Source organism: Bradyrhizobium sp. Leo78 (assembly GCF_059512425.1).
In genome coordinates, this window is the sequence record NZ_JCAMOT010000006.1 from 1 (window position 1) to 323,081 (window position 323,081).

A 323,081-nucleotide genomic window follows, 5' to 3' on the forward strand; every position below is an offset into this window, starting at 1 on the left:
TGCCAGCATTCACCTCTGAAGAATGCGCGAACTATCTCGAAAATTCAGGTTATCGAACCTAATGCCATCACGCTTTAGACCCTGGAGCGGCCACGCACCAGGCCGACCACTGCCGAGATCAGGAACAGGATGATGGCGATGAAGAAGATCGCTTTGGCGATCTCGATGGAGACGCCGGCGATGCCGCCGAAGCCCAGGACACCCGCGATCAACGCGATGATCAAGAACGTTACAACCCAGCCTAACATGGCCAAACCCTCTGCTTTCCGTTTCCACCGGCGCGATCGATCATCGCACCAAACTTGAGGAAACAATCCGCCCCCAAAACGAAGGTTCCGGGCCGGAAAACAGCGAAATTTGCCGCTGCTCACGGAACAAAACCGCGCATTGGATGCAGCCGGGTCAGGCCTTCGCTGCTGCTGTCACACCTCCTGATAGTCGGCGGGAGCGACCCTGACGTATCCGCCGGCGCGCAGCGACTCGGGCTCGACGATCTCGTCCGCGGGAGCTGTCGGCGCGTTGCGCGCAGTCTTCCAATCGCTCTCGAATATCTGCGTGAAGTAATCGCAGATGCCCGGATGAGAGAGCCACACGCCGGCCTCGCGATTCTTGGAGACGGCGGAATCTGACCAGTTCTGCGAACTGACCAGGACATCCTGGCCATCGACCAGGATCATCTTGTTATGGCAATGCACGAAGCGGGTCGTATCGATGTATCGTACGTTCTTGCCGGCCACGAGGCCGAACTGCTGCTTTAGCAGCGCCAGGTTTTTCTTCTCGGCGTCGAGATCCTTCTTGCCGAAAACCTTGCCGAGGATGATGCGGATATCGAGCTTCTTGTTCTGCTTTCGCGCGTCCGCAATTGCCGTCAGCAATTTCTGGATGTCGGGCTGCTTGCCACGGACATATTGCTGCTCGATCAGTATCGACTTCTTTGCCGCCCGAAGCTTCCCCGGGATCACCTGCATGTAGTTGTCCGGACTGAGGACCGGCTGAACGGCAAGCGGTTTGGTGAGCTTGAAAGTCTTGCTCGGAAACAGCTTGGCGGGGATCTTCGTCGGCGCCCGCTCGATCATGAAAGCGTTGGCCGCAGCAATGGCCTGAGCCAGCGCTTCCGGTCCCGTCAGCTCGAGATTCATGTCGCTTTCGAGAATGCCGGTGAAGAACTTCGACAGTTTCCTGGAGCGGATCGCCAGGCCGGTATCACGATTGCCGGGCCGGAAGTGCGCCGGATCGCCGCCGTCCTTCACATTGAGGGGTATGCTGTTCTCGCTGTAGTTGCCGCTCTGCACGATGCACCATTCGCCATCGATGACGATCACCTTCTCGTGCGACGAGCTGAAGAAGTGCACCCGATGACTGGCGCACGATGGCGCCGGCACGCCGTCGACCCCCGCATCGTTCAGGTCGTCGAACAGCTCCTGCTCGTCCTTGCTGTCGATATCGAGCATGAGCTTGACCTTGACGCCGCGCGCGAGCGCATCCAGCACGAGCTGCTTGATATACTCGGCGGAAAAGTCATAGATGCCGATCAGGATCGACTTCTTCGCATTGTCAAAGAGCTTCTTGGTCACCGCGAAAGTCGAATCCGGCGAGCAATAGGCGATGATTTCCTGATCGACGTCGACCGCGGGAACCTTGATCTTCTCGTATGCTTCGAGATCGCAGTTGCGCGGAACCATTTCCGGCATGAAGACGTCGGTCCGCACCGGCACCACGCGATCGCCTTCGGCCCGAACGCTCTGCGGTTCGGCAAGAAACGGCCCACGATGCTTGAGCATCGATTGGCGCAATACGAAGCTCGGCATTTTATGCCCCCATGTTTGCGAGAATCATTCCGGTTTGAAAGGCTCGCTCCTGACGCAGACCAGCGGCACCTGGACGTCGCCCTTTTCCGTCGCGACGGTCAGCGCGGGAGGCAGCGTCACGTTGGCTTCCGGAGCGACATGCGCGACGACGACCCAGCCGCGCTTGCCGTGATCCTTCCCCGCCTCCACGCCGATGGCGTGGGCGCCGCATTTCAGCAGCTCGCGACTGTTGAGTTCGCGCGCCTTGTTGGCCTGTTGCTCGTTCGCCATCACCAATCCGCATGGCCGGTCCGCTTCTCATGCTTTCACGAAGCGGAACTTCAGCGCCTTCATGACCTCGGCAATCGGATTAAAGATACTCGCGCTACCCGACCCGGCAAAGTGCAGACCGACGATCTTCTTGCTTGCCTTGTCGACGATGATTGCGCCGGAATCGCCAGGCCTCGAATAATGCGTGCACTTCACCTGGTCCAGGAAGCCGATCTTGCCGACGCCCGGATAGGGCATGACGATCCTGAAGTGGACGTCCTGGACTTCGCCATCGGCATCTTCCGACGTCCGTCCGCGCGTGACGATCTTCATCCCGCGCACCGGATTGGTGGTCGCAAAGGGAGAAGCCGCTCCGCGTATGGAAAAATCGATCTTGTCGAGAAAGTCCTGATCGATCTCGGCGAGAGCCGCATCCACGCGGTTGAGAAAATCGTCACCGGTCTTGAACTTCAGGATAGCGGATAATGTCGCGACGACCTGATCCCTGCCGCCATTGTCTGACTCGCCGGGAAAGACGATCTTGTCGCCGACCTTGCCCAATCCGCTCTTGGCAAGCACGTGGGAATTGCTGAGCACGAACAGCTTCTTCCCCTTCTTGACGATAGCCCCAAGGGTTCCCGTATCCGTCAGATTTCCGATGCTATAGCCGCTGAGCAGCGGCGACCTCTGCTTGTTGACCTGGGGCCGAACCCTTCCGATCGCCTGGACATCGGTGAATACCGCCTTGCGACCCGGCACACTCAGAACGGGAGGGATCATCTTCTGGCTCTTCATCCGGCTCTTGGCGACCTTCTTTTCGACGTAGAAGCAGACGCTCAGTTCGCCGGTGTCTTTCTTCTCGGTGATCTTGTCCGCAATTCCGATGCCGATGATGTTGGGATCTTCGAAGATGGTCCGCACGCGCTCAACATGCCTTGCCTCGAGCAGCCCCAGGGATTCCGGCCGGGCGCCCTTCTCGCCGCTGACCAGGTTGAGCGCGTCAAGCAGTTCCTTCGGAGTATCGTTCCTTGCCATGACGTCTCCCCCAGAGATGCAAGCCAACGAACTCAACAATCTTGAGTTGAGATTCGCATTTTGGCAAGCCCACGCGCCCGCCAGTCAATCGAATCTTGATGAAACTATTGCGATCCCGGCTGGCGTTTTGGCGACGCCCGTGGCACGCCGAAAGGCGCCTTTTATTGGCCATGCTGCCCTCGCAAATCGGCGGCGCGAATGCCATGTTATCGACTTGAGAATCAAGGACTTCGTTATTGACTGATCTGCGCAAGCCCCTGCCACATGCCCCTGCTCCGGCGGCCTCACCCGTGCCCGGCGGCATCGCTGCGCGCGCCCGTGCGGCAGCAGGCCCGCAATATCTCGCAGGGCTCAATCCGGAGCAGCGCGAGGCAGTGGAGACGCTGGACGGTCCTGTGCTGGTTCTAGCCGGCGCCGGCACTGGCAAGACGCGGGTCTTGACCACCCGCATCGCCCATATCCTGAGCCAGGGCCGCGCGCGGCCGCACGAGATCCTGTCGGTGACCTTCACCAACAAGGCGGCGCGCGAGATGAAGCTGCGGCTCGGCCAGATGCTGGGCCAGGCGGTCGAAGGCATGCCGTGGCTCGGCACCTTCCACTCGATCGCCGGCCGCATCCTGCGCATCCATGCCGAGCTGGTGCAGCTCAAATCCAACTTCACCGTGCTCGATGTCGACGACCAGGTGCGGCTGTTGAAGCAACTGCTGCAGGCGGAGAACATCGACGACAAGCGCTGGCCGGCGCGCATGCTGGCCGGACTGATCGACACCTGGAAGAACCGCGGCCTGACGCCGTCGCAGGTGCCAGCCGGCGAAGCCGCGAGCTTCGCCAACGGCAAGGGCGGCAAGCTCTATGCGAGCTATCAGGAACGGCTGAAGATCCTCAACGCCGCCGATTTCGGCGATCTCTTGCTCGAGAACATCCGCCTGTTCCGCGAGAACCCGGATGTGCTGAGGCAATACCAGAGCCGCTTCAAGTTCATCCTGGTCGACGAATATCAGGACACCAACGTCGCGCAGTATCTTTGGCTGCGGCTGCTCTCGCAGGCGCCGTCGCCCCAGTCGTCATTGCCGGGCTTGACCCGGCAATCCATCGCGTCTTCACAAGATGGATCACCGGGTCACGACGCTGCGCGTCGGCCCGGTGATGACGAAGATGCGGCTGCGGCACCCACTTCCCCACCCAAGAACATCTGTTGCGTCGGCGACGACGATCAGTCGATCTACGGCTGGCGCGGCGCCGAGGTCGACAACATCCTGCGCTTCGAGCACGATTTTCCCGGCGCCAAAGTCATTCGGCTCGAGCGCAACTACCGCTCGACCGGCCATATCCTCGCCGCCGCCTCGCATCTGATCGCGCACAATGAAGGCCGGCTCGGCAAGACCCTGCGCACCGAGGACCAGGATGGCGAAAAGGTCACCGTCACCGGTTCCTGGGATTCGGAAGAGGAAGCGCGCGGGATCGGCGAGGAGATCGAGGATCTGCAGCGCGCCGGCGAGAATTTGAACGAGATCGCGATCCTGGTGCGCGCCTCGTTCCAGATGCGCGAGTTCGAAGACCGCTTCGTCACGCTCGGCCTGCAATATCGCGTGATCGGCGGCCCGCGCTTCTATGAGCGTGCCGAAATCCGCGACGCGCTGGCTTACCTGCGCACGATCAACTCGCCGGCCGACGATCTCGCCTTCGAGCGCATCATCAATGTGCCGAAGCGCGGACTTGGCGATGCCACCGTGCAGCTCCTGCACGATCACGCCCGCAAGCGCCGCATTCCGCTGTTCGAGGCAGCGCGCGCCGTCGCGGAGACCGACGAATTGAAACCGAAAGCGCGCGGGAGCTTGCGCGGTGTCGTGCAGCAATTCGACCGCTGGCGGGCGCAGAGCGAGGTGACCTCGCACACGGAATTGGCCGAGATCGTGCTCGACGAGAGCGGCTACACCGAGATGTGGCAGAAGGACCGCTCGGCGGACGCCGCCGGCAGGCTCGACAATCTCAAGGAGCTCATCCGCTCGATGGAGGAGTTCGAGAACCTGCAAGGCTTCCTCGAGCACATCTCGCTGGTGATGGACCGCGACGGCGAAGCCGGCGACGAAGCGGTGTCGCTGATGACGCTGCACTCAGCGAAGGGCCTGGAGTTCGACAACGTCTTCCTGCCCGGCTGGGAGGAGGGCCTGTTTCCAAGCCAGCGCACGCTCGACGAGCAGGGCCGCGCGGGCCTCGAGGAAGAGCGCCGCCTCGCCCATGTCGGGCTGACGCGCGCCCGGCGCCGCGCGAAAATCTATTTCGCCACCAACCGCCGCATCCACGGCACCTGGTCGACCACGATCCCGTCGCGCTTCCTCGACGAACTGCCGGCGCATAATGTCGAGATCACGGAATCCAAGGGCGGCTCCGGCTGGGGCGGCGCCGGCGGCTACGGCCCCTCGCGCTTCGACAATGTCGAAGCCTTCGGCTCGAGCTATACAACACCGGGCTGGCAACGCGCCCAGGCCAACCGCGCCCGCAACCAGAACCGCGGCGGCGGCTCGCGCGGCGGATTCGACGAGGAGCAATCGCCCTTCGGCGGCTTCGGCCGCAACAAGCGCGCCCCCGTGGTGATCGAAGGCGAACTGGTCGCGAAATCCACCGGGACCGTTTCGGAATTCTCGCTCGATGACCGCGTATTCCACCAGAAATTCGGTTACGGCCATGTGGTGAAGATCGACGGCAACAAGCTCACGATCGCTTTCGAGAAAGCCGGTGAGAAAAAGGTGGTCGATAGTTTCGTGGAGCGGGTGTAGGAGAGTGTCCTGCGGGTTGCGCACTTAATGCCGGCTGACAGGCCGTAGGGTCTACATGATCCACAGAGGGTTTTCATGTTGACCAACAGCCGCGAGATCATACGCCGCCTGGAGCGGGAAGGATGGGTACTTGTTCGCGTTACCGGTTCGCACCACGTGTTCAAGAATCCCATATCCGGCGAAACGCTGGTCATTCCGCACCCGAAGAAGGACTTTGGGGAAAGGATTGGTGCGCGCCATCTATAAAGGTGCAGGGTGGAAGCCCGATTGAGGTTAGCCATGGCTCACTACGTCGCGATTGTTGAGGACGCCGGACCTGAGCACAGTGTTGGTGTCTGGTTTCCGGATCTGCCCGGCTGCACTTCCGGCGGGGATGATATCGATGAAGCCTTGCGCAATGCGCCGGAGGCTTTGCAGCTCTATGCGGAAAGCCTTGAAAATGACGGCAAGTCGCTGCCGCATCCGCGAACACTGACCGAACTGAGGGCCGATCCGGAGATCGCGAACGACATAAAGACCTACATGGTCGCCCTGATTGAACTACCCGCGCGCGCTCACGCGGCGGAGTGAACTGATCGTCGTTTCGACGGATTGCAGAACCCGCCAAGTGTACCTATGTATTCGCCGCCCCTCCTCTCGCGCGGCGCAACGTCGCGTTCCCTGTCACATTTCCTGCCAGCTCGTCACCACCAGCCATGTCGCCGATCATTTCCGTTTCCAATCTTTCGAAGGTCTACGGCTCCGGCTTCAAGGCGCTGAACAACATCAATCTCGATATCCGGCGCGGCGAGATTTTTGCCCTGCTCGGGCCGAACGGCGCCGGCAAGACGACGCTGATCAGCATCATCTGCGGCATCGCCAATCCGAGTGAAGGCAATGTCTCGGTCGACGGCCACGACATCATCAAGTCCTACCGCGCCGCACGCTCGATGATCGGCCTCGTGCCGCAGGAACTGCACACCGATTCCTTCGAATCGGTATGGGCGACCGTGAGCTTCAGCCGCGGCCTGTTCGGCAAACCGAAGAATCCCGCTCATATCGAGAAGGTGCTGAAGGATCTCTCGCTGTGGGAGAAGAAGGATTCCAAGATCATCACGCTGTCGGGCGGCATGAAGCGCCGCGTGATGATCGCAAAGGCGCTGTCGCACGAGCCGCAGATACTGTTCCTGGACGAGCCGACCGCCGGCGTCGACGTCGAGCTGCGCAAGGGCATGTGGGAGGTCGTGCGGACGCTGCGGGATGCCGGCGTCACCATCATCCTGACCACGCATTACATCGAGGAAGCCGAGGAGATGGCCGACCGCATCGGCGTCATCAACAAGGGCGAGATCATCCTGGTCGAGGACAAGGCCAAGCTGATGGAGAAGCTCGGCAGGAAGCAGCTCAAGCTGCATCTGGCGCACAGGATCGACGCCGTTCCGCCGGCGCTAGCGCCCTATCATCTCGTGCTGTCGGAAGGCGGCACCGAGCTGGTCTACGATTACGACACCGCGGGCGAGCGCACCGGCATCACCAGCCTGCTCGGCGATCTTCGCAATGCCGGGATCCGTTTCTCCGACCTCGAGACCAGCCAGTCTTCGCTCGAAGACATCTTCGTCAGCCTGGTGAGAGCGCCATGAACTATCGAGCGATCCGCGCAATCTATTTGTTCGAAATGGCGCGCACCTGGCGCACGCTGTTGCAGAGCATCGTCTCGCCTGTGGTGTCGACCTCGCTTTATTTCGTGGTGTTCGGCGCCGCGATCGGCTCGCGCATCACGGAGGTCGAAGGCGTCAGCTACGGCACCTTCATCGTGCCTGGGCTCGTGATGCTGTCGGTGCTGACGCAGAGCATCGCCAATGCATCCTTCGGCATCTATTTCCCGAAATTCGTCGGCACGATCTATGAAATCCTCTCGGCGCCGATCTCCTATTTCGAGATCATCATCGGCTATGTCGGGGCGGCCGCGACCAAATCGATCGTCCTCGGGCTCATCATCATGGCGACGGCCGGATTGTTCGTGCCGCTGCACATCAATCACCCGATCTGGATGCTGACTTTCCTGGTGCTGACCGCCGTCACCTTCAGCCTGTTCGGCTTCATTATCGGCATCTGGGCCGATGGATTCGAGAAGCTGCAGATGATCCCGATGCTGGTGGTGACGCCGCTGACGTTCCTGGGCGGCAGCTTCTATTCCGTGAACATGCTGCCCTCGGGCTGGCGCACCATCACCCTGCTCAACCCTGTGGTCTACCTGATCTCCGGCTTCCGCTGGAGCTTCTATGGGATCGCCGATGTCGGCGTAGGCCTGAGCCTCGGCATGACCCTGGGCTTCCTCGCCACCTGCCTGGCAATCGTCTGGTGGATCTTCAGGACGGGCTACCGGCTCAAACGTTGATCGCCTCGCGGTCATTTCGGGGCATGCGAAGCATGAACCCGGAATCCAGAGATTGCGGTGCGAGATTCTCCGATGTGCAAGTGCACATCGTAGTTCGCGCTCACGCGCGCCCCGGAATGACGATGTCCCTCACGACGATCAGCGATAGCAGCGGAAATGGCCGGAGCGGGTGTAGTAGCCGCGGCAGCGATGGCCACGGTGCCAACCGCGATTGGGCAGGCCGAGCACGCCGTTGACCGCACCCACGGCACCGCCGACGCCGGCTCCAACCGCCCCCCCAACCACGCCGCCGACCGGACCGGCGATCCGATTGCCCTCGTAGGCTCCCTCGTGCGCGCCGCGCACGATACCCTGGGCATGTCCCAGATGAGGCATCGCAAGCAATGCAAGGATGATGGCGGCGGCCGCAAGCACGAGCCGCGCCGGCGTGACATCAGGCAGCGCCAGCGTCTTGACCTTGGTCTTCTTCATCACAATTCCCAAAAATGCACGGCAAATTGTACCGTCAGGCGGGAGTGTGAAACGCCCTTGCGGCCAAATGGTTGCGCGTCTGTGACGAATTCGAGTCGTGTGCTCACACTCGCGAAAAAGTCAGCAGGCCAGCGTTGGATTTCTCCGACGACGCCTTGCTTGCGCCGCTCATTATATTAACGATGCATGGCCGGGCTACTGGAACCCGAGCCGGATTCCGGGCATAGTGCTTGCCGGGGACGGAGAACCGCGGCGCTGCAATGTTAGGCCTGGAGGGCCAAAGTAAGATGCGTACGTTCCTCGTTGCTTTCACCGCCCTGACGCTGGCTTTTGCCGGCGCCGCACAGGCCAAAGTCGCCATCACCGTCGACAAGGACAACCAGCAGATGACCGTCGCGGTCGACGGCGTTGAGCGGTATCGCTGGCCGGTCTCGACCGGCATCCCCTCCTACGAGACGCCGAACGGCAGCTTCCGCACTTTCCGCATGGAGGAAGACCACTACTCCAAGGAATTCGACGACGCGCCGATGCCGCACTCGATCTTCTTCACCAAGATCGGGCACGCGATCCACGGCACCGATTCCGTCAACCGCCTCGGCAGCCCTGCCTCGCATGGCTGCGTGCGATTGTCGCGCGAACATGCAGCCACGCTCTACGCCCTGGTACAGGAGCAAGGCGTGCTCAACGCCACGGTGACGCTGACCGGCTCCTCGCAGGTGGCGCTCGCGCGGAATCCGAAACGCGGCAACACCGCGGTCGCCCGCCGCGCGCCGCAGTACGAGCAGCAATTTGGCGATGCCGCTGGCGATCCTGTGATGATCACACCGCAACAGCAGCAGCAAATGCCGCAGGTCCGTGCCGACGATGGCTACATCTATCCGGCCGACGGCAGCTCCAATGCGCAGGTGTATCCGGCGCCGCGCAGCCGCCGCGTCTACGATACGCAGACCTATTATCGCCAACCGCAACAACCGCAGCAATATTCCGACCGCTACGCGCCGGCGCCGCAAGGCTATTACTATCCGCCGCGGCCGCGCGGGTTCTTCACCTACCAGGACTGACCAGCGCCGAGTTGGTCGACACGACAGAGCGGGATGGCTGCGTCATCTCGCTCTTTTTTCTTCTGCGCCCAATTTCCATGCCTAATCTTTGCCTGTGCGCGAACGCCTCGCATTCCCCTGAAACTCCGCTTTACGCCAATGCGATCCTGCACGTCTGGATCGTGCATGATCCTCATCAACACGCCTGCGTGAGCCCAAATTGACAACGCCCGCCGTGTCCGTATTGTGTCTAGTTGTTTCGCTGGATTTCCCATGACACAAGAAGAAATATCCGGTTTTTGCGTGGATTCGCTTGCGAAAGTGCTGCGGATCGCCAAGGACCGGATCAAGACCGATACCAAGTTCAACCGGCTCGGGCTCGACTCGGCGATGGTCGTCTATGTCATGATGGAACTCGAGGAGAAGCTCGACCTCGAGCTTTCGACCGACGACTTCTACGACTATCCGACCGTCGACGCGCTGTCGCGTTACCTCGCTGAAAAGCTCGCAGCCCGCTCCGCTGCCTGACCCCTAATCGTCGCCGGATATCACCAAGATGGAGACGTTTTCCTCGCTGGTGGCGCTGCTGGCAAAGCGGGCGGAAACGCAGCCCGATGCGCGCGCCTACATCTTCCTCTCCGACCGCGGGGCGGAGGAAGCCATCCTCACCTTTCGCGAGCTGCATGACGCTGCCCGCGCGCTGGCGGCGCGGCTTGGCGAAGTCACCCGGCCGGGCGATCGCGCGATGCTGGTGTTTCCGCCCGGTCTCGAATTCGTCGTCGCCTTCTTCGGCTGCCTGATCGCGCGTGTGATCGCAGTGCCGATGATGATGCCGCGGCGGCAGAGTGCGCGCGACTCCAGCGGCGCGATCATGGCCAATTGCGAACCTGCAATCGCGCTCACCAGTTCGGCCTTCGCCATCCGCGGCGATCTGCAGGAGCGGTTTTCGCGCGAAGGCCTGCAGTGGCTGGCCGTCGATCTCGACACGACGCCGGCGCCGCCTGCGGCCGATCTGCCGCTTCCAGCGCGAGAGGATATCGCCTTCCTGCAATACACCTCGGGCTCGACGTCCGAGCCCAAGGGCGTCGCCGTCAGCCACGGCAATCTGCTCGCCAACCTCGAGATGATCCGCATCTCGCTCGGCAACACCGAGCAGTCGACCTATGTCAATTGGGTGCCGCTCTACCACGACATGGGGCTGATCCTGAACACGCTGGAGGCGCTCTATGTCGGAGCGCTCTGCGTGCTGATGGCGCCGAACGCCTTCACCCAGCGCCCACTCAACTGGCTGCGCGCGATCAGCGACTATCGCGCCGAGGTCGCCTGCTGCCCGAATTTCGGCTACGACCTCTGCGTCAGCCGCTATCGCGCCGACCAGATGCAGGGCGTCGATCTCTCCTCCTGGAAGATCGCGCTCAACGGCGCCGAGCCGGTGCACGCCGAGACGATCAAGCAATTCATCGAGACCTTCGCCGCTCACGGCTTCGATCCCCGCGCCGCGTTCCCGGCCTATGGCATGGCGGAAGCGACGCTCTTGATCTCCGGCGGCAGCCGCGGCGCCGGCCATGTGACGCGCGACGTTAGCCGCGCCGCGCTGCAGGCGCATCGGGCCGAAGCGCCGGCTGATGCGGCGGATAGCCAGACGCTGGTCGGCTGCGGCCGCGCGCTCGAAGGCGAGCGGATCGCGATCGTCGATCCCGACACCTGCGCGCGCCTGCCCGTGGACCAGGTCGGCGAGGTCTGGGTCAACGGTGCCAACGTCGCGGGCGCCTATTGGAAGAATCCGGAAGCGACCCGGACCGGCCTGCACGCGCGCATCGCGGGCGATGACGACGGCGCGAGCTGGCTGCGCACCGGCGACCTCGGCTTCCTGGATCGGACGGGTGAAGTCTTCATCACCGGACGGATCAAGGACTTGATCATCGTCCGCGGCATCAACCACTATCCGCAGGATCTCGAGCGGACGGTGCAGGCGGCACATGCCGCGCTGCGGGCCAATTGCGGCGCGGCGTTCTCCGTCAGCGACGAGCACGGCGACGAAACGCTTGTCGTCGTGCAGGAGGTCGAGCGCACCGAACGCAACCGGATCGACGGCGCCGAGATGAAGGGCCTGATCCGCGAGCACGTCACCGACCAGCACGAATTGTTCGCGCGCCATATCGTGTTGATCCGGCCGGGCACGCTGCCGAAGACCACCAGCGGCAAGATCCAGCGCAGCCTGGCGCGCCGGCTGTGGTCCGAAGGCCGGTTCGAGGATCTCGCCGCCGACGCGGATTGACTCGCTCTTGCCGTCATCGTCCGGCTTGACCGGACGATCCAGTATTCCAGAGGCAGTAGTGCTTGAGCCGAGAGGCCGCTGGTTACTGGATGCCCCCGCCGGAGCTTGTCGTCGGCCTCGCCGAAGGCGAGACCCGGTGGCGGGGCATGACAAGAAGAACGATCATCAGAAGTCGATCTTCGCCGCTTCGCCATCGCGGATGCTGGCGACGATGCCCTCCTGTATCTTGCTGGCGATGCTCGGGCGGTAGTGGATGAAATCGGCAAAATTCGCGCGGTCGCGGGTCAGCGCGTTGTCGATGCGGTAGTTGATGAAATTGCTGTTCGGCCGGCCGGCCACGACGCGCTTCAGAGCCGCGTTGCACGCCTCACGGTCGGCCGCAGCGGGCGTGCCGGGCTGCGGCATCTTGCTTTGCAGGGTCGGCGGCACGACGATGACGACGCTGGTCTCGGCTGGAAGCTTCTTGACCGCCGCATCGAGCCGCGCGACGTCGGGCAACATCTCGCGCTCGGCGACCGTTGCGGCCGGCGGCGGATCGCGCGGCGGACTGATTTCGCGGAAGGTGCCGGGCAGCCAGATGTCCTCGTAGCTGAAAAAGCCGGTGGGGTCCCTGCGCTGATGCCAGCCGAGGCCGATTGAGAGCCGTTGGAACGTGCGCTCGATCGTCGTCCATGACAGCAGGTGTGTCGCATAAGGGAGAGAGCTTTCTCCATAGAGCCAATCGGGGAAAGTGCCCGGCGGCGACTGGATGGGGACGTGATGGCACCACCAGGGATCAACGACGAACACCAGTGCGCGCACCCGCTTGTGATGTCGCAGGAAGAAATCGAGCAGCATGAGCTGCTCGTGCGGATTGCCGCCAGTCATGTAGAGCTGCACGAAGTTCAGGCCGGTCGCCTTCGACAGCTCCGTCGGTTCAAGCATCTGCGCGGTCGAATTGCCGATGATGGCGGAATCGAAATTCGGATCGCGCGCGCGGCTTGCCGCAGACGTGAGCGTGTTCCGATCGTCGACGCCGTCGATGCCGAGAAAGCCGAATTTTCCGGTGTCATAGGGATCGACCAGGATCATTAGCGCGTAGAGCAGCAGCAAACCGCCAACCAGCGTACCGACACAGTTGGCCAGACAACGGCTCCATTCGGGCGACGTGTCAGAACTGGTAGTAAGCGAAGCCACGAACGTTCCCTTCTCCGAGCAAGATCAGGATGACCAACAGACCGAGGCCGGCGACTACGCCGAGCCAGGGTCGCGGCCGCTGCATCACGCGTTCGACGATGTCCTGGGTCGCCGGCAGCAGGAAGGCCATCAGCGGAACGACGACGAGCGGCCACAGATGCTTCCCCTCCGACAGATTGGGCGGAACGGCGAGGCCGTGGAAGATGTTCAACGCCGCATCGAGCGTGCCGGCGCGGAAGAACACGCCGGTCAGAAGCACGAAGATCACCGTCAGCGCCCATCCGGCGAGCGCGGGCAGCCGCGGCCCGTAGCGGCGCCACAGCGAGCAGACCACCAGCGCCAAGCCATGCAGCGTGCCCCACAGCACGAAGGTCCAATTCGCGCCGTGCCAGAGGCCGCACAGCGCCATGGTCAGCACCATCACCGCGAAATATTGCAGTTGGTAGAAGCGCCGCGGCACCATGCGCTTGTTGGCGAGCGGAAAGAACAGATATTCGCGCAGGAATGTCATCAAGGTGATGTGCCAGCGCTGCCAGAAATCCTGGATGCTGGTGGAGCGGAACGGCGCATCGAAATTGTACGGCAGCTTGACGCCGAACAACAGGCCGAGCCCGACCGCGATGTCGGAATAGCCGGCGAAGTCGTAGAGGATCTGGATGCCGAAGGCGAGCGCCAGCCATGCGTCGCCATTGCTCACCGGCCCTTCGAGCGCCCGCGCATAGATCGGATCGATCAGCCGCGCAATACGGTCGCCAAGCAGGATCTTTTCGACGAGCCCGATCAGGATGAAGGCGATGCCGACGCAGAACTGGCGCTGCCAGCCCGGCACATAGACCTTCTTGCCGAACTGCTCCATCACCTGCGACCAGCGCACCAACGGTCCGGCCAGCGCCTGCGGGAAGAAAGAGATGTAAAGCGCGTAGCGGTTCAGCGAATAGGTCGGCGCCTTTCCCTTGCGCAGATCGACCAGATACATGATGTGGTGGAAGGTGAAGAAGGAGATGCCGAGCGGCAGCACGATGTCGAGCACGGGCATCGGCCGCCCCAGCGCAAGGCCGATATTGTAGGCGAGGAAGTTGGCGTATTTGAACCAGCCGAGGACGCCAAGATTGGCAACGATCGCAGCGGTGATGATCCACGGCATCTTGGTCCTGGCATAGGTCATCGCTGCAATCCAGTTGATCAGGATCGACAGGATCAGGAGCAGGACGAAGGGCGGATTGCCGTAGGCGTAGAACACCAGCGACATCGCAACGAGCGTCCAGATCCGCCACTGCGGATGCGGATCGACAAATCGATAGATCAGGATTGCCGCCGGCAGGAAGCCCAGCAGGAAGGGGTAGTCGTTGAACAGCATCAGCCGGCAATCTCAGGCATGACCCGGGTTACTCACCTTATCCGCCGGAAGCCGACGACTATCCGTGCTCGAGCTCGGCCACGTCGGGCGCCGGCTCGTGCAGCCGCCGCAGCGCGATCTTCTCCGCACTCGGCACCTTGACGTTCCAGGCCAGTCCCAGCGCGGCAAGCACTCGGATGAAGAGATAGCCGGGATCGAATTCGAACCATCGCAACCCGAACGCCGCCGAATAAGGAAAGGCATGGTGATTGTTGTGCCACCCCTCGCCCCACGCCAACCATGCCATTACGCCGAGATTGCGGCTGTTGTCACCCCGGGTGCGGTAGGGACGTGCACCGAATGTGTGCATGACGGAGTTGATCGCCGACATCGCCTGTTCGACCGCGAACATGCGCACCACGCCGCCCCAGAGGAACCCGGCCACCGCGCCCCACAGGCTGCCGGCGACCAACCCGCCAATGGCGGTCGGGATCAACAGCCCCACCAGCACCCAGGCGTAATAGTAGCTGTTGACCCGGACCAGCACCGGCTGCGCCATCAGGTCCGGAACGTAATGGGCGACATTCGGATAATCATGCTCGATCATCCAGGTCAAATGCGCATGCAGGAAGCCGCGCAGACGGCCGAGGAGGCTCCCGCCATGCAGATTGGGCGAATGCAGGTCGCCCTCGTGATCGCTGAGTTCGTGGTGGCGACGATGCATGGCGGCCCAGGATACCATCGACCCCCGCCCGGCCATCGAGCCCATGATGATCAGCATCGCGCTCACGGCTGTCCCGGTTGTGAAGGCGCGGTGCGTGAACAACCGGTGATAGCCGACGGTGAGGCCGAGGCCTGTGACCAGCCACATCGCGAAGAACAGGCTGATTTCGAGCGCCCCGATTGGGCGATAGAACAGGGCGCCAAGCGCGATCAATGTCCCGATGGATGGCAATACATCGAACAGGATAAAATGCTGCCGCTGCAATCGATGAAAATGCCGGCTCCGGATAATCCGATGGTCGCGCATGAATAATGGAACAATTGGGAAACAAGTTCCATCAGTATAGAGTCGGCCCCCCGCCCGCAACCATTGCGACGGATTTGCCCTGCAGATCACGAACGTGGGCGGCGGATGTTGCAAAAATATCGAGCTCACTACTCGCCGTCGCGCAATCGCCGGTAAACCGCGCCCAGGATGTTGGAATAGTCGTCGGTCCAGACCCGCTGCTTTTCATCGGCCTCGGTTTCGGTCCACGAGTCGGACGAGGCGAGCTTGCCGACATCGGCCTCCTCGCGGGCGGAGATCACGACCGAGGTCGAGAAAATGTACTCGCTGTCACGGCCGGAATCCTCGCTGTAGACCCAGCTCTTGAGGTCGTTGGCCTCGGCGATGCCGACCACGACGCTGGAAAGCTCGAGGTGGCGGTTGGAGACGTGCATCACCACCGCGCCCTGCGGCGCCAGCTTGGCCTTGTAGATCGCCATCGCCTCCTCCGTCGCCAGATGGATCGGGATCGCGTCGGACGAATAGGCATCGACGATGATGAGGTCGTAGATGCCATCAGGCTCGCGAGCGAAGGTGAGCCTGGCATCGCCGATCACCGGCTTCAGGTCAGGGGCGCAATTCTGGATGTAGGTGAAATATTTCGGATCGCGCGCGGTATCGACCATGGTCTGGTCGATCTCGAAGAACTTCCATTGTTCACCCGGCTCTGCGGCGCAGGTGAGCGTGCCTGAGCCGAGTCCGATCACGGCCACCTTAAGCGGAGCGCCCTTGCGCTCGCGCATCGCCGCGATCGTCTGCCCGATGCCGCCGTCCTTGTGATAGTACGTAATGGGTTCGGGCCGGCCGGTTGCCGGCGTGCCGTTGTCGTTCTTGAAGCGCTCGGCGCCGTGAATGGTGGTGCCGTGCATCAGCACGTGATATTGGCCGTTCGGCGTCACCACGATCTTGTGCACGCCGAAGAAGCTGCGCACGGTCTCGACCCGGCCGTTATCGGAGGGGTAAGCGCGCAACAGCAGCAGCGCCACCACGACGGTCGCGAAGATCTTCCAGCGGCTCGCGTTGAGCGTAAGCGCCAGCAGCGCCGAGAGCACGCCGACCGCGCCGATCACCCACGACCGCCGCTCGTCCAACCAGTTGAACAGCGTCCCGGTTGAATAGGACGGCACGATCAGCGCGACCGCGAGCACGGCAAGGAACGGCCAGTACCAGGCACTCCAGCGCGACAGCCGCTCTCCCCCGCCGGACGGCCGGCACAGCGCGGCGAGCGCCAGCAGGATCGGGTATTCCGCCACCCAGGAGAAGGCAAACGGCGCGATCAGGCCTGCGAACAGTCCGCCGACCATGCCGCCGAACGACAGCGCCACGTAGAAGCCGGTGAGGTATTTTGCTGCCGGCCGGGTCCGCGCCAATTCGCCATGGCAAGCCATCGCGATGATGAAAAAGGCGAGCTGGTGACCGCCCAGCGTCAGCAGCAGACTCTGTTCGCCACCAACCGCAAGCAGGATGACGACGCACGCAATTGCGATTGGCTGCGCGCGCAGCATGAACTCATGCGAAAACAGCGGGCGCGACTGGAACACCAGCACCCAGGTCAAGAGGTAAAGCGACAGCGGCAAGACCCAGAGCAGCGGCGCTGCCGCAACGTCGGTCGAGATGTGCGCGGTCACGGCGATCAGAAGGCCCGAAGGCACCGCGGCAAGGAAGATCCAGCGCAAACGCAACAGCCAGGAGGGTGCCGGCGCATCGGCATCATCGACCGGCAAATTCAGCGCCGCCGCGCTCGCGGACGAACGCATCAACAGCACGCCGCAACCCGCGATCAAGAGGATCAGCAAGCCATAACCGCCGGTCCAGATCAGGTTCTGCGTGCGCAGCGTGAACATCGGCTCCAGCAGCACCGGATAGGACAGCAGCGCGAGAAAGCTGCCGATGTTCGAAGACGCATAAAGGAAGTACGGATCCGGACCGTTGGGATGGCCGGTGCGTACAAACCAGGCCTGCAGCAGCGGGTTGTTGGCGGCGAGCGCGAAGAACGGCAGGCCGATCGAGACCGCGAACAGGCCGAGCAACCAGAACGCGTAACCTGAGGTCGGTGGATCGCCCCAGCCGCTCTGGATCGCGAGCGGCAGCGTCAGCATGGCCGCGACCAAAAGCAAGAGATGCACCGCGACCGGAGCCGCGCGGCTCTTCAGCTTCATCAAATAGTGCGCGTAGGCGTAGCCCGCGAGCAGCAGCGACTGGAAGAACACCATCGCCACCGACCACACCGCCGGTGAGCCGCCAAGCCGCGGCAGCACCATCTTGGTGAACAGCGGCTGCACCGAGAACAACAGGAGCGCGCTGACGAAGATCGCGGTGGTGTAGATGATCAACACCAGCCGGTTTCGCGCGGCGGACGGCTTGGAAATCATGAAAGCTCCGGCTTGGGCCCGGCGGACGCCGCGGCGAGATTTCCGGCGCATGCACGCCAGAGGTTTCAATTGAGCATATGACGGTATGGCAGGCAATGTAACCCGGTAACATGGACTTGACGATGTGCCAGTGCGGAGCGACATGCCGGAGTATGAGAGGATATGAGTCCGCATTCTCGCGACGCGTTGCGTCCGAGCTTTGCTTCACTTTCCACCCTCCTCGAAAGACAGAGGGCGCAGGGAAAGCCGGGCGCTGGTTGCACCCATGGGTCCCGTGCAACAAAAAGCACGGGGGTAGGACCACAGGTTCAACCGAAGCATTCCGGCTTTCCCTGCGCGATGGTTTACGGTTTCCTTCGCGCTCTCCCCGGTGACCGGGCTTTCTTGCCACCGTCGCTCTGTTCAACGAACAGACCTTAGCGCCAGCGTCGGGCGCCAGGACCACACGACTTCGCCGTCCGTGATACGCGTGCTCGTCAGTCACACGCATCGCGTCCACCGCATCTCACCGCAACGTTCGTGACGATCGCGACCCGCCCCTCATTTGGATGAGACGTGCGGAGTCATAGTGGTGATTTGCCCGACGGCGAAAGCGGAATGTTTTTTGCGTGAGGACTGGACCGCGCAAATCACATTGATTGGATTAAGGAAAATCGTGCGAATGACACGACGCCGTCATGCCCGCCTTGTCCCGGGCATCCACCTCCTTTGCCTCCGTGCGCGGAGAGAACGTGGATGGCCGGGTCAAGCCCGGCCATGACAGAGGAGAGGATTGCGCGATGCGTCCCACTGTCATTCCGGGGCGTCCGAAGGACCAGCCCGGAATGACGGAGCGGACGGAGGGCGCCCCGGAATGACGACGGGGGCGAGTGACGAAATAACTCGTGGCTTGTGCGCAACGATGAGTTACTGGCAAGCTCCTTAAGAAAATGAAGCTGACATGAACGAAACGGACGTCGTCATCATCGGTGCCGGGCATAATGGCCTCACCTGCGCGGCCTATCTCGCGATGGCGGGCTTGCGCGTGAAAGTGGTCGAGCGCCGCAAGGTGGTGGGCGGTGCGGCGGTGACGGAAGAATTCCATCCCGGATTCCGCAACTCGGTCGCCGCCTATACGGTGAGCCTGCTCAATCCGAAGGTCATTGCCGATCTCAGGCTCGCCGAGCACGGCCTGCGGATCGTCGAACGACGCGCGCAAAACTTTCTTCCGTCCTCCGACGGCAGCCATCTCCTCACCGGCGAAGGCCGCACCAAGGAAGCCGTCGCCAGGCTCAGCGCGCATGATGCGGAGGAGATCGGCATCTTCTCGCGCCAGCTCGAGGCAATCGCCGACGTGCTGCGCCAGTTCGTGTTGCGCGCACCGCCGAACCTCGTCGAGGGGTTTGGCGCGGACGCGCTCCGCGAGGCCTTCAACGCGCTCGGCTCCGCCAACCTCTTGCGCAAGCTTTCGCTGGAACAGCAGCGCGACCTGCTCGACCTCTTCACCCGCTCGGCCGGCGAGATGCTGGACGAGCGGTTCGAGAACGACCTGGTAAAAGCGCTGTTCGGCTTCGATGCCATCGTCGGCAATTATGCGAGCCCCTATGCCGCCGGCTCGGCTTACGTGATGCTGCATCACGCCTTCGGCGAGGTGAACGGCAAGAAAGGCGTCTGGGGCCACGCGATCGGCGGCATGGGCGCGATCACGCAGGCGATGGCGGCCGCGGCACGCGCGCATGGCGCCGAGATCGAAGTGGATAGCGGCGTGCGCGAAGTGATGGTTGAGAACGGCCGCGCCGCCGGTGTCGTGCTCGACAACGGCACCACCATTCGCGCCAAGTACGTTGCCGCCAACGTCAATCCGAAACTGCTCTACACGCAGCTGCTGCCGGCGGGCGCGCTGGCGCCGGAATTCCTGCAGCGCATGTCGCGCTGGCGCAACGCCTCCGGCACCTTTCGCATGAATGTCGCGCTAGCCGCCCTGCCCTCCTTCACCGCATTGCCGGGCGCAGGCGATCACCTCACCGCTGGCATCATCATCGCGCCGAGCCTTGGCTACATGGACCGCGCATGGCTTGATGCGCGCAGCTTTGGCTGGAGCCGCGAGCCCATCGTCGAAATGCTGATCCCCTCGACGCTGGACGACAAGCTGGCGCCGGCGGGACAGCATGTCGCGAGCCTGTTCTGCCAGCACGTCGCGCCGGAACTGCCGGGCCACAAATCCTGGGACGATCATCGCGATGAGGTTGCCGACCTCATGATCGCGACGGTCGACAGATACGCGCCCGGCTTTGCCGCAAGCGTCATCGGCCGGCAGGTGCTCTCTCCGCTCGACCTGGAGCGGCAATTCGGCCTATTGGGCGGCGATATCTTCCACGGCGCGCTGACGCTGAACCAGCTCTTCTCCGCCCGCCCGATGCTCGGCCATGCCGACTACCGCGGCCCGCTCAAGGGGCTCTATCACTGCGGTTCCGGCGCTCATCCCGGCGGCGGCGTCACCGGCGCGCCCGGTCACAACGCCGCGCAGGTGATCCTGGGCGATCATCGCTCCCTGTTCGCAAGGCGTTGAAAAGCGTGTGGACAGGGTGTGGATATCAAGTGGATGCGGATGTGCATCCATCTCCCGGTCAAGCCGCCGCGGGCCGCGACACGTCGCGATCGTCGGCAAACAGCGTTTCGAGCAGCTTCACAACCTGCTCCCGCCCCTGGCTCGGCTGGCTCAGGAATTCCGCGAGCTCGATCTCGTCGGTCTCGATGGCATACCCGGCACCGCGGAAGTCACCCCGCTTCTTTTCGTGCTCGACGAACAGCCGGCTGGCTTCGGTATCGAACGCCAGGCGCCAGCGGTCCTCGTCGGCACCTTCCGAGCGCTGATAGAGCGGCCGTCTTAACAGGGACATGGGACCCTCCTTGTTTTGGCCGCCAGCCTATCACGACTTCGCTTGCTTCACCTCGCCCGCTTGCGGGAGAGGAGCGCAGCATCCATCGCGGCGGCATTTCAACCTGATCGGATCACACTCTAGTCAGGTGGAGAACCCTGTTGAAAACCCCGGCATTCTCGGCTGGCAACTTCTCCATGACGGCCCGTGCACGCGCCGGAAGACAATCGCGTCGCGAACTACGGTGATCGATCCGGTTTAGCGCCGCTTGCGGCGGCCGGGGCGATCGATGAGAAAATCGTCCAGCTTGGAGCCGGCACCAAGTCGCTTTGCCAGCCATAGAGGCTGTTTGCCGCGACCCGACCACGTCTCGCCAGGGTTTTTCGGGTTCCGATACTTCGGGAGAACCTTTGGATAAGGGCGGCGGCTACGATCTGGTTTCGCGGCTTCGCCGGGCGACTGAAGCTTGCTCAGCCGGTCCTCGAGCGTGGCTTTCTCGGTGATTATGCGTTGCGTCAGCTCGGCCGCTACTCGTTCATGAAGCGCCCACAGTTGGTCTGTGGACATGGATCGGAAGCCGTTATTTTTCATCGAGTCGCGCCCAGGAATAAAAACAGAGCGCACTTACCAACGACGCCGGACACAAACAAGCGTCCAGATACCACTTGGCGCATCCCTCACAGGGAGAAGTTCCGCTTCCTGTCGTCAAGGCATCAGACTCGCGCATTCAGGCGCGGCCGCGATGACGTCCTGTCCTCTCGCTTCGAGGCCGCCTGGAAGATGTTTGCCGTCGCCTCGCAAGCGCCCTCGCTTCCGCCTCCCGCACCTGTCGTCGAAGGTCGTGAAGTTCAGCAACGCGTTGGGCTATCAGCTTCACGCTCCTGCGAAGAATTCTGGCCGAGAACCTTTTACAACCACTCATTATTACTCCTAAATAAAACAACTGTAAATTTAATAAAAGCAACTGGTTACCATCATGCATTGTTCATATGAACTTTCAATTGTAGGAAAACCACGGGCTTTTGGCACGCACGCGTACCCGCTCCCAGAGCCCGATCAAAGAGTTACTCGAAGTTTCGGCTCCCTACTGCCTCGCCGGAATCCAAGATGATAATGCGATCGTGGTTAATGCTGACGTTCCGGATGAAGTCGAAACGGTTACCCTAAATGCTACCGAAACCTACCCATCGTGCCAGCCTCGCGCTTCCCGACGAGCAGACCGCCAGGCGGCTGGTCGACACGCTGACCGAGATATTCTTCGAGGGCGAGACGGCGATTGCCGCGTTCGAGCGGCCGGACGGGCGCTGGGAAGTCACCGCGCATTTTGCCGATGCGCCGGACCAGGCGTTGATGCGCGAGCTCGTCGCCAATGCGGCCGGCGAAGACCTCGCCAAGACCATTGCCTTCGACACCGTCGAGGCCAAGGACTGGGTCAAGGCCAGCCTCGAGGACCTCGTCCCCGTCCCCGCCGGGCGCTTCGTCGTGCACGGCCAGCACGACCGCACCCGCGTGCCGCCGAACAAGCTCGGCATCGAGATCGAGGCCGCGCTGGCCTTCGGCACCGGCCACCACGGCACCACGCGCGGCTGCCTCTTACTGCTCGATCACGTGCTGAAGGCGCATCATCCGCGCCGCGTGCTCGACCTCGGCACCGGCACCGGTGTGCTGGCGATCGCCGCGGCGAAGGCGCTGCACGGCACAGTGCTGGCAAGCGACATCGATCCGCCATCGGTCAACGTGGCGCGTGAGAATGCCGAACTGAACGAGACCGGCCACCTCGTGACGACGATCCGCGCCACCGGCTTCTCGGCGCCGCAATTTTCCCAGCATGGCCCGTTCGACCTCGTGCTCGCAAACATCCTCGCCAATCCGCTGCGGCAATTGGCTGGTACGATGGCGCGCCATCTCGCGCCTTCCGCGCACGTGATCTTGTCGGGGCTCCTGACGCATCAGGCGCCAAGCGTAATCGCCGCGTACCGCGCGCGCGGGCTGGTACCGTTACGGCATCTGAAAATCGAGGGATGGAGCAGCCTGCTGCTGCGCTCGGTTAAGTGAGCCCTCTGGCAAGGGAATGCGGCGATTGCACGCTTTGCTGCAAGGTCATGACGATCGAGACGCTCGCGAAGCCGGCAGGAGCGTGGTGCCCGGAATGCAAGCCTGGGCGCGGATGCCAGAGTTATGAGAACCGACCGGCTGAGTGCCGATCGTTCAATTGCCTGTGGCTGACCGATCAGCGATTTGGACCACACTGGAAGCCGAGCAAGTCGAAACTCGTGCTGACGACGTCTCAGGACGGGATCGAAATCCGGTGCGATCCTGGCTTTCCGGACGCTTGGCGACGGGAGCCGATCCGAAGCGAGATCACAAAGCTCGCTGTTTCCGGCGAGGAGCATGACGTCACCGTGCTCGTCATCATCGGAGCAAAGATGATGCTCGTAACGCCCGATCGCGAGTTCGATCTGGGTGTCGTCGGGCCCTATCAGAGGATCGTTCGGGAGCTGGAAGGAAACCGGGTGATCGGCGCAAGCGTAGTGAAGGTTTCCGATCTGGACGAACGGATGTGAAATGTACCCCGCAGGCGGTCGCAAGAAAGGCCTATTCGGCCGCCTTGTTTTTGCCGAGCGCGGTTTCGCCCTTCTCCGCCTTCAGCCGGCGCCTGACGCGCCGTTCCACAAAGCGATCCAGGATCTGGACGATGACACCGCGCTGCTTCTGTTCGATCGGAGCAATCGGGCCGCGGCGAACTGGCGGCGAAATCTTCTCAAAGCTGAAAGCAGGCATTGTGTATCCCCTCGCCGTTGAGTTGAGACACTCCTGGAAGCCTCCCCGGGCATTCGTTATCGAACGGCTTGCCTTGAAAACCGTTCTGTCTTTTCTAAACCTGCATGACGGTATTGAAGCATAACTTATGCCAAATTGTGGCGATATCCGCTGACATTGCGGACGTGTCCACGCAGCCATAAAGTGACTGGCATGTTCGAGGCCCATTTCCAGACGTTCGAAGAACCCGAAGGCGGCGTGGCGCTGACGGCGCGGTTGGCCGCGTTCCGCGAGGAATTGGCGCGGCGCAAGCTGACCGGCTTCGTCATTCCCCGCGCCGACCAGCAGCAGAATGAATATGTTGCACCGTCCGAGGAGCGGCTGGCGTGGCTGACCGGCTTCACCGGATCGGCGGGGCTTGCGATCGTGCTGATGCAGCAAGCCGCCTTGTTCGTGGACGGGCGCTACACGCTGCAGGCGGGCAAGCAGGTCGACCAAAAGGCCTGGCAAATCCAGCCGCTGGTCGATCCGCCGCCGGAACACTGGCTGACGAAACATCTTTCCGCCGGCGACCGCCTAGGATTTGACCCGTGGCTGCACACTTCTGCGGCAGCCGAGCGTCTCGCGGCGGCGTGCGCCAAAGCCGGAGCCGAGTTGGTTGCGGTCGACAGCAATCCCGTCGACGCGATCTGGACCGAGCGCCCGCGCCCGCCGCTCGGGCCGATCACCATCCACGGCCTGCGATTCGCCGGCGAAGCCGAGGCCATAAAGCTGGAGCGGATCAGGGACGAGATCAACAAGCTCGGCGTCGATGCGCTGGTGCTGTCGGACAGCCACGCGGTGGCCTGGACGTTCAATATCCGCGGCGCCGACGTCTCGCATACGCCGCTGCCGCTCTCTTATGCGCTGGTGCCGAGAGAGGGCCGGCCGACGGTGTTCATTGATCACCGAAAACTTTCGAATCTCACGCGGGACCATCTCGAGCAATCCGCCGATGTCGAGGAGCCGGACCGGCTGACGTTGAAGCTGACGGAACTCGCGCAGCGCGGTGGCTCGATCGCGCTCGACAATGCGACCGCCGCCGACGCACTGAATCGCCTGATCACCAGTGCCGGCGGCACGCCTGTGCGCGGCAACGATCCCGTGAGCCTGTTGAAAGCCGTGAAGAACGCCGCGGAGATCCATGGCACGCGAATTGCGCATCAGCGCGACGCGGTGGCGCTGGCACAATTCCTGGCCTGGATCGACCGCGAGGCGCCCGCCGGCGGGCTTACCGAGATCGACACCGTCGAGGCGCTGGAGACGTTCCGCCGCGATACCGGGGCGCTGAAGGATGTCTCATTCCCGACCATCGCCGGCACCGGGCCGAATGGCGCCATCGTGCACTACCGCGTCACCCGCAAGAGCAACCGCCGGATCGCACCCGGCGATCTGCTCTTGATCGATTCCGGCGCGCAATACGAGGACGGCACCACCGATGTCACCCGCACCATCGCGATCGGCCAGCCGACAGACGAGATGCGCGACCGCTTCACCCGGGTGCTGCGCGGCCATATCGCGATTGCGCGCGCGGTGTTCCCCGACGGCACCACGGGCGCGCAACTCGACACGCTGGCGCGGCAATATCTCTGGCAGGCCGGCATCGATTTCGAGCACGGCACCGGCCATGGCGTCGGCAGCTATCTTTCCGTGCATGAGGGGCCGGCGCGAATCTCAAAGCTCGGCACCACGCCGCTGAAGCGCGGCATGATCCTCTCCAACGAGCCCGGCTACTACAAGACCGATGCTTACGGCATCCGGATCGAGAACCTCGAGCTCGTGATCGGCATCGACATATCAGGCGCCGAAAAGCCGATGAACGGATTCGACACGCTGACGCTGGCACCGATCGATCGCCGGCTGATCGACGTGACGATGCTCAGCGAGGCCGAGCTGAAGTGGCTCAACGACTACCATGCCCGCGTCAGGGCCGAGGTACGCCCGCGGCTCGACGATGACGCCACGAAGCTGTGGCTCGATGAGGCGACGGCGGCGCTGAAGTAGTTGCTGTCATTCCGGGGCGCGTCGAAGACGCGAACCCGGAATCTCGAGATTCCGGGTTCGATGCTTCGCATCGCCCCGGAATGACTCCGTGTTTTCTCGGCCTCCCGGAATCGGCATAGCCGCATGCCGAAACATCCGTATTCGCATCTGCGCATCTCGTTACATTCGCCGCCATGAAAGGATGCGAAGCTGAATGCATGGCGTGATGGGCAAGCCGCCCGACGCGGCAACGAAGGACATCGCGACATCGAAGCTCATGCTGCTGTTGCTCGTCGCCATGACGGGCGTGGCGCCGATCTCGCTCTATATGCTGGTGCCGGCGCTGCCGGTGCTGGCGACGACGTTCGGCCGCGACATCTCGATCGCGCAGATGACGGTGTCGCTGTTCATGGTCGGCATCGCCTGCTCGCAGCTCATCATGGGGCCGCTGTCGGACAAGTTCGGACGGCGGCCGGTGCTGCTGGCCGGCCTCGGCCTGATGGTGGTGGCTGGTATCGGCAGCATTTTTGCGGAAACCCTGCCGCAACTGATCGCGGCGCGCTTCTTCCAGGCGCTCGGCGGCGCCAGCGGCATGGTGGTGAGCCGCGCCATCATCCGCGATCTCTACAGCCGCGACCGCGTCGGCGCCATGATCAGCCTGGTGATCGCCGTGATGATGATCGCGCAGATGCTGAGCCCGCTCACCGGCGGCCTGCTCGAGACCGCGTTCGGCTGGCGCGCGATCTTCTATGCCATCACCGCCGGCGCGCTCGCGGTCGCCGTCGGAATCGCGCTGGCGCTGCCGGAGACGCGCCGCGTCCGCAGCGAAGACAGCAACTTCCGCCGCGATGTCGGCAGCCTGATCAGGAGCCGCGCCTTCATCGGCTATGTGCTGTGCCAGGTGCTGGCCTCGCAGATCATCTTCACCTTCGCCGGCGGCGGACCCTACATCGTGGTCACCCAGATGGGACGCACCAGCGCCGAATATGGCGCGTGGTTCGCGACCACGGGCTTTGCCTATCTGGTCGGCAATCTGCTCTGCGTGCGCTTCGCACCGCGCCATTCGCTGGAACGGCTGATCTGGTTCGGGCTCGCGCTGCAACTCGGCGGCAGCCTGTTGAACCTCGTCTTGAGCCTTACCGGGGTCAACCAGGCCCCGCTCTGGCTGTTCGGCACCCAGATGATCGTGATGGCCGGCAACGCCTTCGTGATGGCGAACTCGGCGGCCGGTGCGATCAGCGTCCGCCCCGAAGCCGCCGGCACCGCCTCCGGCGCGATGGGATTCCTGCAGCAGGGCATCGGCTCGCTGGTGTCGCAGTTCGGCGCCTATCTCGGCGGCCACTCCACCACCACGCTGCCGCTGACGACCGCCATCCTCATCATCTCGATCGCATGTGCCTCGAGCATGATCTTCCTGGTGCCGAAGCGGAACACGGTGGTGAGCGGGGAGATGATCGAGGAAGCGGAAGGGGACGAGGCGGGGATGATGTAGCTGTTGACCTCCAGCGCCGCAACAAACTCGTCATGCCCGGGCTTGTCCCGGGCATCCGCGCAGCACAGATGCCCGAGACGAAAGACGTGGATGGCCGGGACAAGCCCGGCCATGACGGAGGAATGGGCTCACTCCCCGATCAGCTTCAGCCACTCGTCCTCGGTCAGCACGGCCACGCCGTGCTTCTGCGCTTCGGCGAGCTTCGATCCTGCACCGGGACCTGCAACCACATAGTCCGTCTTCTTCGACACCGAGCTGGCCGCCTTCGCGCCCAGTCGCTCGGCGGTCGCCTTGGCCTCGTCGCGCGTCATCTTCTCCAGCGAGCCGGTGAACACGACGGTCTTGCCGGCGATCGCTGAATTGCTCTTGGGCTTTTCGGTATCGATGATCTCGTCGAGCTCCTTGACCAGACGCTCGACGATGCCGCGGTTGTGGCTCTCGCCAAAATAGGCGGCAACGCTCTTGATCACGGTGTCGCCGATCTGGTCGAGCGCATCCATCTCGGCAATCGCCTCCTCGTCACCCTTGGCGACGCGCAGGCAGGCATCATGGAACGCCTCCCACGAGCCATAGCCGCGCGCGAGCGCCAGCGCCGTGGTCTCGCCGACATGGCGCATGCCGAGCGCGTAGATGAAGCGTTCGAGCGCGATCCGGCGCCGGTGCTCGATCGCGGCGAACAGGTTGCGCACCGAGGTCTCGCCGTACCCCTCGATCGCCTCGAGCTTGAGCTTCTGGTTGCGCTTGGGCAGCGTGAAGATGTCGGCGGGCTCCCGCACCCATTCCTTCTCGAAGAAAAATTCGAGCTGCTTCTCGCCGAGGCCGTCGATGTCGAAGGCGCGGCGCGAGACGAACAGCTTCAGGTGCTCGATCTTCTGGAACGGACAGGCGAACTCGCCGGTGCAGCGGGCACGCGCGCCCTCCTCGCCCGTCGCGGTCTCCTCGCGCACGACGTCAGTATGCAGCGGGCACGGGCACTTCTTCGGGAAATGAAACTCTTTGGCGTTCTTCGGCCGCTTGTCGATGACGACATCGACCACCTGCGGGATCACGTCCCCGGCGCGCTGGACCACGACGGTGTCGCCGATCCGGATATCGCGCCCTTCGCGAAGCTGCTCGCCGTGACCGCCGATGCCCTTGATGTAATCCTCGTTGTGCAGCGTGACGTTCTGCACGATGACGCCGCCGACGCCGACCGGCTCGAGCTTGCCGACCGGCGTGAACGAGCCGGTGCGCCCGACCTGGATCTCGATATCGCGCAGCACGGTCATCGCGCGCTCAGCCGGGAATTTATGCGCGATCGCCCAGCGCGGCGTGCGTGACACGAAGCCGAGCCGCTCCTGCCAGTCGATCCGGTCGACCTTGTAGACAACGCCGTCGATATCGTAGTCGAGCTCGGCGCGCTGCTCCTCGATCTTGCGATGGAATGCGAGCAGCTCGTCGACGGAGTGGCAGAGCTTGGTCAGCGGATTGGTCTTGAAGCCGCAGCGCTCGAACCAATGGATCATGCCGCTCTGCGTGTCCTCCGGCATCGCGCTCATCTGGCCCCAGGCATAGGCGAAGAAGCCGAGCGGCCGCGAGGCGGTGATGGTCGGATCCTTCTGACGCAGCGAGCCCGCGGCCGAATTGCGCGGATTGGCGAAGACGGTGTCGCCGGCAGCCTTCTGGCGTTCGTTGAGCGCGAGGAAGGCCCTCTTGGTCATGTAGACCTCGCCGCGCACCTCGCAGATGTCAGGCACGTTGCGACCCTTCAGCTTTTGCGGGACATCCTCCAGCGTTCGGATGTTGGCGGTGACGTCCTCGCCCTCGGCGCCATCGCCGCGAGTCGCGGCGGTGACGAGCTCGCCGCCCTCATAGCGCAGCGACATCGACAATCCGTCGATCTTCGGCTCGGCGGAGAAATCGATCTTGTCGTCACTGAGCCTGAGGAAGCGCACGATGCGGTCGACGAAGTCGCGCACGTCGCCTTCGGCAAAGGCGTTGTCGAGGGAGAGCATCGGCAACGAATGCCGCACCTTCTTGAATCGTCCCGACGGCGCAGCGCCGACCTTCTGCGACGGCGAATCAGGGGTGACGAAGTCGGGAAAGCGCTTCTCGATCGCGTTGTAGCGCTGACGCAGCGCGTCGTATTCGGCGTCGGTGACGGTCGGCGCGTCTTCCTGGTAATAGCGCCGGTCATGCGCCTCCAGTTCGAGCGCGAGCCGCGTATGCTCGACCTTGGCCTGCGCCTTGGTGAGCTTGTCGACGTCGGGGAGCGCGCGCGCTTTTGCTGCCTTGGCCATGGCACACGATCACGCGGTTGCCGCGCGCAACAGGCGCTCCGCCGCCGCCCTCGCCTCGGCGGTGATCTCGGCGCCGGCGAGCATGCGGGCGATTTCCTCGCGGCGGTGGTCGGCGGCAAGCGCGTTGACGCGGGTGGCGACGCGCTTGCCCTTGTCGAGCGCGTCCTTGGAAATCAGCAAGTGCTGGCTGGCGCGGGCTGCGACCTGCGGCGCATGCGTCACCGCCATCACCTGCACCTTGTCGGCGAGCCGCGACAGCCGCGCGCCGATCGCGTCCGCCACAGCGCCGCCAACGCCGGTGTCGATCTCGTCGAACACCAGCGTCGGCGCCGAGCCGCGGTCGGACAGCACGACCTTCAGCGCCAGCAAAAAGCGCGACAGCTCGCCGCCGGAAGCGACCTTCATCAGCGGCCCCGGTTTTGTCCCCGGATTGGTCTGGACCCAGAACTCGACGCGATCGATGCCTTCCGGCCCGGGGGAGGTCGCATCGGTCTCGACCTGCGTCATGAATTTCGCGCGCTCGAGCTTCAGCGGCGCCAGTTCGGCGTTGACGGCCTTATTGAGCTTTTCGGCGGATTTGGTCCGCACCGCCGACAGTCTTGTTGCCGCCGCGCCGTAGCGCTTATCGGCTTCCGCTGCCGCGGCTTCGAGCTTCTTCAACTGGTCGGCTCCGGCATCGATCAGCGCGACGTCGGCGGCATATTTGCTGGCGAGCGCGGCCAGTCCATCGACCGGGGTCGCATATTTGCGCGAAGCGGCGCGCAGCGCGAACAGGCGCTCCTCGATGCGCTCGAGCTCGGCCGGATCGAAATCGGCGGCCGCAAGTGCAGCGTTGAGGTGCTGGTCGGCCTCTTCGAGCGCGTTGATGGCGGTATCGATCGCCTTCACCGCGGGCTCCACCAGCGCCGGCGAGCTGGCGGCGCGGCGCTCCAGGCGGCGCACGGCGGCCGACAGCGCCGCCACCGGCGAATGCGGGCCCGAGATCGCCTCCTGCGCCTCCCGCAGGTCGGTGGCGATCTTCTCGCCCTGCATCATGGTGGTGCGGCGGCCCGCGAGCTCGGTCTCCTCGCCGTCCTTTGGCGCCAGCGTCTTCAGTTCCTGCGAGGCGTGGCGCAGGTAATCGGCCTCTCGCGCGGCGCGTTCCATGCCGGCGCGATGCTCCTCCAGCGCAGCGTTGGCGCTGCGCCGCGCCTCCCACAGCGATTCCAGCGCCGCCACGTCCTTCTCGAGCCCGGCAAAGGCGTCAAGCAGCCGCCGATGGGTCGAGGCATCGACCAGGGCGCGCTCGTCATGCTGGCCGTGGATTTCGACCAGTGCGGCGCCCACTGCCTTCAGGGTCTGCACAGAGATCGCCTGGTCGTTGATGAAGGCGCGGGTGCGGCCGTCAGCGAGCTGCACGCGGCGCAGGATCATCTCGCCGTTATCGTCGAGCCCGTTATCGGCCAGCAGCTTTGCCGCCGGGTGATTTTTGGGCACGTCGAAGGTCGCCGTCACCTGCCCCTGCTCGGCGCCGTGCCGCACCAGCCCGGCATCGCCGCGGCCGCCGAGGGCCAGCGCGAACGCATCGAGCAGGATCGATTTGCCCGCGCCGGTTTCGCCGGTCAGCACCGCAAGGCCACGGGAGAATTCGATATCGAGCCGTTCGATCAGGACGATGTCACGGATCGACAGACGCGCCAGCATGTGAGGACTATTCCAGGCCTATAATATCTTCTTGAAGGTCCTGCTGATCCAGGAACCCTGATTCTCGCTCGGCTCGAGACCGCCGGACCTTACTAGATTATAGGCGTCCTTGTACCAGCGGCTGTCAGGAAAATTGTGCCCAAGCACGGCGGCTGCGGTCTGGGCCTCGCTCGGGATGCCGATCGCCATATAGGCCTCGGTGAGCCGCGCCAAGGCCTCCTCGACATGCCGGGTGGTCTGATACTGCGTAACCACGGTCTTGAAGCGGTTGATTGCGGCGGTGAAGTCGCGCCGCTCCATGTAGTAGCGGCCGACATTCATCTCGCGGCCGGCGAGCTGGTCGCGCGCGCCTTCGAGCTTGGCCTTGGCGGAGGTCGCATATTCCGAGGTCGGATATTTGCGAATCACCTCTTCCAGAGCCGCGATCGCCTTCTCGGTGCGGGTCTGGTCGCGGGTGATGTCCGGGATCTGGTCGTAATGCGAGGCTGCGATCAGGTATTGCGCGTAGGCAGCATCCGGACTGCCGGGATGCAAGGTGACGTAACGCGTCGCCGAGCCGATGCAGGTATCGTAGTCGCCTTGCTGGTAGGAGGAATAGGCCGACATCAGGAGCGATTTGCGCGCCCAATCGGAATAGGGATGCTGCCGGTCCACCTCCTCGAACTTCTTCGAGGCCGCACGAGGATCCTTGCGCTGGTTCATCAGGTACAAGCCCTCATTGTAGAGCTTGTCCGCGGGCTCCTCGACGAAGGTGTCGTCCTTGGCCAGGAACTTGTCCCACAGCGGACCGGTACCGCAGCCACCCAACGGCAGCGCCAGCACGATCAGGCCCGCGGCCAGCCGCAACAATGACGCCCATCCGGCGCGGCCGGCCGATGAGGTGCATGATTCGTGCGTGCTACGCGATAACGGCATGAATGTGAGAACCCGGCGCCTTGGAAGCGATTGATGGCGATCTGTCCACGAACGAGGCCATGGACGGAAATTTTCCCCGCGCCTGTGCTGCCCCGTGCAACCGCAGGCCTGTCTAGCCGAAAAACGACCTTGGACCAACCGAATACGGAGCCAATCCGCCCGGATTAAGGCGGCCCCAAGACGGTCGTGATCGGCTGTGGTTACTGCGGAAATTGCAGAAAAACGCTAATGGAAAGCGTGTTTAGGACACGTCCGGGCCGTAGGCCGGCGCGATCAGGCCGCCGACGGTGGCACTGCCGGCTTCGGCGACGGTGCGCGAACGACGTGCGGTCTCCGATTCGACCACCCGCCAGGCGCTGCGATCGGAAAGCAGCGCGGTCAGCGCCGCGTGGTTCAGCTTGTGACCACCGCGAACCGAGCGATAGGCGCCGAGGATCGGGAGGCCGGCCAGCGCGAGATCGCCGACCACATCCAGCACCTTGTGGCGGACGCATTCATCACGGAACCGCAGACCTTCGGTGTTGAGCAGACGAGTCTCGTCGAACACCACCGAGTTTTCGAAGGAGGCGCCAAGCGCGAAACCTGCGCTCCACAGCCGCGCCACGTCGTTCATGCAGCCGAAGGTGCGCGCACGCGAAATCTCGCGACGGAAGCTCTCGGCGGAAAGATCGAAGCAGTAGCTCTGGCGGCCGATCAAGGGATTGGCGAAGTCGATCTCGACTTCAGCGCGGAAGCCGCCGGCAAAGGGACGGAACTCACCGAAGCAGTCGCCGATCGCGACCTGCACCGGCTTCAGGACCTGGAGAACGCGGCGGGCGGCGGATTGGGTGACGATACCAGCCTGATCGACCGCGGCGACAAAGGCCGCAGCGCTGCCGTCCATGATCGGCACTTCCGGACCGTCGATTTCGATGGTGGCGTTGTCGACCCCCATGCCGCGCAGCGTAGCCAGCACATGTTCGGCGGTCGATACCAGCGGTCCCTCGCGGTCGCCCAGGACGGTCGCGAATTCAGTCGCGATCACGGCGTCGGCGGTGGCGTGAACTTCGCGGTCGGCCCCGTCGAGACCCGTCCGGATAAAAGTGTAGCCGGTGTCAACGGGAGCAGGTCCAATGGTCAGGCTGACCGGTAAACCGGAGTGAACGCCGACGCCCGTCACGGTGGCCTGCGACCGAAGCGTTGTTTGACGGCTCAATTTCATCCGATATGCGCCCACTACCCGACGTAACCTAAGACGAGGCGGCCTTACTTCCCCAACCGACTCGCTTAGGCATCCCCAAAGTTGGACAGACCATAGTCACCGCCCGAAAGCGTACAACTCACGCTTCTTTACCGATTGTTACCCCATCTCCGCCGCAATCGCGCCAAGGCTTAACCAAATTGCGGAGCGGCCGGACACCCTTTCGGTACCATGACCAAGTCATGGAATACCTGATTAATCATTTAATTTCAGTTACTTGTTTGCCGGTCTACGACTGCGGAGACGGTAAAAGAAAAGAGCCCCGGCGGGTTCCGCCGGGGCTCTGTGGATGGTCAGGACTGTAACAAAGCTCAGTTTGCCTGCCGGCGCAGGAAGGCCGGGATATCAAGATGATCGTCTCCCTGTGGCGTCGGCGCAACAGGTGCCGGCCGTCCATGGGCATCCAATCCTTGGGGCGCCGGACGCTTCGCATACTCCGATACCGGATCGTGCGCCGCCATTTGCTGCGCCACGCTGCGTTGCGGCTTGCGCTCCGGCAGCGGCGGCATGGCCGGTCCGGAGGCGCGGGCCGCCACCGGCGGTTCGCTCTCCTCCTCCCGGCGGCCGAGGCCGACATTGGCGAGCCGCTGCAAGAGCGACAGGCGGGTCTTCTGCGGATGTTCCTCCTCGGCCTCACCACGGGCCTGGCGAATCTCCGCCTGGGCCGGCATCGGCAGGTCCTCGAACTTCGGCATCCGCGGCGTGCGCACCGGCGGCCGCTCGGCGGTCGGCGGAATGAAGTTTTCCGGCGTCGCCGGCTCATGGGGCTCGACCCTGGTCGTTTCCGGATCGGGGAACAGGGTCGGCTTCTGCGCGATCGGACGGACGGTGACGTCGCCATAGGATGCCGGCTGCATCGGCGCGGCCTGCTGTTCCGGCGACACGGCGGCGGCGATGGCGGCGAGCGCGGCACGCTCGACGCTGCCCTGCTGGCGCAGCGGCGGCGGGGCGGCAGGCGCCGGCGCGGCGGGCGCAGCCATCGGGGCGCCGCCGGCTTCCAGCTTATGGGCACGCTCGGCCAGGCGCTGGTTGTCGGCGCGCAGCCGCGCGGTCAGGTCGGCGAGCCGGCTCTCGGGCGAACCGTTGCCGGTCGGCGCAGGCGCAGCGGGGGCCGCGGCGGCGTTGCGGGCGATCGCGGCCTGCTCGATGCCGGTCGCAACCACGGAGACGCGGATGATGCCGTCGAGCGTCTCGTCGAAGGTGGCGCCGACGATGATGTTGGCGTCGGGGTCGACCTCCTCGCGGATGCGGGTAGCGGCCTCGTCGACCTCGAACAAGGTGAGATCCTTGCCGCCGGTGATCGAGATCAGGAGGCCCCTGGCACCCTTCATCGAGGAGTCGTCGATCAGCGGATTGGCAATCGCGGCCTCGGCGGCGGTGAGCGCGCGCTTCTCACCGGTCGCCTCGCCCGTGCCCATCATCGCCTTGCCCATCTCGCGCATCACGGCGCGGACGTCGGCGAAGTCAAGGTTGATCAGGCCTTCCTTGACCATCAGGTCGGTGATGCAGGCAACGCCCGAATAGAGCACCTGGTCGGCCATCGCAAAAGCGTCGGCGAAGGTGGTCTTCTCGTTGGCGACCCGGAATAGGTTCTGGTTCGGGATGATCAGCAGCGTGTCGACCACCTTGTGCAGCTCGGAGATGCCGTTCTCGGCGGTGCGCATGCGGCGCTGGCCTTCGAAGTGGAACGGCTTGGTCACCACGCCGACGGTGAGGATGCCCATCTCGCGCGCGGTCTTGGCGATCACGGGAGCAGCGCCGGTGCCGGTGCCGCCGCCCATGCCGGCGGTGACGAACACCATGTTGGCGCCGGTGAGGTGATCACGGAGCTCGTCGATGACCTCCTGCGCGGCGGCCGCGCCGACATCCGGCTGCGAGCCGGCGCCGAGGCCCTGGGTCACCTGCGTGCCCATCTGGATGATGCGCTGCGCCTTCGACATGGTCAGGGCCTGCGCGTCTGTATTGGCGACGACGAAATCAACGCCCTGCAGCCCGGCGGTGATCATGTTGTTGACGGCATTGCCGCCAGCGCCACCGACGCCGAAGACGGTGATCCGCGGTTTCAGCTCGCTGATGTCAGGAGGGGTCAGATTGAGTGCCATGGTTGCCTCTCGATTACGCGCGCGCGTAGGTTCGCCCCGGCCTGCGGCCGCGGGAGCTGGTGAAAATCTTGTGGGCCTTAAGCGTGGTCATCAGAAGCCCTCGCGAAGCCATCGTCCGACCTTTCCGAAATAACCGTCAGTCCCTGTCTTGAGCTGCCGCGTGTGCCGCGGTTCAACATGTTCGAGGTGAGCGTATTGCGGATAGACCAGAAGCCCGGTGGGCACCGCGAACGACGGCCCCTTGGCCTCGTTGGGCAGACGGCCGAAGCCGAGCGGACGGCCGATCCGCACCGGCCGATTGAGAATGCGGGTGGCGAGCTCGATCATGCCGGTGAGCTGCGCGGCGCCGCCACTGAGCACGACCCGCGCCCTCGGCTCTGCCGCAAACGGGGAGGCCTTGAGCCGGTCCCGGACCATCTCAAAAATCTCCTCGGCGCGATGCCGGACGATGTTCGCAATCGTGGCGCGGGAGACGATCTGCGGCGTATCGCGTTCGTCGCCGGCGGTCGGGACCGACATCAGCTCGCGCGCATCCGAGCCGCCAGTTAGCACGGTGCCATATAACGTCTTGATTCGCTCGGCATCCGCAATGCACGCGCCGATGCCACGCGCGAGATCCATCGTGATGTGCTGCCCGCCGAGCGCAAATCCCGACGCATGCACGAAGCGTCCGCCCGAATAGGTCGCGATCGTGGTCGAGCCGGCGCCCATTTCGACCACGGCGGCGCCGAGATCGGCTTCGTCATCGGTGAGCACCGAGAGGCCGGCGACATAGGAGCTTGCCGCCATCGCCTCGACGTTGAGGTGGCAACGCTCGACCACGAGCATCAGGTTCTTGGCAACGGTGGCGTCGGCCGTGACGACGTTCATGTCGACGCCGAACTGGCGCGCCACCATGCCGCGCGGATCGCGGATTCCCTTGACCCCATCGAGCGCGTAGCCGACCGGCAGCGCGTGCAGCACGGTCCGCCCATGGGCGGTCGCGTGGATCATGCCGGCTGTGGTGACGCGGCTGATGTCGGCTTCCGTCACCGAGCCGCCGCGAATGTCGGCAGCAGCCTCGACGAGCTGGCCCGCGGGCCGGCCGCCGGCAACCGGCAGCAGCACGGATTCGACACGGACCTTGGCCATGCGCTCGGCAAGCGCCACCGCATGACGCACCGCCTTCTCGCATTCGGCGAGATCGACCACCGCGCCGGCCTTGACGCCGCGCGACTGGATCTGGCTGTAGCCGATCAATTCCACCGCATGGGTGCGGCCGCGCAGGGCTTCGCTCGGCGGCGACGGCTTCAGCCGCGCGATCATGCAGGCGATCTTGCTGGTGCCGATATCGAGCGAAGCCACAAGCGCGGTGCGCTTGTGGGCCATCGGGCGTGTCTTCGGCGTCAGATTGCGATCTAGGACGGTCATGCGTCACCGCCCTTCTTCTTGGACTTCTTGTCCTTGAACAGCTCCTCGCGCGCCTTTGCCGCGTCCTCGGACAGTTGCACCGTCAACCGGTCGGGCAGGCGCATGTCGACGGCGACGATGTAGCGCGAGAACAGCCGGTCTTCCTTGTCGAGCTTGGAGAGCGCGGCGAGCGCATTGCCGACGTCGTTCTCGGGCAGGCGGATGTCGAGGCCATCCTTGAGCCGCAGGTTCCAGCGCCGTTCGCCGACGAAGATCGCGGCCTTGGTCACCGAGCGCACCTGCGGATAGCGATCGAGCAGCGCCAGGAAATCCTTGGCCCTGGTCTCGGCCCCCTTGCCGACCACGAGCGGCAACGTGAGAAAGCGGCGCGACACGTAGGGCTCGAGGACCGCGCCATCATCCGCGACCACGGACAGGCGCCCATCCTGCTGCCACAGCGCGAACGCATTGCGCTCGACGATGTCGATCTGGAGCTGGCCCGGATAAAGCTTCAGGATCGTCGCGTCGGCGATCCAGGGATTGGCCTTCAGCCGATCACGCACGGTCGCGGCATCCAGGAACAACAGCGAGGAGCGGCCATTGACGCCGCCGATCGCCAGCACCTCGTCCTGGCTCAACTGCTTGCGGCCGTTGATGGCCACGGTGGTGATTCGGAAGCCTGCCGAGTTGGCGAGCGCGTTGCGCGCATCCGAAAGTCCCGTGACGAATTCGTCGACATGGCCGCCCTTGACGATGCCGAGGCCGGCGCTGCCGAGCAGGATGAAGACGGTGGCGGCAAGACCGACGCGGCGCGGCAGATAGCGCTCGATCAGAAGGATGAAGCGGCTGGGCGGATCGCGATCGATCACGGGCGGGGCGCGGCGGACACGACGACTGGCACGACGGCGGGCAAAATACTCGCGCAGCAGCACCGCCGCTCCAATAGCGGCTGCTTTCAGGTCAGCTTCGGGCCTCAGCGATCGCAGTGATCGAGTGAGGCGGCCTGCACCATCCATTGCACGAGCTCGTCAAACTTTGTGCCCGCAACACGTTTGCGGGTCCTGGCGCACACAACGTCTCGGTGATGCCGGCCTGGGTGTCGAAGCCAGTAAGAAAGGCCCCCCGTCCCTCGTTACGCGTGTCGAAGTGAAAGTTCCCGCGACAGCTCACGCCCGGCAGCCAAGCGCTACATGCGCCGCCAGCGTTAACCTTCGGACTTCCTGGTAAACAAAAGGTAAAAGCGGTTAACGCAGAACAGGTTTTGATGAGCAATGTGCGTACTTTGCCACGCAATCCTTAGGATTTTAGCAATCCCGGGGGCCGATTCGGGATGGAACCCGGTTCCCGACGCTTCTACACGCTCCCCCGTCATTCCGGGGCGATGCCACCGGGTCCGCGCGAAGCGCGGCCCGATGACAGGCTCCGCATCGAGCCCGGAATCCATTTCGCCAGTAGCGCTGCGGCCCGATGGATTCCGGGTTCGCGCTTCGCGCGCCCCGGAATGACGGACGGAGGGATGGCGCTAACTAACCCACCCTAACCGCCCGCCGCTTGGCCAATTCGATCTGTTCGTGCAGGAAATCGACGAATTCGATGCCCTGCGCCTTGAGCGCCTTCGGGTAGAGCGAGGCCTTGGTCAGCCCAGGCAGCGTATTGGTCTCCAGATAGATCGGCCCCTTGGCGGAGACGATGAAGTCGGTGCGGGAATAGCCGCTGCAGGACAGCGCCCGGTGGGCGCGGAGCGCGAGGTCCATGATCGCGGCGCTGATATCAGGCGAAAAGCGCCCGGGGCAGATCTCCTGGGTCGATTTGAGCAGGTATTTTGCGGTGTAGTCGAACGCGCCCTCCGCCGGCACGATCTCGATCGGCGGCAGCGAGAAGATTGCGCCGTCGGAGCGCTCCAGCACGCCGCAGGTTGCCTCCACGCCCGCAACGAACGGCTCGATCAGATAGTCCTCCGTCCTGGCGGCGTTGCGGACGGCAACGATGTCCTGCTTCGCATTGACGAAGATCAGGCCGTAGCTCGATCCGTCGCGCGCAGGCTTGGCGATCAGCCTGCCATATTCGGCGAAGGCAGCGTCAATCTCGTCCAGCGCGATGCCGCCCGGCGCCGGCACGCCAGCAATCGCCGCGAATCGCTTCGCCGCGACCTTGTCGAAGGCAAGATGCGAGGAGGCCGAACCCGAACCGGTGAAGGGGATGCCGCGCATCTCGCACATCGCCTGCAATTCGCCGTTCTCGGCGCTCCCGCCGTGCAGGCCAAGCACCAGCACGCGATCCTCGCGGGCAGCCTGGTCAAGCGCTTGCGCGAGCGGGACGCCGCGGGTGCCGGGCCTGAACTCGTCCTGGAAGGGCCTCGCATGTTCGAGAAGCTGCTCGGACCGCACGACATGGACATTGTCGGCCACGTCCCAGAACCAGAGATCGGCTTCCGGCAAAGCCTGGTGCAGTGCCTGCGCGCTTGCCACCGAGACAAGGCGTTCCTTGTTGCTGCCGCCGAAGAGAATGGTCGTTCGCATCAGCTTCGCTCGATCCCGATTCGCTTGATTTCCCAGTGTAGCTCGATTCCCGACGTCTCTTTCACCCGCTGCCGTACGGTTTCGCCGAGCGTCTCGATATCGTGTCCGGTGGCATTGCCGGTGTTGATCAGGAAATTGCAGTGCATCTCCGAGACCTGGGCGCCGCCGACGCGCAGGCCGCGGCAGCCGGCGGCATCGATCAATTTCCAGGCGCTGTTGCCCGGCGGGTTCTTGAATGTCGAGCCGCCGGTCTTCTCGCGAATCGGCTGCGCTGTCTCGCGGTGGGCCTGCACCTCGTTCATGCGCGTGCGGATCGCCTCGGGCGCAGTGATCCTGCCGCGAAAGCGCGCGGAGGTGAAGATGATCGAGGGATCGACGCCGCTGCTCCGGTAGACGAATTTCATGTCGGCATTGGTGAAGACATGCCTAGTGCCGTCGCGGCCAATGCCGGTGGCGTCCAGCAGCACATCCTTGGTCTCGCCGCCGTTGGCACCCGCATTCATGCGCAGCGCACCGCCGACAGTGCCGGGGATGCCGAAGAAGAACTCCATGCCGCCGATATTTGCAGCCGCCGCCGTCTCGGCCACGCGCTTGTCGAGCGCAGCAGTGCCGGCGCTGACGATGTCGCCTTCGGCCCTGGTCTCGCCGAATGCGCGCGGCGCGAGGCGGATCACGACGCCCGGCATCCCGCCGTCGCGCACGATCAGGTTCGAGCCGACGCCGACGACATAAACCGGCAAATCCTGCGGCAGGCGCGCCAGGAAATAAGCGAGGTCGTCCTCGTCCGCCGGCGTGAACAGCACCTGCGCCGGTCCGCCGACGCGAAACCACGTCAGTTCCGCCAGCGACTGGTTCGCCAAGAGGCGCCCGCGCAAGTCCGGCATCGCGGCTTTCAGTTCGAGGGTGATGTCGGGGAAACCGGCCACGCTAGCCCAGCGCCTTCAATTCGCCGGGCAATGCGTAAGCCCATTGCGTGATGTTGCCGGCGCCGAGGCACACGACGAGATCGCCGGGCTTGGCAAGGCCGCGAACGATCTTCGCAAGCTCGGCGGCATTCGGCAGCGGGATCACATCGCGATGGCCGTGCGCGCGCAGGCCGAGCACGAAATGATCGCGGTCGATGCCCGGGATCGGCGCCTCGCCGGCCGGATAGACCTCGGCGACGACAACCGCGTCGGCATCGTTGAAGCAGGTGCAGAATTCCTCGAACAGCGACTGCAGGCGGGTGAAACGATGCGGCTGCACCACGGCGATGATCCTGCCGCTGTAGGACTCGCGCGCAGCTTTCAGCACCGCGGCGATCTCAACGGGATGGTGACCGTAATCGTCGATCACGATGACGCCGTTCCACTCGCCGGTCCGGGTGAAGCGCCGCTTCACGCCGCCGAAGCCTGCGATGGCCTTGCGGATCGCTTCGTCGGAAATGCCGAGCTCATGCGCGACCGCGATCGCCGCGGTGACGTTCGACGCATTGTGGCGACCCGGCATCGGCAGCACGATGTCCGATATCTCGTGCGTCACGTCGGTCTTGCGGTTGCGGAAGGCGACCTTGAACTTGGAGCCGCCGGGTATCGGCTGCAGGTCGACCAGTCGCGCATCGGCCTGCGGATTCTCACCATAGGTGATGATGCGGCGATCCTCGATGCGGCCGACGATCGTCTGCACCACGGGATGGTCGATGCACATCACCGCGAAGCCATAGAACGGCACGTTCTCGACGAAGGCGCGGAATGCGTCCTGCACCGCCTCGAAGGTCCCGAAGTGATCGAGATGCTCGGGGTCGACATTGGTGACGATGGCGACGTCCGTCGGCAGCTTCAGGAACGTGCCGTCGCTTTCGTCGGCTTCCACCACCATCCAGTCGCCGGCGCCGAGCCGCGCATTGGTGCCGTAGGCATTGATGATGCCGCCATTGATCACGGTCGCATCGAAATCGCCGGCATCGAGCAGGGCTGCAACCATCGAGGTGGTCGTGGTCTTGCCATGGGTGCCGGCGATCGCAACGCAGCTCTTCAGCCGCATCAATTCCGCGAGCATCTCGGCACGGCGCACCACCGGAATGCGCTGCGCCCGGGCGGCCATCAATTCCGGATTATCGCGCTTGATCGCGGTCGAGACCACAACGACGTCGGCGCCGTTGACGTTCTCGGCCTTGTGCCCAACCGAAACCTTGACGCCCTTCTCGCGCAACCGCGCGACATTGCCGCTCTCGGAAGCATCAGAGCCCTGCACGGTGTAGCCGAGATTGCAGAGCACCTCGGCAATGCCGCTCATGCCGATGCCGCCGATCCCGATGAAGTGGATAGGTCCGATCTCGCGCGGCAGTCTCATGAGACAATCCTTCGATATTCTGCGCAGCCCGAGAGATTCAATCGGCTCTGCAAATTACTGGATGCCCCGCTTTCGCGGGGCATGACAAGGGCAATTTCTGCAGAATCGCCTAAATTCCAGCCACTTTCACCACCAGATCGGCCAGTCGCTCCGCCGCGTCGAGCCGACCGGCGCCGCGCGCGGCGGACGCCATTGCCGTCAATTTCGCCGGTTCGGCCGCCAAAGCAGAGATTTCAGCAGCCAACCTGTCCTGGGTAAATTCGGCCTGTGGAATCCGCAATGCGCCGCCGGCCTGCGACAGCACGCCGGCATTGGCGAACTGGTCCTGGTCGATCGCGCCGGGCAGCGGCACCAGGATCGAGGGCCGGCCGATCGCGGCGAGTTCGGCGACGGTGCCGGCACCGGAGCGCGAGATCACGAGATGGCTGGCGGCTAACCTTGCCGGCAGGTCGGTGAAGAACGGCGCGAGTTCGACATTGATCTTGAGCCGGTCATAGACCGCGCGCACCCGCGCCATGTCCTCCTCCCGCACCTGCTGCGTGAGGATCAGCCGGCTCCAGAGCGCAGGCTCCAGCTTTTCGATCGCGCCCGGCACGATGTCGCTCATCACCCGCGCGCCCTGGCTGCCGCCGACCACGAGCAGGCGCAGCGGCCCGTTCGGTTCCGGCGAGGCGAACGGCACTGCGGCAGCCGCGAGGACCGCGGGCCGCATCGGCGTGCCGACGGTGGTGGTCTTAGCGGCCAGTGCCGGATCGCGGTCGAGCACGCCGGGCAGCGATGTCGCGATCGCATTGACGCGGCTGGAGAGGAAGCGATTGGCGCGGCCGAGCACCGCATTGGCGTCATGGATAATGCCGGGCACGCCGAGCAGGCGCGCGGCGAGCAGCGGCGGCACCGTGGGATAGCCGCCGAAGCCGACCACCGCGGCCGGCTTCAATCGGCGCACCAGATTGGCGGCAACCACGATGCCATAGCCCAGCGTGAACGCGGTGCGGGCGAGCGAGATCGGATTGCGTCCGCGCACCGTCTCGCTCGGCACCACATCGATATTGTCCTTGGAGAACAGTCCGCTGTAGCGCAGCGCGCGGGCGTCGGTCGCGAGCCGCACGCGCAGGCCACGTCTGTTCAGTTCCACGCCGAGCGCTTCGGCGGGGAACAAATGGCCGCCGGTGCCACCGGCCGCGAGCAGGATGAGGGGCGCGTTGTCCATATCGGAGCTTCTACTGGCATTTAGCCGTCATTGCGAGCCACCCGGTCGGCGCGGAGCGCCGCCGGATGACAGGCTCCGCGAAGCAATCCATTTCGTCACTTGCGACACTATGGATTGCTTCGTCGCTTCGCTCCTCGCAATGACGGCGGAATGAGCTACGCGTAGCCCGGCGCTGCGCTGGCCGCGTTGGTCGATTCGATCTCGGTGCGTGGGCGCTGCCGGGTCAAGGCCAGCATCATGCCGACCCCGTAGGCGAGCGAGACGATCGACGAGCCGCCATAGGAGATGAACGGCAGCGTCATGCCCTTGGCCGGGATCAATTGCAGGTTGACCGCCATGTTGATCGCAGCCTGCACGCCGAACAGAATTGCGAGCCCCGACGCCGCAAAGCGAGCGAACATGTCCTCGGTCGTGTAGGCGCGCGAGAGCGTGCGGATCACGACGAAGGCGAACAGCGCCAGCAGCGCAAGGCAAAGGATGATGCCGAACTCTTCCGCGGCGACCGCAAAGACGAAGTCAGTGTGGCTGTCCGGCAGGCTGCGCTTTGCAATGCCCTCGCCCGGCCCGAGCCCGAACCAGCCGCCATTCCAGAACGCCTCCATCGCCATATCGACCTGGAAGGTGTCGCCGGAGGCCGGATTCATGAAGCGCTTGATGCGGCCGGCAACGTGCGGGACGAACAGATAGGCGCTGAACAGGCCGAGGCCCGCCGCGCCCGCAAGCCCGGCGACCCAGATCATCCGCATGCCTGCGATGAAGAACAGCGCGCCCCACACCATCAGGATCAGCATGGTCTGGCCGAAATCGGGCTCCATCACCAAAAGCGAGACCAGCATCAACAGCAACACCAGCGCCATCGAGGTCGCCGGCATTTCCGGACGCCTGGTCGATTCCGCAAACAGCCAGGCCGCGAGGATGACGAAGGCCGGCTTTGCCGATTCGGAAGCCTGGATATTGACGCCGACCAGCGTGATCCAGCGCCGCGAGCCCTTCACTTCCGGGCCGATCAGGAGGGTCATCACGATCAGCGCGATGCTGACAAAGAACACCACCATCGCGGCGCGCCGGATCTGGCGCGGCGACAGGAAAGAGACCGTGATCAGCACGATGAAGGACGGCAGCAGGAACATCACGTGCCGGCTGAAGAAATGGAACGGGTCGAGCCCGATCCGGGTCGCGACCGGCGGGCTCGCCGCCAGCGACAGGATGACACCGCCGAACATCAGCGCGATGACCGCCGCCAGCAGCGGCTTGTCGATGGTCCACCACCAGTCGGAGAACGGGGTGCGTTGATCACGGGCGAGCATGGGCGTCCCCAGAATGCCGAGGTAACGGTCATTGGTGGACGAGGATGGTTTCCGAAGGGTTAATGGATTGAGCAACTTTGGAGATAGAGCGAACCTCTCTCCCGTCGTCATGCCCGGCCTTGTGCCGGGCATCCACGTCTTTGCCGCCGCAACGAAGGGAAGACGTGGATGGCCGGGACAAGCCCGGCCATGACGGGCTACATCACCACCGGCTTGACGCCGGGCAGTGCCGTGACGAGGTCGCGGAAGGCGGCGCCGCGGATTTCGAAATTGCGGTACTGGTCGAAGGAGGCGCAGGCCGGCGACAGCAGGACGACCGCGTCAGTGAGGCCGGAGGCTTCCGCATCGCGCGCGGCGTTGGCGACTGCGACATCGAGCGTCTGCGAAATCTCGTGCGGCACGGCCTCGCCGAGCGTGCCGGCAAATTCCTGCGCCGCCTCGCCGATCAGATAGGCTTTGCGGATGCGCGGGAAATAACCGGTCAGGCTGGTGATGCCGCCGGCCTTCGGCTTGCCGCCGGCGATCCAGAAAATGTCAGTGAAAGACGACAGCGCATGCGCCGCCGCATCCGCATTGGTGCCCTTGGAGTCGTTGACGAACAGCACATTGCCGCGGCGGCCGACCTGCTCCATGCGGTGGGCGAGGCCGGGAAAGCTGCGCAAGCCGTTCTGCAGCACATCCGTCGAGATACCCATCGCCAGCGTGCAGGCCGCGGCGCAGGCCGCGTTTTGCGCGTTGTGCAGGCCGCGCAGCGAACCGATGCCGCCCAGCCGCGCGACCTCGCTGCGCGCGGCGCCGGAGGCGAGCACGATGGTCTCGTGTTCGACATAGATGCCGTCCGGCAGCGGGTTCTTCACGGACACCCGCACCACACGCTTGCCCGCCCGATCCAGGCGATCGGCGATGTTGCGGCAGAAGATGTCGTCGACGCCGACGATCGAGGTGCCACCCGGCTGCACGCCCGCGACCAGCCGCTCCTTGACCGCGGCGTAATTCTCCAGCGTGCCGTGGCGATCGATGTGGTCCTCGCTGACATTGAGCAGGATACCGACGGACGGATCGAGCGAGGGCGTGAGGTCGATCTGATAGGACGACATTTCGATCACATGGACGCGCCCCATCCGCGGCGGTTCCAGCGACAGGATCGCGGTGCCGATATTGCCGCCCATCTGAGTATCGTACCCGGCGACCTTCGTCAGATGCGCGATCAGCGCTGTCGTGGTCGACTTGCCGTTGGTGCCGGTGATGGCGACGAACGGCGCCTCTGGCGCATGGCGGCGTCGCTCGCGGCAGAACAGTTCGACATCGCCGATCACCTCGACGCCGGCCTGGCGCGCCAGCAGCACGCTCCAATGCGGCGCGGGATGGGTCAGCGGCGCGCCGGGGGTCAGGATCACCGCGGCGAAATTCTCCCAGGAGACCGAGCGCAGGTCCGCGGTGACGAAGCCGGCCTGCGCGGCTTTGGCGACGTTGTCGGAGTTGTCGTCGCCGGCAATCACCTCCGCCCCACCCGCCTTCAGCGCATGGCAGCTCGCAAGCCCCGAACCGCCGAGGCCGAACACGGCGACCGTCTTGCCCGCGAAAGAAGTGACTGGGATCATCGCAGCTTCAGCGTCGAAAGGCCGGCGAGCGCCAGCATCACGGCGATGATCCAGAAGCGGATCACGATCTGCGGCTCGGTCCAGCCCTTCTGCTCGAAATGATGGTGCAGCGGCGCCATCCGGAACACGCGCTTGCCAGTGAGCTTGAAGGAGGCCACCTGCACGATCACCGAAACCGCCTCCAGCACGAACAGGCCGCCGATCACCGCCAGCACGATCTCGTGCTTCACCGCGACCGCCGTTGCCCCGAGCATGCCGCCGAGCGCAAGCGAGCCGGTGTCACCCATGAAGATCGAGGCCGGCGGCGCGTTGAACCACAAGAACCCGAGACCAGCGCCCAGCACGGCGCCGCAGAGCACTGCGAGCTCGCCGGTGCCGGCGACGTAGTTGATCTGCAGGTAATCGGAGAACACCGCATTGCCGGTGAGATAGGAAATCATGCCGAAGCTGGCGGCCGCGATCATCACCGGAACGATGGCGAGACCGTCGAGGCCGTCGGTCAGGTTCACCGCGTTGCCCGCGCCGACCATGACGAAGGCGCCGAAGATCACGAAGAACCAGCCGAAATTGAACACCACATCCTTGAAGAAGGGAATCGCGAGCGAGGTCGAGGACACGTCGCGCCCGAGCCGCACCAGCGCGTAACAGGCGGCGAGCGCGATGATCGCCTCGATCGCAAGACGCAGCTTGCCGGCAAAGCCACTGTGGCTCTGCTTGGTGACTTTCAGATAATCGTCATAGAAGCCGACGAAGCCGAAACCCAGCGTCACCGCCAGCACGATCCAGACATAGGGATTGATCGGGTTGGCCCAGAGCAGCGTCGCCACCACCACGCCGGACAGGATCATCAGCCCGCCCATGGTCGGCGTGCCCTTCTTCGTAATCAGGTGCGATTGCGGGCCGTCGGTGCGGATCGGCTGACCCTTGCCCTGGCGCAACCGCAGATGATCGATGATCCAGGGCCCGAACAGGAACACGAACAGCGCGCCCGTCACCATCGCCCCGCCGGTGCGGAACGTGATGTAGCGGAACACGTTGAGCGCCCCCCGAAACACCCCGAAGCCGGGGACCGTGTTGGAAAGGTCGATCAGCCAATAAAACATTCAATATGCCTATACCGCTTCTTCGCGCGCGGCTTTGCCGGGAAAGCGCTTTTCCAGCGCGTTGACGATCCGCTTCATCTTCGAACCCAGCGATCCCTTGACCATGATGGCGTCGCCGGGGCGGATGGCCGCGACCGCCTGGGTCTCCAGACTCGCCGAGCTATCGGCATAGCCTCCCCGCCTTCCCGTGGAAAGAGCGTCCCAGAGGTTGCGCATCAGCGGACCACAACAATAGACGAGATCAATATTGTTGGCGTTGACAGCCTCGGCCAGGCCGCGATGCAGCGCAGGCCCGGTCGGCCCGAGCTCGAGCATGTCGCCGAGCACCGCGATGCGGCGGCCCTGCGCACCCAGCTGCGCCTGCCCGAGCACGTTCAGCGCAGCCGCCATCGACGCCGGATTGGCATTATAGCTCTCGTCGATCAGCGTCGCCTCGCCAGCGCCGACCTCGAGGGTGCGCCGCGCACCACGACCCGCCGGAGCCTCGAGCTGCGACAGCGACAAGGCCGCACGCGCAAGATCCGCCCCGATCAGCGATGCGCCGGCGAGTACGGCGAGCGAGTTCATCGCCATATGGCGGCCGGGCATGCTGATCTTGTAGGTGACGTCGTGGCCGAGGATGTTGGCATGTACGACGGAACAGGTCGCGTGCAGCGAGACGTCGAGGAGCTGCGCGTCGGATTGCGTGTCCGTGCCGAAGGCGACGATGCGCGAAATGCCGAGTTCCTTCGCCCGCGCTTGCAGCCTCGCGAATTGCGCATTGTCGCGGTTGAGCACGACGGCGCCATCGCGCTCGAGACCCAGGAAAATCTCCGCCTTGGCGTCCGCGATCTCTTCGATGCCGGAGAAGAACTCCAGATGCACCGGCTCCACGGTGGTGACGACGGCAACATGCGGCCGCACCAGCCTCACCAGCGGCGTGATCTCCCCGACATGGTTCATGCCGATCTCGAACACCGCAAACCGCGCCGACGCCGGACAGCGCGCCAGCGACAGCGGCACGCCCCAGTGATTGTTGAAGGAAGCAACGGAGGCATGGGTCTCGCCTTGCGCCGAGAGCACGTGCCGCAGCGCTTCCTTGGTCGAGGTCTTGCCGACCGAGCCGGTGACCGCGATGATCCTCGCGTTGAGCCGCGCGCGAGAGGCATGGGCAAGATCGACGAGACCGGCGAGCACGTCGTCGACGATCAAGAGCGGTGCATCGGCGGGGAACTTGTCGCGTTGTGCGCTTTCGACCACCGCGAGCGCGGCGCCCGCCTTCAATGCGGCCTCGACAAAATCGTGGCCGTCATGCACGTCGCCCTTGATGGCGAAATAGGCCTCGCTTGGCCGCAGGGTGCGGCTGTCGATGGAAAGGCCGGTGACGCCGGACGGCAAGCGCCCCTGTGTCGCGGCGTGCATCGCCTCCGCCATCGCAGCCGATGTCCATAGTGCTGTGCTCATGCGCCCCTCGCTTCAAGCGCCGCGGCCACGGCTTCATGATCGCTGAACGGCAATGTCTTGTCGCCGATAATCTGTCCGATCTCATGCCCCTTGCCGGCGATCAAGAGCACATCGCCCGGCTGCAATGCCGCGATGGTCGCCTTGATCGCTTCCGCGCGATCGCCGATTTCGCTCGCGCCCTTCGCGGCGCCGAGGATGGCCGCACGGATCGCCGCCGGATTCTCGCTGCGCGGGTTGTCGTCGGTGACGATGACGCTGTCGGCATTGTCAGCGGCAATCGCGCCCATCAGTGGACGCTTGCCCGCGTCGCGGTCGCCGCCGGCGCCAAAGACGACGATCAGCTTGCGCTTCGCATAGGGCCGCAGCGCCTGCAGCGCCTTGGCGAGCGCGTCCGGCTTGTGCGCATAGTCGACGAAAATCGGCGCACCGTTGCGCTCACCGACACGTTCGAGCCGTCCCTTGGCGCCCTCGAGATGTTCGAGGTTTGCAAAGACGGCATCGGCGTCGCTGCCGGTGCCGATCGCAAGGCCGGCCGCCACCAGCGCATTCTCGATCTGGAACTCGCCGACCAGCGGCAAATGGATAGCGCGCTTCCGACCACGGTGTTCGATCGTAAGCTTTTGTGCAAAACGTTCGATCGAAGCGTCGAGCTGGCGAATGCCATCTCCGCCGTCGGCGTTGCGGCCAACCGTGATGGTCCTGAGCTTGCGCGTGCGCGCCGCATCGATCACCTCAGGCGAGCAATCATGATCAGCCGAAATCACGGCTGCCCCGTCGGGCATCACCAGATCACGGAACAGCCGCAGTTTCGCGTTGAGATAGTGCGCCACGTCGGGGTGATAATCCATGTGGTCGCGCGACAGATTGGTGAAGCCGCCGGCGGCAATGCGCACGCCGTCAAGCCGATATTGGTCGAGCCCGTGCGAGGACGCTTCGAATGCCAGATGCGTGACGCCATCGCGGGTGATCTCGTCGAGCTGGCGATGCAGCGCGATCGGATCAGGCGTGGTCAGCGAGCCGTAGACCGTGCGTTTCGGCGACACCAGGCCGATGGTGCCGATGCTCGCGGCATCGTGCCCCAGTCGCTGCCAGATCTGCCGCGTGAAAGCCGCCACCGATGTCTTGCCGCTGGTGCCGGTCACAGCCGCGATCGTCTCGGGCTGGCGCGGGAAGAACTTCGCCGCGGCCAGTGCCAATGCGCGGCGCGGATTTGCCGTCACGACAAAAGGCACGCGCGGAGCGCCTTGCGGCCGATGATCGACGGCGACCGCGGCCGCGCCTGCGGCAATCGCGGCATCGATGAAGCGCGCCCCGTCGGTCTTGTAACCCGCGAGCGCGAAGAACAGATCGCCCGGCTTCACCGCGCGGCTATCAGCCGTCACCCCTCCGATCTCGATGGCTTCCGCCTGCGGATCGATCGTGGCATCAGCGCTGAAAAGGTCGCGAAGTCTCATGATCTTCCAGTCCGGCCGGCTGCTCACACGCTCAGATCATGATCCTCGCGGAAACCCCGTATCCGCGCTTCCGGATCATGCCCTGCCCCACGCCTTACTGGGTTGTCCTCGATGCCGCAAGAATAAGGCGGTCGGACGGCGGCAGATCGAACCGCGGCTCGAGCCCCAAAAGCGGCGCAATACGGGCGATCACCTTGCCGCCGGTCGGCACCGCGTTCCAGCCCGAGGTGATGAAACCATGGGTCTCCGGCAGCGCCTTCGGCTCATCCAGCATCACCAGAAGCTGGTACTTCGGATTATCGGCCGGGAGGATGGCGGTGAAGGAGTTCAGCACCTGTTTCTTGGAGTAGCGGCCATTGACCACCTTTTCCGCAGTGCCGGTCTTGCCGCCGATATAATAACCCTTCACGTCGGCCGACTTGGCGGTTCCGATCTCGGCATTGAGCCGCATCAGATACCGGATCTTGTCCGACGTCTCAGGCTTCACCACCCGCTTGGCGATCGCCTTGGCGTCTTCCTCCGAGCGCTTGAGGAAGGTCGGCGGGATCAGATTGCCGCCATTGACCATCGCATTGATGCCCATCACCGCCTGCAGCGGCGCAACCGCGATGCCATGGCCGAAGGAGATGGTGATCGTGTTCAATTCGCCCCAGCGCTTCGGCACGATCGGCGATGCGCTCTCCGGCAATTCGGTGCGGAGACGGTCGAGCTGGCCGACCTTCTTCAGGAACGCCTTGTGCGCCTCGACTCCTTGCGCAAGCGCGATGCGCGCCGCGCCGACATTGGAGGAGAAGGTGAATACTTCCGACAGCGAGATCGCCCGGCCGAGCGGATGGGTGTCGTGGATCGCGAACTTGCCATAGTGCAGCGCGCCGCGCGCGTCATACATGGTGTGGAGCGTGGCCTTGCCGGAATCCAGCGCCATCGCCAGCGTCAGCGTCTTGAAGGTCGAGCCCATCTCGAACACGCCCGTGGTCAGGCGGTTGATGCGATCGGGATCGTGCGCTTCCTTCGGATTGTTGGGATCGAAATCGGGCAGTGAGACCAGCGCGACGATCTCGCCGGTCCGAACATTGGAGACGAGGCCCGATGCCGCCTTGGCCTTGTACTTCTCCTTGGCCTTCAGGAGCTCGTCGCGCAGCGCATGCTCGACGCGCAGATCGATCGACAGTTCCACCGGCTTCTGCAAGCGGTCGGTGGCAAAGCCCGCGCGATGCAGATCGGCCAGACCGTTATTGTCCAGCCACTTCTCCATGCCGGCGATGCCCTGGTTGTCGATGTTCACGAGGCCGATCAAATGGGCAACGGTGGGGCCGGTCGGATAGATGCGCCTGTTCTCGCGCAGGAAGCCGATGCCGGGAACGCCGAGGCGATGGATATCCTGCTGCTGTTGCGGCGTGATCTCCCGCTTCAGCCAGACGAAACCTTTTCGCGACGACAGACGGTCGCGCACTTCGGCGGTGTCGAGATCAGGCAGCGTCGCGGTCAGAAGCTCAATCGCCTCGTCCTTGTCGATGATGCGGCGCGGCTCGCCAAACAGGCTCGGCGCTTTGACGTCGGTCGCGAGGATTGCGCCATTGCGGTCGATGATATCAGGGCGCGCGGTGGCGATCGCATCCTGCGAGGCGGTGCGGCGCGCGCCGTGGCTGTCGGCGCCCATCGCGAACATCACGAGCCGCCCGGCAATGATGGCGTAGACGGCGGCAAACGCGATGATCGCGAGACCGACCCGGGCGCGCGCCTTCGCGCTGCGGTCGACATTCCGCCCGTAGAGCAGGCCGCGGATCAGCCGCTGCCGCCACGGCTCGGCCGGCTTTGTGCTTGGCGCGCGGTCGGTCATTGCTGATCTCCCTGCTGCGCGGGGTCTGGTACCGACCCGGTCACGCTCTCCTGGTCGGCGGCGGCCTCGATGGTGTTGATCATCGCGCCGATCGGGTCAGGCGCGCCCGGCCGCGCGAAGTTCGGCGGACGTTCGGGCAAGTTCTTCAACGAGTCATATTGACTGGCGACAAGCGGCTTCAACGCGAGATGACGCTCGGCCAATCCCTGCAGCCTCATCGGCGAGTCGAGCTTGGCCCATTCGGCGCGAAGGCCCGCGATCGCGTCGCGCTGCTCGCGGATTTCCGCGTTCAGCCGCAGCACGCGCTCGGTCCGGGATGTCGATTCCATCTTGATGCGATAGACATAAGCTGCACACACCACGAGAAAGCCGATTACGAGGAAATGGAGGATGCGCATGCGCTAGCCTCCCCTTATCACACGCTCGAGCGTCGGCCATGACGGCGGCGCACCCTCGGCGTGCGGCGGTGCTTCCGTGCGCTCGGCGGCGCGCAGTTTGGCCGACCGCGCGCGAGGATTGGCCGCGATCTCGTCCTCGGACGGCGTCAGCGGGCGCTTGGTCAAAATCTTCAAGCTCGGCGCCATCTGCGCCACTTCGGGCAGATGCCGCGAACCGCTGGAAACCTTGCCACGCTCGCCGAAGAAATTCTTGACGATGCGGTCTTCCAGCGAATGGAACGAAACAACCACGAGCCGTCCGCCCGGCTTCAGCACACGCTCGGCGGCGGTGAGCGCACGCAGCAACTCATCGAGCTCTTCGTTGACGAAGATGCGCAGCGCCTGGAACGTCCGCGTCGCCGGATGGATCTCGTTCGGCTTGGAGCGGACGACCCTGGCGACGATGTCGGCCAGCGCTTGCGTCGTCTCGATCGGCGCTTCCTTGCGCGCGGCCACGATGGCGCGCGCCACGCCGCGCGAGTGCCGCTCCTCGCCGAAGAGATAGATGATGTCGGCAAGATCGCGCTCGGACGCGGCTGCGATCACATCCGCCGCGGTCGGCCCCGCACGCCCCATCCGCATGTCGAGCGGGCCCGCCAGACGGAACGAGAAGCCGCGCGCAGCCTGGTCGAGCTGCATCGAGGAGACGCCGATGTCCATCACCACGCCGTCGACGGCCTTCACACCTTGAGCGGCACAGATGTCGGCGAGATTGGAGAAGCGGTCCTCGACCAGCGTCAGCCGGCCTTCGGAGCGATCAACCAGATCGAAGCCGCCCGCGATCGCCGACCGGTCGCGATCGAGTCCGATGACGCGGGTTCCAGCCACGTCGAGAATCAGGCGGCTGTAGCCACCGGCACCGAAGGTGGCATCGATATAGATGCCGCCGGTGCGCGGATTCAGCATGTCGACCGCCTCGCGGCCGAGCACGGAAATGTGCGGCGCAGCAGGCGTCATGCGCCGGCTCCGAATGTTGTCCGGCGTAGGGGATCGAAACTGGACACGGACCAGCCCATGGCGCCTCGAATAGTTACGCGTCACGCCGCGGTTCCGTCCGAGCAGCCGCGGCACGGAGCACGCGCCGGTTCCCATATCAGGTCGCAAATCCTGATTCCCGACCGGAGTTTGCTGGGCTGCCATGGGATTTCGCGCGCAAGCGGGCCTCGGCCGCCCCTCAAAAACCGGTTCGGCTATTCACCACTTAGTAACGGCACTTAGCGTTAAGAAAGCGTTGCCGAATCCTTCACGGTTTATTTTGCTTTTTAGTCACATGTGGAACTCGCTGATGCGCACCGTCCACAGGCGGACCTAAAATTCGCGGGATGGCGCCGATGTGATTGCACCCGCGACAGGGTAAAGGAATAGTAAATTGAAGGCTGTCCGGAAATTGCAGGACTGCCGTTTTGAATTTGAGATTTGGGATGTCGTCCGGTTCGTTCGCGTCTGCTGATTCGAAGCGTCAACGCGCCCTTCCCGTTCCGAGGGCCATCGCCGACATGAAGATTTTTACTCCGGACTCCTCGATCGTCTCCGACGTCATCCCTTCGGTGAATTTCGGCGAACGCGCCAACGACCGGCAGCCCGACATGATCGTGCTGCATTACACCGGCATGCCCGACGTCGAGGGCGCCATCGCCCAGCTCTGCACCGCCGGCACCGAGGTCTCCGCACATTACATCGTGCTGGAGGATGGCCGCATCGTGCAATGCGTGCCGGAGAGCAAGCGCGCCTGGCATGCCGGCGTCTCCTGCTGGGCCGGCGAAGAGGACATCAATTCCTGCTCGATCGGCATCGAGATCATCAACCGCGGCCATGACTGGGGCTATCCGGATTATCCGCTGCGCCAGATCGCAGCGGTGATCGCGCTGTGCCGCGGCATCATGCTCCGCCGCAACGTGCCGTCGTATCGCGTGCTCGCTCATTCCGACGTGGCGCCGGCGCGCAAGAAGGACCCCGGCGAAAAGTTCCCGTGGCATTCGCTGGCCAATTCCGGCGTCGGGCATTGGGTTCAGCCGGCGCCGATCGTACGCGGGGAGACGCTCCAGCTCGGCGCGATCAACGATAACGTCACCAACATGCAGCAGGCATTCGCCCGCTACGGCTACAACATCCCGACCAACGGCAAGTTCGACGGCCCCACCATGGAAGTCGTCACCGCCTTCCAGCGCCATTTCCGCCAGGAGCGCGTCGACGGCATCGTAGATCGCTCGACCATGACCACGTTGCATGCGCTGCTGGAGAGCCTGCCGCCGGAAGCGACGATGGTTGCGGCCAAATAGGCAAGTCTCTCGTCATTGCGAGCGAAGCGAAGCAATCCATCTCGCCACTTGTTGAAGCATGGATTGCTTCGTCGCTACGCTCCTCGCAATGACGGAGGCCATCACCCCATCTCCGCGATGCGCCGCGCATAGAGCCGGCGCAGCGGCTCCAGTTGCGTCGCGGCGGTTGCCGCCCGATACGCTTGGCGCGCGGCGTCGGTGCGGCCGAGGCGGCGCAGCAGATCGGCGCGGACAGCCGGCAGCAATTCGTAACCCTTGAGGCTGCCGCGCGCTTCCAGCGCGTCGATCAAATCGAGTGCGCGCGCTGGGCCGTCGACCATCGACACCGCCGCGGCATGATTCAGCTCGATCACCGGTGAGGGGCTGATGCGCAGCAGCACTTCATAAAGGCCGGCGATCTGCGGCCAGTCGGTGTCTTTATAACTTGGCGCGCGGGCATGCAGCGCCGCGATTGAGGCCTGCACCGTGTAGGATTGCGGCCGGCCGGGCATGCGCAGCGCTTCCTCCACCAATCGCAAACCTTCGGCGATCTGGCTGATGTCCCACAGCGAGCGATCCTGCTCCTCCAACAGCACGATGTCGCCGCCTGCGGTTTCGCGGCCGGCGCGGCGCGCGTCGTGCAGCAGCATCAATGCTAGCAGTCCCTTGATCTCGCCGCGGGCAGGCATCAGCGCATCGATCAGCCGCGCTAGCCGGATCGCCTCGCGCGCCAGATCCGGGCGCATCAGGTCCTCGCCGGAGGTCGCCACATAGCCTTCGGTGAAGACGAGATAGATCACCGCCAACACGCCGCGCAGCCTCGGCTCCAGCGCCTCCCGCTCCGGCACCTCATAGGGAATGCCGGCGAGGCGAATCTTCTGCTTCGCGCGCAAGAGCCGCTGCGCCATTGCGTCCTCGCTGACGAGGAAGGCGCGCGCGACCTGGGCCGTCGAGAGGCCGCAAACCGTGCGCAGCGTCAGCGCGACCTGCACCTCGTCGGCAAATGACGGATGACAGCAGGTGAAGATCAACCGCAGCATGTCGTCGTCGAGCGTGGCATCGGCAAGCTCGGAAGGCGCGGACGCATTGAGCAGAAGTTCGTGCGTCAGCTCCTGCTGCTTGCCGCGGAAGACGGCGTTGCGGCGGATGCGATCGATCGCCTTGTTGCGGCCGACATTGACCAGCCACGCACGTGGATTCTCCGGCAGCTCGCCCGCATACCAACGCTCCAGCGCCACCGCGAACGCCTCCTGCAGCGCGTCTTCCGCAAGATCGAAATCGCCGACGAGGCGGATCAGCGTCGCCAGCGCCCGGCTCGCCTCGTCGCGGAAGATCTTTTCGATCTGGGTCGGAGTCATACGGTGACGCCATTACCCCGGAGTGGCGGCGCTAGGCCATCACTTATCATACACCCAGATCGGCCTCACCTCGATCGCGCCGAGCCTCGCACTCGGGATGCGCGCGGCGATCGCGAGCGCCGTGTCGAGGTCCTTGGCTTCGATCAGATAGTAGCCGCCGAGTTGCTCGCGCGTCTCCGCGAACGGGCCATCCGTCGTCAGCGTCTTGCCGTCGCGCACGCGCACCGTGGTCGCAGTCGTCGTCGGCCGCAGCCGGTCGCCGGCCTTGAAATTGCCGCTCTGGATGATGGACTGGGTGAACTTGCCGTATTCCTCCATCATCTTCTGACTCGTTGCCGCGTCGAGTTTCGCGTACTCGACCTCATTCTGGTAGATCATCAACAGATACTGCATCGCGAAGTCTCCTTTTCATCGGCTGGATCGCCGACATCCAGTCGAGCGGGGCCGACGCAAAACGACATCTTCAGGATAGTTTATTTTAGTGAGGTTCCGCAGGCCGCTTTCGCCTTGACCTTGCGGCCACAAACCCCCATGCCTACTGGCGTCAGTCGGCCGGACGGCCGCTCCCGCAAGCGCCGAAAGGCCGCGGGGGAGGAAAGTCCGGGCTCCATCGACATACGGTGCCGGATAACGTCCGGCGGGGGCAACCCCAGGGAAAGTGCCACAGAGAACGAACCGCCCGCCTCCGCCCTTCGGGGCTCCGGCGCGGCAAGGGTGAAAAGGTGCGGTAAGAGCGCACCGCGTTTCCGGCAACGGAGACGGCATGGCAAACCCCACCGGGAGCAAAACCGAATAGGGACGGCACCGCAGGCTGTTCGCGCAAGCGATAACGCTGCAGGGCGATGTCAGGCCCGCCGTCCGGGTAGGTTGCTCGAGGCCGTCTGCAAAGGCGGTCCCAGAGGAATGGCCGTCACGTACCATTCGCGAGAATGGTGCCCTACAGAACCCGGCTTACAGGCCGGCTGATGTTCTAAAGCGTTTTCAAGCGAAGTGGGTTTCCGGTTCGCGTGAAGAAAACGCCTCTTGGTGGACCAAATGAGGGGTTCGGCGCAACACGCCGGACCCCTCGCCATTTTTGGGGCGCCGTGAAATGACGTCGCGAGTCACGGCCATGGTACCTACCGGGCACGTCGTGTAAACGTCGGGCCAATGACAATGAGAACAAGACGATGATGGGCGGATTCGCGCTGGCGGTGCTGTTTGTCGGCGCGTTGGCCGGGGGCTTCGTATCCGGCCTTGCCGGCTTCGGCACCGCGCTGATGGCGCTGGGGATCTGGCTCTACGTTGCGCCGCCTGCGGTTGCCGTGCCTTTGGTCCTGATCTGCTCGGTCGTCGGCCAGCTCACGACCCTGCCCTCGATCTGGCGCTCGATCGATTTCAGGCTGGTCTGGCCATTTGTGGTCGGCGGGCTCGCCGGCGTGCCGCTCGGCACGCTGCTGATTGCCCATGCCGATCCCAACACCTTCAAGCTGACCATCGGCGTGTTTCTGCTGGTCTTTCCCATCGCGCTCTCTTTTCAGCGCAGGCCAATGGCGATCAAGTTTGGCAGCAAGCCGTTCGACGGCGCCATCGGATTTGCCGGCGGCATCCTTGGCGGCCTCGCCGGCCTGTCCGGCCCACTTCCGATTCTTTGGGCCAGCGTGCGCGGCTGGACCAAGGAGCAGCGGCGCGGGATTTTCCAGACCTTCAACTTCACGGTGCTGGCGACGGCGCTGGTGCTTCAGGCATTCGCCGGCTTCGTCACAAAGCAAGTTCTCACGCTGGCTGTCGTGACCTTTCCGGCGACGGTGGCCGGCGCCTGGCTCGGCGCGCGAATCTATCATGCGCTGAGCGACCGGAATTTCACAAACATCGTGCTCGGGCTTTTGTTTCTCTCCGGCATCGGGCTGGTGTGGAGCGGAATTGCTCCGAGGTAGCGCGCGCATGGCTGCCATATGCACCGAGTAGATTGCTGTACGCGGGGCAGTGAACCCGCTATCCACGCCTATCATGTCCTCGTCCTCCCCGCGCGAACGTTTCGGCCTGTTGCTGGGCTTCATCGGCATGGCGATCTTCGGCGGCACGCTGCCGGCGACGCGGCTTGCCGTCGCGGAAATTGATCCGATTGCCCTGACCGCGATCCGCACCGCAGTCGCCGGTCTATGCTCGCTCGCGCTCCTGCTCGTGTTGCGGCGGCCGCTGCCGCGGCGGGCGCTATGGCCGCAGCTTGCGCTGGTGATGCTGTGCGTCGCCATCCTGTTTCCACTGCTGATGGCCGAGGGCATGCAGCGGGTTGACGCCTCCCATGGCGGCGTCGTGCTCGGCGTGCTGCCGATCGCGACCGCGCTGGTGGCGGTCGCCATCACCCACGAGCGGCCGCGGCCCTTGTTCTGGGTCGCCGCTGTCGTCGGCGCCGCGCTCGTGATCGCCTTTGCGCTGCGTGACGGCGGCGGCACGCTGTCGACGGGCGACCTCTTCCTGTTCGCCTCCGTTGCGGTTTCCGCCGTTGGCTATGCCTTCTCCGGACGGCTCACCGCGGAGATGCCGGGCTGGGAAGTCATCAGTTGGGTGCTGGTGATTGCGTTGCCGTTCGCGCTGCCGGCGGCGGCGCTGACGATGCCGGCCGATCCGATGCACATCTCGCTTAAACCCTGGCTTGGTCTGCTCTACGTCGCGCTGTTCTCGCAATGGATCGGCTTCTTCGCCTGGAATGCCGGCATGGCGATGGGCGGGATCGCGCGGGTGTCGCAGGTGCAATTGTTGCAGCCCTTCGTCACCTTCGTGCTCGCCTCGCTGTTCAACGGCGAGACGATCACCCCGCAGGTCGTGCTGTTCGCCGCCGCCGTGGTGGCGACGGTCGCGATCAGCGCGCGCACGCGGGGCCGAAAGGTTGTCGTTCCGAAGCAACGCGCAGCGTTCGCCCTGACGCGCGCCCCGGAATGACGGCGACTACTCCGCCGCGGAGACCTCGTCGAACTCCATCGCCTGCCGCTCGAACAGGCTGCGATAGATGCCGCCCGGCCGCGCGGTCAGCGCGGCATGGGTGCCCTGCTCGACGATCTCGCCGCGATCGAACACCAGGATGCGGTCGAGGCCGCGCACCGTCGACAGCCGGTGCGCGATCACGATCGAGGTGCGGCCCTTCATCAGCCGCTCCATCGCCTCCTGGATCAGCGACTCCGATTCCGAATCCAGGCTCGAGGTCGCCTCGTCCAGGATCAGGATCGGCGCATCGGCGAGGAACGCACGCGCCAGCGCGACGCGCTGCCGCTCGCCACCGGACAGTTTGACGCCGCGCTCACCGACCAGCGTGCCGTAGCCCTTCGGCAATCGCATGATGAAATCGTGCGCATTGGCAAGCCGCGCCGCGTGCTCGATCGCCGCCATGCTGGCGCCCGGCCGGCCATAGGCGATGTTCTCCGCCAGCGAACGGTGGAACAGAATCGGCTCCTGCTGCACGATCGCGATCTGGCTGCGCAGCGATTGCTGCGTCGCGTGAGCGATATCCTGGCCGTCGATCAGAATCCGTCCGCCCGAGACGTCATAGAGCCGCTGCACCAATTTCACGAACGTGGTCTTGCCCGAGCCGGACCTGCCGACCAGGCCGACACGCTCGCCGGCGCGGATATCGATCGACAGCGCGTCATAGAGCGGCGTGCGATGGCCGCCGTAGAGGAAGGTGACGTTGTCGAAGGTGATCCTTCCGCCCTGGACGTCGATCGTCTTTGCGTCAGGCGCATCGACGATGCCGAGCGGCTCGCCATGGATGGTGACGAGCTCCTCCATGTCGTTGACCGAACGCTGCAGGTTGTTGATGTGCATGCCGACGTCGCGCAAGTAAGCGTGGATGACGTAGTAGCTCGTCAGCACATAGGTGACGTCGCCCGGCGAGGCGCGCCCGGCAAGCCACAGCAGGATGGCGCCGCCGATCACCGATGCGCGAAAGCACAGGAGCACCGCGAGCTGCGCCATATTGGTTGCGTTGTAGCGCAGCCAGGTGCGCAGCACCCGCCTGCGCCAGCGGGCGATGACGCCGGCGAGCCGCGTATCTTCGCGCGCCTCGGCCCCGAACGATTTCACCACCGCGTTGCAGGTGAGCGCGTCCGCCAGCGTGCCGCCGACCTTGGTGTCCCAGGCGTTGGAGACGCGCGCAGCCGGTGCAATATAGTTCACCGAGAGCACGATGGTCATCGCGACATAGACCACTGCGCCGACACCGATCACGGCGCCGAGCACGGGCCAGTGCAATCCGAGCAGGATCATCGAGCCGACCAGCACCATCAGCGACGGCAACAGCGCCATCAGGACGGTATCGTTGAGCAGGTCGATCGCCCACATGCCGCGGGTGATCTTGCGCACGGTCGAGCCGGCGAACGAATTGGCGTGCCAGTCGGTCGAGAACCGCTGCACCCGCGCGAATGCCTCGCGCGCCACATCCGACATCGTCGTCAGCGTGAACGGCACGATCGCCTGCAACCCCATAAACCGCAGGATGATCGACAACAGGCCGAGCGCGACGATGCCGCCGAATGCAACCATCGCCGCATGCCGCGCCGCCTGGTCCGCGGTGCCGAGCGTAAGCGCGTCGACCAGATGGCCGGAATAGACCGGCATGAAAAGGTCGGCGACAGTGGCGCCGAGAAAGCCGACCAAGACGGTCGTGGCGCGATAGGGCTGCCTCAGCCAGTGGCGGAATACAAACGGGATCACGACGCGGATCGCGGCGGGACGTTTGCTAGTCGAAAGAGTCATGGCGCAATCCGGCCGCGCTCGTCGCGCAGGCGGCTCCATCTGAATTGACGCGCGACGGCGCAAAAGCGCGCGAGACGGACGTCTTTGAATGATCGGTAAGTTGTTGGAAGGCTTGGAGGACCGGGACGTCAGCCCCGATCAGAACCGGCGGTCAGTGGTGCGACCGAATACCCAGCACAAGCATCGAACGGGGGCGCGCGATCTGCGAATAAGCCAAAATCATGCAAATCTCCCCGGTTCGAGCGACGACGCGTTGCTTATAAATGCGTCACGCCTGATTTGCAAGATGACAAAGCCGTGAGCTGCGCCTTCGCGCTAATGCCCGCCGCCGCCAGGTGCCGCCGCCGACGGCTTGTTCAGGAGCAGCACGAGAAGACTGAGGCCGACATAGAACACCGTCAGCATGAAGAAGGCGTCGCCATAACCCATGACCGCGGCCTGGCGGTGTACGATCTGCGACAATTGCTTCAGCGCCATCATCGCGGAATCGCCCATGCCCTGCATGCGCTGGGTGAACATGTTGAGCGTCTCGACCGCCGTCGCATTGCCCCAATGCACCCGATCGTGCAGACGCGAAATGTGCAGGTCGGTGCGCTCGTTCAGCACCTGGTTGATGATGGCCAGTCCCACCGCGCCGCCGAGATTGCGCATCAGGTTGAACAGGCCGGAGGCATTCTTGACCAGATGCGGCGCCAGCGTGCCCAGCGCAATGTTGTTGGTCGGCACCATCGCGCACATCATGCCGATGCCGCGCAGGATCTGCGGCACCAAGAGTTCGTAGAAGTCATAGTCGCGCGTGATCCAGGTCATCTGCCAGGAGCCAAGCGCGAAGGTGACGAGGCCGAAGGCGATGATGTAGCGCAGATCGACCTTCTGCATCAGCTTCCCGACGACCGGCGCCATCAGGAACATCGTGATGCCGGAGACGAACATGGTCTCGCCGATCATCAGCGCGCTGTAGCCGCGAACCTCCGCGAGATAGCGCGGATAGATGTAGGTCAGGCCGTAGAGGCCGATGCCGATGCAGAACTGCAGCACGCAGCCGATCGCGAAATTGCGGTTGCCAAACGTCCTGAGATCGACGATCGGCTCATCGACGCTGAATACCCGCCAGAAGAAAGCAATCGCTGAGACGAAGCAGACCGCGGCGAAGATCGCGACCGACGTGTCCTGCAGCCACTCATATTGCGGTCCTTCCTCCAGCACATATTCGAGCGAGCCGAGGAAGCCCGCCATGAACAAGAGGCCCCACCAGTCGAAGCGCTCGAGCAATGCGAAATTCGGCTGGTCGAAGTCGATCAGCGCGAGCACGCCAAGCGTGATGCCGATGCCGGGCACGATGTTGATGAAGAACAGCCAGTGCCACGACATCAGGTCCGTGATGTAGCCGCCCACCGTGGGTCCCACGGTCGGCGCCAGCGTCGCCACCAGCCCGATGATCGGCGCGACGATGTGGAACTTCGAGCGCGGAAAGATCGTGTAGGCCGAAGCGAACACCGTCGGGATCATGCCGGCGCCGAGAAATCCCTGCAGGGCGCGCCAGAGGATCATTTGCTCGATCGAGGTGGCAAAACCGCACAGGAAGCTCGAGACGGTGAAGCCGAAGGCGGAGATCGCGAACAGCAGCCGCGTGCCGAGCGCGCGCGACAGGAAGCCGGACAACGGAATGGCGATGACCTCGGCGATCAGATAGGCAGTCTGCACCCAGGAGACTTCGGTCGAGCTCGCCGAGAGGCCGGCTTGGATGTCCGAGAGCGATGCGGAGACGATCTGGATGTCCAGGATCGACATGAACATCCCGAACACCATGATGACGAAGGCGACCACCCGCTTCGGCTCGATGCGCTCGCTGGCGGCCGCGGCATTCATCATGTTCGGCGAAGCGGTGGTGGCGTCGGCCATATCTGCTCACCTGCGCCCGGAGCGTTCTCCGGGCTCAAACTATCACTGCGGATGAATCATCATCGGTGCATCGAGATCGGCATCATTGTCGGCGTCGTGTGCGCCCTCGCTTGTATCCACGGTGGTGTAGACCGACATGCCTGCGCGCAGCAGGTTCTGTCGCGCGACACTCTTCGGCACGCGGATGCGGACCGGCAATCGCTGCACGATCTTGGTGAAATTGCCGGTGGCGTTGTCCGGCGGCAGCAGCGTGAACACCGAACCTGCGGCCGGTGAAATGCTGTCGACCACGCCCTTGAACTTGCGGTGGCCGTAGGCGTCGACCGAGATCGTCACCGGCTGGCCCGGGCGGACACGCTTGAGCTGCGTCTCTTTATAATTGGCGTCGATGAAGACATCGTCGAGCGGCACCACATTGCCGAGCCGCTGGCCGACCTGGATGAAGTCGCCGACATTGACGAGACGGTTGGAGAAGGTGCCGTCGACCGGCGCGCGCACCGTGGCGAAATCGAGATCGCGCTCGGCCTTGGCGAGCTGGGTCTGCAGTTCGGCGAGCGTGGCGCGGGCCTCGTTCTGCTGCGCCTTGGTCACCTCGACATTGTCGCGCGCAGCGTCATAGGCGGCCTGCGCCGACTTCACCGCGGCAACGCCCTGGTCACGGTTTGCCTCCGAGACTTCGAAGGTGGCGCGCGAGGCAAAGCCCTTGGTGCTCAGCGCCTGCTGGCGGTCGAAATCGAGGCCGAAGCGCTTCAGGTTCGCTTCGGCGGAGGCGAGTTGTGCCTGCGCCTGCTCGACTGCGCTTTCCAACGCGGTGACCTGGCGGCCGATGCGCTCGATGGTCGCCTGCTGGGTGGCGATCCTGCTGCGCGCCGCGTCGACCGCGATCCGGTAGTCGCCGTCGTCGATCCGGAAGATCACTTCGCCGGCGCGAACGATCGCGTTGTCGGCAGGCAGGATCGCCGCCAGATGACCGGAGACACGCGCGCCGAGCATGGAGTTGTTGGCGCGCACATAGGCGTCGTCGGTCGAGATGTAGAAGCGTCCCGCAACGAACCAGTAGACGCCGTAGCCGACGGCGGCGAGTGCGAGCAGGCCGAGCACACCCATCATGACGAATCTGCGCTTGGCGGGTTTTGGCGCGGCGGCTGGCGCTGCCGGCTGCTCCGGTGCTGGCGCGACCGGCGTTTCGGCAGGCCGGCGCTTGGCTTCTTCGGGAGCGGGGCCACGAAGCTGCTCTGCCGGCTGAGCTGATGTGTTGCGCACGGACTCGCCCTCGACCTCCGGCTCGGAGCGAACGACGCGTGCAGCCTGATCTCTCGCCGCGGCCATAGCCGGACTCCTCATTTACCCCGTCACGACGCAAGCGAGGCCCGGCGGCCGCTGCGGCATCGTGTCTTAACATCTATCATTGACCGAACGGTTCGGTCAAGTTACATTACTTTGGAGGAATCCTAAGGAGAAAATCGCTTCCGGACAGTAGCCCGGACGGAAATGTTCTCCGAGAGACTAAACCAATGGTTGCAGGCCGGACATCCCCGCTTCAGATCGTTGCCGAGGAGGACTCCTCCAAGCGGCGACAGATTCTCGACGGTGCCCGCAAGGTGTTCCTGGAATTGGGTTTCGACGGCGCCAGTATGGGCGAGATCGCCCGCGCCGCCGGGGTCTCCAAGGGCACGCTTTATGTCTACTTCGACGACAAGTGCCGGCTGTTCGAGGCGATCGTCGAGGAAGAGAAGATCGAGCAGAGCAAGGCGGCTTTCAATTTCGATCCGCAGCGCGACGTCGATACCACCCTGCCCGAATTCGGGCGGGCCTACATCGCCCTGCTGTGCCGGCCGGGCGGCGGCTCGGCGATCCGCACGGTGATGGCGATCGCCGAGCGGATGCCGGAGGTCGGCAGCCGATTTTACGAACAGGTGATCGCGAGCAACGTCAAACGCTTTGCGACCTATCTCGAAGCTCGCGCCGGGCACGGCGAGCTTGCGATCGACAATTTCGAGCTCGCTGCCTGGCAATTCATGCAGATGTGCCAGGCGACGCTGTTCCAGGCTTTCATCTTCCAGGCCAAGCCCTCGCCATCGCCCGAGCAGATCGCCACCGTCGTCGACAGCGCAACGCGCGTGTTCCTGGCGGCGTATCGGCCGAAGCCGGCGTAGCGGCGACGCCGGTTTTGCCCCTCATGGTGAGGAGCGCGTAGCGCGTCTCGAGACGATGCTTCGCATCGCTCGGAGAACCATGAGGCCCCGCTAGTGGCCTCGCCCTTTGAGACGGCCGCTGCGCGGCCTCCTCAGGGTGAGGAGATAGACTGGGATCACAACCCTCTCCATCGTCCCTGTTCGCAATCACCGAGAGCCGTCGTTCCGGGGCGATGCAAAGCATCGAGCCCGGAATCCATTTCGTCGCTTGCGCCTGTGGCCTGATGGATTCCGGGCTCGCGCTACGCGCGCCCAGGAATGACATCGGAGGTGCTCACGGCTTGAAGACGTAGCCCGGACCGATCGCCACGGCCTCCGGGATTGGCGGCAGGTCGGAGAACAGTTCGGGGTGATCCTTCATCACCTTCAGGATGTATTTCGGCTCGATATGCTTGTTGACGTCGAACGTCGCCTTGATGATGCCGAGCCGCGACAGACGGTCTTCGGCGCCAAAGAGCGCGCGGTAATTGTTCGCTGACAGACGGCGGTCAGCCTGCTGGATGTTGAACTGCATCGCGGCGTCGGCGATTTCCTGCTTGAGGCCAGGGATCCAGCGGGTTGCGACCTGTGCGGCCTGCTTCGGGTTCTTGCGCATCCACTGGTCGGCCTCGGAGACCGCAGCCAGGAATTTCTCGATGGTGTCGCCGTTGGCCTGCACCCATGGACGCAAGGCGACGTTGAAGCCGAGATAGGAGATGACGTCGCCGCCGCGGATGATCTCGACCGCACCGGGCACATCCTTGCCCGCAACGATCGGCCACGGATCCCAGCCGGAGAAGGCATCGATGCCTTTGGCGAGCAGCGCGACCGTCATGTCCGGCGGCGGCGTGTTCACCAAGGTGACCTCCTCCGGCTTCAGCCCGGCCTTCTCCAGGATGCCGAGGATATAGAGGTGGTTGATGGTGCCGAAGGATGCCGCGATCTTCTTGCCCTTCAGGCTGGCAAGGTCGCCCTTGACGATCCCTGAGCCTTCGCGCGCAACAATCGCCATGGTCGCATCGGAGCCTGCCTTGGTGGCGTTGCCACTGTAGTTGCCGAGCGCGACGAGATCCATGCCGCGCAGCACCGCACCGATCATGGGCACGCCGACCTGCACGATCTCGCTCTCGCCGGCCTGCAGCGCGTTGAGGGCATCGACGCCGGTGGCATAGGGCCGCGCGATGGTGACGTCGAGGCCGTATTTCTCGAAGAAGCCGCGCTCGAGCGCGATCGGCAATCCGATCTGGTCGATGCCGGTGACCATGCCGGCCTTCAGCTTGGTCAGCGTCTGCGCGCCCGACGGCGTGCAGAGCAGCGCGAACGCCATCGCGAGCAGCAATAATCGTTTCATTCTCCTACCCTCCCGGTTTTATCGGCCCCACCGCCGTCACCCAGTACGGCCGGGCGACGGCGTTGAGGTCCGTTCGTTTGACGCCACGCAATTCAATGGAATGCTCATCAGTGCCCGAGACACGTCCATATTGCTGGAATGCGAGCACGTGGAAACGCTCGGGCGTGAATGGCAGCTCGATCTGCACATTGACCTTCTCGGACGTGCCGGCGAGCTCCGGCGAAATCTTGCCGGGCGCGGCCAGGATCAGCCAAAGCTGAAACCCGGCCCAGGCGGCGATGACGCCGAGCACGATGCGGCCCTTGGTCGAGCGGAAGGCTTGCGCGACGAGGCTCATGCGGCACGCACCATCTGCAGCACGCGCGCGCAGAGCTGTTTGAACTTGTCGTCCTTGACCAGATCATCCCACACCCGCGGCCGCGGCAAATCGATCTCGATCTGGTCGAGGATGCGCCCTTTCGAAAGCACGACGACGCGGTTGGCGAGGAACACCGCCTCCGGCACGTCATGGGTGATGAACAGCACGGTCGGCTTGCGCTCCTGCCAGATCCGCGTCAGCTCTTCCTGCAAGGTCATGCGCGTCTGCGCGTCGACGCTGGCGAAGGGCTCATCCATCAGCAGCACATCCGGATTGTTGGCGAGCGCGCGCACCACGCCGACGCGCTGCTGCATGCCGCCGGACAATTCATTGGGGTAGCGATGCGCCGCATGCGAGAGGCCGGCGAGCGCGAGATATTCGCGCGCGATGCGGTCGCGCTCGGCCTTCGGCACGCCGCGCATCTTGGGGCCGAAGCCGACATTGTCGAGCACGGTCTTCCAGGGAAACAGCGCAAACGACTGGAACACGACGCCGCGCTCCGGGCCCGGTCCCTTGACCGGCTTGCCGTCGAGCAGGATCTCGCCGCCGGTATAGGGAATGAAGCCGGCGATCATATTGAGGATGGTGGTCTTGCCGCAACCGGACGGGCCAACGACGGAGACGAACTCGCCCTGCTCGACGTCGATCGAGACGTCGTGGACGGCGTTGACATGCGAGCCGGCATAGGGATCGAAATAGGTCTTTGCGAGGTTCTTGAGCGAAAGCGTCTTCATGATGTCACCAATCCCCAGCGCTGGCCGGTCGCGCGTTCGAGCGGCGCGAGGATCCAGGCGTCCACGATGTACCAGAGCAGTCCGAGGATGATCATGCCAAGCAGGATCTCGACGGTGGAGCCGGAACGGCGCGCATCGAACATCATGAAGCCGATACCGCTGGTGCCGACGATCATCTCGACCGCGATCAGCGCGCGCCAGCCATAGCCGAGGCCGTTGCGGAGGCCCGTGATGATGTTGGGCAGCGCGCCCGGCAGCGTCACCTCCCAGAGCACGCGCGCCGGCGAGGCGCCGAGGCTGCGCGCGGCGCGTGCGAGATCGCGCGGCACCGATTCGACGCCGAGCACGGTGTTGAGCACGACCGGGAACAGCACGGTGTAGACAATGACGAAGGTCATCGTCGTGAGCCCGAAACCGAACCAGATCAGGAGGATCGGCAGCCAAGCGATGTCGCCGATCGCTTGGAAGAACAACAGGATCGGCCAGCAGATGCGATGCGCCCAGCGGCTGGTGCCGATCAATACGCCCAAGGGAATCCCGAGCGCCATGCCGACGGCGGCGCCGGTGAACAGGCGGATCACGCTGTCGCCGAGATAATCCGGCAGGATGCCTTTGTAGGTCAGCGTGACGAAAGAGTTCACGACATCGACCGGGCCGGGGAAGAACGCACGCGGAAAGATGCCGGCTGCGGCAACCGCGCTCCAGAGCGCCACCACCGGAATGAAGGGGATGATGGCCGCGAGCGCGGGCCAGCGCCGCGTCATCCGTGCGTAGCCGCTCCAGAATTGCAAGAGAACATTCATGCGCGCCTCACCATGCCCCAGCGCTCGATGGTCGCCCGCTCCAGCGGGACCAGCAGCAGACGGTCGATCAAGAGCCACAGCACGCCGATCACGATCATGCCGAACACGATGACCTCGGTGCGGTAGAAATCGCGAGCGACGAACAGCATGTAGCCGAGCCCGACATTGGTCGCGATCATCTCGGCCGCGATCAGGCCGCGCCAGGCAAAGCCGAGCCCGGTGCGGACGCCGGTGACGATGTTCGGCAGCGCGCCCGGCAGCAGCACTTCCGTCAGCAAGGCCCAGCGGCCGGCGCCGAGCGAGCTTGCGGCGTTGCGCAGCGTGTGCGGGATGGTCTTGACGCCGAGCAGCGTGTTGTAGGCGACGACGAAGAACACGGCGTTGAAGATCACGAAGACGATGGCGCCGAAGCCATAGCCGAACCAGAGCGTGGCGATCGGAATCCAGGCGATGCCGGCGAGCACGGAGAAGAAGCGGAACAGCGGCGTCAGGAACGCGGCAACCGTCGGGCTCACGCCCATCGCGATCCCGAGCGGTACGGCGGTGACGACGCCGATCAGCGTGCCGAGGCCGACGCGCAGCAGGCTCGCGCCGACATGGGCAAGCAGCGTGCCGTCGCGGATCGAATCCATCGCGGCCGTGCCGACCGCGCCAACAGAGGGGAAGACCCGCGGATTGATATCGAACAGCGGAACGACGATGGCCCAGATCGCAACCAGCGCAAGCAGCGGGGCGACGAATATCGCAGCCCCCGCGAGCGAATTGACGCCGCGCGCAAGCCACGGCGATCGCCGCTTCAGACTGCGCGTCACCTCCATGCCGCCTCCCCTGATATGATGCAGCCTTTGCCGGCCTTTATTGTCGTTTATCGCGTCCGTGCCGCCTTAGACACGCGACGCCATGCCTCATGTTGCGCAAATTGTGATGTCGCGCAATCGCCTATCCTGCGTAGATCACCCAGGCGGGAGCCGGACGCCCGGTAAACAACCAAAGGATGTGCGCAGCATCGGATCTCGGCGATCCCTGCACTGCCTCAGCGCGCTACCCTCACACGAGCGAGCAAAGGCTATTCGTCGGTGAATTCATCTTCTTCGTTGACCTTGGCCTTGCGGCTGAACCAGGAGGACTTCTTGCCGCCGAGCGAGCCCGTGACATTGGGGTCGCGCGAGGCATAGGGGTTGCGCGAATTGGCGCGCGCGGCGATCTGCTCGCCGGAGACGGCGGCGGGCTCGCAGATGACGCGGCGGCTGGCGCGGCGCATCAGGTCAACGTGAATGTGATCGTAGTGGAAGCGGTTGGAGCCCGGCGCCAGCACGGTGTTGAACTGCTGGCAGGCCCCGCCCTGGACGTCGCGCAGGAATCCCTGCTCTTCCGGCAGGCCGCGCCAGCCATCCTTCACCGAGATGCGGCGGCCGTCGGCGAGCGTGAAGCCGGCGATGTCGAGCGCATTGCCGAAGGCGTGCTCGGAAATATGCGCACTCGGATTGCCGTTCATGCCGCGGCAGGAATAGGCGGAAATCTGCTTGATCTCGACCACGCGCGCACCGAACCAGCGCGTCGCCGCGGGCTGCACGGAATCGGCAAGCCAGCGGTCGAGCGCGGAGACGATCGGACAGGCGAGCGTCGCGGTCGGCTTCAGCGTGACCGGGCCGACCGCAGTGACGGGATTGCCGCGCTCCGGCCCGAGCCGCGGCAGCGGCCCGGCGGCGCCTTGCGACGGCGAATAAGGCCCGGGGGAATAAGGTGCGGAAGCGCGATCGCGCGGCGGATAGCCTTGCGGTGTGCCAAAGGCCGGACCGCCCGGCGGCTCCGGGGAGCCCTCCGCCGGCAAATCGATGTCGTCCTGCTGCGGCGCGACGCCGGGAGCGCTCAGCGAGATCGGCCCGTTCGACGGCGAGCCGTAGCTCGGCTGGCTTGGCGTCGAGTTTGAATAATAAGGCGCCTGCTGCGGCCGCGGCGCCGGTTGCGGCGCGATCGGCCAGCGCGGCTGGCTCCGGCTCGAGCCAATATCGGCCGGCGGACGCAGATCGTCGGCAAAGCCAAAGCTCTGGCTGCCCTCACCGAGCGCAGCGACCTTAAGCGGGAATTGCGCACCGCACGCGCCGGGACCCGAGATCGGGTCGATGCGCACGAGGTCCGGCCCTTCCTTCACCGCTCCGGATTTCAGGCAAGCGACTTCGGCCTCGGCCCGCCAGGGTTCGCGCTCGGCCTGGAAGAAACCGCGACCGCAACCTACCAGCGAAACAAGGACGACGGAGCCGACGAGATACAAACGAACTCCACGCGTCATGCGCGGCAGATTCGGCGAATTTATTTAAGGACTCTTCAACGCGTTGTTTTTACGCATCTTTAACCATACGGCCGCCGGCCCGGGACGCCTCAGGCAGGACGGACAGCATCGCTGGCTTTTTCGGCCGGGAACGGTTTGGTAAATTTCTGCGTTCTATGCGGGCAGGCGCAAACGCTGGGAGCGTTCTCGATGGCTATGAGTCTTCTCGTCAGCCGGCTGAGTGTCATCGCCGCCTATGTTGCGCTCGCCTTTGTCGGCGCGATCGTGCTTGGCCTGCTGTAGGCTTTCCCTGGAAACCTGGATTGAACTTGCGCCCGGCGGCTCGCCCGCCGGGCGTCAGCTTGATTGCTACCAGCTATAACGCACGACGCCCTTGCCGGCGTAGGAGCGCGTAACGTCGGAGAACTCGCCCTCGAAGGTCGCGGCTGCCGACCAGCCGTTCATCCAGTTCAATTCGGCAGACGCGGTGGTGAGCGCGGCATCATGCGCCAGCGCCGCGCCGCTTACGACAAAGGACGCGCCGGGCAGCGTCTGGAAGGTCGCTGCGACATTGCGATCGGTGTTGAAATCATGCGCCCAGGCAACGCGGCCGCGCAAGGTGAGCACCGCATCCGGTATCGCGAAGGACTTGTCGGTTCGCACGCCCAATTCGCTGCGCGGCGCGGTGACGGTCTTGGCGCCGTAGGCCAAGGCGAACGCACCGACGCCGGCCACGACCTGTTCCGTATAGGCCGGCAGATCGAACGTCGTGAACTGTGCGGCGGCATAGGGCGTGACCGCTCCGATCCACGGCGTCAGCAGCCGATAGCCGCCCTCGATGCGGCCCGAATAGGCATTGGCGTTGAACTCAGCGTGCAATCGATGGAGGCCGGCGCCGATCACGGTGCGATCGGTCGTGATGTCCTGCCAGCCATAGGCGAGCGCGCCCAGGACATAGGCCGCACCGACATCGTGGCGCGCGAAGACGCCAGCCTGAAACAGGTCGGAGCGACCGCTGCCGAGCGAATTGGCGACCGAGAAATTGGTGCCACCGCCGGCGAGCGTGAAGCCTACAAGCGTGTTCGGCGCGATCCGGTAGTCGGCGCCGACAGCCGCGCCGTAGATGCGGCTGGACGTGTTGTTCGATCCAAGCGCGGCGTTGCCGTCGGTCGTCTGCGAGCCGCCGAAGCCGGACGCCCAGACACTCCAGCGTTGCAGGGCCTGCACCGGCGGCGGCGCCTTCCGATACACGGCGGTATAGGCATCGCGTTCGGCGCGCGATCGCGGCTTCCGCGCCGACGCATAGGCGTTGGCGCTCTCGGAATCATCATCGGCGAACTGCGCAGCGCCGGGCGATGGAGATACCTTGTCGCCACGTCCGGCGATGGTGGGATCTGTCATGATCCCCATGAACATGTTCATCGCGTTGAAGGTGGTCTGCTGCGAGCCGGTCGACGTCTCGCCTGAGGCCTGCGTCAACCCAGCCGGCGTCAGGCCGCCGAAAGCGACGGGGATGCTGCCGCCGGCGTTGAAGAAGCCGGTCAGCACGTTCGCCAGCCTGGCCTGATTGATGTTGAGGCCGGAGTTGGGCGCAAAGTTGAGCGCAAGGTCCAGATAGACGTTGTTGGCGTCATAGTTCAGGCCGCCGCTGACCGAAGGCAGGTTCGTCGCGACTGATGAAGCAAAGGTGCCGCTGACGCCGCCGCTCGCGTTCAGGATGGTGTAGTGCTTCTGCAGGGACGCACCGAGCAAGGACACGTTCACAGCCGCGCCGCCCGGCGTTGCGGTGCCGGTGACGTTGGTTCGACTGGCGCCTGTGCCGTCGACCTGCACCAGATAGGTCGAGGCCGCCGTGAAGCTGAGATTGCCCTGCACCGTGAGCGTGCCTGACGTCGTGGTCCCCGGCGCGAGGACACCGCCGCTGACCGCGGTGTTTCCGACGCTGCCGATGCCGCCGAGCGTACCACCATTATTGACCGTCACGTCGCTGGCCAGCGCGCCGTTCACGAGCAAGGTGGCGCCGGCGAACACGCCGGTGCCGTTCTGATAGGTCTGTGCGTCAGTGATGGTCCATCTGCCGCCCTGCACGTTCAACGCCTGGAAGTTGACGACGTTCGACAGCGTGCCCGAGCCCGGGCCGAACAGGTTGATGGTGTTGGTGCCAACGCCGCCGTCGATCCGGCCGACGATGCTGGAACCGCCATACAGATTGAGCGTGTCGTTGCCGCCTTCCATGCTGATGGCACGGCCGGAATTGCCGATGATCGCGCCGTAGTTGGAGAGGACGTCATCGCCCTCGCCGGTCTGGATCGCCGCGCCGTCGCCGCGAATGAAACGGGTCGAGCCGGTTCCGGTATAGGTCACGCCATTGAGCGTGCCGACCGAACCGGGATCGGGATTGCCGTTCTGCAGCAGCGTCGTTCCGTTCGGGTCCGGGATCGTGCCATTGCCGATGATGGTGCCGTAGTTGACGATGGTGTCCTTGTCGGCGGCGGTACCGGTCTTGTTCTCGGAACGGATTGCATAGCTGTTGTTGCCTACAATTATGCCGCCGGCATAGTTGATCAGATCAAGTGCGGACGATCCGCTGCGCGAACCATCGGGATTGGAATCATTATTGACGACGATACCCGCAGCGGCCCCCGAAATGGTGCCATAATTGCGGATCGTACCACCGCCGATCGCAAGGCCTTCGCTGTTGTTGAAGCGGAGGCCATCATCCGCGCCTTTCGCGCCCGTGCCCTGGATGGTGCCGTAGTTCGTCAACGTGAGCGCGAAGTCGACATCGATGCCGTCGCCGTCGCCGCGCGCCGACGTGGTATCGATCGCGCCCGTGATGGTACCGTAGTTGGTGACGACAGCATTTCCGCCGGACCCGACGCCCGAGCCGTCGCGGCCGATGATGGTGGCTCCGGCCTCGTTGTAGACTGTGATGTTACTGCCGACGTCGCCAGCGGTGCCACTCTTGGCGCCCGAGATCAGGCCGCCCGCGTAGTTGTAGACGGTGCCGCTATGCCCGAGCTGCAGGTCGATGCCGTCGGCGCCGGGACGGTCCGTCGGCTCTGGCGCCGAATTGGCGACGATCTGGCCGTAATTATAGACCGTGAAGTTCTGGCCCGGCCGCATCGCGTCGGCATTATCGGAAGTGATAAGGCCGCTGGCACGGTTGGTGATGGTGACCGTCGCAGCGCTCGAGGTCAGGTTGTCGAAGTCGAGCGCCTGGCCGGTCGCCGACTTGATGGTGCCGGCGTTGTCGATCGAGAACGATGCCCTCGTGCTCGAATTGGTGCTGCCGGAGCCGTTGATCTGGATGGCATCGTCAACCGACTGGATGGTCGCACCGGCATTGTTGACGATCGCGAGCGAGGCGACGTTGTCGAGGTTGGTATTCGCGCGAATCGCGCGGGCGGAGCCGTCGATCAATCCGGAATTGGTGATGGTGGTGGTGCCCGCACCGATCCGCATCACGTCATTGCCGAGCGCTTTGAGCGTGCCGCCGGCTTCGTTCGTGATCGAGAACACCGCCGTATTCGAGGTGACCGAGTTGAAGTCGAACACGCGACCGTTGTTCGTCGACTGGATGGTCCCGAAATTGTCGACCTTGACCGTTCCGCTGGTCAGACCGCTCTGGATCCGGAACGCATCGTTGGACGATGTGAACAGCGCATCCTTGTTGTTGATCAGCGTGAAGTTGCCACTGATCGCGCTGTTGGAGGTATCGATGCCGCGCGACGTCGCGGAAATCGTGCCGTCGTTGGTGATGACCACGCCGGGCGAAGCAAGCCCGGTGGTCCATGTGATCGCCGTCCCGATGACCGAGAGCGTGCTTCCATCCGCGACAAAACCGGTATCGTTATTCGAGACCGTCTTCGCAGTCACCGGATCGTGGCACACTGAAGCTTGCAGCTAAGGCAGAACCAAACGCGATAGACGACGCAGCAACAACCAATGCGAGCTTGCTCGCATGGCTCAACAATTCAACTTTCACCACCAGTCCCCTGAAACCTGCAGTGCGCGGCAATCTGGAGTCCGCATGTAACAGTTTGATAACAACGCATTTGCGTGTAAGACATGCGTGGGCGCTTGTGATATAATTACAACGAGCGAAGATCTGACTTGTCTTCAAAGCCTGAACGACCCGGCGTCGCCGACCAGACGTTGCAGCGCGCCGCGTTGGCGCTGCAGATGCAGCGGCCCGACGAGGCCGAGCGATTGGCGGCAGCGGTGTTCAAGGCGAACCGCGGCAACGTGGCGGCTGCGGCGCTGCTTGGCCGCGCGCTGATGCTGCAGAACCGCTTTGATGAGGCGATCACTCCGCTGCAGAAGGCCTCGCGTCGCGGCGACGACCCCGCGGCCGAGACCCTGCTTGCCGTCGCGTTCGCGGCCACCGGCCGGCGCGACGACGCGCTCGCGCTCCTGCGCCAGGCGATCGCCCGGCGGCCCGCGTTCCCGCCAGCTTTCCTTGAGTACGCCGGCCAGCTCGCATCGGGCGGAAAGATCGACGAGGCGATCGCCGCGCTCGAACATGGTCTTGCGCTCGCGCCTGGAATCGTCGAGCTGCAACTTCGTTTGGCAACCCTTTACATCGGCCGCAACAAGCGTGCCGAGGCGCGCGCGTTGCTGCAGCAGTCGGCAGCTGCCGCGCCTGCGCGCCCCGACGTGCTGGCTGAACTCGCGCGCGTGATGGTGCTGGACGGTGACTACGCCGCGGCCGTCGATGTCTTCCACCGCGCGCTCGCGCTGCGCCCGGATGATGCGCCAACGCGCGCCAACCTCGGCATCTGCCTGATGGAGATGAATGAACGCGCCGCCGGCGAGGTAAGCCTGCGCGAAGCCGCACGCGGCAGGCCGGACATGATGGGTCGCGCAATCATGTCGCTCGCCGCCGCCTCGCACGGCCGCTTCTTCCTGCGCCCCAGCGCCGCGGCGAAATTCTTGACCGGCTAGCGCCTGTACGGACAAATCTGGTTCTGCGCGTCAGAAACTCACCAATCGCACCATCGCTTGCTTGCGGCGTATGACCGATGAAACGATTGGTCCGAGCAAATGAAATACTTCAGCAACAGCATTTGTGCAAAAAGCAATACAATCGGGAGCTCGGCGACAACTGCGGATATGCCGAGACGCTTTACGATGTGACGGCAGCGTTGGGGCGATATCTCGTCCAGATAGCCGCAATCAGCGATGAGGCAGTTTTTCGGTGAGCAGCTTACGAAACATCATCGACGTTCATTCGCATCCCATTCTGCCCATTGGCAAAAAATTACCCGTCGGCTCGCCAGAAAAGATGCCTCAGTGGTCGGTCGAATACGCGCTATCTTTTATGCAGGAACACGGCATAGCCGCTTGCATTCTCTCAATCCCGGATGCGGCCAACTACGCAACGGGCAAAGATGGGCGTGATATCTCGAGACGAATAAACGAAACCTTGGCAGACATTGTCTCGCGACATCCAAGCAGATTCGGAGCGCTCGCCACCATACCCGGCTTGGATGCTGAAGCAGCGTTGGCCGAGATTGAGTATGCGCTAGATGCACTGAAAATGGACGGTGTCGCGACGTCAACGAGCATCAATGACGTGTATCTCGGCGACCGGCTATTTGATCCTTGGTTCGCAGAGTTGGATCGGCGGGGCGCAACCCTGTTTGCGCACCCCACGTTCACGAAGGCGTCACAGCCGGTGCTGAATGGCTTGAACCCTAGCGTGCTTGAATTTGTGTTTGATACCACGCGCATGGTCACGAACTTGGTCGTTACCGGCACCAAGAAACGCTTCTCAGACGTCAAAATCATTGCGACACACGGCGGCGGCACAATTCCATTTCTCGCATCAAGGATTCAGGTACTTGAACACACGTTTGGAGTAGGACCCGGACTGCTTGAACTTTCCCCACAGGATGTGAACGACGGTCTTGCCTCATTCTACTATGACTTAACGGACGCTACGTCCGAGGCTCAATTATCAGCGATTCTAAAGCTCGTTCCGGTCTCTCAATTGTTAATTGGCCTTGATTTTCCTCTGATGCCGCGGTCCAGCTTTGCGCCGGCGCTCGATGACATAGCCGGATATCCACAGTTCGACGCAGATGATTTGCAGAGTCTTTGTTTCGGCAATGCCGGACGATTGTATCCAGCCTTAAGGGCGCGGGTGGAGCGACAACGTTAGCGCGAAGCGAGCCTGCGAAGCATGCGCGGCAGGCCGGAGATGACAGACCGCGCGATCATGTCGCTCGCCGCCCCCTCGCGCGGCCGCTTGTTCCTGCGCCCCAGCGCCGCGGCGAAGTTTTTGACCGGCTAATCCGGGAAGCCTGCTGAGCCGAACCAGACCTGTTGCGTGCTCAGTGCAGCGGCGCGATCACACGAACGGGGCGCTCAAACCCAGCCCAGTTCCTTCAGCGCCAAGCCTGAATGCCATATCTTCGTCATATGGCTGATCTTGTCGCCAGTAAATTGCATCACGTAGACGTAGTCCGAATTCGTCTTTTTGCCGGTCGGCTCACATGGACCACCGGGACCGGTATGGGTGCCCGAAAAGACGGCATAGGCTGCGACGTTGTTCCGTTCGGTGTCGGTGGCGAAGGATTTCACCTGATAGCTGCCGTCCGGCAAGGTGGTCATTACCCCCTTCATCCAGTCAGTATATTCCGCAAGAGTCTTGATACCGGCAAGCGGTTCGGCCTGAGCGGCGAAAGTCGCATCTGGAGCACAGTAGATCTTGCAGATCTCCCAGCCCTTTCCAGTTTCGCAAGCGGCAAAGAAATCCTTGGCAATTGCCGATATCGACGCCATGGCTGCTTCCCCTGTGCGCGTGGGACGGAATGTCTCTTTTTTAGCACTTCGGCCGTTGCTGGCCACGAACAAATCGAAGTCGATCAGCGTTTCGCGACTTTGTCGTACGTTGCAATGATGCGCTTCAAATCGTCATATTCATTGCATTGTATCAGGCAGATCCGTCCGAGAGCAGCGAGATGCTCATTGGCTTTGGCAGGATCGCCTTGGGTCAAGTAGGCTTCACCCAAATGTTCATGCGCGCTGCGGTGCCGGGGGTTTAACGCTAGAGCCTGCTGATAATGCCGGATTGCCGGATCGAACTGCCGCAGGCGCCGATAGGCGTAACCAAGGTAGTTCTGAATGTCGGCATTGCGGTCATCACGGAGCGCAGCGGATGTAAGCGCCTTGATTGCTTCATCCCATTCGCCCGCGACGATCGCTCGTTTCCCCGCCGCGAAATCCGGATCGAGCACCGCCCAATCCGCGGTCTCCACCATCGATCCCATCGTCGAGCAGATCGGCCAGGCGTCGACTGCAATCGCCGCGTCGGAACGGACCGCGTCTCCGCGGACGGCCGCGACCTGATCGTGGCGACCGGATGCGGTCAGGATGTACGCCGCCGCCACTGCGGTCATCACGCCCATCACGGCGGCGATTAGGATTGATCGCATCATGGTCATCATGCCGGTTAGCCGGTTGCCGCACATCTGTGCGCGGCAACCGTCCCATTCACTGCTGCATCAACGATGCCTTGGCCTCGCTGATCTCCAGCCGATCCGTGTCCGCGTCTTTCGTCATCTCGGCAAGCTTGCGGTAATACCGCGCGGCTTTCTCCGGCTGATTTATGGCCTTCGCCGCGGTGGCTGCACCGTACAAGCCGCGCAGCCGATTGGGCGCCGACACCAGCGACGTCTCGTACTCCGTCAGCGCTGCTCCCGGTTGCTGCTGTTGAAGCAGCAGGTCGCCCAACAATTCCCGCATCGGATACAGTCGGTTCTCCATCGCGATGTGCTTCTCGCTGTCATCCTCCAGGTCCGCCGCCGTTCGCATCAGCTTCACCGACGCCTCCCTCTCCCCCTTGGATTGCGCAATCCAGGCCGACGCCGCCAACATCTGGATTTCGACTTGGTTCGCCCAATAAGACTGGCTTGCGTTGTCCAACGCAGCGTGAAGCTCCTTAAGTTTGGCGACATCGCGCTCGGCTGCGGCGAGGTCGCCACTCCGGGCCGATCCCGTGGCGCGGGCAAAATAGGTGATGGCCTCGGCCTGTGGAAATTGGCTGCCTCTCGGCTCGAGCACTGCCGCTTCCGTCCATGCCTGACGTTCCAACGCAAAGCGCGCCGGCACCGCCGCAAGAGCGGTATAGCTGGCGAGATAGTCAAACCCGAGCTTCTTTATCGCATTACTCTCGTCGCGTAGCTGCTTCGCTGGTCCCTCCTGTCCCATCTGCAGCAGGGCGTACTCCATGAAATCCAGATGGTGCGGCTGACCTGGATGTGCCGCCCCAGGCCAGAGCTTGGCGGCTTGCGCTTCGGCGAGCGCGAGCGATTTCGTGTTCGATGCGACCGATTGCGTCCACATCCCGAGCATGGAATAGGTGTGCGAAGGCATGTGCTGGGCATGCTGAGACGCGGGGGCGACCTCGGCATATCTGTTGGCGGCATCAAGACCGCGCTGCGCAAGCGTCGGATAATCGTAGGTGTGGATCAGGTAGTGCAGCACGCCCGGATGCTCCGGCAGCTTCGCCTCGACCTTTTCGAGGATCGTGCCGGCCTTGAGCTGATTGGCAAAGGTCTTGTCGCTGTGCAGGGCCGTCTCGTTGAGGGCGAGCGCATAAAAAACGGCCGCCTCCGGATCATCCGGATATTTCTGCATCAGCGCTTCCATCGCCTTTTCGTAGGCAAGCCCGCGCTTGGTTTGATCGACTTTGTCAAAGTCCTTGTAGTAAACCTCGATCGCGTTGAGCCAGTCGCGCTCGCGCTCGGTCTTGGCACCGATCGCCTTGCCCTTCTCCACCGCCTCCCATCCATTCTTCAAAGCGGCGGCGGTGAGCGGCAGGATCAATGGGTTGGGACGGCTGCTTATGGCGATGCCCCAGTACGCAATGGCACATTGCGGATCGGCGGTCGCCGCTTCGGTGAAAACCTGGATGCTGTCCGGATAAAAGAATGAATGCACCATCGCCAGGCCGCGATCGAATTTCTCTTGCGCCTGCGGCGTACACGAGGTCTCGAAGTGCACGCGGCCAAGTCCTTGCGCCCAGGCCGCGGTGGCGAAGGTGCTTGCCAACAGCGCTGTGACGAACGTTCCCAAGTTCGGTCTCATGGCGCTCTCTCCTTTGGGTCGAAATGGCAGTTTCAGCGCAATCACCGCCGCGCGGTCGTGCGCAGTGCAAATGCTCAGTGAGAGACCGGCATAAAAGGATCGTCGGTTTTAGGAGCGTGCGATGCCTGCCGACAGCATCTTTCGCTGCCCATTCGGCTCTAACGGAGACGTCGGCAAATCCCGTCTCGAAAGGCAGCTCTAGGAAAGGAAGGTACACGATCTCGCGCCCAGCCAAAAGAGGTTGCATGTCGTGCCGGGCGCGGCCTATTCGACCGAACTGATAGCCGAAACGTCCATTGGGGCTCAAAAGGCGAAGCGGGCGGGCGCGTCTAACGAGCACAGTCTCTGATGTCGTGCATTCAGAAAATCGCAGCGTTCACTTTCGGAGTAAGCTTGATGATCCTGGCTGCCGGTCTGAGCGAGCTGGGCCTGTAGCACGACCGTCGCCTGCGAGTGGCTCACGATCGGGCGACGAAGATGAGCTTCAAGACATCCATCGAGTTCAACCGAAGGAGTTAGCATGTCCCCGCTCACCTCGCAGATCCTCTCACGGCGCGGCTTCTGCGTATGCTGTGCCGTCGCCGCCGGCTTCGCCACCAGTCGTGGTTGGTTGAGGCCCGCGGAAGCCTTCGCCGAGGCGCGCAACATCGTCGATACGATCCGTGATGCCGCTGCGACGATGCCCATCGAGGTCCACAAGCTGCGCGGCAATGTGACGGTCATCGAAGGTTCCGGCGGCAATATAGCTGTTCTCACCGGCGAGGACGGCAAGCTGTTCGTCGATGCCGGCATTACCGCGACGCGACCGCGCATCCTGGAGGCTGTCAACAGCCTCAGCCGCGATCCGATCAAGCACCTGATCAACACCCACTGGCACTTCGACCACACGGACGGCAATCAGTGGCTCAACCAGGAAGGCGCTGCCATCCTGGCTCACGAGAACACACACAAACATCTGCTGTCCGCTCAGAGAGTCGAGGATTGGGACTACACGTTTCCTTCGCCGCCCTTGGCCGCGGTGCCGACCGAGGTGTTCTCTTCGGAAAAGCGCATCAGCATCAACCGCTCCACGCTCAATCTGAAGCACTATGGCCCCGCGCATACGGACAGCGACATCTCGGTCAGCTTCGCCGAGGCTGACATCCTGCATTGTGGGGACACCTATTGGAACGGCATCTATCCGTTCATCGACTATTCGACCGGCGGCAATATCGACGGGATGATCAAGGCGGCCGAGCAGAACATAGCCGCCGCCGGAAGCAACACCATCGTCATCGCCGGCCACAACCTGCCCAACCGTGCCAGCGCCGTGAGCAACAAGGACGAGCTGATCGCCTATCGTGACATGCTCGTCGCCATCAGAGAGAAGGTCGCAACGCTCAAGCACTCGGGCCGCGCGCTCGATGAGACTATCGCAGCCAAGCCAACCGAGCAGTTCGACGCGAAATGGGGCCAGTTCCTGATCACGCCGGCCCTGTTCACCCGGCTGGTCTACGAGGGCGTCTGATACCCCTCAGCGCAGGAGCGTTGCTAGCACGCTCGGCTCGCTTTGAGGTGCAACGAGCTCAAGCTCGGCGCCTCCTCGACGCGGATGGTTTGGACCTGAAGGCGATTTCGGGCGCACAAACTGTGACGTGCAGCGCTCGGTTGTTATCTTAGAATAGTTCTTATTTCTTTTCGCACTCCTCGCCAAAGCAACTTCGAACGATTCAAAATTTCGGAGGTGGAATTGCACCGTTCGCCTCGTGTTTAAGTGTTGGTCGCCGCGCGCCATGAAGCGCGCGGCCAACAAGATTATTGGGGCGTAGAGAAACATGATGAGAGTATCGCAGGCGAGGCTTCGGCTATTCGCCTCGGCTAGCTATGTCACGTTCTGTCTGTCCATCGGCGCAGCGGACGCACAGGCACAGACAGCACCGAGCCAAGGGGGAGCATCCTCTCTGCCTGCAGTTACAGTCGATCCGCCAGAGACGCGGCGACGTCCTGCGTCGCAGGCCGCGCGCAGTTCCACGAGCGCAGGACGGACGCGGCGGACCCAAGCTGCACGCCGGAACGAAACCGCGCCGGCCGCGAGCCCGCCCCCGGCGCCCAGTTTCGGCCCGAGCCAGGACGCTCGCACCGGCACGGTCGGCGTCTATGCCAACAGCACGTCGGTCGCCACGAAGACGAACACGCCTTTGATCGACATCCCGCAGTCCGTCAGCGTCGTGACCAAGGAGTTCATCCAGGACCAAGGATTTCAGACCCTGACCGATGTGACGCGCTACGTTCCCGGCGTGGCCATCCACCAGGGCGAGGGCAACCGCGACGAGCTTGTCATTCGCGGTGTGGACTCCAGCGCGAACTTTTATGTCAATGGCTTCCGCGACGATGTGCAGTATTTCCGCGACCTCTACAACGCCCAGAGCGTCGAGGTGCTGAAAGGGCCGAGCGCACTGACCTTCGGACGCGGCGCCGGCGGCGGTCTCGTGAACCGGACGCTGAAGGAGGCGGATGGCACGAGAATTTACCAGGCGGCGGCGCAGACCGGCTCCTACAACGACAGGCGCGTGTCACTCGACGCGGGACAGGCCGTGAACGAGAACGTCGCCGTACGGCTGAACACCTTCTACGAGAACAGCGATACGTTCCGCGACTACGGTCACTTCGAGCGATATGGTTTCAATCCGACCGTGACGCTGAAGCCGACCGACGACACCAAGATCAAGCTGAGCTACGAATACTACCACGATGAGCGCCTTGCGGATCGCGGTAACCCGTCGCTCGGTATTCCAGGCGGTGCCACGCGCTTCAACCCGACGGTACCGTTCGCGCCCAATGGCGATTTGACGACGTTCTACGGCAGCCCAATCTACAACCAGGCAAGGGTCGACGTGCAGACCGGCATTGCCGTGATCGAGCATGATTTCGGCAACGGACTGACGGCAAAGAACTCCACGCTCTACGCCGACTACAACCGTGGCTATCGCAACGTCTATCCCGGTGGCACCGGCGGCGGTCCAGGCGGCGGCGCGGTGACGCCGGATCTTACGCAGGTGTCGCTCAACGCGTACCAGAACGACACCCCCCGCGAGAACGTCTTCAACCAAACCGACTTCATCTACAAGACGGCGACGGGGCCGGTCTTTCATACCGTCGCGTTCGGCACCGAATTCGGTCGCGAGACCGGCCTGTCCAGGCGCGACTCCGGCATCTTCCCGAACAACGGGAACAGGGCGTTCGACGTCGTCAATCCGTTCAACCCGACCTATTTCGGACCGGTGCTGTTCACCCACCTTCCGAGCGACGCCAACAGCAAGTACCGGCTGAATATCGCCTCAGGCTATGTGCAGGACCAGATCGAGGCGACCCGCTGGCTGCAATTCTTCCTCGGCGCCCGCTACGACAGCTTTGACCTGTCAGCGTTCGATTTCAACACCAACATCAACCGCAGCAGGGTCGATGAGAAGGTCTCTCCGCGCGTTGCAGTTATCGTGAAGCCGATCGACAACCTTTCCGTCTACACCGCGTACAGCACCTCCTTTTTGCCCGCGTCCGGAGACCAGTTCAGCGCGCTGAGCCCGGGGACGCTAATCTTGCAGCCGCAGAAATTCGAGAACACCGAGGTCGGGGTCAAATGGAACATCCAGCCCAAGCTGCTGTTCACGGCGGCCCTGTATGAACTCAATCGTACGAATGTGCCGATTGCCGATCCCAACAACCCCGGGTTCTTCTTCGCCAACGGCGCCAACCAGATCCGCGGTTTCGAGACTGCGGTCACGGGTTACGTAACGCCCGATTGGCAAACAGTGTTCGGCTACGCCTACACCGACGCGCGCGTCACCAGCGCAACCTCGCCAACCATCGTGCCCGGCAATCGCGTGCAGCTCGTGCCCTTCAATCAGTTCGCCTGGTGGAACAAATATCAGATCGATCAGCGATGGGCCGCATCTCTCGGCATCATTTACTTCTCGGATTCATTTGCCTCGTCTGACGATACCGTGCGGCTGCCGGGCTTCTGGCGTTTTGATGCGGGCCTGTTTGCAAAGATCGACGAGACGTGGAGCGCCCAGCTCAATGTCGAGAACATCTTCAACACGGGCTACTGGGCGACCGCCGATGGCAACAACAACATCTCGCCGGGCCAGGGTCGCACGTTCCGCGTGCTGGCGCGGGCGAGGTTTTAGGTTCGCTGCCGGTTGCACCGTGTCCACAGCCGTAATCCCGGCCGGCCGCGCCGCATAGCGGTCGGCAGGAATGCGCCTGACTCCTGTGCAACGCACACACGTTTGTACCAGCGAATCGGCGGGGCGTTGTGATAGCATCGGCCTACAATCGCGGGGAGTATCCAGATGCCCGAAGCAGAGATTGGCTGGATTGCAGCAATCATAATTGGTGGCTTGGCCGGTTGGTTCGCCGAGATGTTCATGAAGTCCGGCACCGGCATTCTGATGAACATCATCCTTGGTATCGTCGGCGCCGCGTTGGCAAACTGGCTGCTCGGCCTGTTTGGCATCGCGCTCGGCGGATGGATCGGCTATTTGATCGCCGGATTCATCGGCGCCTGCATCATCATCTTCCTGTGGCGGGCGATCAGGGGCCGCACCGTTTAGACGTGAGAGCGTGATGACTTTCTTCGAATCGTCATCCCGCTCTAGCTCTTTATTTGAGCATGATCTCCGCGCAAACGCTTCGCGTTTGTCGCGCGGGAAAACCGGTCTCCACTTTTCCGGATCATGCTCTAGGGCATCGGTTCTGGTTGAATCAGAGCCGAGCTCTGGATTCGTCTTTTGACGCGTTTCCTTCACGCGAACGGCCATCTACTTCGCTCGAAGCGCTCTAGCTCTGCATCTGAACAACTAAAAATCGTTCTGCGCAGCACTTAAGGGGAGGATTTCGTGGAGCAGATTCTTATCAATCTGGTCGCGGGTGCGATCGGCGGAAACGCGGTGGGAAAGGCGTCCCCGAACTTCGATTTGGGCACGCTGGGCAACACGATCGCCGGCCTCGTCGGCGGCGGTGTTCTGGGTCAGATCATCACGCTCGTATGGCCGGCGATCGCCACATCGATCCAGAGCGGGAATTTCGACATTGGGTCAGTCATTGCCCAGCTACTCGGTGGCGGCGCAGGTGGTGCGATCCTCACGGCCGTCGTCGGAGCCATCAAAAACCGATCCGCCTGAAAGCTGAGGCCAACGGCGAGCGCGCGCTATTCTTCTGGCGCCAGACGGACGATCTGGCGCCCGCCATTCATCGCCTTGAGATTGTTGACGTACTCCTCAGGACGCTGCCAGCGGTGAGGAACTTTCAATCCCATGAAACTGGCGATTTCACCGATAAACCCGGTGCAATTGAATGTTTCAGCGTTCCAGACCGGTGAATTGGCCTGCAATTTCTTGATGTATGCGAACACGCGTTGTGCGTCCGCCTCATTCAGGTAAACCCGGTAATTCGCGGTCAGATAGTCCGGATCAAGATCGCCATAGCTTGCCCCGGTCTCTGCTGGCACCAAGGTCAAATGACCGAGGACATAGGCAAAGGTCTCTCCCGCAGGGGTCAGGCCCGCAACCTCGACCGCCCGCTCGCTCGTCTTTCCATACCAGACGAAAGCGTGCCCCCAGCTCGCCGCCGTTCGGGCCCTGAAATCAACGTAGTATGGACCCTTTTCGGATCTCGACGCCGACTTACGTGTCGACCGCGGCGCCGGTTGCGATTCTGTGACCGCGTCATTGGAAACAAGCGCATTCGCGTTGGCGGTGCGCTTGTAGGCCTCCTCCTGAGCAGAAGCCGATTGGATCGTGGTTGGGAGCAAAACAGCGAGAGCTAATCCCGCAAGTAAGCATCGTCCTGATCTCGTCAGGCTGTTTACCACGCTTTGCCCCCTTAACCGTCGACGATAAAGCTCAGGATTCAACGAGAGCCGAATCAGTAGCGCGGCGCGACGATAGGCGTCTTGCCGACGGGGGTCTTCCCAACCGGGGTCTTGCCAATCGGCATCTTGCCGATCGGAGCCGCCGGATAGGCGGGCACGGGCTCACGGCGCGGAAGGTCGGCCGCGCTGGCGGCGGTCACCAGGGCGAAGGTCGCGCCCACTGCAATCATAATCTTCTTCACGGTACTTCTCCCCAACTTAGAACGAACCAGGCGGTAACCTGCGCTCCTCCCGACCATGCACGACGGAATGCGACGGCAGTGCGGCAGATCGGACCGGTTTGAGGAATAGCTTCACAGTGCGGCACATATGACACACCCGTCACGCCATCCTTGCGCGGGCAAGGCGCGGTAGCGACACTCACGCAACAGTGAACGTGACGATTGGAGGGATTTCTGATCATGGGTGCCTCCAGATGAATGGAGGTTTGGAATGCCCCCCTACGCGGTCCTCGCGCTCGCTATTGTCGTCGAGGTTGTCGCAACGAGCGCGATGAAAGCCTCCGCGGGATTCACCAGACTGGGCCCTTCTCTATTGGTGGTAATTGGCTACGCTCTCGCCTTCGTGTTACTCGCCAAGACCCTTGATCGCATACCGCTCGGCATCGCCTACGCTGTTTGGGCGGGCGGCGGTATCGTATTGGTCGCGCTCATTGCGTGGGCGATCTATGGACAGCGCCCCGATTTTGCGGGTTTTGTCGGGATGGGCCTGATCGTGGCTGGCGTCCTGGTTCTGAATCTTCTGTCGAAGACATCCGTCCACTGACCGGCCGGGAGCTACTACACCTCAAGCCATTCCTTGCGGACGGCTTCGTTGGCCCGGAGCTCGTCCGGCGTGCCTTCGAACACGATCCGGCCATGGCCCATGATGTAGACCCGGTGCGAAATCCTGAGCGCGATGGACAGCTTCTGCTCGACCAGCAGGATGGCAACGCCCGCCTTTGCGATATGCGCGATCAGGTCACCGACCTGCTGCACGATCAGCGGGGCCAGACCTTCGGTGGGCTCATCGATCATGATGAGCTCGGGGTCTCCCATCAGCGTCCGGCAGGTCGTCAGCATCTGCTTCTCGCCGCCGGACAGCACACCGGCGGGCGTATCGGCGCGCGCCGCGAGGTTGGGGAACATGTCGAGCATGTCCTGCAATCGCCATTTACCGGGCCGACGCGTGTTCTTGATGCCGAGCAGGAGATTCTGGCGGACTGTCAGCCCGGGGAAGATGTCGCGATGTTCCGGCACATAGCCGAGGCCTAAGCGCGCGATCTTGTGGCTCGGCAGCCCGGCAATGTCCTGGCCCTTGAAACGGATGGTCCCCTGCGGCGCCACCTCGCCCATGATCGCCTTGACGGTGGTGGAACGGCCGACGCCGTTGCGGCCAAGCAGGCTCACCACCTCACCGGCTGCGATGTCGAGATCGACACCCTGCAGGATGTGGCTCTTGCCGTAATAGGCGTGCAGATCCCTGACCTCGAGCATCAATGCGCCTCTTCGCCGAGATAGGCTTCCTTGACCTTCGGGTTGGCCCGGATCTCCTCGGGCGTGCCGGAGGCGATGATATGGCCGTAGACCAGGACCGAGATGCGGTCGGCAAGGCCGAACACCACGCTCATGTCGTGCTCGACGATCACGAGCGTACGCCCCTCGGTGAGGCGGCGGATCAAGGCGACGGCGCGTTCGGTTTCCGCGTGGCTCATGCCCGCGGTCGGCTCGTCCAGCATGATGACATTGGCGCCGCCCGCGATGGTGATGCCGATCTCGAGTTCGCGCTGTTCGGCATAGGTGAGCAGTCCCGCCGGGACGTCGCGGCGGTGGCTTAAGTGAATGTCCTCCAGGATTTCGGCGGTGCGTCGCCGAACCTCCGGCAGGTCGTCCACATTCTTCCAGAATGCGTAACGATGGCCCGTGGCCCAGAGCACGGCGCAGCGGACATTCTCCCACACCGTCATGCGGGCGAACACGTTGGTCACCTGGAACGAACGCGACAGGCCGCGCCGATTGATCTCGAACGGCCGCAATCCTGAAATCACATTGCCATTCAGCCGGATCTCACCCGAACTCGGGCTGAGATAGCCGCTGATCAGGTTGAATGTCGTGGACTTGCCGGCGCCGTTCGGACCGATGATGGCGTGGCGCTCCCCCTGCGCGACGCTCAGATTGAGGTCCTTGATGATGCTCACATTGCCGAAGTGCTTTTCGACGGCACGAACTTCGATGGCTGGCGTCACGCGAGATACCCCCGGTCACGGGCGATGCTGGCGGCACGGTCCCAGGCCTCGGCGATGCGCCGCCAGGTGATGCGGGCGACGATGAAGCCGCCGACGACGAGGACGGCCGCTATGCCCCAGGTCGCAGGCGCAGTGGTGTTGAAGGGAATGCCGAGCAGCTTGACGATGTTGCCTTCGCCGCCGGTGACCGTGTAACGCGCCACGGTCTCGATCGACAGGATCACGCCGCAGGCCAGTGCCAGCGTCGGCAGCGCCGCGACCAGATAGGACGGGATCACCATGCCGAGCGTCCCCGCGCGGATCAGCGGCCGGTGCATCATCAGGAGGCCGGCGATGCCGCCCGGCGCGAACATCACGATGCCGATGAAGATGATGCCGAAATAGAGCTGCCACACGCTGGTCAGGCTGGTCAGCCCGAGTTGCAGATAGGTGACGAGGATCGCGCCCAGGATCGGACCGAAGAAATAGGAAGCGCCGCCGATGAAGGTCGCGAACAGCACCATGCCGGACTGCACCGCGCCGAGATAGGCGGAGTTCGCGATCTCGAAATTGATCGCGGCGAGACCACCGGCGATGCCGGCGAAGAAGCCAGCGAAGCAATAGGCGAGATAGCGGACGACGTGAGGATCGTAGCCGATGAACTCGACCCGCCCGGGATTATCGCGGACCGCGTTGCAGATCCGCCCGAGCGGCGTGCGGGTCAGCGCGTACATCGCCACCGCCGACACTAGCACCCAGAACGCGATCAGATAATAGACCTGGATTTGCGGCCCGAAGGTCCAGCCGAAGATATGCGGCAGCGCCGTGCGATCAGTGCTGATCCCGGATTCGCCCCCGAAGACGCTGCGCAGGATCAGCGACGAGGATGCGACCAGTTCGCCGATGCCGAGCGAGATCATCGCGAACACCGTGCCGGCGCGGCGGGTCATCACCCAGCCGATCAGGAGCGCGAAGGCGAATCCGCCGAGGCCGCCGACCAGCGGAATCAGGGGCAGCGGGATCGGCCATCCATGCGCGGTGACCGCATTCATGGCATGGACGGCAGCAAAGCCGCCGAGGCCGTAATGAACCGCATGGCCGAACGACAACAGCCCGGTCTCGCCAAGGAGGATGTTGTAGGACAGCGCGAAGATGATCGCGATGCCGATCAGGCTGAACGAGGTGAGCGAACCGCCGGAGGAGAAGATCAACGGCAATACGACGAGCGCGATCGCGGCGATCACCCACAGGCCGTAGAAGCGCAGGTTTTGGCCGGATGGCTTCGGAGCGATATCAGACGCGGAGGTCACGGTGCTGGTCATGTTTCGCGCGTCCCGAGAAGACCCATGGGACGGACGATCAGGATGACCACCAGCAGCACATAGGGCAGAACCGGCGCGATCTGGGCGATGGTGACATTCCAGATATCGGTGAGGACCGAAGGCCCGATGCTTGGATCCAGCGGCCCGAACGTGCTGGCGAGCGAGCCGTTCAGCGCCACCGCAAAGGTCTGCACCAGCCCGATGAAGAGCGAGGCGATGAATGCGCCCGGTAGCGAACCGAGCCCGCCGAAGACGATCACGACGAACAGAATGGGGCCAAGAAGAGCGGCCATGTCGGATTGCGTCACCAGCGCCGGACCGGCGATGACGCCGGCAAGACCGGCAAGCGCGCTGCCGACGCCAAATACAAGCATGAAAATGCGACCGACATTATGGCCGAGATGCCCGACCATGTGGGGATGCGTCAGCGCCGCCTGCACGATGAGGCCGATCCGGGTGCGCTTGAGCGCGATCAACAGCGCGACGAAGATCAGCACCGAAATCGCCAGCATGAAAATCTTGTAGGCGGGATAGTTGGTGGAGAAAATCGTGAAGGCCGGAAAGTCGAGCGCCGCCGGCACGCGATAGTCCACCGGGCTCTTGCCCCAGATCATCGAGACGATTTCCTCGATGGCGAAGGCGAGCCCGAACGTCAAAAGCAATTCGGCGACATGTCCGTGCTTGTGGGTGTTGCGCAGTCCGTAACGCTCGACCGCCATGCCGACCGCACCCACCAGTAACGGCGCCAGCACCAGCGCAGGCCAGAACCCGATCCACTTCGTGAGCTGATAGCCGAAGAACGCGCCCAGCATGTAGAAACTGGCGTGGGCGAAATTGAGCACGCCCATCATGCTGAAGATCACGGTCAGGCCGCTGGACAACAGGAACAACAGCATCCCGAACAGGACGCCATTGAGCGTGGAAATCACGATCAGCTCAAGCACGGTTCATCCATTAGCATCTGTCCCAGCGTGATCGCTGGACAGAGACTCGAAGGCCCCCATTCACTCCGGCAAACAGCCGGCGGCGCAAACGTCCGTCCCGCTCCGATATCGGAACGGGACGGATGCGCCTATCACGGCCGCGTCATCTTGCAGGTGGTCGGCAGCATGGTCTGTGGCGTGTCGATCTTTGCCGCCAGCCGCCAGCCCCAGCCGGTGTTCTCCTCGTCGAACGGCTCCTTCTCGCTGCGGGTGCCGAACGAAGAGATGTAGATCGGCTGGAAGAACTGATGGTCGTCCTTGCGCATCACGCCGCTGCCGCCATCGAGAACATCGAACTTCAGGTCCTCAAGCGCGGCGGCGACCTTCACCGGGTCGATCGAGTTGGCTTTCTCGGCGGCGGCCTTGAACATGCGCATCTCGTTCACCGCGCGCGGATACCAGAGCGACAGGCCGACCTTGGCGCGGAACGCCTTCTCGAATTCCATCGCCGCCGGGTTGTCCGAGTTCGGGATGCCCTCGCTGATCTGGAACACCTGATGATCGAGACCGGTCTGCTTGATCGCAGTCGGGCCGCCGGCGCCGCCGGCATAATAGGTGTACCAGTTGACCTTGAGCCCGGCATCGGCGGCCGCCTTGAGCAGCAGCGCGAAATCCTGTCCCCAATTGCCGGTCACCACGCTATCGGCGCCCGAAGCCTTGATCTTGGCGATATAGGGCGAGAAGTCGGTGACCTTGAGCAGCGGGTGCAGCTCGTCCCCGACGACCTGGATGTCGGGCCGCTTCTCTCCCAGCATCTTGCGGGCCTGGGTCCGTACCGACTGGCCGAACGAATAGTCCTGGTTGATCAGGTAGACTTTCTTGATGGCCGCATTGCCCTTCATGTAGTTGGTCAGCGCTTCCATCTTGACGTCCGAGTTGGCATCCCAGCGGAAGTGCCAGAAGCTGCACTTCTCGTTGGTCATGCTCGGATCGACCGCGGCATAGTTGAAGTAGAGCACTTCCTTGCCGGGGTTGCGCGTGTTGTGCTTGGTCACGAAGTCCGCCAGCGCCGCGCCGACCGAGGAGCCGTTGCCCTGGGTGATGTAGTGGGCGCCTGCATCGATGGCCTTCTGGGCCTGGATGAGGCTTTCCTGCGGATTGGTCTTGTTGTCGAGCGGTATGATCTCGACCTTGTGGCCGAGAATACCGCCCTTGGCGTTCAGCTCATCGGCCAGATATTGGAACGTCTTCAGCCCGCCTTCGCCGACACTGGCGCCGCCTCCGGAGAGAGGATCGATGTAGCCGATCTTGACGGTCTCCTGCGCATAGGCGGCACCACTGAGCATCGGCAGGGCCAGGGCAATGACCCTCGTTATTTTGAGCATTTTTTGTTTCCTCGCTTGCGTCTACTCTAGCGCTAGCGCCTGTTGCGCAGCACAATTTCGGTCATACTGAGCAGAATGATCCTGCGTTGACAAGCCCGACGTCGGGCGGATTCCACTACCGCGGGCAGAATGGCTCGCGCGGGATCTAAATGGCGTAGCTCTATCGGTAGTTCGCGTGCCGTGACCTCGCAATCGCGAGGTGCGAGCGCCGCCCGTCCCGAGTGGATGACGTCAGCGGCAGCGGTTCAGGCGCGTGCCCCCAGTCTGGCTCACGCGCGAAACTGGCGTCGGTAGAGGCCGGGTTCGCGATCGATGCGGGTGGTGAGGTCGTGCGCCCGCTGCGTCTCTTCTGATGTGAACGGCACGGTGCGCGCCGTCCAGTTCTCGCGCCTCACCGGAATGCATTGCGCGATCGGCGTGCCCTTCGGCAGCACGCCGCAGAAATTCACGTCGTGCCAGTAAGCGGGAAAGTGAATCCAGTTGTCGTGATAGCGATCGCAATCGACGAGGCCCGTCAGCGTGGTGAACGGCAGGTCGGGGCGATTGAACGGATGCGTAAAGAGCACCGCATAGCCTTCCGGCGCTTCGATCGTCCAGAGATTGTGCAATTTGATCAGGAAGCGATCGGCCTCGAACAAGGGCGAGCCAGTCACCTGGCTCGCATCATGAAATCCGATCGGCGAACGCACGAAGCTGACCGAGCCGCCCGGTGGCAGCTCGTTGTCCCAGGTGATCTCGCCGTTCTCGAATCTGAGGTCGCACATCAGCGGGATCAGGAAGCCTGAGGTCATGGCATCGACAAAGGGCGGACAGCGCTTGACGGTGTTCTCTTCGCGCAGGTTGAGCGCGTTGAATGCCTGTGCCGGCATCGTCTTCAGCCAGTCCGGCAGCCCAAGCGCGGCCCGGATCGGCGGCGGTAGCACCCCCTCCAATTCCGCGGGGCAGCGGAAGGTCAGTGTCTGGGAGAGATCGGTATCGGGCACTTTTCTTGGTTATCGTTATGTGCGCTGTCGCTGGTTCGGCGCGCGACGAGGCTGCGCTGCTCCGGAAATCCGCGGCATACTGCCACACGCGGAACCGGACGGAAGATGGGGAGGCGTGAGGCCTGCCATGCGTGAGGCACGCCGAACATGAATTGTCGGTAATGAAATCCGCGGCAGCGGTCGCGCTTGCGGCTGGCGAGAGTCCGGTGAGAGGTAACGCAGGGTGGATGCGCATGGCCGCCGGCCGCATCCATGATCCGCACAGCGGCCGCAACTCGACGATCGCGATGAAGGGTGCAAACGCGCTGCGCGTCCAGGGCTGCGCCTTCGGCGGCATGTTCTGCGGCGGCCAGACCTGGAAGCGCGTGAGCTGATTGCTCCCACATCGTCATTGCGAGCGCAGCGAAGCAATCCATCTCTCCGCGCAAGTGCAAGCATGGATTGCTTCGCTGCGCTCGCAATGACGGCTGAGGGGTGGCGCGCCCATTCATCCGGCGTTCAGCCCCGCGCGGCTGATATCGCTGCCCTCGCCTGTGGTCTCTCGGGGATCTCTTGTGACGCCGCATCGGTTTTCTCTCGCACTCCTGTTTGCGATCGGCTTGTTGTTGGGCGGCACGGTGCACACGCCAGCCGCCGCGGCCGATTCGACGCAGCTCGCGCAGACGCAGCCCGTCCCTGCTCCAGCGCAGGCGCCGGCAACACAGGCACCGGACGCGCCGGCGGCAGATGCGCAGCAACCCACCGCCGAGCCGATCGGCAATGTCGCCGATCTCACCGGCAGCGCCAGCGTTATCAGAAACAACGCGACGACGGCGCTGCAGATCAGGGACGACATCTTCGCGGGCGACGTCGTGGAGACACGGGCCAAGTCGACGCTCGGCATCACCTTCAACGATGCCACGACGTTCAAGCTGTCGGCGAGCGCCAGGATCACGATCGACCGCTATGTCTATGACGAAGGCGGCAAGCAGAATGCCGGGATGTTCGACGTCGCCAAGGGCACGCTCGCCTTCGTTGCCGCAGGCGTCGCCAAGACCGGCGACATGCGGATATCGACGCCGACCGCGACGCTCGGCATTCGCGGCACCACCGGCCTGGTCGAGGTGCCCGAGGGCGCGACCGCGACGTCCAACAACGTTGCCATCAAACTCTATCCGGACGCCGACGGCCGCGTTGGCCGGATCGAGATCAATGACCGCGGCGGTGCGCAACTCGGCACGCTGACGCGCGGCGCCAGCGGTTTCACGATCCGGCCCGACGGAGTTGGTGGTGCGCGTTTCGCCGCGGTGCCTCTGACGATGTCGGCGCTGCAGATCCAGCGCGACCGCGGCTTCGTCCGCCAGCTCTACACCACGCAGAATTTCGGGCGGCAGCTCGTCAACGAGCAGCGCGCGTTCCGCCGTGCCAATCCCGGCGTGCCCTATCCGAACCGCGGCCAGCCGTTCCGGCCGGGTCCCCAGCGGCAGAACATGTTGCCGGGCCGGCAGCAACCCGGCGGGCCCGGCCGGCAGGGCCTGCAGCAGCGACCGGGCTCGCCGCAGCAGGCGCGGCCGTCGCGCGGCGACCAGCACGGACCGCCCGGTCAGCCCGGCGGCGCCGCCTTGCCGCGTAGCGGACAGCAAGGAGCTCCGCAGCAGGGTGGACAGCCACGCGCGCCGCAGCGCGTTGGTCAACCGCCATCGATCCGCCAAGGACAACCGCAACGCGGCGGATTCAGGCAGGGAGCACCCGGCGTGCAACGCCCCGGATTGCTGAACCGCCCCACGGTGCAACCACGACGGCAATTTCCATTGAGAGACGGCAGGAGAGAACGGCGCGGCGATTGAAATTCCGCTCGGAACTCAGCCCGGGTGCAGCGAACGCGTAACCTGGGACATCTGCGGCAACGTTTACGAGCGGTCCCGGGTTACGCTGACGCTCCACCCGGGCTACGGCGCAGTTCGTGTGGAGAGAGTTTGGCGCGCTCAGGCTGCGCGGCGGAGCCAGTCCCTGATGCGATCGATGAAATTCCTGCGCGGACGGTGGGCATCGATGACAACAGGCTCGATGTCAGGCGCAAACGACGGCTCGAGCTCGGCCTCGGGCGCTGGAGCCGACATCGCGGGCTCCACCGCCTCGGTGGCAGAGAGCGGCTCCTCCTGCGCGATGGGCGCATCGAGCTGCGCGGGCTCGGGCACAGTTGTCGGTTCGCTGACCGAAGGCGGCGTGACTGTGCGACGGGGCCGCCGCGTTGCCGGCTTGGCCGCCTTGCGTCGCGTGGCTTCGCTGAGGGCCGCGGCCTGCAGCGCGATCGGACCGACATTCTCGAGGAACGCACGCTCATGATCGCGCGACAGCCGCTCGAGAGCTTCGTCGAGCGGCAGCCAGTCGACCGCCTTGATGTCATACATCAATTCGTAAGCCTGCTCGTCGCCCGCTTCCATACGCCAGTAATGCACGACCTTGTAGCGACCGCCGGAATCGTAGACCAGCGTGCCCAGGAATTCGTGCACGGACACCGCATGCCCGGTCTCTTCCAGCACCTCGCGCTCGGCGGCCGCGCGCGGCGTCTCGCCGTCGTCGAGCTTGCCTTTGGGCAGCACCCATTCGTTCCGCTTGCGCAGGCGCACGACCGCGATCAGCGGCGTCGCTTGCCGCCGCAGCACAATGCCTCCCGCCGCCAGAACAGGCGCCCGTGCCATCCTTGCTCCCGAATTGCCCGAATGCCGAATCGTGTCGGGAGCATATAGGAGCTTCCAGCAGCAAAATCGAGATTGGATTCTCCGTCATTGCGAGGAGCGACAGCGACGAAGCAATCCACGTTTCCGCAAGTGGCGGCGTGGATTGCTTCGCTTCGCTCGCAACGACGGGAGAGAGTGAGTGCCGCGGCTCTACGCCAAAGGCTTTCGTAGCAGCGGCTCGCCGGCGCGGATGCGGGCGCCGTCGGTAACGTTATCGCAAAATTCGAAATGATCGGGGGCGAGCACGATGATGGTGGAGCCGTGCTCGAACCAGCCGAGCTCGTCGCCCTTGTGCGCACTGGCGTCGCACGGGAACGTGACCGGGCCCTTGGTCTGCGCATTCAGCGTGCGATCCAGGAAATGCAGGCGGATGCTCGCGACCAGGATCGCGGCGACCGGCACCAAGGTCAGCGGCTCGCCGGTGGAGAGGCGGGCCTCAAGCACCGCGCGCTCGTTCTTGCAGAACAGACGCTCGACCCGCTTCAGCGCGATCGGATTGACGTTCCAGACGTCGCCATGGATGAAGGTGACCTTCTCGATCCGGCAGTCCGCGGGCGCATGGAACCGGTGATACATGCTCGAGGTCAGCCGCAAGGTGATGAAGCGGCCGTTGCGGTGCTGCTCGACCAGAGCGGGATCGCCGAGCAGGTCGAGAAGCGCATAGGGCGCGCCCTTGATCTGAAATAGTTTGGAGTCCTCGATCCGGCCATGGGCGCCGATGATGGCGTCCGACGGGCTGGCGATGACGGCGGGGTCGGGATCGAACGGCCGCAGCCCGGGCCGCAACTCCCGCGTGAAACAGTCGTGCAGGCTCTTGAATTCGGTCTTCTTGGCCTCCGACAGGTCGAGGTCGGAGAACAGCCGCCAGCAGGCGATCGAGACGTCACGCACCACCGGGTTCTCGATCTTGGAGAACCAGCCCAGGAAACGGGTCACGGCCGCCCGGGGGATGCGGTTGGTCAGCAGGAAATTCAGGTCCTCCTGCTGGGTTATCGACGAAATCAGGCCTCTGACTGTCATGAATCTGTTAGCTGCCGACGTTAGCGCTTCTGGCATGGAAACATCCCTTCCGATTCTCTCGCTGTCCGCCGCCGCGATTGCCGGCGCCGCTGCAGCTTTCCCCAAAATTCAGGCCCGCCTGGCGCTGTCGCGCGCCAAGCATCGCTCGCTGACCGGACATTCCAAAATGTCCAAGATGGTCGCGCGGCTGGTGCCTCAATACGAATTCGACATCGACAAATTCTTCGCGGTCGATGGCGCGCCGCGCGAGATCGCGATGCAGCGGCAGGACGGCTTCTTCCGCCTCGCCGGCCTCTACGCCCAGCGCTATGCCAAGGGCCGGCAGATGACGGCGGAGGCCGCGCAGCACATCTCCGACCTGCAGTTCACCGAGAGCTACCGCGTGCCGTTCCAGTTCAGCCGGCTGGTGCGCGAGCATCTGAGCACCAGCTCCTTCATGCAATCGTCCTCGGGCGTCACCGTTACCGATGTCGACGGCAACGTGTTCTACGATCTCACCGGCTCCTACGGCGTCAACATCTTCGGCAATGACTTCTACAAGGAGTGCATCGCCGAGGGTGAGAAGCGCGCCCACGCGCTCGGGCCGGTGCTCGGCCCCTACCACCCTGTTATCCTCGACAACGTCAAACGGCTCTGCGCGATCTCGGGCCTCGACGAAGTCTCGTTCCACATGTCCGGAACGGAAGCCGTGATGCAGGCGGTGCGGTTGGCGCGCTACCACACCCGCCGCACGCATCTTGTCCGCTTCGCCGGCGCCTATCACGGCTGGTGGGGCGACGTGCAGCCCGGCGTCGGCAACCCGGTCTCGCCGCACGAGACCTATACGCTCGCCGACATGTCGGAAAAGACGCTGCATGTGCTCCGCACGCGGCGCGACATCGCCTGCGTCCTGGTCAATCCGCTGCAGGCGCTGCATCCGAATTCCAACGCGCCCGGCGATTCCGCCCTGGTCGACAGTTCCCGCAGCGGCAGGTACGACCGCGACGCCTATACCGAATGGCTGAAGAAGCTGCGCGAGGTCTGCACCGAGCGCGGCATCGTCTTGATCTTCGACGAAGTATTCGTCGGCTTCCGTATCGCCGCCGGCGGCGCTCAGGAATATTTCGGCGTCCGCGCCGACATGGTGACCTACGGCAAGAGCCTCGCCGGCGGCCTGCCGGTCGGCGTGGTCTGCGGCCGCAAGGATTTGATGCGGCGCTTCCGCGACGACAGGCCCGCCGACGTCTGCTTCGCCCGCGGCACCTTCAATTCGCACCCCTACGTGATGACGGCGATGGATGAATTCCTGAGCCGGCTCGCCAGCCCGAATTTCCGTTCGGTCTATAACGGGCTGGACGAGACCTGGAACGGCCGCGCCAAGCAGCTCAACGACCGGCTGACCGCAGCGGAACTCCCGGTCCGCGTCTCCAATCTCTCGTCGATCTGGATGGTCCATTACACCGAGCCGTCCCGCTACAATTGGATGCTGCAGTACTACCTGCGGGCCGAAGGGCTGGCGCTGAGCTGGGTCGGCACCGGGCGCCTGATCTTCGGCCTGAACACCAGCGACGCCGATTTCACCGAAGTCGCCGACCGCTGCGTCGCCGCCGGCGAGAAGATGAAGCGCGACGGCTGGTGGTGGCAGAAGCCGGGCGTCACCAACAAGGACATCAAGCGGCAGATCCTGCGCGAGATGGTCGCCGGGAAGTTCGGGCGCTAGGCGCCTTTCTCTCCCCCTTCGCTTGTCATTCCGGGGCGATGCGAAAGCATCGAGCCCGGAATCCATTGCGCCGTCCGCGCCTGCCGCCAGATGGATTCCGGGTTCGCGCTGCGCGCGCCCTGGAATGACGGTGCCAGTGACAGGGCCTGAGACAAGCATGCCCGGGACTGGCCCGGGCATGACGCGAGTGAACACAGCGAAGTCAATTTGTTATCGGCAGTAGGCGCTCAGGCGTGCTTCTCTTCCAGCTCGCCAGCGAGGTGCAGGCCGGGATCGATCAGCTCGCCCTTCAGCAGCGCCAGCGGCGCCTTGTGATAGAGCATCAGGTCGTGGAATGGGTCGGTGATGATCTTGGTCATCCAGACCAGGCCGGTCTCGATGTCGCGGATGAAGAACAGGTGCACGGTGCGGAAGAGGAGACCGCCGATGCCGACCGCGAGCCAGATCTTGGCGACCTGACGGGTGAAGTCGAACACCGTTTCCCAGGGCGCGAACAGGCCGAACAGGGTCGGATCGGCGAACAGCACCAGCGGCGACAGCGCCCAGATCGCCATCAGCACGACCTTGCGCTGCAGGTTGTAGCCGACCTTGATCTCTTCCTTGTGCTCATGGGTGGCCTGGTTGATGTGGTCGTAGCCCCGCGGCTCGAAGAAGAAATGACCGGCCTGGCGCGAGGTCATCGAGACCAGCCAGCCGACCAGCGCCGAGATCGCCGGATCGAAGAACAGCATCACATAGGCAAACAGGAAGCTCAGGGCGCTGACGAAGTGCAGGCTCTGATTGATCCGGCTGTGATGATAATAGCGGTGGTCGTCCCAGCGCTGGGTACGCAGTTCCTGCAGAAAATTCTTGATCATTCTTTCCCCCAAGAGGATTTCGGGACGTGCTTACAGAGATTCGATGTACGCCGTGTGACATCATCATAATGACATATGACACGACGCAGCGACGCGGTGACGCAATGAGGCGATGGACTCCCCTCATCAAGGACTGACTCTCTCCCCTCATCCTGAGGAGCGCGGAACGCGCGTCTCGAAGGATGAGGCCACCAGCCGAGCCTCATGGTTCTCTAGGCGAAGCGAAGCTTCGTCCGGGGACGGCGCCCAAAGGGCGCCTCCTCACCATGAGGGTCAAGCAAAGTCAGGCGGCCTTAGCCACTTCAGCCTTGCGGAAGCGGACCAGCGAGAAATGGCCGAGCGGCGGGATCAGGCGGCGCTCCGCCAGCTCCACGCCCTTGGCGCCGGCAAGCCACTTGGTGTAGCGCGACCAGGCGAACTCGGCGGTGCGGAAGCCGAGCGGACGCACGACCGGCTGCAGCTTCTGCTCGATGAAGCGGCGTACGCCGGCATCGGCGCTGACGCGGGTCAGGATGATGAGCTCACCGCCCGGGCGCAGCACGCGCGCGAATTCGTCGAGCGCGGCTTCCGGATTCGGCACGGCAGTGACGACATATTGCGCCATCACCACGTCGAACGAGTTGTCGGGGAATTCGAGCTTCTCGGCGTCCATCACCGCGAGCCCCTCGATATTCTTCAGGCCGAGTTCGGCAACCCGCTTCTTCGCCTTCTCCAGCATCGCCTCCGAAATGTCGGTGCCGAAGATGCGGACATGCGGCGCGTAAAGCGGCAGCGAGATGCCGGTGCCGACACCGACCTCGAGCACACGGCCGCCGATCTTGTTGGTCGCCTGGATCGCCGCGGCCCGGCCCTTCTTGAACACGCCGCCGAACACGAGATCGTAGACCGGAGCCCAGCGGTCATAAGCCTGCTCGACCGTCTCGCGATCAAAATCCAACTGGCTGCTTCCGTCGAGTTTGATGATGTTGTCTGCCATCGAAGATACGCCTTCTAGTTCGAGAGCGGGGGGTGACTCTTCTGCGAAACGTCGTCCCACTCTCTCCTCTTGTTTAAGCATGATCTCTTCGGAAAACCGGTTCCCGCTTTTCCGGATCATGCTTGAATTAACCTTGCACCGCACTCCGGCCGGCGACGCGCCGGGTCGAACGCAACACCCTGCTCGGCTGCAACGCCGAGAGATTGCCGATGAATTGCCGCGCGCTGTTCTCCCAGGAACGTTGCAGCGCGAAGTTCCTGCACGCCGCTCGCGACATCGTGAGCGCGCGCAGGCACGCGCTGCGCAGATCGTCATCGATCGCGCCGATCGGATGATCCGAGATCACGTCCTTCGGGCCGGTGACCGGAAACGCCGCCACCGGCGTGCCGCAAGCCAGCGCTTCGAGCTGAACCACGCCGAAGGTGTCGGTGAGACTCGGGAACACGAACACGTCAGCCGCGGCCAGATGCGAGGTGAGGTCCTGCCCGATCTTCTCGCCGAGGAAGACGACGTTCGGATATTTGCGCGTGAGTTCCGCTCGCTGCGGGCCGTCGCCGACCACGACCTTGGTGCCCGGCAGATCCAGCGACAGGAACGCTTCGAGATTCTTCTCCACCGCCACGCGGCCCATGGCCATGAAGATCGGCCGCGGCAGATCGAGTTCGGCCGGATAATCGGGATTGAACAATTCGGTATCGACGCCGCGCGTCCAGAAGCCCAGCTTGCGAAAACCGCGTTCGGCCAGTTCCTGGCGGAGCGAAACTGTCGCCACCATCGTCATGGCACCAGCCGCATGGAAGCGGCGCAGTATCCAGTAGCCGACGCTGGCCGGAAGCCCCGTACGGACCGACACATATTCCGGAAAGCGCGTCGTGTAGGAGGTCGTGAAAGCAAGCTTGTGGCGCAGGCAATAGCCGCGCACCGCCCAGCCGATCGGGCCTTCGGTCGCGATATGGATCGCCTCCGGCTCGGCCGCCTCGATCCGCCGCGCTATTTCGCGCCGGTTCGGCAGCGCCATGCGCAGCCCGGGATAGGTCGGCACGCCCAGGGACGGAAACCCTTCCGGTGTCAGGAAAGTGATCTCGGCGCCGAGGCCTGCCGCGCTACGCTGCAGCGACATCAGCGTGCGCACCACGCCATTGACCTGCGGATGCCAGGCGTCGGTTGCAACTAATATCCGCATCTCGAAAACCCGAAGTGTTAATGATTCTTCGGGGCAGAAGTTCTGACATTGATATTTCAGGCGTATGACGTCATCGATATGTAAGGAAGGTTTTTCGGGCAGCTCACGCTTTTTCGGCCAACATGACAGAACGATGTCAGAGACAAGCGAAGATCTGGCTCCAAAGCGCCCGCGGCGGAAGCGAAAAAACTATTCGCTGCTGATCCTCGCGGCCGGCCTCTTCCTGTTCGGCGTTGCCGCCAGCACGCTGTATTATTTTCTGCGGCCCGTGACGCTGACGATCGCGGTCGCCCCTCCCGGCAGCGACGACCAGAAGCTGATCCAGGCGCTGGCGCAGACCTTCGCCCGCGATCAGAGCCCGGTGCGCCTGTCGACGGTCGTGACCGAGAACGCCGCAGAAAGCATTGCGGCGTTGACCAGATCGAAGGTGGACATGGCGGTGGCGCGCGCCGACCTCAACCTGCCCGCCAACGCCGATGCAGTCGCGATCCTGCGCAAGAATGTCGTGGTGCTGTGGGCGCCTTCCGGCCTGCGCGCGAAGGGATCGAGGCGATCGCCGACGCCAAAGATCAAGAGCCTCGACGATCTCGACGGCCATCGCATCGGCGTGATCGGACGGACAGACGCCAACGTCACGCTGCTGCGCGTGATCCTGAAGGAGTCCGGTGTCAATCCCGACAAGGTCGCGGTGACGCAATTCGCTATCAACCAGACCGCCGAAATGGCGCGCGATATGACGCTCGATGCCTACATGGCGGTCGGCCCGCTCGACAGCAAGATCACCGCGGGCGCGATCGCCGCGACGGCCGCCGCACGGGGCGCGCCGAAATTCCTGCCGATCGACGTTTCCGAGGCAATCGCCGCGAAGCATCCGCTCTATGAATCGGCGGAGATCGCGGGCAGCATCTTTTCATCCTCGCCGGCCTGGCCCGACGACAAGGTGGAGACCGTCAGCGTCGATCATCTCATCATCGCGCTGCACTCGTTCTCGGACACCTCGATCGGCGCTTTCGTCCGCCAGCTCTTCAACGTGCGCCAGCAGCTCGCGCGCGACGTGCCGGCGGCCGCGAACATCGAGAAGCCCGACACCGACAAGGACGCAGCACTGCCGGCACATCCGGGTGCAGCCGCCTATATCGACGGCACCGAGCGCACCTTCCTGGACAAATACAGCGACTACATCTGGTTCGCGATCCTGGGCCTGTCGGGCCTCGGATCGGTCGGCGCCTGGCTGCGGCATGCCTGGCGCCGCAACGAGCGCGACCGCTATCTCGATCATCGCGACAGCCTGCTGGCATTGATCACCAAGGCACGGCAGGCAGAGACGCCGGACGCGCTCGAGAAGATGCAGAGCGAGGCCGATGGCGTGCTGCGCGAGGCGCTCGACTGCTACGACGACGGCGCCATCGAGGAAGGCGACCTTTCCGCGATCGGGCTCGCGCTCGACCAGCTCCACCATGCCGTCGCCGACCGCCGCGCCATGCTCGGCATCGCTCCGCCGGACGCGCCGCGCATGCGCGACGCACTTCCCCCTCTCCCCGTTCTTACGGGGAGAGGGTCGGGGTGAGGGGCTCTCTCCGCGAACGCGGTTGGCGAATGGATTCGCGGAGGTCCCCCTCACCCGAAATTCAAGCTGCGCTTGAATTTCGACCTCTCCCCGCAAGCGGGGCGAGGTGAAGCCGAGCTCGCCCCCTCGGCCTGCTCAAACACCCAGATACACCTGCCGGATATATTCGTCGCCGGCGAGTTCCTTGGCTCGGCCGTCGCGGACGGTGCGGCCGTGCTCGAGCACGTAGACGCGGTCGGCGATGCGCAAGGTCGCGGTGGCGTCCTGCTCGACGATCAGGATCGCGGTGCCGTCCTTCCTGATCTTCTCGATGGCGTCGAAGATCAGGCCCTTCAGCCGCGGCGCGATACCGACCGAGGGTTCGTCGAGCAGCAGCAATTCCGGGCGGCCCATCATGGCGCGGCCGATCGCCACCATCTGCTGCTCGCCGCCCGACAGCGTGCTCGATTGCTGCTGCTGGCGTTCCTTCAACACCGGGAACAGCGCGAAGACGCGTTCGAGGTCTTCGGCGATCTCGGCCTTGTTGCTCCGGAGATAAGCGCCAAGCTGCAGGTTCTTCAGGACAGATAGTTCCGGGAATAGCCGCCGCCCCTCGGGGCAGTGGCAGATACCGCGGGCGACGACGTCATAGGGCGGCAGACGCTCCAGCGTCTCACCCTTGAATTTCAGCGTGCCGGTCGAGCCGATCGCCCGCGAGATCGCTTTCAACAGCGTGGTCTTGCCGGCGCCATTCGGGCCGAGCACGCCGACCAGTTCGCCCTTGTCGACGGTGACGCTGACCTGCTCGACGGCCAGCGCCTTGCCGTAGCGGACGCTGAGATCTCTGACTTCAAGCAGAGGCATGCGCGGCCTCCGTCTTCCCGATATAGGCCTCGATCACGCGCGGGTTCCGCACGATCTCGGCCGGCGGCGCGATCGCGATGATCTCGCCGAAATCGATCGCGATGACGCGAGAGACCAGCGCCATGAACTCGCGCAGCTTGTGCTCGATCAAAAGGATCGTCAGCTTCTGCTCGCGGTGCAGCCGCTTGATCAATTGCGCCAGCGGCTCGATCTCGCTGCTGCCGAGCCCCGCGAAGGGCTCGTCAAGCAGCAACAGGTTCGGCTTGGTCGCGAGCGCACGCGCGATCTCCAGCCGCCGCAGATCGCCATAGGGCAGCGTCTCGACCGGCTCGCGCGCCTTGGCGCCGAGCCCGACCTGGTCGAGCAGCTCCTGCGCACGCGCCTCCTTGTCGTGCGCATCGCGCGCCCGCGGCGACAGGCAGGCGACGACGACATTCTCAAGCACCGTCATGCCGAGGAAGGGCCGCGTAAGCTGGAAGGTGCGGGCGACGCCGCGGTTGACGATCTTGTGCGGCGCCAGCCCGCGGAGTTCCTGCCCCTCGAACAGGACGCTGCCGGTATCAGCGGCGATGAAGCCGGTGAGCAGGTTGAACAGCGTGGTCTTGCCGGCGCCGTTCGGCCCGAGAATGCCGGTGAGTTCGCCGGGCTCCAGCGAGAAGCTGACGTTCTTGGTGGCAGTGAGACCGCCGAAGCGCTTGGAGAGTTCTTTGACCTCAAGAATGGCGCTCATCGGAAGCGCTCCGTCAGCCGCCGCCACAGCGGTGCGATCAGCCCGTTGGGGAGGAAGAACAGGATCAGCATCAAGGTCAGCGTATAGACCCAGAGCCGGTATTCGCCGAACGTGCGCAGCAGTTCGGTCAAAAGCGTCAGCATGATCGCGCCAAGCGCCGGCCCATAGATCGAGCCGATGCCGCCGACATAGACCATGATGATCACCGTGATCGACACCACGACCGAGAACAGCGGCGGGCTCACCTGCAACTGGTAATGCGCGTAGAGCGCGCCGCCGAGGCCGGCGAAGGCCGCGCTGATGGTCAGCGAAGCGATCTTGTAGAAGGTGACGTTGATGCCGGCGGCCTGACAGGTCGCTTCGTCGCCGCGGATCGCGCGCAGCAACAGTCCCCAATGCGACTGCGCAAGCGCGGTGAGGATCGCCACTGCCGCGACGAGGATCGCGAGCACAAACCAGTAGTAGTGCAGCGGCGATTGGATCAGCGGATCGAGGCCGTAAAGTCCTTCCTCGCCACCGCTATACTCCCAGAAGATCAGGCAGAGCCGCTGCATGATGGCGGAGGCCGACAGCATGGCAAGCGCAAAATACGGCCCGCGCAGCCGCAGCGTCGGGAAGCCGACGATCAGGCTGAAGGCGACCGCGACCACCACCGCCGTCGGCAGGCTGTACCAGGGATTGGCGTACCAAGCGGTGGCGAGGAAGCCCGCGGTATAGGCGCCGGCGCCGATGAACAGCGAGTGTCCGAAATTCTCGCGGCCGGTGAGGCCGGACATGAAGTCCCAGCTCGCCGCCCAGATCGCGTAGATCACGCAGACGGTGAGGACGCCGGTGAAATAGCTGCTGTTGAGCAGCACCGGCGCGAGCGCCAATAGCGCCACGACGACGATGGCGCCGGAAAGGTCGACGATAGAAAGCTGCTTCATCAGAACGCCGCCCGCCGACCGAGCAATCCGGACGGCTTGATCATCAATGTCGTGACGACCGCGACCAGCGACACCAGTTCGGTCCATGAGGACGAAATGAGGTAGGCGACGATGGTCTCGGAATAGCCGAGCAGGAGCGCGGCCAGGATGCTGCCCGGGATCGATCCGAGCCCGCCGACGATGACGATGGCGAAGGCCTTCACCATCGGCAATAAGCCCATGGTCGGCTGCACCGTGAGGAACGGCGAGACCAGGACGCCCGCGAGCGCCGCGGTCCCGGCCGAGATCGCCATCACCACCGAGAAGATGCGGTTGGTGGGAATGCCCATATATTGCGCGGCCTCCGGATCCTGCGACACCGCGAGGATCGCAGCCCCAAGCCGCGTGCGCTGGATGAACAACCACAGCAGGAGGAGCACCAGCACGCCGGCGATCAAGGCAAGCAGCCGCTGCCCGCCGATGTCGACGCCGCCGATGGAAATCTTGTCCGCCACGAAGGACGGCACGTTGCGGTATTCGGAACCGAAGGTGATGAACAACCCCTGCTCGACCGCGAGCGACACCGAGAGCGTGATCATGAGGACCGCGAGCTGCGAATAGCGCAGCGGACGGACCAGGAAACGCTCCATCAACACGCCGAACAGTGCAACCACCAGCACCGCGAGCGGTGCCGCGATGAGCAATGGCCAATGCAACAGGCCGGTGAAGACATAGGCCGCATAGGCGCCGAGCGCGTAGAACGCGCCATGGGCGAGGTTGAGAATCCGCGCCACACCGAAGATCAGCGTGAAGCCGACCGCGAGCATGGCATAGATCGCGCTCGACACCGCGCCATAGATCAGAATTTCAAGCATGTTATCCCTGTCGAACGTCGCGAGTCGGGGCGACCGGCCACACCACTAGGTGAGCCGATCGACCAACGAGAACAGACGCGATCAGTTGCTCATCCAGGGCGGAGCGATCATCTTGCCGGTGGCCGCTTCCTTTGGCCAGACCACGACGCGCTCGCCGTTCGGCTGCCACTGCACGAACAAGAGGTTCTGCAGGCCGGGGCCGGTCTTGACATCATGCAACTCGTCGAACACCAGCTTGCCGGCGATGCCGACATGGTCGGTCTTCTCAAGTTCCTTGATGACGGCGTCGGCTTCGGTCGACTTGGCGCGGGCAACCGCGTCGGCATAGACGTAGACCGCATCATAGGCGCCGATGCCGGTATAGACAGGCGCGGTGCCGTAGCGTTTGACGAATTCATCCCAGAACGGAATGGTCTTCGGCGTCAGCGGCGCGCGGATCGCGAACATGCCAACCGTTTCGCTGTTGGCCTTGCCGCCGACGCGGCTGAAGAAGTCGGCGTCCTGGCTCTTGACGTCGATACCGCCGATCGGGATCGGCACCTGCGCGTCATGCCACTGCTTGACGAACACGTCCGACGAGGCGTGCGAGAGGATCACGATCAGGTATTGCGCGCCGCTGTCCTTGACCTTGGCAAACAGCGGCGAGAAGTCCGCGGTCGAGGTGTCGAAGAATTCGGCGAGCTTCACCTCGGTGCCACCGTCGATCGCGCCCTTCTTGAGGATCGGCACCAGATCCTGCACCCATTTCGCGTTCTCACCGACGATCGCGATCTTGGTGTACTTCATGTCGTCCTTGAGCTTGCCATTGATGAAGTCGACAAGCGCGCGGGCCTGGTGCGCCGCGTTGATCGGGAAGGCGCGGAAAATATACTTGTAATTGTCGTAGTCGGCCTTCACCTTCGCGGTGATTGCGGGCGAAGCGGCACCGACGCCGATATAGATGGTCTTGGCGCGGGAGATGTGCGGCAATTGCGCCAGCGTGACGCCGGAGGTGTAGCCGCCGATCAGCACGTCGACCTTGTCGTCGGCGGTGAGCTTCTTTATCGCGGCAATCCCCTGCTCGGGGTTCTCGGTTTCGTCGGCGACGACGATCTCGAGCTTGCGGCCGAGCACGCCGCCCTTGGCGTTAATCTCGTCGGCCGCCAGCTTCGCTGCATTCTGGGTGTCGCGCCCGACCTGGAGCTGGATGGAGGTCGGCACACCGATACGGATGGGCTGCTGGGCTAAAGCGGTTTGGGCGGAAAAACCGAGACCGAGAATGCTCGCGGCTGCGAGCCATTTCAAGAATGGCTTCATTTCTAAACTCCCTGCCGCAACAGGTCTTTTTGCCTGATGCGTTTGTTTTTCTTTTAATTGGACCAACAGTTTGCCCGCGACGCAAACGGCAAGTCAAGAACGTAGGTTGGGCAGCCGGCGCGCAGCGACGAAATCTTAACGAAACAATTCCTTACCCCCACGAAACCATTTTGGCGATTTCGTGCAAATGTCCCGAAACGCTTGACCTGTATTGGATCACATCAACGAGGCGCTAAACCGCAAGCGGCGCCACAGGGTGTAGTCAGACAGGGGTCGATAATGTTTAATTCCATTAAGCGAAACTCGCGTCTCGTCGCCGCCGCATTTGGCGCGCTGGCGATTGGCACCATTGGTTTTTCTACATCGAGCGCGGCCGCACCACTGCCGTTCTTCCCGTTCCTCATGACGCCGCCGACCGAAGCCGCGCCGCCGCCATCCGTCGAGGCTACGCCGCCGCAGGGTGAGGGCCGGTTCGAACTGCCCGCGCGCCTGCGCCGCCAGGTGGTCAATTACGCGACGCGTGAAGCGCCCGGCACGATCATCATCGATACCCCGCACACCTATCTCTATTATGTGCTCGGCAACGGCCAGGCGCTGCGCTATGGCATCGGTGTTGGCCGCGACGGCTTCACCTGGTCCGGCGTCCAGACCATCACCAAGAAGGCGGAATGGCCGGATTGGACCCCGCCGCCGGAAATGATCGCCCGCCAGCCCTACCTGCCGCGCTACATGGCCGGCGGCCCCGGCAACCCGCTCGGCGCCCGCGCCATGTATCTCGGCGGCACCGTCTATCGCATCCACGGCACCAATGCGCCGGAGACGATCGGCACCCACGTTTCCTCCGGCTGCCTGCGGCTGATCAACGAGGACGTCATCGATCTCTATTCCCGCGTCAACGTCGGAACCAAGGTGATCGTGCTGCCGATGACCGACCGCCGCGCCGATCTCGGTACGACGGTGCGATAAGCGCTGAAAGACTGGATTCAAGAGCGGCTCCGGCATTGGCCGGAGCCGTTTTCATTTCGCGGGCTCTCGTAGCCGGGGTGGAGCGCAGCGCAACCCGGGACGTCTGCATCCGCGCCGCAGGTCCCGGGTTACGCTGACGCTTCACCCGGGCTACGGACGGCCATGTTCAGCCAAACGGCGCGCGACCCAGAAACGCCGCAACACGGACACCGACCCGCCGCACTGGCGCATCTTTCCCCTTCCCTATAATAAGCGAATCGGGGGTTTCTCGATCCGGGGGAATGATGCGTCTGCCGATGCGTCCGAAGACGATAGTGATTGGCGTCGTGGTGATTGCGGCGTCGTTCCTGATCAGCCTGAAGGCTATGGACTGGCTGTCGCCGCATGCCGCGGTGCCGGCACCGCCGCTGGCCGAATTGCCGCCGCTGCCGCCGGCGCCGCGCAGCTCGGTGGTGATGGCGCCGGTCGCCATTGCGCTGTCAGCGATCCGCGACGTCGCCGACCGCGGTACGCCGAAGAATTTCAACGGCAAGGCCGACAATCCGGTGCCGCAGATCCTGCAGAATGCCGATATCGGCTGGACCGCCTCGCGTGGGCCGATCGCGGCGACCGGAGCAGAGGACGTGCTGTCGCTCACCACGCCGCTGACGGGTGCGCTGAACGTCACAGGCTCGCTGTCGGCGAAGGCGACGGGCGCGATCGGCGACGTGCTCGGTAGCCTGCTCGGCGCCAATGCGGCCAAGCAGATCGGCGACATCAACATCAAACAGATCAATGCCAACGCCGAGATCAAAGGCAATGTGGTCGTCACCTCGCGGCCCCGGCTGGCCGCAGCCTGGCGTATCGAGCCAAATCTACAGGCGCAGGTCAATCTCGGCGACACCGGCCTGTCGGTCGCAGGCGTCCGCGTCAACGTGCCGGCGCAGGTCAAGCCGCTGATCGACAAGACCGTCGCCGACCAGTTGACCGCCGTGCAGACGAAGATGCGCAACGATCCGACCTTCGAGCAGAATGCGCGCGCGCAATGGGCGAAAGCCTGCCGCTCGATCCCGCTGCAGGGCGCGGGTGCGGTCGCCAACATGCCGCCAATGTGGCTGGAGCTTCGCCCGATCCGTGCGCTGGCGGCGCAGCCGCGCGTCGACGCGTCTGCGGTAACGCTGACGCTCGGCATCGAAGCGGAGACCCGGATCACGGAGGCGCCGACCAAGCCGGACTGCCCGTTCCCGGCGACGATCCTGATCGGACCGCAGACGCCGGGCCATGTCAGCATCGGCATGCCTGTCGACATGTCCTTTGTGTCGCTGACAAAGCTTTTGGAGGCGCAGCTCGCCGGCAAGACCTTCCCGGAGGATGGCTCCGGTCCGGTCGACGTCACGGTGAAGCACGCGAGCGTGGCGGCCTCCGGTGATCGCCTTCTGATCTCGCTGCTGGCGAACGCAAAGGAGAAGAAGAGCTTCTTCGGCTTCGGCGCCGAGGCCACCGTGCACATCTGGGGACGGCCGGTGCTGGACCAGGCGCAGCAGATCGTGCGGCTGACCGATATCGAGCTGGCGGTCGAATCCGAGGCCGCCTTCGGCCTGCTGGGTGCTGCGGCGCGCGCCGCCGTGCCGCAGCTGCAGCGCGCACTCGCGGAGAAGATGACCGTCGACCTGAAGCCGTTCGCGAGCAACGCCCGCGAGAAGCTCGCCGCCGCGATCGCCGATTACCAGAAGAACGACGACGGCGTGAAGGTTTCGACCGAGATCACGAGCCTGAGACTCGCCGGCATCGCCTTCGATTCCAAGACGCTGCGCGTGATCGTGGAAACCGAAGGCGCGATCGACGTCTCCATCAAGAAGCTGCCGACCCTTTGAGGTTCTCCCTCGCCCCGCTCTTGCGGGGACGCCGTAGCCCGGGTGGAGCGAAAGCGTAACCCGGGGCGCCGCTTGTCAGTGCTGATACAGACGTCCTGGGTTGCGCTGCGCTCCACCCGGCTACGGGCTGCGCGCGTGCAAACCTCCCCTGCGGCCTTGTTCGCGGTCCCGGGCTTTGCCGCCGTGATGGCACCGGATAGAACTGGCGGCGTTAATGATAATCCTCAACAAGAAGCCAGGGAGAAGAAACGATGAAACCGCTTGCGGCCGCCCTTGCGGCGGGTCTCGCGCTTGCCGCTTCCGGCGGCGCCGCCAACGCCCAGATTTCCGACGACGTGGTCAAAATTGGTGTGCTCACCGACATGTCCAGCCTCTATGCCGATGCCACCGGCAAGGGCTCGGTCGCCGCGGTGCAGATGGCGGTCGCCGACTACGGCGGCAAGGTGAAGGGCAAGCCGGTCGAGGTGGTCTCGGCCGACCATCAGAACAGGCCGGACGTCGGCGTCGCCATTGCCAGGAACTGGTACGATAACGAGAAGGTCGATGCGATCTTCGACGTGCCGACCTCCTCGGTCGCGCTGCCGATCTCGGCGCTGACGCGCGAGAAGAACAAGATCAATATCAATTCCGGTGGCGGCACGTCCGACCTCACCGGCGTCGCCTGCTCGCCGAACACCGTGCACTGGACCTACGACACCTATGCGCTGTCGAACGTCGCCGGCAAGGCGATGGTCAAGCGCGGCGAGGACACCTGGTTTTTCGTCACCGCCGATTATGCGTTCGGCATGGCGCTCGAGCGCGACGCTGCCAACGTCGTCAAGGAAAGCGGCGGCAAGGTGCTCGGCGAGGTGCGCCACCCGCTCAACACCTCCGACTTCTCCTCCTTCCTGCTGCAGGCGCAGGCCTCGAAAGCCAAGGTCGTGGCGCTCGCGAACGCCGGCGGCGACACCACCAATGCGCTGAAGCAGGCCGCCGAATTCGGCCTCACCCAGGGCGGCCAGAAGATGATCGCGCTATTGCAGGAGATCACCGACACGCATTCGCTCGGCATCCAGGCCACCCAGGGCCTGATCGTGACGGATGCCTTCTACTGGGACATGAACGACGAGACGAGGGCCTTCTCGAAGCGCTTCAATGAGAAGGTCGGGCACATGCCGACCATGATCCAGGCCGGGCTCTATTCGGCGACGATGCATTACCTCAAGGCGATCGAGGCCATCGGTGCCGACGAGGCGCCGAAAGTGATGGCGCAGATGCGGGCGACGCCGGTGAACGATTTCTTCGCCAAAAACGGCAAGATCCGCATCGACGGGCGGATGGTGCACGACATGTACCTGTTCGAGGTGAAGAAGCCCTCGGAATCCAAGGGCGAATGGGACCTCTACAAGCTGCTCGCCACCGTGCCCGGCGACGAAGCGTTCCGTCCGCTCGACAAGGGCGGCTGCCCGCTGGTGACGCACTGACGCGCACGACGTAGGCGAATGGCGGATGGACCGCCCCATCCGTCATTTGCGCATCACGCCAACCGGTATGTTCCCCCGATCACCGGATCGCCGTCGGTCGTGACGATCCCTCGGGCGACCAGATCCTCCAGATGCGCCAGCACGGAATAGCCGGCAGCGCCGGTTAGCCGCGGATCAAGGCCGATATAGATCGCGCGCACCATGGTCGGGATGTCGGCTTCGCCCTTGGCGAGGCGATGCAGGATCGAGGCCTCGCGCGCCTTCCGGTGCCGCGCCAGGAAACGGACGTAGCGCGGCCCTTCGGTGATTTCGGGGCCATGACCCGAGAAATAGAGTTCCTCCGGCCGCTGCTCCAGCCGTTCCAGCGAAGCCATGTAGTCGATCATCGATCCGTCCGGCGGCGCCACGATCGAGGTCGACCAGCCCATCACGTGATCGCCGACGAAATTGATGCCGCGCTCGGGCCAGGCGAACGCGAGGTGATTGGCGGTATGGCCCGGCGTCGCCACCGCCTCCAGCGCCCAGCCGGAACCTTCGATCACGTCGCCGCTCTTGACCTCGATGTCCGGCCTGAAGTCGCGGTCGGCACCGGACTCCGGATTATGCTTCTCGCTCTCGAACCGCGGCCGCGAAGCGCGGTGCGGGCCCTCGGCATAAACGGGCGCGCCGGTCGCCTGCTTGATCCGCGCGGTGTTCGGCGAATGGTCGCGATGGGTGTGGGTGACTAGGATGTGCGTCACGGTCTCGCCGCGCACGGCATCGAGCAGCGCCTTGGCATGCGCTTCATCATCCGGGCCGGGATCGATGATCGCGACATTGCCCTGGCCCACGATGTAGCTGACCGTGCCGGTGAAGGTGAACGGGCTCGGATTGTTGCAGAGGACGCGCCGCACGCCGGGGCGGGCTTCGTCGACCACGCCGGGCTGCAGCGGAAAATCGCGGTTGAACGGGATGTCGTCGTTGTCGGCCATGGCTGCACACCTGACGCTGATTCCGTCATGCCCGGGCAAAAGCGCGAAGCGCGTCTTCGCGCAGATGTCCCGGGCATCCACGCGCTTTCTTTCCGGAAGCTCACACGTGGATGGCCGGGACAAGCCCGGCCATGACGGAGAAAGGGGTTACATATCGCTCCACAAGATCAGCGCTTACGAAAACGCCTGGATGCCGGTGATGGCGCGGCCCAGGATCAGCGCGTGCACGTCGTGGGTGCCCTCATAGGTGTTCACGGTTTCCAAATTCGCGGCGTGGCGCATCACATGATACTCGATCTGGATGCCGTTGCCGCCGTGCATGTCGCGCGCCATGCGGGCGATGTCGAGGGCCTTGCCGCAATTGTTGCGCTTGACGATGGAGATCATCTCCGGCGCCATCTTGCCCTCGTCCATCAGCCGGCCGACGCGAAGCGAGGCCTGCAGGCCGAGCGCGATCTCGGTCTCCATATCCGCAAGCTTCTTCTGCACCAATTGCGTCGCGGCGAGCGGGCGGCCGAACTGCTTGCGGTCGAGCGTATATTGCCGCGCGCGGTGCATGCAGTCTTCCGCGGCGCCCATCGCGCCCCAGGAGATGCCGTAGCGGGCGCGGTTGAGGCAGCCGAACGGCCCCTTGAGACCGGAAACATTGGGCAGCAGCGCACTCTCCGGAACCACCACACCATCAAGCACGATCTCGCCGGTGATGGAGGCGCGCAGCGACAGCTTGCCACCGACCTTCGGCGCGGAGAGGCCCTTCATGCCCTTCTCCAGGATGAAGCCTCGGATCTGGTTGTCGTGCGCGGCCGACTTCGCCCACACTACGAAGACGTCGGCGATCGGCGCGTTCGAGATCCACATCTTGCTGCCCGTCAGCCGGTAGCCGTCGGAAACCTTCTCGGCGCGGGTCTTCATGCCGCCGGGATCGGAACCCGCATCCGGCTCGGTCAGGCCGAAACAGCCGACCCATTCTCCGGTGGCGAGCTTGGGCAGATATTTCTTGCGCTGGTTATCATCGCCATAGGCATAGATCGGGTACATCACCAGCGAGGTCTGCACCGAGTTCATCGAGCGATAGCCGGAATCGACCCGCTCGATCTCGCGTGCGACGAGGCCATAGGCCACATAGCTCGCATTCGCGCAGCCATATTCCTCCGGCAGCGTGACGCCGATCAGGCCGAGTTCCCCCATCTCGTTGAAGATCTCGCGATCCGTCTTCTCTTCCAGATAGGCGTTGATGACGCGGGGCAGCAGCTTGTCCTGCGCATAGGCGCGCGCGGTGTCGCGGATCATGCGTTCGTCTTCGGTGAGCTGGTCATCGAGCAGGAACGGATCATCCCACTGGAAAGAAGCCGCAGCCGGCTTGTCCTTGGCCTGGGGGCGCACGCTCATGAAGATCCCTTTCGTCTCGTCGTTTCGGAATTACCCGATAAATTAAAGCGCCGTGAGTGGAAGCGCAATTGCATTGGGTTCCCCTGGTCAGCTTTCGAGTTTCTCGTTGGAGACGATCTCGATGCCGAAACCGGACAATCCCTTGTAGTCATGCACGGATGAGGTGAGATTGCGGATCGAGGTGACGCCGAGATCGCGCAGGATCTGTGCGCCGACGCCGACCTCGCGCCATTGCCGGTTGCGATCTGCCTCCGCAGTCTGCGTGCCAACGGGCTCAACGGGAACACCCGCCGCGCCGTCGCGCAAGTAGACCAGCACACCGCGGCCAGCGTTCTTGAATTGGCGCAGAACGGCTTCCATGCGCGCCCCACCGGTGAAGATGTCCTTGACGATGTTCGGCTTGTGCAGCCGCGTCAGCACGTTCTTGCCGTCGCCGATGCCGTTATAGACGAAGGCGGCGTGCATGATCTCGTCGAATGGCGAGCGGTAGGCATAGCCCTGCAGCGGGCCGATCGGGCTGTCGGTCGTGAACGTCGCGACCCGCTCGATCAGTTTCTCGCGGGCCTGGCGATAGGCAATCAGATCGGCGATCGTGACGTGCTTGAGCTTGTTGGCGGCGGCAAAGCGGGCCACCTGCTCGCCCTTCATCACCGTGCCGTCGTCGTTCATCAATTCGCTGATCACGCCGACCGGCGGCAGGCCGGCGAGCTTGCAGAGGTCGACCGCGGCTTCGGTATGGCCGGAGCGCAGCAGCACGCCGCCGTCGCGGGCGATCAGCGGGAAGATGTGGCCCGGCCGGGCAAAATCGTTGGCGCCGGCATTGGGATTGGCGAGCGCGCGGCAGCAGGAGGCGCGCTCGTCGGCCGAAATGCCGGTGCCGCCATCGGGCTTGTAGTCGATCGAGACGGTGAAGGCAGTGGTGTGGCTGGAATCGTTGTGCGCGACCATCGGGTCGAGCCGCAGCCGCTTCGCGTCGTCGGTGGTGATCGGCGCGCAGACGATGCCGGAAGTGTGGCGGATGATGAAGGCCATCTTGTCGGCAGTACAGAGCGAGGCCGCGACGATCAGATCGCCCTCGCCTTCCCGATCCTCGTCATCGGTGACGACGACGAGTTCGCCCTTCGCAAAGGCTTGCAACACTTCCTGGATCGTATCGGCCATGTGTCAAAATCTCGCTTCTTGCTGCCAGTGCATTAGCCGGAACCGGCAGCCCGCGCCAGCATCAATCCGCATGGTAGCAGGCATACCAGCATGCATTCCGCCCACCAGCATCTAGGGCAACACCTCGCGCCGCTCGGCGAGCTGCACATCCATCTCGGCGCGCTTCTCTGCCAAGAGACCGGCGTCCGCCGCTTCGATCACCGAGAACAGCTCGCTCGCGTCGCTGATCCGCGTCACCGTCACGTAGTCGGCTCCGGCGGCGTAGAGATCGTTCACGTCAGCCAGGAAATCGGCGGTCGCGACGATCTTGGCGGTCGGATTGAGGCTCCGGACATGGCGGACCAGCTTCTCATTATTGGCGCCGACCAGGAGCGAATCCGGCACGCTCAGGATGATGATCTCGGCCTTGCCGATGCCGGCATGCACCAGCGTATCGACGTTGCTGATATCACCATAGATCACCTGCAGGCCGCGATCTTTCAAGGTCCTGAACACCAGCGGGTTGAAGTCGATGACGCTGATCTGCTCCAGCAGCGCCTCGTTCTGCCGCTCGATCTGGCTGAGCAGGGCGCTGGCGGCGCGAAAAAAGCCGAGGATGACGATCCGGCGGGGCGCGCCGTGGCCGCCCTCGGGGCCATCCGCTTCCACAGGGTGGGCCTGATCGAGGTCGCGAAGCCCGATCCGCTTCAATGGCCCGATCAGGGATCGGGTGATCTCCCCGCTCCTGGTGATCGCGAAGGTGCTGAGCACCGCCAACACCACGAAAGCGAAGGAGGCGGCGCTCGAGGTCGCGGTGGAGATGTGCCCGGCGGCCACGCCGGTCTGGATCACCACCAGCGAGAATTCCGAGATCTGCGCCAGGTTGATCGCCGGCAGCAGGCTGGCCCTCAAGCCCTGCTTCATCAGATAGAGCGGCGTGAACGTCGTGACCAGGCGGCTCACCACGGTGAACGCCGCGATCAGCAGCGCAAGCCCGATCACCGAGAGACCGGGAACCGGGATCGTCATCCCGAGCGCGACGAAGAACAGCGTGATGAAGAAATCGCGCAAGGTGGTGACCTTGGCGGTGACGTCGAGCGCATACGGGAAGGTCGACAGCGATACGCCGGCGACCAGCGAGCCCATCTCGCGCGATAGATGCAGGCGTTCGGCAACCTCGCCGATCAGGAAGCACCAAGCAAGCGCGCCGAGCAGGATCAGCTCGGGGCGGCGTGCGATCTGCTGGAACAGCCGCGGCAGCACGTAGCGGCTGAGCACCAGCGCGGTCGCCACCAGCACGCCGACGCGCACGATCGAGAGCAGGACGATGCCGATCTGGAGGTTGTCGAGGCTCGGCTGCACGGCGAGGAACAGGATCGCGAAGATGTCCTGCAGCACCAATACGCCCAGCGTGATGCGGCCGGGCAGCGTATCGAGCTCGCGCTTCTCGTAGAGCACCTTGACGATGATCACGGTCGAGGATAGCGCGCAGGCGACGCAGAGATAGAGCGCGTCGAACTTGCCGCCGCCGCCCATCGACAGCCCGATGCCGACGAAAAACAGGATGCCGAGCAGGCAACCGCCCAGGAGCTGGCCGCCGGCCGCGAACAGGATCACCTTGCCGGCGCGGACGATCTTCTTCAGGTCGATCTCAAGCCCGATCATGAACAGCATGAAGATCAGGCCGAGCTCGGATATGACGCTGATCGATTCCTGGGACTTGACCAGGCCCGTGCCGAATGGACCAATCAAAAACCCGGCGATAAGGTAGGCCAGGATCAGGGGTTGCCGGGAGAAATGAGCTAACAGGCCGAGCACCCAGGCGAACAGGATGCTTAAAGTAATATCACCTATAAGTTCATGCATGTCTTGGGGCTTCTCCTCAGCGCAACCTAGAGACCCAAGCACGGGGGTCAAACGAGCAATCTGTCACATCCGCGCCCTTAGCCTGTTTCTGGCGATTCTGGCATCGCTGACCGCATCCCGCCCCTCTGTGGCGCAAAGCGGCAGCATCGAGCAGGGTTTTGCGAGTTCGCTGACGGCTGTTCCCGCCGAGAATCTCGTCGTTTCCGGCTCTTTCTACGTCCCAGTCTATTCCAGTGTTTCGATGAGCCAAGGCAGGCTCAGGGCCGATTTCTCGGTGACATTGAGTGTCCACAACACCTCCGAGACCAAGCCCCTTGTATTGAAGCGGATCGCCTATTTCGACACCGAAGGCAAGCCGGTTGAAAGCTACCTCAAGGCGCCGATCGCGCTGAAGCCGTTCGCAACCATCGAGGTCTTCATCCCCACCTCCGACGTGCGCGGCGGCACCGGCGCCAATTTCGTGGTGGACTGGGCGGCAGCCGGCGAGATCGCCGAACCCGCTGTCGAAGCGCTGATGGTTGGCAGCGTCGGCCCGGGGCACTATGCCTTCATCAGCCAGGGACGACCGATCAGGATCATCAGTAAGAACTAGCAAGAGGGCCATCGACTTTCTCCGGGCCTTCTCAACGACAACAACACGGGAGTGAATGTCCATGTCGTCAGCCCAATTCGATTTCGCGCCGCTGTTGCCCGCCGGCCTGCCGGCACCGGCCGCCAAGTGGACCGGGCTTGCCAAGTACAGCTTTGTCGGCGGCAACAACGATCCGGACGGGGTTCCGGTCGACGGGCTGATCGAGGCGGTCAACGCGGTGCTCAAGCGCGAGGGCAAGGCGCTCGCGACGTATAACCTCGCCCACGGCCCGCAAGGGTATCGGCCCTTGCGCGAATTCCTGATCCATAAGCTCAAGCGCGATGCCGGCATCGACTGCACGGCCGATGACATCTTGATCGTCTCCGGCTCGCTGCAGGCGCTCGACCTCGTCAACCACACGCTGCTGGCGAACGGCGACACCGTGCTGATCGAGCAGGAGACCTATCAGGGCTCGCTGAACCGGCTCACACGGCTCGGCATCAATGCCGTCGGCATTCCCCTCGACCAGGACGGCATCCGGATCGATGCGCTGGCTGCCGCGCTCGCCGACCACAAGCGGCGCGGCATCACGCCGAAATATATCTACACCATCCCGACCGTGCAGAACCCGACCGGCACGATCCTGCCCGAGAGCCGCCGCGCCGAGATGCTGAAGCTGTCGCGCGACTATGGCGTGCCGATCTTCGAGGACGATTGCTACGCCGACCTCACCTGGAGCGGCGAGCGTCCGCCCGCGATCTATGCCATGAGCCAGCAGGGCGGCGTGATCCATATCGGCTCGTTCTCGAAATCGATCGCGCCCGCCTTGCGCGTCGGCTTCATCGTCGCGCCCTGGGAAGTGATGTCGCGGATGCTGGCGCTGAAGACGGACGCAGGCTCCGGCGCGCTGGAGCAGATGGTGCTCGCCGAATATTGCGCGCCGCATTTTGCGACCCATGTGCCGGAGCTGACGCGCGGCCTGCGTGCCAAGCTCGATACGCTGATGGAGGCGCTGAGCGAGCAGTTCGGCACCGTGGCGGAATTCGAAGAGCCGAAGGGCGGCATCTTTCTCTGGGTCAAGCTTCCGGATCATGTCGATACGCTCAAGCTTTACCAGGCGGCGCTCGCCGCCGGCGTCTCGATCAATCCGGGACCGGAATGGTCGACCAACAAGGCGTGGTCCGGCAGCCGCCTGCGGCTGTGCTTCGCGAGCCCCTCGCATCAGCAGATCCGCGAAGGCGTAGCCGTGCTCGCCGACGTCTGCCGTCGCGAATTCGGCGTGCCGACACGCAGCGGCAATATCGAACGCGCGCAGGGGTGAAGGCCGCGCGGCGATCCGGTCGGCATCATGGCTATGGCCCCCCGTCATTGCGAGCGTAGCGAAGCAATCCATGTCTCCACTTGTGGCGCGATGGATTGCTTCGCTGCGCTCGCAATGACGAGCGAGATTTCCATCGCATGTCCAAACGTTAGCTGAACAGTTGTTCAGGATTCTCCTGTAGTTCCTGCGGAACGTTTCCGCGGGACCTGCCGTTTAGTCTCGGCACATGGAGGAGGACATCATGAAGAAACTTGCTTGTGTCTTTGCAGCGCTCGGCGCGATTGCCGTTGCAGTTCCGTCGATCGCCAATGCAGAGACCGTCGTAATCAAGCGTGGCGACCATCATCATCACTGGCGCGGCGCCCACGCCGAGATGCGCGGGCCCGGCTGGCATCATCGCCATCACGACAAGGTGGTGATCATCAAGAAGCATCATCACAATTACGGCTACTGAGGCGTGAACAGAATGGCTCCGCAAGGGGCCATTCTTTTTTGCAGCGATCCTGCGTAGGATGGGTAGAGCGCAGCGAAACCCATCGCGATAGAGCGAGCCGCACGATGATGGGTTTCGCGCCGCTCTACCCATCCTACGATTCCCCAAACCTTGCACCGCCGTCGTCCCCGCGAAAGCGGACCCATAACCACTGGGAGGCGTTCTGGCGGGAGCAAGCGGTTGCAGCGGAGCACACAACAAAGTCCCGTGGTTATGGGGTCCCGGGTCCCGGCTACGCCCAAGGGCTTCGCCGCGGCGCGCAAGCCCGGGACGACGAGGGGAGAGTTCTGATTCAGATTTCAAACAGCCGAGGGATGTGAGTCCGCATTCTCGCGGCGTGAAATGCCCGAGGTTTGCATCGTTTCCGCCCTCCTCGATGCCAGAGGTCGCGGTTGTCGACGTCCTTCAAGGTCACCGTCATCACCCCGGTCGCACCATCGATGTCGACGCGGCCGAAGAATTGCAGGCCGAAGCAGGGAGCGAGGTTGTCGCCCTGCTCTGCGCTGCAGCCTTTCTGATACATCGCTTTGGGGCCGAAAGTGTTGTCGAGCACGCCGGGCGACCAGGTGCCGGCGTGCAGCGGGCCGGAGACGAATTCCCAGAACGGCTCGAATTTCTGGAAGACCGCGCGGTTCGGATTGTAATGATGGGCCGCGGTGTAGTGCATGTCGGCGGTGAGCCAGACCGTGTTGCGGATGCCGGCGCACTTCATGAAAGACAGGAGATCGGCGATCTCGTGCTCGCGGCGCTCCGGAGGGCCGTCGCCGAGCGCGACCGCATCCAGGCTGATGAGGCCGATCGGCAAGTCCGCGGCGATCACCTTCCAGGTGGCGTTGGAGGCGACCAGCTCGCGCTTCAGCCATGCGAGCTGCGCCTTGCCAAGGATGAAGCCGTCGCTGTTGCCATCGCCTTTATTCCACGTGGAATCGCGGTAAGAGCGCATGTCGATGAGGAACACGTCGAGCAGCGGACCATAGGCGATCCTGCGATAGACGCGGCCGTCCTGCGCGGGGGCAGCGCGCATCGGCATGAATTCGTGAAACGCGCGCCGCGCACGCGCCACCAGACGCGAAGAGCCGTCCTCGGCATAGCCGGTCTCATCAGCGCTGCCGATCGGCGACCAGTCGTCGGCGACCTCGTGGTCGTCCCATTGTGCGAACATCGGCACTTCCGCATGGAAGGCGCGGAAGTTTGCGTCACACCAATTGTATTTGTAGTTGCCGCGAAATTGCGCGAGGCTCCTGGCAACCGCCGACTTCTCTTCGGTGACGATGTTACGCCAGAGCGTGCCGTCCGGCAGCCGCAACTCAGATGGCACCGGGCAATCGGCGTAGATGTGGTCGCCGGAATGAATGAAGAAGTCGGGACGGTTCGCCAGCATGGTGCGGTAGCTGCGCAGGCCGCCACGGGAGGGATCGATGCCCCAACCCTGCCCCACGGTATCGCCGGACCAGACGAAGGAGATCGATCGGCGCGTCATCGGTGCGGTGCGGAAATGGCCGCCGCTCGCCTCGCCCGCAAGCCCATCGGACGATTCAAAGCGCACGCGATAGAAAATGTCCTGTCCCGGCGGCAGGCCATCGATGAGGAGCTTTGCGGTGAAGTCGGTTGAAGGCAGCGCGTCGCTTGAGGCCGCGCGCAAAATGGTCTTGAAATTCTCGTCGGCTGCGCATTCCACCTGCATCCGCGCGGCCCGATCGACACGCGACCAGATCACAGCGGCATCATCAGAGACGTCACCCGATTGAATCCCGCACCGAAGCTTCGGGCGATCGGCGGCGCAGCTGAGATAGGGCTTGGCGAGAGTGCCGAGACTTGCGAGTGCGGCGGTCGAGCCTGACCGGATCAGAACCTGGCGCCGGGTCAGGCCGCGCCTGGCGCGTGTCGCAATCGCCATCAGGCAGGATCTCCGTCGAATCGCGACGAAGGTTGCCTGCGCTGCTTGACTCCCAGCCTACGGTTTTACGACAGATGGATGACTCGTGAAAACGCGCTCGTCATGCCCGGGCTTGACCCGGGCATCCACGTCTTGCAGCCGCGCGCGCTCTCGTGGATGGCCCGGCCATGACGGAGAATGTGTGCGCCAGTGGTGCTCTTAAGGCTTTGTCGGGCGCGCCCGTCAGCGCCAGTTGCAGATGCCGCCGGAGCGGCAGGGCCAGGTCTGGATGCGGGCGTCGCGGGCCTGGGCGTCGAGCGGGTTGCCGTGGCGGCGGGCAAGCTTGGCGCGGGCGGGAACGCGCCGCTCCGTGCGCACCGACCGCTCAGGCACAGGCGCAGCACGCGCGGCCCTGACCCTTTTCGTCTCTACCGGCTTCGGTTCCGCGACCACGTGTGCAGCATCATTGTGATCGCTTTTGGCTTCGACGGGAACCGGTGCGAACTCCGTCGGCGGACCGAGCCGCTTAGGCGACAGCACGGCCTTGGAGAGGTCGAGATTGAAATAGTCGCCGGGGCGATAATCGTCCGCCATCGCCGGGACGCTCAGGACCAGGGCGGCGGTGGCAACGGCGGCCAGAACTGCATTTCTGGAGCTCACCGAACGCCTCCGAAATGACTCCAAGTGGACACGCCCATCATGTAGGAAGCCGGCCGGACAATTCCAGCCGATCCTGTGGGCACGGTTACCGATCAACGAAAACAATGGCCGCAGGTTGCTTCCTGCGGCCCAAGAATAGGCTCAAGAATCAGCCCAAGCACCGGACCGGATCGGAACCTACTCGGCTGCCTGCGCGACCGGCTGACCGATCGCAGCTTCGAGCCGCTGGCACTCCTGGCGATAGCGAGCGACGTTCGCTTCCTTGACGTGGCCGTAGCCGCGTACCAACTCCGCAGCCTTCGCCAGCGCCACCAAGCGCGGCAAATCGAGCGGCTTGTTGCCGAGATGGCGCAGGATCATCGCCGAATATTCGCCCGGCAGCGCCCGCTCCATCCGCCGCTCGGCGGTGTAGCCGAAGATATCGAGCGCGGAACCACGCAAGCGTTTCAGCCGCGCCAGCAGCCTGAACGCGCTGAACACCCAGGGCCCGAACTCGCGCTTCTGCAGATGTCCGGTGACCTTGTCGCGACGCGCGAACAGCGGCGGGGCGAGCAGCACCTTCAACCCGGGCTCGCCGTCGAATTGCTCCTTCAACGCCCTCGCGAATTCGCCATCGGTATAGAGCCGCGCGACCTCGTACTCGTCCTTGTAGGCCATCAGCTTGAACAGGCCTTTTGCAAACGCCTCCGTCAGCTCATGTGAGCCGGGGGCCGCTGCCGTCTCGGCGGCCCGCACCCGCGCGACGTCGGCGAGGTAACGCTGCGAATAGGCCTCGTCCTGATAGTCGATGAGAAACTTGGTGCGGAAGGCGATGGTCTCGTCGAGCGTGCGCCGTGCCGGCGCCGCGCTCGACGTTTTGAAGCGCGCGGCGCTGACGACGCGCGCCAGGTCGTGCGCGGCGAGCCGGCCCCATGAGAAGGCGATCTTGTTCATGTCAACCGCGGCGCCGTTGAGCTCGATCGCCTTCATCAGCGCCTCCAGCGACATCGGCACCGCGCCGCGCTGGAAGGCGAAGCCGAGCAGGAAGGCGTTGGTGGCGATGCTGTCGCCCATCAGCGCGGTGGCAAGGCCGGTGGCATCGAGGATGTCGAGGTCGGACGAGGTGACGGCTTGGCTCAACGCATCGCGCATCGTGCCCGCCTCGAAATCGAGGTCGGGATTCATCACGAAGCTCGCGGTCGGCAGCAGGTCGGCATTGACGATCGCGCGCGTCACACCGCGTTCGGCCCGGCTCAGCGCGGCGACGCTGGTCGCGACCACGATGTCGCAGCCGAGGATCAGGTCGGCGCCGCCGGCGGCGATGCGGACGCTGGCGAGATCCTCCGCACGCGGCGCGAGGCGCACATGACTCATGACCGCGCCGTTCTTCTGCGACAGGCCGGTGAAGTCGAGCGTCGAGCACGCCAAGCCCTCGACATGGGCTGCCATGCCGAGCAGCGCGCCGATGGTGATGACGCCTGTGCCGCCGATGCCGGTGACGAGGATGTTGTAGGGACCTGAAAGCGCCTGAGGCTGCGGCGTCGGCAGGTCCGCGAACAGCGCCGACGGATCGGCGGCAGCGCGGTCGGCCTTGCGCAGCTTCGGGTCATGGACGGTGACGAAGCTCGGGCAAAAGCCCTCGATGCAGGAAAAATCCTTGTTGCAGTTACTCTGATCAATGCGGCGCTTGCGGCCGAACTCGGTCTCCAGCGGCTGCACCGAGACGCAGTTCGACTGCACCGAGCAGTCCCCGCAGCCCTCGCAGACCCGCTCGTTGATGAAGACGCGCTTGGGCGGATCGGGATAGAGCCCGCGCTTGCGGCGGCGGCGCTTCTCCGCCGCGCAGGTCTGGTCGTAGATCAGGACGGTGAGGCCGGCGATGTCGCGGAGCTCGCGCTGTACGGCGTCGAGCTCGCGGCGGTGATGCACGGTGGCGTCGGCCGGGAAATAGTTGGCGGGATATTTGGTGGGATCGTCGGAGACGATGGCGATGCGCTTGGTGCCTTCGGCGGCGACCTGATGCGCAATCTGCGACACGTTGAAGCTGCCTTCGGCGGGCTGACCGCCGGTCATCGCGACCGCATCATTATAGAGGATCTTGTAGGTGATGTTGACGCCGGCGGCGGCCGCGGCGCGCAGTGCGAGCAGGCCTGAATGGGTGTAGGTGCCGTCGCCGAGATTCTGGAAGACGTGCTTCTCGTCGGTGAACGGCGCCTGCCCGATCCAGGCCACGCCCTCGGCGCCCATATGCGAGATGGTGGCGGTGCGGCGCGCCGGGATCGACAGCGCCATGCCGTGACAGCCGATGCCGGCCATGGCGCGGCTGCCTTCCGGGATCTTGGTCGAGGTGTTGTGCGGACAGCCCGAGCAGAAATAGGGCGTGCGCTGCAGTTTTGCGGCGCCGATGCCCTCGGCCGGCCGATCGAAGGCCTCCAGCTTGGCGAGGCGCTGCTCCAGCATCGGACTGCGATGGCCGAGCCTGCGCAGCCGCGCGACGACAGCGGCAGCGACCATGGTCGGCGTCAATTCCCCTTCGCTCGGCAGCAGCACCGCGCCGCTCTCGTCGCGCTTGCCGACCACCGACGGCCGCCTGGAAGCATCCACATTGTAGAGAATGCGGATGAGCTGGTCCTCGATGAAGCCACGCTTCTCCTCGACCACGAGCACGTCCTGCAATCCTTCGGCGAAGGCGCGGGCGCCGGATTCCTCCAGCGGCCATGTCAGCGCGACCTTGTAGATGCGAAGACCGAGCGCTTGCGCCTCGGCGTCGGTGATACCAAGCTCAGCCAGCGCCTGGCGCAGATCGAGATAGGCCTTGCCTGTCGCCATGATGCCGAGCCGCGCCGGCTTGGAGTCGAGCACGATGCGGTCGAAGCGGTTGGCGCGGGCAAAGGCGGCGACGGCCTGCATCTTCGGGCCGTGCAGGCGGCGCTCCTGTTCGAGCGGCGCATCCGGCCAGCGAATGGAAAGGCCATCCGGCGGCATCTCGAAATCATCCGGCGTGATGATCCGGATCCGGTCGGGATCGCTGATGATCGAGGCCGAGCTCTCCACCGTCTCGGAGATCGCCTTGAAGCCGACCCAGCAGCCGCTGTAGCGCGACAAGGCGAAGCCAAGGATGCCGAGGTCGAGATAGTCCTGCAGCGTGGCCGGATTGACGACCGGCATCAGCGCCGATGCGAACACCTGCTCGCTCTGATGCGCCAGCGTCGAGGACTGGCAGCCATGGTCGTCGCCGGCGAGCGCGATCACGCCGCCATTCCGCGAGGTGCCGGCGGAATTGGCGTGCTTCAGCGCATCGAGCGAGCGGTCGACGCCGGGTCCCTTGCCGTACCAGATGCCGAACACGCCGTCGACCTTGGCGCCCGGAAACATGCCGACCTGCTGGCTGCCCCACACCGCGGTCGCGGCCAGATCCTCGTTGAGGCCAGGGACGAAGGCGATGTCGTGCTGCTTGAGGAAAGATTTCGCCCGCCACAATGTGTGGTCGTACATGCCGAGCGGCGAGCCGCGGTAGCCGGAGATGAAACCCGCTGTGGTGAGTCCCTGCGCACGATCGCGTTCGCGCTGCAGCATGGGAAGCCGCACCAGCGCCTGGGTACCGGAAAGAAAGATGCGTTTGACGTCCAACCGGTACTTGTCGTCCAGGCCAACTTCCATCAGCGACATGCTTCGCTCCCCGTTCGTGCAAGCTTTTTATGGCTGCATAAAATGCACCGTTTTGCTATGCGTTGAAGGGCCTGCATTCATGGCCTGACAGCATATCTCCCGCCCCCTTGCCGGCCCCGCGCATCTTTGAAACGCTATCGTCAACGGGGAGAACCCCGATGGACAAAAACGAAAAGCGGGAGTGAAGCAGAGATGCGCCTTCAAGATCGTGTCGCCATCGTCGTCGGCGCCGGCCAGAGCCCCGGCGAGGGCATCGGCAATGGCCGCGCCACCGCGCTCACTTTCGCGCGCGAAGGCGCCAAGGTGCTGTGCGTCGACCACCATTTCGAATCAGCGCAGGAGACCGTCGACATGATCGCGGCGAAGGGCGGCACCGCTGTCGCCTTCAAGGCCGACGTGACGAAGAACGCCGAGATCAAGGCGATGGTGGCGGACGCGCATCGGCGCTGGGGCAAGGTCGATATCCTGCACAACAATGTCGGCGTCAGCCTCGCAGGCGGCGATGCCGAACTGCTCGAGATCAGCGAAGAGGCGTTCGACCGCTGCGTCGCGATCAACCTCAAGAGCTGCATCCTCGCCGCCAAGCATGTGATCCCGATCATGCGCACGCAGAACAGCGGCGCCATCATCAATATCTCCTCGATGGCGGCGATCACGACCTACCCTTACGTCGCTTACAAGGCGACGAAGTCGGCGATGATCGCCTTCACCGAACAGCTTGCCTATCAGAACGCGCAATACGGCATTCGCGCCAATGTGATCCTGCCCGGCCTGATGAACACGCCGATGGCAGTCGACACCCGCGCCCGCGAATTCAACAAGAGCCGCGCGGAAGTCGAGGCCGAGCGCGACAGCAAGGTGCCGCTGCGCCAGAAGATGGGCACCGGCTGGGACGTCGCCAACGCCGCGCTGTTTCTGGCGTCAGATGAGGCGAGTTTTATTACGGGTGTCACATTGCCTGTGGATGGGGGTGCCAGCGTACGGCGCGGTTGACTGCTTTACCTCGCCCCGCTCTTGCGGGGAGAGGTCGGCGCGCAGCGCCGGGTGAGGGGTCTCTCCGCGAACGCATTTCTCTCAAAAACCTAAGATGCGGAGACTCCCCTCACCCCGCCCCTCTCCCCGCAAGAGCGGGGCGAGGGAGAAGGGGCAGCACGGCTGTATCATCTGGTTAAGATTCAATGGATGGCTTGAAAATATTGAAGAATTCCAGCCACACGATGATGTGACGGTCTATCCCCGTAATTCGAAATCCTGACTCGTTCTGGTCGCATGTTCTTCACGAGCGCTGGGTAATACGCGCCCCGTCGATGGTTAACGAATCCGAGGGACCATGAACGACGAATTCGACTATGAGCTGACAACCGATCAGTGGGAAGTTCTCAAAGCGTTGCGTGCACCTGCAGCAAACCCTTCGAGAATAAGCAGGTTTGCGGTCGAAAGCCTGATCACGCTCGGGCTCGCCGCGATGCGGGGCGATTCGCTGGCGTTAACGCCTGCCGGACGCAAGGTGCTGGTGCGCGGCTCGTCGAAACTGCTGCAGGACCTCGCCGCTTGAGGTGAGGACTGCAGCGGGATGATTTTTCCTCGAAACCATCCCGCTTCATCTTTTTGTAATGCGTGATCACGCTCCGGGCCCGCGCGGCGTCATGCCGCGTGGGCCTTTGTTGGAATGGTCGCTTCGCCGTGATGCGTCAGCGGCTTCATGCCGGTGGCGCTGCGGAGCAACACATAGAAGACCGGCGTCAGGAACAGACCGAAGATCGTGACACCGATCATGCCGGAGAACACTGCGACGCCCATCGCGCGACGCATCTCCGAGCCGGCGCCGGTCGACAGCACCAGCGGCAGCACGCCCATGATGAACGCCATCGACGTCATCAGGATCGGGCGAAGCCGCAAGCGGCTCGCCTCGATCGCGGCGCGGATCGGCGAACGGCCGGCGAATTCCAACTCGCGCGCGAACTCGACGATCAGGATCGCGTTCTTCGCCGACAATCCCACCAGCACAATCAAGCCGATCTGGGTGAAGATGTTGTTGTCGCCGCCGGAGAGCCAGACGCCGAACATCGCAGCCAACAGTCCCATCGGCACGATCATGAGGATCGCGAGCGGCAGCGTCAGGCTTTCATAGAGCGCAGCCAGCACCAGGAAGACCAGCAGGATCGCGAGCGGGAAGACCCAGAGGCCGGAATTGCCGGCGATGAACTCCTGATAGGTCAGGTCGGTCCATTCGAAGGCAAAGCCCGGCGGCAGCACTTCGGCGGCGATCCGCGTCGCCGCTTCCTGCGCCTGGCCGGACGAATAGCCGGGCGCCGCAGCGGCGTTGATGTCCGAGGACAAAAAGCCGTTGTAGCGGATCGCGCGCTCTGGCCCTGCGCTCTGGCGGATCTTCAGCAGCGCCGATAGCGGGACCATGTCGCCGGAGGCCGAACGCACCTTCAACTGCCTGATGTCGTCGGCGCGGGCGCGGAACGGCGCGTCGGCCTGGACATAGACTGAGTACGTACGACCGAATTTGTTGAAGTCGTTGACGTAGTACGAGCCCAAATAGATTTGGAGCGTGTTGAACACCTCCGTCACGGGCACGCCGAGCTGCAGCGCCTTGGTGCGGTCGATGTCGGCATAGAGCTGGGGAACGTTGACCTGGAAGCTCGAGAACAGGCCGGCGATCTCCGGCGCCTTCGACATCGCCGCCATGAACGCCTTGGTCGCCTCGTTGAGCGCGTCATAGCCGAGGCCAGCGCGATCCTCGATCTGCAGCTTGAAGCCGCCGATGGTGCCGAGACCGTTGACCGGCGGCGGCGGGAACATCGCGATGAAAGCTTCCTGGATGCCGGCATATTTCTTGTTGAGCTCGGCGGCGATCGCATTGCCGCTGAGCGAAGCGTCCTTGCGCTCGTCGAACGGCTTCAGCGTCGAGAACACGATGCCGGCGTTGGAGGAGTTGGTGAAGCCGGAGATCGACAGACCCGGGAAGGCCACCGAGCTTTCGACGCCGGGCTGGGTCAGCGCGATGTCGCTCATCTTGCGGATGACCTCCTCGGTGCGATCCAGCGTCGCGCCGTCGGGCAGCCGCGCGAAGCCGACCAGATACTGCTTGTCCTGGCCGGGAACGAAGCCGCTCGGCACCTGCTTGAACAGCACGGCGGTGACGCCGATCAGGAGCACATAAACGCCCATCACGGCGGCCTTGCCGAAGATCACCTTGGTGACGCTGCGGCCGTAATTCTCCGAGGAGCGCGTGAAGACGCGGTTGAAGCCCCGGAAGAACCAGCCCAGCCCCTTGTCCATGATCAGCGTCAGCCTGTCCTTGGGCTCGTGATGGCCCTTCAGCAGCAGCGCCGAGAGCGCCGGCGACAGTGTCAGCGAGTTGATCGCCGAGATCACGGTCGAGATCGCGATCGTCAACGCGAACTGCTTGTAGAACTGACCGGTGAGGCCGGAGATGAAGGCGAGCGGCACGAACACCGCGATCAGGACCAGCGCGATCGCGATGATCGGGCCGGACACTTCCTTCATCGCCTGGTAGGTGGCCTCCCGCGGCGACAGGCCGGACTCGATATTGCGTTCGACGTTCTCGACCACGACGATGGCGTCGTCGACGACGATGCCGATCGCGAGCACCAGGCCGAACAGGCTGAGCGCGTTGATGGAGAAGCCGAACACATGCATCACCGCGAAGGTGCCGACGATCGACACCGGCACCGCGAGCAGCGGAATGATCGAGGCGCGCCAGGTCTGCAGGAACAGGATCACCACCAGCACGACCAGCACGATCGCTTCCAAGAGCGTGTGCACCACCGCCTCGATCGAGGAACGCACGAACTGCGTGGGATCGTAGACGATCTTGAAGTCGACGCCATCGGGCATGTTCTTCTTGATCTCGGCCATGGTGGCGCGGACCTTGGTGGAGATATCGAGGGCGTTGGAGCCGGGCGCCTGGTTGATCGGGATCGCGACCGCCTGCTTGTTGTCGAGCAGGGAGCGCAGGCCATATTCGGAAGCCCCTAACTCAATGCGCGCAACGTCACGCAGCCGTACCACCTCGCCGCGCGCGCCGGTCTTCACCACGATCTCACCGAACTGCTCTTCGCTGGCGAGCCGGCCCTCGGCATTGACGGAAAGCTGCAGGTCGATGCCCTTGACGCTGGGCGAGGAGCCGACCACGCCGGCGGCGGCTTCGACATTCTGCGCCTGGATCGCCCTGACGATATCGCTCGCGGTCAGGCCGTGCTCGGCGGCCTTCTGCGGATCGACCCACACCCGCATCGAATAGTCGCCGGCGCCATAGAGCTGGACGTCGCCGACGCCGTCGATCCGCGCCAGCCGGTCCTTGACATTGAGCACTGCGTAGTTGCGCAAATACGTCATGTCGTAGCGGTTGTTCGGCGACAACAGATGCACCACCATGGTGAGGTCGGGCGAGCTCTTCTTGGTGATGATGCCGAGCTGGCGCACCACCGCCGGCAGGCGCGGCTCGGCCTGCTGCACGCGGTTCTGCACGAGCTGCGTCGCCTTGTCGGGGTCGGTGCCGAGGCGGAAGGTCACCGTCAGCGTCATCGCGCCGTCGGTGGTCGCCTGGCTGCTCATATAGAGCATGTTCTCGACGCCGTTGATCTGCTCCTCGATCGGCGTGGCGACCGTTTCCGCGATCACCTTCGGATTGGCGCCGGGATAGGTGGCGCGCACCACGACCGAAGGCGGCACGACATCGGGATATTCCGAGATCGGCATCGCGAGCAGCGAGATCAGGCCGGCGAGGAAAATCAGGACCGACAGCACGCCTGCAAAGATCGGGCGGTCGATGAAAAATTTCGAGAGATTCATGGGTGTGCCCCCGCCTGTGCGGAGCCTTCCAATGCGATCAATTCAGGAGTTGGGGAGTTTCTCCTTCTCCCCGCACGCGGGAAGAAGGTCGGGATGAGGGGGAGCTTCCGCAAACACGGTGAGAGATAGACTCGTGGAAAGGTTCCCCCTCACCCGGATCGCATCTTCGATGCGATCCGACCTCTCCCCGCGAGCGGGGCGAGGTGGAGTCCGGCAGATCGATCGAGCGCCAAGTCATCACGCATCACTGCTGCGCCAGATGCTGATTGTTGCTACCGGCAGCGGCCTGCTGGGTGCCCCGCGCGCCCATTTCGGCGATCTCCAATTTCAGGAGAGCGCCGGGGCGCACGCGCTGCAGGCCATTGACGACGATGCGCTCGCCCGACTTCAGGCCCGAGGTGACGATACGCAGGCCGTCGACGGTGCCGCCGAGCGCGACCGGACGGTAGACTGCGCGGCTATCCTCGCCGACCACCATCACGAATTTCTTGTCCTGGTCGGTGCCGATCGCGCGCTCATCAACCAGCACAAGCGTCTGCTTCTGCGGCTGGCCCATGCGCACGCGGGCGAACTGACCCGGGATCAGGCGGCCGTCTTCATTGCGGAACACCGCCCGCACGCGGATGGTGCCGCTCTGGCCGTTGACCTGGTTGTCGATGAGCTGGATATGCCCCTTGGCGGTGGTGCCGCCGGACGTCGTCATCTCCACCGGGATCCGGTCGAGATTGCCGCGCGTGCCGGAGGCATCTGCGATCGAGTTCAGCGCGCGCAGCACCACCTCTTCGTCGGCGTCGAAGCTGGCATAGATCGGATTGACCGAGACCAGCGAGGTCAACACCGGCGACGCGGTACCGGCCGCGACGAGATTGCCGACGGTGACCTCGAATTTGCCGACGCGGCCGTCCACGGGAGCGCGCACTTCGGTGTAGTCGAGATTGAGCTTTGCGGTTTGCAGCGTCGCTTCGGCGGCCTTGACGTTGGCGATGGCTTCGCGATTGGCATTGTCGCGCTGGTCATAGTCGCGCCGCGTCACGACCGCGTTGCCGACGAGCTGCGCGCCGCGCTCGAGTTCGCTGGTCGTGAACACCACGCGCGCTTTGGCGGCCTCGAGCTGCGCCTTGGCCTTGTCGACCTCGGCGGCGTAAGGCGCGGGATCGATCTTGAACAGGACGTCACCGGCCTTCACCAGCGAGCCCTCGGTGAAGTTGGTCGAAAGGATCGCTCCGGCGACACGCGGCCGGACCTCGACACGGTCGATGGCCTCGAGGCGGCCGGAGAAATCGTCCCACAGATTGGCCTGTCGGGGCTCGATGGCCGCGACCGTCACGGCGACGGCCTGCTCCGGTGCGGCGGCTGCACTGGTCGCCTGCGCGGCATAAAAATAGCGGCCGGAAAGGACCGATCCGGCCGCCACGACGGCGCCAACGATCACAATACCGCCAACGATGCGTCGGAATCGGCCAGAACGGGGGGTAATACGGGCGGGGGGCATTTGCGCGCTCCATAATGTAGTGAGCGCTACAAATGTGGATCTGGACGCCGGTCCGCAAGATACTTATGTAGCGGATGTTAAGAAATTTTCAGGGAGCACGCAATGGCGATGGGCAGGCCCCGGGCGTTCGACGCCGACGCGGCGCTGGACCAGGCGATGGAAGTGTTCTGGCGGCACGGCTATGAGGGCGCGACGATCGCGCAACTCACTGAAGTCATGGGCATAAATCCGCCAAGCCTGTACGCGGCCTTCGGCAGCAAAGAGGGCCTGTTGAAGGCTGCGCTCGATCGCTATAGCGCCAAACGCGCCTGCTGGATGGAAGAAATCGTGAGCGCGCCGACCGCCCGCGGGGTGGCCGAGCGCATGCTGATGGGCACCGCCGATACCCAGACCGACCCGGCCAACCCACCCGGCTGCCTGCTGGTCCAGGGCGGTCTTGCCTGCGGCACCGGCTCGGCAAACGTTCCATTCGAACTCGCCGCCCATCGGGCGCAGACCGAAAACCAGCTCCGCGAGCGCTTCGTCAGGGCGAAGGCCGAGGGCGACCTGAAGGAAACCGCTGACCCCGCCGCGCTCGCGCGCTATCTCTCCGCAGTCATCGCCGGCATGGGCGTGATGGCCTCGTCGGGCGCCGACCGCGAGGCACTGCGGCAGGTCGCCGCGGTATCGGTGAAGGCGTTCGAGGAGCAGAGTAATTCGTAAGTCGCCTGCCCCGCTCCGTCCGCTCAGCTTGAACCTCTGCCGGGTTTGATCCGAGAATGGTGCGAGCCTGACCGGGTTGGGGAGTGACCGGCGATGAAGCATTGGAGCCGCTGGCTGCCAGGTCTCGACGCCATCCGTCGATATGAAGCGGCGTCGCTCCGCCACGATGTCTTCGCCGGGCTCGTGCTGGCGACCATGCTGGTCCCGGTTGGGATTGCCTACGCGGAAGCATCGGGCTTGCCCGGCATCTACGGTCTGTACGCAACGATCGTACCGCTGCTGGTCTACGCGTTGTTCGGGCCCAGCCGCATCCTTGTGCTGGGACCGGACTCGGCTCTCGCAGCAGTCATCCTCGGCGTCGTCGTTCCGCTGTCGGGTGGCGATCCTCTGCGCGCCGCAACCTTGGCGGGCGCAATGGCCATCGTGTCCGGGACGGTATGCATTCTGGCAGGCATCGCGCGTCTGGGTTTTGTGACCGAGCTTCTCTCCAAGCCGATACGCTACCGTTACATGAACGGAATTGCCCTGACCGTGTTGGTCAGCCAACTGCCAAAGCTGTTGGGTTTCTCCATCGAGAGCGAGGGACCGTTGCGGAGCTTGTGGGCAATCGGCGATGCGATCCTTGAAGGCAAGACCAACTGGATCGCCTTCGGGATTGGTCTCGGCACCCTGATCATTATTCTCGTGCTCCGGAACAACAAGCGGCTGCCAGGTATCCTGATTGCAGTGGTCGCGGCGACGCTCATCGTCGGTGCGCTGGGTCTCGGGCCGCATTATGGCGTCACCGTCCTGGGTCCTCTTCCGCAGGGGTTGCCGGGCTTCGCCGTTCCTCTGATCGGCATCAATGACATAGTGCCGGTCGTGCTCGGCGGCTCTGCCGTCGCGCTGATATCGTTCGCCGACACCAGCGTGCTTTCGCGCGCCTTTGCCGCACGATTGGACACACAGGCCGATCCCAACCAGGAGATGGTGGGGCTTGGCGCCGCCAATCTGGCAGCCGGCTTTTTCCAGGGCTTTCCGATCAGCAGCAGCAGTTCGCGCACGCCGGTTGCCGAAGCCGCCGGCGCCCGCACCCAACTGACTTGTGTCGTCGGCGCGCTGGCCATCGCCCTTCTGCTGCTGGTAGCGCCAAACCTCCTTCAGCACTTGCCCAACGCCGCGCTCGCCGCCGTCGTCATCGCCGCCGCGATCGGGTTGTTCGAGGTCACCGACCTCAAACGGATCTATCGCATCCAGCAATGGGAGTTCTGGCTGTCGATCGTCTGCTTTGTCGGCGTGGCCGTGCTCGGGGTGATTCCGGGAATTGGCCTCGCGATCGCCATCGCCATCGCCGAATTTCTATGGGACGGGTGGCGCCCGCATTCGGCCGTGTTGGGCCGCGCCGACCGCGTCAAAGGTTATCACGACATCACCAGATATCCGGATGCACGCCAGGTCCCGGGGCTGGTGCTGTTTCGGTGGGACGCGCCTTTGTTCTTCGCCAACGCCGAATTCTTCAACGAGCGCATTATGGATGCCGTGGCGAAATCACCGACGCCCGTGCGCTGGCTGGTCGTTGCCGCGGAGCCGGTCACCAGCGTGGACGTCACCGCCGGCGATACACTTTCCCAGCTGGACGAGACACTGCACGCGCGGGGCATCGAGCTTCGTTTTGCCGAACTCAAGGATCCCGTAAAGGACAAGCTGAAGAAATTCGGATTATTGGCGCAGCTCGGCGAGGACAGCTTCTTCCCGACTGTCGGCGCCGCCGTTTCCGCCTACCTGGACATCAACAGTGATGTGGAATGGGAGGACTGGGAAGACCAAGCCGGCCGCTAAGGTGTGCATTCATAAAGGCGCACATGTCAGCTTCTGACGGCCAAGCGGAATCTTATGATCAGTCGGACCAATGCCGCTCGTGGCCCGAAGCAGACGTCTAACGCCGCCATCTATTGAGCTTCAACATAGCGTATAATGCTCTGGTTCTGAACGTTTGCGACCAATTCATCCGCGCGGGACAAAAGCCGACGGAGCAAGGGTGACGGATTTGCCCGATTGTATCCCAGGGCCAGATCGACTGTTGGAGTGCCGCCCTCGAGCGCTCTAGCGACGACGTTCGGTGCCAGCATGTTCTGTGCATAGAGGGGTACGAGGCTAATTCCGCCCGTGGAAGCCACGAGCGACATGGCCGATGATATGTTTTCGCCTTCGTACTTCGCCTTGAGAGTAATACCGACCCGAGATGCGTAGTTCTGTATAACCTCTTGCAAGACCGGAGAAGTTCTTGCCGAGCTGACATAGATCTCGCGGGCGAGATCTTGGGGACGAATCTTCTTGCGCGATGCCAGATGATGTTCGGCCGGCAGCACGGCGATCAACGGCTCCTTCGCCAACATCTTGAAGACGACGCCCTCGTTGTCTTTCTCGGGACGAAGGAAAGCTATGTCCAACTTTCCCCGCATCAATGCGAGCGCGAGTTCTGGTGAAGACTGCGTGCTGAGCGTGACTTCAACATCGGGTGCTTCCTCGCGAAGGATGCGCAGCAGCTGAGGGAGCCACATCACCTCCAGCCCGACGAGAAAACCCATCGAAAGGACGGGCCGTTGCGGTTGCGCTGTTTGCCGGGCGCCCTCCGTTGCGGCCTCAACCTGCAGCAGCGCCAGCCGCGCGTGATCAAGAAATACCCTTCCGGCGGCCGTCAGCGTCACGCCGCGCGCCTGGCGCTCCAATAGCTGGACGCCGACTTCGGCTTCTAGATCGCGGATCTGCCGGCTCAGCGACGGCTGGGAGGTGTTCAGTCGCCGCTCGGCGGCGTTCAGCAGGCTGCCTTCTTCAGCGACGGCAATGAAATAGCGCAGGTGCCGGAGCTCCATGATCCCTCGTATGTCTTCCAGGCATAGCTTGAAGCTTACAAGGTCTTGGTCAGGAGCCAAAGAGGGATCTACCGTTTCGTAGTCTTCAACCAAGAAAAGGACAACGAACAATGTCTTCGCCGAAGCCTCGTATCGTCTTCAGCAAAGTGATCCCAGCACTCCAGGCCGATAGGCACGGCGTGATCGCGATTCGGTACGGCCTCAACAATTCTGCAGCGCGATCGAGAGCGGTTTCCCTCATTTAGCGGGAAATGCGCGCGAATGCGCAAAAGCGGCGAATAGCGCCGCGCCGGATCCGCCGACAACGCGTCGGCGATCGGGTGTTGCCACGGCAAGGGCTCGCCGGCGAGGCCGCTGAACATCGTGTCTTTTGGAAGGCCAGGGGGCGCGATCTGTGGCCTGATCAGCTCGGGCTCGCTTGCTTTCTTTAGACACCCGTCCGCAAACCTTTCAATAAATCCAATAGCGCAGATGGAGCACCTCGATGCCCAAGATCACGACGACAGACGGCGTAAAAATCTTCTACAAGGATTGGGGATCGGGTCAGCCGATCGTTTTCAGCCATGGTTGGCCGCTGACAGCGGACGACTGGGATTCCCAGATGACGTTCTTCCTTCATCACGGGTATCGGGTGATCGCTCATGACCGGCGCGGCCACGGCCGGTCCGACCAGCCCGGTACCGGCAACGACATGAACCATTGGGTTGCCGACCTCGCGGCTTTGACTGAGCATCTCAACCTGCGCGACGCGATCCACATCGGCCACTCCACAGGCGGCGGTGAGGTGGCTCGCTATGTCGCTCGGCACCAGGATCGCGTCGCGAAGGCGGCGCTGGTCGCTTCACTGACGCCGAACATGTACCGGAGCAAGGACAACCCGTCCGGTCAACCGCCGGAGTGGTTCGAAGCGATTCGGGCAGGCGTGCTGGGCAACCGGTCGGAGTTTTACCGTTTCGTCCCTGAGAATCCGTTCTACGGCTACAACCTTAATGGGGCGAAGCCTTCCGAGGCGGTCATCGCGAACTGGTGGCGCCAAGGCATGAGCGGCGGCGCCCTGGCTCACTACGCAACCGTCGACTCCTGGCTCGAAGATTATACTGAAGACCTCAAGAAGATCATCGTGCCGGTGCTGGTGATGCATGGCGAGGCTGATCAGGTCGTCCCGTTCGCAAGTTCAGTGCCGCGTGCGGTCGATTTGCTTAAGAACGGGTCGCTGAAGACTTATGCCGGCTATCCCCATGGCATGCTCACCACGCATGCAGATGTCCTCAACCCCGACCTACTCGCGTTCATCAGGTCTTGACCCGGCATCTCTCCTCCGTCAATCGCCTTCCCGCACGAAGGAGATGCCGTTTCTAAGGCGGCATCTCCTTCCAGTTCACGACACGGTATGCGACTGCCGCTTTTGGCCCAACTCGGACCTCTGGTGGGGTCAGCTATCGCACCGCTATCAGGGGTACAGCGGACCTCAAAGCACCTTGATCTGCGGCGCGGGGATTATGAGTACACGTCCTGGTGTCTCGCGCACCGATGCAGTTCGGGCTGCTTCATGATTCAAACCGCCTGATCCAGCGCAGTGGCCTTGTCGCCAGACCATTGCCAGCGGCCCCCGCCGGCGCGCTTGGCGGCGTAGAGCGCGCGGTCGACCTGCTCCAGCAACGATGCCGTGCCGACCGCGGACTCCGAGGCAAGCTCGGTCACCAGGATGCCGGCGCTGGCGCCGATCCGCGCCGGCTCCTGTGCGACAAAGAACGGCAGCGACAGCGCCTCGACCACCCGCTTGGCGAGCGCCACGGCCGCATCCTTCCCCGCCGGCCCCTCTTCCACCGGACGCAGCAGCATGAATTCATCGCCGCCAAAGCGGGCAACGGTGCCCTGCGGTCCGATGCACTGGGTCAATCGTTCGGCGACCTGGCGGAGCAGCGCGTCTCCGGCGTGATGGCCGAGGCGGTCATTCACCGATTTGAAACCATCAAGATCGATGGCGATGATGGCGATGCGCCCCGCCGCCTTCTGCAGCGCCGAGAGAAACGCGACACGATTCGGTAATCCGGTGAGGAAATCATGATGGGCCTGGCGCGCCAGCGCCTGCTGGGCCTCCAGCCGCTCGATGAAGGCCTTGCTGAGATGGCGGGAGGCCTCGCGCAGCGTGATCCAGAACAGGAACAGCATGCAGGAGCCGAGCTTGTAGGCGAGCTCCGGCCGCAGCAGGCCCGCCACGATGGTCGGCGCGAACAGCACGGCCGATGCCGACAGCACGATCCACGGACGCACCGCCGCGCGCGACACCATGCCGACGCAGAAGGACATCGACAGTCCGAAGCTGATCCACGCCCCGGCCGCATCGCCGAGCCGGAGCGCGCGGTATGACAGTAAGCCGAGCCCCACCGAGAACGCCACCGCGCCGATGCCGTAGATGTGCTCCCAGCGCAGCACGTCCGCGTCGGAAAAATTCGTCGATCGCAGCTTATAGAGATGCAGGCTGTACAGCCGGGCGCCAGCGGTGATCAGAATGAGACAGGAAATCAAGGCATAGCCGATATCGCCGCTGACCAGGGCAAGCGCGATCGCACCGGTGCCCGATGTCACGGTGATCGCCATGACTTGCGGCATCGACGTGTACAGTAATTTGATCAGTTCGCGGCGAATGCCTGGCTGCACGGCGCTGGACAAGGCTGTCAGTCTCATGGACCGGCACCATGCCGTGGAGTTGCTAAGAAACGGTGAGGCGGCTGAGTCCGGTCATTGCCTGCTTCATGACAGGCGTAAGGGACCATCAAGGCGGCGGTAGCCGCAGCAGGAGCTCCGTTCTGGAACGCCGTCATTCCGGGGCGCGCAAAGCGCGAACCCGGAATCCATCGGGCCGCATACGCAGGCGGAGAAATGGATTCCGGGCTCGATGCTTCGCATCGCCCCGGAATGACAGCGAGCTTTGTGCGGGGCTACCTCACCACATCGTCTGGCGGGCGCGTTCGGGCCATTCGCGGTCGTAGGTTTCGCCGCCGACCTTGTCCTCGCTCATGCCGGCGAGGATCTGGCCCGGAGTCGGCAACGTCCTGGGATCGACGCGCTTGTCGGGATTCCAGAGGTCGGCGCGGACGATCGCGCGGGCGCACTGGAAGTAGATCTCGTCGACGGTCATGACGATGACGGAGCGCGGCGCCTTGCCTTCCATCTTGAAGGAGGCAAGCAAATCGGGATCGATGGAGAGATGGGCACTGCCGTTGACGCGCAGCGTGGTGCCGGAGCCGGGGATCAGGAACAAGAGCGCGACGCGCGGGTCGCGGACGATGTTGCGGAGCGAATCGACGCGGTTGTTGCCGCGGCGGTCTGGCATCATCAGCGTCTTCTCGTCATGGATGCGGACGAAGCCGGGCAGGTCGCCGCGCGGCGAGCAATCGATGCCTTCGGGACCGACGGTGGCGAGCGCCGCGAACGGCGACGTCTCGATCAGGATGCGATAGGGCGGCGTGACGCGATCGGCGACCTTGACGGTGGAAGCATCGTTGGGGAAGCCGTAGATCGCCTCCAATTGCTCGATCGTCGCGATATTTGTCATCGGCTTCCCTTGTTTACTCGTCCCAGCGGCTGCCCTTGATGATCCGCGCGAGCTGGCCCGCGTGATAGTCGGCGGTGCCGACATTGACGATGGTGAAGTCGGGAGCGGCCGTCGTCTCATCGACGGTGCGGCCGAGCCGATGCTCGATCCGTCCGTCGCTCACGCGTCCGCGCATTGCGAGCCGTTCGGCCAGCACGTTCGGCGGCGCGGTGATCTGGACCACGACGACGTTGGCGTAGGCGCGGCGGGCTACCGATATCACCGTGCGCGAGACGTTGGCGATCACGGTGCGGCCGGCGCGCAGATCCTCGTCGACCGCGCGCGGCAGCGCATAGCTGTGGCCATGTGCCTCCCAATGCATGGCATAGTCGCCGCGCGCGACTGCCTCGGCAAACGCGTCCGCGCTGACCTCCTCATTGTCCTCGGAGGCCGAGGAGGCGCGCGTGATCACGCGGCGCGCGAAGACGGCATTGCCGTCTTCGGCACAGGCCGCCTTGGCGAGCCCGAGCAGCGTATCCTTGCCGGCGCCGCTCGGGCCGACCACCAGCACCAGGCGGCCGGGGCCGATGGCTATGGGTGTGTCGATTGCGATTGCCTGTGCTTCCGTCATGCGACCCGCTCCCCTTCCCGCCAGACACTGCGCACCACCGGGAGGTCGCGCGCGATGTGCACGCGGATCAGGTCGGCGCGCTTGCCGACCGCGATCTCGCCGCGGTCCGTGAGCCCCACCGCCTCGGCCGCCGTCTTCGTCACCGCGCGCACCGCGGAGGCGAGATCGATCGCCGGGACATGCCGCGGCAATTGCAGCGCCGCCATCAACAGGCTCGAAGGAATGTAGTCGGACGACAGGATGTCGAGCAACCCCTCGCGGGCGAGATCGACGGCGGCGATATTGCCGGAATGCGAGCCGCCGCGCACCACGTTGGGTGCGCCCATCAGGATGTCGATGCCGGCCGCGTGCAGGCCGCAGGCGGCTTCCATCGTGGTCGGGAATTCCGCGACCGAGACGCGGTCGCGCACGGCGTCGACGACGTTCTCCTCGGTGGTGTCGTCGTGGCTCGCGAGCGGGATGTTGTATTCATGCGCGAGCGCGACGATGGCGCGCATGTTGGTGGCGGCATAGGCCTTTTGGTTGGCGAAACGCCGGGCGAAGAGCTCGTCGAGCTGGGCATCGGTCATGCCGCCGCCCTTGCCGCGATAGTAGTCGCGCAGCTTCACTTCGTCACGGAACTGGCGCTGGCCGGGGGTGTGGTCCATCAACGACATCAGGCGGACGTCGGGCCGGTCAATCAGCTCTTTCGCCTCGGCCACCACGTCGGGCATCGGGATTTCGCAGCGCAGGTGCAGGAAGTGATCGGCACGGAGCAGATTGCCCTCGCGGGCCGCCGAGATCGCCGCCGCCAAAATGCCGGCACGGCCATCGACGTCCTCTGCACCGTCCTCGCGCCAGACCCGGAGCGAGTCGAGGACAGTGGTGATGCCCGAGGTCGCAAGCTGCGCGTCATAGGAGATGACGGAGGCGATCGGGTCCCAGAACACTTTCGGGCGCGGCACGTAATGAGCTTCGAGGTGATCGGTGTGCAGCTCGATCATGCCCGGCATGATGAGATCGCCGCCGGCATCCTCGCTGCCGTCGGGGGCGCTCCCCTCACCGAATTCGGCAATGCGGCCATCGGCGAGCGCGACCCAACCGCGCTCGATGACGCGATCGGCCAGCACAAGGCGCGCATTGCCGATGATGGTCTCTCTTGCGGTCATCTCACCCCTCTCATGCCGCCGCAGCGAATGACGTGACATCCACGATTCGGTCTGCAATCAGATGACGGATTTCATCGTCATGCACGATCGCGACCATTGCGACGCCGCGGCGTTTCTTCTCGCCGATCAGTTCTACCACCACGGCGCGGTTGGCCGCATCGAGCGAGGCCGTCGGCTCGTCCAGCAGCAGGATCGGCAGATCGGACACGAAGCCGCGGGCGATGTTGACGCGTTGCTGCTCGCCGCCGGAGAACGTCGAGGGCGGCAGCCGCCACAGCCGCTCGGGGATGTTGAGACGGCGGAGCAGCGCGGCGGCCTTGTCGCGCGCCTCGGCACGCGGCGTGCCGCCAGCGACCAGCGGCTCGGCGACGACATCGATGGTCGCGACCCGCGGCACCGCGCGCAGGAACTGGCTGACATAACCGACGGTGGCGCGGCGCACGCTCAGGACCTGCCGCGGCTCGGCGCTGGCAAGATCGATCACCTTGCCCTGGTGGCGGATGCCGATCCGCCCGGCATCGCAACGATAGTTGCCGAAGATCATCTTCAGGATCGACGACTTGCCGGCCCCTGACGGCCCGGACAGCACGACGCATTCGCCCGGTTCGACATGGAACGAGACGTTGCTCACGACAGGCAGTTCGACCCCGCCCTGCAGATGCATGGTGAAGGTCTTTGCCGCATTGGAGATTTCGATCATCGCAGTCATCGGCGTCCTTATGGCGGCAGGATCGAGGAAACGAGCAGCTGGGTGTAGGGCTCGCGTGGATCATCGAGCACCTGGTCGGTCAGGCCGGTCTCGATGACGCGGCCGCCCTTCATCACCATCACCCGGTGTGACAAGAGGCGCGCCACCGCGAGGTCGTGGGTGACGACGATGGCGGCGAGGTTGAGCTCGCTGACGAGATTGCGCATGAGGTCGAGCAGGCGGGCCTGCACGGAGACGTCGAGCCCACCGGTCGGCTCATCCATGAACACCAGCCGCGGCGCAGTGACAAGGTTGCGCGCGATCTGCAGGCGCTGCCGCATGCCGCCGGAATAGGTCTTCGGCGCATCGTCGATGCGGCCGATGTCGATCTCGACGCGCTCGAGCCATGTCGTTGCGGTGTCGCGGATGCGGCCATAGTGATTCCAGCCGATCGCCATCAGCCGCTCGCCGACATTGGCGCCGGCGGAGACCGCCATGCGCAGGCCCTGTGCGGGATCCTGGTGCACATAGCCCCAATCGGTGCGGAACAGGAAGCGCCGCTCGGCTTCGCCGAGCGAAGCAAGATCACGCAGCACGCCATCGCGCATGCGATAGGACACGCTGCCCGCGCTCGGCGCAAGCTGCGCCGACAATAGTTGCAGCAAGGTCGACTTGCCCGAGCCGGACTCGCCGACGATCGCCAGCACCTCGCCGGGATGGAGCGAGAACGACACGTCGCGGCAGGCGGCAAGCCGCCCGTAATTCTTCGACAGGCCGTCCGCAATCAAGAGCGGCTGATCGTCGTCGGGCGTGGTCACCGGCTCAGACATGCGCCCTCTCCTTGTGCGGCGCTGCGCTCTGGTGGCCGCGATGGCCTTCGGCCTGGCGCTGCTCGCAATAGTCGGTATCGGAGCAGACGAACATCCGCCCGCCCTTGTCGTCGGTGACGATCTCGTCGAGATAGGAATTCTCCGCGCCGCAGAGCGCGCACGGCGCGTCGAAGCGGTAAGGCTTGAACGGATGGTCCTCGAAATCGAGGGAGACCACCGTCGTGTAAGGCGGGATCGCATAGATGCGCTTCTCGCGGCCGGCGCCGAACAATTGCAGCGCCGCGCAATTGTCCATCTTCGGATTGTCGAATTTCGGCGTCGGCGACGGGTCCATTACATAGCGCGCGTTCACCTTCACCGGATAGGCATAGGCCGTGGCGATATGGCCGAAGCGGGCGATGTCCTCGTACAGCTTGACGTGCATCAAGCCGTATTCGGCGAGCGCATGCATGCGCCGCGTCTCGGTCTCGCGCGGCTCGAGAAAGCGCAGCGGCTCGGGGATCGGCACCTGATAGACCAGCACCTGCCCCTCATGCAGCGACGCCTCTGGGATGCGGTGGCGAGTCTGGATTACGGTAGCTTCCGTGGTCGACGTCGTAGTCGCGACGCCCGCGGTCTTGCCGAAGAATTTCCGGATCGAGATCGCATTCGTCGTATCGTCCGAGCCCTGGTCGATCACCTTCAAGACGTCATCGGGGCCGAGGATCGCGGCGGTCACCTGCACGCCGCCGGTGCCCCAGCCATAGGGCATCGGCATCTCGCGGCTCGCGAACGGCACCTGGTAGCCGGGGATCGCGATCGCCTTCAGGATCGCGCGGCGGATCATCCGCTTGGTCTGCTCGTCGAGATAGGCGAAATTGTACGACGGCGTGTTCATTCGGCGGCCTCCTGCAGCGGCTCCGATGCGTTGGCCTCAGTGAATTCTGTGCGCAGCCTGCGCAGCAGGCCGAGCTCGGACTGGAAGTCGACATAATGCGGCAGCTTGAGATGCTCGACGAAGCCGGTCGCCTGCACATTGTCGGAATGCGACATCACGAATTCCTCGTCCTGCGCCGGCGCCCTCACCTCCTCGCCGAGCTCGCGCGCGCGCAGTGCACGATCGACCAGCGCCATCGACATGGTCTTGCGCTCGCTCTGGCCGAAGGCGAGCCCGTAGCCGCGGGTGAAGCACGGCGCTTCCGTCGCCGAGCCCTTGAACTGATTGACCATCTGGCACTCGGTGAGTTCGATTCTCCCGAGCGGAACGGCAAAACCCGCATCCTCGGCGAAGAATTCGACATCAACCTCGCCGAAGCGGATCTCGCCGGCGAAGGGATGGTTGCGGCCGTAGCCGCGCTGGGTGGAGTAGCCGAGCGCGAGCAGGAAACCTTCGTCGGCGCGGGCGAGATTCTGCAGCCGCAGATCGCGGTCGGCGGGGAAGCTGAGCGGCTCGCGCGTGAGATCGCCGATCGGCGCGTCCGCTTCTGCTTGCGGCGACGCTTCGATCAGACCATCGTGAGCGAGGATGTCGGTGACGCGCGGCGTCTCGGCGGACGATGTTTCGCCGGTCGCAGGCGCCTCCGGCACAAAACCCTCGGCAAGCTGCGGGTCGAGCAGGCGATGGGTATAGTCGAAGGTGGGGCCGAGGATCTGGCCGCCGGGAATGTCCTTGAAGGTCGCGGAGATGCGGCGGCGGATCTGCATGTTGCCGGTATCGACCGGCTCGGTGGCGCCGAAGCGCGGCAGCGTGGCGCGGAAGGCGCGAACCAGGAAGATCGCCTCGATCAGGTCGCCGCGCGCCTGCTTGATCGCGAGCGCGGCGAGCTCGCGATCATAGAGCGAGCCTTCCGCCATGACGCGATCGACGCCGAGCGCAAGCTGTTCGGAGATCTGCGCAAGCGTAAGCTCCGGCACCTCCCGGTCGCCGCGCCGTTCATGCGCGAGCAGGCGATGGGCGTTCTCGATGGCGCGTTCGCCGCCCTTGACCGCAACGTACATCGTCAGTCCTTCCCATAAGCGAGCCGCGTGGTGCGCGGGATCGCAACAATCTCATCACCCGCGACCAGCACGACGTCGATGCCGCGCGGGAACAGCGTGGCGTTGACGGCGAGTTGATCGAACAGATCGTGCGGCTCGATGGTCGCTGTCAGCACGGTGGAGCCGTCGATGCCCGGGCCGCGCAGTTCGTAGGCCGCGCCGTGCGACAGGCTGCCAATCTGCAGGATCAGCGTGGTCGAACGATCGGGATATTCGCCGCTGCCGAGCGCGAAACGATCGAGCGCGGGGAGATTCTCGGGATCGCCGATCAGCGCAAAGCTTGCAATCGCGGGATCGCCGGTGATGGGCGCCCCGGTGTGGAACTTGAGCCATTTGGCGACTTCGGGGGGCGACATCGCGCCATCGAGCCAGACCGGCGTATCGTGATCGAACAGCGTCAGCGCGATCGCGGCCGCGCCGTGCATCACGCCATCAGGCGCGCCGGCCGACGCCGCGATTCGCTCGACCTTCCCCGGACGCGCCATCGCGTTCATTACGGAACGGAATGTTGCCTGCGCCGACAAGACCTTGTCGGAGAAGCCCGGCGGCAGTTCGGCAATCGCCGTCATGTCTTCAGCCCTCACCGCGCACCATCGTATAGAAATCAACCCGCGTCGCCGCCGTCTCCGCGGCCACCCGGTCTCGCTTGGCGATCATGGCCGTGCGCAGCGGCGCGATCACCTCCTGCTCAACCGCATCGGCAAAATCGTCCGATTGCGCCATGGCGTCGCACAACGCGATCAGCCGTGCCTTCTCATGGTCGCGTCCGAGCGTGTAGCCGAAACCGACCTGGCCGGTCGAAAGCAGCACCGCCGCGCGCGAGACGGTCGCCTCGCCAATATTGAAGGGCGCGCCATCGCCGCCGACCCGGCCGCGCACCATGACGAGGCCGTTTTCCGGCTCGCGCAGGGTCTTGTGAGCGGGCAGCGCCATCTCGCTGAGCCGGGCCGAAATGTCGGCAGCGTCCGACTGGGCGAGCACCGCCATTCCCGCCCGGCGCTGCGCCCGCCTGCTGTCTTGCTCGGTCTTCGTCATCTCGCGGAACCTTGCCTGACTGAAGTTGTCTATGATACTAGACAACTTGATAAGCAAACGCCATGACTGTTTCATGACAGGGGCATGATTTTCGACAGGACTGGGTTTCCGATATGAGTGTGCAGGACACCGCCTCATCGGGCGTCGCGCTGTGGCGCTTGGTCGCCGACGGCATCGAGCGCGGCATCGCCGAGGGCCGCTTTGCCGCCGGCGAGAAGCTGCCGGGCGAGATGGAGATCGCGGAGACCTACCGCGTGAACCGGCACACGGTGCGGCGCGCCTTGGCGGCGCTCGCCGAGCGCGGACTGGTGCGCGCCGAACGCGGCAGCGGCACTTATGTCGAGGTGCAGAAAATCGCCTATCCGCTGCGCTCGCGCACGCGTTTCTCGGAGATCGTCGGCGCCGGCGGCCGCGAGCCACGCGGGCAATTGATCGATGCCTCGGAAGACGTGGCGAGCCGGGAATTGGCGCGGGAACTCGGACTGAAGGTCGGCGCGCCACTGGTCCGGATCGAGTCGCTGCGGTTCGCCGACCGCGCGCCGATCTGCGTCTCCACCTCCTGGCTTTCGGCCGAGCGCTTTCCGGGCGCGGGAGAGGTGTTCGCCAGCGTCCGCTCGATGACGAAACTGCTCGAACATTTCGGCATCCGCGACTATCGCCGCACCTCGACGCGGATCACCGCCGGCATCGTCGACGCTACCGACGCCGCGCGGCTCGACCTGGCGCTCGGCCGCCCGATCCTGGTGGTCGACTCGACCGACGTCGATCTGGACGACAAGCCGCTGGTGACAAAGCGCTCGCGTTTTGCGGCGGAGCGCGTGGAGTTCTTGGTGGAGAACGGGTAATCCAGTTCTTCCCTCTCCCCGCTCTTCGCGGGGGCGAGACGAGCAAAGCTCACTCTGCGAGGGTTAGGGTGAGGGGCTGCTTCTGCAAATTCGATAGGCGAGAGTGCGCGGAGAGGCCGCTCACCCGGCGCTTCGCGCCGACCTCTCCCCGCAAGAGCGGGGCGAGGTGACTCCTACGCCAGCGCGCGCTGGCCGATGATGGCGAAGCGGAGTTTGGTCGAGATCCAGTCGATCACGGCGACCGCGATCAGGATCATCAGTATCAGGAACGACACCTTCTGCCATTCCAGCACGCGGATTTGTTCGGCGAGCTGCAGCCCGATGCCGCCGGCACCGACGATGCCGATGATGGTGGCCGAACGCGTGTTCGATTCGATGAAATAGAGCACCTGACCCGCGATCACGGGCAGGACCTGCGGGATCAGGCCGAAGCGGATCTCGTGCAGCACGCCGCCGCCGGAAGCTCTGATACCCTCGACCTGCTTCTTGTCGGCGCCTTCAATGGCCTCGGAGAACAATTTGCCGAAGGCGCCGAAATCCGACACCGCGATGGCGAGCACGCCGGCGAACGGGCCGAGACCGACGACATTGATCCACACCAAGGCCCAGATCAGCGTGTCGACGCCGCGGATCGTATCCAGGAAACGTCGCACCGGGAAACGGAAGATGGCGGAGGGCACGATGTTGCGCGCGGCGAGCAGGCTGACCGGCAGCGCCATGAACGCGGCCAGCGTCGTGCCGAGCAGCGCAATCGACAGCGTCTCGCCGAGCGCGGAGAGATAGGTCGGCAGCGACGAGCCGGGATCGGGCGGGATCATCATCAGCGTGATCCAGCCGAGCTCACGCAGCCCGCTCACCAGCTTGGTCGGCGAGAAGTCGAGATCGAACAGGCCGAAGGCGAAGACCGCTGATGCCGCCAGCAGCATCAAGGGCGTGGCGAGGCGCGCCGAGACCGGGCGGTCGAAAACGTCAGGGTATTTCGTCCGCAGCGCCTGCGAATCCGGCTTCGGCAACTGGCTCATGCCCGCCCCTCCTTGCCGAACAGTTTTGCGCGCAGCCAGCCGGTGGTGATGTCGATCACGAACACGGTCAGGACGATGGTGACCAGGATGGCGCTGACGTCGGAATAATAGAATTTGCGAATCGCGACCACGAGCTCCTGCCCGATGCCGCCGGCGCCGACAAAGCCCATCACGGACGCTTCGCGCACATTGATCTCGAAGCGCAGCAGCGCATAGCTGGCATAGCCCGCCGAGACCTGCGGCAGCACGGCGAACCGCATGCAGGACAGCCAGCTCGCGCCGGTCGAGCGGATGCCCTCCACCGGCTTCATGTCGGCATTCTCGACGATCTCGGAGAACAATTTGCCGAGCGCGCCGGTGGAGTGCACGGCGATCGCCAGCACGCCCGCCATCGGCCCGAGCCCGAACGCGATCACGAACACCAGCGCGAACACGATGGCGGGCACGGTACGCGCAAATTCGAGCAGGCGGCGGACAACAAAGCGCAGCCAGGGCCCGGGCGAGGTGTTCTGTGCGGCGAAAAAGTTCAGCGCAAAGGCAAAGACGGCGCCGGTCAGCGTGCCGACATAGCTGATCAAGATGGTCTCGGCGAGCAGCTTCAGCCAATTCTTCCAGCCCCAGAACCATTCGCCGAAATCGGTCCAGACCCGCTGGCCGTTATCGAGCGTGAGGATGCGGTCGAAATAGGAGACGAAGTTGCCGAAATAGGTGAAGAGCGTGCGCAGGTTCACCTCGGCGCCGATGCCGGCAACGGTCAGCGCCGCGATGAACACCGCCGCCGCCAAGGCCATCTTCAACCGCTTGCGCGCGACTGCCTTGCGATAGGCATCGTTCAGCGCGGCGAGCTGCTGGGCGGGAAGGATGGATACGGCGGTGGCCATCTGCTCTGCTTGGGATCTGCTGCTTGTCCTCAACGGAACAGGCCGGGTCGCGATCGATCCGGCCTGCGTATTCGCGTCGATCGATCAGGAGGCCTTCTTCTTGCGCAGGGCGTCGACGAACTTGATCAGCTCGATCGTGCCGTCCCAATCCTTGGTGGTCGCGGGATGGAAGCCCTTCTTCTGGCCGTCGGAGAGCTTGTCGAACGCCGCCTTGTCCTTCGTCGGCACGTCGAAGAAGGCCTTGGCGATCGCGGCCTTGAGATCGTCGGGAAGGTCGGAGTTGTAGGCATAGGGTCCGTTGATGATCTCGGCCGACTTATGGACGATGCGGAAATCATCCTTCTTCATCGGCGAGCCGTCGGCGTTCTTCAGCATGCCCTTGTGCAGCATCTGGGCGAGCGTGGAGTCATCGTCGCTGGTCCACTGGTTGGCGGCAACATCAACCGTGCCCTGCGCCAGCGCGAGCATCGCGTTCTCGTGGCTGCCGGTGAAGACAACCTTGCTGAAATAGGCTTCGGCGTCCGGAATGCCCTTCTTGTTGAGCTCGAAGCGCGGCACGTTGTTGCCGGAGGTCGAGTTCGGATCGACGAGGCCGAGGTTCTTGCCCTTCACGTCCTCGATGGTCTTGTAGGGGCTGCTCGCCTTGACGAAGAACATCGAGTAGTAGCCGGTGGAGCCGTCGGCGTTGATGTCGTTGGCGAAGGCGTCGGTCTTGACGCCGGTCAGCCGCGCGCGGGCGAAGGAGGCCGAACCGTAGCTGGCGATCTGGATATTGCCGGAGCGCTGGCCTTCGATCACCGCAGCATAGTCGTTGGCGATGCGCAGCGTGACCTTCACGCCGAGTTCCTTGGAGAGATAGTTGACGAACGGCGTCCAGCGCTCGGTGACACCGGACGCGTTTTCAGCCGGCACGACCGCGAAGGTCAGCTCCGGATATTTGGCCTTCCAGTCCTGCGCCGACGCGGACGCGGTGAGCGCGAGCGCGGCAGCGCCGGCGAGAACGATGCGACGAGTGATCATGGTTTACCCCTGCTGTTATGGTAGCGCCTGGATCACGATCCGAGACGCAACGGGATCGTGATCTCATCTCTTGTTTGAACACGACCGGTTTCCACTTTTCCGGACCATGCTCTAAAGGCCGACTGCACCTGCAGCGGCTTTCCCTGCATAAGGTTACGGCGTTCAGGCCGCGGCTGCGGTGCCGAGCGCCGGAGCTGTTGCGGCACCGGGCGCGGGCATTGGCGCCCCGCCGATGACATCATTGGCCTCGAGATCGTAGAGCTCGCGGGCGATGTGATCGGTCAGCGTCGACGGCTGGCCATCGAACACCACGCGGCCCGCCGCCATGCCGATCAGGCGGTCGCAATAGCTGCGCGCCAGATCGAGCGAATGCAGGTTGCAGAGCACCGTGATGCCGAAATGCTTGTTGATGCGCAGCAGCGCATCCATCACGATCTTGGTATTGCGCGGATCGAGCGAGGCGATCGGCTCGTCGGCGAGGATGATATCGGGCTCCTGCACCAGCGCGCGAGCGATGGCCACGCGCTGCTGCTGGCCGCCGGAGAGCTGGTCGGCGCGCTGGGCGGCGAACTGCGCGATGTCGAACTGCTCGAGCGCCGACATCGCCAGCGCCCTGTCCTGCTCGGGCCAAAGCTGGGTCAACGAGCGCCAGGCCGGCATTTCGGCAAGGCGGCCCATCAGCACATTGGTCAGCACATCGAGCCGGCCGACCAGATTGAACTGCTGAAAGATCATCGCCGAACGCGCGCGCCACTGCCGCAGCGCCTTGCCGCGCAGCGCGGTGACATCGACACCTTCGAACAGGATGCGGCCTTCGGTCGGATCGGCGAGACGGTTGACCATCCGCAACAAGGTCGACTTGCCGGCGCCCGAGCGACCGATCACGCCGACGAAACTACCGGGCTGGACCGAGAACGAAGCATTGTCGACCGCGGCTTTTGTGCCGAAACGGCACGTCAAACCTTCAACCACCAGCATGCAGTGCTCCGAACCCGTCACGTCGCGTAACGGCTAACGCCGCTGAATTACAGTTGTGTGACAAACGCGCTGCAGTGCGGCGATCCTCCACACCGCCGGCGATGTCACGCATCTGTCACGCTACTGTTATGAAGCGCATCGAAGACGTGCGCTCCCCCACAACAATTCGACGAGGCGAAGAAGAAGATGGCCGGCAAGATGCTTTCCGTTGTACCAACGGTCGATCCCACCGCCGCGGTGCGCGATAGCCAGCTTGGGGCCTATACCGAGGTCGGAGCGCGCAGCATCCTGCTCGACGTCACGATGGGTGACTATTCATATGTCGTGAACGACGCGCAGCTCACTTACACCACGATCGGCAAATTCTGCTCGATCGCGGCAATGACCCGGATCAATCCGGGCAATCATCCGATGCATCGTCCGTCGCAGGCGCATTTCACCTATCGCGCCAGCGCATACTTCCCAGGCGAACATGACGAGGCCGAATTCTTCGCATGGCGCCGAGAGCACCGCGTGCATATCGGCCATGACGTCTGGATTGGACATGGCGCGATCATCCTGCCCGGACGCTCGATTGGAACCGGCGCGGTGGTCGCGGCTGGCGCGATCGTGACCAAGGATGTTCCCGCCTACGCCATCGTCGCCGGCAATCCGGCGCGGCCGCTCCGCAAGCGGTTTTCCGATGGCATCATCAGCCGCCTTGCGGCGCTCGCCTGGTGGGACTGGGATCACGAAATGTTGCGCCAGGCGCTGCCGGATTTTCGCAAGCTGGTTGTCGAAGACTTCCTCGCCAAGTATGAAGCGCTGAACGCGCCAACAACCCGCCGGAGTGCCATCACGTGACTGACATTGTTATCGAAGGTGGCAAGGCGCTCGTTGAAGGCGAACTCGTCGAAACACGGCTGCGGACCGCGGGCCGCGACATCGCAGCCCTCGGCGAAGAGGGAGACGGCCGCAGCGCGCTCGGCATTGATGCACGGGATCTCCTGGTGCTGCCCGGCATCGTTGACCTGCATGGCGACGCCTTCGAGCGGCAGATGATGCCGCGCGCTGGAGTCGATTTCCCGATCGACGTGGCGCTCGCCGACAGTGACCGGCAGGCGATCTCAAACGGAATCACGACGGTGTTCCACGCCACCACATGGTCGTGGGAGCCGGGCCTGCGCAGCGCCGAGAATGCGCGGAGACTGCTGGAGGCAATCGAGCAGATGCGCCCGCAGCTTGCCGCCGACACGCGCTTCCATCTGCGCCACGAGACCTACAATCTCGACGCCGAACCGGAGATCATTGACTGGCTCGCGGAGGGCCGCGTCGACTTGTTCGCGTTCAACGACCACATGGACGGGACGATCGGGGACCTGGCAAGGCCGCGCAAGCGCAACCGGATGGTGGAGCGCACCGGCCTTTCGCCTGAAGACTTCGACAAGCTGGTCACGCACGTGGTGTCGCGCGCGAACGATGTACCTGCCTCGATCGCACGTCTCGCCAGTGCGGCGCGCTCGGCCGATGTCCGCATGCTCTCGCATGACGACAACAGCCCCGAGATGCGCAAGTGTTTTCGCGACCAGGGCGTCGGCATCGCCGAATTCCCTGTCAACGAAGAGACCGCGCGCGAGGCGGCGGCAGCCGGCGATCATATCGTGTACGGCGCGCCGAATGTCGTGCGCGGCGGCAGTCATACCGGCTGGACCAAGGCGTCCGACATGATCGCGAAGGGCCTCTGCTCGGTGCTGGCCTCGGACTATTACTATCCGGCACAATTGCTCGCAGCCTTCCGGCTTGCCGCTGACGGCATTCTGCCGCTGGAAAAGGCGTGGGACCTGATCTCGGGAGCACCGGCACGTGCTGCCGGACTCGACGACCGTGGCGTGCTCGCCGAAGGTCGCCGCGCCGACATGATCATCGTCGATGACAAGGTGCCGCTGCGGCCGCGCATTGTCGCGGTGATATCGGCGGGACGTCTCGTGCATCTGGCAGACGCCAGCCGGCTCACCTATTCCACAGCGCCGCGCATGGCGGTTGCTGCCGCCTGACGCTCCCAGGTCTTACGACGATGGCCAACTATCCGCGTTACGCTCTCTACTACGCGCCGGCACCAGGCAGTGCGCTCGATCGCTTCGGCGCCAAGATGCTCGGCTACGATGTCTATGGTGGCAGCGACCTGTCCTTTCCCGATGGCGTGCCGCCGGACTGGCGCGAGATCACGCAGGACCCGCGCAAATACGGCTTTCACGCCACGCTGAAGGCGCCGATGGCGCTGGCGGAGGGCAAGAGCGAAGCCGATCTGCTTGGGGCATGCGAGGCTTTCGCCGATACGCCGCGGCCAATTCCCGTTATCGAACCCATCATCGATTCGATTAGCGGCTTCATCGCGATGATCCCGGGAAAGCCGTCGACGGAGTTGCAGCAGCTTGCGGCCGACGTGACGCGCGACTTCGATTCATTCCGCGCGCCGCTGACGCCGACCGATCGCGCACGGCGAAATCCCGAGCGCTTGACGCCGCGACAGGTCGAGTATCTCGACCGCTGGGGCTATCCTTACGTGATGGAAGAATTCCGCTTCCACATGACGCTGACCGGGCGATTGGAAGCCGAGCGGCGTGAGATCGCGGTGCCGATGCTGCGGGAACGCTTTGCCTCTGTGCGGCTCGCAACGCTCGCGATCGACCGGCTCGCATTGTTCCGCCAGGATGATGCAGCATCGCGCTTCCGCATCATCGCGCATTGGCCGCTGCGAGCACTCTAACTCGTCGTCGCCCGTATTGTGCCTCCGCTTGCTCGGGCCGGCCTCTCCCCTTGTGGGAGAGGCCGGAGCGCATGCAGCGAAGCGGAATGCGATCCGGGTGAGGGGTGCCGGTCTCTCGAGGGACTTGCGCTGTCGGATGGACCTGAACCCCTCACCCGGAATTCAAGCTACGCTTGAATTCCGACCTCTCTCACAAGGGGAGAGGTGGAGTTTGCCGCCCGGACCTCGCACCACAACCCACATCGGTGGTTATGGGTCCCGGCGTTCGCCGGGACGACGTGGAGAGAGCGTCCCAAGCGAAGGGTGGGCACGCTGCGCTTTGCCCACCCTACCGTTCTTCGCTTACTCGTCCGTTTCTTCCGGCCTTGTGCGGGCGATGATTTCGGCGGCGCCCTTGTCGAGCAGGTCCAATCCGACGGCGCGGCCGAGTTCGCGGGGGCGGTCGGCGAGGCCGGTGCGCGAGGCCTCGATGAAGCGGTCGCCGGTTTCATCCAGCACCGAGGCGCGCAGAATCATCTCGCTGCCGGCAAGCGTGGCATGGCCGGCGATCGGCGAATTGCAGTGACCGTTCAGGATCCACAGCACCTCGCGCTCGGCTTCGGCCGCAAGGCGCGATTGCGCGTCTTCGATCTTGGCAAGACGGGCGCGGGTCGCGAAATCGTTTGCCGCGCATTCGACGGCGACGATGCCCTGCCCGACCGCGGGCAGCATCTCGTCGACCGGGAAGTCATAGGCGATGCGCGATGCACGCCCGATGCGCTCGAGCCCAGAGCGCGCCATCACCAGCGCATCGGCCGGGCCGACCTCGCCGCCATCAGGCAGGCGCTGCTTGTCGCCACGGTCGAGCTTGGCAATCCGGGTGTCAGCGGCGCCGCGGAAATGGATCACGCTTGCTTCAGGAAACAGCCTGCGCAAATAGGCCGCGCGGCGCACCGCGTTGGTGCCGATCTTGAAACCCTTGCCGCGGCTGGCGCGAAAGCTTTCCAGCGAAAGGCCGGGACGCAGCACCAGGCTGTCGGTGGCGGCGTCGCGCGGCAGGGTCGCGCCGATCACGAGGCCCGGCGTCTCCTCATTGCCTGGCACATCCTTCAGCGAATGCATCGCGGCCTGCAACTCGCCCGCACGCATCGCCTCGCGGATCTCGGCGACGAAGGCGCCGCCCTTGCCGCCATGACGCAGCAACTTGCTGGTCTGGTCCTGATCGCCGCGGGTCTCGAACCTGACGATCTCGACGGTCAGGTCGGAAGCCGACGCACGTAACAGGCGCGCAACCTCCTCGGTCTGCGCCATCGCCATGGCCGTCTTGCGCGTGCCGATGCGTAAGGTCTGTCCCGCCACAATGTCTCCGTTCGAGCCGTCGATAAAGCCGAGGGATTAGAGCAAAAGCCCAATCAAAACAACGGTTTTCGCGGTAGATTCCAGGAGGGAATGGGCAGGTGGAGGGAGGCGCGTCAATCCAGGTCGCTCACGATCTGAACGCCAGCCGCCGCCATTGCCGCATGCGCGGCCGCAAGCGAGCCGGAAAGATCGATTGCCCGGCAGCCGGATTCCACGACCACGGTCTCGAAGCCGAGGCGGCGTGCATCCAGCGCGGAATAATGGACGCAATAGTCGGTGGCAAGTCCGGCCATGAAGATCCGCTTCAGTCCGCGCTCGCGCAAATAGCCGGCGAGGCCGGTCGGCGTGGTGCGGTCGTTCTCGTGGAACGCGGAATAGGAATCGATCGCGGAGCGAAAGCCTTTTCGAATCACAAGCTCCGCTCTGTCGGTCGAAAGCTGCGGATGGAACGCGGCGCCCGTCGTCCCCTGCACGCAATGGTCCGGCCATAGCGTCTGCGGACCATAGGGCATGGTGATGGTTTCGAACGGCGCGGAGCTCTGGTGCGAGGTCGCAAAGGAGCTGTGGCCGCGCGGATGCCAATCCTGCGTCAGCACCACATGATCGAACCGCTCGGAGAGCCGGTTGACGACGGGGACCACCGCATCGCCATCGGCAACAGCCAGCGCGCCACCGGGGCAGAAATCATTCTGCACGTCGATGATGAGAAGCAGGTCGTCGGGGTGAATTCGCATGGGCGGCTCGGCTGTATCTGTTCGGACAGCTTAGCCCAAAACACGCAACCCCGCAGCAGACAAGCTCATGTCCCGATGCGCAGCGAGGCACGCTGCTTGCGCAGGCAGGCGATCACGGATAGCGCGGTGATGCGGCCGGTCCGCGGGTTTTCCGAGGGGATGTTCTCGATCGTCATCGAGAACCGCGCCGAATCGGAATCCACCTCGATGCGGTGGGTGTTGCGCGTCACCGTCGGGTCGGCCCAGATTTCCACCCGGGTGCGGTCGGGGCCGATGCCGGCGAGCGAGAGCGCCACCGCGACGTTCAGGTTGGCCGGAAAGCCCTTTGCCGCCTCGCGCGCGGTTCCTTCGAATATCTGCAGCGGCTCGGCGAGCCCTTCAACGCTGATGTCGTTCTCGACCAGATAAGGCGCGCCGGCGAGCCCCAGCGGCGGCTTCCGCGTCACCAGCCGGACCGAATGGATGGTGCCCTCCGCAGCGGCAGTCACGGCGTCGAGCCCGATCAAGGCGCCGGTCGGCACCACGATCTGGCCGCTGTTCTTCCGCGCCAGCGCGATCAGGTCCTCGTTCTGGAGCAGCGCGCCGACGCTGAGCACGACCGCAGTCTTGCCGCGCTCGACCACTGGCGCCACGATCGACCGCACCAGCTTGCTCGGCGCGCATTCGATCACGATATCGGCGGCGCTGGCGAGTTCCTCGATCGGCAGGATTTTCGGCGGCGCCTTCAATTCGCCGAGCCAAGCCTGATGCTTGGCGACGTTCTGCGCCGAGACCGCGCTGAGCACCAATCCGTCGATGCCCCGATCCAGTTCCCTCACCACGCTCGCGCCGATCGCACCGAGGCCTGCAACGGCTACGCGCGCTGCGGGTCGCGTGCTGTTCGAATCCACCATTCGACTGCTCCAAGGACAGATGTCTGTCCTGTCCCGCACAAGCTGGCAGGTGTCAATCGCCGATTCGAAAGATCAGGCGAGCTTCGGATAGGTCGCCTTGTCGAAGAAGCTTGCGCCGGCAACATATTTGCGGCCCGGCGACATATCAGGCTTTTCCTCGCCCTCCCCGCCGCACTCGAAGGTCAGTTCGAGCTGCACGCCGCTGGGGTCATAGACGAACAACTGCCAGAGCGTGGTGCCGGGCACGATGAATTCGCGCCAGTCGAGCCCTGCCGCCTTGAAGCGCGAGACGAATGAGCGATAGCCGGAGCAGGACAGCGAGACATGGTCGATCGCCGCCGTTCCCGCCGGCGCCTTGCCTTCGGGACCGAGCGCGGGACCGCCGGCATAGATGTGCATGATCGCGAGCCCGCCGGGCTGCGGGCAGCCGAGCCAGGCGCCGGGATAGCCGAAGTCAGGCCGCGGGAATTCGCGAAGCCCGATGATCTCGGTGTAGAACTTCCGCGTTGCCGCCAAATTCTCGGTCTTGATGGCGATGTGATAGAGGCCGTGCACCGTTGCGATCGGCAACGTCGGTTCGGTTGCGGTCATGATGTAGATCTCCTCAAATCCTTGGCCGATCATTCCACGGCGTGATGACGTTTCTTCACCTCGCCCCGCTTGCGGGGAGAGGTCGAAATTCAAGCTCCGCTTGAATTTCGGGTGAGGGGGAGCCTCCGCGAGTCCGTCTCTCGCCGTATTCGCGGAGAGCGCCCCTCACCCCGACCCTCGCCCCGCTTGCGGGGAGAGGGAGAAGTCCGACGTCGCAATAGAGCGACTTCAACTTGTTCAGGAACGGTGCTTCGTTCTTGTGCAGGGTTCCAGCGACGGGATCGGCGCCTGCCAGCATCGTGTCGGTGGCGGCAAGCGAGAACTCCATCACGAAACGCATGCGGTCCTTGCGCAGGACCTCGAACTCGGTGAGCCAGCTTGCGACATCGCGGCTTCCGGCCCTGTAGCGCTGCGTGATCAGCGCGGCGGCATTGGCGGCGTCCTCCAGCGCCTGGGTCGCGCCCTGCCCCAATGTCGGCACCATGCCGTGGGCGGAATCGCCGAGATAGAGCACGTTGCAATCGGCGGCGCGGTAGAGCACCTCATGCTCCTGCATCCGCGCCCAATGGGTGTCGGCGACATTGTTGCAGACGGTGTCGATCAGCCAGCGCGCCTGGTTGCTCGGCGGCGCGGCGCGTGGCGTGTAGGCGGCGCGCAGAATCTCCGGCGTCTTCTGGCTCTCGGAAATCTGCGCCTCTGTGGCGATCGGGAAAGTGCCGGCGACATAGATGTGGTCCGGCGGCACGCGGAACGACAACAGACGGTTGGGCCCGTTGAACCATTGTTCGTAATCGTCGATCAGGCCGTGCGACGTATCCGGCACCAGCACGCGGAAGATAGCCACTCCCGTTGGCGTGATACGCGGCTCGCCGGAGATCACGCGGCGTACCTCCGAGTAGCGGCCATCGCCGGCAATCAGGAGATCGATGTTGTCGAGCCGATGCGCCTTGCCGTCCTGCGTCCAACTGACAAGAGTCTTGCGCGGATCGACGCTGTCATGGCCGACCTCGACGATCTCGCAGCCATAGGAAACCGTGTCCCCTGCGGCCTCGCGCAGCACGCGATAAAGCTCCGACCAGCGGATGCGCCAGCCCGGTCCGTCCGCCACCTCCCGCAGCGGCAGGTCGAACAGCACAGTGCCGTCGGTGAGCGAAATCCGCCAATTTTTCCAGAGAAAGCCCGCCGCGGTGATGCGCTCAGCCAGCTCCGGATCGGTCAGCTTCATCGCCTTGACGGCGTTCGGCCCGACATTGAGCCCGGTGCCCGCCTCGGAATGATCGTCGCGCGCGACCCGCTCGAGGCAGGTCACCTCCGCGCCGTCCAACAGCGCGAGCCTGCGCGCCATCACGCATCCCGCGACGCCTGCGCCGATGATGACAATGCGCATCAGGCCAAACCTTCCTCTTGCGAAGCAATGACGGCAATCAGGCCGCCGCCATCAGGGCCCTGATGCTCGGCGCCGCCGGAGACGAAGATCCGGCCATCGCCGATCACGCCGGCAACGAGGCCGGCGACCGCGCCGCGGATGTGGCGCTGGGCGTTGATATCGGTGTCGTCGAGCATGGTGTGCCTATTGCCGCGAATCCTTCCGCCCCGGTCGGGCTCGCATTTGACGAGCACAGTCGCGATCCGTGCCGCGTCCGCGGCGGAGACTTGCGGATTGGCGGCAATGCCGAGATCGGCGAGCACGTCGACGATAGCGCCGATGTCGAGCGCGTCCGCCATCGGACGGTGCGATATCTGCAGCGGACCCCTCCAGAGCGGGCTGTTGCCGAGCACCACGACCTCATTGCTTTCGACCTCGACGCCGGAGGAAATGCTGGCGCGCGGCGACTGGATCGAGAAGTCGCTGAGCAGCGACGCGTCGGTGAAGGCGGATGGCGCCAGTTCGTCGAGCGCGACGGCGACGCCGAATGCGCCGGCGGCACGGGCAAAAGCCATCGACCTGTTGGGATCGCTGGTGAGCGGGGTCTTGCCGGCTGCGATCGCGGCCGCGGCGCGGGCGACCGTGACGCAGGGGCACTTCACCTGCACGAAGTGGACATCCTGCAATCGCTCGATCCCGGCATTTTCAATCGCGGCGCGCACGGCATCGGCGACGCTGTCGACATGGGCGCGGCGGCCGACATCATCTGCCGGGACCGGATCGCTGAACGCGGTGCCGATCGCGAGCGACGGTCCGGCCTCTGGCGCCGGTTCGGCCTCGCTGATGCAGAAGACGCTATAATGCGGGCTCATCACGCCTTCGGTGCCGCCCGAGAGCACGCAGGGGATTTCACGGATCAACTGCTCGTCGGGCCTGTTCAGATATTTCGACAGCAGCGCCATCAAGGTCTGGGTGAAGTAGCCACGGGTGAAATCGTTGACGCCGCCATTGCCCTCGGTCTTGCCGATGATGGCGACGACGTCGGCCGCGCGGACGGTGCCGCCTGCGATCAAGCGATCCAGCTCGGACAGGTCGCCGGGATGCGCCATCGAGAGCCGGAAAACCCGCGCCGTCCTCATGGCTCGCTCGCCTTGATCAGCTCAAAAATCCGGCTCGGGCTCAAGGGAATCTCCAGCAGCTCGATGTTCTTCTCCTTGAGCTGCAGCGCATCCTCGATCGCCTGCGCAAACAGCGGGCCGACGGGAATCGCGCCGGCTTCGCCGGCACCTTTGATGCCCATAGGATTAAGCGGCGACGGCGTTACGGTGTGGCCGAGTTCCATGCGCGGCACGTCGAGCGCGGTCGGCAACAGATAGTCGGCGAGCGAGGCGTTGAGTAACTGGCCCTGGTCGTCGAACACCAGCTTTTCGTAGAAGGCGTTGCCGATGCCCTGCGCGACGCCGCCATGGATCTGCCCTTCCAGGATCAGAGGGTTGATCACCGTGCCGCAGTCATGGACCACAACGTATTTCAGGATCTTGAGGTCGAACGTCTCCGGATCCACCTCGACGATCATGGCATGCACGCCATTGGCGGTCGCGCCGCTCGGCGGCCCGAAATATTGCGTCGATTCCAATCCCGGCTCGGTGCCGGGCTTCACCGCGCCACGCATCGGGTTGGCGCGCCGCGCAAGTTCGCCGAGGCTCAAGAATTTTTCGGGAATGCCGACGATCGAGATCTTGCCATCGGCAAGCACCAGATCCTCCTCGGCGCATTCGAAGGCGTCGCTGGCGAGCTTCAGCGCCTTCTGCCGCACCGCGCGCGAGGCTTCGTTGACGGCATTGCCGGCCACAACGGCGCCGCGGCTGGCAAAGGTGCCGGCGCCCCAATAGAACTGGTCGGTGTCGCCGGTGACGATTTCGACATCGGTGACGTCGACGCCGAGCTGGTCGGCGGCGATCTGGGCAAAACTGGTGAAATGCCCCTGCCCCTGCGTGCCGATGCCGGTCGCGACGCTGACCTTGCCATTGGCCTGCACCTGCACTTTCGCGCCCTCATAGGGCCCGATGCCGGTGCCCTCGACGTAGCAGGCGACGCCGATACCGACGTGACGGCCTTGCGCGCGCAGCTTCTCTTGCTCCTGCTTGAACTCGGCATAGCCGATCGCCTGCAGCGTCTGGTCGAGCACCGGCTCGTAGTTGCCGCTGTCATATTCGAGCTGGGAAAAGTCCTGGTAGATGATCCCGTTCTTGTAAGGGAACGCGTCGGCCGGAATGAGATTGCGCCGTCGGATCTCGGCGGGATCGATGTTCAGCTCGTGCGCGGCAAGATCGAGCAGCCGCTCCATCACGAACACGCCATGCTGCCGTCCCGCGCCGCGATAGGGCGTCACGATCGGCAGATTGGTGAAGACGGCGGTGAAGGTCGAATCGTAGGACGGCACTACGTACGGCCCGAGCAAGGTGCACTGGCTGTTGATCGGCACCGTCAACCCGTAGGGATCATAAGCGCCGCCGTCGTGCAGGAAGACGTCCTGAACGCCGAGGATGCGGCCGTCGCGCGCGACCGCGATCTCGGCATCATGGATCTGGCCGCGCTCATGCGTGGTGGCAAAGAAATGCTCGAGCCGATCCTCGATCCATTTCACCGGGCGGTTGAGCCGCATCGAGATCCAGGGCAGCGCGACCTCTTCCGGATAGAACATCATGATCTTCGGCCCGAAGCCGCCGCCGACGAAGGGTGCGATCACCCGCACCTGCCGCTCGCCGAGGCCGAGCACGGCGGCGAGGCCGTTGCGGACGAACACCGGCGCCTGGGTCGTGTCCCAGATCGTCATATGCTGGCTGCGCGCCTCCCAATGCGCGACGACGCCGCGCGTCTCGATGGTCGAGGCAATGCCGTGCTCGTAGGCGAAGCGGCGCTTGATCACCAGATGAGCTTTCGCAGCCGCGGCGCGATAGTCGCCCTTGCTCTGGTGCACATGCGCGGAGACATTCGAGCCGAGGTCGTCATGCACCAGGGCGGAACCGGGACGCAGCGCAGCTTCAAGGTCAATCACCGCCGGCAGCGGCTCGAGATCGACCTCGATATCGTCGAGCGCATCCTCGGCGATATAGCGGCTTTCGGCCACGACGACGGCCAAGGGCTCGCCGACATGCCGGACCTTGTCCTTCGCGAGCGGCACTTGTGTGCGCAGGTTGAAGATGCTTCCCGGGATCGGCGGCGGCGGCACCAGGAGCGGACCGGGCTGCCAATAGGCCCCGTAATCATCGGCGGTGTAGACCGCCACGACGCCCGGGCGCTGCCGCGCGCGGGAAACATCGATGCGCCTGATGCGCGCGTGCGCGGCAGGGCTGCGCAGGAATGCCGCGTGCAGCATGCCGGGCAGCTCGACATCGTCGATGAACAGCGCCTGCCCGGTGAGGAGCTTGCGATCCTCATTGCGCTTCACGGGGGCGCCGAAAAACCGTGTGGTCATGGCGCGGCCGCCCGCATCGCCTGGGCCGCGGCCATAACGGCGTCAACGATGTGCTGATAACCGGTGCAGCGACAGAGATTGCCGGACAGCGCCTCGCGCACCTCTTCTTCCGACGGCGACGGGTTCTGCTTCAGGAACGCCGTCATCGTCATCAGGATGCCCGGCGTGCAATAACCGCATTGCAGGCCGTGATGCTCATGCATCGCCCTCTGCACCGGACTCAGCTCGCCGCTATCGGAGGCGAGACCTTCGATCGTGGAGAGTTGATGCCCATTGGCCTGCACTGCAAGCATCAGGCAGGAGCGGATCGGCGCCCCATCGAGCAGGACCGTGCAGGCGCCGCAGACGCCATGCTCGCAGCCGACATGGGTGCCCGCCAGCAACAGATCGTGGCGGAGGAAATCGCTCAGCAGCGTCCGCGACTCGACGCTGCGCCGATAGGACGTCCCGTTGACGGAGACGCTGATCTCGTGACGATCAGGCTGCATGGGCCGCCCGCTGGTAGGCCGTACGGATCGCGCGCTGCGCCAGCACGCCGGCGAGATGCCGCTGATAGTCGGCGCTGGCGTGGACATTGCCGGCGGGCTCGATCGTTGCCTGTATGGCGGCAGCGGCCGCCTTGATCGGCTCATCCGCGCAAGCCTGACCGACCAGAGGCGCGGCAGCCTCGCTGGCATCGACCGGCGTCTCGCCGACGCCGCACAGCGCGAGCCGGACCTTGCTGCAGCGGCCTTCCATATCCAGTGTCACGATGACGGCCACGCCGGCGATGGCAAAATCGCCTCGGCGCCGCGCCACTTCCATGAAGCACACGCCGCTGCGCGGCGGCAATGCCGGAAACTCGACATCGACCAGCATCTCGTCGGCGGCAAGGTCCGTGGTGAGCGATCCTTGAAAGAACTCCGAGGCTGCAAGCACCCGCTCGCCGCGGGCCGATTTCAGTCGCATCCGCGCCTCCATCGCCACCGCAATCGCGGGAAGCTCGGACGCCGGATCGGCATGCGAGAGATTGCCCCCGATCGTGCCGCGGTTGCGGATCTGCGGATGCGCAATATGCGGCAGCGCGTCGGCGAACAGCGCACAGCAGCCGAGGAACTCGCTATCCCGTTCGAGCGCGCAATAGCGCGTCAGCGCGCCGACACGAATAGTCGAGCCGTGATCGATGCCGGCCACCTCATCCAGACCGTTGATATCGATCACGACCGCCGGTCGCGCCAAACGGAAGTTCATCGCCGGGACCAGGCTCTGGCCGCCGGCCAGGAACCTCGCCTCATCGCCATGTTCGGCCTTGAGCGAGAGCGCGTGATCCAGCGATGAAGCAGCGATGTATTTGAAGGGAGCAGGCTTCATAAAGGCTCGTTCGACGAACGCATCCGCATCGGCTCGAAACAGGAGATGAAACTATCTGTAGTCTAACAATGCCAGTCAAAAGTCGGCGAGCCCGAAGACAGCCAGAACTGCATGAAATGCAGCTAATCCCTGCTCATTCTTCTCACCGCATGCATAAACATTGGGCGGGCTTTGGTCATGCCCCGCTTCAGGCGGGGCATCCAGTATGCGGTGGCCTCTCCGTTTGAGCACAACCGCCTCTGGAATACTGGATCGCCCGTTCGCGGGCGATGACAGAGAAGGCGTGGCGCGCCGCCCCCTCACGCGGGCGAAGCAATCCATTTCGCCGCTCGTTGAGATATGGATTGCTTCGTCGCTATCGCTCCTCGCAGTGACGGGTGGCAGCGTTCACGTTCCGCCGGCGAGCGTCTTCACCAGGCGATAGAGATAGTCCTCACCTTCGTAGAATGATTTCACCAGAATCCGTTCATCCTTGCCGTGGGCGCGGATGTCGCTGATATCGGCGGCAAGGCCGGAATGGCCGTAGGTCGGGATTCCCGCGTTGCGCAGATAGCTCCCGTCGGTGGCGCCGGTGCTCATGGTCGGGATCACCGCCGCCGTCGGCCAGAATTCGTGCGACAGTTTATCGATTGCGCCCATGATCTCCTCGTGCAGGGCCGACGGCGCGCTCAACACGGGCTGGCCCATTTGAGTGACCTGGATTTGATCGTCCGCAAGCACGCGCTCCAGCGTCGCCTTGACACCGTCGACCGGCTCGCCCGGCATGATGCGGCAGTTCACCTTGGCGGTCGCAAGCTGCGGCAACGCGTTCACGGCATGTCCTCCCTCGAGCATCGTCGCGACGCAGGTGGTGCGGAGCTGGGCGTTATAGGCAGGATTGGCCGCAAGCCGGACAAACGACATCGCAGCGGGGTCGGGCTTGTCCGACAGCACGGCGCGGATGTCGGACGCCGTCTGCTCACCCTCGAACTGTGCCGTGCGCTCGAAATACGCCCGGGTGGTCTCGTTCAGGTTGATCGGGAAACTGAACTTCGAGAGGCGAACCAGTCCCTCGGCGAGGCGATAGATCGCGTTGTCCTTGACCGGCACCGAGCTGTGGCCACCCCTGTTCTTGACTTCGAGCAGGTAGCTCAGCGAGACTTTTTCGGAAGTCTGCACGGTGTTCCGGATCGGCTTGCCGTCCTTCAGGCCGACACCGCCGCCTTCGTTAAGCGCGAATTCGGCATCGATCAGGTCGCGGTGATTCTTCAAGAGCCATTGGATGCCGAGCCCGTTGGCGTCCAGGATTTCTTCATCCGTTTCCAGCGCCAGGATGATATCGCGGTCTGGCTTGTAGCCCTCTTTCTTGTATCTGATGAGGTTGGTGACGAAGGCCGCGGCCATGTATTTGTCGTCGCCGCTGCCGCGGGCATAGAAATAGCCGTCCTGCTCGGTCAGCTTGAACGGATCGACCGACCAGTCCTCGCGATTGGCCGGGACCACGTCGATGTGAGCGAGCAGGAGGATCGGCTTGCGCGCGCCGCTGCCGCGCAGCCGTGCCACCAGATTCCCCTTGCGCTGTGCCGGCGAGAACACCTGCACGTCGCTATCCGGAAAGCCGGCGGCGCGCAACCGGGCCGCCATCGCCTCCGCAGCCTTGGCGGTGTCGCCAGTCGCGGTGACGGTGTCGATCTCGATCAGCTCCTGGTAGATGTCGCGCGCGAACTGCCGCTCCGGGCTCAGCCCTTCCGCAGCGGCTGCAGGACTTCCCAGCAGAGCCGCTGCAAGTACGGTCGACAGCAGGATTGAAAGCCTTGGTCTGACGTTTTCAACCATCTCGGGTCTCCGATTCCACTCGCCCCAGTTGTGCGACATTCAGACAGGGACGCTGAGGTTTTGCAAGATGCAAGGCCTGATGGCGGCGAGGCCTATTCGGAGTCAACTGTCAAGCATTCCACTGCTCCTTCGCTACAAATTGAAGAAGCTGCTCGATGCGGCGAGAGGCATTCGCTGTATCGCCTGACGGATCTGCAAATCATTCGTACGAAGTACGTTCTTAGAGCGATTCAATTCCAGCGCTGTTCTTTCTGTTCGCAGCGGCTGCTAAAGGCACCGCGCTAATTTCGTCCTGGAAGTGAATCGAAGTGAAAGTCAGTGCTGTTTGCCGTCTCGTGGGAGACCATCCAAACCGAGCCGGCGTCAGCCGCGCGCATTTTTTCATCGGCACCGCCGCCTTGCTGGCTGGTTGCTCCTCTTCCGTGACGATCGCGCGGGCACAATCGAGCGTGACCTTGCCGGCTGTGACAGTGGAGTCGCCAACGCAGAAGCGCAAGCCGGCGCGCCCGGCGGCCCCCTCCGCGCGTCGGACCCAGGCAGCGGCGGCGCCTCAACGTAATCGAAATGTGACGCCTGCGGAGCCTACGCCGTCCGAGCGCGCCGCGGCGGCAGCGGCGGCGCTGTACCAAGCCAAGCTCGGCTATCGCGCCATGCCCAGTTCGACCACGCTGCGCACCGGCGCTTCGCCGCTTGACACCTCGCAAGTCGTCAACGTCGTGCCCGAGCAGGTGCTGAAGGATCAACTGCCGCGCAATATCGACGACGCCCTGGTCAATGTCAGCGGCATCACCCAGACCAATACGCTCGCCGGCACCCAGGATGCCGTCATCAGGCGCGGATTCGGCGACAATCGCGACGGCTCGATCATGCGCAACGGCATGCCGCTGGTCCAGGGCCGCAGCTTCAATTCCGCGGTCGAAAGCGTCGAGGTACTGAAGGGACCTGCATCGCTGCTGTACGGCATCATGGATCCCGGCGGCATCGTCAACACGATCAGCAAGCGCCCGGACCTCTATCAGCACGGATCGATCACCGTGCTCGGCTCGACCTACGGCAACAGCAAGAACGGCGCCGATGCGACCTTCGATATCACCGGGCCGATCGGCCAGGGCGGTCTCGCCTATCGCTTCATCGGCTATGGCGTCAACGAGGACTATTGGCGCAATTTCGGGCGGCACCGCGAAACGCTGCTTGCGCCGTCACTGGCGTGGTACGGCGACACGACGACGGTGCAGTTCAACTACGAGCATCGCGATTTCATCTACCCGTTCGATCGCGGCACGGCATTCGATCCCATCACCAAGGCGCCGCTGGCCATTCCAGCGACCCGCCGGCTCGACGAGCCCTTCAACAACATGTGGGGCACATCCGATTTGGTGCAGGGCTCGGTCGAGCAACAGCTGAACGAGGACTGGAAGCTCTACGCCGGCTACAGCTACAATACCGAGGCATTCAGCGCCAACCAGCTTCGCATCACCGGCGTCAATGCCTTGACCGGCATCGAGACGCGCAGCAATGACGGCACGCAGGGTTCGCTCAGCAATGTGAGCTACGGAACGTCCTACCTGCAGGGCGGCTTCTGGATCGGCGGCATGCGCAACGATGTGCTGTTCGGCGGCGACGGCCAGTATCGCACGATCTACCGCAAGAACCTGATCCGCCAGTCGACACGCTCGTTCAACTTCTATGATCCGGTCTATGGGCTGGTCTTCCCAGGCACGACTGTCTCCGCCAGCGACAGCGACCAGACCGACAAGCTTGGACAATACTCCCTGTTCTTCCAGGATACACTGCATGTGACCGATCGGGTCGCGGTGGTCGCCGGCGTACGCTACATGGATTTCGACCAGTTGGCCGGGCGCGGACGCCCATTCAAAGCCAACACCGATCTGTCCGGTGACAAGGTGCTCCCGCTCGGAGGCGCCATCCTCAAGCTCACCGACGAGCTGTCCCTTTACGCAAGCTATACGCAGTCACTGAAACCGACCTCGACCATCGCGCCGCTCACCGGCGGCGTGGTGATTGGCTCCAATATCGCGCCCGAAGAGGGCGTCTCGTGGGAAACCGGCGCCAAGTTCGACATCAACAAGCGGCTCTCGGGAACGGTGGCGTTCTACGATATCGACAAGAAGAACGTGCTGGTATCGCAGCTCAACAGCGCTACGGGAATCGTCGAATTTCGTACCGCCGGCAAGGTCCGCTCACGCGGCATCGAGATCGACGTCACCGGAAGGCTGACCGACAATTGGAGCATGATCGGGAGCTATGGCTACACCGACGCGCGGGTGATCGAAGATCCCACGCTGGCCGGCATGGCGCTGCAGAACGTCGCCCTGAACACGGCCTCGCTTTACCTGGTCTACGATTTCGGCACCGCGTTGCCGGGCCGGCTCCGGCTGGGCGGCGGAGCGCATTATGTCGGCGATCGGCCTGGCGATGCAGCGAACACGTTCGTGCTGCCGTCCTATGTGGTCGCGGACGTGTTTGCGAGCTATGAGACCAAATACGACAACCTGCCGGTGATCTACCAACTGAACGTCAAGAACCTGTTCGACACCGTTTACTATCCCTCGGCCGTGAGCAATCTGGCCGTCGCTCTCGGCGACGCGCGCCGTGTCTCGCTCTCGGCGACGATGAAGTTCTAGCCATGAGCATGCCGCGGGTAGCCACCGGATTGCTGGTCGCGCTGGCCTCCGCCTTCGTTGCTGGCATGGCGGCAGGCCGCGCCGATGAGATCACGCTTTACTCGACCAGAGAGATAAATCTGATCGAGCCGGTGATATCAGCTTTCACGGAAACCAGCGGCATCAAGGTCAATCCTGTCTTTGTTGAAGACAGCCTGGGTCAAGCGCCTGACGTTGGAAGGTGATGCGTCGCCGGCGGACGTACTGATCACGATCGGACTGGACAAGACCACCCAGCTCTCAAACCAGGGGTTGACGCAGACTTTTGCATCGCCGCTGCTCGAGCGAGCCGCGCCGCCGAACCTGCGTGGCGGGTCCTCGCAATGGATCGGCCTCTCCATCCGGCCCCGCGTCGTAATGGTGCGCGGGGACAGCCCGCTGGCCGCAATCGCCTATGAAGACCTCGCCGATCCGAAATGGCGCGGCAAACTGTGCATGCGCTCGCCGCTGCATCAGAACAACATCGCACTGATCGCGGCCTTCCTCGTTCATCACGGAGAAGGACCGACAGAGGCCTGGCTCAAGGGCCTGAAGAATAATTTGGTCCACAAGCCGGCTGGCAAGGACAATGACGTGATCCGAGAGATCGCACAAGGAACGTGCGAGATCGGCATCGCCAATACCGTGGCACTGGCGCAATTGCGGGACGGACGGGAAGGCGACGACTTGCGCGGATGGGCCCGAACCGTCAAGGCCGTCCCGACGACGTTCAAGGGCGGCGACAGCCATGTCAATCTGACGGGCGCAGCCATTGCGAAGCATGCGCCCCACATGGCCGCCGCGCTGAAATTCATCGAGTTCCTTGTGACGCCGGCGGCACAGCGAATCTATGCGGCGGCCGAACTGGAATATCCCGTGCTCGCCTCGGCGGACCGCGATCCGATCCTCGAGGAAATCGGATCGTTCAGCCCCGATGCGGTGCCGATCGATCGCATTGCTGCGCATCAGCAGGCTGCGGTTGCTCTGGTCAAGAAAGTCGACTTCGACGAGTGAGCGCCCTGGCCGAAAACGCCGCGACCGCCGGATCGGAAGGTGAAAACAAAATTGTCATACAGCGCGCGAACAGGACATTATTCTTCGCGGCAAACATTGTCGTGCGTGCTCAATCGCGCGTCGGCACACAACATAGAACTATTACAAACTGTGTGAGCCTTGCTTGGGTGGCGGGATGAATATCTTTTCGGTATCGTTCCGATAATGCTGTTGAGTGGGCGGTGATCACCAGGCCTTCGCCGATTTCGACGCTGATCCCGCCACCAGTTCCTTCCAATTTATGAGCAAGTACTCGATCAAGACCGCCCTGTTGCAGGTCCACTCCGTCATTGGCCTTGCGCTGTCGCTGGTGCTGGCCATGGTCGGGATGTCAGGCGCGATCATGAGTTTCGAGGATGAAGTCCAGGCCAGCCTGAATACGGCGATCACGCGGGTCGAGGCTCGCGCGGTTCCGACGCTGACGCCGGACCAGTTGATCGCGCGACTGCAGGCCAATCCCGACTCTGGCAAAGTTGCGTCCGTGACGATGGCCAGTGACCCGTCCGCGGCGGTGCGGATCCGGTTTGCCCGCAGCGCGGATGGCTCGCGGCCTTCCTCGATCTATGTCGATCCCTATGATGGGCGTGTGCTCGGCTCGCCGCGCGGAGAGGAGTTTTTCGTCACCGTCCGCAAGCTGCATCGCTGGCTGCTGTTGCCCGGCGATGCCAAGGGCTATGGCCGGCCGATCACGGGCGTGGCTGCCATCGGACTGATCGCGATGCTGATCTCCGGAATCGTGCTGCGATGGCCCCATCGCGCCCGCAGCGTGAAGATGTGGCTGAAGCCGAATCTGGCGTTGCGCGGTCGCGGCTTCCACAGGTCGCTCCATGCCGTCGCTGGAACCTGGGTGCTGCCGATCTACCTCGTGATGGTGCTCACCGGCCTGTGGTATTCGTTCGACTGGTACAAGAGCGGCGCCACCTGGCTGCTGTCGCGTCCTTCGACTGCCGCCGCGCCGATGAAGCCCAAGCCGGCGCGAGACGTCAGCGCAGCAGAGACCAAACCGGTTGCGCTCGATCGCGTATGGTCGACATTCCTGCACGAACAGGGCGGCCGCTACGCGACGGCCCTACTCGCGCCGCCTGATGCAGGCACTGTCGTGCGGGTCCGGTCCTGGGCGCGCGATGCGTCGCATCCGGGCGCGCGCGACGAATTCCGCATCGACGCCATCACTGGCCGGCTAGTGTCATCGGAGATTTACGCGGACAAGCCCGTCGGCGAGCGGATGCTTTCGAGCGTCTTGGATATTCATCGCGGCAGCATCTTTGGCTGGCCGGGCAAGCTGCTATTCATGCTCGCCGCCGCGCTGATGCCGCTGTTCGTGGTCACCGGCCTTTTGCTGTATCTTTCGCGGCGAAGGCACCGGCGTCTCTCGCGGCCGCCGCTCGGGAGCCTTGTTCCGGGCGAGTGAATCGCCCAGCCGTGAATTACTTAGTGTCCTTCGCCGCGACCACCTCGATCTCGACCAGGAAGCCAGGATTGGCAAGCGAGGCGACGCCGACCACTGAGCGCGCCGGCAGGTTCGGCTGGCTGCCGCCGAAGAACTGCGTGTAGCCTTCCATGAAGGCCTTGAAATCCATCGGCGCGTTCGGGCTGTGCACCAGGAACACCTGCATCTTGATGACATCGCCCATGCCGAGGCCGAGCCCGTCAAGGATGCCCTTGATCCGATTGAGCACGCCGACGCTCTGGGTCTTGGTGTCGCCATAGGCGTCCCGGCTCGAAGGATCGGCGTCCTTGTTGATCACCGGCGGCACCTGGCCGCTGACATAATAGATCGTGGCGTTGCCGGTGACCTGCACAGATTGCGCAATCGGAAATGTCGAATTCGGAATTGGATGCCGGACGATCTCGGCCTGCGCGGGCGCGGAAGCCATCGCCGCGAGCAGGACAATCGGCAGCATCGTGCGAAATTTCATCTGATCCCCCGTTTAACAGTGCTTCACCGGCGCGCTTCCGCGACTTCCCTGGCCGTCACCGCGTCCGTGTAGCTGTTGCCGAAATGCGTCCTGAGATAATTCACAACCGCGGCGACTTGACCATCGGTCATCATGTCGCCGAAGGCCGGCATGCCGCGCCGGCCGTTGACGACGAGATGGACGGCATAGCTGGAGGTCGCAAGATTCCGGTTGGCGATCAGCGAGGGATAGGCCCCCGCGCCGGCGGCACCCGAGGCATCGGGCATGTGGCAGCCTTGGCAGACATTGGCGAACAATTCCTCGCCGGTCATTTCGACGAAGCGGTAGCCCGAGCTGAAGGTCGGGCGCGTGGCGGGGTTGTCCTGCGCGAAGTCCGCGGCCGCAGGGAGGAACGCGAGCAGTACGGCGCCTGCCCCTGGCGCAACGAAATGGGCTTTCGTCGACCTCATGTTTTCACCACCCGCTCGTGCAATCGTGCAATGGCGTCGAGCGAAGACAGGATCGCCCCCTCCTGCCAGGCCGGCAGATCGGATGCATGCTCGCCGGCCAGCACGATCCGACCGTCGATCTGGCACAGGTTCTTGTAGTGCTTCACCCTGCCCTCGTCGGTCCATTCGCCGCTGCAGCCGAGAGTGAAGGGCACGCGGTGCCAGGCGACCGCAACGCCGTTCTCGAACTCCTGTTTGTATTGCGGATGGATCATGGAACCGAACTCGACGGCGCTTGCGATCCGTTCTGCCGGCGTCATCGCGGTGAACTCATAGGCATTCGCACCCTCGAACAGATAGGCGCCGAGCAGCACGCCGCGTCCGGCGCGATTGAAGCCTTCATTGGGATAGGCGATCTGCCGGATCGGCAGGTCGGTATAGGTGATGCCGCCATAGATCGCCTCGTCTTCCTCCCAGAAGCGGCGCTTGAACTGCAGGCCGATCTTGACCGCGCCGGCATAGGAAACGGCGTCGATCGCGGCCTCCATGCGGCTGCCGACGTCGATCGGGATCTGGCTCAGGATCGACAACGGGATCGTGCAGATGCACCAATCCGCTTTTGCGTGCAGCACCGTCGACGGATTTGTCGTGTCGACATAGCTCACCGTGACGCCGCGGTCGTTCTGCTGGATCTGCGTCACCTTGGCGTTATAGCGGATGAGGTCGCCGACCTCTTTTGCAAAGGCCTTGCCGATCATGTCCATGCCGCCGACCGGCTGGAACATCGTGGTCTGGAAATTGTAGCGCGCAAAACTCTGCAAGTAGCGCCAGACGCGTGATCGCAAGAGATCCGACAAGGTGACGGGATCGCTCGGCAGCGGCGCGGAGCTCAAGCCCCCGCCGGGCTCGCGCGCATAGCCGCGGAACTCGGCCGAGAGGAGATTGGCATTGTACCTGTAGTCGGAATCGAGTGCGCCCCAGGAGCGCAGCGCCTGCAGCAGGATCTCCTGATCTTCCTTGGACACCGCTTCGTCGAGCTTGCCCTGCTGGGTCACTTTCGCGAGCAGTTCGGAAACCTGGCCCTGGAAATCCGCCTTGATCGCGCGGATTTTTTGCGGCTCGCCGCCGAACGCTCGCGAGGCGTGGAGATAAGCATTGTGGTTCAACTGAATGAAGGGTTCGAGCGCAACCCCGAGCCGCCTGCAATAATCGAGCAATGCACGATGGTGGTAGGGAATCCGCCACGGGCCCGGGTTGATGTAGAGACCGTGATCGAATTCGCAGGTCTGCTTGTAGCCGCCGAGTTCGACGAACGTGTCGCCGCCGCGCAGCGTCCAGTTGCGGCCGCCTGCCCTGTTGTTGAATTCGAGGATCTGGACCTTGTAGCCCGCCTTGCGCAACTCCAGCGCCGCCGTCATGCCGGCAAGTCCCGCGCCGAGGATCAGGACGGATGCGCCCTTCGGGTCGCCTTCGAGCCTCACCGGCCCCTTGTAAGTCGACTCGGAGGCAAAGCCCAGGCTGGTCATCGCGTGATACATCGCCGCGCTGCCGGCCATCGCGCCGATCAACGAGAAAAGATCACGCCGCCTGATGACTGCCGCTTCGCTTTGCATTGACGTCCCAGCCGGGCCAGATCGAGAGCAGCAAAGGAAACGATTGGCTCCTCACCTGTCAAGGAAGCGGCTCGGTTGAACGCGCGCCAACACGCGCTTTTGATGCGAGTTGGCGCGGTGATGCGAGATCGAGAGGTGAGCTGCGCCTCACCTCTCTCCCGTGTCTCCTCGCAAAAGGCGGCGAGAAGGCGTCATCCCACCGCGATCACCTTTTCGATGTGAACGCAGCGGCAATCCATCTCGTAGTCGAGACCGACCACCGGCGGGCGGTTGAAATGCCAGGTCAGGCCGTTCCTGAACACGCCACGGCGGCCGAGCTCGCTTTCCAGGATCGAATAGACGTCCTGCACGGTGTAAAGCTGCACGCCGGTGGTCTGCTTCCAGGTGCCGCCGAACGCGCTCATGCGGCGTTCCATCTCGTCCAGCACCCATTTTGCCTTGGCAAGCATGCCCGCCGGGCTGACGTCGCCGGGGCTGATGATGTGATCGCGATAGTTCGCCTTGCCTTCAGCTGACTCGCCGCTGCCGGCGACCACGAAGGACGGCGCAGCCTGCGGCGCCGGCACCGTGTAGGAAAAGGCGTGGAAGCAGGGCTCGGACGGCGGATCGATCTTCGGGCAGACATTGCTGCGCGCCACCGGATTGATGCCGTCCTTCATGACGCCCCATTCGATCAGGGTCTTGATGTAGATCTCGTTGAAGGCGCGAAAGCCCTCTTCGGTGAACGGTGCGGGCGAGCGCAATTCGCAGGCGCCGAACGCCGTGAGAGGACGGCCGGCATTCTTGAGGATTTCGGCGATCCGCACAAAGCCCGCCTTCAGCGGCACCGGATCGGCAAAACGGACGCGCTCGATGGTGAAACCGGGTAGCGCGCCGATCCCGCAGGAATACTGGCTGACGCCTGGCATGAAGCGATAACCGCCGTCTTGAACCTCGATGGTCGTAATCATGACACCTCTTTGCAACGTAAAGGGGCTAGAAAAGCCCGGGTTCGGTCATTCGTGGAGAACGCCGAGATAGGCATCGCGAACGATCGGATCGGCAAGCAGGTCGCTTCCCGAACCGCTTCGCACGATACGGCCCATGTCCATGACAAAGGCGCGGTGGCAGAGATCGAGCGCGATGGTGACGTCCTGCTCCACCAGCAGGATCGACGTGCCGCCAGCGTTGAGCTCGCGCAGCGCCGCCACGAGCTGCTCGACCAGCAAGGGCGAAAGCCCGAGCGAAAGCTCGTCGATCATCAACAGCAGCGGCGCGCTCATCAGGCCGCGGCCGATCGCGCACATCTGCTGCTCGCCGCCGGACAAGGTCGCCGCCGCCTGCCGCCGCCGCTCGCGCAGCTTCGGGAACGTGGCATAGACCTGATCGAGGTCGCGATTGATCTCGGCGCGGCCGGCGTCGCGCAAATAGGCGCCCATCAGCAGGTTCTCCTCGACACTCATCGCGCCGAACAGCCGCCTCCCCTCCGGCACATGCACGATGCCGTGGGCAAGGATCCCGGCGGCGGTGTCGCCGGTGAGATCGCGGCCTTCCGAGAAATAACTGCCCGCCGTGGTCGGGATCAGGCCCGACAATGCCCGCATCAGCGTGGTCTTGCCGGCGCCGTTGGAGCCGATCAACGCGGTGATCTCGCCGCGGCGAACGTCGAGATCGATGCCCCACAGCACCTGGATCTCGCCATAGCCGGCGCACAGCCCTTTCAGTTCGAGGATCAGGGAGCTAGCCACGGGCGGCATTCCGTTTGGCATATTGCTGGCCGAGATAGGCCTCGACAACAGCGGGATTCTCGATCACCTCGCGCGGCGCGCCATCGGCGATCAGCGCACCGTTGTGCAGCACCGCGATGCGGGTGCAGACATTGAGCACCACCTTCATCAGGTGCTCAATCATCACGATGGTGATGCCGCTGGCGGCAAGCTCATGGATCAGCTTGGTCGCGCGCTCGACCTCGGCGCTGTTGAGACCGGCATTGACCTCGTCGAGGAACAGCAGTTTCGGATTCATCGCGAGCGCTTTCGCAAGCTCCAGCCGCTTGCGCATGGCGAGCGTCAGCGTCGCGGCAGGGTGATTGGCCTGCAGCTCGAGGCCGACATAGACCAGATGGGCCATTGCCTGCTCGCGCGCCACCTTCAGGCTTTGACCCGGCTGCGAGAACAGAGCAGCCGCCGCGACATTGTCCAGCGCGGTGAACTCGGCAAAGGGTTGCACGATCTGGAAGGTGCGCGACAGGCCGAGCCGCGCCGCCTGATAGGTCTTGATGCGCGTAATGTCGTTGCCGTCGAAAGCGATCTTCCCCGAATTGGCCGGCGTGACGCCGCAGATGGTGTTGACCAGCGTGGTCTTGCCGGCGCCGTTTGGTCCGATCAGGCCGAGCACCTCGCCTCTGTTGACGGTGAGCGTGACGTCGCGCAGCGCCTGCAGGCCGCTGAAATGCCTTGATACGTTCTCGAGGCGAAGGATCTCAGACATGCTTGACCCGTCGCCAGAGGTTGGACGGCCGCAACGAAATCAGGCCATGCGGCAGGAACAGCAGCAAGAGGACGATGATCAGCCCGAGCACGCCGGTGTGGATCTGGATGTAGTTGCGCCAGACCACTTCCTCTAATCCGAGATAGAGGAATGCGCCGCAGGCAACGCCGAGCGGCGAGCCGAGGCCGCCCATCAGCGCCATCACGATCGGTTTCACCGAATAGAGAATGTCGAAGACATCGGACGGGTCGATATAGTGCACCCAGGCGGCATAGACGCCGCCGGCCGCGCTGACAAAACAAGCCGACAGGCCGAAGGCGATGCTCTTGTAAAGCGTGGTGTTGAGGCCGACCATGCTGGAGGCGGTCTCGTTCTGGCGGATGCAGGCGAGCCCGAAGCCGAGCTTCGAGCCAGCGACGGCCATCACCATCAGCGCGGTGAGCAGCAGCAGGATCCACATAGCGTAAAAGAAGAACATCGCCTCCGCGAGCACGCCGGAGCCGGACACCAGGGGGATGTTGAGGCCCATGCCGCCGCCGGTGAGATCGGTGGCATTGTTGACGAGCTCGCGCAGCACCTCGACCAGCGAGAGGCTTGCGATCGCAAAGTAATGTCCGCGCAGGCGCAGCAGAGCCGCGCCAAGTGCCGCCGTGATCAACAAGGCGGCGACCGCGGAGATGACGACGCCAAGCCAGAGCGGCAATCCCTTGCCCAGCAGCACGCCCGTGGTGTAGGCGCCGAAGCCGAAGAAGGCGGCGGTCGCAAACGAGGGATAGCCGGCAAAGCCGCCGACCACGTTCCAGGACAGCGCGAGGATCGCATACATGCAGGCGATAGTGCCGAGCCGCAGCGCATAGGCGCCGCCAAACAGCGGCAGCGATGCGACGACCGCGAGCAGGACAAGCAGAGCGATATTCGACTTCGTCATTCAAAACCCTTCCGGCCAAGGAGCCCCTGCGGGCGCAGGATCAGGAAGACGATGAGCAGGATGAAGGACAGCGTGGTCGCATGGGCCGGACCGAAGAACGTCGAGCCGATCCCTTCGACCAGCGCCAGCAGCAGCCCGCCCGCGAGCGCGCCCGAGACGCTGCCGAGGCCGCCGAGCACGCAGACCACGAAGGCCTTTCCGAGATAGCCCGACGAGGTCAAGGGCGAGATCGGAAAGATCAGCGCCATCAGCACGCCGGCGCAGCCGGCAAGCGCAGCACCGAGGCCAAACGCGATGGCGTAGATCGACTTGACGTCAACGCCCATCAGCACCGCCGCGTCGCGGTCCAGCCGCACCGCGACGATGGCGCGCCCGACGCGCGAGCGTCGCAGCAGGAGATAGAGCAATCCGGTCAGCGCCAGCGCGGAGACGGTCGCGATCAGACGATCGACCGGAACCACCACATCGAAGATCGAGACCGAGCCGAGCGACGGCGTCAGCGTCAGCTTGCGGTAATCAGCCTTGAAGAAATAGATCATCGCGTTGTTCAGGATCAGGTCGAGCCCGAACGTCATCGTCAGCGTCACCAGCACGGGGGCGGTGATCACGCGGTTGAGCAACAGCCGCTGCAGGAGGTAGCCGAGCACGAAGAACAGCGGCGCAGCGACCGCGACCGAGTACCAGGGCGAGATGTGCAGCGCGTTGTAGAGCCCGTAGGCGAGATAAGCGCCGAGCACGATGAAGGAGCCGTGGATCAGGTTGATGACGTTGAGCACGCCCCAGACCAGCGAGAAGCCGATCGCGATGCAGGCATAAAGGCAGCCGAGAACGACGGCGTTCACCAGGATCTGGGCTGCGTGCATGAGGGTGCCCTAACCGATCAGCTCAAGAGTGTCGTCATTGCGAGGAGCGAAGCGACGAAGCAATCCATTCTTTCTACTTGTGGAGACATGGATTGCTTCGCTTCGCTCGCACTGACGGTTGGTCATCAATTGACACCGACCTTGAGATCGCCCTGCTTGATGGCTTCCGGGAACAGCACCACGGGCTTGGCGCTCTGGATCTGGAAGACCGGCGGATCGAGCGAGTTGATCTGGCCATTGGCACCAAACCTGACGGGGCCGAAGAAGGTCACCACGTCGAGCTTGGCGAGTTCATCGCGTACCTTGTCGCGATCGAGCGAGCCGGCCTTTTCGATCGCCATCTGGAACAGCGCGCCGCACAACGCCGCCGACGCCTGGCCATAGTCCGGCTCGCTCTTGTACTTGGCCTTGAACAGCTTCACGAAATTCTCGGTCGCGCCGAAGATGTCCTTGCCCTCATATCGCGCGGCCGGATGCCACCAGGAGGCGCTGGTGATGTTCTCGGCGGTCTTGCCACCGGACTCGATGAATTCCTGGTAGGCGGGACCGGCGATCATGGTGACGACCGGCGCCTTCATCTCCTGGTCGACCATCTGTTTGCGCACCAGGAGCAGGTCGTTGATGTAGCCGGTGACGAAGATCCATTGCGGCGCCAGCGACTTGATCTGCGACAGCGCCGCCGAGTGATCGAGCGTGCCGATCGCATATTTCTCGAAATAGACGAGGTCGAAGCCGTTCGCCTTCGCCGACTTCTCCATCTCCTGCGCGATCGCGAGCGGGAACAGGTCGTTGCGCGCGAGGATGGCGACCTTCTTCACCTCGGGCACCTTGGCCTTGATGATCTGTGTCAGCGGCGTCGTCAGCGTGTCGTTCGGCGTGAAGGTGCCAAACAGATATTTGTAGCCCTGGTCGTAGACCTGGACGGAGGACGCGGTCGCCGCCAGCGTCGGCACCTTGTACTTCTCGGACACGGTGCTCGCCGCCTTGGCCGCGCCGGAACCGAAGGCGCCGAACATGAAGTTGACGTTGTCCTGGCTGATCATCTGCTCGGTCGCCTGTACCGCGCGCGGCGTGTTCGACTGATAGTCGGCGTAGACGATCTCGACCTTGTATTTCTTGCCGCCGACGGAAATGCCGCCGGCCTTGTTCGCCTCGTCGGCCCAGAGGTCGTAGCCCTGCTGCTGCTTGATCGCCTCAGGCGCGAGCGGGCCGGTGATCGGCAGCGGGGCCCCGAAACGGATGACGTCCTCGGCCGACGCGTTAGAAGCCAGCGCGCCGGAGAGAACCGCTGCCGCCCATATTGGGGTTGCAAGACGCGCGCAACGAGTGACCCAAGACTTATTCATAGAATATTTCTCCATGGCGGCCAGACCGAATGGAAAAATCATGGCAAATCCCGCATTCGAATAAAAGCATTGAAATTAGAGGTCTGAGGTCGAATAATTCGATCCCTGGTCAGCGCCTGCCATCTTGTTGGGCAGACCGACAGGAGGACGAACGCCGCATGATCGAGTCAGCCGCCATCCGATATTTCCGAGAGGTCACTCAATGCGGCTCGATCAAGCAAGCGGCTGCTACGCTGCGGATCGCGCCGAGCGCGATCAGCCGGCAGATGCAGGCGATCGAGGAGGAGCTATCGGCAAAGCTGTTCGAGCGCGGCCCGCGCGGGATGCAGCTCACCGGCGCCGGCCATTTGCTGTACCGCTACGCGGTCGAGAACCGCAATCAGCTCGACGGCATTCGCGTCAAGGTGCAGGAATTCGACAGCTCGCGGCGTGGACAGGTCAGGATCGCCACCGTCGAGGGCATGCTGATGAGCTTCCTGTCGAATTTCGCCGTTGACCTTGCCGGCGACTATCCGGGCATCTCGATCTCGATGACAATGGTGGGCTCGCGCGACGTGGCCGAGAAGGTTGGCCATAACGATGCTGACCTCGGCTTCGTGTTCGGCCGCGCGCCGCGCAGCGACCTGATCGAGCTCGGGCGAATGCGGCAGTCGCTGTGCCTGATCGTCTCGCCACGCCATCCGTTGGCGAACAAGGCGAGCTGCACGGTGAAGGAACTCGCAGGGCTACGCGTTGTGGTTCCCGATCCGTCCTTCGGCATTCGTCAGGAGGTCGATCGCGCCTGCGCGCAGGCCAAGGTCAGGCTCGAGGTGTGCACCGAGACCAACTCGCTCGCCTTCGCACAAAGGCTTGCCGCGCGCACCGATCTCGCCACCTTCTTGCCGCGTGTGGCCGCGGTGCAGGCGCTGGAGGCGGGCCTGCTCGTTGCCGTGCCGCTACGCGACAAGCGGCTGGAGGCGACGCAGGTCACCATGGTCCGGCTGGCGAGCCGAAACCTGTCGCCGTCCTGCCGGCTGGTGGCCGACCTCCTGATCGGCCGGATGCGGGAAGAGCAGGACTGAATTGTCCGAGCTCAGCTCGCTTCTCGCAACTTGAAGCGCTGGATCTTGCCGGTCTGCGTTTTCGGCAGCGCATCGACGAAGCTGATGGCGCGGGGATATTTGTACGGCGCGATCCTGGCCTTGACGTGATCCTGCAAGAGCTTGACCTGCAACTCGTCGCAGCGGCAGCCCTGCTTCAGCACGACATAGGCCGAGACGATCTGCCCGCGCTCTTCATCGACCTGCCCGACCACCGCACATTCCGCGACATCTGGATGTGTCAGCAGCGCGGCCTCGACCTCGGGACCTGCGATGTTGTAGCCGGAAGAAATGATCATGTCGTCGGCGCGGGCGACGAAGGAGAGCCTGCCATTCTCGTCGCGCACGAACGCGTCGCCGGTCAGGTTCCAGCCATCGCGCACATATTTGGTTTGGCGCGCATCCGCGAGATAGCGACACCCGGTCGGGCCGCGCACCGCGAGTTTACCGACCTTGCCGGGCGGCAACTCGTTCATGTCGTCGTCGACGATTTTTGCCTCATAGCCGGAAACCGGATGTCCGGTCGTGCCCGCCACGGCATCGCCGATCCGGTTGGTGATGAAGATGTGCAGGATCTCCGTGCTGCCGATGCCGTCGAGAATCGGCTTACCGGTCTTCCTGGTCCAGCTTTCGAACACCGGCGCCGGCAACGTCTCGCCGGCGGAAACAGCGATGCGCAGCGATGACAGATCGGCGCCGTTGTCCATCGCGGCCATCATCGCACGGTAGGCGGTCGGCGCGGTGAAGCAGATCGTGGCCTTGTAGGTCTCGATGATCTCGACCATCTGGTTCGGCGCGGCGTTTTCCAGCAGCGTCGCGGTGGCGCCGAACCGCAAAGGAAAGATCGCAAGCCCGCCGAGGCCAAACGTGAAGGCCAGCGGCGGCGAGCCGACAAAGACGTCGTTCTCGGTGACATCTAGCACTTCCTTCGCATAGCCGTCCGCGACGATCAGGAGATCGCGGTGGAAATGCATCGTCGCCTTCGGCTCGCCGGTCGTGCCCGATGTGAATCCTAATAGCGCCACGTCATCGCGGCCGGTCTTGACCGCGTCGAACCGCACCGGCTTGCTCAATGCGACGCGGTCGAGCTCGGCGTCGTGATTCTGCGTGCCGTCGAAATTGACGACCTGCTTGAGGAATTTGCTGGTCTTGGCACAGGCGACAAGTTCGTCGGCGATACGGCTATCAGTTAGCGCCAGCGAGATTTCCGCCTTATCGACGATCTTCGCCAGTTCACCGGCGCGCAGCATCGGCATGGTGTTGACGACCACGGCGCCGGCCTTGGTCGCGGCGAGCCAGGCAGCGACGAAGGCCGGATTGTTACCGGAGCGGATCAGCACGCGGTTGCCGGGCTTGACCCCGTAGTTCTCGACCAGCGCATGCGCAAGGCGGTTGGACCAGTCGGTCAATTCCTTGTAGGTGCGCTGGCGGCCGTTGCCGATCAGCGCAGTGTGGTCGCCAAAGCCTTTCTCGACCATGCGGTCGGTCAGTTCGACTGCGGCATTGAGATATTCTGGATATTGAAATTCAGGCCGGTCGAGCAGCAGGTCCGGCCATTGATGGAATGGCGGAAGATTGTCGCGCGTGAACGTGTCGACATGGGCGGAAGGGCCCAGCTTCGGTGCAAGAACTGCCATATCCATCGCCCCTCGCTTTCCAGCAAGAATGCTCACGATCACACATCGAGGACGCCCGGCAGCGTATCCGGCAACAATTTTATACTTAAAACAATTTCACGCAAGAGCCGATTTTGCGCTTCGGAGAATTCAGTCCTGCGCCAATTCGCGCAGGCGCGTGACCATCGCCGAGTCCGGATCGGCGAGCGGCGCGATCGCGGTGAAATGATTGGCAGCGGCGACGACGCCGAAGCGGGTGGCAACGCCGGCCGCGCCCCATTGTTCGACGATGGTGCGGCTTTGCCGATGATATTCGGCGCTTTCGGTTTCGCCGACCACCGCATCCAGCGCTGCTCCGGCCGGCGGCCGCCAGAACAGCGGACTTGCAGCCTCGGCCGCCGCGGCATCCAGACGCAATGCCTTGTTGATCGAGGTTTCGACCAGCGGCGCGAGCTCGAACAGGCCCGAGATCGAATAGGCGGATATGACCGGCCGCTTCGGCAGCGACGCATCGAGCGCCGGCCAATCGGTCGCGAGCATGCAGGCGGCGAGATGCCCGCCCGCGGAATGGCCGCTCACCACCAGCGGTCGGCCAAGCCGAGCCAATACGCGCGAGGCATCTCGCATCTGGCCGATGATGTCGGCAATGGTGACAGTGGGACAGAGATCGTAGCTTGGCACGGCAACCGTGACTCCGTGGGCATTGAGCCCGCGCGCGCAATGGCTGAAGAAGGAGCCGTCGAGCGCCTGCCAATAGCCGCCGTGGATAAAGACGACGATCGGCCCCTCGCTGCTTTCAAACAAATCAATGGTGTGGCGATTGCCCGGGCCGTAGGCGATGCGGCGCGGCGCATGCTGCGCGCGATAGGCGGCCGCGTCCCTGGCCCAGCCTTCGATCAGCGCGGGATGTTCCGGTACCCGCGCGCGGTTGTTGTATTCGACCTCGTAGTCGACCCCAGCCACGCCGCTCATGGCGTCCGCGCTTTGGCCGATCGCTGCGCCGACGCCTTTGTCTTGGCGAGCAGCCGCATCAATTCGCTGATATCCTTGCGCGAGAGGTCGGCGAAGACATCGGCGATCCAGGTCTCGTGCTCGGCGGCCATCTTGCGGAACTCGGCGCGGCCGAGCTTTGTCAGCCGGATGAACTGCACGCGCCGATCGGTCTCCGAGGTGCGGCGGTCGAGATGACCGGATTCCACCAGCCGTTCGACCAGACCGGTCACATTGCCGTTCGACACCATCATCCGCTTGGAGAGGTCGGAGAGCGTCATGCCATCAGGCACCTTGTCGAGCTGGGCCATCAGGTCGAAGCGCGGCAACGTAACGTCGAAGCGCTCGCGAAGGCGGCTGCGCACCTCGCCCTCGATCAGGGTGGTGCAGGTCAGGAGCCGAAGCCAGAGCCGAAGCTCGGTGCCGTGATCCTCCGGCAGTTCGACCGCTTTTGTCTCGGAATCAAGCATCATGGGTAGTCACGCCTTTCGCGGCGCCAATCGCAGCCGATCGTTTTGACCTTCAAGCAATTCGCGGCATATCGCAAGCCGAATGAGCGATGCTCCATGATATCGCGGGATCTCTTTAAGCTTCAAGCAATTTGGCGCGGCGCTTGCATGCGGGCTTGCATGCGCTCGGCGGGCGGTCGAGACGCGGCGAGGCATTCGCTTGCGGCGCTTGCCGTCGTCAGAATAAGCTGTGGCGCGGGATTTTGATCTTTGTTGGCGCGGGGACAGACCATGAAACGGGCATTGAAGTTGGCAGGACTGGCGGCGCTGTTCGCCCTTGCTGCCGGACCTGCGCTGGCGCAGGAGAAGATCAAGATCGGCGTCATCGTGACGACGTCGGGCCCGGCTGCCGCGCTCGGCCAGCAGGTGCGCGACGGTTTTGCGCTGGCGATCAAGGATCTCGGCGGCAAGATGGCGGGCCGCGAGGTCGAGGTCGTCAATGTCGACGACGAGCTCAAGCCGGATGGCGCGGTGACCAAGGTGCGCGGGCTCCTGGAGCGCGACAAGGTCGATTTCGTGGTCGGGCCGATCTTCTCCAACATCCTGCAGGCGATCCATCGCCCCGTGACCGAGAACAAGACGTTCCTGATCTCGCCCAACGCCGGACCCTCGAGCTACGCCGGCAAGGAATGCAACCCATTCTTCTACGTCACCTCCTATCAGAACGATCAGGTGCACGAGATCCTCGGCAAGGTCGCGCAGGATCGCGGCTACAAGCGCGTCTATCTCCTGGTGCCGAACTATCAGGCCGGACGCGACTCGGTGGCCGGCTTCAAGCTCGACTACAAGGGCGAGATCGTCGATGAATCCTATACGCCGCTCAACACGCTCGACTTTCAGCCCGAATTGACAAAAATCTCCTCGCTGAAGCCGGATGCGCTGTTCACCTTCATGCCGGGTGGCATGGGCGTCAATCTGGTGAAGCAGTACAGGCAGGCCGGCGCCACCGTGCCCGTGCTATCGGCCTTCACGGTCGATGAATCCACGCTGCCGGCCCAGCAGGATGCGGCGGTCGGCATGTTCGGCGGCGCCAACTGGGCGCCCAACCTCGACAATCCCCAGAACAAGAAGTTCGTGGCGGCCTATGAAGCCGCCTACCAGAGCGTCCCCGGCACCTACGCCATGCAAGCCTATGATGCGGCGCTCTTGATCGACAGCGCTGTGAAAGCGGTGAACGGCAACCTCTCCAACAAGGAGGCGGTCGCGGCGGCGCTGAAGAAGGCCGATTTCGTTTCGCTTCGCGGCGGCTTCAAGTTCAACGCCAACGGCTATCCGATCCAGGACTTCTATCTGACCCAGGTCGCCAAACGTCCTGATGGAAAGTTCCAGACCGAGATCGTACAAAAGGTGTTCGAGAACTACGGCGACCGTTACGCCAAGGATTGCTCAGGCAAGTAAGCGAGGGAGTGGAACAATGAACGACGAGATCGCGGGCATCACCCGCGCCAACGAGGGCATGCAGGGCATCACCTGGAACATCCTCGGCCAGACCTATGTGCCGAAGAACCGCACCGAGCATTCGTTCTCGTGGCATGCGACGTTTCCGCCCGGCACCTTCGTGCCGCCGCACATCCATCCCGACCAGAACGAATATCTCTACATCCTCGAAGGCAAGCTCGACTTCATGCTCGACGGCGCCGATGAATCGGCGACGCCAGGCGATCTCGTGCGCCTGCCGATGGGCAAGCCGCACGGCATCTTCAACAAGTCACAGCAGGCGGCGAAGACGCTGTTCTGGGTGTCGCCGACGCGCCGGCTCTACGACCTGTTCTGGGCGATCCACAACATGCGGGAGCAGAACCCGGATGACGTGGTGAAACTCGCCGCCGAGTACAACATCCACTTCCTGCCGCCGCCGGCGGCTGCTTAAGTTCGTAGCTCGGGATGGGGCGCCGCTTTCCACCTCTCCCGAAGGGAGAGGTCGGCGCGAAGCGCCGGGTGAGGGGTTTTGCTCCCTCGTGGACACCGCCCCCTCACCCGGATCGCATCTGGCGATGCGATCCGACCTCTCCCCGCTGGGGAGAGGTGGGCACCGAGCTACTGCCGCGCCACCACGCGGGCGGCGAAGCCGGCCTTGGCGGCGTAGCCGCGCACGATTGCTTCGCGGGCCTCGTAGCTGAGGATGGTGTCGATATCCGTAAACCCCTGCGGGGCGATCTGCTCGACCGCATCGATCACGCCCTCCGGCCCGCCGCGGCGGTTGGAGGCGACGATGTCGGCGGTCATCGGCAGGCGCTGGCGTTCATAGGCGACCAGCGCCTGGCGCGGATGCTCGGAGCGCGCCAGCGCATCCGCGAGGCACCGCGCATCGAGGATGGCCTGTGAGGCGCCGTTGGAGCCGACCGGATACATCGGATGCGCGGCATCGCCGAGCAAGGTGACGCGCCCGCTCGTCCAATACGGCAAGGGATCGCGGTCGCAGCACGGATACTCCCAGAATTCCGGCGTGGCGCCGACCAGCGCTGCAAAGTCCACCTGCGGGATCGAGAAGCCTGTGACATGCGGCATCAGCTCTTCCCGCCTGCCGAGATTCGACCAGCCCTCGCGGCGCGGCGGCGGTGACGCGCCATCGCCGATCCGCACCATCACCGCCCAATTGGTGAGACGGCTGGCCGGGCTCGAGCCTTCCGCGATCGGATAGATCACGGCCTTGGCGTTCAGGCCCCCGGCGATGATCATCGAGCGGCCGGTCAGGAACGCGGGCCAGTCGGCGGCACCGCGCCACAGCATCAGGCCGTTCCAGCACGGCGGGCCTTCGTTCGGAAACAGCGTCTCGCGCACTTTCGAGTGGATGCCGTCGGCGCCGATCAGGATATCAGCGCGAGCGGTGTGCATATGTGCCCCCGCACGATCGAAGAAATAGGCCGTGACGCCGCCTTCATCCTGCGTGAACGCGCCGAGCCGGCAGCCGGTGTGGATCGCCTCGCCGCCAAGCCGCTCGACCACAGCCTGATGGATGACGCCCTGCAGACGGCCGCGATGGACGGAGAATTGCGGCACGTCGTGGCCGGCGTCCAGCCCGCGCTTCTCGTGCCAGACCTGCTGGCCATGGCGCGTCAGGTAGAACAGTTCATGGGTCCGGATCGCGACCTTGTCGAGCGCGTCAAGCAGGCCAAGCCCGGCGAGTTCGCGGATTGCATGCGGCAAGGTGTTGATGCCGACCCCGAGCTCGCGGATCGTCTCCGCCTGCTCGAACAATTCGCAAGCGATGCCGCGAGCCCGCAGCATCAGCGCCGTCGTGAGCCCGCCAATCCCGCCGCCAACGATAATCGCCTTCATCGCCCTACTCCACTCGCGGCGTCATGCCCGGCCTTGCGCCGGGCATCCACGCCGTCCGCGCTGAACCAAGGACGTGGATGGCCGGGACGAGCCCGGCCATGACGAAAGCATTCGCTCGACGCACCAGCGTCGCATGGTCCAAACCGGCGTCGCAAGCGGGTTTGTTGGAGGTGGAGCGCGCTTAAGGTTAACGCTCTCACCACCTCAATCCGGAACCACCGCGATCGCCTGGATCTCGACCTTGGCGCGATCCTCGATCAGGCCGGAGACCTGGACCGCCGTCATCGCCGGGAAGCGGCGGCCCATGATGTCGCGGTAGACGGCGCCGATCTCCTTCAGCCGCGCGGAATATTCGCGGCGGTCGAGCAGGAACCAGGTCATCGACACGATATGCTCCGGCTTTGCGCCGCCGCTGGCGGCGACCGCGACGACGTTGCGCAGGGTCTGCCCGATCTGCTCCACGAGGTCGTCAGTCTCGAACACGCATTGCGCGTTCCAGCCGATCTGGCCGGCGACAAGGATCATCTTGCCGCGCGCGGCAACGCCATTGGCATAGCCGACCGGCTGGGCCCAGCCTTCGGGCTGCAGGAGTTCGATCATGTGCTTATTCCCGTCAAAGCCTCAATTCCCCTCGAAGACCGGTTTCTTCTTGGCGGCGAACGCCTCGAAGGCGCGGCGGAAATCGCCGGTCGCCATGCAGATCGCCTGCGCCTGCGCTTCCGACTCCACTATCTCGTCGATGCCCATCGCCCATTCCTGGTTGAACATCGTCTTGGTCATGCCATGCGCGAACCACGGACCGTCGGCGAGCGAGCGGGCGAGTTCATAGGCCGCGGTCGGCAGTTCCGGCGCCGGCACCAGGCGGTTGTGAAAGCCCCAGGCAAATCCCTCCTCCGCGCTCATGGCCCGACCGGTATAGAGCAGCTCGGCCGCGCGGCCCTGCCCGATCACCCGCGGCAACAATCCGCACGCGCCCATGTCGGCGCCGGCGAGGCCCACGCGCGTGAACAGGAAGGCGGTCTTGGCCTGCGGCGTCGCCAGCCGCAGATCGGAGGCGAGCGCCAGCATCGCGCCGGCGCCGGCGCAGATGCCGTCGATCGCGGCGACGATCTGCTGCGGGCATTTTCGCATCGCCTTCACGACATCGCCGGTCATGCGCGTGAACGCGATCAGGTCGGGCATCGCCATCCGCGTCAGCGGCTCGATGATCTCGAACACGTCGCCGCCGGAGCAAAAATTGCCGCCGTCCCCGGTCAGCACGATGGCGCGGACATCTGAGGCGTAGGCGAGATCGCGGAAGAGATCGCGCAGTTCCTCGTAGGACTGGAACGTCAGCGGATTCTTCTTGTCCGGCCGATTCAGCGTGATCGTGGCGACGCGGGCATCGTCATCGGTTGCCCATTTGAAATGGCGCGCCTGATAGTCCTTGAACGGCCGGAGCTTTGCTTTCATCTCAGACATGATTTTTTCCTTGGGCGTTTCTTTTATCCCGTGAAGACCTCGCCGCCTGCGACGGCAATGGCCTGTCCATTGATGGACGATGAGCTAGAGGAAGCGAGCCAAAGAATGGTGTCCGCGACTTCCTCAGGCGTCACCAGCCGCTGCATCGGATTGACTTTCGCCAGGGCTGCGCGTGCTTCGGCTTCGCTGCGGCCGGTCTTGGCGACGATGTTGGCGGCCGCCTCAGCCACCAACGGCGTATCGGTATAGCCGGGACAGACCGCATTCACGGTGACGCCGCGACGCGCATATTCGAGCGCGAGCGCACGCGTCAGCCCGACAACGCCGTGCTTGGCGGCGACATAGGCCGAGACGTAAGCGTAGCCGGTCAGGCCCGCCGTGGACGATACGTTGATGACGCGCCCGCGGCCACGTTGCGCCATGCCGGGCAGCACCGCATGAGTCACCAGGAACACGCTGGAGAGATTGCTCGCCAGCATGTCCGACCATAGAGCGGCATCCGTCTTCTCGAACGGCGCGCTCAATGCCCTGCCTGCATTGTTGACGAGGATGTCGATCGGGCCGACCTCGGCCTCGATCCGCTTGATGCCCTCGGTGACAGCGATTTCATCGGTCACATCGACAGGCAGAACAGCGCCGGCACGCGCCCCAATGGACGCCGCAGTCCCGGCAAGCGTATCCGGCCTCCTGCCTGCAACGCTCACGCGTACGCCGGCTTCGGCCAGCGCTCGTGCGGTGGCCGCGCCGATGCCGGAGCCGCCACCGGTGACGAGCGCATGTGCGTCGGGCCAGAAATTCCGGGTCACGCTTTCGCTCCCGCTGCCGCGCGCTCCAGATTGGCCTCATATTGCGGCTTGCCGGAGAGATACTGCTTCGGCCAGGCAATCGACTTCACCCCGATCTTGGCGGCCTCGTGCAGCGTCCAGGCCGCATCCGCAAGATGCGGGCGCGCGATCGCGCAGAGATCGGCGCGGCCGGCGGCGATGATGGAATTGGCGTGATCGGCCTCGGAAATCGCGCCGACCGCAATGGTCGCAATGCCGACCTCGTTGCGGATCTTGTCGGCAAACGGCGTCTGATAGAGACGGCCATAGACCGGATGGTCGTCAGCCCAGACCTGGCCCGAGGAGCAATCGATCAGGTCGGCGCCGGCTTGCTTGAACAGCCTTGCGAACTGAAGCGCATCATCCGGCGTGTTGCCGCCCTCGGCCCAGTCATGGCATGATAGGCGCACCGAGATCGGCTTGTCCTGCGGCCACACGTCACGGATCGCGCGAAACACTTCCAGCGGATAGCGCGCGCGGTTCTGGATGTCGCCGCCATATTCGTCCGTCCGGCGGTTGGTCAGCGGCGAGAGGAAGCTCGATAAGAGATAGCCGTGGGCGCAATGCAGTTCGAGGATGTCGAAGCCGGCCTGCACCGCGCGCCGAGCCGCGGCGGCGAACTGCTCGCGCACCTCAACCAGTTCGGCGCGCGTCATCGGCTCCGGCGTCTGACCATCGGGCAGATAGGGAACAGCGGAGGCTGACACCAGCGGCCAGTTTCCTTCGGCAAGCGGCTCGTCCATTCCCTCCCAGGCCACGCGGGTCGAACCCTTGCGCCCGGAGTGGCCAAGCTGGATGCCGATCCTGGCCGCGCTATTGCCGTGGACGAAATCGACGATGCGCCTGTAGGCCTTCGCCTGCTCGTCGTTCCACAATCCGCAGCAGCCCGGCGTGATCCGCGCCTCCGGCGACACGCAGGTCATCTCGGTGAAGATCAGCCCGGCGCCGCCGAGCGCGCGGGCGCCGAAATGCACCAAATGGAAATCGTTCGGCACGCCCTCCACCGCCGAATACATTGCCATCGGCGAGCAGATGATGCGGTTGGGCAATGATAAGCCGCGGATACGGAACGGCGTCAACATCGGCGGCGCCACGCGATCATTAGAATCCGGCAGCCCGGCGCGTTCGGCAAACCAGCGCTCATAGCCTTCGAGCCATGCCTTGTCGCGAAGCCGCAAATTCTCGTGGCTGATGCGCTGCGAACGCGTCAGCAGCGAATACATGAACTGCTCGGGCTCCAGGGTATCAGCATAGCGCGCGCCCACCACCTCGAACCACTCCATCGCATTGCGCGCGGCATTCTGGATCCGCGCCACATCGACGCGGCGAAGCTCCTCGTAGGCCGCGAGTACCGCGGGAATCTTGTCCGGCGTCGCGCCGAGCTGCTTGAACTGGTTGGTCAGCTCGATCGCATCCTCGAGCGCGAGCTTGGTCCCCGACCCGATCGCAAAGTGCGCGGTATGCGCGGCATCGCCCATCACCACGACTTGGCTGTTGCCGTTGAACGCGGTCCACTTGCCGCAGATCAATCGCGGGAAAGAAAGCCAGGCCGAGCCACGCAGATGCCGCGAATTGGAGACCAGCGAATGGCCATCGAGAATTTCGGCGAAGATCTTCTCACAGAACGCGATGGAGTCGTCCTGATCGAGCTTGTCGAGACCATGCGCAAGGAACGCCTCCTCCGTGGTCTCAACGATGAAGGTCGCCGCGCCCTCCTCGAACTTGTAGATATGCGCCTGGAACCAGCCGTGCTCGGTCTTGCGGAAGTCGAAGGTGAAGGCATCAAAGCGCTTGTTGGTGCCGAGCCAGATATAGCGGTTCGGCCGCATCAGGATGTCGGGCTGGAAGCTTTCGGCATAGCGCGTGCGGATCTTCGAGTTCACGCCGTCGGCGGCAACGATCAGGTCGGCATCCGGAAATTCGAGATCGGACTCGACCTCGCGCTCAAAGACCAGTTCGACGCCGAGTTCCTCGGCGCGCGCCTGCAATATGTTGAGCAGGCGCTTGCGGCCGATGCCGACAAAGCCGTGGCCGGTGGTGCGCATCCGGCGACCCTTGATCAGGACCTCGATATCGTCCCAGTGGTTGAAAGCCTGCTCGATCGCATCCGCCGTGACCGGATCCCATTTGCGCATGTTGTCCATGGTCGCATCCGAAAACACGACGCCGAAACCGAAAGTGTCGTAGGGGCGGTTGCGCTCGACCACCGAAATCCAGTGCGCCGGATCGAGCATCTTCATCAGGATGCCGAAATAGAGCCCGGCCGGCCCGCCCCCGATGCAGACGATGCGCATGGCTGTCTCCTCACCTTCGGCCGTCCGGGTATCTCCGCGGAGGGCTCCCGGAACCGAGAGGACAATACTTTATGCTTAAAATAATTTTGTCAAGCGAGGGGCGGTCCGTTCACTCCGGCAAACGGACGATTATGCCGTCCTTTCGCCCATGGGAACGTGGATTTTCGCGTGACTCGGGTCTGGAGACGAAGACCGAGGGGAGTGTTGGGAGCCGCGCCCGCAGCCTGAAGCAAAACGCCGGCCTCAACGGAGGCCGGCGCGCTACACCTTTATATGACGCCATACGATGCGGGCGCCTGCCGATAAGGCCGCCCCAGCGGCTAATACGCCAGCGGCTTCGGCCGGCCGACGCCGCAGTAATGAAAACCGTTCCGCGTCACATCCTCGGGCGAATAGATGTTGCGGAGATCGACGATTACGGGTGTTGCCATGATCGTTGCCATCTTCTTCAGGTCGAGCGCGCGGAACTGCTCCCATTCCGTCACGATCACGATCGCATGGCTTCCTCGCGCGCAATCATAAGCGTCGCGGCAGAAGGTGACGTTCTCGAACACCTTCTTGGCCTGCTCCATCCCGACCGGATCGAAGGCACGGATCGTCGCGCCCATATCCTGCAGCGCCGTGATCAGCGGGATCGACGGCGCATCGCGCATGTCGTCGGTGTTCGGCTTGAAAGTGACGCCGAGCACGGCGATGGTCTTGCCGCGGATGTTGCCGCCGAAGGCATTCGCCACCTTGCGCGCCATGGCGCGCTTGCGCTGGTCGTTCACCGACACCACCGTCTCGACGATCCGCAGCGGGGCCTCGTGGTCCTGGCCGGTCTTGATCAGCGCCAGCGTATCCTTGGGAAAGCAGGAGCCGCCGAAGCCCGGACCGGCATGCAGGAATTTCGAGCCGATACGGTTGTCGAGCCCGATGCCGCGGGCGACCTCCTGGACATTGGCGCCGACCTTCTCGGCAAGATCGGCGATCTCGTTGATGAAGGTGATCTTGGTCGCAAGGAATGAGTTGGCGGCATATTTCGTCAGCTCCGCGGTGCGGCGGCTGGTGTAGAGGATCGGCGAGGTGTTGAGATGCAGCGGACGATAGACTTCGGCCATCACCTCCCTCGCAAAGGCATCCTCCGTGCCGATGACGATGCGGTCGGGATGCTTGAAATCCTGGATCGCGGCCCCTTCCCGCAGGAATTCGGGATTGGAGACGACGGCGAATTTGGCGTCCTTTTTCTCCTCGCGGATGATGCGCTCGACCTCGTCTCCGGTGCCGACCGGGACGGTCGACTTCGTCACCACGACTGCCGACTCCGGCAAGGCCGCGGCGATTTCGCGCGTCGCGGCGTAGACATGGGAAAGATCGGCGTGGCCGTCGCCGCGGCGGGACGGGGTGCCGACCGCGATGAAGATGACTTCGGAACGGCTGACCGCTCCCTTCAAGTCGGTCACGAAGGCCAGCCGGCCCTGCGCGATGTTTCTCGCCACCAGCTCCGAAAGACCGGGCTCGTGGATCGGTATCTCGCCCTTGTTCAGCGCTGCGATCTTCTTTTCATCCTTGTCGACGCAAACGACGTAGTGCCCGAAGTCGGCGAAACACGCCCCCGACACCAGTCCGACATAACCGGCGCCGACCATCGTGATATGCATGACTTATCCTGTCTGACCAAATGATCGCAGCGGCCGCACCGGTCATCATTTGACCAACATCGACTCGCCATCGAGATGCTGCGGGAAGAAGAAGAAATTGTTGATGTAGAACCGCCCTTCCTTGCGGCCACCATCCGCCTCGAGCGCCGCCGCATCCTGCAGCTCCTCGACATCGAACTTTTCGACGTCGACCACATCGCCTTCCTTCAGGAAGAAACCACGGTAGAATCGTTGCCGGAAGAAATCGAACACCGATTCCGTCGCGGCCGGCCGATGACGATCCTCTGCTTCCACCAGGAACACCGGCTGGCAGCGCTCCAGGAGCTCGACGGCACCGTTGAGGACGTTGAGCTCGTGCCCTTCCACGTCGATCTTCACGAAGGCGACCTCTTGATGCATCACCGAATCCAGTCGCGCCATCGGCACGTGGGCGGCGACGATCGGATCGGCCGACGCCATCACACGCCGCTCAAGCGAGGCAAGGCCGTGGACCAGACCCGTGTCGCCGCGCGGAATGAAGAGTTCCGCGTCACCTTCGTGGTCCGATAGCGCGATCTCGTGCACGCTGACGTTTGAAGCAGATGTCCGCCGCAGCAGGCGCGCCATGTCGTGCGAGGGTTCGAAGGCGTGAACCTCGCGGGAAAGCCGCGCCAGCTTTCGCGTGTAGAGCCCGCAATTGGCGCCGATGTCGACCGTGACCGCATCGTCCGGGATGATCTTGTCGAGATAGGAAAGTTCCCGCTCCGCCGATTTCGGGCGATGCATGAAGTGCCACTGCAGCCAGATCGATGGGAATGCATCCTTCAAGAGATCCTTGGCCTGCTGCTTGGCACCCATGTCCATTCCCTCCGTTATGTGTTGATGCGGATAGGATACTCCGAGGCGCCGCCCGCCGGATTGGCTTGCGGCCGCCACGTCACACCCGGTGGTAGATATCCTGCACCCGGACGATGTCGTCCTCCCCAAGATACGTGCCCGACTGCACCTCGATCAGGTTGAGCGGAACCTTGCCCGGATTTTCCAGGCGATGCATGCAGCCGAGCGGAACGAAGATCGATTCGTTCTCGCGGAGCAGCACTTCCTCGTCGTCCCGCGTGACGATCGCGGTGCCGTTCACCACCACCCAGTGCTCGGCGCGGTGAAAATGTTTCTGCAGCGACAGCTTGGCGCCCGGGTTGACAGTGATGCGCTTGACCTGGAAGCGGTCGCCGGCATGGATCGACGTGTAGTAACCCCACGGACGGTGCACGCTGTGGGTCTGCGTCGCGGCGCGATGGCCATTGGCCTTCAACCGCTCCACCAGCTTGCCGACATCCTGGGCGCGCTCGCGTTTGGTCACCAGCACCACGTCGGGCGAAGCGGTGATGACGAGATCCTCGACGCCGAGGGCGGCAACCAGCGGGCCGTCTCCCCGCACGTAGCAGCCGGAGCTGTCCTCGGCCACCGCATCGCCGATCACGACATTGCCGGATGCGTCCTTCTCGCCCATGGTCCACAGTGCCGACCAGCTTCCGACGTCGCTCCAGTCAAAACTGGCGGGCACCACCATGGCCTTGTCGGTCTTTTCCATCACCGCGTAGTCGACCGAGATGGACGGGCAGGACTCGAATGCCTTTTCCTCCAACCGGAGGAAATCGAGATCGCGCGTTGCGCCGGCCAGCGCCGCGCGGCAGGCTTCCAGAATCGCGGGCTCGTGCCGCGCCAGTTCATCGATGAAGGCGCGTGCGGGCAGCAGGAAGATTCCGCTGTTCCACAGATGATCATTGCCGGCCAGCAAGCGCTCCGCGGTCACGGCGTCGGGCTTCTCGACGAAGCCCGCGACTTTGCGGATTTCGGGAAGATCGGCGATCCCGCCGCCCATGCGGATGTAGCCATATCCGGTCGCAGGCCCGGTCGGCTTGAGGCCGAACAGAACAAACTGTCCACGGCGCGCCGCCGGTAGCCCGCTCGCGATCGCGGCGCGGAACGCCGCGTGATCGCGCACCCAGTGGTCGACCGGCGTCACCAGGATCACCGCGCCGGGATCAACCTCGCTGGCGAGAAGCGCCGCGATCGCGACCGCCGGCGCCGTATTTCGTCCGAACGGCTCCAGCACCATGGTCGGATTGGCGATGCCGGCCGCGCGCAGTTGCTCGCCAATGGCAAAGCGATGCTCGGCATTGGCGATCACCATCGGATCGGCGAACAGCGACGGCTCCGTCACACGGTTCGCCGTCTGCTGCAGCAAGGTCTTCTCGCCGAGCAGCGCGAGCAGCTGCTTCGGCTGGTTCTCGCGCGACAGCGGCCAGAGCCGCGAGCCGGTTCCGCCCGACAAAAGAACTGGGACTATGCGGCCGCGTGGCTGCAGCATTCTGTCGCTCCCCTTGTTGTGATGCTTGGATGTCGGCGGGCTAGAAGCCGCTGCCGGACAGGAATTCGCGGCGGACGGTGCGCACGATGATCATGACGTCCATGCGCAAGGACCACCGCTCGATGTAGTCGAGGTCGTAATCGATCCGCGAGATCGCGCGGCCGGCCTCAACCGTGCTTCCGCGGCAGCCGCTCACCTGCGCAAGGCCGGTGATCCCGGGCCGAGCGCTGTGGCGCTGGAAGTAATACGGCACGAGGTCCTCATAAGGCAGCTCAGCGGCCAGCATGCCCGGGACATGCGGGCGCGGGCCGACCAGCGACATGTCGCCCTTGATGACATTGATCAATTGCGGGATTTCATCGAGGCTCGTCTTGCGCAGGATCCTGCCGATCGGGGTGACTCGGGAATCGCCCTGCACGGTCTGCTTGACGCCGCGCACGTCGCCGGCGTCGGTCCGCATCGAGCGGAACTTGTAGATCTTGAAGCGCCGGTTTCGATAGCCGTACCGGTATTGGTGAAACAACACCGGTCCTCGCGACGTCAGCTTGATGCCGATGGCGATCGCGATCAAGAGCGGCGCGAAGAACAACAGCGCTGCGCTTGCAACCACGATATCGAAGATGCGCTTTGAGATGGAAGAACCCGGCTCAGTCCGCACCGCGCCGCGCGGGCGCTTTGCTCGATAGGGGCTATATGAATTGCTGCCGGCATATTCGACCGGCCGCATCGAGATGGTGCTCCGCTTGTTGCGGAGCGACCTGATACTGTCCTGGTCGAAGTTGGCTGTGACGATGGCGGCCATTTGCTCTCGCTCTCTCTGTTGAACCCAAAGAGGTCACAAGCGCGACGACGCAGACCGTCACTGCCCGTCTCGCGGGCACCTTCGCAATTGCGAATTTTCCTGCGTAGCAGAGACGCGTCTCGATCGCGCGGCGGTATAACTCTACGAACTCTTTGAGCGAAATGGGGCAGCAAAACGAAAATGTTGCGCGCGGTTTTGCATCGCGGCATCGTGAGCTTTGTGCGATGCAAAGAATCCGTTTTGTTCGGAAGCGCTTAGGTTGAAGTGCACGCGAAATGCGCTGCGTGTGTTTCGATGCAGCCATGCATTAACGCAAACCTGGAACCACGCGCGAATCGGATTCGATTCAGAAATGGCCACGCAACGGCTATATCAAGCACTTAATCTGTGCGATCATTTTTGAAGGATTTCTTTCACTGCATACTAAAGCGCCACTCGTACTCTCCCCGACGCGATCATTTCAATTGATGGTCTTCTCGATGATTGCGGGACGTCAACACGCGAAAACGGCCTTAACGAAGAAGCCGCTTGTCTCGGAAAGATTTTCCAGGGAGGCGCCAATGATCGCGGCGCGTTTGGATCGCCCTGAACCAAAACGACTCGATTCTGCGGGGCGTAAATTGAGGAACCGCATCATCCTGACGAACATGCTTGCCTGGATCGTGATCATTCTGCTCATCCGAATGATCTTCTTCTAGACTTTATATAGGCAAGCGAAACGGGAACAGGTGCCGCTGCGGCGGCGCCGCCGATTGACCTCATGACGGTTCCATGATCGAAGCAATCGATGATGCGGCCGCCAGTTGCATATCCCGAGTTCGTTGCACCTTCGGCTCCCGCAGATACGCGCATCTACGCGGTCGGCGACATTCACGGACGCGCCGACCTGCTCGCCGAGACCATTGCGCGTATCGACGACGACATAACCCGGCGGCCGATCCGCTACGCGCTCGAGATCTATCTCGGCGACTATATCGACCGCGGCCCGGATTCCAAGACCGTGCTCGATCTGTTGGCAGTTCGCCTCGTCAGGAATCACGCGGTTTGCCTGCGTGGCAATCATGAAGAGCTGTTGCAACACTTTCTTGACGATCCGGCGGCGTTCGCGCAGTGGCGGCGGCTCGGCGGCATGCAGACGCTCGCCTCCTATGGCGTGTTTCCGCGCGACGTGCCCGTCTCCGAAGTCAACCTGCAGCGCCGTTTTCTCAACGTCTTCCCGCGCACGCATGTCCTGTTCCTGCAATGCCTGCGCGACAGCTTTATCTGCGGTGACTTCTTCTTTGCCCATGCCGGGGTGCGCCCCAGCGTTCCGGTCGAGCAGCAGCATCCGGAGGATCTACTTTGGATCCGCCAGGAGTTTCTCAGTTCGGATGAAGATCACGGCAAATATGTCGTGCACGGCCACACCCCGGTTCCCCATCCCGACATCAGGCATAACCGCATCAACATCGACACCGGCGCGTGGAGAAGCGGGACCCTGACCTGCATCGCCATCGAAGGAACAGCGATTCTGGTCCTGTGACAGACGATGGCGCCATTAACGCTGCGCGATCATGGAACCGCATGGAGCTGTCGCGGAACCACTACCCACATTTTTTCGCCTTGTTTGCTCACTTATGCTCCGCGCCGTTACTACGGACTTTCGTGGGGATGCAGTCATGCAGCAACAATCAATCCGTGTCGCCCGCGGGGCGCCACGTAATATTCTATTTGCGTTTGTTTTGGCGAGTATCGCGGGTTTTGCAACTTGCGCGTCGGCTCAAACGCAAACCGGCTCGCATGCGTTCTCGACAGGGACCTACGTGCTCGGTCCGAACGACAGAGTGCGTGTGAAGGTCTATGGGGAGCCCGACATCACGGGAGAGTATGAAATCGACGCGAGCGGTCAGGTCTCGATTCCACTTGCAGGACGCATGAGGGCGTCCGGCATGACGACCAAGCAGTTGGAACGCGCGATCACATCCGCGCTATCGAAGGACATCGTGCGTGATCCGAAGGTGAACGTCGAGATCGTCGCGTACAGACCTTATTACATCCTCGGCGAGGTCAAAAAGGCCGGCGAGTATCCGTACCGCCTTGGTCTGACGGTGATGGATGCGGTCGCCAGTGCCGGCGGATTCACCTATCGCGCCAACGAGGGCAAGGTCTATCTGCGCCGATCGGGCAGTCCAGCGGAGGAGATCTACGCGCTCGATGCACCGATCCTGGTGTTTCCTGGCGACAACATCCGGGTTCCCGAGCGCTACTTCTGAGTGGCTCGTTCGACGGAGCAATCTCGTTCGCAAATCACGCGCGTAAACATTTACGTCATGCGCGCTGCCATAGTGTCGTCGATTTGCGATGAGTATTATTTTGCAATGCAGAAAACTTTTTCCCGCGACGCACGTTAATGCGCGGGAAGATGTTCTCTGATCAAACCAGCAATGCTCCGTAGTGCGCGCGTAACAAGTGCAAAGGGCTGCCATGTCAATGTGCAGTCGGCGGTGAATTTGTGAGCACGGGCAGCCGGGCTTCAGAACTTCACCGCTCCAGAGTTCCCGCAAGGGATGGATTATGGGACGCACGACTGCATTTGGCTGGTTGAACGCGATTGGAACGAGTGGGTGGCGAGCCCGTTCGGTCGTCGCGTTCGGTCGCCGCGGACTGACGATCGTACCCGCGCCGGTGACTGCGATTATGCTTGGACTCGGATCACCGGCGGAAGCACAGGTGCTCCCCTGGCCGAATGAGGAGGTGGCGCCGCCATGGAATGCGCAACAAATCTTCGAGCCATCCCCGCTACCCAAGCTGACCGATCCTGACACCCGTGAGGACATACCGCCGGAGGACACGCCCGTGAAAGGCCGCCTGCAGCCTGGCTATGAGCCAGTGGGCATTCGTTCGGGCTCGTGGATGTTCAATCCGTCGCTGATCACCGGCGGGTTCTTCGACAGCAACGTGTTCGCGTCGAATACCGACATCCGCAGTGACGTTGCGGCGGTAGTCGAGCCGCAGTTGCGCGCCCATAGCCTATGGGAGCGGCACGGTCTCGACCTTAAGCTCGATGTCCAGGAGACGGTCTACAAGCAGAACTCCAGCCTCAACCAGACCAATGCCAGCCTGAAGGGCAATGGCTGGATCGACATTGCTCATGACATGGCGCTGCTGGGCAGCTTCCAGATCGCGCATCTCAACGAGGGCGTCGGCTCGCTGAGTTCGCCCGCCAACGCCATCGCGCCGACACCTTATAACTGGTACTCAGGCGACTTGACCTTCCGCAAGGAATTCAACCGGCTGACCACCTCCGTCGGATTCAGCACCGATTCCTACGACTACGGCTCGACCGTGTCGCAGGATGGCAGGACCATCAACCAGGATGCCCGCGACGGACAGATCTACTCGCTCCATAGCCGGATCGATTATGCGTTTTCCGAGACCCTTGGCTGGTTCGGCAGCGCCGAGGGCAATGTGCGCGACCTCCGCGGCCAGCCTCTCCAGCCGCTGAGCTCCCAGGGCTATCGTGCGCTCACCGGCGTCACCCTCGGACTGGCGCGCCTGATCACCGGCGAAATCGGCTTCGGCTATGTGCAGCAACAGTTCGTCGATCCGACTATCGGCACGATCGCAGGCCCGACCTATCACGCCAGGCTGACCTGGAGCCCGACGCGGATGATCGACGTTCACTTCAACGCCGAGCAGATCGTCACGGAGACTTCCGTCACGAGTGCGAGCGGCGTGCTCGCCAACGCCGTGCAGTTCGGGCTGGACTATGAGTTCCGTCGCAACGTCATCGTTTCGTTCTACGGCGCCTATGAGATCGACCGCTTCTTCGGGCAGCCGCGCAAGGATCAGGTCACCACGTCCGATGCCCGCGTCAAATATCTGCTGAATCGTTTCGCCGCGATCGCGGTCTACTACCGCTTCACGTCGCGCGAAAGCAACATTCCGACTTTCAGCTACGACAAACACCTGGTGGGATTGAATGTTACAACGCAGTTCTGAGCACCTGCCTCGCCCTCCGGAAGAGAGGACGGAACCTGCCGCAAGTCGCTGGCAGGCTCCGACCGTCGATCTGCGCGAGATGGCGCGTATCCTGCGCCGCCGCTACAAGCTTGCCATCCTGCCCGCCGTCGTGCTGGTCGCACTCGGGCTGACCTACTGCCTGCTGGCCACGACTTTATATACGGCAACCGCGACCGTGCTGGTCGATCCACGCCGAGCCGCCGCTGTCGAGACCAACAGCCAGACCGCGCTTTCGAACTATGGCACCGATGATGCAACCATCGAAAGCCAGTCATTGCTGATCCAGTCGATCGCGATCCTGGACCGTGTGGTCCGCAGGCTGAAGCTGACGCAAGATCCGGAATTCATACCGACACCAGGCCTCCTCGATCCGATCAAGCGGCTGTTCGCCTCGGCTGCGCCCGAAGGCGCGGCGGATCCGCAAGACGCGGCGCGCGCGCGTTCGATCGAAATCCTGCAGAAGCGCATGAAGGTGACTCGGCAAGGCACGACCTTCCTGGTCGATATCAATGTCAGCTCGGAATCGCCGTCGAAAGCCGCTATTATCGCCAACGCGGTCGCGGACGCCTATTTCGAGGATCAGGTCCGCGCCAAGAATGACGCGACCCGCATCGCGGCTAACTGGCTCGGCGGCCAGATCAACGATCTCAAATCGAGGGTCGTCGCCTCCGAGAAGGCGGTTGAGGATTTCCGATCCGCCAACAATCTGACGGTGTCGCAGGGCGTGACCGTCAACGACCAGCAGATCACCGACCTCAACAACAAGCTGATCGCCGCGCGGGTGCAGACCGCGGAGGCGCGCGCCAAATACGACCAGGTGCAGCAGATCGCCAAATCCGGTGGCGACCCCGGCGGAATCAATGCGGCGATTTCGTCGGATATGATCACGAAGTTGCGCACGCAATATGCCGACATTGCCAAGAACGAGGCCGATCTCTCCAGCAAATACGGCGCGCGGCATCCGCTCGTCACCAATGTGCGCGCGCAGCTCAAGGACACCCAGCGGCTGATCAACGAGGAAATCAAGCGGATCCTCGAGAGCACCAAGCACGATTACGACGTGGCGCTCTCCCGCGAAAACTCGCTGAGCCAGAGCCTGGAGCAGTTGCAGAACGTATCCAATACTTCGAGCCAGGCCCAGGTACGGCTGCATGAGTTGCAGCGCGAGGCCGAAGCCAACCGCACGCTCTATGAATCCTATCTGGCGCGCTCGAAGGAAGCGACGTCGCAGGAAAGCCTGGAATTGCCGGATTCGCGGGTGGTGACCAAAGCCAGCGTTCCGATCCGTCCCTCCTCGCCGAAGACCATGCTAATCCTGGGCCTTGCCGGGATGCTCGGCCTCGGCTTGGGAACCGTGCTCGCCTTCGGGGCCGACTACCTCGACGGCCGCATCAAGACGCTGGAGCAGGCGGAGTCGATATCGGGCGTGCCGGCGCTCGCCGCGGTGCCATTGATCGGCACAAGGGAGCTTGCAGGATTGGCGCGGCGGCGCGGACGGGGCGAACTCGAAAATCACGATCCGAGAACGGTCAAGCTGTTGCCGGCCGCCTTGCAACCGCCTTTGATGCGCTATGCGATCGACGAGCCCGCCACATTCTTCGCGGAAGCGATTCGCTCGGTTCGCCTGGCGCTGCAACGGACGATGCGGCTGCAGCCGGTCAGGGTCGTGCTCGTCACCTCGGCCCTGGACAGCGAAGGCAAGACCACGCTTGCCGGCAATCTGGCGCAGTCGCTGGCGACGTTGGGTATCCGGACGCTTCTGATCGACGGCGATCTCCGCAACCCGCAACTCACCCGCTCACTCTGCCCCCGCGCCGACATCGGATTGTTGGACGTGGCCCTGGGACGCGCGGCTATCGACCAGGCGATCCTGACCGACGAAAGCACCGGACTGTCCGTGCTGCCGTCGACCGCGGTCAAGCAGGCCGAGATCATCACCGAACTGATGTTCTCCGACCGCATCGTCGATGTGCTCGATCACTTACGTCATCGCTACGAATTGATCATCGTCGACTCGCCGCCACTGGTGCCGCTGGTTGACGGCCGGGCGCTGGCCGAGCTTGCGGACCGCATCATCCTGGCGCTGGCCTGGGATCAGACCCCGCGCGAGGTCCTGGCCCACACCATCGACCTGCTCTCGCCGGTCTCCGATCGCATTCTCGGCACCGTTCTCACGCGCGTCGACCTCAGTCGCCTGCAGTTCTACGACTACTACCGCAGTTCCGCCTATCTCAAACCATACGGAACCGCGAGCCTCAGCCCCGGAGCGGCGCGGTGAACACGCGCGGCTTTGCCAGCCAACCTCTAAGCCTGCCCGGCGCGGCGTCGCACACGTCCGGAGCACGGACGCATGGGATGACATTCGACACTTTTGTCGAGTGGCTGGCGACGGGCTTTCTTGTGCTCGCAGTCGTCGCGATGTTCATGCTCTCGGCGGGCATGCTCACCAACGTGAAGATCCACTATCTGACGGCGGGCGGAAATTTTTACGAGAAGCTGCATCCGACGACGTACTTCACCTTCCTCGCCTTTTTCCTGCTGCTGATGCGCAGCCGCGGGCCGATCGGCGAGATCGACCGGATGTTCTCGCAATCGAAGCTCCTCTTGTTCTATCTGCTCTGCTGGCTGTTCCTGCTGGTGCAGATGTTCGTGCTGGAACGGCCGTTCACGGTGATCTTCGATACGTTCTTGACGCCGGTCGTGTTATGTCTTGCGATCTGGCAGCTCTCACCGTCGCAACGACGGCCGCTCGCCTGGGCGATCCATGTCACGATTCTCGTGAATATCGTGGTCGGCTATTATGAGTATTTCTCAGGTCACCGCCTGATTCCGCTGACAATGGGCGACATCGTCGTCCTCGGCGAATGGCGCTCCTCGGCGTTTCTCGGCCATCCCCTCACGGCATCGGGCGTGGTCGCGGGCTATGTGCTGGCGCTGCTGCTGCGGCCGGCGCTCTGCCCTCCGATTCTGATACGAGTGCCGCTGATCGCCTTCAGCCTGGCCTCGCTCATGGCGTTCGGCGGCCGGACCGCGCTGGTGACCGTGCTGATCGTGATGGGACTGCTTGTCGGGATCGAGATGCTCCACATGCTGCGGGGCAAGCGCATCCCGCTCTCGGCCGCGATCCTCGCGATCTGCCTGCTGTTCGCAGCGGGCGCAGTCGGATTTGCCGCGCTCGATCTCGGCATCTTCGACAAGATGCTGCTGCGCTTCTCCTCCGACAAGGGCAGCACGCTGGCACGCTATGCCACCTTTCACCTGCTGTCGTATTTCGACTGGCAAGAATTGCTGCTCGGCCCCAATCCGGTCCGGGTGACTTCACTGCAGAGCCAGCTCGGCCTCGACTATGGTATCGAGAATTTCTGGATCTCCTGCATCGCGCAGTTCGGCGTCATCCACACCGTTGCGCTGACGATTGGGCTCGCTTGCCTCTTCACCGAGATCATCCGACGCGCCGACCGCGGCGTCTGGGCGATGCTGCTGCTGATGTTGACGATCGCTGCGAGCTCGGTGAGCTTCTCGTCCAAGAATATCCAGCTTGCACAGTTCATCGTCCTGATCACCGTGCTGCTGCCGCGCGACGAATATCGGCGGACAGCCCCTCCGCCTCCCGTCGCTCAGCGCCGTTACCGGCCTATTCCCGCGTAAATCCGGCGTCAGGACATCGTATGGACATTTACGTCGACAACACCCATCTCGGACGTCACGTCACCGGACTCGAGCGCATTACGCTCGAACTGTTTTCCGCGTCCGCGCTCGCTCCGCTCAATGTGGTGCCGGTCACCGCGCGCGGCACGCGCCAGATGGTGACGACCCAGACCTTTGGCTTGCCGATGCGGCTTGCGACCTCGTCGGCGATACTGCTGTGCCCCGGTTTTCCGCCGAGCCCGCTATTGCTGCCGTTCGCCTCGCGCGTGCTGCCCTACATCCACGATGATTTCCTGGTGACCAGGCCCGCCGAACTGAACGCACGTGCCCGGCTCTATATGGCGCGTCCCTTCAAGCTGGCGCTGCGGCACTATCCGCGCTTCCTTGCCAACTCCAACGATACAAGGCGCCGGATCGCCGCCTATACCCGACCCGATGCCGAGATCACGCTGTACCGTCCCTCCGTGCGCAACGTGTTCGGATTACAGTCGGAGCAGCGCGCCGGCCGCGCGACTGCGCCGCCACCGCTGCGGCTGGTCGCCCTCGGCACCGTCGAGCCGCGCAAGAATTTCAAGGCCGCGGCCGCGCTCGTCGGGGCGCTGCGCGGAAGAGGTTTTGCCGACGCCACGCTGGATATCGTCGGCCGGCGGGGCTGGGGCGACGACTGGCAAGCGCTGGAAGCCATGCCGGGCGTTACGCTGCACGATTATCAACCGACCGAGCGCGTCAGGGAATTGCTTGATACGGCCGACCTGTTCGTCTGCACCTCGCATGACGAAGGGCTCGGCCTGCCCTTGCTCGAAGCGCAATATGCCGGGCTGCCGATTGCAGCACCCGATGCGCCGATCTTCCGTGAGGTGCTCGACGCCTCCGGCATCTTCATCAATCCCGCCGAGCCCACCGCCGCCGCGGCGCAGATTGCAGCTGCGCTGTCGATCCAGAATTGGCGGACGCGCTATGTCGCGCTCGCCGAGCAGAATCTTGCTCGCTGGAACGCGCTTGCCCATGGCGACCGCGAGGCGGTGATCGACCTGATCTCGCGCCTTGCTGCCCACCCCCTCTCCTCTGGCCAGTTCAACCCGAAGCGGATCTAAACTTTTGCACAAGACCACCAACGCGATGCGGCACCTCGACAGCCTGCGGATCATCGCCGCTTGCGCTGTGGTGATTTTGCACTATTCCGATTATTTCAAGGAGCTGCCGACCGGGCGCATCATCATCGCCCATGTCTGGCATTTCAACCTGTTCGTCGACCTGTTTTTCGTGGTTTCCGGCTTCGTCATCGCGCGTCAATATCATGACGACGTCGGCGACGGCCCCGCCATCGGACGCTTCCTCTGGCGGCGCATCGCCCGCATCTATCCACTGCATCTCGCCACGCTGACATTCTATATTGGCATTGCTTTCGCGCTTTCGTTTGGCATCGCGCACACGGACAATCCCGGGCGCTATTCGTTCTCCGATCTGCCGGCGCAATTCCTGTTGCTGCATGCTTTCGTCGGTGAACGGTTGACATTCAACTTCCCGAGTTGGTCATTGTCGGCGGAAATGTTCTGCTATCTGCTGTTTCCGCTGATCGTTGCGCTCACATTGCAGCGCAAAGTACTGATCATCGCGCTCGTAGCGTTGTCTGCGCTTGCTAACAGCATTTGGGCAGCGACCATGGATACCCTGCCATGGTCCGAGTGGATCAACTTGGGGGGAGCCTTCCGCGCGGTTCCCGCGTTCAGCCTCGGCATTGCCTGTTCCCTCTACCGCGACCAGATCGCGCGCTGGCCCGCAACGCGCGGCGCCCTGATTTCGACGCTTGTTGCATTCATCTTGTTCGGATCGTGGCTGACGCCAATGGCTGCGCTGGTTGCGGTCTACGTGATCGCCGTACTCGCGATCCAACTCGACTGCAGCGGCCGCGATACGTTGCTATCGATGCTCGAGCTCGATCGCTTCGCGCCACTGACTTATTCCAGCTATATGCTGCACATGCCTATCGCAACCGTCGTCATCACCTTGGATTCGCGTCTGATGCTTTTCGCCTCTCCCGATGCCAAGCTGATCCTGGCGCCCGTGTCGATCATCATCCTTGGCATCGTGAGTGTGCTGTCCTACCGATACTTCGAGACGCCGTCACGACGCTACCTGACCGACCTCTACGACCGCCGCTTCGTCAAGCCGGTGGCGGCACCGATCTCCCATCGGGAGATCGCGTGATGACGCTCGCGGCGTCGGCACAGGCAGACATCGTTCACGCCCGCGCGGATGCGCGGGCGACGAGCCGCGACGCCGTGATCGATACCATGCGGGGCGTTGCCATCCTGATGGTGATCGGGATCCATTCCCTGCCGCAGCCGCTCGATCTTGCATGGACCAAGGCGATCGATGCCGCGCTGCGGCCCTGCGTGCCCATCTTCCTGTTCGCGTCCGGTTACCTGACCGCGCGCGCCGGACGTGTGCCATTGTTCAAGCGGCTGAAGGCGGCGGTGATCCCCTATTCGATCGCCTTCATCGCCGCCTATCTCTACATGGCCCTGCACAATCCCGCGATGGATCATCGCGTAACCACGACGTTGGCGCGGTTCGCACTCGCTTATGTCTTCGTGTACTATTACGTGTTCGTCTATGTCGGCTGCACCGTCGTGCTGTGGCTGATCTATGCTGCCGCCGGAACGGACCGGCAGAACACGGAGCAGCGGATGACAATCCTGCTCGCCCTTGCGATCGGTTTCGGGCTTGTCGCCGGAAGCTACCTCGATCCCCTGCTGTTCCATCTCGGCTTTGCCGAATCGTTCGTCGATGAAGCCCGGATGCGCGATATCCCCTTCTGGTTCTCGTTCATGGCTGTCGGCGCGCTGACGGCAACGTTCGCCGGCGTGGCCGCGCGGAGCATGCGCGCGATCATTGTCGGTGCCATGCTGTTCGCCTATTTGCTGTATCTGGCCGTGCGCCTGTCCGGAATCGGCGATGCGGCAGTCTACGACTCGACGGCGTTCTTCCTGTACGCGGCGCTGTTCAGCCTTGCGCTGCTGGTGTTGCAGCCGAGCGCAGCCTGGCTCGCGAGCCTCGGCTCGGGCAGCTATTTCATCTATCTCTGGCACATCTTCATCGTGATGTTGCTGCGTGACCACGCCGGATTGCGCCAGTTCGGCCCCGCCGTCAGTTTTGCGATCACTTTCGGACTGACGGCACTGGTCAGCATCGCTGCGCTAGGCGCGGTCAAGCAGTTCTCCTCCGCGCGCGTTGCCCGCTGGCTGGGAGCGTGAGGATGTTGCTGCGCCACACACTGCTCTACCTCCCTGCGCAGTTCGTCGGGCCGCTGTTCCAGTTGATTGCGATGATCGTATGGACCCATGTGGTCAACGATCACACGCTCGGCATCATCACGCTAGTCACCGCCACACACGAATTCCTGCAGATCGCGTTCCTGGCCTGGTGGTCGCAATACGCGTTGCGCTTCTCCGGCCGCTATAAGGATGGCGACGCGCCGCGCTTCTACCGCACCGAAAATGCGGTGCTGCTGGCGTCGGTCCTGCTGCAGAGCATTGTCATCGTCGTCGTGCTGCGCCTCGTCATTTCACCCGACGCGCACTTCGGCATGCTGCTTGCGGCCGTCGCCTACGTGGTGACCCGTTCGCTGAACCTCTATATCGGCGAGCGCGCCCGCGCCCAGCAGCAGATCTGGGTTTACACGATCCAGCAGGTGGTCGGCCCCGCATTCGGCTTTGCCGTGGGCCTCGTGATGATCAAGCTGTTCGGCCAATCCGCCGAATGGCCGCTGGCCGGATACGCCGTCGCGCAACTCGCGGCTGCGCTGGTCGTGCTGCCGAAGATCGCCTACGGCCGCCGCCTGTGGCCGATCGATCGCGAGATCGTGGTGCACGCATTGCATTACGGCGTTCCCCTGATCATCGGTGGCGGGCTCGGCTGGGTCGGCCTCAATGCCTCGCGCTTCATCATCAACGAGATGCAGGGTGTGGCCGCCGCCGGCCTGTTCGCCGTCGGTTACGGACTGGGACAACGCGCCGCCGCGGTCGCCGCCATGCTGGTGACGGCCGCCGCCTTTCCGCTCGCAGTCAAGAGCATGGAGCAAAGCGGCAGCAAGGCGGCAATGCGGCAGCTTGCCGATAACACCGCGCTGCTCGTTGCGATTCTCGCGCCAAGCCTGACCGGCATCTTCATGCTGCGGCTCGAGATCGTACACCTTCTGATCGCGGTGCCGTTCCAGCAGGCAACGCTGAGCGTGCTGCCGCTCGCGACACTCGCCGGCGCGATCCGCAACCTTCGCGCCCATTTCGGCGACCAGGTCTTCCTGCTGCATAACCGCACGCGCTGGATGATGGCGATCTCCGCCATCGACGCCACGATGACGGTGATCCTCAGCGTGGTGTGCCTGCGCTACTGGGGACTTGCCGGCGCGGCAGGCGCCACGGTTCTCGCTGCGACTGCTGCGGCCGCCGCGAGCTTCAGCATCGGCTTCTCGCTGTTCGGGTTGACGCTGCCGTTTGCGCACCTGGCGCGCATTGCCGTTGCGACCGTCGCGATGGCGGCGCTGCTCCGCGAGTTCCCGGAAGCGCGAAATGCGATCATGCTCGCGGCACATATCGCAGCCGGGGCGGCGGTCTATCTGACAATGCTGGCGCTGCTGTACGCACCGTCACTCCTGAAGATGCTGCGGGCACGCCCGCAACATTCCGGAGCATGACGATTCTGTTACGCTTTCTTCGCATTCTCGAACGCGCGCGCGATCGCAAACCACAGCGGCTTTCGCTGCATCGATGAATCATAAGGTAGTGGCCGCGGCAGGCGTTGCGCCAGCGGATCCTTCTTCTTGGCAGCATCCGTGTAGAAGGAATAATTGTCCGCCAACTCCCAGGCGATCACCATCTTGACCGCCGGCACCCGCAACGCGTTGTTGAGGAATTTCTCCGCAGTCTCGGCGATCATCGCGTCGCGGGTGGCTATATCGTCCGGGAACGTGTCGTCGCGCACATCGAATTCGGTGATGTAGATGTCCACGCCGCGTGATGCGAGTTCATGCAGGAACTCGACGAACCGTCCCGGATCATGCGGATAGCGTGGCTGCAGGTGACCCTGCAAGCCGACGGCCGCGAGCGGCACGCCAGCCTGCTTCAATTCATCGACAAGACGCAGCAATCCGCTGCGCACGATGTGCCCAACCTCGTCATCGCGCTCGGTCTGCGCCTCGTTAAGAACAAATTTGGTTTTCTTATCGACCATGGCCGCGCGTTCGTAAGCACGGCGGATGTAACCGGTTCCGCCGAAAGCGTCATACCACGGCCCTAATCTGTAGCCGCCGGGCGCTTTGTGGCCGGGCCAGAACGGCTCGTTGACGACATCCCATGAATGCAACTTGCCGACGTAGCGGCTGACCACTTCTTCTATATAGGAGTCGAAGAACGCCTGACGCTCCGCGTTGCTCATGCTCTTGATCCACTGCGGAACCCAATCATTCCAGATCAGGCAATGACCGCGCATCGGAATGCGATTGCTCGCACAAAATTGCAGCAGACGATCCGCGCTCTCGAAACGTTTGGGGCCGGGTTGTGGCGCGATCGTGCCCATTTTCATCGCAACGTCAGTTGTGATGATGCGCGTTTGCGTTGTGTAAAGCTCGCGATACGCAAGATCCTTGTCGATCACGGGGCCAGCGGCAGCGCCAAAGGCAAAGCCATGTTGTGCAGCGATTGCACCGAGACTCTGTCCTTGCGCCGGCGCCGCAGTTGAAATTCCTGCACGCGCGGCTACGCCTGAGGCTGCGAGAATGGCGAGTGCACTTCGTCGCGACATCTGCATGGCTGCTCTCCATCAAGTGAATGCATTCGTTGCGCTGAATCATTTTTGCACAGCGGCATCGCCATCGTTGCGACGCAATAGTTCTATTTCGTGACGCCGCTCGTCGAGGAAGAGTCTTCGAGATGCGAGTTCCCATCGCACAAGCATTGAGCATGCCGACGACTTCCATCAGCGCACCTCGGCTTCTCTCGCACCTGGAGATCGACATGCCGGAAATACAGACGCAGCCTGCGACATCCAATCTCAATGTTGATGGCATCTCCATCAACATTGGTTCACTTCCCGAAGCGGTGAACTCGATCGTATCGGCTGCGCAGCAAGGCGAAAACTTCAGCGTATGCACGTTGAATCTCGATCATGTCGTTCAACTGCAACAGCGGCCTGACTTCCGTGCCGCCTATCGTCGTGCAAAATTTGTGACGGCGGACGGGTTCCCGATCGTCGTGCTGTCGCGTTTGCTTGGCACGCGTATCGAGCGGACCACCGGCGCCGATCTCGTGGAACCGCTCTGCGAGGAAGCGCGAAAGAAGGGCCTTCCTGTATTCCTGCTTGGGTCGAATGACGCGACATTGAAGATGACCGCGCAACGTCTGTCGGAACGGTTCCAGGGCCTGCAAGTTGTGGGATGGTATGCGCCCGGCCCCAACTTCGATCCTTATTCCGCCGAGGCCGATCATGCGATCGAACTGATCCGCGAGTCCGGTGCAAGACTCTGTTTCGTTGCGCTCGGCGCGCCCCGCCAGGAGGTATTTGCCGCGCGCTGCCTCGACGAGCTCGATGGCACTGGTGTGTTGTGCATCGGCGCGGCGCTCGATTTCATCGCCGGCACGCAGAAGCGCGCGCCGTCGGTTACCCAGAAGGCCGGACTCGAATGGGCTTGGCGCATGCTGAACAACCCAAGCCGGCTCGGACCGCGCTATGCCCGCTGCATGGCCGCCGTTCCGGGACTCGTTGCGCGCACGCTGCCCCAGATCATCAACGCACGAATCCGGAAGACCGCATGACCTCGACCGTCACACTGGCGCTGCGCGCCCGCAATGCAAGCCGCGTTCGGCCACGCTATCAGATCTGCCTGCTCCATCCGTTCGATCCGCGCGGCCAAAAGGTCGGCGGGCTCGAGACCTATATCCGCGACTTCATCACCTTCCATCCTGACAACACCGACATCCTGTTCGTCGGCGTGGATTCGATCGGTGACCTCACCCTCGGCGAAGTGCACCGGGTCACATTCCGCGGCCGCACCTTCGATTTCCTTCCGATCCTTCGCTACAGCGATGCCCAGGCGCGTGAAGCCGCGCGCACCATTCGTTCCTCGTTGACAGGCCAGTTCTTCGTGGCACTGCTGCGTCATTTCGGCCAGATCGCACGGCTGGTACGGACACGGCGATGCTCGATCGATTTACGTCGGGTTGAGTTCTCCTGGCTGCCGGCGATCTTGCGTCTCCCCTTCGTGCAGATGCTACATGGCGAGGGCGCGCCGAAACTGCAGATGGATTCGCTGCTCCGGAAATATTCCTTCGTGCACAATACCGGCGAGCGGTTCGCCGTGACGATGAGCGAGAAGTTCCTCTGCGTTAATCCATTCATCACCGAGCGGATGCAGAAGACCTATCCGCGCAGCAAGGACAAGATCGATACGCTGTGGACCTGGGTCAATACCGACATCTTCCAGCCGCAGCCGTTCCCGGAGAGCATGTCGCCATTCCAAATCGTGTTCGCCGGCAGGCTCGACGAATTCAAGGACCCGCCGCTGATGTTCCGCACCATCGAGCGATTGCGACAGCGGCTGAACGGCCCGATCCGCTTTCACTATATCGGCACCAGCGACCCGCATCGCTTCAGCGAGTTTGCCGCGATCGAGGACATCACCATTCGCCACGGCTTCAAGGATGCCACGGGCATGGCGAAGACGCTGGCGGAGGCGCATGCGGGCATCCTCACCTCCGAATTCGAGGGCATGCCGCGCTGCGTTCTGGAAACGCTTGCGGTCGGCCGTCCCGTTGTCGCGATGCATCTGCCGCAGCTCGAGTCCGTCATCCATGATGGCCAGAGCGGCTATCTGGTGACACGCGATGGCAGCCGCGACGAGATGGTGGAGACTCTCGCACAGCGCTTCATCGATGTCCGCGACGCCATCGACGGCGGCAAGATCACGCCCGAGCAGGTCGCCGATGCGATCCAGGACTTCACGCCGGCCACGCAACTGGCGCGCGTGTACCGCTACCACCAGGAAATTCAGGACGCCCGCGGCTTCGCCGCCGCCACGGCCTCTTGAGGCATCGACGTGAACATCCTGCTGCTGACCAGTGAGTTTGCTCCCGCCATGGGCGGGATCGGCACCTATGCAGGGGAAATCGCCGCCGCCGCGGCCCGGCTCGGCGCGCGCGTCACCGTGGTTGCGCCGGACTACGGACAGGACAATGCAGGCCGCGATCGCACGCTGCCGTTCGAAGTGGTCCGCTTTGCCGGTGGCCTGCATTCGATGAAGGAGCTGCCGGGGAAAATGCTGCTGGCACGCAACAAGGTTCGGGAGCATCCATACGATGTGATCCATGCGGCCGATTGGCCGTTCTTCATTCCCGTCGCATTGTCGCGCTGGCAGACGCCGGCACGCGTGCTGATGACCGTGCACGGCACCGAGATCAACGAAACCCAGACACCGTTGAAGCGATTTGCAATCCGCAGCGCCGGCGTGTTCGGCCCGCGGACGGAGATCGTGGCGAACAGCCGCTACACCAGGGATCTGTTCCGAGAACGGTTTGCCGTTGACGCAGGACAAATCAGCGCGATCAGTCTCGGCGTTTCCGACTTCTGGTTCGGCGAGCGACGCAATCGTGCGGACATCCGCGCCGGCCTTGGACTGGCGCCGGAGCGGCTGGTCATAGTCACCGTCGCGCGGATCACCCACCGCAAAGGACATCATCTGACGCTCGCGGCACTGGCGCGCCTCCCCGAGCGGTTGCGCCAGCGTATCACCTGGCTCGTGATCGGCCCGAATGGCGAGGCCGACTATGTCAACGAACTCCAGCGCTTGATCGAAACCGCGAACTGCGATGTCCGCCTGCTCGGTCCGCTGCCGAATGAAGAGATCCGCGACATCTATGGCGCGGCTGATCTGTTCTGCCTGACGGGCCTTCCGGATTCCTCCGGCCGGGTCGAGGGATTCGGGCTGGTCTATCTCGAGGCCGGTGCCGGCGGCGTGCCGAGTGTTGCGACGGCTGTCGGCGGCGTTCCCGACGCTGTGCTGCCGGATCAAAGCGGCATTCTTGTTGCGCCCGATATCGACAGCATTTCCGCGGCGATCGCCAGGTTTGCCGAGAATGACGAACTGCGTGCGAGCCTTGCCGCAGGCGCGCTGGCCCATGCACGCGCATTGTCCTGGGAACGTTGCGCTGCCGCGACCTACGGACTGGCTCGGAACGAGCGGCCTGCGCCGCAGGCCGAGGTGGTGACGGCATGAGGCGGATCGCCGCCGCCGCGATCCTGCTTGTGCTCGCCACCGGCACGGCACACGCCGGCGCCGACAACTGCCGCCGAAGCCGCGAATACTTGTTGGGTAGCCTCGGCGGCGATCTGAAGTTGCCGCCCCAATCCTACAACGATCTGTTCAAGATCTGTATGGCGGCGAGCAGCATGACGAATGTGAAGGACGCCTATATCCTCAAGGACGGCGGTATCGCGGTCGTTCCCAAGCAGGACACCATTCCTGCCACGGCGTCGACATTGTCGCAATTCTGCGACGCCTATCCGAGTGCGACGCTGCGCTTCCTCACCAGCAAGGAAGTGCTGACGATGAAATCCGTCGTCGACATCGTGCAGCTTTCCTCGACCTCGGCGACACCTTGCAAGAAGATCAAAGGCCTCACCTGAAGCGTCACTTCTGCGCGTCGTAGTAGCGCGGCATGGCGTGCGGATCGAGCGGACGCTCCGCCCGGCGTCCGAGGAAGAAGAAGCCGCTCGCCGCATCCGATCCGGGGCGGCCGCGCGTCAACGGATCGAGCAGGCGGATCCAGAAGAACGGCAGCGCGACCAGGCGCGAGAGCTTGTCGCCGGCGCCGAGCGCACGGGCGAAATAGCGGATCGACCACACCAGCGCGACGCCTGCGCCGCCGACGCGGCCCGCGCGGATTTCCGCGAACTGCTTGAACAGCCAGCGATGGCCGCTCCGCGTGAAGCGCGAGAAATCATAGCCGCGCTCATGCACTTGTTGCATGAACGGCGTTTCGGCATAGACGAGGCCTCTGCGCCGAAGCACGCGGTGAATCTCGCTGACGACGGATGCAGGCTCGAGGACGTGTTCGAGCACGGCCTGGATCCAGACGCCGTCAAACACGCCATCCTCGAACGGCAGCCGGTGCGCGTCGGCCACCAGCAGCGTATAGGGCGACGCGTAAACATCTGTTCCGATCAACTCGATGGAGTCATCCGCGTAGAGTTCGTCGGCGCCGTCGCCAACCGCACCTCCGCCGATGACGAGCACGACCGGCCGTTCGCATTCCTGCTTCAGGAGCTCGACGAAGCGTGCACAGTTGGATTGCGCCACGTGATTGCCGCCGAAGGTGAGCTGATGGAGGCGCGAACTGATCGAGCGGCGCGACACGTCGCGGTGAAAGACCGAACCATTGCCGCCACCATACATTCCGCGCTCGAAGACGCTGGCGGCGAAATCGATCAGCACCGGCTGGTCCTCGACCACCGGAAACCCGCTTCTAGAGTATTCACACGTCGCGTCGGAACAGAACAGCCGCGCGTCGATCTCGCGCAGCGACGCCGCACAACGGGGACAGCGAACCGCGCGCCGCCACCAATCGGTCTGCGCCCACGTGTCCAATCGGTCAGTGACAGAGGAATCCAATGAAGCCCCTTCGTTCAAGCGATGTTCCTGGGTTCCGCCCTAGGAACTAGTTGTGATTTTTTGTTGCAGATTGCGGCACGTCGGCGACGCAACAAGCAAACGCGTGCGGGGTTGGATGGTTCTGTCTGATGGGCGCATGGACTTGCCTTCAGCAAGCCACAATATGCCTGCCGCCGGTCAGGCCACGCACCGACGCAGGCCCGCGCTTTCGAACGTGAGAATGTTTCTTCAAATTGTCAGCACGATGGCCGGGCCGATTGTTGCTACGATCTTGGTGATGGGCTCATTACGTGAAAATGGCTCACGGAGCTTCTCTGCCCACAGGCCAGTTCGAGCAGCGTTCAGGTAAGCGCCTGCCTCTTCAGCGAAGTGGTGTCGGTGGACGGGGTGGATTTTGCGGAATTAGCCGACCTTCGATTCTTTGATTGCGCGAAATCATGCATTCCCGTTTGCCACTGAAGGCCAACGATCGCGCCTTTCGTCGGCTGAAGCAGCGCGAGCGATGCGAACAGCGTAAAGGGCAGCCATATCGCGAGTTGCAGCCACGCCGGCGGCGCGTAAGCCATCTCGACGGCGAGCAAAGCCGGCACGACCACATGTCCGACCACGACGATGACGAGATAGGCGGGAAAGTCATCGGCACGCTGCGGCGTGTAGTCCTCGCCGCAGACTTCGCAGTGATCCACGACCTTCAGGAACCGGCGGAAAAGGTGCCCCTTCCCGCAATTGGGGCATCGCATGGTGAAGCCGCGCAATGCGGCTCGGGCAACCGAAACTGGCTGTGTCATCGCTGAATTCCTTGACCTGAGGCATGTCCATACAGTACGAGAATGTATGGATACAATCAAAGACAAACAGGCCTATTGTATGGATTGGGTCCCTACACTTTCCGAATGGCAAGGCCCCCTGTTCATGCGGATCGTCGATGCGCTGGCGTCCGACATCGAGAGCGGCCGGCTTGTTCGCGGACAAAGGCTGCCGACGCACCGCGCGCTCGCCACCGAGCTCGGCATCGATCTCACCACCGTCACCCGCGCCTACGGCGAAGCGCGCCGGCGCGGCCTGCTGGACGCCAGGGTCGGTCAGGGCACGTTCGTCTCGGAGACGACGGTGCGTTCGCCGTCGCACGTTCCCGCGCAAGTCACGATCGACCTTTCGATGAATCTTCCGCCTCAACCGGTGGAAGCCAATCTGGATCTTCGCATCGCGCAGGGGTTGGAGACGATACGCAGGGAGAGCGGCTTCGGCGCATTCCTGACCTATTCAAAACCAGGCGGCAGCGATCCCGAGCTGGAGACGGCGGCAAACTGGCTGCGCCATCGCGTGACGGATGCGGATGCCGAACGTCTCGTGATCTTTCCGGGATCGCAGGCCATCGTGTTCAATGCGCTTCTCGCCCTCACCTCGCCCGGCGACGTGGTTCTGACCGAGGCACTCACCTATCCCGGCCTGAAGACAGCCGCCGCCCGATTGGGCGTTCGCCTGATCGGCTTGCCGATGGACGAACAAGGCGCGCGGCCGGATGCGCTCAAGGATGCATGCCGCAAGTACAAGCCGAAGGCCGTCTATCTGGTGCCAACGCAGCAGAATCCGACGACCGCCACCGCAGGCCCGGCGCGCCGTAAGGCCATCGCCGAAATCATCCGCCATGCCGGGACCTTCCTGATCGAGGACGACGCCTATGGTCTGCTCGAGCCGTCAGCTTCGCCGATCGCAAACCTGATTCCCGAGCGGAGCTATTTCGCCGCCAGCACGTCGAAATGCATCGCTCCGGGACTGCGCGTCGCCTATCTGCTGGCACCCGATCCCACCGCCGCGCAGACCATGCGCAGCGGATTGCAGGCGACGATGCAGATGTCACCACCCCTGATGGTCGCGCTCCTCACCCACTGGATCCGAAACGGCATCGCCGATGAGATCATCGAGGCAGTGCGCAACGAAGCCAAGGGACGACAGCAACTGGCGGGACGTATCCTGAAGGGCATCGCTTTCGCATCCCGTCCCACCAGCCATCACCTTTGGCTGGAGCTACCGCCATCCTGGAATCGGATGGACCTGCTTTCGCATCTGCTGCGCCACGGGCTTGCCGTTGTCGGCGAAGATGCCTTCGCCGTCATTGACAAGCCGCCGCGCGGGATCCGTGTCTCCCTTGGCGCGGCGCGCAACCGCGCCGATGTCAGCCAGGCCATGCAGGTGCTCGCGGCGGCCATGAAATTGTCTGTCATGGCAACACAGATCGTCTGAGGCGCCGGCCGCTCAATTCGGCTTTCGCCACCAGATGAAGAGCGAATAGAGGACAACCGGGACGGCCAGGGTGACCCATGAGAGGGCATCCCACCAACCGTCTCCCACGAGCGCGCCGACGAGGCCAAGCGTGCTGACGATCGCGACCAGCAGGGGCGCGATAAAGATCTGTCGAAGCGTGCGATGCATGGGTTTGCGCGACGTCATCAGGACGACAATGCGGGACTTTCGAGGTTGGAGGAGCGCGCGATCACGCGATCGACGCTGACCCCTGCCCTTCGCCGCCGCACCCACAAATAGATGCCGGTGCCGAGGATGATGATCGTGAGCACGTCGAGCAGTGCCCAGAGGATCTTGAGCGGCATGCCGCCATAGTCGCCGAAATGCAGCGGCTGGGAAATGAACAGCGTCGAGACGTACCAGGGCATATCGCGGCTGTCGGTGAGCGTGCCGGTCTCGGCGTCGACCAGGGCCGGCTTCAAAAGGCGCGAGGTGAGCGGCGTGTTGCCGCGCAGGAATACCGCGTAGTGGCTCTTGCTGCTGAAGATCGAGCCGGGGAATGCGACGAAGCTTGGCGTCATCCCCGGCACCGCATGCGCCGCCACCTCGACCGCTGCATTGACCGACGTCAGCTTCGCGGGCACCGAGCGATCGCGATATTGCGCGGTCATCTCGGCAAGCTGCCCATACTGCCACATCTTCAGGACCAGGTCGGCCCATGTGTTGATGACGCCGGTGAAGCCGACCACCAGCGTCCACGCAACGAGAAGGATGCCGGCAAGGTTGTGGACGTCGAGCCAGCGCACCACGCGCGTGCGGCCGGCGCGATACGTGCCGAAGCTCAGCTTCCGCATCGAGGGCGCATAGACCACGATGCCGGAGATGATGGCGACACAGAACAGGATGCCCATCAGGCCGAGGAAGAGCTTGCCCGGCAGGCCTGCGAACATGTCCGTGTGCAGCTTGAGCATGATGTAGGTGAAGCGGCCGGTGACATCGGGCGCGTCCAGATAGGCGCCCGTATGCGCGTCCATCCGGATCAAGAGGTTCTTGCTCGGATCGGACGTGATCGAAGGCCCGACGCTGACGAACATCGCGTTCGGATCGTCCCGGTCCCAGATCAGGAAATGCGGGACCTGTCCCGCTGCATTGGCGATTGCGTTGGCGAGCAGATGGTCGAGATCGGCAAGCGGCGCATCCGCCGCCACCTCAGCCGGCTTCACCTGGCTGTGCAGGAGGTCGTCGATCTCCTCATGGAAAATCAGCGGCAGCCCCGTGATGCACAGGAGCAGCATGAACACCGTACAGATGAGGCTCGTCCATTTGTGGACGAAACCCCATCGCCGAAGAGACCTGGTTGCCGCCGTCACTTTGCCGTCCTAGTTCCAGCTATATTTCAACGTGCCGAGCACCGTACGTCCATTCCCCAAGCCACAATAGGGCAAGCCGGTCAAGCACGACGCCACGTAGAAGTGGTCGGTCAGGTTGGTCACGTTGACCTGCGCCTTCAATCCCTTCCAGTCCGGCCGCAGATAGCCGAAATCGTAGCTCACGGCGGCATCGAACAGCGTATAGGCCGGGATGACGAAAGTGTTGAAGCTGTCTCCATAGGTCTCGCCGACATAGCGCACGCCGAACCCGAGCCCGAGACCTGCAACCGGACCATCGTACCAGGTGTATTTGCCCCAGAGCGAGGCTTGGTCCTGGGCCGTGTTCATCATGTATTTGCCGGCATATCCGGCAATGCTTGAAGTGACCTTCGGATCGAGATGGCTGTAGCCGCCGACGATCTCCAGTTCGCGGGTGATGTTGCCTTTCGCTTCAAACTCGAAGCCGCGAACGCGAACGGCGTCGGTCTGCACGTTGAACAGCGGATTGATCGGGCTTGCGGTGAGGATGTCCTGCTGTTTGATCTCGAACACGGCGGCCGTCAGCATCAGGTTCGATCCGTTCGGCATGAATTTGACGCCGGCTTCAGTGCCTTCGCCGGTCGTCGGCCTGAACGAGTTGCCGGCGAGATCGGCGCCCAGATTTGGCGTGAACGATGTCGCATAGCTCACATAGGGCGACAATCCGAAATCGAAGAGATAGTTGAGGCCGACGCGTCCCGTCTGCGCCCGGTCGTCGCGGGAGTAGCTGCCGGCGAGCGGAAAGACTGCGAAGCTCTTCGAATCCGTGCTCACCCAATCATTGCGGCCGCTCACCGTCAGCGTCCAGCGATCGAGCTTGATCTGGTCCTGCAGATAGAGACCGGCCTGGCTCAGCTTGTCGTTGCGCAGGATGAATGGCGCCAATGATGCGAAGGACGGAACAGCGGTATTATATACCGGAGCGTAGGCGTCGATCGGAGCGATACCGGCGGATCGATAGTCGGTGTTGGACCAGAGATTAAAGTAGTCGAAGCCCAACAGCACCTTGTGGGCGAGCGGTCCGGTCAGGAAATCCGCCTGCAACTGGTTGTCGAGAGCGATGTTGGCGGCGCTTGCCTTCACATAATTATAGCTGCGGTTGACGAGACGGTCGCTTGCCATGCCTTCGGTGCGAACCGAGGAGAGATCGTTGGTGACATCGGTGTAACGCAGGTTCTGCCGGAACTGCAGGTTGTTGTCGAAGCGGTGCTCGAAGGCATAGCCGACCATGAACTGCTCGAGATTGTAGCCGTCAGCCCCGGGTACGCCGAGATAGCGGCTGTATGGAACGTGCCCGTTCGGGTTGGGTAGGAACGACACCTGGCCCGTCACGTATTGCTGGTAGCCCCTGTTGTCGGCCTTCTGGTACTGCGAGAGCAGCGTGAAGCTGGTGTCCGTCGTCGGGGCCCAGGTGAAGCTCGGCGCAATGAACAGCTTGTTGTCCTGCACGAAATCGGTCTGGGTATTGCTGTCACGTGCGAGCCCGACGATGCGGTAGAGGAACTCGCCATTCTTGTCGATCGGGCCGCCGAGGTCGAACGCGCCCTGGAAGCGATCGAATGAGCCGAACGTGCCCTCGATCGTGTATTGCGGCGTCGCCGTCGGCCGCCTGCTCACCATGTTGAGCAGACCGCCCGGCTCGGACTGGCCATAGACCACCGACGACGGCCCCTTCAGCACCTCGATCCGCTCGAGCCCATAGGTCTCGATCCGCGGCACGGCGAAGGTGGTGTTGTCCAGCGGCAGCCGCAGGCCATCCAGATATCTCGGCGCATCGAAGCCTCTGAGCTTGAAGTTGTCGAAGAACGCATTGGCCCCGAAGCTCTGCACCGTGACACCAGGCGTATAGCGCAACGCTTCGGCGACGTTCTGCGCGCCCTGCGCCTGGATCTGGTCCTGGGTGACGATCGAAATCGACTGCGGCGTCTCCAGGATCGGCGTGTCCGTCTTGGTCGCGGTCACGCTTTGCTTGGCGAGATAGCCGACCACCGGACCGGTACCCCTCTCGCCGCTTGAGCGTCCGGCCGCTCCGCCCGGCGCGGCGGCTTCCTGCGTCACCGGGGCCGGCGTCCGCCGCGCGACGTTGCGGCCGGATCGCGCCGCCCGCGTCGATCGCACCGGAGCCACACGGCCGCGCTGCTGGCGAGGTGCATCGACCGTGACCGGCGGCAATTCGGTGTTCGATCTCGGCTGCTCCGCGCCGGACGGACTCTGCGCCAGCGCCGGCGTGTCCGTGAATGCCATCGCAGCGAAGCCACAAATCGTCACAAGGGCGCGTCCCCACTCGCTCTTTCGCTTGAATTCCATCGCCAGATCCCCCGTCGCGGAACGCCCGCAGACTCAAGGGAGTGAGTGCAAGAATTGCGAAGCTCACGCCTTTGCGATTGCGCAAAAACTCTTTGATCTATTGTCGACAAGCTCCAGATTGGCTGCCGGAACATCAGCATCAGCTTGCTACCTTAGTGGACACACGTCACGATCAGCCGCCCCACTGCGTAGAATTATTCTCATTCTAATTTGATGGACGGCAGCGACTGGGGGCGTATCCGAAATGCTTGCGAAACGCGGTCGCAAAATTGGCGGGGTTGCCGTAGCCCGCGAGATAGGCCGCCTCGTTGATCGATATGCCCTGCTCGATGATCGCATCGCGTGCCGATTCGAGCCGGCGCGTCCGCAGATATTCGGAGGCGCTGACGCCAAACGCCCGTCGGAAATGGGTGTTGAAGGAGCGGCGGCTGATGCCTGCCTCGCGCGCCAATTGGGAGACTTTCCACGAGCGCCGCAGATCCGCGTCGATCGCGTCGCGGATCGCGCGCAGCCGGCGCTGCTTGTGATCGCCGGCCATCTCCATGCTCGCGCGCTCGCCCGCGATCGATATGACGCGCGCGAGGATCTCCATCGCATGCGCGGACAGCAGCAGCTCTTCCGCGCGTCCTTCCAGTGTCGGAGACAGCATTTCGGTTGCCATGGCAAGGATGCGTGGCGGCGCCTTCAGCGTGACCACGAATTCATCCGATTCCGCCGAGGAAAATAGCTCGAGGAACTCGCGCTGCAGGCCGAGCCGATCGATCGATGCCTTGGGAAACGCGAGGCCCGCGGCAAACATACGCACTCCGCCGGAGGTCTCGCCGCTCCAGAGCTGCGGTTTCCGCAAAGCCATCACGACAATCGAATTTTCCGAGTAGCGGAACCGCGTGACATCGCGATGCGGACCTCCCTGGCCTGAGCCCTTCAACACGATGGTGACGAACAGGCCGGCCTTGATCACGCCTTCGCTGCGTATCATGCGATCAAGGATGAAATTGTTTCGCTGGAACAGGCAGCCGGGAGATTCGAGCCATTGCGCAGTCCCCTCGAAGTCGTCCTCCCTTGATACTCCCTCGGAGTCGAAGACGCGGAACTGATCGAAGATGCGATGATAGATGTGCGTCACGTCCTTTGCCTGGAGCCGGCCAGCAAACCTTGGATCTATCTGCCTCTCAACCGTTGCCGAGGCAATTAGAACGCTTTCAAAGTGCCGCGCTGCGTCCGCAGTCGGTAGGATGGGTCGAACCTCGCATCGGTGTCGTCCCGTCGAAAGACGGGACCCATAACCACAGGGAGGTGTTGTGGCGCGAGCATGCGGTTGCAGCGGAGCACATCATAAGCGCTTGTGGTTATGGGTCCTGGCCTTCGCCAGGACGACGGCGTCATTGCGAGCGGAGCGAAGCAATCCATCTCGCCGCTTGCGGAAGCATGGATTGCTTCGCTTTGCTCGCAATGACGGGGTCAGGTCTGAGTTGAATGTCAAACAGCGATAAGGATATGACTCCGCATTCTCGCGGCGCCTTGCGTCCGAGCTTTGCGTCTCGTTCCACCCTCCTCGATATCAGAGGGCGCAGGGAAAGCCGGGTGCCGGTTGCACCCGTGGGTCCCGTGCAACAAAAAGCACGGGGGTAGGACCACAGGTTCAACCGAAGCAGTCCGGCTTTCCCTGCGCGATGGTTTACGGCTTACTTCGTACTCTCCCCGGTGACCGGGCTTTTTTGCCACCGTCACTCTGCGGATGCTTGATCCACAGAACTTAGCGCCAGCGTCGGGGCGCCAGGACCACACGACTTCGCCGTCCGTGATGTGTGTGCTCGTCACTCACACGCTTCACGTCCACCGCATCTCACCGCAACGTTCGTGACGATCGCGAGCCGCCCCTCATCCGCCGTGAGACGCGCCGAGTTAAATCACTGATTTGCCCGACGGGTTAAGCGGTTTATTTTTCGCGTCAAGGCTGGACCGGGCAAATCACATTGAAATAATTCATGAAATTCGTCCAAAAGTGACTCCGCGCACAGGCTCGGGCCGCTCACGACTGGCCTCCACTATCGGCTCGTCGTGAACCCTGCCTATAACGGCGATCGCGGTCCGGTCTCGATCCTCTCGGCCGCGTGCACGCCGGGTTCTGACCAGAGGTGGCTCATGACGTTTCAGGATATCCGCAGCGCCGTCCTCGGGCAAAACTCGCTTCGGCCCAATGTCTGGGATCTCGTGGCGCTGCTGCTCTTGATCGGCGTCCTAGTGCTGATCGTCTATGGCGGCAAGCAGACGATTGAGCCGCTGTCGGAGCTCGAGCGTACGCCGGTTACGCTCGATCCGCGCAATCTTCCGCTCTATGCGCTGCGGACCACGATGCGGATGCTGCTGGCGATCGTTTGCTCGACGGTCTTCACCTTCATCTATGCCACGCTCGCCGCCAAGAGCCAGCGCGCTGAGATCGTGCTGATCCCGCTGCTCGATATCCTGCAATCGGTGCCGATCCTCGGCTTCCTGACCTTCACGGTCGTGTTCTTCATGAACCTGTTCCCGGGGCAGGTGCTGGGTGCCGAGCTGGCCTGCGTGTTCGCGATCTTCACCAGCCAGGCCTGGAACATGACCTTCAGCATGTATCAGTCGCTGCGCAGCGTGCCGAAGGATCTCGAGGAAGCGACGCAGAGCTTTCACCTCTCCGGCTGGCAGCGGTTCTGGCGACTGGATGTGCCCTTTGCGATGCCGGGCCTGATCTGGAACGCGATGATGTCGATGTCCGGCGGCTGGTTCTTCGTGGTGGCATCGGAGGCGATCACCGTGGGCAACACGACGGTCACCCTGCCCGGCGTCGGCTCCTATGTGGCGCTGGCCATTCAAGAGCAGAACCTGCCGGCGATCGTCTATGCGCTGATGACCATGCTTCTCGTCATCATCGCCTACGACCAGCTCCTGTTTCGCCCGATCGTGGCCTGGGCCGACAAATTCCGCTTCGAGCAGACTGCCTCCACCGAGCCACCGACGTCCTGGATGCTCGACCTCTTCAGGCGTACGCGCGCGCTGCGCGCGTTGACCTATCCGCTTGGCGCTGCGAACAAGGTCATTTCGACCCTCCGCATCAGCGTGCCTGCGGTACTGCGGACGCAAGGCAAGAGCAGCCAGCCCTCCCGCCTCGTCGACGGCATATGGGTGGCAGTGGTCGCCGCCGTGACGAGCTACGCGACCTGGAAGATCTATCAATATCTCTCCGCCACGCTCGGCTGGTCTGACGTGACCACTACGGTTGCATATGGATTCGTCACGCTCGCGCGCGTGGTCGTGCTGATTGCGCTGGCAACGATCATATGGGTACCGATCGGCGTCTGGATCGGGCTGCGGCCGAAACTCGCCGAACGCATACAGCCGCTCGCGCAGTTCCTGGCGGCGTTCCCGGCCAACCTGGCCTTTCCCGTGTTTGTCGTGCTGATCGTGCATTTCGGATTGAATCCGAACATCTGGCTCAGCCCGCTGATGATCCTCGGCACCCAGTGGTACATCCTGTTCAACGTGATCGCCGGCGCCGCCGCCTTCCCGAGCGATTTGCGGGAAGCCGCCGGCAGTTTCCATCTGAAGGGATGGCGCTGGTGGGTGAAGGTGATCCTGCCCGGCATTTTCCCCTACTACGTCACCGGAGCGATCACCGCCTCGGGCGGATCGTGGAACGCTTCGATCGTCGCGGAAGTCGCAAGCTGGGGCGACACCCATCTGACCGCGATCGGCCTCGGCTCCTATATCGCGCGAGCGACCGAAGCCGGCGATTTTCCGAAGGTCGTGCTCGGCATCGCCGTCATGTGCGTGATGGTGACGCTGTTCAATCGCCTGCTGTGGCGGCAGCTCTATGCCTTTGGCGAGCGTCGTCTTCGTCTCGGCTGACATCCAGAGCCGTTCAGCCTCGAAGATCGGGGTTAGAGCATGATGTCATTTGGTTGAATCGGCGTGACCGCGGTTGTCCACCTCTCCCATAGGGAGAGGTGGGCGCGCAGCGCCGGGTGAGGGGTTACGGTTCCTCGATGGAGCTCATCCCCCTCACCCGGATCGCATCTCACGATGCGATCCGACCTCTCCCCGTCGGGGAGAGGTAAGGCACCTCCGACGTGGCGCCAATTCGACCTGATCTCATCATGCTCTAGCGTCCCCAACGGTCCTCCCAGAGCTTTTCGCCGATCTGGCAATCGATCCTTGGTTCCTTCGCGGCGGCGGGAACGACCTTCTGCTCGGGGTCACGTCCGGCCACTTCGAGCACCAGCTTGGTGCGAATGGCTTCCTTGAATCGTTCGCGATCCTTGATTGCCACGACGAAGGAGCCGGGGCCGCCGATGACGCAATCCTCGTAGTACCAATCGAGATTGTCGATATCCATCATTGAATGGGACGGCTCCTTGATCATGATGGGCAGGCCGTTGATGACGATGCCTTTCGCCAGCGCCTGGTCGCGAGCGGGCGTGACAGGTGGCCCGTTGTTGTTCGGACCGTCGCCGGAAACATCGATGACACGCCGAAAGCCGCGGTTAGGGTCCTCGTCGAAGAGCGGCGTCCCGAACAGGATTGCGCCCGAAATTGAGGTGCGTGACCCGCGCCGGATTGGCGCCTGCATGATTTCGCTGGCGACTGCGTCAGCCGTCTCGGGGCCGTCGATCACGCGCCAGGGAATGATCACCCGTTGGTCGCCGAACGCCGACCATTCGAAGTAGGTCAGGGCGATCTTTCCGTTCGGGCCCCCCTTCAGCGCCTGCAAAAATTGCCTGGAAACGATGGCCTCAGCATAACCCTCGCGCTGCACCGTGAGCTCGTCCGTATCCATGGAATAGGAGACGTCGGCCGCAATGATAAGTTCGATATCGACGGAAGGCGGGCCCTGCCGGTCGGCAAGTGCCGGTGGCTGACCAGGCGCTGCAGCGCCGGCGGCGCCCGCGAGCATGCCGGCGGCCAACACCGCTGCGATCGAGATGCACCATCGCATCGCGGACCTCCTCGATCGGTAGCCCCGATATGATGGTGACACGCAAGTTTCACAGGGCAAAGCGGAGAGATTGGCGACTCGGTATCCATATTTCGGAATTCCCCAAGCCATGACTGCCTAAAAGTGCGCCGCGCTGCCCATCCAGTCTGGAACCGCCGGTCCGCCATTCCGAAACGCGGGATTGTGCATTGCAGCACGATCGTTATGTTGCGGCTCCGCAAAAGGATGCTACGTGTCTGAAATCAATGCCGAGGCCTGGGTATCGTCAGGCCACCGCCCGATGGGCTTCCCCGAATTTGTCATTGCGATCGCATCGATCATGGCGCTGAACCCGCTGGCCATGGACATGATGCTGCCGGCGCTGCCCAGCATCGGCGCCGCATTCAACATTGCCGACGCCAACCATCCGCAGATGGTGCTGTCCACCTTCCTGATCGGCTTCGGTGTCGGACAGTTCGTGATGGGCCCGTTGTCGGATCGCTTCGGCCGCCGTCCGGTGCTGCTCGGCGGCATGGTCGTCTATGGTGTCGCAAGCCTGCTCGCGATCGCGGCGCCATCCTTCGAGACGTTGCTGCTCGCGCGTGCGCTGCAGGGCCTCGGCACGTCGGCAACGCGTGTGATCGCCACCTCGATCGTGCGCGACTGTTACGCAGGACGACGCATGGCGAGCGTGATGTCGCTCGCGATGATGGTCTTCATCGCGGTGCCTGTGGTCGCGCCGTCGTTCGGCCAGGCGGTGCTGCTGCTGACGCAGTGGCGCGGCATTTTCGTTGCACTGATGCTGTACGGCGTGATCGCGCTGATCTGGAGCGCATTGCGCATGCCGGAAACGCTACCGGTGGAGGAGCGCAAGTCGCTTCGGCTTGGCGAGGTGCTTGGCGCCTTCCGGCAGACCATCAGCAACCGCCAGACGCTGGGCTATGCGTTGGCATGCGGCGGCGTGTGGGGCGCGATGTTCGCGTTCGTGTTCTCCTCGCAGCAGGTGTTCACCGATATCTACCGGCTCGGCCACTACTTCCCGCTCGCATTCGCCGCCATTGCGACCGGCGTCGCTATCGCCGGTTTTCTCAACTCCCGCATCGTCGGCCGCCTCGGCATGCGCGTGATCTCGCACGGCGCATTGGCGGGATTTCTGCTGGTTGCCGCCGTCATGCTGGCGGCGGTGAAGCTGCAAATGCTGCCCTTACCGTTGTTCATGCTGCTGTCGGCGCTGATGATGTTCACCTTCGGCCTGATGATGGCGAACTTCACGGCGCTCGCCATGGAGCCGCATGGCCATATCGCAGGCACCGCGTCGTCGCTGTACGGATCGATCACGACATTGCTCGGCATCGGCGTCGGGATGGCGATCGGCCAGAGCTATGACGGCACGCTGCTGCCGTTCTCGACCGGCTTCTTCCTCTGCGCGCTGGCGGCACTCGCCATCGCGGCTGTGACGGAAAAGGGCCGCCTGTTCCGGCCGCATCATCACGCGGTGTAGCCGCGCAGGTCTGATGATTTTCTCAAATCGAGGAAATGGCTCGGATTCACCTCGCCCCGCCCGCGGGGAGAGGTCGAAATTCAAGCCAACGGGTCGGCGCGAAGCGCCGCCCGATGACAGGCTCCGCTTGAATTTCGGGTGAGGGGGAGCCTCCGCAAACACCGCCGTCATCGTGTTCGCGGATAGAGCCCCTCACCCCAACCCTCTCCCCGTAAGAACGGGGAGAGGGAGCGCAGCATTCATCGTGGCAGCAAAGCGACGGCGGCTTATTTTCCGTTGCGCACCTGGATCACCAGCGCGCTCAGGCGGGCGTTCAGTTTGTTGTAATCGACATTCGCGCCGCCCAGGCCGGCCATGCATCTGCGCCTGCATCCGCCGCCACCGCCGCCGCCATCACCACGGGCCGGCTCGCCGAAGGTGGCGACGGGAACGCTGCCGGTAACCTGGAAGCCGCGCGCCATCAGCCGCGAGCGCACCGCGAGGCAATAGCTCACCGACAGATGGGAGAAGCGCGTCTCGCCATGGCCGGCGCGGTATTTCATCACGGCGGTGCAGAGATCGCCACGGGCGAGTCGCCATGCCTGGGCGAGGTAGGTCACCCCATAGCGGATGTTGGTCTCGGGCACGGCGAGCTCGGCATTGGTGCCGGTGAAGCCAAGCATCCGCGCCGTCGAGGGCAACACCTGCATCAATCCGATTTCACCGACGCCGCCGATCGCGCCCGCATTGTAGCCGCTCTCCACGCCCATCACGGCTTCCGCGATCTCGGGCGCAAGACCCGTGCCGGCGGTCTGCTTCTCGATCAGCTCGCGATAGCGGGAGCGAGGCTGCGCGCTTGAGGTTGAGGTCGCGCCCCCTCGCGCCGGGGGCAACCCGACCTTGGCATTCTCGCGCCATCGCCGTTCGATGGCGGACGGCGTCTCGGCCGGCGCAGCTTCCTTGGCTGGCGCAGCTTCGGCTGGCGCAGCTTCCTTTTCAGGCTCGCTTGCCGCCTCGGCAGCGGGGGATTCCTCCGCCGCCGCGGGTGACGTATCGGCGAACGCGAGAGCGCTTGTCAGCGCGAGGCCGACGCCGGTCGCCAGTGCAAGCAACCAGCCGCGCGACAGCCTGGTCTGCCGATGCCCCCGCACGCCCCCGCCTCGCTCACTCTGTAGATCGAAGCCGCAGGCGAAGACGCAGCGGCTGAAGCATGTCGGGAGGCGGCGCGCCGGCATTGGCGGAGGCAAGCAGCGGACGCAACCGGCCGGCAAGCTCGGGATCCATGCTGCTGTCGAACGCGATGCGGTCCATCCTGCCGTCGGGCAGGATCGAGGCGCTCACGACGAATGTCAGCGGCTTGTTCTCCTTCTCTCGCCCCGCCGCGAAGGTCACAAGCCACCGCGACGTGTCGCCGTCGGCATCGATCTGCTGCTGAAAGGCCCCCTGCAGCCGGGACGCATAGTCGCGCCACGCGGCGGGCGCCTCGGACGCGGCCTTGTAGTCCGTGCTTTGCGCCGTAGCCGGCGCGCGCCCGGCGGAAAGGCCGAGCGCCACGAGACCGAAGGAACGCAGCAGACGCCGCAGCCTGCCCGGATTCCCGTTCATGATCTGGGATTTCGATGCCATCGTTTCCGTGCCGAATGCTGTTAGCGGGCAGCGCCTGCCGATTGCGTCAGCTCGCCAGCGATGCGGGATAGAGCGATTTCGTTGATCGCGGGCGGATTCTGCTCGAGCGCGCGCGCAAGATAGGCGCGGCGATTCAGCTCGGCACGCTGCGCCCGCAGGCGCTGGACCAGGGTGTCGCGCACGTCGGCAAGCGCCATGGTTTCGGACGGCTTGGTCTCGATCAGCTTGACGATGTGATAGCCGTCGGCGAGCTTGATCGGCTCGCTCACGCTATTGACGGCCATTCCCATCACGCGGCTCTTGATCTCGGGAACGAGCTGCGGCTCGGGCAGCCAGCCGAGATCGCCGCCCTTGTCCGCGAGCTCGCGCTGGTCGCTGGTGTCCTTGGCGATCTGGGCGAAGTCCGCCTTCGGCTGCTTCAGCTTGGCCTGGATGTCCGCGACCTTCGCCTTGGCCTTCTCCTCGGCCGCGGCGTCCGCTCCTTCCGCCAGCGCGACATAGATCTGGGCGAGATGAAAGCGGCGCGGCATGATCAGCGCGCCTTTGTTGGCGTCATAGGTCTTCTGGATTTCCGCCTCATCCGGATAATTCTCCGGCGGCACCGACGCCGACTGCAGGTAGGTCTCGAAGATGGCCTCCTCACGCAGCTTGGCGAGCTGAGCGACGACGGCCGGTTGGTCCTGCCACTTCTTGTCTGTGGCTTCCTTGAGGACGAGCTGCCTTGCAAACATCGCGCGGAGCGTCTGGTTGAGAAGCGCGGGATCGCGTGCGAGCGCGGCGCGCTGTTCGGGCCCGACGGCGGCGAGGAAAGCGCGGATTTCCGACGCGGAGACGTCACGTCCGCCAACGCGCGCGACCGGCTCGTTGCCGGGCGCCGCCGCCTCGGCCTGCGGCGCCGGGGCGGCCGGCTGGGCCGCTGCAACAGGCGCTGGCGCTGCGGCAGGCGCCTTCGGCTTCACCACCCGCTGCGGTGCCGCCGGGGGAGGATTTTGCGCGAAAGTGGGTTCAGCCCCGCCCAATGCGCCGGCCAGTCCGACGATCGCCAACGCCACGAGGTGACGGCCGACACGATCGCGATGGTATCGCGGTGCTGGGCGTTCAAACGCAGGACGAAAGGCAATCATAGTGACCTCAGGGTTCGATCTTCTGGTTCAGAATCCGGTCGCCGTAGTCCTGCGACAACGTTCTGGACCTCGACGCGGCGGAAGCCGAGTAGCGGTTCGCTAGCCACTACTCACCAAATGTCACATTTTCATAACAGTCCACCAGTTCGCGACCGGTCTTGGCCGGTTGCTGGTATCTCTGTACGTACCTGGCGGATCAGCGCCGGGAAGGCTCGTGGGCGAGAAGGTTCTTGTAGACCTTTCCGCCTTTCATGATGACGAGGAAATTCTTCGCCGGATCTTCCACGAGCCTGATGTTGTCGATCGGATTGCCGTCGACCAGCAGGAGGTCGGCGAGCGCGCCCTCCTCCACCACGCCCAGCTTGCCGGGATATGGGTTTCGGGGTCCGGACAGACTGAGCAATTCGGCATTCATCGATGTCGCCATTGTCAGCGCTTCAGCCGGCGTGTACCAGCGCGTGAGGTCGGCTAGCATGGCGCCTTGCCGCTCCGCCAGCGCCTGAGAGAACAGAATGTCAGTGCCGAAGGCAGTCTTGATTCCGTATTTCTTTGCCAGCGCGTAGACTCTGTCCGTGCCGGCAACCACCTGCCGCATCTTCGCCTGCTCCGACGGCCCGAGCGCACTTGCGCCCGCCAGATCTAGGAAAGGTTGCGTGCTCAACCAGATTCCTTTCTCCGCCATGAGGCGCGCCGTAGCCTCGTCCATCAGGTGGCCGTGCTCTACGCACTTTGCTCCCGCCGCAATCGAGCGCTGGATCGAAACCGGCGTATAGGCGTGCACGGCCACATAGGTGCCCCAGTTCTCGGCAGCTTCGACGGCGGCACGCAGCTCGGGCTCGGTGAAGGTGGATACATCGAGCGGGCTGAACGGCGAAGCGACGCCACCGCCCGCGGTGAGCTTGACCTGTGAGGCCCCCTGCATGAGCTGCTCTCGCGCGCGCACACGAACCTCATCCGGACTGTCCGCGACCATGCTGCCGCCAATTCTTTCCATGCGGCTGAGCATGCCGCCGATCGTTCTTGGCAGATCGGTAAGCTGCCGGAAATCGCCATGGCCGCCGGTGATGGTGATCACGGCACCAGACGGATAGATGCGAGGGCCGGCGACGAGGCCATCGTCAATCGCGCGCTTGAGCCCAAAGCTCGGCCCGCCCATGTCGCGAATGGTGGTGAAGCCCCGCATCAGCGTGGCGGTGGCTTCCGCTGCCGCAAGGAGATTGTTGTAGCCGACGTCGTCAGCCAGAGTATCCGCCGGCGTCGGGCGCACCAACATCGCATGCCAATGCGCGTCGATCAGCCCGGGCATCAGCACGCGTTCGCCGCCGTCGATCACCTGAGCGTCAGCCTTGATCGCTGCAACCGAAATCTTCTCGATCTTGTTGTCCCGGACCAGGACATTGGACGGCGCGGAGAGCGCGGCGTTCTTTCCGTCAAAGATGCGAACGTTCTGGAACAGCACGGCGGACGCTTGTTGAGCCTGCGCAATCGGCAAAGCCGCGAGGTACATTCCAATTGAAGCCAGGAGCGCAGCAATGAAAGCTCGACCCGGCTTCCTCAAACCTGCCATGACTGATCTCCACCAATGGCGCATAGCGCAAGGTTCGCATTCTTGTTGTGCGGGAGGGGAACGCCCGACGTGATCGCCGGCGATTAGCGACGTACTGCCAGTCTTCGTCGATCGACGGCTGCTACCCCGTTCTGACAGCCGGCAGCCAGGCAAGGGTCAGCCATCCGATGCCGTGAGACAAGAGGTCGATGCCGAGCAGCAATCCGATCACCCATGTCCCGGTGGCCGGAAATCCCGTGAGGATGATGAGACCTGCCACAACACCGAACAGCCCGGACACCAGAATGATCCAGCCGAACTGCTGCCAATGGCTGATGCCGACCAGGATGCGGATGAACCCCGAGATCAGAAGCAGCAGACCGAGGACAAGGGTCAGGATCAGCGCACTGGTCAGCGGCTGGGTCACCAGCACGATGCCGAATGCAAGATAGAGCGCGCCGAGCAGCAGTTGCCACACGAACCCTCCCCAACCCTTGGTCCAGAAAGCGTGAATGATCTCGAATCCGCCGGCGAAAATCGCCATCCAGCCGATGAAAATGGTGCTGATCACGGTGAACAGCGCGAGATCTCCCAGGACCAGCAGGCCCGCGACGATCATGACGATTCCGAGCAGGATGCACACCCATAAAGGCGGTGTCGGCAGCCCCGTCAGGCGCATCGTAGAACCATTGTCATAGGTGGTCATGTCATTCTCCTCGATTTCAAGAGCACTCGACCCCGTTGCGCATCAGGCGGTTCGCCCGCTTTCGCTCGCCGTCTCGTCGCTCGGAATCTCTCCCGGTCGATAGTTCGGCAGCCGCCCGGCCGGAATGATCGACACAAGTGCCAGCGCAGCCATGACCAGCAGGCCGATTTTCAAGGCGCGCAGACGCGCCTCCGTGTTGACGCGCACCGCCTCGGCGACCTCTGCCGGGGATGCACTGGTATCGGCAAGGACAGTCTGAAGCCGGTCATTGCTGACGAAATTGATGTTGTCGAGATCGACCTGCGCTTGAAGTTCGGGCGTGAGCTTGGGGCTCGCGGCGATGCCGGTCAGCGCGATCGAACTCAACAGACCGACAAGGAGCGCGCCCGCCACTGCCGTCCCGACAGCGGCAGCGAGGTTGTTGGTGGTGCCGCGCAGCGATCCGACATCCCCTGCGAGTTCCTTGGGAGAAGCCGTGACCAGCACGTTGAACAGCAGCGTGACGAGCGCGCCTTGCCCGATACCAAAGACAACGAGCCCGAGCAGCACGGGCACCTCGCTCCAGTCGTTGCGCACAACGAATGCGAGCCACAACAGCGCGACTGTACAAAGGATGAAGCCGGCTCGCCCGATCTGCCGCGGCGTCAGCCTGTCATAGACATGCACGATCAGCATCGCGGCAAAGAATACTGTAAGGTTGAACGGCATCATCGCCACCGCAGTGGCAATCGGGCTGCGACCCTGCACGATCTGAATGTAGAGCGGGACGGAGAAGTTGAGCGCGGCCTCCAGCGCGACGACGGCGAACATCGCGTAGACGGCCGCTCGTTCTTCCGGCGAATCGATCACCTGAAGCGCAAGCAGAGGAGTCTTGCCTGCCTCCTGGCGTCTGTGTGTCCACATCAGAAACGCCTGGCCGAGCACGACGCCCGCCACGATCAGGATCGGGGCGGGAGACAAGCCAAGAAAGCTGAACGGCGCGTTCGGGCTCGCCAACGCGAGCCCCCATCTGTTCAGATTATTGAAGCCGAAGCTGATGAGAATGATCGCGGCTGCTGCAAGTATGACGCCAACGAGATCAATCTCCACATCCGGCCGGCCGTGATCGCGCCTGAGCCGGAAGCTGAGGAAAAACACGATGGCGGAAACGGCGATGAGAATTCCGAACACCGGCCGCCAGCCGATATAGGTGCCGAGTACGCCGCCGATGATGAATGCGAGCACGCCGGCCGCTGCACGTGCAGAACCGAGCGCACCCACCGCGGTCGCCTGCTGGCGTCCGGTGTAGTTCTCGGCAATGAGGGCCACCAGCGAGGGCACGATGACGGCGCCGGCGGCGCCGCAGAGCGCCTGCGCCGTGATCATCACGACTGCCGTCGGGCTGAACGTCATCATGACCTGAGATATGAAGAACAGCACGACGGCCGCGCGGAACACCTGTAGGGCGCCGTAGCGCTGCGCCAGCTTGGCACCCAGCATGACGAAGCCGGCGACCAGCATGGAATAGGCCACGATGCCGGTCGCGACCGTGGTCGGAGGAACGCCGAAGCTTTTGACCATTCCCCCCATCGCCACCGGCAGCGAAGCGACGTTGAACGACATGATCATCTGGCCGAGCGCGATCGCGATCATGGGAATCCATGATGCGCGTTCCTCCTCATGGATGCCGCCGATCGAGATTGTCTGTGTCACTCTGGCGTCCTCCGATTTGCCCGGGCTTTCAGGATCGGCTAGCTGGATAGGACGCCGATCCAGTCAACATTGGTCAGTCTTCCGGTTGCGAAACGAACAGATCCATGCCCAATCGCTGCGACAGGAATTTCGCGGCGAGTTGCCCTCTCACGCTGTTGCCGGCCGCATCCAGCGGCGGCGCGAACGTGCCGAAGCCGCCTTTTCCGGGAGAAACCGCGACAATGCCGCCGCCGATCCCGCTCTTTCCCGGCAGGCCGATGTCGTAAAGCCAGTCGCCTGACGTCTCATACAATCCGGCCGTGATCATCACGGCCAAGGCGTAATGACAGACCGCAGCGTCGACCACGCGCTGCTTCGTGATCGGGTTCATTCCACCGTCCGCCAGCGTCGCGCCCATCACGGCGAGGTCTTTGGCGGTCACGTTCAGCGAACACTGCCGCGTGTAGAGATCGGTCGCCTGTTTGGCGTCGCAATAGATCCGGTCGTAGCTCTCGAGCAGCCGCGCGATACTGCGATTGCGAAAATTGGTCTCTGACGCGGAGGCGTAGACCTCTTCGTTGAGTGGAAGCTTGCGGCCCGCGAAGCGCGACAGCCCGCCGTGGATGAACTCCCACTGCGCCTCGGCGGACCTGCCTGGCGCCAAGCTCGTCGTCGCGATGGCGCCCGCATTCACCATCGGATTGGTACGCCCCTCCCCGCGCTCGATCGCGGCAAGCGAGTTGAACGGAAGTCCGGTGGCGTTGGCGCCGAGCTTTGCGCGTGCCTCTTCGGGGCCAATGGTCTCGCAGATCAGCGCGAAGACGAACGGCTTCGACACGCTCATGATGGAGAATTCGTAGTCTATGTCGCCCGCGCCGTAGACATGCCCATCGGTTGCAACGACACAAACGCCGAACAGTTCGCTGGGCACTCGGGCGAGCGCCGGGTAGACCTGCGAATTGTGGCCGTCGGCGTTCGATTTAATACGCCGGTGCGCGTCTTCCACCAGCGACTGCACCATCTCGGGATTAGGTAGATGACCGGTCGAAACGTAAGGCCGTTCATCGATCGCCGATGGTGACACCATCGCACCACTCCGCCGAACCGGGCTATGTTATTGATCTAACGCCCACGTTTAATGCGAGTCAATCTGCAACCGATGCAGCAATTTGCTGATAGACCAGCAAATGTGCCGGCTGCCATCGAGTTCTCTCACGCGCGCAAGGCTCCAACACTCGTTAGGTAAGGCACACTGTCGCAATCGACATCGCCCGCAATTGAATCAAAGAGCAGCCATTGACTGCAGAATCCGAACGCCGGGAAATTTGCAAGGTGGCCGCCTGAGTGTACGATTGCGTCACTCACGCGAGCCTGCCGCTGACCTGAGAAAAAAGGACGCGACGAGAAACTGGAGAAGGCGGGACATCATCTGAACAGCGAGGCTGATCATGGTGGCAAGTACGAGTGACGGACACTTTCTGCTGGTGAAGAAGCTTGGTGGGTTGGTCGCGGTTATCATCGGATGCCTGCTGACGGCAGTTGGCGTGACGTTTGAATCCACCAGCACGACGACTGTCGGCGTTCTCTTTCTTGTTCTTGGCGCCGTCCTGCTCACCCTCAAGATCATCAGACGGAATCAAGGAAGCCCGCTCGGATAGCTGGCTTGCGGCGTTGAGAATGAGGATGAGCCCGCAGCGATAGCGGTTCACTTCGTTCGCCAGTTCGGACAATGGGCGGTTGTTGACGATCGGCAGTCCGCGTTACCAGGCGCGTGCCTCCGCACATGTGCCCTAAAGGTAAGAGCGAGTCGCTTAAGCCGATAGCGAGTCAATCAAGTCTAGGACCCTCCCCGCCTACCCACCCTCGACTTGCTGACCTTGAAGTCCGCTTTGCCCCAAGAGCAGACGCAGGATGTAAGTCGCATTTTGAACCCGGAACGGACATGGAAAGGGTCCGATCGCTTTGTCGCTAAGGCGGGAAAACGCGCCCTGAAAGAAAACAGCAAAAATAACTATCCCCGAAGCAAGGATGACCCTGGTTGCCGATATGACCTGCCAAAGTTGAGCGTCGAGGGCAGTCCCGGTACGCTAGAAGCGTCCAAAATGCTCAATAATAGGCGCAATTGGCTTGGCCTTGAGATCCTTGAAATCCAATGGAACTCATCAAGGATATCAGCTCACGATTGCGCGACATTTAATTCTGCTTTAATATTTTAAATTCATCACCATTTAAATTGGGAGCAATCGAATGAAAGCCATAGTAGCGTCGGTCGCCCTGTCGATGCTTATTTTGTCACCGGCCTTGGCCGATCAAGGTGGGATCCCCAATGGTGGCGTCGGCAATGGCAACGGTAACGGCAACGAAAAACACGCACAAGGTGCTCCTGCCCCGCTTCTAGGCGCCGGCATTCCCGCGCTTGCGATCGGACTAGGCTATGGCGCTTATTGGCTCGTGCGCCGCCGCCGTAGCGGTAGCTGATTTTTCGAGAGACTTACACAGATTGAAACGAGGCCGTTGTATGGCGGCCTCTTTAATCGCTAGGAGATAGCCATGGTCAGGCGCATTCCCATTACTCCGGGCGACTTAACGGATCATCAGATAGGCACAGACGACATTTTGGTCGGCTTCCCAGACGGGACCAACGTCGTATATGGCGACGCCGGCGGAAGTCTCCTGGATCACGCCATCGGTGGTGATGATACTCTCACCGCGCAACTTGTCTTCAACGGTGCCCTGCCGACCCCCGTTACATTCAACATGTTTGGTGATGCGGTCGGAAATATTTCCGATCATGCCAGGGGCGGCGATGATACCTTGTCCGCTCAAATCACTAGCGAACTATCGCTGACTACATCTACGATTACTGTGAACATGTACGGCGATGCGGGCGGGAGCATTTCCGACCATGCGATCGCTGGCAATGATACGCTGAACGTTCAGCTCACCGGGTTTTTTACCCCGATACCCGTCAATGTTTACGCTGACGCCGGTGGCGATTTGTCAGATCACGCCATTGGTGGTCATGACAGGATCACGCTCGCGCTCGGAGAAGGGCATTTTACAGACACCGTTTACGGCGATGCCGGCGGCAATCTTTCCGGCTCCGCCCAAGGGGGCAACGACACATTGACGGCCAGTAACGGACCAGAGAGAACGTTGCGGTTCTATGGTGACGCCGGCGGCGACATGTCTGACCATGCCCACGGCGGCAATGACAGTTTCACAAAAAACGGCTCCTCTGAAACCAACAATTATTTCTACGGCGATGCCGGAGGCGATATGTCGGGCCACGCCGCCGGTGGTAACGACGTTTACACGATGCGCGGCATTGAAACCGACAATTTTTTCTATGGCGACGCTGGCGGCAACATGTCTGATTTTGCCAAGGGTGGCGATGACACCTACAATCAGCTTAGCGGAACTTTTTTCCCAAATTTTTTCTATGGCGATGCTGGCGGAAGCATGTCCGGCAACGCCCAGGGCGGCAACGACACATTCAACAAGACCGGCGGGGAAGGAAGCACATTTTACGGCGATGCTGGCGCCAACATGGGCGATCACGCCGTTGGCGGCGATGATAGCTATAACGGTGGAAACGCCTTCTCACAGGTTCTGAGTGAAGCATTTGGTGATGCCCAGAGCATGTCCGGCAACGCGCAAGGCGGTAACGACACCTTGACCGGATGCAATCTTTCCAACCCACCTCCTGCTGGAACATTCCAATCCCTCCTTATCGGTGATGCGCAGACCATGTCCGGTAATGCGCATGGAGGAACCGACAAATTGATCAGCGGCACTGGAAATGACGATATGTGGGGCGACGCTCAGGTCATCGCGGTGTCCGCCCAAGGCGGCAACGACACGTTCGTGTTCAACTCCAACAACGGTCACGACAAGATCGAGGATTTTGGTCAGGGCTTCTCGAATCTAGGGACCGACCACATCGACGTGTCTGCTCTCGGCATCGAAAATTTCAACCAGCTCAACATCTCGGCCTTTGACCCGACGACCCATGAAAGCACGATCACGTTCAGTGCAGGCAACGACGTGGTTGTCCATAGCGAGGAAGCACTCAGGCCTCAGGATTTCGCATTCGCGACGCACGGCCTCTTGCTGGCCTAAAAGGCGGTGGCCCGGTCCGCTAGCTTCAACCATTGAAGCGGGCCGGGCTTATGTTGGTTGGCCCAGGCCAATTGGTCCGCCGTTGCAGACCTCAAACGGCGCTTCCCGACCTTCGGATTGCCAATTCGATAGAGTTTTAGGCACTAACAGTCATCAAGTGTTAGTGTGTTTTCTTGCACTACTATGCGTCAGCCCTTTCCCCGTATAGAGGTGACGCCGTGAGATTTATAAGATCGACGATCCCCGTCCCGATTTTGTTCGCATTCATTGGCATCATGATTTTTGGCCTGTCCGACGCACTAACCGGAAGGCTCTTGAGCCAGTTCATTTCTGACGTTGCAGTAGCCGCTCTATTATCGGCTCTCTGGGGCGCGGTGATGGGTTATTTGCTCGGCTGGCATGTGGTGAGAAAAAGTGGGCTCCCACCCAGCGCGACGCCATATGACGTAGATGCTGCCTTTATCACGAAGAAGCAAAATACCCCTAGGTAGTAAAGGCAAGCAGCGCCTCGCGCATAGCAACAAGCACCGAGTTTCCGCTCTTGGCCCTTCTGAGACATGCGGGTTTGGCCGAATGTCCGGTTTGCTCCGGAAGCTACCCTCTACGTGAGATGTCGTTTTCACCCGCCCCAGACATCAGGCGATTTTCCGTCTTGTGCCGCTATAGGAGGGATATTGTTGTAAGAGTCGAAAATCGAATAACCCTCTCGCGATAGGTGATCTCTGGACTTCTCTGCTTCTGCGTAGCTTTTCATTGCCACTACGGACGTCCGTGATGAAACGTCCCTCGCGTCGCCCCGCGTAAATTGCATCAGCGATTTCTAAGACATCCGTTGAAAATTGCGCCGCGATCTAACTTCGGTGGTTCACTCGAAGGAAAACGACCGCGGGTGGAACTTTCGGTTTCGCTCCGAGTCATATTTGTGACGGGATGCAGCCCGCCCGCGGAGGAGGGAAGCGAAGGGAGTGATCATGCCAAAGTCCCGCCTTGGCATGGCTGCGGCTGGCCTTGCCCTGGTCGTTCTAGGAGCGCTGCCGAATGCGGCCGAGGCGGGCTTACGCCTGCGCGTTGGCGGCCCCGTTGGTGTCGCGCGCTTCGCGATGGCCGGCATGCTGTCGGTCGCAGGTCTCCGTCACGCACGTATGGCGGCGCGCCACAGCCGCGTCCGAATGGCTGCCTTAAGACCGCAAGATCTTCGCCCCGCCGCCGAGTCGACCCGCCCGAGCGAGCGCGCGCAGCTCACCGCCATCGCGGCGCTGGCCGGCTGGCAGGGCGGCCGAGCTGCGCAAGGCTGGTGGCAGCACGCCGACGGTTCATACGGCTGGGTCGGTCCGCTGTTCTGGCCGTTCGCCTATAGCGATCTCTATGAGTACGCGCTCCTCAGTGATGGCAGCGGCTTCTGGGGCTATGGCTACGGCGATCTCTACGCCGCGATCTTCTCGCCTTACGCTGCGAGCGATCTCCCAGCGTTTGCGGCCGAGCGCCCCGCCGGGAGGCGGCATCGCAAAGCGCCCTCCGTGCAGGAGGAGCTCTGTGGCGGCGACACCGCCGAGACGACCGGCTTTCCCCTCGAACGGATCGGCCGGGTGGTCGCGGCGAACGAGGCGCAACGCACAGCCTTCGACGAGCTCGCAAGCGCCTGGACTTCCGCCGGCGACACCATCCGCGCCTCTTGTCCAGCACAGGCCGCAACTACCGCGCTCGAACGGCTCGCGGCCATGCAGAGCCGCGTCAACGCGATGCTGAGCGCAGTTGAGGCCGTTCAGCCGCCATTCCAAAAATTCTACGATCTCCTGAGCGATGAGCAGAAGGCGCGGCTCAACGCGCCCCAACGCGACCGCCGCGCTAACGCTGAGGTCGCGAAGCTGAAGGAGATGCAGGACGCCGCCTGCCAGGCGAGCCGCGAACCGCAGGACGAGCAACAGGCCGAAAAGCAATACCGCCAGCTCGTCGCCCAGCAATGGCCCCTCGACGACATCGCTGCCGGCTTGAAATTGAACGATACCGAGCGCGCCGCGCTCGAATTGGTGCAGGACACCACGATGGGCACGATGGAAGCCTTAAGCGCATGCCCGCCAAAGGACGCGCTCACCCCGCCGGCCCGTCTTAAGGCCGCAAAGGCGCGGTTGGAAGCGATGCGAGAGGCGATCGGAAGCGTGAACGACGCGGTCGACGATTTCTATTGGTACCTGAGTGACGAGCAGAAGACGCAATTCGAGGGGCTCGGGCCGAAGAAGCGGGGGATGTGATTCTTCCATCCCCAAGCGGCGCTGATCGGCTAAGGCAGCACTTCGCATCCCCTGTCGCATTTGCGAGCAATTCGCTGGCTTGCGAGCAGTTTCGCAACGGCAACATTCCGCCCGGTCCGCCTCACGAGCCTCGTATCCGAGCCGCTGTACTCGCCGACACTGCTCTGAACTTTATGTTCAGCGCGGAGAGATTGGCAGGCATCCAAATTCCCTTGCTGATCTGGCGATCAGAATTGGAAGGCGGAGGTGTTGATCCGAGAAACTCCGCGCTCATTGCCGCCAGCTTGCCTGGAAAGCCAGAAACCCGCGTCGTGCCGACCGGTCACTTCGCTTTCTTCCGCCCTGCACGGCAGATCTGGACGAAACGGAGATCTGGACGAAACGGACTGCTACTGGCTCTTCTCAGCTTATGCGTCCGGCCGAATGTCCGGCGAGCCTGAGTGGCAGGTCAGCAACCCGCGCCGCTCAGGCGCCCTCTGCGTGAACGTTTAGTGACGTCCCAAAGGGGCCGAGTAGACAAGCGGCGGCGGGCGGTACGGCTGGGCCGAAATGCCGAAATTCTGCCCGTACTGCTGCCGAACCCCCGGTATGTTGATAACGCCAATACGGGTGTCCGGCGATCGCGCGTCGAGCGGCGGCTGATTCGTGATCGGAGGATTGACCTTGTTGACCTCGCCCATCAAGCGTTTGTTGAGATCGTCATAGCCGCCTTTGGCATTGCCGGCGTTTCCGGAATTGCCGCGGGCGGCGCTGTTGTTTCCTGAACCCTGCTGCGGCCCGAGGTCGAGAGCCGGCGGCAAATTATTCCGCTGCGGATCGACGCTCACGGGCGGAAGGGACATCGGCGGCTCCTCGGTCTGAGCCATAGCGACTCCCGCCACGGCAACAGCCGTCAAATTGATAAGCAATAATAGGCGCATCCCAATCACCTGCTCGACACTTACGATAGCGGCATCCCTTGAATATAATGCGCAGATTGCAAAAGCGTATGTCTTGCGCAGGGATGCGATTGAAATTCTACGCGCTCCGGCCGTTCCCGGTAAACCGTTTGTTGAAACGATGCCCAATCAGCATCTTCGGCAAGATCAACCCCAGGGTGATCGCAAGAGTGATCAGGAAGGCATTGATTCCATCCGCGAGCGTTGCCTGCAGCAAGCCTGAAACGTTACCTCCGCTCGCGACGAGTTCGAGGAGCCCATCCGCCATCCGGAATAGGAACACCCCCGGGATCAGCGAAACCACGGATGCAAAGGCAAGCCCCGCATAGGGCAACCTGAGACGTTCTGCCACAGGCGTGGTGATCGCTCCGACAATGAGGCAGGCGATGAAGGCGGCGCCCGACAGGCTGACGCCGGCGTTGGCCAAGAGGGCCCAACGCACGCCATGGGCGAACATCCCGATCAGGATCGGGACTGGCAGCATCCGCCACGGCATGGAGAAAAAGGTACCATAGGCGGACACCGCCGCACCCGCAGCGATCACGTCATAGATCAACGGGACCGGCGGCGACGGCGCCGATGCCGGCAGGTTGGCCCCGCCGAACGACAGTCCGGCGAGCAGGCCGATGCAGATCGAAAAGATGATCAGGCTGGCATAGACCACCCGGCAAATCCCGAGCGCCAGGCGTCCACGCGCAAGGTCGATCGTGCCGTTGAGAATGTGCGGGCCCGGCACCAGCACCATGCAGGGACAGACGGCAACGAGCCGCTGCATGCTGGAGGACAACTGGAGATCGACGACCAGCGCGCCGATCGCGCCGGCGAGCAGCGCGGCGGCGAGCGGCTGGGCGAACGGGTTATGGCTCCGCCCTGCAATCCAGCGGCGCAGGCAGGCGCCGAGGCCGGCGCTGACGGCGATGACGATCAGGCTTGCCACATGCGCGGCGCCGAAGATGATGCCGAGCGCGGCGGCGCCGATGGCGGCGAAGGATGCGAAGCGAATGAGCGAGACGGGCGGGCGAGCCTGCACCCTGGCAGGGCGGAGCGCAGCAGTTCTGGTGTGGAGGGGTGATCGCAGAAGTCGTCAATCAACTTGGTTGCGACAGCGACCTTTCCCATCTCGATGCCGACCGGCCTCGCCTCGACGGTCGTGCTCGCCACTCCGCCGCCATTCTCGATCGCGATGGTCACTCCGTCCCAGCGCAGAAAGACCCGCGCAGAAAAGCCGAGCGCTGTCGCCAGCCGCTCGACATACTCGGTCGTGCGCTCGCTCGTCTGGCCGTTCGTGAACAGCAATATCGCAGCCGTCACCAGCACGTCGAGCGCGCGCGCCGGATCGCAATCCGGGCTTCGGGCGGCGGCTGCCCTATCAAGCGGCTGGCTCATCGCATCAACAAAACCCAATCTCCGATCGAACGCGTATCAAAAGTGCGATACCGCCCGCCTCGCGGATGGTCTTTCCGATTTCCATAGCCGTTTTTCCGAATGGCCCGATGCCACGATTGTGGCGTTGATGGCACTGACTCCGCCCGACCTCGTCAAGGGACATCTCAACCTCGACGGCACCGCGATGAAGACGCTGAAGCGCGAGCGCTGCGCGGTCGTTCGCTGATCCCAGATCAGCTTTCGCCTGAGAGCCGGGCGTGACGTTCGCCGGCTGGATCGCGCCGGCCGGCCTCCGCGGATCACACCTGAGCGAGGGCCTTTTCGCGGCTTGCAATCAGAGCCCGCAACGGCTCTGCGACGGCAACAGAGCTGTGGGTCCGCTGGTCCGTGCACACCCACACGATTTCGCCGGTCGAGCGGAGATCGTCGCTGCCCTTGGCGAAAATGGCGAGCGCCAACGTGATCGAGGACCGGCCGATCCTCGCGACGCGCACGCAGACATCGATCTCCTCGTCGAACCGGATCGGCGCCTTGTATTCGACGACCGACCGTACAAGGTGAAAATCGACGCCGGTCTTGGCGACCTCGCCGAGATAGTCATAGCCGAGCGCGCGAAAATACTCGGTGATCGCGGTATCGAAATAGGTCAGGTAGTGCGCGTTGAACACCACGGCCTGCGCATCGACCTCGGAATAGCGCACCCGAAACGGGTGATGGAACCAGAAATCCTGGCGCATGCTTTCTCCTTCCACGAAGTATCGTCCATCCCTGATATCACGATCGCGACGGATGTGAGCTGCCCGTGAAGCCAAATTTGCGAACGGCTATCGGTCTGGAGGATTCTCCTTGCATCTGATGGAAAAATAGAAGGACTTCTGTTCCAGAACGGACCGGAATCGATGGCGGGGGTTGGTGGTCTCGCGAAAACGGTTTCGATTGTAAGCAATTGGCGGAAACGCCCGGCAAAGCACTTAATTGGGCGTGACCTTTTGCGATCACGGCGCAAGCCGTGCCGCCAAGCGGAAGGCGCCTGCGCAACGCGTGCCGGCGCTCCCCCTTTCTTGCTCCTGAGAATCTGCCATAGTAACGACAATGTACCCTGCCCTCACCATGCTGACCCCGCCGCGGATTGCAACCGACGCGTTCACCGACGCCGCTGCAGCGGTCGCGCGGCTGGAAGAAATCTACGAGCGCAACACTGCCTTCCTGCGAGATCATTTCGAGGCCTATGCCAATGGCCGGCCGCTCACGGCCCGCGTGCGCGCCAACTATCCGTTCGTGCGCATTGCAACCTCGACCTATGTGCGGGTCGATTCGCGCCTCGCTTACGGCTTCGTCGCAAGGCCGGGGATATATGAAACCACGGTGACGAGACCGGACCTATTCCGCACCTACCTCACCGAGCAGATCGGGCGATTGATCGACAACCATGGCGTACCGGTGGAAATCGGCGAGTCGAACGAGCCGATCCCGATTCATTTCGCCTATCGTCGCGACATCAACATCGAAGCTGCACTCACGCCCGGCGACAAATCGAACGTAATGCGATCGCTGCGCGATCTCTTCGATGTGCCTGACCTGGCCACCATGGACGATGCCATCGCCAATGGCACGCTCGAGCTCGCGCCTGGCGCTCCCGAGCCGCTGGCCCTGTTCCGCGCGGCACGTGTCGATTATTCGTTGCGCCGGCTTTATCATTACACCGGCACGGATCCGGAGCACTTCCAGAACTTCGTGATCTTCACCAACTACCAGTTCTACATCGATGCGTTCGCCGAGTTGAGCCAGAAGCGTCTGGCTGCGGGCGCGATCGGCCCCGACGCCTTCGTCGGCCCGGGGAACGTGATCACGCGCAACGCGCGCCTTGGCGGCGGCACGACCGGGATCGCGCCGCAACGCATGCCGCAGATGCCGGCCTTTCACTCGGTCGAGGTCGGCTATCGTGGCATTACCCTGATCAACATCGGCACCGGTCCGTCCAATGCACGCAACATCACCGATCATGTCGCGGTGCTGCGGCCGCACGCCTGGTTGATGCTTGGACACTGCGCCGGTCTCAGGAATACACAGCGGCTCGGCGACTACGTGCTCGCGCATGGCTATGTGCGCGAGGATCATGTGCTCGACGATGAGCTGCCGCTCTGGGTGCCGATACCGGCGCTGGCCGAGATGCAGGTCGCGCTCGAGGAAGCCGTGGGTGAAGTGACCGGGCTCGAAGGCTTCGAGCTGAAACGGTTGATGCGCACGGGAACGGTCGCAAGCGTGGACAATCGCAACTGGGAGATCGGCGATCGCTCGGTCATTCGGCGTCTGTCGCAATCGCGCGCGATCGCCCTCGACATGGAATCGGCGGCGATCGCCGCCAACGGCTTTCGCTTCCGTGTTCCCTACGGCACGCTGCTATGCGTCTCGGACAAACCTTTGCATGGCGAGATCAAGCTCGCGGGAATGGCGAGCGAGTTCTATCGGCAGCGCGTCGGCCAGCATCTCGAGATCGGCCTGAAGGCGCTCGAACGACTGCGGGAGCAACAATTGGAGCGCCTGCATTCGCGCAAGCTCCGGAGTTTCGCCGAGGTCGCGTTTCAGTAACGCGTCAGATTTCGCGCCGCTTGTCCACGTCAGCAAGCTTCAACCCACCAGGAATGTCTCCAGCTTCTCGCAGAAGAAATCCGGAACCTCCTCGGCAACGAAATGACCGCTATCCTCCGCGACGACACTCGTGAGATCGGCGGCCTGATCACGCAAGGATTCGGCGAGCTTGTCGCCGGCGCTATGACGCCCGGTGATGGTCATCACAGGTGGCATCAGTTTGCGTCCGCGCAGCGTCTCGGCGAGCTTCGCATCCTGGCGCAGCGCTCGATAGTAGTTGAACCCGGCCGTCATTCCGCCGGGGCGGGCGTAATGATAGGCGAACTCTGAAATGGCATCCTCGGAAATGGCCATTTTGTTGTGCGACCAGGCCCGAATCTGCGCGCGGATGTAGTCGCGCTCTCGCCCCCTGGTCAGCATCTCCGGAAACTCCGCCGCCACGTGAAATCCATAGTGCCAGGCTCCGCCGCGCAAGGCGTCCAAATTCTCGGTTCCCGGAAGCAGGCAGTCGACGAGCACCAGCTTGGAAACGGCTTGCGGATAAAGGTGGGCGAGGACATAGGCCGCCTTGCCGCCCATATCGTGGCCGACCACGTGGGCTGGACCGGGTCCCAGGTGCGCGATCAATGCGCGTATGTCCTCGGCAATCGTCTCCTTGTCGTATCCAGCCTCGGTGCGCTCCGATAGCCCGCACCCACGCAGGTCAGCCGCAACCACGGTGAACTTCCTGGCCAGTCGCGGCATGATGCCGCGCCAGGCAAACCACGTCTCGGGCCACCCGTGCAGCAGAACGACGACAGGGCCGGATCCCATGGCAACGTAGTGCATGCGGATGCCATTCACATCGACGAAACGACTAGACATCCCGGCCGGTATGTTAGTGGGCTCCGCGCTATCGAGCTTCTCTTGAGCAGAGACGGACTGAAGTCCGGCCGCTGTCGCAGCCGCGCCCGCGAGCAGTATCTGTGATCCTCCGAACAACAGTGATCGCCGGTCGAATTCCATCGTGCACCTCATCTTGGCCGAGTTCTTGCGCGGAATGTTCATCATGGACCGCACCGCGTCTATCCGCTATGAGCGAATGATCTGCATAACCAGGTGTTATGAATGGATCTGACCGCCGCCCTTCGTGCTTTCGTGCGCACTGTCGAGCGCGGCTCCATCACCGCCGCTGCCCGTGACCTGGGCGTCTCACAGCCCGCGGTGAGCAAGCTGCTGCGCAACCTCGAGCAGTATACCGGTGCGCGCCTGCTCGAGCGGACCGCGCGCGCGGTGCGCCCAACCCCGCAAGGCCTGATGCTCTACGAAGCAGGCGGGACCTCCCTGGCGGCCATCGATGCGGCGGTAGAGATGGTGCGCCGTGATATGGGCGAAGTCGGTGGCAAGCTGCGCATTCACGGCCCCGTCTGCCTTGGTGAAAGCCATCTGCACCGCATCGTCATGGACTTCCAAAAGCAGCACCCGACCGTATCGGTCGACCTCACGCTGGAGAACAGGGCGGCGGACCTCGTGCATGAAGACATCGACCTGGCGGTTCGCATGGGACGCCCGACGGACCAAAGTACCGTCCTGCGCAAGGTCGGCATCATCAAGCGCATCCTGGTTGCGACACCTGAGTACCTGGCAGAGCATGGTCCGGTCCGGCGCTGGCAGGCACTGACCGACCACGCGCTCGTCGTCACTGACGCGGTGCTGTCTCGTCGAGGAACACTGACGCTCTTGAGCGGCGCCAGAACCATCGAAGTGCCAGTCCAGCCTGTGCTGAAGACCAACAACGCGCGGGTCCTTATTGCGGCCTTGCTGACGGGCCGCGGCCTGGGTCCGGTACAGCTTCCATTGGTGACGGAAGAACTGCGTGCGCGACGTCTGGTGCAGGTGCTGCCGCAGTACGAGATTCGAGCGAGCGAACTCTACGTGGCTTATCCGACGTCGCGCTTCCTGAGACCTGCAGTGCGCGCCTTCATCGACTTCGTGGTACCCGCGCTGCGCGCTGTCGAGGGTATCACGTGAGCGCGGCGGAGGAACATCCACCACCGGCCTGAGTTACAGTTTTAGAGGGAACCCAGCGCGGCCCTTTCTCCTGCCGAGGACTGGATCATGACGGGCGGACGAGCGCAGATCAGCGACGTCAACATTGGTCTGCATCATCTCGCCGGCATACTGGGCGTACCCGAGGACGCGACTGCCATCGTGATCTTCGCGCATGGCAGCGGCAGCGGCCGCCACAGCCCGCGCAACAATCAGGTGGCGGCGGGCTTGCGCGAGGCGGGCTTTGCCACCCTGCTGCTCGATCTCCTCAGTGAGCAGGAAGAGCGCAACCGCGGCAACGTTTTCGATATCGGTCTGCTGGCGTCACGCCTCGCAGAAGCCGCGGACTGGGTCCATGCCAGGCCCGAATTCGCGGCACTGCCCGTCGGCTATTTCGGCGCAAGCACCGGGGCCGCGGCTGCACTGGTCGCCGCGGCCGAAGGGCAGAACGTCGGCGCAGTGGTCTCGCGCGGCGGACGGCCCGATCTCGCCGGCGAGGCGCTGCGCGCCGTCACCGCGCCGACGCTGTTGATCGTGGGCGGCGCCGACCTGCCGGTCATTCCGCTCAACCGTGCGGCCTTCGCCGCGCTTTCCTGCGAGAAGGATTTGGTCATCGTGCCACGAGCCGGTCATTTGTTTGAAGAACCCGGCGCGCTTGAGGAGGTCATCGAGCATGCCAAACGCTGGTTCCGCCGTTTCCTGTCATCGCCGCTGACAGGAACCTGCGACGAGCGCATCTTCGCCGACCGGCGCGAGGCCGGACGCCGGCTCGTGCCGACGCTTCTGAAGTTCAAGAACGACAACCCGGTGGTGCTGGCACTGCCGCGCGGTGGCGTACCGGTCGCATTTGAGGTCGCGCAGGCGCTGAACGCGCCGCTCGATGTCGTGCTGGTGCGCAAGATCGGCGCGCCCGGACACGAAGAGCTCGGGCTGGGCGCGGTGGTCGATGGCGCGAAGCCGCAGGTGGTGATGAACGACGAGATCGTTCGCGCCATCGAGCCCGGCGCCGACTATCTGAAGGCGGAGACATCCCGCCAGCTCGCAGAGATCGAGCGGCGGCGCTGCCTCTATCGCGACAGCGAGCCGCCCGTCGACATCACAGGCCGCACCGTGATCGTGATCGACGACGGCATCGCGACCGGTGGAACGATGCGGGCCGTGCTCAAGGCACTCTCCAGGGCGGGTGCGCGCCGGCTCGTGCTCGCGGTGCCGGTCGCTCCGCCCGATACGCTCGAGGCCCTGAACGCCGAAGCAGACGAAGTCATTTGCCTGATGAATCCGGAGTCGTTCTTTGCAGTCGGCATGCACTACCGGGATTTCAACCAGATCTCGGATCGGCAAGTGGTGGAGCTGCTGCGCCGCGCCAAGGGAAATGGCGGCCGTGCGTGAGCGACATCTCCTTGTTCAATTTCGCAGCCAGCAATCACCAAGCTCGCGCGAACATGGAGCCGAAGTCGGTAGCCTCCTCCCATACTTGACCATCTTGCACCAGCCGCCTATCTGGGCTTGCATCAGTCGCGGACAGGAGATGCAAATATGGCGATTGGCGATGTCGATGTGCTTGATTTGTGCAACAGCACAAAGCTGCGGCGTGCTGCTCGCCATGTTAACCGTTTCTACGATGCGCATATCGCGGCGTCCGGGTTACGTGTCACGCAATACGCGATTCTGGGTCATCTGAAGCAACGCGGACCGAAGTCGATGCTTGAGCTGGCAGAGATGCTGACCATGGACCGCGCCACGATCGGTCATAACCTTCGCCCGCTTGAACGTGACGGCCTGATCAAGATCGAGATCGGTCCGAAGGATCGGCGGGTTCGCCTCATCTCCATAACTGAGGCTGGTTTGGAGCGGTTTAAATTGGCGCGGCCGGGATGGGAACGTGCGCAGGCTGAATTCAAGACTGAGTTCGGTGCTTCCAACGTCCTTGCCATGCACAAACTCATGGACCAGCTTCTCTCGTGCGGTTTGGGCGAGCGCGGCGAGAAAGAGACTTCGGTGAAGGTTCAATCGAGCAAAACGGTCCAGGCCAGATCGGGACGGAATAGGCCGAAAGCGGCATATGGCCGTTCAAACACATCCCCCTGACCGCGAGATGTTTGAATCGCTCGTCGCCCAATGAATCCAGCTTGACCGCATAGTCCGCCACCTGACGTGGCGAGGCGCGCTCCGTCTACTGCACTGCGCCGCTAAGGCGCCACGCGCAAAAGTTCGAGTTCGTCGAGATCGATCGAAATCATCACCGTATCCATTTTTGGCCTTCCCTCGGCATCCGGAAGGTAAACCCGGCGCTTATGGGAGAATGTGATGCCTTCTGTCGCTCTGTGATCATAGCGATAGTGAGTAGCCTTTCGGCCGCCAAAAATCTCCACTGCGTAGTCATGCCGGCGGATCAGCCCGTTGCTATCGAAGTAGAGAGTCTGCTCCGTCGAGTGGGTGACTAACAACTTGGGAAACTTCAGTTTCAACGCACGCCAGGTCTCTCCGTCTTCCGCCCACGAACCGATTTCCTCTGTTTCGATCCCCTCCCCTACGAGGGAGAACGGCATGGTGAGATACATCCACATCGCGTAACCGGCAAAATAAGCCAATTGGGTCGCACTCCAGGGCGTTCCCATATCCCTGAATGACTCGCGCGGGTTATTCAGCTCCTCCAGAATCGTGCCATCGGAAGCTGCAATGGCCGTGCGCTTCGGCTCAAAAATCGCGCTTTGCCCAGAACCGAGGAAAGGGACGTAGACTGCTCTTTGCTCACGGGTGTCCACAGTCACCCTCGTTCGCTCCCTGGTGAAAGCGTCTTGTCCCCTTTGCTTGAAACTGAGCCCCCCAGGGATGAAGCTCGCGGAAATCTGTCGGAGCTGATTCCAACGAGCGAGTCCGCCGTGCGCTTCGATCGAAAAGCCAATCAGGTCATGCATACGCGCGTCCAAATCCCGAAAATGCCGTTCCTCAAGTCGAGAAATGTTTATCGTTCGTTGAGCTGACGTGGACGGACGGCCTACTGAAAGGCCGCCCGATTCTTCTCGACGAACTCACCGACGGTCATCGGCGGCCGACCGGCGATCTTCTCGACCAAGTCATTCGTCCCAGCGAAGATACCGTCGTTGTGGTCGATCGCTACCTCCTGTAGATGCTGTGCAAGGAACGGAATCTCCTGTCCGGTGACTTCGCGCGCCCACTGCTGCGCGGTGATCTTCTCGTAGCAGATTTCCTTGCCGAGGATTTTACCCACGGTCGCGGCGATTTCCGGAGCCGTAAGCTCGACGGGGCCAAAGAGGGGATAGATTTGCCCCTTGTGCGGCGCCGGATCGGCCAGGATCGCGGCGATGACAGCCCCCTGATCTTCCGCAGCAATGGGCGCATGGCGGCCCGTCGTGCCGAAAGGAACTGACATCCGGCCCGCGCGAATCATGTTTCGCATGTAGAGGAGCCAATCAGCGAAGTAAGTCGGGCGCAGGTGCGCGACGGGCGTCCCGGCCCAGTCGAACACGCGCTCCGACAGCCAGTGCTGAAGCGCAGCATCGCTTTTCGAATCCCGACGAGACGATTTCTGCGACATATTGACGATGAACTCGGCCTTGGCCTCAAGCGCAGCCTGCGCGAACTGCGCCGTCGCCTGGGTGATGCCGGGCCGGATCGGATAGACGAAGTATGCCCGCTGCGCCCCATCGAACGCACGGCGTACGGCTCGGAAGTCGAGGAGGTCGCCGACGACGATTTTGGCCCCCTCGGCTCGGAGCTTGCTGGAGCGCTCGTCATCGCGGTGAACGAGCGCCCGCACAGGAAAGCCCTGCTGCAGGAGAAGCTTGGTGGCAACGCGGCCGGTCGCACCTGTAGCGCCGGCGATCAAGATAGTCGGTTTCATCCTGGATACTCCCTCACTTGAGACGGCGATCCGTGGCCCGCTTTGATCGATAGGGGCATACTCCCCTAAAATAGGGGCATATAAGACTTTTGCAACAGGCGGATTCCTTCATGAACTTGCATTCGATAGCGGCAGGAGCTCCTGCGACAGCCTACCTGCTTTTGACCGATATCGTGCCGCTCAAGCGCGCCATCGGCGATCCAGAACGGGCAAACTCCGCAGATGCATGATGGATTCGAGCGCGTGCTTGGCCATCGCCACGAAGGCGGCGTAGCTCCTGTCGTTACAGATGTAACTTCTCAGTCCGATCGCGTCATGATCCAGTAGCAGAGCTCGCCAACATTTGAAGACCGCACAGGCCGCGTCTGGCAGTGCCCTTGCTCACGCTTGCGAGGACGTCGAATGAGCATCGTTTCGCACAACGGAGACCGAAGGATTTGTCTGAAGCGTCATTTACACAACGGCATGATTAGCGTCGCGATCAAGATGATTGTCCTGAGCATCGCAGATCGCATTTCGTCAGCGATCGACGTCAGAGCGCCACTGGGTCGAGGGGCGTTGCAGGACCGCAGGTCGCGGGCAGAAGGTAAGCAAACAAGTGACTCTTTTATCACGTCTATTCCTGCTGGTGGCTATCGCATTGATCCCAGCTATCGCGATTCAAGCCTACAATGAATTCCAATTCCGTTGCACCCGCCAAGTCGAAGTGCAAAACCAGGCACTCAACCTGGCGGAGCTTGCCGCGGCAGAACAGCGGCAGATCGTCCAGGGAATGCATCAAGCCCTGATCGCACTATCGGAGCTTCCGGCGATAAAGGCGAAGAACACCGAAGGCTGCAACGCCTACCTCGCCAGGATCATGCGACGATATCCGGGGTTCATCAGCTTCATCGTGGTCGACACGAACGGCGACGCCTTCTGTGACACCAACATTGACTACAAGCGATCGACCGCGGCTGGAAGGCCCTACTTCGCCGACGTACTGAAAACCGGTAAATTCACAGTCGGAGAGTTCGCAATCGGTCGGCAGACTGGTCGCAAGGTCCTTCATTTTGCGCTGCCCTTCTATGGCGACGATGCCCGGCTTGGCGGCGTCGTCATAGCCGCCCTCAGCCTGGATTGGCTTGCCGGCTCCATCGCTCAGCAGGATGTGCCGCCGGGGGCCGCACTTGCGATCATGGACCGGAACGGCACGTACCTGGCCCGTTATCCCGATAACGACCGCTTTGCCGGCCGGAGGATACCCGGGGATAACGATCGAAAGCCCGACCATCGGAGCACTGCCGATATCGTCGATCTCGATGGTGTGGAGCGGATCGTCGGGTATTCGGTCCTGCAGGATGGGGGAATCGTTATCGTCTTTGGCCTCGACAAAGCCCGGGCGTTCACCGAGATCCAGCACGGCACACAGCGTGGCGTTTTCCTGATCGTACTGAGCACCGCGCTGGTGTTGAGCCTGACGTCGCTGGGGGCTCGGCGGTTCATCCATCGTCCGCTCGAGCAACTGGTCGACGCCGCCAACCAATGGCGGCTAGGCGACCTTGCACGACGCGTCGACGTCCAGGGAACATCCGAAATCATCCGGGTCGCCGAAGCGTTCAACACCATGGCCGATGCGCTCGAACGCCGCGAGCACGAATTGTCCGAAGCAAAGGAGAGAGCCGAGGAAGCTGCCGCTCGGTTCACCATGATCTTTGAGAACACCACCGACAGCGTGCTTATCGTCGATCGGGATTGGCGGGTCAGCTATCTCAATGGACCGGCCTCGGCGAGTGTCGCCCACGGCCGGAACATCGTCGGCATGGCCCTTCCAGAAGCCTTCCCGGTCGCCGCCGATCTGGAAGCCTTGAAGAAAATTCGGGAGGCGACGTCAGAGCGACGACCGACCTATCTCGAAATGTTTTGCCCGCGCATGCAGGCCTGGTACGCACTCAATGCCTTTCCCTCGAGCCACGGCCTCGCGATCTTCCTCCGCGACATCACCGATCACAAGCAGGCCGTGGAGGCGCGCCGTCAGATGGAGGAGCAGCTCCATCAGAGCCAGAAGATGGAGGCCGTCGGCCAGCTCACCGGCGGCGTCGCGCACGACTTCAACAACCTGCTTACGGTGATCTCTGCGAATCTCGAACTCATCGAGGATGCCCCAGATATCGGCAAGATCCGGCAATACGCCGCAGCGGCGCGACGTTCAGTGCATCGCGGAACGAAGCTCACGACGCAGCTTCTCGCCTTTTCCCGTGGGCACGCATTGAAGCCGGAATTCGTCAACCCCAATCGGCTGCTTTCCGAATTCCAGGGACTCATCCGCCAAGCCGTCGGGGATGGATGCGAAGTCCAACTGCGGCTCGATGAAGAATTATGGATGTGTCGCGTTGATCCGTCGCTTCTGGAGACTGCGCTCCTCAACCTGGCCTTGAATGCGCGCGATGCCATGCCCGATGGAGGTGTGCTGCAGATCGAAACCCGGAACGTGGTCCAAGACAGGAGCTCGGTGTCCGGCTGTCCGCCCGGATCGTATGTGAGGCTCTCCGTCGCAGACACCGGCTGCGGAATGCCCCCGGAAGTGCGGGACCGCGTGTTTGAGCCATTCTTCACGACCAAGGATGTCGGGAAGGGTACGGGACTCGGACTCAGCATGGTCTATGGCTTCGTTCGACAGTCTGGTGGCCATATTGTCATCAACAGCGCACCCGGCGCCGGAACTACGATCGATCTATACCTCCCCAGGGCTGCGCAAGCGCGTGAGGCTGATCCGGAGTGCTCTCAACCCCAGGCCATACCGACCGGCACGGAACGAATTCTACTCGTTGAAGACAACGAGGATCTGCTGGAGGCCACGTCAGCCATGCTGACCACGTGCGGCTATCAGGTTTCCTGTGCCCGCAACGGCATGGACGCGCTTCGGATCCTCCAGAGCGGTCAGGATTTCGAGCTGTTGCTGAGTGATATCGTGATGCCCAACGGAATGAGCGGAGTTGAGCTTGCTCGCGAAGCGAGGAAGTTCGGCAAGGATATCAGAATCCTGCTCGCCTCCGGCTATGCGGCAGATGTATTGGAACGACACAATGCGGTCGGGGAATTTCCAATTGTCGAAAAGCCGTTCCGCCTGGCAGAGCTTGCCCGGCGTCTGCACGCGATGCTGCACGAAGCATGAGCGCTGACCCGTTTACCACAATGCTGATTGCTGGTTGGCGGCCACCGCAAATCCCTCGGGCATGCTGCGGATCGTGGAGCAGCCTGCAACTAGCGTCCCCGACCGCGATTGGCGGCAATCGGTTCGCGCGGGATCGTCACCTGTGACAACGCTTCAACAAAGATGGGCTCCCAAGCCCTGATATGATGCCTGAGCAGATTGGTGAGAGCCTCCTCCTTGCCGGCCATCGCAAGCTCAATGATCTGATAGTGCTCCGCGGTTGACTCATTCTGGCGGGCGAGACCTGCACGCGACTTGATACCGTAAAGTCGCATTTGGTCACGCAATCCCATCACCAACTCGGTGAGTCGTGCATTGTCCGCCGCGGCCGTCAACATCTGATGAAAGCTTCGATCGGATTCGAGATAGAGCCTCAGGTCTTCCGTTCTCACCGCGCGCGCGATGTCATCGGCAAAGCGATAAAGCCCTTCGAGATCCCTCTTTGGCTTGCGTGCAACGATCGCGGCCGCATGGAGCTCCAGGACTTCGCGGAGATCAAACAGGTTGCGCAGTTCGGTCAAGGTCGGTTCGACCACCTTGAAGCCCCGATTGCGCATGGGTTCGATCAGTCCGCTGCGCGTCAGCTCCAGCAGCGCTTCGCGCACCGGAGTCGTCGAGATGCCGAGGCTCGTGGCGAGGGTCGGCACGGAATACATCGTTCCCGGCGCGCTCTGACCGGAAATGATCTCGGCGCGCACCTGCTGCACCACCTGCTCCCGCAAATTCTGCTCCATCCCCATCTCCGCTTCGTCGGTTCCAGAGCCCTCCGGCTTAGCAAGTGCAGCACAATAAATGCGCTTGACGGAGGATATGCCCACAGATCATGCTGTGTAAAGCGTTACAGTAACGCGCTACATTAACTTCCCTGTGACACGGTTTCATTGACGATGGCTGAGCGCATCCCGGGCTATTGCACGCTCTGCCGATCACGGTGCGGCTCGACCATGGTGGTCGAGAATGGCCGGCTGATCGGCGTCGAGAGCCTGCAAGGGCATCCGACCGGCGGAGCGCTATGTGCAAAGGGCCGCGCCGCACCGGAGATGGTCCATAGTCCGCGGCGGCTGACCAAACCGCTTCGTCGAACTGCGCCGCGAGACGCTGCCGATCCGGGCTGGACCGAAATTTCCTGGGACGAGGCGCTGGACGACATCGCCCGAGAGCTCGGCGGCATTCGCAAAACATCCGGCGCTGAAACCGTGGCCTTTGCCGTCACCACGCCCAGCGGCACACCGATGGTCGACAGCTTCGAGTGGGTCGAGCGCTTCATCAGGTGCTTCGGCAGTCCAAATCTGATCTACGCCGTCGAAATCTGCGGCTGGCACAAGGACTATGCCCATGCCCTGACTTTCGGCCGCGGTATCGGCTTTCCGGATTATGAGCAGGCCGATGCCATCGTCTTGTGGGGACACAATCCCGCCCGCACATGGCTTGCCCAGGCGACCCGTATCGGCAATGCGCGACGGCGCGGAGCGCGGGTTGCAGTGGTCGATCCCAAGCCGAACGGATCGGGACAGGACGCTGACCTCTGGCTACGCATCCGTCCCGGCTCGGACGGAGCCCTCGCGATGGGCGCAATCCGGCATCTCATTGCGACAGGATCGTTCGATGCGGGCTTCGTCACGCGCTGGACCAACGGGCCTTTCCTGGTCGACACCAATACAGGCCGCTTCGTTCGTGCCAACGAACTCTGGGACAATCAAGCGTCGGAAGCTTTCGTCGTGCTGGATCAGTCCGGGATGGCGCAGGCCTACGACGCCCGAGTTGCGGCTCTCGATCCTGCGCACTGCAGGCTGGATGGCCGGGCGACGCTCGCCGGGCGCGATGGCCGCGTCATCGCTGCGGCGACCGCCTTCCGTCTGCTGGCCACGGAGGCTGCCCCCTACACGATCGCGCGCGTCGCCGAAGTGACTTGGCTCGAGGAGCGCAACATCGCTGCGTTCTACGGCCTGTTCGAGAACAGCCCAAGGCTCGCCTACCACTCGTGGACCGGCGTCGGCCAGCACACCAATGCGACGATGACCGAGCGGGCGATCGCAACGCTCTACGCACTGACCGGCGCCTGCGACCGGCCCGGCGGCAATGTCTGGCCGGTGCCGCCACCGACACGCAGCGTCAACGACTATGACTTGTTGCCGCCGGAGCAGAAGGCCAAAGCGCTCGGCATCGACGAATTGCCGCTCGGGCCGCCAAGCCGGGGATGGATCACCGCGCGCGATTTCAGCCGCGCCGTGCTCACGGGCGAGCCCTATCGCGTCCGGGCGCTGATGAGCTTCGGCACGAACTTCGTGGTTTCTCAGGGGCACTCCTCACGCAATCGCGAGGCATTGCGTGCACTCGACTTTCACGTTCACGTCGACATGTTCATGAATCCGACGGCAGAGAATGCGGACATCATCCTGCCGGCCAATATGCCGTGGGAGCGGGATGCCCTCAAAATCGGTTTCGAGATTACGCAGGATGCCGTCGAAACGATACAATTCCGTCCGCAGATGCTTCCGCGTCTCGGCGAGTGCAAGGCAGACTATGAAATCGTAGCCGAGCTCGCCGTCAGGCTGGGCCTGGCAAACCAATTCTTCGGTGGCGACATCCGCGCCGGCTGGAACCATCAGCTCGCGCCGCTTGGCATAACCGTCGACGAACTGCGGCGACATCCAGAGGGCCTGCGCTTTCCCCAGCAGTTCCGGCACGAAAAATACGCAGTGCAGCGGGAGGACGGCACGATCGCGGGCTTTGCCACGCCCACCCGCCGTGTCGAAATCTACTCGGAATTGATGCTCGATCACGGCTACGCGCCGCTGGCAGGTCATATCGAGCCTGCAGAAAGCCCGCTTGCAGACGGCGCCGACAGCCGTTTCCCGCTGGTGCTCACCACAGCCAAGAGCGGCTGGTTCGTGCACAGCTCGCACCGTCACGTCGCCTCGCTTCGCAAGAAAACGCCTGATCCCGCGATCGAGATCACCAGCACGTTCGCGGCGCGGCGCGGCCTTGAGGATGGCGACTGGGCGATCGTCGAGACGTCAACGGGAGAGGTACGGCTGCGCGTGCGGCTGAACGAATCTCTCGACGATCGCATCGCCATCGCCGAGTTCGGTTGGTGGGAGGATTGTCCGCCACTGGGCCGCGAAGCGACCAGCTCCGCTGGTTTTGCGACATCGAACATGAACGACGGCTTAAGCGACGCAACGCGCGATCCGGTCAGCGGCTCGGTGCCGCTGCGGGCGATACGCTGCGACATTCGCAAGGACGAGACCGCGAGCCGTGGCCGCTGGGTCGGCCGGCGCGCTTTCTCGGTCGCCGCCATTCGCAGCGAGTCCAACGATGTCGTCGCGCTCGACCTCCTCCCGCGCGATGGCGGCCCGCTTCCCGCGTTCCGGCCGGGACAACACATCATGCTGGGCCTGCCGGGAATCGATGTGACCCGCGCCTATTCGCTGACCGGCCATGGCGGCCAGGACGTCCTGTCGGTCGCAATAAAGAAACGGCGTTTCGACGATTTGGCCCACACCCGCGACACCGGTCATCTTTCCGCTCATATCCATCGCCTGACCGTCGGTGATCAAGTCCAGATCGAGGCGCCAAGAGGAATTTTCACCCCGCCGCTGGCGGGCCCCCGGCCTCTCATTTTTCTCGCCGCGGGCATCGGCATCACACCCTTTATGAGTCACCTCGAGGCGCTGGCGGAGCGCGAGCCGACGGAGCGCGTCGCCAAGGTGCTTCTGCTCTATGGTTGCCGCAACGGTGATGAGCATCCCTTTGCCCGGCGGTTGCGGGAGCTTGCAGACCTCTTGCCGGAGCTCGATCTCGTCACGGCGTTTTCAGCGCCACGCGCGCAGGATCGCTGTGCGCAGGACTACGATTATGCGGGCCGGCTCGACCTAGCGGCGATCGATCCGCTGCTGCCGCAACGGCCCCTCGCCTATCTTTGCGGCTCGCCGCACTTCACGACATCAATGACTGAGCGACTGGTAGAACGGGGCATGCCGCGCTTCGACGTATTCGCGGAGGCGTTCGCATCACCGCCGATCGTGCCGCGGACGTTGCAGCCACAGAAGGTTCACGTCGCCGGTACCGACAAAAGCTTTATCTGGTCGCCTGAACTCGGAACCCTTCTCGATGCCGCTCAGGCCGCGGGCCTGTCTCTTCCCAGCGGTTGCCGTGTCGGCCAGTGCGAGAGCTGCGCCATGCGCATCGTCAAGGGCGACGTCGCACAACTCGGCGGCGATGAGGGCGCGACGGACCAGTGCCTGACCTGCCAGACGGTTCCTCTCTCCGAACTCACGCTCGCGCTTTGACCGGCAATGACGCGACGAAACCAACACCGACATAATAATGGGGACAGCAATGACCGACGCTACGCATAGAAATTCCTTTCCGGACAAAGTGCCGATGCAGACCAACCTGCTTGCAAGGCTCTCGCAGCATATGGTCGCCTTCGCCGAGCGTTGGTTTCCGGATGCCTATGTGTTCGTTCTGATTGCCGTGGTCGTGATCGCGCTCGGCACCATCGTGCATGGCGGCTCACCGCTTGCGGTCAGCCGCGCCTTCGGCGACGGCTTCTGGAATCTGATTCCGTTCACGATGCAAATGGCGCTGGTCGCGATCGGCGGCTATGTGGTCGCAATGTCGCCGCCTGTCGCGGCGGTGCTGCGGCGGCTGGCGGCCGTACCCTCCACCGCGCGCGGCGCTGTGGTCTTCGTCGGTGTCCTCAGTATCGTCCTGTCGCTGTTGAACTGGGGTCTCAGTCTGATCTTTTCCGGCCTGCTGGTGCGCGAAATCGCGCGGCGCACGGACATCAGGCTGGACTATCGCGCGGCCGGTGCGGCTGGCTATCTCGGCCTCGGCTGCGGTTTCACGCTCGGCATCACATCATCAGCCGCCCAGCTTCAGGCCAATGCGGCCAGCATCCCGAGTTCGCTGTTGCCGATCACCGGCGTCATCGGTTTCTCCGAGACGATCCTGACGTGGCAGAATCTGGTCACGACGGTGGTCGTCACCGCGCTATCCGCAGCGATCTGCTACCTGACTGCTCCAGATCCGAGGTTGGTCAAGACCGCCGCGGATCTCGGCGTGTCGCTCGACGACGACCAAATCGAGCCGAAGAAGCCGGCGCGGCCCGGCGATTTTCTCGAGTTCAGTCCCATTCTGACGATCCTGATCGTCGTGCTGGCGCTGGGCTGGCTCTGGCAAACCTTCCAGTCCGGCAATCCGCTGATCACCCTGTCGGGTCTGAACACTTACAATTTCGTCTTTCTGGTGCTTGGCATCCTCTTGCATTGGCGTCCACGCAGCCTGCTTGAGGCTTTTTCCAAGGCGATGCCAAGCGTCTCGGGCGTGCTGTTGCAGTTTCCTTTCTACGCCGGAATCGCTCAGATGCTGACCAAGGTGCCGAACAGCAAGGGCGTAACGCTGTCCGACACCATCGCACACTGGTTCGTGGACGCCTCCGCCAACTCGACCGTCTTCTCGTTTCTGGTTGGAATCTATTCCGCGGTACTCGGTTTCTTCATCCCGTCGGCTGGCGGCAAGTGGATCATCGAGGCCCCGTACATCATGAAGGCGGCCAATGAGATCGGGGCTCATTTGGGCTGGACCGTGATGATCTATAACATCGCGGAGACGCTGCCGAACTTCATCAATCCATTCTGGATGCTTCCGCTGCTTGGCATACTCGGCTTGAAGTCAAAAGACCTGATCGGCTACACCTCGGTGCAGTTCTTTGTGCATTTCCCGATCGTCATGATCCTTGCGGCAATCCTGATGACGACTTTCACCTACCACCCCCAATTCTTCCCTGATCGACCGCTGAGCCGCGCGAACTGACACGCCGGGACGATCGCACTGACGTCCCGGCCGTATCCTCGTCCGGCATGCCGGAGCACAACGTCGATTTGGTTCGGCAACCGCGACAGCATGCGGGCGTCGCGCGAGAGCCGCGACGCAAAGTCTTGCAATGAGAAGGCCATGACCGAGAAACAACCGCTGCAGACCATTGATGCAGAGGAGGCGACGCGCCTTCTCCCGATGGATGAGCTGATCCCGCATCTGCGCAGCTTCTTTGTCAGGGGCTGCACGGTTCCGCCGCGACATCATCATACGATTCCAGTTCCGGGCGAGCCGGACGCGACGCTGTTGCTGATGCCTTCATGGCAGCAGAAATCGGAAGGTGACGACCTGCTTGGAGTCAAGCTGGTCGCCGTATTCCCGGGCAACGCCGCGCGCAAGATGCCGGCGCTCACATCGGTCTATCTGCTGTTCGACAGCGGCACCGGTGTGCAACTTGCGACGGTCGCAGGTGACGTCCTTACCGCCCGGCGAACCGCTGCGACGTCAGCGCTCGCGGCGTCCTATCTGGCGCGCGAAGACGCGACCAACCTGCTCATTCTCGGCTCCGGCCGGATCGCAAGCCTTTTGCCGGAAGCCTATCGGGCCGTCCGCGACATTCGCCGGATCAGCGTGTGGAACGTCAACGCCGACAGCGCCATTCGGATGGTGGATCGTCTCCGCGACTCCGGACTGGATGCCGTGTTCGTGTCCGACCTTGAACATGCCGTCAGGACGGCTGATATCGTCACGTCGGCCACTCTGGCAACATCGCCACTGATCAAAGGTGAATGGCTGCAGGCCGGCGTCCATGTCGATCTCATCGGCGCCTTCACGCCGGCGATGCGGGAATCGGATGACGAAGTCGTCAAGCGTTCCGCCATATTCGTGGACACCTATGAGGCGGCACATGAGGCCGGTGATCTCGTCCACCCGATCGAGGCAGGAATTTTGTCACGTCAGGACTTGAAGGCGTCGCTAGCCGAACTGTGCAGCGGCGCCGTTCACGGGCGACGATTGCGCGACGACATCACCATGTTCAAGGCAGTCGGGACCGCTCTGGCGGATCTTGCCGCCGCAGGTCTTGCATACAATACCCGCATACGGCGCGTCGCCCACATCGCGTAATAACGCGACAGGTATGAAAATTGAACGAGCTCGGCGTGTCATGCGTCGAAAGCCGGTCGTGCGCCGCGTACTGTGCCGACCCTCCGCCGATCCATCAAGCGCCTGACCCAGTCACGCCCGGGCTCCTCGACAAGACGATACGTTGCAACCGACAGCAGGACGGTCAACAACAGCATCGCAATTTGCAGGAGATCACCAAGCCAGAGCGATCCATTCAGAGAGACAACTTTCGTCGGTTCATGGCCCGGGCTCAACGCGTAAGAGGCAAACAATTCCGTATGCGTAAGGCGCTCGACGACCATAAGGATGGCCCGCACCACTGCCCTGAGGAGCGGATGCAGCATGTAGATCGAATAGGTCAGCGTCCCGATCGTAAGCATGGACGGAACCGTCAGCCAACGGCTGACCGCGCCAGCTTCACGCGCGAACACCAGAACGACCAGCGTAAACACCAGCGGCGAGGCGACCTGCAGAGTGACGCTGCTTCCAGCGACCGAAACATAGCCCACAACGAGCACGAGACTCGCCGCCTCGAGCAATGTCTCAACGGATGGCACCAGGCGTGCGCGCAACACTGAGAGGCGCTCTCGTAGATCGAAAGCGAGAACGCCAAGCGCGAAACCATAAAGGCAGCGCACCAACCCATAGTCATAAGTCGCATTCATCCCGTCCGGGCTGATGGTGGCGAGCACAACCGGCCCCGCAATGATCGGAAGCAGCCAAGGCCAGATTGTCGGCCCGATCCTGCTCACGACGGCGGCGAAGATCACATAAGCGGCGAACTCGGTGCTGATGCTCCAACTCGCGAAGTTCAACCAGTTCTGCGGATTAACGCCGAGCCCCTGCAGCAGCAGAATGTTGGTGACGATGGCCTGCAAGAGGTTTGGGCCAATACCGTCCTTCGCAGCGTCGATGGGAATGAACAGCAGCAAGGTCACGAGATGCAGCGGATAGATCCTCCCAAGCCGCAGGAGGAGGAAGCGGCCTGTGCCGAAGCCCTCAGCGAGACGCGAACGATAATTCGACGCGATGACAAAGCCGCTCAACACGAAGAAGAAATCGACGAAGAGGTAGGCATTTCTGGTGAGCGGCAGGAACGACAGATGGCTGATAACGTCGAAGTGAAACAGCGCGACCATGCAAGCGCAAATGCCACGCCAACTGTCGAGAGCATGATACCGGGTGATATTTTTGGCCGAGTCCATCGAAAACGGGTAGGCAAGACCTTCCACCGGCACAAGCAGCGGTTGACGCTATGCTTAATGTGGCGCCATCGCCGTCACGGATGTATCTCGCGCCATGGCAAGGACGACGACACCATCGACAGGGCACGCGAAAGCGGCACCAGCGGCAACATCAGCGACCCGTTTGACCTCGGCGGCGATCCGGAATTACCGGCGCATGGACATCGCTGGTATCGTCGAGCTCGCATCATGGCGCGGGGGCTCGCTCGGGCTCAGGCCGTATTTCCATGACGACACTCAGATCGTGCTGATTCTGTCGGGTTCTCGTGCCTTTCGTGGCGGCCATCAGAACGCAGCTGGAACCCCAAAGCACATGCCAAGAGAGCAGCCCGTGCAGCAGGCTCGGGTGCCACATCAGACCTCAAGCAAATTGTCGAGATTGTCGGACGGTTCGGCGCTCACTATAAGGCCGATCACTGCGTGCTACGCAGGGGGTACCCATAGTTGAGCGCGGCGCGCTCAACCGAAACCGTAAGCGATTGAAAACACATCGGAATATGGTCGGAGTGGCAGGATTCGAACCTGCGACCCCTGCGTCCCGAACGCAGTGCTCTACCGGGCTGAGCCACACTCCGACTGAGAACGCGGCTTATAGCGTCGGGTTGGGACGACCGCAAGCCGCGCATTTGAGGATTTGAGTCACAGTGGAAACCAGCCTGAAAACCCGGATCCTGCCGGCCGGACCAGCCGCGACCGCGGCGGCGGCCGGCGTGCTCGCAAAAGGCGGCCTAGTGGCGTTCCCGACCGAGACCGTCTACGGGCTCGGCGCCGACGCCACCAATGCGACCGCGATTGCCCATCTCTACCAGGCCAAGGGGCGGCCGGCGTTCAATCCCCTGATCGCTCATGTCGGCGATCTCGCCGACGCGCGGCGGATCGCCCGGTTCGGTGCGGTGGCGACCGCGTTGGCCGAGGCGTTCTGGCCGGGGCCGCTGACGCTGGTGCTGCCGAAAACGGAAGGCTGCCCGGTGGCGGAGCTTGCGACCGCGGGGCTCGATACCGTCGCGGTGCGCGTGCCCGCCCACCCCGTGGCCCGCGACATCCTGCGCGCCCTCGGCCGGCCGGTGGTGGCGCCTTCCGCCAACCTCTCCGGCCATGTCTCGCCGACCACGGCGGAGCATGTCGCAAGCGATCTTTCGGGGCGCATCGACCTGATCGTCGATGGCGGCGCTGTCGAGGTCGGGGTCGAATCCACCATCGTCGGCTGCTTCGAGCGCGTGACACTGCTCCGGCCGGGCGGGCTGCCGCGCGCGGAGATCGAGCGCGTGCTCGGCCACAAGCTCGACCAACTTCCAGCGGACGCCGAAAGCGACAACGGCCAGCCGCTCGCGCCGGGCGACGGCGGCAAGCCGCTCGCGCCGGGCATGCTTGCCTCCCACTACGCCCCGCGCACGCGTGTGCGACTCAACGCTGACAGGATCGAGCCCGGAGAGGCGCTTCTGGCGTTTGGGCCCTTGAGCATATCGGGGGTTGATTCGGCGGCTGCCGTGATGAATCTGTCTGATGGTGGCGATCTTGCCGAGGCCGCCGCCAATCTGTTCGGCTATCTCCGCGCGCTCGACACCGAAGCCGCGCGTGCGATCGCGGTGATGCCCATTCCCCATCACGGTCTGGGCGAAGCCATCAACGACCGGCTGCGCCGCGCAGCCGTTGGCCGCGAATGAAGGCGGCCGGAGTGAAAGAGACCGGGATGAACATCGCAGATCCGCCAGCGCCGCAGCTTCCGCCGGAACTGATCGACAAGTTTCGCGCCATCGTCGGCGACAAATATGCGGTGACTGATGCCACCGACATCGCGCCCTACCTCGTGGAGGAGCGCAACCTGTTCCAGGGGCGCTCGCCGCTGGTGCTGCGCCCAGGCTCGACCGCGGAAGTCGCCGCGATCTGCAAGCTCGCCTCGGCGCATCGCATCGCGCTGGTGCCGCAGGGCGGCAATACCGGCCTGGTCGGCGGGCAGACGCCGCATCATGGCGAGGTCGTGATTTCGCTGAAGCGGATGGACAAGATCCGCGAGATCGATACCGCCTCCAACACCATGACCTGCGAGGCCGGCGTGGTGCTGCAGGTGGCTCAGCAGCGCGCCAGCGACGTCGACCGGCTGTTTCCGCTCTCGCTCGGCGCCGAGGGAAGCTGCACCATCGGCGGCAATCTCTCGACCAATGCCGGCGGCACGGCCGCATTGGCCTATGGCGTGGCGCGCGAGATGGCGCTCGGGCTCGAAGTGGTGCTGGCCGACGGGCGCGTGCTCAACGCGCTGTCGAAACTGAAAAAGGACAATACCGGCTACGACCTGCGCAATCTCTTCATCGGCGCCGAGGGCACGCTCGGCATCATCACGGCGGCGACGCTGAAGCTGTTTCCGAAGCCGCGCGCAATCGAGACAGCCTTTGTCGGGTTGAAATCGCCGGCGGATGCGCTGCAGCTATTGTCGATCTCGCAAACCGAAGCCGCGGGCAGCCTCACCAGCTTCGAGCTGCTTGCCGACATCGCGGTGGATTTCTCAATCCGCCACGGCATCGACATTCGCGATCCGCTCCAGAGCAAGCACCCCTGGTATGTGCTGATGGAGCTTTCCTCGCCGCGCGACGATGCACGCGATACGCTGGAAGTCATCCTCGCCGAGGGCATGGAAGATGGCATCGTCGATGACGCCGTGATCGCCGCCAATTTGAGCCAGCGCCAGGCGTTCTGGAAATTGCGCGACGAGATGTCCGCGGCACAGAAGCCGGAAGGCGGCTCGATCAAGCACGACATCTCGGTCCCGGTCGCCGCGGTCCCGGCCTTCATCGAAGAGGCCAACGCCGCGGTGGTCAAGCTGATCCCCGGCGCGCGGCCGGTGCCGTTCGGCCATCTCGGCGACGGCAACATCCATTACAATGTCAGCCAGCCGATCGGCGCCGACAGCGCCGACTTCCTCGGCCGCTGGCATGAGGTCAACGCTGTCGTGTTCGACATCGTGCTGCGGATGGGGGGCTCGATCTCGGCCGAGCACGGCATCGGCGTGCTCAAGCGCGATGAATTGCCCGATGTGAAGGACAAGGTCGCGATCGAACTGATGCGCAGCATCAAGGCGATGCTCGATCCGCTCGGTATCATGAATCCTGGAAAAGTACTGTGAACGTCGCACCGCCACCCCCTATCGCTGCGCTCGCCATCGCGCCGATGTCCGACAGCGACGTCGCTGACGTCGTCGCACTGTGGCAGCGCTGCGGGCTGACACGGCCGTGGAACGATCCGGTCGCCGATATCGCGCTGGCACGACGAGGGCCCAATTCGGACATCCTGGTCGGCCGCGACAATGGGGTGATCGTCGCATCCGCCATGGTCGGCCATGAGGGCCATCGCGGCTGGGTCTATTACGTCGCGGTCGATCCCGAGCGACAGGGCAAGGGATACGGCCGGGTGATCATGCGCGCGGCGGAGGACTGGCTCCAGGCGGCCGGCATTGCAAAACTGCAATTGCTGGTGCGGCGGGAAAACGCCAAGGTCGGCGCGTTCTACCAGTCGATCGGCTATGAGGAGCAGCAGCTTCTCGTGTTTTCCAGATGGATCGACGGGCGCACGCCGCCATGAGTATTTCCGACCGCGTCCACATCAAGGACGAGCGCGTGCTCTCCGATGAGCACTACGTGCTGAAGTCGGTGACCTTCGACTACCGCCGCGGCGACGGTGCGTGGCAGACGCTGAACCGCGAGGTGTTCGACCGCGGCAATGCCGCCACGCTGCTGCCCTACAATCTCGCCGCGCGCAGCGTGGTGCTGGTGCGGCAATTCCGCCTGCCGCCCTTCCTCAATGGCCATGACGATTTCATGATCGAGGCGGCCGCGGGCATGCTGGACAATGAGACCCCGGAGAACCGCATCCGCGCCGAGACGGAAGAGGAGACCGGCTACCGGCTTCACCACGTCGAAAAAGTGTTCGAAGCCTTCATGAGCCCGGGCTCTGTGACGGAGAAGCTGCATTTCTTCGTCGCCGAATATGATTCCTCGATGCGGGTCGGCGACGGCGGCGGCCTTGCCCATGAGGGCGAAGACATCGAGGTGCTGGAGCTGCCACTCGATGAAGCGCTGGCGATGATCAGAGACGGCCGCATCGTCGATGCCAAGACCATCATGCTCGTGCAATACGCCGCGCTGAATATTTTCCGGTGACTACTTGCGTCATGTCTTTCCCTTCTCCCCTTGTGGGAGAAGGTGGCGCGCATGAAATGCGCGACGGATGAGGGGTTCTCTCCACAACCGATGGTGCGCGTGGAGACAACCCCTCACCCTAGGGAGTCCGTGGCGACCGTCCGAGCAGCCCTCTCCCACAAGGGGAGAGGGCGCAACAAGCCACATCGCGCAAGGATGATGGGCACGTACGCTTTGCCCACCCGTCAGAACAAACTCCCCTGCCCGTCGTCTTCCACCGGCGACGATGGCTTGCGCGGTGTCGCCCGCTTCGGCTTCTGTGGCTCGGCAGCGCGCTCCTCGTCCGTGATCGGCAGCAGCAATTGCGCATCGTCATTGGCGGCGTGGTTGACCCGCGTCGAGACCTCATGCCAGACGAATTCGCCGACCGCCGGGCCCTTCAAGAGCGGCATCGCCAGCGAGACCTCGTCGTTGCGGCAATCGAGCCAGCGCTCGAAGGCGTCGGGCGAAATCGTCACGGGCACGCGGTGATGCAATCTCGCCAGATCCGCGCTGGCCGGCGCGGTGATGATCGCGACCGTATCGACCTCCTCGCCGTTCGGGCCGATCCAGGTTTCCGCCAGCGCGGCGAAGCCGACCGGCTGCTGGTCGCGGCGATGGATGAAATAGGGCCGCTTGCGGCCGCCCTCGTCGTGCCATTCATAATAGCCGTCAGCCGGGATCAGCGAGCGGCGGCGCCGGATCGCGTTCTTGAAGGCGGGCTTCTGCAGCACCGTCTCCGAGCGGGCGTTGAACAAGAGCCCGACCTGACGGGGATCCTTGACCCAGGCGGGTACCAGCCCCCAGCGCATCAGCCGGAAATGCCGGCCGCCGTTCTCCAGGATCACCACGGGAACGGGTTGGGTCGGCGCAATATTGTGCCGCGGGGGGAAGTTGGGCTGCTCGGCATAGCCGAAGAGCAGCCTGATCGCCTCCGGCGGCGAGGTGATAACGAAGCGTCCGCACATAATCCGGGAAAAATAAGTACTCGTTCAGGACCTTTTAACCGCCCCTGTCAAACACTGGGCATGATGAACGCCATGGGCTCAACGGCAGCACAATCCGATCGCCCGACACCGCGACCGGCGGGCCCGGACGAGGCCCGGGCTGCGCAATTGCGCGCCGCCAACATCAATCCGCGCACCGGGCTTGCCACCGATTACCTCAATCACTTCAACGAAGCCATCATGCTGCTCGAGCTGATTCCGGATATGCCGGAATGCGCCGAGGATTTCATGAGCTGGCACCCGCTGACCTATGCCGAGCATTTCACGGCCTCCAACTTCAGGGCGCGCGACCTCGCAATCGAAGCCTACGAATCGGCCGATCCCACGACCCGCGCCGAATTCGACAACATCACGAACACGATGACCTCGATATTGACGGCGGTAAGCGCCGCGATGGGCAAGGTGCGCCAGGACAAGACCCGTGCCAAGCTAGCCGAACAGGCCACGATCTGGGTCAAGCCGCTGGTCGCCCTCGCCGGCGGCATCATCAACGGCGGCACTGAAGCCGACATCGAACGGATCATGGCGAGCGAGTAGCTGAACCGGGTACAAATATCACTCTCGCCGTCATGGCCGGGCTTGTCCCGGCCATCCACGTCCTTCCAGCCACGAAGGAAGGCGTGGATGCCCGGGTCAAGCCCGGGCATGACGAACTCTACGGTTAGACCTCTCGTTCCCAATCGGGCATGATCTGGTCGGTTTCCCCGGTTCTGGATCGCCTCTTGACTTCCCCCGCCCAGCCTGCCCGTCCACAGCTTGCCGTTTCCGGCGCGATTTTTCGCGACGGCAAGGTGCTTCTGGTCCGCCGCGCCCGCTCGCCGGGCAAGGGCTTCTACTCGCTGCCGGGCGGCCGGGTCGAATTCGGCGAATCCCTGCATACGGCGCTGCACCGGGAGGTCGACGAGGAGACAGGGCTCAAGATCGACATCGTGGCGTTGGCCGGCTGGCGCGAGGTGCTGCCCGGGGCGGCCGGCGGCGGACACTATCTGATCATGTCGTTCGCGGCGCGATGGATGGCGGGGGAACCCCACCTGAATGACGAACATGATGATTTCAAATGGCTCGAGCCCGATGCGATCGGCGATCTCAAGGTCACCGGTGGCCTGCAGGAGGTGATTCAGGCCGCCCGGCGGCTGATTTGAAGCCCTCTGGCGCGAGATCCCGCGCCTTGCCTGCAGCACAATCCACAGGCATATGACGCGGCCATGTCGAAAGTTCTCCTGGCCGCCCTCATCCTCGTCACGGCGTGCAACCTCTCGCCTGCGCGGGCGGAGGATGCCGCGGCGCCGTTTGACGGCGACCTGCAGCGGCTCGCCGAGATCCTCGGCACCCTGCATTATCTGCGCGGCATCTGCGGCAGCAACGAAGGCGCCAAATGGCGCAACGAGATGCAGGCGCTGATCGACGCCGAAACCCCCTCCGGCGACCGCCGCGCCCGCATGATCGCGGGCTTCAACCGCGGCTATAACGGCTTCCAGCAGACCTACCGAAGCTGCACGCCGGCAGCGGTCGTGGCGATCCGCCGCTATGTCGAGGAAGGTTCGAAGATCTCGCGCGACCTGACCGCGCGCTATGCTAACTGATTGAACGAATAGACGATCGGTTTACCTTGGGCGGCGCCATTAACCCTTCCTAAAGATGTGGCCTAGGCGTGCCCAATCTGCATGCTACAGCTTTGTGCATGACGTGATTCGCCGTGAATCGCGCCGACATTGCCTGTGAGTTTCATGCGCATTCCAGCGTTCTCGATTGCCCGCGATCCCCTGCCTGACCACGAGCAGAAGCAGGCCGCGCTCTCCTACCTTAACGAGGCCTGGGCCGAAGCGCGTCATGACGGCATCGACGGCGACTGCCTCGCGCAGGCGAGCCTGTTCGCCGCGCTGGCCGAGCTGGTCGGCACCTATGGCGAAGAGGCGGTGGCGAAGTTCGTCGAGGGACTGCCGGCGCGCGTGCGCAACGGCGAATTCTCGCTGATACTGGCGCGGCAGTAGGTCTCCACGCGCTCAGTCGTCATCACCCGCTTGTTCTGCCGTCATTGCGAGCGAAGCGAAGCAATCCATTGTCACCCCGATTCGCGGCGGCAATGGATTGCTTCGCTTCGCTCGCAATGACGGAGAACTACACCCTCAACGTCTCCAAAAACCGCACCGGCTCGCCCAGCGACGGCGTCACAACCTCGCCCTGCCACATCACCCGCTTGCCACGGATGAACGTGCCGACCGGCCAGCCGGTGACGCGCATCCCGTCATAGGGCGTCCAGCCCGCGCGCGAGGCGATCCACCGGTTGGTGATGGTCTCGCTGCGCTTGAGATCGACGACGGTGAAATCGGCGTCATAGCCGGCCGCGATGCGGCCCTTGCAGGCGATGTTGAACAGCCGCGCCGGGCCCGCGCTGGTGAGGTCGACGAAACGCGCCAGCGACAGCCGGCCGGCGTTGATGTGATCGAGCATCAGGGGCACCAGCGTCTGCACGCCGGTCATGCCGGAGGGCGAGGCCGGATAGGTCTTCGCCTTCTCTTCCAGCGTATGCGGGGCGTGGTCGGAGCCGAGCACGTCGATGATGCCCTGCTCGACGCCGTACCAGATCCGCTCGCGATGGTCGGCCGAACGCACCGGCGGATTCATCTGCGCGTGGGTGCCGAGCCGCTCGTAGCATTCCGGCGCCGCCATGGTGAGGTGATGCGGCGTCGCCTCGCAGGAGGCGACGTCCTTGTGGTCGCGCAGGAAATCGATCTCCTGCTTGGTCGAGATGTGCAGCACGTGGATGCGCTTGCCGGTCTCATGCGCGAGCTTGACCAGCCGCTGCGTTGCCATCAGCGCCGCGACCTCATCGCGCCAGACCGGATGCGAACGCGGATCGCCCTCGATCCTGAGCGATTTGCGGTCGTTGAGGCGATATTCGTCCTCGGCATGGAACGCAGCGCGGCGGCGGATCACGTTGAAGATGCGGCGCAGGCTCTCATCGTCCTCGACCAGCAGCGTGCCGGTGGAGGAGCCGATGAACACCTTGACGCCGGCGCAGCCCGGCGCACGTTCGAGTTCCGGCAAATCCTGCACATTCTCCCGGGTGCCGCCGATGAAGAAGGCGAAATCGCAGTGCATGCGGTGATGGGCGCGCTTCACCTTGTCGGTGAAGGCCGCTTCCGTCACCGTCAGCGGGTCGGTGTTCGGCATCTCGAACACGGCGGTGACGCCGCCCAGCACAGCGCTGCGCGATCCGGTCTCGAGATCTTCCTTGTGGATCGGCCCGGGCTCGCGGAAATGCACCTGGGTGTCCATCACCCCGGGTAGGACGTGCAGGCCCCTGCAGTCGATCACCTCGTCGGCGGAATCGCAGTTGAGACCGCCGATCTCGGCAATACGGCCATTCCTGATGCCGATGTCGCGGACGCCCTCGCCATCCTGATTGACCACGGTGCCGGATTTTAGAATGGTATCAAAACGCTGATTCATCGCTCCTCATGCCGGTCTTCAAGCCGCCGCCCGGGCCTTGTTCGGCACAGTTTAGCGCCTTAACTTGGCAGGGGATATCCGCTAGCTCCGTTTCCCAAAGGAACCTTGGAAAAGGGCCGAACAAGCCGCATGAAAGCAGCATTTCTACCCGATCGGGGCGTGGTCAAGGTGACGGGCGAGGACGCCCGCAACTTCCTCAACGGCCTCGTCACATCAGACCTGACCGATCTTGCGCCGGGCATGGGCCGGTTCGGCGCGCTGCTGACCCCGCAGGGCAAGATCATCGTGGATTTCCTGATCACGGAGGCGCCCGCGGGCCATGGCGGCGGCTTCCTGATCGATGTGCCGCGCGCGCTCGCGCCAGCACTGACCGACAAGCTGCGCTTCTACAAGCTGCGCGCAAAGGTCGCGGTCGAGAATCTGTCCGACGGGCTCGGCGTACTGGCCGCCTGGGACGGCGAGCCGGCGATGAAGCCCGATCTCTGCTTCGCCGATCCGCGCAGCGACGCGATGGGTTTCCGCATCGTGGTGCCCGAAGATTTGAAAGCCAAGGTCGCAGGTCTCATCGGCGCCGATCTCGTCGACAGCGCCGCCTATGAGGCGCATCGCATTGTGAGCGGCATCCCGCGCGGCGGGCTCGACTTCAGCTATGGCGACGCGTTCCCGCACGAGACCAACATGGACCGGCTGAGCGGCGTCGATTTCGACAAGGGCTGCTATGTCGGCCAGGAAGTCGTGTCGCGGATGCAGCATCGCGGCACCGCGCGCACGCGCACCGTCAAGATCATCCTGGACGATCTGGCGCCCGAACCGGGCGCCACCATCGTCGCCGGCGACAAGCAGGTCGGCACCATGGGCTCGGCCGCGGGACAGAACGGCCTGGCGCTGATCCGCACCGACCGCGTCGCTGATGCGCTCGATGCCGGACTTTCGCTCTCCGCCGGCGGCCTTGGTCTGAAGCTTGCCGAGCCTGATGTTGTGCGCGCCGCACCGAAAAAGACCGTCGCATGAGCCGCACTGCGCAACTGCATCCCGACGGCAAGATTCGCTGTCCGTGGCCGGGCGAAGACCCGTTTTACGTCGCCTACCACGACGAGGAATGGGGTGTGCCGGAATATGACGACCGCGCGCTTTACGAAAAGCTGATTCTCGACGGCTTCCAGGCCGGCCTCTCCTGGATCACGATCCTGCGCAAGCGCGAGAATTTCCGTAAAGCCTTCGACGATTTCCAGCCCGAGAAGATCGCGCGCTACAACGACAAGAAGGTTCATGCGCTGATGAACGATGCCGGCATCGTGCGCAACCGCGCCAAGATCGAGGGCACGATCGCAAGCGCGAAGTCCTATCTGAAGATCATGGAGGAAGGGCCGGGCTTCTCGAAATTCCTATGGGATTTCGTCGACGGCCGTCCTAAGGTCAACGAGTTCAAGACCACGGCGAGCGTGCCGGCCTCGACACCGCTGTCGATCAAGGTCTCGAAAGAACTGGCCTCGCGCGGCTTCAAGTTCGTCGGCCCGACCATCGTCTACGCCTTCATGCAGGCGACCGGCATCGTCAACGATCATCTCGTGACCTGCTTCTGCCACGAGGCTTGCGGCGGCAAGCATCGCAGCCCGCGCTTCAAAGTGAAATGACCGGAAGATCACCGGCGCCGAAGCAGGACGCGCGGGCCTGGCAGCGCATGCTGTCCGGGCGGCGGCTCGACCTGCTCGACCCGTCGCCGCTCGACATCGAGATCGCCGACATCGCCCACGGGCTCGCCCGCGTCGCCCGCTGGAACGGGCAGACCAGCGGCGCGCACATCTTCTCGGTTGCCCAGCATACGCTCCTGGTCGAGGCGGTGATGCGCCAGCAGATGCCGCGCGTCGATGTCAGCGTGCGGCGCGCGGCGCTGCTGCATGATGCGCCGGAATATGTCATCGGCGACATGATCTCGCCGTTCAAGGCGGTGCTCGGCGGCGACTACAAGACGGTGGAGAAGCGCCTGCTCTCCGCGATCCACATCCGCTTCGGCCTGCCGCCGGCGCTGGCCGACGAGATCACGCAGCAGATCAAGGCTGCCGACCGCGGCGCCGCCTATCTCGAAGCAACGCGTCTGGCGGGATTTTCGGAAGCCGAAGCCAAGCGCCTGTTCGGCCGCGATCCCGCGCTGCCCGCGGCGACCGAGCGCGACTATCTCACGCCCTGGACCGCAGCAAAGGCCGAGAAACGGTTCCTCGAACGCTTCCAGGCGGTGGCGGCGTGATCTCTTCCCTTCTCGCCTTGTGGGAGAGGTGGCGCGAAGCGCCGGATGAGGGGTTGCCTCCACGGGCGATCGTGCGCGTGGAGAGACCCCCTCACCCAAGCGAGTTCGTGGCCATGCCGGAGCGGCCCTCTCCCACAAGGGGCGAGGGCGCGATAACTGGCATCGCGAAGGGCGGCTTTGCCCACCCTGCGGCAGCGGCTATAATTGAGGCCAGTCACGTCGCCGAAGGACCATGATGCTTCACGTCTGCTCGCTTGCCCTGCTTCCCGAAACCGTAAGACTGACCGGCGCCAGCCACATCCTCACCGTGATGGCCAATATCGCCCAGGTGCAGCGCCCGGCCTCCGTGCTCGAGGTCAACCATCTGCGCGTGCAGGTCGACGACATCACCGAAGTGATGGACGGCTTCATCGCACCGTCGGCACGGCACATCGAGCAGGTCCTGAACTTCGTGCGGAGCTGGGACCGCAGCGCGCCGATGGTGGTACACTGCTACGCCGGCATCAGCCGCTCGACCGCGAGCGCCTTCGCTGCCGCCTGTGCGCTCAATCCGCATCGCGACGAGGCCGAGATCGCGCGCCAGATTCGCGCCGCCTCCCCGATCGCGTCGCCGAACCGGCTGATGGTGAGCCTCGCCGACAAGGCGCTCGGGCGGGAGGGCCGGATGGTTCGCGCACTCGACGAGATCGGCCCCGGCGCGATGAGCGTCGAAAACCAGCCTTTTCGGGTCGACCTCGAGTGAGCCGCGCGGAAATGCCACTTTGATGATTGAACTTTTTGCGGGGCAACCTCCACTCAATGGATTGCGACGACCGCGGACGTGATTGGTTACGCCCCTCGCGCGCCGGCCCGGAGGCCTGATGCTGGAGTTCATTGTTTTTGTCATTGCGATCGTCGCATTTGCTTTTGCGCTGAAATCAATGAACGAAGTGGCCGCATTGCGCATGCGGCTGGAGGCCCTCGAAGGTGCGAATGCTGCGGCAATACGGCCGGCATCGCCGCCGCCACTCGTCCCCGAGCACGAGCCTGAGCCGACGCGTGCGACCTCGCCGCCGGCTGCGGCCACGCCTCCACCATTGCCGCCCGAGGCCATCCAGGCCGCACCTGCCAAGACCGAGCAGGCTGCAGAACCGGACGCGCCAACCGGCGCGCCGCCTGCGCCTCCGCCACCGACACAACCCGGCTTCGAAGAGACCATCGGCACCCGATGGGTGGTGTGGCTCGGCGGCCTGACGCTGGCGCTCGGCGGTTTCTTCATGGTGCGCTATTCGATCGAAGCCGGGCTGCTCGGGCCCGGCGTGCGCACCATGCTCGGCGGCCTGTTCGCATTGGCGCTGCTCGGCGCCGGCGAATGGACGCGGCGCAAGGAAAGCATTTCCACGATCGCGACGCTGCCGATTGCCAATATCCCAGCGATCCTCACTGCCGCCGGAACGGCTGTGGCATTCGCGACCGTCTACGCAGCCTACGCGCTCTACGACTTCCTCGCGCCGGCCACCGCCTTCGTGCTGCTCGGACTGGTCGCGCTCGGCACGCTCGCTGCGGCGCTGCTGCACGGGCCGGCGCTGGCCGGGCTTGGCGTCGTCGGCGCCTTCGCCACGCCGATCCTCGTGTCATCCGAAAAGCCGGATTTCTGGGCGCTCTACATCTATCTGGCGATCGTCACCGCAGCATCGTTCGGCCTCGCCCGCATCCGGCTGTGGCGCTGGCTTGCCGTTACCACGGTGGTGTTCGCGCTGCTCTGGACCTTCCCCTGCCTGCAATGCGGGCCGTCGATGATCGGGCCGCATGCCTTCCATGTCGTCGCGGGATTCATCCTCGCCGCGCTCTTGGTCGTCTGCGGCTTCATGTTCGGTCCGGAGGCGGAAGGCGAACAGGTCGAGTCGATCTCATCAAGCTCGCTGATCGCCTATCTGTTCGGCGCGCTGCTGATCGTGCTGAACAGCTTTCACGCCGACCCCGCGATGATCACCTTCGGCCTCCTGGTCGCCGGCAGCCTCCTCGTTGCTTGGCGGACGCCGGCGGCCACTGCCGCGATCGGCGCCGCCGCGCTGTTTGTGTTCGTCGTGTTCGCCGAATGGGCGGTGCGCGGCAATCCGGACATGCTGGTGCTGCCCGGCGGCCCCCTGCCCGGCATCGGGCCGAACGCCACCGACGGCTCGGTCTCGCTGCACCTGACCACGGCGACGATCTTCGCCGGCATGTTCGGCATGAGCGGCTTCCTCGCGCAGCGCCGCTTCGCAACGGCTGCAATCACCGTGCAGTGGGCGGCGGCCGCCACCTTCACACCGCTGGCGCTGTTGATCGCGCTCTACGCCCGGATCGCGCAGCTCGACCGCTCGATTCCGTTCGCAATTCTCGCCGTACCGCTCGCCGCGGCCTTCGCCGCCGCCACCGAATTCCTGACCAGGCGCGAGGACCGGCCCGGACACTCCGCCTCGATCGCGCTGTTTGCGACCGGCACGCTCGCCGCACTGGCGCTCGCGCTCACATTCGCGCTGGAAAAGGGTTGGCTCACGATTGCGCTGGCGCTGATGTCGCTTGGCACCGCCTGGATTTCCCTGCAGCGGCCGATCGCCTTCCTGCGCACGCTTGCTGCGATCCTCGCCGGCATCGTGGTGCTGCGCATCGGCTATGAACCGCGTATCGTCGGCGATGCCGTCGGCAGCACGCCGATCTTCAACTGGCTGTTGTGGGGCTACGGCATTCCCGCGGCCTCGTTCTGGGCAGCCAGCATCTTCCTGCGCCGCCATGGCGACGACGCGCCGCTCCGCGCTGTGGAATCGGCCGCGATCCTGTTCACGGTCCTGCTCGCCTTCATGGAGATCCGTCACGCCATCAACGACGGCGACGTCTACCGCAACAGCGCCGGCCTCACCGAGGTCGCGCTGCAGGTCTGCACGGCGCTGGCGATGGCGATCGGGCTCGAGCGTCTGCGCATCCGCACGGTCAGCATCGTGCACAATATCGGTGCGGTGCTGCTGACCGTGTTCGCCGGTCTTGCCGCGGTCTTCGGTCTGATGCTGCTGGAGACGCCGATCCTGTGGCCGATCGATGTCGGCGGCAGCTTCGTCAACCTGCTCCTGCTCGGCTATGCCCTGCCCGCGGTGCTGGCGCTGCTGTTGTCCTATGCGGTTGCGGGACGGCGCCCGGCCGCCTACGGCAACACGCTCGCGGCCGGCGCGCTGATCCTCGCGCTCACCTATGTCAGCTTCGAAATCCGCCGGCTCTACCACGGCCCCGTGCTGTCGCACGGCCCGACCACGGGCGCCGAGCAATACACCTATTCGATTGCCTGGCTGGCGTTCGGCGTCGTGCTGCTCGGGATCGGCATCGTCGTTGGCTCGCAGCGTGCGCGGATGGCCTCTGCCGCCGTCATTGCGCTGACCATCGTCAAGGCGTTCGTAGTCGACATGTCGCAGCTCACGGGCGTCTACCGCGCGCTGTCCTTCATGTGCCTCGGCGTGGTGCTGGTCGCGATCGGCTGGTTCTACCAGCGCATCCTGTTCCGGCGACAAACGGCACCACCCCCGGTCGCTGGCGTGGGATGAGCTTGGCGAAGCTCGTGCCAACGCGTAGATAGGCGGCATGGCAAGACCGCGCAGTTTCGATCCCGATGAAGTGCTGGACGTTGCGCGTGACGTGTTCTGGCAGAAGGGTTTTCAGGGCACGTCGCTCGACGACATCACTGCAGCGACGGGCCTCGCCAAGCCGAGCCTCTATGCCGCCTTCGGCGACAAGAACGCGCTGTTCCTGACCGTGCTCGATCGCTACCACACGCGTATCGTTGCGCATGCCGAAAAGGTGATCAACGAGGGATCATCTGCACGCGAGGCGATCGAGCGCTGGCTCGCAGCCTTTATTCCACGCTGTTCGGGCGCCAAGGGCAGCCGCGGCTGCCTGTCGATCAACGCGTCGGCCGACGGCATTGCCGAACAGAAGGACGTGCGCACCAGGATCGAAGCTTTCAACCGGAAACTCGAGCATTTGCTGCGAGACAGGCTTCGCGCCGATCGCGCGCAGTTTGGCGCCGGTTTCGATCCCGATGCCGCAGCGCACACGATCATGGCGGTCTATATCGGGTTGATGGTCCTGGCGAAGGACAAGCCGAGCGCGGCCAGCGTTCGCGCCACACTCGATCAGATCATGCGCCTCCTTGTTTGACTTTGGCCGCTCATTATGTACTCATAAGTACATAACAGCGGAGACCATTGCCATGAAGGCGATCCAGATCGAAGCATTCGGCAATCCCGCCGATGTTATGAGGCTCGTCGACGTCGCCGATGTCGGCGCTCCCGGCGACGGCGAAGTCGTGATCGCGCTGGAGGCGTCGCCCATCAACATGAGCGACCTCCTGATGATCTCGGGCCGCTACGGCTACCGCCCGAAGCTGCCGAGCATCGTCGGAACGGAGGGTGTCGGCCGCGTCGTGGCGGTCGGTCGTGGCGTCAAGCATCTGAAGCAGGGCGACCGCACTCTCATCCCCTATCCCTCGCCGGCCTGGGCAGAGCGCATCAAGGCTGACGCCAGCAGGCTGCGGGCGCTTCCCGACGGCGATCCGCTGCAACTGGCGATGCTCGGCATCAATCCCGCAACGGCTTACCTGCTGCTCACCGAGTTCGCCACATTGGCTCCCGGCGCGTGGGTGATCCAGAACGCAGCCAATTCCGGCGTCGGCCGCGCGGTGATCGGGATCGCGAAATCGCTTGGATTGAAGACGGTCAATATCGTCAGACGCGAGGAAGTCGTGGCTGATCTCAAGGCGAGCGGCGGCGACGTCGTGCTGGTCGACGGACCCGACCTCAACAAGCGCGTCGCCGCCGAGACCGCCGGTGCGCCGATCGCGCTCGCCATCGATGGCGTCGCCGATACCGCGACGATGAATCTGATTACGTGCCTGGCGCCGAAGGGCGTGCTGGTGTTCTACAGCGCAATCAGCGACAAGCCCTTCGTCGGTCCGGCACAGCCCTTCATCTTCCGCGACATCGCGATGCGCGGCTTCTGGCTCGCCAACTGGTTCAACAGCGCCACCGCCGCGCACGTCAGCGCGATGTACGAACACCTGGCGCCGCTGGTGGCCTCGGGCGCGATCAGCGCGCCGGTCGAAGGTACCTACCGTTTTTCGCAAATCCCCGAAGCCGTGTCGGCGGCGCAGAGGAATCGCGGCAAGGCGCTGTTCACGCCGGACTGACCGAGGGCAGACGGGATAAATCGGCAGGTTCTTTATCACGCCCGCGCGCCTGCCTCGGGGCGTGCCTGACATCACGCCCCTGTGACGCGACTTTGTGCATGACTTTGTGCATGACGAGTTGTCGCGTCGGCTCGCGCCATTGCACTGCACCCGGGCAGACATTTTCTAGACATAGTGTGCGCTTCAAAGAGCTATATTGCAGCGACTGACCATTTTAAGAGGGGAGCGTTTTGCACCGAGACATTGCGGGAGCGCTCGCGCGGCTGGCGAGCTTGGCGATCATCTGCGCAACACTTGCGATCCAGCCTGCGGCAGCGCAGACGATGGCCGCGACTTGTCCATCGCAGGCGGGCGCGCGAGGAACGCAGATCCTGGTCTGCCACGACGGCCTCATCATCGTCGCCGAGGACGGCGCGAGGTTTACGCTGCAAGGCCACGATGGCAGCGCCATGGCAGTCGATCTGCAGAGCAAGGCACTGCTGCTCGACGATGCCAAAATGCGCGGCAAGAATCGCTTTCGCGTCAACACGCCACAAGCGATTGCCGCCGTGCGCGGGACCAAATGGGCGGTCGATGTGCAGGAGGCGAGGACATCAGTGCTCGTGCTGCAGGGCCGGGTCGCGGTGCGCCGGCCACGGGGCGGAAACCAGGTGGTGCTTGGTCCGGGCGAAGGCGTCGACGTCGATCCGGGAAACGAGCCGCTGACGGTCAAGCGCTGGGGGCAGCCGCGCGTCGATGCGCTGCTCGCGCGCCTCGGGCAATGATCCTTGGTGAGCGGCCGGATCCCTCAAACATCGATCGCGCTTCTGCTCTCACTCGTCTGGGCGGCCGCGCTGGGAATAGGCTACTGGAACGGTGACGTTCAATTCCTCGATCGCGCCGAAGGCGCGCTGACCGACCTGCGCCTATCGGCACGCGGTGAGCGCGCGGCGCCCGATCTCGTCACGATCGTTGCCATCGACGATGAGACAGTCGCCAAGCGAGGCGGCTATCCGCTGCCGCGCGCCGACCTCGCCGCGATCATCGAGAAGGTTGGGAGCTACGCACCGCGCGCGATCGCAGTCGATCTCTTGCTCCTTGACCAGGGCAAGGACGGCGGCGATGCGGCGCTGGCGCAAGCGCTCGCAAAGCGCCCTTCCGCCATTGCCGCTGCCGCCGTGTTTCCCGATGCGATCCAGATGCTGGAGGCGGATGACGAGAGCCCGCTCGCGCGGCTGCCGCGGGCGGAGAGATTCCTGCGCCCACTGCCAGCGTTCGCTGAACATGCTGTTGTCGGCGTCGTCAACCTGACCACCGACAAATCGGGCACGCCGCGCGGCATTCCCTTGCTGGTCCGCACCAGCGACAAAGTCGAGCTGGCGTTTCCGCTGCGCGTCGTAGCGCTGGCCGCAGGCCACGATCCGGTGATCGAGCCGGACAGCGTTCGCCTCGCGGGTCAGAGCATTCCGACTGACATCGATCATGTGCTGCCGCTCGCCTATTACGGCCCTCGCGGCACGGTACCGACGGTGAGTGCCGCATCGGTACTCGACGGCGAGGTCGCGCAACCGGCTATCCGCGACCGCGTCGTCGTCATTGGTGCGACCGTGACGGGCGGCGGCGACGTGTTTCCGACGCCGTTCGATCCCGTGATGCCTGGTGTCGAGATCGTCGCGACCGCGATCGATCACCTGATGACCGGCGGCGGCATCCTGCGCAATCGGTCGATACGCCTGGCCGACGCAATCCTGGCGGTGGCGCTCACGCTTGCGATCGTTGGCTTGCTGGCGTGGCGGCGCAGCGCAGCCGGCCTGCTCTCGATCGCGGCGCTCGTGGCGATCTGGGCTGTCATGAACTACGTCGCATTTTCGCGCGGCATCTGGCTCAGCGCCGCATTGCCGATTGCCGCCGCCGCGCCGCCGGCGATCCTGTTCGGCTCGATCCAGCTTTGGCTGAACCGCAGGCAGGCGCAATATTTTGCGATGAAGAATGACCTGTTGCAGCAATTCCAGGCGCCGGCGCTCAACAAATGGCTGACCGGCAATCCGGCGTTCCTGCTGGAGCCGCGGCACCAGGATGCGGCGGTGATCTTCATCGACCTCTCGGGCTTCACGGCATTGAGCGAGACGCTCGATATCGACGCGGGGCTTGCGCTGCTGAAAGATTTTCACACCCTCGTCGACGAGGAGGTCGAGTCGCACAGCGGGATCATCACGAGCTTCCTCGGCGACGGCGCCATGATCCTGTTCGGCCTGCCGGAAGCGACCGAAGACGATGCGCGCAAGGCCGCGCACTGTGCAGTCACGCTCTGCAACCGCATCGCGCAATGGATCAATTCGTTGCCGGGAACGATGGCGCCCCGGATCGGCTTCAAGGTGGGCGCGCATTACGGGCCGATCGTCGCCTCGCGGCTCGGCGGCAGCTATCAGCACATCACCGCGACCGGCGATACCGTGAACGTGGCGAGCCGTCTGATGGAGGTTGCCGCCAAGGAAGGCACGCCACTCGCGCTCAGCGACGACCTCTTGCAACGGACCGGCCCCGCCTCCGCCTTGTTCGAGAGCGGCACGCTCACCGGCCCACGCGAGACGCTCATCCGCGGACGCACCCGCCCGCTCTCAGTCTGGCTATGGCGCAACGATTCGCGCGGCCAAGCTAAAGTGCGATGAGATCAGATCGGAAGTACCTTACCTCTCCCCATCGGGGAGAGGTCGGATCGCATGCAGCGCAGCGGAATGCGATCCGGGTGAGGGGGAAGAGCCCCGTCGAGAGACTATAACCCCTCACCCGGCGCTGCGCCGTAGCCGAAGCTACGCTTCGGCGTGTCTTAGTAACGGCCGCCGAAGGCGGCCTATGCCTCTCCCTATGGGAGAGGTGAACACCGCGGCCGCACCGAATCAAGCAAAAGTCAGTTCTAACCAATCGACTCCGCGATCAGGCGGATTCTGAACACGGGCTTCTTGCTCTCGTCGATCAGCTCCATCTGCCACTCGGCGTCCTGCTTGAGGCTGCGTGCGATGCTGCCGAGAAGATTGCCGCTGACCTTGGTCATCTCGGCCCATGCGGCCTCACGGCTTTCGAATTCCGACCCCTGATCGGACGCGCCCGCGAAGCGACCATGGCTGATCCTGAAGAAATATTGCGGCATGTGGAACTCGGTTGTTGCGCCCACCCCCGGCCGTCCTGGTGGAGATTAGGAGATTAGACGCTACCAAGCCATGAATTCGCGAGCCCGTATCATTACGGGTCTTCGCCGCCACGTTGTCGCCTCGATCAAACCAAGTCGGCGGGACGGTGATTCCAGCTAATCGGTCGAACGGCGCAATTCCGCCGCGCCTTCCGGTTGCGCCGATTCTGGCTTCACCGGCTCGAGCCTGGTGCGCTCGACAGGCGGCGTCTCGACGCGCGCGGACGCTTCGGCGCGGGAGGCGTCGGCCGAGCGGGTCGCACGCAGCGAGCGCGGGCGCGCCACCGCGCGCGCCAGCAGCATCTGCTTGCCGCCCTGGTGATGGAAGTCGCAATAGGCAAAGCCCATGCCCGACACCGAGCCGCGGAACGAGCGATCGTCGCGCTTGTCGAGGTTGAAGCAGGGCTCGAACGGAAGGCCTTTCAGCGAGGCACAGACGGCCTGACCGCGAACCTGCAGCGTGTTGCCCGGCAACCTGACATGGCGAATCGGGCCGGAGCCGGAGAACTGGATCGAGCCGGCGGCGCCCATGTCGTCGAGGATACGCCCCGCGCCGCGGGTGCCGTCAAAGCAGGTGAAGGCGAATACCTTGCCGGCGACAAATCGCCTGGCCTCTTCGGCGCTCATCGATCCCGCCAACGCAGGCGCGGCCATCGCGCCGGCCACGACCGTCCCCAATACCAGACGCGCAAGCATGAGCCACTCCACTTACCCAGCGCGGGCACACCGCCTTTACCCGCTGCTTACCATACCAACCAAGGCAACATTGGAGCAGCTTGGTTGGTAAATTCTGAACGCCGTCAGACTATTTTTACCACGATCCGGCCGCGGACCTCGCCCGCGAGGATTTTCGGGCCAAAGGAGATCGCTTCGTCCAGGCCGATTTCATGAGTTATATCAGCGAGTTTTGCTTTGTCCAAATCGCTGGCGAGGCGGCTCCAGGCGCGCTTGCGCCGTTCGATTGGGCACATCACCGAATCGATGCCGATAAGGCACACTCCCCGCAAAATGAACGGAGCGACCGAGGAAGGCAGGTCCATGCCTGCCGCAAGCCCGCACGCGGCGACAGCGCCGCCGTACTTGGTCATCGAGAGCATGTTGGCGAGCGTAGTTGAACCGACGCTGTCGACGCCGCCGGCCCAGCGCTCTTTCGCCAGCGGCTTGACCGGGACGGTCAATTCGCTGCGGTCGATCACCTCGGCGGCGCCGAGGCCCTTGAGGTAGGCCGCCTCCGCTTGCCGCCCGGTGGAGGCGATCACGTGATAGCCGAGCTTGGACAGCACGGCTGTCGCGACCGAGCCGACCCCGCCGGCGGCCCCCGTCACCACGATCGGGCCGCTCTTGGGTGTCACCCCGTGGTCCTCCAGCGCCAGAACCGAGAGCATTGCGGTATAGCCCGCGGTGCCGATCGCCATGGCGTCGCGCGCCGAGATCCCGTCAGGCAGCCGCACCAGCCAGTCGCCCTTGACGCGCGCCTTTTCGGCATAGGCGCCGAGATGGGTCTCGCCCATGCCCCAGCCGTTGCAGACGACCTTGTCGCCGGCCTTCCAGTCGGGATGCGAGGACTGCTCGACAGTGCCGGCGAGATCGATGCCGGCGATCATCGGGAAGCGCCGCACCACCGGCGCCTTGCCGGTCAGCGCCAGGCCGTCCTTGTAGTTCAGCGTCGACCATTCGACGCGGACGGTGACGTCGCCATCCATCAATTCCGCGTCGTCGAATTGCGTGAGCGCGGCGGTCGTTCCCTTGTCCGCCTTGTCGATCCTGATCGCCTTGAACGTCGCCATGATGGACCCTCCCGTACTTGCGTTGATCATGTCTCCCGTCATGGCCGGGCTTGACCCGGCCATCCACGCGCTTGGCTCTCGCTCGACCTTAAAGACGTGGATGCCCGGGACAAGCCCGGGCACGACGACGAATTTTTGCGGGATTCTGTTTATCGCATCAGGCCGGCTGCGCAACCGGGCGCGATACTGGGGCCTCCACGATCGGCAGGTTGATCAGCGCCGACAGCACACCGAACAGGATCGAGAGCCACCAGATCGGCGTGTAGGAACCATACTGCTCGAACACGATACCGCCGAGCCAGACGCCCAGGAACCCGCCGACCTGATGGCTGACGAAGGCGAAGCCATAGAGCGTGGCGAACCAGCGCGTGCCGAACATCAGCGCTACCAGCGCCGAGGTCGGCGGCACCGTCGACAGCCAAGTCAGGCCAGAGACCGCGCCGAAGGCGACCGCGGAAAAGGTCGTGATCGGGAACGAGATGAAGGCAATCGTCGCCAGCGCCCGGGTGAAGTAGATCACTGAGAGGATGTAGCGCTTGGGAAAAAAGTTCTGCAGCCAGCCGACGCCGAGCGAGCCCATGATGTTGAACAGGCCGATCGCCGCGATCACCCAGCCGCCGGTCGAGGTCGGAATGCCGCGGTCGACGAGATAGGCCGGCAGGTGCACGGTGATGAAGGCGAGTTGGAAACCGCAGGTGAAGAAGCCGAGCACCAGCAGCACATAGGAGCGATGGCCGAATGCTTCCGCCAGCGCCGTCTTGAACGACTGCTGGTCGGCGGCCGGCGCGTTGGTCGTCTCCGCTGGCGGCGTTGCGATCGCAAGCGACAGCGGCAGGATCAAAAGCATCAGCGCGGCGAACACAGTCAGCGCAGTCTGCCAGCCGAAATTGTCGATCATCGCCACGCCGAAGGGCGCGAACAGGAACTGACCGAACGAGCCCGCCGCGGTGCCGGCGCCGAGCGCGAGGCCGCGCTTTTCCGGCGGCAGCAATTTGCTGAACGCCGACAGCACCAGGTTGAACGAGGAGCCGGACAGGCCGAAGCCGATCAGGACGCCGGCGCCGATGTCGAGCGACAGCGACGTTGTCGAATAACGCATCATGTAGAGGCCGGCGGCATAGAGCAGCGCGCCCACGATCATCACGCGCATGATGCCGAAGCGATCCGCGATCGCGCCCGCGATCGGCTGGCCCAGTCCCCACAGCAGGTTCTGCAGCGCCAGCGCGAGGCCGAAGACGTCGCGGCCCCAGGAGAATTCACGGCTCATCGGCTGCACGAAAAACCCGAGCGCCGAGCGCGGCCCAAAGCTGAGCAGCGCGATGGCGCAGCCGCAGATGATGATGATCAGCGGCGTGCGCCAACTATCGGCGCCGGAGGAAGGCCGAAGGTCGCCGGTGGTCACAGCCATCAATTCCCCCTGCATGCTGCGTTACTGGCGGCCCGACCCGCCGGACGAAAGGTTACGGGGAGTTAATGCATCTGCATGAAAAGCCCAAGGGGGCCGGAGAAAAAAAATTCAACGCAGGGCAGCCCTGCAAAATGATGCGAACTCTCTCCCCCGTCATTGCGAGCGAAGCGAAGCAATCCATAGTGCCGCGCGGGAGGCATGGATTGCTTCGCTCCGCTCGCAATGACGACTTCGTCGTCTCGGCGCAGGACCTATCGCTCGGGAAGCTAGCGCTTCGCGCTGGCCTGCTCGGCGGAGCTTCGCGCGGCCTCGGCGAGTTCTGCCGAGATCTCCGCGGTCTCGGCCGGGTTTCCCCAGCTCGGCGCGTCGCTGCCATCGCCCCAGGCGCGCGGGCGATAGAAGGTGTGGACGCCGAACTTGTACGTCTTCTTCATCTCGCTGACCCAGGACGGGCGCACCCAATAGGCGTGATAGTGCGTCGACTTGTCGACCTCGGGCAGCCAGAGCCGGCCATCGAGCATCGCCTTGGCGATCTTTTTCGCGCGATCCCACATGTCAGGCTCGCGGATCACGTCGCGGACGTTGTCGCAGGCGAAGGTGAACTGGCAGGCGAGGTGGCGATACTTGTTCTGGTAGACCACCCCGCAGACGGTGGTCGGATATTTGCCGGAGAAGGCGCGGTTCAACACCACCTGCGCCACCGCGATCTGGCCACGCACCGCCTCGCCTCTCGCTTCGAAATAGACGGCTTCGGCGAGACACTTTTCGGATTTGGCGCGCGATTTCTCGTCGAACAGGCCGAGCCGCTCGGCCGGCGTCTTGGCGTGCTGGTCATCGGCATTGACCTCGCCCTTCGGCGCGATGCTCTCGCCCATGTCGCCGGCGCGCACCGGGCCGTCGGCATCGACCGGAAGCGAGGCCATCGCCTTCATGTCCGGATCCAGCGCGGCATCGGGCACGACGATCGTCGGCTCCTCACCCGGCTGCCAGCGCTCCATTGTCTCGGGTGCTCCGAGCGACGAGCCGAAGAACAGGCTCGAAGTCTGGAGCGAGAACGCATCGCGCGCCGGAGGCGCCGTCTCGGGAGCGGCCGTCGGTGCCGACTGCTGCGACGGCGCATATTGCGGCAATGGCGGCGCGTTCAGCGCGTCCTGCAATTCCGGATCGAGCTCGGCGGGCGCGCGCGCAGCGGTCTTCATGCCCCGGACGGAGGAGTTCGAGGTCGATGGATCTTCGCTTGCCGGCACGGACTCGCTGGGCGCAGCTTCAGCCGGCGGCGCGACGGCGAGGCGATCGCCCTTCAGCGTGCGATCGACCTTGGGGAAATCGGAGGCGACATAGCGCGGCGGCTGCGCGACGATCGGATTGCGGGTGATGGAACCGGTGAGATCGCCGCCCTGGCTGTCGAGCCGCGCCAGCCGATAGGTCGCGACTTGCGGCGAGGACGTTCCGATCGGTCGGCCGAAACTGTAGGCGGCGACCTGGATCGTGCCCATGGCGGAGAACGTGCGCGTCTGCCAGCGCTCGGCGACCCCGGGCTGGCGGGCAAGCAGTGACGCGATGTCCTGATATCCGATCTCGGCCGGCATCAATGCGAAGATGCTAAGACCGAGTCCGAAGAGCGCGAACCGTGCGCCCTTCGGATGGTTACGCAACACTAACATCGATACGCTCACGCAACGCTTACAACGACCGAACGCAGTGCTTCCGTGCAATTCGACCAAATTTGTTGGTATCGAATTTAGGTTGCCGCCGAGTTAATCGACGTGGCTTGTCCGCTACACACAAGAGATCGCAGAGATTTTGCGCGCCGCATCGCATGCATTGGTAAATGCCTTGCGGACGAAAATGGTAAACGTGAGGTCAACGAAGAAAGTGAATAAAGTCTTCGCGCGTGAAGATGCGCACCTTCCCGATTGCCCTCACCGCTTCTTCAACCGACTACGTTGAGGCGACCGGCGACATTCGCACGTGCAGCGACGAGCCTATGCGACGCGTTGAGACCCAGACCAATAACGCGGCCGCGCTGAAAGCCGCTCCCAATATCGAGACGCCGATCCATCCCGCATGGGCGTTGGCGGTCGTCGCGGCGATGGCACCGATAGCGCTGCCGATCGAATAGAACACCATATAGCCGCCGACCAGGCGGCTGGGCGCCTCCGGGTGAAGGGAGAAGATGATGCTTTGATTGGTCACGTGGATCGCCTGAACGGCAAGGTCGAGCAGCAGCACGCCGACGACGAGCGCGAGAATCGAAACCGGCAACAGTGCGATCAGTCCCCATGATGCAATCAGCAGCATCAGCGACAGGCCTGTTGTCCATTGACCGAGACCGCGATCGGCCAGCTTGCCCGCACTGCCAGCTGCGGCGGCGCCAGCCACGCCGACGAGACCGAAAAGACCGATCTGGGCATGGGAGAGCGAGAACGGAGGAGCACTGAGCGGCAGCACCAGCGCCGTCCAGAACGTACTGAACGCCGCGAATATGAAGAGTGCGAGGATGCCGCGAACGAGCAGGATTGGCTCGCGCAGGAAAAGCATCGGAATGGAACGCAGCGTGACGAAATAGCTGTCGGAACTTTGCGGCGGAAGATGTTTCGGCAGGATGCGGAAAAGGATGACGGCCATAGCCAATGTCAGCGCCGCCGAGGTCAGATAGACCGTGCGCCAGCCGCCCAGATCGGCGAGGATTCCGGCAACGAAGCGCGCAGCCAGGATGCCGATCACGACGCCGCTGGTCACCATTCCGACCGCCTTGCCACGTTTGGAAGGCAAGGCCAGCGTGGCGGCAAAAGCGACGAGCACTTGGACCACGACCGCCACGAGGCCGACCACCGCCATGCCGGCGAATAACACACCTTCGGTCCTTGCTGTCGCGACAGCCACAAGAGCGGCCGCCGATAGGATGCCCTGGACCACAACCAGACGGCGACGATCGAGGAGATCGCCAAGCGGCACGATGAAGATCAACCCCATCGCGTAGCCGATCTGCGTGAGCGTCACGACGAGGCCGATCGCTGCCGGCGGAATCCCGAAATCATCTGCCAACGCATCAAGCAGCGGCTGGGCATAGTAGATGTTCGCGACGCTGAGACCTGCCGCGATGGCGAAGAGCAGCGTCGTGGTTCTCGACAGCCCGTCATGTGGTTGGTCCGAAGTTTCATTGCGCCCCATGTCTCGGCTCCTCTTGGCAGATAATTGGTCTTATCTTAAGACTACTTGCGATACACAAATCTAGTTCTATTTTAGAACCAGATTCGGATGCGTGCGGGCGCAAGGGAGAGCGGTGGCCATGGTAAAACGTGTCAGCCTGTCGGGAGCCGATTGCCCGGTGGCGCGGTCGCTCGATGTGATCGGCGACTGGTGGTCGCTGCTGATTATCCGGGATGCGTTCGAGGGCGTGCGGCGTTTCAGCGAGTTTCAGACGGGACTCGGTATCGCCAAGGGGATGCTGGCGACGCGTCTGCGCGATCTCACTGAGAGGGGCGTGCTCGAGACCGCGCCGGCCTCCGACGGGAGCGCCTACAAGGAATACATCCTGACCGAGAGGGGACGCGGACTTTTCCTCGCGATCGTCGCGCTCCGCCAATGGGGCGAGGACCATCTCTACCGTGCCGGCGAACGGCATTCGGTGTTGGTTGATCAGGTAAAGGGCGAACCGGTCGCCCGTCTTAAACTGCGGGCGTCGGACGGACGCGCGCTCGCCTGGGATGAGACGCAGGTTAGGAAGGCGCAATGAAGCTTAGTCGAAATGGCTCCGCGATAGATGCTGCGTACAGCAATCTAACGAAATCACATGGCGCCACTAGTCTTCATGCAGCAGCGTCTGCAGGCGCCGCGCCAGGTCGGCGACATGGAAGGGTTTCTCGATGATTGGAAACTCGTCCACGGCGTGATGCCGTTCCAATGCATCGCCGGCATAACCGGAGGTGAGCAGGATCTTGATGTCCTTGCACAGCCGCTTCGCTTCGCGCGCCAGCTCGATGCCATTCATGCCGCTCGGCATCACGATGTCGCTGAACAGGAGCGCGAAGTGCCCGTCGCTCCTCAACGTCTTCAGGGCCTCAAGCCCGTTGCGGGCGCAGACAACTTCGTAGCCGAACGAGTTCAACATCGCCGCGGTGACCTCGAGCAGATCCTCATTGTCGTCGACGACGAGGATCCGCTCCGAACCTCCCGGTATGGCTCGCGGCTTCCGTTCCTGCACCGGCGCCTCCGGCGCCTTCTCGGCCTTAGGCAGGTACAGCGCGACCGTAGTCCCTGCTCCCGGCGTGCTTTCGACAGTGACGTGCCCGCCGGACTGTCGAACGAAGCCGTAGACCATGCTGAGGCCGAGCCCGGTCCCCTTGCCGACTTCCTTGGTCGTGAAGAAAGGCTCGAAGATCCTTTCGCGCACTTCGGGCGGCATCCCGCAGCCGGAATCCGTGACCGCCAGCCTGACATACTGTCCGGCCCGACACTCGTCCACGGCCCCCTGCTCCAGTTCGACATTCCGCGTCTCGATCTCGAGCACGCCGCCGTCCGGCATCGCGTCGCGCCCATTCAGTGCAAGATTGAGGAGAGCGGTTTCCAGCGATGAAGGATCGACATGGCACAGCCACAATTGCTCGTCGGTCCGCAGCCTGACCTCGCAGCCTCCCCCGACCGCTTGCTGGATCAGCCCCTGGAATTCGGCAATGAGTTGGTTCGCGTTGACCAGTTTTGGATTCAGTATCTGCCGCCGCGAGAAGGCGAGAAGCTGCGACGTCAACTTCTCGCCTCGCTGGGTGGCGCGACGCGCCGCCGCGGCATACTGCCGGACCTTGCCGATGTCGGCGGCATCCTCGATGAGGTCGAGGCTGTTCGCGACCACCGTGAGCAGATTGTTGAAGTCGTGCGCGATACCGCCGGTGAGCTGACCGACCGACTCCATCTTCTGGCTCTGGTGGAATTGCTCCTCGATCAGCCGGCGCGCCTCCACCGCATGCTTGTGATCGGTGATGTCGCGGAGAAAGATCGCAAGACCCTGGCTGGAGGGAAACGCATTGACCGCGTACCAGACTTGTCGACGCGTGCAGAACACTTCGAGGAATGCCGGTCGCTGCGTCGACGTCACCTCCAGGATCTGGTTGGTGATATCGAGGTCGTCGGCGTCCGGAAATGCTTCCGACAACGTCAGGCCCCTGACATCCTGCCCTTCCGCAAGGTCTGTCCAGGCGGGTCCGTTGAGATAGGTGAGGCGCCAGTCCTGATCGATGATCAGCACGCTGTCGGTGGTGCTCTCGAAGATCATCGTGATCCGGGCCGCGGCTTCCTCCGCTTTCTTCCTCGCGTCGGACAATTCCTGCTCGCGGTGTTCCAGCGCATCGGCCATGGTGTTGAATGCATCGGCGACCCGCGCGATTTCGGAAGTGCCATGGATATCGACCCGCCGGGTAAAATCGCCGAGCCGCCATCGGTTGGCAGCGTCGACCAATTGCCCAAGCGGGCGACGGATGAACCGACGGGCGCCCAAGGATGTCAGGATCAGCACCAGCGCCGTACTCAGGATGATCAGGAAGACGCCGCGCTGCGTGCCGTGCTGGATTGCGGTGAATGCCCGGTCCTTGTCCAGGCCGAAGCTGATGAGAAGGCCTCCGGAACTATCCGGCAGGGCTGCATAACCGACGATCCGCTCCACGCCGTCCAGCTCAGTGATGTCGGCCGCCCCCGATTTCTCAAGGTGCGGTTCATGCCCTTCGCTCAGGGTCCGCCCGACAAAGTGCGCGTTGTCGGGATAGCGGGCAAGATACCTCCCATTGCGGTCCATGATTCCGAGCGCAGCTCCCGCCGGAGCGCCCTTTCGCGCAATGTAGTCGGCAAGCCAATCCAGGCTGAGGGTTGCGATGATGGCCCCCCCCATCTGCCCGTCCTGTTCGTAGAAAGGCAACGCAAACTGGATGGCCTTTCGACCGGATGACAGGCCCAGCGAGAACTCGCCGACGGAGAATGCGCCGGTTTTCCGCAAGTTTGCGAAATAGGCCCTGCCCGAGACATCGACCGGCTTGCGATTATTGTTGGGAGTGCAGAACGTGACGCCGTTCAAATCGGTGACGACAAGGGTGAGAAAAGCCGGGAATCGCTGCTTGATAGCGCCCATATAGGCATTGCAGGACTCGCTGTCCTTCGCCCTGATCGACGGAAGCTCCGACAGCGTGATCAGGACCTGATGAATTCCCTGAACGATCTGCCGTTGCTCCGCGGCGGCAAGTTCAGCCAGATTGAGCGCCTGGTTCTGCACCTCGATTTGGCGCGCGCGACGCAGGTCGAATTCATTATACGCTTGGATCGCTATTGCCGGCAGCAGAGCGACAGCCACCAGCACAAGCAGCCGGGATAGAAGGGTCACTTCCCATCAGGCCCCAATCCTGACGCTCGCCCGCCATCGCGCCGTCGCTGCGCTGATCTCAATTGAATACGCACAAACAATCTGAAGCGTCCCATACCAACCTCACTCTACTGGCACAGGATTGTGAGCGCGGGTTACGGTTCGATTTCAGCACGCGGAAAGTTGGGTTACGCCTGTAATGCGTTTTCCCTTGGCAGCGCGCGTTGCCGCGCTCCATTCCCGCGACCGTCGTCATGGCCGGGCCTGTCCCGGCCATCCAGGTCCTTCTGCGCGTCCAAAACGTGGATGCCCGGGACAGGCCCGGGCATGACGAGATGCTCTTAGTTGTCAGCGGCGCTAAGCGTCACGCCTGGCTCGCGATCGCCTTGCCGAGCGCCGCTTGCGCTGCGGCCAGACGCGCGATCGGCACGCGATAGGGCGAGCACGAGACATAGTCGAGCCCGACCTCGTGGCAGAACGCGACGGAAGCGGGATCGCCGCCGTGCTCGCCGCAGATGCCGACCTTCAGGTTGGGACGCGTCTTGCGGCCGCGCTCCACGCCGATCCTGACCAGCTCGCCGACGCCGTCGCGATCGACCGAGATGAAGGGATCGATCTCGAGGATACCCTTGGCGATGTAGGTGCCGAGGAAGCTCGCGGCGTCATCGCGACTGATGCCGTAAGTGGTCTGGGTCAGGTCGTTGGTGCCGAAGGAGAAGAACTCGGCGGTCTCGGCGACCTTGCCGGCCATCAGGCAGGCGCGCGGCAGCTCGATCATGGTGCCGACCTGGTAGGTCAGCTTGGCGCCGGTCTCCTTCGTCACCGCATGCGCGGTGGCGTCGATCCGCGCCTTCACCAGGTCGAACTCGGCCTTGGTGGCGATCAGCGGCACCATCACCTCGAGCCCGACGGCCTTGCCGGTGCGCTTGCCGGCTTCGACCGCGGCCTCGAAGATCGCGCGCGCCTGCATCTCGGCGATTTCAGGATAGGCGATCGCAAGACGGCAGCCGCGGAAGCCGAGCATCGGGTTGAACTCGGCGAGTTCGCGGGCGCGATCGGCGAGCCGGCGCGGATCGGTGTTCATCGCGCGCGCGACTTCCTCGATCTCGGCCTGGGTGTGCGGCAGGAACTCGTGCAGCGGCGGATCGAGCAGGCGGATCGTGACGGGGAGGCCCTTCATGATCTCGAACAGCTCGACGAAGTCGGCGCGCTGCATCGGCAACAGCTTCGACAGCGCGGCGCGGCGCGATTGCTCGTCTTCCGACAAGATCATCTCGCGCACCGTGCGGATGCGCGTCTCCTCGAAGAACATGTGCTCGGTGCGGCAGAGGCCGATGCCCTCGGCGCCGAACTTCACCGCGGTGCGAGCATCATCAGGGGTGTCGCCGTTGACGCGAACGCCGAGCTTGCGGACGGCATCGGCCCAACCCATCAGCGTGCCGAACTCGCCCGACAGCTCCGGCTCGATCATCGGCATGCGCCCGGCCAGCACCTGGCCGATGCCGCCATCGATGGTAATGACGTCGCCCGCCTTGAAGGTGCGCGAGCCCACGCTCATCGTGCCGCGGCCGTAATCGACGCGGATGGCGCCGCAGCCGGAGACGCAGGGCTTGCCCATGCCGCGCGCCACCACCGCGGCATGCGAGGTCATGCCGCCGCGGGTGGTCAGGATGCCCTCGGCGGCGTGCATACCGTGGATGTCTTCCGGGCTGGTCTCGACACGGACGAGAATGACCTTACGGCCGTCAGCCTGCAGCTTGGCAGCTTCGTCGGAGGAGAACACGATCTCGCCGGACGCCGCACCGGGCGAAGCCGGCAGGCCGGTGCAGATGATATCGCGCGTCGCCGCCGGATCGATGGTCGGGTGCAGCAATTGATCGAGCGAGGCCGGATCGATCCGCGTCACCGCATCTTCTTTCGAGATCAGCCCCTCATTGGCGAGCTCGACGGCGATGCGCAGCGCCGCCTTCGCGGTGCGCTTGCCGCCGCGGGTCTGCAGCATCCACAGCTTGCCCTCTTCGACCGTGAACTCCATGTCCTGCATGTCGCGGTAGTGCTTTTCGAGCAGCGTGTAGATCCGCGTCAGCTCCTTGAAAGCGTCGGGCATCGCGGTTTCCATCGAGGGCTTGTCGGAGCCGCTCTCCTGACGCGCGTACTCGGTGATGTCCTGCGGCGTGCGGATGCCGGCCACGACGTCCTCGCCCTGCGCGTTGATCAGGAATTCGCCGTAGAGCTTGCTCTCGCCGGTCGAGGGATTGCGGGTGAAGGCGACGCCGGTCGCCGACGTCTCGCCCATATTGCCAAACACCATCGCCTGCACATTGACGGCAGTACCCCAGGACTCCGGAATGTCGTGCAGCTTGCGGTAGGTGACCGCGCGCGCGTTCATCCACGAGGAGAACACCGCGCCGATCGCGCCCCATAGCTGGTCGTGCGGATCCTGCGGGAACGGATGGCCGGTCTCGCGCTCCACCGCTTCCTTGTACTTGCCGACCAGCTCGACCCAGTCGTCGCCGGTGAGGTCGGTGTCCAGCGAATAGCCCTGGCTGTCCTTGAAGGTGTCGAGGATGTCTTCGAAGTGATGGTGCTCGAAGCCGAGCACCACGTCCGAATACATCGTGATGAAGCGGCGGTAGCTGTCATAGGCAAAGCGGCGGTCGCCCGAGAGATCGGCCAGCGCCTCCACGGTCTGGTCGTTCAACCCGAGATTGAGTACGGTGTCCATCATGCCCGGCATCGAGGCCCGCGCGCCGGAACGGACCGAGACCAAAAGCGGGTTCTTGGCGTCGCCGAAGATCTTGCCAGTCAGCTTGCCGACATAATCGAGCGCCTTCTCGACCTGCGTCTTCAGCTCCTTCGGATAGGTCTTCTCGTGTTCGTAGAAATAGGTGCAGACCGAGGTCGGGATCGTGAAGCCGGGCGGCACCGGCAGGCCCAGATTGGCCATCTCGGCGAGGTTGGCGCCCTTGCCGCCGAGCAGATTACGCATCTCGGCTTTGCCCTCGGCCTTGCCGTCGCCGAAGGTGAAGACCCATTTGTTGGACTTGATCGCCGCCGCGACCGGCTTTGACGCCGGCGCTTTCGTCACGGATTTTGCCACCGGCTTGGCGGGGGCCTTAGCAGCAGCCTTAACAGGAGCCTTGGCAACAGGAGCCTTGGCGCGAGCTTTTGCCGCCACCTTTGGCGCGCTCTTCTTCAGCGCCTTTCGCGCCGCCGGGGCGGCCTTGCGGGCCGGGGCGGATGGCTTTGATTTCGCTGCGCTTTTCTCTGCTGCTTTCTTGGACTTGGCGACGGCTTTGGCCATGGCTTTCAACAATCCGGAGTGAGGGGCAAGAAGATGGGCGCCTTACACCACTTTGGTGTGTCGGGCGCAAGCTGCGAACGGCGTTTCGATCCTACAAATGCAGCCAGCGTAAAAGCCCCATGCCGACCAGGCCCACGAAGATCAGGTAGATCGCGACGATGACGTTCAGCAGCCGCGGCATGACCAGGATCAAAATGCCTGCGATCAGGGCCACGATGGCAGGAACATGCGCAGCGGTGATGACCATTTGAGGAAGCTCCAGCGGATTTGTTCGGAAAGGAAATCGAATCGAGGCGGGTATTGTACTGGCATCGCGTTTTCGAGCGAAGTGTTACCGGTTTCGCATGAAGGAAACGCGTCAAACCTAGGATCCGCCCCACCCGCCAGCACGGCCAGCTATTTGAGACGTTCGACGCTTCAATCGGTTCCGCTATCCACGAAAATTGCTCAAAATTGCCGCGGATATGGCCGCGTTTTTTGCGGAACATCGACGCTCGCGATGCATTGGCCTCACATTGTGCATCGGCAAAAAGCCAGCACTCGCGGCGTCTCGAAAGGAGACCCGCCTTAACGCAAAATCGTCGCGAAGGAGTGAGCCATGCGAAACCGATTCCTTGCCGTTGCAGCGATGGCGTGCGCGATCAGTGCACCGGTCGCGGCGCAGGCGCAGAGCAGGACCACCACCACCGGCGTCGTCGGCGGCAACACCGTCGTAGTCGAAGAAGGTGGCGGGATCACGGTCGACCAGCGGCCGGCATTCCGTGAATATGTCGTCCGCGAACGCGTGCCGGACTATACGATTTCCGATCGCGTGGCAGTCGGCACCGTGCTGCCGGAAACCGGCGTGACAGTCTACGACGTACCGCAGCGCTTCGGCTCAACCCCGTTCCGCTACACGGTCGTGAATGGCGAGACCGTACTGGTCGAGCCGCGCTCGCGCCGTATCGTTCAGGTGATCGACTAGCGATCAACCAGCTTTCGCCCTGAGCGAGTAGTCCGGGCGCCGTGCAAGCGGATGTGCGCGACAGCGACCGGACCCAAGAGCCCCGCCTGGCCCTCCCCTCCAGGCGGGGCTTTGCTTTGTGCTTAGAGCGTTTTCGAGCGAAGTGGACACCGGTTCGCGTGAAGAAAACGCGTCAAAACAAGAATCTAGCTAGAGCTTCGGTTCTGATTCTAGCGACTACGATCGCAGCATCGAGAGCAGCGTCGATGTCGACTTGTAGTTCTTGATCGCGGCATCCTGGAATTCGGGCGTCCAATTCGCGGCCTGCCGCTCTTCGGTGCTCATCGAGGAATAGGCTTTCAGGATGCCTAGGCTGAGCTGGCGCGGATCGCCGGTCGATTGGCTCTGCTTCAGCGCGTCGAGGATCGAGGCGCGGGTCCGCGCATTCAATTCCTGCTTGGCCGCATAGACCTCCTCGCCGGAAAAGCGATTGCCCTGATTCAGGGTGATTGCCGACAGCGAGCGGTTGTCGAGCGGGGACAGATCGGCCAATTGCCCGGTCTTGCGCCCGGGATCATAGACCAGCTCCTTGCCGTTGCTCGCTGCCTCGCTCTTCTGGCGATCGAGAAACCCGCGCACGTCGCTGGCGATATCGCCGAAGTTGCGGCTCTGGCCCGTCGCGGGCTTGACCGTGCCGGCAAGCGCCGCCGCGATCGGATCGCCGGCAATTCCCGTTGGGGCCACCGTCGGGTCCGTCTGCGTCGCCTGATAGCCCTTGAACACCGCGGCGCGCTGGGCGGCCCAGGTCGCCGTCGCCTTCTCTTCGGGGCTCGCGCCATCGAGATAATCCAGCGCTGCCTTGTAGCTGACATTGTAGTCGCCGGTCAGACGCGTGGTCGCCAGCGACGGCGCAAGCGCGGCATCGAAGCGCTGCTTCAACGCGCCGGCCGCCACCGCCTGCTCATCGGGGCTGAACTTGCCGCCATTGTTGGTCGAGATCGCAAACAGCGAGCGCCGATCCAGGCTCGAGAGATCGATCGTGGTCTTGCCGTCGACCAGCGGTCCCTTCACGCCGGCTGCCGCATAGAGCCGGTCGAGCGTCGCGCGTGCGTCGTTCGTAACTATCGTGAAGTCGAGCGGCGCCCCTTTTGCGAGCTGTGCGCGGGCCGCTTCCGACAAGGTCAGGTTGGTCGCGCTGTTGGACGCGAGCGGATCGTTGGTCGCGCTGTCATTGGACAGCGTCGATGCCAGCGACGGCGTCGCCGCCGCCCGCGCATAGGCCGAACCATATTGGGCGTAAGGATTGAGCGCCGTGCCGATGGAGGTCATCGGGAAATTCCTGCATTTGCGCGCGGGCGATTTCTTAAGAAACCGTTCACCCGGTGCGACCTTCGCAGGACGTGGTTAATGAGGGGTAAATGTTGCGGGATATTTCTGGTACCCGCACGCCGTCATTCCGGGGCGTCCGAAGGACGAGCCCGGAATCCATCGGGCGGCAGAGTACGCGGCGAAATGGATTCCGGGCTCGCGCTTCGCGCGCCCCGGAATGACAGCGTCAGGATCAATCCTGGATCTTCGAGAAATCCGCCACCGCGCGCGTCGCGGCACGGATCTCATTCAGCAGCTTCAGCCGGTTCTCGCGCACCTGCGGGTCGTCGTCATTGACCTTGACCTTGTCGAAGAACGCATCGACCGCCGGCCGCAGCGTCGCCATCACGCTCATCGCACCGGCAAAGTCCTCACGAGCTACCGCGCTACTTGCCTCACGCTTGACCTGATCGATCGCCTGCGCCAGCGCCTTCTCCTCGTCCTGCCGATAGAGCGACGGATCGGGCGCGCCGTCGAACGTGCGCTTGTCCCGCTTCTCCTCGATCGCAAGGATGTTGCCCGCGCGCTTGGTGCCCGCGAGCAGGTTCTTGCCGTCATCAGTGTCGAGGAATTTGCCGAGCGCCTCGACACGACGGACCACGAGCAGGAGATCATCCTGTCCGCCGAGCGAGAACACGGCGTCGACGAGATCGTGCCGCGCGCCCTGGTCGCGAAGCTGGACCTTCAGGCGATCGGCGAAGAAGACCAACAGCGACGGCGCGATAGCAATCGGACTCTCGGAGGCCTTTACAGCATCACTCTCAAGCAACGTGCTGACAAAGGTCGTGATCGTCTTGATGAGGCTGGTACGAATATTGTTCTCGAGGATAAGCCTGATCACCCCGAGCGCCGCGCGCCTTAGCGCATACGGGTCCTTGCTCCCCGTCGGCTTCTCATCGATCGCCCAGAAGCCAACCAGCGTATCGATCTTGTCCGCCAGCGCGACCGCGACGCTCACGGGATCAGTCGGCACACGATCTGCCGGCCCCTGCGGCTTGTAATGCTCCTCGCTCGCTGCAGCGACCGACGCATCTTCGCCTTGCGCCAGTGCGTAGTACTTGCCCATCAGCCCCTGCAGCTCGGGGAATTCGCCGACGACTTCCGTCAGCAAATCCGCCTTCGCGAGATGCGCGGCGCGCTTGGTCTTCTCGACATCGGCGCCGACCAGCGGCGCGATCTCGGCGGCCAACCGCTCGATCCGCTTGATGCGCTCGCCCTGCGTGCCCAGCTTCTCGTGGAACACGATCTGGTCGAACTTCGGCAGCCGGTCCTCGAGCTTTGTCCTCAGATCCGTCTCGTAGAAGAACTTCGCATCCGAGAGCCGCGCGCGGATCACCCGTTCGTTGCCGGCGACGATGGCCTTGCCGCCGTCGGTGGCCTCGATGTTGGCGGTGAGGATGAACTTGTTGGTCAGCTTGCCCGTATTGGGATCGCTGACCACAAAGCATTTCTGGTTGTTGCGGATGGTGGCGCGGATCACCTCGTCCGGGATCGACAGGAATTCCTTGTCGAACGCGCCCATCAGCGCGACCGGCCATTCGACGAGGCCGGCGACCTCATCCAGCAGCCCCTGGTCCTCGACCAATTCAAAGTTCTGTGCCTGCGCCAGCGTCTTTGCATCCGCCAGGATCACGTCCTTGCGCGCCTGCGGATCGAGCACGACCTTGGCCGCCTGCAGCTTGGCTTCGTAGTCATGGAAATGGCGCACGGAGATCGCAGCCGGGGCCATGAAGCGGTGGCCAAACGTCGTCTGCCCCGCCTCGATGCCATCGACCGAGAAATTCACCACATCCGGCTCCTCGGTCTCCGGACCGAAGGTGGCGGTGATCGCGTGCAGCGGACGCACCCAGGTCAGCGCGCCGGGCCGCGCCGAACGCGCGCCCCAGCGCATCGATTTCGGCCAAGGGAAGGTTCTGACGATGACCGGCAGGATCTCGGCGAGCACGTCGAGCGCGGGCCGGCCCGGCTTCTCGATCAGCGCGATGTAGAAATCGCCCTTCTTGTCGCTCTGGATTTTTGCATCGTCGATTGAGGCAAGACCCGTGGCCTTCAAGAATCCCTGGATCGCGGGCTCAGGCCCGCCGACGCGGGGGCCGCGGCGCTCTTCCTTCAAGTCCGGCTGCCGCGCCGGAATGCCGTGCACGGTCAGCGCCAGCCGCCGCGGCGTCGCGAACGCGCGGGCGCCTTCGTAGACCAATCCCTCGGCGACGAGCTTGTCGGTCACCATGCGGCGCAGATCGTCCGCCGCCTTCGCCTGCATGCGCGCGGGGATTTCCTCGGAAAACAGTTCGAGCAGAAGATCAGGCATCAGGCGGCCCTGCCGGCTTCGGTGTGGATCCAGGCTTCGCCGCAGGCCTTCGCCAGTTCGCGCACCCGCAGGATGTAGCTCTGCCGCTCCGTCACCGAGATCACGCCGCGCGCGTCGAGCAGGTTGAACACGTGGCTTGCCTTGATGCACTGGTCATAGGCCGGCAGCGCCATCAGGTGCTCGCGCTGGTTGCCGCCCTCGCGCCAGCCGGCTGCGAGATATTTCTTGCAGGCTTCCTCGGCCATCCTGAACTGCTCGAACAGCATCGCGGTATCGGCAATCTCGAAATTGTGCCGCGAATATTCCTGCTCGGCCTGCAGGAACACGTCGCCATAGCTCACCTTCTCGGCGCCCTCGCGGCCGTTGAAGTTCAGGTCGTAGACGCGGTCGACGCCCTGCACATACATCGCCAGCCGCTCGAGCCCGTAGGTGAGCTCACCCGCGACAGGCGCGCATTCGACGCCAGCGACCTGCTGGAAATAGGTGAACTGCGACACTTCCATGCCGTCGCACCAGCATTCCCAGCCCAGCCCCCAGGCCCCGAGCGTCGGGCTCTCCCAATCGTCCTCGACAAAGCGGATGTCGTGCAACGCCGAATCGACGCCGATCGCAGCCAGCGATTTCAGATAAAGCTCCTGGATGTCAGGCGGCGACGGCTTCAGGATCACCTGGAACTGGTAATAGTGCTGGAGCCGGTTGGGGTTCTCGCCATAGCGGCCGTCCTTCGGCCGGCGCGAGGGCTGCACATAGGCCGCGTTCCAGCGCTTGGGGCCGAGCGCGCGCAGCGTCGTGGCGGGATGGAACGTGCCGGCGCCGACCTCCATGTCGTAGGGCTGCAGGATCACGCAGCCGTAATCCGCCCAGTAGCGCTGCAGCGTCAGGATCAGTCCCTGGAACGAACGTTCCGGGCGCATATGGGCAGGCAGGGAATCCATCGTCGGCATCGGTCTCGCGATGAGGGGTTTGAAAGCGCGCGGACCGTATCGGCGCGAAGACGGGGAATCAAGGCGAACGCGCCTGCCGACTGCGCGAAAGACGCGTCCCACGTGCTCCGTCATGGCCGGGCTTGTCCCGGCCATCCACGTCTTGGCACCAGCAGGAAGGAAGGCGTGGATGCCCGGAGCAAGCCCGGGCATGACGAGTATGTGAGTCCTCAGCCCGGCCGGTAGGCGCCGGTGACGGGGTCGCGGCGCAGGGTCGGAATCTCGTTGCGGCTGACGGCCTCGGCCATGTGGGCGCGACGCGCCTCTTCCAGTTCCTCGTTGATCCGCACGGCCGTGCGATAGGCCCAGCGGACCACGGCGAGCCCTCCCAAAACGCCCGCAAATGCGATCATGGCTGGCATCGGTCGATCCTTGTCGTTCACCTCTCAGGCCCCCAATAGCTGGTATTTTCGCTTAAGCTGGGGCGGCCCGCAATCAACCTTTTGGTATCGGGTGCGGCAAACGGCAGCAGCTTCAAAGCGTTTTCGAGCGAAGTGGACACCGGTTCGCGTGAAGAAAACGCGTCAAAATAAAGAATCTGGACCTTCGGTTCTGATTCCAATCAGAACCGAAGGTCTAGAACCCGAATTTTGCCCAGATCGCCCGCGTTTCCAGCGCCGAGATCAAATCGTCCGGCAGTCCTCCGAGCGGGTCCAGCGCCGCCAGCGAACCCGCGCCCGGCGCCCGCCTGCCCAGGAGCCCCGACAACAGCCCGCTCGCGGGCGCGATCACCGGCGTCAGCACCTTTTCGCCGTAGCGGGCGCGGAGCGTCGAGCGGAGGTCTCCGATCCCGTCCGCTAGGCCGAGGGTGATAGAGGATTCGCCCGCCCAATATTCGCCGGTGAAGAGCACATCGTCGGCGCCTTTCAGCCGCGCGCCGCGGCTCTGCTTGACCAGCGCGATGAAAATCTCGTGGATCTCGCGCTGGATCGACTTCAGCCGCGCCACCTCCTCGGGCTTCTCGGGCAGGAACGGATCGAGCATCGCCTTGTGTTCGCCGGCGGTATAGAGCCGCCGCTCGACGCCGATCTTCCGGATCAGTTCCTGGAAGCCGAAGCTGCCGCCGACCACCCCGATCGAACCGAGGATGGAGGACGGATCGCAGAAGATCTCGTCGCCGGCACAGGCGATCATGTAGCCGCCGGAGGCCGCGACATCCTCGACGAACACCAGGACCGGCAGCTTCTTCTCGGCAGCGAGCTGCCGGATCCGCAAATAGATCTGGCGTGACTGCACCGGCGAGCCGCCGGGCGAATTGATCACCAGCGCCACCGCCTTGGCGTTGCGGATCGCGAACGCGCGTTCGAGCGTCTTCGCGACGCCGGCGAGCGTCATGCCAGGCCGCAGCGGCGTCACCGCGCCGATCACGCCCGACAGTCGCACCACCGGTACCACAGCCATGCCACGCCGCAGCCGCGCCGGCAGCCAGCCCTCGAGCCTCTCGAGGAAGCCCGGCAGCCCGGGGCGATCAATTCTTTGTTCACTCATTCCCGTTACCTCGAATTAACCGTTTTTTATCGCACCACTGTCATCCAGTGATGGAACGCCCCTTGCATCGTGGTGTTCTAGCTGCAATCGCGCAGCGGAGAGCAAGATGAAAATCTATCTGCTGATTTTGCTGATCGGTACCCTGCTCGCGGCGGTTCACTTTACCGCAGCACCCGAACGGCAATCGGACAGGCTCCCGCAGCAGTAACACGACACGTCCGCGGTCCGGCATCTTCATCCGGCGAGCGGCAATATCCCCTTCCCCATCAAGCTCTCCTGTACCTCTTTATTAGGCACGCCCGACTCGTCATTGAGCACGAGAGCGGCGTGGAGGCGCGTCGGCGCGCGGCCACCTTTGACCGCGCGAAGCAGGATGCGGCCCGCCGCCGCGGTCACATCGGCGTGAACGGGCAGGATTTCAAGGCTGCCGAATCCGCGATCGAGCGCGGCCAATACCTCGGCAATGCCATCGGCGCGCCAGATCAGCGTCAATTCTCCCCCGGATTTCAGGATGCGCCGCGCGGCATGGATCCAGCCCGGCAGGGTTGTCGCCGACGCGATGTGCGCGACCTCGCGCGCCCGGTCCGGCGAAGCGCGGTGGCGCCTGGAATCATTGAAAGGCGGATTCATCAGCACGACATCGACGCTATCGGGCGGCAGGCCGGCGGCGGCAAAGGCCTCCGCTGACGATTCGACGTCGAGCACGATCACCTCAGCGGCAATCGCATTGGCGGCGGCGTTCGCGCGCGCCAGTGCCGCAAGCTGCGCGTCGATCTCGACCAGCACCAGACCGATGCCGGCAACGCGTTTGGCCAGCGCAAGGCCGGCGGCGCCGACGCCCGCGCCGAGGTCGACCACGCAATCGCCGTGACGCGCGCGCGTCGCGGCGGCGAGCAGCATGGCGTCATGCCCGGCGCGGTGACCCGACTTGAGCTGTCGCAGCAGCAATCGTCCGCCGAGAAAGGCGTCCTCGCTGACGTCGTCACCGTGCTCGGTGACGTCTTCACTCATCGGCGCGCAATTCATGCGCGAAACCCGCATCGGCCAACAACTCGCGCGCGGCGCGGTTGTCGTCCTCATGGACCAGGATCCGCCGCGGCAGGATGCCGAGCGATCCCTCGATGACGCTCATGTTCTGGTCCAGCACCAGATGATGGATATTGGCGCTGTCGAGCAATGCTGTGATCGCAGACACCAGCACCATGTCATTGGTTCGGACCAATTCCCGCAAGTGTTCGTTCTCCATGTTTCATGCCCAGCGCAGACCATGCGACAGATGTCAACAGCTTCGTACTATTGCCGCCCCAGCGCGCAGTTTCTATTGTAGCCTTCAGGCGCGGTGATCGAGTTGCCGGATCACGCCCTAGGATAGTGTGAATTCGGCAAATTTGGAGACCAGCGTGGCGGTTATTGTCCCCTTTGAAAACCCGTCGAACGCTTCGATAGACCCGCTGGTCACCCTGGTCGCCGCCGACATGGAACGCGTCAATGCGACCATCCTGACGCGGACCGGCTCCGAGGTCACCATGATCCCGGAGGTCGCCAACCACCTGATCTCCTCCGGGGGAAAACGCCTGCGGCCGATGCTGACATTGGCGATGGCCCAGCTCTCCGGCTATTCCGGGGACGGCCATATCAAGCTCGCCGCCGCCGTCGAGTTCATGCATACCGCAACCCTGCTGCATGACGACGTGGTCGACGAAAGCGAGCTCCGGCGCGGCAAATTGTCGGCACGGATGCTCTGGGGCAACGAGGCCAGCGTCCTGGTCGGCGACTTCCTGCTCGGCCAGGCCTTCCGCATGATGGTCGAGGTCGGCTCGCTGCGCGCGCTCGACATCCTCTCCTCCGCCGCTGCCACCATCGCCGAGGGCGAGGTGATGCAGCTTGCCGCCGCCAAGAACACCGCGACCACCGAGGATGAATATCTCGCCGTGATCCGCGGCAAGACCGCGGAATTGTTCGCCGCCGCCTGCGAGGTCGGCCCCGTCATCGCCAACCGGCCGAAGGCGGAGCAGACCGCCTGCCGCTCGGTCGGCATGAATCTCGGCATCGCCTTCCAGCTCGTCGACGACGTGCTCGACTATGGCGGCAAGTCCGCCAAACTCGGCAAGAATGTCGGCGACGATTTTCGCGAGGGCAAGATCACGCTGCCGGTGGTGCTGGCCTTCCGCCGCGGCAATGACAGCGAACGCGAGTTCTGGGTCCGGGCGCTGGAGCAAGGCGAAATCCGCGGCGGCGATCTCGACCACGCCATCGGCTTGATGACCAAGCACCGCGCGCTCGAGGACACGCTGACCCGCGCCCACCACTACGGCGCCATGGCCGTCGACGCGCTGGCGCTGTTTCCGCCCTCCCCGATGAAGACCGCCCTGGAGCAGGTCGTGGCCTTCTGCCTGGCGCGCTCGCATTGAACTTGTTCGGTCGTGTAGGGTGGGCAAAGCGCAGCGTGCCCACTATCAAGCACTCCGCAAGGAATGGTGGGCACGCTTCGCTTTGCCGACCCTACCGCTCTCAGCCGTCATTGCGAGCGAAGCGAAGCAATCCATCTCACCGCATGGAGAGATTATGGATTGCTTCGTCGCTTCGCTCCTCGCAATGACGGCGGACTAGCTCAGCACGCCCGAATGCACCCACCAGATGGGGTGCTGGCGGCGCAGCTTCTCGGCGGCGCGCTGGGCGTCGGCGGTGTTCTCGTAGATCGCAAAGCATGTGGCGCCGGAGCCGGACATCCGCGCGAGCCAGGCGCCATCGGTGGCGTTGAGCGCGGCGATCACCTCGCCGATCACCGGCTGGATGCGCACCGCCGGCGCTTCCAGGTCGTTCGAGCTGCCGGCAAGGGCCTCGACCCATTCTTCGAGCGAGCCGCCCTGCTCCGGCCAGGACGGCGCCTGCAGCATCACGTCGGTGGCGCCGACCAGGAGGTCGCCGGGGCGCAAGCCAAGCTCCGCGAACACGTCCTTGGTGGCCACGGGGATCCGCGGATTGACCATGACGCACGGCAGCTTCGGCAGGTTGAGCGGCATCAGCGTCTCGCCGACCCCGGTCATGTCGCAGGCATGCGAGGCGACGCAGACCGGCACGTCGGCACCGGTTTTCAGCGCAACGTCGCGCAGACGCTCGTCATCGAGGGCGAGATCGTTCAGTCGCGCGAGCAGCCGCAGCGCCGCCGCGGCATCGGCCGAACCGCCGCCGATCCCGGCGGCCACCGGCAACACTTTCTCCAGCACAAAGCTGCCGGCCTTCAGGCCGGGAACGCGCTCGCCGAGCAGGCGCGCTGCCTTCAGCACGAGATTATCAGCGGTCTCGCCGCAGGCCTCCGCCATCGGCCCTGACGTCGTGAGCGTGAGTTCTTCGCCCGGCGTCAGTGTCAGGCGATCGGCACAATCGGCGAACGCCACCACGCTTTCCAGGTCGTGATAGCCGTCGACGCGCCGCCCGATCACCCGCAGGGTCAGGTTGACCTTGGCACGTGCGTCCTCAATCAGCGCCAGCATCGACAAACCGCCCCCATAATAGCTTTGGATCAGCCGCCCTTGCCGTCTTCTTTCTTCTTCTCGACGGCGGCGGCGTTGTTAGAGGCGTCCTCCGGCAGGCCGTTCTCGATCTTGGCTTCGATCTTCGGCAGTTCGTCGGCCTCCGGCTTGAGGTCGCGCGCATGCGCCCACTGGAACTTGGCTTCGAGCGTGCGGCCGACCCGCCAATAGGCATCGCCGAGATGGTCGTTGATGGTCGGATCTTCCGGCTTGAGGTCGATGGCGCGCTCGAGCTGCTTCACTGCCTCATCGTAATTGCCGATGCGGTAATAGGCCCAGCCGAGCGAATCCACGATGTAGCCGTCGTCGGGGCGCTGCTCGACGGCACGCTTGATCATCTTCATGCCTTCGTCGAGATTGATGCCCTGATCGATCCAGGAATAGCCGAGATAATTCAGCACGTGCGGCTGCTCGGGCTGCATCTCCAGCGCCTTGCGCATGTCAGCTTCGGCCTTGGTCCACTGCTTGGAGCGCTCCTCGCAGATGCCGCGGTAGTAGTAGGTAACCCAGGCGTTCTTGTCGCCAGCCGTCGGCATGGCATCGATCGCCTGCGTGTAGGTGCCGGCGCAATCGGCGAACTTCTTGCGGCCACGCTCGATATTGCCGAGCGCCATGATGGCCTCGACGTCCTTCGGCGATTCGGCGGTGAGCTCCTTCAGGATTTTGATCGCCTCGTCGCTGCGGTCGGCGGCGTCGAGATCGGTCGCAAGCTGGATCTGCGCGTTGCGCTTCAGCGGCGATGAGGCCGGCATCCGCTCATAGATCTTGATCGCCATCTGCGGTTTCTTGACGCTCTCATAGAGGTCAGCGAGCGAAAGCAGCGCCAGCGGATGATTGGGCTGCAGGTACAGCGCAAGCTGCAGATAGACCAGCGCCAGATCCTCGCCGCCGCGGCGCGTCAGCGTCGCGCCGATGCCGTAGAGCGCTTCGGCCGCACCGGACTGCGCCGAATCGACCAGCGGCGATAGCTTCTTGCCGGCCTTGGCCTCGCGGATGCCCTCCTGCACCAGCGGATGGCGCGGCAACTTCTTGTCGAAGGCCTCATAGAGGGACGTAGCGGCAGCCGCATCCTTGTTGCGCGACGACCAGCGCGCATATTCGTCCACGATCCGCAACATGGAATCATCGAGCTTGTAGGCGCGCTCGAAGCGGGTGCCCGCGTCCTTCTCCTTGCCGGAAAGCTCCAGGATCATGCCGGCGTGGAGATCCTTGAACAGCGGATACCATTCCGGACCGGTGAGCTTGTCGATGTTGGCGACCGCCACCTTGGCATCGCCCGCGCCATAGCTCGCCCAGGCTGCCAGCAGCGTCGCGACCAGGTCGGTAATCGGTCCGCGGATCGACTGGTTGACGTTGACCTGCGCGGCCGCGTACTTCTTCAGCTTCAGGTCGCGCACGCCGACGACGAGCCGCGCGACGCGGTTCGACTTGTCCTGCGCGAGGATGCGGTCGGCAAGCTTGACGGCCTCGTCGATGTCGCCTTCGGCCAGCGAGGAGATGAAGGCGCGGTCGAGCAGTTCGTTGTTCTTCGGATCGGTGCGGAGTGCCGAGCGGTAAAATGCCGCAGCGGAGGCCGCATCGCGCTCGACGCTGGCGTGGCGGGCGGCGAGATAGCTGCCGGCCGTGGTCAGCGATTTCAGGTCGTTCTTGGTCGGAAACTGCGCCGCGTTGTCGGCAGGATGATCCGGCGTCTGCGCATAGAGCGCGCCAGGTGCGGCGAGCACGGCCAGGCTGAGAGCAGCAATCGTCCAGCGGTTAAAGCGTGTAGAAAGCATCACGGTTCGCCTTGCTCCAAGGGATTTACGGCGGGATTAACGGCGGCGATCTCTCAGGATCAGTGTCGAATGCAAACCCAAGCGGCGGCATCCCGGCCAGCGACAATGCCGTTTTTGGCCTTCAACCGCAAGGACACGGGTGGCGAATCGATTGGCAGATTGGCCTTCGAAGCCGCCGATTTAGCCAACAACACCGGAAAACGCTTCCAGTGTGGCGGTATCGTGGCCGGCGCGGCCCGATTATCGGAGCATCCACTCACGCAATTGTGGTCACCCCGGCTTTATATCGCTGCTTGCACCACCACGGTCACATCGCCTCGTAGTTGGGCCCGCCACCGCCCTCGGGAGGAACCCAGGTGATGTTACCGTTCGGGTCCTTCACGTCGCAGGTTTTGCAGTGGACGCAGTTCTGCGCGTTGATCTGGAAACGCGGACCCGAGGCTTCCTCGACCCATTCATAAACACCGGCCGGGCAATAGCGGTTGGACGGGCCGGCATAGACGTCGTGCTCCGACATCTTCTGCAGGTTCATGTCGGCGACCTTGAGATGGACCGGCTGGTCCTCCTCATGGTTGGTGTTGGAGAGGAACACCGAGGACAATTTGTCGAACGAGATCTTGCCGTCCGGTTTCGGATAGGCGATCGGCGCGTGCTGTTTCGCCGGGTCCAGCGTCTTGCGGTCGGGCTTTGCGTGCGACTGGGTTCCGAACAGCGAGAAGCCCAGCGTGTTGCACCACATGTCGAAGCCGCCGAGTGCCACGCCGAGGATGGTGCCGAACTTCGACCACAGCGGCTTGACGTTCCTGACACGATGGAGGTCCTTGCCGATGGCGGACTCGCGCCAGGCGTTTTCATACTCCACGAGCTCGTCATTGGCGCGGCCGGCGCCGATCGCCGCCGCCACATGCTCGGCGGCGAGCATGCCGCTGCCCATCGCGTTGTGGACGCCCTTGATGCGCGGCACGTTGACGAAGCCGGCCGCGCAGCCGATCAGCGCGCCGCCCGGGAAGGTCAGCCGCGGCACCGACTGGTAGCCGCCTTCGGTGATGGCTCGCGCGCCATAACCGAGCCGCTTGCCGCCTTCGAGCACGGCGCGGATCGAGGGATGTGTTTTGAAGCGCTGGAATTCGTCGAACGGCGACAGATACGGATCGTCGTAGTTGAGATGCACGACGAAGCCGATGGCGACGCGATTGTCGTCGTAGTGATAGAGGAACGAGCCGCCGCCGGTGGAATTGTTGAGCGGCCAGCCGAAGGAATGCTGGATCAGGCCCTTCTGGTGCTTGGCGGGATCGATCTGCCACACCTCTTTCAAGCCGATGCCGAATTTCGGCGGCTCGCTCTTGGCATCGAGCTGATACTTCGCGATGAGCTGCTTCGACAGGCTGCCGCGCGCGCCTTCGGCGAACAGCGTGTATTTGCCGACGAGCTCCATGCCGCGGGTGTAGGAGTCCTTGTGCGAGCCGTCCCTGGCGATGCCCATGTCGCCCGTGGCGATGCCGCGCACATTGCCATTGTCGTCATAGAGCACTTCGGCGGCAGCAAAGCCCGGATAGATTTCGACGCCCAGCGCTTCCGCCTTCGGCGCCAGCCAGCGGCAGACATTGCCGAGCGAGCCGATGTAGCAGTGATGATTGTTCATCAGCGGCGGCATCATGAAGTTCGGCAGCCGGATCGCGCCGGCAGCCGTCATCCAGTAGAAGCGGTCGTCCTTCACCTGGGTCTTCAGCGGACAGTCGGCATCCTCGCGCCAGTCCGGAATCAATTTGTCGAGCGCCGCCGGATCGATCACCGCGCCGGAGAGGATATGCGCGCCGACCTCGGAACCCTTCTCCACCACGACGATGCTGAGATCGGGATTGAGCTGTTTCAGCCGGATCGCAGCCGAGAGGCCCGACGGTCCGGCGCCGACGATCACGACGTCGAATTCCATGGATTCGCGGGGCGGTAATTCTTCGGTGCTCATGGTCTCTTCTCAGCCCGGTTGAGAACGCTTCTAATTCGTTAGGCTGCGTTGTTTCCGATTTTTGTCGCGAGGACAACCATTGAAATGCATTTCGCGACGGCGCGATGCATCCTAAATTGCGGGCGGAGGACTTGTATCCCACCATGACGCCCGAGCCTGCCCCTACCTTAAAGCAATTGCTGGCCTTTTACCTGGAGGCCGGGGTCGATTGCGCGCTTGTTGACGAGCCGATCAACCGGCTTGCGGAGGCCGAGCCTGTTCCCGCCGCACCGCCGCGCGAGGGGGCGTCGCCGCGTCCTCAGCGCGAGATGCCGCCTGCGGCGCCGGCAGTTCCGCGCAGCGAAATCACCATCGCGCCGGATGCGGCGGTTGCGTCTGCACGCGAGGCGGCACGGACCGCGCCGACGCTGGACGCGCTGCGGACGCTGCTGGCGAATTTCGACGGCTGCGCGCTGAAGCATACCGCGACCAAGCTTGTGTTCGCCGACGGCAATCCGGCGGCACGGGTGATGTTCGTGGGCGAAGCGCCCGGGCGTGACGAGGACATCGAGGGCCTGCCCTTTGTCGGCCGCTCCGGCAAGCTCCTGGACCGGATGATCGCGGCGATCGGGCTCGACCGCAGCAAGGCCTATATCGCCAACGTGATTGCGTGGCGGCCGCCCGGCAACCGCACGCCGACGCCGCAGGAGACGCAGGTGTGCCTGCCCTTCATTCAGCGCCAGATCGAATTGGTGAATCCCGACGTGCTGGTCACGCTCGGCAATCCCTCGACACAGGCGCTGATCGGCACGCGCGAGGGCATCATGCGCACCCGCGGCAAATGGTTCGAGTACGACACCGGTACCCGGACGATCCGCGCCATCGCCACCTTCCACCCCGCCTATCTGTTGCGCTCGCCCTCCTACAAGCGGATGTCATGGCAAGACCTCCGCGCCATCGCGAAGGCGCTGGGGCAGCAGAGTTCGTCCTCATCCTGAGAGACCGTAGGATAGGCACGCTGCGCTTTGCCCACCCCACGCTTTCCCCTCATCCTGAGGAGCCTGCGCAGCAGGCGTCTCGAAGGATGGGCCACGGGCGAGACTGTGGCCTCATGGTTCGAGACGCGCGAAGACGCGCTCCTCACCATGAGGGGCTGACGGCGAGAAACAGGCCTACGGCCCCTTCGGCCGCACGATGGCCCAGCCGATCCTGAGCAGCGGCTGCCGGCCGTTGACCAGCCATTCGAACGATCGCGGCACTTCCGGCACCAGGTCCGGGAAGCGTTGCGCGATCTCGGGCGGCGGCATGCCCGACGTATCGGAGGCGCGCCAGACGATCAAGCCGCCGGTCTCATTAAGCTTCGCCGGCGAGAGCCAGGGCGTCCGCGGCCTTCCGTCGAGCAACAGATGCGGGCGCTGCGGGTCCATCGCGATCAGGCGCGCCAGTTCGGGATCGCCGGCCACCGCGCGCAACCGCTGGTTGGTGCGCCGCTCAAAACTATCGGCGAAGAAATGCCCGATCGAGGCCGCCGGCATGGAAGTCCTCACTTCGGCTGTGCCTGTCCAGGGCACGAACAGCGTCGCAGCGACGACGGCCAAGGCCGGCGCGGCAATCGCCGCCGCCCAGGCCGAGCGCAACAGCCGCTGGCGGTAGAGGTGGATAAGATCGCCGGCGTTGACGATCACGGCCAGCCCTGACAGCAGCAACGCGACGCCGGCGCCGCCGACCACGTGGTCGAGACGGAACAGGCCGGCGAGCAGGCTGCCAATCAGCGCCGGCGCGAAGGCGAAGAAATAGACGAACTGCCGTCCCAGGGGATCGAGCGGCGGCCGGCCGATGATCGGCGCCTGCTCCGGCTTGCGGGCGAACCAGGGAGAATTGACGACGAGGAGCAGCGCGATGCCGGCCATCGACACCACCAAGCCGCCGAGCAGGACCCCGGAGCGCGTCACCCGCGCGCGCAAATCCGCGACATCAGGCAGCGGTGGCAGCGTCACAACATCCGAGCGCATCAGCCAGATCAAGTAAGGCAGCGCGAGCACGATCACCACGAGCAGCGCAAACAGCGGATCAAGCGAGGCCAGCGTGCGGCGTCCGCGCGCAGTCGCCAGCGCAAAGGCCAGGACCAGCAGGATCATCCCGATCGCCACCGGTGTCGTCAGCAGCAACAGGCCGCAATCGATCGACCACGCGAACCAGGCGCTGCGCCGGTTCTGGCCGAACAATTGCCAGGAATGCAGCAGCAACAGCGCCCAGAGCGGCCGCGCCAGCACCAGCGGGCCGAACTCGAGGCCGGGCGAAGAGAACGCAGTGACCGTCATCGTGAGCAGCACGGCGAGGACCGCCTGCTGTCCGCCGATGATGGCGCGGCCAAGGTGATAGAGGCTCACGAAGGTCGCGATTGCGCAAATCTGCGCCAACAGATAGATGCCGAAGACGTGATTGCCGGCGGCGCGGAACGCGATGTCGGCGAGCCAGAAGGCGAGCGGCGGGCCGAGATCGGTGCCGACCTGGTATTCGCGGCCGAAGGCGAGCACGGTCGCGACATCGCCGGGCGGGCTGCGATAGATCAACAGCGGCACCAGCAGCCACAGCGCGGCCTGCGCCAGCACCACGATCCAGACCACGAGCCGCGGCCGGGCGCGGATCAGTTCGACGACCAGGGAGGTGAAACGCATGCGCCCAAAATGCCCAGAACCAGCCTCGAATGCGGCTTCAATCGATCCGGAGGTTTGATAAAGGGCCGCAGCGATGGAGGCAACGGGGCTAGGCAGCCGTCGCCTCGGCCTCGATGGTCGGGTCCACCGTGAAGAGATCGGGCTCGATCGTTTCCGGAAAATGCTTCTGCCGCGCGGCGATCACGGGCGCGAAGAAGCTGCGGTGATGCGCGCTCGGGCCCAGGCGATCCAGCGCCTGCAGATGTTCCGGCACCGCATAGCCCTTGTGCTGTTCAAAGCCATAACCGGGACAATCCAGCGCCAGCGCGCACATCAGCCGATCCCGCGTCACCTTGGCGATGATGGAAGCGGCTGCGATCGACATCACGATGCCGTCACCGCCGATCACGGCCTCACAGTCGCAAGTCACGGCGACCTTGTCGCGGCCGTCGACGAAGACATGCTTGGGTGCCTCCGGCAGCGCCTGCACGGCGCGCGCCAACGCCCAGAGCGAGGCGCGCAGGATATTGTCGCGATCGATTCGCGCCGGCGAAGCGAAAGCCACCGCAAACGCCGACGTCGCGCAGATCTGCTCAAACAGCTCTTCGCGCCGTTCTGCCGTCAGCCGCTTCGAATCGTCGATGCCTTTCGGGATCCGCTTCGGGTCGAGCACCACGGCCGCGGCCACCACGGGACCTGCCAGCGGGCCACGTCCGGCCTCGTCGCAGCCGGCAATCGGCCACACCCCGCGCTTGATCAGCGCGCGCTCGCGCCGAAAGCTCGGCGGCGTCACCGCGATCACGCCCTTTGCCGGTTTGACCGGCTTTTTCTTCTCAGACTTGTCCCGACTCATGGGCGCGACTGTGCTGAAGCAGCCGCCGCCGCGCAACCGGGAACCCGGCCCTCGTCCCCATTATTCAATGGAGGTGTTCAGAATAGGCTCAATTGCTCGCCGCTCTGCTTGGGCTTGACGAAATGGTCGGTCGTCAGCTTCGAGCGGCGCTTGTTCAGGCCGAGCTTCTCGCAGGCGATCTCGAACCTGCGGCCGATCATCCAGGCCATCGGCCCGGTGCCCTTCATCCGCGTCCCCCACTGCGAGTCGTAGTCGCGCCCGCCGCGCATATCGCGGATCAGGGTGAAGACGTGACGGTAGCGATCCGGGTAGTTCGCGAGCAGCCATTCCCGGAACAGGTCGCGCACTTCCAGCGGCAGCCGCAGCAGCACGTAACTTGCTTCCTTGGCGCCGGCATGCGCCGCCGCATCGAGGATGCGCTCGATCTCCGAATCGTTCAGCGCGGGGATCACGGGCGCCACCATTACGGTGGTGGGGATGCCGGCATCCGAAAGTCGCTTGATCGCCTCCAGCCGCTTCGGCGGCGTCGAGGCGCGGGGCTCCATGGTGCGCGCCAATTTGGCATCGAGCGTCGTCACCGACAGCGCGACCTTGACCAGGTTGCGCTTCGCCATCCGCTGCAGGATGTCGATGTCGCGCACGACCAGCGCCGATTTGGTGACGATGCCGACCGGATGGCCGGCGCGCTCCAGGGTTTCGAGGATGCCGCGCATGATCTTGTGTTCGCGCTCGATCGGCTGGTACGGATCGGTGTTGGTACCGATCGCGATCATGCGCGGCTCATAGCCCGGCGCGGCGAGCTCCTTCTCGAGCAGCGCCGGCGCATCAGGTTTTGCCAAAAGCTTCGATTCGAAATCCAGTCCTGGCGACAGGCCGAGATAGGCATGGGTTGGCCGCGCGAAGCAGTAGACGCAGCCATGCTCGCAACCTCGGTACGGATTGATCGAGCGGTCGAAGCCGATATCGGGCGAGTCGTTGCGCGCGATCACCTTGCGCGAGGTGTCGAGCGAGACAGTGGTCTTGAACGGCGGCAGGTCTTCCAGGCTCTGCCAGCCGTCGTCGAACGTAACGCGCGCCTCGGCCTCGTAACGGCCGCTGGCATTGGATTGCGCGCCGCGGCCGCGCCGCCGTTCGCGCTCGATCGCGACCGCGAGTTCGGGAAACGCGGAGGGCGCACCCGCCGGTGTGGAGGGCGCCGTCACCGGCGGGTGCTTGAGGGCATGAGAGGATGCTCGGCTCATGCTCTGAAGCTAGCACGTCGTAAGAACAAATCAAGAACACATTCGCGAAATTCCACAGAGGCGCTGCCGCAAAAAACTGCACCCTTACGGCTGTTTTGATTGTGACAAGGTGATAACAATTTTGAGCTTTCCACCTGTTTTGAGCCAACGAAGCCGCTGTTGATGCTGAGCGTGATTATTCCGACTGAAGGCGACGAGCGGACCGCGGTCGCGACTCTTGCGGCGCTGGTTCCGGGCGCCGCGGCCGGGGTCGTGAAAGAGGTACTGCTGGTCGATCGCGCCAAGGACGGCGCCAAGACCGACGTGATCGAGCGCGTCGCCGATGTCGCCGGCTGCCGCTTCATGGCCTTCGACGGCAGTCGCGCCGCAGCGCTGGCGGCCGGCGCCCGTCAGGCGCGCTCGCCCTGGCTGATGTTCCTGCATGCCGGCGCCGTACTCGACAGCGGCTGGATCGAGGAGACCGCCCAGTTCATCCAGGGCGTCGCGATGAGCGGCCGGCCGCGCGCCGGCATCTTCCGCTACGCCCGCTCGCCCTATGCCGACGCACGCCTGCGCGACAGCTTCAAGTTCGTCGCCCGCATGCTGACCGGCCCGACTGCCGAACAGGGCCTCCTGATCGCGCGCGATCACTATGAGCAGCTCGGCGGCTACCGCCCGGATGCCCCCCGCTCCGAGGCGCGACTATTGCGGCAGCTCGGCCGCTCCTCCCGCACCATGCTGCGCAGCCGGATCATCGTGGCGTAGTTCCTTACGCTTCCCTAGTCATTCCGGGATGCGCCAAAGGCGCAGGCCCGGGATCCATCGGGCCGCAAGCCAAGTGGGTAAATGGATTCTCTGATGTGCAATTGCACATCAGAGCTCGCGCTTCGCGCGCCGGAACGACAGCGCCTGATACTTGCCAAAGTCAAATAATTATTTGACAATGGCAACTATTGAGGTGCCCCTATGTCAGAGCCGGATTCCGAAACCCAAATCGCCGCGGTGCGGGCGTTCAATCGCTTCTACACCCGCAAGCTCGGCGTCCTCGACCAGCATTTATTGAAAAGCCCGTTCTCGCTCAGCGAGGCGCGGGTGCTTTATGAGCTGGCCCATCGCGAGGAGATATCGGCAAAGGAGATCGGGACCGAGCTCGGGCTCGATCCCGGCTATCTCAGCCGCATCCTGCAGAAATTCGACGAGGACGGGCTTTTGACCCGACGCCCGCTCGCCTCCGACCGCCGGCAATACCAGCTCGGCCTCACCGCAAAGGGGCGGCAGACCTTTACCAGGATCAACCGCACCTCGCATGACGAGGTGGCGGCGATGCTGACACGGCTTCAGCCGGACGATCGCGTCCGCCTGACCGGAGCAATGGGCACGATCGAGCGGCTGCTCGGCGAGACCCAGCCGTCGCGCGCGGTGCTGCGCGATCCGCGGCCAGGCGATATGGGCTGGGTGGCGCAGAGCCATGGCGCGCTCTACGCCAGCGAATACGGCTTCGATTCATCCTTCGAGGCGCTGGTCGCCGAGATCGTCGCAAAATTCCTGACCTCGTTCGACGCCTCGCGCGAACGCTGCTGGATCGCCGATCTCGAAGGTGCGCCGGTCGGCTCGGTGTTCCTGGTCAGGCATTCCGACGACATCGCCAAGCTCAGGCTGCTCTTGATCGACCCTGCCGGACGCGGCCAGGGGCTCGGCAAGCGGCTGGTTGGCGAATGCATCAGCTTCGCCAGGGCCTGCGGCTACCGCAAGATCACACTCTGGACCCAGAGCATCCTGATCGCCGCGCGAAAGATCTACCAGGACGCAGGCTTCGTGCTGGTGAAAAGCGAGCCGCATCGCAGCTTTGGGCAGGACCTCGTCGGCGAAACCTGGGAGCGGGCGCTGTGAAGTTGACGCGCCGCGATCCCGCGCGGCGCATCACGCCGGAGCTGCTTGCCTTCTATATCAAGCGAGCGCACGCGCTTCGTGCCGAGGCTTATCGCGATATGATGCGCGCGTCGTGGGATTGGCTGATGAAGGTCATTCACAAGCGTTGATGTTGCCACCAGCGTCATTCCGGGGCGCGCGTCAGCGCGAACCCGGAATCCATTTTGCCGCCTGCGCAACCGGCTCAATGGATTCTCTGATGTGCAATTGCACATCATAGCTCGCGACTTCGTCGCGCCCCGGAATGACGGCCGTGGTGAACCTAAACAGTTGCGCCTTGCGCCTTCGGCCGGCGCAAATGCTCATCCAGCCGCGGCATGATCTCGACGAAATTGCAGGGGCGCGTGCGGTAGTCGAGCTGCGCCGCCAGAATCCCGTCCCAGCCATCGCGGCAGGCGCCGGGCGAGCCGGGCAGGCAGAAGATGTAGGTCGCGCCCGCAACGCCTGCGGTGGCGCGGCTCTGGATCGTCGAGACGCCGATCTTGGCGTGGCTCAGCATGTGGAAGGCGATCGAGAAACCGTCCATCCGTTTCTCGAACAGCGGCTCGATCGCTTCCGGCGTCACATCCCGGCCGGTGAAGCCGGTGCCGCCAGTGGTGATGATCGCATCGACGCCGGCGTCAGCGATCCAGCGCGCCACGACCGTGCGGATCGCCTCGACGTCGTCGGTGACGATCTCGCGCGCCGCAAGCTTGTGGCCGGCGGCCGTGATGCGATCGGCCAGAGTCGTTCCGGACTTGTCGTCGGCGAGCGTCCTTGTGTCCGATATCGTCAGCACCGCGATGTTGAGCGGAATGAACGGCTTTGTTTCATCTGTGGAGGCCATGACAATCGCTATCCAAATCTCACAGCGCCCCTTGGCCAAAGGTGTTGCAGGCCGACACCGTGCCTTGCTGGTAGCCGGTCATGAACCATTGCCGCCGCTGCTGCGCCGAGCCGTGGGTGAAGGAGTCCGGCACCACCCTGCCCGTCGCCTGGCGCTGCAGCGTATCGTCGCCGATCGCGGTTGCCGTCTTGAGCGCCGCGTCGATGTCGCCGGCTTCGAGGAAGCCCGGCCGCTTCTTCTCCTCGCGGTTGACCCAGACGCCGGAGAGGCAGTCGGCCTGCAGCTCGACCTTCACCTGCAGCGCATTGGCCTCGGCCTTGCTGTCGGCTGCCTGTTGCAGCCGCGTCACGCGTGGGATGATGCCGAGCAGGTTCTGCACGTGATGGCCCGCCTCATGGGCGATGATATAGGCCGCGGTGAACTGGCAGGCGCTGCCCGAGCAGCCACGGAACCGCGTCTCGACCTCGCGGAAGAAGGCGGTGTCGAGATAGATGGTCTTATCCGGCGGGCAGTAGAACGGTCCCATCGCCGACTGCGCCATGCCGCAGCGGCCGCCATTGGTGGCGTTGCGGAACAAGACGATCTTCGGACCGGTGAAGGTCTGGCCATTGGCCTGGAAGATCTCGGTCCAGCGATCGTCGATCTCGCCCAGGATGCCGGAGATCATGCTGCCCATTTCGTCGGTCGGCGCGCCGGTCTTGCCGGACGCCGTCCGGCGATCGGTCTGGTAGGTCGGCGCCTGTCCGCCGCCGGTCAGGATTTCGGCGCCGCCGATCAGGATGCGCGGGTCGATGCCGAAGGCGTAGCCGAGCAGGCCGAGCACGATGATGGTGCCGATGCCGAGCCCGCCGCCGCCCATGGGGATGCCGAAGCCGCCGCCGCCGCCTCCGCCGCCACCCTGGTCGCGACGATCCTCGATGTCGTCGCTGCGACGGAAATCATCGTAACGCATGGCGGTTTTCCCTTAAGTCCTAACCTGTGTAAACGCGGAACAGACGTAAAATTTCCGTTCCGTTAATCAATAGCCTGCCCGGCAATTATTGCCTAGTGCGACGGCACGCCATCCGCGCATGGCTGATGCGGCCAACGTCGTCACGAATCGCATGAGCTTGCCTGCAACGAACTCGATGTCCGATTCCGCCGTCGCTGGCGCAATTCGCATAACGCATGCTGCGAGGCAGCACTCGATTTCAAATCCGAAAACGCACGATCGAAATGCGCAGAACTTGTCGCGTGGCATTTTCGATTAAGTCGATTTTTACTTTGGCGGATCATGGTGTCGCCAGTCGGTTGTTTAGTCCCGCGTCGCCGACAGCGTCGCCTGAGTCAGAGTTATGAGTCATGGTTGAGTCGCGTCGCGGGGCGTCTGCAAGGGCGCCCCGCACTAAATTTGAATCCACGTCTCCGAGTCGAATCGTCATAGGCGATTGCGTCGCCGAGATGTCGAAGCTTGCAGCCGGTTCTGTCGACGTCGTGTTCGCAGACCCACCCTACAATCTGCAGCTCAAGGGCGACCTCAAACGCCCCGACGAATCCCATGTCGATGCCGTCAATGACGACTGGGACAAGTTCTCCTCCTTTGCCGCCTATGACGACTTCACGCGCGCCTGGCTGCTCGCCGCCCGCCGCGTCATGAAGCCGTCGGCGACGATCTGGGTGATCGGCTCCTATCACAATATCTTCCGCGTCGGCGCCATCATGCAGGACCTCGGCTTCTGGCTCCTGAACGATATCGTCTGGCGCAAGTCGAACCCGATGCCGAATTTCCGCGGCCGCCGCTTCACCAATGCGCACGAGACCATGATCTGGGCCGCGCGTGACGAGAAGGCCAAGGGCTATACCTTCAATTACGAAGTGCTGAAGGCAGCGAACGAGGACGTGCAGGCGCGTTCCGACTGGCTGATCCCGCTCTGCACCGGCGAAGAGCGCCTCAAGGGCAAGGACGGCAAGAAGGTGCATCCGACGCAGAAGCCCGAACAGCTTCTCGCGCGCGTGCTGCTCTCCTCCTCGAAGCCCGGCGACCTCGTGCTCGATCCCTTCAACGGCACCGGCACCACCGGCGCCGTGGCAAAACGTCTCGGCCGCCGCTATCTCGGCATCGAGCGCGACGCAGCCTATGCCGCCGCCGCCGAAGCGCGCATCGCCGCCATCGAGCCGCTGCCGCAGGAAACGCTCGCGCCGTTCATGACTGCGCGCGAGGCGCCGCGCGTCGCCTTCTCCGAACTGATCGAGCGCGGCATGATCATGCCGGGCGCGAAACTCGTCGACGCCAAGAAGCGGGTCGGTGCCCTCGTGCGCGCCGACGGCGCCATCATGCTAGGGGACAAGGTCGGCTCGATCCACCGCATCGGCGCGGTCGCCCAAGGCTCGGGTGCCTGCAACGGCTGGACCTTCTGGCACGTCGAGACCAAGAACGGCCTCAGGCTGATCGACGAACTGCGCGCCGAAATCCGCTCCGGGATGGCGGTGGGCTGAGCCTCCTCAATATCCTCCGTCATTCCGGGGCTCGCGAAGCGAGAACCCGGAATCCATTTCACCACCTGCGCCTGAGGCACAATGGATTCCGGGCCTGCACCTGACGGCGCATCCCGGAATGACGAAAGAAGTTCTGTTCACTTCTTTGCTTCCGGGCCAACAAGCTAAGCTGCACAGCAAGCCACGATGACGCCGTGTTGAACGCTCTTGCCTTGATTCGGCGCGAACAAAGGGCCTAGCATCCAACAACTGGTCGCTGTTTCGATTGGATTGCCCGATGCGCAGACAATCCGAGACGTTGCTGCTTGTGCCGCTGTTGCCGATATTCTTTGTCGGCATGTTCCCGATATTGCTTTTTGGCCTGCTCGGCTTTTTCGGCCTCGGCATCTTCGGCGTCCTTCTCGTCTCCGTCGGACTGACGAGCGCGTTGGAGGCGCATGGCCAGTTCACCGAGGACATCATTACGCACGGCTATGGGCGCAGCGCCGAGCGTGCCGCCCACGCCACCGATCTGCAAACCGCGACGCGCTTCGCCGCGCTGTTGGACGCAGCAGGGATCGCGCTGATCGTCGCCAGCGCGGTTGGCTTTATGTACTTCGGCTGATCGCCAAGCCGCCCGAGGCGCTTTCACAAATTCATCGCTTGCGCGCTCCGCCCGATGTGGCGCATGAGTGCGGCCCGCGGCCCATGCGGCTCGCGTCCCGATATGGTCGGCAACAAAACAAACGGAGCCTTTGAGATGCTCAAATTCTACTTCAACGGAGCACCGAACCCGAACAAGGTCGCACTGTTCCTGGAAGAGTCCGGCCTCGCCTTCGAGGCAATACCGGTCGACACCCGCAAGGGCGAGCAGTTCAAGCCGGAATTTTTGAAGGTCAACCCGAACGCCAAGGTGCCGGCGATCGACGATGACGGCGTGTTCGTGTTCGATTCCAACGCGATCCTGCTCTACCTTGCCGAGAAGACCGGAAAATTCCTGCCCACCAACACGCCGGCGAGCCGCGCCGGGATGCTGTCCTGGCTGATGTTCATCGCCACCGGCCTCGGCCCCTATTCGGGTCAGGCGGTGCATTTCAAGACGGTGGCGCCAAAGGAGCTGGAATACGCACATAACCGCTACCAGTACGAGGCGAACCGCCACTACAAGATTCTTGACGACCACCTCGCCAAGAGCCGCTACATGGTCGGCGACACCTACACCATCGTCGACATGGCGCTCTGGGGCTGGGCGCGGCTGGGGTCGTTCGTGCTCGGCGAGGAAGCTTACGCCAAGTACCCGAACGTCAAGCGCCTGGTCGACGAGATCTCCGCGCGGCCGGCGGCCACCCGCGCGATCGCATTGAAGGACAAGTTCACCTTCAAGGCCGAGCTGGACGAGGAAGCGAAGAACTTCATGTTCGGCCACCTCAAAACCAAGGTGGCTTAACCGCCCTTCCGGCGCGCCGGCGTATGCCGGCGCGCGAGGTCGGCCAGGTGGACAGGCGTGCGGGAGCAAGGAAACCGCGCGCCGTGCCCACCTGATTCCGTCAGATCATCAGATCGTGCATCCCGTGGGTGATCGCGGCGCTCCCGACAAGCTCGGAAGCCGGGCCATAATGATCGGCCGTGTGTTGTCCATGCAGCAACGCCTCGATTGCTTGTGCTGCCTCCGGTCCGTGGATTGCTGCAGCGTCTTCCGGATGACTGCTCGATGCCGGGCCGTGGCCCACATTTCCGAGGTCGAAGCCATTCGAAGCTCCAGGATCGTAGCTCGTCTCCTTGAAGTGGAACGAATCTGCAAGGGGGCCGCCATGCTTGGCGAAGGCACCCCCATTCGCATTCAGGCTCGCGGCCGTTGGCCCATTCGCCTCCGATGCTTTCGCGACTCCCGAGGGCCCGCCGGTTGAGCCGCCATCGATTGCATCGCCATGAGTCGCGGCGGCATTAGAAGAGCCGCCGTTCGTCGGTAGCTCCTTGTCGGTTTTGTCATTCAATGCAACGGTGGAACTCGGTGCAGCCTCGATCTTCCCCGTGGCCAAATGATCGAAATCCCTGAGGTCTGCGTCGTTGGCGCCTTTGATGGTGATCGTCACCACCTGCGCGGTGCCATCTATGGTCTTCACCGTGAAGGTGTCGGTCAGGTGGTCGCAGGCGTCGAGCGCCTGCACCGTGCAGTTGCTATTGTCGAGCGTGTAGGTCCACACGCCGGCCGCCGTCATCGTGAAGGTGCCATAGCCGCCATCGCTCTTCATCGGCGAGCACACCGCGGTGAAGGTATTCGCCGGATTATCAACGTCGGTATCGGTAAGCGCGCCGGTCGCGGTTGGCGTGCCGGGCGTATCGCAGCCAGCTTCCGTCACCGTCCCGGTCGTCGTGCCCGAAACCACGGCCGCGTCATTGGTGCCGTGGATGGTAATCGTCACCACTTGTGCGCTGCCGTCGATGCTGGTCACCGTGAAGCTGTCGGTCAGGTGGTCGCAGACGTTGAGCGCCTGCACCGCGCCGTTGGCGTTGTCGAGCGTGTAGGTCCACACGCCGGCCGCCGTCATCGTGAAGGTGCCGTAGCCGCCATGACTTGCCGTCGGCGAGCTGACCGCCGTGAAAAGATCGGCCGGATTGTCGACGTCGGTGGCGGCGAGCGCGCCGGTCGCGGTCGGCAGGCCCGGCTTGGCATTGGCGACGCCCCCGGCCTCGATCACGCAGCCGGTGGTGGCGCCGGAAATGACGGCCGCGTCGTTGGTGCCATTGATGGTGATCGTCACCACTTGCGCGGTGCCGTCCGCGGTGGTCACCGTGAAGGTGTCGGTCAGGTGGTCGCCGACATTGAGCGCCTGCACCGCGCGGTTGGCGTCGTTGAGCGTATAGGTCCAGACACCGGCCGCGGTCATCGTGAAAGTGCCGTAGCCGCCATGACTTGCTGTCGGCGAAGTGACCGCCGTGAAGGTGTTGGGCGCATTGTCGACGTCGCTATCGGTGAGCGTGCCGGTCGCGGTCAACTTGCCGGGCACGGCACCGCTCGCCTCGATCACCGAGCCGGTCGCCGCGCCGGAGATGATGGCCGCGTCATTGGTGCCGTTGATGGTGATCGTCACCACCTGAGGGGTGCCATCCACGGTGGTCACGATGAAGGTGTCGGTCAGATGGTCGCCAACATTGAGCGCCTGCACCGCGTGGTTGGCCTCGTTGACCGTGTAGGTCCACACGCCGGCCGCCGTCACCGTGAAGGTGCCGTAGCCGCCGGCGCTCGCCTTCGAGCTGACCACCGTGAAGGTATTCGGCGGATTGTCGACGTCAACGTCGGTAAGCGTGCCGGTTGCGGCAGGCATACCGGACCCAGCGCTGCCCGTCTCGATCACCGCGCCGGTCGTGGAGCCCGAAATGATGGCCGCGTCGTTGACGCCATCGATGGCGATCGTGAAGACCTGATTGGACGAGAGTGTGCCGTCTGACACCGTGATAATGAAGCTTTCGGTCGTCGGCGCAGTCAGCGCATTGATCGCGCCGCTGTCCGGAACGAACGTGTAGGCGCCCGTCGCGCTGTTGAGGTAGAGCCTGCCATAGGGACCGGCGCTGGATACATCGTATGTCACCCCTCCCAGCACCGTGCTGCCGGCGATTCCGCCACTGATGCCGAAGGTCAGTGCGGCGCCGCTGTTGGAGCTGCTGGCAACGAAAGCTCCGCTCGTTGCGGCAAAGTGGTCAAACACCGATGTATCGATCTCCGTCGGTCCCGCCGCGAGGGTGAACACCGGCGGCGAACGCAGGACAAACAGATCAGGAACTACCGTCGACGATGGCAGCGGCGGGAGCGAATTATGGATCTGGAGAATGTCGGTCTGAATAAAATTGATCGGCTGCACCGGCAGCACATTGATCGTCGATGGAGGCGTGCTCGACCCGGGCGCCACCTGTTCCTTCGCGAAATTGGCCAGCACGTCCTGCTGGGCGGCATGCAACTCCTCCATGCGAGTCGCACTATTCGCGGTCTGGTTGACGCTGACCGAGGACCCTCTCCTGCTCAGGATGGTCGTCTCTCCGGGATCCTCGACAATGATGTGTCGCGGGATCGGCTCTTTGGTCACGAGTTCGAATACGCCATGCTCGAGATCCTTGTATGCGATACTGTCGTCATCGAGATATGTGACGTCCGGCTCTGCAGCATGGACTACTTCGTTCATGACGGCGAAGGCCAGCGCCGCGAGCGTCAACGTGCCGATCCCGCCGCCATGAGCGCGGCCCCGAATGCTTCCAACAGGCGTATCAACCGTGAGGCAACCGGTCGTTGCCACCCGTCCGGCAACGAAAGCGAAAGTGCCTCTGGTCACGCCAAACAGGGCCGAGCGCGAGGTGCCGTCGGCATTACAGATCAATTCGTTCAAGACCAGACGAGTGCCGGGAGAGAGGTTGAACACGGTGCCGTCGATAAAGCGAAGTCCGACCTGAGCGTCGTCCGCCGTCTCGATCACGTCTCCCTGATAAACGGGATCGCCAGCCGTGAGTTGAACGGCGATGCCGGCCGCACGGCTGAGGGTGCAGCGACCGATCGCGATCTGAACATGGCCTATGATCTGGGGAGGCTGGGCGACAATGGCGTTGCAGTCGCCCCCGGACTCGACGCAAGACGCAACGAACATGGCTTCGACCTCGCCTGCTGAGTACTTTCAGGCCCAGCGTGGTGCCGCACTTTTCTTGCTCTGGCTTTGCCTACGCCATCAAGTCAAAACAATCCTCGCGTCGGCAACCCTAGGCTAGCCCGCCGCAACTTCCTGATCCAAATTTAATCAAACCTATCCGTAACATCCGACGCATTCAATGCACGAATTAAATCGCCCGCACAGGAATTAAATCACTTTTTCCTGGAGCGGGTCGCTTCCCTCTCTGGATTGCCGCAATTGCGGCCCCCTCGAGATGCAACGTTTTGGTAGCATTGAACCGGCTCCGGGATTAATGTGACAAAAAATAAACGGGGTGGCCGCTCATGGCCGCCCTGGCGTTGCGCGTACTGCATAATTACGGCGACCTGACTGATCCATTGGGTCAGTGAGCTGTCACGCGGCAAGAAAGATCTTCTCAGGAAGGGGATCATGTGCACGCACACGATTATCGCGTCGGTGGCGGGTTTGGTTCTGGCACTCGCCAGCCTTTTGTTTGATGCAGCCGATGCGCAGACCAATCCTCCCGCGCCCGCTGTTCAGGATCTCGCATCAGCAAAACCCATCGGAACAGTTGTAACCACGACCGGCTCGGTAACGATCGAGCATGCGGGTGCGATGGTCATTCAGGCAAATGTCGCCGGCCAAATCGTCGAGACGAAGGTGGGTGATATCGTTTACCTCGGCGATGTGGTCCGGACCGGAGCCGATGGCCGGGTCGGTATCAACTTTGCCGACGGCAGTTCGTTCAAACTATCGAGTAACGCCCGCATGACGTTGGACGAATTCGTGTACGACCCGAATGGGAAATCCAACTCGACCTTGTTCAATCTGACCAACGGAACACTTACGTTTGTCGCCGGCAATATCGCGAAGTCCGGCGACATGAAGGTCGATACCCCCGTCGCAACGATGGGTATTCGGGGCACGACTCCACATGTCGAAATTTCGGATGACGGGACAGTCAAGTTTTCAACCCTTATCGAAGAGGGCAAGAACAAGCTTACGAAAAAGTCCGGCCCATCTGCAGCGCAGCAGTCCGAACAGAAAGCCAATCGCAAGTCCAATCTGAATATCTGCCGAGGGTGCTAGACCGATTTATTCCGAAGTCAGTCTCAGCGCAGGGCCCCAGCAGGACGTGACGCCTTTCCGCGGAAAACTGATGACCGCGGATTCCTCAATTTCCAAAATCAGGAAGCCTGATATGGACGCCAGTACGAGGGGAGGCATCGTTGACGGCGTCGCATGCATGCTCATCCTGCTGCTGCTCGGCTCACCCGCGGCGGCGCAGGAGGATGCGAAGAAGAGCAACTATCTGACCGACATTGCGTTGTGCAACGGCACGGATCAAGCCTCGCTTGAAGCCCGTGTCAATGGCTGCACGGCGCTCATCGCTTCCGGTCACGGCAAGACAGCTGCCTTGGCAATCGCCTACAACAATCGTGGCAACGCTTATGCGGCAAAGGGAGACTACGACCGCGCCATCCAGGATTTCGATCAATCGATCCAGCTCAATCCAACCTACGTCAAGGCCTTCAACAATCGCGGCGCGGCTTATTTGAAGAAAGGCGAGTACGACCTCGCCATCAAAGCTCTCGATGGCGCGATCCAGCTCAATCCCAGCTACGGCAGCGCTTTCGCCAACCGTGCCAGAGCCTACCTGAAAAAGCACGAGTACGATCGCGCGGCGCGGGACTATGACGAGGCAATTCGTCTCGAACCCGATTTGGAAGCCGTGTGGAGCGGACGCTGTTGGACGCAGGCCATCCTCGGCGCGCTGGAGGCGGCACTGCAGGACTGCAACAAGGCGCTTCAATTGGCGTCGAACAACGCCGCGACATATGACTCACGCGGGCTGATCTACCTCAAAATGGGCAAATTCGACGCGGCTATCGATGATTACAGCTCCGCGCTGCAACTCGATCCGAAGCTGGCGAGCGCACTCTATGGGCGCGGGCTTGCCAGGCTGAAGACCGGCGACAAAGCGGGCAGCAACGCCGATATCGCATCGGCAAAGACGATCCAGGTCAAGATCGGCAGCGACTTCACGCGCTATGGTGTGCGGTAGGCACCAGCGACGGTTAGAAGCGCGAAGCGTTCCTGGCGGCGAGACATGTCGCCGTCGTGATCCGCGGCCAGAACGAGGACCTGATCGATGGCTGGCTGCGCTCCAAGGGCATTGAGCGGCGCAGCGCTCTTGTCGTGCCCGGCTATATCGAGGCGCTGAAAATGTAGGTCTGCGTCAGGGAACGCAGCGAGGTCACGACCCTCCGTCATTCCGGGGCGCGCCCCTTGGCGCGAACCCGGAATCCATCGGGCCACAGACGCAAGCGGCGAAATGGATTCCGGGCTCGCGCTTCGCGCGCCCCGGAATGACAGATGCAGTCGGCGCGATTTTCCTCAATCCGATCAACCTGATTTGGCCTGTCTACCCCTCGCGCGAAAAACATTCCGCTTCCGCCGTCGGGCAAATCAGTGATTTAACTCCGCGCGTCTCATCCGAATGAGGGGCGGCTCGCGATCGTCACGAACGTTGCGGTGAGATGCGGTGGACGCGATGCGTGCGACTGACGAGCGCAGGTAACGCGGACG

At 63.6% G+C, this 323,081-nt stretch carries 279 protein-coding genes, 1 tRNA gene, 1 other RNA gene and 3 pseudogenes; 112 read left to right on the forward strand and 172 right to left on the reverse strand.

Features of this window, described 5'->3' with window-relative positions; all coding sequences use genetic code 11:
• Positions 1 to 74: 74 nt before the first annotated feature.
• From AC5ZG1_RS09540 to AC5ZG1_RS09555, 4 genes are all read right to left on the reverse strand, one after another.
• Positions 75 to 248 (reverse strand): DUF1328 domain-containing protein, encoded by a 174-nt coding sequence (locus AC5ZG1_RS09540; RefSeq protein ID WP_027578166.1) that lies wholly within the window; start codon positions 246 to 248, stop codon positions 75 to 77.
• A 174-nt stretch (positions 249 to 422) separates the two neighbouring features.
• Complete coding sequence (locus AC5ZG1_RS09545) at positions 423 to 1,808, reverse strand: phospholipase D-like domain-containing protein (RefSeq protein WP_496132699.1); 1,386 nt, start codon at positions 1,806 to 1,808, stop codon at positions 423 to 425.
• A gap of 24 nt (positions 1,809 to 1,832) precedes the next feature.
• Complete coding sequence (locus AC5ZG1_RS09550) at positions 1,833 to 2,078, reverse strand: hypothetical protein (protein ID WP_028168840.1); 246 nt, start codon at positions 2,076 to 2,078, stop codon at positions 1,833 to 1,835.
• Positions 2,079 to 2,105: 27 nt separating this feature from the next.
• Complete coding sequence (locus tag AC5ZG1_RS09555; RefSeq protein WP_130230421.1) at positions 2,106 to 3,092, reverse strand: chymotrypsin family serine protease; 987 nt, start codon at positions 3,090 to 3,092, stop codon at positions 2,106 to 2,108.
• Between AC5ZG1_RS09555 and AC5ZG1_RS09560 the strand changes: the two genes are divergently transcribed.
• From AC5ZG1_RS09560 to AC5ZG1_RS09585, 6 genes and pseudogenes are all read left to right on the forward strand, one after another.
• Complete coding sequence (locus AC5ZG1_RS09560; RefSeq protein ID WP_496132700.1) at positions 3,091 to 3,336, forward strand: hypothetical protein; 246 nt, start codon at positions 3,091 to 3,093, stop codon at positions 3,334 to 3,336. The two genes, AC5ZG1_RS09555 and AC5ZG1_RS09560, sit on opposite strands and share 2 nt — an antisense overlap.
• A 1-nt stretch (position 3,337) precedes the next feature.
• Positions 3,338 to 5,869: an ATP-dependent helicase gene (locus tag AC5ZG1_RS09565; RefSeq protein WP_496132841.1), complete on the forward strand. Its 2,532-nt coding sequence runs from the start codon at positions 3,338 to 3,340 to the stop codon at positions 5,867 to 5,869.
• A 147-nt stretch (positions 5,870 to 6,016) separates the two neighbouring features.
• A pseudogene (locus AC5ZG1_RS09570) lies at positions 6,017 to 6,115 on the forward strand (hypothetical protein); the annotation flags it as partial.
• Between the two features lie 33 nt (positions 6,116 to 6,148).
• The gene (locus AC5ZG1_RS09575; RefSeq protein ID WP_028168844.1) at positions 6,149 to 6,439 is read left to right on the forward strand and encodes a type II toxin-antitoxin system HicB family antitoxin; all 291 of its coding nucleotides are present in this window, start codon (positions 6,149 to 6,151) and stop codon (positions 6,437 to 6,439) included.
• Positions 6,440 to 6,564: 125 nt separating this feature from the next.
• Positions 6,565 to 7,488, forward strand: a complete 924-nt coding sequence (locus AC5ZG1_RS09580) for an ABC transporter ATP-binding protein (protein ID WP_028168845.1) — start codon at positions 6,565 to 6,567, stop codon at positions 7,486 to 7,488.
• The gene (locus tag AC5ZG1_RS09585) at positions 7,485 to 8,246 is read left to right on the forward strand and encodes an ABC transporter permease (protein ID WP_028168846.1); all 762 of its coding nucleotides are present in this window, start codon (positions 7,485 to 7,487) and stop codon (positions 8,244 to 8,246) included. Before AC5ZG1_RS09580 ends, AC5ZG1_RS09585 begins: the two co-directional genes overlap by 4 nt.
• Before the next feature lie 138 nt (positions 8,247 to 8,384).
• Here the strand turns inward: AC5ZG1_RS09585 and AC5ZG1_RS09590 are convergent, their stop codons facing one another.
• Positions 8,385 to 8,717 carry a hypothetical protein gene (locus AC5ZG1_RS09590; RefSeq protein ID WP_208828427.1) on the reverse strand — a complete coding sequence of 111 codons (333 nt, stop codon included), beginning with the start codon at positions 8,715 to 8,717 and terminating at the stop codon, positions 8,385 to 8,387.
• Between the two features lie 287 nt (positions 8,718 to 9,004).
• On the opposite strand from AC5ZG1_RS09590, the gene AC5ZG1_RS09595 reads away from it, so the two are divergent.
• The 3 genes from AC5ZG1_RS09595 to AC5ZG1_RS09605 all read left to right on the forward strand — a co-directional run bounded on the left by AC5ZG1_RS09595 (position 9,005) and on the right by AC5ZG1_RS09605 (position 12,035).
• The gene (locus AC5ZG1_RS09595; protein WP_130230547.1) at positions 9,005 to 9,778 is read left to right on the forward strand and encodes a L,D-transpeptidase; all 774 of its coding nucleotides are present in this window, start codon (positions 9,005 to 9,007) and stop codon (positions 9,776 to 9,778) included.
• Positions 9,779 to 10,030: 252 nt separating this feature from the next.
• Complete coding sequence (locus AC5ZG1_RS09600) at positions 10,031 to 10,285, forward strand: acyl carrier protein (RefSeq protein ID WP_028168850.1); 255 nt, start codon at positions 10,031 to 10,033, stop codon at positions 10,283 to 10,285.
• A gap of 28 nt (positions 10,286 to 10,313) precedes the next feature.
• Complete coding sequence (locus AC5ZG1_RS09605) at positions 10,314 to 12,035, forward strand: fatty acyl-AMP ligase (RefSeq protein WP_496132701.1); 1,722 nt, start codon at positions 10,314 to 10,316, stop codon at positions 12,033 to 12,035.
• Between the two features lie 165 nt (positions 12,036 to 12,200).
• On the opposite strand, the gene AC5ZG1_RS09610 is transcribed toward AC5ZG1_RS09605, so the two are convergent.
• From AC5ZG1_RS09610 to AC5ZG1_RS09625, 4 genes are all read right to left on the reverse strand, one after another.
• Positions 12,201 to 13,211 (reverse strand): hypothetical protein, encoded by a 1,011-nt coding sequence (locus AC5ZG1_RS09610; RefSeq protein WP_165435600.1) that lies wholly within the window; start codon positions 13,209 to 13,211, stop codon positions 12,201 to 12,203.
• On the reverse strand, positions 13,186 to 14,568 hold the full coding sequence (locus AC5ZG1_RS09615; protein WP_130230549.1) for an MBOAT family O-acyltransferase: 1,383 nt from the start codon (positions 14,566 to 14,568) through the stop codon (positions 13,186 to 13,188). The genes AC5ZG1_RS09610 and AC5ZG1_RS09615 overlap by 26 nt, the downstream gene beginning before the upstream one ends.
• A gap of 58 nt (positions 14,569 to 14,626) precedes the next feature.
• Positions 14,627 to 15,535 (reverse strand): acyl-CoA desaturase, encoded by a 909-nt coding sequence (locus tag AC5ZG1_RS09620; RefSeq protein ID WP_496132702.1) that lies wholly within the window; start codon positions 15,533 to 15,535, stop codon positions 14,627 to 14,629.
• Positions 15,536 to 15,705: 170 nt separating this feature from the next.
• Positions 15,706 to 17,967: a fused MFS/spermidine synthase gene (locus tag AC5ZG1_RS09625; RefSeq protein WP_496132703.1), complete on the reverse strand. Its 2,262-nt coding sequence runs from the start codon at positions 17,965 to 17,967 to the stop codon at positions 15,706 to 15,708.
• A 940-nt stretch (positions 17,968 to 18,907) separates the two neighbouring features.
• Between AC5ZG1_RS09625 and AC5ZG1_RS09630 the strand changes: the two genes are divergently transcribed.
• Positions 18,908 to 20,515 (forward strand): phytoene desaturase family protein, encoded by a 1,608-nt coding sequence (locus AC5ZG1_RS09630; RefSeq protein WP_496132704.1) that lies wholly within the window; start codon positions 18,908 to 18,910, stop codon positions 20,513 to 20,515.
• 58 nt (positions 20,516 to 20,573) lie between these two features.
• Here AC5ZG1_RS09630 and AC5ZG1_RS09635 read toward each other — a convergent pair whose 3' ends face one another.
• Both AC5ZG1_RS09635 and AC5ZG1_RS09640 read right to left on the reverse strand, forming a co-directional pair.
• Positions 20,574 to 20,846, reverse strand: coding sequence for a hypothetical protein (locus tag AC5ZG1_RS09635; RefSeq protein WP_130230381.1), 273 nt, complete (start codon positions 20,844 to 20,846; stop codon positions 20,574 to 20,576).
• A gap of 237 nt (positions 20,847 to 21,083) precedes the next feature.
• The gene (locus tag AC5ZG1_RS09640) at positions 21,084 to 21,416 is read right to left on the reverse strand and encodes an H-NS histone family protein (RefSeq protein ID WP_165435592.1); all 333 of its coding nucleotides are present in this window, start codon (positions 21,414 to 21,416) and stop codon (positions 21,084 to 21,086) included.
• A gap of 576 nt (positions 21,417 to 21,992) precedes the next feature.
• On the opposite strand from AC5ZG1_RS09640, the gene AC5ZG1_RS09645 reads away from it, so the two are divergent.
• Complete coding sequence (locus AC5ZG1_RS09645) at positions 21,993 to 22,880, forward strand: 50S ribosomal protein L11 methyltransferase (protein WP_496132705.1); 888 nt, start codon at positions 21,993 to 21,995, stop codon at positions 22,878 to 22,880.
• Between the two features lie 218 nt (positions 22,881 to 23,098).
• Complete coding sequence (locus AC5ZG1_RS09650; RefSeq protein WP_245287524.1) at positions 23,099 to 23,389, forward strand: hypothetical protein; 291 nt, start codon at positions 23,099 to 23,101, stop codon at positions 23,387 to 23,389.
• 31 nt (positions 23,390 to 23,420) lie between these two features.
• Here AC5ZG1_RS09650 and AC5ZG1_RS09655 read toward each other — a convergent pair whose 3' ends face one another.
• Complete coding sequence (locus AC5ZG1_RS09655; RefSeq protein WP_028167486.1) at positions 23,421 to 23,606, reverse strand: hypothetical protein; 186 nt, start codon at positions 23,604 to 23,606, stop codon at positions 23,421 to 23,423.
• A 192-nt stretch (positions 23,607 to 23,798) separates the two neighbouring features.
• On the opposite strand from AC5ZG1_RS09655, the gene AC5ZG1_RS09660 reads away from it, so the two are divergent.
• Positions 23,799 to 25,628, forward strand: coding sequence for an aminopeptidase P family protein (locus AC5ZG1_RS09660; RefSeq protein ID WP_496132706.1), 1,830 nt, complete (start codon positions 23,799 to 23,801; stop codon positions 25,626 to 25,628).
• A 193-nt stretch (positions 25,629 to 25,821) separates the two neighbouring features.
• The gene (locus AC5ZG1_RS09665; protein WP_130230375.1) at positions 25,822 to 27,099 is read left to right on the forward strand and encodes a multidrug effflux MFS transporter; all 1,278 of its coding nucleotides are present in this window, start codon (positions 25,822 to 25,824) and stop codon (positions 27,097 to 27,099) included.
• A 128-nt stretch (positions 27,100 to 27,227) separates the two neighbouring features.
• On the opposite strand, the gene ligA is transcribed toward AC5ZG1_RS09665, so the two are convergent.
• The 19 genes from ligA to rsmH all read right to left on the reverse strand — a co-directional run bounded on the left by ligA (position 27,228) and on the right by rsmH (position 53,092).
• On the reverse strand, positions 27,228 to 29,378 hold the full coding sequence (gene ligA / locus AC5ZG1_RS09670) for an NAD-dependent DNA ligase LigA (protein ID WP_130230373.1): 2,151 nt from the start codon (positions 29,376 to 29,378) through the stop codon (positions 27,228 to 27,230).
• Between the two features lie 9 nt (positions 29,379 to 29,387).
• Positions 29,388 to 31,061, reverse strand: a complete 1,674-nt coding sequence (gene recN / locus AC5ZG1_RS09675) for a DNA repair protein RecN (protein ID WP_463327869.1) — start codon at positions 31,059 to 31,061, stop codon at positions 29,388 to 29,390.
• 18 nt (positions 31,062 to 31,079) lie between these two features.
• Positions 31,080 to 31,976 (reverse strand): outer membrane protein assembly factor BamD, encoded by an 897-nt coding sequence (locus AC5ZG1_RS09680; RefSeq protein ID WP_028167491.1) that lies wholly within the window; start codon positions 31,974 to 31,976, stop codon positions 31,080 to 31,082.
• Between the two features lie 241 nt (positions 31,977 to 32,217).
• Complete coding sequence (gene lpxC, locus AC5ZG1_RS09685; protein WP_456642447.1) at positions 32,218 to 33,177, reverse strand: UDP-3-O-acyl-N-acetylglucosamine deacetylase; 960 nt, start codon at positions 33,175 to 33,177, stop codon at positions 32,218 to 32,220.
• A gap of 350 nt (positions 33,178 to 33,527) precedes the next feature.
• On the reverse strand, positions 33,528 to 35,318 hold the full coding sequence (gene ftsZ, locus AC5ZG1_RS09690) for a cell division protein FtsZ (RefSeq protein ID WP_496132707.1): 1,791 nt from the start codon (positions 35,316 to 35,318) through the stop codon (positions 33,528 to 33,530).
• Between the two features lie 90 nt (positions 35,319 to 35,408).
• A complete protein-coding gene (gene ftsA, locus AC5ZG1_RS09695; RefSeq protein ID WP_028167494.1) occupies positions 35,409 to 36,728 on the reverse strand; it encodes a cell division protein FtsA in 1,320 nt (439 codons plus the stop codon).
• Positions 36,725 to 37,723, reverse strand: coding sequence for a cell division protein FtsQ/DivIB (locus AC5ZG1_RS09700; protein ID WP_496132708.1), 999 nt, complete (start codon positions 37,721 to 37,723; stop codon positions 36,725 to 36,727). Before AC5ZG1_RS09700 ends, ftsA begins: the two co-directional genes overlap by 4 nt.
• A gap of 510 nt (positions 37,724 to 38,233) precedes the next feature.
• Entirely contained in the window at positions 38,234 to 39,226 is a 993-nt protein-coding gene (locus AC5ZG1_RS09705; protein ID WP_496132709.1) for a D-alanine--D-alanine ligase family protein, read from the reverse strand.
• On the reverse strand, positions 39,226 to 40,110 hold the full coding sequence (murB, locus tag AC5ZG1_RS09710; protein ID WP_496132842.1) for a UDP-N-acetylmuramate dehydrogenase: 885 nt from the start codon (positions 40,108 to 40,110) through the stop codon (positions 39,226 to 39,228). Before murB ends, AC5ZG1_RS09705 begins: the two co-directional genes overlap by 1 nt.
• 43 nt (positions 40,111 to 40,153) lie before the next feature.
• Positions 40,154 to 41,557, reverse strand: coding sequence for a UDP-N-acetylmuramate--L-alanine ligase (murC, locus tag AC5ZG1_RS09715; RefSeq protein WP_496132710.1), 1,404 nt, complete (start codon positions 41,555 to 41,557; stop codon positions 40,154 to 40,156).
• Positions 41,558 to 41,666: 109 nt separating this feature from the next.
• Positions 41,667 to 42,767 carry an undecaprenyldiphospho-muramoylpentapeptide beta-N-acetylglucosaminyltransferase gene (gene murG / locus AC5ZG1_RS09720; RefSeq protein WP_496132711.1) on the reverse strand — a complete coding sequence of 367 codons (1,101 nt, stop codon included), beginning with the start codon at positions 42,765 to 42,767 and terminating at the stop codon, positions 41,667 to 41,669.
• Positions 42,768 to 42,922: 155 nt separating this feature from the next.
• Positions 42,923 to 44,074, reverse strand: a complete 1,152-nt coding sequence (gene ftsW, locus AC5ZG1_RS09725; protein WP_028167500.1) for a putative lipid II flippase FtsW — start codon at positions 44,072 to 44,074, stop codon at positions 42,923 to 42,925.
• A gap of 197 nt (positions 44,075 to 44,271) precedes the next feature.
• Positions 44,272 to 45,675 carry a UDP-N-acetylmuramoyl-L-alanine--D-glutamate ligase gene (murD, locus tag AC5ZG1_RS09730; RefSeq protein WP_496132712.1) on the reverse strand — a complete coding sequence of 468 codons (1,404 nt, stop codon included), beginning with the start codon at positions 45,673 to 45,675 and terminating at the stop codon, positions 44,272 to 44,274.
• Complete coding sequence (mraY, locus tag AC5ZG1_RS09735) at positions 45,672 to 46,778, reverse strand: phospho-N-acetylmuramoyl-pentapeptide-transferase (RefSeq protein WP_028167502.1); 1,107 nt, start codon at positions 46,776 to 46,778, stop codon at positions 45,672 to 45,674. The genes murD and mraY overlap by 4 nt, the downstream gene beginning before the upstream one ends.
• Before the next feature lie 9 nt (positions 46,779 to 46,787).
• On the reverse strand, positions 46,788 to 48,221 hold the full coding sequence (locus AC5ZG1_RS09740) for a UDP-N-acetylmuramoylalanyl-D-glutamyl-2,6-diaminopimelate--D-alanyl-D-alanine ligase (RefSeq protein ID WP_496132713.1): 1,434 nt from the start codon (positions 48,219 to 48,221) through the stop codon (positions 46,788 to 46,790).
• Positions 48,218 to 49,675 (reverse strand): UDP-N-acetylmuramoyl-L-alanyl-D-glutamate--2,6-diaminopimelate ligase, encoded by a 1,458-nt coding sequence (locus AC5ZG1_RS09745; protein ID WP_496132714.1) that lies wholly within the window; start codon positions 49,673 to 49,675, stop codon positions 48,218 to 48,220. The genes AC5ZG1_RS09740 and AC5ZG1_RS09745 overlap by 4 nt, the downstream gene beginning before the upstream one ends.
• Before the next feature lie 94 nt (positions 49,676 to 49,769).
• Positions 49,770 to 51,515, reverse strand: a complete 1,746-nt coding sequence (locus AC5ZG1_RS09750) for a peptidoglycan D,D-transpeptidase FtsI family protein (protein WP_130227673.1) — start codon at positions 51,513 to 51,515, stop codon at positions 49,770 to 49,772.
• Positions 51,512 to 51,913 (reverse strand): cell division protein FtsL, encoded by a 402-nt coding sequence (ftsL, locus tag AC5ZG1_RS09755; protein WP_496132715.1) that lies wholly within the window; start codon positions 51,911 to 51,913, stop codon positions 51,512 to 51,514. Before ftsL ends, AC5ZG1_RS09750 begins: the two co-directional genes overlap by 4 nt.
• Before the next feature lie 3 nt (positions 51,914 to 51,916).
• Positions 51,917 to 53,092: a 16S rRNA (cytosine(1402)-N(4))-methyltransferase RsmH gene (gene rsmH, locus AC5ZG1_RS09760; protein WP_496132716.1), complete on the reverse strand. Its 1,176-nt coding sequence runs from the start codon at positions 53,090 to 53,092 to the stop codon at positions 51,917 to 51,919.
• Positions 53,093 to 53,373: 281 nt separating this feature from the next.
• Here rsmH and AC5ZG1_RS09765 point away from each other — a divergent pair, with 281 nt between their 5' ends.
• Positions 53,374 to 54,231, forward strand: coding sequence for an N-acetylmuramoyl-L-alanine amidase (locus AC5ZG1_RS09765; RefSeq protein ID WP_496132717.1), 858 nt, complete (start codon positions 53,374 to 53,376; stop codon positions 54,229 to 54,231).
• 101 nt (positions 54,232 to 54,332) lie between these two features.
• Here AC5ZG1_RS09765 and AC5ZG1_RS09770 read toward each other — a convergent pair whose 3' ends face one another.
• Both AC5ZG1_RS09770 and AC5ZG1_RS09775 read right to left on the reverse strand, forming a co-directional pair.
• Entirely contained in the window at positions 54,333 to 55,568 is a 1,236-nt protein-coding gene (locus tag AC5ZG1_RS09770; protein WP_496132718.1) for an RNA polymerase sigma factor, read from the reverse strand.
• 39 nt (positions 55,569 to 55,607) lie between these two features.
• Positions 55,608 to 55,961, reverse strand: coding sequence for a YciI family protein (locus AC5ZG1_RS09775; RefSeq protein ID WP_456642438.1), 354 nt, complete (start codon positions 55,959 to 55,961; stop codon positions 55,608 to 55,610).
• Positions 55,962 to 56,112: 151 nt separating this feature from the next.
• Here AC5ZG1_RS09775 and rnpB point away from each other — a divergent pair.
• From rnpB to AC5ZG1_RS09790, 3 genes are all read left to right on the forward strand, one after another.
• Positions 56,113 to 56,538: RNase P RNA component class A (rnpB, locus tag AC5ZG1_RS09780), an RNA gene on the forward strand.
• 202 nt (positions 56,539 to 56,740) lie between these two features.
• A complete protein-coding gene (locus AC5ZG1_RS09785; RefSeq protein ID WP_496132843.1) occupies positions 56,741 to 57,484 on the forward strand; it encodes a sulfite exporter TauE/SafE family protein in 744 nt (247 codons plus the stop codon).
• Positions 57,485 to 57,557: 73 nt separating this feature from the next.
• Positions 57,558 to 58,490 (forward strand): DMT family transporter, encoded by a 933-nt coding sequence (locus tag AC5ZG1_RS09790; RefSeq protein WP_496132719.1) that lies wholly within the window; start codon positions 57,558 to 57,560, stop codon positions 58,488 to 58,490.
• A gap of 6 nt (positions 58,491 to 58,496) precedes the next feature.
• On the opposite strand, the gene AC5ZG1_RS09795 is transcribed toward AC5ZG1_RS09790, so the two are convergent.
• The 3 genes from AC5ZG1_RS09795 to AC5ZG1_RS09805 form a co-directional block, all read right to left on the reverse strand.
• Complete coding sequence (locus tag AC5ZG1_RS09795) at positions 58,497 to 60,338, reverse strand: ABC transporter ATP-binding protein (RefSeq protein WP_496132720.1); 1,842 nt, start codon at positions 60,336 to 60,338, stop codon at positions 58,497 to 58,499.
• 276 nt (positions 60,339 to 60,614) lie between these two features.
• On the reverse strand, positions 60,615 to 62,201 hold the full coding sequence (locus AC5ZG1_RS09800) for a DHA2 family efflux MFS transporter permease subunit (protein WP_130227678.1): 1,587 nt from the start codon (positions 62,199 to 62,201) through the stop codon (positions 60,615 to 60,617).
• Positions 62,202 to 62,243: 42 nt separating this feature from the next.
• A complete protein-coding gene (locus AC5ZG1_RS09805; RefSeq protein WP_456642435.1) occupies positions 62,244 to 63,530 on the reverse strand; it encodes an HlyD family secretion protein in 1,287 nt (428 codons plus the stop codon).
• Between the two features lie 185 nt (positions 63,531 to 63,715).
• On the opposite strand from AC5ZG1_RS09805, the gene AC5ZG1_RS09810 reads away from it, so the two are divergent.
• Positions 63,716 to 64,357, forward strand: coding sequence for a TetR/AcrR family transcriptional regulator (locus AC5ZG1_RS09810; RefSeq protein WP_456642434.1), 642 nt, complete (start codon positions 63,716 to 63,718; stop codon positions 64,355 to 64,357).
• Between the two features lie 313 nt (positions 64,358 to 64,670).
• Here the strand turns inward: AC5ZG1_RS09810 and AC5ZG1_RS09815 are convergent, their stop codons facing one another.
• The 7 genes from AC5ZG1_RS09815 to AC5ZG1_RS09845 form a co-directional block, all read right to left on the reverse strand.
• Positions 64,671 to 65,726, reverse strand: coding sequence for an ABC transporter substrate-binding protein (locus AC5ZG1_RS09815; RefSeq protein ID WP_496132721.1), 1,056 nt, complete (start codon positions 65,724 to 65,726; stop codon positions 64,671 to 64,673).
• A gap of 4 nt (positions 65,727 to 65,730) precedes the next feature.
• On the reverse strand, positions 65,731 to 66,063 hold the full coding sequence (locus AC5ZG1_RS09820) for a hypothetical protein (RefSeq protein ID WP_496132722.1): 333 nt from the start codon (positions 66,061 to 66,063) through the stop codon (positions 65,731 to 65,733).
• On the reverse strand, positions 66,060 to 66,818 hold the full coding sequence (locus AC5ZG1_RS09825; RefSeq protein ID WP_496132723.1) for an ABC transporter ATP-binding protein: 759 nt from the start codon (positions 66,816 to 66,818) through the stop codon (positions 66,060 to 66,062). The genes AC5ZG1_RS09820 and AC5ZG1_RS09825 overlap by 4 nt, the downstream gene beginning before the upstream one ends.
• Positions 66,815 to 67,621: an ABC transporter permease gene (locus tag AC5ZG1_RS09830; RefSeq protein WP_028168082.1), complete on the reverse strand. Its 807-nt coding sequence runs from the start codon at positions 67,619 to 67,621 to the stop codon at positions 66,815 to 66,817. The genes AC5ZG1_RS09825 and AC5ZG1_RS09830 overlap by 4 nt, the downstream gene beginning before the upstream one ends.
• The gene (locus AC5ZG1_RS09835) at positions 67,618 to 68,439 is read right to left on the reverse strand and encodes an ABC transporter permease (protein WP_496132724.1); all 822 of its coding nucleotides are present in this window, start codon (positions 68,437 to 68,439) and stop codon (positions 67,618 to 67,620) included. The genes AC5ZG1_RS09830 and AC5ZG1_RS09835 overlap by 4 nt, the downstream gene beginning before the upstream one ends.
• Before the next feature lie 248 nt (positions 68,440 to 68,687).
• Positions 68,688 to 69,911, reverse strand: coding sequence for an extensin-like domain-containing protein (locus AC5ZG1_RS09840; protein ID WP_496132725.1), 1,224 nt, complete (start codon positions 69,909 to 69,911; stop codon positions 68,688 to 68,690).
• A 348-nt stretch (positions 69,912 to 70,259) separates the two neighbouring features.
• Entirely contained in the window at positions 70,260 to 73,769 is a 3,510-nt protein-coding gene (locus AC5ZG1_RS09845; RefSeq protein WP_496132726.1) for an autotransporter domain-containing protein, read from the reverse strand.
• 294 nt (positions 73,770 to 74,063) lie between these two features.
• Between AC5ZG1_RS09845 and AC5ZG1_RS09850 the strand changes: the two genes are divergently transcribed.
• A complete protein-coding gene (locus tag AC5ZG1_RS09850) occupies positions 74,064 to 74,837 on the forward strand; it encodes a tetratricopeptide repeat protein (protein ID WP_496132727.1) in 774 nt (257 codons plus the stop codon).
• Positions 74,838 to 75,090: 253 nt separating this feature from the next.
• The gene (locus AC5ZG1_RS09855) at positions 75,091 to 76,056 is read left to right on the forward strand and encodes an amidohydrolase family protein (RefSeq protein ID WP_496132728.1); all 966 of its coding nucleotides are present in this window, start codon (positions 75,091 to 75,093) and stop codon (positions 76,054 to 76,056) included.
• A gap of 206 nt (positions 76,057 to 76,262) precedes the next feature.
• On the opposite strand, the gene AC5ZG1_RS09860 is transcribed toward AC5ZG1_RS09855, so the two are convergent.
• From AC5ZG1_RS09860 to AC5ZG1_RS09870, 3 genes are all read right to left on the reverse strand, one after another.
• Positions 76,263 to 76,679, reverse strand: coding sequence for an ester cyclase (locus AC5ZG1_RS09860; RefSeq protein ID WP_496132729.1), 417 nt, complete (start codon positions 76,677 to 76,679; stop codon positions 76,263 to 76,265).
• Positions 76,680 to 76,762: 83 nt separating this feature from the next.
• Positions 76,763 to 77,296 carry a tetratricopeptide repeat protein gene (locus AC5ZG1_RS09865; protein WP_496132730.1) on the reverse strand — a complete coding sequence of 178 codons (534 nt, stop codon included), beginning with the start codon at positions 77,294 to 77,296 and terminating at the stop codon, positions 76,763 to 76,765.
• A gap of 94 nt (positions 77,297 to 77,390) precedes the next feature.
• Positions 77,391 to 78,986 (reverse strand): hypothetical protein, encoded by a 1,596-nt coding sequence (locus tag AC5ZG1_RS09870; protein WP_496132731.1) that lies wholly within the window; start codon positions 78,984 to 78,986, stop codon positions 77,391 to 77,393.
• 520 nt (positions 78,987 to 79,506) lie between these two features.
• On the opposite strand from AC5ZG1_RS09870, the gene AC5ZG1_RS09875 reads away from it, so the two are divergent.
• From AC5ZG1_RS09875 to AC5ZG1_RS09890, 4 genes are all read left to right on the forward strand, one after another.
• The gene (locus tag AC5ZG1_RS09875) at positions 79,507 to 80,493 is read left to right on the forward strand and encodes an MBL fold metallo-hydrolase (RefSeq protein ID WP_496132732.1); all 987 of its coding nucleotides are present in this window, start codon (positions 79,507 to 79,509) and stop codon (positions 80,491 to 80,493) included.
• Positions 80,494 to 81,163: 670 nt separating this feature from the next.
• Positions 81,164 to 83,152, forward strand: coding sequence for a TonB-dependent receptor (locus AC5ZG1_RS09880; protein ID WP_496132733.1), 1,989 nt, complete (start codon positions 81,164 to 81,166; stop codon positions 83,150 to 83,152).
• A gap of 165 nt (positions 83,153 to 83,317) precedes the next feature.
• A complete protein-coding gene (locus AC5ZG1_RS09885) occupies positions 83,318 to 83,578 on the forward strand; it encodes a GlsB/YeaQ/YmgE family stress response membrane protein (protein WP_028168090.1) in 261 nt (86 codons plus the stop codon).
• A gap of 285 nt (positions 83,579 to 83,863) precedes the next feature.
• Positions 83,864 to 84,148: a hypothetical protein gene (locus AC5ZG1_RS09890; RefSeq protein ID WP_496132734.1), complete on the forward strand. Its 285-nt coding sequence runs from the start codon at positions 83,864 to 83,866 to the stop codon at positions 84,146 to 84,148.
• 26 nt (positions 84,149 to 84,174) lie between these two features.
• Here the strand turns inward: AC5ZG1_RS09890 and AC5ZG1_RS09895 are convergent, their stop codons facing one another.
• Positions 84,175 to 84,837, reverse strand: coding sequence for a hypothetical protein (locus AC5ZG1_RS09895; protein WP_035692188.1), 663 nt, complete (start codon positions 84,835 to 84,837; stop codon positions 84,175 to 84,177).
• A gap of 53 nt (positions 84,838 to 84,890) precedes the next feature.
• Positions 84,891 to 85,079, reverse strand: coding sequence for a hypothetical protein (locus tag AC5ZG1_RS09900; RefSeq protein ID WP_028168093.1), 189 nt, complete (start codon positions 85,077 to 85,079; stop codon positions 84,891 to 84,893).
• A gap of 250 nt (positions 85,080 to 85,329) precedes the next feature.
• Between AC5ZG1_RS09900 and AC5ZG1_RS09905 the strand changes: the two genes are divergently transcribed.
• Positions 85,330 to 85,662, forward strand: coding sequence for an SMR family transporter (locus tag AC5ZG1_RS09905; protein WP_463327844.1), 333 nt, complete (start codon positions 85,330 to 85,332; stop codon positions 85,660 to 85,662).
• 14 nt (positions 85,663 to 85,676) lie between these two features.
• On the opposite strand, the gene AC5ZG1_RS09910 is transcribed toward AC5ZG1_RS09905, so the two are convergent.
• The 6 genes from AC5ZG1_RS09910 to AC5ZG1_RS09935 form a co-directional block, all read right to left on the reverse strand.
• Entirely contained in the window at positions 85,677 to 86,372 is a 696-nt protein-coding gene (locus tag AC5ZG1_RS09910; protein ID WP_028168095.1) for an ABC transporter ATP-binding protein, read from the reverse strand.
• Positions 86,372 to 87,121 (reverse strand): ABC transporter ATP-binding protein, encoded by a 750-nt coding sequence (locus AC5ZG1_RS09915; protein ID WP_028168096.1) that lies wholly within the window; start codon positions 87,119 to 87,121, stop codon positions 86,372 to 86,374. The genes AC5ZG1_RS09910 and AC5ZG1_RS09915 overlap by 1 nt, the downstream gene beginning before the upstream one ends.
• Complete coding sequence (locus tag AC5ZG1_RS09920; protein WP_456642419.1) at positions 87,118 to 88,422, reverse strand: branched-chain amino acid ABC transporter permease; 1,305 nt, start codon at positions 88,420 to 88,422, stop codon at positions 87,118 to 87,120. Before AC5ZG1_RS09920 ends, AC5ZG1_RS09915 begins: the two co-directional genes overlap by 4 nt.
• Positions 88,419 to 89,366 carry a branched-chain amino acid ABC transporter permease gene (locus tag AC5ZG1_RS09925; RefSeq protein WP_456642418.1) on the reverse strand — a complete coding sequence of 316 codons (948 nt, stop codon included), beginning with the start codon at positions 89,364 to 89,366 and terminating at the stop codon, positions 88,419 to 88,421. The genes AC5ZG1_RS09920 and AC5ZG1_RS09925 overlap by 4 nt, the downstream gene beginning before the upstream one ends.
• A 131-nt stretch (positions 89,367 to 89,497) precedes the next feature.
• Positions 89,498 to 90,730 (reverse strand): branched-chain amino acid ABC transporter substrate-binding protein, encoded by a 1,233-nt coding sequence (locus AC5ZG1_RS09930; RefSeq protein WP_496132735.1) that lies wholly within the window; start codon positions 90,728 to 90,730, stop codon positions 89,498 to 89,500.
• 269 nt (positions 90,731 to 90,999) lie between these two features.
• On the reverse strand, positions 91,000 to 91,713 hold the full coding sequence (locus AC5ZG1_RS09935; RefSeq protein WP_456642416.1) for a hypothetical protein: 714 nt from the start codon (positions 91,711 to 91,713) through the stop codon (positions 91,000 to 91,002).
• 239 nt (positions 91,714 to 91,952) lie between these two features.
• Here AC5ZG1_RS09935 and AC5ZG1_RS09940 point away from each other — a divergent pair.
• Positions 91,953 to 92,087, forward strand: a pseudogene (locus tag AC5ZG1_RS09940) (DUF2147 domain-containing protein); the annotation flags it as partial.
• Between the two features lie 180 nt (positions 92,088 to 92,267).
• On the forward strand, positions 92,268 to 93,539 hold the full coding sequence (locus AC5ZG1_RS09945; protein ID WP_456642415.1) for a FecR family protein: 1,272 nt from the start codon (positions 92,268 to 92,270) through the stop codon (positions 93,537 to 93,539).
• 138 nt (positions 93,540 to 93,677) lie between these two features.
• Here the strand turns inward: AC5ZG1_RS09945 and AC5ZG1_RS09950 are convergent, their stop codons facing one another.
• On the reverse strand, positions 93,678 to 94,394 hold the full coding sequence (locus tag AC5ZG1_RS09950) for an NUDIX hydrolase (protein ID WP_456642414.1): 717 nt from the start codon (positions 94,392 to 94,394) through the stop codon (positions 93,678 to 93,680).
• A gap of 189 nt (positions 94,395 to 94,583) precedes the next feature.
• Positions 94,584 to 95,453, reverse strand: a complete 870-nt coding sequence (asd, locus tag AC5ZG1_RS09955) for an archaetidylserine decarboxylase (protein ID WP_496132736.1) — start codon at positions 95,451 to 95,453, stop codon at positions 94,584 to 94,586.
• A gap of 34 nt (positions 95,454 to 95,487) precedes the next feature.
• On the opposite strand from asd, the gene AC5ZG1_RS09960 reads away from it, so the two are divergent.
• Positions 95,488 to 97,152, forward strand: coding sequence for an aminotransferase class III-fold pyridoxal phosphate-dependent enzyme (locus AC5ZG1_RS09960; RefSeq protein WP_496132737.1), 1,665 nt, complete (start codon positions 95,488 to 95,490; stop codon positions 97,150 to 97,152).
• A gap of 227 nt (positions 97,153 to 97,379) precedes the next feature.
• Here the strand turns inward: AC5ZG1_RS09960 and AC5ZG1_RS09965 are convergent, their stop codons facing one another.
• The 3 genes from AC5ZG1_RS09965 to AC5ZG1_RS09975 all read right to left on the reverse strand — a co-directional run bounded on the left by AC5ZG1_RS09965 (position 97,380) and on the right by AC5ZG1_RS09975 (position 100,168).
• On the reverse strand, positions 97,380 to 98,009 hold the full coding sequence (locus AC5ZG1_RS09965; RefSeq protein ID WP_028168105.1) for a membrane protein: 630 nt from the start codon (positions 98,007 to 98,009) through the stop codon (positions 97,380 to 97,382).
• A 283-nt stretch (positions 98,010 to 98,292) separates the two neighbouring features.
• Positions 98,293 to 98,985, reverse strand: a complete 693-nt coding sequence (locus AC5ZG1_RS09970; RefSeq protein WP_130226452.1) for a class I SAM-dependent methyltransferase — start codon at positions 98,983 to 98,985, stop codon at positions 98,293 to 98,295.
• Positions 98,986 to 99,112: 127 nt separating this feature from the next.
• Positions 99,113 to 100,168, reverse strand: coding sequence for a glycosyltransferase family 4 protein (locus AC5ZG1_RS09975; protein WP_496132738.1), 1,056 nt, complete (start codon positions 100,166 to 100,168; stop codon positions 99,113 to 99,115).
• Positions 100,169 to 100,301: 133 nt separating this feature from the next.
• Here AC5ZG1_RS09975 and AC5ZG1_RS09980 point away from each other — a divergent pair, with 133 nt between their 5' ends.
• A complete protein-coding gene (locus AC5ZG1_RS09980) occupies positions 100,302 to 101,735 on the forward strand; it encodes a TAXI family TRAP transporter solute-binding subunit (protein ID WP_496113894.1) in 1,434 nt (477 codons plus the stop codon).
• A gap of 135 nt (positions 101,736 to 101,870) precedes the next feature.
• On the opposite strand, the gene AC5ZG1_RS09985 is transcribed toward AC5ZG1_RS09980, so the two are convergent.
• The 5 genes from AC5ZG1_RS09985 to AC5ZG1_RS10005 form a co-directional block, all read right to left on the reverse strand.
• Positions 101,871 to 102,578 (reverse strand): ABC transporter ATP-binding protein, encoded by a 708-nt coding sequence (locus AC5ZG1_RS09985; protein ID WP_496132739.1) that lies wholly within the window; start codon positions 102,576 to 102,578, stop codon positions 101,871 to 101,873.
• Positions 102,565 to 103,308: an ABC transporter ATP-binding protein gene (locus AC5ZG1_RS09990; protein ID WP_130226454.1), complete on the reverse strand. Its 744-nt coding sequence runs from the start codon at positions 103,306 to 103,308 to the stop codon at positions 102,565 to 102,567. The genes AC5ZG1_RS09985 and AC5ZG1_RS09990 overlap by 14 nt, the downstream gene beginning before the upstream one ends.
• Complete coding sequence (locus AC5ZG1_RS09995; RefSeq protein WP_028168963.1) at positions 103,305 to 104,234, reverse strand: branched-chain amino acid ABC transporter permease; 930 nt, start codon at positions 104,232 to 104,234, stop codon at positions 103,305 to 103,307. The genes AC5ZG1_RS09990 and AC5ZG1_RS09995 overlap by 4 nt, the downstream gene beginning before the upstream one ends.
• On the reverse strand, positions 104,234 to 105,088 hold the full coding sequence (locus tag AC5ZG1_RS10000; RefSeq protein WP_028168962.1) for a branched-chain amino acid ABC transporter permease: 855 nt from the start codon (positions 105,086 to 105,088) through the stop codon (positions 104,234 to 104,236). Before AC5ZG1_RS10000 ends, AC5ZG1_RS09995 begins: the two co-directional genes overlap by 1 nt.
• An 81-nt stretch (positions 105,089 to 105,169) precedes the next feature.
• Positions 105,170 to 106,384 (reverse strand): ABC transporter substrate-binding protein, encoded by a 1,215-nt coding sequence (locus AC5ZG1_RS10005; RefSeq protein WP_130226455.1) that lies wholly within the window; start codon positions 106,382 to 106,384, stop codon positions 105,170 to 105,172.
• 279 nt (positions 106,385 to 106,663) lie between these two features.
• On the opposite strand from AC5ZG1_RS10005, the gene AC5ZG1_RS10010 reads away from it, so the two are divergent.
• The 3 genes from AC5ZG1_RS10010 (at position 106,664) to AC5ZG1_RS10020 (ending at position 110,666) form a co-directional block, all read left to right on the forward strand.
• A complete protein-coding gene (locus tag AC5ZG1_RS10010) occupies positions 106,664 to 107,350 on the forward strand; it encodes a L,D-transpeptidase (RefSeq protein ID WP_496132740.1) in 687 nt (228 codons plus the stop codon).
• Positions 107,351 to 107,634: 284 nt separating this feature from the next.
• On the forward strand, positions 107,635 to 109,203 hold the full coding sequence (locus AC5ZG1_RS10015) for a DUF4403 family protein (RefSeq protein WP_496132844.1): 1,569 nt from the start codon (positions 107,635 to 107,637) through the stop codon (positions 109,201 to 109,203).
• 251 nt (positions 109,204 to 109,454) lie between these two features.
• Entirely contained in the window at positions 109,455 to 110,666 is a 1,212-nt protein-coding gene (locus AC5ZG1_RS10020; RefSeq protein ID WP_496132741.1) for an ABC transporter substrate-binding protein, read from the forward strand.
• 53 nt (positions 110,667 to 110,719) lie between these two features.
• On the opposite strand, the gene AC5ZG1_RS10025 is transcribed toward AC5ZG1_RS10020, so the two are convergent.
• The 4 genes from AC5ZG1_RS10025 to AC5ZG1_RS10040 all read right to left on the reverse strand — a co-directional run bounded on the left by AC5ZG1_RS10025 (position 110,720) and on the right by AC5ZG1_RS10040 (position 116,032).
• Entirely contained in the window at positions 110,720 to 111,637 is a 918-nt protein-coding gene (locus tag AC5ZG1_RS10025; protein WP_165435259.1) for an MBL fold metallo-hydrolase, read from the reverse strand.
• Between the two features lie 174 nt (positions 111,638 to 111,811).
• The gene (locus tag AC5ZG1_RS10030) at positions 111,812 to 113,026 is read right to left on the reverse strand and encodes an acyl-CoA dehydrogenase (RefSeq protein WP_028168956.1); all 1,215 of its coding nucleotides are present in this window, start codon (positions 113,024 to 113,026) and stop codon (positions 111,812 to 111,814) included.
• An 87-nt stretch (positions 113,027 to 113,113) separates the two neighbouring features.
• Positions 113,114 to 114,187: a 3,4-dihydroxy-2-butanone-4-phosphate synthase gene (gene ribB, locus AC5ZG1_RS10035; protein ID WP_028168955.1), complete on the reverse strand. Its 1,074-nt coding sequence runs from the start codon at positions 114,185 to 114,187 to the stop codon at positions 113,114 to 113,116.
• A gap of 111 nt (positions 114,188 to 114,298) precedes the next feature.
• Positions 114,299 to 116,032: a cation:proton antiporter domain-containing protein gene (locus tag AC5ZG1_RS10040; RefSeq protein ID WP_463331845.1), complete on the reverse strand. Its 1,734-nt coding sequence runs from the start codon at positions 116,030 to 116,032 to the stop codon at positions 114,299 to 114,301.
• A gap of 127 nt (positions 116,033 to 116,159) precedes the next feature.
• Here AC5ZG1_RS10040 and AC5ZG1_RS10045 point away from each other — a divergent pair, with 127 nt between their 5' ends.
• The 3 genes from AC5ZG1_RS10045 (at position 116,160) to AC5ZG1_RS10055 (ending at position 118,378) form a co-directional block, all read left to right on the forward strand.
• Positions 116,160 to 116,624, forward strand: coding sequence for a DUF3124 domain-containing protein (locus tag AC5ZG1_RS10045; RefSeq protein ID WP_456642403.1), 465 nt, complete (start codon positions 116,160 to 116,162; stop codon positions 116,622 to 116,624).
• Positions 116,625 to 116,685: 61 nt separating this feature from the next.
• A complete protein-coding gene (locus tag AC5ZG1_RS10050; protein WP_496132742.1) occupies positions 116,686 to 117,924 on the forward strand; it encodes an aminotransferase-like domain-containing protein in 1,239 nt (412 codons plus the stop codon).
• Positions 117,925 to 118,165: 241 nt separating this feature from the next.
• Positions 118,166 to 118,378, forward strand: a complete 213-nt coding sequence (locus AC5ZG1_RS10055; protein WP_028168951.1) for a hypothetical protein — start codon at positions 118,166 to 118,168, stop codon at positions 118,376 to 118,378.
• Positions 118,379 to 118,709: 331 nt separating this feature from the next.
• Here AC5ZG1_RS10055 and AC5ZG1_RS10060 read toward each other — a convergent pair whose 3' ends face one another.
• The 3 genes from AC5ZG1_RS10060 to AC5ZG1_RS10070 all read right to left on the reverse strand — a co-directional run bounded on the left by AC5ZG1_RS10060 (position 118,710) and on the right by AC5ZG1_RS10070 (position 124,601).
• Positions 118,710 to 120,314 (reverse strand): alkaline phosphatase D family protein, encoded by a 1,605-nt coding sequence (locus AC5ZG1_RS10060; RefSeq protein ID WP_496132743.1) that lies wholly within the window; start codon positions 120,312 to 120,314, stop codon positions 118,710 to 118,712.
• A 222-nt stretch (positions 120,315 to 120,536) separates the two neighbouring features.
• Positions 120,537 to 120,887, reverse strand: a complete 351-nt coding sequence (locus AC5ZG1_RS10065; RefSeq protein WP_463327876.1) for a hypothetical protein — start codon at positions 120,885 to 120,887, stop codon at positions 120,537 to 120,539.
• A gap of 243 nt (positions 120,888 to 121,130) precedes the next feature.
• Positions 121,131 to 124,601 carry an indolepyruvate ferredoxin oxidoreductase family protein gene (locus AC5ZG1_RS10070; protein WP_496132744.1) on the reverse strand — a complete coding sequence of 1,157 codons (3,471 nt, stop codon included), beginning with the start codon at positions 124,599 to 124,601 and terminating at the stop codon, positions 121,131 to 121,133.
• 192 nt (positions 124,602 to 124,793) lie between these two features.
• Between AC5ZG1_RS10070 and AC5ZG1_RS10075 the strand changes: the two genes are divergently transcribed.
• Both AC5ZG1_RS10075 and AC5ZG1_RS10080 read left to right on the forward strand, forming a co-directional pair.
• Complete coding sequence (locus AC5ZG1_RS10075; protein ID WP_496132745.1) at positions 124,794 to 125,594, forward strand: SDR family NAD(P)-dependent oxidoreductase; 801 nt, start codon at positions 124,794 to 124,796, stop codon at positions 125,592 to 125,594.
• A gap of 337 nt (positions 125,595 to 125,931) precedes the next feature.
• Entirely contained in the window at positions 125,932 to 126,156 is a 225-nt protein-coding gene (locus tag AC5ZG1_RS10080) for a hypothetical protein (protein WP_130226165.1), read from the forward strand.
• Between the two features lie 89 nt (positions 126,157 to 126,245).
• Here the strand turns inward: AC5ZG1_RS10080 and AC5ZG1_RS10085 are convergent, their stop codons facing one another.
• The gene (locus AC5ZG1_RS10085) at positions 126,246 to 129,428 is read right to left on the reverse strand and encodes an efflux RND transporter permease subunit (protein WP_028169158.1); all 3,183 of its coding nucleotides are present in this window, start codon (positions 129,426 to 129,428) and stop codon (positions 126,246 to 126,248) included.
• A gap of 244 nt (positions 129,429 to 129,672) precedes the next feature.
• Complete coding sequence (locus AC5ZG1_RS10090) at positions 129,673 to 130,920, reverse strand: efflux RND transporter periplasmic adaptor subunit (RefSeq protein ID WP_496132746.1); 1,248 nt, start codon at positions 130,918 to 130,920, stop codon at positions 129,673 to 129,675.
• A gap of 102 nt (positions 130,921 to 131,022) precedes the next feature.
• On the opposite strand from AC5ZG1_RS10090, the gene AC5ZG1_RS10095 reads away from it, so the two are divergent.
• Positions 131,023 to 131,622, forward strand: coding sequence for a TetR/AcrR family transcriptional regulator (locus AC5ZG1_RS10095; RefSeq protein WP_130226168.1), 600 nt, complete (start codon positions 131,023 to 131,025; stop codon positions 131,620 to 131,622).
• 93 nt (positions 131,623 to 131,715) lie between these two features.
• Positions 131,716 to 133,440 (forward strand): SulP family inorganic anion transporter, encoded by a 1,725-nt coding sequence (locus AC5ZG1_RS10100; RefSeq protein WP_496132747.1) that lies wholly within the window; start codon positions 131,716 to 131,718, stop codon positions 133,438 to 133,440.
• A 110-nt stretch (positions 133,441 to 133,550) separates the two neighbouring features.
• Here AC5ZG1_RS10100 and AC5ZG1_RS10105 read toward each other — a convergent pair whose 3' ends face one another.
• Entirely contained in the window at positions 133,551 to 134,474 is a 924-nt protein-coding gene (locus tag AC5ZG1_RS10105) for a LysR substrate-binding domain-containing protein (protein ID WP_496132845.1), read from the reverse strand.
• Positions 134,475 to 134,958: 484 nt separating this feature from the next.
• Between AC5ZG1_RS10105 and AC5ZG1_RS10110 the strand changes: the two genes are divergently transcribed.
• Entirely contained in the window at positions 134,959 to 135,777 is an 819-nt protein-coding gene (locus tag AC5ZG1_RS10110; protein WP_496132748.1) for an alpha/beta fold hydrolase, read from the forward strand.
• A 251-nt stretch (positions 135,778 to 136,028) separates the two neighbouring features.
• On the opposite strand, the gene AC5ZG1_RS10115 is transcribed toward AC5ZG1_RS10110, so the two are convergent.
• From AC5ZG1_RS10115 to phnG, 10 genes are all read right to left on the reverse strand, one after another.
• Positions 136,029 to 137,162 (reverse strand): diguanylate cyclase domain-containing protein, encoded by a 1,134-nt coding sequence (locus tag AC5ZG1_RS10115; RefSeq protein WP_496132749.1) that lies wholly within the window; start codon positions 137,160 to 137,162, stop codon positions 136,029 to 136,031.
• A gap of 259 nt (positions 137,163 to 137,421) precedes the next feature.
• The gene (locus AC5ZG1_RS10120; protein ID WP_456642394.1) at positions 137,422 to 138,033 is read right to left on the reverse strand and encodes a pyridoxamine 5'-phosphate oxidase family protein; all 612 of its coding nucleotides are present in this window, start codon (positions 138,031 to 138,033) and stop codon (positions 137,422 to 137,424) included.
• A 13-nt stretch (positions 138,034 to 138,046) separates the two neighbouring features.
• A complete protein-coding gene (gene phnN, locus AC5ZG1_RS10125; protein WP_028165313.1) occupies positions 138,047 to 138,643 on the reverse strand; it encodes a phosphonate metabolism protein/1,5-bisphosphokinase (PRPP-forming) PhnN in 597 nt (198 codons plus the stop codon).
• On the reverse strand, positions 138,640 to 139,791 hold the full coding sequence (locus AC5ZG1_RS10130; protein WP_496132750.1) for an alpha-D-ribose 1-methylphosphonate 5-triphosphate diphosphatase: 1,152 nt from the start codon (positions 139,789 to 139,791) through the stop codon (positions 138,640 to 138,642). The genes phnN and AC5ZG1_RS10130 overlap by 4 nt, the downstream gene beginning before the upstream one ends.
• A 10-nt stretch (positions 139,792 to 139,801) precedes the next feature.
• A complete protein-coding gene (gene phnL / locus AC5ZG1_RS10135; protein ID WP_496132751.1) occupies positions 139,802 to 140,500 on the reverse strand; it encodes a phosphonate C-P lyase system protein PhnL in 699 nt (232 codons plus the stop codon).
• An 8-nt stretch (positions 140,501 to 140,508) separates the two neighbouring features.
• Positions 140,509 to 141,309, reverse strand: a complete 801-nt coding sequence (phnK, locus tag AC5ZG1_RS10140; protein ID WP_496132752.1) for a phosphonate C-P lyase system protein PhnK — start codon at positions 141,307 to 141,309, stop codon at positions 140,509 to 140,511.
• Positions 141,302 to 142,186: an alpha-D-ribose 1-methylphosphonate 5-phosphate C-P-lyase PhnJ gene (locus AC5ZG1_RS10145; RefSeq protein ID WP_496132753.1), complete on the reverse strand. Its 885-nt coding sequence runs from the start codon at positions 142,184 to 142,186 to the stop codon at positions 141,302 to 141,304. The genes phnK and AC5ZG1_RS10145 overlap by 8 nt, the downstream gene beginning before the upstream one ends.
• On the reverse strand, positions 142,183 to 143,286 hold the full coding sequence (locus AC5ZG1_RS10150; protein ID WP_130226177.1) for a carbon-phosphorus lyase complex subunit: 1,104 nt from the start codon (positions 143,284 to 143,286) through the stop codon (positions 142,183 to 142,185). The genes AC5ZG1_RS10145 and AC5ZG1_RS10150 overlap by 4 nt, the downstream gene beginning before the upstream one ends.
• Positions 143,287 to 143,288: 2 nt before the next feature.
• Positions 143,289 to 143,894 (reverse strand): phosphonate C-P lyase system protein PhnH, encoded by a 606-nt coding sequence (gene phnH, locus AC5ZG1_RS10155; protein ID WP_496132754.1) that lies wholly within the window; start codon positions 143,892 to 143,894, stop codon positions 143,289 to 143,291.
• Positions 143,895 to 143,898: 4 nt separating this feature from the next.
• Positions 143,899 to 144,360 carry a phosphonate C-P lyase system protein PhnG gene (gene phnG, locus AC5ZG1_RS10160; RefSeq protein WP_028165306.1) on the reverse strand — a complete coding sequence of 154 codons (462 nt, stop codon included), beginning with the start codon at positions 144,358 to 144,360 and terminating at the stop codon, positions 143,899 to 143,901.
• Between the two features lie 113 nt (positions 144,361 to 144,473).
• Here phnG and phnF point away from each other — a divergent pair, with 113 nt between their 5' ends.
• Positions 144,474 to 145,205 carry a phosphonate metabolism transcriptional regulator PhnF gene (phnF, locus tag AC5ZG1_RS10165; RefSeq protein WP_130226179.1) on the forward strand — a complete coding sequence of 244 codons (732 nt, stop codon included), beginning with the start codon at positions 144,474 to 144,476 and terminating at the stop codon, positions 145,203 to 145,205.
• Positions 145,206 to 145,378: 173 nt separating this feature from the next.
• Here the strand turns inward: phnF and phnE (AC5ZG1_RS10170) are convergent, their stop codons facing one another.
• From phnE (AC5ZG1_RS10170) to phnC, 4 genes are all read right to left on the reverse strand, one after another.
• Positions 145,379 to 146,227 (reverse strand): phosphonate ABC transporter, permease protein PhnE, encoded by an 849-nt coding sequence (phnE, locus tag AC5ZG1_RS10170; protein ID WP_496132755.1) that lies wholly within the window; start codon positions 146,225 to 146,227, stop codon positions 145,379 to 145,381.
• Positions 146,224 to 147,108, reverse strand: a complete 885-nt coding sequence (gene phnE, locus AC5ZG1_RS10175; protein ID WP_130226181.1) for a phosphonate ABC transporter, permease protein PhnE — start codon at positions 147,106 to 147,108, stop codon at positions 146,224 to 146,226. The genes phnE (AC5ZG1_RS10170) and phnE (AC5ZG1_RS10175) overlap by 4 nt, the downstream gene beginning before the upstream one ends.
• Positions 147,109 to 147,192: 84 nt before the next feature.
• Complete coding sequence (gene phnD, locus AC5ZG1_RS10180; protein WP_456642386.1) at positions 147,193 to 148,128, reverse strand: phosphonate ABC transporter substrate-binding protein; 936 nt, start codon at positions 148,126 to 148,128, stop codon at positions 147,193 to 147,195.
• A gap of 162 nt (positions 148,129 to 148,290) precedes the next feature.
• Positions 148,291 to 149,106, reverse strand: a complete 816-nt coding sequence (phnC, locus tag AC5ZG1_RS10185) for a phosphonate ABC transporter ATP-binding protein (RefSeq protein ID WP_130226183.1) — start codon at positions 149,104 to 149,106, stop codon at positions 148,291 to 148,293.
• 186 nt (positions 149,107 to 149,292) lie between these two features.
• On the opposite strand from phnC, the gene AC5ZG1_RS10190 reads away from it, so the two are divergent.
• The 3 genes from AC5ZG1_RS10190 to AC5ZG1_RS10200 are packed head-to-tail and all read left to right on the forward strand — an operon-like array spanning position 149,293 to position 151,852.
• Positions 149,293 to 149,949, forward strand: a complete 657-nt coding sequence (locus AC5ZG1_RS10190; protein WP_130226184.1) for an LbetaH domain-containing protein — start codon at positions 149,293 to 149,295, stop codon at positions 149,947 to 149,949.
• Positions 149,946 to 151,139 carry an alpha-D-ribose 1-methylphosphonate 5-triphosphate diphosphatase gene (locus AC5ZG1_RS10195; protein WP_130226185.1) on the forward strand — a complete coding sequence of 398 codons (1,194 nt, stop codon included), beginning with the start codon at positions 149,946 to 149,948 and terminating at the stop codon, positions 151,137 to 151,139. The genes AC5ZG1_RS10190 and AC5ZG1_RS10195 overlap by 4 nt, the downstream gene beginning before the upstream one ends.
• Before the next feature lie 20 nt (positions 151,140 to 151,159).
• Positions 151,160 to 151,852, forward strand: a complete 693-nt coding sequence (locus AC5ZG1_RS10200) for a DUF1045 domain-containing protein (RefSeq protein ID WP_130226186.1) — start codon at positions 151,160 to 151,162, stop codon at positions 151,850 to 151,852.
• 342 nt (positions 151,853 to 152,194) lie between these two features.
• On the opposite strand, the gene hemC is transcribed toward AC5ZG1_RS10200, so the two are convergent.
• The 10 genes from hemC to AC5ZG1_RS10250 all read right to left on the reverse strand — a co-directional run bounded on the left by hemC (position 152,195) and on the right by AC5ZG1_RS10250 (position 163,417).
• Positions 152,195 to 153,190, reverse strand: a complete 996-nt coding sequence (gene hemC / locus AC5ZG1_RS10205; RefSeq protein WP_496132756.1) for a hydroxymethylbilane synthase — start codon at positions 153,188 to 153,190, stop codon at positions 152,195 to 152,197.
• A gap of 113 nt (positions 153,191 to 153,303) precedes the next feature.
• Complete coding sequence (pncA, locus tag AC5ZG1_RS10210; protein ID WP_130226188.1) at positions 153,304 to 153,924, reverse strand: bifunctional nicotinamidase/pyrazinamidase; 621 nt, start codon at positions 153,922 to 153,924, stop codon at positions 153,304 to 153,306.
• A gap of 65 nt (positions 153,925 to 153,989) precedes the next feature.
• Positions 153,990 to 154,817, reverse strand: a complete 828-nt coding sequence (locus AC5ZG1_RS10215) for an aspartate dehydrogenase (RefSeq protein ID WP_130226189.1) — start codon at positions 154,815 to 154,817, stop codon at positions 153,990 to 153,992.
• A gap of 72 nt (positions 154,818 to 154,889) precedes the next feature.
• Complete coding sequence (locus AC5ZG1_RS10220; RefSeq protein WP_051396853.1) at positions 154,890 to 155,408, reverse strand: VOC family protein; 519 nt, start codon at positions 155,406 to 155,408, stop codon at positions 154,890 to 154,892.
• 55 nt (positions 155,409 to 155,463) lie between these two features.
• Positions 155,464 to 156,795, reverse strand: a complete 1,332-nt coding sequence (locus tag AC5ZG1_RS10225) for an FAD-dependent oxidoreductase (protein WP_496132757.1) — start codon at positions 156,793 to 156,795, stop codon at positions 155,464 to 155,466.
• Positions 156,795 to 157,913: a cyanuric acid amidohydrolase gene (gene atzD / locus AC5ZG1_RS10230; protein ID WP_496132758.1), complete on the reverse strand. Its 1,119-nt coding sequence runs from the start codon at positions 157,911 to 157,913 to the stop codon at positions 156,795 to 156,797. Before atzD ends, AC5ZG1_RS10225 begins: the two co-directional genes overlap by 1 nt.
• Positions 157,910 to 160,252: a molybdopterin cofactor-binding domain-containing protein gene (locus tag AC5ZG1_RS10235; protein WP_496132759.1), complete on the reverse strand. Its 2,343-nt coding sequence runs from the start codon at positions 160,250 to 160,252 to the stop codon at positions 157,910 to 157,912. Before AC5ZG1_RS10235 ends, atzD begins: the two co-directional genes overlap by 4 nt.
• Complete coding sequence (locus AC5ZG1_RS10240; RefSeq protein WP_456645353.1) at positions 160,249 to 160,740, reverse strand: (2Fe-2S)-binding protein; 492 nt, start codon at positions 160,738 to 160,740, stop codon at positions 160,249 to 160,251. The genes AC5ZG1_RS10235 and AC5ZG1_RS10240 overlap by 4 nt, the downstream gene beginning before the upstream one ends.
• Complete coding sequence (locus AC5ZG1_RS10245; RefSeq protein ID WP_496132760.1) at positions 160,730 to 161,602, reverse strand: FAD binding domain-containing protein; 873 nt, start codon at positions 161,600 to 161,602, stop codon at positions 160,730 to 160,732. Before AC5ZG1_RS10245 ends, AC5ZG1_RS10240 begins: the two co-directional genes overlap by 11 nt.
• Positions 161,603 to 161,989: 387 nt before the next feature.
• Positions 161,990 to 163,417, reverse strand: coding sequence for a M20/M25/M40 family metallo-hydrolase (locus tag AC5ZG1_RS10250; RefSeq protein ID WP_496132761.1), 1,428 nt, complete (start codon positions 163,415 to 163,417; stop codon positions 161,990 to 161,992).
• 335 nt (positions 163,418 to 163,752) lie between these two features.
• Between AC5ZG1_RS10250 and AC5ZG1_RS10255 the strand changes: the two genes are divergently transcribed.
• From AC5ZG1_RS10255 to AC5ZG1_RS10270, 4 genes are all read left to right on the forward strand, one after another.
• Entirely contained in the window at positions 163,753 to 166,062 is a 2,310-nt protein-coding gene (locus tag AC5ZG1_RS10255; RefSeq protein WP_496132846.1) for a TonB-dependent siderophore receptor, read from the forward strand.
• Between the two features lie 29 nt (positions 166,063 to 166,091).
• The gene (locus AC5ZG1_RS10260) at positions 166,092 to 166,286 is read left to right on the forward strand and encodes a hypothetical protein (protein ID WP_496132762.1); all 195 of its coding nucleotides are present in this window, start codon (positions 166,092 to 166,094) and stop codon (positions 166,284 to 166,286) included.
• Positions 166,243 to 167,094 (forward strand): extracellular solute-binding protein, encoded by an 852-nt coding sequence (locus tag AC5ZG1_RS10265; RefSeq protein ID WP_496132763.1) that lies wholly within the window; start codon positions 166,243 to 166,245, stop codon positions 167,092 to 167,094. The genes AC5ZG1_RS10260 and AC5ZG1_RS10265 overlap by 44 nt, the downstream gene beginning before the upstream one ends.
• 280 nt (positions 167,095 to 167,374) lie before the next feature.
• Positions 167,375 to 168,544 carry a PepSY-associated TM helix domain-containing protein gene (locus tag AC5ZG1_RS10270; protein WP_496132847.1) on the forward strand — a complete coding sequence of 390 codons (1,170 nt, stop codon included), beginning with the start codon at positions 167,375 to 167,377 and terminating at the stop codon, positions 168,542 to 168,544.
• A 16-nt stretch (positions 168,545 to 168,560) separates the two neighbouring features.
• Here AC5ZG1_RS10270 and AC5ZG1_RS10275 read toward each other — a convergent pair whose 3' ends face one another.
• The 9 genes from AC5ZG1_RS10275 to AC5ZG1_RS10315 all read right to left on the reverse strand — a co-directional run bounded on the left by AC5ZG1_RS10275 (position 168,561) and on the right by AC5ZG1_RS10315 (position 176,699).
• A complete protein-coding gene (locus AC5ZG1_RS10275) occupies positions 168,561 to 169,052 on the reverse strand; it encodes a RidA family protein (protein WP_496132764.1) in 492 nt (163 codons plus the stop codon).
• Positions 169,053 to 169,075: 23 nt separating this feature from the next.
• The gene (locus AC5ZG1_RS10280) at positions 169,076 to 169,501 is read right to left on the reverse strand and encodes a c-type cytochrome (RefSeq protein WP_496132765.1); all 426 of its coding nucleotides are present in this window, start codon (positions 169,499 to 169,501) and stop codon (positions 169,076 to 169,078) included.
• Entirely contained in the window at positions 169,498 to 171,093 is a 1,596-nt protein-coding gene (locus AC5ZG1_RS10285) for a flavin monoamine oxidase family protein (RefSeq protein WP_496132766.1), read from the reverse strand. The genes AC5ZG1_RS10280 and AC5ZG1_RS10285 overlap by 4 nt, the downstream gene beginning before the upstream one ends.
• Before the next feature lie 191 nt (positions 171,094 to 171,284).
• Positions 171,285 to 172,043 carry a 2-amino-5-chloromuconate deaminase CnbZ gene (cnbZ, locus tag AC5ZG1_RS10290; RefSeq protein WP_496132767.1) on the reverse strand — a complete coding sequence of 253 codons (759 nt, stop codon included), beginning with the start codon at positions 172,041 to 172,043 and terminating at the stop codon, positions 171,285 to 171,287.
• Between the two features lie 45 nt (positions 172,044 to 172,088).
• Positions 172,089 to 172,820, reverse strand: coding sequence for an ABC transporter ATP-binding protein (locus AC5ZG1_RS10295; RefSeq protein ID WP_496132768.1), 732 nt, complete (start codon positions 172,818 to 172,820; stop codon positions 172,089 to 172,091).
• Positions 172,813 to 173,562 carry an ABC transporter ATP-binding protein gene (locus AC5ZG1_RS10300; protein ID WP_130229937.1) on the reverse strand — a complete coding sequence of 250 codons (750 nt, stop codon included), beginning with the start codon at positions 173,560 to 173,562 and terminating at the stop codon, positions 172,813 to 172,815. The genes AC5ZG1_RS10295 and AC5ZG1_RS10300 overlap by 8 nt, the downstream gene beginning before the upstream one ends.
• Positions 173,555 to 174,490, reverse strand: a complete 936-nt coding sequence (locus AC5ZG1_RS10305; protein WP_028165279.1) for a branched-chain amino acid ABC transporter permease — start codon at positions 174,488 to 174,490, stop codon at positions 173,555 to 173,557. The genes AC5ZG1_RS10300 and AC5ZG1_RS10305 overlap by 8 nt, the downstream gene beginning before the upstream one ends.
• Positions 174,487 to 175,353 (reverse strand): branched-chain amino acid ABC transporter permease, encoded by an 867-nt coding sequence (locus AC5ZG1_RS10310; protein WP_456645343.1) that lies wholly within the window; start codon positions 175,351 to 175,353, stop codon positions 174,487 to 174,489. Before AC5ZG1_RS10310 ends, AC5ZG1_RS10305 begins: the two co-directional genes overlap by 4 nt.
• A 125-nt stretch (positions 175,354 to 175,478) precedes the next feature.
• Positions 175,479 to 176,699: an amino acid ABC transporter substrate-binding protein gene (locus AC5ZG1_RS10315; RefSeq protein ID WP_496132769.1), complete on the reverse strand. Its 1,221-nt coding sequence runs from the start codon at positions 176,697 to 176,699 to the stop codon at positions 175,479 to 175,481.
• A 158-nt stretch (positions 176,700 to 176,857) separates the two neighbouring features.
• Between AC5ZG1_RS10315 and AC5ZG1_RS10320 the strand changes: the two genes are divergently transcribed.
• Positions 176,858 to 177,760, forward strand: a complete 903-nt coding sequence (locus AC5ZG1_RS10320) for a LysR family transcriptional regulator (protein ID WP_130229945.1) — start codon at positions 176,858 to 176,860, stop codon at positions 177,758 to 177,760.
• An 11-nt stretch (positions 177,761 to 177,771) separates the two neighbouring features.
• On the opposite strand, the gene AC5ZG1_RS10325 is transcribed toward AC5ZG1_RS10320, so the two are convergent.
• The 3 genes from AC5ZG1_RS10325 to AC5ZG1_RS10335 all read right to left on the reverse strand — a co-directional run bounded on the left by AC5ZG1_RS10325 (position 177,772) and on the right by AC5ZG1_RS10335 (position 180,857).
• Positions 177,772 to 179,415 carry a benzoate-CoA ligase family protein gene (locus AC5ZG1_RS10325; RefSeq protein WP_496132770.1) on the reverse strand — a complete coding sequence of 548 codons (1,644 nt, stop codon included), beginning with the start codon at positions 179,413 to 179,415 and terminating at the stop codon, positions 177,772 to 177,774.
• A 129-nt stretch (positions 179,416 to 179,544) separates the two neighbouring features.
• Entirely contained in the window at positions 179,545 to 180,366 is an 822-nt protein-coding gene (locus AC5ZG1_RS10330) for an alpha/beta hydrolase (protein WP_496132771.1), read from the reverse strand.
• Positions 180,363 to 180,857: a MarR family winged helix-turn-helix transcriptional regulator gene (locus tag AC5ZG1_RS10335; RefSeq protein ID WP_028165273.1), complete on the reverse strand. Its 495-nt coding sequence runs from the start codon at positions 180,855 to 180,857 to the stop codon at positions 180,363 to 180,365. Before AC5ZG1_RS10335 ends, AC5ZG1_RS10330 begins: the two co-directional genes overlap by 4 nt.
• A 267-nt stretch (positions 180,858 to 181,124) precedes the next feature.
• Here AC5ZG1_RS10335 and AC5ZG1_RS10340 point away from each other — a divergent pair, with 267 nt between their 5' ends.
• Complete coding sequence (locus AC5ZG1_RS10340; RefSeq protein ID WP_496132772.1) at positions 181,125 to 182,291, forward strand: ABC transporter substrate-binding protein; 1,167 nt, start codon at positions 181,125 to 181,127, stop codon at positions 182,289 to 182,291.
• Positions 182,292 to 182,307: 16 nt separating this feature from the next.
• Positions 182,308 to 182,763, forward strand: a complete 456-nt coding sequence (locus AC5ZG1_RS10345) for a cupin domain-containing protein (RefSeq protein ID WP_496132773.1) — start codon at positions 182,308 to 182,310, stop codon at positions 182,761 to 182,763.
• 167 nt (positions 182,764 to 182,930) lie between these two features.
• Here the strand turns inward: AC5ZG1_RS10345 and AC5ZG1_RS10350 are convergent, their stop codons facing one another.
• The 9 genes from AC5ZG1_RS10350 to AC5ZG1_RS10390 form a co-directional block, all read right to left on the reverse strand.
• Positions 182,931 to 184,172: a flavin-dependent oxidoreductase gene (locus tag AC5ZG1_RS10350; RefSeq protein WP_464345497.1), complete on the reverse strand. Its 1,242-nt coding sequence runs from the start codon at positions 184,170 to 184,172 to the stop codon at positions 182,931 to 182,933.
• Positions 184,173 to 184,376: 204 nt separating this feature from the next.
• Positions 184,377 to 184,772, reverse strand: a complete 396-nt coding sequence (locus AC5ZG1_RS10355) for a RidA family protein (protein WP_028165269.1) — start codon at positions 184,770 to 184,772, stop codon at positions 184,377 to 184,379.
• A gap of 21 nt (positions 184,773 to 184,793) precedes the next feature.
• Positions 184,794 to 185,633, reverse strand: a complete 840-nt coding sequence (locus AC5ZG1_RS10360; protein WP_496132774.1) for an enoyl-CoA hydratase family protein — start codon at positions 185,631 to 185,633, stop codon at positions 184,794 to 184,796.
• A 23-nt stretch (positions 185,634 to 185,656) separates the two neighbouring features.
• Positions 185,657 to 186,439, reverse strand: coding sequence for an SDR family NAD(P)-dependent oxidoreductase (locus AC5ZG1_RS10365; RefSeq protein WP_496132775.1), 783 nt, complete (start codon positions 186,437 to 186,439; stop codon positions 185,657 to 185,659).
• A complete protein-coding gene (locus AC5ZG1_RS10370; RefSeq protein WP_496132776.1) occupies positions 186,436 to 188,751 on the reverse strand; it encodes a bifunctional salicylyl-CoA 5-hydroxylase/oxidoreductase in 2,316 nt (771 codons plus the stop codon). Before AC5ZG1_RS10370 ends, AC5ZG1_RS10365 begins: the two co-directional genes overlap by 4 nt.
• A gap of 320 nt (positions 188,752 to 189,071) precedes the next feature.
• Positions 189,072 to 190,391 (reverse strand): UDP-glucose dehydrogenase family protein, encoded by a 1,320-nt coding sequence (locus AC5ZG1_RS10375; protein ID WP_130227821.1) that lies wholly within the window; start codon positions 190,389 to 190,391, stop codon positions 189,072 to 189,074.
• A gap of 45 nt (positions 190,392 to 190,436) precedes the next feature.
• Positions 190,437 to 191,228, reverse strand: a complete 792-nt coding sequence (locus AC5ZG1_RS10380; RefSeq protein WP_456645333.1) for an FkbM family methyltransferase — start codon at positions 191,226 to 191,228, stop codon at positions 190,437 to 190,439.
• A 79-nt stretch (positions 191,229 to 191,307) separates the two neighbouring features.
• Positions 191,308 to 192,741: a mannose-1-phosphate guanylyltransferase/mannose-6-phosphate isomerase gene (locus tag AC5ZG1_RS10385; protein ID WP_496132777.1), complete on the reverse strand. Its 1,434-nt coding sequence runs from the start codon at positions 192,739 to 192,741 to the stop codon at positions 191,308 to 191,310.
• Positions 192,742 to 192,781: 40 nt separating this feature from the next.
• Positions 192,782 to 193,543: a sugar transferase gene (locus AC5ZG1_RS10390; RefSeq protein ID WP_028165262.1), complete on the reverse strand. Its 762-nt coding sequence runs from the start codon at positions 193,541 to 193,543 to the stop codon at positions 192,782 to 192,784.
• A 560-nt stretch (positions 193,544 to 194,103) separates the two neighbouring features.
• Here AC5ZG1_RS10390 and AC5ZG1_RS10395 point away from each other — a divergent pair.
• The 10 genes from AC5ZG1_RS10395 to AC5ZG1_RS10440 all read left to right on the forward strand — a co-directional run bounded on the left by AC5ZG1_RS10395 (position 194,104) and on the right by AC5ZG1_RS10440 (position 205,889).
• Complete coding sequence (locus AC5ZG1_RS10395) at positions 194,104 to 194,241, forward strand: hypothetical protein (RefSeq protein WP_165435364.1); 138 nt, start codon at positions 194,104 to 194,106, stop codon at positions 194,239 to 194,241.
• 89 nt (positions 194,242 to 194,330) lie between these two features.
• Positions 194,331 to 195,065, forward strand: coding sequence for a metallophosphoesterase family protein (locus AC5ZG1_RS10400; protein ID WP_496132778.1), 735 nt, complete (start codon positions 194,331 to 194,333; stop codon positions 195,063 to 195,065).
• A 136-nt stretch (positions 195,066 to 195,201) separates the two neighbouring features.
• The gene (locus AC5ZG1_RS10405; RefSeq protein WP_496132779.1) at positions 195,202 to 195,795 is read left to right on the forward strand and encodes a polysaccharide biosynthesis/export family protein; all 594 of its coding nucleotides are present in this window, start codon (positions 195,202 to 195,204) and stop codon (positions 195,793 to 195,795) included.
• 457 nt (positions 195,796 to 196,252) lie between these two features.
• The gene (locus tag AC5ZG1_RS10410; RefSeq protein WP_496132780.1) at positions 196,253 to 197,524 is read left to right on the forward strand and encodes an outer membrane beta-barrel protein; all 1,272 of its coding nucleotides are present in this window, start codon (positions 196,253 to 196,255) and stop codon (positions 197,522 to 197,524) included.
• A complete protein-coding gene (locus tag AC5ZG1_RS10415) occupies positions 197,505 to 199,823 on the forward strand; it encodes a polysaccharide biosynthesis tyrosine autokinase (protein WP_130227816.1) in 2,319 nt (772 codons plus the stop codon). Before AC5ZG1_RS10410 ends, AC5ZG1_RS10415 begins: the two co-directional genes overlap by 20 nt.
• A gap of 77 nt (positions 199,824 to 199,900) precedes the next feature.
• The gene (locus AC5ZG1_RS10420; RefSeq protein ID WP_496132781.1) at positions 199,901 to 201,193 is read left to right on the forward strand and encodes a VpsF family polysaccharide biosynthesis protein; all 1,293 of its coding nucleotides are present in this window, start codon (positions 199,901 to 199,903) and stop codon (positions 201,191 to 201,193) included.
• Positions 201,194 to 201,213: 20 nt separating this feature from the next.
• Positions 201,214 to 202,287: a glycosyltransferase gene (locus AC5ZG1_RS10425; RefSeq protein ID WP_456645328.1), complete on the forward strand. Its 1,074-nt coding sequence runs from the start codon at positions 201,214 to 201,216 to the stop codon at positions 202,285 to 202,287.
• Between the two features lie 4 nt (positions 202,288 to 202,291).
• On the forward strand, positions 202,292 to 203,401 hold the full coding sequence (locus AC5ZG1_RS10430; RefSeq protein ID WP_496132782.1) for an acyltransferase family protein: 1,110 nt from the start codon (positions 202,292 to 202,294) through the stop codon (positions 203,399 to 203,401).
• Entirely contained in the window at positions 203,401 to 204,450 is a 1,050-nt protein-coding gene (locus AC5ZG1_RS10435) for an acyltransferase family protein (protein WP_496132783.1), read from the forward strand. The genes AC5ZG1_RS10430 and AC5ZG1_RS10435 overlap by 1 nt, the downstream gene beginning before the upstream one ends.
• Positions 204,451 to 204,452: 2 nt before the next feature.
• Positions 204,453 to 205,889, forward strand: a complete 1,437-nt coding sequence (locus AC5ZG1_RS10440) for a lipopolysaccharide biosynthesis protein (protein ID WP_496132784.1) — start codon at positions 204,453 to 204,455, stop codon at positions 205,887 to 205,889.
• 8 nt (positions 205,890 to 205,897) lie between these two features.
• On the opposite strand, the gene AC5ZG1_RS10445 is transcribed toward AC5ZG1_RS10440, so the two are convergent.
• Positions 205,898 to 207,001, reverse strand: coding sequence for an endo-1,4-beta-xylanase (locus AC5ZG1_RS10445; protein WP_028165255.1), 1,104 nt, complete (start codon positions 206,999 to 207,001; stop codon positions 205,898 to 205,900).
• Between the two features lie 206 nt (positions 207,002 to 207,207).
• Here AC5ZG1_RS10445 and AC5ZG1_RS10450 point away from each other — a divergent pair, with 206 nt between their 5' ends.
• From AC5ZG1_RS10450 to AC5ZG1_RS10465, 4 genes are read left to right on the forward strand one after another with little or no spacing between them, the layout of a single operon-like run.
• Positions 207,208 to 208,005 (forward strand): WecB/TagA/CpsF family glycosyltransferase, encoded by a 798-nt coding sequence (locus AC5ZG1_RS10450; RefSeq protein ID WP_496132785.1) that lies wholly within the window; start codon positions 207,208 to 207,210, stop codon positions 208,003 to 208,005.
• Complete coding sequence (locus AC5ZG1_RS10455; RefSeq protein WP_496132786.1) at positions 208,002 to 209,276, forward strand: glycosyltransferase; 1,275 nt, start codon at positions 208,002 to 208,004, stop codon at positions 209,274 to 209,276. Before AC5ZG1_RS10450 ends, AC5ZG1_RS10455 begins: the two co-directional genes overlap by 4 nt.
• A 9-nt stretch (positions 209,277 to 209,285) precedes the next feature.
• The gene (locus AC5ZG1_RS10460; protein ID WP_496132787.1) at positions 209,286 to 210,461 is read left to right on the forward strand and encodes a glycosyltransferase family 4 protein; all 1,176 of its coding nucleotides are present in this window, start codon (positions 209,286 to 209,288) and stop codon (positions 210,459 to 210,461) included.
• A complete protein-coding gene (locus AC5ZG1_RS10465) occupies positions 210,458 to 210,871 on the forward strand; it encodes a hypothetical protein (protein ID WP_496132788.1) in 414 nt (137 codons plus the stop codon). Before AC5ZG1_RS10460 ends, AC5ZG1_RS10465 begins: the two co-directional genes overlap by 4 nt.
• A gap of 4 nt (positions 210,872 to 210,875) precedes the next feature.
• Here the strand turns inward: AC5ZG1_RS10465 and AC5ZG1_RS10470 are convergent, their stop codons facing one another.
• Positions 210,876 to 211,697, reverse strand: coding sequence for a class I SAM-dependent methyltransferase (locus AC5ZG1_RS10470; RefSeq protein ID WP_496132789.1), 822 nt, complete (start codon positions 211,695 to 211,697; stop codon positions 210,876 to 210,878).
• Between the two features lie 500 nt (positions 211,698 to 212,197).
• Positions 212,198 to 212,644: a DUF983 domain-containing protein gene (locus AC5ZG1_RS10475; RefSeq protein WP_456645321.1), complete on the reverse strand. Its 447-nt coding sequence runs from the start codon at positions 212,642 to 212,644 to the stop codon at positions 212,198 to 212,200.
• Positions 212,645 to 212,690: 46 nt separating this feature from the next.
• Here AC5ZG1_RS10475 and AC5ZG1_RS10480 point away from each other — a divergent pair, with 46 nt between their 5' ends.
• Positions 212,691 to 214,100 (forward strand): aminotransferase-like domain-containing protein, encoded by a 1,410-nt coding sequence (locus tag AC5ZG1_RS10480; protein ID WP_496132790.1) that lies wholly within the window; start codon positions 212,691 to 212,693, stop codon positions 214,098 to 214,100.
• A 12-nt stretch (positions 214,101 to 214,112) separates the two neighbouring features.
• On the opposite strand, the gene AC5ZG1_RS10485 is transcribed toward AC5ZG1_RS10480, so the two are convergent.
• The 4 genes from AC5ZG1_RS10485 to AC5ZG1_RS10500 form a co-directional block, all read right to left on the reverse strand.
• On the reverse strand, positions 214,113 to 214,307 hold the full coding sequence (locus AC5ZG1_RS10485; RefSeq protein ID WP_028165250.1) for a hypothetical protein: 195 nt from the start codon (positions 214,305 to 214,307) through the stop codon (positions 214,113 to 214,115).
• On the reverse strand, positions 214,307 to 215,470 hold the full coding sequence (locus AC5ZG1_RS10490) for a PepSY-associated TM helix domain-containing protein (protein WP_130227809.1): 1,164 nt from the start codon (positions 215,468 to 215,470) through the stop codon (positions 214,307 to 214,309). The genes AC5ZG1_RS10485 and AC5ZG1_RS10490 overlap by 1 nt, the downstream gene beginning before the upstream one ends.
• Before the next feature lie 9 nt (positions 215,471 to 215,479).
• Positions 215,480 to 217,816 carry a TonB-dependent siderophore receptor gene (locus AC5ZG1_RS10495; protein WP_496132791.1) on the reverse strand — a complete coding sequence of 779 codons (2,337 nt, stop codon included), beginning with the start codon at positions 217,814 to 217,816 and terminating at the stop codon, positions 215,480 to 215,482.
• A gap of 205 nt (positions 217,817 to 218,021) precedes the next feature.
• On the reverse strand, positions 218,022 to 218,942 hold the full coding sequence (locus AC5ZG1_RS10500; protein ID WP_496132792.1) for a helix-turn-helix domain-containing protein: 921 nt from the start codon (positions 218,940 to 218,942) through the stop codon (positions 218,022 to 218,024).
• 1,019 nt (positions 218,943 to 219,961) lie between these two features.
• Between AC5ZG1_RS10500 and AC5ZG1_RS10505 the strand changes: the two genes are divergently transcribed.
• A complete protein-coding gene (locus AC5ZG1_RS10505; protein ID WP_496132793.1) occupies positions 219,962 to 221,698 on the forward strand; it encodes an ABC transporter permease in 1,737 nt (578 codons plus the stop codon).
• A gap of 253 nt (positions 221,699 to 221,951) precedes the next feature.
• Here AC5ZG1_RS10505 and AC5ZG1_RS10510 read toward each other — a convergent pair whose 3' ends face one another.
• Complete coding sequence (locus AC5ZG1_RS10510) at positions 221,952 to 222,785, reverse strand: DUF1194 domain-containing protein (protein ID WP_496132794.1); 834 nt, start codon at positions 222,783 to 222,785, stop codon at positions 221,952 to 221,954.
• Positions 222,786 to 223,017: 232 nt separating this feature from the next.
• On the opposite strand from AC5ZG1_RS10510, the gene AC5ZG1_RS10515 reads away from it, so the two are divergent.
• The gene (locus AC5ZG1_RS10515) at positions 223,018 to 224,265 is read left to right on the forward strand and encodes a multidrug effflux MFS transporter (protein ID WP_496132795.1); all 1,248 of its coding nucleotides are present in this window, start codon (positions 223,018 to 223,020) and stop codon (positions 224,263 to 224,265) included.
• 266 nt (positions 224,266 to 224,531) lie between these two features.
• Here AC5ZG1_RS10515 and AC5ZG1_RS10520 read toward each other — a convergent pair whose 3' ends face one another.
• The 8 genes from AC5ZG1_RS10520 to AC5ZG1_RS10555 form a co-directional block, all read right to left on the reverse strand.
• Positions 224,532 to 225,395 carry a transglycosylase SLT domain-containing protein gene (locus AC5ZG1_RS10520; protein WP_496132796.1) on the reverse strand — a complete coding sequence of 288 codons (864 nt, stop codon included), beginning with the start codon at positions 225,393 to 225,395 and terminating at the stop codon, positions 224,532 to 224,534.
• 13 nt (positions 225,396 to 225,408) lie between these two features.
• Positions 225,409 to 225,870, reverse strand: coding sequence for a hypothetical protein (locus tag AC5ZG1_RS10525; protein WP_496132797.1), 462 nt, complete (start codon positions 225,868 to 225,870; stop codon positions 225,409 to 225,411).
• A 20-nt stretch (positions 225,871 to 225,890) separates the two neighbouring features.
• Positions 225,891 to 226,922, reverse strand: a complete 1,032-nt coding sequence (locus tag AC5ZG1_RS10530; RefSeq protein ID WP_496132798.1) for a peptidylprolyl isomerase — start codon at positions 226,920 to 226,922, stop codon at positions 225,891 to 225,893.
• Positions 226,923 to 227,190: 268 nt separating this feature from the next.
• Positions 227,191 to 228,501 carry a metal-dependent hydrolase family protein gene (locus tag AC5ZG1_RS10535; RefSeq protein ID WP_496132848.1) on the reverse strand — a complete coding sequence of 437 codons (1,311 nt, stop codon included), beginning with the start codon at positions 228,499 to 228,501 and terminating at the stop codon, positions 227,191 to 227,193.
• 181 nt (positions 228,502 to 228,682) lie between these two features.
• Entirely contained in the window at positions 228,683 to 229,246 is a 564-nt protein-coding gene (locus AC5ZG1_RS10540; protein ID WP_028165242.1) for an HdeD family acid-resistance protein, read from the reverse strand.
• A gap of 42 nt (positions 229,247 to 229,288) precedes the next feature.
• Positions 229,289 to 230,938 (reverse strand): MFS transporter, encoded by a 1,650-nt coding sequence (locus tag AC5ZG1_RS10545; protein WP_496132799.1) that lies wholly within the window; start codon positions 230,936 to 230,938, stop codon positions 229,289 to 229,291.
• A gap of 73 nt (positions 230,939 to 231,011) precedes the next feature.
• Positions 231,012 to 232,004 carry a glutaminase A gene (gene glsA, locus AC5ZG1_RS10550; RefSeq protein ID WP_456645309.1) on the reverse strand — a complete coding sequence of 331 codons (993 nt, stop codon included), beginning with the start codon at positions 232,002 to 232,004 and terminating at the stop codon, positions 231,012 to 231,014.
• A gap of 274 nt (positions 232,005 to 232,278) precedes the next feature.
• Positions 232,279 to 232,647: a hypothetical protein gene (locus AC5ZG1_RS10555; protein WP_456645308.1), complete on the reverse strand. Its 369-nt coding sequence runs from the start codon at positions 232,645 to 232,647 to the stop codon at positions 232,279 to 232,281.
• Positions 232,648 to 233,164: 517 nt separating this feature from the next.
• Between AC5ZG1_RS10555 and AC5ZG1_RS10560 the strand changes: the two genes are divergently transcribed.
• The 3 genes from AC5ZG1_RS10560 to AC5ZG1_RS10570 all read left to right on the forward strand — a co-directional run bounded on the left by AC5ZG1_RS10560 (position 233,165) and on the right by AC5ZG1_RS10570 (position 237,288).
• Positions 233,165 to 233,395, forward strand: a complete 231-nt coding sequence (locus tag AC5ZG1_RS10560) for a hypothetical protein (protein WP_130230870.1) — start codon at positions 233,165 to 233,167, stop codon at positions 233,393 to 233,395.
• A gap of 72 nt (positions 233,396 to 233,467) precedes the next feature.
• Positions 233,468 to 235,039 carry an autotransporter outer membrane beta-barrel domain-containing protein gene (locus tag AC5ZG1_RS10565; RefSeq protein ID WP_456647214.1) on the forward strand — a complete coding sequence of 524 codons (1,572 nt, stop codon included), beginning with the start codon at positions 233,468 to 233,470 and terminating at the stop codon, positions 235,037 to 235,039.
• Positions 235,040 to 236,031: 992 nt separating this feature from the next.
• Complete coding sequence (locus tag AC5ZG1_RS10570) at positions 236,032 to 237,288, forward strand: Spy/CpxP family protein refolding chaperone (RefSeq protein ID WP_496132849.1); 1,257 nt, start codon at positions 236,032 to 236,034, stop codon at positions 237,286 to 237,288.
• 488 nt (positions 237,289 to 237,776) lie between these two features.
• Here the strand turns inward: AC5ZG1_RS10570 and AC5ZG1_RS10575 are convergent, their stop codons facing one another.
• From AC5ZG1_RS10575 to AC5ZG1_RS10585, 3 genes are all read right to left on the reverse strand, one after another.
• Positions 237,777 to 238,154: a hypothetical protein gene (locus AC5ZG1_RS10575; RefSeq protein ID WP_496132800.1), complete on the reverse strand. Its 378-nt coding sequence runs from the start codon at positions 238,152 to 238,154 to the stop codon at positions 237,777 to 237,779.
• Positions 238,155 to 238,305: 151 nt separating this feature from the next.
• Positions 238,306 to 239,256, reverse strand: a complete 951-nt coding sequence (locus AC5ZG1_RS10580; RefSeq protein ID WP_496132801.1) for a threonine/serine exporter family protein — start codon at positions 239,254 to 239,256, stop codon at positions 238,306 to 238,308.
• On the reverse strand, positions 239,151 to 239,543 hold the full coding sequence (locus tag AC5ZG1_RS10585) for a threonine/serine exporter family protein (RefSeq protein ID WP_496132850.1): 393 nt from the start codon (positions 239,541 to 239,543) through the stop codon (positions 239,151 to 239,153). Before AC5ZG1_RS10585 ends, AC5ZG1_RS10580 begins: the two co-directional genes overlap by 106 nt.
• On the opposite strand from AC5ZG1_RS10585, the gene AC5ZG1_RS10590 reads away from it, so the two are divergent.
• Positions 239,488 to 239,838: a hypothetical protein gene (locus AC5ZG1_RS10590; protein WP_496132853.1), complete on the forward strand. Its 351-nt coding sequence runs from the start codon at positions 239,488 to 239,490 to the stop codon at positions 239,836 to 239,838. The two genes, AC5ZG1_RS10585 and AC5ZG1_RS10590, sit on opposite strands and share 56 nt — an antisense overlap.
• Positions 239,839 to 239,911: 73 nt before the next feature.
• Here the strand turns inward: AC5ZG1_RS10590 and AC5ZG1_RS10595 are convergent, their stop codons facing one another.
• Entirely contained in the window at positions 239,912 to 240,349 is a 438-nt protein-coding gene (locus AC5ZG1_RS10595; RefSeq protein WP_496132802.1) for an acyl-CoA thioesterase, read from the reverse strand.
• A gap of 373 nt (positions 240,350 to 240,722) precedes the next feature.
• Here AC5ZG1_RS10595 and AC5ZG1_RS10600 point away from each other — a divergent pair, with 373 nt between their 5' ends.
• Entirely contained in the window at positions 240,723 to 242,201 is a 1,479-nt protein-coding gene (locus AC5ZG1_RS10600; protein WP_496132851.1) for an AMP nucleosidase, read from the forward strand.
• Positions 242,202 to 242,240: 39 nt separating this feature from the next.
• Here AC5ZG1_RS10600 and AC5ZG1_RS10605 read toward each other — a convergent pair whose 3' ends face one another.
• A complete protein-coding gene (locus AC5ZG1_RS10605; RefSeq protein WP_496132803.1) occupies positions 242,241 to 243,251 on the reverse strand; it encodes an alpha/beta fold hydrolase in 1,011 nt (336 codons plus the stop codon).
• A 57-nt stretch (positions 243,252 to 243,308) separates the two neighbouring features.
• On the opposite strand from AC5ZG1_RS10605, the gene AC5ZG1_RS10610 reads away from it, so the two are divergent.
• The 3 genes from AC5ZG1_RS10610 (at position 243,309) to AC5ZG1_RS10620 (ending at position 246,317) form a co-directional block, all read left to right on the forward strand.
• Positions 243,309 to 244,211 (forward strand): LysR family transcriptional regulator, encoded by a 903-nt coding sequence (locus tag AC5ZG1_RS10610; protein ID WP_496132804.1) that lies wholly within the window; start codon positions 243,309 to 243,311, stop codon positions 244,209 to 244,211.
• 87 nt (positions 244,212 to 244,298) lie between these two features.
• Positions 244,299 to 245,618 (forward strand): phosphoribosyltransferase family protein, encoded by a 1,320-nt coding sequence (locus tag AC5ZG1_RS10615; protein WP_496132805.1) that lies wholly within the window; start codon positions 244,299 to 244,301, stop codon positions 245,616 to 245,618.
• A gap of 147 nt (positions 245,619 to 245,765) precedes the next feature.
• On the forward strand, positions 245,766 to 246,317 hold the full coding sequence (locus tag AC5ZG1_RS10620; protein WP_456645822.1) for a MarR family winged helix-turn-helix transcriptional regulator: 552 nt from the start codon (positions 245,766 to 245,768) through the stop codon (positions 246,315 to 246,317).
• Positions 246,318 to 246,418: 101 nt separating this feature from the next.
• On the opposite strand, the gene AC5ZG1_RS10625 is transcribed toward AC5ZG1_RS10620, so the two are convergent.
• On the reverse strand, positions 246,419 to 247,147 hold the full coding sequence (locus tag AC5ZG1_RS10625; protein WP_496132806.1) for a hypothetical protein: 729 nt from the start codon (positions 247,145 to 247,147) through the stop codon (positions 246,419 to 246,421).
• An 80-nt stretch (positions 247,148 to 247,227) separates the two neighbouring features.
• A complete protein-coding gene (locus AC5ZG1_RS10630; RefSeq protein WP_496132807.1) occupies positions 247,228 to 248,094 on the reverse strand; it encodes an NmrA family NAD(P)-binding protein in 867 nt (288 codons plus the stop codon).
• A 598-nt stretch (positions 248,095 to 248,692) separates the two neighbouring features.
• On the opposite strand from AC5ZG1_RS10630, the gene AC5ZG1_RS10635 reads away from it, so the two are divergent.
• The gene (locus AC5ZG1_RS10635) at positions 248,693 to 251,248 is read left to right on the forward strand and encodes an ATP-binding protein (protein ID WP_496132808.1); all 2,556 of its coding nucleotides are present in this window, start codon (positions 248,693 to 248,695) and stop codon (positions 251,246 to 251,248) included.
• An 89-nt stretch (positions 251,249 to 251,337) separates the two neighbouring features.
• Here AC5ZG1_RS10635 and AC5ZG1_RS10640 read toward each other — a convergent pair whose 3' ends face one another.
• Entirely contained in the window at positions 251,338 to 252,021 is a 684-nt protein-coding gene (locus tag AC5ZG1_RS10640) for a GntR family transcriptional regulator (RefSeq protein ID WP_035692213.1), read from the reverse strand.
• A 153-nt stretch (positions 252,022 to 252,174) separates the two neighbouring features.
• On the opposite strand from AC5ZG1_RS10640, the gene AC5ZG1_RS10645 reads away from it, so the two are divergent.
• The 3 genes from AC5ZG1_RS10645 to lhpI all read left to right on the forward strand — a co-directional run bounded on the left by AC5ZG1_RS10645 (position 252,175) and on the right by lhpI (position 258,235).
• Positions 252,175 to 255,579 carry a molybdopterin-dependent oxidoreductase gene (locus AC5ZG1_RS10645; RefSeq protein WP_496132809.1) on the forward strand — a complete coding sequence of 1,135 codons (3,405 nt, stop codon included), beginning with the start codon at positions 252,175 to 252,177 and terminating at the stop codon, positions 255,577 to 255,579.
• Between the two features lie 49 nt (positions 255,580 to 255,628).
• Positions 255,629 to 257,107, forward strand: a complete 1,479-nt coding sequence (locus AC5ZG1_RS10650) for a short-chain fatty acid transporter (protein ID WP_496132810.1) — start codon at positions 255,629 to 255,631, stop codon at positions 257,105 to 257,107.
• Positions 257,108 to 257,248: 141 nt separating this feature from the next.
• Positions 257,249 to 258,235: a bifunctional Delta(1)-pyrroline-2-carboxylate/Delta(1)-piperideine-2-carboxylate reductase gene (lhpI, locus tag AC5ZG1_RS10655; RefSeq protein ID WP_496132811.1), complete on the forward strand. Its 987-nt coding sequence runs from the start codon at positions 257,249 to 257,251 to the stop codon at positions 258,233 to 258,235.
• 38 nt (positions 258,236 to 258,273) lie between these two features.
• Here the strand turns inward: lhpI and AC5ZG1_RS10660 are convergent, their stop codons facing one another.
• A complete protein-coding gene (locus AC5ZG1_RS10660) occupies positions 258,274 to 259,374 on the reverse strand; it encodes an acyltransferase family protein (protein WP_496132812.1) in 1,101 nt (366 codons plus the stop codon).
• Here AC5ZG1_RS10660 and AC5ZG1_RS10665 point away from each other — a divergent pair.
• Positions 259,339 to 259,710 (forward strand): hypothetical protein, encoded by a 372-nt coding sequence (locus tag AC5ZG1_RS10665; protein ID WP_456645813.1) that lies wholly within the window; start codon positions 259,339 to 259,341, stop codon positions 259,708 to 259,710. The genes AC5ZG1_RS10660 and AC5ZG1_RS10665 overlap by 36 nt on opposite strands.
• A 267-nt stretch (positions 259,711 to 259,977) precedes the next feature.
• Here AC5ZG1_RS10665 and AC5ZG1_RS10670 read toward each other — a convergent pair.
• Positions 259,978 to 260,054: transfer RNA gene (locus AC5ZG1_RS10670), tRNA-Pro, on the reverse strand.
• A gap of 69 nt (positions 260,055 to 260,123) precedes the next feature.
• On the opposite strand from AC5ZG1_RS10670, the gene AC5ZG1_RS10675 reads away from it, so the two are divergent.
• From AC5ZG1_RS10675 to AC5ZG1_RS10690, 4 genes are read left to right on the forward strand one after another with little or no spacing between them, the layout of a single operon-like run.
• On the forward strand, positions 260,124 to 261,143 hold the full coding sequence (locus AC5ZG1_RS10675; protein WP_496132813.1) for an L-threonylcarbamoyladenylate synthase: 1,020 nt from the start codon (positions 260,124 to 260,126) through the stop codon (positions 261,141 to 261,143).
• A 26-nt stretch (positions 261,144 to 261,169) separates the two neighbouring features.
• Positions 261,170 to 262,597, forward strand: a complete 1,428-nt coding sequence (locus AC5ZG1_RS10680) for an FAD-binding oxidoreductase (RefSeq protein WP_496132814.1) — start codon at positions 261,170 to 261,172, stop codon at positions 262,595 to 262,597.
• A gap of 20 nt (positions 262,598 to 262,617) precedes the next feature.
• Positions 262,618 to 263,052, forward strand: a complete 435-nt coding sequence (locus tag AC5ZG1_RS10685) for a GNAT family acetyltransferase (protein WP_456645834.1) — start codon at positions 262,618 to 262,620, stop codon at positions 263,050 to 263,052.
• Positions 263,049 to 263,630 carry an NUDIX domain-containing protein gene (locus AC5ZG1_RS10690; RefSeq protein WP_496132815.1) on the forward strand — a complete coding sequence of 194 codons (582 nt, stop codon included), beginning with the start codon at positions 263,049 to 263,051 and terminating at the stop codon, positions 263,628 to 263,630. The genes AC5ZG1_RS10685 and AC5ZG1_RS10690 overlap by 4 nt, the downstream gene beginning before the upstream one ends.
• Before the next feature lie 224 nt (positions 263,631 to 263,854).
• On the opposite strand, the gene AC5ZG1_RS10695 is transcribed toward AC5ZG1_RS10690, so the two are convergent.
• A complete protein-coding gene (locus AC5ZG1_RS10695; protein ID WP_496132816.1) occupies positions 263,855 to 264,616 on the reverse strand; it encodes an SOS response-associated peptidase in 762 nt (253 codons plus the stop codon).
• A 72-nt stretch (positions 264,617 to 264,688) separates the two neighbouring features.
• Here AC5ZG1_RS10695 and AC5ZG1_RS10700 point away from each other — a divergent pair, with 72 nt between their 5' ends.
• From AC5ZG1_RS10700 to AC5ZG1_RS10715, 4 genes are all read left to right on the forward strand, one after another.
• Positions 264,689 to 265,192 (forward strand): hypothetical protein, encoded by a 504-nt coding sequence (locus AC5ZG1_RS10700; RefSeq protein WP_496132817.1) that lies wholly within the window; start codon positions 264,689 to 264,691, stop codon positions 265,190 to 265,192.
• Positions 265,193 to 265,341: 149 nt separating this feature from the next.
• The gene (locus AC5ZG1_RS10705; RefSeq protein ID WP_496132818.1) at positions 265,342 to 265,797 is read left to right on the forward strand and encodes an NUDIX hydrolase; all 456 of its coding nucleotides are present in this window, start codon (positions 265,342 to 265,344) and stop codon (positions 265,795 to 265,797) included.
• 63 nt (positions 265,798 to 265,860) lie between these two features.
• Positions 265,861 to 266,238: a TIGR02301 family protein gene (locus AC5ZG1_RS10710; RefSeq protein WP_027582989.1), complete on the forward strand. Its 378-nt coding sequence runs from the start codon at positions 265,861 to 265,863 to the stop codon at positions 266,236 to 266,238.
• Positions 266,239 to 266,382: 144 nt separating this feature from the next.
• On the forward strand, positions 266,383 to 266,646 hold the full coding sequence (locus AC5ZG1_RS10715; RefSeq protein ID WP_130225582.1) for a hypothetical protein: 264 nt from the start codon (positions 266,383 to 266,385) through the stop codon (positions 266,644 to 266,646).
• 127 nt (positions 266,647 to 266,773) lie between these two features.
• On the opposite strand, the gene AC5ZG1_RS10720 is transcribed toward AC5ZG1_RS10715, so the two are convergent.
• Positions 266,774 to 268,108, reverse strand: coding sequence for a dihydroorotase (locus AC5ZG1_RS10720; protein WP_496132819.1), 1,335 nt, complete (start codon positions 268,106 to 268,108; stop codon positions 266,774 to 266,776).
• Positions 268,109 to 268,237: 129 nt separating this feature from the next.
• Here AC5ZG1_RS10720 and ygfZ point away from each other — a divergent pair, with 129 nt between their 5' ends.
• From ygfZ to AC5ZG1_RS10765, 9 genes are all read left to right on the forward strand, one after another.
• Positions 268,238 to 269,119 carry a CAF17-like 4Fe-4S cluster assembly/insertion protein YgfZ gene (gene ygfZ, locus AC5ZG1_RS10725; protein WP_496132820.1) on the forward strand — a complete coding sequence of 294 codons (882 nt, stop codon included), beginning with the start codon at positions 268,238 to 268,240 and terminating at the stop codon, positions 269,117 to 269,119.
• Entirely contained in the window at positions 269,116 to 269,742 is a 627-nt protein-coding gene (locus AC5ZG1_RS10730; RefSeq protein ID WP_130225585.1) for a DNA-3-methyladenine glycosylase I, read from the forward strand. The genes ygfZ and AC5ZG1_RS10730 overlap by 4 nt, the downstream gene beginning before the upstream one ends.
• The gene (locus AC5ZG1_RS10735; RefSeq protein WP_456645805.1) at positions 269,739 to 270,353 is read left to right on the forward strand and encodes a YfbR-like 5'-deoxynucleotidase; all 615 of its coding nucleotides are present in this window, start codon (positions 269,739 to 269,741) and stop codon (positions 270,351 to 270,353) included. The genes AC5ZG1_RS10730 and AC5ZG1_RS10735 overlap by 4 nt, the downstream gene beginning before the upstream one ends.
• Positions 270,354 to 270,588: 235 nt before the next feature.
• Positions 270,589 to 271,095, forward strand: a complete 507-nt coding sequence (locus AC5ZG1_RS10740; protein WP_496132852.1) for a tyrosine phosphatase family protein — start codon at positions 270,589 to 270,591, stop codon at positions 271,093 to 271,095.
• 118 nt (positions 271,096 to 271,213) lie between these two features.
• Positions 271,214 to 273,904, forward strand: a complete 2,691-nt coding sequence (locus tag AC5ZG1_RS10745; RefSeq protein ID WP_496132821.1) for a DUF2339 domain-containing protein — start codon at positions 271,214 to 271,216, stop codon at positions 273,902 to 273,904.
• A gap of 37 nt (positions 273,905 to 273,941) precedes the next feature.
• Positions 273,942 to 274,517: a TetR/AcrR family transcriptional regulator gene (locus AC5ZG1_RS10750; protein WP_028166918.1), complete on the forward strand. Its 576-nt coding sequence runs from the start codon at positions 273,942 to 273,944 to the stop codon at positions 274,515 to 274,517.
• A gap of 52 nt (positions 274,518 to 274,569) precedes the next feature.
• Positions 274,570 to 275,544, forward strand: coding sequence for a zinc-dependent alcohol dehydrogenase family protein (locus AC5ZG1_RS10755; RefSeq protein WP_496132822.1), 975 nt, complete (start codon positions 274,570 to 274,572; stop codon positions 275,542 to 275,544).
• A gap of 230 nt (positions 275,545 to 275,774) precedes the next feature.
• On the forward strand, positions 275,775 to 276,308 hold the full coding sequence (locus AC5ZG1_RS10760; RefSeq protein ID WP_456645801.1) for a FecR domain-containing protein: 534 nt from the start codon (positions 275,775 to 275,777) through the stop codon (positions 276,306 to 276,308).
• A gap of 6 nt (positions 276,309 to 276,314) precedes the next feature.
• Positions 276,315 to 278,192, forward strand: a complete 1,878-nt coding sequence (locus AC5ZG1_RS10765) for a CHASE2 domain-containing protein (RefSeq protein ID WP_496132823.1) — start codon at positions 276,315 to 276,317, stop codon at positions 278,190 to 278,192.
• A 245-nt stretch (positions 278,193 to 278,437) separates the two neighbouring features.
• Here the strand turns inward: AC5ZG1_RS10765 and AC5ZG1_RS10770 are convergent, their stop codons facing one another.
• The 6 genes from AC5ZG1_RS10770 to AC5ZG1_RS10795 all read right to left on the reverse strand — a co-directional run bounded on the left by AC5ZG1_RS10770 (position 278,438) and on the right by AC5ZG1_RS10795 (position 285,079).
• On the reverse strand, positions 278,438 to 278,671 hold the full coding sequence (locus AC5ZG1_RS10770; protein ID WP_028166914.1) for a DUF6894 family protein: 234 nt from the start codon (positions 278,669 to 278,671) through the stop codon (positions 278,438 to 278,440).
• A 156-nt stretch (positions 278,672 to 278,827) separates the two neighbouring features.
• On the reverse strand, positions 278,828 to 279,406 hold the full coding sequence (locus AC5ZG1_RS10775) for a hypothetical protein (protein WP_496132824.1): 579 nt from the start codon (positions 279,404 to 279,406) through the stop codon (positions 278,828 to 278,830).
• 104 nt (positions 279,407 to 279,510) lie between these two features.
• Positions 279,511 to 280,497, reverse strand: a complete 987-nt coding sequence (acuI, locus tag AC5ZG1_RS10780) for an acrylyl-CoA reductase (NADPH) (RefSeq protein ID WP_456645798.1) — start codon at positions 280,495 to 280,497, stop codon at positions 279,511 to 279,513.
• 157 nt (positions 280,498 to 280,654) lie between these two features.
• Positions 280,655 to 281,905 carry an MFS transporter gene (locus AC5ZG1_RS10785; RefSeq protein ID WP_130225590.1) on the reverse strand — a complete coding sequence of 417 codons (1,251 nt, stop codon included), beginning with the start codon at positions 281,903 to 281,905 and terminating at the stop codon, positions 280,655 to 280,657.
• Positions 281,906 to 282,171: 266 nt separating this feature from the next.
• Positions 282,172 to 283,569 carry a cell wall hydrolase gene (locus AC5ZG1_RS10790; RefSeq protein ID WP_496132825.1) on the reverse strand — a complete coding sequence of 466 codons (1,398 nt, stop codon included), beginning with the start codon at positions 283,567 to 283,569 and terminating at the stop codon, positions 282,172 to 282,174.
• Between the two features lie 277 nt (positions 283,570 to 283,846).
• Complete coding sequence (locus tag AC5ZG1_RS10795; RefSeq protein WP_496132826.1) at positions 283,847 to 285,079, reverse strand: MFS transporter; 1,233 nt, start codon at positions 285,077 to 285,079, stop codon at positions 283,847 to 283,849.
• Between the two features lie 118 nt (positions 285,080 to 285,197).
• On the opposite strand from AC5ZG1_RS10795, the gene AC5ZG1_RS10800 reads away from it, so the two are divergent.
• On the forward strand, positions 285,198 to 285,644 hold the full coding sequence (locus AC5ZG1_RS10800) for a winged helix-turn-helix transcriptional regulator (RefSeq protein WP_456645795.1): 447 nt from the start codon (positions 285,198 to 285,200) through the stop codon (positions 285,642 to 285,644).
• Between the two features lie 66 nt (positions 285,645 to 285,710).
• Here the strand turns inward: AC5ZG1_RS10800 and AC5ZG1_RS10805 are convergent, their stop codons facing one another.
• From AC5ZG1_RS10805 to AC5ZG1_RS10815, 3 genes are all read right to left on the reverse strand, one after another.
• Positions 285,711 to 288,272, reverse strand: coding sequence for an ATP-binding protein (locus AC5ZG1_RS10805; RefSeq protein ID WP_496132827.1), 2,562 nt, complete (start codon positions 288,270 to 288,272; stop codon positions 285,711 to 285,713).
• A gap of 343 nt (positions 288,273 to 288,615) precedes the next feature.
• The gene (gene ppdK, locus AC5ZG1_RS10810; protein ID WP_496132828.1) at positions 288,616 to 291,555 is read right to left on the reverse strand and encodes a pyruvate, phosphate dikinase; all 2,940 of its coding nucleotides are present in this window, start codon (positions 291,553 to 291,555) and stop codon (positions 288,616 to 288,618) included.
• A gap of 91 nt (positions 291,556 to 291,646) precedes the next feature.
• A complete protein-coding gene (locus tag AC5ZG1_RS10815) occupies positions 291,647 to 291,802 on the reverse strand; it encodes a DUF3096 domain-containing protein (RefSeq protein WP_496132829.1) in 156 nt (51 codons plus the stop codon).
• A gap of 351 nt (positions 291,803 to 292,153) precedes the next feature.
• On the opposite strand from AC5ZG1_RS10815, the gene AC5ZG1_RS10820 reads away from it, so the two are divergent.
• Positions 292,154 to 292,519 (forward strand): DUF1236 domain-containing protein, encoded by a 366-nt coding sequence (locus AC5ZG1_RS10820; RefSeq protein ID WP_456645792.1) that lies wholly within the window; start codon positions 292,154 to 292,156, stop codon positions 292,517 to 292,519.
• 216 nt (positions 292,520 to 292,735) lie between these two features.
• Here AC5ZG1_RS10820 and AC5ZG1_RS10825 read toward each other — a convergent pair whose 3' ends face one another.
• The 7 genes from AC5ZG1_RS10825 to AC5ZG1_RS10855 all read right to left on the reverse strand — a co-directional run bounded on the left by AC5ZG1_RS10825 (position 292,736) and on the right by AC5ZG1_RS10855 (position 299,876).
• Positions 292,736 to 293,827 (reverse strand): hypothetical protein, encoded by a 1,092-nt coding sequence (locus tag AC5ZG1_RS10825; RefSeq protein ID WP_496132830.1) that lies wholly within the window; start codon positions 293,825 to 293,827, stop codon positions 292,736 to 292,738.
• A 232-nt stretch (positions 293,828 to 294,059) separates the two neighbouring features.
• Positions 294,060 to 296,174: a glycine--tRNA ligase subunit beta gene (gene glyS, locus AC5ZG1_RS10830; protein ID WP_496132831.1), complete on the reverse strand. Its 2,115-nt coding sequence runs from the start codon at positions 296,172 to 296,174 to the stop codon at positions 294,060 to 294,062.
• The gene (locus AC5ZG1_RS10835; protein WP_130225596.1) at positions 296,174 to 297,109 is read right to left on the reverse strand and encodes a glycine--tRNA ligase subunit alpha; all 936 of its coding nucleotides are present in this window, start codon (positions 297,107 to 297,109) and stop codon (positions 296,174 to 296,176) included. Before AC5ZG1_RS10835 ends, glyS begins: the two co-directional genes overlap by 1 nt.
• 218 nt (positions 297,110 to 297,327) lie before the next feature.
• Entirely contained in the window at positions 297,328 to 297,519 is a 192-nt protein-coding gene (locus AC5ZG1_RS10840) for a hypothetical protein (RefSeq protein ID WP_028166903.1), read from the reverse strand.
• 214 nt (positions 297,520 to 297,733) lie between these two features.
• Positions 297,734 to 298,645 (reverse strand): S49 family peptidase, encoded by a 912-nt coding sequence (locus AC5ZG1_RS10845; RefSeq protein WP_496132832.1) that lies wholly within the window; start codon positions 298,643 to 298,645, stop codon positions 297,734 to 297,736.
• Positions 298,646 to 298,879: 234 nt separating this feature from the next.
• Positions 298,880 to 299,656, reverse strand: coding sequence for a tRNA1(Val) (adenine(37)-N6)-methyltransferase (locus tag AC5ZG1_RS10850; RefSeq protein ID WP_496132833.1), 777 nt, complete (start codon positions 299,654 to 299,656; stop codon positions 298,880 to 298,882).
• A complete protein-coding gene (locus AC5ZG1_RS10855) occupies positions 299,649 to 299,876 on the reverse strand; it encodes a putative signal transducing protein (RefSeq protein ID WP_028166900.1) in 228 nt (75 codons plus the stop codon). Before AC5ZG1_RS10855 ends, AC5ZG1_RS10850 begins: the two co-directional genes overlap by 8 nt.
• A gap of 169 nt (positions 299,877 to 300,045) precedes the next feature.
• Between AC5ZG1_RS10855 and AC5ZG1_RS10860 the strand changes: the two genes are divergently transcribed.
• Positions 300,046 to 301,056, forward strand: a complete 1,011-nt coding sequence (locus AC5ZG1_RS10860; protein ID WP_456646640.1) for a polyprenyl synthetase family protein — start codon at positions 300,046 to 300,048, stop codon at positions 301,054 to 301,056.
• 195 nt (positions 301,057 to 301,251) lie between these two features.
• On the opposite strand, the gene AC5ZG1_RS10865 is transcribed toward AC5ZG1_RS10860, so the two are convergent.
• The 3 genes from AC5ZG1_RS10865 to AC5ZG1_RS10875 all read right to left on the reverse strand — a co-directional run bounded on the left by AC5ZG1_RS10865 (position 301,252) and on the right by AC5ZG1_RS10875 (position 305,919).
• Positions 301,252 to 302,139: a 4-(cytidine 5'-diphospho)-2-C-methyl-D-erythritol kinase gene (locus AC5ZG1_RS10865; RefSeq protein ID WP_496132834.1), complete on the reverse strand. Its 888-nt coding sequence runs from the start codon at positions 302,137 to 302,139 to the stop codon at positions 301,252 to 301,254.
• A 29-nt stretch (positions 302,140 to 302,168) separates the two neighbouring features.
• Positions 302,169 to 303,953: a tetratricopeptide repeat protein gene (locus tag AC5ZG1_RS10870; protein ID WP_496132835.1), complete on the reverse strand. Its 1,785-nt coding sequence runs from the start codon at positions 303,951 to 303,953 to the stop codon at positions 302,169 to 302,171.
• Positions 303,954 to 304,260: 307 nt separating this feature from the next.
• Entirely contained in the window at positions 304,261 to 305,919 is a 1,659-nt protein-coding gene (locus AC5ZG1_RS10875; protein WP_496132836.1) for an electron transfer flavoprotein-ubiquinone oxidoreductase, read from the reverse strand.
• Between the two features lie 143 nt (positions 305,920 to 306,062).
• On the opposite strand from AC5ZG1_RS10875, the gene AC5ZG1_RS10880 reads away from it, so the two are divergent.
• The gene (locus AC5ZG1_RS10880; protein ID WP_496132837.1) at positions 306,063 to 306,896 is read left to right on the forward strand and encodes a uracil-DNA glycosylase; all 834 of its coding nucleotides are present in this window, start codon (positions 306,063 to 306,065) and stop codon (positions 306,894 to 306,896) included.
• A gap of 174 nt (positions 306,897 to 307,070) precedes the next feature.
• Here AC5ZG1_RS10880 and AC5ZG1_RS10885 read toward each other — a convergent pair whose 3' ends face one another.
• From AC5ZG1_RS10885 to AC5ZG1_RS10895, 3 genes are all read right to left on the reverse strand, one after another.
• Positions 307,071 to 308,576, reverse strand: coding sequence for a glycosyltransferase family 39 protein (locus AC5ZG1_RS10885; protein ID WP_496132838.1), 1,506 nt, complete (start codon positions 308,574 to 308,576; stop codon positions 307,071 to 307,073).
• Positions 308,577 to 308,664: 88 nt separating this feature from the next.
• Positions 308,665 to 309,408, reverse strand: a complete 744-nt coding sequence (gene rnhB, locus AC5ZG1_RS10890) for a ribonuclease HII (protein WP_496132839.1) — start codon at positions 309,406 to 309,408, stop codon at positions 308,665 to 308,667.
• A gap of 77 nt (positions 309,409 to 309,485) precedes the next feature.
• Positions 309,486 to 310,649, reverse strand: a complete 1,164-nt coding sequence (locus tag AC5ZG1_RS10895; RefSeq protein ID WP_130225605.1) for a PA0069 family radical SAM protein — start codon at positions 310,647 to 310,649, stop codon at positions 309,486 to 309,488.
• Positions 310,650 to 310,811: 162 nt separating this feature from the next.
• Between AC5ZG1_RS10895 and AC5ZG1_RS10900 the strand changes: the two genes are divergently transcribed.
• The 3 genes from AC5ZG1_RS10900 to AC5ZG1_RS10910 all read left to right on the forward strand — a co-directional run bounded on the left by AC5ZG1_RS10900 (position 310,812) and on the right by AC5ZG1_RS10910 (position 312,667).
• Positions 310,812 to 311,393, forward strand: coding sequence for a glycosyltransferase (locus AC5ZG1_RS10900; protein ID WP_130225606.1), 582 nt, complete (start codon positions 310,812 to 310,814; stop codon positions 311,391 to 311,393).
• Between the two features lie 201 nt (positions 311,394 to 311,594).
• On the forward strand, positions 311,595 to 312,518 hold the full coding sequence (locus AC5ZG1_RS10905) for a bifunctional helix-turn-helix transcriptional regulator/GNAT family N-acetyltransferase (protein ID WP_496132840.1): 924 nt from the start codon (positions 311,595 to 311,597) through the stop codon (positions 312,516 to 312,518).
• 2 nt (positions 312,519 to 312,520) lie between these two features.
• Positions 312,521 to 312,667 (forward strand): RSP_7527 family protein, encoded by a 147-nt coding sequence (locus tag AC5ZG1_RS10910; RefSeq protein ID WP_165435188.1) that lies wholly within the window; start codon positions 312,521 to 312,523, stop codon positions 312,665 to 312,667.
• Between the two features lie 152 nt (positions 312,668 to 312,819).
• Here the strand turns inward: AC5ZG1_RS10910 and moaB are convergent, their stop codons facing one another.
• Both moaB and ypfJ read right to left on the reverse strand, forming a co-directional pair.
• Positions 312,820 to 313,383, reverse strand: a complete 564-nt coding sequence (gene moaB / locus AC5ZG1_RS10915) for a molybdenum cofactor biosynthesis protein B (protein WP_456646649.1) — start codon at positions 313,381 to 313,383, stop codon at positions 312,820 to 312,822.
• A gap of 19 nt (positions 313,384 to 313,402) precedes the next feature.
• Positions 313,403 to 314,335, reverse strand: coding sequence for a KPN_02809 family neutral zinc metallopeptidase (gene ypfJ, locus AC5ZG1_RS10920; RefSeq protein ID WP_456646650.1), 933 nt, complete (start codon positions 314,333 to 314,335; stop codon positions 313,403 to 313,405).
• A gap of 389 nt (positions 314,336 to 314,724) precedes the next feature.
• On the opposite strand from ypfJ, the gene AC5ZG1_RS10925 reads away from it, so the two are divergent.
• The 3 genes from AC5ZG1_RS10925 (at position 314,725) to AC5ZG1_RS10935 (ending at position 317,284) form a co-directional block, all read left to right on the forward strand.
• Positions 314,725 to 315,858 (forward strand): site-specific DNA-methyltransferase, encoded by a 1,134-nt coding sequence (locus AC5ZG1_RS10925; protein ID WP_028166887.1) that lies wholly within the window; start codon positions 314,725 to 314,727, stop codon positions 315,856 to 315,858.
• Between the two features lie 277 nt (positions 315,859 to 316,135).
• A complete protein-coding gene (locus AC5ZG1_RS10930) occupies positions 316,136 to 316,462 on the forward strand; it encodes a hypothetical protein (RefSeq protein WP_130225611.1) in 327 nt (108 codons plus the stop codon).
• 135 nt (positions 316,463 to 316,597) lie between these two features.
• Complete coding sequence (locus AC5ZG1_RS10935; RefSeq protein ID WP_456646651.1) at positions 316,598 to 317,284, forward strand: glutathione S-transferase family protein; 687 nt, start codon at positions 316,598 to 316,600, stop codon at positions 317,282 to 317,284.
• 100 nt (positions 317,285 to 317,384) lie between these two features.
• Here AC5ZG1_RS10935 and AC5ZG1_RS10940 read toward each other — a convergent pair whose 3' ends face one another.
• Positions 317,385 to 320,471 carry a VCBS domain-containing protein gene (locus tag AC5ZG1_RS10940; protein ID WP_456646652.1) on the reverse strand — a complete coding sequence of 1,029 codons (3,087 nt, stop codon included), beginning with the start codon at positions 320,469 to 320,471 and terminating at the stop codon, positions 317,385 to 317,387.
• Between the two features lie 450 nt (positions 320,472 to 320,921).
• On the opposite strand from AC5ZG1_RS10940, the gene AC5ZG1_RS10945 reads away from it, so the two are divergent.
• The 3 genes and pseudogenes from AC5ZG1_RS10945 to AC5ZG1_RS10955 all read left to right on the forward strand — a co-directional run.
• On the forward strand, positions 320,922 to 321,581 hold the full coding sequence (locus AC5ZG1_RS10945) for a FecR family protein (RefSeq protein WP_456646653.1): 660 nt from the start codon (positions 320,922 to 320,924) through the stop codon (positions 321,579 to 321,581).
• A 112-nt stretch (positions 321,582 to 321,693) separates the two neighbouring features.
• The gene (locus tag AC5ZG1_RS10950; protein ID WP_456646654.1) at positions 321,694 to 322,557 is read left to right on the forward strand and encodes a tetratricopeptide repeat protein; all 864 of its coding nucleotides are present in this window, start codon (positions 321,694 to 321,696) and stop codon (positions 322,555 to 322,557) included.
• 17 nt (positions 322,558 to 322,574) lie between these two features.
• A pseudogene (locus AC5ZG1_RS10955) lies at positions 322,575 to 322,715 on the forward strand (LysR family transcriptional regulator); the annotation flags it as partial.
• Between the last annotated feature and the right edge of the window lie 366 nt (positions 322,716 to 323,081).

Coding starts and splice junctions, on each gene's coding strand:
- AC5ZG1_RS09540 (WP_027578166.1), bottom strand. CDS start 248: ATGTTAGGCTGGGTTGTAACGTTCTTGATCATCGCGTTGATCGCGGGT.
- AC5ZG1_RS09545 (WP_496132699.1), bottom strand. CDS start 1,808: ATGCCGAGCTTCGTATTGCGCCAATCGATGCTCAAGCATCGTGGGCCG.
- AC5ZG1_RS09550 (WP_028168840.1), bottom strand. CDS start 2,078: ATGGCGAACGAGCAACAGGCCAACAAGGCGCGCGAACTCAACAGTCGC.
- AC5ZG1_RS09560 (WP_496132700.1), top strand. CDS start 3,091: ATGACGTCTCCCCCAGAGATGCAAGCCAACGAACTCAACAATCTTGAG.
- AC5ZG1_RS09555 (WP_130230421.1), bottom strand. CDS start 3,092: ATGGCAAGGAACGATACTCCGAAGGAACTGCTTGACGCGCTCAACCTG.
- AC5ZG1_RS09575 (WP_028168844.1), top strand. CDS start 6,149: ATGGCTCACTACGTCGCGATTGTTGAGGACGCCGGACCTGAGCACAGT.
- AC5ZG1_RS09580 (WP_028168845.1), top strand. CDS start 6,565: ATGTCGCCGATCATTTCCGTTTCCAATCTTTCGAAGGTCTACGGCTCC.
- AC5ZG1_RS09585 (WP_028168846.1), top strand. CDS start 7,485: ATGAACTATCGAGCGATCCGCGCAATCTATTTGTTCGAAATGGCGCGC.
- AC5ZG1_RS09590 (WP_208828427.1), bottom strand. CDS start 8,717: ATGAAGAAGACCAAGGTCAAGACGCTGGCGCTGCCTGATGTCACGCCG.
- AC5ZG1_RS09595 (WP_130230547.1), top strand. CDS start 9,005: ATGCGTACGTTCCTCGTTGCTTTCACCGCCCTGACGCTGGCTTTTGCC.
- AC5ZG1_RS09600 (WP_028168850.1), top strand. CDS start 10,031: ATGACACAAGAAGAAATATCCGGTTTTTGCGTGGATTCGCTTGCGAAA.
- AC5ZG1_RS09605 (WP_496132701.1), top strand. CDS start 10,314: ATGGAGACGTTTTCCTCGCTGGTGGCGCTGCTGGCAAAGCGGGCGGAA.
- AC5ZG1_RS09615 (WP_130230549.1), bottom strand. CDS start 14,568: ATGCTGTTCAACGACTACCCCTTCCTGCTGGGCTTCCTGCCGGCGGCA.
- AC5ZG1_RS09625 (WP_496132703.1), bottom strand. CDS start 17,967: ATGATTTCCAAGCCGTCCGCCGCGCGAAACCGGCTGGTGTTGATCATC.
- AC5ZG1_RS09630 (WP_496132704.1), top strand. CDS start 18,908: ATGAACGAAACGGACGTCGTCATCATCGGTGCCGGGCATAATGGCCTC.
- AC5ZG1_RS09635 (WP_130230381.1), bottom strand. CDS start 20,846: ATGTCCCTGTTAAGACGGCCGCTCTATCAGCGCTCGGAAGGTGCCGAC.
- AC5ZG1_RS09640 (WP_165435592.1), bottom strand. CDS start 21,416: ATGAAAAATAACGGCTTCCGATCCATGTCCACAGACCAACTGTGGGCG.
- AC5ZG1_RS09645 (WP_496132705.1), top strand. CDS start 21,993: ATGCTACCGAAACCTACCCATCGTGCCAGCCTCGCGCTTCCCGACGAG.
- AC5ZG1_RS09655 (WP_028167486.1), bottom strand. CDS start 23,606: ATGCCTGCTTTCAGCTTTGAGAAGATTTCGCCGCCAGTTCGCCGCGGC.
- AC5ZG1_RS09660 (WP_496132706.1), top strand. CDS start 23,799: ATGTTCGAGGCCCATTTCCAGACGTTCGAAGAACCCGAAGGCGGCGTG.
- AC5ZG1_RS09665 (WP_130230375.1), top strand. CDS start 25,822: ATGCATGGCGTGATGGGCAAGCCGCCCGACGCGGCAACGAAGGACATC.
- ligA (WP_130230373.1), bottom strand. CDS start 29,378: ATGGCCAAGGCAGCAAAAGCGCGCGCGCTCCCCGACGTCGACAAGCTC.
- recN (WP_463327869.1), bottom strand. CDS start 31,061: ATGCTGGCGCGTCTGTCGATCCGTGACATCGTCCTGATCGAACGGCTC.
- AC5ZG1_RS09680 (WP_028167491.1), bottom strand. CDS start 31,976: ATGCCGTTATCGCGTAGCACGCACGAATCATGCACCTCATCGGCCGGC.
- lpxC (WP_456642447.1), bottom strand. CDS start 33,177: ATGAAATTGAGCCGTCAAACAACGCTTCGGTCGCAGGCCACCGTGACG.
- ftsZ (WP_496132707.1), bottom strand. CDS start 35,318: ATGGCACTCAATCTGACCCCTCCTGACATCAGCGAGCTGAAACCGCGG.
- ftsA (WP_028167494.1), bottom strand. CDS start 36,728: ATGACCGTCCTAGATCGCAATCTGACGCCGAAGACACGCCCGATGGCC.
- AC5ZG1_RS09700 (WP_496132708.1), bottom strand. CDS start 37,723: ATGGATGGTGCAGGCCGCCTCACTCGATCACTGCGATCGCTGAGGCCC.
- AC5ZG1_RS09705 (WP_496132709.1), bottom strand. CDS start 39,226: ATGCGAACGACCATTCTCTTCGGCGGCAGCAACAAGGAACGCCTTGTC.
- murB (WP_496132842.1), bottom strand. CDS start 40,110: ATGCCGGACTTGCGCGGGCGCCTCTTGGCGAACCAGTCGCTGGCGGAA.
- murC (WP_496132710.1), bottom strand. CDS start 41,557: ATGAGACTGCCGCGCGAGATCGGACCTATCCACTTCATCGGGATCGGC.
- murG (WP_496132711.1), bottom strand. CDS start 42,767: ATGGACAACGCGCCCCTCATCCTGCTCGCGGCCGGTGGCACCGGCGGC.
- ftsW (WP_028167500.1), bottom strand. CDS start 44,074: ATGCTCGCCCGTGATCAACGCACCCCGTTCTCCGACTGGTGGTGGACC.
- murD (WP_496132712.1), bottom strand. CDS start 45,675: ATGATCCCAGTCACTTCTTTCGCGGGCAAGACGGTCGCCGTGTTCGGC.
- mraY (WP_028167502.1), bottom strand. CDS start 46,778: ATGTTTTATTGGCTGATCGACCTTTCCAACACGGTCCCCGGCTTCGGG.
- AC5ZG1_RS09740 (WP_496132713.1), bottom strand. CDS start 48,221: ATGAGCACAGCACTATGGACATCGGCTGCGATGGCGGAGGCGATGCAC.
- AC5ZG1_RS09745 (WP_496132714.1), bottom strand. CDS start 49,675: ATGAGACTTCGCGACCTTTTCAGCGCTGATGCCACGATCGATCCGCAG.
- AC5ZG1_RS09750 (WP_130227673.1), bottom strand. CDS start 51,515: ATGACCGACCGCGCGCCAAGCACAAAGCCGGCCGAGCCGTGGCGGCAG.
- ftsL (WP_496132715.1), bottom strand. CDS start 51,913: ATGCGCATCCTCCATTTCCTCGTAATCGGCTTTCTCGTGGTGTGTGCA.
- rsmH (WP_496132716.1), bottom strand. CDS start 53,092: ATGGCAGCCCAGCAAACTCCGGTCGGGAATCAGGATTTGCGACCTGAT.
- AC5ZG1_RS09765 (WP_496132717.1), top strand. CDS start 53,374: ATGTCGTCCGGTTCGTTCGCGTCTGCTGATTCGAAGCGTCAACGCGCC.
- AC5ZG1_RS09770 (WP_496132718.1), bottom strand. CDS start 55,568: ATGACTCCGACCCAGATCGAAAAGATCTTCCGCGACGAGGCGAGCCGG.
- AC5ZG1_RS09775 (WP_456642438.1), bottom strand. CDS start 55,961: ATGCAGTATCTGTTGATGATCTACCAGAATGAGGTCGAGTACGCGAAA.
- AC5ZG1_RS09785 (WP_496132843.1), top strand. CDS start 56,741: ATGGGCGGATTCGCGCTGGCGGTGCTGTTTGTCGGCGCGTTGGCCGGG.
- AC5ZG1_RS09790 (WP_496132719.1), top strand. CDS start 57,558: ATGTCCTCGTCCTCCCCGCGCGAACGTTTCGGCCTGTTGCTGGGCTTC.
- AC5ZG1_RS09795 (WP_496132720.1), bottom strand. CDS start 60,338: ATGGAGCCGCCTGCGCGACGAGCGCGGCCGGATTGCGCCATGACTCTT.
- AC5ZG1_RS09800 (WP_130227678.1), bottom strand. CDS start 62,201: ATGGCCGACGCCACCACCGCTTCGCCGAACATGATGAATGCCGCGGCC.
- AC5ZG1_RS09805 (WP_456642435.1), bottom strand. CDS start 63,530: ATGGCCGCGGCGAGAGATCAGGCTGCACGCGTCGTTCGCTCCGAGCCG.
- AC5ZG1_RS09810 (WP_456642434.1), top strand. CDS start 63,716: ATGGTTGCAGGCCGGACATCCCCGCTTCAGATCGTTGCCGAGGAGGAC.
- AC5ZG1_RS09815 (WP_496132721.1), bottom strand. CDS start 65,726: ATGAAACGATTATTGCTGCTCGCGATGGCGTTCGCGCTGCTCTGCACG.
- AC5ZG1_RS09820 (WP_496132722.1), bottom strand. CDS start 66,063: ATGAGCCTCGTCGCGCAAGCCTTCCGCTCGACCAAGGGCCGCATCGTG.
- AC5ZG1_RS09825 (WP_496132723.1), bottom strand. CDS start 66,818: ATGAAGACGCTTTCGCTCAAGAACCTCGCAAAGACCTATTTCGATCCC.
- AC5ZG1_RS09830 (WP_028168082.1), bottom strand. CDS start 67,621: ATGAATGTTCTCTTGCAATTCTGGAGCGGCTACGCACGGATGACGCGG.
- AC5ZG1_RS09835 (WP_496132724.1), bottom strand. CDS start 68,439: ATGGAGGTGACGCGCAGTCTGAAGCGGCGATCGCCGTGGCTTGCGCGC.
- AC5ZG1_RS09840 (WP_496132725.1), bottom strand. CDS start 69,911: ATGACGCGTGGAGTTCGTTTGTATCTCGTCGGCTCCGTCGTCCTTGTT.
- AC5ZG1_RS09860 (WP_496132729.1), bottom strand. CDS start 76,679: ATGGCGTCGATATCGGCAATTGCCAAGGATTTCTTTGCCGCTTGCGAA.
- AC5ZG1_RS09865 (WP_496132730.1), bottom strand. CDS start 77,296: ATGACCGCAGTGGCGGCGGCGTACATCCTGACCGCATCCGGTCGCCAC.
- AC5ZG1_RS09870 (WP_496132731.1), bottom strand. CDS start 78,986: ATGAGACCGAACTTGGGAACGTTCGTCACAGCGCTGTTGGCAAGCACC.
- AC5ZG1_RS09875 (WP_496132732.1), top strand. CDS start 79,507: ATGTCCCCGCTCACCTCGCAGATCCTCTCACGGCGCGGCTTCTGCGTA.
- AC5ZG1_RS09885 (WP_028168090.1), top strand. CDS start 83,318: ATGCCCGAAGCAGAGATTGGCTGGATTGCAGCAATCATAATTGGTGGC.
- AC5ZG1_RS09905 (WP_463327844.1), top strand. CDS start 85,330: ATGCCCCCCTACGCGGTCCTCGCGCTCGCTATTGTCGTCGAGGTTGTC.
- AC5ZG1_RS09910 (WP_028168095.1), bottom strand. CDS start 86,372: ATGCTCGAGGTCAGGGATCTGCACGCCTATTACGGCAAGAGCCACATC.
- AC5ZG1_RS09920 (WP_456642419.1), bottom strand. CDS start 88,422: ATGACCAGCACCGTGACCTCCGCGTCTGATATCGCTCCGAAGCCATCC.
- AC5ZG1_RS09930 (WP_496132735.1), bottom strand. CDS start 90,730: ATGCTCAAAATAACGAGGGTCATTGCCCTGGCCCTGCCGATGCTCAGT.
- AC5ZG1_RS09950 (WP_456642414.1), bottom strand. CDS start 94,394: ATGGCACGGGCGCCTGTTCTGGCGGCGGGAGGCATTGTGCTGCGGCGG.
- asd (WP_496132736.1), bottom strand. CDS start 95,453: ATGACAGTCAGAGGCCTGATTTCGTCGATAACCCAGCAGGAGGACCTG.
- AC5ZG1_RS09960 (WP_496132737.1), top strand. CDS start 95,488: ATGGAAACATCCCTTCCGATTCTCTCGCTGTCCGCCGCCGCGATTGCC.
- AC5ZG1_RS09965 (WP_028168105.1), bottom strand. CDS start 98,009: ATGATCAAGAATTTTCTGCAGGAACTGCGTACCCAGCGCTGGGACGAC.
- AC5ZG1_RS09970 (WP_130226452.1), bottom strand. CDS start 98,985: ATGGCAGACAACATCATCAAACTCGACGGAAGCAGCCAGTTGGATTTT.
- AC5ZG1_RS09975 (WP_496132738.1), bottom strand. CDS start 100,168: ATGCGGATATTAGTTGCAACCGACGCCTGGCATCCGCAGGTCAATGGC.
- AC5ZG1_RS09980 (WP_496113894.1), top strand. CDS start 100,302: ATGTCAGAGACAAGCGAAGATCTGGCTCCAAAGCGCCCGCGGCGGAAG.
- AC5ZG1_RS09985 (WP_496132739.1), bottom strand. CDS start 102,578: ATGCCTCTGCTTGAAGTCAGAGATCTCAGCGTCCGCTACGGCAAGGCG.
- AC5ZG1_RS09990 (WP_130226454.1), bottom strand. CDS start 103,308: ATGAGCGCCATTCTTGAGGTCAAAGAACTCTCCAAGCGCTTCGGCGGT.
- AC5ZG1_RS09995 (WP_028168963.1), bottom strand. CDS start 104,234: ATGAAGCAGCTTTCTATCGTCGACCTTTCCGGCGCCATCGTCGTCGTG.
- AC5ZG1_RS10000 (WP_028168962.1), bottom strand. CDS start 105,088: ATGCTTGAAATTCTGATCTATGGCGCGGTGTCGAGCGCGATCTATGCC.
- AC5ZG1_RS10005 (WP_130226455.1), bottom strand. CDS start 106,384: ATGAAGCCATTCTTGAAATGGCTCGCAGCCGCGAGCATTCTCGGTCTC.
- AC5ZG1_RS10010 (WP_496132740.1), top strand. CDS start 106,664: ATGTTTAATTCCATTAAGCGAAACTCGCGTCTCGTCGCCGCCGCATTT.
- AC5ZG1_RS10015 (WP_496132844.1), top strand. CDS start 107,635: ATGCGTCTGCCGATGCGTCCGAAGACGATAGTGATTGGCGTCGTGGTG.
- AC5ZG1_RS10020 (WP_496132741.1), top strand. CDS start 109,455: ATGAAACCGCTTGCGGCCGCCCTTGCGGCGGGTCTCGCGCTTGCCGCT.
- AC5ZG1_RS10025 (WP_165435259.1), bottom strand. CDS start 111,637: ATGGCCGACAACGACGACATCCCGTTCAACCGCGATTTTCCGCTGCAG.
- AC5ZG1_RS10030 (WP_028168956.1), bottom strand. CDS start 113,026: ATGAGCGTGCGCCCCCAGGCCAAGGACAAGCCGGCTGCGGCTTCTTTC.
- ribB (WP_028168955.1), bottom strand. CDS start 114,187: ATGGCCGATACGATCCAGGAAGTGTTGCAAGCCTTTGCGAAGGGCGAA.
- AC5ZG1_RS10040 (WP_463331845.1), bottom strand. CDS start 116,032: ATGCATGAACTTATAGGTGATATTACTTTAAGCATCCTGTTCGCCTGG.
- AC5ZG1_RS10050 (WP_496132742.1), top strand. CDS start 116,686: ATGTCGTCAGCCCAATTCGATTTCGCGCCGCTGTTGCCCGCCGGCCTG.
- AC5ZG1_RS10055 (WP_028168951.1), top strand. CDS start 118,166: ATGAAGAAACTTGCTTGTGTCTTTGCAGCGCTCGGCGCGATTGCCGTT.
- AC5ZG1_RS10060 (WP_496132743.1), bottom strand. CDS start 120,314: ATGGCGATTGCGACACGCGCCAGGCGCGGCCTGACCCGGCGCCAGGTT.
- AC5ZG1_RS10065 (WP_463327876.1), bottom strand. CDS start 120,887: ATGGCGGACGATTATCGCCCCGGCGACTATTTCAATCTCGACCTCTCC.
- AC5ZG1_RS10070 (WP_496132744.1), bottom strand. CDS start 124,601: ATGTCGCTGATGGAAGTTGGCCTGGACGACAAGTACCGGTTGGACGTC.
- AC5ZG1_RS10075 (WP_496132745.1), top strand. CDS start 124,794: ATGCGCCTTCAAGATCGTGTCGCCATCGTCGTCGGCGCCGGCCAGAGC.
- AC5ZG1_RS10080 (WP_130226165.1), top strand. CDS start 125,932: ATGAACGACGAATTCGACTATGAGCTGACAACCGATCAGTGGGAAGTT.
- AC5ZG1_RS10085 (WP_028169158.1), bottom strand. CDS start 129,428: ATGAATCTCTCGAAATTTTTCATCGACCGCCCGATCTTTGCAGGCGTG.
- AC5ZG1_RS10090 (WP_496132746.1), bottom strand. CDS start 130,920: ATGCCCCCCGCCCGTATTACCCCCCGTTCTGGCCGATTCCGACGCATC.
- AC5ZG1_RS10095 (WP_130226168.1), top strand. CDS start 131,023: ATGGCGATGGGCAGGCCCCGGGCGTTCGACGCCGACGCGGCGCTGGAC.
- AC5ZG1_RS10100 (WP_496132747.1), top strand. CDS start 131,716: ATGAAGCATTGGAGCCGCTGGCTGCCAGGTCTCGACGCCATCCGTCGA.
- AC5ZG1_RS10105 (WP_496132845.1), bottom strand. CDS start 134,474: ATGGAGCTCCGGCACCTGCGCTATTTCATTGCCGTCGCTGAAGAAGGC.
- AC5ZG1_RS10110 (WP_496132748.1), top strand. CDS start 134,959: ATGCCCAAGATCACGACGACAGACGGCGTAAAAATCTTCTACAAGGAT.
- AC5ZG1_RS10115 (WP_496132749.1), bottom strand. CDS start 137,162: ATGAGACTGACAGCCTTGTCCAGCGCCGTGCAGCCAGGCATTCGCCGC.
- AC5ZG1_RS10120 (WP_456642394.1), bottom strand. CDS start 138,033: ATGACAAATATCGCGACGATCGAGCAATTGGAGGCGATCTACGGCTTC.
- phnN (WP_028165313.1), bottom strand. CDS start 138,643: ATGACGGAAGCACAGGCAATCGCAATCGACACACCCATAGCCATCGGC.
- AC5ZG1_RS10130 (WP_496132750.1), bottom strand. CDS start 139,791: ATGACCGCAAGAGAGACCATCATCGGCAATGCGCGCCTTGTGCTGGCC.
- phnL (WP_496132751.1), bottom strand. CDS start 140,500: ATGACTGCGATGATCGAAATCTCCAATGCGGCAAAGACCTTCACCATG.
- phnK (WP_496132752.1), bottom strand. CDS start 141,309: ATGTCTGAGCCGGTGACCACGCCCGACGACGATCAGCCGCTCTTGATT.
- AC5ZG1_RS10145 (WP_496132753.1), bottom strand. CDS start 142,186: ATGAACACGCCGTCGTACAATTTCGCCTATCTCGACGAGCAGACCAAG.
- AC5ZG1_RS10150 (WP_130226177.1), bottom strand. CDS start 143,286: ATGTACGTTGCGGTCAAGGGCGGCGAACGCGCCATCGAGAACGCCCAT.
- phnH (WP_496132754.1), bottom strand. CDS start 143,894: ATGACGGCGATTGCCGAACTGCCGCCGGGCTTCTCCGACAAGGTCTTG.
- phnG (WP_028165306.1), bottom strand. CDS start 144,360: ATGACGAAGACCGAGCAAGACAGCAGGCGGGCGCAGCGCCGGGCGGGA.
- phnF (WP_130226179.1), top strand. CDS start 144,474: ATGAGTGTGCAGGACACCGCCTCATCGGGCGTCGCGCTGTGGCGCTTG.
- phnE (WP_496132755.1), bottom strand. CDS start 146,227: ATGAGCCAGTTGCCGAAGCCGGATTCGCAGGCGCTGCGGACGAAATAC.
- phnE (WP_130226181.1), bottom strand. CDS start 147,108: ATGGCCACCGCCGTATCCATCCTTCCCGCCCAGCAGCTCGCCGCGCTG.
- phnD (WP_456642386.1), bottom strand. CDS start 148,128: ATGATCACTCGTCGCATCGTTCTCGCCGGCGCTGCCGCGCTCGCGCTC.
- phnC (WP_130226183.1), bottom strand. CDS start 149,106: ATGCTGGTGGTTGAAGGTTTGACGTGCCGTTTCGGCACAAAAGCCGCG.
- AC5ZG1_RS10190 (WP_130226184.1), top strand. CDS start 149,293: ATGGCCGGCAAGATGCTTTCCGTTGTACCAACGGTCGATCCCACCGCC.
- AC5ZG1_RS10200 (WP_130226186.1), top strand. CDS start 151,160: ATGGCCAACTATCCGCGTTACGCTCTCTACTACGCGCCGGCACCAGGC.
- pncA (WP_130226188.1), bottom strand. CDS start 153,924: ATGCGAATTCACCCCGACGACCTGCTTCTCATCATCGACGTGCAGAAT.
- AC5ZG1_RS10215 (WP_130226189.1), bottom strand. CDS start 154,817: ATGGTGGATTCGAACAGCACGCGACCCGCAGCGCGCGTAGCCGTTGCA.
- AC5ZG1_RS10220 (WP_051396853.1), bottom strand. CDS start 155,408: ATGACCGCAACCGAACCGACGTTGCCGATCGCAACGGTGCACGGCCTC.
- AC5ZG1_RS10225 (WP_496132757.1), bottom strand. CDS start 156,795: ATGCGCATTGTCATCATCGGCGCAGGCGTCGCGGGATGCGTGATGGCG.
- atzD (WP_496132758.1), bottom strand. CDS start 157,913: ATGAGGACGGCGCGGGTTTTCCGGCTCTCGATGGCGCATCCCGGCGAC.
- AC5ZG1_RS10235 (WP_496132759.1), bottom strand. CDS start 160,252: ATGACCACACGGTTTTTCGGCGCCCCCGTGAAGCGCAATGAGGATCGC.
- AC5ZG1_RS10240 (WP_456645353.1), bottom strand. CDS start 160,740: ATGCAGCCTGATCGTCACGAGATCAGCGTCTCCGTCAACGGGACGTCC.
- AC5ZG1_RS10245 (WP_496132760.1), bottom strand. CDS start 161,602: ATGAAGCCTGCTCCCTTCAAATACATCGCTGCTTCATCGCTGGATCAC.
- AC5ZG1_RS10250 (WP_496132761.1), bottom strand. CDS start 163,417: ATGGTTGAAAACGTCAGACCAAGGCTTTCAATCCTGCTGTCGACCGTA.
- AC5ZG1_RS10270 (WP_496132847.1), top strand. CDS start 167,375: ATGAGCAAGTACTCGATCAAGACCGCCCTGTTGCAGGTCCACTCCGTC.
- AC5ZG1_RS10275 (WP_496132764.1), bottom strand. CDS start 169,052: ATGAAATTTCGCACGATGCTGCCGATTGTCCTGCTCGCGGCGATGGCT.
- AC5ZG1_RS10280 (WP_496132765.1), bottom strand. CDS start 169,501: ATGAGGTCGACGAAAGCCCATTTCGTTGCGCCAGGGGCAGGCGCCGTA.
- AC5ZG1_RS10285 (WP_496132766.1), bottom strand. CDS start 171,093: ATGCAAAGCGAAGCGGCAGTCATCAGGCGGCGTGATCTTTTCTCGTTG.
- cnbZ (WP_496132767.1), bottom strand. CDS start 172,043: ATGATTACGACCATCGAGGTTCAAGACGGCGGTTATCGCTTCATGCCA.
- AC5ZG1_RS10300 (WP_130229937.1), bottom strand. CDS start 173,562: ATGTCTGAGATCCTTCGCCTCGAGAACGTATCAAGGCATTTCAGCGGC.
- AC5ZG1_RS10305 (WP_028165279.1), bottom strand. CDS start 174,490: ATGACGAAGTCGAATATCGCTCTGCTTGTCCTGCTCGCGGTCGTCGCA.
- AC5ZG1_RS10310 (WP_456645343.1), bottom strand. CDS start 175,353: ATGCACGCAGCCCAGATCCTGGTGAACGCCGTCGTTCTCGGCTGCCTT.
- AC5ZG1_RS10315 (WP_496132769.1), bottom strand. CDS start 176,699: ATGAATAAGTCTTGGGTCACTCGTTGCGCGCGTCTTGCAACCCCAATA.
- AC5ZG1_RS10320 (WP_130229945.1), top strand. CDS start 176,858: ATGATCGAGTCAGCCGCCATCCGATATTTCCGAGAGGTCACTCAATGC.
- AC5ZG1_RS10325 (WP_496132770.1), bottom strand. CDS start 179,415: ATGGCAGTTCTTGCACCGAAGCTGGGCCCTTCCGCCCATGTCGACACG.
- AC5ZG1_RS10330 (WP_496132771.1), bottom strand. CDS start 180,366: ATGAGCGGCGTGGCTGGGGTCGACTACGAGGTCGAATACAACAACCGC.
- AC5ZG1_RS10335 (WP_028165273.1), bottom strand. CDS start 180,857: ATGATGCTTGATTCCGAGACAAAAGCGGTCGAACTGCCGGAGGATCAC.
- AC5ZG1_RS10340 (WP_496132772.1), top strand. CDS start 181,125: ATGAAACGGGCATTGAAGTTGGCAGGACTGGCGGCGCTGTTCGCCCTT.
- AC5ZG1_RS10345 (WP_496132773.1), top strand. CDS start 182,308: ATGAACGACGAGATCGCGGGCATCACCCGCGCCAACGAGGGCATGCAG.
- AC5ZG1_RS10350 (WP_464345497.1), bottom strand. CDS start 184,172: ATGAAGGCGATTATCGTTGGCGGCGGGATTGGCGGGCTCACGACGGCG.
- AC5ZG1_RS10355 (WP_028165269.1), bottom strand. CDS start 184,772: ATGATCGAACTCCTGCAGCCCGAAGGCTGGGCCCAGCCGGTCGGCTAT.
- AC5ZG1_RS10360 (WP_496132774.1), bottom strand. CDS start 185,633: ATGTCTGAGATGAAAGCAAAGCTCCGGCCGTTCAAGGACTATCAGGCG.
- AC5ZG1_RS10370 (WP_496132776.1), bottom strand. CDS start 188,751: ATGCGCATCGTCTGCATCGGGGGCGGGCCGGCCGGGCTCTATTTCGGC.
- AC5ZG1_RS10375 (WP_130227821.1), bottom strand. CDS start 190,391: ATGCATATCACGATGGTCGGCGCCGGTTATGTCGGACTGGTGTCGGGG.
- AC5ZG1_RS10380 (WP_456645333.1), bottom strand. CDS start 191,228: ATGGGTGCCAAGCAGCAGGCCAAGGATCTCTTGAAGGATGCATTCCCA.
- AC5ZG1_RS10385 (WP_496132777.1), bottom strand. CDS start 192,741: ATGCTGCAGCCACGCGGCCGCATAGTCCCAGTTCTTTTGTCGGGCGGA.
- AC5ZG1_RS10390 (WP_028165262.1), bottom strand. CDS start 193,543: ATGGCCGCCATCGTCACAGCCAACTTCGACCAGGACAGTATCAGGTCG.
- AC5ZG1_RS10395 (WP_165435364.1), top strand. CDS start 194,104: ATGATCGCGGCGCGTTTGGATCGCCCTGAACCAAAACGACTCGATTCT.
- AC5ZG1_RS10400 (WP_496132778.1), top strand. CDS start 194,331: ATGATGCGGCCGCCAGTTGCATATCCCGAGTTCGTTGCACCTTCGGCT.
- AC5ZG1_RS10405 (WP_496132779.1), top strand. CDS start 195,202: ATGCAGCAACAATCAATCCGTGTCGCCCGCGGGGCGCCACGTAATATT.
- AC5ZG1_RS10415 (WP_130227816.1), top strand. CDS start 197,505: ATGTTACAACGCAGTTCTGAGCACCTGCCTCGCCCTCCGGAAGAGAGG.
- AC5ZG1_RS10420 (WP_496132781.1), top strand. CDS start 199,901: ATGACATTCGACACTTTTGTCGAGTGGCTGGCGACGGGCTTTCTTGTG.
- AC5ZG1_RS10425 (WP_456645328.1), top strand. CDS start 201,214: ATGGACATTTACGTCGACAACACCCATCTCGGACGTCACGTCACCGGA.
- AC5ZG1_RS10435 (WP_496132783.1), top strand. CDS start 203,401: ATGACGCTCGCGGCGTCGGCACAGGCAGACATCGTTCACGCCCGCGCG.
- AC5ZG1_RS10440 (WP_496132784.1), top strand. CDS start 204,453: ATGTTGCTGCGCCACACACTGCTCTACCTCCCTGCGCAGTTCGTCGGG.
- AC5ZG1_RS10445 (WP_028165255.1), bottom strand. CDS start 207,001: ATGCAGATGTCGCGACGAAGTGCACTCGCCATTCTCGCAGCCTCAGGC.
- AC5ZG1_RS10450 (WP_496132785.1), top strand. CDS start 207,208: ATGCCGGAAATACAGACGCAGCCTGCGACATCCAATCTCAATGTTGAT.
- AC5ZG1_RS10455 (WP_496132786.1), top strand. CDS start 208,002: ATGACCTCGACCGTCACACTGGCGCTGCGCGCCCGCAATGCAAGCCGC.
- AC5ZG1_RS10465 (WP_496132788.1), top strand. CDS start 210,458: ATGAGGCGGATCGCCGCCGCCGCGATCCTGCTTGTGCTCGCCACCGGC.
- AC5ZG1_RS10475 (WP_456645321.1), bottom strand. CDS start 212,644: ATGACACAGCCAGTTTCGGTTGCCCGAGCCGCATTGCGCGGCTTCACC.
- AC5ZG1_RS10480 (WP_496132790.1), top strand. CDS start 212,691: ATGGATACAATCAAAGACAAACAGGCCTATTGTATGGATTGGGTCCCT.
- AC5ZG1_RS10485 (WP_028165250.1), bottom strand. CDS start 214,307: ATGACGTCGCGCAAACCCATGCATCGCACGCTTCGACAGATCTTTATC.
- AC5ZG1_RS10495 (WP_496132791.1), bottom strand. CDS start 217,816: ATGGAATTCAAGCGAAAGAGCGAGTGGGGACGCGCCCTTGTGACGATT.
- AC5ZG1_RS10505 (WP_496132793.1), top strand. CDS start 219,962: ATGACGTTTCAGGATATCCGCAGCGCCGTCCTCGGGCAAAACTCGCTT.
- AC5ZG1_RS10510 (WP_496132794.1), bottom strand. CDS start 222,785: ATGCGATGGTGCATCTCGATCGCAGCGGTGTTGGCCGCCGGCATGCTC.
- AC5ZG1_RS10525 (WP_496132797.1), bottom strand. CDS start 225,870: ATGGCATCGAAATCCCAGATCATGAACGGGAATCCGGGCAGGCTGCGG.
- AC5ZG1_RS10535 (WP_496132848.1), bottom strand. CDS start 228,501: ATGTACCTCGCGGCTTTGCCGATTGCGCAGGCTCAACAAGCGTCCGCC.
- AC5ZG1_RS10540 (WP_028165242.1), bottom strand. CDS start 229,246: ATGACCACCTATGACAATGGTTCTACGATGCGCCTGACGGGGCTGCCG.
- glsA (WP_456645309.1), bottom strand. CDS start 232,004: ATGGTGTCACCATCGGCGATCGATGAACGGCCTTACGTTTCGACCGGT.
- AC5ZG1_RS10560 (WP_130230870.1), top strand. CDS start 233,165: ATGAAAGCCATAGTAGCGTCGGTCGCCCTGTCGATGCTTATTTTGTCA.
- AC5ZG1_RS10565 (WP_456647214.1), top strand. CDS start 233,468: ATGGTCAGGCGCATTCCCATTACTCCGGGCGACTTAACGGATCATCAG.
- AC5ZG1_RS10570 (WP_496132849.1), top strand. CDS start 236,032: ATGGCTGCGGCTGGCCTTGCCCTGGTCGTTCTAGGAGCGCTGCCGAAT.
- AC5ZG1_RS10575 (WP_496132800.1), bottom strand. CDS start 238,154: ATGGCTCAGACCGAGGAGCCGCCGATGTCCCTTCCGCCCGTGAGCGTC.
- AC5ZG1_RS10595 (WP_496132802.1), bottom strand. CDS start 240,349: ATGCGCCAGGATTTCTGGTTCCATCACCCGTTTCGGGTGCGCTATTCC.
- AC5ZG1_RS10600 (WP_496132851.1), top strand. CDS start 240,723: ATGCTGACCCCGCCGCGGATTGCAACCGACGCGTTCACCGACGCCGCT.
- AC5ZG1_RS10605 (WP_496132803.1), bottom strand. CDS start 243,251: ATGATGAACATTCCGCGCAAGAACTCGGCCAAGATGAGGTGCACGATG.
- AC5ZG1_RS10610 (WP_496132804.1), top strand. CDS start 243,309: ATGGATCTGACCGCCGCCCTTCGTGCTTTCGTGCGCACTGTCGAGCGC.
- AC5ZG1_RS10615 (WP_496132805.1), top strand. CDS start 244,299: ATGACGGGCGGACGAGCGCAGATCAGCGACGTCAACATTGGTCTGCAT.
- AC5ZG1_RS10620 (WP_456645822.1), top strand. CDS start 245,766: ATGGCGATTGGCGATGTCGATGTGCTTGATTTGTGCAACAGCACAAAG.
- AC5ZG1_RS10625 (WP_496132806.1), bottom strand. CDS start 247,147: ATGCATGACCTGATTGGCTTTTCGATCGAAGCGCACGGCGGACTCGCT.
- AC5ZG1_RS10630 (WP_496132807.1), bottom strand. CDS start 248,094: ATGAAACCGACTATCTTGATCGCCGGCGCTACAGGTGCGACCGGCCGC.
- AC5ZG1_RS10640 (WP_035692213.1), bottom strand. CDS start 252,021: ATGGAGCAGAATTTGCGGGAGCAGGTGGTGCAGCAGGTGCGCGCCGAG.
- AC5ZG1_RS10645 (WP_496132809.1), top strand. CDS start 252,175: ATGGCTGAGCGCATCCCGGGCTATTGCACGCTCTGCCGATCACGGTGC.
- AC5ZG1_RS10650 (WP_496132810.1), top strand. CDS start 255,629: ATGACCGACGCTACGCATAGAAATTCCTTTCCGGACAAAGTGCCGATG.
- lhpI (WP_496132811.1), top strand. CDS start 257,249: ATGACCGAGAAACAACCGCTGCAGACCATTGATGCAGAGGAGGCGACG.
- AC5ZG1_RS10665 (WP_456645813.1), top strand. CDS start 259,339: ATGGCTGATAACGTCGAAGTGAAACAGCGCGACCATGCAAGCGCAAAT.
- AC5ZG1_RS10660 (WP_496132812.1), bottom strand. CDS start 259,374: ATGGTCGCGCTGTTTCACTTCGACGTTATCAGCCATCTGTCGTTCCTG.
- AC5ZG1_RS10680 (WP_496132814.1), top strand. CDS start 261,170: ATGAACATCGCAGATCCGCCAGCGCCGCAGCTTCCGCCGGAACTGATC.
- AC5ZG1_RS10690 (WP_496132815.1), top strand. CDS start 263,049: ATGAGTATTTCCGACCGCGTCCACATCAAGGACGAGCGCGTGCTCTCC.
- AC5ZG1_RS10695 (WP_496132816.1), bottom strand. CDS start 264,616: ATGTGCGGACGCTTCGTTATCACCTCGCCGCCGGAGGCGATCAGGCTG.
- AC5ZG1_RS10700 (WP_496132817.1), top strand. CDS start 264,689: ATGGGCTCAACGGCAGCACAATCCGATCGCCCGACACCGCGACCGGCG.
- AC5ZG1_RS10705 (WP_496132818.1), top strand. CDS start 265,342: ATGATCTGGTCGGTTTCCCCGGTTCTGGATCGCCTCTTGACTTCCCCC.
- AC5ZG1_RS10710 (WP_027582989.1), top strand. CDS start 265,861: ATGTCGAAAGTTCTCCTGGCCGCCCTCATCCTCGTCACGGCGTGCAAC.
- AC5ZG1_RS10715 (WP_130225582.1), top strand. CDS start 266,383: ATGCGCATTCCAGCGTTCTCGATTGCCCGCGATCCCCTGCCTGACCAC.
- AC5ZG1_RS10720 (WP_496132819.1), bottom strand. CDS start 268,108: ATGAATCAGCGTTTTGATACCATTCTAAAATCCGGCACCGTGGTCAAT.
- ygfZ (WP_496132820.1), top strand. CDS start 268,238: ATGAAAGCAGCATTTCTACCCGATCGGGGCGTGGTCAAGGTGACGGGC.
- AC5ZG1_RS10730 (WP_130225585.1), top strand. CDS start 269,116: ATGAGCCGCACTGCGCAACTGCATCCCGACGGCAAGATTCGCTGTCCG.
- AC5ZG1_RS10735 (WP_456645805.1), top strand. CDS start 269,739: ATGACCGGAAGATCACCGGCGCCGAAGCAGGACGCGCGGGCCTGGCAG.
- AC5ZG1_RS10740 (WP_496132852.1), top strand. CDS start 270,589: ATGCTTCACGTCTGCTCGCTTGCCCTGCTTCCCGAAACCGTAAGACTG.
- AC5ZG1_RS10745 (WP_496132821.1), top strand. CDS start 271,214: ATGCTGGAGTTCATTGTTTTTGTCATTGCGATCGTCGCATTTGCTTTT.
- AC5ZG1_RS10750 (WP_028166918.1), top strand. CDS start 273,942: ATGGCAAGACCGCGCAGTTTCGATCCCGATGAAGTGCTGGACGTTGCG.
- AC5ZG1_RS10755 (WP_496132822.1), top strand. CDS start 274,570: ATGAAGGCGATCCAGATCGAAGCATTCGGCAATCCCGCCGATGTTATG.
- AC5ZG1_RS10770 (WP_028166914.1), bottom strand. CDS start 278,671: ATGCCGCAATATTTCTTCAGGATCAGCCATGGTCGCTTCGCGGGCGCG.
- AC5ZG1_RS10775 (WP_496132824.1), bottom strand. CDS start 279,406: ATGCTTGCGCGTCTGGTATTGGGGACGGTCGTGGCCGGCGCGATGGCC.
- acuI (WP_456645798.1), bottom strand. CDS start 280,497: ATGGCGACGTTCAAGGCGATCAGGATCGACAAGGCGGACAAGGGAACG.
- AC5ZG1_RS10785 (WP_130225590.1), bottom strand. CDS start 281,905: ATGGCTGTGACCACCGGCGACCTTCGGCCTTCCTCCGGCGCCGATAGT.
- AC5ZG1_RS10790 (WP_496132825.1), bottom strand. CDS start 283,569: ATGTTAGTGTTGCGTAACCATCCGAAGGGCGCACGGTTCGCGCTCTTC.
- AC5ZG1_RS10795 (WP_496132826.1), bottom strand. CDS start 285,079: ATGGGGCGCAATGAAACTTCGGACCAACCACATGACGGGCTGTCGAGA.
- AC5ZG1_RS10800 (WP_456645795.1), top strand. CDS start 285,198: ATGGTAAAACGTGTCAGCCTGTCGGGAGCCGATTGCCCGGTGGCGCGG.
- ppdK (WP_496132828.1), bottom strand. CDS start 291,555: ATGGCCAAAGCCGTCGCCAAGTCCAAGAAAGCAGCAGAGAAAAGCGCA.
- AC5ZG1_RS10815 (WP_496132829.1), bottom strand. CDS start 291,802: ATGGTCATCACCGCTGCGCATGTTCCTGCCATCGTGGCCCTGATCGCA.
- AC5ZG1_RS10820 (WP_456645792.1), top strand. CDS start 292,154: ATGCGAAACCGATTCCTTGCCGTTGCAGCGATGGCGTGCGCGATCAGT.
- AC5ZG1_RS10825 (WP_496132830.1), bottom strand. CDS start 293,827: ATGACCTCCATCGGCACGGCGCTCAATCCTTACGCCCAATATGGTTCG.
- glyS (WP_496132831.1), bottom strand. CDS start 296,174: ATGCCTGATCTTCTGCTCGAACTGTTTTCCGAGGAAATCCCCGCGCGC.
- AC5ZG1_RS10835 (WP_130225596.1), bottom strand. CDS start 297,109: ATGGATTCCCTGCCTGCCCATATGCGCCCGGAACGTTCGTTCCAGGGA.
- AC5ZG1_RS10840 (WP_028166903.1), bottom strand. CDS start 297,519: ATGCCAGCCATGATCGCATTTGCGGGCGTTTTGGGAGGGCTCGCCGTG.
- AC5ZG1_RS10845 (WP_496132832.1), bottom strand. CDS start 298,645: ATGAGTGAACAAAGAATTGATCGCCCCGGGCTGCCGGGCTTCCTCGAG.
- AC5ZG1_RS10850 (WP_496132833.1), bottom strand. CDS start 299,656: ATGAGTGAAGACGTCACCGAGCACGGTGACGACGTCAGCGAGGACGCC.
- AC5ZG1_RS10865 (WP_496132834.1), bottom strand. CDS start 302,139: ATGCTGGCGCTGATTGAGGACGCACGTGCCAAGGTCAACCTGACCCTG.
- AC5ZG1_RS10870 (WP_496132835.1), bottom strand. CDS start 303,953: ATGCTTTCTACACGCTTTAACCGCTGGACGATTGCTGCTCTCAGCCTG.
- AC5ZG1_RS10875 (WP_496132836.1), bottom strand. CDS start 305,919: ATGAGCACCGAAGAATTACCGCCCCGCGAATCCATGGAATTCGACGTC.
- AC5ZG1_RS10880 (WP_496132837.1), top strand. CDS start 306,063: ATGACGCCCGAGCCTGCCCCTACCTTAAAGCAATTGCTGGCCTTTTAC.
- AC5ZG1_RS10885 (WP_496132838.1), bottom strand. CDS start 308,576: ATGCGTTTCACCTCCCTGGTCGTCGAACTGATCCGCGCCCGGCCGCGG.
- rnhB (WP_496132839.1), bottom strand. CDS start 309,408: ATGAGTCGGGACAAGTCTGAGAAGAAAAAGCCGGTCAAACCGGCAAAG.
- AC5ZG1_RS10895 (WP_130225605.1), bottom strand. CDS start 310,649: ATGAGCCGAGCATCCTCTCATGCCCTCAAGCACCCGCCGGTGACGGCG.
- AC5ZG1_RS10900 (WP_130225606.1), top strand. CDS start 310,812: ATGCTGAGCGTGATTATTCCGACTGAAGGCGACGAGCGGACCGCGGTC.
- AC5ZG1_RS10905 (WP_496132840.1), top strand. CDS start 311,595: ATGTCAGAGCCGGATTCCGAAACCCAAATCGCCGCGGTGCGGGCGTTC.
- moaB (WP_456646649.1), bottom strand. CDS start 313,383: ATGGCCTCCACAGATGAAACAAAGCCGTTCATTCCGCTCAACATCGCG.
- ypfJ (WP_456646650.1), bottom strand. CDS start 314,335: ATGCGTTACGATGATTTCCGTCGCAGCGACGACATCGAGGATCGTCGC.
- AC5ZG1_RS10925 (WP_028166887.1), top strand. CDS start 314,725: ATGGTTGAGTCGCGTCGCGGGGCGTCTGCAAGGGCGCCCCGCACTAAA.
- AC5ZG1_RS10930 (WP_130225611.1), top strand. CDS start 316,136: ATGCGCAGACAATCCGAGACGTTGCTGCTTGTGCCGCTGTTGCCGATA.
- AC5ZG1_RS10935 (WP_456646651.1), top strand. CDS start 316,598: ATGCTCAAATTCTACTTCAACGGAGCACCGAACCCGAACAAGGTCGCA.
- AC5ZG1_RS10940 (WP_456646652.1), bottom strand. CDS start 320,471: ATGTTCGTTGCGTCTTGCGTCGAGTCCGGGGGCGACTGCAACGCCATT.
- AC5ZG1_RS10945 (WP_456646653.1), top strand. CDS start 320,922: ATGTGCACGCACACGATTATCGCGTCGGTGGCGGGTTTGGTTCTGGCA.
- AC5ZG1_RS10950 (WP_456646654.1), top strand. CDS start 321,694: ATGGACGCCAGTACGAGGGGAGGCATCGTTGACGGCGTCGCATGCATG.